At 38.6% G+C, this 368,366-nt stretch carries 368 protein-coding genes, 4 pseudogenes, 1 riboswitch and 1 other annotated feature (1 of these 374 only partly in view); of the genes and pseudogenes, 314 read left to right on the top strand and 58 right to left on the bottom strand.

The annotated features are described in order from the left end of the window. Positions 1-264 precede the first annotated feature (264 nt). Entirely contained in the window at positions 265-411 is a 147-nt protein-coding gene (locus AC25Y1_RS04755) for a hypothetical protein (RefSeq protein WP_488146800.1), read from the bottom strand. Positions 412-561: 150 nt separating this feature from the next. Between AC25Y1_RS04755 and AC25Y1_RS04750 the strand changes: the two genes are divergently transcribed. The 5 genes from AC25Y1_RS04750 to AC25Y1_RS04730 all read left to right on the top strand — a co-directional run bounded on the left by AC25Y1_RS04750 (position 562) and on the right by AC25Y1_RS04730 (position 7,360). After that, positions 562-1,506, top strand: a complete 945-nt coding sequence (locus AC25Y1_RS04750) for a Gfo/Idh/MocA family protein (protein WP_488146799.1) — start codon at positions 562-564, stop codon at positions 1,504-1,506. A gap of 100 nt (positions 1,507-1,606) precedes the next feature. Next, positions 1,607-2,995, top strand: a complete 1,389-nt coding sequence (locus AC25Y1_RS04745; protein ID WP_488146798.1) for an aldehyde dehydrogenase — start codon at positions 1,607-1,609, stop codon at positions 2,993-2,995. A 95-nt stretch (positions 2,996-3,090) separates the two neighbouring features. Beyond that, entirely contained in the window at positions 3,091-4,143 is a 1,053-nt protein-coding gene (locus AC25Y1_RS04740) for a M42 family metallopeptidase (RefSeq protein WP_488146797.1), read from the top strand. Between the two features lie 13 nt (positions 4,144-4,156). Further along, entirely contained in the window at positions 4,157-5,641 is a 1,485-nt protein-coding gene (locus AC25Y1_RS04735; protein WP_488146796.1) for a UDP-N-acetylmuramoyl-L-alanyl-D-glutamate--2,6-diaminopimelate ligase, read from the top strand. A gap of 144 nt (positions 5,642-5,785) precedes the next feature. Further along, positions 5,786-7,360, top strand: coding sequence for a peptide chain release factor 3 (locus AC25Y1_RS04730; RefSeq protein WP_488146795.1), 1,575 nt, complete (start codon positions 5,786-5,788; stop codon positions 7,358-7,360). A gap of 44 nt (positions 7,361-7,404) precedes the next feature. Here the strand turns inward: AC25Y1_RS04730 and AC25Y1_RS04725 are convergent, their stop codons facing one another. Continuing rightward, a complete protein-coding gene (locus tag AC25Y1_RS04725; RefSeq protein ID WP_488146794.1) occupies positions 7,405-7,701 on the bottom strand; it encodes a hypothetical protein in 297 nt (98 codons plus the stop codon). 285 nt (positions 7,702-7,986) lie between these two features. Between AC25Y1_RS04725 and AC25Y1_RS04720 the strand changes: the two genes are divergently transcribed. The 12 genes from AC25Y1_RS04720 (at position 7,987) to AC25Y1_RS04665 (ending at position 23,012) form a co-directional block, all read left to right on the top strand. Continuing rightward, positions 7,987-11,040: an efflux RND transporter permease subunit gene (locus AC25Y1_RS04720; protein WP_488146793.1), complete on the top strand. Its 3,054-nt coding sequence runs from the start codon at positions 7,987-7,989 to the stop codon at positions 11,038-11,040. A gap of 157 nt (positions 11,041-11,197) precedes the next feature. Beyond that, positions 11,198-12,286 (top strand): SDR family oxidoreductase, encoded by a 1,089-nt coding sequence (locus AC25Y1_RS04715; RefSeq protein ID WP_488146792.1) that lies wholly within the window; start codon positions 11,198-11,200, stop codon positions 12,284-12,286. Positions 12,287-12,528: 242 nt separating this feature from the next. Continuing rightward, on the top strand, positions 12,529-13,302 hold the full coding sequence (locus tag AC25Y1_RS04710; protein ID WP_488146791.1) for a TerC family protein: 774 nt from the start codon (positions 12,529-12,531) through the stop codon (positions 13,300-13,302). Positions 13,303-13,326: 24 nt separating this feature from the next. Further along, a complete protein-coding gene (locus AC25Y1_RS04705) occupies positions 13,327-14,685 on the top strand; it encodes a TrkH family potassium uptake protein (RefSeq protein ID WP_488146790.1) in 1,359 nt (452 codons plus the stop codon). A gap of 307 nt (positions 14,686-14,992) precedes the next feature. Then, entirely contained in the window at positions 14,993-16,429 is a 1,437-nt protein-coding gene (locus tag AC25Y1_RS04700; RefSeq protein ID WP_488146789.1) for an ATP-binding protein, read from the top strand. A gap of 74 nt (positions 16,430-16,503) precedes the next feature. Beyond that, entirely contained in the window at positions 16,504-16,944 is a 441-nt protein-coding gene (locus AC25Y1_RS04695) for a MarR family winged helix-turn-helix transcriptional regulator (RefSeq protein ID WP_488146788.1), read from the top strand. Positions 16,945-17,165: 221 nt separating this feature from the next. Beyond that, positions 17,166-17,336, top strand: a complete 171-nt coding sequence (locus AC25Y1_RS04690; protein WP_488146787.1) for an aspartyl-phosphate phosphatase Spo0E family protein — start codon at positions 17,166-17,168, stop codon at positions 17,334-17,336. A 46-nt stretch (positions 17,337-17,382) separates the two neighbouring features. Continuing rightward, positions 17,383-18,318, top strand: a complete 936-nt coding sequence (locus tag AC25Y1_RS04685) for an AAA family ATPase (protein ID WP_488146786.1) — start codon at positions 17,383-17,385, stop codon at positions 18,316-18,318. Then, positions 18,318-19,508 carry a DUF58 domain-containing protein gene (locus AC25Y1_RS04680; protein WP_488146785.1) on the top strand — a complete coding sequence of 397 codons (1,191 nt, stop codon included), beginning with the start codon at positions 18,318-18,320 and terminating at the stop codon, positions 19,506-19,508. The genes AC25Y1_RS04685 and AC25Y1_RS04680 overlap by 1 nt, the downstream gene beginning before the upstream one ends. Then, a complete protein-coding gene (locus tag AC25Y1_RS04675) occupies positions 19,469-20,731 on the top strand; it encodes a hypothetical protein (protein WP_488146784.1) in 1,263 nt (420 codons plus the stop codon). The genes AC25Y1_RS04680 and AC25Y1_RS04675 overlap by 40 nt, the downstream gene beginning before the upstream one ends. Positions 20,732-20,750: 19 nt before the next feature. After that, entirely contained in the window at positions 20,751-21,944 is a 1,194-nt protein-coding gene (locus AC25Y1_RS04670; protein WP_488146783.1) for a hypothetical protein, read from the top strand. A gap of 192 nt (positions 21,945-22,136) precedes the next feature. Beyond that, complete coding sequence (locus AC25Y1_RS04665; protein WP_488146782.1) at positions 22,137-23,012, top strand: NAD(P)-dependent oxidoreductase; 876 nt, start codon at positions 22,137-22,139, stop codon at positions 23,010-23,012. Positions 23,013-23,079: 67 nt separating this feature from the next. Here AC25Y1_RS04665 and AC25Y1_RS04660 read toward each other — a convergent pair whose 3' ends face one another. Next, complete coding sequence (locus AC25Y1_RS04660; protein WP_488146781.1) at positions 23,080-23,538, bottom strand: YkyB family protein; 459 nt, start codon at positions 23,536-23,538, stop codon at positions 23,080-23,082. 227 nt (positions 23,539-23,765) lie between these two features. Between AC25Y1_RS04660 and fadH the strand changes: the two genes are divergently transcribed. The 13 genes from fadH (at position 23,766) to AC25Y1_RS04595 (ending at position 39,810) form a co-directional block, all read left to right on the top strand. Continuing rightward, entirely contained in the window at positions 23,766-24,506 is a 741-nt protein-coding gene (fadH, locus tag AC25Y1_RS04655) for a 2,4-dienoyl-CoA reductase (RefSeq protein WP_488146812.1), read from the top strand. Between the two features lie 73 nt (positions 24,507-24,579). Beyond that, positions 24,580-24,816 (top strand): hypothetical protein, encoded by a 237-nt coding sequence (locus AC25Y1_RS04650; protein WP_488146780.1) that lies wholly within the window; start codon positions 24,580-24,582, stop codon positions 24,814-24,816. A gap of 273 nt (positions 24,817-25,089) precedes the next feature. Next, positions 25,090-25,530, top strand: coding sequence for a cyclic-di-AMP-binding protein CbpB (gene cbpB / locus AC25Y1_RS04645; RefSeq protein WP_488146779.1), 441 nt, complete (start codon positions 25,090-25,092; stop codon positions 25,528-25,530). Between the two features lie 81 nt (positions 25,531-25,611). Beyond that, a complete protein-coding gene (locus tag AC25Y1_RS04640; protein ID WP_488146778.1) occupies positions 25,612-27,084 on the top strand; it encodes an MDR family MFS transporter in 1,473 nt (490 codons plus the stop codon). Further along, entirely contained in the window at positions 27,071-27,973 is a 903-nt protein-coding gene (ccpC, locus tag AC25Y1_RS04635) for a transcriptional regulator CcpC (protein WP_488146777.1), read from the top strand. The genes AC25Y1_RS04640 and ccpC overlap by 14 nt, the downstream gene beginning before the upstream one ends. A 65-nt stretch (positions 27,974-28,038) precedes the next feature. Then, positions 28,039-30,432 carry a hypothetical protein gene (locus AC25Y1_RS04630; RefSeq protein WP_488146776.1) on the top strand — a complete coding sequence of 798 codons (2,394 nt, stop codon included), beginning with the start codon at positions 28,039-28,041 and terminating at the stop codon, positions 30,430-30,432. Further along, on the top strand, positions 30,429-31,373 hold the full coding sequence (locus AC25Y1_RS04625; protein WP_488146775.1) for an ABC transporter ATP-binding protein: 945 nt from the start codon (positions 30,429-30,431) through the stop codon (positions 31,371-31,373). Before AC25Y1_RS04630 ends, AC25Y1_RS04625 begins: the two co-directional genes overlap by 4 nt. Further along, positions 31,363-32,205 carry an ABC transporter permease gene (locus AC25Y1_RS04620; RefSeq protein WP_488146774.1) on the top strand — a complete coding sequence of 281 codons (843 nt, stop codon included), beginning with the start codon at positions 31,363-31,365 and terminating at the stop codon, positions 32,203-32,205. Before AC25Y1_RS04625 ends, AC25Y1_RS04620 begins: the two co-directional genes overlap by 11 nt. A gap of 15 nt (positions 32,206-32,220) precedes the next feature. Continuing rightward, positions 32,221-33,567 (top strand): hypothetical protein, encoded by a 1,347-nt coding sequence (locus tag AC25Y1_RS04615; protein ID WP_488146773.1) that lies wholly within the window; start codon positions 32,221-32,223, stop codon positions 33,565-33,567. Positions 33,568-33,586: 19 nt separating this feature from the next. Then, the gene (locus tag AC25Y1_RS04610) at positions 33,587-34,579 is read left to right on the top strand and encodes an AAA family ATPase (protein ID WP_488146772.1); all 993 of its coding nucleotides are present in this window, start codon (positions 33,587-33,589) and stop codon (positions 34,577-34,579) included. Beyond that, positions 34,579-35,451: a DUF58 domain-containing protein gene (locus AC25Y1_RS04605; RefSeq protein ID WP_488146771.1), complete on the top strand. Its 873-nt coding sequence runs from the start codon at positions 34,579-34,581 to the stop codon at positions 35,449-35,451. Before AC25Y1_RS04610 ends, AC25Y1_RS04605 begins: the two co-directional genes overlap by 1 nt. An 11-nt stretch (positions 35,452-35,462) precedes the next feature. Further along, positions 35,463-37,229 carry a vWA domain-containing protein gene (locus AC25Y1_RS04600; protein WP_488146770.1) on the top strand — a complete coding sequence of 589 codons (1,767 nt, stop codon included), beginning with the start codon at positions 35,463-35,465 and terminating at the stop codon, positions 37,227-37,229. After that, complete coding sequence (locus AC25Y1_RS04595; protein WP_488146769.1) at positions 37,213-39,810, top strand: VWA domain-containing protein; 2,598 nt, start codon at positions 37,213-37,215, stop codon at positions 39,808-39,810. The genes AC25Y1_RS04600 and AC25Y1_RS04595 overlap by 17 nt, the downstream gene beginning before the upstream one ends. 143 nt (positions 39,811-39,953) lie before the next feature. On the opposite strand, the gene AC25Y1_RS04590 is transcribed toward AC25Y1_RS04595, so the two are convergent. The 5 genes from AC25Y1_RS04590 to AC25Y1_RS04570 form a co-directional block, all read right to left on the bottom strand. Further along, complete coding sequence (locus tag AC25Y1_RS04590; RefSeq protein WP_488146768.1) at positions 39,954-41,153, bottom strand: MFS transporter; 1,200 nt, start codon at positions 41,151-41,153, stop codon at positions 39,954-39,956. Between the two features lie 110 nt (positions 41,154-41,263). After that, complete coding sequence (locus AC25Y1_RS04585) at positions 41,264-42,337, bottom strand: ABC transporter substrate-binding protein (protein WP_488146767.1); 1,074 nt, start codon at positions 42,335-42,337, stop codon at positions 41,264-41,266. Continuing rightward, positions 42,334-43,134, bottom strand: a complete 801-nt coding sequence (locus AC25Y1_RS04580; protein ID WP_488146766.1) for an ABC transporter permease — start codon at positions 43,132-43,134, stop codon at positions 42,334-42,336. The genes AC25Y1_RS04585 and AC25Y1_RS04580 overlap by 4 nt, the downstream gene beginning before the upstream one ends. Beyond that, positions 43,118-43,939 (bottom strand): ABC transporter permease, encoded by an 822-nt coding sequence (locus tag AC25Y1_RS04575; RefSeq protein ID WP_488146765.1) that lies wholly within the window; start codon positions 43,937-43,939, stop codon positions 43,118-43,120. Before AC25Y1_RS04575 ends, AC25Y1_RS04580 begins: the two co-directional genes overlap by 17 nt. Continuing rightward, positions 43,929-45,035, bottom strand: a complete 1,107-nt coding sequence (locus tag AC25Y1_RS04570; RefSeq protein ID WP_488146764.1) for an ABC transporter ATP-binding protein — start codon at positions 45,033-45,035, stop codon at positions 43,929-43,931. Before AC25Y1_RS04570 ends, AC25Y1_RS04575 begins: the two co-directional genes overlap by 11 nt. Positions 45,036-45,252: 217 nt before the next feature. Here AC25Y1_RS04570 and AC25Y1_RS04565 point away from each other — a divergent pair, with 217 nt between their 5' ends. The 3 genes from AC25Y1_RS04565 to AC25Y1_RS04555 all read left to right on the top strand — a co-directional run bounded on the left by AC25Y1_RS04565 (position 45,253) and on the right by AC25Y1_RS04555 (position 46,887). Continuing rightward, complete coding sequence (locus AC25Y1_RS04565) at positions 45,253-45,576, top strand: hypothetical protein (protein WP_488146763.1); 324 nt, start codon at positions 45,253-45,255, stop codon at positions 45,574-45,576. Between the two features lie 110 nt (positions 45,577-45,686). Continuing rightward, on the top strand, positions 45,687-46,130 hold the full coding sequence (locus AC25Y1_RS04560) for a TlpA family protein disulfide reductase (RefSeq protein ID WP_488146762.1): 444 nt from the start codon (positions 45,687-45,689) through the stop codon (positions 46,128-46,130). A gap of 97 nt (positions 46,131-46,227) precedes the next feature. Further along, positions 46,228-46,887, top strand: a complete 660-nt coding sequence (locus AC25Y1_RS04555; protein WP_488146761.1) for a potassium channel family protein — start codon at positions 46,228-46,230, stop codon at positions 46,885-46,887. 69 nt (positions 46,888-46,956) lie between these two features. Here AC25Y1_RS04555 and rnjA read toward each other — a convergent pair whose 3' ends face one another. The 3 genes from rnjA to def (AC25Y1_RS04540) form a co-directional block, all read right to left on the bottom strand. Then, on the bottom strand, positions 46,957-48,624 hold the full coding sequence (gene rnjA, locus AC25Y1_RS04550; protein ID WP_488146760.1) for a ribonuclease J1: 1,668 nt from the start codon (positions 48,622-48,624) through the stop codon (positions 46,957-46,959). Between the two features lie 2 nt (positions 48,625-48,626). Then, the gene (locus tag AC25Y1_RS04545; RefSeq protein ID WP_488146759.1) at positions 48,627-48,836 is read right to left on the bottom strand and encodes a DNA-dependent RNA polymerase subunit epsilon; all 210 of its coding nucleotides are present in this window, start codon (positions 48,834-48,836) and stop codon (positions 48,627-48,629) included. Between the two features lie 291 nt (positions 48,837-49,127). Next, a complete protein-coding gene (def, locus tag AC25Y1_RS04540) occupies positions 49,128-49,685 on the bottom strand; it encodes a peptide deformylase (protein WP_488146758.1) in 558 nt (185 codons plus the stop codon). A gap of 137 nt (positions 49,686-49,822) precedes the next feature. On the opposite strand from def (AC25Y1_RS04540), the gene AC25Y1_RS04535 reads away from it, so the two are divergent. The 10 genes from AC25Y1_RS04535 (at position 49,823) to AC25Y1_RS04490 (ending at position 59,555) form a co-directional block, all read left to right on the top strand. Then, positions 49,823-50,464 (top strand): YkyA family protein, encoded by a 642-nt coding sequence (locus tag AC25Y1_RS04535; RefSeq protein ID WP_488146757.1) that lies wholly within the window; start codon positions 49,823-49,825, stop codon positions 50,462-50,464. A gap of 267 nt (positions 50,465-50,731) precedes the next feature. Next, a complete protein-coding gene (gene pdhA / locus AC25Y1_RS04530) occupies positions 50,732-51,847 on the top strand; it encodes a pyruvate dehydrogenase (acetyl-transferring) E1 component subunit alpha (protein ID WP_488146811.1) in 1,116 nt (371 codons plus the stop codon). A gap of 3 nt (positions 51,848-51,850) precedes the next feature. Beyond that, the gene (locus AC25Y1_RS04525; protein ID WP_488146756.1) at positions 51,851-52,828 is read left to right on the top strand and encodes an alpha-ketoacid dehydrogenase subunit beta; all 978 of its coding nucleotides are present in this window, start codon (positions 51,851-51,853) and stop codon (positions 52,826-52,828) included. A 42-nt stretch (positions 52,829-52,870) separates the two neighbouring features. Further along, entirely contained in the window at positions 52,871-54,196 is a 1,326-nt protein-coding gene (locus AC25Y1_RS04520; RefSeq protein WP_488146755.1) for a dihydrolipoamide acetyltransferase family protein, read from the top strand. Positions 54,197-54,199: 3 nt separating this feature from the next. After that, complete coding sequence (gene lpdA, locus AC25Y1_RS04515) at positions 54,200-55,603, top strand: dihydrolipoyl dehydrogenase (RefSeq protein WP_488146754.1); 1,404 nt, start codon at positions 54,200-54,202, stop codon at positions 55,601-55,603. A gap of 138 nt (positions 55,604-55,741) precedes the next feature. Beyond that, the gene (locus AC25Y1_RS04510) at positions 55,742-56,590 is read left to right on the top strand and encodes a polysaccharide deacetylase family protein (RefSeq protein WP_488146753.1); all 849 of its coding nucleotides are present in this window, start codon (positions 55,742-55,744) and stop codon (positions 56,588-56,590) included. A gap of 80 nt (positions 56,591-56,670) precedes the next feature. Then, complete coding sequence (locus tag AC25Y1_RS04505; protein ID WP_488146752.1) at positions 56,671-57,636, top strand: NAD(P)H-dependent flavin oxidoreductase; 966 nt, start codon at positions 56,671-56,673, stop codon at positions 57,634-57,636. Between the two features lie 14 nt (positions 57,637-57,650). After that, positions 57,651-57,929 (top strand): UPF0223 family protein, encoded by a 279-nt coding sequence (locus tag AC25Y1_RS04500; RefSeq protein WP_488146751.1) that lies wholly within the window; start codon positions 57,651-57,653, stop codon positions 57,927-57,929. A gap of 582 nt (positions 57,930-58,511) precedes the next feature. After that, the gene (locus AC25Y1_RS04495; RefSeq protein WP_488146750.1) at positions 58,512-59,039 is read left to right on the top strand and encodes a hypothetical protein; all 528 of its coding nucleotides are present in this window, start codon (positions 58,512-58,514) and stop codon (positions 59,037-59,039) included. A 126-nt stretch (positions 59,040-59,165) separates the two neighbouring features. After that, positions 59,166-59,555, top strand: a complete 390-nt coding sequence (locus AC25Y1_RS04490) for a hypothetical protein (protein ID WP_488146749.1) — start codon at positions 59,166-59,168, stop codon at positions 59,553-59,555. Between the two features lie 284 nt (positions 59,556-59,839). Here AC25Y1_RS04490 and AC25Y1_RS04485 read toward each other — a convergent pair whose 3' ends face one another. Next, on the bottom strand, positions 59,840-60,004 hold the full coding sequence (locus AC25Y1_RS04485; protein WP_488146748.1) for a hypothetical protein: 165 nt from the start codon (positions 60,002-60,004) through the stop codon (positions 59,840-59,842). A 561-nt stretch (positions 60,005-60,565) separates the two neighbouring features. Next, a complete protein-coding gene (locus AC25Y1_RS04480; protein ID WP_488146747.1) occupies positions 60,566-61,195 on the bottom strand; it encodes a YktB family protein in 630 nt (209 codons plus the stop codon). Positions 61,196-61,353: 158 nt separating this feature from the next. On the opposite strand from AC25Y1_RS04480, the gene AC25Y1_RS04475 reads away from it, so the two are divergent. Beyond that, positions 61,354-61,557, top strand: a complete 204-nt coding sequence (locus AC25Y1_RS04475) for a hypothetical protein (protein ID WP_488146746.1) — start codon at positions 61,354-61,356, stop codon at positions 61,555-61,557. 116 nt (positions 61,558-61,673) lie between these two features. After that, complete coding sequence (locus AC25Y1_RS04470; protein ID WP_488146745.1) at positions 61,674-62,468, top strand: inositol monophosphatase family protein; 795 nt, start codon at positions 61,674-61,676, stop codon at positions 62,466-62,468. A gap of 63 nt (positions 62,469-62,531) precedes the next feature. Here AC25Y1_RS04470 and AC25Y1_RS04465 read toward each other — a convergent pair whose 3' ends face one another. Continuing rightward, on the bottom strand, positions 62,532-62,717 hold the full coding sequence (locus tag AC25Y1_RS04465) for a YlaF family protein (RefSeq protein WP_488146744.1): 186 nt from the start codon (positions 62,715-62,717) through the stop codon (positions 62,532-62,534). A 99-nt stretch (positions 62,718-62,816) separates the two neighbouring features. On the opposite strand from AC25Y1_RS04465, the gene typA reads away from it, so the two are divergent. Then, positions 62,817-64,655 carry a translational GTPase TypA gene (gene typA / locus AC25Y1_RS04460; protein WP_488146743.1) on the top strand — a complete coding sequence of 613 codons (1,839 nt, stop codon included), beginning with the start codon at positions 62,817-62,819 and terminating at the stop codon, positions 64,653-64,655. A 27-nt stretch (positions 64,656-64,682) separates the two neighbouring features. Next, positions 64,683-65,048 carry a YlaH-like family protein gene (locus tag AC25Y1_RS04455; RefSeq protein ID WP_488146742.1) on the top strand — a complete coding sequence of 122 codons (366 nt, stop codon included), beginning with the start codon at positions 64,683-64,685 and terminating at the stop codon, positions 65,046-65,048. 43 nt (positions 65,049-65,091) lie between these two features. On the opposite strand, the gene AC25Y1_RS04450 is transcribed toward AC25Y1_RS04455, so the two are convergent. Both AC25Y1_RS04450 and AC25Y1_RS04445 read right to left on the bottom strand, forming a co-directional pair. Further along, complete coding sequence (locus AC25Y1_RS04450) at positions 65,092-65,295, bottom strand: YlaI family protein (protein WP_488146741.1); 204 nt, start codon at positions 65,293-65,295, stop codon at positions 65,092-65,094. 11 nt (positions 65,296-65,306) lie between these two features. Further along, on the bottom strand, positions 65,307-65,807 hold the full coding sequence (locus AC25Y1_RS04445) for a peptidyl-prolyl cis-trans isomerase (RefSeq protein WP_488146740.1): 501 nt from the start codon (positions 65,805-65,807) through the stop codon (positions 65,307-65,309). Between the two features lie 177 nt (positions 65,808-65,984). Between AC25Y1_RS04445 and AC25Y1_RS04440 the strand changes: the two genes are divergently transcribed. From AC25Y1_RS04440 to pyc, 3 genes are all read left to right on the top strand, one after another. Then, on the top strand, positions 65,985-66,266 hold the full coding sequence (locus AC25Y1_RS04440) for an Fpa/YlaN family protein (protein WP_488146739.1): 282 nt from the start codon (positions 65,985-65,987) through the stop codon (positions 66,264-66,266). Between the two features lie 64 nt (positions 66,267-66,330). Further along, entirely contained in the window at positions 66,331-67,497 is a 1,167-nt protein-coding gene (locus tag AC25Y1_RS04435) for an FtsW/RodA/SpoVE family cell cycle protein (protein ID WP_488146738.1), read from the top strand. A 14-nt stretch (positions 67,498-67,511) separates the two neighbouring features. Further along, positions 67,512-70,949: a pyruvate carboxylase gene (gene pyc, locus AC25Y1_RS04430; protein ID WP_488146737.1), complete on the top strand. Its 3,438-nt coding sequence runs from the start codon at positions 67,512-67,514 to the stop codon at positions 70,947-70,949. Positions 70,950-71,068: 119 nt separating this feature from the next. On the opposite strand, the gene AC25Y1_RS04425 is transcribed toward pyc, so the two are convergent. Then, positions 71,069-71,977, bottom strand: coding sequence for a COX15/CtaA family protein (locus AC25Y1_RS04425; RefSeq protein ID WP_488146736.1), 909 nt, complete (start codon positions 71,975-71,977; stop codon positions 71,069-71,071). Between the two features lie 348 nt (positions 71,978-72,325). Between AC25Y1_RS04425 and cyoE the strand changes: the two genes are divergently transcribed. From cyoE to AC25Y1_RS04390, 7 genes are all read left to right on the top strand, one after another. Continuing rightward, on the top strand, positions 72,326-73,249 hold the full coding sequence (cyoE, locus tag AC25Y1_RS04420) for a heme o synthase (protein ID WP_488146735.1): 924 nt from the start codon (positions 72,326-72,328) through the stop codon (positions 73,247-73,249). Between the two features lie 215 nt (positions 73,250-73,464). Then, positions 73,465-74,538, top strand: a complete 1,074-nt coding sequence (coxB, locus tag AC25Y1_RS04415; protein ID WP_488146734.1) for a cytochrome c oxidase subunit II — start codon at positions 73,465-73,467, stop codon at positions 74,536-74,538. Positions 74,539-74,569: 31 nt separating this feature from the next. Further along, on the top strand, positions 74,570-76,444 hold the full coding sequence (locus AC25Y1_RS04410) for a cytochrome c oxidase subunit I (protein ID WP_488146733.1): 1,875 nt from the start codon (positions 74,570-74,572) through the stop codon (positions 76,442-76,444). Further along, positions 76,444-77,070, top strand: coding sequence for a cytochrome c oxidase subunit 3 (locus AC25Y1_RS04405; RefSeq protein WP_488146732.1), 627 nt, complete (start codon positions 76,444-76,446; stop codon positions 77,068-77,070). Before AC25Y1_RS04410 ends, AC25Y1_RS04405 begins: the two co-directional genes overlap by 1 nt. 1 nt (position 77,071) lies before the next feature. Beyond that, entirely contained in the window at positions 77,072-77,419 is a 348-nt protein-coding gene (locus AC25Y1_RS04400) for a cytochrome C oxidase subunit IV family protein (RefSeq protein WP_488146731.1), read from the top strand. A gap of 215 nt (positions 77,420-77,634) precedes the next feature. Continuing rightward, positions 77,635-78,558 (top strand): cytochrome c oxidase assembly factor CtaG, encoded by a 924-nt coding sequence (gene ctaG / locus AC25Y1_RS04395; RefSeq protein ID WP_488146730.1) that lies wholly within the window; start codon positions 77,635-77,637, stop codon positions 78,556-78,558. A gap of 36 nt (positions 78,559-78,594) precedes the next feature. After that, entirely contained in the window at positions 78,595-79,056 is a 462-nt protein-coding gene (locus AC25Y1_RS04390; RefSeq protein ID WP_488146729.1) for a DUF420 domain-containing protein, read from the top strand. A gap of 179 nt (positions 79,057-79,235) precedes the next feature. Here the strand turns inward: AC25Y1_RS04390 and ytvI are convergent, their stop codons facing one another. Together ytvI and AC25Y1_RS04380 are read right to left on the bottom strand one after the other, a co-directional pair. Continuing rightward, positions 79,236-80,294: a sporulation integral membrane protein YtvI gene (gene ytvI / locus AC25Y1_RS04385; RefSeq protein WP_488146728.1), complete on the bottom strand. Its 1,059-nt coding sequence runs from the start codon at positions 80,292-80,294 to the stop codon at positions 79,236-79,238. Between the two features lie 104 nt (positions 80,295-80,398). Beyond that, positions 80,399-80,767, bottom strand: coding sequence for a YugN family protein (locus AC25Y1_RS04380; protein ID WP_488146727.1), 369 nt, complete (start codon positions 80,765-80,767; stop codon positions 80,399-80,401). Positions 80,768-80,912: 145 nt separating this feature from the next. On the opposite strand from AC25Y1_RS04380, the gene AC25Y1_RS04375 reads away from it, so the two are divergent. Continuing rightward, positions 80,913-81,986: a CAP domain-containing protein gene (locus tag AC25Y1_RS04375; protein ID WP_488146726.1), complete on the top strand. Its 1,074-nt coding sequence runs from the start codon at positions 80,913-80,915 to the stop codon at positions 81,984-81,986. Between the two features lie 69 nt (positions 81,987-82,055). Here AC25Y1_RS04375 and AC25Y1_RS04370 read toward each other — a convergent pair whose 3' ends face one another. Further along, entirely contained in the window at positions 82,056-82,787 is a 732-nt protein-coding gene (locus tag AC25Y1_RS04370; RefSeq protein WP_488146725.1) for an amino acid kinase family protein, read from the bottom strand. 111 nt (positions 82,788-82,898) lie between these two features. Here AC25Y1_RS04370 and AC25Y1_RS04365 point away from each other — a divergent pair, with 111 nt between their 5' ends. Together AC25Y1_RS04365 and AC25Y1_RS04360 are read left to right on the top strand one after the other, a co-directional pair. Further along, positions 82,899-84,353 (top strand): UDP-N-acetylmuramoyl-L-alanyl-D-glutamate--2,6-diaminopimelate ligase, encoded by a 1,455-nt coding sequence (locus tag AC25Y1_RS04365; RefSeq protein ID WP_488146724.1) that lies wholly within the window; start codon positions 82,899-82,901, stop codon positions 84,351-84,353. A gap of 74 nt (positions 84,354-84,427) precedes the next feature. After that, the gene (locus AC25Y1_RS04360; protein WP_488146723.1) at positions 84,428-84,871 is read left to right on the top strand and encodes a YlbF/YmcA family competence regulator; all 444 of its coding nucleotides are present in this window, start codon (positions 84,428-84,430) and stop codon (positions 84,869-84,871) included. Positions 84,872-84,927: 56 nt separating this feature from the next. On the opposite strand, the gene AC25Y1_RS04355 is transcribed toward AC25Y1_RS04360, so the two are convergent. Then, the gene (locus tag AC25Y1_RS04355; RefSeq protein WP_488146722.1) at positions 84,928-85,839 is read right to left on the bottom strand and encodes a glycerophosphodiester phosphodiesterase family protein; all 912 of its coding nucleotides are present in this window, start codon (positions 85,837-85,839) and stop codon (positions 84,928-84,930) included. A 177-nt stretch (positions 85,840-86,016) separates the two neighbouring features. On the opposite strand from AC25Y1_RS04355, the gene AC25Y1_RS04350 reads away from it, so the two are divergent. From AC25Y1_RS04350 to coaD, 3 genes are read left to right on the top strand one after another with little or no spacing between them, the layout of a single operon-like run. Further along, the gene (locus AC25Y1_RS04350) at positions 86,017-86,289 is read left to right on the top strand and encodes a YlbG family protein (protein WP_488146721.1); all 273 of its coding nucleotides are present in this window, start codon (positions 86,017-86,019) and stop codon (positions 86,287-86,289) included. A 29-nt stretch (positions 86,290-86,318) separates the two neighbouring features. Beyond that, complete coding sequence (gene rsmD / locus AC25Y1_RS04345) at positions 86,319-86,867, top strand: 16S rRNA (guanine(966)-N(2))-methyltransferase RsmD (RefSeq protein WP_488146720.1); 549 nt, start codon at positions 86,319-86,321, stop codon at positions 86,865-86,867. Between the two features lie 9 nt (positions 86,868-86,876). Beyond that, the gene (coaD, locus tag AC25Y1_RS04340) at positions 86,877-87,359 is read left to right on the top strand and encodes a pantetheine-phosphate adenylyltransferase (RefSeq protein WP_488146719.1); all 483 of its coding nucleotides are present in this window, start codon (positions 86,877-86,879) and stop codon (positions 87,357-87,359) included. A 61-nt stretch (positions 87,360-87,420) separates the two neighbouring features. Here coaD and AC25Y1_RS04335 read toward each other — a convergent pair whose 3' ends face one another. Beyond that, on the bottom strand, positions 87,421-88,305 hold the full coding sequence (locus AC25Y1_RS04335; RefSeq protein WP_488146718.1) for a hypothetical protein: 885 nt from the start codon (positions 88,303-88,305) through the stop codon (positions 87,421-87,423). Positions 88,306-88,451: 146 nt separating this feature from the next. On the opposite strand from AC25Y1_RS04335, the gene AC25Y1_RS04330 reads away from it, so the two are divergent. From AC25Y1_RS04330 to AC25Y1_RS04320, 3 genes are all read left to right on the top strand, one after another. Further along, positions 88,452-89,498, top strand: a complete 1,047-nt coding sequence (locus AC25Y1_RS04330) for a SepM family pheromone-processing serine protease (RefSeq protein ID WP_488146717.1) — start codon at positions 88,452-88,454, stop codon at positions 89,496-89,498. 91 nt (positions 89,499-89,589) lie between these two features. Next, positions 89,590-89,691, top strand: a riboswitch (purine riboswitch). A 136-nt stretch (positions 89,692-89,827) separates the two neighbouring features. Further along, a complete protein-coding gene (locus AC25Y1_RS04325; protein WP_488146716.1) occupies positions 89,828-90,415 on the top strand; it encodes a xanthine phosphoribosyltransferase in 588 nt (195 codons plus the stop codon). Continuing rightward, entirely contained in the window at positions 90,412-91,713 is a 1,302-nt protein-coding gene (locus AC25Y1_RS04320; RefSeq protein WP_488146715.1) for a nucleobase:cation symporter-2 family protein, read from the top strand. Before AC25Y1_RS04325 ends, AC25Y1_RS04320 begins: the two co-directional genes overlap by 4 nt. Before the next feature lie 517 nt (positions 91,714-92,230). On the opposite strand, the gene AC25Y1_RS04315 is transcribed toward AC25Y1_RS04320, so the two are convergent. After that, complete coding sequence (locus AC25Y1_RS04315) at positions 92,231-93,454, bottom strand: nucleotidyltransferase (protein ID WP_488146714.1); 1,224 nt, start codon at positions 93,452-93,454, stop codon at positions 92,231-92,233. A 124-nt stretch (positions 93,455-93,578) separates the two neighbouring features. Between AC25Y1_RS04315 and AC25Y1_RS04310 the strand changes: the two genes are divergently transcribed. From AC25Y1_RS04310 to AC25Y1_RS04250, 13 genes are all read left to right on the top strand, one after another. Further along, positions 93,579-94,112, top strand: coding sequence for a YceD family protein (locus tag AC25Y1_RS04310; RefSeq protein ID WP_488146713.1), 534 nt, complete (start codon positions 93,579-93,581; stop codon positions 94,110-94,112). Between the two features lie 25 nt (positions 94,113-94,137). Continuing rightward, positions 94,138-94,311: a 50S ribosomal protein L32 gene (rpmF, locus tag AC25Y1_RS04305; RefSeq protein ID WP_488146712.1), complete on the top strand. Its 174-nt coding sequence runs from the start codon at positions 94,138-94,140 to the stop codon at positions 94,309-94,311. 141 nt (positions 94,312-94,452) lie between these two features. After that, positions 94,453-95,214: an enoyl-CoA hydratase/isomerase family protein gene (locus AC25Y1_RS04300; RefSeq protein ID WP_488146711.1), complete on the top strand. Its 762-nt coding sequence runs from the start codon at positions 94,453-94,455 to the stop codon at positions 95,212-95,214. A 109-nt stretch (positions 95,215-95,323) separates the two neighbouring features. Further along, on the top strand, positions 95,324-96,664 hold the full coding sequence (locus tag AC25Y1_RS04295) for an acetyl-CoA carboxylase biotin carboxylase subunit (RefSeq protein WP_488146710.1): 1,341 nt from the start codon (positions 95,324-95,326) through the stop codon (positions 96,662-96,664). A 14-nt stretch (positions 96,665-96,678) separates the two neighbouring features. Continuing rightward, on the top strand, positions 96,679-96,894 hold the full coding sequence (locus AC25Y1_RS04290; RefSeq protein ID WP_488146709.1) for a biotin/lipoyl-containing protein: 216 nt from the start codon (positions 96,679-96,681) through the stop codon (positions 96,892-96,894). A gap of 47 nt (positions 96,895-96,941) precedes the next feature. Then, a complete protein-coding gene (locus AC25Y1_RS04285; protein ID WP_488146708.1) occupies positions 96,942-98,483 on the top strand; it encodes an acyl-CoA carboxylase subunit beta in 1,542 nt (513 codons plus the stop codon). Between the two features lie 66 nt (positions 98,484-98,549). Then, positions 98,550-99,452: a ketopantoate reductase family protein gene (locus AC25Y1_RS04280; RefSeq protein ID WP_488146707.1), complete on the top strand. Its 903-nt coding sequence runs from the start codon at positions 98,550-98,552 to the stop codon at positions 99,450-99,452. After that, the gene (locus AC25Y1_RS04275; RefSeq protein ID WP_488146706.1) at positions 99,449-99,844 is read left to right on the top strand and encodes a DUF3397 family protein; all 396 of its coding nucleotides are present in this window, start codon (positions 99,449-99,451) and stop codon (positions 99,842-99,844) included. Before AC25Y1_RS04280 ends, AC25Y1_RS04275 begins: the two co-directional genes overlap by 4 nt. Before the next feature lie 87 nt (positions 99,845-99,931). Beyond that, positions 99,932-101,548 (top strand): bacillithiol biosynthesis cysteine-adding enzyme BshC, encoded by a 1,617-nt coding sequence (gene bshC / locus AC25Y1_RS04270; RefSeq protein WP_488146705.1) that lies wholly within the window; start codon positions 99,932-99,934, stop codon positions 101,546-101,548. Positions 101,549-102,055: 507 nt separating this feature from the next. Further along, positions 102,056-103,330: an RNA-guided endonuclease IscB gene (gene iscB / locus AC25Y1_RS04265; protein ID WP_488146704.1), complete on the top strand. Its 1,275-nt coding sequence runs from the start codon at positions 102,056-102,058 to the stop codon at positions 103,328-103,330. Positions 103,331-103,600: 270 nt separating this feature from the next. Continuing rightward, a complete protein-coding gene (locus AC25Y1_RS04260) occupies positions 103,601-104,869 on the top strand; it encodes an ABC transporter permease (RefSeq protein WP_488146703.1) in 1,269 nt (422 codons plus the stop codon). After that, complete coding sequence (locus AC25Y1_RS04255; protein WP_488146702.1) at positions 104,869-105,780, top strand: ABC transporter ATP-binding protein; 912 nt, start codon at positions 104,869-104,871, stop codon at positions 105,778-105,780. The genes AC25Y1_RS04260 and AC25Y1_RS04255 overlap by 1 nt, the downstream gene beginning before the upstream one ends. Further along, entirely contained in the window at positions 105,777-106,895 is a 1,119-nt protein-coding gene (locus AC25Y1_RS04250) for an ABC transporter permease (RefSeq protein WP_488146701.1), read from the top strand. The genes AC25Y1_RS04255 and AC25Y1_RS04250 overlap by 4 nt, the downstream gene beginning before the upstream one ends. Before the next feature lie 63 nt (positions 106,896-106,958). Here AC25Y1_RS04250 and AC25Y1_RS04245 read toward each other — a convergent pair whose 3' ends face one another. Next, complete coding sequence (locus AC25Y1_RS04245; RefSeq protein WP_488146700.1) at positions 106,959-107,474, bottom strand: hypothetical protein; 516 nt, start codon at positions 107,472-107,474, stop codon at positions 106,959-106,961. A gap of 285 nt (positions 107,475-107,759) precedes the next feature. Here AC25Y1_RS04245 and AC25Y1_RS04240 point away from each other — a divergent pair, with 285 nt between their 5' ends. Further along, positions 107,760-108,257 carry a hypothetical protein gene (locus tag AC25Y1_RS04240; RefSeq protein WP_488146699.1) on the top strand — a complete coding sequence of 166 codons (498 nt, stop codon included), beginning with the start codon at positions 107,760-107,762 and terminating at the stop codon, positions 108,255-108,257. A 64-nt stretch (positions 108,258-108,321) separates the two neighbouring features. Here AC25Y1_RS04240 and AC25Y1_RS04235 read toward each other — a convergent pair whose 3' ends face one another. From AC25Y1_RS04235 to AC25Y1_RS04225, 3 genes are all read right to left on the bottom strand, one after another. Continuing rightward, positions 108,322-108,834, bottom strand: coding sequence for a hypothetical protein (locus AC25Y1_RS04235; RefSeq protein ID WP_488146698.1), 513 nt, complete (start codon positions 108,832-108,834; stop codon positions 108,322-108,324). Between the two features lie 90 nt (positions 108,835-108,924). Further along, positions 108,925-109,440 carry a hypothetical protein gene (locus tag AC25Y1_RS04230; protein WP_488146697.1) on the bottom strand — a complete coding sequence of 172 codons (516 nt, stop codon included), beginning with the start codon at positions 109,438-109,440 and terminating at the stop codon, positions 108,925-108,927. Positions 109,441-109,488: 48 nt separating this feature from the next. Then, positions 109,489-109,998: a hypothetical protein gene (locus AC25Y1_RS04225; protein ID WP_488146696.1), complete on the bottom strand. Its 510-nt coding sequence runs from the start codon at positions 109,996-109,998 to the stop codon at positions 109,489-109,491. 452 nt (positions 109,999-110,450) lie between these two features. Here AC25Y1_RS04225 and mraZ point away from each other — a divergent pair, with 452 nt between their 5' ends. From mraZ to pyrE, 36 genes are all read left to right on the top strand, one after another. Beyond that, on the top strand, positions 110,451-110,882 hold the full coding sequence (mraZ, locus tag AC25Y1_RS04220; RefSeq protein WP_210470478.1) for a division/cell wall cluster transcriptional repressor MraZ: 432 nt from the start codon (positions 110,451-110,453) through the stop codon (positions 110,880-110,882). 23 nt (positions 110,883-110,905) lie between these two features. Continuing rightward, on the top strand, positions 110,906-111,841 hold the full coding sequence (gene rsmH / locus AC25Y1_RS04215; RefSeq protein ID WP_488146695.1) for a 16S rRNA (cytosine(1402)-N(4))-methyltransferase RsmH: 936 nt from the start codon (positions 110,906-110,908) through the stop codon (positions 111,839-111,841). Positions 111,842-111,853: 12 nt separating this feature from the next. Beyond that, entirely contained in the window at positions 111,854-112,222 is a 369-nt protein-coding gene (ftsL, locus tag AC25Y1_RS04210; RefSeq protein WP_488146694.1) for a cell division protein FtsL, read from the top strand. 35 nt (positions 112,223-112,257) lie between these two features. After that, a complete protein-coding gene (locus AC25Y1_RS04205) occupies positions 112,258-114,432 on the top strand; it encodes a penicillin-binding protein (RefSeq protein WP_488146693.1) in 2,175 nt (724 codons plus the stop codon). A 55-nt stretch (positions 114,433-114,487) separates the two neighbouring features. Then, on the top strand, positions 114,488-116,401 hold the full coding sequence (locus AC25Y1_RS04200) for a penicillin-binding transpeptidase domain-containing protein (protein ID WP_488146810.1): 1,914 nt from the start codon (positions 114,488-114,490) through the stop codon (positions 116,399-116,401). A 90-nt stretch (positions 116,402-116,491) separates the two neighbouring features. Next, a complete protein-coding gene (gene mraY, locus AC25Y1_RS04195) occupies positions 116,492-117,463 on the top strand; it encodes a phospho-N-acetylmuramoyl-pentapeptide-transferase (protein ID WP_488146692.1) in 972 nt (323 codons plus the stop codon). Then, positions 117,464-118,813, top strand: coding sequence for a UDP-N-acetylmuramoyl-L-alanine--D-glutamate ligase (gene murD / locus AC25Y1_RS04190; RefSeq protein ID WP_488146691.1), 1,350 nt, complete (start codon positions 117,464-117,466; stop codon positions 118,811-118,813). It begins immediately after the preceding gene. A gap of 24 nt (positions 118,814-118,837) precedes the next feature. After that, complete coding sequence (gene ftsW / locus AC25Y1_RS04185) at positions 118,838-119,926, top strand: putative lipid II flippase FtsW (RefSeq protein WP_488146690.1); 1,089 nt, start codon at positions 118,838-118,840, stop codon at positions 119,924-119,926. A 17-nt stretch (positions 119,927-119,943) separates the two neighbouring features. Next, complete coding sequence (locus AC25Y1_RS04180) at positions 119,944-120,732, top strand: cell division protein FtsQ/DivIB (RefSeq protein WP_488146689.1); 789 nt, start codon at positions 119,944-119,946, stop codon at positions 120,730-120,732. Next, positions 120,713-121,429: a DUF881 domain-containing protein gene (locus AC25Y1_RS04175; RefSeq protein WP_488146688.1), complete on the top strand. Its 717-nt coding sequence runs from the start codon at positions 120,713-120,715 to the stop codon at positions 121,427-121,429. The genes AC25Y1_RS04180 and AC25Y1_RS04175 overlap by 20 nt, the downstream gene beginning before the upstream one ends. 26 nt (positions 121,430-121,455) lie before the next feature. Beyond that, positions 121,456-122,169, top strand: coding sequence for a DUF881 domain-containing protein (locus AC25Y1_RS04170; protein ID WP_488146687.1), 714 nt, complete (start codon positions 121,456-121,458; stop codon positions 122,167-122,169). 2 nt (positions 122,170-122,171) lie between these two features. Further along, the gene (locus AC25Y1_RS04165) at positions 122,172-122,543 is read left to right on the top strand and encodes a small basic family protein (RefSeq protein ID WP_488146686.1); all 372 of its coding nucleotides are present in this window, start codon (positions 122,172-122,174) and stop codon (positions 122,541-122,543) included. A gap of 94 nt (positions 122,544-122,637) precedes the next feature. Next, positions 122,638-123,921 carry a cell division protein FtsA gene (ftsA, locus tag AC25Y1_RS04160; RefSeq protein ID WP_488146685.1) on the top strand — a complete coding sequence of 428 codons (1,284 nt, stop codon included), beginning with the start codon at positions 122,638-122,640 and terminating at the stop codon, positions 123,919-123,921. 50 nt (positions 123,922-123,971) lie between these two features. Beyond that, a complete protein-coding gene (ftsZ, locus tag AC25Y1_RS04155) occupies positions 123,972-125,156 on the top strand; it encodes a cell division protein FtsZ (protein ID WP_488146684.1) in 1,185 nt (394 codons plus the stop codon). A 181-nt stretch (positions 125,157-125,337) separates the two neighbouring features. After that, on the top strand, positions 125,338-126,192 hold the full coding sequence (locus tag AC25Y1_RS04150; RefSeq protein ID WP_488146683.1) for a sigma-E processing peptidase SpoIIGA: 855 nt from the start codon (positions 125,338-125,340) through the stop codon (positions 126,190-126,192). Then, positions 126,182-126,892, top strand: coding sequence for an RNA polymerase sporulation sigma factor SigE (gene sigE, locus AC25Y1_RS04145; RefSeq protein ID WP_488146682.1), 711 nt, complete (start codon positions 126,182-126,184; stop codon positions 126,890-126,892). Before AC25Y1_RS04150 ends, sigE begins: the two co-directional genes overlap by 11 nt. Before the next feature lie 94 nt (positions 126,893-126,986). After that, complete coding sequence (gene sigG / locus AC25Y1_RS04140) at positions 126,987-127,772, top strand: RNA polymerase sporulation sigma factor SigG (RefSeq protein ID WP_488146681.1); 786 nt, start codon at positions 126,987-126,989, stop codon at positions 127,770-127,772. A 96-nt stretch (positions 127,773-127,868) separates the two neighbouring features. Then, positions 127,869-128,114 (top strand): PRC-barrel domain-containing protein, encoded by a 246-nt coding sequence (locus AC25Y1_RS04135; protein WP_488146680.1) that lies wholly within the window; start codon positions 127,869-127,871, stop codon positions 128,112-128,114. A gap of 69 nt (positions 128,115-128,183) precedes the next feature. Next, positions 128,184-128,876 (top strand): YggS family pyridoxal phosphate-dependent enzyme, encoded by a 693-nt coding sequence (locus AC25Y1_RS04130; RefSeq protein ID WP_488146679.1) that lies wholly within the window; start codon positions 128,184-128,186, stop codon positions 128,874-128,876. After that, entirely contained in the window at positions 128,877-129,329 is a 453-nt protein-coding gene (locus tag AC25Y1_RS04125) for a cell division protein SepF (protein WP_488146678.1), read from the top strand. A gap of 26 nt (positions 129,330-129,355) precedes the next feature. Then, complete coding sequence (locus tag AC25Y1_RS04120) at positions 129,356-129,643, top strand: YggT family protein (protein ID WP_488146677.1); 288 nt, start codon at positions 129,356-129,358, stop codon at positions 129,641-129,643. 88 nt (positions 129,644-129,731) lie between these two features. Beyond that, positions 129,732-130,508 carry a YlmH family RNA-binding protein gene (locus AC25Y1_RS04115; protein WP_488146676.1) on the top strand — a complete coding sequence of 259 codons (777 nt, stop codon included), beginning with the start codon at positions 129,732-129,734 and terminating at the stop codon, positions 130,506-130,508. 97 nt (positions 130,509-130,605) lie between these two features. Beyond that, positions 130,606-131,109 (top strand): DivIVA domain-containing protein, encoded by a 504-nt coding sequence (locus tag AC25Y1_RS04110; protein WP_488146675.1) that lies wholly within the window; start codon positions 130,606-130,608, stop codon positions 131,107-131,109. Positions 131,110-131,225: 116 nt separating this feature from the next. Beyond that, positions 131,226-131,467: a binding site (T-box leader), on the top strand. A 199-nt stretch (positions 131,468-131,666) separates the two neighbouring features. After that, a complete protein-coding gene (gene ileS / locus AC25Y1_RS04105) occupies positions 131,667-134,429 on the top strand; it encodes an isoleucine--tRNA ligase (RefSeq protein WP_488146674.1) in 2,763 nt (920 codons plus the stop codon). Between the two features lie 112 nt (positions 134,430-134,541). Continuing rightward, positions 134,542-135,018: a signal peptidase II gene (gene lspA / locus AC25Y1_RS04100; protein WP_488146673.1), complete on the top strand. Its 477-nt coding sequence runs from the start codon at positions 134,542-134,544 to the stop codon at positions 135,016-135,018. Continuing rightward, positions 135,019-135,945, top strand: coding sequence for an RluA family pseudouridine synthase (locus AC25Y1_RS04095; protein WP_488146672.1), 927 nt, complete (start codon positions 135,019-135,021; stop codon positions 135,943-135,945). A gap of 192 nt (positions 135,946-136,137) precedes the next feature. Next, positions 136,138-136,683, top strand: coding sequence for a bifunctional pyr operon transcriptional regulator/uracil phosphoribosyltransferase PyrR (pyrR, locus tag AC25Y1_RS04090; RefSeq protein ID WP_488146671.1), 546 nt, complete (start codon positions 136,138-136,140; stop codon positions 136,681-136,683). Positions 136,684-136,707: 24 nt separating this feature from the next. Continuing rightward, positions 136,708-137,994, top strand: coding sequence for a uracil-xanthine permease family protein (locus tag AC25Y1_RS04085; protein ID WP_488146670.1), 1,287 nt, complete (start codon positions 136,708-136,710; stop codon positions 137,992-137,994). A 24-nt stretch (positions 137,995-138,018) separates the two neighbouring features. Beyond that, positions 138,019-138,897, top strand: coding sequence for an aspartate carbamoyltransferase catalytic subunit (locus tag AC25Y1_RS04080; protein ID WP_488146669.1), 879 nt, complete (start codon positions 138,019-138,021; stop codon positions 138,895-138,897). Between the two features lies 1 nt (position 138,898). Beyond that, positions 138,899-140,179, top strand: a complete 1,281-nt coding sequence (locus AC25Y1_RS04075) for a dihydroorotase (RefSeq protein ID WP_488146668.1) — start codon at positions 138,899-138,901, stop codon at positions 140,177-140,179. Continuing rightward, the gene (locus tag AC25Y1_RS04070; RefSeq protein ID WP_488146667.1) at positions 140,176-141,276 is read left to right on the top strand and encodes a carbamoyl phosphate synthase small subunit; all 1,101 of its coding nucleotides are present in this window, start codon (positions 140,176-140,178) and stop codon (positions 141,274-141,276) included. Before AC25Y1_RS04075 ends, AC25Y1_RS04070 begins: the two co-directional genes overlap by 4 nt. Then, complete coding sequence (gene carB, locus AC25Y1_RS04065) at positions 141,269-144,466, top strand: carbamoyl-phosphate synthase large subunit (RefSeq protein WP_488146666.1); 3,198 nt, start codon at positions 141,269-141,271, stop codon at positions 144,464-144,466. The genes AC25Y1_RS04070 and carB overlap by 8 nt, the downstream gene beginning before the upstream one ends. Continuing rightward, a complete protein-coding gene (locus tag AC25Y1_RS04060) occupies positions 144,463-145,239 on the top strand; it encodes a dihydroorotate dehydrogenase electron transfer subunit (RefSeq protein ID WP_488146665.1) in 777 nt (258 codons plus the stop codon). The genes carB and AC25Y1_RS04060 overlap by 4 nt, the downstream gene beginning before the upstream one ends. Further along, positions 145,236-146,150 (top strand): dihydroorotate dehydrogenase, encoded by a 915-nt coding sequence (locus AC25Y1_RS04055; protein WP_488146664.1) that lies wholly within the window; start codon positions 145,236-145,238, stop codon positions 146,148-146,150. The genes AC25Y1_RS04060 and AC25Y1_RS04055 overlap by 4 nt, the downstream gene beginning before the upstream one ends. Beyond that, positions 146,147-146,857 carry an orotidine-5'-phosphate decarboxylase gene (gene pyrF, locus AC25Y1_RS04050; protein WP_488146663.1) on the top strand — a complete coding sequence of 237 codons (711 nt, stop codon included), beginning with the start codon at positions 146,147-146,149 and terminating at the stop codon, positions 146,855-146,857. The genes AC25Y1_RS04055 and pyrF overlap by 4 nt, the downstream gene beginning before the upstream one ends. After that, positions 146,858-147,484 (top strand): orotate phosphoribosyltransferase, encoded by a 627-nt coding sequence (pyrE, locus tag AC25Y1_RS04045; RefSeq protein WP_488146662.1) that lies wholly within the window; start codon positions 146,858-146,860, stop codon positions 147,482-147,484. 898 nt (positions 147,485-148,382) lie between these two features. On the opposite strand, the gene AC25Y1_RS04040 is transcribed toward pyrE, so the two are convergent. Next, positions 148,383-150,074 carry an Rqc2 family fibronectin-binding protein gene (locus tag AC25Y1_RS04040; protein ID WP_488146661.1) on the bottom strand — a complete coding sequence of 564 codons (1,692 nt, stop codon included), beginning with the start codon at positions 150,072-150,074 and terminating at the stop codon, positions 148,383-148,385. 164 nt (positions 150,075-150,238) lie between these two features. On the opposite strand from AC25Y1_RS04040, the gene gmk reads away from it, so the two are divergent. The 13 genes from gmk to spoVM all read left to right on the top strand — a co-directional run bounded on the left by gmk (position 150,239) and on the right by spoVM (position 162,808). Then, the gene (gene gmk / locus AC25Y1_RS04035) at positions 150,239-150,859 is read left to right on the top strand and encodes a guanylate kinase (protein WP_488146660.1); all 621 of its coding nucleotides are present in this window, start codon (positions 150,239-150,241) and stop codon (positions 150,857-150,859) included. Next, positions 150,860-151,084, top strand: a complete 225-nt coding sequence (gene rpoZ, locus AC25Y1_RS04030; RefSeq protein WP_488146659.1) for a DNA-directed RNA polymerase subunit omega — start codon at positions 150,860-150,862, stop codon at positions 151,082-151,084. Positions 151,085-151,174: 90 nt separating this feature from the next. Next, complete coding sequence (gene coaBC / locus AC25Y1_RS04025) at positions 151,175-152,419, top strand: bifunctional phosphopantothenoylcysteine decarboxylase/phosphopantothenate--cysteine ligase CoaBC (protein WP_488146658.1); 1,245 nt, start codon at positions 151,175-151,177, stop codon at positions 152,417-152,419. Continuing rightward, the gene (gene priA / locus AC25Y1_RS04020) at positions 152,409-154,820 is read left to right on the top strand and encodes a primosomal protein N' (RefSeq protein WP_488146657.1); all 2,412 of its coding nucleotides are present in this window, start codon (positions 152,409-152,411) and stop codon (positions 154,818-154,820) included. Before coaBC ends, priA begins: the two co-directional genes overlap by 11 nt. Positions 154,821-154,843: 23 nt before the next feature. Further along, a complete protein-coding gene (gene def / locus AC25Y1_RS04015; protein ID WP_488146656.1) occupies positions 154,844-155,368 on the top strand; it encodes a peptide deformylase in 525 nt (174 codons plus the stop codon). Beyond that, positions 155,365-156,306: a methionyl-tRNA formyltransferase gene (gene fmt, locus AC25Y1_RS04010; protein WP_488146655.1), complete on the top strand. Its 942-nt coding sequence runs from the start codon at positions 155,365-155,367 to the stop codon at positions 156,304-156,306. The genes def (AC25Y1_RS04015) and fmt overlap by 4 nt, the downstream gene beginning before the upstream one ends. After that, positions 156,303-157,658: a 16S rRNA (cytosine(967)-C(5))-methyltransferase RsmB gene (rsmB, locus tag AC25Y1_RS04005; protein ID WP_488146654.1), complete on the top strand. Its 1,356-nt coding sequence runs from the start codon at positions 156,303-156,305 to the stop codon at positions 157,656-157,658. Before fmt ends, rsmB begins: the two co-directional genes overlap by 4 nt. A gap of 21 nt (positions 157,659-157,679) precedes the next feature. Beyond that, the gene (locus AC25Y1_RS04000; RefSeq protein ID WP_488146653.1) at positions 157,680-158,453 is read left to right on the top strand and encodes a Stp1/IreP family PP2C-type Ser/Thr phosphatase; all 774 of its coding nucleotides are present in this window, start codon (positions 157,680-157,682) and stop codon (positions 158,451-158,453) included. Beyond that, positions 158,450-160,429, top strand: a complete 1,980-nt coding sequence (gene pknB / locus AC25Y1_RS03995; protein ID WP_488146652.1) for a Stk1 family PASTA domain-containing Ser/Thr kinase — start codon at positions 158,450-158,452, stop codon at positions 160,427-160,429. Before AC25Y1_RS04000 ends, pknB begins: the two co-directional genes overlap by 4 nt. Then, positions 160,426-161,337 (top strand): ribosome small subunit-dependent GTPase A, encoded by a 912-nt coding sequence (gene rsgA / locus AC25Y1_RS03990; RefSeq protein ID WP_488146651.1) that lies wholly within the window; start codon positions 160,426-160,428, stop codon positions 161,335-161,337. Before pknB ends, rsgA begins: the two co-directional genes overlap by 4 nt. After that, entirely contained in the window at positions 161,330-161,998 is a 669-nt protein-coding gene (gene rpe / locus AC25Y1_RS03985; RefSeq protein WP_488146809.1) for a ribulose-phosphate 3-epimerase, read from the top strand. The genes rsgA and rpe overlap by 8 nt, the downstream gene beginning before the upstream one ends. Beyond that, a complete protein-coding gene (locus AC25Y1_RS03980; protein WP_488146650.1) occupies positions 161,995-162,648 on the top strand; it encodes a thiamine diphosphokinase in 654 nt (217 codons plus the stop codon). Before rpe ends, AC25Y1_RS03980 begins: the two co-directional genes overlap by 4 nt. Then, positions 162,641-162,808 carry a stage V sporulation protein SpoVM gene (gene spoVM / locus AC25Y1_RS03975; protein WP_488146649.1) on the top strand — a complete coding sequence of 56 codons (168 nt, stop codon included), beginning with the start codon at positions 162,641-162,643 and terminating at the stop codon, positions 162,806-162,808. Before AC25Y1_RS03980 ends, spoVM begins: the two co-directional genes overlap by 8 nt. Before the next feature lie 32 nt (positions 162,809-162,840). On the opposite strand, the gene rpmB is transcribed toward spoVM, so the two are convergent. After that, a complete protein-coding gene (gene rpmB / locus AC25Y1_RS03970; RefSeq protein WP_212605541.1) occupies positions 162,841-163,029 on the bottom strand; it encodes a 50S ribosomal protein L28 in 189 nt (62 codons plus the stop codon). 216 nt (positions 163,030-163,245) lie between these two features. Between rpmB and AC25Y1_RS03965 the strand changes: the two genes are divergently transcribed. The 77 genes from AC25Y1_RS03965 to AC25Y1_RS03585 all read left to right on the top strand — a co-directional run bounded on the left by AC25Y1_RS03965 (position 163,246) and on the right by AC25Y1_RS03585 (position 246,927). Further along, complete coding sequence (locus AC25Y1_RS03965) at positions 163,246-163,608, top strand: Asp23/Gls24 family envelope stress response protein (RefSeq protein WP_488146648.1); 363 nt, start codon at positions 163,246-163,248, stop codon at positions 163,606-163,608. An 18-nt stretch (positions 163,609-163,626) separates the two neighbouring features. Further along, positions 163,627-165,294: a DAK2 domain-containing protein gene (locus AC25Y1_RS03960; protein WP_488146647.1), complete on the top strand. Its 1,668-nt coding sequence runs from the start codon at positions 163,627-163,629 to the stop codon at positions 165,292-165,294. 126 nt (positions 165,295-165,420) lie between these two features. Then, the gene (sdaAB, locus tag AC25Y1_RS03955; RefSeq protein WP_488146646.1) at positions 165,421-166,083 is read left to right on the top strand and encodes an L-serine ammonia-lyase, iron-sulfur-dependent subunit beta; all 663 of its coding nucleotides are present in this window, start codon (positions 165,421-165,423) and stop codon (positions 166,081-166,083) included. Between the two features lie 13 nt (positions 166,084-166,096). Then, complete coding sequence (sdaAA, locus tag AC25Y1_RS03950; RefSeq protein WP_488146645.1) at positions 166,097-167,002, top strand: L-serine ammonia-lyase, iron-sulfur-dependent, subunit alpha; 906 nt, start codon at positions 166,097-166,099, stop codon at positions 167,000-167,002. Beyond that, positions 166,965-169,034 carry an ATP-dependent DNA helicase RecG gene (recG, locus tag AC25Y1_RS03945; RefSeq protein WP_488146644.1) on the top strand — a complete coding sequence of 690 codons (2,070 nt, stop codon included), beginning with the start codon at positions 166,965-166,967 and terminating at the stop codon, positions 169,032-169,034. Before sdaAA ends, recG begins: the two co-directional genes overlap by 38 nt. A gap of 207 nt (positions 169,035-169,241) precedes the next feature. Further along, positions 169,242-170,024, top strand: coding sequence for a hypothetical protein (locus tag AC25Y1_RS03940; protein WP_488146643.1), 783 nt, complete (start codon positions 169,242-169,244; stop codon positions 170,022-170,024). Between the two features lie 484 nt (positions 170,025-170,508). Beyond that, positions 170,509-171,093 (top strand): transcription factor FapR, encoded by a 585-nt coding sequence (gene fapR / locus AC25Y1_RS03935; RefSeq protein WP_488146642.1) that lies wholly within the window; start codon positions 170,509-170,511, stop codon positions 171,091-171,093. After that, positions 171,090-172,082: a phosphate acyltransferase PlsX gene (gene plsX / locus AC25Y1_RS03930; protein WP_488146641.1), complete on the top strand. Its 993-nt coding sequence runs from the start codon at positions 171,090-171,092 to the stop codon at positions 172,080-172,082. The genes fapR and plsX overlap by 4 nt, the downstream gene beginning before the upstream one ends. Next, the gene (fabD, locus tag AC25Y1_RS03925) at positions 172,079-173,017 is read left to right on the top strand and encodes an ACP S-malonyltransferase (RefSeq protein WP_488146640.1); all 939 of its coding nucleotides are present in this window, start codon (positions 172,079-172,081) and stop codon (positions 173,015-173,017) included. The genes plsX and fabD overlap by 4 nt, the downstream gene beginning before the upstream one ends. Then, a complete protein-coding gene (fabG, locus tag AC25Y1_RS03920) occupies positions 173,014-173,760 on the top strand; it encodes a 3-oxoacyl-[acyl-carrier-protein] reductase (protein ID WP_488146639.1) in 747 nt (248 codons plus the stop codon). Before fabD ends, fabG begins: the two co-directional genes overlap by 4 nt. A gap of 51 nt (positions 173,761-173,811) precedes the next feature. After that, positions 173,812-174,048: an acyl carrier protein gene (locus AC25Y1_RS03915; RefSeq protein WP_488146638.1), complete on the top strand. Its 237-nt coding sequence runs from the start codon at positions 173,812-173,814 to the stop codon at positions 174,046-174,048. A 587-nt stretch (positions 174,049-174,635) separates the two neighbouring features. Then, positions 174,636-175,403: a ribonuclease III gene (rnc, locus tag AC25Y1_RS03910; protein WP_488146637.1), complete on the top strand. Its 768-nt coding sequence runs from the start codon at positions 174,636-174,638 to the stop codon at positions 175,401-175,403. Next, positions 175,404-178,961 carry a chromosome segregation protein SMC gene (gene smc / locus AC25Y1_RS03905; RefSeq protein WP_488146636.1) on the top strand — a complete coding sequence of 1,186 codons (3,558 nt, stop codon included), beginning with the start codon at positions 175,404-175,406 and terminating at the stop codon, positions 178,959-178,961. It begins immediately after the preceding gene. Between the two features lie 19 nt (positions 178,962-178,980). Then, complete coding sequence (ftsY, locus tag AC25Y1_RS03900; RefSeq protein WP_488146635.1) at positions 178,981-179,979, top strand: signal recognition particle-docking protein FtsY; 999 nt, start codon at positions 178,981-178,983, stop codon at positions 179,977-179,979. Between the two features lie 70 nt (positions 179,980-180,049). Continuing rightward, entirely contained in the window at positions 180,050-180,385 is a 336-nt protein-coding gene (locus AC25Y1_RS03895) for a putative DNA-binding protein (RefSeq protein WP_488146634.1), read from the top strand. 12 nt (positions 180,386-180,397) lie between these two features. Beyond that, a complete protein-coding gene (gene ffh, locus AC25Y1_RS03890; protein ID WP_488146633.1) occupies positions 180,398-181,753 on the top strand; it encodes a signal recognition particle protein in 1,356 nt (451 codons plus the stop codon). Positions 181,754-181,866: 113 nt separating this feature from the next. Then, entirely contained in the window at positions 181,867-182,139 is a 273-nt protein-coding gene (gene rpsP / locus AC25Y1_RS03885) for a 30S ribosomal protein S16 (RefSeq protein ID WP_488146632.1), read from the top strand. A 45-nt stretch (positions 182,140-182,184) separates the two neighbouring features. Further along, complete coding sequence (locus AC25Y1_RS03880) at positions 182,185-182,418, top strand: KH domain-containing protein (protein WP_488146631.1); 234 nt, start codon at positions 182,185-182,187, stop codon at positions 182,416-182,418. Positions 182,419-182,484: 66 nt separating this feature from the next. Then, a complete protein-coding gene (rimM, locus tag AC25Y1_RS03875) occupies positions 182,485-183,000 on the top strand; it encodes a ribosome maturation factor RimM (protein ID WP_488146630.1) in 516 nt (171 codons plus the stop codon). Further along, positions 182,997-183,734 carry a tRNA (guanosine(37)-N1)-methyltransferase TrmD gene (gene trmD / locus AC25Y1_RS03870; RefSeq protein ID WP_488146629.1) on the top strand — a complete coding sequence of 246 codons (738 nt, stop codon included), beginning with the start codon at positions 182,997-182,999 and terminating at the stop codon, positions 183,732-183,734. The genes rimM and trmD overlap by 4 nt, the downstream gene beginning before the upstream one ends. A 132-nt stretch (positions 183,735-183,866) precedes the next feature. Further along, on the top strand, positions 183,867-184,214 hold the full coding sequence (gene rplS, locus AC25Y1_RS03865) for a 50S ribosomal protein L19 (RefSeq protein ID WP_488146628.1): 348 nt from the start codon (positions 183,867-183,869) through the stop codon (positions 184,212-184,214). Between the two features lie 101 nt (positions 184,215-184,315). Then, positions 184,316-184,873 carry a signal peptidase I gene (gene lepB, locus AC25Y1_RS03860; protein WP_488146627.1) on the top strand — a complete coding sequence of 186 codons (558 nt, stop codon included), beginning with the start codon at positions 184,316-184,318 and terminating at the stop codon, positions 184,871-184,873. Positions 184,874-184,891: 18 nt separating this feature from the next. Next, positions 184,892-185,761, top strand: coding sequence for a ribosome biogenesis GTPase YlqF (gene ylqF, locus AC25Y1_RS03855; RefSeq protein WP_488146626.1), 870 nt, complete (start codon positions 184,892-184,894; stop codon positions 185,759-185,761). A gap of 90 nt (positions 185,762-185,851) precedes the next feature. Continuing rightward, entirely contained in the window at positions 185,852-186,643 is a 792-nt protein-coding gene (rnhB, locus tag AC25Y1_RS03850; protein WP_488146625.1) for a ribonuclease HII, read from the top strand. 185 nt (positions 186,644-186,828) lie between these two features. Beyond that, positions 186,829-187,989 carry an ADP-forming succinate--CoA ligase subunit beta gene (gene sucC / locus AC25Y1_RS03845; protein WP_488146624.1) on the top strand — a complete coding sequence of 387 codons (1,161 nt, stop codon included), beginning with the start codon at positions 186,829-186,831 and terminating at the stop codon, positions 187,987-187,989. 17 nt (positions 187,990-188,006) lie between these two features. Then, entirely contained in the window at positions 188,007-188,909 is a 903-nt protein-coding gene (sucD, locus tag AC25Y1_RS03840) for a succinate--CoA ligase subunit alpha (protein ID WP_488146623.1), read from the top strand. Positions 188,910-188,978: 69 nt separating this feature from the next. Then, entirely contained in the window at positions 188,979-189,866 is an 888-nt protein-coding gene (gene dprA, locus AC25Y1_RS03835) for a DNA-processing protein DprA (RefSeq protein WP_488146622.1), read from the top strand. A 112-nt stretch (positions 189,867-189,978) separates the two neighbouring features. After that, positions 189,979-192,051, top strand: coding sequence for a type I DNA topoisomerase (gene topA / locus AC25Y1_RS03830; RefSeq protein WP_488146621.1), 2,073 nt, complete (start codon positions 189,979-189,981; stop codon positions 192,049-192,051). 309 nt (positions 192,052-192,360) lie between these two features. Then, complete coding sequence (gene xerC, locus AC25Y1_RS03825) at positions 192,361-193,260, top strand: tyrosine recombinase XerC (protein WP_488146620.1); 900 nt, start codon at positions 192,361-192,363, stop codon at positions 193,258-193,260. Between the two features lie 14 nt (positions 193,261-193,274). Then, positions 193,275-193,814, top strand: a complete 540-nt coding sequence (gene hslV, locus AC25Y1_RS03820; RefSeq protein ID WP_488146619.1) for an ATP-dependent protease subunit HslV — start codon at positions 193,275-193,277, stop codon at positions 193,812-193,814. Further along, the gene (gene hslU, locus AC25Y1_RS03815; RefSeq protein ID WP_488146618.1) at positions 193,814-195,220 is read left to right on the top strand and encodes an ATP-dependent protease ATPase subunit HslU; all 1,407 of its coding nucleotides are present in this window, start codon (positions 193,814-193,816) and stop codon (positions 195,218-195,220) included. Before hslV ends, hslU begins: the two co-directional genes overlap by 1 nt. A gap of 87 nt (positions 195,221-195,307) precedes the next feature. After that, complete coding sequence (codY, locus tag AC25Y1_RS03810; protein ID WP_488146617.1) at positions 195,308-196,084, top strand: GTP-sensing pleiotropic transcriptional regulator CodY; 777 nt, start codon at positions 195,308-195,310, stop codon at positions 196,082-196,084. A gap of 217 nt (positions 196,085-196,301) precedes the next feature. Beyond that, positions 196,302-197,036 carry a 30S ribosomal protein S2 gene (rpsB, locus tag AC25Y1_RS03805; protein WP_488146616.1) on the top strand — a complete coding sequence of 245 codons (735 nt, stop codon included), beginning with the start codon at positions 196,302-196,304 and terminating at the stop codon, positions 197,034-197,036. Between the two features lie 92 nt (positions 197,037-197,128). After that, on the top strand, positions 197,129-198,028 hold the full coding sequence (tsf, locus tag AC25Y1_RS03800) for a translation elongation factor Ts (protein WP_488146615.1): 900 nt from the start codon (positions 197,129-197,131) through the stop codon (positions 198,026-198,028). Between the two features lie 75 nt (positions 198,029-198,103). Next, on the top strand, positions 198,104-198,829 hold the full coding sequence (pyrH, locus tag AC25Y1_RS03795) for a UMP kinase (RefSeq protein ID WP_488146614.1): 726 nt from the start codon (positions 198,104-198,106) through the stop codon (positions 198,827-198,829). Continuing rightward, positions 198,829-199,386, top strand: coding sequence for a ribosome recycling factor (frr, locus tag AC25Y1_RS03790; RefSeq protein ID WP_488146613.1), 558 nt, complete (start codon positions 198,829-198,831; stop codon positions 199,384-199,386). Before pyrH ends, frr begins: the two co-directional genes overlap by 1 nt. 294 nt (positions 199,387-199,680) lie before the next feature. Further along, entirely contained in the window at positions 199,681-200,475 is a 795-nt protein-coding gene (gene uppS / locus AC25Y1_RS03785; protein WP_488146612.1) for an undecaprenyl pyrophosphate synthase, read from the top strand. Next, positions 200,472-201,266: a phosphatidate cytidylyltransferase gene (locus AC25Y1_RS03780; RefSeq protein ID WP_488146611.1), complete on the top strand. Its 795-nt coding sequence runs from the start codon at positions 200,472-200,474 to the stop codon at positions 201,264-201,266. Before uppS ends, AC25Y1_RS03780 begins: the two co-directional genes overlap by 4 nt. Before the next feature lie 16 nt (positions 201,267-201,282). Then, complete coding sequence (locus tag AC25Y1_RS03775) at positions 201,283-202,431, top strand: 1-deoxy-D-xylulose-5-phosphate reductoisomerase (RefSeq protein WP_488146610.1); 1,149 nt, start codon at positions 201,283-201,285, stop codon at positions 202,429-202,431. A 75-nt stretch (positions 202,432-202,506) separates the two neighbouring features. Next, complete coding sequence (gene rseP, locus AC25Y1_RS03770) at positions 202,507-203,766, top strand: RIP metalloprotease RseP (RefSeq protein ID WP_488146609.1); 1,260 nt, start codon at positions 202,507-202,509, stop codon at positions 203,764-203,766. A 49-nt stretch (positions 203,767-203,815) separates the two neighbouring features. After that, complete coding sequence (locus tag AC25Y1_RS03765) at positions 203,816-205,522, top strand: proline--tRNA ligase (protein ID WP_488146608.1); 1,707 nt, start codon at positions 203,816-203,818, stop codon at positions 205,520-205,522. Positions 205,523-205,736: 214 nt separating this feature from the next. Beyond that, positions 205,737-210,041: a PolC-type DNA polymerase III gene (locus AC25Y1_RS03760; RefSeq protein WP_488146808.1), complete on the top strand. Its 4,305-nt coding sequence runs from the start codon at positions 205,737-205,739 to the stop codon at positions 210,039-210,041. Between the two features lie 236 nt (positions 210,042-210,277). Beyond that, the gene (rimP, locus tag AC25Y1_RS03755) at positions 210,278-210,754 is read left to right on the top strand and encodes a ribosome maturation factor RimP (protein WP_488146607.1); all 477 of its coding nucleotides are present in this window, start codon (positions 210,278-210,280) and stop codon (positions 210,752-210,754) included. A gap of 22 nt (positions 210,755-210,776) precedes the next feature. Then, positions 210,777-211,925, top strand: coding sequence for a transcription termination factor NusA (gene nusA / locus AC25Y1_RS03750; protein ID WP_488146606.1), 1,149 nt, complete (start codon positions 210,777-210,779; stop codon positions 211,923-211,925). Positions 211,926-211,944: 19 nt separating this feature from the next. Continuing rightward, on the top strand, positions 211,945-212,223 hold the full coding sequence (gene rnpM, locus AC25Y1_RS03745) for an RNase P modulator RnpM (protein ID WP_488146605.1): 279 nt from the start codon (positions 211,945-211,947) through the stop codon (positions 212,221-212,223). After that, positions 212,220-212,540, top strand: a complete 321-nt coding sequence (locus AC25Y1_RS03740; RefSeq protein ID WP_488146604.1) for a YlxQ family RNA-binding protein — start codon at positions 212,220-212,222, stop codon at positions 212,538-212,540. The genes rnpM and AC25Y1_RS03740 overlap by 4 nt, the downstream gene beginning before the upstream one ends. A gap of 4 nt (positions 212,541-212,544) precedes the next feature. Continuing rightward, positions 212,545-214,938: a translation initiation factor IF-2 gene (gene infB / locus AC25Y1_RS03735; RefSeq protein ID WP_488146603.1), complete on the top strand. Its 2,394-nt coding sequence runs from the start codon at positions 212,545-212,547 to the stop codon at positions 214,936-214,938. Continuing rightward, complete coding sequence (locus AC25Y1_RS03730; protein ID WP_488146602.1) at positions 214,935-215,213, top strand: DUF503 domain-containing protein; 279 nt, start codon at positions 214,935-214,937, stop codon at positions 215,211-215,213. The genes infB and AC25Y1_RS03730 overlap by 4 nt, the downstream gene beginning before the upstream one ends. A 22-nt stretch (positions 215,214-215,235) precedes the next feature. After that, on the top strand, positions 215,236-215,586 hold the full coding sequence (rbfA, locus tag AC25Y1_RS03725) for a 30S ribosome-binding factor RbfA (protein WP_488146601.1): 351 nt from the start codon (positions 215,236-215,238) through the stop codon (positions 215,584-215,586). 72 nt (positions 215,587-215,658) lie between these two features. Then, positions 215,659-216,570, top strand: coding sequence for a tRNA pseudouridine(55) synthase TruB (gene truB, locus AC25Y1_RS03720; RefSeq protein WP_488146600.1), 912 nt, complete (start codon positions 215,659-215,661; stop codon positions 216,568-216,570). A 16-nt stretch (positions 216,571-216,586) separates the two neighbouring features. Next, positions 216,587-217,525 (top strand): bifunctional riboflavin kinase/FAD synthetase, encoded by a 939-nt coding sequence (locus AC25Y1_RS03715; RefSeq protein ID WP_488146599.1) that lies wholly within the window; start codon positions 216,587-216,589, stop codon positions 217,523-217,525. Positions 217,526-217,662: 137 nt separating this feature from the next. After that, positions 217,663-217,932, top strand: a complete 270-nt coding sequence (gene rpsO / locus AC25Y1_RS03710; protein ID WP_488146598.1) for a 30S ribosomal protein S15 — start codon at positions 217,663-217,665, stop codon at positions 217,930-217,932. 145 nt (positions 217,933-218,077) lie between these two features. Beyond that, the gene (gene pnp, locus AC25Y1_RS03705; RefSeq protein ID WP_488146597.1) at positions 218,078-220,198 is read left to right on the top strand and encodes a polyribonucleotide nucleotidyltransferase; all 2,121 of its coding nucleotides are present in this window, start codon (positions 218,078-218,080) and stop codon (positions 220,196-220,198) included. 101 nt (positions 220,199-220,299) lie between these two features. Continuing rightward, positions 220,300-221,550, top strand: a complete 1,251-nt coding sequence (locus AC25Y1_RS03700; RefSeq protein WP_488146596.1) for a M16 family metallopeptidase — start codon at positions 220,300-220,302, stop codon at positions 221,548-221,550. A 58-nt stretch (positions 221,551-221,608) separates the two neighbouring features. Beyond that, positions 221,609-221,881 carry a YlmC/YmxH family sporulation protein gene (locus AC25Y1_RS03695; RefSeq protein WP_488146595.1) on the top strand — a complete coding sequence of 91 codons (273 nt, stop codon included), beginning with the start codon at positions 221,609-221,611 and terminating at the stop codon, positions 221,879-221,881. Then, the gene (locus tag AC25Y1_RS03690; protein WP_488146594.1) at positions 221,874-222,644 is read left to right on the top strand and encodes a hypothetical protein; all 771 of its coding nucleotides are present in this window, start codon (positions 221,874-221,876) and stop codon (positions 222,642-222,644) included. Before AC25Y1_RS03695 ends, AC25Y1_RS03690 begins: the two co-directional genes overlap by 8 nt. Positions 222,645-222,656: 12 nt before the next feature. Continuing rightward, positions 222,657-223,247, top strand: coding sequence for a dipicolinate synthase subunit B (locus AC25Y1_RS03685; protein WP_488146593.1), 591 nt, complete (start codon positions 222,657-222,659; stop codon positions 223,245-223,247). A gap of 78 nt (positions 223,248-223,325) precedes the next feature. After that, positions 223,326-224,366 carry an aspartate-semialdehyde dehydrogenase gene (locus tag AC25Y1_RS03680; protein WP_488146592.1) on the top strand — a complete coding sequence of 347 codons (1,041 nt, stop codon included), beginning with the start codon at positions 223,326-223,328 and terminating at the stop codon, positions 224,364-224,366. Positions 224,367-224,390: 24 nt separating this feature from the next. Next, positions 224,391-225,281, top strand: coding sequence for a 4-hydroxy-tetrahydrodipicolinate synthase (dapA, locus tag AC25Y1_RS03675; RefSeq protein WP_488146591.1), 891 nt, complete (start codon positions 224,391-224,393; stop codon positions 225,279-225,281). 112 nt (positions 225,282-225,393) lie between these two features. Further along, positions 225,394-227,061: a ribonuclease J gene (locus tag AC25Y1_RS03670; RefSeq protein ID WP_488146590.1), complete on the top strand. Its 1,668-nt coding sequence runs from the start codon at positions 225,394-225,396 to the stop codon at positions 227,059-227,061. Between the two features lie 94 nt (positions 227,062-227,155). Then, positions 227,156-229,486, top strand: coding sequence for a DNA translocase FtsK (locus tag AC25Y1_RS03665; protein ID WP_488146589.1), 2,331 nt, complete (start codon positions 227,156-227,158; stop codon positions 229,484-229,486). 159 nt (positions 229,487-229,645) lie between these two features. Then, a complete protein-coding gene (locus AC25Y1_RS03660) occupies positions 229,646-230,365 on the top strand; it encodes a GntR family transcriptional regulator (RefSeq protein WP_488146588.1) in 720 nt (239 codons plus the stop codon). Between the two features lie 51 nt (positions 230,366-230,416). Continuing rightward, a complete protein-coding gene (locus AC25Y1_RS03655) occupies positions 230,417-231,490 on the top strand; it encodes a BMP family lipoprotein (protein ID WP_488146587.1) in 1,074 nt (357 codons plus the stop codon). Positions 231,491-231,633: 143 nt separating this feature from the next. Next, positions 231,634-233,205, top strand: a complete 1,572-nt coding sequence (locus AC25Y1_RS03650; RefSeq protein ID WP_488146586.1) for an ABC transporter ATP-binding protein — start codon at positions 231,634-231,636, stop codon at positions 233,203-233,205. Next, complete coding sequence (locus tag AC25Y1_RS03645; RefSeq protein WP_488146585.1) at positions 233,195-234,238, top strand: ABC transporter permease; 1,044 nt, start codon at positions 233,195-233,197, stop codon at positions 234,236-234,238. Before AC25Y1_RS03650 ends, AC25Y1_RS03645 begins: the two co-directional genes overlap by 11 nt. A gap of 1 nt (position 234,239) precedes the next feature. Next, entirely contained in the window at positions 234,240-235,199 is a 960-nt protein-coding gene (locus tag AC25Y1_RS03640; RefSeq protein ID WP_488146584.1) for an ABC transporter permease, read from the top strand. Between the two features lie 156 nt (positions 235,200-235,355). Further along, the gene (gene yfmF, locus AC25Y1_RS03635; RefSeq protein ID WP_488146583.1) at positions 235,356-236,639 is read left to right on the top strand and encodes an EF-P 5-aminopentanol modification-associated protein YfmF; all 1,284 of its coding nucleotides are present in this window, start codon (positions 235,356-235,358) and stop codon (positions 236,637-236,639) included. Next, positions 236,632-237,933 (top strand): EF-P 5-aminopentanol modification-associated protein YfmH, encoded by a 1,302-nt coding sequence (yfmH, locus tag AC25Y1_RS03630; RefSeq protein WP_488146582.1) that lies wholly within the window; start codon positions 236,632-236,634, stop codon positions 237,931-237,933. The genes yfmF and yfmH overlap by 8 nt, the downstream gene beginning before the upstream one ends. Beyond that, entirely contained in the window at positions 237,926-238,660 is a 735-nt protein-coding gene (gene ymfI, locus AC25Y1_RS03625; protein ID WP_488146581.1) for an elongation factor P 5-aminopentanone reductase, read from the top strand. The genes yfmH and ymfI overlap by 8 nt, the downstream gene beginning before the upstream one ends. A 136-nt stretch (positions 238,661-238,796) precedes the next feature. Next, positions 238,797-239,618 (top strand): DUF3388 domain-containing protein, encoded by an 822-nt coding sequence (locus AC25Y1_RS03620; RefSeq protein ID WP_488146580.1) that lies wholly within the window; start codon positions 238,797-238,799, stop codon positions 239,616-239,618. Between the two features lie 20 nt (positions 239,619-239,638). Next, positions 239,639-240,505, top strand: coding sequence for a helix-turn-helix domain-containing protein (locus AC25Y1_RS03615; RefSeq protein ID WP_488146579.1), 867 nt, complete (start codon positions 239,639-239,641; stop codon positions 240,503-240,505). 49 nt (positions 240,506-240,554) lie between these two features. Further along, on the top strand, positions 240,555-241,133 hold the full coding sequence (pgsA, locus tag AC25Y1_RS03610) for a CDP-diacylglycerol--glycerol-3-phosphate 3-phosphatidyltransferase (RefSeq protein ID WP_488146578.1): 579 nt from the start codon (positions 240,555-240,557) through the stop codon (positions 241,131-241,133). A 15-nt stretch (positions 241,134-241,148) separates the two neighbouring features. Then, positions 241,149-242,387 (top strand): competence/damage-inducible protein A, encoded by a 1,239-nt coding sequence (locus AC25Y1_RS03605; protein WP_488146577.1) that lies wholly within the window; start codon positions 241,149-241,151, stop codon positions 242,385-242,387. A gap of 192 nt (positions 242,388-242,579) precedes the next feature. Next, positions 242,580-243,653, top strand: a complete 1,074-nt coding sequence (gene recA, locus AC25Y1_RS03600) for a recombinase RecA (protein ID WP_488146576.1) — start codon at positions 242,580-242,582, stop codon at positions 243,651-243,653. 308 nt (positions 243,654-243,961) lie between these two features. Next, positions 243,962-245,518 (top strand): ribonuclease Y, encoded by a 1,557-nt coding sequence (gene rny, locus AC25Y1_RS03595; protein ID WP_488146575.1) that lies wholly within the window; start codon positions 243,962-243,964, stop codon positions 245,516-245,518. 237 nt (positions 245,519-245,755) lie between these two features. Beyond that, positions 245,756-246,553: a TIGR00282 family metallophosphoesterase gene (locus AC25Y1_RS03590; protein WP_488146574.1), complete on the top strand. Its 798-nt coding sequence runs from the start codon at positions 245,756-245,758 to the stop codon at positions 246,551-246,553. A gap of 86 nt (positions 246,554-246,639) precedes the next feature. Further along, on the top strand, positions 246,640-246,927 hold the full coding sequence (locus tag AC25Y1_RS03585) for a stage V sporulation protein S (protein WP_488146573.1): 288 nt from the start codon (positions 246,640-246,642) through the stop codon (positions 246,925-246,927). Positions 246,928-246,965: 38 nt separating this feature from the next. On the opposite strand, the gene AC25Y1_RS03580 is transcribed toward AC25Y1_RS03585, so the two are convergent. Next, the gene (locus AC25Y1_RS03580) at positions 246,966-247,298 is read right to left on the bottom strand and encodes a DUF4288 domain-containing protein (RefSeq protein ID WP_488146572.1); all 333 of its coding nucleotides are present in this window, start codon (positions 247,296-247,298) and stop codon (positions 246,966-246,968) included. A 194-nt stretch (positions 247,299-247,492) separates the two neighbouring features. Between AC25Y1_RS03580 and miaB the strand changes: the two genes are divergently transcribed. The 9 genes from miaB to AC25Y1_RS03535 all read left to right on the top strand — a co-directional run bounded on the left by miaB (position 247,493) and on the right by AC25Y1_RS03535 (position 258,249). Beyond that, positions 247,493-249,043, top strand: coding sequence for a tRNA (N6-isopentenyl adenosine(37)-C2)-methylthiotransferase MiaB (miaB, locus tag AC25Y1_RS03575; protein ID WP_488146571.1), 1,551 nt, complete (start codon positions 247,493-247,495; stop codon positions 249,041-249,043). Beyond that, positions 249,043-249,471, top strand: a complete 429-nt coding sequence (locus AC25Y1_RS03570) for a YlbF/YmcA family competence regulator (protein ID WP_488146570.1) — start codon at positions 249,043-249,045, stop codon at positions 249,469-249,471. Before miaB ends, AC25Y1_RS03570 begins: the two co-directional genes overlap by 1 nt. Before the next feature lie 122 nt (positions 249,472-249,593). Then, a complete protein-coding gene (cotE, locus tag AC25Y1_RS03565; protein ID WP_488146569.1) occupies positions 249,594-250,139 on the top strand; it encodes an outer spore coat protein CotE in 546 nt (181 codons plus the stop codon). A gap of 120 nt (positions 250,140-250,259) precedes the next feature. Next, complete coding sequence (gene mutS / locus AC25Y1_RS03560; RefSeq protein ID WP_488146568.1) at positions 250,260-252,815, top strand: DNA mismatch repair protein MutS; 2,556 nt, start codon at positions 250,260-250,262, stop codon at positions 252,813-252,815. A 5-nt stretch (positions 252,816-252,820) separates the two neighbouring features. Beyond that, positions 252,821-254,638, top strand: a complete 1,818-nt coding sequence (gene mutL, locus AC25Y1_RS03555; RefSeq protein WP_488146567.1) for a DNA mismatch repair endonuclease MutL — start codon at positions 252,821-252,823, stop codon at positions 254,636-254,638. A 70-nt stretch (positions 254,639-254,708) separates the two neighbouring features. Further along, positions 254,709-255,626 (top strand): alpha/beta fold hydrolase, encoded by a 918-nt coding sequence (locus AC25Y1_RS03550; protein ID WP_488146566.1) that lies wholly within the window; start codon positions 254,709-254,711, stop codon positions 255,624-255,626. After that, on the top strand, positions 255,619-256,563 hold the full coding sequence (gene miaA / locus AC25Y1_RS03545; protein WP_488146565.1) for a tRNA (adenosine(37)-N6)-dimethylallyltransferase MiaA: 945 nt from the start codon (positions 255,619-255,621) through the stop codon (positions 256,561-256,563). Before AC25Y1_RS03550 ends, miaA begins: the two co-directional genes overlap by 8 nt. Positions 256,564-256,604: 41 nt before the next feature. Then, on the top strand, positions 256,605-256,829 hold the full coding sequence (hfq, locus tag AC25Y1_RS03540) for an RNA chaperone Hfq (RefSeq protein WP_488146564.1): 225 nt from the start codon (positions 256,605-256,607) through the stop codon (positions 256,827-256,829). Between the two features lie 154 nt (positions 256,830-256,983). Beyond that, the gene (locus AC25Y1_RS03535; protein WP_488146563.1) at positions 256,984-258,249 is read left to right on the top strand and encodes a methionine gamma-lyase family protein; all 1,266 of its coding nucleotides are present in this window, start codon (positions 256,984-256,986) and stop codon (positions 258,247-258,249) included. Between the two features lie 81 nt (positions 258,250-258,330). On the opposite strand, the gene lexA is transcribed toward AC25Y1_RS03535, so the two are convergent. Next, positions 258,331-258,951: a transcriptional repressor LexA gene (lexA, locus tag AC25Y1_RS03530; RefSeq protein WP_488146562.1), complete on the bottom strand. Its 621-nt coding sequence runs from the start codon at positions 258,949-258,951 to the stop codon at positions 258,331-258,333. Between the two features lie 196 nt (positions 258,952-259,147). Between lexA and yneA the strand changes: the two genes are divergently transcribed. The 6 genes from yneA to AC25Y1_RS03500 all read left to right on the top strand — a co-directional run bounded on the left by yneA (position 259,148) and on the right by AC25Y1_RS03500 (position 263,595). Then, positions 259,148-259,465: a cell division suppressor protein YneA gene (gene yneA, locus AC25Y1_RS03525; protein ID WP_488146561.1), complete on the top strand. Its 318-nt coding sequence runs from the start codon at positions 259,148-259,150 to the stop codon at positions 259,463-259,465. Next, positions 259,462-260,124 (top strand): YneB family resolvase-like protein, encoded by a 663-nt coding sequence (locus AC25Y1_RS03520; RefSeq protein WP_488146560.1) that lies wholly within the window; start codon positions 259,462-259,464, stop codon positions 260,122-260,124. The genes yneA and AC25Y1_RS03520 overlap by 4 nt, the downstream gene beginning before the upstream one ends. 70 nt (positions 260,125-260,194) lie before the next feature. Beyond that, positions 260,195-260,431, top strand: coding sequence for a DUF896 domain-containing protein (locus tag AC25Y1_RS03515; protein WP_488146559.1), 237 nt, complete (start codon positions 260,195-260,197; stop codon positions 260,429-260,431). 109 nt (positions 260,432-260,540) lie between these two features. After that, positions 260,541-262,544 carry a transketolase gene (gene tkt / locus AC25Y1_RS03510; protein ID WP_488146558.1) on the top strand — a complete coding sequence of 668 codons (2,004 nt, stop codon included), beginning with the start codon at positions 260,541-260,543 and terminating at the stop codon, positions 262,542-262,544. Positions 262,545-262,809: 265 nt separating this feature from the next. Further along, positions 262,810-263,259, top strand: a complete 450-nt coding sequence (sirA, locus tag AC25Y1_RS03505) for a sporulation inhibitor of replication protein SirA (protein WP_488146557.1) — start codon at positions 262,810-262,812, stop codon at positions 263,257-263,259. A gap of 84 nt (positions 263,260-263,343) precedes the next feature. Then, on the top strand, positions 263,344-263,595 hold the full coding sequence (locus AC25Y1_RS03500; protein WP_488146556.1) for a YneF family protein: 252 nt from the start codon (positions 263,344-263,346) through the stop codon (positions 263,593-263,595). 26 nt (positions 263,596-263,621) lie between these two features. Here the strand turns inward: AC25Y1_RS03500 and AC25Y1_RS03495 are convergent, their stop codons facing one another. Together AC25Y1_RS03495 and AC25Y1_RS03490 are read right to left on the bottom strand one after the other, a co-directional pair. Then, a complete protein-coding gene (locus AC25Y1_RS03495) occupies positions 263,622-264,566 on the bottom strand; it encodes an alpha/beta hydrolase (protein WP_488146555.1) in 945 nt (314 codons plus the stop codon). A 16-nt stretch (positions 264,567-264,582) separates the two neighbouring features. Beyond that, entirely contained in the window at positions 264,583-265,485 is a 903-nt protein-coding gene (locus AC25Y1_RS03490; protein ID WP_488146554.1) for a hydroxymethylglutaryl-CoA lyase, read from the bottom strand. An 86-nt stretch (positions 265,486-265,571) separates the two neighbouring features. Here AC25Y1_RS03490 and AC25Y1_RS03485 point away from each other — a divergent pair, with 86 nt between their 5' ends. The 9 genes from AC25Y1_RS03485 to AC25Y1_RS03445 all read left to right on the top strand — a co-directional run bounded on the left by AC25Y1_RS03485 (position 265,572) and on the right by AC25Y1_RS03445 (position 275,313). Then, on the top strand, positions 265,572-266,756 hold the full coding sequence (locus tag AC25Y1_RS03485; protein ID WP_488146553.1) for an acetyl-CoA C-acetyltransferase: 1,185 nt from the start codon (positions 265,572-265,574) through the stop codon (positions 266,754-266,756). Positions 266,757-266,777: 21 nt separating this feature from the next. After that, entirely contained in the window at positions 266,778-267,029 is a 252-nt protein-coding gene (locus AC25Y1_RS03480; protein ID WP_488146552.1) for a YqkE family protein, read from the top strand. A gap of 125 nt (positions 267,030-267,154) precedes the next feature. Beyond that, on the top strand, positions 267,155-268,132 hold the full coding sequence (locus AC25Y1_RS03475; protein WP_488146807.1) for a M23 family metallopeptidase: 978 nt from the start codon (positions 267,155-267,157) through the stop codon (positions 268,130-268,132). A 230-nt stretch (positions 268,133-268,362) separates the two neighbouring features. After that, positions 268,363-269,361, top strand: a complete 999-nt coding sequence (locus AC25Y1_RS03470; protein ID WP_488146551.1) for an ABC transporter ATP-binding protein — start codon at positions 268,363-268,365, stop codon at positions 269,359-269,361. Next, entirely contained in the window at positions 269,348-270,385 is a 1,038-nt protein-coding gene (locus AC25Y1_RS03465) for an ABC transporter ATP-binding protein (RefSeq protein WP_488146550.1), read from the top strand. The genes AC25Y1_RS03470 and AC25Y1_RS03465 overlap by 14 nt, the downstream gene beginning before the upstream one ends. A gap of 88 nt (positions 270,386-270,473) precedes the next feature. Continuing rightward, positions 270,474-272,306 carry an ABC transporter substrate-binding protein gene (locus tag AC25Y1_RS03460; protein WP_488146549.1) on the top strand — a complete coding sequence of 611 codons (1,833 nt, stop codon included), beginning with the start codon at positions 270,474-270,476 and terminating at the stop codon, positions 272,304-272,306. Positions 272,307-272,379: 73 nt separating this feature from the next. Beyond that, positions 272,380-273,345 carry an ABC transporter permease gene (locus AC25Y1_RS03455; protein ID WP_488146548.1) on the top strand — a complete coding sequence of 322 codons (966 nt, stop codon included), beginning with the start codon at positions 272,380-272,382 and terminating at the stop codon, positions 273,343-273,345. A gap of 11 nt (positions 273,346-273,356) precedes the next feature. Beyond that, positions 273,357-274,280: an oligopeptide ABC transporter permease gene (gene opp4C, locus AC25Y1_RS03450; protein WP_488146547.1), complete on the top strand. Its 924-nt coding sequence runs from the start codon at positions 273,357-273,359 to the stop codon at positions 274,278-274,280. A 208-nt stretch (positions 274,281-274,488) separates the two neighbouring features. Further along, positions 274,489-275,313, top strand: a complete 825-nt coding sequence (locus tag AC25Y1_RS03445) for an alpha/beta fold hydrolase (protein ID WP_488146546.1) — start codon at positions 274,489-274,491, stop codon at positions 275,311-275,313. A 69-nt stretch (positions 275,314-275,382) separates the two neighbouring features. Here AC25Y1_RS03445 and AC25Y1_RS03440 read toward each other — a convergent pair whose 3' ends face one another. Beyond that, the gene (locus AC25Y1_RS03440; protein ID WP_488146545.1) at positions 275,383-275,757 is read right to left on the bottom strand and encodes a VOC family protein; all 375 of its coding nucleotides are present in this window, start codon (positions 275,755-275,757) and stop codon (positions 275,383-275,385) included. Between the two features lie 174 nt (positions 275,758-275,931). On the opposite strand from AC25Y1_RS03440, the gene AC25Y1_RS03435 reads away from it, so the two are divergent. After that, the gene (locus tag AC25Y1_RS03435; RefSeq protein ID WP_488146544.1) at positions 275,932-276,459 is read left to right on the top strand and encodes a hypothetical protein; all 528 of its coding nucleotides are present in this window, start codon (positions 275,932-275,934) and stop codon (positions 276,457-276,459) included. A 117-nt stretch (positions 276,460-276,576) separates the two neighbouring features. Here the strand turns inward: AC25Y1_RS03435 and AC25Y1_RS03430 are convergent, their stop codons facing one another. Next, positions 276,577-277,476 (bottom strand): DUF6612 family protein, encoded by a 900-nt coding sequence (locus AC25Y1_RS03430; RefSeq protein WP_488146543.1) that lies wholly within the window; start codon positions 277,474-277,476, stop codon positions 276,577-276,579. A 413-nt stretch (positions 277,477-277,889) separates the two neighbouring features. Between AC25Y1_RS03430 and AC25Y1_RS03425 the strand changes: the two genes are divergently transcribed. Together AC25Y1_RS03425 and AC25Y1_RS03420 are read left to right on the top strand one after the other, a co-directional pair. Beyond that, complete coding sequence (locus AC25Y1_RS03425) at positions 277,890-278,225, top strand: GIY-YIG nuclease family protein (protein WP_488146542.1); 336 nt, start codon at positions 277,890-277,892, stop codon at positions 278,223-278,225. Between the two features lie 4 nt (positions 278,226-278,229). Beyond that, a pseudogene (locus AC25Y1_RS03420) lies at positions 278,230-278,693 on the top strand (class I SAM-dependent methyltransferase); the annotation flags it as partial. 7 nt (positions 278,694-278,700) lie between these two features. On the opposite strand, the gene AC25Y1_RS03415 reads toward AC25Y1_RS03420, so the two are convergent. Then, the gene (locus tag AC25Y1_RS03415; protein ID WP_488146541.1) at positions 278,701-279,669 is read right to left on the bottom strand and encodes an arsenic resistance protein; all 969 of its coding nucleotides are present in this window, start codon (positions 279,667-279,669) and stop codon (positions 278,701-278,703) included. A gap of 409 nt (positions 279,670-280,078) precedes the next feature. Here AC25Y1_RS03415 and AC25Y1_RS03410 point away from each other — a divergent pair, with 409 nt between their 5' ends. From AC25Y1_RS03410 to AC25Y1_RS03400, 3 genes are all read left to right on the top strand, one after another. Beyond that, entirely contained in the window at positions 280,079-280,579 is a 501-nt protein-coding gene (locus AC25Y1_RS03410; RefSeq protein WP_488146540.1) for a DUF6155 family protein, read from the top strand. Positions 280,580-280,886: 307 nt separating this feature from the next. Then, a complete protein-coding gene (locus tag AC25Y1_RS03405) occupies positions 280,887-281,468 on the top strand; it encodes a DUF4256 domain-containing protein (RefSeq protein WP_488146539.1) in 582 nt (193 codons plus the stop codon). A 139-nt stretch (positions 281,469-281,607) separates the two neighbouring features. Then, a complete protein-coding gene (locus AC25Y1_RS03400) occupies positions 281,608-281,982 on the top strand; it encodes a hypothetical protein (RefSeq protein ID WP_488146538.1) in 375 nt (124 codons plus the stop codon). 36 nt (positions 281,983-282,018) lie between these two features. Here AC25Y1_RS03400 and AC25Y1_RS03395 read toward each other — a convergent pair. After that, positions 282,019-282,384 (bottom strand): annotated as a pseudogene (locus AC25Y1_RS03395) (iron chaperone). A 317-nt stretch (positions 282,385-282,701) separates the two neighbouring features. Here AC25Y1_RS03395 and hpaB point away from each other — a divergent pair. The 5 genes and pseudogenes from hpaB (at position 282,702) to AC25Y1_RS03370 (ending at position 286,840) form a co-directional block, all read left to right on the top strand. Continuing rightward, positions 282,702-284,138, top strand: coding sequence for a 4-hydroxyphenylacetate 3-monooxygenase, oxygenase component (gene hpaB / locus AC25Y1_RS03390; RefSeq protein WP_488146537.1), 1,437 nt, complete (start codon positions 282,702-282,704; stop codon positions 284,136-284,138). A gap of 248 nt (positions 284,139-284,386) precedes the next feature. After that, the gene (locus tag AC25Y1_RS03385) at positions 284,387-284,866 is read left to right on the top strand and encodes a hypothetical protein (RefSeq protein ID WP_488146536.1); all 480 of its coding nucleotides are present in this window, start codon (positions 284,387-284,389) and stop codon (positions 284,864-284,866) included. Positions 284,867-285,169: 303 nt separating this feature from the next. After that, a pseudogene (locus tag AC25Y1_RS03380) lies at positions 285,170-285,526 on the top strand (DUF4256 domain-containing protein); the annotation flags it as partial. 46 nt (positions 285,527-285,572) lie between these two features. Continuing rightward, positions 285,573-286,133 carry an AAA family ATPase gene (locus AC25Y1_RS03375; RefSeq protein WP_488146535.1) on the top strand — a complete coding sequence of 187 codons (561 nt, stop codon included), beginning with the start codon at positions 285,573-285,575 and terminating at the stop codon, positions 286,131-286,133. A gap of 233 nt (positions 286,134-286,366) precedes the next feature. Further along, positions 286,367-286,840: a sensor histidine kinase gene (locus AC25Y1_RS03370; RefSeq protein ID WP_488146534.1), complete on the top strand. Its 474-nt coding sequence runs from the start codon at positions 286,367-286,369 to the stop codon at positions 286,838-286,840. A gap of 34 nt (positions 286,841-286,874) precedes the next feature. Here the strand turns inward: AC25Y1_RS03370 and AC25Y1_RS03365 are convergent, their stop codons facing one another. Next, complete coding sequence (locus AC25Y1_RS03365; protein WP_488146533.1) at positions 286,875-287,246, bottom strand: iron chaperone; 372 nt, start codon at positions 287,244-287,246, stop codon at positions 286,875-286,877. Between the two features lie 458 nt (positions 287,247-287,704). On the opposite strand from AC25Y1_RS03365, the gene AC25Y1_RS03360 reads away from it, so the two are divergent. Further along, the gene (locus AC25Y1_RS03360) at positions 287,705-289,459 is read left to right on the top strand and encodes an EAL domain-containing protein (protein WP_488146532.1); all 1,755 of its coding nucleotides are present in this window, start codon (positions 287,705-287,707) and stop codon (positions 289,457-289,459) included. A 55-nt stretch (positions 289,460-289,514) separates the two neighbouring features. Here the strand turns inward: AC25Y1_RS03360 and AC25Y1_RS03355 are convergent, their stop codons facing one another. Continuing rightward, positions 289,515-290,177 carry a YczE/YyaS/YitT family protein gene (locus AC25Y1_RS03355; RefSeq protein ID WP_488146806.1) on the bottom strand — a complete coding sequence of 221 codons (663 nt, stop codon included), beginning with the start codon at positions 290,175-290,177 and terminating at the stop codon, positions 289,515-289,517. A 340-nt stretch (positions 290,178-290,517) separates the two neighbouring features. Here AC25Y1_RS03355 and AC25Y1_RS03350 point away from each other — a divergent pair, with 340 nt between their 5' ends. Both AC25Y1_RS03350 and AC25Y1_RS03345 read left to right on the top strand, forming a co-directional pair. Further along, positions 290,518-291,318 carry a DUF4097 family beta strand repeat-containing protein gene (locus AC25Y1_RS03350; protein WP_488146531.1) on the top strand — a complete coding sequence of 267 codons (801 nt, stop codon included), beginning with the start codon at positions 290,518-290,520 and terminating at the stop codon, positions 291,316-291,318. Between the two features lie 193 nt (positions 291,319-291,511). Continuing rightward, positions 291,512-293,635, top strand: coding sequence for an ATP-dependent Clp protease ATP-binding subunit (locus tag AC25Y1_RS03345; protein WP_488146530.1), 2,124 nt, complete (start codon positions 291,512-291,514; stop codon positions 293,633-293,635). A gap of 71 nt (positions 293,636-293,706) precedes the next feature. Here the strand turns inward: AC25Y1_RS03345 and AC25Y1_RS03340 are convergent, their stop codons facing one another. The 5 genes from AC25Y1_RS03340 to AC25Y1_RS03320 all read right to left on the bottom strand — a co-directional run bounded on the left by AC25Y1_RS03340 (position 293,707) and on the right by AC25Y1_RS03320 (position 298,600). Further along, a complete protein-coding gene (locus AC25Y1_RS03340) occupies positions 293,707-296,208 on the bottom strand; it encodes an FtsX-like permease family protein (RefSeq protein ID WP_488146529.1) in 2,502 nt (833 codons plus the stop codon). Between the two features lie 251 nt (positions 296,209-296,459). Next, positions 296,460-296,582, bottom strand: a complete 123-nt coding sequence (locus AC25Y1_RS03335) for a hypothetical protein (protein WP_488146528.1) — start codon at positions 296,580-296,582, stop codon at positions 296,460-296,462. A 546-nt stretch (positions 296,583-297,128) separates the two neighbouring features. After that, positions 297,129-297,443, bottom strand: a complete 315-nt coding sequence (locus AC25Y1_RS03330; protein ID WP_488146527.1) for a hypothetical protein — start codon at positions 297,441-297,443, stop codon at positions 297,129-297,131. Between the two features lie 16 nt (positions 297,444-297,459). Beyond that, the gene (locus tag AC25Y1_RS03325) at positions 297,460-298,194 is read right to left on the bottom strand and encodes a GTP pyrophosphokinase (protein ID WP_488146526.1); all 735 of its coding nucleotides are present in this window, start codon (positions 298,192-298,194) and stop codon (positions 297,460-297,462) included. 139 nt (positions 298,195-298,333) lie between these two features. Then, the gene (locus AC25Y1_RS03320; RefSeq protein WP_488146525.1) at positions 298,334-298,600 is read right to left on the bottom strand and encodes a hypothetical protein; all 267 of its coding nucleotides are present in this window, start codon (positions 298,598-298,600) and stop codon (positions 298,334-298,336) included. A 252-nt stretch (positions 298,601-298,852) separates the two neighbouring features. Here AC25Y1_RS03320 and AC25Y1_RS03315 point away from each other — a divergent pair, with 252 nt between their 5' ends. After that, positions 298,853-299,737, top strand: coding sequence for a restriction endonuclease (locus AC25Y1_RS03315; RefSeq protein ID WP_488146524.1), 885 nt, complete (start codon positions 298,853-298,855; stop codon positions 299,735-299,737). 67 nt (positions 299,738-299,804) lie between these two features. Here AC25Y1_RS03315 and AC25Y1_RS03310 read toward each other — a convergent pair whose 3' ends face one another. Next, complete coding sequence (locus tag AC25Y1_RS03310; RefSeq protein ID WP_488146523.1) at positions 299,805-300,089, bottom strand: phospholipase; 285 nt, start codon at positions 300,087-300,089, stop codon at positions 299,805-299,807. A 150-nt stretch (positions 300,090-300,239) separates the two neighbouring features. Here AC25Y1_RS03310 and AC25Y1_RS03305 point away from each other — a divergent pair, with 150 nt between their 5' ends. Together AC25Y1_RS03305 and AC25Y1_RS03300 are read left to right on the top strand one after the other, a co-directional pair. Further along, positions 300,240-300,386, top strand: coding sequence for a hypothetical protein (locus AC25Y1_RS03305; RefSeq protein WP_488146522.1), 147 nt, complete (start codon positions 300,240-300,242; stop codon positions 300,384-300,386). 62 nt (positions 300,387-300,448) lie between these two features. Then, positions 300,449-300,967, top strand: coding sequence for a YcxB family protein (locus AC25Y1_RS03300; RefSeq protein WP_488146521.1), 519 nt, complete (start codon positions 300,449-300,451; stop codon positions 300,965-300,967). A 54-nt stretch (positions 300,968-301,021) separates the two neighbouring features. Here AC25Y1_RS03300 and AC25Y1_RS03295 read toward each other — a convergent pair whose 3' ends face one another. After that, the gene (locus AC25Y1_RS03295) at positions 301,022-301,825 is read right to left on the bottom strand and encodes a VLRF1 family aeRF1-type release factor (protein WP_488146520.1); all 804 of its coding nucleotides are present in this window, start codon (positions 301,823-301,825) and stop codon (positions 301,022-301,024) included. Between the two features lie 85 nt (positions 301,826-301,910). Beyond that, positions 301,911-302,048, bottom strand: coding sequence for a YfhE family protein (locus AC25Y1_RS03290; protein WP_488146805.1), 138 nt, complete (start codon positions 302,046-302,048; stop codon positions 301,911-301,913). A 138-nt stretch (positions 302,049-302,186) separates the two neighbouring features. Here AC25Y1_RS03290 and AC25Y1_RS03285 point away from each other — a divergent pair, with 138 nt between their 5' ends. The 3 genes from AC25Y1_RS03285 (at position 302,187) to AC25Y1_RS03275 (ending at position 303,854) form a co-directional block, all read left to right on the top strand. Next, complete coding sequence (locus AC25Y1_RS03285; RefSeq protein ID WP_488146519.1) at positions 302,187-302,420, top strand: hypothetical protein; 234 nt, start codon at positions 302,187-302,189, stop codon at positions 302,418-302,420. A 102-nt stretch (positions 302,421-302,522) separates the two neighbouring features. Then, positions 302,523-303,542 carry an LLM class flavin-dependent oxidoreductase gene (locus AC25Y1_RS03280; RefSeq protein ID WP_488146518.1) on the top strand — a complete coding sequence of 340 codons (1,020 nt, stop codon included), beginning with the start codon at positions 302,523-302,525 and terminating at the stop codon, positions 303,540-303,542. A gap of 114 nt (positions 303,543-303,656) precedes the next feature. Further along, entirely contained in the window at positions 303,657-303,854 is a 198-nt protein-coding gene (locus tag AC25Y1_RS03275) for a hypothetical protein (protein ID WP_488146517.1), read from the top strand. A 109-nt stretch (positions 303,855-303,963) separates the two neighbouring features. Here AC25Y1_RS03275 and AC25Y1_RS03270 read toward each other — a convergent pair whose 3' ends face one another. Next, a complete protein-coding gene (locus AC25Y1_RS03270) occupies positions 303,964-304,260 on the bottom strand; it encodes a DUF3817 domain-containing protein (protein WP_488146516.1) in 297 nt (98 codons plus the stop codon). 238 nt (positions 304,261-304,498) lie between these two features. Here AC25Y1_RS03270 and AC25Y1_RS03265 point away from each other — a divergent pair, with 238 nt between their 5' ends. The 6 genes from AC25Y1_RS03265 (at position 304,499) to AC25Y1_RS03240 (ending at position 308,931) form a co-directional block, all read left to right on the top strand. After that, a complete protein-coding gene (locus AC25Y1_RS03265) occupies positions 304,499-304,621 on the top strand; it encodes a hypothetical protein (RefSeq protein ID WP_488146515.1) in 123 nt (40 codons plus the stop codon). A gap of 283 nt (positions 304,622-304,904) precedes the next feature. Beyond that, positions 304,905-305,282, top strand: a complete 378-nt coding sequence (locus tag AC25Y1_RS03260) for a VOC family protein (RefSeq protein ID WP_488146514.1) — start codon at positions 304,905-304,907, stop codon at positions 305,280-305,282. Positions 305,283-305,666: 384 nt separating this feature from the next. Then, a complete protein-coding gene (locus AC25Y1_RS03255) occupies positions 305,667-306,845 on the top strand; it encodes a hypothetical protein (protein WP_488146513.1) in 1,179 nt (392 codons plus the stop codon). A gap of 33 nt (positions 306,846-306,878) precedes the next feature. Next, positions 306,879-307,673: a YwqG family protein gene (locus AC25Y1_RS03250; protein ID WP_488146512.1), complete on the top strand. Its 795-nt coding sequence runs from the start codon at positions 306,879-306,881 to the stop codon at positions 307,671-307,673. A 134-nt stretch (positions 307,674-307,807) separates the two neighbouring features. Next, positions 307,808-308,035, top strand: a complete 228-nt coding sequence (locus AC25Y1_RS03245; RefSeq protein WP_488146511.1) for a hypothetical protein — start codon at positions 307,808-307,810, stop codon at positions 308,033-308,035. Positions 308,036-308,040: 5 nt separating this feature from the next. After that, entirely contained in the window at positions 308,041-308,931 is an 891-nt protein-coding gene (locus AC25Y1_RS03240; protein ID WP_488146510.1) for a phosphotransferase family protein, read from the top strand. Between the two features lie 56 nt (positions 308,932-308,987). On the opposite strand, the gene AC25Y1_RS03235 is transcribed toward AC25Y1_RS03240, so the two are convergent. From AC25Y1_RS03235 to AC25Y1_RS03220, 4 genes are all read right to left on the bottom strand, one after another. Further along, positions 308,988-309,851 carry a S1C family serine protease gene (locus AC25Y1_RS03235; RefSeq protein WP_488146509.1) on the bottom strand — a complete coding sequence of 288 codons (864 nt, stop codon included), beginning with the start codon at positions 309,849-309,851 and terminating at the stop codon, positions 308,988-308,990. Between the two features lie 139 nt (positions 309,852-309,990). Then, positions 309,991-310,515 (bottom strand): type 1 glutamine amidotransferase domain-containing protein, encoded by a 525-nt coding sequence (locus tag AC25Y1_RS03230; RefSeq protein WP_488146508.1) that lies wholly within the window; start codon positions 310,513-310,515, stop codon positions 309,991-309,993. A 74-nt stretch (positions 310,516-310,589) separates the two neighbouring features. Then, complete coding sequence (locus AC25Y1_RS03225) at positions 310,590-311,945, bottom strand: tripartite tricarboxylate transporter permease (protein ID WP_488146507.1); 1,356 nt, start codon at positions 311,943-311,945, stop codon at positions 310,590-310,592. Then, complete coding sequence (locus tag AC25Y1_RS03220) at positions 311,942-312,373, bottom strand: hypothetical protein (RefSeq protein WP_488146506.1); 432 nt, start codon at positions 312,371-312,373, stop codon at positions 311,942-311,944. The genes AC25Y1_RS03225 and AC25Y1_RS03220 overlap by 4 nt, the downstream gene beginning before the upstream one ends. 237 nt (positions 312,374-312,610) lie before the next feature. Between AC25Y1_RS03220 and AC25Y1_RS03215 the strand changes: the two genes are divergently transcribed. The 4 genes from AC25Y1_RS03215 (at position 312,611) to AC25Y1_RS03200 (ending at position 314,582) form a co-directional block, all read left to right on the top strand. Beyond that, entirely contained in the window at positions 312,611-312,751 is a 141-nt protein-coding gene (locus AC25Y1_RS03215) for a hypothetical protein (RefSeq protein WP_488146505.1), read from the top strand. Positions 312,752-313,132: 381 nt separating this feature from the next. After that, positions 313,133-313,354: a transcriptional regulator gene (locus AC25Y1_RS03210; RefSeq protein ID WP_488146504.1), complete on the top strand. Its 222-nt coding sequence runs from the start codon at positions 313,133-313,135 to the stop codon at positions 313,352-313,354. Then, complete coding sequence (locus AC25Y1_RS03205) at positions 313,354-313,692, top strand: YolD-like family protein (protein WP_488146503.1); 339 nt, start codon at positions 313,354-313,356, stop codon at positions 313,690-313,692. The genes AC25Y1_RS03210 and AC25Y1_RS03205 overlap by 1 nt, the downstream gene beginning before the upstream one ends. Positions 313,693-313,913: 221 nt before the next feature. Further along, positions 313,914-314,582 (top strand): DNA alkylation repair protein, encoded by a 669-nt coding sequence (locus AC25Y1_RS03200; RefSeq protein ID WP_488146502.1) that lies wholly within the window; start codon positions 313,914-313,916, stop codon positions 314,580-314,582. A 428-nt stretch (positions 314,583-315,010) separates the two neighbouring features. Here AC25Y1_RS03200 and fdhD read toward each other — a convergent pair whose 3' ends face one another. Further along, on the bottom strand, positions 315,011-315,799 hold the full coding sequence (gene fdhD / locus AC25Y1_RS03195) for a formate dehydrogenase accessory sulfurtransferase FdhD (RefSeq protein ID WP_488146501.1): 789 nt from the start codon (positions 315,797-315,799) through the stop codon (positions 315,011-315,013). A 133-nt stretch (positions 315,800-315,932) separates the two neighbouring features. Here fdhD and fdhF point away from each other — a divergent pair, with 133 nt between their 5' ends. The 9 genes and pseudogenes from fdhF to AC25Y1_RS03150 all read left to right on the top strand — a co-directional run bounded on the left by fdhF (position 315,933) and on the right by AC25Y1_RS03150 (position 329,270). Next, a complete protein-coding gene (fdhF, locus tag AC25Y1_RS03190) occupies positions 315,933-318,866 on the top strand; it encodes a formate dehydrogenase subunit alpha (protein ID WP_488146500.1) in 2,934 nt (977 codons plus the stop codon). A gap of 6 nt (positions 318,867-318,872) precedes the next feature. After that, complete coding sequence (locus AC25Y1_RS03185) at positions 318,873-319,355, top strand: helical membrane plugin domain-containing protein (RefSeq protein WP_488146499.1); 483 nt, start codon at positions 318,873-318,875, stop codon at positions 319,353-319,355. A 98-nt stretch (positions 319,356-319,453) separates the two neighbouring features. Next, positions 319,454-320,890 (top strand): DEAD/DEAH box helicase, encoded by a 1,437-nt coding sequence (locus tag AC25Y1_RS03180; RefSeq protein ID WP_488146498.1) that lies wholly within the window; start codon positions 319,454-319,456, stop codon positions 320,888-320,890. A 78-nt stretch (positions 320,891-320,968) separates the two neighbouring features. After that, the gene (locus tag AC25Y1_RS03175) at positions 320,969-321,685 is read left to right on the top strand and encodes an alpha/beta fold hydrolase (RefSeq protein ID WP_488146497.1); all 717 of its coding nucleotides are present in this window, start codon (positions 320,969-320,971) and stop codon (positions 321,683-321,685) included. 74 nt (positions 321,686-321,759) lie between these two features. Continuing rightward, a complete protein-coding gene (locus AC25Y1_RS03170; RefSeq protein WP_488146496.1) occupies positions 321,760-322,656 on the top strand; it encodes a DUF899 family protein in 897 nt (298 codons plus the stop codon). A gap of 72 nt (positions 322,657-322,728) precedes the next feature. Continuing rightward, positions 322,729-322,863 (top strand): annotated as a pseudogene (locus AC25Y1_RS03165) (alpha-L-glutamate ligase); the annotation flags it as partial. Positions 322,864-323,034: 171 nt separating this feature from the next. After that, positions 323,035-323,595, top strand: a complete 561-nt coding sequence (locus tag AC25Y1_RS03160) for a sigma-70 family RNA polymerase sigma factor (RefSeq protein ID WP_488146495.1) — start codon at positions 323,035-323,037, stop codon at positions 323,593-323,595. Beyond that, complete coding sequence (locus tag AC25Y1_RS03155) at positions 323,558-324,625, top strand: DUF4179 domain-containing protein (protein ID WP_488146494.1); 1,068 nt, start codon at positions 323,558-323,560, stop codon at positions 324,623-324,625. The genes AC25Y1_RS03160 and AC25Y1_RS03155 overlap by 38 nt, the downstream gene beginning before the upstream one ends. A 250-nt stretch (positions 324,626-324,875) precedes the next feature. Beyond that, the gene (locus AC25Y1_RS03150) at positions 324,876-329,270 is read left to right on the top strand and encodes an Ig-like domain-containing protein (protein WP_488146493.1); all 4,395 of its coding nucleotides are present in this window, start codon (positions 324,876-324,878) and stop codon (positions 329,268-329,270) included. A 56-nt stretch (positions 329,271-329,326) separates the two neighbouring features. Here the strand turns inward: AC25Y1_RS03150 and AC25Y1_RS03145 are convergent, their stop codons facing one another. Continuing rightward, positions 329,327-330,292 (bottom strand): polysaccharide deacetylase family protein, encoded by a 966-nt coding sequence (locus AC25Y1_RS03145; RefSeq protein WP_488146492.1) that lies wholly within the window; start codon positions 330,290-330,292, stop codon positions 329,327-329,329. A gap of 64 nt (positions 330,293-330,356) precedes the next feature. Continuing rightward, a complete protein-coding gene (locus AC25Y1_RS03140) occupies positions 330,357-330,689 on the bottom strand; it encodes a DUF5658 family protein (RefSeq protein ID WP_488146491.1) in 333 nt (110 codons plus the stop codon). 204 nt (positions 330,690-330,893) lie between these two features. On the opposite strand from AC25Y1_RS03140, the gene AC25Y1_RS03135 reads away from it, so the two are divergent. The 3 genes from AC25Y1_RS03135 to AC25Y1_RS03125 all read left to right on the top strand — a co-directional run bounded on the left by AC25Y1_RS03135 (position 330,894) and on the right by AC25Y1_RS03125 (position 332,098). Then, positions 330,894-331,418, top strand: a complete 525-nt coding sequence (locus tag AC25Y1_RS03135; RefSeq protein WP_488146490.1) for a DUF420 domain-containing protein — start codon at positions 330,894-330,896, stop codon at positions 331,416-331,418. 243 nt (positions 331,419-331,661) lie between these two features. Further along, positions 331,662-331,973 carry a hypothetical protein gene (locus tag AC25Y1_RS03130; protein WP_488146489.1) on the top strand — a complete coding sequence of 104 codons (312 nt, stop codon included), beginning with the start codon at positions 331,662-331,664 and terminating at the stop codon, positions 331,971-331,973. Then, positions 331,931-332,098: a hypothetical protein gene (locus AC25Y1_RS03125; protein ID WP_488146804.1), complete on the top strand. Its 168-nt coding sequence runs from the start codon at positions 331,931-331,933 to the stop codon at positions 332,096-332,098. Before AC25Y1_RS03130 ends, AC25Y1_RS03125 begins: the two co-directional genes overlap by 43 nt. Before the next feature lie 70 nt (positions 332,099-332,168). Here the strand turns inward: AC25Y1_RS03125 and AC25Y1_RS03120 are convergent, their stop codons facing one another. Together AC25Y1_RS03120 and AC25Y1_RS03115 are read right to left on the bottom strand one after the other, a co-directional pair. After that, positions 332,169-332,885, bottom strand: coding sequence for a 3-ketoacyl-ACP reductase (locus AC25Y1_RS03120; protein WP_488146488.1), 717 nt, complete (start codon positions 332,883-332,885; stop codon positions 332,169-332,171). Positions 332,886-332,975: 90 nt separating this feature from the next. Next, positions 332,976-333,275 (bottom strand): DUF3219 family protein, encoded by a 300-nt coding sequence (locus AC25Y1_RS03115; protein WP_488146487.1) that lies wholly within the window; start codon positions 333,273-333,275, stop codon positions 332,976-332,978. Positions 333,276-333,418: 143 nt separating this feature from the next. On the opposite strand from AC25Y1_RS03115, the gene AC25Y1_RS03110 reads away from it, so the two are divergent. The 23 genes from AC25Y1_RS03110 (at position 333,419) to AC25Y1_RS03000 (ending at position 348,824) form a co-directional block, all read left to right on the top strand. After that, entirely contained in the window at positions 333,419-333,898 is a 480-nt protein-coding gene (locus AC25Y1_RS03110; RefSeq protein WP_488146486.1) for a metal-dependent hydrolase, read from the top strand. 228 nt (positions 333,899-334,126) lie between these two features. Beyond that, on the top strand, positions 334,127-335,023 hold the full coding sequence (locus AC25Y1_RS03105) for an aminoglycoside phosphotransferase family protein (protein ID WP_488146485.1): 897 nt from the start codon (positions 334,127-334,129) through the stop codon (positions 335,021-335,023). A 124-nt stretch (positions 335,024-335,147) separates the two neighbouring features. Further along, the gene (locus AC25Y1_RS03100; RefSeq protein WP_488146484.1) at positions 335,148-335,594 is read left to right on the top strand and encodes a GNAT family N-acetyltransferase; all 447 of its coding nucleotides are present in this window, start codon (positions 335,148-335,150) and stop codon (positions 335,592-335,594) included. Between the two features lie 58 nt (positions 335,595-335,652). Further along, the gene (locus tag AC25Y1_RS03095) at positions 335,653-336,189 is read left to right on the top strand and encodes an N-acetyltransferase family protein (protein ID WP_488146483.1); all 537 of its coding nucleotides are present in this window, start codon (positions 335,653-335,655) and stop codon (positions 336,187-336,189) included. Positions 336,190-336,241: 52 nt separating this feature from the next. Beyond that, entirely contained in the window at positions 336,242-337,204 is a 963-nt protein-coding gene (locus tag AC25Y1_RS03090) for an alpha/beta fold hydrolase (protein ID WP_488146482.1), read from the top strand. A gap of 11 nt (positions 337,205-337,215) precedes the next feature. Beyond that, positions 337,216-338,112, top strand: coding sequence for a hypothetical protein (locus AC25Y1_RS03085; RefSeq protein ID WP_488146481.1), 897 nt, complete (start codon positions 337,216-337,218; stop codon positions 338,110-338,112). Next, positions 338,102-338,662, top strand: a complete 561-nt coding sequence (locus AC25Y1_RS03080) for a nucleotidyltransferase family protein (RefSeq protein WP_488146480.1) — start codon at positions 338,102-338,104, stop codon at positions 338,660-338,662. Before AC25Y1_RS03085 ends, AC25Y1_RS03080 begins: the two co-directional genes overlap by 11 nt. A 23-nt stretch (positions 338,663-338,685) precedes the next feature. Next, on the top strand, positions 338,686-339,816 hold the full coding sequence (gene dnaN / locus AC25Y1_RS03075; RefSeq protein WP_488146479.1) for a DNA polymerase III subunit beta: 1,131 nt from the start codon (positions 338,686-338,688) through the stop codon (positions 339,814-339,816). A gap of 49 nt (positions 339,817-339,865) precedes the next feature. Continuing rightward, complete coding sequence (locus tag AC25Y1_RS03070; RefSeq protein ID WP_488146478.1) at positions 339,866-340,309, top strand: ASCH domain-containing protein; 444 nt, start codon at positions 339,866-339,868, stop codon at positions 340,307-340,309. Between the two features lie 37 nt (positions 340,310-340,346). Then, positions 340,347-340,556 carry a hypothetical protein gene (locus AC25Y1_RS03065; RefSeq protein WP_488146477.1) on the top strand — a complete coding sequence of 70 codons (210 nt, stop codon included), beginning with the start codon at positions 340,347-340,349 and terminating at the stop codon, positions 340,554-340,556. Positions 340,557-340,642: 86 nt separating this feature from the next. Further along, positions 340,643-341,347, top strand: a complete 705-nt coding sequence (locus tag AC25Y1_RS03060) for a DUF2785 domain-containing protein (protein WP_488146476.1) — start codon at positions 340,643-340,645, stop codon at positions 341,345-341,347. Beyond that, on the top strand, positions 341,340-341,792 hold the full coding sequence (locus tag AC25Y1_RS03055; RefSeq protein ID WP_488146475.1) for an ASCH domain-containing protein: 453 nt from the start codon (positions 341,340-341,342) through the stop codon (positions 341,790-341,792). The genes AC25Y1_RS03060 and AC25Y1_RS03055 overlap by 8 nt, the downstream gene beginning before the upstream one ends. Next, complete coding sequence (locus tag AC25Y1_RS03050) at positions 341,789-342,418, top strand: PP2C family serine/threonine-protein phosphatase (RefSeq protein ID WP_488146474.1); 630 nt, start codon at positions 341,789-341,791, stop codon at positions 342,416-342,418. Before AC25Y1_RS03055 ends, AC25Y1_RS03050 begins: the two co-directional genes overlap by 4 nt. Further along, positions 342,397-342,594 (top strand): hypothetical protein, encoded by a 198-nt coding sequence (locus tag AC25Y1_RS03045; protein ID WP_488146473.1) that lies wholly within the window; start codon positions 342,397-342,399, stop codon positions 342,592-342,594. Before AC25Y1_RS03050 ends, AC25Y1_RS03045 begins: the two co-directional genes overlap by 22 nt. Before the next feature lie 42 nt (positions 342,595-342,636). After that, the gene (locus tag AC25Y1_RS03040) at positions 342,637-343,452 is read left to right on the top strand and encodes a GNAT family N-acetyltransferase (RefSeq protein ID WP_488146472.1); all 816 of its coding nucleotides are present in this window, start codon (positions 342,637-342,639) and stop codon (positions 343,450-343,452) included. Between the two features lie 84 nt (positions 343,453-343,536). Then, the gene (locus AC25Y1_RS03035; RefSeq protein WP_488146471.1) at positions 343,537-344,187 is read left to right on the top strand and encodes an SIMPL domain-containing protein; all 651 of its coding nucleotides are present in this window, start codon (positions 343,537-343,539) and stop codon (positions 344,185-344,187) included. Between the two features lie 168 nt (positions 344,188-344,355). Beyond that, positions 344,356-345,504 carry an acyl-CoA dehydrogenase family protein gene (locus tag AC25Y1_RS03030; RefSeq protein ID WP_488146470.1) on the top strand — a complete coding sequence of 383 codons (1,149 nt, stop codon included), beginning with the start codon at positions 344,356-344,358 and terminating at the stop codon, positions 345,502-345,504. Positions 345,505-345,520: 16 nt separating this feature from the next. Beyond that, entirely contained in the window at positions 345,521-346,111 is a 591-nt protein-coding gene (locus tag AC25Y1_RS03025) for a histidine phosphatase family protein (RefSeq protein WP_488146469.1), read from the top strand. Next, entirely contained in the window at positions 346,104-346,643 is a 540-nt protein-coding gene (locus AC25Y1_RS03020; RefSeq protein WP_488146468.1) for a Rossmann-fold NAD(P)-binding domain-containing protein, read from the top strand. Before AC25Y1_RS03025 ends, AC25Y1_RS03020 begins: the two co-directional genes overlap by 8 nt. 67 nt (positions 346,644-346,710) lie before the next feature. Then, positions 346,711-346,908 (top strand): hypothetical protein, encoded by a 198-nt coding sequence (locus AC25Y1_RS03015; RefSeq protein WP_488146467.1) that lies wholly within the window; start codon positions 346,711-346,713, stop codon positions 346,906-346,908. Between the two features lie 108 nt (positions 346,909-347,016). Then, positions 347,017-347,772: an exodeoxyribonuclease III gene (locus AC25Y1_RS03010; RefSeq protein ID WP_488146466.1), complete on the top strand. Its 756-nt coding sequence runs from the start codon at positions 347,017-347,019 to the stop codon at positions 347,770-347,772. Between the two features lie 17 nt (positions 347,773-347,789). Next, the gene (locus AC25Y1_RS03005) at positions 347,790-348,269 is read left to right on the top strand and encodes an SRPBCC domain-containing protein (protein WP_488146465.1); all 480 of its coding nucleotides are present in this window, start codon (positions 347,790-347,792) and stop codon (positions 348,267-348,269) included. A 120-nt stretch (positions 348,270-348,389) separates the two neighbouring features. After that, entirely contained in the window at positions 348,390-348,824 is a 435-nt protein-coding gene (locus tag AC25Y1_RS03000; protein WP_488146464.1) for a YusW family protein, read from the top strand. A gap of 51 nt (positions 348,825-348,875) precedes the next feature. Here AC25Y1_RS03000 and AC25Y1_RS02995 read toward each other — a convergent pair whose 3' ends face one another. Next, complete coding sequence (locus AC25Y1_RS02995; protein ID WP_488146463.1) at positions 348,876-349,904, bottom strand: multicopper oxidase domain-containing protein; 1,029 nt, start codon at positions 349,902-349,904, stop codon at positions 348,876-348,878. A gap of 354 nt (positions 349,905-350,258) precedes the next feature. Here AC25Y1_RS02995 and AC25Y1_RS02990 point away from each other — a divergent pair, with 354 nt between their 5' ends. From AC25Y1_RS02990 to AC25Y1_RS02900, 19 genes are all read left to right on the top strand, one after another. Then, complete coding sequence (locus AC25Y1_RS02990) at positions 350,259-352,229, top strand: SGNH/GDSL hydrolase family protein (protein ID WP_488146462.1); 1,971 nt, start codon at positions 350,259-350,261, stop codon at positions 352,227-352,229. Positions 352,230-352,329: 100 nt separating this feature from the next. Beyond that, positions 352,330-353,061 (top strand): DUF2161 domain-containing phosphodiesterase, encoded by a 732-nt coding sequence (locus tag AC25Y1_RS02985; RefSeq protein WP_488146461.1) that lies wholly within the window; start codon positions 352,330-352,332, stop codon positions 353,059-353,061. A gap of 501 nt (positions 353,062-353,562) precedes the next feature. Next, positions 353,563-354,468 (top strand): 1,2-phenylacetyl-CoA epoxidase subunit PaaA, encoded by a 906-nt coding sequence (gene paaA / locus AC25Y1_RS02980; RefSeq protein WP_488146803.1) that lies wholly within the window; start codon positions 353,563-353,565, stop codon positions 354,466-354,468. A 19-nt stretch (positions 354,469-354,487) separates the two neighbouring features. Next, positions 354,488-354,835: a 1,2-phenylacetyl-CoA epoxidase subunit PaaB gene (gene paaB / locus AC25Y1_RS02975; protein WP_488146460.1), complete on the top strand. Its 348-nt coding sequence runs from the start codon at positions 354,488-354,490 to the stop codon at positions 354,833-354,835. Continuing rightward, positions 354,832-355,641, top strand: coding sequence for a 1,2-phenylacetyl-CoA epoxidase subunit PaaC (gene paaC, locus AC25Y1_RS02970; protein ID WP_488146459.1), 810 nt, complete (start codon positions 354,832-354,834; stop codon positions 355,639-355,641). The genes paaB and paaC overlap by 4 nt, the downstream gene beginning before the upstream one ends. 26 nt (positions 355,642-355,667) lie before the next feature. Then, the gene (paaD, locus tag AC25Y1_RS02965) at positions 355,668-356,168 is read left to right on the top strand and encodes a 1,2-phenylacetyl-CoA epoxidase subunit PaaD (protein WP_488146458.1); all 501 of its coding nucleotides are present in this window, start codon (positions 355,668-355,670) and stop codon (positions 356,166-356,168) included. Between the two features lie 11 nt (positions 356,169-356,179). Continuing rightward, positions 356,180-356,485 (top strand): EthD family reductase, encoded by a 306-nt coding sequence (locus tag AC25Y1_RS02960; RefSeq protein ID WP_488146457.1) that lies wholly within the window; start codon positions 356,180-356,182, stop codon positions 356,483-356,485. Then, the gene (locus tag AC25Y1_RS02955) at positions 356,482-357,258 is read left to right on the top strand and encodes an enoyl-CoA hydratase/isomerase family protein (RefSeq protein WP_488146456.1); all 777 of its coding nucleotides are present in this window, start codon (positions 356,482-356,484) and stop codon (positions 357,256-357,258) included. Before AC25Y1_RS02960 ends, AC25Y1_RS02955 begins: the two co-directional genes overlap by 4 nt. Positions 357,259-357,269: 11 nt before the next feature. Further along, on the top strand, positions 357,270-358,043 hold the full coding sequence (locus AC25Y1_RS02950; RefSeq protein WP_488146455.1) for an enoyl-CoA hydratase-related protein: 774 nt from the start codon (positions 357,270-357,272) through the stop codon (positions 358,041-358,043). A gap of 12 nt (positions 358,044-358,055) precedes the next feature. Beyond that, the gene (locus AC25Y1_RS02945; RefSeq protein ID WP_488146454.1) at positions 358,056-359,573 is read left to right on the top strand and encodes an aldehyde dehydrogenase family protein; all 1,518 of its coding nucleotides are present in this window, start codon (positions 358,056-358,058) and stop codon (positions 359,571-359,573) included. 80 nt (positions 359,574-359,653) lie between these two features. Next, positions 359,654-360,514 (top strand): 3-hydroxyacyl-CoA dehydrogenase, encoded by an 861-nt coding sequence (locus AC25Y1_RS02940; RefSeq protein ID WP_488146802.1) that lies wholly within the window; start codon positions 359,654-359,656, stop codon positions 360,512-360,514. A gap of 76 nt (positions 360,515-360,590) precedes the next feature. After that, a complete protein-coding gene (paaX, locus tag AC25Y1_RS02935; protein WP_488146453.1) occupies positions 360,591-361,454 on the top strand; it encodes a phenylacetic acid degradation operon negative regulatory protein PaaX in 864 nt (287 codons plus the stop codon). A gap of 241 nt (positions 361,455-361,695) precedes the next feature. After that, positions 361,696-362,100, top strand: a complete 405-nt coding sequence (locus AC25Y1_RS02930) for a thioesterase family protein (RefSeq protein ID WP_488146452.1) — start codon at positions 361,696-361,698, stop codon at positions 362,098-362,100. A gap of 28 nt (positions 362,101-362,128) precedes the next feature. Next, on the top strand, positions 362,129-363,271 hold the full coding sequence (locus AC25Y1_RS02925; protein WP_488146451.1) for a Leu/Phe/Val dehydrogenase: 1,143 nt from the start codon (positions 362,129-362,131) through the stop codon (positions 363,269-363,271). 20 nt (positions 363,272-363,291) lie between these two features. Beyond that, positions 363,292-364,344, top strand: coding sequence for a pyruvate dehydrogenase (acetyl-transferring) E1 component subunit alpha (gene pdhA, locus AC25Y1_RS02920; protein ID WP_488146450.1), 1,053 nt, complete (start codon positions 363,292-363,294; stop codon positions 364,342-364,344). Between the two features lie 4 nt (positions 364,345-364,348). Further along, the gene (locus AC25Y1_RS02915; RefSeq protein WP_488146449.1) at positions 364,349-365,368 is read left to right on the top strand and encodes an alpha-ketoacid dehydrogenase subunit beta; all 1,020 of its coding nucleotides are present in this window, start codon (positions 364,349-364,351) and stop codon (positions 365,366-365,368) included. A gap of 12 nt (positions 365,369-365,380) precedes the next feature. Next, a complete protein-coding gene (locus tag AC25Y1_RS02910) occupies positions 365,381-366,583 on the top strand; it encodes a dihydrolipoamide acetyltransferase family protein (RefSeq protein WP_488146448.1) in 1,203 nt (400 codons plus the stop codon). Beyond that, a complete protein-coding gene (gene lpdA, locus AC25Y1_RS02905; RefSeq protein WP_488146447.1) occupies positions 366,584-368,026 on the top strand; it encodes a dihydrolipoyl dehydrogenase in 1,443 nt (480 codons plus the stop codon). A 168-nt stretch (positions 368,027-368,194) separates the two neighbouring features. After that, on the top strand, positions 368,195-368,366 hold the 5' portion of the coding sequence (locus AC25Y1_RS02900; protein ID WP_488146446.1) for an ABC transporter substrate-binding protein. Its footprint extends 815 nt past the window's final position; the window shows 172 of its 987 coding nt (coding positions 1-172); the start codon lies at positions 368,195-368,197; its stop codon lies beyond the right edge, outside the window.

The raw sequence follows: 368,366 nt of genomic DNA, 5'->3' as shown, positions 1-368,366 counted from the left end.
AAGAAGTGATGAACAGAACCTTAAGTTGACGCGTATGAGGGCGGCGACTCCAGCGGGAAAAGCGCGAGCTGAAGACCCCGCAGGAACGCAATGCACGAGGAGGTGGGAAAGATTGATCTGTGTCTTTCCACACTTTGCCGTGCCCGCGGAAAGGAAATCAACGGCTTGCTTAAAAACCGCGTACTTGAATAATGAATCATTCAAATACGCGGTTTTAAATATTGGATATTTAATTTTATTTAGTAAACAATCCTACATAAACGATCATGTATGCAAATGTTCAGTACTATCTTCTTCCTCTGTAAAATAGAGGAAATTCTCATCTTCAAGTTCAGAAAGTCTCTCTTTATTAATACCAAGAGAAAGATTCCCCTCGAAAATTTCTTCCCACCAGGTTTCTGTCGTTGTCATTGTATTTCCTCCTTAATCGATTGTATTTTCGAATTAAACTTTATTTACCCTTGGGTGATATAATACAAACTGTAACCGGGCAAAAAGATTCGGAAGGCCTACTTTATATAATGAAATTTAAAATTTATTACTACTAAAGGAGCGAGTCAATTGGGTAAAACAACCTTTGCACTTATTGGAACAGGTATTGTCGGCGAACGTATTATTAAACAAATTCTTGCAAACGAAAACGCAGAAATCATCGCATTGTTCGACGAAAATACAGAACGGCTAACTGACATGGCGAATACATATGGCCTTTTTGCGGCATCCTCTTATGAAGAGGTTTTAGCCTTAAAACCGAATTGGGTTTATATCGGTACACCTCCAGTATCACACGCACCACTGAGTAAAATGGCAATTGAAGCCGGCTTAAATGTACTTTGCGAAAAGCCGCTGGCACATGATGCGGAAGACGGGTTAATTATGAAGCAAGCTGCTAGCGACAAAACAGTATTAACTGCGATGCATTTTCCGCTCATGTATAGCTCATCCGTAAGACATATGATGAAACTTGTTGAAAAAGAAACAATCGGCGATATTATTCGTGTCGAACTACATGCATATTTTCCGCACTGGCCAAGACTGTGGCAACAAAATCCGTGGATTGCTTCACGTGAACAGGGCGGATTTACGCGTGAAGTGTTCCCGCATTTTCTGCAAATTATGTATAGAATGTTTGGGAACATCAAGGTTCAAGACCACAAAACGACATATCCAGTCAATGAAACGCTTGCTGAGACAAGCGTCATTGCAATAGGTGAAACTGAAAACAAAATACCAGTACTTTTAAACGGACATACGGGAGTCGGACAGGAAGAAGAACTGTCATACATAGTATATGGAACAAAGGGCGTTTTAAAACTGCGTAATTGGTCGGAACTTAGCGTGGCACAAAAAGACAGTCCTTTTGAAATATTGACTTCCTTCGATTCAGTAAAAACGCTGATCGAAGAATGTATGTTAGCAATGGAAAATGAGGCTGAAATTCTTGTTCCGTTTTCTGAAGGACTCGTTGTCCAAGTGCTCATTGATGAACTACTGGCTGAAAAATAATGATGGAAATATGTGTATAATCATAAGCTGCTATAAGAATCTTTGCACTTTTCTGCAATTCTGTCTATCATAGAAAGTATTAATAGAATGGGGGAAGTCGATGAATTTCACAGCGAAAGATGTTGAATCGATGATTGCTTTACAGCATCAGTTTTATTTTACTGGTCAGACACGGAGCGCAGAATTTCGAAAGGAAATGCTCGCAAAGTTACGCGATGCAATTCTTGCAAATGAAGATGCCATTTCAGACGCACTTCAAAAAGATCTAGGGAAAAGTCCCTTTGAGTCATATGTAACTGAAATAGGTTTTGTCCTTTCAAGCATTTCGAATATGATTAAAAATGTAGAAGCTTGGATGAAACCACAAGTGGCCAAAACGCCGATTCATTTACAACCATCTAAAAGCTTTATCGTTCGTGAACCATATGGCTCTGTCTTGATCATCGGGCCGTTCAATTATCCATTTCAACTTGTCATGGAACCACTCATTGGTGCGATAGTCGGTGGAAACTGTGCCATTGTTAAGCCTTCTGAATCTGCAACTCATACAGTTCGTATCGTGGAGAAAATTATCTCAGAGACATTTTCACCTGAATATATTCGTGTGGTAGAAGGAGAGCGGGATGAAACGACTGCATTAATTCATGCGCCTTTCGATTATATTTTCTTTACAGGGAGCGTTGCAGTCGGGAAGGTAATCATGAAGGCTGCCGCTGAAAGATTAACGCCAATTACGTTGGAACTTGGTGGTAAAAGTCCAACAATCGTCGACCAAACTGCAGACTTATATCACGCCGCTGAACGTATTGTTTGGGGGAAGTTTTTAAATACTGGACAGACGTGTGTCGCGCCAGATTATCTACTTGTTCATCGTTCAGTAAAGAAAGAGTTTATCGAAATATTATCTGATACAATCCAAGCCTTTTATGGAATGGATGCCAAAGAAAGTCCTGATTACGGCAGGATTATTAATGAGCGCCAATTTATGAGACTTGTAAAAGTAATTGAAAAAGAATGGCCACAAATTGTCTTTGGTGGAGATTTTGATCGGTCTTCATTATTCATTGAGCCAACACTGCTTGACCGAGTGACTTGGGATAGTCCATCGATGCAAGATGAAATTTTCGGGCCAGTTTTGCCAATTCTTGAGTATGATAATCTCGGGGAAGTTATCCACCGCATTCGAGAGTTGCCGAAACCACTCGCTGCTTATATGTTTACGGAAAATGAAGAAGCTGCAAATTACTTTATTGAAAGTTTACCATTTGGCGGCGGATGTATTAACGATACGATTTCGCATGTGGGCAATACGAATTTGCCTTTTGGAGGAGTCGGTTCTTCTGGTATGAATGCTTATCATGGTAAGGATAGTTTTAATGTATTCACCCATGCAAAGTCAATGATGCAACGGAGCACAAAGATACCAATGAAACTCGCCTTACCACCATATGGAAATAAATTAAAAATTATCAAACCGCTTATCCGTTAATGGATGCGGTTTTTCTTTTCTTTTAGACTGGAATAAAAGTATACTTACTTATAGAGATTAATTTGTTGTTCAATTGAGCAAAGGGGATACTAAACATGACGAATGTATTTAATAAAGAGAAAACAGTAAAACTTTTAAAAAGACTTGTTGAAACACCTAGCCCATCTGGTTATACGTCGACAGTAATGGCGTTAATCGCAAAAGAATTTGAAACAATTGGTGTACCTTATCAAACGACAAATAAAGGCGCTGTTATAGCAACCATTGAAGGAACGGATACAACAAAGCATCGCCTATTAACTGCGCATACGGACACACTTGGAGCGATGGTGAAGGAAGTAAAAAGCAACGGTCGTTTAAAATTAACGATGATTGGCGGTTTCAATTGGAATGCAGTGGAAGGCGAATACTGCTTAATTCATACAGCTTCAGGCAAAAAGGTTCGCGGAACGATTTTAATGCATCAAACGACTGTTCATGTCTATAGAGATGCAGGTTCAGCGGAAAGAAATGCTGACAATATTGAAGTACGAATTGATGAAAAGGTATTTAATGCAGACGACACACGTAAGCTTGGTATTGAAGTAGGCGATTTTGTTTCGTTCGATCCTTGTTTCGAAGAGACGGATAGCGGGTTTATCAAATCGCGTCATTTGGATGACAAAGCAAGCACTGCGTTAGTTGTTGAATTAATACGTTCATTAATCGAACATGAAGTTAAACTTCCCTATACAACTCATTTTTATATTTCCAATAACGAAGAAATTGGTTACGGAGGAAACTCGAATATTCCTGCCGAAACGGTAGAATATATAGCGGTTGATATGGGAGCGATTGGCGATGGACAAACATCCGATGAATATACCGTCTCAATTTGCGCAAAAGATTCTAGTGGGCCATATCATTACGCGTTAACTCAACACCTTATTGAACTTGCTAAGCGTAAGAAGATTGGCTATAAACTCGATATCTATCCATATTATGGGTCGGATGCCTCGGCGGCAATTCGGGCAGGTTTTGATGTGAAACATGCGTTGTTTGGTCCGGGTATTGAATCATCACACGCACTTGAACGAACACATATTGACTCATTACAAGCAACAGCAGAACTTTTATATGCATATGTCACATCGGATATGATGGACTGAACGGAGGATTTTGATGGATACAAAGGAATTACTTTCAATTTTACCAATTAAAAAAGTCGTGGGAACGTTACCTCAAACAATAACGGATCTTGCGGTTAATTCGCGGGTCATAAATGCTGGCGGAATGTTCGTCTGCATTTCAGGCTTTACTGTAGACGGCCATGATTTTGTTCAACAAGCAGTTGCCAACGGTGCACGAGTCATTGTTGCATCAAAGCCGGTTGATGTTGACCTAGAAAAGATTGCTGTCGTTACAGTCGAAAATACAACGCGGGCGATTAGTTTATTGGCAGCGCGTTATTATCAATACCCTTCGAAAAAGATGACGATGATTGGTGTTACGGGAACGAATGGAAAAACAAGTGTTAGTGGAATTATTCAGTCTATTTTAAGAGCATCTGGAGAAAAATCAGCCGCTTCTGGAACAATCGGATTTGATTTGGATGGTACACTTTATGATACTGAAAATACGACGGGCGATGCGTTAACAACGCAAGCGATGATTGCACAAGCAGCCAATGAAGGCTGTCTTACTATGTCAATGGAAGTATCGTCTCATGGACTTGTTGAAGGCCGACTTGCCGGAACTGAATTTGATATTGCGGTATTTACGAATTTGACGCATGACCATCTTGATTTTCACGGAACGATGGACAATTACGGAGAAGCAAAAAGTCTTTTGTTTTCTCAACTTGGCCAAGATCTTGAGAAAAGAAAGTTTGCTGTTGTAAATGTGGATGATCCTTGGAGTGAGAAACTGTTTGAAAAGACAAGCTATCCGATATTAACTTACGGAATTAAGAACGAGGCTGTATTCCACGGAGAAGACATCGTACTTAATGCAGATGGGACAATGTTTACATTAAATTCTCCAGATGGTAAATTCCAGGTGACGATGAACTTAATCGGCGAATTTAGTGTAGCGAATGCGCTTGCTGCAATCGCGGCACTTTATGCCAAAGGGATGGCCACTTCAGATATTGTTCGCTATCTTGGTGAGATTGATACGGTGAAGGGTCGAATGGAAAAAGTTGAAACAGAGTTGCCTTTGACCATGTATGTTGACTATGCCCATACACCTGACGCTATTAAGAAAGCAATCGAGGCGGTTCTTCCTTATAAAAAGAATAAGTTGATTTTTGTTATTGGGACCGGGGGTAATCGGGATCGTGTTAAACGTCCTATTATGGGGAAAGAGGCCTCTGTTGCTGACTACGTGGTGTTCACAACAGATGATCCTCGCGACGAACCCTATGAAACGATTTTAGCAGAGTTAGAGTCAGGAATAGAACATGATAACTACGCTTGTATCGGCGACCGTGCCGAAGCGGTACGACATGCAGTAGCCGTTGCGAATCCCAACGACATCATCATATTTGCAGGTAAAGGGCATGAAGATTTTCAAATTATTGGAAATACAAAATATCCACATTCAGATGCGGACATCGCTCTTTCAGCAGCAGAGAAAAAATTCGGATCGAAAGAAGTAAAGAAATAAAAAAAGGACGAGCCGTCTAGATGCTAGGCGGCTCAACTTTATATGATCTAAAACATAAGCTGTTATTGCCAAGAAAAAAATGTTGAAATTTTAGGTTGTAATCACTATGATTAGACAAGCGGATTAAAAGGAGATTACAAATACATGAAGAACCCAATAAATGAAGAAATTGCATCCCGACGGACATTTGCGATAATATCCCACCCGGATGCCGGCAAGACAACGATTACAGAAAAACTACTTTATTTTGGTGGCGCGATTCGAGACGCTGGTACGGTAAAAGGTAAAAAGTCAGGCAAGTTTGCGACATCTGACTGGATGGAAATTGAAAAACAGCGTGGGATTTCGGTCACATCATCCGTTATGCAATTCGATTACGACGGCAAACGAGTCAATATTCTCGATACACCTGGGCACGAAGATTTCAGTGAAGATACGTATCGTACATTGATGGCAGTCGATGCTGCAGTTATGATGGTCGATGTCGCACGTGGGATTGAACCACAAACAATCAAGCTTTTCAAAGTGTGTAGAATGCGTGGGATTCCAATTTTCACTTTCATCAATAAAATGGATAGACTAGGTAAAGAACCATTGGATTTGATGGAAGAGCTTGAGGAAGTGCTTGGAATTGAGTCGTATGCGATGAATTGGCCAATCGGAATGGGCAAAGAATTTTACGGTATATATGATCGTTTTAATCATCGTATTGAACAAGTTCGTGCTGAGGGAGACGATCGTTTTCTTGAGTTGGATGAAGACGGAGGACTTCTCAAATCACATCCAATGATGGAAACATCCTATTACAAACAAACACTAGAAGATGTTTTATTATTGAATGAGGCAGGTAATGATTTCGACGAGGAACGTATCGCTAAAGGTGAATTGACACCTGTATTTTTTGGAAGTGCATTGACAAGTTTTGGTGTGCAGACATTTTTAGAGACATTTTTACAGTTCGCGCCTCCACCACAGCCAAGAATGACAAAAGATAAAACGGAAATTAGTCCACAGTCGGAAGAGTTTTCAGGATTCATCTTTAAAATTCAAGCGAATATGAACCCAGCGCATCGTGATCGTATTGCATTTGTGCGCATCGTATCAGGTGCATTTGAACGTGGGATGACTGTCACTGTTCCGCGGATTTCTCGGACATTTAAACTCACGCAAACAACACAATTTTTGGCTGATGACCGTGAAACAGTTGAGGAAGCCGTAGCTGGAGATATTATTGGTCTGCATGATACAGGGAACTATCAAATAGGCGACACGATAATCGGAGGGAAATCTTCCTTTACATTTGATGCATTACCACAATTTACGCCTGAATTATTTGTGCGTGTGACGGCAAAAAATGTTATGAAATCGAAGCATTTCCATAAAGGAATACTGCAACTTGTCCAAGAAGGTGCTATTCAATATTACCGTACGCTTCACACGGAAGATGTGTTGCTTGGGGCTGTTGGGCAACTCCAGTTTGAAGTGTTCGAACATCGTATGAAGAACGAATACAACGTAGAAGTGCAAATGGAGTACCTCGGTTCGAAAGTGGCTCGTTGGATTGAAAATGAAAGCGATGTAAAAGAATCTATGGCCGGTCAACGTGCAATGCTTGTAAAAGACCGTTATGAGAAATTGGTGTTTTTATTTGAAAATGAATTTGCGATGCGTTGGTTCAATGATAAAAATCCAGATATCAACTTGTATAGTTTACTTTAAAAATTTACAGCTAGTGGGACGGATTTCCGTTCTGCTAGTTTTTTTTATTGCCGTAAGGATTTATACAGATCGATGAAGTAGGTTGGATCTGCATCGACTGAAAACATAAATACACCTTGGTTGGTATGAAGATAAAACAACCCGCCTCGATTTGAAAATGGCTTATAGGATAGGTCATAAACATGTTCTAATGGAAAGTTATACTTTTCAGTTGAGATTGTATCGGTAGATAAACGGATACAATGCGTTGTTTGATTTGTCGTTTGCGCATACCAACCTGTAACCTTTTCAGCTAATTTATAGGTAAGGGTGCAAATGATTTGATGATTAGATTCATACATGGAAAAGACCTCCAATGTGAGTATATTTATATCCGGATATCCGGAAATGATGAAACCAATTATAACAGGTTTCGATTAAAAGACACGCATACATCGTTACGAATTGCGATGATTCGGGTGGCTTTTATTTTTTGTGAATTTGATTGCAGAGAGTGGCCATGTAAAGGACCAAGATTGCGTGTAAAGTATGTTTGTTTTTGTCGAATATGAAGTTCCTATTTGAGAAAGGGTTCTTCATTCATTATGATTGAACTAGTGTATCTTTTATCAAGAAAGGGCGTTCCCATGAAAATTAGTAATTTTTCAATAAAAAGACCAGTTTTTACGATTGTCACCATGTTTCTCGTAATCATTCTAGGTATGGTATCATTTTTTCGCATACCAGTAACACTAATTCCGGAATTAAACCCACCCGTAGCGGTGGTTGTCTCTAGTTATCCAGGGGCTTCGCCAACAGAAGTGAGCGAGAAAGTAACGAAGCCGCTAGAAAATAGTCTGTCGACCGCACCTGGATTGAAATCAATTCAATCATCATCACAGGAAGGTTCGAATTTTATTTTTCTGATGTTTGATTGGTCTACAAAAATTGATGATGTCCAAATGGATTTACTACAACGGGTCGACCAAGTTCCGATGCCGGACGGTGCGAATGCGCCTCGGTTGTTAAAATTTGACCCATCGCAATTTCCGGTAATTCAATTGTCATTAAGTGCAAAAGATAACGATGCGGATATCCGATTAGTTGCTGAACAATTGGAGCAAGAATTACGCCGAACGAAAGGTGTCGCGAGCGTTACTGTTTCTGGAAAGCTAGTCGAAGAAGTTCAAATCACACTCGATGAGAAAAAGTTGGAACAAAATGGCTTGGCGCAAGAAGACATCGTCCAACTGATACAAGCCAATAATGTTTCAATGCCAGGCGAACCAATTGAGACAAATGAAGGAAAGCAACTAACAACTCGAATTGTAAGTATGTTAACTTCTGTTGATGATATTCAAGATTTAACAATTGCCGTCAATCCTGTCGATGGGAAAAAAGTTAAAGTCAGTGACGTAGGAAAAGTTGAACTTACAGAAGCGCATGCGACGACAGAGACCCGTGCAAACGAAGAGCCGGCTGTTCTGATGTCAGTCTTGCAAGAATCTGGGGCAAATACAGCTGACGTCTCTACGTCGTTTAAAAAGGCTCTGGACGACCTTCTGGCGACTGAGCAGTATAAAGGGATTGAATCGAATATACTTTTTGACCAAGGAGATTACGTTAAATTAGCGATTGGAAATATAGGTCAGTCACTTATTCTAGGTGGCTTGTTTGCAATGATTGTCTTGTTTTTCTTCCTACGGGGAGTTAAGAGCCCAATCATTATTGGGATTGCAATTCCATATTCAGTCATTGTGACCTTCGTTTTAATGTATTTTGCGAACTTCTCTCTCAATATCATGACACTGGGGGCATTGGCTCTTGGTATAGGTATGCTCGTGGATAATGCCATTGTCGTTATTGAAAATATTGAACGACATTTATCAATGGGAAAAGACCCAAAACAAGCAGCAATGGAAGGTACGAAAGAAATTGGAGGCGCAATCACGGCGTCAACACTGACAACGCTTGCTGTGTTCGTACCTGTATTATTCATTAGTGGTTTAATAGGTGAAATCTTCACAGAATTTGCGTTAACGATTTCGTTTAGCCTATTTGCATCATTGGTGGTTGCATTAACGGTTGTACCGATGATGGCAGCCCGAATATTGAAGAAGCCAAAAGGGGACTATGAAGCGAGAAGAAGGCGTTCAAAATCATTGAACCGATTTGAGCGATCAGTAAAATGGGCATTGAGTAACCGTATAAAGGTGCTAGGAATTACGGTTGTATTACTTGTGATTAGTGGATATGGATTATTTAAAGTCGGGACAGAATTTTTACCTGCAACAGATGAAGGATCTTTTAGTGTTGCGGTAAAACTTCCGAATGGCGCTTCAACAAATGCAACGAATGAAGTCGTCCAAAAGATAGAGTCTACTTTAAAAGAACAAGATGATGTTGAAGTCTATGTAAGCCTTGTTGGCGGCACACAAGAGAGTTTAGCACAGGGGTCATCAAATGCAAATCGCGCAGAAGTCTACGTAAAACTGGTTCCCCTTGGTGAGCGAGATCGTTCAGTATTTGAATTTGTTGATGAAGTTCAACCAGTCGTCATAGAAACAGTTGGAGAGGATGCAGAAATTAGTTTTAATCTGCAAACTGCATCGGGTTCATCTCCAAATACGTTAAGTTTTTCACTGAATGATACCAATGAAAAAAGGCTGGACGAAGCAGTCACGAATTTGAATGATGAGTTAACGAACATAGACGCGGTCACGGAAGTAACAAATACACTTGCTGATACAGTTGAAGAAATTCAGATTACTGTAGACCGTGAAAAAGCTACAGACAAAGGGTTAGTACCTTATCAACTCGCCCAAACTGTTAATAATATTACGCGCGGTGCGTTTGCAACACAAATCATAAGTGAAGAAAATGAAGTGTATAGCGTTTTAGTTGAGTACGATGAAAAATACCGAGATAGTATCGATAAATTGCGGAAATTAAAAATACGAAATCAAGTCGGCGAATTTGTAGCATTAGGCGATGTGGCTACTGTTGAGATAGCTGAAGGTCCAGTAGCAATCCAACGTGTTGATCAAGCTCATTCTGTTACTTTTAACGTGAAGTATTCATCGACCGAAACACTGGGGCAAATGACGGCAAGAGTCAATGACACGTTCGAAAAGATAAACTTACCGGATGAGATTGATGTTGTATTTAGTGGAGATCGTGAGTTATTTGAAGGGGCAATTGATGATATGATGCTCGCGCTTGCGCTTGCGGTCGTCCTTGTATACATGGTCATGGCGGCACAATTTGAATCATTTAAATACCCATTTGTGATTATGTTTTCTGTGCCGCTTATGATAATTGGCGTGGCCATCGGATTATATGCCACAAATACACCAATCGGTGTGACTGCAATAATTGGTATACTGGTCCTCGTTGGAATTGTTGTCAATAATGGAATCGTGTTAGTGGATTATATTAACCAGCGAAAAGAAGCCGGTCTTAGTTCGTATGATGCGATAATATCTTCTGTCAGAGACCGTGTTCGTCCAATCCTTATGATGGCATTAACGACAATTCTTGGGCTATTACCACTTGCCCTTGGACTCGGAGAAGGAACTGAAATGAATCAGCCTATGGGAATTGCAGTAATTGGTGGATTATTGAGTTCAACAATACTGACACTTTATATCGTTCCGATTATCTATAGTCTAATTGATAAACAAACAAGGAAAAATGTGTAAGTCAAAAGAAGGTCTGAATTAAAATAAAAGTGGCGTATTCATTCAAGTTTTTACTTGTGATGAATACGCTTTTCTTATTTCTTTTAATTATTTTCAGAACATTCCTCCAACAGGAGATAAATAATGTTATACTAAAATAAAAAATGGGGTGTAGCGGATGAATGTTCATTTTTTCACGGGGTTCCCAGGGTTTATCGCTAGTGAATTAATTAGAGGATTGATTATAAAAGGTAAACTTGAAAAATTGTATGTACTTGTTTTAGAAAGTGAATTAACGCAGGCAAAAAAAAGCCTGCTTGAAATTAGAGAAGAATTAGATGAACATTTTGAATTTGAAATAATCCTAGGAGATATTACGCTAGAGAATCTAGGAATGCATGAAGTCGCGCTCAGCAAAATTTGGGGAGAAGAACTTGTTATATGGCATTTGGCCGCTATATACGATCTTGCGGTGAAAAAGGAAATTGCTTGGAAAGTAAATGTGGATGGAACGAAAATGGTTTGTAATTTCGTGCGTACACATCCCTCCATCACTCAATTCATCTACTTCAGCACTGCATACGTTGCGGGAAATCGTGAAGGCAAAGTACTTGAGACGGAATTGATCCGTCCAACTGGATTTAAAAATCATTATGAAGAAACGAAATTTGAAGCCGAGTGTCTCGTGGAACAATTAAAAAAAGATACCGCTGTTACCATTATTAGGCCTGGAATCGTTAGGGGACATTCAAAAACAGGCGAAACGATAAAGTTTGATGGACCTTACTTTTTTATGAATATGATTGATAAAATAAAGTGGATGCCTATTATTCCGTACCTTGGAAAATCAGATGCAAATATAAATGTAGTCCCGGTAGATTATATAATTGATGCGACAATATTTTTTGTGGGGCTTGAGTCCGCGCTTGGAAAGACCATTCATTTGACCGATCCAGCACCACATTTAGTCGAGAATGTATATAAAGCAATGGTGAAAGAATTAGCTGGCAAAGAACCAAAAGGACGATTCCCGCGTAAATTAGCGGAAAAAGGGCTTTCTTCAAAATGGCTACAACGAAAATTAGGCGTTGAAGTTGAAAGCTTGGCCTATTTAACATGGAATGCCAATTTTGACACCACAATCGCTGAGGAATTACTAGCAGACAGTTATATCCAATGTGCAGATTTTATTGCGACTATCCCGGCGATGTCTAGATTTTATAAAGAAAATAAGAAGCAGAAAAAATTTCATGTAATTATTCGATAAAACTCGTTTACAAATCAAAGATGGGTGGTATACTAAATTCAAAGACCCAACTTAATATCTTTTGACTATTGTCAAAGGGGAGTAGCTTTAGGGAAACCTATTTCATAATCGTCAATACGTGGCTAACTTTGCCATCGGTTATGATAGCCGAAATTTAAAGATTAAATTCCGACTTTGCGAGACCTTTGCCTATTTATTAGGTGAGGGTTTTTTTATTTTGTATTTACTAGGAGGAAGATTTTTTGGAAGCAATATTACTGGAATATGCATGGGTACTTGTGGTACTTATTGTACTCGAAGGACTATTAGCCGCGGATAATGCGGTAGTAATGGCTGTAATGGTAAAACATCTACCAAAAGTACAACAGCAGAAAGCATTGTTTTACGGACTCTTGGGTGCATTCGTTTTTCGATTTGCGGCTTTGTTCATGATTACTTTTCTCGTTAACATATGGCAAATCCAAGCACTTGGAGCAGCATATCTTTTATTTATATCCATCAAAAATATTTATGATAAAAAGAAAAAAGATAAGCATGGTGATGACTTAACGAAACCGCGTAAACAGTCAGGTTTTTGGATGACCGTATTTAAAGTTGAATTGGCAGATATTGCATTCGCTTTAGACTCTATGTTAGCGGCAGTAGCTCTTGCGGTTACACTTCCTGAATTGGGCAATTTCGATGTTGGTGGAATTAACGGTGGTCAATTCACTGTTATGTTATTGGGTGGCTTAATTGGTTTAGTTATTATGCGATTTGCTGCGCGGAAATTTGTTGTCTTACTAGATAAATACCCGTCCCTCGAAACAGCTGCTTTTCTCATAGTAGGTTGGGTAGGGGTTAAGTTAGTCGTCCTAACATTGTCACATGAAAAACTACAAATTCTTCCTACAGATTTTCCACATTCAACTATTTGGAAGACGACATTCTGGGTTGTTCTCGTAGGAATTGCACTTTATGGTTACCTCGTCGGTGTAAGCAACGATCGAAAAAAGAATAAAGAACAAAACAAATAATTTATTATTGCAGGAGGTAGTCAATTGCATCGATTAAAATTAACTCGTGAAAGCTTTAAAAGGCTAACTCCTGCGCAAATTATTGTGTTTTATTATTTTTTAGCCATTGCATTTTCATTCTTGCTTCTCAACTTACCCGGCGTCTATAAGCCGGGGATTAAGATTGAGATGATAGATAGTCTTTTCACAGCTGTGAGTGCAGTCAGTGTGACAGGTTTAACGGCTATAAATATTTCCGAAACATACACACCCTTTGGGATCAGCATGATTATGGTCGTCCTTCAATTTGGAGGAATTGGGATCATGTCAATCGGAACATTCTTTTGGTTATTGATAAGAAAAAAAATTGGTATGAGAGAACGTCAATTGATTATGGTCGACCATAATCAATACAATCTTTCTGGTGTTGTTTATCTCATTAAAGAAATCGTGAAAATTATATTCCTGATTGAGCTAATCGGTGGATTAATTTTCACTTTTTATATTATGAGATTTTATGATTCTTTTAGTGAAGCCTTTTTAAATGGATTGTTTCTGGCAGTATCTGCGACAACAAATGCTGGTTTTGATATTACAGGCGAATCACTGAGACCGTTTTTCAATGACTATTTTATACAAACTATTACGATGCTTTTAATCATCCTAGGGGCAATTGGTTTTCCAGTTTTAATAGAGGTGAAAGCCTTTTTTTCGAAGAAAAATCCGCGATTTCGTTTTTCGCTCTTTACGAAAATCACGACGATGACTTTTGGTTTCCTGTTAGTTTTTGGCGCAATAATGATTTTTATTCTCGAGTCATTTAACTCATTTAAAGGAATGGCTTGGCATGAAAAGATATTCGCATCGTTATTTCACTCGGTTTCTTCTAGATCAGCAGGTTTAACGACGATAGATGTTACGCAGTTTAGTGATGCGACAGATATTGTCGTGAGTTTGTTAATGTTTATTGGTGCGTCGCCAAGCTCGGTTGGGGGCGGTATACGAACAACGACGTTTGCAATTGCAATCTTATTTCTCATTAATTTCGCAAGAGGACGAGAAGTTATTCATATTTTTAATCGGCAAATTAAGCTGATTGATGTATTTCGTTCGTATGCGGTTATTTTATTGGCTAGTATAATGGTTATTGTCGCATTGCTGATTTTAATGGTGACCGAGCCGAATATGACAATCATTGAGCTGTTATTTGAAATAACATCTGCATTTGGTACTTGCGGTATGTCTCTTGGCATTACATCCGATCTTTCAGTAACAGGTAAATCTATTATTATGGCGTTAATGTTTATTGGCCGAGTTGGACTCATATCATTTTTGTTTACACTTGGTGGTAAAACAGAGAAACCACATTATCAATATCCACAAGAAAGAGTAATTATCGGGTGAAAATAGATTTTTAAAATAAAATATTTGTTTTTCAAATGAAAGACCTAAACCGTTATACTATATAATAGTATAACGGATTTTTTGTCATTAAAGCTCTAATTTATCAACCTTTATTTTTTCATATTATAAAAAATATAAACTACTCACATATTAAAATAGGAAACAGTTTTAAACAACAGTGCCTTTAGACCTATACCAATATTTCTCTAATTATGGAATAATCGGAATTGAGTAGTTTTTCATGAATAGACTACTTTCGCATGAATAAGTGATATTCTACATATTGTTTGATTAAGGGGTGAGAAGGATGACAATGCAGTTTGAGCAAAATGAATTAAGTGAGGTCAAAAACTTTTACAATAAATCAAGCAAACCTTTTGCAATTATTGATGCAAAAGGCAAGATTATTCAGGTAAATGATGAATTCCAACAAAAATTTAATGTGAAACCACTTGAAAACATTAAGGCATTATCTAATGAAGAACTTAAATGGGATAAAATGATAAAACGAGCATTAGATATAGGCTACACCACATCTGATTTTCCTCTTATTACGAAGCCACATGCGAAATCTAATTCTGTAAGAATACACCTTATCCGCGATAATTCAAGTAGAATTATTGCGCTTTTCGATATGTCTAAATCAGATATAAAAAGTCTTGGCGTGACTAAATTAAAAGTATTCAAGAAGCCTGAAAGTCTAGTCATTACTTTTGATCCGTCTGGAATCATTAAAAAAGCAAATAATCATTATGATACAATTCTCGGGTTCTCAAAAGGCGAGTTAGTTGGGAAAAGTATCTACGATTTCAGTGAGTTATTAGGCCATTCAAGAGAAATGTTTTTAAATTCTATAAGAAAAACTATATATGAAGGATTTACTGAATTATCTTTGACATTCCAGAATTTTGATGAAAAGACTTTTCACTTTCAGATAAAAACCTATTTTGATGATTCCCAGGGGTTGTTTGTCATGAGAATGCTAGACTGTACCCAAAAAGTCGAATTAGAGAACCGTAGAGCCCATAAGGAATCACTTTATGAAGTTGGTCAACTCGCCGCAAGTATTGCACATGAAATTCGAAATCCAATCACGACACTTAAAGGATTTACACAGCTCTTAAGAAATTCAACTGCAGAAGAGTCAGAAAAGTATTTAACGGTAATTGACGATGAAATTACTCGTATGGAAACAATATTAAATGAAATGCTTGTACTTTCTAAGCCGACCGTAGAGGAAAAATCTTATGTATCTTTACTTGAATTAGTTGCAACGATGGTTAATTTATTTCAACCTAAAGCCCGTATAGAAGGTATTTCGATTTCACAGGTGAATGGGAATTTAGAAGAAGTCATTATTTTAGGTTACGAAGCGAAATTGAAGCAAGCATTACTAAATCTCATGAAGAACGCGCTAGAATCTATGACTAGTGGTGGAACATTGACAATTAGCTTCGAAGTTCTAAACACTAAAGAGGTAAATATAATCGTATCAGATACGGGTAAAGGGATGTCTGTCACCCAATTAAAACAAATATTTATGCCTTTTTTCACAACGCGTGCTGATGGAACTGGACTGGGTTTACCTTATGTCATCAAAACGATTGAAGAGCATGGCGGTACGGTGTCTGTTTCAAGTGAGGTTGGCAAAGGCTCTAAATTCATATTATCTTTTCCTTCAGTGTCGTTGCATAGAACCTCAAGCGATAAAATGAATGCTTTACAATCTGAACCAGCTTTTTGATATTTTGACAAGTCCCTTTAAATTCCCTTATACTCTAATAGCGAGTTATGGAATAATAAAAGGTGGAAGAGTCTATGGAAAATAGTACAGAACGCGCGTTAAAGTTATTTATCGTCCTTTCACGTTCATGTAAAGTGATTTTAGATGAAGCGCATCAGTTAATCGATAAGTATGGATTAAATCCAACAGAGTTTGGTGTCTTAGAACTTCTATATCATCGAGGGAGACAGCCGATTCAAAAAATAGGGTCGAAAATATTACTCCGAAGTGGATCTATGACTTATGTTGTAGATAAACTGGAGAAAAGAGGATATCTAGAAAGAGTTTTTTGTTCTGAGGACAAGCGAGTCACGTATATATCAATTACGGAAGCTGGAGTCGAACTAATCGAATCTATTTTTCCTGAGCACTCAAAAAATATTGAATCACTCATGAGTGGGTTAAGTTCAGATGAGCAGAATACAGCAATCGACTTACTCAAAAAACTCGGATTATCTGTTAGAGATTTATCATAAGGAAAACGGCAACTCAAAAAATGAGTGCCGTTTTTTTTACGGAAAATTATATATTAGTGATATGGTATTATTTTGTATCGGATTATTAAGATAAGTTTGGTAAATAGTTTTCGGTCTGGTACTATATTAATAAAGCATATTCCTTTTTTGCTAAATCAGTTATGCTAATCGTCATTCAATATGGTTCATTTGATGTGTGATGGAACCGTGGAGGGATATTGGTGGAAAAAGAGATAGAGAGATTGCGTAAGAAGATGTTGGACACTGCAGCCGAGAAAGGTCTAAGTTCCCATGAAACACTAAGAATTAGCAGAAACCTTGATGATTTAATAAATGATTATGAAAAACATCTTTCTAATTTAAAGCACACAAAGCCAGAGGGAGAAGAGTAATACGAGTAAGACAATATATATATGAAAATTTCAGGAGGGGTTATGAGTGGTTTCGATCCAAGAATTTAAGCAAGAACTGAATCAGGCTATTATAGGCAGAGAAAAAGAATTTGATTTTATGTTAATCGCACTATTGCAAGAAGGACATGTCTTATTGGAAAGTGTTCCGGGGTCAGGTAAAACAATGATGGCTAAAAGTTTTGCGAGTGCATTTAAAGGAGAATTTAGGCGTGTTCAGTTTACACCAGATGTATTGCCATCAGATGTAACAGGAATTCGTTATTTTAATCCGCAAACACAGGATTTTGTTTTAAAAGCTGGTCCAGTTTCGACAAATATTCTCCTTGCAGATGAAGTCAACCGAGCTACACCAAGAACGCAATCTAGTTTACTAGAATCCATGGAAGAGAAACAAGTCACGATTGATGGTGAAACGATCAAACTTCCTACACCATTTATGGTCATTGCGACACAAAACCCAATCGAATCACAACAAGGAACTTTTCCATTACCAGCAGCACAACTTGACCGTTTTTTATTTAAACTTAATATCGGTTATCCTACATTAGAAGAAGAGCATCAAATTTTAAAGCAATATGGACATAATCCAGGTGAAATTACTACGTCATCCGTAATTGGTCCAGCCGATGTAGAAAAATGGGCATCAGAAGCAAGCAATGTGACAGTTCATGAGGATATTGAACATTATATCTTGAAAATAGTTCGCACGACGCGAGAACATCCTTTTATCGAACTGGGCTTAAGTTCACGTGCGGCGTTAGCAATTCTGCGGGCTGCAAAAGCACATGCCTATATCTCCGGAAGAAGTTTTGCGACACCAGATGATGTAAAAGCGATTATTGAACCTGCAGCATTACACCGTATGGAGTTATCTACGGAAGGGATGTTGACTAAAGAATTAGACGACGTATTGAAAGATATTATCAGTTCAATACCGGCTCCAATAGAAGCGGCACTTTAATGAATTGGAGTCGCCATGAAGAAGGATTTAAATCTTTACATTTTATGATGGGCGTCGCACTCATCTTCTTAATGTTTGCACTCATTTATTTCCAAGTTGCGCTTGCAGCTTGTTTTGCATCAATTCTTCTTATTGGGATGGTTCAAAATGTATACTATAAAAATGTAGGAAAAGAGTTAAAGTTATTACCGCTTAAAAATAAAGCCCGCTTTTTAATAGGGACTGAATCGGACTTAGTGTTGGAGTTTGAAAACGGAAGACTTCCTATATGGAATGGAAAGTTAACACTTTCCATTGAAGATTCGGTTATTCCAGCATTAGACGATATGCAACATTTTAGTGGAATTTTCGATTTCACAGTGCCATTTTCAGTTGGAAGTTATGAAAAAACACGTATTACAATTCCGTTAGAAGGTAGAAAAAGAGGATTGTCCAGGATTACGCGTGTCATTATTGAAGTTCCACATATATTCGGAGAAGGTACGATTTTAATGGAACTTGAGGATGCGGTGATGCAGGAAAATTTAGTATATCCAAATATAGTTCCGTTTACAGGAGATTTAAATCCATCTCCATTCAAACCAGGTGATGTGCCTCAACGTCAATCGCTATTCCATGACGTATTTCAACCGATTGGTACCCGCGACTATGTACCATCGGATCGTTTTGATCAAATTCATTGGACGGCTAGTGCGCGCATGCAAAAATTGCAGACAAAGGAATATTTACCAGTGACTGAACAATCAGTGATGTTCATTCTAAATTCAATTGAAAAAGCGCGCACAGCAGGAGATTTTGAAAAAAAAGTAGAGCGACTGGCATCTTATGTTGACTATTGTACGCGGCACGCCATACCTTATGAGATGATTATTAATATCAGGACATTTGGAACTGAACCTTATATTCATCAAGCAACGGGTACTGGAAAAATCCAACATCAAAAATCACTTGAATTACTCGCTCAACTCTCTGAGAAAAATGCGAAAATCCCTTTTGAAAATGTCCTGCAGAATATTGAGTCGAAAGTGCAATTGGCACCAACAATTGTAATGATTACTCATGAACCTGAACGTTTCCATGCATTTTATGGTAAATGGGCAAAACGTAGCGAGGTCATTATGGACAGCTCATATGAAGGGGGTGAGGAGCAGTGGATCAACGACAAATCGACAGCATCAGTTTCAGACTGAAAAATGTTGAAAGCTTCATCTTGGAGCTCTTATTGCTTACTTATCCACTCTTATTAGTTTCGGAAAACTTACTTGTTAGCCCACATTATTTAATAATATTCCTTGCAATAGTTGTTGGTCTGATGAGTCATTTTTTCTTTTCTCGTACTCGCTATTCGATTATTATAGGGTTATTATTATCACTAATTATCGCAGTTCCATTTTATTTTATCGAGTTAAGGTTACCGGTGGTCATCTTAATATTTTTATATACTTGCTGGCGGATCCACGCAAATTTTGGTTTGAAGCGTCTTGGTAGGTGGAATTTTCTTGCGATTAATACAATCGTATTTACTATTTTTTATTTTATCACGAGAAGTTATTTGCAAAAAGCACATGCTATAGAAATTAACAAAGTGAATGTCCTCCTATTTTTGATAACAACAGCTCTTTTCATCATCATTCGCTATCTGACAACGTTAGCACTTGGGAGGCGTATGGTTGCATTTGATCGGAAAGAAACTAGTCTTGTATTTGCCGTCATTTTCGGAGTCGGAACTGTAACCTATCTCATCGTTTACTTCTTAATAGAACCGGTTCGAACGGGGGTTCTTGCTGTTTTAGGATTTCTGTTTGGTGGGATTTTTATGTTTATAGCTGCTTTCATCACGCCATTTTTAGATTATATTATTGATTGGCTTGATTATTTAAGATGGAAAAGTTATCAGGAGATGGAACCGCCTATTTTAAACTTTGATGATGATGCCGATGAAAAAATGGAAATATTGACTTCGAGTACAGAACTTGATGTATGGATTTATGTCGTTCTAGCTGGGGGAATTTTGGCAGCTATTTTATTGTTTATGATTTTTAGAAAGAAACAACATAATTATGAAGAGTTAAATGGGCATTCATATAAAGTACGTTTTTTTGGTCGTCAAGATTCCGAAAATGAAAATCGACAACATGTATATGATTATTCTGTTGCTTCTAACGCTGTAAGGACGGCTTTTCAAGTTTTTGAAAACGATGCAAATCAAGCTAAGTATCCGCGTTTTGCAGAGGAAACTGTTAAAGAGTGGTTCTCCAGAATGGGTTGGGGGAACAGCCATAAGCTATTTGTTACCTATGACAAAGCACGATATAGTTCCATGACCTTAACTGAAGAAGAAGGCAAACAATTTGTTGCTTATTTAAATAAAATTAGAGATGAGCACTTTTCGACTCAAAGGGATCGAAGATAATTGAATGGAGGGGATGTCTGTGGGGAAAAGGTCAGTTGACAATCATGAACTTATACTGAAAAACACTGAAAGTTTTTCGATTGAACTTATTCTGCTCACCTATCCACTAATATTAATATCGGGTGATGTTGCAATGCCCCCTCATTATGTACTCATTATCTTAGCGTTCGCGAGTGTTGTTGGGTTACCTGTTCTGTTTCGTCGTATTTCTTATAGTTTTCAATTGGGTCTCTTACTAGCATTGTTCCTAACGATGCCCCTTTTTTTAATAGGCGTTTCAGTGGCGCCAATGAGTTTAGTTATCGCTTTTGTATTTTGGAGACTGCATATGAATTTTAGTGCTGAACGACATGCAAGATGGAACTTCTTAGCTATTAATACGGTTGTATTTACAGCTGCTTATTTATTGACAATTATTTATTTATCTCAACCTGAAAAGAGCGAATTTCTTCATCTGCATATACGGCTATTCATCATAACGACAGTTCTTGCAATTGTTTTCCGTTATTTCATTCTTCGAGCAATTGGAAGTCGAACTGCAAACTTTCAATTTAAAGAAGTTAATAAGATGTTCAGTAAAATATTAGGGATTGGTGTTGTTAGTTTTCTCTTTGTTTATTATTTAATGGAATCCTTTATCTCAGCAATGGTGAGTTTGGTCGCCTTTCTTTTTGGTGATTTATTTAACAAAACCGCTCCATTACTCCCTGAACTTCAGTTTACTGAACAAAGTAATTCAACTGAAAACGAAGAAATTGAAAAATTACCCTTACCGACTTCTTCAGAAAGCATAGATCTTAGTCTTATACTCACAATCACAGCTGTCATTATTGCGATTATTTTCATAGTCGTCCTCGTTATTAATCAAAAAATAGTGGGTGGCAGCATCCAGAGACGGAAATATCGCATCACAAATGTGGGCATTCAAAAAAATGTTAAAGCGCAAGCCGTGAAAACTCATGAGTTAGATCGTTTACAAACTGCTAACACAATCCGCATGGCTTACCAAGATTTTGAAAAAGAAGCACGGGTTTCAAACATTTCAAGGTTATCCGGAGAAACAGTGAAGGAATGGTTTGAAAGGATGGACTGGGATTCAAATAATGATCTTATTAACATATATGATAAAGTTCGTTATGGCTCTATGGCGGTCTCAGAAGAAGAAAGTAGACAGTTTATTAATAAAATCAATGAAATTAAAAAAAGTTTTTAGAAATATGTTTAATACTAAGACAAAGCGGGGATATTATATTTGAACACAGCAACATTCTCATTTCCCCCTTTAAGGATGAACTTCGACAAGAAGTTCATCCTCTTTTTATGTTTTCACAACTATATATGTCGGAATAATTAATATCTGGTAGAATTGGTAGATAGATAGAGGAATACATAGGGAGGAATTATGATGAATTCGAAAAGAATAGCTTTTATAGGTACTGGTGTAATGGGCGCTAGCATCGTTCGACATTTACTTAAAGCGAAATACGAGGTCACAATATATACACGAACGAAAGAACGTGCGAATGCGCTAATTGATGAAGGTGCAAATTGGGCAGCAACGCCAAGTGCAGCAACAGCAGAGGCAGATATTATTATGACAATGGTTGGATATCCAGCTGATGTTGAAGCTGTTTACTTTGGTGATACAGGAATATTTGAAGCAGGAACGGAAGGACAAGTAGTGATAGACATGACAACATCGAGTCCTGCTTTAGCTAAACGAATTGCACTTGCAGCAAGCGAAAAAAGAATGTCGTCAATTGATGCACCTGTTTCGGGCGGAGATATTGGCGCTAAAAATGGAACACTCTCAATCATGTGTGGTGGTGAAGAGGCTATATATAAAGAAATACATCCGGTTCTGACTGTTTTTGGGAAAGATATTATTTATCAAGGTGAGGCTGGTGCAGGTCAACACACGAAGATGTGCAATCAAATTGCGATTGCAACAAATATGATTGGTGTATGTGAAGCGATTGTCTATGCTGAACAGGCGGGACTTGATCCTGAAAATGTATTAAAGTCTATTTCGCCAGGAGCTGCTGGATCATGGTCGCTTAGTAACTTAGCACCGCGTATGTTAAATAATGATTTTGAGCCTGGATTTTATGTAAAGCACTTTTTGAAAGATATGGATATTGCGTTAAAGGAAGCAGAACAAATGGGGTTAAAATTACCTGGATTAGTTTTAGCGAGAGACTTATATAATCAGTTAGTCGCGCAAGGTTTTGAGAATCAAGGAACTCAGGTTTTATATAAGAAATATCAACCTAGTTTATGAAAATGATAAAAGAAATGGACATGCCGTAGTTATGGGCATGTCCATTGTTGGTAACAGGTTGAAATTGTTAACCGTCTAAATACGATGATCGAAAGTTGTTTGTTTTATGCACTTGATGAACGCTTTGCTTTTTTGTGTTTTTCTTAATAATGGGTTTTTTTTGTGGGATTTCTAAGAAGTCTTCGAGTAGTCCTTTTGCAACACGTAAACTCATGCGTTCCTGAGGATTACGAGAAGATTGATCTTGTTGACCAAGATGTGGCAAAGATTTGAAGTCTTCTTTTTCAGGGATCATGTGGAAAAGGAAATCTCCACAACTAACGAGGGTGGTCGAATGCTGTTTACTGAATTTTGGATTATCGACGAAGTGCAATCCGATTTTTGTTGCATGACCAGTATTTAATAGCTTTTCAAGCGCCAATTTTTTTAACTCATATAACACTTTATTATCTGGTGCTGTTTTAGCATGACGATTAACTGTATAGATCGCAATTGTAAGTTCACGTAAAGATTCACTAATGTTCAAGATTAACCTCCTTAAGCTTATTGGAAATATTTTATTTGAAGCTGTAATCTACTTTAGATTACCAAATATTACTCGGTTTGTACACACTTTGCTTTTGCTAGCCGAATGAATCTTGCAGATAGAAAAGAGTAATTAGAACTTTCTGTCGTCAATAAGATTAATTTATGTTACATTGTGAGTGAGCATTCATTCATAAAGGGGGAATTAGATTGTATAAAGGTAAAGTAATGATTGTTACGGGTGGATCTAACGGTATGGGGAAATACATGGCAAAGAAGTTTGCAGGCGAGGGTGCGAACGTCGTGATTACAGGACGAGATCTCGAACGTTTACAAGCTGCGAAGGAAGAAATCGGTGACAATGCAAGTATTTTTCAAATGGATGTTAGAGATGTCGAGTCCGTTCAGCAGATGGTTAATTTTGCAGATAAGCAATTTGGTCGCATTGATGGGCTTGTGAATAACGCGGCTGGAAATTTTATCGTTCGAGCGGAAGAGCTCTCGCCAAATGGCTGGAAATCTGTCATTGATATCGTGCTAAACGGGACATTTTATTGTTCAAGTGCGGTTGGGAAGTACTGGATTGAAAGCAAACAAAAAGGGACAATTTTAAATATGCTCGCGACGTATGCTTGGGATGCGGGAGCTGGTGTCATTCATTCTGCTGCGGCAAAAGCTGGTGTTATGTCACTGACGAGAACACTTGCAGTTGAATGGGGGACACAGTACGGCATTCGAGTCAATGGAATCGCGCCAGGACCGATTGAACGTACGGGTGGTGCAGATAAGCTTTGGGAATCTGAAGAAGCTGCAAAACGAACGCTGGCCTCAATTCCGCTTGGTAGGCTTGGTAAGCCGGAAGAAATTGCAGAACTAGCTGCTTTTATCATGTCCGAAAAAGCATCATACATGAATGGTGAAATTGTCACGCTTGACGGTGGACAGTGGTTAAATAAATCACCATTTTAAAGGTATCCTTTCTAAAAAAATGGTTAATAAATGATAAATTGCACATCCTTTTATTAAAGGATGTGATAGATAAATGGATATTTGGACGATCCCGTTTATTATTGTTGTCATAATTATATGTACCATCAGTGCAATAAGTGTTCGAAAAACGGAGCGTACTACCGGTATCTTGAATGAAAAAAATGCGGAAATTCCGGATGCAATCGAAGAGCATCCTTTTACGCTTAACCCTATTCTATGGATCATATTAGTTGCAGCAATATTTGTTGGGGTAATAATTTTATACTATGCTTTTTCATATAGAATTTAACTGAATCGTCAGGGACCTCGCATATCTAATCGCGAGGTCTATTGTTTAGAATTAACAATTTTCCTTGGGGTTTGATTACAGTGAATTTATACCGACGATTAAGGAGAATTTTGAAGACTAAAAAAGGTCTTGAAAAGAAGATTATTACACTTTATTTGCAGGCGAATTATCGTGGCATTATAAATCTTTTTGCTCTTAACTATAGGTTTCTTGTGCTATGATAGATGAGTAGGTTTTGAACTGTCAAGCACAGAGATAGAAGGAGCCGATTACATGCTTTCTGTTAATAACAAAGCGTTTTTATTTACCCCGATAAAAGATTATATTATTTCAGCTGAAAAGGTGGTCCACGTACAAATTGGTAATAATGCAGAACATGCACTTCTTGTTCTAACAAAAACAGGATATTCTGCAATTCCAGTATTAGATTCTCGTGACCGATTAAAAGGACTTCTTAGTATACGAACTGTTACTGATTCCATTTTAGGTTTGGCTCATATCGAATATGAACGCTTACCAGATTTAAAAGTAGATGAAATTATGAAAACTGATTTCCCAACGATTCGTACAACAGATCGATTTCAAAGGGGATTAGATTTAGTGATCGACCATCCATTTATATGTGTTGTTGAAGAGGATGGAACATTTGCAGGCATTTTAACTAGGAGAGTTATTTTAAAACAGTTTAAGAAATATATATATTCCGTTGAATAACGGGGAAGACACAAATGGGAAGGCTCCGCAGCAGGGGCCTTCTCTTTTTGAAAGGTGAAATAAATGGAAAATAGCAAAAAAATGATGAATAGACCACTCGTTCTCGTTTCGGTTATGCTAGCGATGTTTGTAAGTGCTGTTGAAGCAACAATCGTAACAACTGCAATGCCTGTAATCGCCTCAGATCTTGGTGGTTTTTCGAGATATAGTTGGATCTTTTCTGCATATTTATTAATGAGCACAGTGACAGTTTTAGTCTATGGTAAACTAGCAGATCTCTTTGGAAGAAAGCCAATATTTTTTTTCGGAATGACAATTTTTATCATTGGATCGTTTTTATGTGGCTTTGCAACTTCAATGGAACAACTTATTGTTTATCGTCTTTTACAGGGCTTGGGAGCTGGCGCAGTTATGCCAATTGCTTCGACTATTGTAGGCGATATATATTCTACTGAAGAACGTGCTAAAGTACAGGGCTATTTATCAAGTATCTGGGGAATCTCCGCCATACTTGGACCAGCCATTGGTGGCGGTATTGTTTATTATTTTAAATGGGAATATGTTTTTTGGGTTAATATACCGTTAGGAATCCTAGCTATGATTGGGATTGGTATGTTTTTACATGAGCCAAAACGCGAGGGAAAAGTATCAATTGATTTTAAAGGCGCTGCGCTACTAACCGCTTCTTTAACAACAATATTAATATGGCTGGTTGAAGGAGGACAATCGTTTGACCGACTTTCCTTATCGAGTGTTGTACTCTTATTAATTAGTTTAAGTCTTTTCAGTGTTTTTGTGTTTGTTGAACGAACGGCTAAAGATCCGTTAATGCCTTTTTCAATTTGGAAAAGTCCAGTGATTTTATATGCGAATTTAGTCTCTTTTACTACGGGTTTTATCTTAATCGGGATTTCCGCATATTTACCAACCTTTGTCACCGGTGTGATGGAGCAACCAGCGATCATTGCGGGGTTTACGTTAACGGCAATGTCAATAGGCTGGCCATTAGCCTCTTCGGTTGCAGGACATCTTTTGCTTCGTTGGGGAACTTTTAAAGTATCATTTTTCGGAGGGATATCATTGGTTGTTGGGGCGATGTTATTTGTCATGATGAATGCATCGTCCGGTCCACTATGGGCAGCGGTTTCTAGCTTTTTTGTTGGAGTTGGCATGGGGCTAACGACTACTGCATTTGTCGTTACGATTCAAGGTGCTGTGCCAAGACAAATGAGGGGGTCCGCAACAGCTGCGAATATGTTTATGCGTAATTTTGGAAACACAGTTGGTGCAGCATTCTACGGTGCAATATTAAATGCTTCACTTATGGCAACCTTTACGAAAAATAATTCAGCTTTTGGTGTTGATGATATAAATTTACTTCTTACTGAAGAAGGCCGAGGACAATTATCGGCGTCTGAAGCGAATTTGCTTCAAATGGCATTAAGTGATTCTTTACAGTGGGTTTATATAGGCGTCGCAGTATTTGCTGTCATTAGTTTTTTACTCATATTAAGAATACCTAGAGGAAAGGAGCTTTTTAATGTCGATGATTGAACTTGAAATTATAAAAACGCTAGCAGAAGAAGGAAATATGCGAAAAGCTGCAGACCGTTTGTTTTTGTCGCAACCAGCGCTATCTCAACGTCTTCAGTCTATTGAAAAAGAGTGGAATACATTATTATTCATTCGTTCACAAAAAGGTTTGGAGCCAACACCTGCAGGAGAACTGGTCGTCGAGTATGCCAAAGAAGCTATCCTGAAAAAAGAGGCAGCACTTGAAATGATTGCTTCAATGGCCGATAAAGTACATGGAACCTTGAAAATCGCATGTGCATCAATTGTTGGACAAACATGGCTTCCTCAAGTGTTGAAAGAGTTTGTCGAACGCTATCCAGATGCACAAATTTCACTTATGACGGGTTGGAGTTCTGAAATTGTAAAAGCATTAAATGAGCGCGAAGCTCATATTGGAATTGTTAGGGGGCAGACAGACTGGAAAGGTCGGAAAGAGTATTTGTTTCGAGATCAATTGTATCTAGTTGACCATGAAATGACGTCGTTGGATCAAATAAAGGAGACGACACGCCCATTTGTACAATTTAAGAGTGATTCAAACTACCATCGAGAAATTCAACATTGGTGGCAACGTCATTTCTCACAAAAACCTGAAAGGCAAATTACTGTTGACCAAATTGAAACGTGTAAACAGCTTGCGTTAAATGGGATTGGTTATGCTATTCTACCTGCAATCACATTAATTGGTGATGAACAGGTGAATAAAATCCCGTTATTAAACAGTGATGAAGAATTTGAATTGACACGTGACACCTGGTTAATCGGTTACGAGTCATCATTCGCTTTAAAACAAGTATCGGCTTTTACAGAAGTTGTTCAAGAGCATGCGCTAAAGATTCAACAAAACAATAAATTTTCAGTGAACTAGAAACTTATTCCATTCTAAATCGTACTATTAGGGTAGACGCTACGCTACTAAAATGGGGGCTATAGATGATGAAAAAGATTATGGGGTTAGTGACTGTTTTTATTGTATTTATTTTATTTATTCCCAGTACTTCAGCACTAGCGAATCCAGGATTAACTGTTAAGTTTTCAACTGGAATCGATGGAAAAGCAAAATACGAAAAAGGGGCGCCCATTTCAATAACTGTTGAAAATAGTGGGGCTCCTTTTAGTGGCGATTTAGTAGTAGATATAGTCGAATTCTATCAACAAGGGATGGGAAGAGCCTTTCCTATTGAACTTGGTACCGGAGAAACGAAAACTGTTTCTTTCTTTGTAAATAATATGGAAGGAATCGGGGGGGCATACGGCGGTACAAATCAGAAATCAATTTTCCTTTATGAGGGTGGATGGAAAAAGGGAAAAGAAGTCGAACATGCTGGTGCACAATCGCTCACTGCAACGATGTATTATGATGAGAAAATGATTGTGACATTTACAAATAATGTGGATCGACTGAATGCGTTAAAAAGTGTAGAGATCGGACCATCATCCAATACGCAACTAATCGATTCTGGAAAAATTGGACTATCGAATTTGCCTACTGATCCCCGTGGTTGGGATGTAATTGACTATATGATCTTAGATGAATTTTCTTTTGCAGACTTGCAAAGTGAAAAGCAACTTGCGGTATTGGAATGGGTTAAAAATGGTGGGATTATCGTATTGGGTAGTTCAGAAAGTGTTAAAGATGAAGTCGGTGTTTTTTCTTCTTATTTACCTTTAGAGTTATCGGAAAAGACTAAAATTATCCCTCGTGCTTTAAATGATTGGGCAAGTACAACTGGTTTTGAAGAAGAAATTCAATTATTTTCATCTGAGCTATCTGAAGGGGCTATTGCTCTTTTAATAGAAGATGAACAAATACTCGTTGCACAGAAAAAAATGGGGCAAGGGCTTGTCATGCAAACTGCATTTTCCTTTGGAGATGAACCAATTGCAAACTCTCCTGGAATGACTGCTTTCTGGAATACACTCTTAAGCGCAGGAGAGGATTCGATTATATCTCCCTATATGAATATGTACAATCCACTAAATGATTTATCGCATATGATTGGAAGCAGTAATCAACTATTTCCTTCGTTTAAAGTTTCTGCACCTTTGATTTTTGGGGTTATCGCATTATATATGATCATAATTATACCAGTTTTGTATTTCATCCTTAAACGTAAAGATAAGCGTGAATATGCATGGTGGATTATTCCGGCAATTGCTCTAATTACCTCAGTAGCTATTTTTGGATACGGAGCTAAAGATCGGATAGGAAGAACACAAATTCAGCATACGGCTGTCTTGAGTGCGGAAAATGGTGGGAATGTAAGCGGTTATTATGCCGAGTCAATTCTGTCGAATAAGTCTGGTGACTATAGATTTAATGCGCCTAATGGAACCTCATTACTCGCGTCACCACAGTACTCGTTGTTTGGTGGTAACGGCAATATGCTTCATAAACATGTTTTGCTTGAGAATGATGCCTCAACTTCAACTTTACACTACAGAAATGTGGGCTACTGGAATGTCGCATCCGTTTATGGTGAAACAAATTTAAAAGATGTCGGCGGGATGTCCAATGATTTAATAGTTGACAAAGGTGTGTTGTCAGGCTCAATCACAAATGACTTTCCGTTTATATTAACGGATGTTGCAATATGGGCAGGGAATGATTTTATAGCTCTAGATGACATTAATGCAGGGGAAACGATTGAAATAACTGAAACTTTAAAAGGGTCTATTTTAAAGCCGAGATCAAATTATTATGGTGGGCATAATGCAACAGGCAACGACGATCTGATGGAGATGCGAAAAAATAATTCCTTAACATTTTTCAGCGATTATATGAGCGTATCAAACAAACCAGTCATAATTGGGTATACGGATGCCCAAGTAGTGCCAGTTTCACTCGAGGATGTAAATTCTACACTTTCTGCCGTAACAATGATTGTGCAGACAGTTCAATCAGAAATGATATTTGAAGATGAAATTACATTGGATGAATATTTTCTTGAGATGTATATGATCGTTAACGACGATGATTTTGGGCATCACTATGTGATTGATGATCCGATGATGGAGGAATATATGGATGGCGTTCAGTATGAACAGAACTGGGTACTACCTGAAGAGTTGGACATGACAAAAGTAGCGTGGTCATCGTTGAAAGTAACAAATCTTGATCATGAATTATATACCAGTAAAATATTTAATGTTCGAACTGATGAATATGAAATAATTGAATCAGATGAATTTTTGTTAAAAGATAATATTTCTGATTACCTGTCTAATGATGGTACTTTATCAATCGAAATAATTTTTAATAGTGGTCAGTATAGTAACGGAGAAGTTCTCCCGAAACTGGAGTTAGTAGGGGAGGTGTCGAAATGATTCAGATAAATGGCGTGACAAAAAAATACGGTAATTTTAAGGCTTTAAATGATATTAATTTATCGATTAAAGAAGGTACGGTTTTTGGATTTGTTGGTGCGAATGGTGCGGGTAAATCAACGACCTTTCTAATTCTTGCGACTCTATTACAGCCTACCTCGGGAGAGTTATTTATTAATGGTATTAGTGTTCGAGAAAATCCAACAGAAATCCGGAAAATGATTGGCTATATGCCGGATTTCTTTGGTGTATATGATCAGCTTAAAGCTGATGAGTATTTAGACTTCTATGCTGCAAGTTACGGAATGCCAGAAGCTGAACGACTGAAAATTATTCCGCAATTACTTGAACTTGTGAATCTGACACATAAACGTTATGAATATGTTGATCTGCTATCTAGGGGTATGAAACAGCGACTATGTTTGGCACGTAGCCTTATCCATGATCCAAAAGTTCTTATTTTAGATGAACCTGCTTCTGGACTAGATCCGAGGGCGCGTATTGAAATGAGAGATATTTTAAAGTCCTTGAAGAATATGGGGAAAACAATCTTAATCTCTTCTCATATTTTACCCGAGCTTGCAGAAATGTGCGATGAGATAGGGGTTATAGACAATGGCCGCATTATTGCACATGGATCGGTTAATGAAATTCAAATGCAGCTACGCGGTGAGAAAATCATCACTGCTAGCTTGACAATGACAATTGACTCCAAAACAATTCAGTTTTTCGAAGAGAATCCATTCATCACGAACATCGAAGTATTGGAAACTAACAATGGGATTCGTTTTTCATTTAAAGGAACTGATCAGGATCAAGTTGAATTATTAAAAAATGCGATGGCTACTGATATTCCAATTCTTTCGTTTTCGGAACATGTCACAAATCTAGAAGATGTATTCATGGAAATAACGAAAGGAGTAGATGGAGATGAAGCTTAACTTAAGTAATCCAGTTTTATCGAAGGAAATCAAGTTGAGATTTAGATCAGCTAAAAGCTTTAATGGCATTTTGTTTTATTTGCTCATTATGTGTATTTTCGTCTTCGGTTTTATATTTGTAACAATGACAGTCAATCGGACGTCTTATTTTACACCGGATGAAAGCTTCTTCTTATTTACGTTACTTTCATTTATCCAATTGGGCTTGGTGTTATTTATAAGCCCCGGGTTGACAGCGGGTGTAATTAGTACAGAAAGAGAAAAACAAACTTTACCAATTTTGTTGACGACATCACAAAGTTCTTTTCAAATTATTACGGGTAAATTATTATCATCTCTTGCTTTCCTATTGCTGTTAATTTTCGCGGGTCTTCCGATTTATAGTCTTGTATTTCTATTCGGGGGAATATCACCTTTGGACTTCGGACTTGTGTTTTTATATCTATTTGTCACGCTGCTTGCAATGGGAAGTATTGGGGTTATGTTCTCTACAATTACGCGACGAACGATTGTATCGATGATCGCAACCTATGGAACGATGTTGTTTTTGACGATTGTTACCGCTTTTCTTTCATTAATGTTTGTCCAGTTGACATCGTTGAGCACCAGTGCAGTTCCATCATCATTTCCAGCTTATTTCTTAGCATCCATAAATCCAGGAGTGCTGATGTCGTCAATATTAGCCCCGGAGATTGAGGAAGCCATCTCTTCATTTACAGCTGTTAACTTCCCATTATGGGGGACTTATTTAATCTTTTATCTGTCGGTTACGATTTTGACATTGTTCATTGCAATCAAAAACTTGCGTGTCAATATGAAACGGCATAAATAAGAGGAGATGACTTAATTGGATGGAAAAACAGTCGTTCATAACTATATTACCGCATCACTTCGTCGTCTACGAAATGAGAAAATTATATTCACGCTGCAATCAGGCGCTTTCTATGCTGTTGTGAGTGCGGTATTTGTATATGTACTTTCTAGACTATTTGTCATTCCCTATTATGAGCGTTTTGCATTTAGTAGTGCGGTTCTTGTCCTTACAGGAACCGCTATTTATGCTTTCTATAATAGAGTTCGTAAAAATGAGGCAATTCTAATACTGGATCAATATTTGCCACATAATCTTCTGATGACGGCAATATCAATTCAGGATAGTGATTCTGTATTGGCAGGACCAATCATTGAAGAGGCTAATGACAAAGTAGGAATGGCCTATGCGAAGTTCAAAAAAAGAGATAAAAAAATAATGAATATAAAAATGATAGTTGGCCTAGTCATTAGCTCTTTATTCTTAGTATTGCTAAATACATTTCCATCAGAAGCTCAATTAGAAGCAGAAGTCATCGTACAAGAACAGGAAATTATAGGTGAGATGAAAAAAGAGATGAAAGTGTTGATCGATAAAGAAACAGTTCCTGAAGTGAAAAAGGAAATAGAGGATGTACTCGTGGAGTTAAAGGAAGCTGAAACTACTGAAGAAGCATTGAAAGAATTAGTGAAAAAACAAAAAGAAGTTCGTTTACGCGAGCTTCGATTAACTGAAAAGAAAAAGCTTGCGGATACATCTACACAATCGTCAGATGGACTATCGGATGATGAAGAAAAAGAGTTATCCGCATTAAAAGAACTATCAAGCAGTCTTGCAAAAAATGTGGGGCAAACGAATGCAGCTTTAACCAAAATAGGAAAGAGTATGGCTTTACCCGCACTGGCGGAAATGACCAATACATCTCAGAACGAGAGCCAAGGACAAGGCCAGGGCGAAGGTCAGGGCGAAGGCCAAGGAGAAGGTCAGGGCGAAGGTCAAGGCGAAGGTCAAGGCGAAGGCCAAGGAGAAGGTCAGGGCGAAGGTCAGGGCGAAGGCCAAGGTCAAGGCGAGGGCCAAGGACAAGGACATGGACAAGGACAAGGTGCTGGTATTGGTCAAGGATCTGGTGGTCGTGATCTGCTAACTATTCCCTATGAACGGTTCGGCACAGCAAAAGAGCCTAATGTTGATGGAGGTAATTTAGGTGATGGCGAGTTAATTGATGAACGAGAGTCTGAGGGACCAATAGAAAGAGGAACCATTCGCCCATACAACGAAGTAATCGGGAGTTATAAAAAAAGTTATTTAGAAAGTACGGGAAAAATGAATCTATCTCCTGATTTACAACGAATCCTTTCTGAGTATTTTTCATCGATTGAATAGAAGAAATGGGAGTGAGCTAATGCCTTATACACAGGAACAGATTAAAGACATGAGTAAGAAATTCGAAGGTGTAAAGAATGAAATCGGTAAATTTATAGTTGGACAACACGAAGCTGTTGAGTTCTCATTATACTCAATTTTAGCTGATGGCCATGCACTCCTCGAAGGGTTGCCTGGTTTAGGAAAAACGATGCTGATTCGGACAATTTCCGAAGTACTCGATCTCTCATTTTCAAGAATTCAATTTACGCCAGATTTAATGCCTGCGGATATTACGGGAACAAGTATTATCGAACGAACAAATGAAGGCAAGCAACAATTCGTATTTAAAAAAGGACCTATTTTCAGCCAAATGGTACTCGCAGACGAGATTAACCGTGCTACGCCAAAAACACAAAGTGCATTGCTTGAAGCGATGGGCGAAAAAACCGTTACTGTTCTTGGTGAAACTCGTGAAATGGCACGCCCTTTTTTCGTATTAGCAACACAAAATCCAATTGAGATGGAAGGAACTTATCCGCTGCCTGAAGCACAAATGGACCGTTTCTTATGTAAAATTCTTTTACCTTTTCCAACTAAAAACGAGTTAAAAGAAATTATGATGCGAACAACAGGTCCAAAAGAAATCAATATTGAGAAAGTCATGACTGCTCATGAAATTGTTGAAGCACAGCAAATGGTTAAAGAAATAATCATTGCAGATGAAATGATAGATTATGCAGTCGATCTAATCTCAGCGACACATGCTCAATCTGAAGAAAGCAATGACTGGGCAAATTATGTACAATACGGCAGTGGCCCACGTGGACTTCAGTCAATTATTAAATTGGCAAAAGCACGCGCATTCACTGTTGGAAGATTACATGTTTCGATTGCTGATATTAAAATTGTCGCATTACCCGCGCTTCGTCACCGTATTTTGATCAACTATGAAGGGGAAGCAGAAGGCATTGAAGTTGATGAATTATTACTTAAATTACTTGAAGATACTAAACAAGGAGCCTCTGTCTGATGGCAGAAGAATTATTTTCTAATCAACTTCTTCGGCGATTAAGCGGACTATCTATTGTAACGAAGTCAGGTAGACTTGGACATCACAAAGGTACACATCGATCAAGAAAGACAGGTTCTTCACTAGACTTTTCCGATTTTAGAGAATACCACATGGGTGACGATATCCGCCATATTGATTGGAATGTATATGCTAGGACAGGTCAACCGTTTATTAAACAATTTCTGGATGAGCAGGAGATGCGCATTCATATTGTATTGGATTCAACGATGTCGATGCAGGTAGAAGGGAAATGGGATTTTGCACGTAAACTAACAGCGGGACTTAATTATGTAGCATTGAAAAGTGGAGATACCGTTTCAGTTTCAACTCGCATTGATGAGCAGAATCGCTTCATTCGTAAAAAGGGGATTGCACAGCGCGCGGCTGTTACAAGATTTCTTTCAACCATGGAAGAGCCTAATTCTAAAAGTGGTTTTACAAATCAGCTCCTAAATCATATTCCAAAAGCTGTTACTATTTTGTTCTTGATAACAGACGGATTAGAGAGAACAGAGAGTTGGGAACATACATTTAGGAGATTACGGGGAATTTGCAAGGATGTTCGCGTAATTCTTGTACAGTCTGAATCAGAAGAACGTCCTTCTTATGAGGGTGATATTCGGTTGGTAGATATTGAAAATGAAGACAATGTAGAAGTGACCATGACTAACCGCTCCATTCGTGAATATATTGAACAAAAAGAAATTCATGAAGGAAAGTTATTTGCACTTGCAAAAAAATATGGGGTCAAAATTATTCATGGTCAAGTATCAGATGGTGTGATGCCTATGATGACGAAAAAAATGCGCCAAGTCGGTTGGCTTGAATAGGGGGGTTGGCTTTGGGATTTGAGAAGTTAGTATATAGTTGGACAGTTCTGTTCCCAATAGCCGTCCTTCTTTATTATTTTTTCCGTAAAAAATATGAAGTGAAAACAATATCTTCGACTATGTTTTGGGAACAATCTATGCGTGAGACAAAAGTGTCGCCCTATTTGAAAAACCTTCAAAAAAATGCGCTGTTTTATTTACAGATGGCCGCATTATTATTGCTATTATTTATTTTAATGAATCCATTTATAACAAAAGAAGATGCAGTTCATGATCATACGATTCTCATAGTTGATACCTCGGCTAGTATGCTTGTAGCAAGAGAGGACAATACACTTTTGGGTCAACACAAAGAAACGATTAAAAAACTAGTGAATGGACGATCTGGACAACCGATTACCATTATACTAACAGGAAAAGAGCCGACAACTGCTATTCAAGAAGAAAAAAGTATTGAAAAAGTAATCTCTGCTATTGAGCAACTAGAAGTTACTTATGAACATGAATTTATGGAACGTGCAATCGATTTCGCTCAGTCGATTGCAGCTGATAGTGAAGTGGATATTCATATTTTTACAGATGCTTTGAATCAACAATCACTTCCTGAAGCAAATGGAAGCATTGCTTGGACTGTCCACGCATCTTCGGAAATACATCAAAACGTAACTATCGATAAATTTGGTGCAGTTGAAACGCCAGAAGGAACAGAAGCAATTATAAAACTAGTCAATAATTTAGAAGAAAGTATTGGTGGACAATTGATTGTGACGGATGCGCTTACGGGGATCGAACTTGTAAATAATTCTTTTATGATGGAGTCAGGTGAGCAAGAAAAACTGCTATCATTTAAAGATTTACCGAAAGTGAAAGCATTATTAGCTAGGATAGAAGTTGATGATGATTATGATGTCGATAATGAAGCATCTGTAATTTTAAGTCTCGAAAGAACAGGTGTTATGATTGATGATCAATTACATGAACTCATTAAAAAAGCATTTGAAGCCGTAGGTATATTGGTGTCAACTGGTGCAAGTAATGAATTAACGACTGCATTAGCCGATTCAATCATTGTTACAAATGATGTAGCGTTTTTGGAGAAAGGTACTCAACCACTAGTTCTTTTTGGTCGAAATGATCAACCAGTAGAAGAAGTTGCAGGAGAAATTACTACATCATCAGATTCGTTATTCTCCATTGCGGATCTATCTGATGTTTACGTAAATAGTGTTTATCCGGCTTTTGAAGAATTCGAAACCATTGCGATGATTGGAAATAAGCCTTTTATCCAAATATCAGGTCGAGGAGATATTATCATTCTAGCAGACGTCGAAATGACAGACTGGCCACTACATGCTTCATTCCCATTATTTATTTGGAGTGTGGTTGAACAGATTGGTGCAGGTGGAGAAACGCTTGGAACCTTTACCCCGAATGAACGAAAATCCGTTCTGACAAGTAATGATACTGAAAAACTTGAAATATTCACGATTGAAGATGAATATCTGACGACAGTTTTAGACGCGGCTAACTTCAATGCACCACAGATTCCCGGGGTTTATAAAGCACGAGATGAAATACGTGAAGAATTATTCACCGTTCAACTCAATCAGGAAGAACTACTGTTGCAAACAGGGCAATCCTATCGAATAGAAAAAACAGTTAGTGCTACAGAAACCGAGGCAACTAAATGGCTATTTGGTAAATACTTCATCTTACCGATTTTATTGATAATGCTGATGGAATGGGAGGTGCAGCGTAGACGTGGATATCCGCATTGAACAACCATTATGGCTACTGCTAATTATTCCAACTGGCATTTATTTAATCTATTCATGGAAATCTTCCGAAATCCGGTTGAAAAGCCGTAGTACGTTGTTATTTTTACTGCGAGGGAGTGCGATTTTATTATTAATATTTGCGCTTACTGCACCCTATTTAACGCTACGTGTGACCGAGGAACAAGTGTTGTTTGTCGTTGATCGGTCAGCCTCTATTGAAGAGGTCGGGACGGCGGCGGATACATGGATTTCGGAAAGTTTGGCGGAACGAAAAACAAACCACTTAGTTGGGGTATATTCGTTTGCTGAGAATTTCCGTACAGATGTAAAGCTTACGAATGCCGATATTGACGTGCCAATTATTGAAGGTTTGGAGAAAAATAGTGCGACCGATATTTCTCAAGCAATTGACTTGTCTTCTGCGCTTGCAGATCGTAATATAGCCACGCGTATCGTCTTACTCTCTGATGGGCTAGAAACAGCAGGGTCTGTTGAAAAAGTTCTCCCTAAATTTCGAGATGCGCAAACCGTAATAGATACAGTATTATTGGAACGTCCAGCTGGGACAGATGCTTCTATTATTTCGTTTGAAACGCCAAGAACTTCGTATGCGGGTGAACAACAATTGCTACGCGTTGAGGTCGATGCGTCGAGTCGAACGGCTGGAAAATTGATCATTTATGAAAATGACCAAGAGATTAGCGAGCAAGATGTACAACTTGAACAGGGGAGCAATACATTCTCTGTACGAAGAGCTTCAGCGAACGAAGGATTATTGAAATATGAAGCTAAACTTATCGTATCGAATGATAAAATACTTGAGAATAATCGTATGGTTTCAGTCACGATGGTTGAGAGATCTCCACGCGTACTTGTTGTCGATACAGACAGAAATCCATCAATTATTCCCTCTCTCCTCGATCAGGAATCTATAGATGTAGATACGGTTCATGCTGATTTATTACCTGAAACACTATCCGGTTATATGGACTACAGTGCAATTATTTTTGATAATGTGCCTGGACATCTTGTTGGTGAGAATCGAATGAAAATCATTGAACAGGCTGTAAAAAGTTTTGGAACAGGCTTTATGATGGTTGGAGGCGAGGAAAGTTTTGGTTTAGGCGGCTATTTTAAATCTCCGATTGAGCGACTGCTTCCTGTCGAGATGGAGATTAAAGGGAAAGAACAATTGCCTTCTCTTGGCTTGGTCATTGTACTTGATAGATCCGGTAGTATGGCGGGATCGAAAATCGTTCTTGCAAGAGAGGCGGCTGCACGTTCAGTTGAACTTCTCCGCGATGATGATAATTTTGGTTTTATCGCGTTTGACGACAAGGTTTGGAATATAATTCCACTAGCGCCATTAGAAGATCAAAACGCTGCTATAGAAAAAATATTATCTGTATCCGCACTTGGTGGAACCGATATTTATCCAGGAATGAAACAAGCTTATGATGATTTAACAGCTTCTGTATTACAGCGAAAACATATTATTCTTTTGACTGATGGACAATCAAATATGCCCCCTGGCTATGATGAAGTAATCGCTGATGGAAAAGGAAATAATATTACGATGTCAACGGTAGCAATTGGAAATGATGCTGATCGCGCTTTGTTAGAGAGGTTGGCTGAAAGTGGAGGCGGGCGATTTTATGATGTCATCGATGAATCGACAATCCCAGCAATCCTATCCCGAGAAACCTCTTTGATGACTCGGACTTATATCGAAGATGATCCATTTTATATGACGCTAGGCGGAGTTCCAGAATGGAATGCATTGTTTACAGATGGTGTTCCAGAAATAAATGCCTATATCGCAACAACATTGAAAAATACAGCCACAACTATAGGAGAAAGTCCGAAAGAGGACCCAGTTCTAGCGGAGTGGATGTATGGACTCGGAAGAACGGTTGCATTTACATCTGATTCTAGTGGAAAATGGACAGGCGATTTCGCACAATGGAATCGATATGCCGATTTCTGGAATGCGGCTGTAGCGAGGCTCCTCCCGTCTTATGAGGATGTTCCATATATTATCACTCATGAACAGGGAGGGACCTACACAGTGATGGACAGCTCGCGGAGCGCTGCATTTCTCGATGTTGCAATAGTCGACGAAAAAGGAACTGAAATACCTTTCACTTCAGAACCGTTAGCACCAGGTAAAATGCGGGTAACACTCGAAGCAAATCCAGGACTCGTATTTTTTGGTGTATCAGACGATAAAGGTGGCTATTTTGAAGCAGGAATATCGGTTCCATACAATGAGGAGTATAAAAGGGGAACGCCAAATAGAAATCTACTCGAGAAAATTGCGACCTCGACTGGTGGAAAGTTGTTAGAAAACCCGACAGAGGCATTTAGAGCACATGATTATAGGAGTGAGGAGAAAAAACCAATTGCCCAAGGGCTTATATTAGCTGCAATGATTATCTTCTTCCTAGACATCACATTGCGCCGCTTTGGATTTTTTAAAGGCTTTGGTCTAAAACGGATTGTTAAAGAAGAACCAGCATCGCCAGTAAATACTGCAGAAGAAAATATTGCGGAGTTATTAAAGAACAAGCGAAAAAGATGAGGTTTTAATCATTTCTCTGTGCTCTGTAGTTAGCCATAAAAAGTTCGCAAAATAAAAAGGATAAGAAATCACAATTTCTTATCCTTTTTTATGCCTATTTTTTGAGGAACTTCTAGAATTCACCATTATTCATTTATGACAACTCATTTTTTCACACTAATCGGGTCCAATAAATCCGAATTCCGCTTTGACCAGAATAAGGCAATTGAGAAACAAATGAGTAAGATAACAGTCCCAATAATATATGGATAAATGATATTGATATCGAATAATATTCCTGCTAAAGCTGGACCAATCATATTGCCAAGACTCATATAAGCAGTGATCATGCCTGCTGCAAAACCTTGTTCATCGCCTGCTAATTTAGAAACAAGCGTATTAACAGCGGGACGTAACAGGGCAGTTGCTGTAAAGAACACCATCGATACGATGAGGATCATTGAATATGTATCAACAAACAATATCCAAAGCATCGCGATGGCTGAAATCACCAGATTAACAAGAATAACACGCATTTCACCGAACCGTTTAAATAACGGACCAATGATAAACATTTGAGCAATTGTCCCTACGAAACCTCCGACTGTTATAAGGATAGCAATTTGTGAAATCGTATACCCATATTTATGATCGACGTATAACGAAATCGTTGATTGGAAATTTGCCAATCCAAAAGAGAAAACAAACATAACGATGAACATCACAAAATATGGAGTAGCTGCAGATCGCTTTAATTGCTGTATAATATTCTCACCCTTCAATGCAACGCCTATTTCGCGCGCCACCGGCTTTGGATTGGGTAGTGCAAAAAATGAGATTATCGCTGCGGTTATCGCTACTGTTGCGCCGATATAAAAAGGGAAATCCAAGCTGATTTGGGAAAGGAAACCGCCTATACCTGGTCCAATTACGAATCCGAATGACATGGAAGCTGCTAGTAACCCCATGCCCCGGCCGCGTTTTTCAATTGTAGTCAAATCAGCGACAAATGCCATCGTTGGTGGAAGAATGAAAGCAGCACCTAAACCTGAGAAAAATCTTGAGGCAAATAACATCCACAATTCAGTCGCCATACCAAAGGTAAGTTGTGATAACCCGTAAATAATCAGTCCTCCGATAATGAGGTTTTTTCTTCCATGTTTATCGGACAAATCACCAGCGATTGGTGAAAAGATAAACTGTGAAAATGAAAACATAGCGATAAGGAAACCTAGTACTTGTCCTGCAACTCCAAATGTACCTAAGTACTCCGGCATGATGGGGATAATAAGTCCAATTCCTGACATCGTTACAAATGTATTAAACATAAGAATATATAGTGCGTACTTAGTCGATTTTATCATGACAGTCTCCTAACCTCTCATACTACAAGTTATAGTGTATTCTACCATAGGGGTAAGTTGAATACACTCGACGACTCAAAAAAACCATCCTTGTTGGATGGTTTTTCGAGTCATTGATATTCCAATTTCAAACCAAGAAACAATTCGTTGTAAGTTCCGAGTATTTCAAGACCGAGATTTTTATACACTTCAAGATGGTCTCTAGCTTCTTCATCAGGATAATACCTTTCATCCTCTATGACTTCAGGATCCATGAAATCCATAGCGGCTAAATTAGGCGTGGAATAACCAACGTAATCAGCGTTTTGTGCAGCGATTTCTGCATCTAACATAAAGTTTATAAATGCATGCGCACCGTCAATGTTTTTCGCGGTTTTTGGAATGACCATATTGTCAAACCATAAATTCGAACCTTCTTCAGGTACAACGTAGTCAATATCTTCATTGTCCGCCATCATGTCTGCTGCTTGACCTGACCAAGTGAGTGCAACAGAAGCTTCACCGTTTACCATCAGTTGTGTGATTTCATCTCCAATGATTGCTTTAACATTTGGTTTTAATGTTTTTAATTTTTCAGTAGCTGCTTCTAGTTCTATAAGATTTGTCGAATTCAAAGAATAACCAAATGCGTTTAGCCCCATGCCGATAACCTCGCGAGCACTGTCGACCAAAACAATTTCCTGTTCTAGAGAGGAATCCCATAAATCTTCCCAACTTTCAAATGTCTGACCTTCCAGCAATTCGGGGTTAAAAGCAATCCCTAATGTTCCCCAAAAATAGGGAATTGAGTATTTGTTTTCAGGGTCAAAATCTAAATCAAGAAAATAAGGATCGATATTCACAAGGTTTGGCAGCTTGGTTTTGTCAATTGGAATTAGCAAATTTGACGCATTCATTTTTTCAATCGCATATTCCGAAGGTACAGCAATATCGTAAGTGGTTCCACCTTGTTCAATTTTAGTCATCATGGCTTCATTCGAGTCGAATGTTTCGTAGATGACTCTGATACCTGTTTCTTCTTCAAATTGTTTTAAAAGGGCTGGATCTAAAAATTCTCCCCAGTTAAAAACGGTAATTGAGTTTTTACTAGAAGAGCCTCCAGTATTCGCAAGGTTGTTGTTGATGACTAACAGAATAACCGAAATCACTAAAATGGCGATAGAGATACGAATAATATCTTTCATTTTCTCACCCCTGAAAAAGGATTTTTAGCTTTTCGGTTAATTGCATAATATCCGAAGACGAGAAGCAATGTCACGATAAATATTAAACCGGATAACGCATTAATGGTTAATGTAACCCCGGCTCTAGCCATAGAATATATTTCAACAGATAATGTTGAAAAACCATTACCTGTCACGAAAAATGTGACTGCAAAATCATCTAGGGAATACGTGAGTGCTAAGAAGAACCCAGCAAATATTCCAGGTTTGATAAATGGAATAATGACGCGGGTCAGTACATCTCGTTTCGAAGCGCCAAGGTCGATAGCTGCATCAATTAATGTCGGGCTCATTTCTTGTAATTTTGGCAATACCATTATGACAACGATTGGTATACTAAACGCGATATGAGATATTAAAACCGATGCAAATCCGAGCTTTACGCCTACTAGTGTAAACAATATTAAGAAGGATGCTCCGATAATTACATCAGGGCTAACAATTAAGATATTATTCATCGATAGTATTGCGTTTCGCAAAGCTTTTTTCCGAATGAACGTAATCGTAACAGCCCCTAACACACCAATCGCTGTAGAGACGAGTGCTGATAATAATGCGACAACAATTGTATTTATCAAAATCATAATCAACCGAGTGTCTTCAAAAACAGCAGCATAATGTTCAAGCGTGAAGGATTCAAAACCAGACATTGTGCCACCTGAGTTGAAAGAATAATATAGTAAATAGAAAATAGGGGTGTACAATACAATAAATACAAATGTTAAATACAATTTGGAACGTTTATTTAATTTTCCCACTGCCAGCAGCCCCCTTTTCAGAACCACTTGTAATGAGCATGATTATAAACATAAATAAGATGAGGAACACCGCAATTGTCGAGCCCATCCCCCAATTTTGAGCGACTAGAAATTGCTGCTCAATAGCAGTTCCTAAAGTAATGACTTTATTTCCAGCGATAAGACGTGTAATCATAAATAATGAGAGGGCGGGAATAAAGACAACTTGAATTCCGGATTTAACACCATTCATTGTTAAGGGTAAGATTACACGTACAAAGGTGGTCCATCCATTTGCACCAAGATCATATGACGCATCAATCAATGCTGGATTCAACTTATCAAGTGCATTAAAAATTGGCAATATCATAAAGGGAATAAAAATATAAACAGCAACGAAAACAAAACTAAAATCAGTAAATAGCAGTTGATGCTGCCCAATCCCGATCATTTCTAAAAATGCATTAACCGGTCCATAGAGCCCAAAGAGTCCAATGAAAGCGTAAGTCTTCAAGAGTAAATTAATCCAAGACGGTATGATAATGAGTAATAGTAAAAGTTGCTTGTGTTTTGTTTTTGTTAAAAAATAAGCAGTCGGATAAGCAAAAAGCAAAGAAAATAATGTGATTAGAAACGCGTACCAAAATGAATTCACGGTAAGTTTAAAATAAATGGAAGTGAAAAAATTTTGATAATTCATCAATGTAAAGTTGCCGGACAAATCAAAAAAAGAGTAATATACAATCAACGCGATTGGCGCAATTACAAACAGCACAATCCAAGTTGCATAAGGGACCGACAAAAAACGTGATGGTTTAGCGTTCATGATCCGGTCCTCCATAAGCTTCTAATCTAGCGTCAAACTCTTCTTCCGATTCGTTCAAGCGCATAACATGAATGTTTTCAGGTGCAAATTCAAGCCCAATAAAACTTCCGACCTCAGCTTTTTTAGTTGAGTGAACAAGCCATTCGTTTCCGTCTTTATCATAAGTGGACAATTCATAATGAACGCCGCGGAATAATTGTGTATCGACAGTAACTGTTAACTTGCCTTTCTCGACAGTGGTCAGCTCTAAATCTTCAGGTCGAATGACCACATCAACTTTTTCATTGGGGTTTAGTCCTTCATCAACACATTCAAATACTTTGCCTGCAAATTTAACTGAGAAATCCTCAATCATTGTTCCCGGAACAATATTCGATTCACCTATAAAATCAGCAACGAATCTGTTAATCGGTTCATCGTAAATATCTAGTGGTGTGCCAGATTGTTGTATTTCACCGTTATTGAGCACGAAAATTTCATCGGACATAGCAAGTGCTTCTTCTTGGTCATGGGTTACAAAGATAAATGTCTTGCCCAAGCGTTTTTGTAAATCACGGAGTTCATATTGCATTTCGGATCTTAGTTTTAAGTCAAGCGCCGATAATGGTTCGTCCAATAAGATAACTTCAGGGTCATTGACAATTGCTCGAGCAATTGCGACTCGTTGTCGTTGTCCGCCAGACATCTCTGAAATCTCTCGGTTTTCATAGCCAGCTAAATTGACGAAAGCTAAAGCTTCCTTCACTCGTCTTTTCATCTCTTCGTTTTTCACCTTTTTGATTCGTAATCCAAATGCAATGTTTTCGAATACATTAAGATGTGGAAATAAAGCATAGTCTTGAAATACAGTATTTACTTTACGTTCATTAGCAGGAACATCATTAATTTTCTTGCCGTTGAACAATATAGATCCTTCTGTTGGTTCGATGAATCCTGCGATTAGACGCAAAATAGTCGTTTTACCACAACCAGACGGACCCAGTAGCGTATAGAACTTACCGCGCTCTAGCTCAAATGAAACATTAGATAATACTGTGGTATTTTCATCATATTTCTTTGTGACATTATCAAAGCGAATAATTGACTCGATTGACATAAGACCCCCCCTTTTTTTTCTATATCCATATTCTAAAAATAACAACAAACATTTTTAAATTATACGAAAAACGGTACAGAAAGCAAGAACTATTTCACGAAAAAAACAATTCTTTTATTTTAGTATACTCTTTCACTAAGGATTCTAGAAAAAAAGATTACTGACGATGGATGTTTTGACGATTCATGGTACAATATAGCAAAAAGGGGGGGCATTGATGGGAAAGAAAAAAGTATTTTATTTAGACCCTGACGAAAGAAGATGGACAATGGAGGACCTTGGCTTAAGTTGGGATGATCTAATCGTCACCGATGAAAAAGCAAGACCATTAGAAGGTGTTTTTTTTGCTAATGAAGGTAAGATATTAAGCAGAGTGGAACAACCTAATCACTGCTCCACTTGTATGGAAACATTATCATATAATGACGAATTCGATTCGGTTTACTGTGCGAAATGCAATGTTTGGCACGACAGTCCTTGCTCTGATCCGGCCTGTGAATTTTGTGCAGATAGACCCGAAAAACCTTCTGATTGCAATTAATAATTTTATGAAACAACTAATCATGAATGACTTGTGACTAGTTAGAATATGGTTAATCATCCCCACTGTAAAACAATGAGTGGGGAATTTTATAATTGAGGAGGTTTTTAATGAGATTACGGGAACAAATTCCGGAACTTCTTGGTGCAACCTATTGGATTAACGGGGATACGACTAAAGAAAAACTAGTTGGAGAAAATCCAACGCTTATTCACTTTTGGTCGGTTAGTTGTTATATGTGTAAAGAGATGATGGCGGAAGTGAATAAACTTCGTGACAAGTACATGAAGCTGAATATTGTAGCTATTCATATACCACGAAATACATCAGACCAAGATGTAGACTTGATTCGATCGAGTGCTATCGAACATAACATAAAACATCCCATATATGTCGACAATGCACTAAGAATGAAATACGCCTTTGGCAACAATCAAGTTCCAGCTTATTATCTTTTCGATAAAGAAGGTGAACTCCGACACTTTCAAGCAGGAAAAAGTGGAATGAAAATACTTGAAAATCGAGTAAACAGACTACTGAATGAATTGCAATAGAGGTTAAGAGAAATCGATTCACAAATTTGTATTTTTAACATCAATATGCACTATGCTACACTTATTGCATAAGGGAATTTGTTAGGAGAGAATCCACATGAAAAAAGAGTTTGTGGTCATTGGACTAGGACGTTTTGGTGGGAGTATCGTAAAAGAATTAATCGAACTTGATGCCGATGTCATGGCAATCGATATTTCAAGTGCAAGAGTAGACGAATATGCATCGATAGCAACGCAGTCAGTAATTGCAGATACCACAGACGAATCTGTATTAAAGTCGTTGGGGATACGAAATTTTGAGCATGTAATTGTTGCGATAGGTGAAAATATACAAGCGAGTATCTTAACAACACTCATTTTAAAAGAAATAGGCGTGCCCAAAATCACCGTTAAAGCACAAAATAATTATCATGCGAAAGTATTGAAGAAAATTGGTGCCGATAAAGTTGTTCATCCTGAGCGAGATATGGGGATACGAATTGCAAACAATATGGTTTCCAATAATATTCTTGATTATCTAGAATTGTCTGAAGAACACTCGATTGCTGAAATCATAGCAAACGAAAGGTTAGTAGGGAAGACGTTAATAGAGCTAGATATTCGAGCGAAATATGGCATTAACATTGTTGCGATCAAGCGAGGGAACGATATAGTTGTTTCGCCGCTAGCCGTTGAAGAAATTCAAATAGATGATATTTTAATTGTGATTGGATCAGATCATGATATTCATTTATTTGAAAAGAAGCTTTTTCATTAATCGACAAAAAAGGTATGGTTGAAGAATTTGATATTCTTCAACCATACCTTTTAAATTTATAATTGATTGTTAAACCTCTAAAATAACGGGAAGAACCATTGGTTTTCTTTCAGTTTTTTCATACAAATATGGTCCAACAACATCTATGATTTCAGTTTTAAGTGAAGCTACTGTCGTAGATGAATTTGAGAGTTTTCTTTGTAATTGTCTAGAAAGCATTCGTTGGGTATCATGAATCATCTCTCCGGATTCACGCATATAGACAAAACCACGTGAGATGAGATCTGGACCAGAAACAATTTTGTTCTTCTTGGTATCAAGTGTTGCAACCACGATGACGAGTCCGTCTTCTGACAACATTTTACGATCGCGCAAGACAACATTTCCGATATCCCCAATACCACTTCCATCGATATAGACATCTCCAGAAGGAATACGACCAGCATGTCTTGCAGAGTTCGCAGTTAGACCGAGTACATCTCCGTTACCTAAGATGAATGTATTTTCCTGTGGAATATCACAATCTACTGCTAATTCTGTATGCATTTTCATCATTCGATATTCACCGTGAATCGGCATGAAATACTTTGGTTTCATAAGTCGAAGCATAAGTTTTTGTTCTTCTTGTGAACCATGTCCTGAAGTATGGATGTTATTTAGCGTGCCATGTAACACTTCAGCACCCGCACGGAAAAGCGAGTTAATCGTTTTGTTAATGCTAAGCGTGTTTCCTGGGATCGGTGAAGATGAGAAAATCACCGTGTCACCAGGATGTATTTGAACTTGACGATGTGTGCCATTTGCAATTCTTGATAAAGCAGCCATTGGTTCTCCTTGACTACCTGTACAAAGAATCATAACTTCACTAGCTTGTAATCTATTTAATGAATGCGTGTCAACAAATAATTCTTTTGGCGCATCGATATAACCGAGTTCTCGTCCAATGCGAATTGCATTATCCATACTGCGGCCAAACACTGCTATTTTGCGTCCGAATTCTTGTGCAGCTTCAATAACTTGTTGCAGTCTGTGAATATTTGATGCAAATGTCGCGAAAATTATACGACCATCCACTTTGCGGAAAATTTCATTTAAACTGTCGCCAACTTTACGTTCAGACATTGTGAAATTTGGAATTTCGGCATTCGTGCTGTCAGATAGAAGACAAAGTACACCTTCGCCGCCGATTTTTGCCATTTTCGTTAAATTCGCTGGTTCACCAACTGGTGTAAAGTCAAATTTAAAATCACCTGTATGAACGATGTTTCCAGAAGGGGTTTTGACTACAACTCCAAATGCATCTGGAATACTATGCGTTGTACGGTAAAAACTAACTGAAGTTTTACGGAATTTAATTACGTCATCTTCATCAATAGGAATCATTGTAGTTGATCGCAATAATCCATGTTCTTCTAGTTTGTTGCGTAGCAAACCAAGCGCTAACTTTCCACCGTAGACAGGGATGTTTACTTTGCGAAGTAAATAAGGAATTCCGCCGATATGGTCTTCATGTCCATGAGTGATGAAGAGTCCTTTAATTTTTTCGACATTTCTTTCGAGGTAAGCGTAATCAGGAATCACATAATCGATTCCAAGAAGCTCGTCCTCGGGAAATTTAATACCTGCATCAATTAAGATGATTTCGTCTTGAAACTGCACACCATATGTGTTTTTGCCGATTTCGCCTAGTCCGCCTAGAGCGAAAACGCCTGTTTCATTATTTTTAATAGACTTCATTTTTATACCTGCTCGAGCTCGAAATGCGGTGTTGCTTTTTCAAATTCAAGATGCTCTCCTTCAAGTAATTGAATGTACTCAATGTTGAAGTTGCGATCTTTTAGAATTTCTCGAACAGTTTTCTCGGAATCTGCTTCGATGAACATGCTTTGTGTGTTTTCGCGGACGGGTACTTCTAGCACATTAACTTGATAATAAACTTTATAAATCATAATTTTTGCTCTCCTTTTGACGTTCAATTGAAATCATTCTCTATATAGTACCATGTCATATAGGTAAAATAAAGAAAAGCCGACCAAATAAATTGGCCGACTATTAAAGTTATGCAATTGTTTTTTTGCCGAGTATGCCATTGAGCCGTCTCAACATTTTGCGTTTTAGGCGTTTATACATGGCAAATCACTCCTCGCACACTATTATAAGTCATTCAGAACTTTCTGTCAAGTGTTCGGGCGTTTAATTTACATAAGTTTGAATATTAACTACTGACTTGAATATAAAAGTCAATCTCTCTCAAAAGGTGAAGCGCCAGCGATTTCTTTAAATGGCTCATTTTTATCGATATGGTCATAGAACATAACGCCGTTTAGGTGATCTAGTTCATGTTGGAAGGCAATTGCAGCAAGACCACGCAACCGTTTTTTAAATAAGTTTCCATTTTTATCAAACGCTTTAATTGTAATTCTCGAGTTTCGAGGTACATAACCTTCGATGTTTCTGTCTACTGATAAACAACCTTCGCCGCTTGTTAAGTAAGTTTTTTCAACGGAATGGCTGATGATTTTCGGGTTGATCGCCACAAAACTTATCGGTTCTTCATTATCCTGTGTTAAATGAAGCGCGAAAATACGTTTCGATACATTTACTTGTGGTGCAGCTAAGCCGACACCTGCCCGTAAATTATATTTTTCGGAAATAACAGGATCATGACTATTTTTTAAGTATGTGAGTAGTTCATCACATAAGATGGACTCTTCAGAAGTTAAAGGGAAGGTCACGTCTTTAGCTTTTACACGCAATGTGGGATGACCTTCCCGAATGATGTCACTCATTAATATCATTACAAACTCTCCTTTCTGCATTCAGTATATATAATATAGTATAAGTGATAAGGATGTTGCTTAAAAGGAATTTAGCATTTGGTTGAATTTTTTGTCGAAAACAGATATAATTCAAAGGAAATCGGAGGGGTTTTAACGTGAGAAAATATGTCGTTAGCTTACTATTAATCAGCACATTATTTCTTTCTGCATGTAATTTTGGGTCTTCTACTGAAAAAGATCTTGCGAGTGCATTATCGAAATTTAATAGTGCCGAAGAAAAGTACGAAGAAGCACAGGTGGAACTTTTAAATCTAGAGAAATCGGAACAAACACTCTTTAATGAAATCATCCAATTAACAAAGGAAGAAAAAGATGAACTTAAAACAAAAGTGGCCGAGATAGAAGAATCTCTTGGGAAACGTATAACCCTTCTAGAAGATGAAGAAGAATCTATTAAAAAAGCAAGAGAATCTGTTGTCGATTTAGATGGAATTATCGAAAAGACAGATGACGAGCAAATAAAAACAGAAATTACCGACCTAAAAGAATCTATTAATAGTCGGTATGATTTGCACGCGGATTTCGTTGAAAATTATAAAACACTAGCAGATTTACAAGAGCAGCTTTATGCAATGCTTGACAATGAAGAAACTGACGTTTCAGAATTACAGGAGAAAGTATCTGAAGTGAATGATCAAAATACAGCTGTTAAAGAAGTCATCCAATTATTTAACGAGTCCACTGGTACAGTTAATGAATTGAAAGAATCGATATTTCAACAGTTTGAAGAAAAATAACCCATAAAAGACTAGATGTGTAATACAGCACACTAGTCTTTTTTTATCAAACTCTATTAATTATCGAATCTACTGTAATACAGGCTTGATATTGTACTAATACAGGTTATCGTTTTCGATGAATTCGGACTCCTTTTAAAAGGAAAAAACCATAGTTTACAATGTTTGACGCTGTCGTTCCAATTAAGTATACTTGCAAGTGTAGAGTTTGTATCAATCAATACAACGATGATTCATAATACAGTTGTTAAAGGAGAGTTGCCGAAAATGGCTGCAAAAACAAACAAGCAGTTCGATCCAGTGAAAACGCTTCACGAGATTGAAGATAAGTTTGAAATGGTTCAAATTTTGAATGAAGAAGGCGAAATCGTTAATAAAGATATGGATCCGAAAATGTCAGATGAGGATTTAGTAGAGCTAATGACTCGTATGGTCTATACACGAATCTTAGACCAACGTTCAATTTCTCTTAACCGCCAAGGGAGACTTGGTTTTTACGCACCAACTGCTGGACAAGAGGCGTCACAAATCGCTTCCCACTTTGCATTAGAAAAAGAAGACTTCATCTTACCTGGGTATAGAGATGTACCTCAAATGATCTGGCATGGTTTACCATTATCTATGGCATTTTTATGGTCAAGAGGTCATTACCAAGGTGGAGCTATCCCTGAAGGTGTAAATGTATTCCCACCACAAATCATTATAGGTGCACAATATATTCAAGCCGCTGGTGTTGCACTTGGATTCCAGAAACGAGGAACAAAAGCAGTTGCCATGACTTATACAGGTGACGGCGGAACATCGCAAGGTGACTTCTATGAAGGGATTAACTTTGCTGGTGCATATCGTTCACCTGCAATATTTATTATCCAAAACAATCAATATGCGATTTCTACACCACGTGATGTACAATCTGCCGGTAAAACACTTGCACAAAAAGGTATTGCCGCAGGAATTCCGAGTATTCTTGTTGATGGAATGGACCCACTTGCGGTTTATGCAGCAACTAAAGATGCACGCGAACGCGCAGTAAACGGTGAAGGTCCAACGCTAATTGAAACGTTTTGTTATCGTTACGGCCCACATACGATGGCTGGAGATGATCCGACACGTTACCGTACTTCTGAAACGGATAGCGAATGGGAGAAACGTGATCCATTACTTCGTTTCCGTAAATACTTAGAAGCAAAAGGTATTTGGAATGAAGAGACAGAAGAAAAAGTAATTGAAAGAGCAACAGAAGATATTAAAGTTGCGATTAAAGAAGCAGATGCGGCTCCAAAACAAAAAGTGAGCGATTTTATTAATATTATGTATAAAGGTGAGCTCCCATATAACTTAAAAGAGCAGCTTGAAATTTATACTGAGAAGGAGTCGAAGTAACCGATGGCACAAATGACGATGATTCAAGCAATTAATGATGCTATGAAAACAGAGCTGAAAAATGATGAAAACGTCCTCGTCTTCGGTGAAGACGTTGGAAATAACGGCGGGGTATTCCGCGCGACTGAAGGATTACAAAAAGAATTCGGTGAAGAACGTGTATTTGATACGCCACTAGGAGAATCTGGAATTGGTGGACTTGCAATTGGTCTTTCTTTAACTGGCTACCGCTCCGTAATGGAAATTCAGTTCTTCGGTTTTGTTTATGAAGTAATGGATTCAATTAGCGGTCAACTTGCTCGTATGCAATTCCGAAGCGGTGGGAAATACAACGGACCTGTTACGATTCGATCACCATTTGGTGGAGGGGTTGCAACTCCTGAGATGCACGCAGATAGCTTAGAAGGTCTGATGGCAGCGCAACCTGGACTAACTGTTGTTATCCCGTCTACTCCATACGATGCAAAAGGACTGCTCATTTCTGCAATTCGTGATGAAAATCCTGTCGTGTTCTTGGAGCATATGAAACTTTATCGTTCATTTAGACAAGAAGTTCCGGAAGAAGAGTATACAATTCCACTTGGGAAAGCAGATGTGAAGCGTGAAGGAACTGATCTTTCAATTATCACATACGGCGCAATGGTTCAAGAAAGCTTAAAAGCGGCCGAAGAAATGGAAAAAGAGGGCCACTCTGTAGAAGTTATTGATTTAAGAACTGTTCAACCACTTGATATTGAAACAATTATTAAATCTGTTGAAAAAACAAATCGTGCAATTGTTGTACAAGAAGCACAAAAACAAGCTGGTATTGCTGCAAATGTCGTGTCAGAAATTACAGAGCGTGCAATCTTAAGCCTAGAGGCACCTGTTCTTCGTGTTACAGCACCAGACACAATTTATCCTTATGCACAAGGTGAAAAAGCTTGGTTACCTGATTCGAAAGATATCATGGAAGCAGCAAATAAAGTTTTAAATTTCTAAGTATTTAAAAGTAGTTTATTGAAAAAAGGAAGGGTGAAATAAGTGGCATATGTATTCCGTTTACCAGATATCGGAGAAGGAATTCACGAAGGTGAAATATTGAAGTGGTTTGTTGCAGAAGGCGATAAAGTCGAAGAGGATGACGTTCTTTTTGAAGTTCAAAATGATAAAGCCGTCGTAGAGATTCCTTCCCCTGTTGCTGGAACTGTTGAAAAACTATTAGTTTCTGAAGGTACTGTTGCAGTAGTTGGAGATGCATTGATTCAAATTGACGCACCCGGTTATGAAGATCTTCACGAAGAGGAAAGTGAAGAGGCAGCACAAGAAACAACAGAAGCCCAAGTTCAAGCTACGGCTGAAAAAGGTCAATCTATTGAGAAAGAACAAGCGCCATCAGAAGAAGGCGAAAAAGTAGCTTCATCCCAAGAAACAGAAGTTGATGTGGACCGTAGAATTATTGCGATGCCGTCAGTTCGAAAATTCGCGCGCGATAATGACGTTGAGATTCGCCAAGTTTCGGGAACTGGAAAAAATGGTCGTATTTTAAAAGGTGATGTAGAAGCGTTTATTAATGGCGATCAAACATCAGCTGCTCCAGTTGATACTGACAGTAAAGCAGAACAACCTGTAGCTACAGAACAGAAGCAAGTTTCACTCGAAGGCGATTTCCCGGAAACGCGTGAAAAAATGTCAAGTATGAGAAAAATCATTGCAAAAGCGATGGTTAACTCGAAACATACAGCGCCACATGTTACATTATTAGATGAGGTTGATGTTTCTGACCTCGTTGCGCACCGCAAAAAATTCAAAGATATTGCCCTTGAAAAAGAGATTAAATTAACTTATTTACCGTATGTTGTGAAAGCTCTTGTGAGCACATTACGAGAATTCCCTCAGTTCAACACTTCATTCGATGAAGCGACAGAGGAAGTTATTCAGAAGCATTATTATAATATTGGAATTGCGGCAGATACAGAGCGTGGACTTGTTGTGCCTGTAATTAAGCATGCAGACCGTAAATCTGTCTTTGCGATTTCCGATGAAATTAATAAGTTAGCTGTAAAAGCTCGTGACGGTAAATTATCAATGGCTGAAATGAGCGGTGCCTCATGCTCAATTTCGAATATCGGATCTGCAGGTGGACAATGGTTTACGCCAATCATTAATCATCCGGAAGTTGCAATTCTTGGAATTGGCCGTATCGCTGAAAAGCCAGTTGTAAAAGATGGAGAAATTGTTGCAGTTCCTATGCTTGCACTTTCACTTGTCTTTGACCACAGAATGATGGACGGTGCTACTGCGCAAAATGCATTGAACCACCTTAAGAGATTACTTGCAGACCCAGAACTATTATTAATGGAGGGGTAAGAAATGGTAGTAGGAGATTTCCCGATTGAAGTAGAAACGCTTGTTGTTGGTTCAGGACCAGGAGGATATGTTGCAGCAATTCGTGCATCACAACTTGGTCAAAAAGTAACAATTGTTGAAAGAGAAAATTTAGGTGGGGTATGCTTGAACGTTGGGTGTATTCCTTCGAAAGCGCTAATTTCTGTTGGACACCGTTTTGTACAAGCTAAAAATTCTGAGCAAATGGGAATTTCCGCAGATGTTAAACTTGATTTCTCGAAAGCACAAGAGTTCAAAGACGGAGTTGTTACTCGATTAACGGGCGGAGTTAGTGGGCTCATGAAAGGTAATAAAATCGACGTTGTTCAAGGGGAAGCTTACTTTGTTGATGAGAACACGGTTCGTATCATCAGCGGAGAATCTGCTCAAACTTATAAATTTAAAAATGCGATTGTTGCAACTGGATCACGTCCGGTTGAAATCCCAACATTTAAATTCTCAGAACGTGTACTTAGTTCAACTGGTGCTCTAAATCTTAAAGAATTGCCGAAAAAACTAGTTGTTATCGGTGGAGGGTACATCGGAACGGAACTTGGTTCTGCTTATGCTAACCTTGGATCTGAAGTAACAATTATTGAAGGTGCAGACGATATTTTAGCTGGCTTTGAAAAGCAAATGACGCAAATGGTTAAAAAAGGTTTGAAGAAAAAAGGCGTTGAAATCGTTACAAAAGCATCTGCTAAAGGTGTAGTAGAAACTGAATCAGGTGTTTCTGTTACATACGAAGCAGGCGGCGAAGAAAAAACTGTCGATGCTGACTACGTATTAGTTACTGTTGGTCGTCGTCCAAATACAGATGAAATGGGTCTTGAATCGACGGGTATTAACATTACTGATCGCGGACTGATTGAAGTAGATAAGCAGTGCCGCACGAATGTTCCTTCAATTTATGCAATTGGCGACGTTGTAGCTGGTCTACAACTTGCACATAAAGCATCTTATGAAGCGAAAATTGCTGCAGAAGCAATTTCAGGCCAAAAATCTGAAGTTGATTACCTAGCAATTCCAGCTGTCTGCTTTACGGATCCTGAACTTGCAACTGTTGGTTTAAATGAACAACAGGCAAAAGACGAAGGATATGAAGTATCAAGCGGTAAATTCCCATATGCTGCGAACGGTCGCGCAATCGCTCTTGATGCGACAGACGGATTTGTGAAACTAGTTGCTCGTAAAGAGGATGGTCTATTACTAGGTGCACAAATTGTCGGAGAAAGCGCATCTGATATGATTTCTGAACTTGCATTGGCAATTGAAGCAGGAATGACTGTAGAAGATATCGCAATGACAATTCATGCGCATCCTACATTAGCTGAAATTACGATGGAAGCTGCAGAAGTACTGTTAGGTAAACCAATTCACATGATGTAATTCATACAGCAATATCCACAAGGTGTAACACACACCTTGTGGTTTTTTTGATTGAAATTAAATCATGAGTAATCTTGTTTAGAATTTAAATTGCTAGAAAAATTGTGATACACTATACGGAGTGAAAGGGGATACAACATGAAAAAACAACTAGTATACATACTTGCAACACTCGTACTCTTGCTATCTGCATGCGCGGATGAGGGTGACAAAGAGACAACTTTTAAAGAAAATGAAGAATCAGCTACATCAGAAAGTGAAGTTGAAGATGAAAACGTCGCTGATGATGGAGAATCTGAAGAGGTTGAGACGGACGATGAACCCGAAGAAATTGCGGAGGAAGAAGTAGCAGAAAAACTTTATGAGTTGGATGCGATGTGGTCATTAAAGCCGATTGGGGAAGCGAATCCGAAAGCAGTTCTTCTGACGATTGATGATGCACCAGGTAAAAATTCGCTGGATATGGCGAAAACATTAAAAGAATTAGATGCGCCAGCAATCTTTTTTGTTAACGGACATTTCATTGATACAGATGAAGAAAAAGAAGTGTTGAAAGAAATTCATGAAATGGGCTTTGCGATTGGTAATCATACAGACACGCATGCGAATTTACAGCAAATTTCAGAACAGGAGCAAGAAGAAGAGATTCTTTTTGTAAGCAATGCAATTGAGGATGTAATTGGGGAACGTCCCCTCTATTTTCGGGCGCCATTTGGATTGAATACTGAATTTAGTAAAGAAATCGTTCAAAATGATGGGATGCTTCTTATGAATTGGTCTTATGGTTTTGATTGGGAGAAACAGTATATGGATGCTGATTCGTTAGCAGATATTATGGTGAATACTGAGTATTTACGTGATGGTGCTAATTTACTGATGCATGACCGCGAATGGACAGCAGCCGCGCTTAAAGATATCGTTGAGGGTTTGCGTGGAAAAGGCTACGATCTAATTGATCCTGCAACAATTCAAGGAGTCGAAGAATAATAAATTGCGGTTAGGAAAAGCGGTAAACGCACTACCTAACCGTATTTTAGAATAATAAAATGTGACCGGGGGCGTTTGAGTTGAAATGGAAAACAAGCGTAACAGATTTGCTTAATATTAACTATCCAATTATTCAAGGTGGACTCGCATATTTAGCGTATGCTGATTTATGTGCGGCTGTATCAAATGCTGGGGGACTTGGGCAGATTACAGCAATGAGCTTAGATTCTCCAGATGCACTGCGCGATGAAATCAAAAAGGCAAAGACAATGACTGATAAGCCGTTCGGCGTCAACTTTGCAATCGGACAACATGGCAGACCTTATTCACATATGATTGAGGTAGCATTAGAAGAAAACGTGAAAGTTATGTCAGTCACTGGTGGAAATCCAACACCTTTTTTCGATCAGCTAAAAGGAACCGATGTAAAAAAACTAGTTCTCGTCGCGGCAAAACGACAAGCGGTTAAAGCTGAGGAATTGGGTGCAGATGCAGTTATGGTTGTTGGTCACGAAGGTGGAGGACATCTTGGACGTGATGAGGTGGGCACGATGGTACTGACACCACAAGTTGTTGATGCTGTTTCAATTCCCGTTATTGCGTCTGGAGGTATTGGAGACGGCCGAGGTTGGATGGCAGCGCATGCGCTGGGGGCAGATGGGATAGAGATGGGTACACGATTTATCGCAACGAGAGAGTGTGTTCATGCGTCACAAGCGTATCTCGACGCAATCATTAGTAGTAGTGAAATAGGTACGACCATTATTAAAAAGACAATTGGAGCACCTGCACGTGCCTTAACGGGAACATGGACTGAAAAAATAATTGAGTTAGAAGCGAAGCACGCCGATTATGAAATTTTGAAAGATTATATAAGTGGAAAAGCCAATCAAAAATTCATACACGACGGCGAAATCGATAGCGGTTTTGGATGGGCTGGACAAGTTGCGGGTTTGATCAAAGATGTACCAACTGTGAAAGAATTATTTGACCGTATGATTAATGAAGCAGAAGAAATTCGAAATGGTTGGAATTTTAGTCGGTAAAGGTGGAATTTTGAATGGAATATAGCTATCCGCTAAGCCCTGATTGGGACACAGAAGAAATTATTACCGTTATTAATTTTTATGAAGTTATCGAACGAGCATACGAATCTGGGGCTAAACGAGAAGAAATCATCAATGCTTATCAAGGATTCAAAAATGTCATCCCTTCGAAAGCAGAAGAAAAGGCTATCCTAAAAGAATTCGAAGCGGTAAGCAGCTACAGTAGTTATCACGTCGTGAAAGAAGCAAAAAGCGCTGCAAATGATGGAATTATAAAAGGAACGTTGAAATAATCTAACGGGTTCGGTTGATGGGGAGAAAACAATAAAAAAAACAGTGTTCAGGGACGTAATCCTCATATGAATTTGTTTCCCTTTTTTTGTTGTCGTATCAACATTTCGATGCTTTATATTGACGAACTGGTCCCACAATTGGCACAGGAATTAGCAATAGCGCATAAATTTATGTGCCTTTGTTAATTCCTGCTAATTAGATATTGGAAAGAAAAATATAAAAGGTAAATGAGAAATCTATGCTAAAATATTCTAAAGATTGTGAAATAATGTTCTTAAACTAAAGGGGCAGGTTAGTTGAAGAAAGTTATGAAGGGGCTGAGTATATGAGTGAACGATATGAATTAAGTTTTAAAAACAATGAAGTAAGAATGTATGTTTACTTGGTTGTACCAACGCTTATCATAGCAAGCATCTTTATATATTATGGCGAATGAAATTATCACTATATTCCTTTGTTAGCGTTTTTCACTATCTTTTTTATATGGCGTTATTTTTATAGGAGGAAGCAGAAGAAAGAAGGAGAAAAACCTTCTTAAACTAACAGGGCAGTTTAGTATAGTAAGACTAAGTTATTGAATATTGAAACATACCGAAGTCGTATATAAAAATGGAGGCATTGACATTATCTTTAAAAATAAATTGATTTTACTTGTCCTTATACTCACTTTAATTAGTGCAATTATATTTATGATTAATCAAACGAGGTATACAACATTTCAAGAGTTTGTTTCAGACGAATTAAATGAGGAAAGCACTGTTAGAAGTATTTCAATAGCAATTAATGACGTCGTAGATGAATATAGAACTGAAACAGTAGCAAGAGCAAATATTGAAGACGAATTACTCATTAATGATATTTTGGAAGACTTTGCAGGGATAGAGCTTAAAGAGGATGAGAATGCTGGTTTTTTGGGTAAGAGATATTCAATAGAGATTACAGTTAATAATGAGGTAAGAGAGAACTTTTCAAGAACAACTATATTGAGAATTGAGGTGGATAGTAATTATCTTTATAACTACAAAATAATCAGTAATACCAATCACTTAAAAACAATTGAATCGGTTATTGAAAATGAAGAAGTTGATTGGGATTATATAGATAACTAAATAATCCTAAGTGGTTCACTAAAGGGTGCTTTAGTTGAACAACAATTTGAACTAACCAAGCAGGTTAGTGAAATAAGAGTGTTAACTTTTGTTGTACAGTTGGGATTAGAAGGGGGAGTTAATATCATGGAGATTTCTAAGAATATGATACTAAAAAATCGGATTTCTTTCTTAATATTAGCTTTGATAATAGTTGGTGGAGCAACGTATTATGATGTTTTCTATACACCTAAAAATTCGTTAGAACTATATCAAGCAATTACATTTGCAGATGACTTTGAAGAGGCGAAAAAGTTAATGTTAGAGGGGTATGAAGACAATTTTGAGAAAGAGGATTTTGAATTTATAAATGGATTGGATACATCTGCAAATAGTGTAGGTCAATTCACTCTTTTTGAATATGACGAAAAAACTTTTGTGATTATGACTTCACCAGGTACAAAAAGGTTAAATGTGCTTGCAGTTGATGAATTGCCAAAAGATATAAGGAATTACTTTCTTCAATTAGCACAATAAAACCCAAGTTCTTCAACTAACGAGGTGCTTTACTTGAAGATTGTTGAGCTGCTTAGACAGCTCTTTTTGCTTGTTCAACTAAAGGGGCAGGTTAGTTCAATAAGCAGGTGAATTGGGAAGGATATCGAAGTAGTAAATATAAGGAAATTTATTCTAGTAAGGGGGAAAGTTAGTTAAAAACAATAGGGGTGAGAAATATGAGTGACCGATTTGAACTAAGTTTTAAAAACAAGGTAGTTAGAATGTGGTTGATTATTATGATACCAGCTGTGATAGCAGAAATATTAATTATACAATTTACCAAAATTCCAGTATTCACCACAATACCTTGGATAATCTTTTTTATTTGGCTTTATTTTTATAAGAGGAAACAGAAGAAAGAGCATTCCGTTTCCTAGTGGTTTTATTCTAAAAGGATTGGTTAGTTCCTGTTCTTCTTCAACTCCCATGAAAATTAAAAAACGCTCAAAATCTATAAAATCGCACAACAAAAGAGACTCAGATAAAACTTTTTTTAAAAAAGGCTGAGCCTTCAAATTGTGTTTATTGAGTTGGAAGATAAATCAGGAACCAACTCCATTCTTCCTAGAATAAAGGCAGGCTGGTGCAATAACCAGAGTAGGATTAATCTCCCATGAGTGCTACTCGTACAGAGTGCGACAGTCTGTGATGCACCGTGGTCGTTGGAGTCAGACTAACGGATGGGCTCAATGGCACCATAGTTGATCGACCTTCTTCGCCAGCCATACAAAACTATACCCGTTCTGAAACAATTTTCATCCTCTGTGGTGCAGCGTTTTTTGGTGCATGGATGGCTAACGGGTGCTTTAGTTCAATAAGGATAGTAAAATATTTTGACGAAAAAACACTCAGATCTGAGCGTTTTTCTTGTTATTTATATAACCAATTTCACTGCTGAAACGGATGCTGATTAACCTGTTATTTGCGTTGTTAATTCCACTTTTCTCCCCATCAACCGAACCCGTTAGAAATAATCAACGTTCCTTTTTCTACGTTCTTCCAATAATAATATCGTAAACAGGAAGAAGTTGGTCTACAGTCTCTTCTGCAAAGGCGATGAAATCCTCATTTGTCATCGTAATGGCGTCTTCACGTGAAAGATGTCTCCCCACAAGAAACTCTGCTTTTTTAACAGTTTGTAGTCTAGTAAGAAGTTTTTCAACGCCTTCTTTTCCAGTATCTGTGATATGTATAACATCTGGTTTCATATGGTCACCTGAAACTATATACGAATCCGGTAGTGATGTAAGTACTTTAATGTGATCCTCGAGTCTTTCAGCGATGCCCTTTTTATCTGGATTTTCATAAATAACTGCAATGATAATAAATAAATGAGTTTGCCATAAGCCGATTTGAAAATGGGGTATTGCTTTATATCCTCTCTTTAAAGGTGCAATTGCAACCCAACTATCGGTTGGTGGATTGACGGTTCTGCGCATATGTTTTGCAACATGTGGAAAAAATTCATCACTACCGTGAGCTGATAGTCGATCCGCAAAATGTCTGCCTAAGAGAGTGAACTTAGGTTGGACAAGCGTTTGTAAAGCACTCATTCTTTTTTCTAATCCATCAATTAAAAATAAGTCAAAATCGTTTGAATCCCAAAAATAATTACTCATCTATGCCCCTCCTTTACATAAAGCACGTTTATCGTAACAGAATTTGGGGAATAATGAAGGCAACAAGGCTCGAGACTAGAATTATTCCATAGCTCTGCATATTGTAGTAATAATAGATGGGATAAATAATTTCGATAATTAGAAAAGGGGTGTCCGCGATGAAACAAGTCGTGCATGTGATTCGAAAAGCTGACGTTGAAAAAGAATACGTTAAAGTATTACATCTTGAACTAGATTATGAGTTGGCATCATTATACGATGCTATGCAACAAGCTGACGATAAAGAAATTGAGAAAAGTACAAATCGATTGCATCAGATTCACAGAGAAATGGAAACATTAAATGGTTTCTCACAATGGTAATTTCCATTCCAACTTAGGCACTCGAAAGCATTATTCCTCTTGGAATCGTGTGTCGAGTGCCTATTTTTGTTATACTACAAAGTAATACAAGTTAATCACTGGAAAGGTTGAATTACATGAATTGGGGATTTATTGATCGATACGCTAAATCATTGATAAAGGAAGCGGGTCATAAAATACGAGTTTCTTTTTTCAACAAAATACATATTGATTCAAAAGCGGATGCGAATGATTTTGTGACGAATATAGACCGTGAAATTGAACAGTTTTTTATCAAGCGGATTCAAAATGACTTTCCAACACATAAAATTATTGGCGAAGAAGGCTTTGGCGATAAACTTGAGACAGTGGAGGGGGTTGTATGGGTTCTGGACCCAATTGATGGAACGATGAATTTTATTCATCAACAACAAAACTTTGCAATTTCGCTTGGTATTTATATAGATGGTATCGGCATGCTAGGTTATATCTATGATGTTGTTAGAGATGATTTTTACCATGCGAAAAAGGGTGAAGGTGCTTATTTCAACGACGAACGTCTTCCAAAATTAAAAGAAGTTAAGGTTAATGAAGCAATTATTGGTGTTAACGCAAGGTGGGTTGCACCGAACAGATATATTGATTATGAGAAAATGATTGGGTTAGTGTTAGATTGTAGAGGCACTCGGTCTTATGGATCTGCTGCCATTGAGATTGCCTATGTTGCATCAGGTCGACTGGATGCCTATATTTCAATGAGGCTTTCTCCTTGGGACATAGCAGGAGGCATGGTAATTGCAAATGAGGTAGGTGCAGTAACAACTAACTTAAATGGAGAATCTTCACATATTCTTGGACAAGATTCATTTATCGTTGCAAAGCCGAGCTTACATGGTGAAATTCTCACAAATTATATTCGCCTAAAAAATTAAAGCTGTGAAAAATCAACACTCGATTTTAACACAGCTTTATCAATGGAAAGTGCTAAGAATGTTTTATAATATTCCTTGTTCGCGCATTTTTTTCTTTGTTTTAAAACCGTATCCCATAACTAAAGTCAAGGCGATAATTGCAACGGTTGCACCGAGGATGCTTCTAAAACCAACAGCAACACCAATCGCACACATTGAGAGGACGGCAGCGATGGAATATAGAACGAATACCCATTTTATATCTTTCATTGAAAACCCTCCATCAGATAAAAAAGATTTTATATTATTAACTCTTGTGTTATAATAACACAGTTAGCCAGATGAAATAAAGATTAATGGAGTGAAATCATGACAATAGAACGTAATGACTTAAGAAACATAGCAATTATTGCCCACGTAGACCATGGTAAGACTACACTGGTAGATCAATTATTAAAGCAATCAGGTATATTTAGAGCAAACGAACAAGTCGATGATCGTGCAATGGATTCAGATGACATTGAACGTGAACGCGGAATAACAATTCTTGCGAAAAACACGGCTATTGAATACAAAGATACAAAAATCAATATTCTTGATACGCCAGGTCACGCCGATTTTGGTGGAGAAGTTGAGCGGATTTTGAAAATGGTCGATGGTGTAATTCTGGTTGTCGATTCGTATGAAGGCTGTATGCCACAAACACGTTTCGTGCTTAAAAAAGCACTCGAGGAAAACTTGAAACCAATTGTTGTAGTTAATAAGATAGACCGTGAGTTTGCACGCCCTGAAGAAGTAGTAGACGAAGTTCTTGAACTGTTTATTGAGCTTGATGCAAATGATGAACAACTCGAGTTCCCAGTTATTTATGCTTCTGGATTCAACGGAACGGCAAGTTTGTCTTCTGAACCAACAGATCAAGAAGACACATTACAAGTTCTTTACGATGCAATTCTTGAGTATATTCCAGCACCAATCGATAACCGTGAAGAACCACTACAATTCCAAGTATCACTTCTCGACTATAGTGATTATGTTGGGCGTATTGGAATTGGTAGAGTTTTCCGTGGATCTATGAAATTGGGACAGCAAGTTTCAGTCATTAAACGAGACGGTTCGACTAAGAACTTCCGTGTAACGAAAATGTCAGGTTTCCTTGGATTAAAACGTGTTGATATTCAAGAAGCTTTCGCAGGTGATCTTATTGCAGTATCTGGAATTGAGGGCATCGATGTCAGTGACACAATATGTCCGATAGAGCATCCTGAGGCACTTCCTGAACTTCATATAGACGAGCCGACGTTGCAAATGGCTTTCCTTGTAAACAACAGTCCATTCGCTGGACGTGAAGGGAAATGGGTAACTTCAAGAAAAATTGAAGAACGTCTTAACCAACAACTTCAAACGGATGTGTCACTTCGTGTTGAATCTACAGGCGCCGATTCATGGATTGTTTCGGGTCGTGGGGAACTGCATTTATCAATTTTGATTGAAAATATGCGTCGTGAAGGTTTTGAACTACAAGTTTCCAAACCTGAAGTAATTGTACGTGTAATTGATGGTGTAAAATGTGAACCAGTTGAACGTGTTCAAATTGAAGTACCTGAAGAACATACTGGATCGGTCATCGAATCGATCAGTGCTCGTAAAGGTGAAATGTTGGATATGGTAAATAGTGGTTCTGGAACTGTTCGCTTAATATTTAATGTACCTGCGCGAGGATTAATTGGGTATTCGACTGAATTCCTTACAATGACAAGAGGATACGGTATCATTAACCACACATTCGACAGTTATCAGCCAATGTCATCTGGTAAAGTGGGAAGACGAGCTGAAGGTGTACTCGTATCAATGGAAAATGGAACAGCAACTCCTTATGGAATTCTTCATGTAGAAGAGCGGGGCGTAATTTTTGTTGAGCCTGGTACTGAAGTATATGAAGGTATGATTGTAGGAGAACATAACCGTGATACTGATTTAACGATCAATTTAACGAAAGCAAAGCAACAATCGAATATTCGTACTGCCAATAAAGATCAAACAGTTTCCATTAAAAAGCCTAGAATCATGACTCTAGAAGAATCACTTGAGTATCTTGATGATGACGAGTACTGTGAAGTTACACCATTGTCTATTCGCCTACGCAAAAAGATTCTTAGTAAGAGCGAGCGTGATCGGGTTACGAAGAAGGCGAAATTTAAAGATTAATTGTTGTAAATGAAAGGAATGTATTAGATGAATGCTCAAGATACTGAATTTGTATTTGGCCGCATGTCAGGCATTTCGCGTTTCATTTATGAGGCTCTAGGAACAACAACCAGCAATGGTGAATTTGATTATACTGTGGCAGGCTATGTATTGTTTGCCGTAGTATTCCTTATGTCAGCGCTCGTATATAAACTAGGTTTTGCAAAAGATTTAAAACGCCTGCAAAGCGTAGTAATTTATATCTTTTTATTCCTAGGTTGTCTGGTCTTAACATTTTTAGCTTTTTTCTTACCAATTGTAGAAGGGCTAATCGTAGCGGCACTCATATTAATCATTTACCGTGTCCGTCGAATGAATGAATACAAGTCAGATAAAAACGACTCCCCCGCATAATACGGGAGAGTCGTTTTTTATGTTTGATTATAAAAATACACTGCTAAAATTCTTTTTCAATTTCATGTGAACTACGTCTGAAAATAAAGTTTCCAGTGGCAATACGTGCCATTGTTTTTTCACTAATTCGCTCTGTGCAATTTGGGCACATATATGTGTGAATAGGGCGGTTTCTTAATTTTTTTGCGAGAGGTGCTTCATCTGGAAGTTTTCCAACTTCATCGCATATAACGCATTTAACACGCATCAAAACTCCTCCTATTCAATGTTAACAAGAACCACGCTTTGAATTGGGTTATCGAGATTCGAACCATCCTTGAAAAGTACATGAACGGGGCCGGTTTCTCGAAGTGGTTTTCCATCAATACTGTATTGTAGTAGTATATCACCAAGCTTTGTGAGTGGATATGAATGATGCTCGCCGTGATCAGTAATGAAAGAAATTGTTTCTGCATCTTCATTCGGAATTGCATTTTTAACAAAATGATGTAAGTAAATCCCGAATGTCCCGGTAATCGTTTTTGAATCCTCAAATTCTTTCTCTACTTCTAGCGTAGGTGGAAAAGTGGAACCTTCCATAATTTCACGAGACCAATGTTTTCCCATCGTTTTTTTGTATTCTTCCATTTCATCTTTTTCAACATATCCATCAGTAAAAAACTGTTCAAGATCAATTCTTCTATCATCGAAAATCCAGATAGACGGATCAAGTGTAATTGAATGCTTTACATTCCCTTTAATTTGTATAATGTTACTCAATTTACAACCTCCTACATAATAGCTTGCTATTAGTATAGCTCTTTATTAGGAATAAGGAAAAGCTTTCTTATTAAAAACCATATTAGTCGAGAGGAAAGACTTGCATTTTTCTTGCGTGAAAGATACAATTTATTAATAATCGATTAGAAGAAATAATAGCTTAGTGGGGGCGTCCTCATGGATATTGAATTGCAAGAAACATATCAGGAAAAAGCGATGAAACAGCTTCAAGCTGATGCTGATAAAATTGCTCAATTGATTAAAGTGCAGATGGATCATTTAACAATGCCGCAGTGTCCGTTATACGAAGAAGTGTTGGACACTCAAATGTTTGGATTAGCTCGAGAAATTGATTTTGCTGTGAAACTCGGCTTAATCGAGCGAGTAATGGGAGATGAAATCCTGTCTTCACTTGAAAAAGAAATGACTGTCTTGCATGAATTATATACGAGTAAATAAGTAAAAGACTCAAACTCATTCATTGGTTTGAGTTTTTTGTTTAAAGTAAAAGAGGTTTTGTCCAATGCATACTTATTCTAAGCGATTTTTAAAATACTTTGATTTCCCATTGTTTATTACGTATTTATTTTTATGTTTATTTGGTTTAGTTATGATTTATAGTGCAAGTCTTGTTTATGCGGTTGGGGAATATAATTGGGAACCAGACCATTTTTTTCGCAGACAAATTTTCAACCTCGTAATTGCGATTCCTGCCTTTTTTATAGCTGCTTTTTTTCCTTATAAAAATTTTAAACGTAAAGGTTTAATGATATTATCAGTTAGCATTATGCTGCTATTACTTGTGGCAGTTCATATGTTTGGGTACGGTGATGATGTTGGCGCGAGAAGCTGGATATATCTAGGGTTTGGTAGTATCCAACCATCAGAAGTGGCTAAGCTCATTATCATCATTTACTTTTCAAGTGTTTTTGCTAAAAAGTATGAAGCTGGAACAATTGATAATGTGAACCAATCAATTGGCCCACCAGTAGCCATTTTAGCGTTAGTTGTTGGCTCAGTATTAATGGAAACTGATATCGGGACTTCTTTAATCATTATGATTGTAGCTCTTTCTGTCATGGCTGCGAGTGGAATAAAAGCAAAAACCTTCTTAAAGTTAAGTGCACTCATTTCAGGAATACTCTTATTAATCGCACCTATTATCTATTTTAACTGGGCTGATATAATGACACCGAGTCGACTAGGACGATTATCAGCTTTTTTGAATCCTTTCGACTACATCACGGGTTCTGGCTATCAAATTGCCAATGGATACATTGCAATTGGTTCTGGTGGCATCAAGGGGTTAGGGCTTGGTAACTCTATTCAGAAAATGGGTTATTTGCCAGAACCACATACAGATGTTATTATGGCAGTTATTTCTGAAGAATTAGGAATTATCGGAACAATCATTGTGATAGGTGGATTAGGCTTTATTGTCATGCGTGCGTTAACAATAGCGCTTAAAGCGAAAGATCCTCATGCAAGAATGTTAGCGGCAGGTATTGGTAGTATGATAGGTATTCAGACATTCGTCAATTTAGGTGGGTTAACGGGGTTAATACCTCTTACTGGCGTGCCTCTCCCATTAATTAGTTTTGGAGGAACCTCAATCATCTTAACTTCAATAGCTATCGGGATATTGATGAACGTTTCAATGTATTTGAAATATGAAAAAACAAATAGATGAAGGAAGTGTCTTGGATGGAAAGAATCACTAAAATTTTAGTTGCGAATCGTGGGGAAATTGCGATTCGGATATTTCGAGCATGTACTGAATTAGAAATTCCAACGGTGGGGGTTTATTCTACCGAAGATAGTGGGTCATTTCACCGATATAAAGCGGATGAGTCATACCTTGTTGGTGAAGGAAAAAATCCGATTGATGCCTATTTAGACATTGAGGGAATTATTGAAATTGCCAAAGATACTGGCGCAAATGCGATTCATCCAGGGTATGGTTTTTTAGCAGAAAACGCGGAGTTCGCACGCCGTCTTGAAGAAGAGAATATTATATTTATTGGACCAACATCAACCCATTTAAATATGTTTGGGGATAAAGTAAAAGCACGCGAACAAGCTATCAATGCTGGTATACCAGTTATACCAGGGAGTGACGGACCCGTTTCTACAGTTGAAGAAGTTGCAACATTCGGAAAGTCGAACGGTTATCCAATCATCGTCAAAGCTTCATTAGGCGGTGGTGGAAGAGGAATGCGAATTATAGAATCTGAAGAGGAAGTTGCTCAAGCATTTGAACGGGCAAAATCTGAAGCGAAATCTGCATTTGGCTCAGAAGAAATGTATGTAGAAAAATATATCGACAAACCAAAACATATTGAAGTTCAAATTTTAGGCGATTCTCATGGAAACATAGTTCATCTATATGAACGTGATTGTTCCATTCAGCGCCGTCATCAAAAAGTTGTTGAAATTGCTCCTTCAATATCGTTGGATGACAATCTGAGAAAAGATATTTGTAATTCAGCAGTAAAACTGATGAAAAATATTAATTATCTAAATGCAGGGACAGTAGAGTTCCTTGTTGCTGACGATCAGTTTTACTTTATTGAAGTCAACCCAAGAATACAAGTAGAGCACACGATATCAGAAATGGTGACAGGTATTGATATCGTTCATTCTCAAATACATATTGCTGATGGAAAAAACTTGCATGGAAAAGACGCACAAATTCCAGTTCAAAAGGATATTCCTCTATTTGGTTACGCTATCCAGTCACGTGTGACCACTGAAGATCCATTAAACGATTTTATGCCTGATACTGGTAAATTAATGGTTTATCGCTCAAGTGGTGGATTTGGGGTTCGGTTAGACGCTGGAAATGGTTTCCAAGGGGCAGTGATTACACCTTATTATGATTCTTTACTTGTAAAAGTATCTACATGGGGAATGACTTTCCGAGAAGCAGCATCCAAAATGGACAGAAACTTACAAGAGTTTAGAATCAGAGGGATTAAAACGAACATTCCATTTCTCGGGAATGTCGTAAAACATAGCAAATTCTTAGTTGGTGATTATGATACAAGCTTTATCGATTCAACTCCGGAATTATTTAATTTCCCTGCAAGATTAGACCGTGGAACGAAAATTTTAAATTATATTGGAAATGTAACTGTCAATGGTTTTCCAGGAATAGACAAACAATCGAAACCAGTATTCCATCCAGTCCGTAAACCAATTGTCGATTTGAAATCTACTCCACAAGTTGGGACAAAACAGATACTAGATGCACAAGGTCCTGAGGGGCTTGTGAAATGGATCCTAGCTCAAGAGGATGTACTCCTAACTGATACGACTTTCAGAGATGCTCACCAGTCCCTGTTAGCAACTAGGATGCGTACGGCGGACATGACGGCCATTGCATCGGAATCAGCTCGACTTATGCCTGATCTGTTTTCATACGAGATATGGGGTGGAGCAACATTCGATGTAGCTTACCGTTTCTTACAAGAAAGTCCTTGGGATCGACTCATTAAATTACGAGAACAGATTCCAAATGTATTATTCCAAATGCTATTCCGCGGAGCCAATGCGGTAGGCTATACGAATTATCCAGATAATGTCATTCGTGAATTTGTTAAAAAGTCAGCAGACGCAGGCATTGATGTCTTCCGAATTTTCGATAGTCTAAACTGGATTAAAGGAATGGAAGTAGCAATTGACGCAACGCGCGATGCTGGGAAAATTGCTGAAGCAGCTATTTGTTATACAGGCGATATTCTTAATGACACACGTGATAAATATACAGTGAATTACTATAAAGAAATGGCTAAAAATCTAGAGTCAGCAGGGGCGCATATTTTAGCTATAAAAGATATGGCAGGTCTATTAAAACCTGAAGCAGCGTACCGACTTGTATCTGAGCTTAAAGACGTTACAAGTTTACCAATTCATCTCCATACACATGATACTAGCGGAAATGGGATTTACACGTATGCACGTGCAATAGATGCAGGTATCGACATAGTGGACACAGCGCTAGGGTCTATGGCTGGTCTTACGTCACAACCATCTGCAAGTTCACTGCATTATGCAATGAACGGAGGTAAACGAGGTATTCGTGCTGATGTTAATGCGCTAGAAGATTTATCTTATTACTGGGAAGATGTACGGAAATACTATCAAAACTTTGAAAGTGGCATGATGAGTCCACACACAGAGATTTATGTCCATGAAATGCCAGGTGGTCAGTACTCAAACTTACAACAACAAGCGAGAGCGGTAGGACTTGGTGAACGATGGGAAGAAGTGAAGGAAATGTATTCCCGTGTGAACTTATTATTTGGTGACGTAGTCAAAGTCACACCATCGTCTAAAGTCGTCGGGGATATGGCACTATTCATGGTCCAAAACGATTTAAATGAACATACCGTGCTTACACGTGGAAACGACATCGATTTCCCTGATTCCGTTATTGAATTTTTCGGTGGACATATCGGACAACCACACGGCGGGTTCCCGAAAGAACTTCAAAAAATCATTCTAAAAGACCGTGAAGCGATAACGGTTCGTCCAGGCGAGCTACTTGAGGAAGCAGATTTCAAGAAAATAGAGGAAGAGTTGTTTCAGAAGTTAAATCGCCCTGTTACTAGTCATGAAGTGCTCTCATATGCACTTTACCCTAAAGTATTTGAAGAGTACTCAGCGATTAACAAAGAGTTCGGTGATGTTTCCGTAATGGCTACACCGGAATTCTTATTTGGAATGCGACTTGGCGAAGAAGTAGAAATCCAAATTGAAAAAGGGAAGACACTTATTGTTAAACTAGTGTCGATTAGTGAACCTCAATCAGATGCAACACGTGTGATTTACTTCGAGTTGAATGGACAACCGCGTGAAGTCATAATCGAAGATGTTAATGTCGAGTCAGACGTTATTCGAAAGACAAAAGCTGATCCAGCGAATCGTTCGCATATCGCAGCTACAATGCCGGGAACTGTGTTAAAAGTTGCTGTAGCAATCGGCGCGAAGGTGAAAAGAGGAGAACATCTGTTAATCACAGAAGCTATGAAGATGGAAACGACAATTCAAGCACCTCATGATGGCGTCGTAAAAGATATCTATGTGAATGCAGGGGAAGCAATTTCCACAGGTGACTTACTTATTGAACTCAAAGAATGAATCGGGGAATTATGGTAAATACTCAGGAAAACGAAGAAATTCGTGTCCTGAGTTTTTTTGTATAAAAAAACCAATATAAAAGGAAGTTTCAAACTTCCTTTTATATTGGTCATCATTTATCAAGATATTCGGCTTCTGGAAACAAGTAAAATCATATAAGTTAACAAACCGAATAGCAATGTGACGAATAAAGAGTGGAGCAAAGCAAGATACAAGTTTAACTCTGTAAGTACCACAGACATCCCCGTTAACACTTGCGCCGAAACTAATGTCAGTGCAATAATCCAACCCCAATAAAACACACGTTGGTTTTTATAGTTTCGAATCACATGAATTGCAATGTACAAAATCCAGAGGAATATGAGTCCTGCAGCAAATCGATGTCCCATTTGAACCCATTCATTGAAATGACTAGGCAAACCAATGGCATCATTTTGACAAAACGGCCAATCGAGACAAACTAATTCAGAATTTGTATGTCGAACAAGAGCTCCAGTATACACAACGATATATGAATAGATGGAAACGCCAATTGTATGCCATTTGAGCTTGGATCCGATAGCAATGTTTACTGCGTCGAATTTACGGTCTATCTCGAAAATTAGTAGCGTTAAGAGAAGAACTGATGAGAATGATATTAATGAAATTCCAAAATGGAGTGCTAATATAAAGTCGCCTTGTCCCCAGAGGACTTGTGCAGCGCCAATTAAAGCCTGAAGTACTAGGAAAAATACAGCCATTATTGAAAGGAATTTAGTTTCGCGAATATGGCCCAATGCTTTCCAAGACCATACAGCTAAAACCACAATTAGAATACCAACAGTCCCAGTAACAATTCGGTGCGAAAATTCAATGAGAACCTCAGCTGTGATTATGTCCGGTATAAGTTGTCCATTACATCCAGGCCAATGTCGACCACAACCCATTCCACTGTCGGTTTTAGTTACAAGGGCTCCGCCAAGTAAAATGAGCAACATACCGAATGTGGAGGCGAGACCAAACCATTTTAAGTATTTATTTTGATTCAAAAATTGGACACCTACTTTGATTAAATGATGATTACGTTATATGTTCCTACTTTTTGATGATAGCGAAAGAAAGACGAAAAAACAATGTATTGTCATTGAAAAACATTGCAAAATCGCTCTTTTCACAAATTGTTCATAAAAAAGACCTGATAACTTCACAATTGAATTGTAGAAATGATTTACTATAGAGAGTAGACGGTGACTGAAATCACAAGTTATCTGTGAGGAAAGTCACTATAATAATGTCGAAAAAGAAAGAGTTTTTAGCTTTAATATAGAAATCGCACGAGATTTTCGATATAGTAAAGTGTAGGGACTCTTAATAGAACAATTGAAAGGAGGGGGAATATGTCAAATGGTCGTGCAGTCCCACTATCTGCAAAATCTGAAACTGGTACTGTATCAAGTTCTTTTATAAAAGACTTTTTAGCGCTTATAAAAATTGGAATTGTAAATTCGAATATGATTACTGTATTTACAGGGATATTTCTTGCCATGCAGGTAAACGGTTTACATTTTTTACAGCACCTAGATATTCTTTTCTTTACGCTTATAGGATCGGGTTTAATCATTGCGGGCTCTGCAGCGTTTAATAATTTAATTGATCGTGACATTGATCCTGTGATGACTAGAACAAAACAAAGACCAACTGTAACGGGTCGATTTAAAGCGCCGCCTGTATTGGCACTTGCGCTGACATTCGTTATACTAGGAGAAGTACTTTTGTTTTCAGCATCTACTTCAGCAGGTCTTTGGGGACTTGCAGGGGTATTCAGCTATGTAGTACTCTATTCAATGTGGTCAAAGCGCAGACATGTTGGAAATACTGTTGTCGGTAGTGTTTCAGGTGCAATTCCACCATTAATCGGATGGGCTGCAGTTGAACCTTCATTGGGACTAGGTGCGTGGGCATTGTTTTTAATCATGTTCATTTGGCAACCACCACATTTCTATGCATTAGCGATGCGTCGAACAGAGGAATACCGTGCTGCCAATATTCCGATGTTGCCAGTTGTAAAGGGGTTTGAGCGAACGAAAAAATCAATGTTGTTTTGGGTAATATTGCTTTTCCCATTACCTTTTTTATTAGCTGAACTTGGGTTAATTTTTATGATATTGGCTACGTTGCTTAATATTGGTTGGCTATACATCGCAATTGGTGGGTTTAAGGCAAAAGATGATATGAAGTGGGCAACGAAAATGTTCGTTTATTCACTAAACTATATGACGATATTGTTCGTATCTATCATTATATTTTCCTTATTTATATGACCTCGATTTTGATCGTAAGGTTTCATTACTTAGCTAGAAGAGGTATACCTATGATACACGTCGATGCTAAATTGATCAGTACATAAATTTGCTTGACGCAAGTACATATGGTGATTTAAATTCATTGGAATTCTTTCTTTGGAACAGGAATTCATATAACGGGCTGTTAAGCCCGAAAACAAAGTTATTATTAGAAAGAGAGGTATGATTAGGCGATGATGAAAGGACTTAAAAAGTGGCGTCTCTTTTCTCTGCTAGCAGTTCTTACCGTGTTCCTTGCAGGATGCGGACAAGAAGAACTATCAACGCTACTTCCAGCAGGTCAAGTCGCTCAGGACCAATTTAATTTGCTACTATTGTCATCAGGAATCATGTTGTTTGTAATTTTAGTAGTAGTAATCATCTATGTAATAGCACTTGTACGTTTCAGACGTTCAAAATTAGGTGAGGATCATGTCCCTAAGCAAGTTGAGGGAAACAGTACTTTAGAGCTTGTATGGACAGTTATTCCAATTCTTCTAGTAGTTCTATTGGCAGTACCGACAGTGTATTACACATACAAACTCGGTGATGTATCTGCAATGGGTGTAGTAGATGATGAAGGAAATGCAGAAAACTTAGTTGTTGATGTAACTGCACATCTATATTGGTGGGAGTTTGAATATCCAGATTTAGGAATTGTTACTTCACAAGAACTAGTTGTTCCTATGGATGAAAAAGTTTACTTCAATCTCTTAGCTTCTGATGTTAAACACTCATTTTGGATTCCAGCAGTTGGCGGAAAACTAGATAACAACGTTGAGAACGTCAATAAGTTTTATTTATCTTTTGAAGAAGACTCAAGCAAACTAAAAGAAGGCGTATTTTTCGGTAAATGTGCTGAACTTTGTGGTCCATCACATGCACTTATGGACTTTAAAGTGAAAACGATGCCGCGAGAAGCGTTTGACGAATGGGTAGTTGCAATGCAATCCACTATCCCAGAAGAAGCAGAAAGTGAAGAAACTGAAACATTTGCAAGTGAAGGCGAAGAGTTATTCGCTCAAAGCTGTGTTACTTGTCACGCTGTTTCAGCAGATGTGAAATCAGTTGCTCCAAACTTGACTGCTTTTGGTGACCGTAACCGTGTAGCTGGTTTTATGGATCACACTGAAGAAGACTTAAAGGAATGGATTAAAGATCCACAAGCACAAAAACCAGGTAATACAATGCCTCCATTTGCTCACTTATCAGAAGCAGAATTAGACGCAATTGCAGGTTACTTGATGGGACTATCTGTTGAAAAGTAATGTAATTTGAATTTGAAGAGGAGGTAAGAAAGTGAGTTCAGTTGCTCAAAAGAAAGGCTTTGGCTCATGGCTATGGGACTGGTTGACTACAGTCGACCATAAGAAGATTGGAATACTTTATCTCCTAGGTGGAGGTTTCTTCTTCGTACTTGGCGGAATCGAAGCAATGATTATACGTGTTCAGCTTGCTGTACCGAACAACGATTTAATTTCAGCGGGATTATTTAACCAAATAATCACAATGCACGGAACGACAATGATATTCTTAGCCGCCATGCCTATATTATTTGGATTTATGAACGCAATTATGCCACTCCAAATTGGTGCGCGTGACGTAGCTTTCCCATTTTTAAACTCATTAGGATTTTGGATGTTCCTCTTTGGTGGAATATTCCTAAATATTTCATGGTTTATGGGACAGGCACCTGATGCTGGTTGGACTTCATATGCATCACTTGCAATTGTTTCTGAAGGACACGGTGTCGATTTCTATGCAATTGGTTTACAAATTGCCGGTGGTGGATCATTAATAGCAGGGATTAACTTCCTTGTCACCATTATTAATATGCGTGCACCAGGGATGACCTATATGCGGATGCCACTCTTTACATGGACAACGTTTATAGCGTCAGCAATGATTTTGTTCGCATTCCCACCACTAACAATTGGATTATTCTTCCTGACATTCGATCGAATGTTTGGGGCAAACTTCTTTGACCATGCGATGGGTGGAAACACCATAATCTGGGAACATATTTTCTGGATTTTCGGTCACCCTGAAGTTTACATTTTAATATTACCAGCATTTGGTATATTCTCTGAAATTTTCTCGATTTTCTCGAGAAAACGTTTGTTTGGATATACTTCAATGGTATTCGCTACCGTACTTATCGGATTCTTAGGATTCATGGTTTGGGCTCACCATATGTTTACGGTAGGCCTTGGTCCAACAGCGAATGCGATTTTCGCAGTTGCTACGATGGCAATTGCTGTTCCGACAGGAGTTAAGATATTTAACTGGCTTCTCACCATGTGGGGCGGAAGCATTAAGATTACAGTACCTATGCTTTATGCAATCGCGTTTATTCCATCATTTACGATGGGTGGGGTAACGGGTGTTATGCAAGGTGCAGCTCCACTTGATTACCAGTTACATGATACGTACTTTATCGTTGCTCACTTCCACTACGTAATTATTGGTGGTACTGTATTCGGTATTTTGGCTGCGACTCATTTATGGTGGCCAAAAATGTTTGGTACATTGTTGAACGAAACATTAGGAAAAGTAACGTTTTGGTTCTTCTTTACCGGATTCCACATGACATTCCTTATCCAACACTGGTTAGGATTCTGGGGAATGCCGCGTCGTGTATTTACATACATGGACGGTCAAGGTTGGAATGCTGCAAACGCAATTAGTTCCGCTGGAGCAATACTTATGGCCATTGGAGTAACTGTTCTCGTTTACAACATTGTTATGACATCTGTTAAAAATGTACGTGTTGCAAATGACCCTTGGGGTGATGGACGTACGCTTGAATGGGCGATTCAATCACCACCACTTTATTACAACTTTACACAAACACCACTTGTACGTGGTCTAGATAGTGTTTACCTTGAGAAATCAGAAGGTAACGAATCTGGTTTAACTCCAGCAGTTCCTGTACAAGATATTCATATGCCAAACGGTTCGATCATTCCATTCTTAATGACTTTTGGTATGTTTATGGCAGGTTTTGGTGCAATGTTCCGCGAAGAGACATCTTGGGGACTTCCACTTCTCGTAATCAGTTTAGCTTGGACGTTTTTATGTATGGCAGTTCGTTCTTGGAAAGACGATTTAGGTTATTACGTTCCTAAAGAAGAAATTTTAAGAGATATTGAACGTGAAAGGGGTCGAAAATAATGGATTTAAATAAGAAATTTACCCCTGAGACGTGGCCAGACAATCCAGAAACCGCAACATTTGAAGCGAAAAACAAGTTTGTCGGATTTTGGCTCTTCCTTGGTGGAGAGACAATCTTATTCGCTACTTTGTTTGCAACATACTTAGCGCTTAAGAATAAAGGCCCTGCAAGCTTAGAGTTTTCAACGCAAGAGCTTTTTGAATTGCCGCTTGTACTAGTTATGACGATGCTTCTTTTAACATCATCATTAACAAGCGTATATGCGATGTATCATTTGCGTAATTACAACTTCAAGAAAATGCAACTTTGGTTAGCAATTACGGCATTGCTTGGCTTAGGTTTCCTAGCGTTAGAGGTATATGAATTTGTACATTATGTTAAAATGGGCTTCGTATTCAGTAACAGTGCATTCAGTTCTGCTTTCTATACGCTTGTAGGAACACATGGTTTCCACGTAGCTATTGGATTAGTTTGGATTACGCTACTTATTTTCCGTAATTCAAAGCGTGGACTAAACCTGTATAATGCAACGAAGTATTACACATTTTCGTTGTATTGGCACTTTATCGACGTAGTTTGGGTATTCATCTTTACAGTAGTCTACTTGATGGGAAAGGTAGGTTAATATGGCAGACATCGAAATTTATGAAAAAACTCCTGGTGAGTTCGATCTTAGTCAAAGACGTGGGCGTCGAGCGATGCGCAGTCAAGTCATTATGTTTTCACTAATGATTTTCTTAACTTTAACATCCTTTACAATTGTAGTAGCATCAAATGCAGAGATTATTGGATTTTCTAAGTACTTTGTAATTCCAGTGATTATGCTATTTGCTGCTGTGCAAGTTGGGCTACAACTATATTACTTTATGCATATGCAAGAAAAAGGACATGGTATTGCTGCAATGTTTATGTTTACAGGAGCATTGCTTGCGTTCTTAGTTGTACTAACTTTTGTTACAATCGTATGGTGGTAATTAATGATACTGAGCCTGGGGACTATATACTGTTCCCCAGGCTTTTATTTTTTGGTAATCGTGTAAATAACTAAGAGAACCATTAACAGTACTTTATAATTATTGACACATTGTTGAGATAAGTTTGGATTTGTCATACAACATCCATTGAGTTTTTATAGGTTATTGCACTATAATTAAAGTACAAATTGATTTTAAAGAAAGGGCGGTAGCTAATGCCAATAAGTATATTTGGATTTCGTGCGTTATGGAGTCCTTGGTTTTTCTTAGCACTTGTTGCAGTGGTATTAATTTATTTTCTAATCACGGTAAAATGGCGAGGCCGTTTTGAAGGTTCGGAACCAGTTACAAAAAATCAAATTATTTTATTTTTAAGTGGAATCGCGATGTTATATATCGTAAAAGGATCTCCAATTGATTTATGGGGCCATATTTTATTTAGTGTTCATATGTTGCAAATGGTGGTATTACTATTGCTTATAGCGCCATTTTTGATTATGGGAATTCCGAATTGGATTTGGAGAAAAGCATTTAAGATTAAAATCATTGATCTCACTTTTCGTTTGTTCACAAATTCAGTTATCAGTTTAATGACATTTACGATAGCATTCTCTGCTTATCATTATCCAATGGTTCTTGATTTTGTTAAGTTAAGCATCCCGTTACATGCAATTTTTACAATGACGATATTTATGTCAGCTGTATTTTTATGGTGGCCACTGGTTAATACACTGGAAGGGCAACCAAAATTGCATGGCTTGAAAAAAATTGGTTATATCGTTTTAAGTGCTCTATTAGTTACACCTGCATGTGCATTAATCATCTTTGTAGACGTGCCTGTGTATGCAACATATAGTGGCGGTGAAGCATGGTTACAAGCTATGGCATTATGTGTCCCAGCAGGTACACTCTCAGGATTGGCTGGTCTTGGAATCTCAGGTCCAGAAATGTTTACGAATATGACCACTGTCACTGATCAACAACTTGGTGGAATTTTAATGAAAGTTGGACAAGAGTTTATTTATATTTTTGTCATCGGGAAAATTTTCTTTACTTGGGCAGCATCTGAACGTGCTAACGCCGATGAAATCACGAAACAGGATTTGTTGGAAAGTCAAAATATGACGATGCACGGTTAATCCCAAAAGATAGGATGAATTGGAGGGGGGAAAAGAATGAATGTACCATTTTTACCGACAATCAGTACAGTTTTCATCATTCTTTCCGCTGTCTTTGTAGCTATTGGCTGGAATTTAATCCGTAAAAAGAAAATTGATGCACATAAAAAAATGATGATTGCAGCAGCGGTTTCTGCAGTGCTATTCTTTATTATTTATATTTCTCGCACTGTTATAATTGGAAATACGTCGTTTGGTGGACCGGATGGTTTGAAAATATACTATACGATATTTCTTGTGTTCCACATTATTTTGGCAATATCTGGTGCAGTTTTGGGTGTCATTACAATACGGGCAGGCTGGAAAAACAATCTCGAAAAACACCGGAAGCTCGGACCAACGACAAGTGTAATTTGGTTCTTTACAGCAATTACAGGTGTGATGGTCTATCTGTTGTTATATGTTTTTTACACAGGTGGAGAAACTACATCAATGTTTAAGGCTATTTTCGGTCTGTAAATAAAAAAGTATTTGAGGATATGGTAAATATATCCTCAAATACTTTTTTATTTAAGTTCTAATCTGACACTTTCTCGCATCAGGAGGCGTCCACTAGTGCTGACGAGGCTTTAAAGATGAATATTGAATATATCTACATGTTCAGTGTATCATTCGAACAGGCATCATTATAGAGGTCTTTATATTTTGAAGTTGATGCGAATAATACCTACTTCTCGTGCGGTCTTAAACAAAATGACGACCAGTGGTCCAAGAAAGAAGCCGATAATGCCAAGTAACTTTAAACCAATAAACATAGAAATTAAAGTCGGCAGTGGTTTTAGCCCGATGTGAGTACCCATTACTTTAGGCTCTACAACTCTTCGAATAATCATCAGAACAATCGCCAGGAAAGATAATTGTGAAGCAGTTGAAATGTCGCCACTGGCAAAGTAATATAATGCCCAGGGCGCTAAAATAATAATCGAACCTAAAATGGGGATCAAATCAATAAACCAGATAATCAATGACATGATGATTGCATATTCTGGTTTGATGAACATCAGCCCCACAAAAGTTACAGCTAAAATGATTAAACTGACTAAAATCTGTGCTTTGGCAAAACCAAACACAATCGAATTTAACTTAGCCACCATAATGCGGACTTTTTCTGCAGTTTCTTGCGTCAAGTATTTGAAAACCATGATTTTCAACTCGGGTAACTCTAGCATGAACAGGAATAGGGCGAGAATGAAGAAGGTTAAACTTATGAGGAAATTCGGAACTTCTGCCAATAATGAAGTGATTTTTTCATAACTGAGTAAGTCGAGAATCGCATCACGTATTACTTCGAAAATGGATTTGAACTCTTTTTGTATGGCTACGATAACTTCTGCAGGCATACCAGCCGTATATTGAAACAACTTGTTTTGCATATCAATCCAAATCCCTGATAATGTGTTGAAGTATTCAGGCGCAGCTTTTGTAAAATCAATCATTTTCCCTATAAGTTGGGTTACCGTATAATAGAGGAGAGAACAAAGAATAACTAAAATAAAAATGAATATCCAAATTACAGCGACTTTTCTTTTCCATTTGAATTTCTTTTCTACTAGAATTACGAGAGGATCGATGAGTAGTGCGGTGAATAATGCAAAAATAATGGGTAGGGACACAGGGATGATATAAATAAAGCATAGTATAATGAAAATAATACTTAGGGTTATAAAAAAGTTCCGTTTGGTGAACCAATTTGCCAAATGACATCCCCCCCTAATCGGTTATATACAAACATTATACCCAAATATATCTGTTTAATTATATAAAAAAACCGAAGAACAAAATGTTCTCCGGTTCAATGCGATTATGCTTTGTTCATATTGTATGGTTGCAATGCTTTATTAACTGCATCTAGTGTTGCTTTACAGTCTTTGAGGAGACTCTTAGGGAAGTTTTCATCTTCTCCATACTCTACACCAAATGGATAGTAATGTTTGCCAATGACAGGTTTTTTTAGGTTCATGATTGCGTCACGTTTGTCTACATCGCCATCTTTTGTGAAACCAAAAATACGTAAGTAATATGTACCGTCTTTAACAACATATTTTTTATCATAAGTTACGCGTTCATAGTCCCATTGTCCGGCTCGAACTAAATCATGTTCAAGCATAATTTCATCAAGTATTTGTAAATCTGCTACAATATTTTCAATACCAGTATTTTCGAAATACATTTTTGAATCCTCCTCCAAAATATCGTCCATTGAATGCTCTATACATATACATAATAGAACAATTTCACATTAGTTGCAATGACAACATTGTGACTATCGTATATCGTTCGTTCATCTGAGATTATAAATGAAAGTGGTGATTGTAGTGAAAATAGTATTACGAGTTGCTATTTTGTTGTTGTTTGCTTCAACGATTTTTTATATAACAGGAAATAAGGTAAGAGAAAATGAACCGCTACAATCCCCGGTAAAACAAGGAACTGCGACACCAGTTACAGAAAAAGGTGTTGGCTCCGTCATCCCGCAAACATCACGGCCAGAAAAAGGCCTATCGGTCTTTGTCGGTGGAAAGGTTGATGAACTAATTAAGGAGTGGGGAGAGCCAACTCGTATTGAACCATCTGGTTACGGATATGATTGGTGGGTATATTTAGATAGTTTGAAATTCATGGTTGGTGTAAATGACGATGAGATAGTAAATCAAATCTACACTACTGAGTTAGCTGCTGAGATAACACCTTTTCAAATTGGCCAAACAATCGATGAGATATTCAGATTCACAATTATTGGGTCCGAAGTAGATGCCAAGATTGATGAGAATATTTATACCTTTTCATTAAATAGTGAAGATTTAAAAACACGCTTACTTGTTACTTATAAAGGCTTATTTACCCAACTATATATGGATAGTGAGAATGAAGAATTACAAGCAGTGAGATTTATTGATCCTGAAACGTTAGTGCTGCATCAACCCTATGAAATGACGTATATGGGTGAACTCATCATTTCAAATCCACCTTCTTCAATATTGCAATTGGAAGTAAACCGTACGGCAGAACGTCAACTTTTTGAAATTACCAACCTGTACCGAGAAAGCAATCATGTACCTGCTTTAATTTATGATTATGATTTAAATGTTTTTGCACAAGCACAGAGTAAACGAATGGCATTGGAAAATTATGCAACAGAAGAAACACAAGACCTTGAAAATCTTTCACATCGTTTAGATGAAGCCATGATTGAACACCGTAAAGCTGCAGAGAATATTGCCTTCGACTATGTCGATGCAATTGAGGCAGTTCATGGTTGGTTAAATTCATCTGATCACCGTAGTGTTCTTCTAGATAAGGATTTCACACACTTAGGCACCGGCTCGTACGGCAATTATTATACCCAGGATTTTATCAAAGCATCCAAAGTAGAAATACGTAGACAATAAAATGCGGAAGTTATAAAAAAAATGGGACGGAGGAAATGATCAACCGTCCTTTTGTCATCAATTGAATGATTAAGTACGTATCCACGTACCATCTTCCTGACCAGTAATTCCTCGAATATAAAGAGGGATTGCTGTTTTTTTTGCATGCGTCGCAGCACGTTTTTGGATAATTGGTTTTTCACAATTTAGAAATTCTAGAAACTCATCAAAGTTTAATGAAGATAACTTCTGAACATTGCTGGCGATTGCCGGATCTTCGCTCATAACCCCAGGTACATCTTTAAAGAATTCTACATGTGATGCTTGGAGAGCGCCTCCTATTGCGACAGCTGTTAAATCACTTCCACCACGACCAAGTGTCATAATATTACCTTCTTCGTTCATTCCTTGAAAACCTGGAATGATGACACAGTCGATTTCATTTAGCGCTTGCTTCATAGCTGAAGTTTCGATTGAAACGATAGAAGCATCTCCGTATTCACCTGAAGTTATAATTCCAGCTTGCTTTCCGTGAAGAATTTTATTGACAATACCGGATTTGTTTAATTCGGCTGAGAGTACACTTGCTGCTATAAGTTCACCACATGACGCTACAAGGTCTCTTGCCGCTTTGTCGAACGAGAATGCACTTGTTAGGTTCAAAAGGCTATCAGTGGCGTATGGTTCGCCGAAACGTCCCATTGCAGAGACAACTACAACAAGCTTATCGTATTGTTCAATCCCATTTTTTATATGTTTAATGCATTGCTTTCGAATTTCTTCATTTTGCATGGCGACTCCGCCGAATTTTTGAATAATCATAAGCGTCCCCCAATTTTCTTCGTGACATTTGAAACACCTTATTCATAGGATAAAGTAGGTTTGTTCTCAATATATTCTACAAAAATAAAAACGTTCGGGAAGGGGAGTCGGGTGCTGCTTTTACAGGAGTTATTAAAAGACTGGCCGTGTACGATTGCTGGTGGGAATTATAGAGTTGCTGTAAAAGGAATTACGGAAAACTCGCTGGATGTAAAACCCGGTTTCATATTTGTTGCGAGAAAAGGAAATAAAAATAATGGCATACTTTTTATAGAGGAGGCGATAAATGCTGGTGCAGTCGCTGTCGTTATCGACAAAGCACCCAATAAAGAGTTGCCAAGTGATATTCCCATAATCACGGTACCAGATTGCAGATTGTTTTTATCTCATGTGAGTTCGGAATTAGCAGGGAAACCTTCAGAACAATTAACGATCATCGCAATTACCGGCACGAATGGAAAAACAACTGTAAGTCATTTTATCGGTCAATTATTAATGAAGCAAGGTGTTCATGTTGCAGTATTTGGAACAACAGGGATCTTTATAAATGGCGTTAAAGTTCATACGCACGCACCGAAAATGACAACACTTCCTGCAGAGCACTTACATCCGATGTTAGCGAGTTGCTTAGTACATGGTGTTACGCATGTCGTATTAGAGGCCTCTTCATTGGGGTTATCCACACACCGCTTAGCACATTGTAAAATTGACATTGGGATTCTATTGAATGTAGGAGAAGATCATTACGATGAACATGGTGGAAAAGAATTTTATATTGAAGCAAAGAAGATGTTGCTTCAAATGGCGAAATGTAACATCGTCAATCAAGATGACAAAATATGTGTTGACATGCTGAAATCAGTGAGAAGAGAATGCGTGTACTTTGGAACTACTTCCGCAGCTGATATTAGCTTTAAAAATGATAGGCAAAAGATATATGTAGAGAGTAAAGACGAAGCTGGTGAATTTGTTCTGCCTGTACTTGGTGAATTTAACCGTATGAATGCGGTGGCTGCAATCAGTGCGCTTCACACACTCAATTATCCGCTAGCATCAGTGTTACCCGATGTAGCAACCTTGAAATTACCCGAAGGAAGAATGGAGCAGATTGACAAATCACATATTTGTGTAGTCATAGATTATGCACACACGCCAGATGCTTTGAATGGTGTTTTATGTTCGTTGCTGAAAGATGCTAAAGGGAGACTTATCACTGTTTTTGGTTGTGGCGGCGAACGTGATAGAGGTAAAAGGAGTGAAATGGGAAAAATCGCATCTTTCTATTCTACGGATATTATCGTTACAACTGATAATCCAAGAGATGAGGACCCGCTAGCCATCATCGACGATATAGTTTCAGGGATGACTGATTTCGCCAAGGAAGTGATCATCGAACCAAATCGTGCCCATGCGATTCAAAAAGCAATAATGATGGCCGATGAAGGAGACATCGTGTTAATTGCAGGGAAAGGTCATGAGAAGATTCAACATACAGCGCAAGGTATATTCCCTTTTTCTGATATGCTAATTGCCCAACAAGCCCTATTTCAAAAAGAGATGAGCTGAAGAAAAAAGTTATTTGCGTTCACGGGGTAGAAGAATTCTGTTATGATTGAAGTGTAATGGAGGGGATGGAATCTATGTTGATGACCGATGAATGGGTCACGATCTTAGAGCACGCGGGCGAGCTCACTGATTATATACTCTCTTCCGATGTCATGGAAGAGTACAATAAATGTTACCAAGCAGTCTATTCAAATGACATTCTCGTGAAAACAATTAAAGATTTCACGGAGATGAAAGAACGATATGAAGAAGTACAACGATTCGGACGATATCATCCGGATTATAGTCATGTCATGAAAGAAATTCGACTGCAAAAGAGAGCACTTGATATGAACGAGCAGGTGGCTGCACTACGCCTAGCAGAAAATGATCTTCAATTTTTATACGATGAAATCGGTTCAGTAATTGCTAAATCGGTTTCGGATTCAGTAAAAGTTCCAGCTGGAAGTGCATTTTTTACTGATTCATCTTGCGGCAGTGGCTGCGGCTCTGGTGGAAGCTGTTCTTGTTCCGCATAAAAAACACCTTATTTCTGGGAAATGACAGAAATAAGGTGTTTTTTTGTGGTTTCTACTCAATCTGACGTGTTTTCAAGAATAATCTGCATAACTTGTTCGGGATTACTCGTGATAAAACCAGCAGCGCCGTTTTTGATAAGTATTAAAATAGTATTTTTATCTTCAATGTCTTTATAGTAAATTGGGATATTTAACTTGGATAGGTATTCTATAAAGCCTTCGCTACAAAGTGAGAAAATGCCTAGTCTTTCTGAAACTTGATACATATCCGCTTGTGGATTGTAAAGATGACCAAATTGGCTGGCATAAGCAGCATATGATTTTTTAACTTCATCATCTCCAGCACCTATAGCAATGCGATTTTGTGCATATAAATTAAAACGATCAATTTGTTCGTCATAAGAACTTGTGACGGTGATTCGATCTTCGGCATTATATTCTTCAATAAGTCGCCATAGTTTAGATGGTAAGAGACTTCCCTCGTACGTATCGGGAGATTCCGTCATATTAATACTGATTAGCATATGTGGAAATCTTTCAAGTAACTCATTTAACGAAAGTAACTTTTCACCGGTCCCGCGAAATGGGTAGTTTCCATCTTCATCAGTGAAGTGGTAACCTGCATCCGCCTTTTTTAGTTCGTTTAGTGTGAAATCAGCTACTTTTCCTACAAAGTTCGTAGTGCTGTCCAAATATTCATCATGAAAAACAAGAATCTCCTCATCTTTCGTTAATCGGATATCAACATAAAATCCATGAACGCCAAGTGACGCCGAATTTTTGAATGCTGATAAAGTGTTTTCAGGTGCATCGAATAGACCACCCCGATTTGCCAATACAATTGGATTACTAAATTCTAGTGCTTTTTTTCCTTCACGTACAATAGGTTTTACAACGGCTTTAGAAGCAGCCCAAGCAGCTATTCCAACTGCCCCCACTGAAATGGCAACTTTAGTTTTTCTACCCAATACGAACCCCCCTTTATCAAATGCATGTATTTTTCAAGCTTATTCAGTCCTAATTATTTCAATCATTAGGTGCTTTTGTTTATTATAAGATATAAGTGTCTCGTTGTCAGCTATATGTAAGTTGCAGCCCATTTCTGCGATATGGTATTGTAGGTAGTAAGAAAAGAGGGGAATCGAATGATCGATCGACAAGGTGTTATCATTTACCTCCATCATTTAAGACAAGCAAAATCGCTACGAAAGTATGGGCATGTTCATTTTATATCTAAGAAAATGAAGTATGTCGTACTCTATTGCAATCAAAGTGATGTGGAGTCAGTTATTAACAAAGTATCACAACTTCCGACTGTTAAAAAAGTTTTGCCTTCATATCGGCCATTTGTAAAAACCACTTATGAAAATGCAAAACCCGATAAAGCAAAGGAATATGATTATAAAGCTGGATTATAATGTGTTTAGGTTAGAAAGGTTGAGCATGAATGAGAATTATTGCGGGAGATAAAAAAGGATTACGGCTCAAATCGTTAGAAGGCGTACAGACCAGGCCGACATTGGATAAAGTGAAAGAATCTGTATTTAATATGATTGGGCCTTACTTTAATGGTGGACTTGTGGTGGAATTATTTGGCGGCAGTGGTGCACTCTCACTAGAGGCATTATCACGCGGTGCAAGTGAAGCGTTTATATTCGAGAAAAATCGAAAGGCTTGTGCCGTTATTAAAAGCAATGTAGAAAAATGTCATTATCATGAAATCGTACATATTAACCAAGCTGATGCGAGAAATGCTTCGAAAGTCTTACGACAACAAAGTAAAAAAATAGATTTACTTTTCATAGATCCACCCTATGCACAAAACGATTTCTACCAGCTAACCGAGACCTTTGCTACGGAAGGTCTTCTGGCTGAAAGCGCTATTATCGTATGCGAACATGATCATAAACTAGAGTTACCGGAATCTTATGGTCCATACCCAAAAAAGAAATGCACAACCTATGGTAATATCGCGATATCAATTTACGAGAAATGAGGTATTTGAATGTCTAAAGTAGTTGTAGTTCCAGGTAGTTTTGATCCAATTACAAATGGTCATCTTGATATTATAAAACGAGCTGCAAAAGTTTTTGGGAATGTAAATGTTGTGATTATGAATAATTCATCAAAGAACTCATTATTCACGGTAGATGAGAGAATGGAATTGATTCGCCAAGTGACCCAATCGATTCCCAACGTTAAAGTGGAATCATCTGGTGGTTTGATGATTGAGTACGCTGAAAAAGTAGGAGCAGTTGCAGTTGTTCGTGGATTACGAGCCGTTACCGATTTTGAGTATGAAATGCAAATCACATCCATGAACCGAGTACTTGATGAAACAATAGAAACTTTTTTTGTCATGACAAATAATCAATATTCCTTTTTAAGTTCTAGCATTGTTAAAGAAGTTGCAAAGTATGGCGGAGATATATCAGAACTTGTACCAGGAGCTGTAGAAGAAGCGCTCAAAAATAAGTATGCAAAGTAGTCGTCTTTAGGGCTATCATGGGCATGTATTCATGATAGCCTTCTTTTATTTAAAGGGCAGGTTAAAGCAAAAAGTAAAAGAGAGTGGGGACCATTAAAATACTCCAAATTCTTCCGATGAGGTACGGTCGTAGTGAAAGTTTTGCTGATTTTGCGATGACTGCTACTTGTATGTGGATACTTAAACCATTCATTGAAATGATCGCCGCTATAAGAATAGGGAATATGGGTAAATCGCTGAAATGAATTGTTGCAGACTGAACACCAGAAGTCATTTCAAAAAATGCCAGTGTTGCCGTTTGTGCAATGCCAGTATCTACTGAAAAAATGGAGGCGAAGCTGGTAGCTAACACAACACCTAACGCTGAAAAGAAAATGACAGTTGTTGCCACTAAAATAATAATTTCAGAGCTATCCTTGATGGAGTCCAAAAGCGGCATCGTTGACTGTGTTTGATTGGGCTGAACATCGTTAAGTATCTCTTTTTGACGGCCAATGAAGAGCAAAGTCATGAAGAAATACATAATGTTTACGATATGAATAGCGATTAATAACTTCCAACCAATAGTGATATCAGTAAATAATTCAATACCTACAAATCCTATGACGAACATAGGACCTGGCGCATGACATGATGCTAATAATAGACCTCCTTGTTTTCGAGTGATTTCCTTATTTTCTGTCATCGCAGATACCGTTACAGCGCCAACAGGAAATCCTCCAAATGATCCAAGAACATAAGCCTTCATAAATTTCTTCCAAGGTGCAACTCTTTTTTCTGTTGATGGCATCTTTAATAACCATTGAGTTAATATAATATAAGGGAGTAAATAAGGTAGCAGTGCATGTACAAATAACCTAGCACCTGTTTCAGCTCCATCATGGGCAACGCCTGGTTGTAAAATGAAAAGTAAGATTAATCCCCATATAATAAAGAGGTTGACCATCTTAGTATGTGCACAGATCTACTTTTAGGCTCATGCACTTCTCTCCTTTCAATTTGCGCGTAAAAAGTAATACAAACGAAATTTAATTGTTACACTATTATATATGTCCAAAGAGTACATGCTATTAATAATTGGAGGTGCAGGAGATGAATTGGAAGAGAGTTATAATTACCGTAATTTTATTGATTGGCGTCGGGGTACTGTTTCTTTACCCTATGGATGTATACATATCTAAACCTGGCGGAGCCTATGATTTAACGCCATTAGTTGAAGTTGAAGGTGGAGACGAGAATGACAAGGGAACGTTCAGCTTAATGACGATTGCTTTAGCAAAAGCTACACCGGCATCCTATGCTTATTCTACATTTTCTAGTCAACGAAAAATTCTACCTCCACAACAAGTTCGTAGGTCAGGTGAAAATGAAAATGAATACAACTTGCGCCAAAAAAGATTAATGTCTGATTCGCAATTTAATGCAATCACCGTAGCATTTGATCGTGCAGATATTCCAATTGAGGTTGACTTTGACGGGGTGTCCGTTATGAGCGTTTTGGAAAATAGTGCATCTTCTGGAATACTAGAGGCTGGAGACAAAATCCATGCCATAGACGGTGTCAAATTAACTGAACCTGGGCAATTTGCTGAAATAATTGGCAGAAAGCTGCTAGATGATGAAGTAAATATATCGTTTGTAAGAAAAGATGAAGAGAAAAACTCCCCGGTTAAATTGAAGGAGATCCCAGAAAATGATGGACGTATTGGCTTAGGCGTCCAGTTTTTAGAAGACCGTACAGTCACAACAGATCCTGAAGTAACGATGCATACATCTAATATTGGGGGGCCTTCAGCAGGCTTAATGTTTACGTTGGAAATTATGAATCGTCTCGTTGATGAAGATCTCGCAAAAGGCTACAATATTGCGGGGACAGGAGAAATGTTGCAGGACGGAACTGTTGGAAGAATTGGCGGAGCGGATTTTAAAGTAATTGCGGCCACGAATAAAGGCATTGATATATTCTTTGCGCCGGATGATGCGTTGCCACAAGAAGTCCGCGATAAAAATCCTGGTATACAGACTAATTATGAAGAAGCAGTCGCGATGGCAGAAAAAATTGGTTCGAAAATGAAGATTGTTCCAGTGAAAACGATTGATGATGCCCTCAACTATTTGAAAAATCTCGAAACAAAATAATAAGCTGGAAATCTCGGAAGATATAGAAGTGTATGAATTGTAGTTTACTATGAAAACCTATTGATAAACAAAAATCGCATGTTACAATAAAAATATTCAAATAACATTCACTCATATAATCGCAGGGATATGGCCTGCAAGTATCTACCGATTTGCCGTAAACAAATCGACTATGAGGAAGCAATGGAAGGGCCATGCTTAGTAAGTTAAGCATGCCTCCTTTTCATTTCCTTTCGAAAAAGCTCGAAGGACATTGCTCCACTCTAGTCATGATTGGATGCACGGTCTTTGGGCTTTTTTTGACCGTGAAATAAGGAGGAACAACTATAGTGGAACAATTGAAGAATAAGATTTTACAAGAAGGCAAAGTATTATCTGAATCGGTGTTGAAAGTCGATTCTTTTTTAAATCATCAAATCGATCCTGAACTCATGCAAGAGGTAGGTAAGGAATTTGCAGCTCGATTCTCCGATTCAAACATCACTAAAATCTTATCAATAGAATCATCGGGTATCGCGCCGGCCATGATGGCAGGTTTGTATTTAGGTGTGCCTGTGATTTTTGCTAGAAAAAGAAAGTCACTTACGTTAACGGATCACTTATTTACTTCAAGTGTTCATTCATTCACAAAAAATGAAACGAACGATATTTCTGTATCGAAAGATTTTCTATTAGCTGATGATGTCGTACTCGTTATAGATGACTTTTTAGCAAATGGACAAGCAGTTCATGGATTAGTTGATATTATTGAACAAGCAAAAGCCGAATTGGCGGGCGTCGGTATCGTTATCGAAAAAGGATTCCAGCCTGGTGGTGCTGCTATTCGTAAGCAAGGAATCCGTGTTGAGTCACTTGCCAACATTCGCTCTTTAGCGAATGGAAAAGTGGAATTCTTTAGTGAGGTAGAATCCAAATGAAAAATGGCGCTAGAACAGCAGCGTTAAGTATCCAACATGTGCTCGCGATGTATGCAGGAGCAGTTATTGTTCCGCTAATTGTTGGTGAGGCACTTGGATTGACCTCGGTACAGTTAACTTATCTCGTTTCTATCGATATACTGATGTGCGGTGTAGCTACAATCCTCCAAATCATGAATAACCGTTTCTTTGGGATCGGGCTTCCAGTTGTTTTAGGTTGTACGTTTACTGCTGTTGGCCCAATGATTGCGATAGGGGGAGAGTTTGGGATCTCCGCAATTTACGGTGCAATTCTTGTGTCGGGTGTTTTTATAATCGTCATCAGCCGTTTTTTTGGAAATCTTGTTCGCTTTTTCCCACCTGTTGTTACGGGATCAGTCGTAACGATTATTGGAATTACGTTAATTCCCGTTGCGATTAACAATGTGGGAGGCGGCCAAGGTGCGAGTGATTTTGGCTCATTGACGAATATTTCTCTAGCTTTCGGAACATTGTTCTTTATAATCATTTTGTTTAGGATGTCTACAGGTTTTATGCGTGCGATTTCTATTTTGCTAGGGTTAATCGGCGGAACAGTAGTTGCGATGTTTATGGGCATTGTTGACTTTGCACCAGTTAACGAAGCAGCAGCAATTCATATGGTGAAGCCATTCTACTTTGGATTGCCAACATTCGAATGGTCAGCAATTTTGACGATGATTCTAGTCGCAATGGTTTCTTTAGTTGAATCGACAGGTGTCTATTTTGCATTGGGAGATATCTGTGAGCGGAAATTAAAGAAAGATGATCTTGCAAAAGGGTATCGGGCAGAAGGGATCGCTGTGGTATTAGGTGGTTTATTTAACGCGTTCCCATATACGACATTCTCACAAAACGTTGGGTTAATCCAAATGTCGGGTGTGAAATCCAGAAAAGTTATTTTAATAACAGGATTAATGCTAATTACACTTGGGTTTGTACCGAAAATTGCTGCACTGACAACAATTATTCCAACCGCTGTATTAGGTGGTGCGATGATTGCAATGTTCGGCATGGTTATTTCTCAGGGGATTAAGATGCTTGGTAAAACTTTCGCATCGTCACAAGAAAATCCGATGATTATTGCATGTTCCATTGGAATTGGTCTAGGCGTTACAGTGGCACCAGAACTTTTCGCGAACCTTCCAAAAAGTATTCAAATGTTTACGAGTAACGGAATTGTTGCAGGAAGTTTAACTGCAATTGCATTGAATATATTATTCAATATGCTTCCGTCATCGAAGAAAAAACCAGCGACCTTGGCAGAGCAGGAAGCTTAAGATATATTGATAATGAAGCATAGGAGGAATTGTAATAATTCCTCTCCTATGCTTTTTATATTGAAATTTATTTCCTTCTTAAGAAAACGTTTCTAAGTTTGAACAAAACGTTTCCTTCTCTCGCGAAAACGTTTCTAGGTTTGCGCGAAACGTATCCAGGTTCGGCAAAAACGTCACCTTCTCCCAAAAACGTTTCTAAGTTTGAGCAAAACGTTTCCTTCTCTCGCGAAAACGTTTCTAGGTTTGCGCGAAACGTATCCAGGTTAGGCAAAAACGTCACCTTCTCCCAAAAACGTTTCTAAGTTGGAACAAAACGTTTCCTTCTTTCACGAAAACGTTTCTAGGTTCACGCGAAACGTATCCAGGTTCGGCCACAACGTCACCTTCTCATGATAAGCACCATATACGCCCTTAGTGGGATGGCACTAAGTGGTAAAGCAATAAAATCAAATACAAAAAGAGCACTTGAATAACGATTCACTCAAGTGCTCTTCCTCTACTCTCTATTTCCAGTCAATCAGTCACGCAAGAAGATAGGTGAATTCATATAATCAGCACCAATTATTGTCTGCCCAGTTCCTTGTGCGATTCCTAGTGCATACATATTTGACGCGTGAACATCCATTTTCATTGATGGATCTGAGAAGGCGGCGACTTTACTGACGAGCGGGCGTTTTAAATTCTTTTTATTTTCATTTAAATAAAGTCTGCCTGCTTGTGTCATTCCTAACAAACGTAAATAGGAAGGTGACTCGATTTGTCGACGCATATCATACGTAAAACCGGTTAAGATATGAGTAAGCATGCGTTGGATTCTAGTCCAGGTATAGCGCTTCGACTTTACTGTGTTCATGAACTTGTCAAATGTCCCACTATTTTTTGCAGCACGGTAAAACAGATTCTCAATTCCTTCAGTCACGTCAGCAATTTTACTTAGTCGTTCGGGTCCCTCGCGCAGGATTGTAAATCTTAAAAGGGGATAGAATGTCTCCCAACTCCCGAAGAATTTGCGCTCGGCTTGCCATTCGCGTAAACCATCATAAGTCTCTGGTGGATAGAATCCCTGTATCGCATCTAGTGAATTTGATTCGAAAAAGGACTTACGGATTCCGGTCGCACTTGCAATAGAATCACCTTCGACTGCATCATCATGATACCCCGCTACAATACGGGATATAGTTGCGGCTTTCATAGTAGAATGACTGTTTTTAGCAGCTTGTAAATAATGGAAACCTAAGATGTTGTTCGGCATCGTTAAATCCGCAAAAGGAATATCAGTTGAAGCTGTTTGAATGGCTTGTTGATAGGCTGCATTAAGTGCTTTAGGATAACTCATACCTTCTTTAACGGATTCTTTAACAGTTTGTTGATATTCATATTCCGCATTCGTTAAAAGCTCCAAACTATTGTTAAAAGGTTCAATATTACCGTCTTCACTTCCGAAACAAAAGGATTCACAGCAGGCGGCATCTAGTATTTGAATAGCGCCCATTGCAAACACAGGGGCATGTGATGTTGCAAATGCATAAGGGAGCTCGAATACAAGATCGACTCCGTTTTGTAATGCCATTTTCGTTCGCACCCATTTATCAACAAAAGCAGGCTCTCCTCGCTGCAAGAAATTTCCGCTCATGACAGCGATAACAATGTCTGCATTTGTGGTCTTTCGTGCTTCTGAAGCATGAAATTTATGGCCATTATGAAACGGATTATATTCAACAATAATTCCAGTTGCTTTCAAAGTTATCTCTCCTTTGTTACAATGATATTATTATACCTATGGGAATGGTGAAGTGACAAGAAAATATCTTGACATCCCTTTGTTCCCATTATATAATCAAGAATGTTGTCTTGAGGTGATCGACATGAAATGGTCCATCAATCAATTACAGAGATACAGGCAAGGGGACATGCCGTTTGACGAAACGGTTAACCTAGATTCCGTTAAAAAACGGAACCCGGAAATCCGGGATATCAAGCCTATACATGTAACCGGAAGTTGTACAATTGGCTCGAGTAATCTCACATGCCGATTCCGGCTTGAAGGAACGCTGATACTGCCTTGTGCCCGAACGTGGGAAGATGTCGCTTTTCCATTTTTAATTGAATCCGTTGAACGATTCAGTTGGAATGAAACAGAACTAGCGGCCGATGATGAAATTCATCAAGTCAGCGGAGATTTTGTTGACTTAACCCCAGTCTTAGAGGAGCTCGTCCTCCTTGAGATCCCCCTTCAAGTTTACAGTGAAGATGCTGAAAAAGTGAAGACCGTCGAAGGTAAAGGTTGGTCATATGCAACCGACGAGGCGTACAATGCTCGGCTCCAGGAAGAACGTGAAACAAAAGTGGATCCGAGACTTGCCGGATTGGCAAACTTATTTGAGAAGAAAGACGAATAGGTAATTCGTTTAAGGAGGTGCCCAGATGGCTGTACCAAAAAGAAGAACATCTAAAACTGTAACAAAAAAACGTCGTACACATTTTAAACTACAAGTACCAGGAATGGCTACATGTAGCAACTGTGGCGAACAAAAGCTAGCACACCGCATTTGTAAATCATGCGGACACTACAAAGGAAAAGAAGTCGTAGGCGAATAATTATATTCGAATACGTAGAGAATGTTTTTGAACAAACTCTATAAAGGCTACCGTGAGACCATGGATCTCGGTAGCCTTTTTTCTATGCGAAAAATTCTTTCAATTGGTATACTATAGATAAATTCAGGAGGTGCAATTTTATTGGCATTCAAAATTACAATCGAAAAAAATATAGCTACATTCATGATTGATCGACCAGAAATGCGAAATGCGATTAATACAGAGGTGGTCGATGGACTTGAATCTTTTTTAAATCAAGTCGAAAATAATTTGTCTATTTCTTACGTTGTCATTACAGGAGCAGGTGATCGGGCATTTTGTTCGGGTGGAGATTTGGCAGAGTACCAAAACCTTCATACTGCACAGGAATCATTTCCAATGCTCAGTCGAATGGCTGGCCTTTTACATCGTGTTGCGACGCTGCCTATGCCTGTGATTGCCCTAGTGAATGGAACAGCAGTTGGTGGAGGCTGTGAGCTTGCAACAGCTTGCGATTACCGAATCGTCTCAGAGAAAGCGAAAGTAGGCTTCATCCAAGGGACACTTGCCATTACGACAGGTTGGGGTGGAGCAACATTGCTATTTGAGAAATTCAGCAAGCACGATCAAGTTTTTCGTTTATTATCTGAAGCAAAGGTTCATAGTGCAGCAGAAATGTTAGAAATTGGATGGGCCACTGAAGTTTATAGCGGGAATGCAGAAGAAGGGCTGGAGCAGTTTATTGAAAATATGTTGAAAGTTCATCCGACTGTACACCGCGCCTATAAGACGATTGCGATTCGAAAATGGACTGCCGACTTTATCAAAGATCGAATGATGGGAGAAGCACAGCAATGCTCAATCCTTTGGGAAAGTGATGCACATCATGATGCAGTCAAACGCTTTTTACATGCAAGTGATTAAACGAATGAATATAGACTAATTTCAGACAAAGCTTGAAAACGGTTTCACTTATCGTATAAACTAGTAAGTGAATGGGAGATTCACTTTCAAAAAGTTTGGGGGATTAAATATGAAAAAGATACTGATTGCAAATCGTGGGGAAATTGCAAGTAGGATCATACATACGTGCAAACGTCTTGGCATCGAAACCATTGCCGTCCATTCGGAAGCAGATGAAACGATGCCGTTTGTACAACAAGCTGATGCTGCTTTTTTAATCGGGCCACCACCCGTGCAGCAGTCTTACTTAAAAGGGGAAGAAATTTTAGAAATTGCTATTCGCGAAGGGGCGGACGGCATTCATCCAGGTTATGGGCTACTCTCGGAAAACGCTGAATTTGCATCTCTAGTGACAAAAGCAGGTTTGAAATTTATCGGACCGGATGCTTTGACAATTACTGAGATGGGGGACAAAATTGGCTCGCGAAGCACGATGAAAGCTGCTTCAGTTCCGGTTGTACCAGGAACTGACGATGGTGTGGACTCGCTAGAAGAAGCGATTCGGGTTGCTCAAGACATCGGTTATCCGGTGATGTTGAAAGCAAGTGCAGGCGGTGGCGGGGTTGGTATGGTTCGCTGTGAAAGTGAGCAAGCGCTCAGTCAGCAGTTTGAATCAGTAAAAAGTCGCGCGAAAATGTACTTTGGTAACGACCTGGTCTTCATTGAAAAATATATTACGAACGCCAGACATATCGAAGTACAAATATTCGGTGATGACGCTGGGAATATTGTTCATTTATTTGAACGAAATTGCTCCGTTCAACGGCGCAATCAAAAAGTAATTGAAGAATCACCATCACCGAATTTGTCAGAAGAAACGAAAAACCGTCTTTATCAGGCGGCTGTGGATGCGGCAAAAGCGGTGAACTATAAAAATGCGGGGACTGTTGAATTCATCGTTGACGATCATGATGAAATCTACTTCCTTGAAATGAACACGAGGCTTCAAGTTGAGCATCCTGTGACGGAAGAAGTTACTGGATTCGACCTTGTCGAGTGGCAAATAGAAGTAGCCCGGGGAAATGAACTTCCAGTTAAAGAACAAGACGACATTCAGCTTAAAGGACATGCTTTGGAGTTTCGCGTGTACGCGGAAGACCCGAAAACATTCATGCCGTCTCCGGGAACAATTACGAAACTGAAATTAGAAAGTGATTTGGACGGTATTCGAATTGATAATGGTTACGCTGAGAACGGGAAAGTTACGCCCTTCTATGATCCATTAATATCAAAAGTGATTGTTCACGCAAATACTCGAGACGAAGCAATTGAAAAATCGAAGGCTTATTTCTCAGATGTTAAGATTGAAGGTTTAAAAACGAATATACCGTTGTTTACTGAGGTCTTAAATGAGGCTTCGTTTAAAGCAGGTACTTATACAACTGCAATTCTAACCCGGTCGGAAAAATAGAGGAGGAAATAATGATGACACAATTAAAATCCACAATGGCAGGAACAGTATTTACAGTAAATGTAGCGGTAGGAGAAGAAGTAACAGCAGGACAAGTAGTGATTGTTCTCGAATCAATGAAAATGGAAATTCCAATAGAAGCAGAAGAAGCGGGTAAAGTATCTGCTATAAATGTAAATGTTGGCGACTTTGTGAATGAAAACGATGTTCTTGTTACTTTAGGGGAGTAATCGTTGAAGAACATCAACGCATGTTTTAAAAAGGGAAGGGGATTGGGATGGTAGAAAAAGTGGAATATAACAAAGAGCTTGACTCAAAACTAAAAGAAATTTTTGCGGGTGGCCATGCAAAATACCATGAACGCCTAAAAGAGCAAAATAAACTGTTTGCAAGAGATCGTTTGGAACTTCTTTTTGATAACGGCGAATACACGGAAGATGGTCGTTTTGCTAATTATGAAGCAGGAGATCTTCCGGCAGATGGCGTCGTTACCGCAATGGGGAAAGTTAACGGACAAACTGTTTGCGTAATGGCAAATGATTCAACAGTTAAAGCAGGTTCTTGGGGAGCGAAAACTGTTGAGAAAATCATTCGAATTCAAGAAGTTGCCGAAAAAAATCGGGTTCCGATGCTATATCTTGTCGACTCGGCAGGGGCAAGGATAACAGATCAACTCCAAATGTTCCCAAATCGTCGCGGTGCAGGAAAGATATTCCACAACCAAGTAAGATTATCTGGTTTCATTCCACAGATTTGTATATTATTTGGTCCTTCAGCAGCAGGCGGCGCGTATATTCCGGCTTTTTGTGACCTTCTAATTATGGTGGAAGGAAACGCCTCGATGTATCTTGGATCACCACGAATGGCAGAAAAAGTTATCGGTGAAAAGGTAACGCTCGAACAAATGGGCGGCGCGCGCATGCATTGCTCGATTAGTGGATGTGGGGATGTCCTCGCCACGAATGAGGAAGAAGCAATTGCTGAAGCACGTCGTTACCTCGAATACTTCCCAGCAAATTACACAGAAAAACCTAAAGTCAAAGAAACTATTGAGGCAAAAGCAGGCCGTACATTAGAAACAATCATTCCGGAGAACCAAAATGCACCATTCGATATGTATGAAGCAATAGATGCCTTAATTGATGAAGGTAGTTTCTTCGATGTGAAAAAGTTGTTCGCTCCGGAAATTATTACGGGATTAGCTCGAATTGAGGGACAGCCTGTAGGAATTATTGCGAATCAACCGAAAGTAAAAGGCGGCGTACTATTCGTAGACTCTGCGGATAAAGCTACGAAGTTTATCAATTTATGTGATGCGTTTTCAATTCCATTATTATTCCTAGCTGATGTACCAGGCTTCATGATTGGAACAAGTGTGGAACGCGCAGGAATTATTCGCCATGGTGCAAAACTGATTATGGCGATGAGTTCTGCGACAGTCCCGAAAATATCGGTCATCGTTCGAAAAGCATACGGTGCAGGTCTATATGCCATGGCAGGTCCAGCATTTGAACCAGATGTGTGTATTGCGCTTCCAACTGCACAAATTGCTGTGATGGGTCCAGAGGCTGCTGTTAATGCGGTCTACTCAAACAAAATTGAGTCCATCGAAGATCCGAAAGAAAAACTTGCTTTTGTTCAAGAGAAACATAAAGAATATCAAGAAGAAATTGATATCTATAAAATGGCTTCTGAGCTTATAATAGACGATATCATTGAACCGTCGGATTTAAGAGGCGTTCTTGCAGATCGATTCAGATTGTATAGTACGAAAGAAATTGTCCAAGCACCGAGAAAACATCCTGTCTATCCTGTATAATAGAAAAATAGAGTAACGAATAAGCCCGCTACTATGCGGGCTTATTTATATGAAAGGAGAATTGAAATGGCTGTTGTAATTGTTGGGGCTGGTTCAGTTGGATTATTACTTGGCTCGTACTTATTGGAGTCGGGTATAAAGGTTACCATGGTGGTTCGAAGGGAAGAACAAGCAAGCATACTTAATAGCCAGGGGATTCGAAGAGTAAATGTAGATGGTTCAGAATCTGTTTTCCGCGTTCATGCGATAACAGATTTTCCAACGGATCAAACATCAAGCGTTTGGATTGTTGCTGTGAAATATATTGATTTGCAGGATTTACTCCTACAATTAAATCGTATTCAACTCAAAAACCCCATGCTATTCATTCAAAATGGACTCGACCATTTCAGCATGGCGAATTCTACATCGATACCAAACCTTGCATTTGCAACTGTCGAGCACGGGGCACGCAGGCTTGATGACAATACTGTACAACATAATGGTGTTGGTCTCATTACGATTGGTGCTGGTAGAGGTGATGCAGCAGTTTTCGATGTCATGGAAATCGCACATTCGGAAAGTTTTCCAATTACAAGACACAGCAATGCAGAATTTGTATTGATGAGAAAAGTGTTAATCAATTGTATGATTAATCCATTAACCGCGATACTTGAGGTGGAAAATGGTGAGTTGCTAACAAATCCTTCATGCCATGAATTATTTATTAGTCTTTATGATGAACTACTCAATGCGTTCCCTGAGATGAGACCTTATCTTTCTTTAAAAGCTGTGTCAACGGTCTGTCAAAATACGGCTCATAATAAATCATCGATGCTGTCTGATCGACTAGCAGGACGTCAAATGGAAATTAAAACAATCGTAACAGCAGTGATTGAAAAAGCCACTGCAATACATAAAAAAGTTCCGCTTCTAGAAATGTTAGAAAAAATGCTCTATGCGATTGATAAAAAGGAAGCACTGCTATGATGCAAACCATTTTTTCAGTCTTATTTGGTGTGTTCCTACTATGTCCTTATATTATAACGATTCTAGTTCTCATGATTTACAGGCGAATGGGAAAGGCACCGGTATCTGTTCTCGGCCAAGCCGCAGATATTACAACGCCCTTTTTATTTTTCTCGGTGTATATCATTGCACGTACAATTTTCGGTGAATTGGTTGGTGTTTATATCTCAGTAATTGCAATCATTTTAATCCTGATCTTTGCTATTTTGGAAAAGATGAATGTAAAGGAGTTTTTGATCAAACGGTTATTCAGGAGGGTTTGGCGATTATATTTTCTCCTCTTATCAGTGTCATATATTATCTTACTTTTAATCGGCCTAATTCTTAAAATTATAGAATATGCTCAGCACTAACAAAAAAGAGTAAGCGTTTGTTTTTAATCAAACGCTTTATAATGATATACTTTGGGTAATTAGGATTGTTAAAAAGGGGTCTGAATAATGAAAGTGGACAATATCGCATTACTTGAACAAAATAAAGTCATGCAATCATACAATAATGATAATGAATTTATACATACATATTTTGACTATGAAAACAAAGAAAGTTCATATCCAGAAAGACTAACTGAGTTATCAACGCGCAACTATAAACGAAAACAACTCGTGGAAACGGTTCGTTCATTTATGAAGCCGTTTGGAATTTCACCAACTGCCCACAAACATTTGGAGGAACTCGAGGAAGATGCGGTAACAGTAATCGGCGGACAACAAGCTGGCATACTTACAGGGCCTTTATTTTCCGTACATAAAGCAATTTCGGTAATTTTGCTTGCAAAGAAACAACGTCAAACTTTAGGCGTGCCAGTCGTCCCGGTTTTTTGGGTGGCGGGTGAAGATCATGATATTAATGAAATTAACCATGTCTATACAAATTCAGCTGGTGGTGTGACGAAAGAACAAATTCAAGATAAATTCGTTTTAAAATTAATGGCATCTGATGCGGTGTTTGATCAGATAGAGATGAAAAAATATGTTGGTAATATTTTCAGCAAGTTTGGCGAGACGGCATACACAAGGCCGTTGATGGAAGAAGTTTTAGCTGCAGTTGATAGAGAGAATACGTTTACAGGTTTCTTTGTTCGATTAATGAATGGTCTATTTGCAGACGAAGGTTTATTATTCATCGATTCAGCATACAAACCGTTACGTGAGCTGGAAAGTGATTATTTCCAACTACTTATCCAAGAATCGGAAAGCATTGCAGCGGCCATTGTCGATAAGGAATCAATGTTCGATTCGGATGGTTACGGGAAACCGCTTGATGCAGGAGGAGATGCTTCGCATTTATTTTACGTGCATGAAACTGGTCGCATGTTACTGACACGAAGAGATGAGTACTACGTGAACGATAGTGCAGGACTTCGATTTACTACCCAAGAAATGTTGGAAATCGCAAAAGAGTCACCATTTCTTTTAAGTAATAACGTCGCAACGAGGCCCCTTATGCAAGACTTGGTATTTCCCGTTCTCGCATTCGTAGGTGGCCCGGGAGAAATTACGTATTGGGCATTATTAAAAGAAGCGTTTCACCAGCTTGGGATTAAAATGCCGATTATTGTACCGAGGTTATCGTTAACGCTCGTTCCAAGGGATACTGATAAAGCGTTAAAAGAGAAAGAATTGACATTCCAAGATGCCGTTACGGGAGAGGTTACGTGGGCCCGTGATGAATTTATCGGGACACTACAAAACAAACAATTTGACCTAGCTGTAATCGAAGTGGAAAAAGTTCTAATAAAAGAATATGAAAAAATTAGTCGTACAATCGATTCTGATGAGCGTATGATGAATGATATTTTGGAAAAGAACTTAAATTTCCATAAACTGCAGTTCAACTATTTACAAGAGAAGTCCGAGGAAGCACTTCTCATTAAGCATGAAGTTGCTCTTCGTAAATTTAGTCTAATAGAAACCGACTTATACCCAAACAATGGTCTACAAGAACGAAGTTACACACCATATACATATATGAATGCATATGGCCCAACCCTTATTAAAGATTTGTTAGAACTCCCATTGGAATTTGATGGAACCCATAAATTAATTTACTTTTAACTGGTAACACTCCACCCTGCATCTTCATGCGGTTTGGGGTGTTTTTTTATTGGAATTGTACTTATTAGGTCTATTGACTATAGGAAAAAATTCCGATAGCATAAGTAATTGAATTGTTAGATTTGCTGTAATGATTAGAGAACTTGAACGAGAAGGGGGTCTAGTGTGGTGTACTGCAATCCATCGACAAATAAATTGGGGATGGTTCCATGATCAAATTAGTGCAATTTGAAATGACGAAAATAGGTCAACTATCCACCACTTATTGACCCTACGGTCTGATTGAAGTGGGGGCTTGTAAAAGCCTTTAGTTGTCTAGCCTAAGTTTTTCGAAAACTACGTTGGTTTGGTCATCACACCTTCGGATGATACCCTAGTCCGTTGCTCTGTGCAGGCGCTGTAAAAGTTCTGAATGGGTAGGAACGGTCAACCTGATTTGGCGGTGTAACCGTAAAGCCTTACCAACATTGGCGAAGGGTAACAAACTCCAAAGGGAGGGAATGCGATATGCTCGTATTCGTCTTGAATAAACACGGAGAGGCATTGATGCCTTGTAAACCAAGAAAAGCAAGGTTGTTATTGAAAGAAAAGAAAGCGAAGATCGTGTCCTACAAGCCATTTACAATCCAACTTCTTTATGGAAGTAGCGGCTATAAACAGGAAGTGAAGATTGGTATCGACCTAGGTGCGAAACATGTTGGCGTTGCGATTGTAAGCGATAAAGAAGTTCTACTCAAAGGTGAAATTGAATTACGCCAAGATGTCAAAAAATTAATAGATACACGAAGAACTTACAGACGTTCTAGGCGAAGTCGAAAAACTCGGTATCGAGCGCAAAGATTTCAAAATCGAATTCGTCCGGATGGATGGCTGCCACCAAGTATTCAAAGTCGAATAGAGAATACATTCTTTTGGATCGATCAGTTTTGTTCGCTTGTCCCGAATCCAAAACTGACGATTGAGGTCGGAAAATTTGATGTGCAAAAAATGATTCGTCCCGATATTCAAGGCGTGGACTATCAACAAGGCCAAACATATGGTTACTATGATGTGCGATATTTCGTGTTGTCAAGGGACAAATACACATGCCAAGTTTGCAAAATGAAAAACAAAATACTAAATACACATCACATCGTCTACAGTTCACATGGTGGAACAAATCGCGCAGATAATTTAATTTCAGTTTGTACAGATTGTCATACGCACGAAAATCATCAAAAAGGCAAAATTTTATATAAGTGGATGATGGAAGGCAAGAAACTGCCGCGCTATAAAGAAGGCACATTTATGAATATCCTTCGAAGACGTGTATTCACTAAATATCCTGATGCAATAGTTACGTATGGTTCAATCACGACACCAAAACGAAAAGAGCTAGGTTTGGAAAAAAGTCACGCCAATGATGCCATTGCAATTAGTGGAATTTCTTCTATCCATTGGAATATCGACGAGATGTTCAAACTGAAACAGTTCCGTAAGAAAAAACGTTCTTTGCATGAAGCGACAGCGAGGAAAGGCCGAAAAGAAAAAAATGTAAGTAGCAAAAGAAATGAAAAGAATACGAAACAACTTAAGGGGTTTTATTTGAATGATAAAGTGAAATTATTTGGAAATATTGGCTACATTACTGGTTTCACAGGAACAAACGGAGCTTATGTGAAGTCGATTGACAATGACTATATCACCATTCCAAATAAAAGCTACAAACAAGTGAGTCTTAAGGAATTGGAGCTGCTTACCCGTAACAATACCTGGCAATATGAACAAAATATCTTTGGCTAAACGCCAATCGAAACTTTCACTGGGCTACGCCCGAAACGTTTAGAGGTGGGAGACCTCTTTCAAAGGGCAGGTTAAATCAAATTTCTTTCAGATTATACTGCTGGGTTTTTGCATATTTGTAGTTGCTTATTATTATTTATAAACCTGAATACAATGAGTGTTGAAGATTTAATCGTAGGGCAGAAAGAACTTTTCAATACAATAATAAAAATTGTGATAGATTAAGGGATTCTCTCAATGCGAGTAATGAATTCATTGGAGGTATTGCTGGTGATAAGGTTAATTCAGTTTGAAATGAAAAAAGTATTTACGTCGAATCTTTTTCGCATATTGCTGCTGGCGTTTTGTGTCTTTATCATTGCCTATTACATTTTTGTACACATTAATACGGTTAAAGTTGAAGAGTTAATTTCAGAAAAGGAAAGTGATATTCACAGGAATCAAATAGCAACCCAAAGAATAATGGATTCCATTGATTCAAGCGATAGTAATTCAAAAAAAGGTTTGGAAAGTGATCTTGAGTTTCAAGAGGAGTGGAATAAAAAAGATGAAATAACACTGAAAGCGTTTCAAGAAAATGATTGGACAACACTTCTTAATCAAGACATGGCAAGAGATGAAGATCATCTGGCTAGAATAAGAAAGGATGAATATTATACCTCATCCTGGGCAACGCCTTTCACAACTGAGACTCGTCTTGCGGAGTATAGATGGTTAATGGAAAGGGAGATTGCACCTGTTCTTCGATATGATTATTGGTCGCATATGACGGCTTACGATTTGCATTTTCCTATCGAAGGTGGATATGAAGACGAGTTTAAGGCGATGGTTGTAAAGTTTAGTACTAAGTATTCGCCTACTGGTATTTATTACCTCAATCATCTATTTCGACTTCTATTTGGCGTATCCGGTGCAATATTTTTCCTTTTTCTATTCGGAGATATCGTGACGAAAGAAGGGCTAGGAAGGAACGGTCCGATTCATTTACTGCAAACGCAGCCAATTCGCCGAGATAAAGTGTTGCTGAGCAAGTTTTTAACTGTGTTATTATCGAGCGCCTTTATTCTTGTCTTTGCCAGTATTTTTTCATTAATCCTTGGAACGGTTTTTGACTCATTTGGTTATTGGAATTACCCAGTTTTAATTTACGGGGAAGAGTATTCTTTTTCCTTTATGAACATGAGTACATTCATTTTGAAGTCAGCTTTCTTGTTCTTTATGATTCTACTCTTTTGTTATTCCATTCTATTTCTCTACTCAATTTTAACGAAAAGGGCATCAATCGCGCTTGGGTTAACAATCGCCACCATCATTATGGGCATTAAACTAAGTGAAGAATCCGTCTTGTCTAGCTTGGCGCCGTATATACCATTTCATTACTTTTCAGTGCCGCAAGTAGTGACGATGGAATTGGCTGTAACGCTAAAGAACTTCGATTTTTCCTATACGAACGGGTTAATCGCGTTTGGTGTATCTAGTTTAATTATTTTAGCTGTGACCTATATCGTTTCAGTTATGCAATATAAATATGGACGTTAATGAAAAAATGGATTGGGAGTGATGAGATGATTGTTCAGGTTAGCAATTTAAAAAAACAGTATAAGAAGCAAATGGTTTTAAAAGGAATTGATATTACGGTGGAGTCGCCGCAAATTATCGCATTAGTCGGCCCGAACGGTTCGGGAAAGACGACGTTACTCAACTGCATGACAAATCTTCTTTCGTTCAATGAAGGGAACGTCGAAATCTTAGGAAAAAAACATACGGACACCTCTCTTTTTTATGAATTATCCTATTTACAAGACAACCGGATTTTATATGGGGATTTGACAGGCTATGATCACTTGAAATTCATCTGTCATGTTCAAAAAATCCCGTTAACTAAAATTCAGGAAGTAGCCGAACGGGTCGGAATGGCGGATTACTTAAAGAAACGAGTTAGAAATTATTCACTCGGCATGAAGCAACATTTATTGCTATCGATGGTAATTATTAACGAGCCAAAAATATTGCTATTGGATGAGCCGTTGAACGGACTAGATCCAACAAGTGCCATAAATATGCGGAAAATTTTGCTGGAGTTATATCAGGAAGGGACAACTATTATTCTTTCTTCCCATAATCTCGATGAAATTGACCGATTGACAAATACGATTTACTTCATGAAAGATGGTGCGCTTCTGAAAGAGTCGCTTCAGGATCTTGCGACAAACTACTATTTGATTACCGTAAATGATTTGGAAAAGGCGAAAGAAGTATTAGAGGCGCAAAAAACACCTTTTACAATCAATGATAAAAATCAAATAGGTTTTCTCGAGACAGATATTGATTTACAAACACTTATCACGCAGCTCAATAAAAGTTTCATCACAATCAAAAATATTGAAAATGAAAAAGTAGGGGCGGAGAAGCGGTATCAAGAGTTGTTTGCAGGGGAGAAATCTGTATGAAATTACTAACCTTCGAATTAAAAAAGGTTTTCTTTAGTAAAAAATTCATATACCTGTTGTTGCTAATTATCATTGGCATTGGCGCTCTTTTTTTTCGTAATATTACCTTTCAGGAATATATCGAAAAAGAAGAACTAAGGGAAATAGAATCCCAAATCAGCACGGCCCAGGGAAAATCGAGAATACATGGATTCGAAATAGAACAAGATCCGGAAAATGAAAAAGCAGAATTATTAAAAGATATTACGACTACCATGCTCATCTCGCTATATGACTTAAGGGCGGCGAACCCGGGGGATGATTGGAGAGCGAAACTGACGCTTCAAAACCAAGCGCTTTTAGATACCGTGAATTACAAGGAAGCAGGCGGTGACCATCCATTCTCTTTCAAGGAGATCGAACATAGACTTGCCATGAATGAAAAATTATTGGCAGATGATATTAAACCCGAACATCCGATGTATAGCTTGGCGTTACCGAATTTTATGAAGCATATTGTTGATTTGTATATTACCTTAGGGGCAATTATTATTTTGGTCCTCTTGATTGGTGAAATTCTTTCGGGGGAGTATGAAAATCATTCCATTAACCTGTTATTTACCCAGCCGTTAAAAAAGACGCAGATTATTTTGAGTAAGTTTTGGAGTTCTGTCATCGTCTATTTGTTTACGACGGGGGTTATCCTCGGGGCAATTACGTTAATTGGATTTATTTTTGGAGAGAAGGGGGCATTTAATTATCCAATTCTCATCGAAAAAAATAACCAAATTGCTTTCATAACGATTTCTGACTTTCTAACAGAAGGTTTACTCGTTTTGACAGTCACGATTGTCATGGTAATTGCCCTTTATTTATTGTTTAGTCTGCTCTTTAAGCATACCTTGTTAACACTGTTTGTTTTATTGGGTGCGTTGGTAGGGGGTTATGTCATCACATCGTTCATCACATGGCCAGCTTTTGTATGGATCAACCCATTTCAATACTTGTTACCAGAAAAAACGATTCTCGTGCAAAATGGAAGTGAGTGGTATCAAGGGATACCGGTAATTCTTTTGTTGACCGTTGTATTTTATATCATGGCTTCGTTAAAAATTAAAACAAGCAAAATTGATTAACAGAAATTAAAAAAATGTCACTCGCCTTGAAGGGTGGGTGACATTTTTATCTTGAAATTGTTTCTATCTAACCGACAGTGAAAAAGCATAAATAGCTTCTCCTTTGATATCACCATCAAATGTGAGAATGGCTGAATAATAATAGATCCCTTTTTCATTCGGTGCTGGGAATTCTTTGTTTTTCACTTCAAATGTATATTCCTCATCATTTTTAGTCTGAATCAATTCGATTTTATTGGGTTGAAGTAGCTCTGTCAAGCTAGGTGGCTTTGATGCGGCCAATGAAAAAATAACTTTTTCCCCTTGGTTTAATCTTATGCGACGTCTTCCCTGTAATATTTCTTTCGAAGGAGTGGCTTCAAGTGCACACGTTTTTCTCTTTTCTTCCCAACAATATTTATCCAGTGTCGCCTGTGTACCAAGTTCGACAGATCCTATGATAACTTCTGGCGGGTTTCCAACTTCTATACTGGTTTCTTCTATTGGTTTCTTGGGCAAATCTTCCTCAACATTTTTGGAGCATCCTATTAGAAAGATTCCAAGAATCATCACAAGTATTATTTTTGATTTTCCTAACATTAATCCTCACCCTTCGGTTATTTGAATATTTTGCCACCTCGTGTTATTGTACCATTAAAATTTATGCGCTTCAATATAAGAGGGGAAGTAAAAAGTTAATTTAGGAAAGTTAAATTAGCATTATTACTATTAAAATTAAAATAGAATAATTGGAATTGATTGCAGTAATTAGAAAGAGTTTTCAATCAAATGTCGAAGTAGAAGTTATAGATGGCTTTTCCTTTTAAATCACCGTCCCATGTGAGGATAGTTGAATAATAATAGACGCCTGTTTCTTCGGGTGCGGTGAATTGTTTATTAATCACTTCAAAAGTAGATTCTCCGTCTTTTCCTATTTGGAGAAATTCTATCCTCGGGGCAATTACCTTCATTGGATTTGTTTTTGGAGAGAAGGGGGCATTTAATTATCCAATTCTCATCGAAAAAAATAACCAAATTGCTTTCATAACGATTGCTGACTTTTTGACAGAAGGGTTACTCGTTTTGACGATCACGATTGTCATTGTAATTGCCCTTTATTTATTATTTAGTCTGCTCTTTAAGCATACCTTGTTAACATTGTTTGTTTTATTGGGCGCGTTGGTAGGGGGCTATGTCGTCACATCGTTCATCACATGGCCGGCTTTTGCATGGATCAACCCATTTCAATACTTGTTACCAGAAAAAACGATTCTCGTGCAAAATGGAAGCGAGTGGTATCAAGGAATACCGGTAATCCTATTATTGACAGTTGTATTTTACATCATGGCTTCGTTAAAAATTAAAACAAGCAAAATTGATTAACAGAAATTGAAAAAATGTCACTCGCCTAAAAAAGGTGGGTGACATTTTTATTATGAAAGTATTCCTATCGAACTGAAAGTGAAAAAGCATAAATTGCTTCTCCTTTTATATCACCATCAAATTTGAGAATAGCTGAATAATAATAGATACCTTTTTCATTAGGAGCAGTAAACTCTCTGTTCGGCACTTCAAATGTAGAAACTTCATCTTTTTTAGTCTGTATCAATTCGATTTTATTGGGTTGAAGAAACTCTGTTAGGGAATTTGGATTTGATGCAGACAATGAAAAAGTTATTTTTTCTCCTTGATCCAATCTAATGGGATGTTTCTCTTGTAACCGTTCTTTGGGGGGAGTCGCTTCAAGCGCGCATGTTTTTCCCTCTACTTCCCAACAATACTTATCCAATGTCAACGGTATACCTAGAATACCAGATATTATCGCGACTTCTGGTGGGTTTCCAATTTCTTTACTGGTTTCTTCTATTGGTTCTTTAGGTAAATCTTCCTCAACGTTTTTGGAGCACCCGACTAGAAAGATTCCAAGAATTATCACAAGTATTATTTTTAAATTCCCCAACATAATCCTCATCCTTTCAGTTTTTTGAATATCTTATCGCTTTGAGCTCTTATTCGCCTAAAGAGATTGTGACATTTTTGAAAAGTGTGCCTATCGAACTGACAGTGAAAAAGCATAAATTGCTTCTCCTTTGATATCACCATCAAATGTGAGAATAACTGAATAATAATAGATACCTTTTTCATTAGGTGCTGTGAATTCTTTGTTTTTCACTTCAAATGTAGATTCCTTATCATTTTTAGTCTGAATCAATTCGATTTCATCTGGTTGAAGTAGTTGCTCGGTCGCAGAATTTAAATCTGATGTGGACAATGAAAAAGTTAATTTTTCTTCTTGGTCTAATCTTATGGGATGTATCCCTTTTAATCTTTCTTTCGGAGGAGTTGCTTCAAGTGCACATGTTTTTTCCTCTTCTTCCCAGCAATACTTGTCCAGTGTCCCAGATATACCATGATCACCTAACACTATACGGAAAATTGGTGGGTTTCCAATTCCATTACTGATTACCTCAGGCGGTTCCTTGGGCAGATTTTCCTCAACACTATTGGAACACCCGATTAGAAGTATTCCAATTAATATTAATAGTATTATTTTCGTCTTCCCCACATAAATCCTCCTTCATCCTTTTATTTCAAAAACAACATTTTTTTGTAACTATCGGACTGACAAAGAAAAAGCATAAATAGCTTCTCCTTTTAAATCGCCATCCCATGTGAGGATAGCTGAATAATAATAGACGCCAGTTTCTTTAGGTGCCGTGAATTGTTTATTAATCACCTCGAAAGTAGATTCCCCATCTTTTCCTATCTGGATCAATTCAAACTTTTCCGGGCTAGCTAAATTGGGTCGTTCCATGTCTATTGCGGTAAAAAAGAAGGAAACCTCTGTTTCTTCCGCTACACTAAAATGGGTTTTTCCCCTTAAAAGTTCATGTGGTGGGGTAGGTTCGATTGAACAAGTTTTATCATCTTCCTCTTCATCCCAGCAATACGTATCTAAAATTGCGCCATAAGCACCGGTTTCGGAGTGAACACCCAAATCGAATGGTTTCCCTATTTCTTGTGTTGATTCTACGATTGGTTCTTCCTTAACTTCTTCTTTTTCTGAACACCCAACTAGAAAAATGCAAATTAGTATACCGATAAGTATCTTCGACTTTCTCACAATACTCCCCCTAACTATTTGTGTCTGAAACAAAAAATGAATACTTCACTCAATTCTAACATTACTGTCATTTCATATCCATCATCATTTTGAAAAACAGGTGTCGCCGTATAATCGAGACACCTGTTTTTCACTTTATCCCGCATTAACGGGCAGTAAGACTTCCACCACAAGACTTGAGTTAAGCGATAAGGATAGGTGGGAGATCAACTGCCCGTAAAAGCCCGATTGGTTCAACTAACAATAAGTGGGAGAAATCATCCCACTTATTGAAGTTTCACTTTATAGGGAAACTCCCCCACAAAGTTACTAAGTCTAAGAAATCGCGGTATTATCTCAATGAAACAAGTACTATTTACGCATTTTCAATGAAAACGTAAAGAAATTCCGAATAGTGGTGGAGGAATGTGGGGGGATGTGGTACATTTATTTTACATGGTGGGGTGAAGAGTATGTTCATGGGTGAATATCAACACACGGTAGATACAAAAGGTCGCCTAATTGTCCCTTCGAAATTCAGGGAACATTTGGGTGGTAATTTCGTGTTGACTCGTGGCCTAGATAACTGTCTCTTTGGCTATCCTATGGATGAATGGAAAATACTCGAGGAAAAGCTCAAAGCTTTACCAGTAACGAAGAAAGATGCGCGTGCATTTACCCGATTCTTCTTTTCCGGAGCAACAGAAGTTGAATTGGACAAGCAAGGCCGCATCAACATTCCAGCATCACTGCGTAACTATGCAAAAGTTGAAAAAGATTGTGTTGTCATTGGTGTATCTGGCCGTATTGAAATTTGGTCAAAACCGCTATGGGATACCTACTACGACGAGTCCGAAGAATCTTTCAACGACATTGCAGAAAATATTATTGACTTTGATTTTTAACTTAAGAAAGTAGGCGGACTTAATTGTTCAATCACACAACGGTATTGCTCGAGGAAGCCGTCGATGGTTTAAATATAAAAGAAGACGGCATATACGTTGACTGCACACTTGGTGGCGCAGGGCATAGTATAGAAATTGTAAAAAGACTTTCAGAAAAAGGTCGTCTCATTTGTTTTGATCAAGACACTTCCGCAATCGAAGTTGCAAAAGAACGGCTCAAGGATTATATATCAAATGTAACTTTTATTCATTCAAATTTTAGGTATTTAAAGGACGAACTTGCAAACATAGGGATTACCCATGTCGATGGGATTCTTTATGATTTAGGTGTCTCATCACCGCAACTTGATACACCCGAACGTGGATTTAGCTACAATCATGACGCGCCGCTCGATATGCGCATGAATATGGAAGCGACATTGACAGCTTATGAAGTGATTAATAATTGGTCTTACCAAGATCTTGTGCGAATCTTTTTTCGCTACGGAGAAGAAAAGTTTTCAAAAGGAATTGCAAGGAAAATTGAAGCGGCACGTGAAGTATCTCCAATTGAAACAACTGCCGAACTTGCAGAGTTAGTGAAAAGTGGAATTCCAGCTGCAACAAGACGTACTGGCGGGCATCCTGCACGAAGAGTATTTCAAGCGGTTCGAATTGCTGTAAACGATGAGTTAGGGGCAGCAGAAGATTCTATATCGGATGCAATTACATTGCTCAATCCTGGTGGCCGTGTTTGCGTCATCACATTTCATTCATTAGAAGATCGGTTATGTAAGGCGATTTTCCGCGAAGCATCTTCATTACCAGAAATGCCACGGAACTTACCGATAATACCTGACGAGATGAAGCCGCTATTAAAACAAATTACGAGAAAACCAATTATTCCAGATCCAACAGAAATAGAAGAAAACAAACGTGCTAGATCCGCTAAATTAAGGATTGTCGAAAAAAACAAATGAGGAGGATAACGAATGGCAATAGAGCAGAGAGTCATGGTGTCACCACAAAGAGAATATGAAACACATGATTTGCCAAAACAACAGCCGAAGGTAAGGCGTTCCAAAAAGCTTTTTTCAGCGGGGGAGAAGTTCCTTTTCGTATCATTTATAGCAGTCCTCGTTCTTTTCGCATCGATGATCTTACATAATGAAAGTCAATTAAATGATGTGAATAGGGAAGTCCAACTACTTAGCGGGAAGATAGAGGAAACAACAAAACAGAATACGGAATTGTCCATCCAAGTAAAAGAACAATCTACCTATGAAAAAGTATGGGAGAAAGCTAGAGAGCTTGGTTTGAATCTAAACGAAAAAAACGTTAAGGTTGTGCCTGGACGATGAAGAAGAAATTCAGATTCCAATGGGGAGCCTTTCTAATGTTTATCGTTTATGGAGGGCTCTTTTTCTTATTATTTGGAAGGCTTATTTTCATTCAAGTAACCGGTGAAGCAGAAGGTAAAGTACTAGCTTCATTGGCGGAAAATAAATACGCGAGAGAGTCGGTACTCACGGCAGATCGTGGGAAAATTATTGACCGTACCGGTGAGCTAATCGCTTCGGATACTTTAAGTTATCGTTTAGTAGCCGTTCTGGATGAGGAGTTAAGCAGTTCCAAAGTTACTAGACATGTGGATGATCCTGAAAAAACTGCAATAGTGCTTGAGAAATATTTACCGCTTGAAAAAGAGGAATTGGTTGATCGATTAACAAGAAGTGACGAACAAATTAAAGAAGGTCAAAAGAAACAGGTGGAATTCGGTAGTGCAGGAAGAAATATAAGTCATGAAACGGTCTTAGCGATAAGGGAAGAAAATGTACCAGGGCTTCGTTTTATTGAATATAAAAAACGATTTTATCCGAATGGAAATTTTGCGTCCTATCTAATAGGCTTTGCCCAGGAAGTAGAAGATGAGAATGGGGCTTTCTCTACAGTAGGAAAGATGGGCTTGGAAGCGACCTATAATGAAGAGCTAACTGGAAAAGATGGCAAGGTAAATTTCAAGGCTGATAGATTCGGGATTACATTACCGAAAGCCAATAAAGAGATTACGCCAGCAGAAGATGGACTGGACATTAAACTAACAATCGACAAAACCATTCAAAACTTCGTTGAAGACGCTATGAATGAAGTCGACAAAGAATATTCGCCGGACAAAATGCTAGTTGTGGTTGCGAACCCAAAAACAGGCGCAATCTTAGCAATGAGTCAGCGTCCCTCGTTCGATCCAACTAATCGTGTTGGCTTATCGTCAAATTGGCTTAATGAGGCGGTTGAAAATACGATTGAACCGGGTTCTACGATGAAGATATTTACGTTGGCTGCAGCGATTGAAGAAAAAAAATGGGATCCGAATGCAACTTTTAAATCTGGTCAGTATACGATATATGATCGAACAATTAGAGACCATATTCGGAGTGGTTGGGGTTCAATTTCATTTTTAGAAGGTTTTCAGCGCTCATCTAACGTTTCTATGGCGTACTTATTGGAACGAATAGGGGATAGGAAGTTTATAGAGTATATGACTGATTTTGGATTTGGGGTGAAAACAGGTATTGATTTGCCAAAAGAGGCCTCAGGTATAATTCTTGATCGATTTCCGTCTGAGAGATTAACAACTTCCTACGGACAAGGTTCAACAGTCACACCAATACAAATGATTCAGGCTGTGACAGCCATTGCAAATGATGGAATGATGATGAAGCCTTATGTCATTGGTGAAATTTACAACCCAAATACAGAGCAGATTGTTGAAAACAAAGAACCGGAAGAAAAAGGCCAAATTATTTCAAAAGAAACGGCCCAACAAGTTAGAGAAGTTTTAGCTTCTACAGTAACAGCTGATGCAGGAACTGGTAAACGATTCGCGCTAAATGGTTATACTGTAGGCGGCAAGACTGGAACAGCTGAAATACCGAGTCCGAGTGGCGGTTACTTAAGCGGTGGTTCTAATTTCTTGTACTCATTCATTGGCATGGCGCCAATTGAAGATCCGGAATTAGTGACATATGTGATCGTTCAGCATCCTGATTTAAAACCTGGAGAGTATGGTTCGGATCCAGTCTCAAAACTTTTTACAACAATTATGGAGAGCAGCTTAAAGTATATGAACATTGTTCCCGATGATGTGGAGACATTTGAAACGCATCAACTAGAAAGTTATAAAGGAACCCAATCCGCTGAAGCCATGGGAAAACTAGGAGCAGAAGGGTTATCTCCTGTATTGATTGGAAGTGGTGGGAAAGTTGTGGGGCAATACCCAGAAGATGGCACTAAACTTACACCAGGATCCATCGTATTATTAACTACAGAAGGTCAAACAACTTTGCCTGATTTCACTGGATGGTCGAAAAAAACATTATTATCATTTAAAATGTTGTCAGGTCTTGATATCAGAATTACCGGAGATGGTTTTGTAACCGAACAGAGTATAAGTGTTGGAACGATACTGGCTGCTGATGAACCAGTTGTCGTTCATTTACAAAGTCCGGCTGAAATCCACAAAACAAATCCCGAAGAAGAGGACGAATCAGAAGATATAATCGGCGGCTGACGAATAGCGTTAGGGGTCACTTCATAAGTTAGTAGAAAATGTGAGGTGGTCAACGCTGCGGAAAATTATAGAATTACAAGCGAAGAAAAGGTTACAAGCTATCTTCGTGCTATTTATTTTATTATTTGGCATGGTCATCCTGAAGTTGTTTCATGTTCAAATTATTAGACATGAATTTCTAAAGGGGAAAGCGGAAGAGAACTGGGATTTAGAAATACCTTTCGGTGGAATGCGTGGTAATATTACAGACCGAAACGGTGATTTGATTGTGGGAAATCAATTAGCACCCACATTGTATTTCATGCCTTCTCAAAACAAGGATGTAAAAAATGTTGCGATTACATTGGGGAAGGTATTAAATACCGATGCTAAGAAACTTGAAGAAAAACTATCGAAGAAAGAATATATGGTGAAAATTGCACCAGAGGGAAAAAATATTTCGAAAGCGCAAGCTGATGAAATTACCAAACTTCAAATAACAGGCCTCTATACGGGTGTGGATTTTGTGAGACATTATCCAAACAAAGAGTTATTATCAAGGTTGTTAGGGTTTACAGGTTATGACGGACAGGGACTAGCAGGAATTGAATATGCTTACGATGAAATATTGCAAGGAACCGGAGACCGAATACGATTATATACGGATGCGAAAGGCGTCCCCTTACCCCATGTTGACGATGGTTTTAGAACTGGAAATAAGGGCGCTTCTGTCGAGTTGACTATTGATGTACAGATCCAACAAATTGTTGAGCGTGAACTATCACAGGCAATGGAGAAGTTTGAGGCTACTCAAGCACTAGCTATCGTGATGAATCCAAAGACAGGGGAACTTTTATCGATTGCATCCTTTCCTACCTTTCATCCGGCGGAATATCAAGGTGTAGACCCTAGTATTTACAATCGTAATTTACCAGTTTGGATGACATTTGAACCGGGCTCAACCTTTAAAATTATTACACTAGCCGCTAGTTTAGAAGAGCAATTAATTAACCTGGAAAAAGAGCAGTTTTTCGATCCGGGCTATACGATGGTTGCCAATGCACGACTGCGTTGTTGGAAAAGAGAAGGTCATGGTTCACAAACATTCTTAGAAGTTGTTGAAAACTCCTGTAACCCCGGCTTTGTAGAAATGGGCAGACGTTTGGGCGGAGAAAAGTTGGATCGTTATATTCGAGACTTCGGTTTTGGTCAAACAACTGGTTCAGGCATCGCGGGAGAGTCTAAAGGGATTTTGTTTTCAACGGAAGGATTCGGGCCTGTCGAACAGGCGACCACTGCGTTTGGCCAAGGAATTTCGGTCACTCCGATTCAACAAGTTCAAGCTGTTGCTGCGGCGATAAATGGTGGTAATCTTTTCAAACCGTATATTGTAAAAGAAATTGTAGACGCTAACGGCAAGACAATTCAAAGTTTTATACCTGAGCTTCAAAAGCAAGTGATTAGTGAAGAAACTTCCAACGAGGTTAGGCATGCACTCGAATCTGTTGTAGCCAATGGTTCTGGACGGGGTGCTTATACAGATGGCCTCCGTGTAGGTGGGAAAACAGGGACTGCACAAAAAGTTGTTGACGGCTACTATAAAGACGGCGAATATATCGTTTCATTTATCGGCTTTGCACCTGCAGATGATCCAGAAGTTCTTGTTTATGTGGCGATCGATAATCCGCATAATTCTGTACAGTTTGGAGGCGTAATTGCTGCCCCGATTGTAGGAAGAATTATCGAAGAAATAGCCCCGATTTTGGGGATTACAAGTCGAGAAAATCAGTTAGAGAAAGAATATCGTTGGGGTGATGAACTAACACATCGTGTTCCCGATCTAACAGGAATGACAAGAGAAACAGTTCGCGACCAATTATATACGTATCGAATAGAATGGCATGGAAACGGGGAAAAAGTTAAATACCAACTACCCGCAGTTGATACGCTTATAAATGTCGATGATACAATTCACGTATATACAGAATAACCTTCAAGGGTTTAACTAGCGGAAAAATTTTAAAAGCGAAGGCTGGAATAGAAAAATGTTCCTGACTCAGCAATAGAAGGAGAAAAAATCATGACACTCGCTACTACATTGATGGCTATTGCTATCGCATTTATTATATCAATATTGTCGGGGATTTTTATCATACCAGCCCTCAGACGTATGAAGTTTGGTCAAAGTATTCGAGAGGAAGGCCCGAAAGCCCATCAGAAAAAAGCAGGAACACCGACGATGGGTGGGCTTATTTTTCTCACTTCCATTATTGTTACAACAATATCTCTTTCATACATATATGACGTAATAACTACACAAACAATTGTATTGTTACTAATCCTAATTGGTTTTGGCCTTATCGGATTTTTAGATGATTTTATTATCGTTGTCTTAAAGAGAAATCTGGGTCTGACATCACTTCAAAAATTACTAGGCCAGATTGTTGTTTCAATTATTGCATTCTTCCTCTTGAAGATGGGTCCTTTCGAAACAATTATAACGATCCCATTTACTTCAATTGAATTTGAACTAGGAATTATGTATATTGCATTTTTACTGTTCTGGCTTGTAGGGTTTTCTAATGCTGTCAATATCACGGATGGATTGGATGGTTTAGTAGCCGGATGTAGCGCAATTTCCTTTGCTGCTTTTGGTGCGCTTGCTCTCCACTATAACCAAGAAGATATCGCCCTGTTCACATTTGTCGTTTCGGGTGCAATGTTAGGTTTCCTAGTGTTTAATCATAAACCCGCAAAAGTATTTATGGGGGATACGGGATCTCTAGCACTGGGCGGTGCGCTGGCAATGGTTTCCATATTGATTAAACAAGAAGCTTTATTATTAATCATCGGGATTGTCTATGTTGTAGAGACATTATCAGTGATTATACAAGTGATTAGTTTTAAATTGACGGGTAAACGTGTCTTCAAAATGAGTCCAATCCATCATCATTTTGAACTCTCAGGATGGTCTGAGTGGAAGATTGTTATCGTATTTTGGGGTGTTGCAGCTTTGGCGGCAATTGTTCCTGTATTGTTGGAGGTGTTTTAAATGAAAAGTACATTGCAATTTAAAAATAAAAAAATCCTAGTACTAGGTCTTGCGAAAAGTGGTTACGCAGTGGCAAAATTACTCCGTTCACTAGGTGCGGATATTACTGTAAATGATTCTTCTCCTGAAAAGGAAAATAGAGAAGTAGATGAACTCCGTTCAGAAAATATAACAGTCATTTGCGGCGGCCATCCGGCAGGTATTTTGGATGAAGGATTTAGTTTAGTGATTAAAAATCCAGGAATTCCTTATACCAACCCAGTAGTAGAAGAAGCAGTGGACAAAGGTATTCCTGTTTGGACGGAGATTGAGCTCGCATATAAAATTAGTGAGGCACCAATTATTGGGATTACAGGATCAAACGGGAAGACAACAACAACAACTTTATTATTCCATATGCTTAGCATTGGCAATCGTAATCCATTAATCGCAGGGAATATCGGGACGGTTTCATGTACTGTAGCAGAGAAAGCGACGTCAAACGATGTCATTGTATTAGAAGCCTCGTCCTTTCAACTTATGGGAACGGAAGCATTCAGGCCGAAGATCGCAATTTTAACCAATATTTATGATGCTCATTTAGATTATCACGGTACATCGGAAGCCTATAGCGCGGCCAAAGCAGAAATTACGAATAATCAACTAGAAGATGACTTTTTCATTTACAACGAAGAACAAGAAGCGGTCAGAGAGATTGCTGAAAAATCAAGGGCGATTTTAATCCCGTTTTCTGTGAGTGGTAAGAAAGAAATTGGTATATCTGTGGATGACACTTATATATATTGGAACGGAGCACCATTTATTAAATGCTCAATGATTAAATTACCTGGTAAGCATAATTTAGAAAATATTCTATCTGCGACTGCAGCTGCAATCTTAATGGGCTGTGATAAGGACGCGATTGAGAATGTACTAGCGTCCTTTACAGGTGTTAAACATCGCATGCAATTTGTGAAAGAACTAAAAGGTAGAAAGTATTTTAATGATTCCAAAGCAACAAATACATTGGCGACTAAAAGCGCACTTGCTGCCTTTAACGCACCAACGATACTAATTGCTGGCGGCTTAGATCGAGGACACTCATTTGAAGAGTTAAGGCCGTTTATGGGGAATGTAAAGGCGGTCGTAACGCTGGGGGAGACGCAAACGAGATTCGGTGAATTTGCGTTATCATGCGGTATTGAACAAATAATGGATGCAACTACAATGGCAAATGCTGTTAGCTTAGCGCATTCAATTTCTGAAGAAGGCGACGTCATTTTATTATCTCCAGCAAGTGCAAGTTGGGACCAATATGCAAGTTTTGAAATTCGCGGTGATGAGTTTATCAATGCAGTCATGGCACTTTAAGTTGTAAAAACTGACCGTGGAAGGATGCGTTCACTGGATAAGAAATTAAAGATTGCTTTTGTTGCTGCAGCAATCGCATTGTCGGGAATCGGATTGGCTTTTGTCCATTCCGCCGGTTCCTATTGGGGCACTATTTATTATGCGGATTCTTCTCCGTTTATCATCAAGCAATCTGTTCATATGGTGATATCCATGGTAATCGCATATGTAATTATGAAAAGCCCATTGACTTCACAGGAGAAAACTTGGACGATCATTTATTGGCTTGTGATCATTGCCTTAATTGCAGTTAAAATACCTGGTATAGGTGCTATGCGTAATGGATCGCAAAGTTGGATTGTCTTTGGTCCACTGAGCATTCAGCCTGCTGAATTCGCTAAAATTACTGTCATTATGATGTTAGCGAATAGTCTGCAGTTTAGAAATAAAGGGAAGTATGCTTTTAAACTTAAAGACATTTGGATTATCTTACTCCCGGCTGCATTAATCATGTTGCAACCTGATCTGGGTTCAACTGTCATATTAATTGTTTCCGCGTTTATCGTTTTATTTGTAGCGGGCTATTCATTAAAGTTTTTTACAATCATTGGGGTAGCGGGTTTGGCTGCATTTATCGGTCTAATTGCAGCAGCTACTTACCGACTCGATCGTATTAAATCATATATTGATCCTTGGAATGATCCGCTTGGTACGGGTTTTCAAGGAATTCAATCACTATTCGCAATCGCTCCTGGTGGACTTTTCGGTCATGGCTACGGCAATAGTAGGCAAAAGTATTTGTATTTGCCAGAGCCACAAAATGATTTCATTTTTTCTATTATTGCTGAAGAGACTGGATTTTTAGGCGCTACAATTATTCTGTTATTATTCGTAGTTCTTCTGGTAGCAACATTTGGAATTGCGATAAGATCAAAAAATCGCTTTGCGCTTCTTGCGGTAACCGGTATGGGGTCAATGATTCTCTTTCAAACCTTTTTAAATATTGGTGTCGTGTCGGGTTTGTTACCAGTCACAGGCGTTACGTTACCATTTATCAGTTACGGTGGATCATCACTGATGACAACTTGGATTGCTGCAGGAATTGTCATGCATTTTATGAACGAAAAAACATAGGAATTGGGGGGAGTAATATGAAGAAAGTAATCGACATCGAGGAACGGATTCCTTCAATGAGAGAAAAACGTCGGAGACGAACAAATAAGAAGTTCGTCATTATTTTATCGATCTTTGCCATAGCTCTCCTCATCATTCTCTATTTTCAATCACCATTCAGCAAAATCAATCAAGTGACAGTTACAGGTGCAAAATTACATGGTCATGAATTCTATATAGAAAGAAGCGGACTAGTAAAGGACAAGCCTTTTTGGGGGTTTTCAACGAAGAAGACTGAAGAACTACTTGGAAATCTTGAAACTGTAAAAAATGTGGAAATATCTCGAAAATGGCTGCATGACATTGAAATAGTCATTAATGAATGGAATACGATTGCTTATATAGAGCAAGAAGGCCAATATAGGTTGTTATTAGAGGATGGGGAAATATTTTCACCAGAACAACTAAAGCCTAGTAAAGAAGCGCCGATCTTGATTGGATTTACCGATACTGATAGCCGGAAAAAAATCACGAAACAATTATTAAATCTGGAAAATGACGTATATCAGATTATCTCTGAAATCATTTGGAATGAAGGTCAACAAGGTTTGACTGATTTAACTGTATTTACGGATGATGGTTATGAAGTTCGCGCTATGGTTTCAACATTTGCAGAAAAAATGGCGTATTACCCAGAAATCACAGCTCAATTACAAGATCATGAAAAAGGTGTGATTGATATGGAAGTAGGGACGTTTTTTACGCCATTTAGTGAGATTTATGGTTTGAGTGAGGAGGACGAACAGGATGCAGAAGAAAATGAATGACGCATACAAGAAACAAGGTCGTCATATTTTGTTTTCAATTGTGTTTCTCGTTCTTGGTTTTATCCTAGCTTTTTCGTATAAAACTTTGGGCAAAAACGAGGGGGCAAGTAGTCTGGTTACGGACTCATTCGTTAAAGAAGAGAAATATCGAGAAGAATTAATATTACAAAAAGAACGTAATAAGGAACTTTCCGATGAAATCGGCGTCAAGCAGGAAGGTATACGGTCGTATGAACAATCCTTTTCTGAAAAGGAAGAGACTCATCGTGACTTAGTTGAAGAAGCTAAAAATCTTCGCTTGCTGCTTGGTGTAATTCCATCTACGGGGGCTGGTATTTCAGTAACATTATCAGATGCCAATTACAATCCGGCTCAACAAAACCCCAATGATTATATCGTTCATGAAAGTCATATTTTTAAAGTGATTAATGAACTCAGAATATCCGGGGCACAAGGTTTATCAATAAACGGGCAGCGAATTACAGCAAATTCTTTTATTAAATGTACTGGGCCTGTTATTACAGTAGACGGAAAAACTTTTCCAGCTCCTTTTGTGATTGAAGCAATCGGTGATACCGATGTTCTTGCTTCTTCCCTTTATTTAAAAGGAGGCGTAATCGATGGATTACTTTTGGATAACATCGTCGTTACAACAGAAAAAATGAAGGAAATAAAATTAGCTGCTTTAGGTGAATAGTGTTCGCACGGAGGAGGAGTGCCGAGGTGCAAAATAAACATAAATTCTCACTTGTATTACTAATCATCGGTTTTATGGTAGCGGTTCAATACAATACAGTTCAGAAACCTGAAACAAGAGACACTAGAGATGTTTGGGCAATCCGGCAAGAGTTGGCGGCTGAGAAAAAAATACACTCAGAACTATTATCTGATCTTCGAGAATTGAATAAGACCATTCAAACATATGAGGCTTCAAGAGAAGAAGATGCTGGGGATGTCCTTTTAGAAACGGTGGACAAGCTTTATGAGGAAGCTGGCATGACGGATGTGGAGGGACCGGGTTTGCTTATTGAAATTCGTCCAGCCATGGAAAGTGTAGCGCTTGGTTTGCCAATTGAAGGTGTTTCTCCCGATTTACTCACCCGGTTCATCAATGAGATTAATCGAATAAAAGGTAATTCAATTGAAATTGATGGGAAGCGATTTACGACTTTGAGTTCAATCCGAGACATTAACGGAAAAACAACTGTTGATGGTTTAAATGTTTCGGTACCACCGATTACATTGAAGGTTATAACAGAAGATTATCCCGCTTCTGAAAAGCTTTATAATATACTACATGCTTCAGAAATCCATGATGAATTCTATCTTGATAATTTTAAATTAGAGATAAGAGATCCACAAAGGAAAATAAAAATCCGTGGATGGAAAGAGAAGTATAACAATTTATATTTAAAGGAATTGCCGAAAGGGGAATGACTATGTGGTTACCTTTATTAGGATTATTACTTGGTGTAACGCTAGGACTTTTGTCAGACATAGAAATTCCACAAGTTTACGGCAATTATTTATCAATTGCTGTACTTGCAGCATTAGATACACTGTTTGGCGGAATTCGTGCACATTTGCAACAAGTATATGATGACAAAGTCTTTATCTCAGGCTTTTTCTTTAACATCGCCCTTGCGGCAGCCCTTGCTTTTTTAGGTGTACATTTAGGAGTAGACTTATATTTAGCTGCGATTTTCGCATTTGGTGTACGACTATTCCAAAATATAGCTGTTATCCGAAGAATAATTCTTGCGAAATGGGACAAAAAAAAGACGGATTCTAAAGCGGAAAATGTCAAATGAAAGGAAACTTTTACGTAATGCCAAAATTATTTAGACAATACTGTTATAATGCAATAGAATGGTATATAACAATTGAATTTGGAGGTGCCAGTCATTGAACCAATCAGAATTGTACGTTTCATTAGATATAGGATCATCATCAGTAAAAGTACTAATTGGTGAAGTTGATGGCGGGACTCTACATGTTATTGGAGTAGGGAACGTTCAATCAGCCGGAATTAGAAAAGGAACAATCATTGATATCGACGCTACAGTCGAATCGATTAAAAAAGCAGTAGATCAAGCTGAGCGAATGACGGGTATGCAAATTCACGAGGTAATACTGGGCATACCAGCTAACGGCGTTGTACTTCAAGACGTAAAAGGAGTCGTTGCGGTAAGTTCAGACAACAGAGAAATCACGGATGAAGATCTAGATCGCGTTATGAAATCTGCTCAAGTAATGTCTGTTCCACCAGAACGAGAGATTGTAAATATTATACCCAAACAATTCATAGTAGATGATTATGGAGAAATTACAGATCCGCGAGGGATGATTGGTGTCCGCTTAGAAATGGACGGAACATTATTCACGACATCGAAGACATTACTCCATAACATCTTAAGATGTGTAGAACGCGCTGGTTTAACAATACGCGATATCTTTTTACAACCATTAGCAGCTGGAACATTTGCACTTTCAGCTGATGAGAAAAATCATGGGACTGCATTTATAGACATTGGTGGTGGTTCGACAACCATCTCAATTTTTGGTGACGATAGATTTATATCTACAAGTATAATTCCTGTTGGTGGAGATCATATAACAAAAGATTTATCGATTATATTAAAAACACCAACTGAACAAGCACGAAAAATCAAGCATCAATATGGCCACGCTTTTTATGATGATGCTTCCGACGATGAACTTTTTGAGGTGCCGGTTATCGGCGCTGATTCTAAGGATCAATATAGTCAAAGATACATATCTGAAATAATCGAAGTTAGGTTAGCAGAACTTTTTGAACTCGTATTGGAAGAGTTATATAAGTTAGGTATTCATGATTTACCTGGTGGGGTCGTTTTAACTGGCGGGATAACAAAGCTAGATGGTATTCTTCAGTTAGCTAGAGATATCTTAAAATCACGAGTACGTGTTCATACACCTGAATTTATAGGTGTACGCGAACCAATGTACACAACAGCAGTTGGACTTATTCAATATGCGCATATGCATGAGATGTACTTTGGTGCAACTTCAGATTCTCCTACCGCTTCGGTTGTCGAAGCATCTGCAACAACTGGGGTAACTCCTAATCGACAACCTGAACGAAACCAAGGGGACAAGCCCGGATTATTTAATCGGGCAAAGAAAGTTTTCGATAACTTTTTCGAATAATCGTTTGATAAAAAAAGATAAATTTGTGAGTAGGATAAGGAGGAGAAACGATGCTAGAATTTGAAACGAACGTTGACTCATTGGCAGTCATAAAAGTGATTGGCGTTGGGGGCGGGGGAAATAACGCGGTTAACCGAATGATTGAGCATGGGGTAGAGGGAGTCGAGTTCATTGCGGTGAACACTGATGCACAAGCTCTAAATCTATCATCAGCTGAAGTTAAATTACAAATTGGAACGAAACTAACACGTGGTCTTGGTGCTGGAGCAAATCCAGAAGTTGGTAAAAAGGCAGCGGATGAAAGTAAAGAACAAATTGAGGAAGCATTACGCGGAGCAGACATGGTGTTTGTAACTGCTGGTATGGGCGGAGGAACTGGTACAGGTGCTGCCCCAGTAATCGCTCAAATTGCTAGAGATCTCGGGGCATTAACAGTAGGTGTTGTAACAAGACCATTTACATTTGAAGGTCGTAAAAGACAAACTCAAGCAATTGGTGGTATTACGGCGATGAAAGAATCCGTGGATACACTCATTGTGATTCCGAACGATAAGTTGCTTGAAATTGTTGATAAAAATACACCAATGCTCGAAGCATTCCGTGAAGCAGACAATGTGCTACGTCAAGGTGTACAAGGTATTTCAGATTTAATAGCAGTTCCTGGACTGATTAACCTCGATTTTGCTGACGTTAAAACAATTATGTCAAACAAAGGTTCAGCTCTAATGGGAATTGGCGTATCAACTGGAGAAAACCGCGCATCTGAAGCGGCCAAAAAAGCAATCTCTAGTCCATTACTTGAAACTTCGATTGATGGTGCAAAAGGTGTCCTGATGAATATTACTGGAGGATCGAATTTGAGTCTTTTTGAGGTCCAAGAAGCTGCAGATATTGTTGCATCTGCATCAGATGAAGACGTGAATATGATTTTCGGTTCTGTGATAAATGATAATTTGAAAGACGAAATTATCGTAACAGTTATTGCCACAGGTTTTACGGAAGAACAATTGGTTGTAGCTCGTCCTACAAGAAGCTCAGGTTTCGGTGCATCGATTCCAAGTCGCCCGCAAGTTCGTGAGCAGCAGACTGAACGCACACGACCACAACAGCGTCGGGAAGAGCAGGAGCAATTTCAACAACCTGAACCTGAACCAACTCGACAACAACAAACTAATCATGCCGATGATGGCTTAGATATTCCAACATTTTTACGTAACAGACAACGTCGTAAATAAACAAAAAGACTTTCTAGTAGATTTTCAACATACTAGAAAGTCTTTTTTTGTTTCAACAATTTTTTTACGGTGTCCAGGGACATTCCATAATTCTTTGTCGAATCTTTTTTTTATTTCATCACTCATTCCGACAAACATTTCAAGACATGCATGCTAATGTTAATCATAGGGAGGGCGTCCTATGTATGGAGAGCTAATTATCGGACTCAATATGTTGTTTAACTTTGTAATTCTCTCATTTGCGAATAAGGTTGTGAATGCAAAAGTGACAAATTGGCGTCTGATTACGGCTAGCTTGATAGGCGCAATTCCAGTTACTTTTTTTCCAGCCTCCATGATAGCTATAGTCGTTTCATTTATCTGTATGACGATCTTCGCTTTCGGTACCAGACAGGAACAATGGAAAAACTCGGCAGTAATGGTGTTGATTGGAGCCGTTGTTGCTGGAGGATTGCTGACAGTCCTTCAACCAAGATTAACCCCGTCTAATGGGAGCGTCTCTATTTTGCTTTATGCAGCAATCGCCTATATATCCCTATATTTAATGAAAAAGAAATGGCTTGATGTTCGAACTTTACGTCGTGTATCAACATTGACTGCCGATTCGATACTTTCTATGTGGAATGAAAAAATTCAACTAACCGTCTACGTCGACTCGGGAAATAGTTGTACCGAACCATTGTCAGGTGCACCTGTTCATTTTGTTTCATTTCGTTTGTTAGAAGAGTTCATCCCAATCGATTTAAAAACAGCACTATTATCTTGGGATCCCCAGGGACCCACCAATTTAACGCAGTTTCCCGATGCATATTTGAAAAACATTCGTTTGATTAAACTACAAACTGTACAAGGACATTCATGGGCAGTTGGCATTAAATTTGAAAAATGGACAATCAAAGGAGGAAATGAACTCGAACGAGGCTATATTGTACTAACAAAAGAAGATCAACGTTATCCAAATGGCGCCGGCGCAATTCTACACATTTCTGCTATGGAAACAATAATCGAAGAAAGGGGACCTGTTCATGCTACATGAAGCAAAGAAATGGTTATCGATTATCGCATCATTTTTTAAGAAGAAAAATGGTACGTATTATATTGGAGGGCATGGGGCGCTTCCGAAACCTCTGACAAGAGAAGAGGAAGCTGTAACCATTCAAGCATTTATGGATGGCGATATGGACGCACGGGATACATTAATAGAAAAGAATTTACGTCTGGTCGTTTACATTGCACGGAGATTTGATAATACCAATACACATATCGAAGATCTAATTAGTATTGGGGCAATTGGACTTATAAAAGCAATTGAAACGTTCAAGCCGGACAAAAATATTAAATTAGCGACATATGCTTCAAGATGCATTGAAAATGAAATTTTAATGCACCTTCGAAAAACAAATCGAACGAAATCAGAAATCTCTTTTGATGAACCACTAAATTCTGATGCAGATGGCAATGAGCTGTTATTGTCTGACATTCTAGGAACAGAGGCCACAATCATTATTGATAACGTGGAGCGTAAAATCGAGCGCCAGCATATGATTGAAGCAGTCAGAACGCTGGATGACAGAGAACGTTATATTATGGCCTGCCGCTTTGGGTTAACTGGAAATGTTGAAATGACCCAAAAAGAAGTAGCAGAAATGCTTGGTATTTCTCAGTCATATATTTCACGCCTTGAAAAAAAGATTATTTCAGAATTACGTGAAATGTTAAATCATCCCATTGCATAATGGTTGAAATTGGAGGGATTGATTTTCGCATATTTCGCCTATCTGCGGATAGACTATTTCGTACAGTCATCTACAGAATGTGGAGGAAAAGCGAATGGCACGTACACGAGTTGAAATATGTGGAATCGATACATCTGAATTGCCGTTACTATCAAATGAGGTAATGACAGAAACTTTTGTCCGATTGCAAAGTGGTGATGAATCTGCTCGGGAAGAGCTTGTGATTGGAAATTTACGTTTAGTGCTAAGCCTTGTTCAAAGGTTCATTTACCGAGGAGAACAGGCGGATGATCTGTTTCAAGTAGGTTGTATTGGATTATTAAAATCAATCGATAACTTTGATTTGAAACATAATGTTCGGTTTTCAACGTACGCTGTTCCAATGATAATCGGCGAAATCAAAAGGCATTTACGTGATCATCATGCGATACGTGTATCGAGATCGCTTCGAGATATCGCCTATCAAGCAATGCGGGCAAGAGAAGAATTTATAAATGAAAAGCAACAAGAACCAAGACTTACTGATTTAGAAGAAGCCACTGGTATTCCGGCAGATGAAATTCTTTATGCACTAGACGCAATTCAAGACCCTATGTCTCTCCATGAACCCATGAAAGGAGGAGAAGGTGATCCCGTCTTCTTGATGGATCAACTTCAAGACAAAACTGTAACAGAAGAAAGATGGCTGACTTATGTATCAGTAAAAGAGACGGTATCATCAATGAATGAGCGACAAAAAAATATTCTTTCAAAAAGATTTTATCTCGGTCAAACACAGACTGAAATTGCAAAAGAACTTGGCATTTCTCAAGCTCAAATTTCGCGATTAGAAAAAGGTGCAATACAGACAATTAGAGAAGGTATGGAACAGGATCATTAACGAAAATAGAATATGATTATTTTTTTAACGCAATGCAGACAATGCATTGCGTTATTTTCATCGCCGCCTGCATATATTCTAAAAAGGGGTGTTGACATGCGATTTTCGGAAATTCAAAAAAAAGAAGTGATTGATGCTACAAAAGGTTCTTTTCTTGGATATGTTCAAGATGCAACGATAGATGTAGAAAATGGTAAAGTAGAATCTTTACACGTTAACATAGGAGAAAGAAGCCTGTTTTTTGATTCAAAACAGAAAAATGTGCAGAAAATCCGTTTGCAAGATATAACAATTATCGGGAAAGATATTGTCCTCGTTGGTAAGAAAGGTGGAAAAGAATGATATTTCATTGAAAAGTGAACCTTTGCTTGTTACAATGAAAAGAAAGATATATGAAAAGTAGTGATTAGAATGGGCAATCTTCAAAGTCGTATACAGGAAATACAAGGAAATATAAAAGCAGCATGTGCAAAAGTCGATAGAGATGTCTCTGAAGTAACAGTCGTGGCAGTAACGAAAAGCGTTTCAGTCCAAAGAGCGGTGGAAGTCGTTCAGGATGGAATGATCCATCTTGGAGAAAATCGCGCTGAAGGACTGGTTCAAAAACAGGCACATATGCAAAGCTCAGACATTAAATGGCATTTTATCGGAAATATCCAAAGCAGGAAAGTCCGTGAAATTGTTGAGAATATTAGTTACTTACACTCACTGAGTAGAATCAGCATTGCAAAGGAAATTCAAAAACGTGCCACTCAAACAATAGATTGTTTTGTACAAGTAAATGTTTCAGGAGAAGAATCTAAATCTGGGATTCAACCTGCTGATTTACACAGTTTTATAATGGAACTTGCCTCTTTTGATAAGATTCGCATTGTCGGGTTAATGACCATGGCACCCAATACTGAGGATGAAGAGGTAATCCGTTCGGTCTTTAGCGAGATGAGAGTTCTGCGTGATCGATTAGCGGAAAAAAATATGCAACATGCGCCTTGTACAGAACTATCTATGGGCATGTCGAATGATTATTCAATTGCAATTGAAGAAGGAGCAACATTCGTACGTATTGGAACTGCACTAGTCGGAGCAGAAAGCGAGGGAGTTTAGATGAGTCTTAAAAACAAATTGCAAAATTGGTTTTATCTTGATGAAGAATATGAGGAAGCAAAAACTGAACCTCAACGAAAACAAGAAGAAAAACGTCCAATCGAAACCCCGAAAAGAACTAAATCACGTACAACACAGCCCGTGAAAAATGAGCAGCAGTCTGCTAGAGTAGTTAGTTTGCAAAGTATTCAGCAGACGTCGAAAGTCATTCTTATTGAACCGCGCGTTTATGCAGAAGCGCAAGATATCTCGGAACACTTAAAAAATAAAAAAGCTGTCGTCGTAAATTTGCAACGCATTGAGCGAGATCAAGGTGTACGTATAATTGATTTCCTAAGTGGTACGGTTTATGCACTTGGCGGAGATATTCAGCGTATTGGGACAGACATATTTCTCTGTGTTCCAGATAATGTTGAAGTTGACGGAGCAATATCCGATTACTTTGAACAATAGAAACTAGATGAGGTGTACGAATAATAATGGCTCAATTTATAGTAATATTACATGATTTATTAATGCGTGGAATTACGATATACAGTTTTTTACTCATTATTTATATTTTAATGTCTTGGGTACCTTCGATGCGTGAAAATCGATTTGGACAATTCATAGGAAAAATTGTTGAACCTTATTTATCATTTTTCCGAAAGTTTATTCCACCATTAGGAATGATTGATATTTCACCAATTGTGGCGATCTTTGCTTTACGTTTTATTTCTAGCGGTATAACGACGGTATTTACTATGATTCTTAGGGCAATCGTGTAAATAGCTAAATCCTCACTGTCGTGAGGTTTTTTTAAGAAAATTAATTTTTTCGAGATAATTCAGACGGTGCAGATGAGGAGTAATAACCATGGAACTAATCATGCAGCATTTTAGAAAAGATGAACAGCCTTTCATTGAAATGGCAATGGGATGGGTGCGTGAGGTGGAAAATTCATATGCGCCAAAGTTAACTGACTTTCTAGATCCTAGGGAGCGTTTTATTATTGAATCACTTATTGGGGGTACGGATATCCAATTCGATTCTTATGGTGTGTATCCAAATAGTGAAAGAATGAGGGGCTTATTGTTCCCTAATTATTATGCTCCGGAACCAAGTGATTTTGAAGTAACAATCTTTCGCGTGAAATATGCATCAAAGTTTTTAACATTAGAACATAAAGATGTGCTAGGGTCGTTGATGTCACTTGGCATTGAGCGTGCTAAGTTTGGAGATATCCAACTTTCAGGCGATGAAGTGCAATTTGCGCTGGTCTCTGAAATGAAAGACTATATCACCGCTAATTTCACTGCAATCGGAAAAGCCAAAGTATCCGTTATGGAGGTAGAAGACAAAGAAGAGCTAATTATAACCCATGATGCATGGATTGAATCGCTCGAAATCGTCAGTTCAATGCGACTGGACACTGTAGTTGCATCGTTATTGAAATTTTCACGACAAAAAGCTTCTACGTTAATTCGCAGCGAAAAGGTAAGGGTCAACTGGACGAAGCAAAACGATCCTTCAATGGAACTGTATGAATCAGATATATTATCCATTCGCGGTTCAGGACGATTTAAAATCATTGCGATTGAAGGACGAACTCGAAAAGATAAAGTTAGACTACTTACAGGTCATCTTGAATAAATCATGATTTATGTATGTGAAAATACTGATAATTGATGTCATCTTGATCGATTATATGTATAATGATATTTACTAAGGTAATAGGAGGATACGACATATGGCATTATCACCGCTTGATATACATAACAAAGAATTTGGACGTTCATTTCGTGGGTATGATGAGGATGAAGTGAATGAATTTTTAGAACAGATATTAAAAGATTATGAAAATGTACTAGAAGAAAAGAAAGATTTAGAAAGCAATTTGAAACAGTCAACAGAGCAAGTTACGCATTTCAACACGATTGAAACGACGCTTCAAAAGTCGATTCTGACAGCACAAGAAGCTGCTGAAGATGTTAGACGTAACTCAATGAAGGAAGCAAAGTTGATTATTAAAGAAGCGGAAAAAAATGCAGATCGTATTGTCAACGAAGCACTTTCACGTGCACAAAAAATTGCCGTCGAAATTGAAGATTTGAAAAAACAATCTAAAGTATTTAGGAATCGATTCAAAATGCTTATTGAAGCACAATTAGATTTAGTCCAAGCAAATGATTGGGATGAATTGCTCGAATATGAAGTAGATGCAGAAAAGTTTCATAAAGTTGCTGAAGAATAAGTAAAGGTTATTAAGCTTGACTCATTTTCTATTCGCAATTATAATTATGTGCATACATTGTAATAAAACAATTATGTGCATATATTAACATTATCGTAAGTTAAATTTTATAAAACTGACAAGCGTTGAAAGAGATAGTAATTTCCGAGGTAGAAGGTTTATGTTAAAACTTTCTGAAGTCATTAAAGCGATTCAGGGACGGTGTGAGCCTGGAAGACAATCTGGAAATGAACATCACTCTTGAGCTGGAATGCGGAACTTAAGTATGCATTCCCGGTTATGCCTCCGTTATGGTAGCTGAGTGGCAACATTTTTTGTTGCAAGTAGGGTGGTATCGCGAGTAGTCCTCGTCCCTTTTTTTAGGGACGGGGTTTTTTTATTTTATCCCGCATTAACGGGCAGTTAGACTCCCGGCCCAAGACTAAAGTAATACGAAAAGAAGATGGGTGGGAGTCAACTGCCCGTAAAAGCCCGATTGGTTCAACTAACAATCCGTGGGGGATGAAGAAAACCCCCACGGATTGAAGTTTCACTTTATTTTATAAGGAGGATTTTTAATGGATTACAAAGATACATTATTGATGCCGAATACGAAGTTTCCAATGCGCGGGAATTTGCCGAACAAAGAGCCGGAAATGCAAGCGAAATGGGAAGAGATGGATATTTATGGGAAGGTGCAAGAACGCACAAAAGATCGACCGTTTTTTCTCTTGCATGATGGGCCACCGTACGCGAATGGCGATTTACACATGGGGCACGCACTTAACAAAGTTCTAAAGGACATGATTGTTCGTCATAAATCAATGACAGGCTTTAACGCGCCGTATGTTCCCGGCTGGGATACACACGGACTCCCTATTGAGCAAGCACTCGTTAATACGGGTGTGAAGCGCGAGGAACATTCAATTGCAGAGTTCCGTAAAATGTGTGAAGAATACGCATATAATCAAATCAACAATCAACGTACTCAATTTAAAAGAATTGGTGTGCGTGGTGATTGGGATAATCCATATATTACATTGAAACCTGAATTTGAAGCACGTCAAATCCAAGTTTTTGGTGAGATGGCTAGAAAAGGTTATATTTATAAAGGCTTACGCCCAGTTTACTGGTCACCTTCAAGTGAATCTGCATTAGCAGAAGCGGAAATCGAATATCAAGACAAACGATCACCTTCAATCTACGTAAGTTTTCCAGTAAGAGATGGACGTGGCGTACTTGAAAATGATGTACAGTTCTTAATCTGGACAACAACTCCTTGGACGATTCCAGCTAACCTTGGAATTACAGTCCATCCAGAATTTAATTATATTATTGTTAAAGTTGGAGAGGAAAAGTTTCTGATTGCTGAAGATTTACTGTCATTTGTGGCTGAAGAGCTTAGTTGGGAAGACTACTCCGTTGAACGTGTACTAAAAGGTGAAAAATTAGATCGTATCGTCGCGAAGCATCCAATATATGATCGCGATTCCCTCATCATGTTAGGGGATCACGTCACAATCGATGCAGGAACGGGTTGCGTTCATACAGCACCAGGTCACGGGGAAGAAGACTTTTATGTATCCAGAACTTATGGCATTGATGCATTATGTCCTGTCGATGACAAGGGTGTAATGACAGATGAAGCACCAGGATTTGAAGGGTTATTCTACGATGATGCAAACAAAGCAGTATCAGATGCGTTAGATAAAGTCGGCGCACTTAAAAAGCTATCATTTGTCACTCACTCGTATCCGCATGATTGGAGAACAAAGAAACCTGTTATTTACCGTGCTACCGCACAATGGTTTGCTTCTATTGAATCATTCAGGGATGATTTGTTAACCGCAATTAAAGAAACAAAATTTACACCATCATGGGGAGAAACGCGCCTTTACAACATGGTACGTGACCGTGGAGACTGGTGTATTTCACGCCAGCGTGTTTGGGGCGTACCTATACCTGTATTTTACGCGGAGAATGGTGATTCGATTATTACTGACGAAACAATTGCACGTGTTTCTGAATTATTCCGTGAGCATGGTTCTAATATTTGGTTTGAATGGGATACGAAAGATCTGCTGCCAGAAGGTTTTGTGCATGAAGGTAGCCCGAACGGCGTATTCACTAAAGAAACCGATATTATGGATGTTTGGTTTGACTCGGGTTCATCCCATCAAGGTGTTCTAGAAGAGCGAGATAATCTTGCTTATCCTGCAGATTTGTACTTGGAAGGATCGGATCAGTACCGCGGATGGTTTAACTCATCACTTACGACAAGCGTAGCCATTAATGGTCATGCGCCGTACAAAGGGTTATTAAGCCATGGATTTACACTTGATGGTAAAGGCCGTAAGATGAGTAAATCTGTTGGAAATGTCATTGTCCCAGCGAAAGTAATGAACCAATTTGGTGCTGAAATTCTTCGCCTATGGGTTGCTTCTGTGGACTATACTGCAGATGTTCGCGTTTCGGATTCAAACTTTAAACAAGTTGGAGAAGTATATAGAAAAATTCGTAACACATTCCGTTTTATTCACGGAAATACGTCAGATTTCAACCCGAATACGGACAGCGTCGCATTTGAGGATTTACGTCCGGTTGATCAATATGTCTATGTAGAGCTTCAAGATTTGATCAAAGAAGTTCGCGGAGCATATGAAGACTATGAATTTGCGAGTGTTTATCATGCTGTGAATAATTTCTGTACGGGTATTCTAAGCTCATTCTATTTGGATATTGCAAAAGACGTTGTTTATATTGAAAACAAAGAACATTTACATCGCCGCTCCATGCAGACAGTGATGTATGAATCATTGCTTGCATTAGTAAAATTATTAGCACCAATCCTTCCGCATACAGCAGACGAAATGTGGTCACATCTGGAACATGTAGAAGAAGAAAGTGTACAACTGACAGATATGCCAGAAGTACAGGACCTTGGCGAGAAAGTTGCAGAATTGAAAGCACGTTTCGCAACATTAATGCTCGTTCGAGACGATGTGCTAAAAGCGCTTGAAGTTGCACGAAACGACAAAGGCATCGGAAAGTCACTAGAGGCAAAAGTGACCATTTTCGTTCCAGAAACATTAAATGATATTTTTAAAGCAGACGATATCGATTACGCGCAATTCTTCATCGTATCTAAATTCGTCGAAGGTGACGCATCGGCTATTCCCGAAAACGCACTTAAACTAGATATGGTAAGTGTGCTCGTGGAACAAGCAGACGGTGAAAAATGTGATCGTTGCTGGACAATTTCTGAAACAGTCGGTGAGGATGAAGCACATCCAGAAATCTGTACGCGTTGTGCCGAAGTAGTCAAAAACTATTATTCATAAGTACTTGAATTATCAATGGACAGTTGTGGCAGTCTTTCTATGACGATTGCTGCAACTGTTTCTTTTTTTGTGGTAATATTAAAAGTGAATCTGTTGACAGGAGTTGTCGGTCTTGCTTATTTATTATGCATTGGCGGTTGTTATTATAGTAGCCGATCAAGTAACAAAATGGCTCGTTGTAAAAAATATGCAATTGGGCGAAAGAATTACAATTATTGAACCATATTTCGGACTTTATTCACATCGAAACAAAGGCGCTGCTTGGGGAATGTTAGAAGGACAAATGTGGTTATTTTACATTGTAACAGTAGTGGTTGTTGCAGGAATTATTTACTACTTTCATAAAGAAGCACGTGGACATAAACTTTTTAGCATTAGTTTAATGTTACTTCTCGGAGGCGCAATTGGTAATTTTATCGACCGTCTATTTAGAGGAGAGGTTGTTGATTTTGTCTCTGTTTTAATCCCGTTGATCAATTACGATTTCCCAATATTTAATGTCGCTGATGCCGCATTGTCAATCGGCGTAGCGATACTCATCATTCATATTTTACTGGATGAAAAAAAGAACAAGAAAAAGGTGTCGTAAATGGAAATTATTCGAATCGAAATAACAGAAGAAGACGAAGGTAGCCGTATTGACAAAGTATTGTCAACGAGCCGACCAGATTTATCTCGAACTCAAATCCAACAATGGATAAAAGAGGGAGATATTTTAGTTAATAAGAAAATAGTTAAACCTAATTATCGTGTAAAGACTGGTGATTTGCTAACTGTTGATGAACCCGAACCTGAGGAACTTGATATCACAGCTGAGGATTTGGGGTTAGATATTGTTTATGAAGACACGGATGTTCTCGTTGTCAATAAACCGCGCGGAATGGTCGTGCATCCTGCAAAGTCACATGCGAGTGGCACACTTGTAAATGGGCTAATGTTTCATTGCAAGGATTTGTCCGGGATAAACGGCATACTACGCCCAGGTATTGTCCATCGTACTGATAAAGACACGTCAGGATTATTAATGGTGGCAAAAAATGATAAAGCACATATTTCGTTAGTTAATCAACTCGTTGCAAAATCCGTGAAAAGAGTCTACACAGCGCTCGTCCATGGGCATATTCCACATGATAACGGGACAATCGATGCGCCAATCGGACGTGATAGCCGCGATAGACAGAGCATGACTGTGACGGATAAAGGGAAAGATGCAATCACTCACTTTAAAGTACTTGAACGCTTCGGCGAATATACACTTGTTGAATGTACTTTGGAAACAGGTAGAACGCATCAAATTCGTGTCCATATGAAATATATTGGCCATCCACTAGTCGGGGATCCAAAGTATGGTCAAGCAGAAACAATCGATTTTGGCGGTCAAGTACTTCATGCGGGAACACTGGGTTTCAAACATCCAATCACTGAAGAATATCTGGAGTATACGATAGAGCCACCAGCAGATTTTCAAAAGTTGGTTGAAAACATTCGTAATAACGTTGACATTTTAGAAAAGTAAAAGTATACTACTAAAAAGCAATCAAATAGCGATACCTTTAAAATCAGTCCAGAGAGGCTGGGAAGGTTGCACGGAAAGTACAGCGGCATTGCTGCGCGCATTTTGCTGTACATTTTTTCTGCAAGTCTACCCTCCCGCCTTAACTGGCAGGGAGGTTTTTTGTTTTTATCTCATTAACAAGGAGGAAGCCAAATGACAGAAAAAGCAAATATTCTCGATGAACAAGCAATTGGACGGGCTTTGACGAGAATTGCACACGAAATTATTGAAAAAAATAAGGGCATTGATGATTGTATTCTGGTTGGTATCAAGACAAGAGGTGCGTATCTTGCAGACCGACTCGCTAAAAAAATAGAACAAATTGAAGGCAAGAAGATTCGAGCGGGTGAACTTGATATCACACTCTACCGTGATGATTTGCAAACAAAACATGCTGATAGTGAGCCTCGTGTACATCAAGTTGACATTGCGCATGATGTCAATGAACGAAAAGTCGTTCTTGTCGACGATGTACTTTATACAGGACGAACAGTTCGGGCTGCGATGGATGCAGTAATGGATTTAGGTAGACCGTCACAAATTCAATTAGCGGTGCTAGTCGACCGGGGTCATCGTGAATTACCAATTCGACCGGATTTTGTTGGAAAAAACATTCCGACATCAAATATAGAACGGGTTGTTGTGAATTTGCACGAAACTGATGATGAAGATAGTGTCACAATTCATTCAAAAAAATAAAGAAACTGTATGGGGGAATTATGAATGAGCGACAAGGTATTAGATGTACATGAAAAACCAACGTCAGGTAAATGGCTGACACTCAGCTTACAGCATATGTTTGCAATGTTCGGAGCAACAATTCTTGTTCCGCAACTTGTCGGATTGAGCCCGGCGATTGCACTATTAACGAGTGGAATCGCGACAATTGTGTTCATATTGGTTACACGTTTTCAAGTTCCCGCTTATTTAGGTTCTTCATTCGCCTTTATTATACCGATTCAAGTAGCCACAGCGAGTGGCGGGATCGGAAGTGCAATGATCGGGAGCATGTTTGTCGCTCTTGTCTATGCGATTGTCTCGCTATTAATTTGGAAAACAGGGTATAAGTGGATCATGAAATTATTACCGCCAATCGTGGTGGGACCCGTTATTATGGTCATTGGACTCGCGCTAGCCCCTACAGCAGTAGGAATGGCAAGCACGATTGACGTGGATGGGGAAGCGGTTTACAACTTGCTCCACTTTTCTGCAGCGATTGTAACATTAGCTTCAGCCGTCATCTGTATTATGTTTTTTAAAGGCATAATAAGCCTGATGCCTATCCTAATTGGTATCGTAGTGGGCTATATCTACTCGGCGGCTATAGGAATTTTGGACTTTTCAAAAGTACTGGAAGCAAAATGGTTTGAGATTCCTGAAATGCTCATCCCTGGTATTGATTATTCATTTGTAGTAACTCCAACGCTTCTCTTTATCATGGTGCCAATCGCCATCGTTACGATTTCTGAGCATATCGGGCATCAACTCGTTCTTGGTCGAATCGTAGATCGAAATTACATAGAAAATCCAGGGTTGAACCGCTCTTTGCTCGGAGACGGTCTTGGTACATTGATAAGTGGATTGATCGGTGGTCCACCGAAAACAACATATGGTGAAAATATTGGTGTTCTTGCGTTAACACGCGTATACAGCATTTACGTCATTATAGGCGCAGCAGTTTTCGCGATTTTGTTCTCATTCTTAGGGAAAGTCATGGCAATGATTGCCACGATTCCAGCAGCAGTTCTCGGCGGAATATCCATCCTGTTATTCGGAATTATCGCTTCATCTGGACTTCGCATGCTCGTAGATCATAAAATCGACTTTGGGAACCAACGCAATTTAGTTATCTCATCTGTCATTCTAGTGATTGGAATTGGAGGCGCAACAATTAAATTCAGTGAGACCTTCGAAATTGAAGGAATGGCCCTTGCAGCAATCGTCGGTGTTTTACTAAACTTAGTATTGCCCGGGAAAACTGAGGAAAAGTTAACAGACGAAACTGAGTAAAGTGGTACAAGGAGGATCAGCCCAATGAATGATTTAGTGTCAATGAAACAATTAAGTGAAACTGAAATACTAGCAATTCTCGATCGGGCCCAAAACTTTGAAGAATACGGCGCACGTGAATTACCTAGAAAATACACAGTTTCCAATTTATTTTTCGAACCAAGCACACGGACAAAAACTAGTTTTGAAGTTGCAGAACGAAAGCTTGGCATTGATGTTGTTCCGTTTGAATCAGGATTTTCCAGTACGGTTAAAGGTGAAACGCTTTACGATACAGTAAAAACACTAGAGTCAATTGGTATCGATGCCCTTGTCATTCGACATCCAGAGGTTGGGTATTACGAACAGCTACTGGGCAAGACAAACATTTCTATCATTAATGGTGGAGATGGGGCCGGTCAACATCCAACACAGTCACTCCTTGATTTGTATACCATCCGTGAAGAGTTCGGTTCATTCGAAGGATTGAACATCGTCATTGCAGGCGATATTACCCATAGCCGTGTTGCTAAATCGAATGCAGACGCGTTAATCAGACTAGGTGCGAATGTAACTTTCCTTTGCCCCGCTGAGTGGGCTGGTGAATTTGAAGCCGTTCACGAATGGAATGATAAACTATTAACAAGCGATGTCATTATGCTTCTTCGTGTACAACATGAACGACATGATGGAAAATCAACATTTACAAAAGAAAGTTATCATCATCAATACGGGCTCACAATCGAACGCGCAAGAAAAATGAAAGAAAATGCAATTATTATGCATCCAGCACCATTCAATCGTGGTGTTGAAATAGATGGAGATTTAATAGAATGTCCAAAATCAAGGATTTTCAAGCAAATGGAAAATGGTGTATATATTCGAATGGCAGTACTAGAATTGATTCTAAATGGGAGGAATTAACATGGGAAAACTAATTCAAGAAGTACAACTACTAAATGCTGACGGGGAACTAATCACGCGAGATGTAAGAATCACAGGTGAAAAAGTCTCGGAAATCGGCGAGCAACTAGAAGTCAGGAATTCACAAATCATTGACGGAAAAGGTCTTTTCCTTTCACCGGGATTTGTAGATGTTCATGTCCATTTACGTGAACCGGGCGGGGAACATAAAGAAACGATTAAAAGTGGAACGCTTGCAGCGGCAAAAGGCGGCTATACAACAATCTGTCCAATGCCAAATACAAGACCAGTGCCAGATACGATAGAAAACTTGACACATGTTAATAAATTAATAGAAGAAAATGCACTCATACGCGTTCTCCCATATGCATCCATCACGATCCGTGAGGCTGGAAAAGAACGAACAAATCTAGCCGAATTAAAAGAACATGGTGCATTCGCATTTACAGATGACGGTGTAGGCGTCCAAGAAGCGGGTATGATGTATGAAGCGATGCAAGACGCGGCGAAAATCGGCATGGCAATTGTTGCCCATTGTGAAGACAACACACTCATTTACGGTGGGGCACTACATGAAGGAAACCGAAATAAAGAACTGGGTCTTCCCGGAATTCCATCTATTGCTGAATCTGTACATATTGCACGTGACGTTTTACTCGCAGAAGCTGCGGGTGCACATTATCATGTTTGCCACGTAAGCACGAAAGAATCTGTCCGAGTCATTCGCGACGCAAAAAATGCAGGAATTCATGTAACAGCTGAAGTGAGTCCTCACCATCTTCTTTTATCAGAAAATGATATTCCAGGGGACGATGCAGACTGGAAAATGAACCCACCACTGCGCGGGGAAGATGATTTGCAAGCACTTCGTGAAGGGTTACTAGACGGTACACTCGACGTAATTGCGACGGATCATGCACCGCATACAGCAGAAGAAAAAGCAGCTGGGACAAAAACAGCACCTTTCGGAATTACTGGATTGGAAACAGCATTTCCCCTTCTCTATACAAACTTTGTTAAAAAAGGGACTTGGACACTACAACAATTAGTAGATTGGATGACAAAAAAACCTGCTGAAATCTTTGACTTGCCGTACGGCAGACTTGAAGTTGGTTCAACTGCAGACCTTGTTTTAATCGATTTAAATAAAGAACAAGAAATTGACAGAGAAACTTTCGTCTCAAAAGGAAAGAACACACCATTTGATGGCTGGGTATGCGCTGGATGGCCTGTGAAAACAATATTTGAAGGAAATATCGTTTGGGAGGATGGAAAGCTATGAAAAAAAGAATGCTGATTTTGGAAGACGGCACCACTTTTATTGGAAAAGCATTTGGTTCAGATGAAGCTTCAATTGGAGAGACAGTTTTCACTACAGGAATGACTGGATATCAAGAAGCGATTTCAAATCCATCTAATTGCGGTCAAATGATTGTTATGACGTATCCACTAATCGGAAACTACGGGATAAACCGCGACGACTTCGAATCGATCGAACCTGCAATGAACGGGCTCATCATTCGTGAACTTACAGAAGAACCTTCGAACTTCAGAAGTGATATGTCATTGGGTGAGTTGCTAACAATGAAAGGTATTCCTGGAATACAAGGCATTGATACAAGAAAATTAACACGTATTCTCCGTGAAAAAGGGCCATTAAAAGGACTTCTTACAGCAGCTGATGAAGAAATCGACACGGCTAAAGAAATTGAGCGTGTAAAAGCTTATCAACTCCCGACAAACCTAGTGGCTAGAGTCTCTACAAAGCGCCCTTATCCTAGTCCTGGTCGAGGTGAACGTGTTGTCGTCATCGATTATGGCATGAAGCACGGTATTTTAAGAGAATTGAACAAGCGCGACTGTGACGTGATTGTTGTTCCATACAATTCAACTGCAGTGGAAATTCAGTCTTTGTATCCAGATGGTATTGTACTAACGAATGGTCCGGGAAATCCAGAAGACGTGGAAGGTGCAGTCGATACGATTAAAGAATTACTTGGAGAAGCACCCATCTTCGGAATTGGACTGGGTCATCAATTACTCGCCCTTTCAACTGGCGCAAGCATTATAAAATTAAAAAACAGCCATAGCGGTAGTAATTATCCAGTGAAAGACTTACAAACGGGTCGTACAGAACTTACAGCACAAAACCACGGTTATGCGGTAGATGAGTCATCACTGGAAGGTACGGGCCTTCACGTAACCCATAGAGGTCTTAACGATGATTCGATAGAGGGCTTAGAAGGTACAGACCATAAAGCTTTTTCAGTCCAATTTTATCCTGAAGCTTCACCTGGACCGGAAGATGCCAATCATGTATTTGATCGTTTTACTAAACTAATGAAAACGAACAACCGAAAGGAGCAATCCAATGCCTAAACGTAATGATATCGAAACAATTTTAGTAATCGGTTCTGGACCAATTGTTATTGGCCAGGCTGCTGAATTTGACTATGCAGGCACACAAGCTTGCCTGTCGTTAAAAGAAGAAGGGTACCGAGTTATTTTGATCAACTCCAACCCTGCAACAATCATGACAGACACAGAAATTGCTGACAAAGTATATATTGAGCCAATCACGCTTGAATTCGTCAGTCGAATCATTCGAAAAGAACGTCCGGATGCGCTATTAGCAACAATGGGTGGTCAAACAGGCCTGAATATGGCAATCGAACTACATAACTCAGGAATATTAGATGAGCTAAATATCGAAATTCTCGGCACAAAACTAGATGCCATTCACCAGGCGGAAGACCGTGATCTATTTCGAACGCTGATGAATGAACTCGGGGAACCTGTTCCTGAAAGTGATATTATCCACAATCTAGATGAAGCATTTGCATTCGTAAATAGAGTTGGTTATCCAGTCATTGTTCGACCTGCTTTCACACTAGGTGGAACAGGTGGTGGGATTTGTGAAAACGATAAAGAGTTAATAGAAATTGTTGCAAATGGTCTGAAAGCAAGTCCGGTTACACAATGTCTTCTAGAAATGTCAATTGCCGGCTACAAGGAAATTGAATATGAAGTAATGCGTGACTCTGCAGATAATGCGATCGTCGTTTGTAATATGGAAAATATTGATGCTGTTGGTATCCATACTGGTGATTCTATCGTAACTGCACCTTGCCAAACACTGACAGATCGTGAAAATCAAATGTTGCGAAATGTATCCTTGAAAATCATTCGCGAATTAGGGATTGAAGGTGGCTGTAACGTTCAACTTGCATTGGATCCTCATAGTTTTAACTACTATATTATCGAGGTCAATCCACGTGTCAGTCGTTCATCTGCACTTGCTTCCAAAGCGACAGGCTACCCAATCGCAAAATTAGCAGCGAAAATTGCAGTTGGTTTGACGCTGGACGAAATGATGAACCCAGTAACAGGTACAACTTATGCTTGTTTTGAACCATCACTTGATTATGTGGTGACGAAAATTCCACGTTGGCCTTTTGATAAGTTTGAATCAGCAAAACGAAACTTGGGCACACAGATGAAAGCAACTGGCGAAGTAATGGCCATTGGTCGGACATTTGAAGAGTCAATCTTGAAAGCCGTTCGTTCCCTAGAAATTGGTCAATTCGATTTATCTTTAAAAGATGGTTCGACAATGACAGATGAGTGGATTGAAAAAAGAATTCGCCGAGCTGGTGATGAAAGACTGTTTTTCATCGGGGAAGCAATGCGTAGAGGGGTTACAGTAGAGACACTACATGAGTGGAGTATGATTGATAAATTCTTCTTACGTAAATTCGAAAACATTATTAAGTATGAAGACGTTGTTGCAGCAAATCCTTTCGATCAAGAAACGCTATATGAAGCCAAGCGTATGGGCTTTTCAGATGTTGCGCTTGCGAAACTATGGAATACAAAAGAAATCGAACTATATAACTTACGTAAAGAACTCGGGATTGTTCCGGTTTATAAAAAAGTTGATACATGCGCCGGAGAATATGAGTCGGACACGCCGTATTTTTACGGAACCTACGAAGATGAGAATGAATCCACTCGAACAGATAAGAAAAGTGTCATCGTACTTGGTTCTGGGCCGATACGAATTGGTCAAGGGGTCGAATTTGATTATGCAACTGTCCACTCTGTTTGGGCAATCCAAGAATCTGGCTATGAAGCGATCATTATCAATAATAATCCAGAAACAGTTTCAACTGATTTCTCAATATCAGATAAACTCTATTTCGAACCGCTAACGTTGGAAGACGTTATGAGTATAGTAGACCTTGAACAACCAGAAGGGGTCATCGTACAATTCGGTGGACAAACTGCAATCAATCTTGCAGAAGGGCTTGAAGCACGTGGCGTTAAAATTTTGGGCACATCACTCGAAGACACAGACCGTGCAGAAAATCGAAATAAATTCGAACGTGCACTCCGTGATATTAACGTACCGCAGCCACTCGGAAAAACTGCAGTCAACGTTCCAGAAGCCGTTGCAATTGCTAATGAAATCGGATATCCCGTCTTAGTCAGACCTTCTTATGTACTCGGTGGCCGTGCGATGGAAATCGTTTATGTCGAAGAGGAACTGATTTATTATATGGAACATGCGGTTGTTGCAAGTCCAGATCAGCCCGTTTTAATCGATCGATATTTAACTGGAACTGAAATTGAAGTAGATGCAATTAGCGATGGACAAAACGTGCTCATTCCAGGAATTATGGAACATATTGAACGTGCTGGGGTTCACTCTGGAGATTCAATTGCTGTCTTCCCACCGCAAAACTTATCGAACAAACATGTAGAGACAATTAAAGATTATACAACGAGGCTTGCACAAGGATTAAATATTATTGGACTTCTTAATATCCAGTACGTCATTTCTAAAGATGAAGTATATGTAATTGAAGTGAATCCACGATCAAGCCGAACTGTTCCGTTCCTAAGTAAAATTACAAATATCCCGATGGCAAATATTGCGACGAAGGCTATTCTTGGACAGACAATAATCGAGCAAGGATATCCGGTAGGGCTTGCGGTAGCGCCTGAAGGTGTATATGTAAAAGTTCCAGTATTTTCATTTGAAAAACTTGGTCGGGTTGATATCACACTTGGACCTGAAATGAAGTCTACAGGTGAGGTAATGGGGAAAGATGTAACACTCGAAAAAGCATTATATAAAGGGCTCATAGCATCTGGAATGGAAATAAAAGAATATGGATCTGTGCTAATGACAGTATCTGACAAAGATAAAGAAGAAATTGTGGGGATCGCTAAACGGTTTACGAATATCGGTTATCGACTTCTGGCAACGGCTGGAACAGCAAAAGTAATAAAGGATGCGGGAATTCGAGTTGAAATGGTCGATAAGATTGGTTCGGAAGGTCCGACACTTCTTGATGTCATTCAAGAAGGAGAAGCTCAACTCGTTATTAATACACTAACAAAAGGAAAGCAGCCTGAACGAGATGGGTTCCGTATTCGCAGACAAACAGTCGAGAATGGAATTCCATGTTTCACATCATTAGACACCGCGAATGCATTGCTTCATGTGATCGAATCGATGACATTCCAAACTGAAGAAATGGTAAAGCATGAGGTGCGCGTATGATCATCCAAGACAAAATGATTGTGAAATCTCAAAAAGAAATCGCAAAAAATATTTTTGAGATGACGCTATCAGGAAAACTTGTTCATGAAATTACGTCGCCAGGTCAATTTGTTCATATTCGTGTTAGTGACTCTTACGAAATGTTACTAAGAAGACCCATTTCAATTGCTTCGATTAATGAAGAGGCAAATGAATTTACAATCATATACCGTGCAGAGGGGCAAGGAACGAAAGCTCTTGCCACTAAACGGGAAGGCGATATCGTCGATGTTTTAGGTCCATTAGGAAATGGTTTTCCAATTGAAGAAACAAAGGCTGGTGAAACAGCCTTTCTAATAGGCGGTGGTATAGGCGTACCACCACTCTATGAACTATCAAAACAATTAACAGCAAAAGGGGTAACTTGTGTCCACGTGCTCGGTTTTCAATCTGAAGATGTCGTTTTTTACAATGAAGCGTTCGCTGCACTCGGTGAAACGCATATTGTAACCGTTGACGGCACGGCTGGAACACAAGGGTTTGTGACAAATGTTATGGAAGAGTTAGGAACTGATTTTTCTACTTATTACAGTTGCGGGCCAATGCCAATGTTAAACGCTGTTGAAAAAATGTACGAAGGTAAAAAAGGGTTTCTTTCATTCGAACAACGAATGGGTTGTGGCGTTGGCGCATGCTTTGCATGTGTTTGTGAAACAACAGAAGGCTCGGAGAAGAATTATATTAAAGTTTGCTCCGATGGTCCGGTATTTCCAGCAGGGGTGGTGGCAATATGAATAGACTTTCAGTAGATTTACCTGGATTACAGTTGAAAAACCCGATTATGCCAGCATCCGGTTGTTTTGGGTTTGGAAAAGAGTACGGGAAGCTCTATGATTTATCAATCTTAGGAGCAATTATGATTAAAGCGACAACGCTTGAAACGAGACTTGGAAATCCCACACCGCGTGTTGCGGAAACTTCTTCTGGCATGCTTAATGCAATCGGACTTCAAAATCCGGGATTACAAGGCGTGATGGAAGGTGAACTTCCATGGTTAAAACAGTTTGATGTTCCAATCATCGCGAACGTCGCAGGAACAGAAACCGCTGATTATGTGGAAGTTGCAAAAATGATTTCCACTGCACCAAATGTTCATGCACTTGAATTAAACATTTCTTGTCCCAACGTCAAAGAAGGCGGGATTACATTTGGAACTGATCCGAAAATCGCGAAAGAATTAACAGCCGCGGTGAAAGCAGTCTCACAGGTTCCAGTTTACGTAAAATTATCACCTAACGTCACAGATATAAAAGAAATTGCCATCGCCGTCGAAGAAGGTGGTGCCGATGGGATTACAATGATCAATACGCTTCTTGGCATGCGACTCGATGAAAAAACAGGAAAACCGATAATCGCGAACAAAACTGGCGGCTTATCAGGACCTGCCATTAAACCTGTTGCGATAAAAATGGTGCATGAAGTTAGCCAGGTCGTCAATATTCCAATTATCGGTATGGGTGGAGTAACAAATACCCAGGATGTCATCGACTTTCTCTCTGCAGGTGCAAGTGCAGTTGCAGTAGGAACAGCGAACTTTGTAAATCCTTTTATTTGCCCGACAATTATTGAAGAATTACCAGCGAAATTAGACGAGCTTGGGATCAATCACATTTCTGAATTAGTAGGAAGGAGCCAGCGATTTTGAAGAAATCACCGATAATTGCACTTGATTTTCATTCGGCAGATGAGGCATTTACATTTTTACAACCATTTGATCAAAGTGTAAATGTGAAGGTAGGCATGCAACTTTATTATAAAGAAGGTCCTGCAATCGCCCTGAAGTTAAAAGAAAAAGGCTATGGCGTTTTTCTTGATTTAAAACTCCATGATATTCCGAATACGGTGAAATCAGCGATGGAAGTGCTGGCTGGATTTGGTGTTGACCTTGTCAATGTACATGCCGCCGGTGGCAAAATAATGATGGAGGCGGCACTAGAAGGTCTCGATAAAGGTACAAGAGCGGGACTACGACGCCCATCTATCATCGGGGTAACCCAATTGACTTCAACGGATGAGCGCCAAGTTCGAGAAGAGCAATTAATAGATACTTCTTTAGAAAATTCGGTTTTACATTATGCACGATTGACACAGCAGGCAGGACTTGACGGCGTTGTATGTTCTGTCCTAGAAGCATCTGCCATTTCACAAAGTTGTGGAGCAGAATTTTTTAAAGTGACACCTGGAATTCGACTTGCAGATAATGCAAAAAATGACCAAGTAAGAATTGCAACACCAGAAGAAGCACGACTTTCTGGCTCGACTCATATCGTAGTTGGCCGTGCAATTACAGGAGCACAAGATCCATACGAAGCTTACGAATTAATTACTTCACAGTGGGAAGGACTGAAATAAATGGTGAAAAAGGAAATTGCAGAAATTCTATTGAATGTGGGTGCCGTTGAAATCAATCCCAACGAACCATTTACTTGGGCATCCGGTATTGAATCCCCAATTTATTGTGATAACCGACTAACGATGTCTGACCCAGTAGGACGCAAACAAATCGCTGAAGGACTCGCGAATTTGATCCGTACGAATTACCCGGAGACAACAGTCATCGCCGGGACAGCAACAGCTGGAATCCCACATGCTGCGTGGGTAGCGGATATTCTTGGTTTGCCGATGGTTTACGTTCGGTCATCAGCTAAAGGACACGGAAGAAGTCGTCAAATTGAAGGGGAAATCAATAGCGGCGATAAAGCAATTATTGTCGAAGATTTAGTTTCAACCGGTGGCAGTAGTTTAAATGCTGCAACGGCACTTCGCTCTGAAGATATCGAAGTTACAGGGATTGTATCAATCTTTACATATGAATTAAAGAAAGCAGATGTTGCTTTCAAAGCTGAAAACTTAACATACGAAAGCTTAACAAATTTTGAAGCATTAATCGAAGTGTCAAAAGAAAAAGGGGCAATTGATGAAAATTCAATTAGCAGCTTGCTTGAATGGCATGGTAAGTTAAAAGAAGGAAAACTATAAACGATTAGATGGGCGTCCAAGAAAGTCCTTGGACGCCCATTTTCTGTTTTCTGGTATCATCTTCTAAACATGTCGCGTAACGGTAAGAAAGAACGGTTTCGACTCGATACGGGAATAACGGCTGGGGCAACGAGCACAACCAACCGCGCACCGGGAGCAAACCTTAACGCAACGAGAATAAAAAATGGTGCGGTCCCGAAACGGGAATAACGAATGGCGCAACGAGCACAACCACCCCCGCACCGGGAGCAAACCTCAACACAACGGGAATAAACAACGGAATCGACCCAATACGAGCATAAGCGTTGGAGCAACGAGCACAACCAGCCCCACACCGAGAGCAAACCGCAACGCAACGTGAATAAACAACGGAATCGACCCGATACGAGCATAAACGTTGGAGCAACGAGCACAACCAGCCCCGCACCGAGAGCAAACCGCAACGCAACGTGAATAAACAACGGAGTCTGCCCGATACGAGCATAAGCGTTGGAGCAACGAGCACAACCAGCCCCACACCGAGAGCAAACCGCAACGCAACGTGAATAAACAGCGGAATCTGCCTGATACGAGCATAAACGTTGGAGCAACGAGCATAACCAACCCCGCACCGAGAGTAAACCGCAACGCAACGGGAATAAAAAACGGAATCGACCCGTTACGAGCATAAACGTTGGAGCAATGAGCACAACCAGCCCCGTACCGAGAGCAAACCGCAACGCAACGGGAATAAACAACGGAATCGACCCGATACGAGCATAAACGTTGGAGCAACGAGCACAACCAGCCCCGCACCGAGAGCAAACCGCAACGCAACGAGCAGAATCCTTTCTTCATCTTTCTTTCTAAGATCAAAAAAACGCAAGCAGCTCTTTCACTGCTTGCGTTTATATTCTGGTTACTTCCTCAACTTTCGTACTAAATCTTCTTCAGGGGTTACAAAAAGTGTTTTTTGTTCAAAGTAGATAACAAAGCCAGGTTTTGAGCCATTTGGCTTTTTAACATGTTTCACTTCAGTGTAATCGACCGGAACTGATGAAGACTCACGAGCTTTACTGAAATAGGCTGATAACATGGCCGCTTCCAAAATTGTATTTTCGTCCGGTTGTTCATCATGTATGACGACATGGGAACCAGGAATATCTTTTGTGTGGAACCAAATATGATTTCGCGCAGCTATTTTAAATGTTAAATAGTCATTTTGTTTATTATTTTTGCCTACAGAAATTGTTAGTCCAGATGACGAAGTATATGTTTCTGGTTTAGGCTTTTTCGGTTTTCTACGTTTCTTTACCTTACGCGCTTTCATAAATCCAAGTTCAGCCAATTCCTCACGTATTTCTGCGATGTCATCGGGGGATGCTTGAATAACCTGTTGCTTTAACATCTCAAAGTAGTCAATGTCTTCTGCAGCTTTGGTTAGCTGCTCTGCAATCATGACCAAAGCATTTTTGGCTTTAGAATAGCGAGTGAAAAAACGTTGTGCATTTTCTATCGCTGATCGACGTGGATCTAACGGAATGGTAACCGTTGTTCCTTGTTCATAATAATTTTCGACAACAGCTTCCGATGCACCTTTCTTAATCGCGTGACTATTAGCGGTCAAAAGCTCACCATGCAACTGGAATGTTTCCAGTTTACTGGCTGAATCTTGTTCTTTTAGCAGTTTTTTTGTTTTAGAATTTAATTTTGTAATCTCATTGTCTAGCCAACGCTCTAAATCTGCAGCTTGTGATTTTACCCGTTCCCGGTCCGCTCTTTCAAAATAAACTTTGTCGAGTAATTCACTGACAGTCGTAAATTCTGCGATTGATTTGTCAGTATGTGTCAAGTTCGTTGCCGAAAAAACAGTTCGATTTCCTTTTTCTGAGATATTAGGATGTGCATTTTCGCCATTAAATGAAGACAGAAAATCTTTAAATAACAAAAAGGCATCAGATGTTTCATCCTTTTTTAAACGGAATAACAACTCTTCCCCGTTAATTGGTGAAAACCCAGAAAAAATTTGTACAAAGTCACGACCCGTTTCAACATCGGCAAGCAACTCAATAAATTGCTGTTCGGTTACTTCAAAAGGATTAAGTTTGTCTTGTGGTGGTGCTGGAATATATGGTTGACCAGGTAAAATCGTACGATAACTATTCACCGATGGTGGCAAATGCTTCATACTATCAATAATCACTTCACGATCCGGATCGACCAGTATCAAATTACTATGTCTACCCATAATTTCAATGTACAATTTTCGACGAATGTCATCGCCAATTTCATTTTTTGCTTGAATATCAAACGAAATAATTCGGTCCGTCCCAAGTTGATCAATTGAAGAAATAAAACCGCCTTCCAGATGTTTACGCATGACCATACAAAACATAGGTGGTTCAGGTGGATTCGTAATGGCTTCATCCGTCAATTGAATTCGAGAATAAGATGGATGGATAGAAATAAGAAGCCGATGATTTTTACCACCAGACCGAATTAGGAATACGAGCTCCTGGGCGTTGGGTTGATGTATCTTAGAGATACGCCCAGCCTTAAGTGTTTGCAGTTCTGTTACCATTGCTGTTGTGAATAAACCATCAAATGCCATAACCATTCCTCTTTCATTACATTTTGCTCCATTTTAGCACTCTATCGTGCCTTTATGCTATAATATGAACAAGTTGTTTTCATTCTAAAGAATTATAGTTTGATTCAAATTTAATTTAATTGAGCTGAAAATTAACAAGTATACCAAACAAAAAGAGGGATTAAATGTACAAAAAACGGGGACTTCTAATCGTTCTATCGGGACCGTCCGGTGTTGGTAAAGGAACGGTACGAAAAGAGCTATTTACACAACCGAATACGAATTATGAGTATTCTGTCTCAATGACAACGAGAAGCCCGCGAGAAGGCGAAGTAGACGGTGAAGATTATTACTTCAAATCAAGAGAAGAATTTGAGAAACTCATTGATCAAGGTAAACTCCTTGAGTATGCAGAGTATGTTGGGAATTATTATGGAACGCCATTAGATTATGTCAACGCTACACTCGATGCTGGACGAGATGTTTTTCTTGAAATTGAAGTGGTTGGCGCTGCACAAGTCCGTAAACTTGTTCCGGACGGCCTATTTATTTTTCTAGCACCGCCGAGTCTGTCTGCGCTTGAAACGCGTCTTATTGGCAGAGGCACCGAAACAGCAGAGGTCATTAAGTCAAGGGTACTAAAAGCTCGAGAAGAATTAGAGTTGATGAATTTGTATGATTATGTCGTCGAAAATGATGAAGTTCAAAATGCATGCGAACGAATTAACGCAATTGTAACAGCTGAACATTGTCGTAGAGAACGCGTTGAAAAAATATATATCCAGATGTTGGAAGGGGATTACTAAATGTTATATCCATCAGTCGATTCAATGAAAGCGAAAATTGATTCAAAATACATTCTTGTTACACTTGCTTCTAAACGTGCACGTGAAATCCAAGAAGTAGGGAATAAGTTGCTCCCATCTTATAAAGCGAAAAAAGATGTAGGGAAAGCTTTAGAAGAAATCGTGGCAGGCGTTCTGACTAAAACTACACAAGATGAGTCGATTGTTTACGAAGACGAAATTTGATCCACCCTCATTTAAAATAGTGATGAAATCGTACTCCCTAAGAAAATTGTTTTTCTTTGGGAGTTTGTCATTTTAGAAAGGAAGAGAGTAGTGTTAACAAATAAAAAAATTCTTATTTGTGTAACTGGTGGTATTGCAGTATATAAATCTGTTGCACTTGTCAGCAAGTTGTCTCAAGCAGGAGCCAATGTGAAAGTTGTTATGACAGAGTCAGCTATGGAGTTTGTCACACCGCTTACTTTCCAAGCTATGTCACGCAATGATGTGTATTTTGATACCTTTGATGAAAAAGATTCTCGTGTTATTGCACATATTGACTTAGCTGATTGGGCAGATTTAGTCATCGTTGCGCCTGCAACTGCAAATGTTATCGGGAAAATTGCAAATGGCATTTGCGATGATATGGTAACAACTATCCTTACAGCAACAACTGCAAAAGTATGGATTGCACCGGCTATGAACGTTAACATGTATGAAAAACAATCAGTGATCCGAAACATTGCAACGCTAGATCAGGATGGTTATGAGTTTATCGAACCATCAGAAGGATTCCTAGCCTGTGGATATGTAGGTAAAGGGCGACTTGAGGAACCAGAAAAAATTGTCGAACTTGTACAACAGAACTTTACAGAAATAAACTTACCAAAGGATATTGACCGTGAAAATTCCTTACTGACAGGTAAAAAAGTTGTGATTACTGCGGGACCAACACGAGAAAGAATCGACCCTGTTAGATATGTGTCGAATTTTTCTAGTGGGAAAATGGGCTATGCAATGGCTGAGGCGGCAGTGAAAATGGGTGCAGAAACCGTCCTGATTTCTGGTCCGGTCTCACTTGAGCCTCCAGCAGGTGTACAGATAATTCAAATTGAGAGTGCGCAAGAAATGCTCGAAGCTGTCATTAATAATTATGAAGGCGCAAACATAGTGATTAAAGCAGCAGCAGTAGCGGATTATCGACCTGCGGAAATAAGTACGCAGAAGATCAAGAAAAAAGATGGTGATTCCGTCATCCATCTGGCACGAACACAGGATATCTTGAAAACACTTGGAGACCGAAAACAACAACAAATTCTTGTTGGTTTTGCCGCTGAAACAGAAAATGTTATTGATAATGGTATGAGTAAATTAGAGCGAAAAAACTTAGACTTTATCATTGTAAATGATGTGACAAATCCAGATGGCGGTTTTGGAAACGAAACGAATGTTGTTACATTATTATCGAAAAATGGAACGAATAAGTCTTATCCTGCGATGCCGAAAAAAGAGCTTGCAGCCGTTCTCCTGAAAATGATCATAGAAGAGGAAAAGGTCGGCAGTATAAATGATCGCTGAAGTGATTGTAGATGTCTCAGCTTATCCAATTGATCGGCCTTTTGATTACATAGTTCCCGCCTCACTCATTCCAATTATAGAACTAGGATCACGTGTTAAAGTTCCTTTTGGCCCGAGAAAAGTCATAGGTTATATTACGAAGTTTAAACAAGAAAGTGATCTGGAAGAGAGTAAATTAAAAGAGATTCACGAACTCATTGACTTAGAACCTGTGTTAACGCATGAGTTACTAGATCTTTCTAAGTGGCTTGCAGAACAAACCCTTTCCTATGAAATTGATGCTATGCAAGTCATGTTGCCAGCAGCAATGAGAGCGAAATATGAAAAATTTATCCTCGTAGATGATTTAGAACAAATTAATGATATTGAATTCAGCATGTTTTTAGCTGGAAGAACGCGCGTTCCAATGAAAGAAGCAGAGTCAAGAAATCTACTTGGCGTTCTAAAGAAATTTGTGAAAGATGGAATCGTGACGGTTGATACGACAGTCAAGCAACAAACGGCAATGAAAAAAGTCCGCATGATCCGAATGGAAGAGGAAGTTCAATTACGACGTATTCAAGAAACATTAAATCCAAATGCAAAGCGACAAATTGAATTAATGAATTGGATGATTGAAAATGCTGGAAAAACAATTTCGGCAAAAATCATCACAGAAGAAGTTGGTATACAAAGTTCTGTCATAAAAGCATTAATTGAACGCGGTGCCGCGCATGAAAAATATGAAGAAGTTTACAGAGAACCTGAAAGTTCTAGATTACAAGATGGGCCAATTCCTGAGCAGTTAACAGAGGAACAAGAAATCGCATTAGATTTAATCACTACTTCAGTGAAAAAAGAAGAAGCTGAAACTTTTCTATTACACGGTGTTACAGGAAGTGGCAAGACGGAAGTCTATCTACGTGCAATACAACAAGTTTTGGAAAAGGGGAAAGAAGCAATTGTGCTTGTTCCTGAAATCTCTTTAACCCCTCAAATGACATCGCGTTTTAAAGCGCGTTTCGGCCCGCTAGTAGCGGTGATGCATAGTGCACTTTCATCTGGCGAAAAGTATGATGAATGGCGAAAAATTCGACGCGGCGAAGTGAAAGTTGTCGTAGGTGCAAGATCTGCAATATTTGCTCCATTTGAAAACCTTGGCATCATTATATTAGATGAGGAACATGAAGGCACCTACAAACAAGAAGATACCCCTCGATATCATGCTCGGGATGTAGCGATTAAAAGGGCAGAATACTATAAATGTCCTGTTATTCTGGGAAGTGCCACACCTTCACTTGAATCCTATGCAAGAGCTACAAAAGGGGTTTATACATTACTGACATTAATGAAACGTGCAAGAAATCAAGCAATGCCTGAAGTTGCAGTCGTTGATATGCGAAGTGAGTTGAAATCAGGAAATCGCTCCATGTTTTCAACGGCATTGGCAGAAGCATTGCGTATACGATTAGAAACCGGAGAACAGAGTATATTATTTTTAAATCGCCGCGGTTTTTCATCATTTGTTTTATGCAGGGATTGTGGAACAACCGTAGAATGTCCGAACTGTGATATTTCACTAACTTATCACCGGGCAAATGAGCGGTTAAAATGCCATTATTGCGGTCACGAAGAACGAGTTCCATTAATCTGCCCTGAGTGTGAAAGTGAACATATTCGTTTTTTTGGAACAGGGACTCAAAAAGTAGAAGAAGAAATTGCAAAACTATTTCCGGAAGCCCGCGTCATCCGAATGGATGTTGACACAACTAGGCGTAAAGGCGCACACGAACGCTTACTTCGACAGTTTAGCGAAGGGAAAGCAGATATTTTACTCGGAACTCAAATGATTGCAAAAGGTTTAGATTTCCCAAACATTACACTAGTTGGTGTACTAGCAGCAGACACCACGCTCCATTTAGCAGATTTTAGGGCAGCTGAAAAAACATTTCAACTTATGACACAAGTAAGCGGTCGCGCTGGACGACATGAGCTGCCTGGCGAAGTATTCATTCAAACATACTCCCCAGAACATTATGCGATTGAATTGGCTAAAGAGCATCATTATGAACCTTTTTATAATTTAGAAATGGCATCACGGCGACAATTTGGTTATCCACCATTTTATTTTGTGACGCTTCTTCAATTTACCCACGAAGATGTATTGAAAGTTGCTGACTATGCAGGACGAGCTGCTACCTTTTTACAAGGGAATTTGTCTCCAGACACGTTGATAATTGGTCCAACTGCTGCAGCTATTAGTCGAGTGAACAATAGATATCGATACCAATGTTTGTTAAAATATAAAAAAGAACCAAAGCTTACGAAAACCTTACAACAATTGATTCGATTATATCGTACAGATTGGATGAAAGACGGGTTAACAATGAGCGTAGATGTAGATCCTGTATCAATTTATTAAAAGTAAAGAAAAGAGGAATTTAGTTGGCTATAAAAGAAATAGTGGAGCATCCGTCTCCCATCCTTCAACAAAAATGTACGGAAGTTGTGAATTTTGATCAGACATTATCTGAACTGTTGGACGATATGTATGAAACGATGAAAGAAGTAGATGGTGTTGGTTTAGCTGCACCGCAAATTGGTGAAACAATCCGAGTTGCGATTGTAGAAGTAGATGAAGAGCAAGAGGTCATTGAGTTGGTCAATCCTGTTGTCACAGAGATAGGCGGATCAGAAATCGAAATTGAAGGATGTCTTAGTTTTCCAGGTCTTTACGGAGAAGTAGAACGTCCATTTTATGTGAAAGTTGAAGCACAAGAGCGTGATGGTTCACTTTATGAACTTGAAGCTGAGGGATATGAAGCACGTGCCATCCTACATGAGATTGACCATTTGAATGGCGTATTATTCGATTCGAAAATCGTTCGTGTGATAGATCTTGAGGAACTTGAAGCACTTGAAGCAGAAGCTGAAGAAATGGAAATGAGTAAAGGGGGGGAAGAAATTTGACGTCAATCATTTTTATGGGGACGCCAGATTTTTCAGTACCAATCTTATCGATGCTTCGAGAAGAAGGTTATGATGTGATTGCGGTTGTTACACAACCCGATAGACCGGTAGGAAGAAAACGGACACTCACACCACCGCCGGTTAAAGTGGAGGCGGAAAAACTTGGCATTCGAGTGATTCAGCCTGAAAAACTAACTGGGTCTACTGAATTAGAAGAGATAATATCCTTAAATGCTGATTTGATCATTACCGCTGCTTTTGGTCAACTTCTACCAAAGGAATTACTCGAGGCACCACGTCTTGGATGTATTAATGTTCATGCTTCGCTCCTACCAAAATATCGTGGGGGCGCACCAATCCATAAAGCAATTATGGACGGAGAAACTGAGACAGGTATCACAATTATGTATATGGTCGAAAAATTGGATGCCGGTGATATTATTTCTCAAACCAAGAGACCCATCACAGACACAGATAATACAGGAACAATGTTCAATATTTTGTCAGAAGCAGGTGTAGAGCTGTTAAAAGCAACACTACCTTCAATTATAAATGAAACAAATGATCGAAAAGTTCAAGATGAATCTCTTGTGACATTTGCACGTAATATTTCAAGAGAAGAAGAACGCATCGATTGGACAAAAGGTGGTAAAGAAATCTATAACAAAATTCGTGGTCTGCATCCATGGCCAGTTGCCTATACTGTTTTTCAAGATGCCAATGTGAAAGTTTGGTGGGGAGAAACAGTTGAAACAGATTCGATTTCAGAACCAGGAACAATTATTGAGATTGAAACAGACCGCATTATTGTAAAAACAGGTGATGACACTGGAATCGCAATAACCGATATCCAACCTGCGGGAAGAAAAAGAATGCCTGCTGATGTATTTATCCGCGGAATTGGTTCGGCATGGAATAAAGGAGATCGGTTTGAATGACCAATCCAACTAAAAAAATATGGAACGGGAATGTACGAGATGCAGCCCTTTCGATTTTGATGGAGATAAATAATAACCAAGCATATAGTAATCTTTTACTCCATCGCACAATCAAAAAATATAATATTGAACCAAAAGACCGTGCCTTATTAACGGAATTGACTTATGGCACTTTACAACATAGAATGTCGCTAGATTATTATTTAGAACCATTTGTCAGAGGGAAATTGGATGGTTGGGTACGTGAACTTTTACGAATGTCGATTTATCAAATCGTCTATTTGACAAGAATTCCTCCGCATGCAGTCGTTCATGAAGCAGTAGAAATTGCGAAAAGACGTGGCCATAAGCGAATTGCGCCAACAGTAAACGGGATTTTGCGTTCTGTCTTGAGACAAGGTGTTCGATCATTAGATGACTTGGAAAGTAATGTCGATAAAATCGTAATTGAAACAAGCCATCCGAAATGGCTAATTGAAAGATGGATTGAGTTATACGGCGAAGATGACGCTGTCGCAATGGCACATGAAAATAATAATCCAGCATCGATTACGATGAGGGTGAATACGGCTAAAACGACAGTAGATGAAGTTATTGAGAAACTGAAATCTGAAGGAATAGATGTCCGTCGTGGGGAAGTCGTTCCAGAATGTCTAATCAGTGAATCGGGAAATCCTAGTAACACCGAAAGCTATAAAGATGGCCTGATTACCATTCAAGATGAAAGTTCTATGTTACCTGTTCATGCGCTAGATTTAGAACCTGGTATGAAAGTTCTTGATATGTGTGCAGCACCGGGTGGAAAAACAACTCATATTGCAGAACTGATGAAAGATGAAGGCACAGTATATGCGCATGATTTACATGATCATAAAATAAAGCTCATACAATCAAATGCAGAGCGACTTGGTCTTCAATCAATTCTACCTAAAAGTGGCGATAGTCGAGAGTTAGTCGAAGTTTATGGAGAATCATCATTCGATCGAATTCTTGTAGATGCACCTTGCAGTGGATTCGGCGTTATTCGACGAAAACCAGAAATAAAATATGTGAAAAATGAAAATGATATTAAAGGGTTACTAACTATTCAATCGTCACTATTAGACACTGCTGAAAAACTTCTCAAACCAAACGGTATACTTGTCTATAGTACATGTACGGTGGAATATGAAGAAAATCGTGGAATGGTTGAACAATTTCTTGAAAAGCATAACACCATAAAGTTGATCCCATTACCCAATTTGACTGGTATAGATAATCTTGAAATTACCAATGACACACTTCAAGTGCTGCCTCAACATTTTGGAGGAGATGGATTTTTCGTTGCCGCCTTTAGGAAAAACGATGAGTAATATTTATATAGAGACGATAGAATGGGGAGATGGATGGTGCAATATGAAGTTCTTTCAGACATTGGGAAAAAAAGAAATGTAAATGAGGACAGTGCAGCAGTCTTTACGCTTCCTGAAGGAATTACACTCGCTGTCATTGCAGATGGGATGGGTGGGCATCGTGGGGGCGATTTTGCAAGTTCCACTGCGATAAAGATCTTTGGTGAAGAATTTATGAAACTTGATAATCGAAATGGAAATCAAGAAATTGACTGGACAATTTGGTTGAAAGAAACCATTTTCCAGGTGAACCGGATTTTATTTAACTATGCGAAGGATCATGAAGAATTTAAAGGTATGGGGACTACACTTGAAACAGCGATTGTACAAGGCCAGACCTGCCATATATACCACATTGGTGATAGTCGGGTTTACAATATAAATTCACAGGGAATTCGACAAGTAACAGTGGATCATTCATATGTAAATGTTCTTGTTGAAAACGGTGAAATTACAGAGGAAGAAGCTGCTAAGCACCCACAGCGTAATTGGATTATGAAAGCTCTTGGTGCTGAAAGAACGATTGAACCTGATTATTATTCAGTCGATTTCGAACCGGGTAACTATCTCCTACTTTGCACGGATGGATTAAGTAATAAAGTAGACGTTGAGTCCATGGCAGAAATTATCTTAACGGATGATACACTACGGAATAAAACAGAATCGCTCGTAAACTTAGCAAATAATTTGGGCGGCGAAGATAACATATCTGTTATTTTACTTAAGCCTTCGGATGAGGAGGTTATGGTCCAGTGATAGGCAGTCGAATTGGTGGTCGTTATGAAATATTGAAATTTATCGGCGGCGGCGGCATGTCTCGCGTATATCTTGCACACGATATTATCCTTGACCGAGATGTTGCCATAAAAGTATTAAATTATGACTTTTCCAATGAAGAAGAACTTAAACGTCGCTTTATGCGAGAAGCCCTTTCTGCAACAAGTTTAATGCATCCAAATATTGTTGATATCTATGATGTAGGTGAAGATGGAGATATTCACTATATCGTAATGGAATTTGTTGAAGGTCAAACATTAAAGGAATATATCCAGTCCAACGGGCCATTATCGCCTGAACAGGCCTTGCCAATTATGAGTCAACTTGTTTCAGCTATCTCAAATGCTCATTATAATGGGATTGTGCATAGAGATATCAAGCCTCAAAATATTTTGATGGATCATGATGGAAATGTGAAAATCACTGACTTTGGAATCGCCATGGCATTAAGCGCGACTGCCTATACAAAAACAAATTCAGTCTTAGGTACAGTTCATTACTTATCCCCTGAACAAGCACGTGGAGGTATGGCGACAAAAAAGTCTGATATTTACTCGTTGGGCATTGTCTTATATGAATTATTGACTGGAAAATTGCCCTTCTCGGGTGAGTCGGCTGTTTCCATTGCCTTAAAACATCTACAAGAAGAAACACCTTCTGTTCGAAGTTTGTTTCCTGAAATTCCACAGAGTGTTGAAAATGCAATTTTAAAAGCAACTGCAAAAGATGCTATCGTCAGATATAAATCTGCAGATGAAATGCAAGACGACTTGGCAACTGTATTATCGACTGATCGGGCACATGAAGAAAAGTTTGTGAGCACTTTTAATGATGAAACAACGCGTGCAATTCCAGCGATTGCTGATTCGTCCAAATTTGACAATCTAGAGCAAACTAAAAAAATTGAACCGATAACAAACGAAGTACAAAAGAAGACCGAACCTGTTAAGAAAAAACGGAAAAAATGGCCAATATTTGTCGGGGTTTTTCTAGGTCTTGCTGCAATTGCTTTATTAATAATGTTTTTACCAGGATTATTAGGACTAAATAAGATTCCAGTACCTGATGTAAGTGAAAAGGATGAAAGAGAAGCGATTGACATTCTTGAAGCGGAGGGTTTCGTTGTCGCTGATGAGAGAACTGAACAATCTTCCGATGAATTTGAAGCAGGAAAAGTAATTCGTACTGTTCCTGAAGCTGGTTTGGATCGAAGAGCAGGAACTGAAATCACTTTGTATATTAGTACAGGAAAAGAACCGACGGAATTAGTCGACTATACCGGACGTGATATAGAGCAGGTTATCGGTATTGTTGAGAACATGTTTAAAACGGTTACGATAAATAAAGTTTTTGCTGACGATGCAAATGGTACGATTCTAGGGCAAGAGCCAGAACCGGGTTCCGAGGTAGTCTTAAGTGAAACGGATGTAGTCTTTACCGTGAGTAAAGGGGAAGAGATGATCACCCTGGCAGACCTGTCAGGATATGACGTAGAGAAATTGAGGGAATATGCGAGGTCATCTGGTTTAGACATCGCCATCATTAGTGAAGTATACTCTTCAACTGTTGGTCAAGGACGAATTATATCTCAAGAACCAGCTGCTGATACAAAGATTGAAAAAGGCGGTAGAGTTGAGGTTGTTCAATCCTTAGGAGAAGAGCAAAAACCGATTAAACAATTAATCCAAACCGTAACCATTGAGTATGTTCCTGAAGAGCCCGTGGACGGTGAAGAAGAGGACCCTGAAGCAGAAAGAAAGCCGAATAGAATTCGAATTTATATCGGGGATCGTAAAAATTCCATGGCCGACGTATTCAGCGATTTCGAAATCACCGAAGACACACCGAGAAGAATCACCATCGAATTGGAAGAAGGCCAAACTGGTGCTTATCGAATTATGCGTGACGATACACAAATTGCAGAAGAAACATTCAATTACGACGATGTTGATTGAGAAAAGGGGTAATTTCTCTGGAAGGACAAATTAGAAAAGCGATTAGCGGGTTCTATTATGTAGAAAAAGACGGCGAAATCATTCAGTGTAAAAGTCGGGGTGTTTTTAGAAAGCGCGGTGTTCATCCGCTAGTGGGCGATTTTGTAACTTTTGTTCCAGACGGGGCAAATGATGCCACGATTACAGTTGTACACGAAAGGAAAAATGAACTCGTACGTCCCCCAATTTCAAATGTGGACCAAGCGATTCTAGTGTTTTCAGTAGTAGAACCAGACTTTAGTGTACATTTACTCGACCGATTTCTAACTGTAATCGAGTCTCATAACATACAACCCGTTATTTGTTTAACGAAAATAGACCTTGCAAATGAGAAAGAATTAGAGCAAAGTGAAATTGCAGCAGCATATTATGAAAAAATCGGTTATTTAGTGATGAAAACATTTATAGATGATGAACTTTTACCGGAAATGCTTAAACCAATATTAAATGGTAAAACAACAGTGTTAGCTGGCCAGTCAGGTGTAGGGAAGTCCACTTTACTTAATACCATACTTCCTTCACTTGATTTGAAAACAGGCGTGATTTCAGAAGCCCTTGGACGCGGAAAGCACACGACACGTCATGTTGAACTTTTAGAAGTAGCGGGCGGACTCGTAGCAGATACCCCTGGTTTTAGTTCTCTAGAGTTGGACCATATTGAAAAAGAGCAACTTGGAAGGTACTTCACAGAGATTGACGAAGCATCCGACTTTTGTAAATTTCGGGGATGCTTACATTTAAATGAACCCAAATGTGAAGTGAAGAAATTAGTGGAAGATGGAGAAATTGCGAGCTCCCGCTATAAAAACTATTTGTATTTTTTACAAGAAATAATAGACAGAAAGCCGAGGTATGAAAAACATGATTAAAATTGCACCTTCGATTTTGGCAGCAGATTTTTCAAAGCTTGCTGAAGAAGTACGTGAAGTAGATAAAGCTGGAGCGGATCTCATTCATATTGATGTGATGGACGGTCATTTTGTGCCAAATATTACAATGGGGCCAATCGTAGTGGAAGCGCTACGACCAGTCACTAAATTGCCACTTGACGTCCATTTAATGATTGAAAATCCGGACGCTTACATTGAACAGTTCGCAAAAGCCGGTGCAGACTATATAACAGTACATGTTGAGGCATGCACGCATTTACATCGTACGCTACAACTTATTCGCTCGACCGGTGTGAAATCAGGTGTTGTTTTAAACCCTCATACACCAGTAGAATCGATTCTTCATGTGTTAGACAATGTTGATATGGTTTTGTTTATGACGGTTAACCCTGGATTCGGTGGGCAAGCGTTTATACAATCGGTCCTACCAAAAGTAAAACAATTATCGACAATCATTAAGGAACGTAATTTGTCCATTGAAATTGAAATTGATGGCGGTGTGGATGAAAACACCATTATTCCTTGCGTTGAAGCAGGCGCCACAATTTTAGTTGTGGGTTCAGCCATTTTTCATAAAGAAGATCGTGCCAAGGCTTTACAAACGATTAAAGCGGCTGGAGAAAGGGCTTTACAAAAATGAAATACGCCATTGTCTGTGCAGGAGGCCCCAGTCATGAAATTGCGGATTTAACTCGTTTTCATGAGCATGAAACGGTTTTTATCGGTGCAGACAGAGGGGCAGTTCATTTACTGGAAAAAGGAATTACGCCTAAAGAAGCAGTTGGCGATTTCGATTCGGTGTCTAAGAAAGAGTATGAAAAAATCAAAGAAGCAGTTATACAGATTTCGGAATACAATGCTGAAAAGGATGAAACTGATACTGAATTGGCGATAGAACGAGCATTATCCTACAAACCGAAACATGTATTATTAACGGGTGTTACAGGTGGTAGACTCGATCATTCTATGTCGGCATTACAACTGTTATATCGTTGGCAAATTGAGAACCCTGACATTTCATTTTCGATTATCAATCAGACAAATGAAATGTCAATTCTTCTTCCAGCTATACATAAGGTAGTGCAAGATGATCGTTTTCCATTCATCTCTTTTTTTGCTTTTGGGCGCAAAGTTTCAGGACTGACGCTTACTGGTTTTAAGTATGAAACGTACGATGAAACCCTTAAATTAGGGATGACGAAATTTACAAGCAACGAGACAGCTTCTCATATCTGTACTATCTCATTCCATGACGGCATATGCTTAATGGTAAGGAGTTCAGATGCTTGAAAGGAGTGGGGAGTTGCGCGTTTATACATTTACATTACCAAAGTTTGTGAGCGGGTTTGTCCGGAAATGTATAGTTGTTTTTCGTAAAGATGATGAAAAGTCTAAGCCATCGAACAAGAACAAGAAAAAGAGGAAGAAAAACGAAAAAATGCCAGGCTGAAGTTCTTCAGCTTGGCATTTTGTTTCTCTACATTAAACTCTTTGAACTTTACCTGATTTTAACGCTCTTGCAGAAACCCAAACTCGTTTAGGTTTACCGTCAACGAGAATACGGACTTTTTGAAGGTTCGCTCCCCATGTACGTCTGCTTGAGTTTAGTGCGTGAGAACGTGTATTTCCTGTACGGGCTTTACGGCCAGTGATTACGCATTGTTTAGACATATTTGTACCTCCTCGTAAATGAAGATTAAGCGATGCAATTCTTAAATTCGCATACAACTTAATTTATCACAGATAAGCATCCATTGCAACCTATTTCGATTGAACTCTCAAGCTAATTCCCTTTACATCAATTATATGAATTAAATGCTTTCTTTTATTATTATTAGGAGTATAGTACAATGGGGTGAGTAAAACTAGGATGCGGAGGGTTACACTATGTCAATCGAAGTATTAAATGAGTATGGTAAAATCGATATAACGAATGACGTTATTGCACAAGTTGTAGGTGAGTCTGCTATAGAGTGCTATGGAATCGTAGGTATGGCTTCTAAGCATCAAATCCGAGATGGTTTAACAGAAATTCTACGGAAAGAAAACTATGCACGTGGCGTAATTGTTCGAAACATTGGAGATGAAACACATATTGATATGCATGTAATTATTGGTTATGGAACGAAAATCTCGGAAGTTGCTTATCAAGTACAATCGAAAGTAAAATACACATTAGAGAAAACAGTAGGGTTAACTGTGAAATCGGTTAATATATTTGTCCAGGGAGTTCGCGTAACAAACCTGTAGAAGGAGGATATTATTTCAATGAAGTCAATAGATGGTTTAAAATTTGCGGAAATGATAAAGCTTGGAGCGCATCACCTTTATCTAAACGCGGACTACGTAGATTCTTTAAACGTATTTCCAGTTCCTGATGGTGATACAGGAACAAATATGAATTTGTCAATGACATCGGGTGCAAACGAAGTCGAAGCAAACGCTGTTATACACATAGGGCAAACAGCCGTAGCGCTTTCGAAAGGATTGCTGATGGGGGCACGCGGAAATTCAGGTGTCATTTTATCGCAATTATTTCGGGGATTTGGAAAAGCAATAGAAAGTGAATCCTCTCTTGATGGTCAAAAATTTGCATCTGCCTTGCAATACGGCGTAGAAACGGCATATAAAGCAGTTATGAAACCTGTAGAAGGGACGATATTAACTGTTGCAAAAGACGCTGCAAATGTTGGGGTGGAAGTTTCAAAAACGACAGATGATTTCATTGAAGTTATGGAAGCCATTGTTAAGGAATCAAAAGCTTCGCTTGAACGTACACCGGATCTACTTGCGGTATTGAAAGAAGTCGGAGTTGTTGATAGTGGTGGGCAGGGACTTGTCTACGTTTACGAAGGCTTTTTGGCGTCTTTAAAAGGCGAAGGACTTCCGGAACGAACGGATAATCAAGCGATGACAGAAATGGTTAATGAGCAACATCACTTGAGCTTACAAGGTTTTATGAACACAGAAGATATCATTTATGGTTATTGTACGGAATTTATGGTGAAATTCGAAGATGATAAATTAGCGAATAACCCGTATGATGAATCTGGTTATAGACAAGAACTCAGTCAATTCGGAGACTCACTTCTCGTTATATCAGATGATGATGTCGCAAAAGTTCATATCCATTCTGAAGAGCCAGGCGATGTGCTTTCATTTAGCCAGAAATATGGTTCCCTCATTGATATTAAAATTGAAAATATGCGTGAACAACATATAAACCTTGTTGGAAAAGATCATGATATACATAACAGTAAACAACCGAAAACAAGTAAACATCCTTATGCAATCGTAACAGTTGCAATGGGCTCTGGAATTGCTGAGCTCTTGAAGAGTGTTGGTGCTTCGGCGGTTATTGAGGGTGGACAGACGATGAATCCATCCACTGAAGATATCGTGAAAGCAATTGAAGATGTTGGCGCTGAGCGCGTTTTAATATTGCCAAATAACAAGAACATAATTATGGCTGCAGAACAAGCTGCCCAAATAATTGGTATTGAGGCTGCAGTAGTACCGACAAAAACTGTTCCTGAAGGATTTTCAGCGATTCTAGCGTTTAATCCGGAAGCTGATGTGACTGTGAATGCAAATGTGATGACTGAAGCTGCATCTTTCGTAAAAACTGCACAAGTTACACATGCAGTTAGAGATACAACCATTGATGGCCTGACGATAAAGAAAGGCGAGTATATGGGAATTGCAGAGGGGAAAATAGTAACGACGCATGCATCTATTGAAGAGGTAACAAAAACATTGTTATCAAAAGTCATAGACGATGATGCTGAAATCGTTACGGTCCTTTACGGTGAAGGTGTGAGCGAGGAAGACGCTGCTGTCTTAGGAAGTTATATCGAAGATAACTTTGACCATGTGGAAGCGGAACTTTATAATGGAAATCAACCGCTTTATCCGTATATTATTTCAGTTGAATAATCATTACATAAAACAGTGTTGCTTATTTAATAGCACACTGTTTTTTTGAGGGAAAGCTGAAGTATTTTGTTCTATTCGAGTTTTTCATGTAAAATAAATATAGGATTTACTCGAGGGGGTAGTGAGATGAAATTCAGATCCGTATTCGAAATAATTGGTCCTGTTATGATTGGACCTTCTTCTTCACATACAGCGGGGGCTGCAAAAATTGGACGTGTAGCGAGATCGCTTTTTGAGCGTCAACCGGAATGGGCTCGTATTCACCTCTATGGTTCATTTGCAGAAACGTATAAAGGTCATAGCTCAGATGTTGCGATTATTGGTGGTTTACTAGATTACGATACTTTCGACGAACGTATTAAAACTTCCTTTGAAGAAGCTGAAAAAGTTGGTTTAACATTTGAATTTATCCAAGAGGAAGAAGAAATGTCCCATCCAAATACAGCCAAAGTAGTCATAGGCGACAGCAAGAGCGTTATGGAATTGATGGGTATATCTATAGGTGGCGGAAAAATAGAAGTTATTGAACTAAACGGATTTCCACTTAGACTTTCAGGGAATTATCCAGCACTACTCGTCGTCCATGAAGATACGGCAGGAGTCATTGCAAGCGTTTCCAATGCGCTCGCTACAAAAGACGTGAATATTGCTCACATGGAAGTAAGACGTAAAGAAAAAGGTCAAATGGCATTAATGGTTATCGAAGTCGATCAGTTAATCGACGACGAACTTATCAATGAAATAAAAGTTTTACCACATATTACACAAGTTTCAACGATTGCCGATTAAGGGGGACGAAAAAATGGAAGTATTATTTAACTCAGTAAAAGAACTTGTCGCACTTGCGGAATCACAAAATAAGCCAATTTCAGAAATAATGATTGAACAAGAAATATTAATCACGAGACGCTCTCGTGAAGATATTATCGAGCAAATGGACAATAACTTAAAAGTTATGGAAGAGGCAGTTGAAAAAGGATTGCAGGGAGTGCGCTCTAATTCAGGTTTATCTGGTGGAGATGCAGTGCTCATTCAAAAATATATGGAATCTGGAAAGTCACTTTCAGGTGACGTCATACTAGACGCGGTAAGTAAAGCAGTCGCAACGAATGAAGTAAACGCAGCAATGGGATTGATATGTGCAACACCGACAGCAGGTGCAGCAGGAATTGTTCCAGGTACTTTATTTGCAGTGAAAAATAAATTGAATCCAACGCGTGAACAAATGATTAACTATTTATTTACTTCGGGTGCATTTGGTTTTGTCGTTGCAAATAATGCTTCCATCTCTGGTGCAGCCGGCGGATGTCAGGCTGAAACAGGATCTGCTGGGTCAATGGCTGCGGCAGCAATTGTTGAAATGGCCGGTGGAACACCACAGCAAAGCGCCGAGGCATTCTCGATCGTCATGAAAAATATGCTTGGACTTGTTTGCGATCCAGTTGCGGGTCTTGTTGAAGTACCGTGCGTGAAGCGGAATGCAATGGGCGCAGCAAAAGCGCTTGTAGGTGCAGACATGGCGCTTGCGGGCGTAGTCAGTCGAATTCCTACGGACGAAGTAATCGAAGCGATGCACCGAATTGGTCAGTCAATGCCGTCAGCTTTACGGGAAACGGCAAGAGGCGGACTCGCAGCAACGCCGACGGGAAAAGCATTGCAAGCAAAAATATTTGGAGAGCAGTCAGTTGGAAGTAGCTCAGTCACTTAATGACAATGTAACGGCCGTAAAGGGAATCGGAAAAAAGGCCGGAGAGCAACTGGAATCTTTGAAAATCCTCACAATTTCCGATTTGCTAATGACGTTCCCGTATCGTCATGACGATTTTACATTGAAGGATTTAACGGAAACACCACATAATGAGCGTGTCACAATCGAAGGAAGAGTCGAAAGTGAACCAGCCGTTCTATTTCAAGGGAATAAACGATCCCGTCTTCAAGTCCGCCTTCTCGCTGGCAGACATCTCGTGAAGGCGGTCTTTTTTAATCAGCATTATTTAAAGGATCGACTTGAACCAGGCGCGATTGTGACAGTTACTGGGAAATGGGACCGCGGCAGGCAATCAATCAATGTGTCGAACTTTACTTCAGGTCCAAAATCTGAGCAGGCAAACTTTGAACCTGTTTATAGCTTAAAAGGCATCATGCATCAGAAAACATTTCGTCGATTTATGCGAAGTGCTTTAGATAGTGTCGCGGGGCTTCACGAAGACCCGCTGCCAGCCGAAATTCTTGATGTATATAAAATACCATCACTCGAGCAAGCTTTGGAAATGATCCATTTTCCAAAGAGTCCAGCTCATATGAAACACGCCAGAAGACGATTTGTCTATGAGGAGCTTTTACTCTTTCAGTTAAAAATGCAAGGAATGAAAAAGATTCGGAAAGAGTCAGATAAAGGTGTCGTTATCGAATATGATCTTAGCAAAGTGAAGGAGCTAATCGCTTCGTTACCCTATGAATTAACAAACGCCCAAAAACGCGTCGTCAATGAATTATGTGCAGAAATGAAAAGCGATGCACGAATGAATCGACTCCTACAAGGTGATGTCGGTTCAGGAAAAACGGTCGTGGCTGCTATTGCGCTATATGCTGCCATTACAGCAGGATTCCAAGGGGCCCTAATGGCGCCGACTGAAATACTTGCCGAACAACATGCCGAATCACTTGCCCAGTGGCTGGAGCCTTTTGGCGTTACAGTGGCATTTCTTTCAGGTTCAACAAAATCGAAAGCAAGAGTTAACTTGCTTGAAAGGTTAGCAGCAGGTGATATTGATTTACTTATTGGTACGCATGCACTCATTCAACCTGATGTGATTTTTAAAAATTTAGGTCTGGTCATAACGGATGAGCAACATCGTTTTGGCGTTGAACAAAGGCGAGTCCTACGAGACAAAGGCAATAATCCGGATGTTTTGTTTATGACTGCAACACCAATTCCAAGAACACTCGCGATTACCGTGTTCGGAGAAATGGACGTTTCTGTATTGGATGAATTACCGGCAGGCCGTAAAGAAATCGAAACGCATTGGATGAAGGAAGATTCTCTACAGCCAATATTAATGAAGATGCAAGCCGAGCTACAAGCTGGAAGACAAGCCTATGTCATTTGTCCGCTTATTGAAGAATCCGATAAACTCGACGTTCAAAACGCAGTAGATGTTTATGAGCAGTTATCGACCCATTTTCACGGGCGATTTACAGTTGGACTCATGCATGGCCGACTCCATTCTGATGAGAAAGAAAACATTATGCGTCAGTTTAGTGAAGGCGAAATAGATGTTTTAGTATCCACAACGGTTGTCGAGGTCGGCGTAAACGTTCCGAACGCGTCTTTCATGTTAATTTACGATGCAGGACGCTTCGGACTCTCTCAGCTTCACCAATTAAGAGGGCGGGTCGGAAGGGGAGCTGCGCAGTCCTACTGCGTCCTATTAGCGGATCCGAAAACGGAAGAAGGCAAGGAACGAATGCAGACAATGACAGAAACCAATGATGGATTTGTTTTAGCAGAAAAAGACTTGGAACTGAGAGGCGCTGGGGACTTTTTCGGTAGAAAACAAAGCGGCATGCCAGAATTTAAAATGGCAGATCTCGTCCACGATTACAGAGCGCTCGACACAGCAAGGAAAGACGCAGAAAGATTTCTGGCTTCGGATGAATTTTGGAATGCACCTGAATACGCGCTTTTAAGAAAACAACTTGAGGAATCAGGCGCGCTTAGTCATGAACGGATTGATTGATGAAAGTTGTTAGTAAGTCTCTAAGTAAAAATGAAAAACACTAGATGAGCTAAAACAAAGCTCACTAGTGTTTTTTTATCGAGGTAATCAAATCATTGTTGCCATCTATAATGCAATTGATATACAGTTTAATAGTAAAAAAATTCCGACAAATATTGTATTTTATAGTAGTAAATAATTAATACACTTTTAGTAGGGGGCGAATCTGTGAAAAGATTATTTTTTGTATTGTTGCTTTTATTATTGACGGCATGCCAAAACGGTGAATTAGTTATTTCCAATCAAAGCAATGTGAACGAAGAGGTTATGTTGGTGGATAATTACAATATAAATATTCCAATTGCGACAACCACTAAGATTTCCTCACTTGAAGTAGTAAATTTAAATGGAATTAATACTGAAAATCTCGAGTATGAAGTCGATTACTTCTTGGATAATAATAGCAAAACGAAAGGGTATTATGTCTATTCATTTATGCTTTCTATAAATAATATCCTAGATCATGGAAGTTTTGAAATTAACTCGGTAAATATTAATATCAATGGCGAACCACTTGTTTTTGATTTAAGTAAAATCAAAATGAAAGAACATAAGGATTTAACTCGGGATAACTCATCAATTGTTTTTGATGGAGCACCAGCAACTCTTTATGATTACACAATTCCAGTTTCTTGGTCTTTTAATGTGAATGAAGAAATTATCATTACAAATGTGTATCTATCGAATACTAATTTGAAAATGAGTGGTTTTAAAATTAATGGGAATGTAGCCAACCCCGAAAATCTTAGTGAAAATACCAATATTGGTGATGAAATTCAACTAACCGTGGACATCATTCCGAATACAAATGAGTTTAAAACATCGATTGTTGGTACAGATTTGGTCATTGAATTCATTAATAAAAGTGATAACAAGAAATACTATGCTGTAGCACCTGCTATCACTAGATTTTACGGTAGTGGTGAATCTTTGGAGAATATATTGAACTAACGTGAGTGCTAAACCATGATCGAATGGGGCTGTCCAATAAGTACGCAAAATAAAAAGGTTAAGAAATTATATTACATTTCTTAACCTTTTTTCACTTCTATTTATTCGACGTGAAATTTCTAGGAAATCGCCAGAAAAGGCGACACTCCCGCGGGAAAGCGAGACGAAGTGCGAAAGAGAAGTTCGCTCTTTCTTTGCCGAGACCCTGGACTGAGCGCAGCGAGGGAAGCGGCAGGGAAAGATGCACTTTATCTTTCCGCATTTTCGCGCTCGCCCGCAGGAAAGGGAGCCGTTCTGGCGATTTTCGGTCTTTTAAGACAGCCCCATTTTTGATTTCGATATTGTATGTAATAATCGCTACTGCACTGAATCGTTTCACGTATACCGAATCTTAACGACAGTTTATATATTTCGGACTTGCATTCTAATTTCTATCTTTATATACTGATGTTAGTACCAAGTGCTAATTCGGAAGGTGAAACGATTGCGAATGCCTAAAAAAGAGAGGCAATTACTTCTCAAAAAGTTGGTAGAACAAGATCCGTTTTTGACAGATGAAGACCTGTCGAAACGGTATGACGTAAGCGTTCAAACAATTCGATTGGACAGACTTGAATGCGGAATACCAGAACTACGAAAAAGATTAAAAAGAGTCGCTTCGCAGTCGATGGCAGGCGAAGTTAAATCACTAAGTTCCGACGAAATAATTGGAGACATTATCGATATAGAACTTGATAAACGAGCATTGTCAATTTTTGATGTTACAATAGACCACGTCTTCCAACGAAATGGAATTGCGCGTGGACATCACTTATTTGCTCAAGCAAATTCACTTGCTGTTGCGGTTATGGATGAGGACCTTGCTTTGACAGTAAAGTCATCGATTGATTTTCTGAAACCAGTGAAAGCCGGCGACCGGGTCGTTGCGCGTGCAGAAGTTAAAAAAGATAGTAATATGGTAAATCGAACACTTGTTGAAGTCGTTTCCAAAGTCGGGGATGTAGTCGTATTTACAGGCCAATTTTACATGTACCGGACGACGGAACGTAAACAGGAGGAATTATTATGATTATCGCTATAGACGGAATGGGCGGAGACAACGCGCCTGAAGAAATAATAAAAGGTGCGTTGAAAAGTATCGAGGCTTTTGACGACATACATATACATATATTCGGGGATGAAAAAGCAATAGCCCCATACTTAGAAGAACATGATCGATTAACAGTCATTCATTGCACAGAAATTATCGAACCAGAGGATGAGCCTGTTCGAGCAATTCGGCGAAAAAAAGATGCCTCAATGGTTCGTATGGCACAAGCTGTTAAGGACGGTACGGCACAAGCGGGTGTTTCCGCGGGAAATACAGGCGCACTTATGGCAGCAGGCCTTTTTATTGTTGGGCGAATCGATGGAATTGAACGACCTGCACTTGCCCCGACTCTTCCAACAGTAGACGGCCAGGGATTTGTCATGCTCGATTTAGGGGCTAACTCTGATGCAAAACCAAGTCATCTCGGACAATACGCAGTGATGGGAAGTATTTATGCTGAAAAAGTGCGTGGCATTTCTAATCCACGAATCGGTTTATTAAACATCGGAACTGAAGAAGGAAAAGGAAATGAATTGACAAAAGCGGCATACGACGTCTTGAAAGCTGCTCCAATTAACTTTATTGGAAACGTAGAAGCGCGTGATTTATTAATGGGTGTAGCGGATGTCGTTGTTACGGACGGCTTTACAGGAAATATGGTATTAAAAGCAATCGAAGGAACTGCACTTGGCTTTTTCACGATGTTGAAAGATGTTTACACGTCTTCATTAAAAACAAAAGTTTCCGCTGCACTTGTAAAAAGTGAACTTGGCGGGTTGAAAAAGAAAATGGACTACTCGGAATACGGCGGGGCTGGCTTATTCGGTCTTAACGCTCCGGTGATAAAAGCGCACGGTTCATCGAATGAAAATGCGATTTACAATGCGATTCGCCAAGCGCGGACAATGGTTGAATACGATGTGAGCGGAACAATCCGTAAAACGATTGGAGAGGGGCGGAAAGAATGACGAAAATTGCATTTGTTTTCCCAGGACAAGGATCGCAATCTGTCGGGATGGGACAAGAACTTGCAGAAAAAGATGGACAATATTTTAAGAAAGCTGATGAAGTACTCGGTTTCTCATTGAGTAATTTTATTTTAGAAGGGCCACAAGAGGAACTAACAGTGACGTATAATGCACAGCCTGCACTGCTTACGGTCGGATCAATGATTGCTTCAATATTAGTGGAAGAAGGCATTACACCAGACTATACAGCGGGACATAGTTTAGGCGAATATACGGCGCTTGTTGCTTCTGGAGTACTATCATTTGAAGATGGTGTATCCGCTGTACATAAACGCGGACTTTACATGAATGAGGCGGTTCCAGCGGGTGTTGGGGCGATGGCTGCAATTCTCGGTTTGGACGGCGAGGCTGTAACAAAAGTAACTGATTCCATAACTGCAAACGGTGACGCAGTCCAACCTGCAAATTTAAATTGCCCAGGTCAAATTGTTATTTCAGGAACAAAAGCAGGCGTAGAAAAAGCTTGTATCGAGTTAAAAGAAGCTGGCGCTAGAAGAGCAATTCCGCTCGACGTTAGTGGGCCATTTCACTCTTCACTGATGGAACCGGCAGCACAAAAGCTAAAAGATACACTAGATGAAATATCAATGAAAGATGCACAGATTCCATTGATTGCAAATGTCAACGCATCGATTGTCGAGAATAGTGATGAAATAAAAGGCTCGCTCGTTGAACAATTGTATTCCCCTGTTTTATGGGAAGCTTCAGTTCGTACAATGCTTAACAACGGCGTTACACATTTTATTGAATGTGGTCCGGGTAAAGTACTTAGCGGTTTAATCAAGAAAATAGATCGTTCAGCTAAAGTATTTCCGGTTTATGATAAAGAATCGTTAGAAGCGGTCATTGAGGCTTCGAAAGGATGGTCAAAATGAGTAGATTTGAAGGGAAAGCAGCAATCGTTACAGGCGCATCCCGTGGGATTGGGCGAGAAATTGCACTCAATCTTGCAAATGAAGGCGCAAAAGTTGTTGTCAATTACAGCGGCAGTAAAGACAAGGCCGATGAAGTTGTTGAGTTAATCAAAAATGCTGGTGGAGAAGCGTTTGCTATTAAAGCAGATGTGTCGAATCAAGATAGCGTTAAAAAAATGATTGACGAGACGATTGCAACATTCGGCTCAATTGATATACTTGTTAACAACGCTGGTATTACAAGAGATAATCTATTGATGCGCATGAAAGAAGACGAGTGGGACGATGTCATTAATATTAATTTAAAAGGCGTTTTCCTCTGCACGAAAGGCGTGACGCGTCAGATGATGAGGCAGCGCGCAGGGAAAATTGTGAACGTCGCATCAATCGTCGGCGTTTCAGGTAATCCAGGTCAAGCCAACTATGTAGCTGCTAAAGCTGGTGTGATTGGATTAACGAAAACAACAGCAAAAGAGCTTGCGACAAGAAATATCAATGTCAATGCTGTTGCACCTGGATTCATTACAACGGATATGACAGAGACATTAAGTGAAGACGTTCAAAAACAAATGCTAGCAAATATCCCGCTTGGTAAACTAGGCAGTCCTGAAAACGTGGCGAAAACAGTCTTGTTCTTGCTTTCAGAAGACGCTGCTTATATTACGGGACAAACGATCCATGTTGACGGCGGAATGGTCATGTAATCTTGAACAATATCCATAAGTAAGTATAATCATCGAGGGGAGGTGACAGATTTGGCAACAGTAGTAGAACGTGTAAAGAAAGTAATCGTCGACCGCCTTGGCGTTGATGAAAGTGAAGTTAAAATTGAAGCATCCTTCCGTGATGACCTCGGTGCAGACTCTTTAGATGTAGTTGAGCTCGTAATGGAATTAGAAGATGAGTTCGATATGGAAATTTCCGATGACGACGCAGAAAAAATCGGCACAGTCGGTGACGCAGTTACGTATATCGAAGCAAAAGTTAACTAATTTATAGGTGAAATTATTTATTAATTCATCGCGTGGTAGTGAAATCTAATTTGATTTCATACCAACATATTAGAGACGTATCTATCCGATCGAAAGAAAGGATAGGGTGCGTCTCTTTTTAGTTGGTTGGGGCAAACAGTTGCATTTCAGGTGAGACAAAGGTCACGAGTTGCAAGCAAAACCTATTTGAGTGCAAGCAAATACGAGCGATTGCCATTTTCAAGATACCCAACCAGTAAAATGACATTTATAGTTGATTGGAGTGGAGGGCGGCGACTCCAACGGGATGTAGCGACCGAGGAGGAGGGAAAGATTGAACTGTATCTTTCCGCACTTATCCGCCCGCCCCGTGGAACGCGTGAAGTGCGAAAGAGAAGTTCGCTCTTTCCTTGCCCGGAACGGACATCAACGGTATAGCAAACAAATTCGAGTTCACTGACCAATGAATTGTTCAAGCACTTGGTAAACTTACAATGTTTCACTTTTCCCACACAACTAAACACCATCTACCTCTTTTGCCCTTTGCACTTACAGGCTGAACAAGGTAAAATTAGAGGCATCATGTTTTGAAAGGTAGAATCGTTCTTATGACAGGTAAACGTAACACGGAAACAAATAAAAAAACAACACAACTTCCACTAGTTGTACGAAACAAATTTGATGAACTACAACAAAGGCTATCAATCCCATTTGAAAACCCTTCCCTTTTATACAACGCTTTTACCCATTCATCTTATGTGAATGAGCATCGAAGAAAGAATTTCATGGATAATGAACGACTTGAATTTTTAGGTGATGCGGTACTTGAACTTGGTGTTTCGCAGCATTTATATTCAACGGAACCAGGAATGAGTGAAGGTGCATTAACAAAACTCAGAGCAGCAATTGTTTGCGAACCAGCACTCGTAAAATTCGCCAACGAATTAGAGTTTGGCCAGTATGTCTTACTCGGTAAAGGTGAAGAGCAGACCGGGGGAAGAATGCGTCCTGCTCTTCTCGCTGACGTTTTCGAAGCATTCATCGGCGCATTATATATCGATCAGGGCATGGATGCAGTCACGCAATTCTTGGATACAGTTGTTCTTCCGAAAATTAGTAACGGTGCTTTTTCGCATGTGATGGATTACAAAAGTAAGCTTCAAGAAATTATTCAGCAATCGAATAATGGACAACTACAGTATGAAATAATTGAGGAAAAGGGTCCAGCACACGCAAAAACTTTTGTCACGATTGTTAAACTCGATGACGTTCAGCTTGGAACTGGTGATGGTAAATCAAAAAAAGAAGCAGAACAAGAAGCTGCCCGACATGCAATTATCAAACTGAATAGTGAGCAGGTTGAAGGGGAGATTTAAATGTTTCTGAAAAGACTTGAAATAATTGGTTTTAAATCATTTGCCGAGAGAATTGGCATTGACTTCGTTCCGGGTGTGACGGCGGTTGTAGGACCGAACGGGAGTGGGAAAAGTAATATTACAGACGCCATTCGATGGGTCCTAGGAGAACAATCTGCAAAATCTCTTCGTGGTGCAAAAATGGAAGACGTCATATTCGCAGGAAGCGATTCACGGAAACCGTTAAACTTTGCTGAAGTAACCTTAATCTTAGATAATAGCAAAAGTCTTTTTCCACTTGATTACACTGAAATTAGTGTAAGTCGTCGCGTGTTCCGCTCAGGGGAAAGCACGTATTTATTGAACGGACAACAATGTAGATTATTGGATATCAATAATGTATTTATGGATTCGGGGCTTGGCAAAGAAGCTTTTTCCATCATCTCACAAGGACGTGTGGATGAAATTCTAAATAGTAGGCCTGAGGATCGTCGGAGCATCTTTGACGAAGCTGCAGGTGTTTTAAAATATCGAAATCGAAAACGTAAAGCAGAACATAAATTATTTGAAACGGCCGATAATCTGGACCGAGTGCTAGATATTCTAAAAGAGCTCGAGATCCGAATTGAACCGCTAAAAAGTCATGCTAATGCAGCAAAAAAACATGCCGAACTAACAGAAGAAACGCGTGAAGTAGATAGTTTCTTGTTAAATTATGATGCAGGAAAATATCGTGTGGATATTGAGGCGAAACTAGAAGAAGCAAAAAAACTCGATGCAAAGCAACATCAGCTTAAGACAGCCACTGTTGAATCAGAAGAAGAGTCAAATCGATTAAAAACAAGGCTTGTCACAATTGACCGTGAGTTAGAAACGTTGCAGCAGAAACTTGTTGATGTTAGTGCGGAAACAGAGAAGTGGGAAGGTCGGCGCCTTCTATCTTTAGAAAAAGAACGAAATGCCACTGTTCAGATCGAGCGTCTACAAAGTGATTTTTTGTCTTTAGAAGAAGAGAAGTCTGAACTACTCGAAAAACTAGGGCAATCGGAGACAAAGTTAAAGTCTCTCACAGTCGAATCCAATGCAATTTCAACCGAGATGAATGATATCTCTCAAATTCTAAAGCGTTCTGTAGCTGAAACAGAAAATGAAATCGAAGAGTTAAAAGCCACTTATATCGACCGATTGAATGAAGAAGCTACACTTCGAAATGAGATGAAACATACAACGGAACGTCTTCAAGGAGAAAAGTACTCTTCAGAAAGAATCAATGAAAAAACAGCAACGCTGCTCAAACGTCAACAAGAATTAGTAGGAGAGAAAACAGAAAAAGAGCGAGGACTCGCCGTTCTAACGAAAAAAACGAGAGAAGCTAGTGCTGCTTTTGAAAACAATACCTCTGAACTTCGTGAAGCTGAGAGCGAGCTAAGCAAAAAACAACAACTTTTACAACAAGCCTATAATAAGCAACATGAAATGCAGGGACGTTTGCGCGCATTAAAAAGCTTGGAAGCTGATTTTTCTGGATTTTATTCAGGTGTAAAAGAAGTGCTCGTTGCGCGGAAATCGGGGAATTTAAATGGCATCAACGGTGCGGTTGCTGAGTTAATTACCGTTGAAAATGACTTTGTTAAAGCAGTTGAAACGGCTCTTGGTGGCGCGATGCAGCATATTGTCACCACATCTGAGTCGGATGCAAGAAAGGCTATTGGCTATTTAAAATCACGTAATGCTGGTCGTGCGACATTTCTTCCACTAGATGTAATAAAGTCTAGAAAATTGCAGGCAGGAACAATTAGGTCAATTGAGCAACATCCAGAATTCATCAATACCGCTGATGAGTTAGTGCAAGTCAAAGGTCCATATAAATCAATTATGGAAAACCTACTAGGAAACGTTCTGGTATCTAAAACACTTGCTGGCGCATCAGAAATTGCTAAAGCAGTCAATTATCGATTTAGGGTCGTTACACTTAATGGAGACATTGTGAATGCAGGTGGATCACTTACTGGTGGTGGAACGAAAGGCCGTGCTACCGTCTTCTCGAGAAAAGCAGAGCTCGAAACATTACAAGGGCAAGTGGCTCAAATGGCTACTTCACTTGCCGTAGCAGAGAATTCTATTGGCGAAACAAAAATGAAAGTTGCCGAGTTTATGCAAAAAACGGAGCAATCTCGAAAGTTAAATGGGCAATTACAATTAGAAGTAGCTGCCGCAGAGTCTGGTATTCGAGAAACGGAAATCGCGTTAAATGCTATCGAAATTGAGAGCGCATCTGTAGAATTAGGAAGACGGGGTGCAGAAACAACTGGCTCTGAACTTGAAAACAGAAAAGTGGAGTTAGAACAAAAACATCAACAGTTACTGGTGAATTTGGAATCGATAAAAAGTGACATTGAAGCACTCGAACGTCTTGCGAAAAATCGTAGAAATGAAGAAGCTTCGTTAACTTCTAGGTTAACGAGTTTACGTGAGCGTGCGGCTGTTTTACGTGAACAAATATCGTATGAAAAAGCAGCCATCAACGACATGAAACAAAAGTTAGAAGCAGCAAAGCGAAAAATGACAACAATTTCTACAGAACTAGATTATATCAATGGCATAGACGGCACGGAAAATTTAACAGCTGAAGAAATCTCTATACAAATTGATAAAACCCTAACTGAAAGAACTCATATTGAATCGGCAATTGTAAAATATAGAGCAGATAGAGTAGAGCAGTCGAAAAGTATTGAAGTAAAAGAGAAGGATTTACGAGCGTTGAGATCGAATGTGGAAAAGATGAACGTTAAACATAATAATTTGTCCATCGAATTATCTCGTTTGGAAGTTCAATACGAGACGATTACGGGCCGTTTGCTTAACGAATATGGTTTGCGTCCTGATTTCCAGTCAACGATTGCATTTGATGAAGACATGATGCGTGAAAAATTAATTGTCCTGAAACGAGAATTGTCGGAAATAGGTCCAGTTAATCCAGGAGCCATTGAAGAATTCCAGGAAGTTTCCGAACGCCATACATTTTTGACTGAACAACGAAATGATTTGTTGGAAGCAAAAACAACGCTACAAGAGGCCATGTCTGAAATGGATGAAGAGATGACTTCTAGGTTTTCCTCCACATTTAATGCAGTTCAAAGTCGATTCAGAAATGTCTTCAAGGAAATGTTCGGTGGTGGAAATGCAGACTTAATACTAACTAATCCAAATAATTTACTTGAAACAGGTGTCGATATTGTTGCACGTCCGCCTGGCAAGAAACTGCAAAACCTAAGTCTATTATCAGGTGGGGAACGCGCTTTAACTGCAATTTCCCTGTTGTTCGCAATCATCGAAGTTCGTCCAGTGCCATTTTGTATTCTAGATGAAGTCGAGGCAGCACTCGATGAAGCAAACGTAATACGTTATAGTAAATACTTGAAAAAGTTTTCGGATAAGACCCAGTTCATTGTCATTACACATCGCAAAGGAACGATGGAGGGTGCAGATGTTTTATATGGAATTACTATGCAGGAATCCGGTGTGTCAAAACTAATTTCTGTGAAACTATCCGAAGTACCAGAAGAAGCAATATTGTAAAAGTATGGAGGGGTATTGATTGTCTTTTTTTAAGCGAATGAAAGAAAAAATTACAGGGACAAATGAAGCAGTAACAGGTAAATTTAGAGACGGTTTAACAAAAACACGTGACCAATTTACTTCAAAAGTGAATGATTTAGTAGCTCGCTTCAGAGAAGTAGATGAAGAGTTTTTTGAAGAACTTGAAGATCTGCTGCTTCAAGCGGATGTTGGTTTTGAAACGGTAATGGAGCTAATTGACGAACTTAAACTTGAAGTTAAACGCAAAAACATTAAAAGCACAGAAGGCATTCAAACGGTTATTTCTGAAAAACTCGTTGAAATATATGAGCGAGGCGAAGAAGTGAGTAGTGAGTTAAATATCCAAGAAGAGGGTTTAACTGTCATTTTAATGGTTGGTGTAAATGGTGTCGGAAAAACGACTACTATTGGAAAGCTTGCGGCTCGCCTCATGAACGAAGGGAAAACAGTCATGCTAGCAGCTGGAGATACTTTTAGAGCAGGTGCAATTGATCAATTGGTCGTCTGGGGAGAGCGAGCTGGAGTAGAAGTTATTCGTCAATCAGAAGGTTCCGATCCTGCAGCGGTCATGTACGACGCAGTCCATGCTGCCAAAAATCGTAAAGTGGATGTCCTGATATGTGATACCGCAGGAAGGCTTCAAAACAAAGTGAACTTGATGAATGAATTACAAAAAGTTCGTCGTGTCATTAGCAATGAGGTTGAAGGAGCACCTCATGAAGTACTTTTGGCACTTGATGCGACAACGGGGCAAAATGCATTAGTTCAAGCAGAAACGTTCCAGGAAGCGACAGATGTAACTGGAATTGTCCTTACAAAACTAGACGGAACAGCAAAAGGCGGTATTGTTTTAGCAATTCGTAAGAAACTCAATATCCCTGTTAAATTCGTTGGTTTAGGCGAGCAAGTGGATGATTTACAACCATTCGACCCTGAGAAATATGTGTATGGCTTATTTGCCAATGAACTCGACCAACAGTTTGAAGAAGACAAGTAAAATCACTTGACAGCAACTTCGCTTCGTACTATGCTAACTTGGAACAAAACGAATTGGGGAGGCTTTTCATTTGGCGCTCATTAAAACAACACGCATAAACTTCCTCTTCGACTTTTATCAGTCTTTATTGACTGATAAACAAAGAATATATATGGAATTATACTATCTTGAAGATTATTCACTAGGAGAAATTGCGGGGGAGTTTGGGATATCACGTCAAGCTGTTTATGATAATGTCCGTCGCTCTGAAGTGATGCTTGAAGATTATGAAATGAAATTGAATTTATTTTCGAAATTCCAAAAGCGTCTAGAGATTATCGAATCATTAGATCAGCGATTGGCGGACTCTGAGATTAGTTCCGATGAAATTAAGGAAACACTGATAACATTAAAAGATTATTTGTAGGAGGCACCGGGCATGGCATTTGAAGGTTTAGCTGAGCGACTGCAAGGGACGCTCCAAAAAATTAGAGGCAAAGGTAAGGTTAACGAAGCAGACGTAAAAGAAATGATGCGAGAAGTCCGTTTTGCGCTAATTGAAGCAGATGTTAACTTAAAAGTTGTTCGTGAATTTGTAAAAACAGTGAGTGAAAAAGCGATTGGTCAAGATGTGATGAAGAGTTTAACACCTGGACAGCAAGTCGTTAAAATTGTTAAAGATGAATTGACGAATTTAATGGGCGGCGAGCAGGAACCGATTAATTTTTCTAGAAAATCACCAACGGTTATTATGATGATCGGTCTTCAAGGTGCGGGTAAAACAACCACTACAGGGAAACTATCCGCATTACTAAGAAAAAAGCATAATAGAAAACCATTGCTAGTAGCAGCGGACGTCTACCGTCCAGCGGCGATTGAACAACTTGAAACATTAGGAAAGCAATTGACGATTCCGGTTTTTTCACGTGGGACAGATATTTCACCTGTAGAAATCGTTCGTCAAGCACTAGTTGAAGCCGATAAAGAACATCATGATATTGTGATTATTGATACTGCAGGTAGATTACATGTAGATGAAAAACTGATGCAAGAGCTAAAAGATATCCACGAACTCGCATCTCCTGATGAAGTATTCTTAGTTGTCGATGCGATGACGGGACAAGATGCTGTTAATGTTGCGCAAAATTTTAATGAGACAGTTGGCATTACTGGTGTTGTCTTAACGAAATTGGACGGTGACACAAGAGGGGGAGCTGCGCTTTCGATTCGTTCTGTTACTGGAAAACCGATTAAGTTTATCGGTGTCGGTGAACGAATGGACGCACTGGAAGCCTTTCACCCTGAACGTATGGCATCGCGGATTCTTGGTATGGGAGATGTCATGTCGCTCATTGAAAAAGCGCAAGAGAATGTTGATGAAGATAAAGCGAAAGAGCTGGAAGAGAAGTTTCGAACGCAATCATTTACGCTAGACGACTTTTTAGAGCAATTGCAACAAGTGAAGAAAATGGGTCCACTAGATGAGCTGCTTAAGATGATGCCTGGTGCTGGTAAGATTAAAGGGCTAGAAAATGCACAAGTGGATGAGGGGCAGATGGGTCGCGTAGAAGCTGTCATCCAATCGATGACAACAAAAGAGCGGACTAATCCAGAAATCATTAATGCAAATAGACGCAAACGTATTGCAAAAGGATCTGGTACTTCTATTCAAGAAGTGAACCGGCTGCTGAAGCAATTTGAAGAAATGAAAAAAATGGTCAAACAGATGACGAACATGCAACAAAAAGGAAAAAGAGGTATGAAAATGCCTGGATTAGATTCTTTTTTCAAGTAAAAAAGTCGATTTTAAAAAGAAATTTAAGGTGTTAAGAGAAAACCCTTTACAAACAAAGAAAAGCTTGTTAATATAATATCTTGTGTGAAACTATTCGGAGGTGCAATAAAAAAATGGCAGTTAAAATTCGTCTTAAACGTATTGGAGCAAAGAAAACTCCTTTCTATCGTATTGTAGTAGCGGACTCACGTTCACCACGTGACGGTCGTCAAATCGTGACTGTGGGAACTTATAACCCGCTTACAAAACCGGCAGAACTTAAAATTGATGAAGAGCTAGCGCTCAAATGGCTACAGAACGGTGCTCAACCTTCTGACACAGTCCGCAACCTGTTTTCTGACCAAGGCATCATGGAGAAATTCCATAACGCTAAACACGGTAAGTAATAACTTACTGCCCGCTTAGGTGGGGTAATCTCAGGAGGGGTGTACATGCAGCAGCTGATTGAAACGATTGTAAAACCATTAGTCGATTTTCCCGATGAAGTTCGGGTTAAGAAAGATGAGCAGGAAAGCCGAGTTACGTACAAACTTTCTGTAAATGCCGAGGATATGGGCAAAGTAATAGGAAAGCAAGGACGCGTTGCTAAAGCAATCCGAACTATTGTTTATTCAGCCGCGGGTAGTCACCACGGTAAAAGAGTGTTTGTCGATATTGTAGATTGATAGAAGGGGGGAGGAGCTTATGTTCCTTCCTCCTTTTTGAACTTTTTCTTAAGGATGGTGTGTCTGATGAATTGGTATAATGTAGGTAAAATCGTGAACACCCATGGAATTATGGGGGAGGTCCGTGTGATTTCAAGTACAGATTTCCCAGAAGAACGTTATGCAATCGGTAGTAATCTTGGTTTGTTTATGCCTGGAAGCGAGAAACCGATTAGTTTAACTGTTGCAAGTCATCGAAAACATAAAAACTTTGATCTCTTAACATTTGAAAATCATCCCTATTTACAGGATGTCGAAGCATACAGAGATGGAGTTTTAAAAGTATCAGAAGATAAACTTGGACAATTAGAAGATGGTGTTTTTTATCATCACGAAATTATTGGATGTCAAGTTGTAACAATAGAGGGAACAGAAATTGGACAAGTGACTGAAATCTTGGAAACTGGGGCAAATGATGTGTGGACTGTAAAACCTGTAACAGGAAAATTACAATATATCCCCTATATTGATGATGTTGTTAAAGAAATCGACATTGACAATAATAAAATTGTCATTGATCCGATTGAAGGGCTGCTTTCATGAAAATCGACATCCTTTCTTTATTTCCGGAAATGTTTGAAGGCGTGTTACATTCGTCAATTATGAAAAAAGCTCAACAGAATGAGGCTGTGGAATTTGATGTAGTAGATTTTCGAGACTACTCTGAGAATAAGCATCATAAAGTCGATGATTATCCTTACGGTGGTGGTGCGGGAATGCTGTTGAAGCCAGAGCCGTTATTTGCTGCTGTAGAAGCTGTAGCATCAAAAGGAGACACGAAGCCTCGCGTCATCCTTATGTGCCCTCAAGGAGAGCGTTTCACGCAAAGAAAAGCAGAGGAGCTCGCGAAAGAAGAGCACCTCGTTTTCGTCTGCGGCCATTATGAAGGCTATGATGAACGGATCCGCGAACACCTTGTGACAGAAGAGCTATCACTTGGAGACTTTGTTTTAACGGGTGGCGAAATTGCCGCCATGGCGGTTGTGGATAGTGTAGTTCGGTTATTGCCAAACGTACTTGGCAATGAAGATTCTCCTATAATGGACTCATTTTCAACGGGGTTATTAGAACATCCACAATACACCAGACCTGCAAACTTCAACGGTATGGAAGTACCTGAAGTGCTGTTATCAGGCAATCATGCAAAAATATTGCAATGGCGTGAAGAACAATCACTGATTCGTACATTCGAAAGAAGAAAAGATTTACTGGAGAATGCAACGTTAACTGAACACCAAGAGAAGTTATTAAGACAACTTAAAAATAAAGAAAAATAAATTAGAAGCTGTTGCATCATGCTTTGCTTTGTGGTAATATCTACTATGTACTTCTATGTGGAGTACATACTGACTGGTGTTCCGCTGCAAAGCTTAATGTGCAAGAGCATCTGTGGAGAAGGAGAGAAAATCATGCAAAACATTATTGCAGAAATTACAAAAGATCAGCTTCGTTCTGATGTACCAGAATTCCGTGCGGGAGACACTGTTCGTTTGCACGTAAGAATTGTGGAAGGAACGCGTGAGCGTATCCAATTATACGAAGGTGTAGTAATTAAGCGTCGCGGTGGCGGCATTAGTGAAACATTCACAGTTCGTAAAATTTCTAATGGTGTTGGTGTTGAACGTACATTCCCTGTACACACGCCAAAAATCGAGAAAATTGACGTGATTCGCCGTGGTAAAGTTCGTCGTGCGAAATTGTACTACCTACGTAGTCTTCGCGGAAAAGCTGCACGAATCAAAGAACTTCGTAAATAATAAGACTGACTCAGGAGGCCACGAAATGTGGTCTCCTTTCTTTTTGCCCTAAATATGAATAGAATGTATAGTAGAGAGAGTAGATGCGGGAGGCATGTGGAATGGAAGAGAAGAAAGCCAAAAATGAATCATGGGAATGGATAAAAGCATTATTAATTGCGTTTGGGTTAGCTGCACTGATACGTGTATTTCTATTTACACCAATTGTAGTAGATGGCATTTCGATGATGCCGACATTAGAAGACGGCGACCGAATGATTGTAAACAAGATAGGTTATACAATTGGTGAGCCTGATCGATTCGACATCGTTGTCTTCCATGCGCCAGAACAAAAAGATTATATTAAACGAATTATTGGGCTACCTGGAGATACAGTGGAATATCTTGATGATGTTTTATATATTAACGGAGAACCAATGGAAGAACCTTATTTAAATGAGTTTAAAGAAGGGGTAGCAGACGGTCCGTTTACGGAAGATTTTACACTTGAAGGAAAACTAAATAGTGAAGTTGTACCGGAGGATCATGTATTTGTTCTCGGTGATAACCGTAGAAAAAGTAAAGATTCACGACATATAGGTGTCGTTCCAGTAGACGAAATTATTGGTAGTACAAAAATTGTTTTCTGGCCAGTAAAAGATTTCGGTTTTGTTAAATGATTGTATGGAGGTAAAGAAATGACGATTCAATGGTTTCCGGGACATATGGCAAAAGCCCGTAGAGAAGTAACAGAACAATTAAAGTTAGTCGATATAGTATTTGAATTAGTCGATGCACGACTTCCTCTTTCATCGAGAAATCCAATGATTGATGAAGTAATTCATCAAAAGCCAAGACTGCTAATATTAAATAAAGCAGACCTTGCGGATAGCACAGAAACGACAAAGTGGATTAAGTTTTTTGAAGATGAAGGAACCCACGCGGTTGCCATAAATTCGTTTCAAGGGCAGGGTTTGCAAACAGTTACAAAAGCAGCAAAGGAAATCCTGGCGCCAAAAATTGAACGTATGAAAAAAAGAGGGATTCGACCAGGTGCGATTCGTGCAATGATTGTCGGCATTCCGAATGTAGGGAAATCGACATTGATCAATCGACTTGCCAAGAAGAATGTTGCTAAAACTGGAAATAAGCCTGGTGTTACAAAAGCACAACAATGGATTAAGTACGAAAAAGAACTCGAATTACTAGATACACCTGGAATACTTTGGCCTAAATTTGAAGATAAAGAGGCGGCCTATAAACTTGCAATTACAGGTGCAATTAAAGACACATTGCTTAACATGGAAGACTTGGCATTATATAGCCTGAGGTTTTTAGAGCGAAACTACCCAAATCGACTTTTAGAGCGATACGGCGTATCAACTATTGGGGAAGGTCAAGATGATATCATTGAACTGTTCAATGGAATTGGATCTCGCCGCAAGGTCTACACAAGCGGTGGCGAAATAGATTATGATAAAGTCTCTGAAATAATCGTACAAGATATCCGAAATGAATATTTAGGAAAATTGACTTTCGATAATGTAGAACTAGCGAAAGAAAACTAAAAGCCGATGTGATCGCATAATTCATGCGGCATTCGGCTTTTTCTACTTAGGTCATACTTTTGTTACAAAATTTAAGTTGTAGGTGAAATGATGCTGACTGTAAAAGAAATTGAAGAGAAACTTAAAACACACCAAGAACCTGTTTTATGGATGGATGAACTTAAAAATGATCAAAGAGCTGGTGTCCAAAAAGCCCTTGCACGTTGGCAACGTAATTATGCCCGAAAAGTACTTAGAAACGAGGAGCATCTAGCTAAAATAGCCTTTGATCAATCATATGCCCCGTTTACTAATGCCTTGGTCGCAGGAGTCGACGAAGCAGGAAGGGGACCGCTAGCGGGTCCGGTAGTCACTGCAACGGTTATATTACCAACGGAAGTGCCGGAACTCATCGGACTTGATGACTCCAAAGCGATTCCAAAGGAAAAAAGAGAACAATTTGCAAAGATAATCCGTCAAGTTGCCGTCGCCTATTCTATTCATATTCAATCAGCAGATAAAATTGATACATTAAATATTTACGAAGCGACCCGTGCATCAATGGAAAAAGCAGTTGCTACACTTTCAGTAAAACCGGATTTTGTAATTGCGGATGCAATGCAACTCAAAACCGATTGTCAAACAGCATCTGTAATCAAAGCCGATGCGAAAAGTTTAGTTGTAGCCGCCGCATCCATTCTCGCGAAAACAACTCGGGATTCAATAATGGATACATTACATAATGATTTTCCAATGTATAATTTCGCGAAAAATGCAGGCTATGGCACGAAAGAGCACTTGTTGGCTATCAATGAATACGGTCCATGCAAACACCATCGCAAAACATTCGAACCGATTAAGTCAATTATTGCCGATGAAACGCAAAGACTCATTTTCGAATGATAGTTACTTAGATTTGTTATGCTCGATGAGTTTTAATATTCTTTTTTGTCATTAGGGTAATTTTAATGGTCAAACTTACAAGATTCGATAATTTGAACATCATATGTGGACATTGTTTGACATCTTTATTACAATGAATAAGGCAGTAAATTAAAAGAGTTATAAGTTTGATTGGAGGATGTAAGATGAATATCCATGAATATCAAGGCAAGCAGCTTTTACGTAATTATGGTGTAGCTGTTTCAAACGGAATTGTCGCGTTTTCTCCGGAAGAAGCGGTTAAAGCGGCGAAGCAACTAAGCACAGACGTTTATGTTGTTAAAGCACAAATACACGCAGGTGGCCGTGGTAAAGCAGGCGGTGTTAAGATTGCTAAAAATCTTGACGAAGTACGCGCATATGCAAAAGAACTACTCGGCAAAGTTTTAGTAACAGACCAAACAGGTCCAGAAGGTAAAGAGATTAAACGTCTTCTTATTGAAGAAGGATCAAATATTGAAAAAGAATATTACATAGGCCTAGTGCTTGATAGTGCAACAGACCGTGTAACGCTTATGGGATCTGAAGAAGGCGGAGTTGACATTGAAGCAGTAGCTGAAGCAACGCCTGAAAAGATTTTCAAAGAAATCATTGATCCAGTTGTTGGATTGACAGGTTTCCAAGCACGACGTATGGCATTTAATATGAATATTCCAAAGAAGCTAGTTAACAAAGCAGCTAACTTTATGTTAGGTCTTTACAAAGTATTCATTGAAAAAGATGCATCCACAGTAGAGATTAATCCACTCGTAACGACTACTGAAGGAGATATCTTGGCATTGGATGCGAAGTTTAACTTCGACGAAAGTGCACTTTATCGTCACAAAGATATTGTTGAACTTCGTGACTTCGATGAAGAAGATTCCAAAGAAATTGAAGCTTCAAAGTATGACTTAAGCTATATTTCACTCGACGGAAATATCGGTTGCATGGTTAACGGTGCGGGTCTTGCGATGGCTACGATGGACACAATCAATTACTACGGCGGCTCACCCGCTAACTTCCTTGACGTTGGGGGCGGTGCGACTGCTGAAAAAGTTACAGAAGCATTCAAAATCATTCTTTCAGATGAAGCTGTTAAAGGAATCTTCGTTAACATTTTCGGTGGAATTATGAAGTGTGACGTTATTGCAGAAGGTGTAATTACAGCTGCTAAAGAAGTAGGTCTTCAAGTACCACTTGTTGTTCGTTTAGAAGGTACAAACGTTGATAAAGGAAAAGCTTTATTGAACGAATCAGGACTAAACATCATCGCTGCAGATTCTATGGCAGACGGTGCACAAAAGATTGTTGAACTCGTAGGCTAAGAAAGGCAGGGACAAACATGAGTATTTATATTAATAAAGATACAAAAGTTCTCGTACAAGGAATTACAGGTTCCACAGCACTTTTCCATACGAAAGAAATGCTTGAGTATGGAACGAAAATTGTTGCTGGCGTAACACCTGGAAGAGGCGGAGAAACTGCTGAAGGAGTACCAGTTTTCAATACAGTGAAGGATGCTGTTCAAGAAACAGGTGCGAACGTTTCAGTAATTTATGTTCCAGCACCATTCGCTGCGGATGCAATTATGGAAGCAGTAGATGCTGAACTTGATATGGCTATTTGTATCACAGAGCATATTCCAATTTTAGATATGGTTAAAGTTAAACGTTATATGGAAGGCAAGAAAACACGTCTTGTCGGCCCGAACTGCCCAGGTGTAATTACATCTGACGAATGTAAAATTGGTATCATGCCAGGATACATTCATACAAAAGGCCATGTAGGCGTTGTTTCCCGTTCAGGTACATTGACGTATGAAGCTGTACATCAATTAAGCCAAGCGGGCATTGGTCAAACAACAGCTGTTGGAATCGGTGGAGACCCTGTAAATGGGACGAACTTCATCGATGTGCTGAAGGAATTCAATGAAGATCCTGAAACATATGCAGTTGTGATGATTGGTGAAATCGGTGGTTCAGCTGAAGAAGAAGCAGCTGAGTGGATCAAAGAGAACATGACAAAACCTGTTGTTGGATTCATCGGTGGTCAAACAGCACCTGAAGGAAAACGTATGGGACATGCTGGTGCAATTATTTCAGGCGGTAAAGGTACTGCAGCTGAAAAAATTAAAGCATTAAATGCTGCTGGCGTTCAAACTGCTGACACACCATCTGTCATCGGTGAAACATTAATCAAAGTAATTAAAGAAAAAGGTCTTTACGAAAAGTGTAAAACACATTAATATAGAAAGTGCAGTGTATTCTGAAAATACACTGCACTTTTTTTATATGACCAAAATGGAGGTATGTGAATGAGTTTATCTGAAAGCGAAAGAAATTTACTGGCTTTACATTATCTCTTTCCAGTTCCTAAAAACCGTTTGAATGGGCTCCTCGAGATCGACCCCAATCTCGATTATTTCCATACATACTCGGCAGAACGATTGGCCTTTTTATTGAAAATTAAAAGTGATAAAGCGGTCTATTTAAAGGAAAATTACTTAAAAACTAGACTGACTCCGTATGAAGAACTCTATAAACAACATAGAATAACCTCAATTCCTTTCACGCATTCCTTATATCCAAAACAATTATTAGAATTGATCGATCCACCAACGATTTTGTATACCAAAGGGGATACAACAATATTGACTGAAACGTTTAAAGTAGCGATTATTGGCTCGCGAAAGGCATCTTCGTACTCTAGAAACGTGATGTCGCTCATTGTCCCACCACTTGTTGCAAATCATACAGTCATTGTGTCTGGTCTAGCTAAAGGTGCAGATACGATGGCACATCAAGCAACGATGTTCTATGGAGGAAAGACGATTGCTGTTTTAGGGCATGGATTATTCCACCTTTACCCTTCTGAAAACAAGGAACTAGCAAAAGAAATCAGTGAAAACCACTTGCTTCTTTCGGAATATCCACCGTATGTAAAACCGGAAAGATGGACATTTCCAATGCGAAACCGTATCATTAGTGGGCTGTCGGATGCGGTGATTGTAACAGAATCTGCCAGTAAGAGTGGAACGATGAGTACAGTTGAACATGCACTAGATCATGGGAAGCACATCTTTGCTGTTCCAGGGTCAGTCATGTCAAGTCTTTCAGAAGGCCCAAATAAGCTGATAGATGAAGGTGCACAGCCATTGTGGAATGGTTTTCAGGTGGTTGGTTCACTCTTAAAACAAACTTGATTAGAACAATTTATACTAGAAAGTTTGCTTTTATATGAAATCTAGTATACATTTTGCAACAGATATTCTTTTGTAGAATAAATACAAAACCTCTATAAGGGGGAAGAATTATATGGCAGATTATTTAGTAATAGTAGAGTCCCCAGCTAAAGCAAAAACGATCGAACGCTATCTAGGGAAAAAATATAAAGTAAGTGCATCACTTGGTCATTTAAGAGATCTTCCGAAAAGTCAAATGGGTGTCGACACCGAAAAAAATTACGAACCGAAGTATATTACAATTCGTGGTAAAGGCCCAATCCTGGCAGAATTAAAGAAAGAAGCGAAAAAAGTCAAGAAAATTTACCTTGCAGCTGACCCGGACAGAGAAGGGGAAGCGATTGCCTGGCATTTAGCGCAACAACTTGGCGTAGACATTGAATCTGATTGTCGAGTCGTTTTTAACGAAATAACAAAAGAAGCCATTAAAGCGTCTTTTAAAAACCCGCGTCCAATTGATATGGATCTCGTCGATTCACAACAAGCGCGAAGAATTTTGGATCGCCTAGTCGGCTACAATATAAGTCCGATTCTTTGGAAAAAAGTAAAGAAAGGCCTTTCAGCTGGACGTGTTCAATCTGTTGCCCTTCGTTTAATCATTGACCGGGAAAATGAGATTAATGCGTTTGAACCGGTTGAATACTGGAGCATTACAGGTCAATTTGGAAAAGAGAAATCAGTATTTGAGGCATCTTTTTTTGGAGATTCAAAGAAAAAGGTTGAACTATCCAATAAAGAAGAAGTTGACCTTGTTCTAGGGAAGATTAAGGGAGATAGCTTTGAAGTTGTAGACGTTGTAAAAAGAGAACGTAAGCGTAATCCCGCAGTACCTTTCATGACATCCTCATTACAACAAGAAGCAGCGCGTAAACTAAATTTCCGAGCAAGAAAAACGATGATGGTTGCGCAGCAGTTATATGAGGGCATAAAAATCGGTAAAGAAATCGTCGGGTTAATAACATATATGAGAACTGACTCTTCACGAATTGCAGACAGTGCTGTTGAAGAGGCTAGGTCATTTATCGAGACGACTTATGGAAAAGAGTATTTAGCAACAATAAAAGCCGCACCTAAAAAAACTAAATCGAATGCACAGGATGCTCACGAAGGAATTCGTCCTACTTCGGTAATGCGACCGCCTGCGGCTATGAAAGCATACTTAACGAACGACCAACTTCGTTTATACAAACTAATTTGGGAGCGACTTGTTGCTAGTCAAATGGCGCCTGCCGTCCTTGATACTGTAAGAGCAGATTTAGTAAACGCTGATGTTCGTTTTCGTGCCACTGGTTCCCAAGTGAAGTTTAAGGGATTTATGAAAGTGTATGTCGAGGGCGATGATGATAAAAAAGAAGAAAAAGATCGCATATTACCTCCGCTTGAAAAAGGCGAGCATATAAAATATGGTGAGATTGAGCCGTTGCAACATTTCACACAGCCGCCACCGAGATTTACAGAATCACGACTTGTACGTACGCTTGAAGAGCTAGGGATAGGCCGACCATCGACATTTGCACCAACACTCGATACAATACAAAGACGTGGATACGTTACATTAGATGCAAAACGTTTTATACCGACAGAACTTGGTGGTATTGTGCATAATGCTGTTAACGAATATTTTCCGGATATTATTGACGTTGAGTTTACTGCGCAAATGGAGAAAGATCTCGATGATGTCGAAGAAGGAAATGAAAAATGGGTTAACGTAATCGACAAATTTTATAAAGATTTTGAAAAACATGTTGAGTTCGCAGATGCCGAAATGGAAAAAATTGAAATAAAAGATGAACCAGCTGGCGAAGACTGTGAAAAATGCGGCGAGCCTATGGTTTACAAACTTGGTAGATACGGAAAATTTATGGCTTGTTCTGGATTCCCGGATTGTCGGAATACAAAAGCTATAATAAAACCAATCGGTGTGCCATGCCCAAGTTGTAAAGAAGGCCAAGTAGTGGAACGTAGAAGTAAAACTAGACGGATTTTTTACGGATGTGATCGTTATCCAGAATGTGAATATGTATCATGGGATAAACCAGTTGCGAGACCGTGTCCAAAATGTGACAACACATTAATTGAAAAGAAATCGAAAAAAGGTGTTAACATTCAGTGTACGGAATGTGAGTATAAAGAGGATTTACAATAGGAAACTAGCAAAATGCGAGGGGCGCCTGCTCCTCTTTTTTGTGCGAAGAATCAATTCGGACTTGTCTTATTTGTGAATATTTTAAGTGTTATAGTTGAAGAATGATATCCATCTATTGTATAGTTGTTCTTGGATGACTTCCGAATTTAGAAACTAATCCGTATCTTGGCAATTGAGCCGCAATTCGTTTTACTACTCCGATTAAAAATTAAAGATTAAAACCCTTCTTGAACAATAAGTGGATTACTTTTCAATTTTATTTTTAATTTGTTATAATAGTATAGGTTTTCATCAAGGAGGGCGAATAGTATGTTGGTCCAACCTTCAACTGTACTCGATGAATATATTACGTACGTGACTTTAGAACGGAATTATTCATCGTATACTGTAGCAGAATATATAAAAGATATTGAAGAGTTCTTTTCGTTTATCACTGTAGAGGGTATCACTGATTTAAACGAGGTCACCTATTCAGAAGCGAGACATTATGTAACGACACTTTATGACAAAGAGTTATCCAGAGCAACAATCTCAAGAAAAATATCCTCAGTGCGCTCTTTTTTCAAATTTGCAAATACGAGATTTGGCATTGTTGATCAAGCTTTTAAGTCGTTATTTCATCCCAAGAAACAAGTGCGATTGCCTTCTTTTTTTTATGAAGATGAAATGAAAGCATTATTTGATGTATGTGAAGGTACGGATAGTAAATCATTACGCGACAGAGCAATCCTTGAGATGCTGTATGCAACTGGAATCCGAGTTAGCGAGCTGACTTCGATTCAATTAAACGATATTGACACTCACCTTGGAATTGTATTGGTGATGGGAAAAGGCAAGAAAGAGCGTTATATTCCTTTTGGTAGCTTTGCGGAAGACGCAATCAATGCCTATGTCGAAAATAGTCGACATAAATTGATGAAAAAGAAGGATCATACAACAATGTTTGTTAATTTACGCGGGGATCCATTAACGGATCGCGGTGTTCGATATATCTTAACGTCGCTAATGGAACGGGCATCACTGAATTCTAAAATTTATCCGCATATGATTCGGCACACTTTTGCAACTCACTTATTATCAAGTGGCGCTGATATGCGTTCGGTACAAGAACTGTTGGGACATTCTCATCTTTCATCAACTCAAGTATATACGCATATAACTAAGGAGCATTTACGGAAGACGTATATGAATACGCATCCGAGAGCATAGGGAGGATGGTTTTTATGGAATTCCATGCAACGACGATATTTGCTATTCGGCATGACGGAGCTTGTGCAATGTCTGGCGATGGGCAAGTGACTGTCGGGAACTCAGTTGTTATGAAACATACGGCAAAAAAAGTACGTAGAATTTTTGGGGGCAAAGTTTTGGCGGGATTTGCTGGATCTGTTGCTGATGCATTCACCTTATTCGATTTATTCGAAGAGAAACTGACCGAATACAATGGCAATCTTCAACGTGCTGCTGTAGAGCTAGCGAAACAATGGCGCGGCGATCGTATGCTGCGCAAGCTTGAAGCTATGCTATTAGTCATGAACAAAGATGAATTGCTTCTAGTCTCCGGTACTGGTGAAGTCATCGAACCTGATGACGGGATACTGGCGATCGGATCTGGCGGACATTATGCATTAGCTGCGGGCCGGGCACTGAAGAAATACAGTGGAGATTCATTGAGTGCAGAACAAATTGCCAAAGCTTCACTAGAAACTGCTGCCGAAATTTGTGTCTTTACAAATGACCAAATTATTGTGGAGGTACTTTAATGACGAAAAGAGAAGAATTAACACCAAAAGAACTCACTTCTCATTTAGATCGGTATATTATTGGTCAGGACAATGCCAAACGTGCAGTTGCAGTAGCGATTCGCAACCGATATAGAAGAAGCCTATTAACAGATGAAGAGAAAAGTGAAATTATCCCAAAAAACATCTTGATGATTGGACCAACTGGAGTAGGGAAAACTGAAATTGCAAGAAGAATTGCCAAGTTAGTTAACGCGCCATTTTTAAAAGTGGAAGCAACGAAGTTCACAGAAGTCGGGTATGTTGGTCGGGATGTTGAGTCGATGGTTCGGGATTTAACCGAGGCTGGTATTCGAATTGTTCGTGCCGAAAAACGCGAAGAAGTACGTGAACAAGCCACTAAACTGGCAAATGAAAGATTGATTAAACTTATTGTTCCGAGTAAAAAGAAATCAAGTGGCGGACAAAATCCATTTGAAATGTTATTCGGTCAAAAGCAAGAAGTAGAAGAGCATGATGATCAAGAAAAAGAAGCGGAAATTCGACAAAAGCGATCTGCTATTACAAAAAGCTTATTGGCGGGTGAACTTGAAGATGAGGAAGTAACTATCGAAGTGACTGAGCAACAACCGTCACTATACGACGCGTTCCAAGGATCAGGCATGGAACAAATGGGTGCGAATATGCAAGATGCTCTATCTTCACTTATGCCTAAAAAGAAAGCCAACCGTAAAATGAAAGTAAAAGATGCACGTGTCGTACTTGAAGCGGAAGAAGCAGATAAGCTTATTGATCATGATGAAATCGCCAGAAAAGCCATCGAGTTGACGGAACAGTCCGGAATCATCTTCCTTGATGAAATGGACAAGATCGCCAGAAGTGAAGGTGCTGGAGGATCTTCTGCTGATGTCTCAAGGGAAGGTGTGCAACGCGACATTTTACCTATAGTAGAAGGCTCAACAGTATCAACTAAGTATGGTGCGGTTAAAACAGACTTTATCTTGTTTATCGCAGCTGGTGCATTCCATATCGCAAAGCCTTCTGATATAATTCCAGAACTTCAAGGTCGTTTTCCAATAAGAGTAGAACTCGACAAATTATCTAAAGATGATTTTGAGAGAATATTAAAGGAACCTGACTTTTCATTAATACGTCAATATGAAAAGTTACTTGCAACTGAAGATGTTCATTTAGACTTTACAGAAGATGCTGTCAGCAGAATTGCTGAAATCGCGTTTGAAGTAAATGATAATACTGAAAATATTGGTGCAAGACGACTCCATACGATTTTGGAAAAGCTTTTAGAAGAAGTTTCCTATGAAGCTGCTGATATCGGTCCTTCTACGATAAAAATAACGCCGACATATGTCGACGAAAAACTACAAGATATTGCAAAAAACAAGGATTTGTCACAATATATCCTATGATCAAGGGTTATTGCTTTATTTAATGATTGAAAACCTTTAGAATATTTGATAAACACATTAACATAAACAATTAGGAGGAAGTATAAAATGTCACTATTAGTAAAAACACGTAAAATTAATGCTATGCTACAAGAATCAGGTGGAGATGCAGTCAATTTTAAAGAAATGGCTGATAAATTAAGTCAAGTGATTGAATGTAACGCATTCATCGTTAGCAGAAAAGGTAAACTACTTGGTCTTGAAATTTTTCACCAAATTGAAAATGATCGTATGAAAGATATGTTTGAAAATCGTCAATTCCCAGAAGACTACACAAAGAAACTTTTCGAAGTAAACGAAACTTCTTCAAACTTGGATATCAACAGTGCATATACTGTATTCCCAGTAGAAAATAAAGACTTATTCGAAGAAGGTCTAACAACAATTGTTCCAATCATTGGTGGTGGAGAGAGATTAGGAACGTTGATTCTTGCAAGAATGACTCAAGAATTCCAAGATGAAGACTTAATCCTTGCTGAATATGGTGCAACTGTTGTAGGTATGGAAATTCTACGTGAAAAAACTGAAGTAATTGAAGTGGAAGCACGTAGCAAAGCAGTAGTTCAAATGGCGATCAATTCACTATCATATAGTGAACATGAAGCAATTGAACATATTTTTAACGAACTAGACGGAGAAGAAGGATTACTCGTTGCATCTAAAATTGCAGACCGTGTAGGAATTACTCGTTCAGTTATCGTTAATGCACTTCGTAAACTTGAAAGTGCTGGCGTTATAGAGTCACGCTCACTAGGGATGAAAGGAACTTATATTAAAGTTCTGAACAACAAATTCTTAGCTGAACTTGAAAGCCAAAAAAACTAAGTAATAGATTTTAGTTCTAAAGCGCCTTCCTTTTTGATTCATAAGAAGGAAGGCGTTTTGTTATTTGTTATGTTTGATAGTTGCAATGTCAATTTCAATATGTTATATTATCAAATGGTATACTACACACGTGCATGGACTTTGAAATGGTGCCGGAAGGTTGTTTCACTGGATGATTTGCACGGAGGAACTCAAACCAAAACAGGAGGAATTACAAATGGCAGTAGTCTCAATGAAACAATTACTAGAAGCGGGTGTTCATTTCGGACACCAAACACGTCGTTGGAATCCAAAAATGAAGAAATTTATTTTTGTGGAACGTAACGGCATTTATATCATCGATCTTCAAAAAACGGTGAAATTGCTTGAAGAAGCATACTCATTCATGCGTCAAGTTGGAGAAGATGGTGGAAAAGTACTTTTTGTTGGTACGAAAAAACAAGCACAAGATGCAATTAAAGAAGAAGCAGAACGTTCAGGAATGTATTACATCAACCAACGTTGGCTTGGTGGTACACTAACAAACTTTGCTACAATTCAAAAAAGCGTAGCACGTATGAAGAAGATTGAACGTATGGAAGAAGATGGTACGTTTGACGTTCTACCTAAAAAAGAAGTTGTTCAATTAAATAAAGAACACGAAAGACTAGAGAAATTCCTAGGTGGAATTCGAGATATGAAATCACTACCAGATGTTATGTTTGTAGTTGACCCACGTAAAGAGCGCATTGCTGTTGCGGAAGCAATTAAATTACATATTCCTATTGTAGGGATTGTTGATACAAACTGTGACCCTGATGAAATTGACTACATCATTCCAGCGAATGATGATGCAATTCGTGCAGTACGTTTACTTACGAGCAAAATGGCTGACGCTTTGATCGAATCAAGACAAGGTGAAGACGAAGCAGCAGCTGAAGAAAGCACGGAAGAAACAGTAACTGTAGAGTAATTTTTTGAATCCAGGCGATAAGCTAACCCCTTATCGTCTTTTTTAGGAATTGGTCTCGATTGGAGTTTCATTTTACGATACATTATTGGAGGATGGAAAATATGACAGTAAAAATTACAGCTCAAATGGTTAAGGAATTACGTGAAAAAACAGGTGCAGGTATGATGGACTGCAAAAAAGCTTTAACAAAAGTAAATGGTGATTTGGAAGCAGCTATCGATTTCCTGCGTGAGAAAGGTTTGTCGAGTTCAGCATCAAAAGCTGACCGCATCGCTGCAGAGGGAACTGCACACATCCTTGTTGATGGAAATGAAGCAGTTATCATTGAAGTAAATGCTGAAACAGATTTCGTTGTGAAAAACGAAGCTTTCCAAATACTAGTAAATGAATTAGCTGTTAAATTACTTGAAGCTAAACCAGCTACAATTGAAGAAGCGCATGATTTGAAATTAGAAAATGGTTTAACAATTGCAGAACATATTTCTAATGCAGTTGCTAAAATTGGTGAAAAAATTACACTTCGTCGTTTTGAAATTCGTACAAAAACAGACGGCGATGTATTCGGACCATACCTCCACATGGGTGGTTCAATCGCTGTACTCGTTACGCTTGAAGGAACAACTAATGAAGCGGCAGCTAAAGATGTTGCAATGCATATTGCTGCATTAAATCCGAAATATATTTCACGTGACGAAGTTCCAGCTGATGAAGTTGAGCGTGAGAAAAAGATACTTACAGAACAAGCACTAAACGAAGGTAAACCTGAAAACATTGTTGCTAAAATGGTTGAAGGTCGAATTGGTAAATTCTTCGAGGAAATCTGTGTGCTTGATCAAGCATTCGTTAAGGATTCTGACCAAAAAGTTAAAGCATTTGTAAAATCAACAGGTGGAACATTAAAAGACTTTGTTCGCTATGGTGTTGGTGAAGGTATTGAAAAACGTGAAGAAAACTTTGCCGATGAAGTAATGAGCCAAGTACAAGGGAAATAAATAGTGTAATTTAATTGGGAACACACAAGTGGTGTTCCCTCTTTTTCGAGAAATCTGAATAAATGGAGGGTGCATATGAGCATGCCAAAATATAAACGAATTGTATTGAAGTTAAGCGGAGAAGCGCTTGCCGGTGAAAAAGGTTTTGGCTTATCACCAGAGGTTATTAAAAATGTTGCCGAACAGGTAAAAGAAGTTTCCGAACTTGGTGTAGAAGTTGCTGTCGTGGTAGGCGGCGGAAACATTTGGCGAGGTAAAGTTGGTAGTGAAATGGGTATGGATCGTGCAACTGCAGACTATATGGGTATGCTCGCAACTGTAATGAATTCACTAGCCCTTCAAGACTCTCTCGAACAATTAGGTGTTGAAAGTCGTGTTTCATCTTCAATTGAAATGAGACAAGTCGCAGAACCATACATACGTAGAAAAGCAATTAGACATCTAGAGAAAAACCGCGTAGTAATCTTCGCAGCAGGTACAGGAAATCCTTATTTTTCAACAGATACAACTGCAGCGCTTCGTGCAGCAGAAATTGAAGCTGATGTAATATTAATGGCTAAAAACAATGTCGATGGTGTGTATTCAGCTGATCCAAAGCTGGATAAAAATGCTGTGAAATATACAGAGTTATCATATCTTGATGTGATTAGCCAGGGACTTGAAGTGATGGATTCAACAGCTTCAACCTTATGTATGGACAATGATATACCACTCGTTGTATTCTCAATTATGGAGCAAGGAAATATAAAGAGAGCCGTACTCGGTGAACCAATCGGAACGGTCGTCAGGAGGAATTTGTAATGCCAACCGCAGTTATGAACCAAGCGAAAGAAAGAATGGATAACGCAATTGGAGCATTCTCAAGAGAACTCAATTCAATCCGTGCAGGACGCGCTAATGCTTCACTGCTTGACAGAATTACAGTCGATTATTACGGAGCACCTACTCCGCTTAATCAAATGGCGGGGATATCTGTGCCTGAAGCACGATTACTCGCAATTCAACCATATGACAAAACTACATTAGGTGATATTGAAAAAGCAATTATGAAATCTGATATCGGAATCACACCATCCAATGATGGATCGATTATTCGTCTAGCGATTCCTGCTTTAACTGAAGAACGTCGAAAAGACATTGTTAAAACGGTTAAGAAAGAAGCAGAAGATTCAAAAGTTGTTATTCGGAATGTTCGTCGCGATGCGAATGAAGATTTTAAAAAACTTGAAAAGAATGCTGAAATAACTGAAGACGAACTTCACCGTAATGGTGATGAAATTCAAAAGTTAACGGATTTATATATTAAGAAAATTGACGATCTCGCAAAAGAAAAAGAAGTAGAAATCATGGAAGTCTGAATTTGTGAAACTTCAATCCCTGCATTTTTTTGTGATTGTTAGTTAAACTATTCGAGCATTTGCAAGCAGCATATCCTAGATTTAGTTTACTCGCTTTTCTAATTAGATTGAAATTAGGCATTTTCTGCTTGATCTGCAGGATAGAAGAACTTTCTATTTTCTAAGACGTCCTTATTTCAGGACGTCTTTTTTACATCTATCATAAAATCACATATTCAATAATGAATGTTTTAGGGTTTTTTGGTACGATAGGAGTAACTAGCTCTGAAATGGCAGTGGAGTGGAGGAAATATTATGCTAGGAAAGATCATTGGTAAAAAAAGTATGGAGACCGTGCCTTTAATGGCGGTAGAACTAGAAAATGTTAAAAGTAAGCATATCCCTGCTCACGTTGCAATAATAATGGATGGCAATGGTAGATGGGCAAAAAAGCGTAACTTACCTAGAATTGCCGGGCATCATGAAGGTATGAAAACTGTACGTAGAATTACGAGAATAGCAAATGATCTTGGGATCAAAGTACTGACGCTCTATGCATTTTCAACCGAAAATTGGAAACGACCTAAATTAGAGATTGATTTTCTTATGAAACTTCCCGGAGAGTTTTTAAGAACCTACCTACCTGAGCTGATTGAACAAAACGTTAAAGTGGAAATGATTGGAAACTTTGAGATCTTACCTGAACATACAAAAAAGGCAATTCAACGAGCAATTGATGAAACTGCTGAAAATGATGGAATGACCTTAAATTTCGCTATGAATTATGGGAGTCGCCTAGAAATTATGCAATGCATGCAAAAAATTGCTAAACTCGCTACTGAAGGAAAAATTGAAATAGAAGATATTGATGAATCATTAATTAGTACCCATCTAATGACCGCTCATTTACCAGAGCCGGACTTACTTATTCGTACAAGTGGAGAAGTTCGTCTGTCTAATTTTATGTTATGGCAACTCGCTTACGCTGAGTTTTCATTTACAGATGTTTTATGGCCAGATTTTGATGAGTTATGCATGATTAATGAGATTAAAGAATATCAATCACGCAGTAGACGATTTGGGAGTGTAAGCGAGGAGGGTGAAAATTGAAACAAAGAATAATAACAGCCATAATCGCAATAGCTATTTTCACTCCATTTATACTGATTGGCGGATGGCCTTTAACGCTAATGATTTACGCGATTGCCACAATTGGTCTATATGAAATACTGCGAATGCGTAATATTAGTATAATATCTATTCCAGGATTATTAACTTGGGTGGCACTTGCTGTGCTATTAATACCGTCAAGTTACGAAGCTCGGATTTATGAAGTAGTCGGTTATTCAAAGATTGAAGTATTATTTGTCGTTACCTTATTGTTATTAATACACACAGTTATCGTTAAAAATCGCTATACTTTTGATCATGTTGCCTTTTCACTTTTTGGTGCCTTATATATAGGGATTGGTTTTTATTATTTAATCGAAACTCGGATATTTGGAATTGAATATGTTCTATATGCACTTACAGTTATTTGGACAACAGATACTGGTGCTTATTTTGTAGGGCGTAAAATAGGTAAAGTAAAACTATGGCCTGATATATCACCTAATAAGACAATAGAAGGATTTTTCGGTGGCATTATTACTGCAATTATATTTGCTTGTATCTTCCAGGCAATATTCCCAATTGCTTCGTCATACTGGATGTTAATCATTGTAACCATTGTTGCCTCTATTGTTGGTCAATTGGGTGATTTAGTTGAATCAGCTATCAAACGAAATTATAATGTGAAGGATTCGGGAAGACTTCTCCCAGGGCATGGTGGAATTCTGGATAGATTTGACAGTCTCCTTTTTGTATTACCGTTGCTTCATTTTCTTCAGTTCGTAGCATAACCGAAAGGGTGACAATATGAGAAAGAAAATAAGTTTGTTAGGGGCGACAGGTTCTATAGGCGTCCAAACAATTGATATAATTAAATCAAATCCAGAAAGATTTGAACTAGTTTCATTTTCCGCGGGATTGAACATTGACAAGGTTAGAGAATATGCAACTGCTTTTCAACCGCAAACAATTTCAGTCATGCAAAAAGAGGATGCAGAACGGTTAAAAGCTGAATTTCCTTCAATAAAATTTGTGCATGGGCAAGAAGGGCTTATTGAAGTGGCTGCTCACACTGGCGCAGACGTTCTGGTAAATGCTGTTATTGGTAGCGTTGGATTAAAACCAACAATTGAAGCAATTCGTTCTAAAATTACAATTGCAATTGCCAATAAAGAGACGCTTGTTGCTGCGGGTGAAATTGTTTTGGAAGAAGCACGTAAAAAAGATGTAGCACTACTCCCGGTAGATAGTGAGCATTCAGCACTGTTTCAAGCACTAAATGGTGAAAATCCTAAAACAGTGTCCAGACTTATCTTAACTGCTTCTGGGGGAAGTTTTAGAGACTTGGCTCGTGATGAACTTTCAAATGTCACTGTTAAACAAGCACTTGCACATCCGAATTGGTCCATGGGCAATAAACTAACAATTGATTCGGCAACAATGATGAATAAAGGACTCGAAGTGATTGAGGCACACCATCTTTTTGGAATGCCCTACGAAAAAATTGAAGTTCTTCTGCATCGCGAAAGTATTATTCATTCGTTAGTTGAATTTGAAGATACAAGTGTCATGGCACAACTTGGTTCAACTGATATGCGTGTGCCAATTCAATATGCACTCACTTATCCAAATCGCATACCAATGCAAAATGGTAAACCACTGCGTCTTGAAGAAATTGGGAAACTCCATTTTGAAAAACTTGATCTCAACCGCTACAAAGCCCTTGCACTCGCTTATGCAGCAGGGAAAGAAGGCGGAACCATGCCAGCTGCTATGAATGCAGCCAATGAAGTTGCGGTAAGTTTGTTCATGCAAGGAAAGATTGGTTTTTTAGAAATCGACAATATTGTCGAGCGTGTAATGGATTCACATAAAACGATATCTAAACCAAATCTTGAAATGATATCTGAAATTGATTCGCATACACGAAAAATAGTGTATGCTATGTTAGATTAACTTTATTCAGTAGATATATTTTGATTTCTGCTGAATGAAGATTTCCGGCCCTATGGCCAGTGAAGGTGGTTTTGTATGGAAACCGTAATTGCTTTTATAATCGTCTTTGGTTCTCTTGTCTTTTTTCATGAATTAGGGCATTTTCTATTTGCTAAAAAAGCTGGAATCATGGTGCGTGAGTTTGCAATTGGATTTGGTCCGAAGATTCTTGGGATTACAAAAGGTGAAACGTTATACACAATCCGTTTACTTCCATTTGGAGGGTATGTTCGGATGGCTGGAGAAGATTTCGATACAGTCGAACTTCAGCCAGGATATCGAGTCGGTATTTCCATAGGTGATTCTGATGAGGTCGATAAGATTTATTTAAATCAAAACGTGGCGGATCCAAATGTTATGTTTTTAGAAACAGAATCATCTGATCTGGATAAGGAACTTTTCATTGAAGGATACAATGAAGACGGTGAACTGGTTCGATATAATATATCTAGAAAAGCAGAAATTATTGAAAAAGGTCAAAAAACGCTAATCGCACCTTACGACAGACAGTTCGAGTCTAAATCTGTTGGTAGTCGTACAATGACGATTTTTGCAGGACCCCTTTTTAACTTTATTCTCGCTTTTTTCATTTTCGTTGCAATTGGGCTTTTACAAGGTGTCCCTACAATGGAACCAGTTATTACGGAAGTCCAATCTACGGGCTCTGCTTATGAAGCAGGGATGAAAGACGGAGATCTGATCAAGAAAGTCAATGACCAAGACATTAAAACTTGGACTGAATTCGCGGAAATTATTCAAGACAGTCCCGGTGTACCGTTAACGTTTACCGTGGAACGAAATGAAACACTTGTAGATTTAGCAGTAGTTCCAGCCACCATTGAAGATGCAGGACAAAAATTTGGTCAAATTGGCGTGCTCTACTCTAGTCCAATTGAAAAAAATGCATTAAAGTCAGTTTCATTTGGGGCTGAACAGACCTTTACTTGGTTCAAGACAATTCTTGAATTGCTTGGGAAACTTGTGACAGGGAAATTTACAATTGATGCATTATCTGGACCCGTCGGAATTTATAAGGCAACAGAAGAAGTTGCTAAATACGGAGTGTATAATTTGATGAACTGGGCTGCTATTTTAAGTATTAACCTAGGTATCATGAATTTACTACCACTACCAGCTCTTGACGGCGGTCGGTTACTATTCTTCTTATTCGAAGCAATTCGTGGAAAACCGGTAGATAAACAGAAAGAGGGAATGGTCCATTTTGTTGGGATTGTTTTGCTCATGCTTTTAATGCTTGTTGTTACCTGGAACGATATACAACGTTTTTTCTTTTAAATAAGAAATATGACAGGAAATATAAAGAAAATTATTATGGGGTGAATTGATGAAACAATCTTTAACGTTTATTCCAACTATGCGCGAAACACCATCAGATGCAGAAATTAGATCCCACCAACTTTTATTGCGTGCGGGATTTATTCGACAGACTACGAGTGGTATCTATTCATATTTACCATTAGGAAAAAAAGTCTTGGCGAAAGTTGAGAAAATTGTGCGTGAAGAAATGGAAGCAATTGATGCAGTAGAAGTACTAATGCCGGCGATGCAACATGCTGAACTATGGCAGGAGTCTGGCAGATGGACCGACTATGGCCCTGAATTATTTCGTTTAAAAGATCGTCATAATCGAGCGTTTGCACTTGGGGCAACGCACGAAGAAGTGATTACAGCTTTAGTTCGTGATGAATTGAAATCTTATAAACAATTGCCTTTGACAATGTATCAGATTCAAACGAAGTTTAGAGATGAACAACGTCCACGTTTTGGTTTACTACGTGGTCGAGAATTCATCATGAAAGATGCCTATTCTTTCCATTCGTCAGAAGAAAGTCTTGATGAGAAATATCAGGATATGAAACAAGCTTATACAAATATATTTACAAGACTAGGCTTGAATTTCCGTTCAGTCATTGCAGATGCAGGCTCTATCGGTGGGTCAGGAACACATGAGTTTATGGCACTTTCTGATATTGGTGAAGATACAATTGCCTATAGTGATACTTCAAACTATGCAGCAAACGTCGAAATGGCAGAAGTATTAAATGACTATACTAAGTCTGAGGACTCTCAAGGAGAAATGCAGAAGGTTTCTACGCCGGACAAGCGCACGATTGATGAAGTGGCATCCTTCTTGGACGTAGAAATCAGTCAATGTATCAAGACGCTTGTTTTTAATATTGACGGTGAATTAGTAATTGTTCTTGGTCGCGGAGACCATGAAATCAATGATATAAAGCTTAAAAATGCACTAAATGCGACATCTGTCGAACTTGCTTACGAAGGCGATATTTACGAGTTATTATCTTGTGAAGTTGGTTCAATTGGTCCAGTGAAATTACCAGTAGGCGTAAAAGTAGTTGCAGATAACGCAATTAAAGCAGTCGTTAATGGTGTGGCTGGCGCAAATGAAGACGGGTATCATTTGATAAACGTGAATCCTGAGCGTGATTTTGCAGTCGATAAATATTTAGATCTTCGTTTTATCAAAGAGGGAGATCCTTCTCCCGATGGTGAAGGTAAAATTAAATTCGCTAGAGGTATTGAAGTAGGGCATATATTTAAGTTAGGCACGACGTACAGCGAGCCGATGAATGGGACTTACCTTGATGAGAATGGTAGAGCACAACCTTATATTATGGGTTGCTATGGAATTGGCGTTTCACGCATTATGTCTGCAGTTGCTGAGCAATATAATGATGAAAGTGGATTGAAATGGCCAAAAAACCTAGCTCCATTTGATATTCATCTTGTTCCTATTAACATGAACAATGAAACTCAAGCAGAAGTAGCGAATAATTTGTACAAACTCCTACACTCATATAAATTTGAAGTGTTGTTAGATGACCGCTCAGTACGCGCTGGCGTCAAGTTTTCTGATTCAGACCTAATTGGTTTGCCGATTCGAATTACAATTGGTAAAAAAGCCGATGAAGGAATTGTAGAAGTAAAGTTTCGTGAATCTGGCGAGTCAACAGAATGGCATGTCGAAGAAATTACCGAAAAGCTTCAAGCTTTTTTTGGAGCAGAGTAAAACAGTGAATTAAGTTGTCTTAAAATCTAAAGGTATAGAAGGAATTTAATTGCTCCTATACGGGAAATACTAAAATCGTTGGAAAAGGCGTGACTCCTGAGGCTATGCCCGCGGAATGCGAACCATTCTGACGATTTTCTTTTTTAGTTAACAGACATAATTTCCTGATTACGTAAGGGGGAAGACATTTGTGAGCGAATTACTTGATCAAAAAATGAAGTTAAAACTTCTATTGAAACAAATTGATATGACAGAAGATGAATATACACGGCATTTTGATAATGCATTATTAGAGCGAGTGAGTATTCATCGGAAATCGAAAGTGTGGCAATTTAATCTTCAATTGGAAAACCCACTACCTGTGGATGTATATACCGTTTTTTCCCAAAGAATCAATCAAGCGTTTTCTGCAATTGCGAAAATCAGACTCCAAATACGAAGCCAAAACACTGTTCCTAATGAGCAGTTACTCGCTGGTTATTGGACATTTGTTATTGATGAATTACAAGACATGTCACCACCTATTCGGGAAAGGTTAACGAGTCAAAAACCAGCTATTATGGGTGGGAAAATGACGCTTATTTGCGATAATGATATGGAACTTCAAACAATGAAAGCAAAGTATGCATCGCTTATTTCTGATGTGTATACGAAGTTTGGCTTTTCTCAAACAATTATTGACTTTCAATTGAACGAAAATAGCAATGGGGCAGAAGAAGCACATCAAGCTTTTCTTAGGGAACGCCAACTTGAGGAAGAAGAGATGGGAAGAAAAGCGCTTGCTGATATGCAAAAACGTGAACAAACCCGTAAATTGAATGGAGATGCGCCACCATCAGGGCCATTCCAATTAGGTACGCCAATTAAAAATAATGAACCAATGATGGAAATTCGAAATATTCAAGATGAAGAACGTAGTGTTATTATTGAGGGCTATGTCTTCGACACTGAAGTTCGTGAACTTCGAAGTGGAAGATCTTTACTTACAATAAAAATTACTGATTATACAGATTCAATTATTGTTAAAATGTTCTCGCGTAATGAAGAAGACGGCCTTTTAATGTCGAATCTGAAGAAAGGTTCTTGGGTCCGTGCACGGGGTGGTATCCAAAATGATACATTCGTCCGTGATCTAATTATGATGGCTCAGTCAATTATGGAAGTTTCACCAGTAATTCGACTAGATAAAGCCCCTGAAAATCGTAAACGTATTGAATTACATGCGCATACGACAATGAGTCAAATGGATGCTGTCGTCACACCGTCCGCACTTGTTGAACAAGCGGCTAAGTGGGGACATCCCGCGGTAGCAATTACAGATCATGCCAACGTCCAATCTTATCCAGACGCCTATTCTGCTGGAAAAAAACATGGTATAAAAGTGTTATTTGGAATGGAAATTAATCTTGTTGATGATGGTGTTCCAATTGCCTATGGAGAACAACATCGGAAATTGGATGAAGATACCTATGTTGTTTTTGATGTAGAAACAACGGGGTTATCAGCGGTTTACAATACAATTATAGAACTTGCAGGTGTGAAGATTAAAAACGGTGAAGTTATCGATTCATTTGAACGCTTTGCCAACCCACATCAACCGATTACAGCTTTAATCACAAACCTTACGGGAATCACAGATGATATGGTAAAGGATGCTCCAGATGTATCCGAAGTTGTTACGGATTTCTCAGAATGGATTGGGGATTCAATTCTAGTTGCACATAATGCGTCATTTGATATGGGATTCTTGTATGAGGCATCAAAAAATGCTGATTTACCATCTGTTACCTATCCGGTGATTGACACGTTAGAATTAGCGCGGTTTCTTCACCCGGAAATGGGAAATCATCGATTAAATACATTAGCTAAAAAATATAATATTGAACTGACTCAGCATCACCGTGCGATATATGATGCTGAAGCAACAGGTCACTTATTTCTAAGGTTGCTCGAAGTTGCAGAGAAAAAAGGCATTATTTATTTAGATGATTTCAATAAGCATATCGGCGGGGGAGATACATATAAACGTGCCCGTCCATCCCACGCGACAATTATAGCGACAGATGATGAAGGTTTGAAGAACTTATTTAAACTTGTTTCTTATTCGCATATGAATTATTTCTTCAGAGTTCCTAGAATCCCTAGGTCATTACTTGTTAAACACCGTAAAGGTCTTATCGTGGGATCGGCCTGTTCCAATGGGGAAGTGTTTGAAGGGCTTATGCAAAAGTCTCCTGACGAAGTAGAAGAAATTGCTAAGTTTTACGATTATCTTGAAATTCATCCAAAGGCTGTTTATTCACATTTAATCGATATGGAGTTAATTCGAGATGAATGGAATATGGAAGATATTATGCGCAAGCTTATAAAACTTGGAAAAGCGGTAAATATCCCAGTTTGTGCCACGGGAAATGTGCATTATTTAGATGAAAATGATGCGATGTTCCGGAAAGTTCTCGTTCGTTCTCAAGGGGGAGCGAATCCATTGAACCGCCACTCGCTACCAGCAGTCCATTTTAGAACGACTGATGAGATGCTAGAAGAGTTTGCTTTTCTCGGCGATCAGATTGCAGAAGAAATTGTCATAGACAATCCACGGAAAATCATGGAAATGGTTGGAGATGTAAAGCCAATCAAAGATGATTTATACACACCTAAAATTGAAGGTGCAGAAGATGAGGTTAAAGATTTAAGCTATTCAATGGCCCATAAACTCTATGGAGATGAACTACCAGAAATTGTTGTTGAACGTTTGGAGAAAGAATTGACATCAATTATTGGAAATGGTTTTTCTGTAGTTTATTTAATTTCACATAAATTAGTAAAACAGTCTCTTAATGATGGCTATCTAGTTGGATCTCGTGGTTCTGTAGGTTCTTCATTCGTCGCGACGATGATGGAAATTACAGAAGTAAATCCATTGCCGCCGCATTATACATGTCCGACTTGTAAAAAAGTAGAGTTCTTCACGGACGGGTCTGTTAGTTCTGGGTATGACCTACCTGATAAAAAATGCGCCGATTGTGACGTTGAGTTTCGAAAAGATGGACAAGATATTCCGTTCGAAACCTTTCTTGGGTTCGAGGGAGACAAAGTACCTGATATCGATTTGAACTTTAGTGGCGATTACCAAGCAAACGCGCATAACTATACGAAGGAACTCTTTGGAGAAGATTTTGTATACCGTGCAGGAACGATTGGAACAGTTGCTGAGCGGACTGCCTATGGATATGTAAGAGGCTATATGAATGATAATGGGCTTAATCTCCGTGGTGCAGAAATCGACCGGCTTGTAATAGGATGTTCGGGCGTTAAACGAAATACAGGTCAGCATCCTGGGGGAATCATTGTTGTTCCGGATACAATGGATATTCATGATTTCACCCCGATTCAATTTCCTGCGAATGATTTGAATTCTGCTTGGAAAACAACACATTTCGATTTCCATTCGATTGAAAACAACCTTTTAAAACTAGATATTCTAGGTCATGATGATCCGACAATGATTAAAATGCTTGAGGATTTATCGGGTATTGACGCCCTAACGATTCCACCCGATGACGAAGGGGTCATGAAGTTATTTAGTGGGACTGAATCCTTGGGCGTAACCCCTGAACAAATTGGATGTAAAACAGGCACACTAGGTGTTCCGGAATTCGGAACAAGATTTGTTCGTCAAATGTTAGAAGAAACAAAGCCTTCTACGTTTTCTGAGCTTATTCAAATTTCCGGGTTATCCCATGGTACAGACGTATGGTTGGGGAACGCACAGGAATTAATTAAAAACAAAACATGTGAGTTATCTGACGTAATTGGTTGTCGTGATGATATTATGGTGTATTTAATCTATCAAGGATTGAAACCATCTCTTGCATTTAGCATTATGGAATCTGTTCGTCGCGGTCGTGGACTCACACCTGAGTTCGAAGATGAAATGCGTTCACAAGGGGTTCCTGAATGGTACATCGACTCATGTAAAAAGATTAAATATATGTTTCCAAAAGCGCATGCTGCTGCTTATGTATTAATGGCACTTCGGATAGCCTATTTTAAAGTGCATTATCCAATCTTTTATTACACAGCTTATTTTTCGGTGAGAGCTGCAGATTTTGATTTGTTAACGATGACTAAAGGTTCAGCATCAATTCGTGCTCAAATACAAGAGATAAATGCAAAAGGGTTAGATTCAACGCCTAAAGAAAAGAATTTATTGACCGTACTTGAAATTACACTTGAAATGTACGAACGCGGTTTTTCAATTGCGAAACCAGATTTATATAAATCCGATGCATCGACTTTTATCATTGATGGAGATTCGCTTATTCCTCCATTCAATTCCATTCCTTCGCTTGGAACAAACGTTGCTAATACAATTGTTGAAGCAAGGAAGAATGGCGAGTTTTTATCGAAAGAAGACTTACAACAACGCGGGCGAGTTTCAAAAACAGTTATTGAGTATATGGATTCGTTAGGATGTCTTGAAGGATTACCAGAAGCCAACCAACTATCGTTGTTCTGACCGCATAGTTTGCAACGCTGTATAGCCTATGTTATGATTAAGACAACTTTTGTAATAGTCTTGCGCAAAGAGTGGGAATTCCCGCTCTTTTCTGTTGTTCAGTAAGAGAAAACCCTACTAAAATGAGGTTAAAGCCTTAACAGAATGCCAATGATAATGAATAATAATCGTTATTCGATTATTGTATAGCAGTCGTGTCAAGGCGAATTTAACATGTGATAATTGGAGGGATTATAATGAGTAATATTACGTCAATCGTTGAAGGGCTCGTTCATCCAATCGTAGATGATTTGGGATTAGAGCTTGTCGATGTAGAGTTTGTGAAAGAAGGTCAAGATTGGTTCCTACGCGTTTATATTGATACTCCAGATGGAGATATCGATATTGATCAATGCGCACTTGTTAGTGAAAGATTGAGTGAAGAGCTTGACCGTACCGATCCAATTACACAAAACTATTTCTTAGAAGTTTCGTCTCCAGGAGCCGAACGACCATTAAACAATGAAGAGGATTTTGAAAAGGCAGTTGGCCAATTTGTTTACATTAAAACATACGCACCAATTGATGGTATAAAAGAATTTGAAGGTTACTTGCTAGCGTACGGCCCAGACGGTGCAGAAGTTGAAATGCGTATTAAAACAAGGAAAATAACAATATTGATTGATAAAACGAAAATTGCGCTGGCACGTTTGGCAATTGACTTTTCTGCATAATCGATAATAGGAGTGATGGACAATGAGTAGTGATCTACTCGATGCATTAACTGCTCTCGAACAACAAAAAGGGATTTCGAGAGAAGTATTGCTTGAAGCGATTGAAGCGGCATTAGTAACTGCATATAAGCGAAACTTTAACCAAGCTCAAAATGTTCGGATTGATATGAATGCTGATATTGGTTCAATGAGAGTACTGGCACAAAAAGATGTTGTTGAGGAAGTAGAAGATGAACGTCTGCAAATCCTTTTAGAGGATGCACATCTGATAAATCCAGCTTATGAAATTGGTGATGTTGTAGAAGAAGAAGTAACGCCTAAAGATTTTGGGCGAATTGCAGCGCAAACGGCTAAACAAGTTGTTACACAACGTGTTCGTGAAGCTGAGCGTGGCATGATATACGACGAATATGTCGACCGAGAAGAAGATGTTGTAAACGGCATTGTAGAAAGACTTGATGCACGTAATATTTATGTTGGTCTTGGCAAAGTTGAAGCTGTATTGCCAATTGGCGAACAAATTCAAGCAGAATCCTATAAACCGCATGACCGCATTAAAGTATATATTACAAAAGTTGAAAAGACTTCAAGAGGTCCACAAGTCTTTGTTTCTAGAACACATCCAGGTTTACTTCGTAGATTATTTGAACTTGAAGTGCCAGAAATTTATGAAGGTATTGTCGAGATTAAAACCATTGCACGAGAAGCAGGCGATCGATCGAAAATTTCCGTCTTTACAAACCAAGAAGAAGTCGATCCGATTGGATCATGTGTTGGCTCACGAGGCGCACGTGTACAATCGATTTCTTCTGAATTAAATGGCGAGAAAATTGATATCGTCGAATGGTCTGATGATCCAGTGGTGTTTGTAGCAAATGCATTAAATCCATCTAAAGTTCTAGATGTCCAAGTGAATGAAGAAGAGCGATCTACAACGGTAATCGTACCAGACTATCAGCTTTCACTGGCAATTGGAAAACGTGGTCAGAATGCAAGACTAGCTGCAAAATTAACTGGTTGGAAAATCGATATCAAAAGTGAAGAAAACGCACGTGAACTTGGTATTTATCCTTCAAGAGTTAAAGTAGCCGAAGTTGACTCATACTTCGAAGAAGAAGATTTTGATAATAATGATGAACCAATTGATTTATATAAAGAAGATGAAGACTGAGATGAAGGGGTGATTACACATGACGAACACGAAAAAAGTACCTTTGCGTAAATGTGCGGCGACGGGTGGAATGTTTCCTAAGAAGGAAATGATTCGAATCGTACGACCAAAAGAAGGGGAAGTTTCAGTCGATCTAACTGGTAAAAAATCAGGTCGAGGGACTTATGTGTCAAAATCCGAAGAAGCGGTCGAAATTGCACGTCGCAATCGATCAATCGAGAGCCAATTGAAGACAGCTGTTCCAGAAAAAGTGTATGAAGAATTACTACACGCAATACGTAGGGAGTCTTTGAAATGAAAGATACACAGAAAATCTTTCAATTGCTCGGTTTAGCAACTAGAGCAAGAATGCTAGTAACCGGTGAAGAACTTGCGATACGGGAAGTTCAAAACGGAAAAGCACATCTTGTTATAGTTTCGAACGATGCATCTGCAAATACAATGAAGAAAATTACGGATAAATGTACCTTTTTTAACGTTGAGAAGCATAATTTTGGTAATCGAGAAGATTTGGGGCACGCTATTGGAAAAGAAGCGCGTGTCACACTTGCAATAACGGATGCTGGATTTGCTAAAAAGCTTTCCGAGCTTCTTAACGAATACAACCGGGGGTGAGCGCATGACAAAAGTACGTGTACATGAATACGCGAAACTAGTGAAAAAAACGAGTAAAGAAGTAATTGAAGAACTCGGGAAATTAAATGTAAATGTAACGAATCATATGTCTACAATAGATAAAGATGTTGTTACAAAGCTTGATCAGTCATTTGGCGGAAATAAAGAAGGAAAAGAAACACCAAAAGCGACAAATTCAACTAAAACTTCTAAACCAACAAATGAATCATCAAAACAAGGCGGTCAAAATCGTCCAACAACAGGTGGACAGAACCGTCCGGCAACAAGCGGTCAAAATCGTCCAACAACAGGTGGACAGAACCGTCCGGCAACAAGCGGTCAAAATCGTCCAACAACAGGTGGACAAAACCGTCCGGCAACAAGCGGTCAAAGTCGTCCAACATCAGGTGGACAGAATCGTCCGGCAACAAGCGGTCAAAGTCGCCCAACAACAGGTGGACCGAACCGTCCAGCAGCAACTGCTAGTACAACAGGTTCAGCTTCACGTCCAGCGGGCGGTAGAGCGCCAGGTCGTCGCGGTGGACGTCCACCGGCTCGTGGTATAAACCAAGGACGCAGAAGATACCGTCCAGCTCCAACACCAAAAGTCCAACAGCCACTTCCAGACAAAATCACATTTTATGAATCACTTTCAGTTGCAGAGCTTGCACAGAAATTAGGTCGCGAACCTTCTGATATTCTTAAAAAGTTATTAATGCTTGGTGTTATGGCAACAATTAATCAAGAGCTTGATAAAGATGCGATTGAATTAGTTTGTGCGGATTATGGAGTTGAAGTAGAAGAAGAAATTCGTATCGATGTAACAGATCTTGATATTTATTTTGAAGAGACAGAGGGCTTCGAAGAAGAAGTGTCTTTACCAGAAAATATTATTGAACGCGCACCAGTTGTAACAATTATGGGGCACGTTGACCATGGTAAAACAACATTACTTGACTCAATTCGAAATACAAAAGTAACACAAGGTGAAGCAGGCGGAATTACTCAACATATCGGTGCTTACCAAATAGATAATGACGGTAAAAAAGTAACATTCTTAGATACACCTGGTCACGCAGCGTTTACAACAATGCGTGCTCGAGGCGCGTCAATAACTGATATTACAATTCTTGTTGTTGCAGCTGACGACGGTGTTATGCCGCAAACAGTCGAAGCAATTAACCATGCCCAAGCGGCAGACGTTCCGATTATCGTTGCTGTGAATAAAATCGATAAACCTGCAGCTAATCAAGAACGCGTAATGCAAGAACTTACTGAACATGGACTTGTTTCAGAAGAATGGGGCGGCGATACAATTTTCGTTCCTATTTCAGCACTGACAGGTGAAGGTATCGATACATTACTAGAAATGGTTTTACTTGTTGCAGAAATTGCTGAGCTTAAAGCCGATCCAACAATACGTGCTCGTGGTTCAGTCATTGAGGCTGAATTAGACCGTGGACGCGGCGCTGTTGCAACATTATTAGTACAAGATGGAGTTCTTAAAGTGGGAGATCCAATTGTCGTTGGTAACACTTTTGGTCGTGTCCGTGCAATGATAAGCGACGTAGGTCGCCGAGTTCAATTTGCAGAACCTTCTACGCCAGTTGAGATTACTGGATTAAGCGATGTACCACAAGCTGGTGACCGTTTTGTTGTCTTTGAAGACGAGAAAACTGCACGCCAAATTGGTGAAGCAAGAGCTGGTGAAGCGATTTTAGAACAACGAGATGTGAAAACAAGAGTTACATTAGATAACTTGTTTGAACAAATGAGTCAAGGCGAAATGAAAGAATTAAAACTAATTGTTAAAGCAGACGTACAAGGAACAGTTGAAGCTATGGCAGCCTCTCTCATGAAGATTGAAGTTGAAGGCGTCAATGTGAAAATTATCCATACTGGGGCCGGAGCAATCAATGAATCAGATATTTCTCTTGCAGCAGCATCAAATGCAATCGTCATTGGGTTTAACGTTCGACCGGACGTGAATGCAAGACGTGCGGCAGATGCTGAAGGCGTCGATATTAGACAACACCGTGTCATCTATCAAGTAATCGAAGAAATTGAATCAGCGATGAAAGGTATGCTTGATCCAGAATACGAAGAAAAAGTCGTTGGCCAAGCAGAGGTGCGCGAAACATTTGTTGTATCTAAGATTGGAACAATTGCTGGAAGTTACGTTATTGAAGGAAAAATTGTTCGTGACGCAGGCGTTCGTGTGATTCGCGACAGCATCGTAATCTTTGAAGGAGAACTTGAAGCATTGAAACGCTTTAAAGATGATGTTAAAGAAGTTGCAAGAGGTTATGAATGTGGAATTACAGTTAAAAACTTTAATGATATAAAAGAGGGCGATATCATCGAAGCCTTCGTGATGGAAGAAATTAAACGCGTATGATCGTCTATGCGGAATGTACGTTTTTCATTCCGATGGCTGCCTCATTAAAAGATAAACGGTCGGTTTTAAGACGCATGATTGATAGGACGAAAAATTCCTATAATGTGTCCATTGCAGAAATTGACCATCAAGATCTTTGGCAGCGAACGTCATTAGCGCTTGTAGCAACGGCTTCTTCTAAAGAAGCTGCAGAACGAGAAGTAAGAAGGGCCATTCGCTTATTGGAGTCGAATCCAGAATGGGAAATGACCCAGATTACAGTCGATTTTTACTGATTACGAATCGGGGTGACTAAACATGTCAAAACGTGTTAATCGTGTTGCGGAGCAAATGAAGAAAGAACTTGGTGAAATTATTTTACAAAAAGTGAAGGATCCAAGAATTGGCTTTATTACCGTGACAGATGTTGAAGTAACGGGTGATTTACAAAATGCAACAATCTATATTTCCGTATTAGGAAATGAATCGGAAAAAGAAGCGACTTTAAAAGGTCTTGAAAAAGCTAAAGGATTTATACGCTCAGAAATCGGTAAGCGAATTAGACTTCGCGTAGTTCCTGAGATAGAATTTGCTTTTGATGAGTCCATCGCTTATGGAAATCGAATCGAAACGTTGCTCACTCAAGTTAATAATGAATCGAAAGAATAACAAAATGGAGGAAGTCGGTGTCCAAATGGACTTTCCGACTTCCTCTATTTTTATGGAAAATGAGGTTTTGATATGAATGGGATTCTTCCATTATGGAAAGAAAAAGGGATGACGTCACATGACTGTGTCTATAAATTACGCAAGATTTTGGGAACGAAAAAGGTTGGACATACAGGCACTCTGGACCCAAGTGTTGAAGGCGTCCTTCCAATATGTATTGGACAAGCGACAAAAGTGGCGGAGTATATAACGGATTCAGGTAAAGAATACGTTGCAGTTATCTCGATTGGTAAATCAACCGAAACCGAGGACGCAGACGGTGAAATTGTAATTGAAAATGATGAATTTAAACGGTTTAAGCGCTCGGAACTTGAACATGTGTTATCAAAGCTGACTGGTGAAATTGAGCAAATACCACCTCTGTATTCAGCTGTTAAAGTTAACGGACGTAAGCTATATGAGTATGCCCGAAAAGGTATCGAAGTAGAAAGACCGATGCGTAAGGTGAAAATCCATACGCTAGAATTACTTGACGTTGCCGATGAATTTGAAGGAACTGAAGTTAATTTTAAAATTCGCATTAGCTGTGGTAAAGGAACTTATATCCGTACGCTAGCTGTCCAGATTGGGGAGTTATTAGGATATCCAGCGCATATGGCGTCACTCGTTCGATCTGCCTCTGGAACCTATCGGGTAGATGACTGTTATACGCTAAGCGACCTTGAAGATTTAAAAGAAAAAGAATTACTAGACACATGTATCCATCCATTAGAAGATGCATTAATTGAATTTCCATTTGTAGAGGTAGAAGACGCGGACTATGATAAAATAATACATGGGCAAGTGATGCCTAAAAACCCACTACTGGATAATGGGTATCCAATTGTCTTCACGAAAAATAGTAAAGCATTGGCTGTTTATAAAATTCATCCAACAAAGCCCGAGTTGATGAAACCTGAAAAAATGTTTCCAGTAAATCGTTAGGAAGGTGGATACAACGTTGAAAATTTTTGAATTAAGCTATCCTGAAAAAATGAAAATAGATGGCGATGAACATTATTCACTAGCCATCGGATTTTTTGATGGCTTACATAAAGGTCACCAAGCTGTAATTCACCAAGCTATTGAAAAAGCTGAAGAGTTGTCGATTCGCTCCGCTGTGATGACTTTTAATCCACATCCATCTCATGTATTAGGTGGAGGGAAAAACAAAATTGGCTATATTACCCCATTTGAAGAGAAATGTAGGTTATTGAAAGAAATGGGTGTAGATGCTGTATTTATTGTAAAGTTTGATATGAATCTAGCCTCATTAAAACCAGGTGAATTTGTAGAGCTATTTATTAAATCTCTCGGTGTTAAACATGTAACGGCAGGATTTGATTATACTTTCGGTGCTAAAGGTGCAGGCACGATGGCAGATATGAAAGAACTTTCAGCAGGTGCTTTTGAAACGACAGTTGTAGGGAAGGTAACCGATTCCGCAGATAAAATTTCATCAACACGCATTCGAAAGCTATTCTCAGAAGGCAATGTTAAAGATGTAGCTCTTTTATTAGGAAGAAATTTTCGAACCATTGGCAGTGTTGTACACGGAGAAAAAAAGGGGCGCAAGCTAGGTTTTCCAACTGCAAATGTCACGCCGCTAGAAGGCTCTATTCTACCGGAGAATGGTGTGTATGCCGTCCGTTTTTTACTGGAAGGTTCTTTGCTGAAAGGGGTCTGTAATGTTGGGGTTAAACCTACCTTCAACAACCCTAACATTAAAGCAGCAATCGTTGAGGTTCATCTATTCGATTTTGATGGGGATATTTATGGCAAAGAAGTCGTAGTTGAATGGGTGGAACATATACGAGCAGAGAAAAAATTCGAATCGATTGAGGCGCTAATCTCTCAAATTGCTAAAGATAAAAAGACAGCACTTGAAATTCTTTCTTAAGTTTGAAATATCTTTACATTAAACAATCTACATGATATTATAAATAGGTACATTTAAAGTACGAACCATTTCTTGGCATCACGCATCACCAACGTATGCGAGGAAATTGGGGATATTAAAAATAGGAGGTGATAAGGATGGCTATTACACAAGAGCGTAAAAACGAATTGATTTCTGAATTCAAGACTCATGAAAGTGACACTGGATCTGCAGATATTCAAGTCGCTATCCTTACTGAAGAGATCAACAACCTGAACAAACACTTATCTACTCATAAGAAAGACCACCACTCACGTCGTGGACTTATGAAAATGATCGGTCGTCGTCGTAAATTACTTAAGTACTTACGCGACAATGAAGTTCAGCGTTACCGTGATCTTATCACTAAACTCGGTTTACGCCGATAATAAGATGACTACATGGAAGCGGGCCTTGCCCGCTTTTTCTTTTTGTTATGAATGTTTCGCATCAATGTAGCTAATTTGGTACACTATAAATAATACATACAACGTATGCAATTCTGATTGTTGCTACATAGAGAGGGGTTCAATAATGACAGAACAAAAGAAAGTATATTCGTTTGAGTGGGCTGGGAGAGAATTAATAATTGAAACTGGCCAATATGCAAAACAAGCTAACGGCGCTGTACTTGTTCGTTACGGAGATTCAACGATACTATCAACCGCTACGGCTTCAAAAGAATCAAGAGGATTAGACTTTTTTCCATTAACTGTGAATTACGAGGAGCGTTTGTATGCTGCAGGTAAAATCCCAGGTGGTTTTATCAAACGTGAAGGTCGACCTTCTGAAAAAGCAGTATTAACGAGCCGTCTTATTGACCGTCCGATTCGTCCTTTATTTGCGGATGGTTTTCGTAATGATGTACAAGTTATTTCGTTAGTTTTGTCAATCGACCATGATAGTTCACCTGAAATGGCTGCAATGCTAGGTTCTTCTCTAGCGCTTTCTGTGTCGGACATTCCTTTCGAAGGACCGATTGCTGGCGCTCAAATTGGTCGAATCGACGGAGAATTTATTGTGAATCCGACATTAGATCAATTAGAAAAAAGTGATTTGGACTTAATCGTAGCAGGTACAAAAGATGCGATTAACATGGTAGAAGCTGGAGCATCTGAAGTGACGGAAGACGTTATTTTAGAAGCAATTATGTTTGGCCATAATGAAATCATTAAACTCGTTGAATTCCAAGAGAAAATCATTGCAGAAGTTGGAAAAGCGAAAATGGAAATTCCATTATACCAATTAGATGAGGCACTTAAGTCTGAAATTCAATCGAAGTATGGCGCTGCTCTAACTGATGCCATTCAAACAAAAGAAAAACATGAACGCGAAGATGCCATTAATGCCGTTAAAACTGAAGTGACAGAAGCTTATGCTGTAGATGAAGCGGATGCAAATTTACTTAAACAAGTAAAAGGCATTTTAAGTAGCATGGTAAAAGAGGAAGTTCGCAGACTGATTTCAGATGAAAAAGTTCGTCCAGATGGTCGTGCACCAGATGAAATTCGCCCGCTTGAATCGCATGTTGGTATTTTGCCAAGAGCACATGGTTCAGGTTTGTTTACACGTGGACAAACACAGACATTAAGTGTTTGTACATTAGGCGCACTAGGCGAAGTACAAATCATTGACGGTATTGGCCTCGAAGAATCAAAACGTTTTATGCATCATTATAACTTCCCGAACTTTAGTGTTGGGGAAACGGGTCCAATCCGCGGACCAGGTCGTCGTGAAATTGGACATGGTGCTTTAGGAGAACGTGCCCTCGAAGCAGTGCTTCCAGATGAATCAGATTTTCCGTACACAATGCGTTTGGTTGCTGAAGTACTCGAATCTAACGGCTCATCTTCACAAGCATCAATTTGCTCGTCTACAATGGCTATGATGGATGCTGGTGTTCCATTAAAAGCACCAGTTGCTGGTATCGCAATGGGACTTGTTAAGAGAGACGAAAATTACTCGATTCTTTCTGATATTCAAGGTATGGAAGATGCACTTGGAGATATGGACTTTAAAGTAGCGGGTACTGAAAAAGGAATTACAGCGCTTCAAATGGATATTAAAATTGATGGCTTGTCTCGTCAAATTTTAGAAGAATCACTGACACAAGCGAAAATTGGTCGTCTGCATATCCTTGAGCATATGAATTCAGTTATTTCTGGCCCTCGTGAAGAGTTGTCAGAATACGCACCTAAGATTATTAAAGTTCAAATTAACCCAGATAAAATCCGTGATGTCATTGGACCTGGCGGTAAAGTAATTAATAAAATTATTGAAGAAACTGAAGTTAAAATCGATACAGAACAAGATGGTACGATTTATATTTCTTCTCCAAATAGTGAAATGAATGCGAAAGCAAAAGCGATGATTGAAAACATTGTTCGTGAAGCTAAAGTTGGCGAATATTATATGGCGAAAGTCAAACGGATTGAAAAATTCGGTGCATTCCTAGAAATATTCCCAGGAAAAGACGGTCTTCTTCACATTTCTCATATTGCAGAAGAACGCACGCGTGCTGTTGAAGACGTGTTAAAATTAGGTGACGAATTATTTGTAAAAGTAATTGAAATTGATAACCAAGGCCGTGTAAACTTATCAAGAAAAGAAGTTATACTTGAAGAGAAGAAAGCCGCAGAAAAAGAGAATAATTAATTTAGGTTTATCGTACAATTAAAGGCCTCATATCGAGGTCTTTTTTTTATCATATTTTGTTTAGTCATGTTCAGATTGATTTTTAAATAAGGGGGATGGTCTTGATTCAAAAACATATATGCAAAAATGGCGTACGAATTATTCATGAACTAATGCCAAGTATGCGGTCGGTCGCAATCGGCGTATGTATAGAAGCTGGTTCACAGGACGAGTTACCAGGAGAAGAAGGTTTGGCTCATTTTATCGAACATATGCTATTTAAAGGAACGCCCACGCGTTCTGCCCGAACAATTGCAGAGCAATTCGATCGGATGGGTGGAGATGTGAATGCATTTACATCAAAAGATATGACTTGTTTCAATGCAACTGTTCTTGGCAATCACGCCGAAACAGCTATTTCGATTTTAGCGGATATGATTTTGCATTCACTCTTTGATGAAGCGGAAATTGTGAAAGAAAAATCAGTTATTCTGGAAGAATTATCCGCTGTCGAAGATATGCCGGACGATGATGTCCATGAGCAACTCATGTCTGTCATGTATCCCAATCATCCAATTGGAAAATCTATACTCGGTAAGAAAGATACGATTACTTCATTTACAAAGGATAAGATTTTAAAATTTAAAAACAGAGTTTATAAACCCGAACAAATTGTCATTTCTGTTGCAGGTAATTTTGACGAACATTTAATCAATACAATTGATGATCTTTTTGGGTCATACCAATCCGAAGTTGAAAATGTAGTGATTAATCCAATGGCAGCGCCAATTTTTCATGCGGATATGACTATAAAAGAGAAAGACGTAGAGCAATCCCATCTTTGCATAGGTTTTCCATCATTGGATTTACAGGATAATAGGCTCTATGCGTTAACAATTTTGGATAGTATCCTTGGATCAGCTATGTCTTCACGTCTATTTCAAGAAGTGCGCGAGGAACGTGGCTTAGCTTACTCGGTATACTCGTATTATTCCGCCTATAAAGAAGCCGGAACATTTATCATATACGCAGGAACATCACCTGAGAAAATTAACGAACTGTACTTCACGATAGATGGAATTATTCAAGCGATATTGCTAGAGGGTGTAACAGATAAAGAAGTTTCCCAGGCCAAAGACCATGTTATCGGCAGTTTCTTATTAAGTATGGAAAGCACTGAATCGCATATGTCGAGAAATGGTAGGAATGAAATAATTTTTCAGTCTGAGAAAAGCATTGATGAGGAAGTATTAAAAATTCAAGCCGTGAAAAATGAAGATATTTTACAATTAGCAACAGAAATTCTAGGGAAAGAACGAGCCATATCAGTTATTGCTCCAAAAGAATCAACAAACCGTATTATATTCAACTAACAATCTTTTCAACTCTCGTTCATATACTGAATCAGTATAGTTGAAAGGGGAATGAAGAATGTTACTTTCAGAACTTGCTGGGAAAGAGCTCATTCAAGTAGATGAAGGGATACGCTATGGTTTATTGGCCGATACAGACCTGATCTTTGATGGGAAGACGGGTGACATTATTGGGCTTGAGGTTAAAAGAAGAACCGGACGTTTTTCTTTTAAAAATAAAGCTGATGAGGCAGATGAATTCATCCCTTGGTCAGAGATTGTTTTGATCGGAGAGCATCGTATTCTTTTTAAAAAGACAGGTCCGATTGATGAGACTTATTTAGATGAATAGGGAAAAGTGGTTATTTATAGGGACTGATAAACGCTTGTCCATGTGCAGTAAATTAATGTCCAATAAGGGGTACGATTCGTGCTCGGTTCAAGTTAATGCGTATACGGAAAAACTTGAAAATGTACTCGAAGACTATAAGCCAAATCATATTGTATTCCCTATCTTAGAAATGGCCGGTTCAATTCCAATTGAAATGATTAGGGAAAGCACAAAGTTATACACAGGTGTCGTCTCGGAAGAATGGAAAAAGCGTTACACAGATGCTTCACTTTCGATTACATCCTATCTTCAAGATGAAATTTTTATCTGGGAAAATGCACGCCTTACTGCTGAAGCATTTTTGCATGAGTATTATAGGGAAATTGGTCTAACGATTGCGGACAATCGTTTCTATGTTGCAGGCTATGGACGAGTCGGGAAAATGGTGGTAGATGTACTTAACTCACTTGGTGGTCATGTGACAGTCATTGCTCGTTCTGATGCCCAGTTGGGTGAAGCGAGGATGCGGGGACATCAAGTTCTACGCTTGTCTGATTCTTTGGAAATAGATGGTTATCTTGTGAATACAATTCCAAATAAGTGGTTATCTGAGTTAGCGAACATGCCGAAATTCATCTTCGACCTTGCTTCAGCACCCGGTTGCCTAAAGGCACCATCGACGTTTGAATACTATAGATTACTCCCTGGGTTGCCAGGGAAGTATTTTCCTGTCGATGCGGCAATTTCTTTAAGTGGTGCACTCGAGAGGATCAAACGAAGATGAGAGGGGAAGCAAATGCTACAAGGAAAACGAATAGGTCTTGGAATAACAGCTTCACATTGTACGTATGAAGAGATTATTCCCGTTATTGACTCGTTGATGGACGCTGGCGCTACAGTTATCCCTGTTATTACACATTCAGTACTCACTGCTGCAACTAGATTTGGTACGGGTGAAGAGTGGATTGCAAAGATTGAAAAAGCGACAGGCGAAAAAGTGATTTCAACAATTGTAGGTGCTGAGCCATTCGGACCATCTACCCCTGTTGATTGCATGATTATTGCACCGATGACTGGTAATTCTTTAAGTCGATTTGCGAATGCATCGACTGATTCTCCGGTATTAATGGGTGCGAAAGCAACTTTACGTAATGGTAGTCCGGTTCTTTTGGGAATATCAACGAATGATGCTTTAGGATTAAATGGTGTCAACATTATGAAACTTCTTAACATGAAAAATGTCTTCTTCATCCCATTTGGACAGGACGATCCGTTCAAAAAACCAAACTCCTTAATTTCAGATTTTTCCCTAATGGTACCTGCCGCAGCAGCAGCGCTAAATAAAGAACAAATTCAACCATTATTGATAATTCATAAACAAAAGTAAAGGTTCTGACACAAACATGTTGAATCTTATGCTATAATCTTTCCATTACAACTGCTTTGATGCTGAAAGGGAGATTTGATGATGAGTACAGTTAATGTCGCAATTGTAGGCGCTACTGGTGCCGTTGGAACAAAAATAATAGAGAAACTACTCGAACGTAATTTTCCTTTAAGTTCGATAAAACTTTTAGCTTCAAAAAGATCTGCTGGAAGTGTAATTGAGGTTAACGAAAAACAGTATATCGTTGAAGAAACAGTTCCGGAATCATTTGATGATGTAGATATCGCATTCTTTAGTGCGGGCGGCGCAATTTCAAAGCGATTTGCGGAAGAAGCAGTAAAAAGAGGCGCTGTCGTGATTGATAATACAAGTGCGTTTCGTATGACAGAATCAATTCCACTTGTTGTACCTGAAGTCAATTCGAGTGCGCTTAGAGGGCATAAAGGAATCATCGCAAACCCAAACTGTTCCACAATTCAAATGGTAACAGCGCTAGAACCTATCCGTGAGAAATTTGGACTGGGCCGTATAATCGTCTCTACGTACCAAGCAGTTTCCGGTGCAGGGGCAGATGCAATTGATGAGCTAGAAAAACAAAGTAAACAATTTATAAATAGACAAGAAATAGATGCCAAACTGTTACCTACTGGTGCAGGCGAAAAATTTTATCCAATTGCGTTTAATGCGATTCCTCAAATTGACGCATTCGATTCGTCAGGTTATACGCTTGAGGAACTGAAAATGATAAATGAAACAAAGAAAATCTTTAATATGAGTGAGTTGCCAGTTTCGGCGACATGTGTCCGAATCCCAGTTGTATCGGGACACTCTGAATCAGTTTATTTTGAAGTGGATCAGGACAATATCACTGTAGAGGATATTCGTTCGGCACTTAAACATGCACCTGGAATCGTCGTACAAGATGATGCAGCTACTCAAACTTATCCGATGCCTTTATTATCAGAAGGGGAAGACCACGTATTTGTTGGGCGACTACGAAAAGACCCGGACCACCCATCAGGCTTTCATATGTGGGTTGTAACAGATAATCTTCTTAAAGGCGCTGCACTTAATTCCGTGCAAATAGCAGAAACTCTCTTAACAATGGATCAGAAATAACAACGACGAAAGAGGGATTTTAGTATGGAAATTGGACGAATTTCTACCGCAATGGTAACGCCGTTTTCATCAACGGGTGCGATTGATTTTGATAGAACAGCGGTGCTAATTGATCATCTAATCGCAAATGGCACAGATTCACTTGTTGTTTGTGGCACAACTGGTGAGTCACCCACTTTAACTAAAAAAGAAAAGGAAGAACTCCTGTCTTTTACAATAGAAAAGGTAAATAAGCGCATTCCAATTATTGCAGGTACAGGTTCAAACTCAACTGCAGAGTCGATTGAAAGCACATTGGTTGCAGAGCGTGCTGGAGCGGATGGCATTATGCTTGTCACACCGTATTATAATAAACCGGATCAGAACGGGTTATATACTCACTTCTCAACAATTGCCAAGGAAACGAATTTACCAGTTTTACTGTACAATATTCCTGGGCGTTCAGTGGTCAATATGACATCGGAAACGACAATCGCTTTATCGAAAGTGAAAAATATTCGTGCTGTGAAAGAAGCAAGCGGAAATCTTGAACAAATGGCTTCGATTATTAGTGGAACGGATGCTGGTTTTAAAGTGTATAGCGGTGATGATAGCCTCACCTTACCCCTACTATCTATTGGGGGAGATGGCATTGTGTCTGTAGCTGCACATATTGTAGGCAATGAAATGCAGAAAATGATTTCAGCGTTTAATGAAGGTCGCACAAAAGATGCCGCATCTATGCATCTAGCGCTTCTACCATTGTTCAAAGAGTTATTTACTGCCCCGAATCCGGTTCCGGTGAAGTATGCATTGAAAAAATGTAATGTGAATACAGGTAGCGTAAGATTACCGTTGATTGGATACGAAGAGGATAATAAGGCCTTTGATAAAGTATGGGAAAAGTTCAAAAGTACTGAACATCTTTTTGTATGACGACAGCCGGTCTAATAATGTGACCGGCTTTTTTTGTTTGTACAAGAACGTTTCGTCCCGTATAATGAATCATAGTCGATATGGACGGGCAGTAGAAATAGGAGGAACAAAATTGACAAAAACTAAAAATGAAGTAATCCGCATTATTCCCCTTGGAGGAGTAGGAGAAATTGGTAAGGCGATGTATGTCGTTGAAATCGATGAAGAACTGTTTATCGTAGATTCAGGGCTGATGTTCCCAGAAAGGGAAATGCTTGGAATCGATATTGTTATACCAGATCTTACATACGTTGAGGAAAACAAACAGCGTGTAAAAGGTATATTCTTAACACATGGTCATGAAGATGCAATCGGTTCACTTGCATACTTATTACAAGTTGTACAAGCACCAGTATACGGTTCTAAACTTACGCTAGCATTAGCGAAAGAGCATTTAAAAGACATGCCAGCACCATCATCAGTTCGCTTTTTTGAAGTAACCAACAAAAGCAGAATGAATTTTACTGGTACCCATGTTACATTCTTCAATACAACACATAGTATTCCCGATTCACTGGGCATCGTGTTTAACACAAGTGAAGGTGCAATTGTTCATACTGGTGAGTTTAAGTTTGACCAATCTGCCAAAGGAAAATATCGTCCGGACATTGGGAAAATGGCCAATCTCGGGGAAAATGGCGTTTTTATTTTAATGTCTGATTCTTCAGAGGCTGAACGCCCTGGATATACAACGTCTGAATCGGTTATTGAAAAACAATTATCAAAAACGTTCCACGCCTCAGAAGGTCGTATTTTAGTGGCTTTATATGCATCGAACTTTATCAGGATTCAACAGGTTCTAGACAAAGCCTTTGAATCTGGAAAAAAGGTAGCAGTGGTTGGTAAGAGTCTTGAAAGTTACTTTGAAGTGGGTGTGAATCTAGGCTATTTAACAATGGAAGACGAGATTGTCATTCCAGTCAGTGAAATAGAAAAGTATGATGATGACAAAGTGGTCATAATTGTCACTGGCAATAAAGGCGAACCATTAGACGCTCTTGAAAAAATTGTTAGAAAACATCATGATGATGTGCGTATAAAAGAAACCGATACGGTTCTCATCACTTTTACACCCTCGCCAGGTATGGAAGTATCTATGTATGAAACAATGAATCAATTAGCCAAAAATGGTGCTACAGTCTTGACATCAAGCAAAAAAGTTCACGTGTCTGGGCATGGGAGCCAAGAAGATTTAAAACTCATGTTAAACTTGATGCAACCGAAATATTTCATTCCAATTCAAGGAGAATATCGGATGCTGATGGCGCACTCAAAACTTGCTCAAGAAACGGGTCTGCCAAAGACAAGTATATTCATCGCTGATAAAGGCGATATTGTTGAATATAAAAGCGGCAAGGTACGCATGAGTGGACGCGTACAAGCTGGTAACGTCTTAATAGACGGAATTGGTGTTGGCGATGTAGGAAATATTGTTCTTCGTGATCGTAAACTATTATCACAGGATGGTATTTTTACAGTTGTTGTCACATTAAACCGCAAAGATAAGAAAATTGCAGCGGGTCCTGAAATTGTCTCTCGTGGCTTTGTCTATGTTCGTGAATCAGAAGAGCTTCTCAATGAAGCAACCAAACTAGTGACGAAAATAGTCGAGAAACATGTGTCTAAAAAATCATTTGAATGGACAGGAATTAAACAAGAGATTCGCGATACCCTTAGTTCGTATTTATTCCAACAAACGAAAAGGCGTCCGATGATTATTCCGATTATTATGGAATACTAATGGATTTCCAAATAAGGATCCTGCTGTAAAGTGAAAGGATTTCCTTGCCGTCTGATCGGCGGGAAATCCTTTTTTAAAAGAAAGGAGGACACAAATGTCTAGGAAAAGAAAAGGGAAGAAACGCCCAAATCGAAAAAAGAGTCCTACGAGCGTACAACCATTATTTTACGAAGTCATTGGTCTTTTGATGATAGGTTTAGCGGTAATTATTATATTTGAATTCGGACCTGCTGGAAGAGGACTTTCATCAGCGACGAGATTTCTATTTGGGAATTTGCATATTGCGATTCCATTTTTATTAATTGTTCAAGCACTTATATTTATGATTATGCGCAAAGTAGGGGGCTGGAAAAATAGGATTATGGCTGGAAGCTTGTTCATATTAGCAAGCTTATTATTATTTAGCCATGTCCATTTATTCAAAGAGTTGAATGAAAGTCGTATACTACTTTCAAATTCAGCGCTTAAAGAAACGTGGAATGTCCTCATCGTAAATGACGGGATAATAGATCGGACCGGTGCATTAGGCGGTGGGATGATTGGTGCAATTTTGTTTGCGATTTTTTATTCTATGTTTGACTCTGCTGGAGCAATGGTTGCTGGTATATTATTATTATTAATTGGTCTCGTATTACTGTCGGGTAAAGCACTGGTTCCAATAATTGCAGAGAATTTCCCGAAATTATTTGAGTCATTTAAGAAAACCTTCTCAGAAAAGTTCTCGCGTGACAAAAAAGAGAAGAAACCTGTGAAAGCTGAGCAGAAACCGAATACCAATACAAGAACGCGTCGCTCACAAGTAAAGGATAAGGAAACAGTTGTAGAGGCGGTTATTGAAGAGATTCCTTCACAACCAATCATTTCCACTTTTACAGAACAAATCGACAAGCGTGCAAAAGAAGAGGAAGCAGTCAGCGTTGTTGAAAAGGATGTTGCGACGAACACACAAAGTACAGAAGTTGAAAAGATAGGTGCAATCATAGGCGAAGAAGAAAATGAGTCCTATATATTACCACCAACGACTTTGTTAACTGAAACACCTTATAATGATCAATCTGGCGAATATGATTCAATTCAAGAAAATGCACAAAAACTGGAAGATACATTCTTAAGTTTTGGCGTGAAAGCCCGTGTGGTTCAAGTTCACTTAGGACCCGCAGTGACTAAATATGAAGTATTGCCTGCGACAGGCGTTAAAGTTAGCCGCATCGTTAGTTTGACGGATGATTTAGCACTAGCACTAGCAGCGAGCGATATTCGAATCGAGGCGCCAATTCCAGGGAAATCTGCTATTGGTATTGAAGTGCCTAATAGTGATGTCGCAGTGGTTAGTCTACGCGAAGTAATTGAAGCGAAGGAAAATAATACACCAAACTCCAAACTAATGATTTCATTAGGAAGAGATGTGACGGGTCAAGCGATCTTAGCCGAATTGAACAAAATGCCCCATATGCTAATTGCAGGTGCAACTGGGAGCGGAAAGAGTGTTTGTATCAACGGGATTATCATTAGTATTCTTATGCGTGCTAAACCACATGAAGTGAAAATGATGATGATTGACCCGAAAATGGTAGAACTAAATGTTTATAACGGTGTACCACATTTACTGGCACCAGTTGTGACTGATCCGAGAAAAGCAGCACAAGCACTGCAAAAAGTTGTCTCTGAGATGGAAAGACGATATGAACTCTTTTCTCATACGGGAACCCGGAATCTGGAAGGATATAATAATCATATAGACGAGTGGAATTTAGAAAATGACGAAAAGCATCCACAGATGCCTTATATCGTCGTCATCGTCGATGAACTTGCGGACCTTATGATGGTGGCTTCTAGTGATGTAGAAGATTCGATCACACGTCTGGCGCAAATGGCACGAGCAGCAGGCATCCACTTAATTATCGCAACACAGCGACCAAGTGTTGATGTCATTACAGGTGTTATTAAAGCAAATATTCCATCGCGAATTGCTTTTGCAGTTTCTTCAGCAATCGATTCAAGAACGATATTGGATAGTGGAGGAGCGGAGAAGCTGTTGGGAAGAGGTGATATGCTATTCTTACCAGCTGGCGCATCTAAACCAGTTCGAATTCAAGGCGCATTTGTATCGGATCGAGAGGTTGAGTCGATTGTTGACTTTGTAATTGAACAACAAAAAGCGCAGTACCAAGAAGAAATGATCCCAACCGAGATTGTCGACGTTCCTCCACATGAGGAGACAGATGAGCTGTATGATGATGCAGTGAAACTCGTTACGGAACTTCAAACAGCTTCTGTCTCGATGTTGCAAAGAAGGTTTAGAGTCGGTTATTCAAGAGCAGCACGCATTGTAGATCAAATGGAAATGCGCGGAGTTGTTGGTCCGCCAGACGGAAGCAGGCCACGTCAAGTGCTTATCAGCAAAGAAGCAGATATTCATTCTTAAACCGTGTTTTTCTAGGGACTTTTGTTACTATAGTTTGTAATTATAATGTTTATTTATAATCTCTGTTTATTTTGTGGGACGAAAGTGATATAGTGAGATTGATTAGTAGTGATATTTAAATAGAAAAGGCTGGACCTTCCAGAGGACGGTGAATCATAAATGGCAAGTACGAGTCAACACTACTTAAAAGTAATTGATCATTTGAAACAAGACATTGAATCAGAGGTTTTTAAAGAAAGCGCCCGCCTTCCCTCTGACCTTGAACTTGCCCAAAAATACAATGTTACGAGAACAACTTTGCGAAAAGCATTAAATGTTTTGGAAGATGAACGCTTCCTCATTCGTCGACATGGTGTAGGATTGTTTATTAATCCTAAACCGCTTTTTACATCCGGTATTGAACAATTGTCAAGTGTTTCCGCCATGATACGAAATGCAGGCATGGAGCCTGGTACGATTTTTGTTGACGTCTTGGATACAGATCCTGCAGATGATTGTATAGCTAAATTCGACTGCTCGGAAGATGACAAAATAGTCACGTTAAAACGGGTTCGCACTGCTGACGGTGATCCAGTTGTCTATTGTATTGACAATTTACAGGCGAAGTATTTACCCGTCGAAACAGAAGAATTCCTGAATTTATCAATCTTTGATGTGATTGAACAAACTGGAAACGTCCGCATTGATCAGGCGATTGCACAGATAGAACCGGTTGCTTACGATGAAGAAGCATCTTCGATTTTACGCTGTGGCGTAGATGTGCCACTTTTGGTTTTGACACAACGACATTATACGAGTGACGGGGAAATGGTATTATATTCAAAGAACTATTTCCGCGCAGATAAATTTAGTTTTCATGTCGTCCGGAAACGGGTATAAGACGCTTCGGCGTCCTTACTATAATAAAAGAAATAATAGGAGGGTCTTACAATGAGAAAAAGTAAATTTGGTCTCGCACTAGCTTCGATGCTTGTAATCGGTGGTTTGCTCGGTGCATGTGGTACTGATAAAGATGGAGACAAAGACGGAGCCACTACAGGCTCTAATGAAGTAAATGAGAACGCTGTCACTGTCGCAATGGTAACGGATACAGGTGGCGTTGACGACAAATCGTTTAACCAATCTGCTTGGGTAGGGATTCAAGAATACGGTGAGAAAAGCGGTTTTACTAAAGGCGATGGTGGTTTCGACTATTTAAAATCCGATGATGCTTCAGACTACGAGGCAAACTTGAATCGACTTGTTCGTCGTGACTTCGATGTCGTTTATGGTATCGGATTCCTACTGAAAGATGCAATTGAAACAATTGCGGAGCAAAATCCGGATACTATGTTTGGACTTGTCGATGAAGAATCAGATGTAGAAAACGTTGCAAGTATTATGTTTAAAGAGCAAGAAGGTGCGTTTCTTGCAGGTGCTGCAGCTGCACTTATGACAAAATCCAATAAAATTGGTTTTGTTGGTGGAATGGAAATCCCAGTTATTACACGTTTCCATGCAGGCTTTGTCGCAGGAGTTGCAGCTGTTAATCCTGATATTAAGGTAGACGTACAGTATACGGGTGACTTTGACAAAGCGGAAAACGGTAAAGCGGCTGCAAACCGGATGTACACTTCTGGTGTAGATATTATTTTCCACGCAGCTGGTGGATCAGGTAATGGTGTATTCTCAGAAGCGAAAGAGCGTAAATCTGCAAACCCAGATGAGTATATTTGGGTAATCGGTGTTGACTCAGACCAATACGAAGAAGGTCAAGTGGGTGACGATAACATCACACTTACTTCTATGCTTAAACGTGTTGACCTATCAGTAATTAGCGTGGCAGAACTTGCTGAAAAAGATGAGTTCCCTGGCGGCGAAATAACTAGATACGGTATTGCTGAGGGCATGGTTGAACTTGCAGATTCACGCGGTTCAATTCCACAAGATGTTCTAGACAAAATCGATGCGTACTCAAAAGATATTGTTGATGGAAAATTTGTAGTACCTGAAGATCCAAAGTAATAATTTAGTATAGTAAGGGGCCGGTTTTCTTCCGGCCTTCCTAATTTTATCGAAAGTAAATTAATACAAGAAAGGTTTCCTCCAGAAAATGGAATCTTTTCTTGTATTAATTTTGTAAATCATTTATTAAAGGAGTGAATCCATTGGAATACGTCATTGAAATGCTGGATATTAGAAAAGAATTCGGTAATTTCGTTGCGAACGATAATATTACACTTCAGCTAAAAAAAGGGGAAATCCATGCTCTTTTAGGTGAAAATGGCGCAGGAAAATCGACATTAATGAACATTCTCTTTGGCCTTTATCACCCTGAAGGTGGGGAAATTCGAGTTCGTGGTGAAAAAGTTTCGATTTCCAATCCTAATATCGCCAATAATTTAGGAATCGGAATGGTTCACCAACACTTTATGCTAGTTGAAAACTTAACAGTGACAGAAAATATAATCTTAGGCAATGAACCGAAAAAGAGGGGAACCATCAATATCCGTGATGCGGCAAAAAAAGTCGCAGAAATCTCGAAATTATATGGGTTGAATGTGGATCCGAATGCTAAAATTTCGGATATATCTGTGGGCATGCAGCAGCGCGTTGAAATATTAAAAACGCTATATCGAGGTGCTGAGATCCTCATATTTGATGAACCAACTGCGTCACTTACACCGCAGGAAATTGATGAGCTTTTTATTATTATGAAAAAGCTTATTGAAGAAAATAAATCAATCATCTTAATAACACATAAGCTTCAGGAAATTATGGATGTCACAGACCGAGTTACCGTTATTCGCAAAGGGCAGGGGATTGGGACAGTTATTACAAGTGAAACGAATCCCGAAGAACTTGCTACGTTAATGGTTGGACGACAAGTCACTTTTAAAACTGAAAAAGGTCCAGCATATCCAACCGATGAAGTTTTACATATCGAAAACCTTGTAGTGGAAGATTACCGCGGAGTCCCAAAAGTTAAAGGATTGAATCTCTCGGTTAGAAAAGGGGAAATTGTTGGTATTGCGGGAATCGATGGGAATGGTCAAAGTGAGCTTATAGAGGCAATAACTGGTCTTCGAAAAGTAAAAGAAGGAAAAATTTCAATTAATGCCAAAGATATAACAGGTAAACATCCTCGGGAAATTACTGAAACGGGACTTGGTCATATTCCACAAGACCGCCATAAACATGGATTAGTATTAGAGTTCTCTGTCGGCTATAATGCCGCTTTACAATCCTACTATCAAGCACCTTTTACAAAAAACGGCATAATGAATTATAAAGTTGTATCTGAAAAAGCCAATGAAATAATTGAAGCCTATGATGTGAGAACTCAAGGTGAACATGAACTTGCACGCGCTCTGTCGGGCGGTAATCAACAAAAGCTCATCATCGGACGAGAAGTAGAACGAAATCCAGACTTATTGATTGCTGCACTACCAACACGTGGACTTGATGTTGGCGCAATTGAATTTATCCATAAAAGATTGATAGAACAGCGAGATAAAGGCAAGGCAGTTTTATTAATTTCTTTTGAACTCGACGAAGTTATGAATGTATCTGACAGAATTGCAGTTATTTATGATGGTCAAATTGTTGATACAGTAAATCCATTAGAAACAACTGAACAAGAGTTAGGCCTCTTAATGGCTGGACACCAGAAAAGTGAAATGGTTGTTGTTGGTGATGAAGTTGTACTGAAAGAAGGTGATGATCCAAATGTCGAATAGAGCTATCAATCTATTAGTGCCAGTCATTTCCATAGTACTTGGCTTAATTGTCGGTGCGATTGTTATGATTTTCAGCGGATATGATCCTATTGCTGGTTATATCGCATTGTGGAATGGTATTTTTGGGGATTCTTATGCAATTGGGGAAACAATTAGACAAATCAGCCCTTATATTTTAGCAGGACTCGCGGTGGCATTCGCATTCCGGGCAGGCTTATTTAATATAGGAGTGGAAGGACAACTAATTGTGGGTTGGTTTGCAGCCGCTTATGTTGGAACATTTGCTGACTTGCCTAAAATTATTCACTTGCCGTTAGCCCTTATCGCAGCCGCATTAGCTGGGGCGTTATGGGGTTTAGTACCAGGGTTATTGAAAGCTACATTACGAGTTCACGAAGTTATTGTTACAATTATGATGAACTATATTGCACTTCATGTAGTTAACGCGTTGATTAAAACAGTATCGGGAAGTTATAAGACAGAAAAAATTCAAGAAACAGCATCACTTCGATCTGAATTTTTATCGAACCTCACGGACTATTCGACCCTTCACTACGGTATATTAGTAGCGCTCGCGATGGTTGGCGTCATGTGGTTTATATTGGAGAAAACGAAAACAGGCTATGAGTTAAAATCAGTTGGCTTCAACGAGCATGCTTCGCAATATGCGGGCATGAATGTAAATCGAAACATCATCCTTTCAATGGTAATTTCGGGTGCATTTGCAGGTCTTGCTGGTGCCATGGAAGCACTTGGTACATTTGGTTATTTGGCTACAATGGGCGGTTTTACCGGTATTGGATTTGATGGTATTGCAGTTGCATTATTAGGAGCGAATACACCACTTGGAGTCATTTTCGGAGCAACATTATTTGGCTCATTAAAATATGGTGCAGGGAATATGCCAAATGAGGCTGGAGTTCCAACAGAGATTGTCTCGATAATTATTGCACTCATTATTTTCTTCGTCGCATCAGGATATATCATCCGAGTGATCCTTAATCGCATGAATAAGAAAAAGGGGGCAAAGTGAAATGGGTTTTCTTGATATTCTATATTTTATCGTACCAATTACAATTTCATACGCAGCGCCTCTAATTTTCACTGCGATTGGTGGGGTTTTCTCTGAACGCGCTGGTGTTGTTAACATCGGACTTGAAGGATTAATGGTCATGGGCGCTTTCATCGGAATAATATTTAATTTAACTTTCGCTGGTACCTTTGGTGCTTGGACTCCGTGGTTAGCTTTACTGGCTGCAATGATTGTTTCAGCAATCTTTTCAATCATGCATGCAGTCGCATCGATTACTTTCCGAGCAGATCAAGTTGTATCGGGTGTTGCAATAAATATGCTAGGTATCGCAGTTGCTTTGTTTACGGTGAAATTAATCTTCGGAAAAGGGCAGACCGACTTTATTCAAAGAAGTATTCCGCGCTTTAATGTTCCGTTTTTAGAAGATATTCCGTTTCTTGGCCCTTTGTTTTTTAAAGGGATCTACGGTTCTTCTATATTAGCCATTCTTTTAGCTGTATTAGCATGGTTTGTTATTTACAAAATGCCGTTTGGTCTCCGCTTGCGGTCTGTTGGAGAACATCCGTTAGCTGCGGATACAATGGGGATTAACGTGACGAAAATCCGCTATATTGCAGTTATCATTTCCGGTGGTCTTGCTGGTATTGGCGGTGCAATTTATTCACAAACGATGACGAATGACTTTGGACACGCAACGATTAATGGACAAGGTTTTATGGCCCTAGCTGCGATGATTTTCGGGAAATGGCATCCAATCGGTGCAATGGGTGCAGCCTTATTTTTCGGATTTGCACAGGCACTTGCGATTAGTGCGCCTTCCATTGAATTTTTGAAAAATGTTCCAACAGTTTATTTACACATCTTGCCATACGTTCTGACAATTTTAGCACTTGCCGGATTTATCGGTCGAGCAACTGCACCAAAAGCAAGTGGGCAACCATATATTAAAGGACAACGGTAAGAAATAGGAAGCTACTTTGGAAGCCATTTTAAACTTTCAAAGTAGTTTTTTCCATTGTTTAGGGTATTTTTCATTCGAGTAATTTGCATGAAGTATGACTTGGAATGTATAGTGATGTGAGTATGACTCATATTAACAAAAACAGAGGTGTTTTGAATGTTTACAAAAAATCGGTTGGAACAAGGCGTAACATTATATACCAAGAAGTCGACTCAATTTAAGACTGTAAATTTTGCGATCAAATGGAAAAGTAATTTAAATGTGGAAGATGCAGCTGCCCGAGCAGTACTTGCAAACGTACTAGAAGATTCGAACGGGAAATATCCGACACAAACCGCACTTCGCAATAAGTTGGATGATTTATATGGAACAATCATGTACACGAATGTGGCTAAGCGTGGAGATACGCATATCCTGTCATTGAATGTGGAATGTGTGAATGACGAATACCTAGCAGAAGGCGGCATTTTGGAAGAAGCCATCGAATTATTAGGTTCAGTTGTTTTTAACCCGAATCTAGAGGATGGAAGTTTCAAATCAGACATTGTTGAACGAGAGAAAAAATCGGTAAGAGAAAGAATTCGCTCACAATATGATAACAAGACTAGTTACGCACAGCAACGTATGCTTGAGGTTTTGCGTCCGAATAGCCCGATTTCTACAAACTCCGATGGTACTGAAGAAGCGGTAGACAAAGTTACTCCGGAAAGTTTGTTGGACACATACAACGCTATGATTACACAGGATACGGTGGATATCTATATCGCTGGCGATATTGATGAAACAGAAATTACAGAAAAACTAAAAGCAGTCTTGTCGTTTAATAGTCGACCCGAGCGTAAAATCGAAACGTTTAAGACAACTGAAAAAATCGATCGCAAAGAAGCTGAACATGTTCGGGAAAAGCAAGATATGAAACAAGGTAAACTTCATTTGGGTTTCAGCACACCAATTACAATTCATCATCCAGATTACACAAAAATGCAGGTGATGAACGGGGTGTTCGGTGGTTTTGCCCACAGTAAGTTATTTATGAATGTTCGTGAAAAAGAAAGTATGGCTTATTACGCATCTAGTTCATATGCTTCCCATTATGGGCTGATCTCAGTAATGGCTGGAATCGATGCTAAACTAGAAGAAAAAGCCGTTTCACTTATAAAGGAACAACTATTGGCTCTTCAAAAAGGTGAAGTAACGGATCTTGAATTAGACCAAACAAAAGCTTTACTGACAAATAGTATTACGAGCACTTTTGATTCTGCAAGAGGACAAATTGAAGTGTACGATCAATTTAAAGAACTTGATGAGGACTTTACTGCGGATTATCTGATTGACAAATGGCATGCTGTAACCAAAGATGATATGAAAAAGATGGCAAAAGACATTCAATTGGAAGTTGTTTATTTGTTGTCAGGTAAGGAGGACAATGCGAATGAATAAAGTACACTTTGATAATTTGCAGGAAACTTTATATAATGAAAAACTGGAAAATGGTCTTGATGTCTATATATTACCAAAACGTGGATTTTCTAAGACCTATGTAACATTTACAACGAAATATGGTTCCATTGATCGAACGTTTATTCCACACGGGAAAAGTGAAGAAGTGACTGTGCCAGATGGCATTGCCCATTTCCTTGAACATAAATTATTTGAAAAAGAAGACGGCGATGTTTTTCAAGATTTTAGTGTACTTGGTGGTTCAGCAAATGCGTTCACATCGTTTACGAGAACTTCTTATCTTTTTTCAGCAACAGATAAATTATATGAGAATACAAAAGTCCTCCTGGATTTTGTTCAAGAACCATATTTTACTCAGGCAACAGTTGAAAAAGAAAAAGGGATTATTGGACAAGAAATAACCATGTATGATGACCAACCAGATTGGCGCATGTATTTCGGTATGATTGAAAATATGTATCATGAGCATCCTGTCAAAATTGATATTGCAGGAACGATTGAATCGATTGATGAGATTACTGCTGAACATTTATATGAATGCTATGAAACGTTTTATCATCCTTCCAACATGGTGTTATTTGTCGTAGGTAATGTAAATCCAGAAGAAATGATGAATTTCATAAAAGAAAATCAAAATAAAAAATCATTTAATCAAGCAGAAGAAATTGTACGGAATTTTCCGGATGAATCGGATACTGTGGCGATTCCTGAACGTACACTTACGATGGACGTTACCAAACCAAAACTTAGTTTTGGAATGAAAAGCACAGATACAGACGTTTCTGATGTAGAAATGTTGAAACGCGAACTAGCCTCAGATTTAGTGCTTGATGTTTTATTCGGAAGATCTTCTGAATTTTATACGAATGCCTATAAAAATGGGTTGATTGATGAATCCTATTCCTATAGCTTTATGCTGGAAAACGGATTTGGCTTTTCTATGATTTCATCGGACTCCGAAAATCCAGAGGATCTAGAAAAAGCAATTCGAGCGACGATGAAGGAAGCAACTGCGGCTTGGCCAATTAAGGCCGAAGACCTTGATCGACAAAGGAAGCGTAAAATCGGTCAGTTTATGCGCTCGTTAAATTCTATTGAATTTATTGCAAACCAATTTACACGGTATTTATTTAATGACATGAACTTATTTGACGTAGTGCCGACACTTGAAAAAATGACGCTTGATGATTTAAAACATGCTTTCTCGCTCTTTAATAATGAAGACGGGTTTACGGTATTCACAGTTCTTCCTGCAGAAAAAGAAAATGCATAATCCACGATTCGCAGTTATCTTAGGTGCATCCGGCGAGATTGGTCAGGCGATTAGTCGCAATCTCGCTTCACTTGGTTGGTCACTATACCTCCATTATAACGAAGGTGAATCGGAAGCTGAAAGACTACAAGTTGCATTAAAAGAGCAGTACCCAGACCTTGTTTTTCAAATGGTTCAAGCGGATTTTTCATCTAGTAATGCTGCAAATGTCTTAGCTAAACAGCTAGCAGAAGTCCACGCTGTCATTGTGGCGAATGGCCAATCTATGTATAAATTGCTTTCTGAAACAACGACTTCGGATATGGATGCGCTGTGGAAGGTTCATGTACAAAACCCTGCGCAATTGATCGGATTGGTGTCATCAAAACTTCGTCTTAGTCCTCTATCTTATATCGTTTTCATCGGTTCTATCTGGGGTAATACAGGTGCCGCAGGAGAAGTTATGTATTCAGCGGTAAAAGGTGCTCAACATGCATTCGTGAAAGCCTATGCAAAAGAATCCGCATATGCAGGAATTCGTGTCAACGCAGTTGCACCGGGGTGGATTGAAACACGTATGAATGATGCAATCCCCGAAGATGAGCGCCGAATGGTGCTAGATGAGATTCCACTTATGAAAGTAGGAACACCCGAAAATGTAGCAGACGCAGTAGAGTTTCTTCTCAGTGGTAAAGCGGATTATATGACTGGAGAAATTTTAAAAGTTAACGGTGGCTGGTATATTTAATATGGCTATTTTGATACGATAATTTATCGCATATCTCTATCCATTTACTTTATTCCTTTTCTTACTGTCATGAATCCGTTATTATGGAACTATATCCGTTTTAAAACGTCTTTAATAATCGGAAGGGGTGTGTCGATTGGGAAAATGGTATCTCGAATATGAAATTCAAGTGAACCGTCCAGGACTACTCGGAGATATTTCATCACTGCTAGGGATGTTGAGGGTCAATATTACAACAATCAATAGTGTGGATGGTGGACACGAGAGAAAAGATGGCGGAATGCACAGGGGACTATTATTAACGACCGATGATGATGCACAAATCCGACGTTTTGAACAAATTGCTTCAACTATGGAAACGATTAAAATTAAAAAACTTCGAGAACCAAAGCTGAGCGATATTCTTGCGGTGCGCCATGGCCGTTATATATTAAGAGATTCCGAAGATCGTAAAACATTTAGGTTTCTTCGGAGTGAACTCGGAATTCTTGTTGACTTTATGGCGGAGTTATTTAAAGAAGAAGGCCATAAATTAGTCGGAATCCGTGGCATGCCTCGTGTTGGGAAAACTGAATCAGTTGTTGCCGCAAGTGTTTGTGCGAACAAAAAATGGATTTTTCTTTCTTCAACGATGATAAAACAAACGGTTAGGAACACTTTAGCCGGTGATGAATTCTCGAAAGATAATATTTTTATTTTAGATGGAATTGTTTCGCGAAAAGCAACTGATGAGCGTCATTTACAGCTTGTACGGGAAATGATGCGAATTCCATCTATTAAAGTGGTTGAGCATCCAGATATATTTGTCCAGCATTCAGAGTACAATATTGAAGACTTTGATTACATTATTGAATTGCGAACAGAACATGATCAAGAAATTACATACGAAATGATGGAGAAAAACAACATGATGTCCGATCGGGGATCAATGGGTGGATTCGACATCTTTAACCTTTGATAGATAGGTAGGTGTTATACGTGACTGGACTAGGTGACCGTCTCCGAGAGGCGAGAAAAGCGAAAGGTTACTCACTAGATGATTTACAATCAATAACAAAGATACAAAAACGATATTTGTCGGGAATCGAAAATGAAGAGTTTGGGTCCATGCCGGGCTCATTTTACGTCAGAGCATTTATAAAGCAGTATGCAGAAGCGGTCGGCTTAGATGCAGACGAGATGCTTTTATTATATAAAGATAGCTCCGGAAAACTGGAGTTAAAAGAAGAAGAAGTTCAACAAGCCCCACAAATATTATCACGTCGTAGTAGCTCAAGAAACAACCGATTCAATGAAGTACTGCCGAAAATTATTGTGGCATTATTTATAATTGTCATCATCGCTGTCGTTTATTTTTTAAATAAGAATAACGTTGCCAATAAAACCCCGGAAATCGAGGAAGATACTTCGATAATTGTGGAAAAGGATAATCCTGAAGATACAAATCAAGATGAAGAAGAAGTTATAGAAGATGATACAGAAGAAGATACTGAGAATACTGAAGAACCATTGGCTCAACAGGAATTAGTACACGAAAGTGATGCTGGTGAGGATTCATTCTTCAGACTGACAAATACTGAAGAATTCAAACTCGATATTCGTGCGAGTGGTGATTCTTGGATTGGCATATTAGACCGTTCAAACACAGAGCGAATGCCACAACCAAGAGGTGCTTATACATTAGCGGCAGGCGATTCAGTCGAAGTTGATGTTACAGATACGGATAGGGTACGAATTCGTGTTGGTCGCACAGCGTCGATAGAAATATACGTAAACGGCGAACTGCTTGAATATGCAAGCGAGCGTACGACACAAAACATTATTATAGAATATGAGAAAGAATAATAGTCATCTACTTAGATGACTATTTTCTTTAAAAGGATAGGTGCCTTAGATGAATTTACCAAATAAAATTACAGTTTCCCGAATTTTACTCATTCCGATTTTCATGCTTTTCATGCTTGTCGATTTTAATTTTGGAACAGTTACTCTTCTTAATACAGAGATTCTAACGAGCCATTTGATTGGTGGCTTAATATTTATATTTGCCTCTATTACTGATTGGTTGGACGGTTACATAGCTAGAAAATATGAACTCATAACGAATATGGGGAAATTCCTCGATCCACTTGCCGATAAATTACTCGTATCAGCTGCATTTATTATATTAGTTGACCTTGGCACGGCTGCATCATGGATTGTGATCGTAATCATTAGTCGTGAGTTTGCGGTTACAGGACTTCGCCTAATCCTCGCTGGTGGTGGGGAAGTTGTCGCAGCAAATCAGCTTGGAAAGATCAAAACGGTCACACAAATAATCGCGATTATTTCACTATTATTTAATAATATCTATTTCGAATCAATCGGTGTACCTTTTGGAACAATCATGCTTTACATCGCATTGTTTTTCACTGTTTGGTCTGGCGTTGACTATTTTTATAAAAACAGACGTATTTTACTTGAATCTATGTAAGGGGAGATTAAGTTTATGAAAGTTGAAATTATTGCAGTTGGCTCGGAATTATTACTCGGACAAATTACAAATACAAATGCAACCTTCATCTCTTCTCGTCTTGCTGAAATAGGTGCCGATGTTTATTTTCACACAGTTGTTGGCGACAATCCTAAGCGGTTAGAAGAAGCAATTTTAATTGCGGAGAAGCGTGCAGATATTCTGATCTTTTCAGGTGGACTCGGACCTACTAAAGACGATATGACAAAAGAGACCATTGCAAAACATATAGGTGCTTCTCTTGTAAGTGACGAAGTTGCACTTGAACATATAGAACAGTACTTTAAGCGAAGCAAGCGAGAGATGACAGAAAACAATAAGAAACAAGCACTCGTCATAGAAGGCGCAACAGTTTTACAAAATCGTACTGGGATGGCTCCAGGAATGGCAATCAACAAAGAGGGTATTCAATTTATTTTACTGCCTGGACCTCCACATGAAATGCAGCCTATGTTCGCTGACGAAGTCATTCCATATTTGCTTGGCGTTAACGGCAACAAAGAAGTGATTACATCGCGCGTTTTAAAATTTTATGGAATTGGTGAAGCAGAACTCGAACACCGTATTCAAGCGGTCTTAGAAAAACAATCCAATCCAACAGTCGCGCCTTTAGCAACAGCTGAGGCCGTTACATTACGCATTACAGCTAAAGCCAATACAATTGATGCAGCCAACCAATTGATTGACCCTGTGGAAGAAGAAATCCGATCAATCGTTGGTGAATTTGTCTACGGTGTGGATGATGATACTTTATCTTCAAAAGTGGTCGAACTTTTAAAGGGAAAAGGTTACTCACTATCTGCGGCAGAAAGTTTAACGGCTGGTTTATTTCTAGCTGAACTTGCAAACGAGCCGGGAATTAGTGGAACGCTTTTTGGTGGAGTAATTGTTTATGATGAAGATGCAAAAGTAAAACAGCTAGATGTAGACCCTGCAATGTTAGAAGAATTCGGTATCGTGAGTAAGGAATGTGCAGAAGCACTAGCATTTCAGGTTCAACAGAAATTTAATACAGATGTAGGAATTGGAATAACAGGTGCAGCGGGACCGACGCCACATGATGGGGAACCAGTAGGCAGTGTATGGATAGGTATTGCTTTACCAAACGCAAAGCCTGAAACATATAAGCTTCTGTTATCGGGATCGAGGAATAATAACCGTATCCGTTCCGCACGTTTCGCCTTATATTACTTAATAAAGGAACTTTCAAAGTAAAAGAGCCGAAAAAATATTTTGAGGGTAATTTTCATGTGAAAATATAATTATAAACGACTTTTACGATACAAAATTTAAGTTTGATAAAATGTTATCGAATAAACGTTCGCTTTTCTGTTGTTTATTTTAACTAGAAAAGGTATACTTATAGTAGATAGAAAATGAGGATGTTATTTTAGGGAGGAAATCGATTTGAAAAATCGTAAAGCAGCTTTAGATATGGCGTTAAAACAAATTGAAAAACAATTTGGTAAAGGTTCAGTCATGAAACTCGGTGAAAAAACGGACCGGAAAATATCGACAACATCAAGTGGATCACTTTCACTCGACATTGCATTAGGAGTTGGCGGATATCCACGTGGTCGTGTAGTAGAAATTTATGGCCCAGAGAGTTCTGGTAAAACGACTGTTTCACTACATGCAATTGCCGCAGCACAAGCAGAAGGCGGAACAGCTGCTTTTATTGATGCAGAGCATGCACTAGATCCTGAATATGCAAAACGTCTTGGTGTTGATATAGATGAACTATTATTATCACAGCCAGATACAGGTGAACAGGCTCTTGAGATTTGTGAGGCACTTGTTCGTAGTGGTGCAGTTGACATCATTGTTATCGACTCCGTTGCCGCGCTTGTTCCAAAAGCAGAAATTGAAGGAGAAATGGGTGACTCGCATGTAGGTTTGCAAGCACGCCTAATGTCTCAAGCACTCCGTAAGTTATCAGGCGCTATTAATAAATCAAGAACGAACGCAATATTTATCAACCAGATCCGTGAAAAAGTCGGCGTTATGTTTGGTAGCCCAGAAGTGACTCCAGGTGGACGTGCACTGAAGTTCTATGCATCCGTTCGAATCGACGTCCGCCGTGGAGAAGCGATAAAAAATGGTACTGAAATTGTCGGGAACAAGACGCGTGTAAGAGTTGTTAAAAACAAAGTTGCACCGCCATTCCGTCTTGCTGAAGTGGATATTATGTACGGTTTAGGAATTTCAAAAGAAGGAGAACTTGTAGATCTCGGTACTGAAGTAGAAGTAGTTCAGAAAAGCGGCTCGTGGTATTCATACAACGGTGAGCGTCTAGGACAAGGTCGAGAAAATGCAAAGCAATTTTTGATGGAAAATCCAGACATTAGAAAAGAAATAGATACGAAAATTAGAGAGTTTTATAATTTCGGTGGAGAAGCTGAAGTCATTGAAGGTCATGATGTAGATGACGCAGCTGAGGAACAAGAGCTTGAATTACTAATTGAAGAAGAAAAAAAATAATGTAAGTCGACTGGTTCACTCTTAAAAGGGTGAACTTTTTTTGTGAGGAAAATGGTGTTATGTATTGATATATTCCTACAACGCAAGTGATTGTATTTGTAAAAATAAATTCGTGAGAAGGAAATTTCTGCGTATTGGTCTTCGCAAATTGTTCATGACGGACTTGTGTTCCTTGACATGCGATTTTTACAAAGATACAATTAGAACTGTATACCTTATACTCCAAACCATTAATATAGGCAGTATGTTGTAAGTTGATATACGAGCCGACTGAAAATGAAAAGAATAGCAATTAGGAGGTGACCAGAATGACTGATATTATCATCTCCGCTTTGCTCGGTTTCTTTGTCGGTGCTCTTGTTATCTATTTTGTTAATAAAAAAGTGAATGATTCAAAAGTGACAGGTGCCAAATACTCGGCAGAAACAATTGTCGAGGAGGCCAAACGTGAAGCGGAGGCCGTGAAAAGAGAGGCACTACTGGAAGCGAAAGATGAAACTCACAAACTGAGAATTGAAGCGGAAGCTGAAATCCGCGAACGACGGTCTGAATTGCAAAAACAAGAAAATCGTCATTTGCAGCGGGAAGAACATCTTGACCGTAAAGATAATGCTCTCAACAAAAGAGAAGCGGGTCTTGAGCGCAAAGAAGAAGCGCTTACCGAAAGACAACAGCATATTGAACAGATGGAACGTAAAGCGGAAGATCTTGTTAACGTTCAACAAACTGAACTCGAAAGAATTTCATCTTTAACACGTGAAGAGGCAAAACAAGTGATTCTGGGTGAAGTTGAGAAAGAACTTGCGACAGACATCGCCGTTATGACGAAAGAGTCCGAGTTGCAGGCGAAAGAAGAATCTGACAAAAAAGCGCGAGAAATCCTTTCAATTGCATTACAGCGTTTTGCAGCAGACCATGTAGCTGAAACAACGGTATCTGTGGTTAACTTGCCAAACGATGAAATGAAAGGCCGAATAATAGGGCGCGAAGGACGAAACATTCGTACACTTGAAACGCTCACTGGTATCGATTTAATCATTGATGATACACCAGAAGCTGTCGTTTTATCAGGGTTCGATCCAGTTCGTCGGGAAACGGCTCGACTCGCACTTGAAAAGCTTGTACAAGATGGTCGAATTCACCCAGCACGAATTGAAGAAATGGTGGACAAGTCAAGGCGTGAAGTTGATGAACTCATCCGTGAAACAGGCGAACAAACTTCATTTGATATTGGCATTCACAATCTTCATCCAGATCTTATTAAGATTCTTGGTCGATTGCGTTTCCGTACAAGTTATGGACAAAACGTGCTTAAGCACTCAACGGAAGTCGCGTATCTTACAGGACTCTTAGCAGCAGAACTTGGAGAAGATGTAACACTTGCAAGACGTGCTGGATTACTTCATGATATTGGAAAAGCAATTGACCATGAAGTTGAAGGAAGCCATGTCGAAATTGGTGTAGAGCTTGCGACGAAATACAAGGAACATCCAGTTGTCATTAATAGTATTGCATCCCATCACGGAGATACAGAAGCGACATCGGTTATCGCGGTACTTGTGGCAGCAGCTGATGCGTTATCTGCAGCTAGACCAGGTGCACGAAGTGAAACGCTTGAAAATTATATTCGACGTTTGCAAAAACTCGAAGAAATTTCAGAATCATACGAAGGCGTAGAGAAGTCTTTTGCCATTCAAGCAGGTCGTGAAGTACGGATTATTGTTCGTCCAGATCAGATTGATGACATTACAGCGCATCGTCTCGCTAGGGATATTCGAAAAAGAATTGAAGAAGAACTTGATTATCCGGGTCATATAAAAGTAACAGTCATTCGTGAAACACGTGCGGTTGACTACGCAAAATGATCAAGTGAAACTTCAATCAGTAGGGGCTTCAAGGAAGAATGCAATTCAATTCTTCTCCATTCAAGGAAGAATGCAAGTCATTTCTTCCCTACTGATTGTTAGTTGAACCAATGGGGCATTTATGGTCAGTTGCCCTACAGGGGCTTACTGAACGTTAATGCGGGATAAAGGCTTCCGGGATTTAATATCCCGAAGCCTTTTTCCTTTTATCAACGAAAAAAAGAAAGGGGTCTTTTAATGAAAATCGTATTTATTGGTGATATTGTCGGCTCGCTTGGACGAGATATGTTGTCTCGCTATTTACCACGTCTAAAACGGAAGTACACACCAGATGTCGTTATTGCGAACGGAGAAAATGCTGCAGCTGGTCGAGGGATTACGAAAGCAATATTTGACGATATGCTTCGTTCTGGTGTCGACGTTGTAACGATGGGAAACCATACTTGGGATCAGAAAGAAATTTATGATTTCATTGATGAAACGGATTATTTAATACGTCCAGCAAACTTTTCAGACGAAGCACCTGGTCGAGGAATGACGACGGTTTCGCGTAACGGCGTTACCTTATCAGTTATAAATTTGCACGGGAGAACTTTTTTACCCCCTCATGGTGATCCATTTGCAAAAGCTGATGAACTTTTAGAAGAAGCACAGGAAATTTCACCACTTGTTTTTGTCGATTTTCATGCAGAAGCAACGAGTGAAAAAATTGCGATGGGCTTTCATCTTGATGGTAGGGCTTCAGTAGTCGTAGGAACGCACACGCATGTCCAGACAGCGGATGATCGGATTCTCCCTAAAGGAACAGCCTATTTAACAGATGCGGGTATGACAGGCCCATACGACGAAATTCTAGGTATGAAAAAAGAAGATGTGATTTATCGTTTTCAAACAAATATGCCAGTCCGATTCGAAGTTCCGAAAAGTGGACGGGTACAATTAAACGGCATGTTCGTAGAATTGGATGATAAAACAGGGAAAGCCATTCAAGTTGAAAGAATTATGATTAATGATGACAAACCATTCGAAAGCTAAGTTGAGTCTAAACGAGTCCTTTTTCTCATAGGATGGGCTATGGACGTATCCGTTCCATAGACATCGGAAAACAAGGAGGAATAATGGTGAATCCATTGAAAGTCTCATCTCGCTCGAATCCAAATTCAGTTGCTGGTGCGCTCGTTGCAGTCATCCGAGAACAGGGGTATGCTGAAATGCAAGCTGTAGGAGCGGGTGCACTCAATCAAGCAGTGAAGGCAATTGCAATTGCACGGGGGTTTGTTGCGCCAAGCGGATCTGATCTTACCTGTGCGCCAGCATTCACCGATATCATGATTAATGGTGAGGGACGGACGGCTTTGAAATTGCTCGTTGAAAAGCGAACACGTGGGGCAGCCCACAACGATATGTAATGAAAAACTACGGGGATCATTAAATCTCCGTAGTTTTTTTATTTATCTAAGGAATATAGTTCTATTACTTCTTTTGCAGTGATTATTTTGTCAAAAGGTAAGAAACGGCTGTAAACTTCCTTGAAATTGACAACACCTTCAAATTCATCATTCAGCTCAAAGATATCCAGTATTGTTACAAAGCTCCAAGTAGTAAGACCACCCACGGCATTTTCATAAGTTTCGTCAACATAGTGATCAAGAATTATTTGTTCGATTTTTTCTTTACTCTTGGCTTCTAATAATATTATAGATTCTTCAAACGTTTTTGATGGGTAATCGTTTGGTTTTACAGTTGATTCCAGCAATAATTTTACCGAAAATAATTTCATTAATGATCCCTCCGATGATTATCGTCGTTGAAACCATTTTACCATAAGGTGTTCTTCCTATGATTTAACTGTGACAAACAATCGACAAAAGACGAACAAATAACCCTCTCCTTGTAAAAGCGTCACCAAGTTAAGTATAATAAGATACGTATGAAATCGTTCCCGAGAAACTGTCGGAAAGGGGATTCAAAATCATGAATGAAGAACAGCGCATAAATGCCGGGCAGATTAAGTCTGGCTTAGTGAATAAAGAAGAGAAGATTGAAAAAGACTATAGTCAATATTTCCAAACAGTTTATAAACAACCAGACTTAAAGAAAGCAAGAAAACGTGGCGGTGAAGAAGTCGCGTACTTCGATGACTTTGAAATCGAAGAGCGTTTTCAAAATATGGGGATTGGCCGAAAGTTTTATATTCGAACATATGGCTGCCAAATGAATGAGCACGACACAGAAGTTATGGCAGGTATTTTTACAGCACTTGGCTATGAAGTAACGGATACGGTTGAAGATGCCAATATTATTCTGTTAAACACTTGTGCGATTCGTGAAAACGCAGAAAACAAAGTGTTCGGAGAGCTCGGACATTTAAAACCACTGAAACAACGTAATCCAGATGTCTTAATCGGCGTTTGCGGTTGTATGTCGCAAGAAGAATCTGTTGTCAACAAAATACTTAAGACTTATGACCAAGTCGATATGATTTTCGGTACACATAATATTCATAGATTACCTAATATTATACATGAAGCTTATATGTCAAAAGAAATGGTCATCGAAGTATGGTCTAAAGAAGGCGACATTATTGAGAACCTTCCAAAAGTACGACATGGGGAAATTAAAGCATGGGTCAATATTATGTACGGATGCGACAAGTTTTGTACATATTGCATCGTGCCGTATACGCGCGGAAAAGAGCGGAGTCGTAGACCTGAAGATATTATTCAAGAGATTCGACATCTCGCTGCCGAGGGCTATAAAGAAATTACATTACTTGGGCAAAACGTCAATGCTTACGGAAAAGACTTTGATGATTTGCATTATCGTTTAGGCGATTTAATGGATGACTTACGAAAAATTGATATTCCACGAGTACGTTTCACAACAAGTCATCCGAGAGACTTTGATGATCATTTAATCGAAGTACTAGCCAAAGGCGGAAACCTTGTGGAACATATTCATTTACCGGTACAATCAGGTTCTACTTCAATTTTAAAAATTATGGGTAGAATTTATTCGCGAGAAGAATATCTTGAACTCGTGCGCAAAATAAAAGTTGCAATTCCAGATGTATCGTTAACAACGGATATCATTGTAGGATTCCCGAATGAGACCGATGAGCAATTTGAGGACACAATGACGTTATATGAGGAAGTCGGATTTGAAACGGCTTATACGTATATCTATTCCCCACGTGATGGTACACCAGCTGAGAAGATGGCGGATAATATTCCGATGGATGTAAAAAAAGCAAGACTTCAGCGTTTAAACAAACTTGTTAATGATTATTCATTAAAAGCAATGGAACAATTTGAAGGCCAGACTGTCGAAGTTCTTGTTGAAGGTGAAAGTAAACGTAATGATGAAGTCCTTTCTGGATATACGAGAAAGAACAAACTCGTAAACTTCAGAGCCCCTAAGGATGTAATCGGAAAACTTGTCCATGTAAAAATAACTGATGCGAAAACATGGTCGCTCGACGGCGAATTTATCGGCGTTGCTGAAAAGAAAGAGGTTGTATTATAATGGAAAAAAGATATACAAAAGATGAAATTATTGCTAAAGCGAAAGAGATTGCGTTAATGATTGCCAATACGGAGGAAGTTGACTTTTTCAAACGTGCTGAAGCGCAGATCAATGAGAACAAAACAATACGAGAAAACATTGCGAGCTTAAAGTCATTACAGAAACAAGCAGTGAATTTTCAACAGTATGGAAAAGAAAGAGCATTGGAAATTATTGAAGGTAAGATTGATAAAATTCAAGAAGATATCGATACAGTTCCAATCGTTCAAGAGTTTAAACAGTCACAAGGTGAAGTAAATGATTTACTGCAACTTGTTTCAACAACAATTGCGAACGGTGTAACGAATGAAGTGATCACCTCAACTGATGGCGATTTACTACGCGGCGAAACGGGCTCATACGTAAAAAATACAACGTACAACAATTAATTAGCAAATAGAAATCGACGGGATTAAATTCCTGTCGATTTTTTCACTCTCTAGGCTCCTGTCGCATAAGATAAATTGAAGCGAATGGAGGAGGAAGAGAACTGAAGAATTTACGTCAAATCGTGACTAAGGCAATCGTTGCTAAAGGGAAGAATAGGACTGAATCAAAAGAAACATTAAATCCGCCAAACAAGCCGACAAGTATTCTTGGTTGCTGGGTTATCAATCACACTCATCAGGCAAAAAAATCTGGGAAGTACGTCGAAGTCTCGGGTAAGTTCGATATAAATGTTTGGTATTCCCATAATAATCACTCGAAGACTTCGGTGTTTACAGAAACGATCACCTATAAAGACCGAATTCGATTACATTATCGGGACGAACCGACATCTAGAATTGAAGAAGTGATTGTGGATGTCATTCAACATCCAAATTGTACAGAAGCAACCATTTCAGACTGCGGTGAAAAATTTGTTATTTCTGTAGAACGTGAATTAGTCGCAGAAGTTGTTGGAGAAACAAAAGTTTGCGTAAGTGTTCATCCACACACGTTTGAGGAAGAGTGGCCAGACCGAGCAGAATCATCGAGTCACGGACATGGACACAAACATGGGCATGGTGAACATGAAAAAGACCATAAAACGGGAAAAGGAACGTCGCCATTCTAAAAAGCCTATTGAAATCTTTCTAGAAACTTAGTAAGTCGGGCATATAAACCCGACTTTTTTTCGTATTACTAAAATCTTTGATATAATGAAGAAAACATAATGTAATTGTGAGGGTACATAATGACAGCTTATACACCGATGATCCAACAATATTTAAAAATAAAATCAGAACATGAAGATGCTTTTTTATTTTTTAGACTTGGCGATTTCTATGAAATGTTCTTTGGGGATGCAGAGGCGGCATCTCAAATACTTGAAATAACATTAACAAGTCGAGATGCGAGTCAAGGTGAACGTATTCCGATGTGTGGTGTTCCTTATCATGCTGCCGCAGGATATATTGAAACCCTTGTTAGAAAAGGCTACAAAGTCGCTATTTGCGAACAAACTGAAGATCCCCGAGTTGCAAAAGGAATTGTTAGGCGTGAAGTAATTCGGATAGTTACACCTGGAACGATGACTGAAGGAAAAAGCATGGATACAAATACGAATCATTTTATAGGTTCGGCAGCAATTATCACTAGCGGCATATATGCACTCGCTTATTTGGATTTATCAACAGGTGAAGGGAAAGTTCAATATGTAGAAGGGGATGAAAGGACACTTATCTCTGAAATCGATGCGCTGGCGATGAAAGAAGTGGTTGTTGCGGAAGGATTACATATTGCTTTAAATGATAGTATGGCAAAGCGAAATATTACTTTATCTATTGAATATAGTAAAGATTCATTGGAGCGCCAGGAAAATATTCCCAGTGATGTAACTGAAGCGTGTAATAACCTGATTTCATATGTAAAGAGAACGCAAAAAACAACGTTAGCGCATATCCGTCCATTTGAATTTATTGAAAAACAAGGTAAGTTGTCTATCGATGCAAATTCAATGCGTAATTTAGAACTCGTACAATCAATTCGTAACGGTTCAAAAGAAGGTACATTGTATTGGTTGTTAGATGAAACCGTGACAGCAATGGGTGCACGGAAACTTAAAATGTGGATTCACCAACCGCTTTCAGAGCAAATAAAAATAGAAAATAGATTGAATACAGTAACAGAACTTATCGAAGACTATTTTTTAAGTGACGAACTCAAAACTAACCTACGAGAAGTCTATGATTTAGAGAGATTAGCCGGTCGAATTTCAATGGGATCAGCGAATGGACGAGACCTGGCGCAACTGCGAAATTCCTTACGCCAAGTCCCTCAGTTAAAAGATGGGCTTTTGAATTCAGATAAAGCGCTTCTTACACAATTCGCAGAAAAAATTAATGTTTGTCAAGATGCAAGAGACATACTAGAAACATCGATTGCCGAACATCCGCCGATTACTGTAAAAGAAGGCGGCGTTATTAAAGACGGTTACAATGAAAAGCTCGATACATACCGAGATGCTGCTAGAAATGGAAAAGACTGGTTAGCGGAATTAGAACAACAAGAGCGTGAAAGAACAGGCATTAAAAACTTAAAGATTGGTTATAATCGTGTATTTGGATACTATATTGAAATTACGAAATCGAATATCCATTTAGCGGATCTAAATCGCTATGAACGAAAACAGACATTGGCCAATGCGGAGCGTTATATAACTCCTGAATTAAAAGAAAAAGAAGATTTAATCTTGAATGCTGAAGCGGATGCCTTAGAACTTGAATATGAATTGTTTAGTAAGGTCCGTGATTCAATGCAAGTTCATATACGACAAGTTCAAGAACTCGCCTCGGTATTAAGTGAATTAGACGTTCTTTTATCTTTTGCGACAGTTGCAGAAAAACAAAACTATGTAAAACCGACTTTCCATGATGGGAAAGGGTTAGAAATAAAGAATGGGAGACATCCTGTTGTAGAGAAAATGATGGATCATTCACTATATGTACCCAATCATTGTGTGTTATTAGATGAAGCAAATATGCTGCTCATAACAGGACCAAATATGTCGGGTAAAAGTACTTATATGCGACAAGTTGCCTTGACTGTCGTCATGGCGCAGATTGGCTGCTATGTACCATGTGACAGTGCTGTGCTTCCTGTAACTGATCAAATCTTCACACGCATTGGTGCTGCAGACGATCTAGCATCAGGACAGAGTACATTTATGATGGAAATGATGGAATCTCAACATGCGATTGCTAATGCAACGAATAGGAGTCTGCTTTTATTCGATGAAATTGGTAGAGGTACTTCTACGTATGACGGCATGTCATTAGCGCAAGCAATGATGGAACATATACATGATGAAATTGGTGCAAACACATTGTTTTCAACGCATTATCACGAATTAACATCACTCGATACGAAATTGGATCGACTTGAAAATGTACATGTTGCTGCAATGGAACAAGACGGTAAAGTCGTCTTTCTTCATAAGGTAATGAAAGGTGCTGCTGATAAAAGTTATGGAATTTACGTTGCAGATCTCGCAGGGTTACCAACACAGTTATTGGACCGAGCAAAAGAGCTGCTCCAGACTTTTGAAAACAACAAAGCCGTACCGACGATTACCGATGAACCACAACAAATGGTGTTTTTCGATATGATGGAAGAAGAGCCCATATTGTCTAAAGAAAAACAAGAAGTTCTCGATAGCTTAGAAGCAGCGGACTTATTAAATATGACACCACTACACGCCATGCAGTATGTCTTTGATTTGAAAGAGAAACTCCGCTTAGCGAAAGGGTGAACTCAGTGAATATTATCAAGGTAATGGACGATGCACTATCTAATAAGATTGCCGCAGGGGAGGTAGTCGAACGCCCCGCATCCATTGTTAAAGAACTCGTCGAAAACTCAATTGATGCAGGAAGTACTGTGATTGAAGTTGCTTTAGAAGATGCTGGTTTATCTAAAATTCGAGTAACGGATAATGGGAAAGGTATGTCGAAACAGGATGCTATTCAAGCGTTTGAGCGACATGCCACAAGTAAGATTGATAATGAACATGACTTATTTCGAATTCGGACACTTGGGTTTAGAGGGGAAGCACTCGCAAGTATTGCATCGGTCTCTAAAATTGAATTATGGACATCAGATGGGAATAGTACAGGAACCGAAGTTTTTATCGATGGGGGAAAATTAGTCAAACACGACAATGCTGCATTTCGAAAAGGTACGGACATTACAGTTTCACAATTATTTTTTAATACACCCGCACGTCTTAAATACATGAAAACGATACAGACGGAACTGGGCCACACGATTGGACTCGTCAATCGACTAGCGCTCAGTCATCCACATATTGCTTTTAAATTAACGCATGAAAGTCAAACCCTTCTTAAAACAACAGGAAGCGGTGATCGACTTCGGGTATTAGCAGATATTTATGGAATGTCGGCTGCAAGAAAAATGGTCCCCTTTAAAGGGGAGAACGCAGATTATGCGGTAAGTGGCTATGTATCATTACCGGAAATGACCCGTGCTTCAAGAAATTACATGACCATCATTGTAAATGGCCGTTGGATTCAAAGCCATGCGATAAACCGAGCAGTGTTGGACGCATTTCATACATTCTTACCGATTGGAAGATTTCCAATCGCAGTCATGACAATCGAAGGCGACCCGATACTTACAGACGTGAACGTACATCCATCAAAACAGCAAATACGAATGAGCAAAGAAGGTGAACTACTGACGCTGATTAAAGAAGCGATTCATAATGCCATTCAGAAGAACGTGATTGTTCCTAGCATTACAAAAAAAGAAAAGGTTCAACAGAAGCCATCTGAACAAGTTCGGTTTTGGAGTAGTCCATCGAGCCGAAAAACAGATTCGCCTACTGAAGAGTTCACAGCCCCTGTACAACAATCTGATCATGCTCCGTCCCGTTTATATGAAAGAGAAGTAGAAGTCAGTCAGAAAGATGACTGGGCTGTCAATGAGCCCATTACGATACCTGAAGAGGCAGTGCCCGATAATCGGCCAGCATTTCCACAATTATTCCCAGTTGGCCAAGTACACGGTACGTATATCGTAGCGCAAAATGATGATGGATTCTTCATGATTGATCAGCATGCTGCCCAAGAACGTATTAAATATGAATTTTTTAGAGATAAATTAAATGAAACTGATCAACATGAAAGACAACTTCTTTTAGTTCCACTTACATTTCATTATTCATTGGATGAAAAATCTAGAATTGAAGAAGGAAAAACAATGCTTGAAGATGTAGGCATATACTTGGAAGAATTTGGGCAAACTTCTTATATTGTTCGTGAATTTCCAACATGGTTTCCACCAGGTGAAGAAATTAAAACGATTGAAGAAATCATTGAACAGGTTTTAGATTCAAAAAAAATTGATATCGGAAAGTTGCGTGAGGAAGCAGCAATTATGATGAGTTGTAAACGCTCGATTAAAGCAAATCATCATTTAACAACTTCAGATATGGAAAGATTATTACAAGATTTATCGAATGCGGAAAATCCATTTACCTGTCCCCACGGCAGACCCGTCCTCATTCATTTCACGACATATGAAATTGAAAAGATGTTTAAGCGTGTGATGTAAAGATTTGGTGATTACGCTATTCAAAGAACGGGTATGAAGAAATAAAGAGATCAAGATCGGGGGATTGTTAATGAAAGAATTAACATTTGTCATGTCTGATGGATTCAAGGTTTATGCGTTCCTAAAAGAACCAATAGGTAAACCAATTGGACATATTCATCTCCTACATGGGATGGCTGAACATATTGGCCGTTACGAATTGGTGATTGACTATTTTTGCGAGCAAGGTTATTTCGTTACTGGGCATGATCACCGGGGACACGGAGAAACCGCTTTGTTAAATGGTATGAAGGGTTATTTCGGTGAAAGTGATGGATTTAATCGTGTTGTTCAAGATGCACATGAAGTAATCACAAAGCTCAAAATGATCCATTCGACACTTCCTTTCACACTACTGGGACATAGCATGGGCTCCTTCATCGCGCGTCGTTATATTCAACTCTACGGGGGGCAAGTAGATCATGTCATCTTATCTGGGACCAGTGACGATTCTGGTGCTGCGCGATATGCGGGATTGGCATTCGCACAATTTTTAGGTCGTGGTAAAGGGTATACTGAAAGAAGTAAGCTGTTAGATTCACTTGTTTTTGGCGCTTTTAATGCTAAAATAGACAAACCTAAAACGAAATTTGATTGGTTATCCAAAAATGAACAACATGTTTCAAATTATTTGCATGATGATCACTGCGGATTTATACCAACAACACAATTCTTTATCGATTTATTTACAGGTCTTGGTTTGATCCATAAAAAGCATGAAGTGAATAAAATACCAAAAGAATTGCCTATCCTACTATTTTCTGGGGTAGACGATCCGGTTGGGAATTACGGTAAAGCAGTGTGGAAGGTTGCACGGCAATACCACGATGCAGATATAAAAAAGGTGACAGTACTATTATTTGAAGAAGGGCGGCACGAGCTTTTAAACGATGCATCTCAGGTCGGGGTCTTAGAAGCAGTGCTGGATTGGATACAAAAAAATGACTAGAAATTTTGATGTACTGGCAATCGTCGGTCCAACGGCATCTGGGAAAACTGCATTAAGTGTTGAACTCGCAAAGATGTTAAATGCGGAAATCATTAATGGTGACTCGATGCAGGTATACAAGGGACTCGACATTGGAACAGCGAAAATCACAAAGGTAGAAATGGATGGGATACCCCATCACTTATTCGATTTGTTAGAAGCAGATGAAACATTTTCTGTCGCACAATATCAAACCGTCGTACGACAAAAAATTGCTGAAATTCATAGTCGTGGAAAGCTGCCAATTATTGTGGGTGGTACAGGCCTTTATGTACAATCGGTGTTATATGATTTTCGTTTTACCGAAGAAGCATCAAGCATAACAGTTCGAAATCGATTAGAGAATGAGCTTGAACAATATGGTGCTGATGTTTTATACGAGAGGCTTGAAAAACTAGATCCAATAGATGCAAAGAAAATCCATCCAAATAATCATCGCAGAATTATTCGTGCACTAGAGATTATTGAAGTAACAGGGAAAACAAAGGGCGATCACGAGCAAAATGTTGGCGCGAACGCGCTTTATCATCATCTGATTATCGGATTAGATATGCCACGTGAATTACTATATGAACGAATTGATAGACGTGTTGATATTATGATGGTGCAAGGTTTTTTACGAGAAGCTCAAAATTTATGGGATACAGGCATTCGTAATATGCAGTCCGTGCAAGCAATCGGATATAAGGAATTACATCAATATATTAAAGGCGAAATTCCTATGGAGAGTGCAATTCAATTAATAAAGAAAAACTCTCGAAACTATGCGAAGCGGCAGATGACCTATTTTAGAAATAAATTAACTGTCCAGTGGATTGATGCAACAAAGGATACAGACGAACAAGTTAAAAATGTTTTCAATTATTTAGAGGGTTTAGCCAAAGTAAATAGAATATAATTAGTGTGGAAAAGTTAAGAAAACACAGGAGGGGCAATATTATGAAACAAGGAAAAATGCAAGACGTCTTTTTAAATTCATTACGTAAGAATAATACTTCGGTAACGGTTTTTTTAATGAATGGTTTCCAATTGAAAGGACTTATAAAGTCGTATGATAATTACACAGTCCTACTTGAAACTGATGGGAAGCAGCAACTCATTTATAAACATGCAATTTCGACATATGTACCTGCAAAAATGGTAACGATGGATTTAGAGGATTGACAAAAACGGGACAGGCGGAATTCGCCTCGTTCCGTTTTTTCGTTTATTGTGGTTTTAACAACGCCAACAGTATGAATTATAAGAACATTGACCCCGCGTCGTAAACTGATAAAATTAGATTATCATTGTTATAGAAGAAAGAGGCATAAATCGTATGTTGAAAAATCTTGAAACAAACTTAGACAATCAAACAGATCAGATAGAAGAAAAACTAACACCTTATTTTAAGCAAGTTGAACAAGTAGCCTTTGCCAATCAAAAAAAAGTTCTTGAAGCATTCAAGAAGAATCGTGTCAGTGATTTTCATCTAACGGGTTCAACAGGTTATGGTTATGATGACGAAGGACGTGATGTGTTAGAAAGTGTCTATGCAGATACTTTTCGAGCGGAAAGTTGTGTCGTTCGAAATCAAATCATTTCTGGAACACACGCCATTTCAATCAGCTTATTTGGCGTACTCCGTCCAGGTGATGAGTTGTTATACATAACGGGAAAACCATATGATACTCTTGATTCCATCGTGACTGGAAATGGAAAAGACACCGGCTCTCTCCATGACTTTGGAATTACTTATAAACATATTGACTTAAAAGAAGATGGACAGGTAGATTTTGATGAAGTCAAAAAAAATATTCATGAGAAAACAAAAGTGATTGGCATTCAGCGGTCTAAAGGATATTCAGATCGACCATCATTTATGATCGAAGAGATTGGTGAAATGGTACGGAATGTGAAAAAGATTAATCCTAACTTAATTGTCTTTGTAGATAACTGTTACGGTGAATTTGTGGAAGAGAAGGAACCTACTGAAGTAGGCGTTGATTTAATGGCTGGTTCCCTTATTAAGAATCCAGGTGGGGGTCTTGCAAGAACAGGCGGTTATATTGCAGGACGTTCAGAACTCGTAGAACAATGCGCTTATAGAATGACCTCGCCAGGTCTAGGAGCTGAAGCAGGTGCATCACTCGATACACTACGTGAAATGTACCAAGGTTTTTTCCTTGCACCCCATGTTGTGAGCCAAGCGGTAAAAGGTGCATTGTTTACGGCAGCTCTTTTAGATAGCTATGGACTTGTGACAACACCGCATTATTCAGCAAGGAGAACTGACCTTATTCAATCGGTGTCATTTCGAAATGCTGAACAAATGATAGAATTCTGTAAAACGATTCAAGAAAACTCTCCGATCAATGCTCATTATGCCCCGGAACCTTCGTATATGCCAGGTTACACGGATGACGTGATTATGGCTGCGGGAACATTCATACAAGGCTCCAGCATTGAATTAACGGCCGATGGTCCTATTAGACCACCTTATACAGCTTTCATTCAAGGCGGATTGACGTACGAACATGTAAAGGCGGCAGTCTTATCCTCAATAGACAAATTGATTACACAGAATTTAATAGACATTGAATAATTAATAATCATTAAAAATCGTTGAAACGGGCCCAATTAGCAGGGTAGCCGGTTCAACGATTTTTTTAATTCAAAAAAGTTCTTACTGGATATTGCGGTAAACACCAACAACTTTACCGAGTACTGAAACGTTATCGACAATAATTGGATCCATTGAGGAATTTTCCGGTTGTAGTCTAAAATAATTTTTCTCTTTAAAGAAACGTTTAACGGTTGCCTCATCATCTTCAGTCATAGCGACAATAATTTCACCATTTTGTGCTGTATTTGTCTGTTTAACAACCACATAGTCTCCATTTAGTATTCCAGCTTCTATCATACTTTCACCGACAATTTCCAACATGAAAATATTATCATCAGCCGTACCAAATGTTTCAGGTAAAGGAAAATACTCTTCAATATTCTCTATTGCTGTAATGGGTAACCCTGCAGTGACTTTCCCAACAAGTGGAACATTAAGAACACCTGGTTTTATAGCTTCAAGGCCTTCCGGATCCAACACTTCTATCGCACGAGGTTTCGTTGGGTCTCTTCGAATATACCCTTTACTTTCTAATCTAGCTAAATGACCATGAACTGTTGAGCTAGATGCTAGTCCCACAGCCGTTCCAATTTCACGAACGGAAGGCGGATATCCCTTTTTTTCCACTTCTGATTTAATAAAATCCATTATGGATTGTTGTCTTTTGGAAATCTTCGTCATCTCAATCACCCCTATTAATTATAGTTTTCGTTTCGATGCAATAATGATACTCGAACACGAATTCCTGTTGAATTTATTATAACAGCCGTTCTTATAAAATACAAACGTTAGTTCGTTAAAAGTAATTGACAAATAGAATTATATATTTTATGATAAGAACAAGCATTCCGAACAAACATTCGATGGAGGGATAATCATGCAAATTATAAAAAATAATAGTTATATACTTCTAGTCGTTTCAGTCTGTATTCTGTTTACCATTATTGGAACAATTAAAATAGGTAGCGATGTTGAATTTGATAAAGTAGTTGTTGTTGAAGGTGATACACTTTGGGATTATTCATTAAAATACGGACAGGGAAATAGGCCTAATGATAAATGGATTAAAGATGTTATAAGTTTGAACAATTTATCAACAACAACAATAAGGGTTGGCGACGAGTTGAAATTGCCGAAGATGACAGTAGTAATCAATCAAAATGAAATTGCGACAATTGCTGGTGACGGTAAATGACAAAAAGAAAGAGACGTTGCGTAATTTACTGCAGGGTAAGTACTGAGAAAGAAGTGCAGGAAATGTCTCTGTCGCGACAAGAAGAAGAACTTGAGCAATTAGCAAAAGATCTGAACTTAGAAATGTGCGCAACTTTTAAGGATCGGCATAGTGGTTTTGATATTGATCGTGAAGGTTTGCTTCAATTATTGGATTATATACGAGATGAAAATATTGATATTGTTCTCATTCAAGATGAAACAAGACTTGGGCGTGGAAATGCTCGAATGGCTATTTTACATTTGCTCGCAAAAACTGAAACAGAAATTTTTTCGCATAATGACGGCGGACCTATTTCATTAAACGAGATGGATACAATGATGCTTGAAATACTGGCTATCGTTGAAGAATACCAACGTAAGGTACATAATGCGAAAATCAGACGTGGAATGAGACGCGCAGTCCGTGAAGGTTATCGTCCAGAAAGCAATTTAAAAAATAGAGGAAATGCAGAAGGTCGCGAACGAATTGAAGTGCCTGTTAGTGAAATTATTTCCCTGCGTGATAAAGGACTAACATTTGAAGAAATTACGGATGTTTTAAAAGGTTTAGGGCATAATATTAGTAAGGCAACAGTACATCGACGATTTCAAGAATATAAAATAGAGCAGGAAGGCTAAATGATTGCGCTTCTTGCTTTTTTTGTATACCTTTTACTTAGTGAAAAGTTAATGATGTGGAGGAATAATAATGTTGTCACAAGAAAAAATAGAGCGAATTAATGAGCTCTCAAAAAAATCAAAAACAGCAGGTCTTTCTATTGAAGAAGCAAAAGAACAAACGAAGTTGCGTCAAGAGTATTTAGCTTCATTTCGCTCATCGATGAGAGAAACGATAGAAAATGTAAAAGTGATTGATCCTGAAGGAACGGACGTCACGCCAGAAAAAGTCAAGCAAGCCCGTAAAGGTAGTAATTTGAGTAATTAAAGGCTCCTAAAAATACTCCGAATAAATTGTAATTATCACTTGAATTGTCTAAACTATAAGATGGTACTAAGTGACAATAGATTTACATAAGAAGGGAAGATCATTATTTATGACTCAAAATATTGACCAACTAGCGATTAATACAATTCGTACTTTATCAATTGATGCAATCGAAAAAGCAAATTCAGGGCATCCAGGATTACCAATGGGCGCTGCGCCAATGGCGTATACACTTTGGACAAAACATATGCATCATAATCCAGCGAGTCCAAATTGGTTTAACCGTGACCGTTTTGTACTTTCGGCAGGTCACGGATCAATGCTTCTATATAGCTTATTACATCTTGCAGGCTATGGTCTTCCAATGGAAGAACTTAAAAACTTTAGACAATGGGGTTCTTTAACACCAGGCCACCCAGAATATGGTCATACAGTTGGTGTTGAAGCGACGACTGGACCACTTGGTCAAGGAATCGGTATGGCAGTTGGAATGGCAATGGCAGAGAAACACCTTGCCGCTACATACAATAAGCCAGGTTTTGACGTAGTGGATCATCATACGTATGCACTATGTGGTGATGGTGATTTAATGGAAGGTGTTGCGGGTGAAGCAATTTCATTGGCAGGCCACTTACAATTAAATAAATTGATTGTTCTTTATGATAGTAATGATATTTCACTTGATGGTGAACTAGATATGTCGTTTTCAGAAAATATTCAAAAACGTTTCGAATCATATGGTTGGAATTATATCCGTGTTGAAGACGGCAATAATGTTGGTCTTCTTTCTACAGCCATTGAAGATGCGAAACAAAATGTCGGTGGACCAACAATGATTGAGATTAAAACAGTTATTGGTTACGGTTCTCCTAATAAGTCAGGAAAATCAGCTGCACACGGTGCACCACTTGGTGAAGATGAGATGAAACTGACAAAGGACTATTACAAATGGACTTTTGAAGAGGATTTCCATGTTCCAGAAGGTGTCTATGAAGCTTTCCAAGAAGGTACAGAAAAACTTGGCGTTCAAAAAGAACAAGAATGGAACGAACTATTCAAAAAATACGAAGCAGAGCATGCTGATCTTGCACAACAATTACTAGATGCAATAGATGGAAAATTACCTGAAGGATTTGTAGATTCACTTCCAACATATACTGAAGGTACATCTTTAGCTACACGTGCGGCATCTGGTGATGCTATTAATGCGATTGCTCCGATTCTCCCATCACTATTCGGAGGAAGTGCAGATCTTGCAGGTTCAAACAACACATCGATTAAAGAATCAGGAGACTTCTTACCATCTGACTATTCAGGTCGTAATATTTGGTTCGGCGTCCGTGAGTTTGCAATGGGAACTGCATTAAATGGTATGGCCTTACATGGTGGTTTACATGTGTTTGGTGGAACATTCTTCGTCTTTAGTGACTATGTTCGCCCAGCAGTTCGTCTATCCGCGCTTATGAATATTCCTGTAACTTATGTATTCACACATGACAGTGTTGCGGTAGGTGAAGATGGTCCAACGCATGAGCCAGTTGAACAATTGGCATCACTTCGCGCTATGCCTGGCCTTTCTATTATTCGCCCGGCTGATGCAAACGAAACCGCTGCGGCATGGAATATGGCTGTTTCATCAAGAAATAATCCGACAGTTCTTGTCCTATCACGCCAAAACTTACCTGTTCTTGCTAAAACAGCAGAATTAGCGTTTGATGGTGTTTCAAAAGGTGCTTACGTAGTATCACCAGCATCAAAAGAAAAAGCAGAAGCAATCTTGCTTGCCTCTGGATCTGAAGTAAGTCTTGCTGTTGCAGCACAAGAAAAATTGAAATCAGAAGGTATTGATGTAAGTGTTGTTTCTATGCCTTCATGGGATCTATTTGAAAAACAAGACGATGAATACAAACAAAGCGTGCTTCCAAAAGATGTGAAGAAGCGTCTAGGTATTGAAATGGGTGCATCACTCGGCTGGCATAAATATGTTGGTGACGAAGGAGATATCCTTGCAATTGATACTTTTGGAGCAAGTGCACCTGGGAATGTAGTCCTTGAGAAATACGGATTCACAGAAGATAATGTGGTTTCAAAAGTGAAAAATTTATTAAAATAATATATTACTGATAACATTAGCTGTTTCATTCGCATCCTAATTGATGCGAGTGAAACAGCTTTTTTTTTCTAAAAAAAATGGCGATACATGTTTGTGGAAATTGAATTCTGAGACAGTTTATGATATGATTACTGAAAATACAGGAAATTGAAATACTAATTTGTCAGAAGTTATTTTCGACAAAACTAGTCATGAACTATTTCACATTATGACAGTCTTTTCATACCTAAACAGATACACTTCTAAATAAGAGGAGGTGGGTGTCGTGCGCTTGTACGGAATATATAAAGTGAAAAAGGAATACGAACCATTTGTCATTGGACGAGAGCAATTATTATATGAATTACTGAAAGAAAATGGCGAGCATAGTAATGACTTAAAAGAAATACACTACCTATGCGATATTATAGAACCCGAAGTAATTGACGAAGCCATCCTTTCAAACTTGAGTAAAGTATTTGAAACAATTGAACGTGAGAACGGAGAATATAAATTGACTCATCCCGTAAAGGGATCTATTTTGATTTCGCTTTCTGCTTATTCCCTTTCCGTTTTTTGTGACGGATCGAGGATGTTGGACTTAGATTTGTTTGTCGCATTGTCTGAAGTAGATAGTCGTTTCTTTGCTGTTATGGATAATAATGGCGAGTGGGGATGGTTGAAACCTATCAAGTTTTCAGACAGCGAAAGAAAAAGAGCTGCGATTTTTCATTGAAAAGGTAGTATCTCAGGTGATAATATTGTATAATCCTTCATGGAACCGTTAACAAGCACAACTGAAGTGAAGGAGGTATAGCGGATGTTTTGGTGGATAGTGGGAATCGTCGTCGCGCTATTAGCTGGTGTGGCCCTCGGATTTTTCATTGCACGTCGATATATGATGAAATACTTAGAAGAGAACCCGCCGATTAATGAAGAAATGCTACGAATGATGATGATGCAAATGGGTCAAAAACCTTCACAAAAGCGTATTAATCAGATGATGAGTCAGATGAATAAGGTTAGTGAGAAGGAAAAAGATAAGAAAAAAGACAAGAAAAAGAAGAAGTAAAAGTAGTAACAAAAAACACCCGCTGATCATGAGCGGGTGTTTTCTGTTGAAAGAAATCCAAATCGTTGAAAAAACTCATTAACCGTTTGTTCATAAGCGATTGGATTATCGTTAAATGATTTTGCATGGCTCCCACGATCAAAAAACTTCAGCATTTTATTACCCGGTTTTGCATCATGAAGTTCCTTCGTCATATAGGGTAATATAAATTCATCCTCATTACTATGGATAAATAACATAGGCTTATGAATATTTTCAATGACTTCTCGAGGAGATACAAGATTCAATGTATAACCATCACGTATTTTTAAAAAAAGATTTGCGATTCTTAGTAACATCGTACTACGAAGTGGTGTTTCCATACGGAGGACGTGAAGGACTTGCTCCGTAAAATCTGAAAATGGGCAATCTACGATGTGAAAATCTGCTGCATCTTCAAAAGTTCCAGCGTAAAGAATTGTTGTCGCGGCACCCATTGATTCTCCATGAATCCCGAGAATAGCATCCTCACCGATTAATTCACGTACATGGTGTACAATGGCCTGCAAATCTAATTTTTCGTAATAACCGAAACTCGTAGTTTTACCACCGGATTCACCGTGGCGGCGATGATCATATATGACAGAATTAAAACCAAGACGTTCAAATAGACGAGCGTATTTAATCGAATTCGTTTTGTTTTCGGTTACACCATGACAAATTATGACAGTATTCATCGTATCTAGCGGTTTAAAGAAAATTGCATTTAATAAATAATTATTTGGAGATTCAATCCATAATTCTTTTTTACGAACTGTTTCAAACCATTTCTCATCAAAACGTTTCGCCAGAATTTCACGTTCCATGATTACATTAGGATCCTTCATTTTTAAATACATCAGTCGGTTCGTCGCAATAAAACCAAGTATAGCAATAATAGCGGCAAATATACTCGAAAAAACGCCAGCTATATATATAATGCGACGTTTCACAACAACCACCCCTTACTTACATCTGTCCATTCTTGAACAAACGATACATGCCTGTATCAATTGGGTTAGATACATGAGGTTCAATCAGCGAAATAGCCTCACAAACCTTCTTCAAATCGATTCCTGTTTCAATACCGAGCCTGTCTAGCATATTCACAACATCTTCCGTTGCTACATTGCCAGTTGCGCCTGGAGCAAAAGGACAACCTCCTAAACCGCCTGCTGACGTGTCAAAACGATCAATGCCTGCCTGTAGTGCAGCATAAATATTTGCAAGCGCCATTTTACGTGTATCATGAAAATGTGCAGTGATTAATGTAGTAGGAAAAGCTTCTTTTAAAGTTTTAAATAACGCATAGCTTTCTTTTGGATTGGCCATACCAATCGTGTCCGCCACAGAAAGTTCATCAGCACCCATTTCAACAAATCTGTTGCATAAATTGACGACATCTTTCACATCTATTTTGCCTTCATAAGGACAATAGAATGCGGTAGATATACAAGCTCGAATAAAAACGCCTTCTGTTTTCAATTTTTCCAAGATGGGTACTAACGCATCCATACTTTCTTCTGTAGAACGATTAATATTCTTTTGATTGAAAGTATTACTAACCCCTACAAATACTGCAATACTCTTCGCGCCAGCATCTAATGCCATTTCTGATCCTTTTCCATTTGGTGCTAACACAAACTGCCTTCCAGAAACTGGTGTCTTCATTAAAATTTCACGCGCATCAGCCATTTGTGGTACCCATTTTGGAGACACAAAAGACGTTAATTCCATCTCACTAATATGTGCTCCTTGAAGTGCTTTTATAAACGTCAATTTATCCGCTGTTTCGACATGGTTTTGTTCGTTTTGTAATCCATCTCGTGGACCGACCTCGATTATTGTTGCATTGTTTGGTAAAATATACATACCATCCCTCCTGATTCTTATTATAATAAAGGGATGTAGTGACAAGCAAATTAAGTAGGATAACAATATTAAGGGGGAAGTTAGAAATGGGAAATGAAGTAGTCATCGTTAGTGCGGTTAGAACAGCAATTGGCTCGTTTTTAGGGTCATTAAAAGATGTTTCCGCAACTGATCTAGGGGCAATCGTTATAAAGGATGCATTAGAACGTGCAGGTGTTGCACCTGAGCTTGTGGATGAAGTCATTATGGGGAATGTCTTACAAGCAGGACTTGGACAAAATACAGCAAGACAAGCTGCGATTAAAGCAGGTCTACCCGAATCGGTTTCAGCTATGGCGATAAACAAAGTATGTGGCTCTGGTTTAAAAGCAGTCCACTTAGCGCGTCAAGCCATCGTATCAGGAGATGCTGATGTTATTGTGGCCGGTGGAATGGAAAATATGAGCCAAGCGCCATTTTTATTAAAAAATGCTCGTGAAGGTTATAAAATGGGCGATCAAAAAGTTGTTGATAGTATGATTTCAGATGGCTTATGGTGTGCTTTTAATGACTATCATATGGGTGTGACAGCAGAAAATTTATGTGATCATTATTCCATTACACGTGAAGAACAAGATGAGTTTTCAGCATATTCACAGAAAAAAGCTGCAACCGCAATTGAGGCAGGAAAATTTAAAGATGAAATTGTCGCAGTTGAAGTTCCCAACCGTAAAGGTGACCCAATCATTTTCGATACAGATGAGTATGTTCGAGGTGGGTCAACAGCGGAAAAATTGGGGAAATTACGTCCAGCATTTAAACGGGATGGTAGTGTGACGGCTGGAAACGCCTCAGGTATTAATGACGGTGCGGCTGCATTTGTCATCATGTCAAAAAGAAAAGCAGATGAACTGGGCTTAACACCACTGGCCACAATTGTCGCAAATGCAGGAGCTGGCGTTGATCCATCAGTAATGGGAATCGGACCAGTTCAAGCCGTTAAGAATGTATTATCACGTGCAAATATGGAATTAGATGAGATTGATTTAATCGAAGCGAATGAAGCTTTCGCAGCGCAGTCCATTGCAGTAGATAAAGAACTTGGATTCGATCATGAGAAATTGAATGTAAATGGTGGTGCAATTGCACTTGGGCATCCAATCGGTGCAAGTGGTGCAAGAATACTTGTAACATTGCTACATGAGATGCAACGACGTGATGCGAAAACTGGACTCGCCACACTTTGTATTGGCGGCGGACAAGGTGTAGCCACTATTGTAAAACGGCCATAAGTAGAAAGAGGGGATTCATATATGTCTGCAAAAAGGAGAAAAGGAAATCAACAAGGCAAAAAGATAGAAGATATTCCATCTACGCTGTCTGATTCCCTTGACGATGACGTCCTCGCAAAATTGAAATCAGTGAAAAATAAACTTTCAATTACGGAACGTGAAAATGAAGATAAGCGTCAAGAAAAACTTCGTCTTGAAAGAAAAGAACGCGAGAAAAATAAAAGTTTTGAAGAACTGTTAAACGACTACGGAGACATTGGAAAAAAATATTGATTCATCTTTAAGCGCTCAATTCATTGAGCGCTTTTTAATTTCCATTCATGAAAAAAGTCATTTAGGGGAATCTAAATTACATAGTCAAAAGGAGGTTTTTTTGTTTGAATGTTTACACACGCATAATGTTTTTCTCATTCACAATTTTCCTCTTTTCATCAATCTACGTACAAGCTGAAAAGGAAGAGGGAAAAACGAGGGAACAGGAACTCGATGAAAGAAAGGCGTATTATGTTAAATATAGCGACTTTAATATTCCTTGGTATTACCTAGCAGCAATTGACCAATTTGAACGAAATATACAAGCTGTCCGTTCAGATATACCCAAAAGTGAAGGTCCGATGTCAATCTATTTTCCAAATGAATTTTGGAGCGGTATATTGAATCCGTTTCAAGAAGATCACTCGGAAATTTCAATTGCATTTTTCAATGGATTTGGACGTGACGGTAATCAAGATGGTATTGTGGACTCGAATGATCCAGATGACAAATTGCAAACGATGGCTACATATATTAGTTCTTATGGCGCCACAGAAAAAAACTTTAAACAAGCCCTGTTGGATTATTATGAAAGAAAAGAAACGGTAGACCAAATTATGACGATTTCTAAACTATACAGTCATTTTGAAACGCTAAATTTAGACCAACGTGCATTTCCATTACCAGTATCCGCCAACTATAGTTATCGAAGTACTTGGGGAGTTAGTCGAGGATGGGGTGGACGGCGAATACATGAAGGAACAGACCTATTTGCGAACTACGGTGTGCCGGTTCTATCGACTTCATATGGAATCGTCGAAGTCATGGGGTGGAATGATTATGGAGGTTGGCGAGTGGGAATCCGCGATATGTACAATACCTACCATTACTATGCACATCTTTCAGGTTTTGATGAAAAAATTAAAGAAGGTGTCTTCGTAGAACCGGGCACTGTACTTGGTTATGTTGGAAGTTCTGGATATGGAAAAGAAGGTACATCTGGAAGATTCGCACCGCATCTTCATTACGGAATGTACAAGTATAACGGACGAACTGAATGGGCGTTTGACCCTTTCCCTTATTTACGACTATGGGAAAAAGATGATCAAACAAAAGGCCAATAATAGTCCTCAAATATGGTAGTTACCTACCATGTTTGAGGGCTATTTTTCTATGCAATATGAATTTTACATGATTCGACAAAATATTCAATATAATAAATTAAATACAAAAAATCAGATTGACAATTGCGATAGTTACGAATACAATGTAGTCAATTGTCGCAATTATGTAGTGAAATATATCTTGATTGATTATTTACAAAAGTAAAATAGTTATCGAATGGAGTGTTCATATGGGGATGCAGCCACTACTAGAAGTTGAGCAATTGAAGACATACTTTTATTTGAACCAAAATCAAATTGCAAAAGCTGTTGACGGTATTTCATTTTCAGTTTACCCAGGGGAGACCGTTGCGATTGTGGGAGAATCGGGCAGTGGAAAAAGTATTACCGCCTTATCGATTATGCAACTCATAAATAAGCCAGGGAAAATTGTTGAAGGATCTATTACGATGAATGATCAAGAATTATTGAATCTTAAACCCAAACAAATGACATCAATTCGTGGAAATGACATTGGAATGATCTTCCAAGAGCCGATGACTGCACTAAATCCAGTATTTACAATTGGAAATCAAATTACCGAGATAATCCGGAAGCATAAAAAAGCAAAAAAACGTGAGGCGGAAATTCAAGCCATTAGTTTATTGAAAGTGGTGGGCATTCCAAGACCCGAAGAAATAATGAAAGAATATCCACATCAATTATCAGGGGGGATGCGACAACGGGTCATGATTGCAATGGCTATTTCTTGTAACCCACAATTACTAATTGCGGACGAACCTACAACGGCATTAGATGTTACGATACAAGCGCAAATTCTCGATTTAATGGTCGAAATGCAAGAGAAATTTCGAATGGCACTTTTACTCATTACACATGATTTAGGTGTTGTCTATGAATATACGGACCGAGTCATGGTTATGTACGGTGGGCAAATTGTAGAACAAGCCCCTACGAAAGAACTGTTAAAGCTGACAAGACATCCGTACACTCAAGGTTTGTTGGCGAGTTTACCTAAAATGGATGAAGATGTGGAGCGGCTTGGAACGATTAAAGGGACTGTTCCACCTTCCTATAACTTTCCAAAAGGGTGTCGTTTTGCAACCCGCTGTCCATTTGTTATGGATAAGTGTCGAGAATCGAACCCAGAATTAAAAGAACTAGATCCGGGCCATTTTGTCCGTTGTTATCTCTATGAGGATGGAGGAAATGCAAATGACGATGCTTGAACGAAATTTGGAAAGTTCTAATCTAGAAAATCGGTCAAATAAAGATATTCTTCTAGAAGTTCAAAACTTGAAAAAGTATTTCCCCATAAAAGGTGGTATTTTGAAACGAACTGTCGGCCATGTAAAAGCGGTGGACGGCGTTTCTTTCTCGATCGTTAAAGGAGAGACTTTAGGGATAGTTGGAGAATCTGGATCTGGAAAATCAACATTAGGGCGAGTCATCTTACGACTGATGGATCCAACAGAAGGAAATGTCATTTTTGATAATGTTGATATTTCACAACTTAGTCAACGGAAAATTCGTCCGCAGAGAAAAGACATGCAAATTGTATTTCAAGACCCTTTTGCATCATTGAACTCAAAAATGAGTGTTGGACAGCTGATTGAAGAGCCGTTAATTGTGCAAGGAAAGCTATCAAAAAAGGAGCGGATGACACAAGTTTCGGAGATTATTCAAAAAGTAGGATTGAGAAAAGGCGATTTGCAAAAATACCCACATGAATTTTCAGGTGGGCAGAGGCAACGAATCAGTATTGCTCGAGCGCTAGTTGTAAATCCAAAGTTTGTCATATGTGATGAGCCTGTATCTGCATTAGATGTATCGATTCAAGCACAAGTATTAAATCTAATGAAAGACTTACAGGAAGAATTAGGGTTAACCTATTTATTCATCGCGCATGATTTGAGTGTCGTCAAGCATATTAGTGATAGAGTAGCCGTTATGTATTTAGGTAGATTTGTAGAGCTTGCGTCGAAAAAAGCACTCTACAGCAATGCACTTCATCCCTATACACGAGCACTATTATCTTCAATACCTGTCATTGATATAGATAAAGATCCTGCAACAAAAGTTGAAAAGATTAAGTTAGAAGGCGATTTGCCAAGTCCAGCAAATCCACCGTCAGGATGTACGTTTAGGACGAGGTGTCCATATGCATTTGAGCGGTGTACAACAGAAGTTCCTGAACTAGTAGAGATGGAAGAAGATCATTTTGTTTCATGTCATTTATATACAGAAGATTAAATGTGATTACCTTTAAGGGGGTGATGTGGACTGTGTAAATCAAGGATATTAATGCATTTTGAATAAAAAATGATGAGGGGGTACTAATTTGTTGAAACGTAATAGGAGTAGTCTATTTTTACTAATTTTAGTATTGATGTTCGGTATAGTGCTTGCGGCTTGTAATTCAGATGGAGACGGAGATACAGAAAAACCAGAAGATGCAAACACGGAAGACACGAACACTGAAGATGAAGCCGAAGACGAAGAAGCTACTGATGATGGTCCAAAAGAAGGCGGCACAGTAACAGGTGCGATGCACACGGCACCAGCAGGTATGTTCAACCCGATTTTTTATCAAGAAGCTTATGAAGCAAACATTCTAGATTTCACACATGAAGGTCTAACATCACAGAACGAAAACTTAGAATTTATCCCTGCACTCGCAAAATCATGGGATCCAAACGAAGACCAAACTGAAATTACATTTACACTAGAAGAAGGCGTGAAATGGCATGATGGGACAGAGTTTACTGCACACGATGTAGTGTACACTTATCAGGCGATTTCTGACCCTGACTATGTTTCAGCAGGTGGAGTGCGCACAAACTATGTTGAACCACTATTAGGTTATGAAGACTATGTTTCAGGAGAATCAGATGAGTTTCTGGGAGTTGTCGCAGATAGCGATTACCAAGTTACATTTAAATTTTCAGAGCCAAACGTAATGCCACTCTATTACACTGGTTTCCCGATTATTCCTAAACATATTTTTGAAAACATTCCTGTAGCTGATATTCCAGCAGCAGAAGAATCTACTCAAGCTGGAAAGGTGATTGGAACAGGACCATTTATGTTTGCAGATATGATTGAGCGTGAGCAATATACACTCGAGCGTCACGATGAGTATTGGCAAGATAAGCCTCTTCTAGACGAAATCGTTTGGAAAGTTGTTCAACAATCTGTCATGACAGGCTTACTTGAAAAAGGAGAAATTGACTTTATCGCAGCACCTGGGGGCATTAACCCAGCTGACTACGATATGGTGAGTGAATATGAAAATGTTGAAATTATTGAACAAGCAGATTTTGGTTACCAACTATTAGGATTCAAGATGAATCACCGTACAGCTGAAGATGTTGCAGCTGGTGCAATTGAACCGGATAATTGGGTTCCAAACGAAAAAATTGCTGATCCGAAAATAAGGCAAGCGATTGCATGGGCAATTGACCGCGATGGTCTTGTAGGTGAAGGACATGGTCAAGGGCTATTACATGGTCGCGGCCAACCTATTAACTCCCCAATCGCAGTTCAATTCTGGGCTTATGATGAAAATGCTGGAACGAACTACACATACGATCCTGATAAAGCAGAAGAAATGTTAGACGAACTTGGTTACGTCGATGCAGACGGTGATGGGTACCGTGATGATCCAGATGGAAATGAATGGGTACTAAATATGGAATACCCAACTGGAAACGAGATTCGTGAAAGATCAGCACCACTCGTTGTTGATTATCTTGATAAAGTTGGCATTAAAGTCGACTTACGTCAGCCAAAAGATATGTCAGTTTATGTTGACGGACTTACAAATGACAATTCCGACTGGGATCTATACTTGATTGGATGGAGTTTAGGAAGCGCGGATCCGGATCCATTAGGTCTATGGGGCATTAAAGACGCTTACAACTTCTCGCGTTGGAATAATCCGAAATCAGATGAGTTACTATACAATGCGATTAAAGCGCCAGATGCATTCGATCAAGGTTTCAGAACAGATGTTTATCAAGAATGGCAGAAGCTCTTCTCTGAAGATTTGCCGGCATTCTTGCTCTATGCACAAAATAGTATTTGGGCATACAATGATCGGATTGAAAACATTCAAATCCTGCCGCAAACGATGTACAGAGATTCCCATACTTGGTGGGTAAATGATCAATAATAATAACTAGAAGGAACAAAATGAGCGTATGTGATTCACTGCATACGCTTCTCCTTCAAGGGAGGCGCGAAGTATGTACCAATATATTATTAGAAGAATATTAGTATTTATCCCTATGTTATTAGCATTGTCTATCATCGTATTTGGCTTGGCAAAAGCAGCGCCAGGTGATCCATTTACTGGAAAGATTTTAGATCCGAACATTAACCCAGAAGTGTACGAGCAGCAACGTGAGGCATTGGGGTTAAATAAACCGGTTCCTATTCAATACCTGAATTGGGCAAAAGAAGTTGTACGCGGAAACTTTGGTGAATCCATAACTTTTAATGGCCGTTCCGTTCAAAGTTTGATACAAGAAAGAATTATGAACACGGTGTACTTAGGTGTCGTTGCACTTGGTATCACTTTAGTCGTTGCCATTCCAATTGGTATATACTCTGCTCGAAAACCATATTCACTATTAGATTATGGAGCAACCACATTTGGCTTTGCAGGACTTGCGATTCCAAACTTTTTCTTTGGACTTGTCGTCATTTATGTATTTTCAATCAAAATGGGCTGGTTTCCGGCACAGGGAACTTTATCTTCCAATAAGCTTACTGGATTTGGAGAATTTAAGGATCGTATTCATCATATGATTCTGCCAGGCCTAACATTAGGACTAGCCAGTACGGCTTCTTATATGCGGTATATGCGTTCGGAAGTTCTTGATGTACTGGGCAGCGATTATATTCGAACTGCAAAAGCGAAAGGCATGAGTGATCGTAACGTCCTTTATAAACATACGTTGCGAAATGCAATGATTCCCATCATAACGCTCATGGGATTTGAGTTTGGAGCTATTTTAAGTGGCGCAATTATTACAGAACAAGTTTTTAACTTTCCCGGGCTAGGGACGTTATTTATAAACGCTATTACAAACCGTGATTATCCAGTTGTTATGGCAATCGCATTATTATTAGGGGTTGCGATATTGGTTGGGAACTTAATCGCAGATATTTTTTATAGTATAGTAGATCCGAGAATTCGTTATGATTGAGGTGGATACGTATGGTTCAGCCAACACCAATTGATTCGTTAAATGTAGATCCGAACGAAGAAGTGGTTTTTGATAGAAAACATCGAAGTCCACTTCAATTAGCAATTCGAAGATTTCTGAAAAATAAATTAGCTATGTTGGGTCTTATCGTTTTTTTTCTCATTGTCTGTATGGCCATTTTTGCACCATTTTTAACAGAACACGATCCTACTGAACCTAATTTATTACTAATTGAACAAAGTCCTACCAGTGAACATATTTTGGGCACAAACAGTGTGGGGCACGATAACTTTTCAAGGTTACTCTACGGCTCTAGAATCTCATTGATTGTCGGTTTTAGCGCAATGGTATTTACATTGGTCATTGGACTGATAACAGGTGCGATAGCAGGCTACTACGGCGGAATTGTAGATAATATTATCATGCGATTAACGGACTTAGTACTTGCTTTACCTTTTTTAGTATTAGCACTAACGATTATTGCTTTGATGGAGAGAATTACGATTGGCATATTTGTCACCATTATTGCGATTACCTCGTGGCCAACCTTGACGCGGATTGTTAGAGGGACTTTTCTTTCGTTGCGAGAACAAGAGTTCGTCTTGGGGGCAAGAGCGATAGGAGCTAGTGATGCGCGAATTATTTTCAGGCATTTCATACCCAATGCGATCGGACCAATCATTGTCAACGCGACATTGATGATGGCATCGATGATTATTATTGAATCGGCTTTAAGCTTTATTGGTTTTGGTATCCCACAACCGACGCCGACATGGGGAAATATGATCTCCGAAGCGCAAAGTATTCGTATTCTACGCTATCATCCTGAAGCATGGATACCTCCTGGATTAGGCATATTAGTAACTGTTTTATCTATTAACTTTATAGGAGATGGCCTTCGCGATGCTTTCGACCCGAAAAGTGATAGTAGGTAGAATCTGGCAGTTAGGTTTTAGCGGAATTTGTGAAAGTGAATTTACTTGTAAAAACATAAAAGCCCCTAAACAAGTAAGCATTGTTTAGGGGCTTTTGAAAGCTTATCCATATGATGTGAAGCGAAGAATAATGTAATTAAATAAAAGGGATTTTATCCGCTTTTATCGAATAGAATCTTACTAGAATAAAAGTTAGGGAGTTGAGGCTTTGACAGTACCAGGTGGGAAGTATATTGAAGTAGATCCAGGTATAGAACTATTTGTTCAAGATGTTGGCAGTGGCGATCCGATTGTCTTCATACCAGGTTGGACGTTTACAACTGAAGTTTTTGCTGAACAAGTCGCACACTTTTCTAAAACAAGACGTGTAATTGTCATCGACCCAAGAAGCCACGGTCGATCAACGATGACTATGCACGGCAATGAGTACGTTACACACGGTTCTGATTTGGCAACAGTTTTAGATAGATTAGAATTGAAAGATGTCACGCTAGTTGGTTGGTCATTCGGTTGTTTAACAATTTGGGAATATATCCGACAACATGGGGTAGAAAATATTAAATCACTAGTCTTTGTTGATCTTTCACCTAAACCATTATCGACAAGTGTAGAAGATTGGGTAGAGGGTCCGCTTGATGATATTGCCGCGGCCTATACAACGTTTTTACGAAATCCGGAAGGTCAGCGGAAATTTATCGGGGCATATGTGAAGGATGTAATGGTTCAGCGTGACCTACAAGAAGAGGAAGTCACTTGGCTTGTGGAGCAATCTTTGAAAACGCCAGTTTATATCGCAGCGAATTTGTTTTCAGCAGGGATGTTTTCTGATTATCGGACCGAAGCTAAAATGGCAAGCGAGTCCGTTCCGACATTGACTGTTGTAGCGGAACATTGGGCTGAAGTCGCGAAGTCATTTACTGAAAAAGTCTCCCCACAGTCAAAGGTGGAAGTACTTGGGGGGCACTTGATGTTCTGGGAGCATAGCGAAAAATTCAATAATCTAATTGAGCAGTTTGAAAAGGACCCATCATAGAAAAGACGGAAACACAGAAAAAGACCGTTAATTGTCATTGAATTAACGGTCTTATTCTACTACCATTAATTAGCTCTCCATTGCAGCGTCAATCGGTTCCCATAACTCAATCTTATTACCATCAAGATCCAGTATATGTGCGAACTTTCCATAAATCTCCTCTGTCAATTCCCCAATAATTTCAACCTCTTTAGCACGGAGTTCTTCGAGATAAGTGACTAAATCTTTCACTCGAAAATTAATCATAAACTCTTTGTCTGACGGGCTAAAATATGTTGTATCTTTTGAAAATGGTGCCCAAACAGAGCTTCCTTTTGTGTCTTCCCATAAAAAAGTCCGTCCATATTGATCCGATGATAAGCCAAGCTTGTCATGATACCATTCACGAAGCTTTTCAGGATCATTGCACTTGAAAAAGATCCCGCCCAATCCGGTAATTCCCACAGTCATTCACTCCCTAATATAGTTATTCCAATTACCTATTCAACAAAAATATGTTGGAAACCTTTTTTAGGATGTATGAAAATGATTACCAATTGACTATGACTTAACCTTCACTTAACCCTCACCCTGTATTGTAAAGAAAAAATAAGACATTACGAAAGGCGATGAGGGAAATTGAAAAAGATTTGTTACTTTGTTAGTATATTTTCCATAGTACTTCTCATTACATCAGGATGTAGTTTTTCGACCAACTCAGTTGGTGAAAAGCAGCAAAAAACGACGACTTCAAAAGAAAAAGAAACTACTGAGATTGATGGCAAGGTTGAATCTGAGGAAGCCGATTATCCAACATCGGTTGTTGGTATAGATTCTTTTCCAGACTGGATGCCCGTCCCAAGCAAATATATGGTTGTATTAGATATGGAGATGGGCCATCTTCATACGGTTCTTCTTGAAACAGACGATTCTGATATACCCGCTATGGCAGAACGTTTTATAAAGGAACTCGAGGTAGCTGGACTAACGGTTAATAATGCTTTTGCAGAAACATCTGAAAATGGCGTTTACGGCATTAAAGGAATCGTTCATGATCCAGATGGAAAGTTTTCTGTGATTATGGAAATAAGTGAACGAATTGAAGGGGAAGAAGAGGTAGCTGGGAATACGGGCTATGTAAACTATACATTTCAAAATGAACCGTAAGTAACAAGGGGGAATCACATTATCTATGACTCTCCAAGTCACTTGAGAGCGTTTGTATCATAAAAATGCTGCGCCCATAAATAAGGCGCAGCATTTTTATTTGATACTTTTTCGTGTTCACGCTCCTGGATTTATGCTCATTGCATTTTCAATGATATCCTCAGGCACAACCACTTCATCTAATTGATTATAATTAGTAAAAGTGTACGATGCTTCATCAATGGTATGGATGACAACGGTGTCATGCATTGTCACGTCTGTCATCGAAACTTGAGAATCAACAAAAAAAGTTTCTTTTGAGACCATCATTTGTACTGAACCAGTGATTTCCATTTTTTCAATCTGAGCCGATAAATCACCAGCAGGTGTCTTAGTTCGCATTGGCCCAGAGTAAAAGACTTCTTTGTATAGGTCATCGGATCCGATATAAGTAATGATAAAGTGAATATCGTCCTCCGTTAATTCAAAAGCACCTGAATAGTCGATTAAGTGTGCTAACTGCTCTTCTCGAAGAACACCAACCACACCATCATTCTGCCTATGATTGAATTTTATCCAACCTCCAGAGTCTTCGGTGCTAAAATAGGTTGCATCTTCCGTTACGTACATTTCACCATCAGTAGCTTCGCCTGAAGTTGCTGTATTGATAATGTGTTGGACAGCTGGGGCAATCTGAAGTCTACCAGCAATCGTACTAGATTCGACGCTAGTCACGCCGCTCATCGTAGTTGTCGTTTTAGTATCTGCTGTGATCGCAACACGATTAATCGTTTTTGAAGCCTCCTTCATTTTAGTGAAGAGAGCTTCTACATCTAAAGTTGCATCCGCTTCCACAACATCTTCTTCTTTAGCCTCTTCGACTTCTTCATTTTCCTGCACAACTTCATCCACTTCGTTCACTTCTTTATCTGTATCAATTCCCTCAACTTCATTGTTAGGCTCTTGAACTGTAATGCTACAAGCACCTAACAACATGCCCGCAATAACCGATAAGAATAAAACATATAACCTCCTCAAGTAGTACCGACCTCCTTCTACCGCACATCTTAAACGAGCAAGGTTAAGCCAGGGTTAATTAATGAAAAGTCATTTAAATTAGGGTATTTGTAAGACATTCCAAAACTTCTATCAAAAGTCATGAATAGTCAGATAAATATACTAGGTAATATGGTAGAATAAAGTATCTTACAAAATCAAGCAGGATTCACCAAAATTACGTGAAAACCTTCAAAGGGAGACGTTGAAATGCTTCATAAAGCCGTGAACGCAGTCGAACAATCAACGCTCGGAACAGAAAGTGAACAAGAATTTGCCCATCTATTATTTGACGTACCTGTGCAAGAAACTATCACGAATGTTTAAACTTTCATGATTGTTTCGTGCACGGGTACGATTTTTTAAATGAAAGGATCTTGTATTTAATTAATATAATGATTTCGTCAGCAAGTACTTTAAATAGCTCGTTTGGTACAAGAATTATGCAGCACGCCTATTGGTTGGAGGATGACTATACATTCTATGTCGGAAGATTTAGTGGTTCAATTACGCCGTCGGATGACATTTGGAGCAATCAAATTTCTTTAGCTGAAAGTTTACTAATCCATATTCATACCCCAGCCTACAATTCAGTGAACATTAATAGTATTAATTACGGACAACTAGAAGCTATACAAATTTTAAATCTAGGAAAATACAAAAGCCTTCTACCGGAGTTATCAGGCATTAGGTGGATTAGCAAACAACATGAAGTTTGGCCTGAAATTTGAGGCAGTAAGACCAGAATTACATAACAGTAAATCGAAATCTTTAATCGACTATGGGAGTGGTACAGGTCTTATTAGTTTAGAAATTGCAGATTTAACAGAATTGATGTTGCTGGTTGATTCATCAAGGCCAATGCTTGAAGTTGCGAAAGCTAAAATTACTCAAAGAGGAATCACCAATTCAAGAGTGCTTTATTCGGATTTCACTGAAAAAACTCCTGAACTTAAAGCAGATATAGTTTTAATGTCACTTGTCCTTCTTCATATTCCGGACACTATAAAAATTTTACGAGAATTATTTAACGTTTTAAATAGTGGTGGCAAGCTACTTATTATTGATTTTGACAAAAATGATAAAATTAATCATCCGAAGTTGGAATTAAATCAATTGAAATTGAAAAATTCTATCACGGAAATCATATTTTCATGAATCAAGATGCTTCGATGTTTATCTGCAGTAGTATAAAGTGACTTCTAATCAGTTTTCCTTACGCAAAAGTAGATTAGGTACTAATCGAATATAAATTAGTTCACCTGCAAGCTCAACGATTGTCTGTGTAACAATTACTGCAGCTACCAACGTGCTTAACTCGTCGGGCAACGCCAGGGCGAGAGGAAGAACTACAAGCGAATTACGTGTTGATCCACTGAAGATAAGGGCACGACCTGATCCTGTATCGAGCTTAAACAACTTAGCGATGAATCGTGAAACAACAGGCACGATGATCATAAATGCGACATATATCGGAATGACTTTGATAATTAAGTCCATATAGGTAGATAATTTGCCGATTTGAGAAGCAACGACCACAAAAAGGGTAAGTGCCATGAATGGAACGGGCAGCCATGCCGAAAAATCTACTATTCTATTTCCAACAGGTGCTTTTCTTGCAAGCAGCTGTATAGCAATAGCAATTCCGAGTGGAATAACGATAAGACCGAAAAAAGCTTCCAAAAACGGAGCAGGTTCCACGATTCTTGCTGCATCCTCTCCCATAAACAACCATAAATACAGAGGCAAAAGCAGCATCTGCGTAATGAAGAGAATCGGTGTTGACATCAGTATCAGCTTTTCATTTCCACGACCTAAAGCTGTAAAAACAATCACATAGTCAATGCAAGGGGTTAGTAAAACTAAATAGACACCAAGTAATAATGGTGGGTGTTCGGGTAATAACCTTGATAGAAGCCATACCACAATAGGCACTGCTATATAGTTAACAGTTAATAGCGCCAAGATAAAACGTCGATTAGCAAACGACGTTTTTATAGATGTAAAAGGAATCTGTGAAAACATACTGTACATCAAAATAGCAATGACAACAGAAATCGTTATATCTAATTGTCCGAAAAAATCAGGAACCATTAATCCGGACCCAGCTGCTGTTATTAATACAATGATATATAGCCAAACTTGATTGTTTTCTAATTTTTCTCTAGAAATCATTATTTAGTTGCCCCTTTTTATTGCCCCCTAAAGAGACTTTCTGCAAAGTTTTTTAGGAGCTCATGTTTGAACAGGTATTCTTCCTTAATGTTATCATAATTATTGTTTAGCTTAATTTTTAAAAAACCTCCTAACCGAAAAGATTTAGAGGGAAGGAGCTTATGCTAAACGAAATTCTTCTTCTTCCTGTTTGTTCTAATCTTATTAGAATCGATTTTCGTAAGAAATCCATTTAACAATTTTCAATAATAACGATAGTTGATTGGATTAAATAAAAGCAATTCGAGATTTTTGAAAGCAAGAGGGACTGTCTTTAGCTAAATTTAGTTGAGCTTAAACTTTCAAATTGGGGATGAATTAAAATAATGACGAAAATAAAAATAACAGATCTAAAAAACATTTAAAAGAAATGAATCAAAAGGAACTTATCGATGTTATTGTTGATTTATACAAAGCAGATAAGACTGCACAAGAGTTTTTGTCTGTAAAATTTCTTGGTAGCAGTGCTATTGAAGAGGTGTACGAGAAAGCAAAAAAAGTAATTGAAGATGAATTTTTCCCCGATAAGGGGCATGGGAAGCTTCGTTTAGCAGTTGCAAAAAGTTCAATCAATCAATTTGAAAAACTCACAAACGATCGTGTGAAAACGATTGAGTTGATGCTACATTATGTAGACAATGGGACGATTTTCACAAAGACATTTGGAGATATTGATGCTAAATTTTATAACAGTATGGCATCAATGTATCAAAAGATAATCGAAGAGTGCGGGGAGTCTGAAGAATTATTCGAGATGTTTGATGACTGGTTATTTTCTATTGTAGAAGATTCAGAAGGAACAGGCTGGGGGTATAATGACGTATTAAATGATCTTTATTATTCCTTAAGTTGGTTAGATGACGATGAGTAAATAGTGTACGATGTTTTATCCTATGTAATGCTATTGGTCACCTGAAACTTATGAGTTTGAATTTTTTTATGAGTAACTTCTTTATGATTGATTGTTCCAAAGATACGAAAATTCGAAGATTTTTATTCCAGGAATGATTATGAGGTGGAGTGGCCGATAATGATTAGAGTCATTGGAATAGATCATTTATCATTATCAAAAGTTTCTGGAATTGAAAGTGTTATACTTAATACAAATCCAATTGATTAACAGCTGTATTGTGGGGCAATCGACTTGCTGAATCATATAATTTAGGAGGAAACTAACCATGACTAATGAAAATAAAATTATCGATAACAAAGAGCTGTCACTTGACCCACGTGAAGAATTACTCGAAATATTGAAAGCGCGTTTCGAGAAAAATATGAACCGCCATAAAGGTCTTGAATGGGCTAAAGTTCAAAAAAAGCTGGATACAAATCCCGAAAAACTATGGTCGCTAGGTGAAATGGAGAAAACTGGTGGTGAACCGGATGTTGTAGACTATGATATAAAGAATGATGCATACGTTTTTCATGATTGTTCGGCGGAGAGTCCTAAAGGTCGTAGAAGTGTTTGTTACGACCGTGAAGCGTTAGAGTCAAGGAAAAAACATAAACCAGAAAATAACGCGATTGATATGGCAACTGCTATGGGTATTGAACTTTTAACGGAGGATCAATATCGAGCGTTGCAGGAACTTGGAAAATTCGATATAAAAACTTCGAGTTGGGTGCAAACGCCATCTAACATTAGAGAACTCGGCGGAGCTATTTTTTGCGATTGCCGCTATGACACTGTCTTTGTGTATCACAATGGAGCAGAATCCTACTATGCTGCCAGAGGTTTCCGTGGCTCGCTAACTGTTTAATTGCCAAATAGCCATATTTGAATTTGGGAACGGATCACGACATAAGCGCCTAATTTCTCAATGAAGTGTTGAGGGATTAGGCTTTAATTTTAATGAACTTTATCTAGAAATCTGGTAGAAGAATGATAGGGATGAGACTATGGGCAAAAAAAAGAAAGCGAATCCTCCTCGTAGAAAAAGATACAATAGGGACCAGCGTTTGCATAATGCGAAAACAAAATGGTTGCCGACAACTACTGCTAAAAACATCGCAAAATCGTACAGCAAGTGGTACGGTGTCGGCATATTATGCGCGATTAAAGAGTTAGAAATTCTTGGGGTTTCATTCAGCGATCATTATAAGGAGCAAGTAGAAACATCACTTATAAATCGGCAGAATGAAAAAAGAAAGCGAAAAGAACAAAAAGAAGCCCAAGATGATTATCCTCTCGATTCTGATGATCAATTTTCTTTCATTGCTGGATACACAGCAAATGGGGTTCCTTTTGGGATTCGGTGGGATGATGAGGAATAAATATTGTTGGTGATTAGGCGTGATTTATTATTACCGCTAAAAACTCGTATATCCAACCTTATCTATAATATTAAATTCAATCATTTTCTCAAGCAATTCGTAATTTACTTGTTCATTCCACGGAATTCGAAACAAGCCTTTGGTAACGCTATAAGCTTGTGCAATGTCATCGGAAAATTGTGTAATGCCTGCACTTTTCGGTAAAACCCTCAAATGTTGCTTCGCTGTAGAAAATCCGATGATATATGTGTCATTATTGATAAACATTGGTATATTCCATTTGATTTGCGGTTCTAGGTTCGGGAATTTAATGCCAACCAATGTCAAGACTTCTTTTGTTCAATCATGGTGGTCGGGATTATCGATACCTGCTAATACTTTGAGGAAGTACTTATTCGACAACAGGCTGAGACCGCAAAAGACGGCGTCACTAAACCGACAGAAGACGAGGCAGATTACTTTTTTGAACCGCTGATAAAGTTCAATCTGTTATTCAGGAAATTGTTAATATTGATTTCTCTATTAAATAATCAGTGTTAAATTTACACTCAGGAATGATTGGTACGCAGGTATGATTTTCAATTCGACTGAATTCTAGACAATCCCCCTATTGTAACAATCGAAAGCGAATATTAATAATATATAATCAAAGAAATAGTTTGGATGTTTATATACATCGAATGCCACATAATTAGCTACTACCATTTAGGGGTGAGTGTATGCCAGCTATTACCGGAAATGATTATATAAATCGGATTGACCGGCTACAAACGAATGTTTGGGTAGATGGTAATCCCGTGACAGGCAATATTTCGGAGCATGCTGCATTCAAAGGAATCATGAAGAGCCAAGCAGCATTATACGATATGCAACATGATCCATCATTAAAAGACGTTATGACTTACCAATCACCAAAAACAGGACATCAAGTTGGATTGTCTTATTTACAGCCAAAAGTAAAAAGTGATCTAAATAAAAGGCGGGAAATGATCCAGCATTGGGCTAAATCTAACAATGGCATGATGGGAAGAAGTCCAGACTATATGAATACTGTGTTGATGGCGCTTGCATCGTCTGTAAACTACTTAAAAGGAAAAGAAAATTGTTTTCCCGAACACATATTATCATTCTATGAATATGCACGCGAAAATGATTTATCTATGACGCATACATTCATTAGTCCACAAGTGAACCGCGCACAATTCTATTTTGAGGAAACGAGTGAGCCGATTGCTGCAAAGGTTATTGAAAAAAATGAAAAAGGAATTATTGTAAAGGGTGCGCGTCTACTGGCAACACAAGGCGGGATCACGGATGAGATTGTAGTTATTTCGGCAGGGGGAGTTAAAGATCCAGCAAATGGATTCGCTTTTTCGATACCTAGTGACAGTGAAGGTCTTCGGTTTGTATGCAGAGAATCATTTGTTGGAGGAGATTCTCAATTTAATTATCCATTAGGTTCGCGGTATGAGGAAATGGATACTATTGTAGTTTTCGACAATGTATTGGTTCCTTGGGCGCGCGTGTTTTATTATGACAACATAGAAGTATCGAACAGTTTTATGGCTGCTAGCTCATTCTTGCCATTTACTTTGCATCAAGTCGTTTCTAGACAGATTGTTAAAACAGAGTTTGTTTTGGGTGTTGTCCAGTCTATTATTGACACGATTAATATCGGGGAATATCAGCATGTTCAAAGTAAAGCTACCGAAATTATTATCGCATTGGAAACGATGAAAGCATTGGTCATTAAATCAGAGGCTGAAGCTGAAATGGATGAATGGGGATTTATGCGACCAGATCGAATAACGCTGCAAATTGCTAGTAATATTTTTCCACGCGTCTATCCAAGATTCACCGAAATCATTCAGCTTTTAGGCGCAAGTGGATTAATGTCAATTCCAACAGTAAATGCATTTAAATCAAATATTAGAAAAGATTTAGATCAATATTTACAGGCTAAATCCAAAAATGCAGAAGACCGCGTCAAAATATTCCGTTTGGCATGGGATTTAACGATGAGCTCTTTTGGTACACGCGAAACATTATATGAACGATTTTTCTTTGGTGATCCTATTAAACTTTCCAGTGAATTGTATTCGGACTACGATAAGAAACCATTTGTAAAACGGGTTGATGACATTTTAGGGTTGTGATGATTGCTGCACAGGCTTATTATAAAATCAGGGGAAGTCTATTACAATAAGATATAGAGTAAAATCAAAGTAGTTCTGATCTCTGGAGGGGGTAATGAAAACTGAAGTCAGCTTATAAAATACCGATAAAAACTCATTCGTGGCCGCTAATTATTTTTCTCTTAATTATATTTTGGCCGGTTGGCGTTTATTTTCTTATTAAAAAACTTAGCGGTGATAAGAAAGCGTCACTATCGTCAGGAAGAACAATGACGATTTGGGGATGGATCATTGCGAGCATGGGGATAATCTCATGGACCTCATTAATGGAAGATGGCATCATAAACGGAACAATCGGTATGTTGTTCTTTGTTTCCTTAGGATTGATTTTAGTTTATCTAGGTAAAAAGTTATCAGTAAACGCTGTCAAATATAAAAAGTACATTGATTTAATTGTAAATCAAAGATTGCGGTCGATTGCGACCATTTCATCAGCGATTCCTGTATCACATGATAGTGCAATTAAAGATATTAAGGAAATGATTGATAAAGGTTTTTTTGAAGATGCCTATATTAATTTTAATCTAGATGAAATTGTTTTTTCAAAAGAATTTGAAATTGATGCAAGATTAAAGAATCATGAAGTAGAAATGATAATTGTCCCTTGTCAAGGTTGTGGAGCAAATAATAAGGTAGTCAAAGGGCAAGTTGAAGAATGCCAATACTGTGGATCGCTAATTAGTGGATGAAAGAGTACGTATTGTTAATGTATCATTGTAGTACTACTGGTTAACCGTCGATTTTGTATATCGGCGGTCTTTATGTTTATTCGAAATCTCGATTAGAATTATTGCAAACAGAGGAATTCGTGCGAGAAACCATGTACATACTTTTCATACACTAATGAACGCAACGATGCAGATATTACGACTCAACAGGGTTCTTGTACAATAGATTAGATTAGGTTGTTTTTTCACGTAAAAGTAGAGTAGGGACTAATCGAATGTAAATGAGTTCACCTACAAGTTCAACGATTGTCTGCGTGACAAGTGGAAAACGATGAATACATTTTTTATGATTGTTCGGCGGAAAGTCCTAAAGGCCGCAGGAGTGTTTGTTATGATCTTGCAGGGTTGGAGTCTAGGAAAAAACATAAACCAGAAAATAACGCGATTGATTTGGCAACTGCCATGGGCATTGAACTGCTAACAGAAGAAAAATACCGGGAGCTACAGAAACTCGGAAAGTTCGATTTGAAAACGTCGAGTTGGGTGCTAACACCCGCCAATATTAGAAAATTAGGTGGGGCTATCTTTTGCGATTGTCGCTATGACACTGTCTTTGTGTACCACAATGGAGCAGAATCCTACTATGCTGCCAGAGGGTTCCGTGGCTCGCTAAGGGTTTAGTGATTTCTAGAAAATTATTAGCGCCTTAAAGAATGGAGTTGCCTAATTGAAAAGATTTGTAATTATTACAGTTGGCAAAACCCACAGTGGTAAAACAACGTTTGCTAATGCCTTGGAAAAACAGTTAAACAACTCATTGGTGATTGATCAAGACAATCATGCTGAATTTATCAACCATTACTATAAAGCCTTACTACCGAAACAAGGACCAAATACCATCAAGTATGCCATCTCTAATACAATTGTCGACTATGCTGTGAATCAAACAGATTTCCATCTAATTTTATGCAATTCAAATCGCGGACAAAAGGGTCGAATTAGTTTACTTGAATATTTTAAAAGTCAGGGATTTATCAACATCCTAGTTAACTTCGATATTCCGGACCAAGTTCTTCTAGAACGAGTTTCTACTAGTCAACGTAGTACGGCTGTATTTAGAACTGCTTCTACTTTTGAGGAAGTGCTAAATCGGCAACACGCAGAGACCCCGAAAGATGGTGTGATAAGTCCAACGGAAGGCGAGGCAGATTATTTATTTGAAATTAAAAACGATGAGGACATTCGACCAGTGATTCGGGAAATTGTTAGTACCGCACAGGATATTTGATTAAATGACACGAAAGTAAATAAGTGTAAGAGGTATAGCAGTTGGCTGTTCGATACTAAGTATCGGACAGCCTTCTTAAGTTTGTTTTATAATTTTAATCATATTTCCACTTAGTATGATCCGCTTATTTCAATTCTGAATGATTTACACTAAATTCTTTACACTTTCTTTATACTTTCCTATGCTCAATATTTATATTTACTGGTTAATCTTAACTTACCAACCAAAAAGAAATGAAGTTATCCTCAATTCCTCATTCTAATTTAGTTGAAGAAATCTTCTTATCTTTTTATGACCAATTTGAAGAAAAGAAAATTGAATTCCAATTTCCAGAACAAATGCATGATCATCAAATCATTGCTGACAAGTTTATGCTTATACGTGTCATCCAAAATATCGTTCAAAATATTCTTCGCTATGCCAAAAGTAAAGCGGTTATCAGCTATGGGAATGAAGGAAGCTATCTAGTTATTCGTATTGAAAATGACATTAAATCCGATAGTAAAGTCGCAGTAGAGAAGGTGTTTATGCGTTTCTATATGGAAGTCACTAGTCGAACGAACACCGAAGCAAGTGGGTTGGGGCTTTATCTGTCTAAAAAATTAGTTGAAAAAATGGATGGGAAAATGGATGCTGAGTTGGATGGGCATTGGTTCATTCTTAACATTCAGCTCCTTAATTTAGAGTCAAAAACGCATGAATTATAATCGTGTCATGCGTTTTTGAATAAGGCGTGATGTATTATTGCCGCCAAAAACTCGTATATTCTGCTTTATCTTGAATATTAAATTCAATCATTTTCTTAAGTAATTCGTAATTCACTGGTTCATTCCACCGAATTCGAAACAAGCCTTTGGTAGCGCTGTAGCCAGCTTGTGCAATGTCATCGGCAAAGTGGGCAATACCTGCTTCTTCAGGGGAAACGCTTATATGTTGCTTTGCTGTTGAAAAGCCTATGATATATGTGTCGTGATCGGTAAACATTGGTGTATTCCACTTGATTTGCCGTTCTAAATTCGGGAATTCATGCGCCACCCATTCTAAAACTTCTTTGGTTCGATCGAGGTGGTCGGGATTATCAATACCTGCTAAATATTTTTCGAAAACTTCCATGTCTTCCTCCTTCGAAATTCTGCTGTACTGCAAAATTTCTAATTCTCAATATTATTTTGTGTCTTAATCTTGGAAAGCAACTATGAAAACAATTGTAACACAAAGATATTATGTATTCCTAACACTACTACAGCACCATATGGACGTTACCGGAAATTTTGTTTTCAAATATGCAAATCTCTATCCAGCTACCGGTACTGATGAGCCGAGTGAACCTAACATAATCGATCTAAATGGAAGGATAGTACTACTCTTTTAGGTAGAGCCGCATATTCACTTGGACTATGTGCTTGCTGCCAGAACCTGCAACAAACTAACACGTTTGTTTAAACTTTTGTGATTGTTTCGTACCTTTTTGTTTACAAACTCTTTACATAAAAATAACATCTCCATGACACAAGTTCTATGTGCATTCATTATAATGATAATAATGTCCTACTGAATGGAGAGTGTGCTAGTTGATACAGTTAAAAGAAAATCAATTGCAGGCGTTATTTTTCTCGATTATTAAAAACCAAGAAATTAAAACCGTCTTCCAACCCATTATTTCGTTAGAAGATGGACGTGTACTAGGTTACGAAGCACTAAGCAGGGGGCCGTCGAATACGCCATTACAAAATCCGGAAAAGTTATTTTCATATGCAATGGAACATAACCAACTTTGGGATTTAGAGTATTTATGTCGTACAAAAGCATTAGAAACTGCACATACACTTCAATCGGAAGGTAAATTGTTTTTAAATGTCAACCCCAATATTATGAGCGATTCAAAATTTAAACATGGATTTACAAGAGAATATTTAAGTCGATATAAAATCGATTCTGACAAAATTGTTTTTGAAATTACAGAGAAAGAGGCCATATCAAAGTTATCGCATTTTAAGAAAACTATTAATCATTATAAAGAGCAACATTATCAAATTGCAATCGATGATGTGGGATCTGGCTATTCAGGTTTGAATATATTAACAGATATCCATCCTCATTTTATGAAACTAGATATGAAGTTAATAAGAGACATTGATACAGACACAACAAAGCAGTCGCTTGTGAAAAGTTTATGTGAATTCGCGATAATTTCTCAAATTAGGATTATTGCAGAGGGAATTGAAACGAAAGAGGAATTGTCTACGCTTATTGATTTAGGTGTTCATTTTGGACAAGGTTATTTTATTCAGAAGCCTAAATCTAATCTGGTGCCGATAAATCAGGAGATAGTTGAAATGATAATAGACGAAAATAATCATAAACGAAACAACTCCTTAACGCATATTACTGATACAATGGTGGGAAATATTTCAACTCCACTACAAAGGCTTGATGCTACGACGTTAATTGATAAGGTTAAGTTAATGATGGATCAAAATAATTCAATGCCAGGTCTATGTATAGTTAGAGACAATCGACTAGTCGGCATCATTACACGAAACCAATTGCATTTTAGAATTAGTGGGCCGTACGGATATAGTTTATATAGTAATAAGGCGATAGAAGAAATTATGGATACAAATTTTTTACAAGTGGATATGAATACGCCTATACATATAGTCGCAAAACTTGCAATGATGAGGGATTCTGAACGTTTGTATGACTTTATAACGATTACGAAAGATGGACAGTATTATGGGGTAGTGACGGTTAAAGAATTACTTGAGAAAACGATGGAAATTGAAGTAAACGTTGCGAAACATATGAATCCGTTAACTGAGTTACCGGGGAATGTTCTAGTTGAACAACAATTGCAATATTGTATTGAGAAAACAGAAGATAACAGTGTTCTATACTTGGATTTAGATAATTTTAAGCCGTACAATGATGTGTACGGTTTTGAAAAAGGCGATCAAATACTTATGCAACTTGCTGATATTTTGAAAGAAATTGTGTCTCCAAATGATTTCATAGGGCATATTGGCGGTGATGATTTTATTTTAGTGGTGCCATCAGAGAAATCCATCACATATTGCGAAGAAATCATTGAACAATTCGATACAACAATAAAACAGTTTTACACTAAAAATGATGTAGAGAATGGTTGGATTGTTTCTAAAAACAGACACGGAAAAGACGAGTTGTTTCCTCTTCTAACTATCTCAATCGCGGCAATATTCAATCGCCACTTTCAATCTACATATGAGTTAACAAAGAAGGTAAGTGAAATCAAAAAACAGTGTAAGCAATTACCTGGAAGTAATTATCTGTTTACAGAAGGCTGAATTTGACATACCTGCGCACTAAACTTACCTGAAGTTTAGTACACGGGTAAAGTTTTTAAGATTTCATTTGAAAAACCCATTGTTGTAGGGGGTGTTGGTACTTTTTCATCATCCAGCCTAAAATTTTTCCGATGAAGTACGCTGCAGCTAGTGTTCCGAACCCAATTGAGCCAAATGATTGGATGAAAATTAAACAAACGGTACCTGCCACACAAACGTTGAGTAAATCACTTGTGATTTTTGCTTTGCTAAATTTCCAGTTAAATCGTTCACTAATTACATAGGTAAGTGCATCATAGGGCATTAATGGAAGTTTCGCTGTGAAATAATTGAGTAAACCAAATGACACGACCAACAAACTTATTAGTAAATAGAGACATCTAACGATGATTGTTTCAGGGGTGGGAAGTAGTTGTACGATAAATAGAGTAGCATCCATAAAGAATCCAAATAAAAATGCGATGATGAGTTGAAGCGTAAATTCTTTCATATCGATACGTTTATTTAATATCACTTGACAAAAAATAAATAAAACATTTGAAAGTATCGTTGTCATGCCGATTGATAATCCTACGGTTAACGTAAAGGCATATGCAAGAGAGGACACAGGGGATACGCCAAGTCCCGCCTGAATTGAAAAGCTAACGCCAAGTGATAAGAAAAATAAACCGAATACATATACGAAGAGGCGCTTCATTGTAACGTTGATATGATTCATAACTACCTTCACTTTCTAAGTTATTTTGACCAATTAATCATAACATCGAATTTAAAATAAGGTGCGTTGTTTGTTTGTAAGGGATACTTGGAAAATGCATTACTTAATGGCGTTTTTGAAGAAGATTGTTTCACTTGGCAAATCAGTTATGGGTAATTGTCATTGGACAATTCCAGATTAGTGGCGGCAGGATTCGATTTTTTAATCACAGGGAGTCGGACTCTACGTCTAAGGGCTGAGTAAAAACCAATGCCCAAGTCCATTCACTAAGACGCACCTAACCATTATAATAAATATATTGGGGTAATCCCGTTAGATCATTTATGTGGAGGTTAGGAAAATGAAACAAAATAAAAGATTGCTCGTGGTTTTGTTAATTATGTTTATTGTTATATTTGGGGCAATTTCTCTTTTTCAAGTTTGGAATAATTTTGTTGAAGGCTCGAATAAAAAAGAAATTGGGGACGAATCATTTACAAGTATAGACGTTCTATCCGACAATGCTGCGGTGGAAATTATTTCAACCAATAGCAGTGAAACAACCGTTGAGTATATAGGTGAGAAGAGGAAAAATACAAAACTTGATTTTCAAGCTGACGTTAAGAATGATGAACTCACTGTGAAGTTGAAGGAAAAAAGATGGGGTTTCCTTAGTTTTGATTTATCATTTTCGAAAATAGAACTACTTATAAAAGTTCCTGAAAAACAATATGATATGATCAAAATTAATAATAATAATGGAAAAATCAAGGCAGAAAATATGAAAGCAAAAGATATAAAATTTGAAACTGACAATGGAAGAATCGAATTAAAAAATGTCGATACGGTTACTACCCAAGTAGACTCGAACAATGGTAAAATTCTATTAGAACAAGTCTCCGGTGAAATTATTGGAAAGACAAACAACGGCGGAATTATGCTGGTGACAGACAACTTGGATCGTCCAATCTACCTAACAACAGATAATGGACGAATTGAAATCCAATCAACAAAAGAGCCGACTAATGTGGTATTTGATGTGAAAACGGATAATGGTAAAATCGATATTTTCGGAAAAAGCAATGAGCAGACTGTGTATGGGACTGGGAAACATTTGATAAAATTAAGGACTGATAATGGACGAATAACGGTAACAAAGTAAGGAATTTAAAAAAGTATCTGTTAAGACTGTTGATTTTATAAATCAACGGTCTTTTTGTGAATCCAATCCTTAATGAAAAGATGTAAGCAAGTAATTTGAAAGTCAAAGTAGGTCAGTATATAATATAAATATAGTCAAAGATAGTCAAAGTCAGGTTTGATAAATTAATAGTAAGAAAGAGGAGGAAACATCTATGAAATGTCAACATTGTGGTAAGAATGCAGCAACGATGAATTTAAGATTTAGTCTCAATCAGCAAAATATGCAAGTGAACATGTGTCATACATGTTTTGCTGAGATCCAAAATCAAATAAATAGTGGCAAAATGCCATCATTCGGTAGCGAAGGGAATCAGTTCTTTCAAGCGAACGGCAGTGGGCAAGCTCGTACACAAACGAAACAAAACGATAAACAGCAAGATGATGGCCTTTTAGATCAACTTGGTAAAAACATCTCAAACGAAGCAAGAGAAGGTTTAATCGACCCGGTTATCGGTCGCGATCAAGAAGTGAAGCGTGTAATCGAAACATTAAATAGAAGAAACAAAAATAATCCAGTGTTAATCGGGGAACCTGGAGTTGGTAAAACAGCGATTGCCGAAGGACTTGCGGTGAAGATTAATGAAGGCGATGTACCTGTAAAACTTTTGAACAAAGAAGTGTACTTGTTAGATGTTGCTTCACTTGTCACAAATACTGGTATTCGTGGGCAGTTTGAAGAACGGATGAAGCAGTTAATCGAAGAACTTCAAACAAGAAAAGATGTTATTTTATTCATCGATGAAATTCACTTACTAGTGGGTGCTGGTCAGACGGAAGGCTCACAAATGGATGCGGGCAATATTTTAAAACCTGCATTAGCACGTGGGGGACTGCAACTCATCGGCGCGACGACATTAAAAGAATATCGCCAAATTGAAAAAGATGCAGCTCTTGAACGCAGATTCCAACCAATTATCGTCAAAGAACCTTCTGCAGAAGATACAATTAAAATCCTAAACGGGATTAAAAATCGTTATGAAGATTTCCATGAAGTGGTTTATACGGATGAAGCGGTGCAGGCCTTTGTTACTTTATCACAGCGCTATATACAAGACCGATTCTTACCGGACAAAGCAATTGATTTGATGGATGAAGTGGGGTCACGATTAAATCTTATCCATGTCGTTGCTGATTCTGATTCAATCCATGTGCGTTTAAATGAAGTGATTGAAGAAAAAGAACAAGCAGCTGAAGCAGAAGACTATGAGAAAGCTGCAAATTTACGTTATGAAGAAATTCAATTACGAAAACAATTAGATGAAGCGAAACAAAATAAGGAAGCAGGAAATGTAGAAGTTTCCGTATCAGATATTGAATTGATCGTAGAAGAAAAAACAGGGATTCCTGTGACTAAACTACAGGCTGCAGAACAGGCAAAAATGAAAGGTATTGCGGAAAACCTTAGCAAACAAGTCGTTGGTCAAGAAGAAGCGGTCGATAAAATTGCAAAAGCAATCCGTCGTAGCCGAGCGGGACTTAAATCTAAAGACCGTCCAATCGGATCATTCTTATTTGTAGGTCCTACTGGAGTTGGTAAAACGGAAATTACAAAAGTCCTGGCAGAAGAGCTATTTGGTTCACGCGACACATTAATTCGTCTAGACATGAGTGAATATATGGAGAAACATGCGGTATCTAAAATTATCGGTTCTCCTCCAGGTTATGTAGGTCATGAAGAGGCTGGTCAATTAACAGAACAAATTCGTCGTAACCCGTATTCAATTTTACTTCTTGACGAAATTGAAAAAGCGCATCCAGACGTTCAAAATATGTTCCTGCAAATAATGGAAGACGGTCGTTTAACAGACTCACACGGCCGCACCGTCAGCTTTAAAGATTCGGTTATCATTATGACAAGTAATGCCGGAACAGGCGAGAAAAAAGTGAGTGTCGGATTTAACCAAACAGAACATGAATCTGTAACTACACTCGAAACATTAGGTAATTATTTCAAACCTGAGTTTCTCAACCGGTTCGATGCGATTGTGTCATTCAATGAATTGACTGAAGAAAACCTACTCGAAATCGTTGACTTGATGCTAGTAGACTTACAAGCAACAATCGAAGAAAATGAAATTGACATTACAATTTCAGATGAAGCAAAACAAGCTTTGGTGAAGTTGGGCTATGACAAACGCTTTGGTGCTCGACCACTACGTCGAGTAATCCAAGACAAAATCGAAGATCCGTTAACAGATCTTATTTTGGAAGAAGATAACATCGGAAAAGTCCATGTTGAAGTTATCGAAGAAGAAATTGTTGTTACAATAGTATAATGAAAAACGACAAAACCACTGAATAATTTTTCAGTGGTTTTTTGTCGTCGAGTCTTTCAAAAAGTATTTTGTTAAATGACGACTCTTTTGATTTTCAATGATTGTACAATAATCACAGAAAAAATAAGCAGTAAAATCGGTGGTGTTAAGATAATGACGACAATTAACCATATCGGTAACCAAATGGTCGAGTAGTAGGTCAGTAACAAATACGCGCCTATTCCTCCAATAGAAGAACCGATAATAGCAATAAAAAGAACTTCGATTCCCATATAGAGTTGGATCCGTTGTAACGACCAACCGATTGCACGTAAAGTGAAAAATTCACCTTTTCGTTCTGTAATGTTCAAATAAAGCAATAAGAATACAATTGATATTGTAAGTGAAATTCCGACCACTAAAAACGCTGTTTGGAACCCTTTTAAATTCAAGTCAATTGTTTCTCCTAAAAAACTGAGAAGCAGGAATTCTGATAGGCTTTTCTGTGTTGCGATGAACAAAATCACCATGAATGAGGTTAAAGCGAGCACAATCGCCAATAACCCGAATCGTAATGGGCGCCGCATAAGCTGATGAATAACATATGTATTCAGCCCTTTAATCGAAAACAGACGCATGAACTTCCACTGCGTTCCTTCTCCTTCAAGCCCAGCACGAGGCGAAAGCTTAAGTGCTTTACGACTTCCCGTGAAATAGCCAATTCCGATAACTGGTAGGATGATAAGAAAAACATAAACGATTTGATACCAGCCCAAAATGTTTAGTTTTATATTCGCAATGAGTATTGGAATCAATGCCAAGAGGCTTAATACAATAATTTCAACAATAAGTGATCCGACGATTTTTCTTCTGGACCAGCCAATCGCTCGAAGCATTGCAAATTCTTTGGACCGTCGAAGCAAACTATGTGTAATAACTGTATAACAGAATACGAAACTAATGAATAGTAAATAGATGAAGAGTACGACGTTTGACTTTTCGATTTGTTCTTCAATTGACCAACTAACGCCGGATTTTTGCCATCCTTCTTCTAAAACTCCTGGCTCTCCCGCCTCATTATTACCTAGCTCAACATGTACTTTTGTCGCCGCAGAACCAAGCATTATCTCAACGTGATGTCCTGTCTCATCGATGATCCGCTTGGCGATATCTTCAATTATTCGTTGACTTACACCCGTTCGTTCTGTGACATCTTTTACGACCACCCGGATTGACGTAATGGGGTCATTTTTGTAAAACTTGTCTGCTGCACCCATTGTCGTAATCGCATCGGGAGCGCCGGTGTAATAGGAATCTTTGTATGGCAATGGGAGTAGATATTTATCGCTCACCGGATTTCCCGCACCATCCTTAAGGATTCGGCTGTTTGGGGGTGTGTAAATGTCAACCGAATCACCATTTTTCCAATTCGTCTCAAGGACCGGTAGAACTTTGGTGGAATCATACAAACCGATAACATTATAGCCAAATTCGTAGGTGGCCTTATCTTCCACAATAGTCCGATATCGTGGAATCGAAGAACTTCTCTCTGGTTGTAAGGAATTGGATTTTTCAAAGACTTCTGGCTTTACTACGGGAATGTTGCCAGTTTCATTTTGTGAAATATGAAAATGAATCGGAGAGTATCGAAATAGAAACGCACCAGCTGTAAATGATCCAAAATGGGGCGTTTCAGTAAACTTATCCGCACCTGTTAACGTAACTACATGAACCTGCTTATATTTCCATTCCTCCGATGATGTGGGAATTGTAACATTAACAACCTCTGTTTTGGGAAGTGTCTTCAAGTATCTTTCAATGCCATTAGCGTGCTCTGTTTTATTTGTATTTTCCGGAAGTTCAATTTTAGAAATAATGACAGTTTCGTTCATAACGGCTTGCTGATTGGCAAGGGCAACAATCGGTATGATTCTGCCGTTATGGGTATCCATTTTTTTGACGGGGGCAGAATTGAAATAATCCCCCGAGACTAAACTATCCGTAAATGTGAAGAGACGATTTTCTTCAATAGGATCGATGGCGACAAGAAGTAACTCATTACTCCCTCTAAAAGAAGAGTAGGGAGGTAAAGTATCTATACGTCCATCACGTTCTTGTTTAAGTTTTTTTGACAAAAGAGGATATATAGAATCACTTGATGGGTCGGAACCATAGTTGTAATCCGAAAGGTAGGAATTGTCACTTAGTGTGTAGTCAGAAAGTCCGTCGTTTGTTGTAATAATTTCTCTAGTTTCATAGAAGTTTTCTACTTCTGCATCTGCATAAGAAGCAAAAAAGTTTTCTGCTTGTATATAGCCTATTAAAGATAAAGGAGCAGCAATTTCTACACCATCAATATTTCGAATTAATTTTAAATCATCTTTGGAAATCCCACCATAGTTAGCAATTGTGGATTGTGGAGGAACTAAATCATCATCTAAGTCTACTGAAATACCTGATTGGTTAGGTAATACTAATATATCGTAAGGATATCGCCAGTTTTTATCCAAATCAGTCTTTGCTTGGATAGTAATTCTTTCTGTAACCGATTGAGCCCCCATATACCCAAGTCCAATCGAACTTAAAATAATCAAAACAACTATAAATAGCTGCCATCTTTCTCTAAAGGTAGTTTTTAAATAATACAACACGAATCTGTTACCCCCCTTATAATAGCGTTAATCCATCTATTTATATATAAGATTGAATAGTTTTAAAACAGGAAGGGGGCCAGTATTTCTGCTCGTATATTAGTTACCTTTTTAGATAATACAGATTCCAACGAGAGTTCTTTTTGTGGTTATGAAATCATATCTAACACCGTCTACATGATAATGAGATTTTTTTATTTCATACTGTCAACATATTCCTTATCCGTGCCATGGTGTGCTGACGTTGATGTAGGGTTCATAAAAATTAATGTTGCAAGGAACATTCCCGCAAATATTAAGTTCATAATTTTCCTCAATCTATTTCGCCTCCATTAGTAGAATTTGAAAAGATAGTTGGCCCTACATAAAATTATAACAGGCAGTTATTTAAATTCAATGTGTTTTCAGAAATTTCGATAATTACTTTTTGATTTGCTATCATGAATAAATGTCCTAAACAGGGAAAACTATTGAAGACTTTTCAGTAGTAGTCAATAAATAGGAGCTATTAAGTTAAATTTAACTTTGATGATTGTTTGCATAGAGGCGATATTTTATATTGCTCGGTTCGAATATTAATTCAATAGAATGTTAGAATATTAAGGGTAGATGGATCACACCTCCATGAAAAGTGGGATGTCAATTACCAGTTCACACAAAAAATAACCCATCCTTGAGTTAGCAGCTCAAATGGGGTTTCATTTCCTTAAATAGCCGATCCCTTGAAGGGACCTACTATTATGAAGATTGTCGATTTCATAGATCACCGGTCTTTTTTAGTTTATTCATTTACTATCTATATCATACAAATTGAAGATGGCTATTGCGAGAGTTCAGTGAACCAGTTGTATCCACTAAGGAATTCACTTCATTTTACTAATAGATGCTTTTGCATGGTCACTCGCATAGTTCAGATGGGAAACCTGGACGCTTACAATAGGCGTGTCGATTAATTTCTGCAAAAATGGTTTAACTTTTCCAGTATAGTCTTCCAAATACCTACATTCATAGCTTCTTGGAAGAAGAGCAACGTACTTGCAAATTGTCTTGCTTGGGGAATTATCTACTGAATGTATTTCTTCTATAACTTCTAACGCAATTGTTCTACTTTTGTTTTTTTTGCGAGTGAATTTTTTCTTGCTAGATAAAAAGGTCACTACACCACTTGCATAAATCATTGTCTTTCACCCTATATTAATTATTATTTCTCTCGAGTAATTCTAAAAAGTTAAGTGGAATATTGAACTCATTTATATCTTCCGAAAGATGAGTGGAATCATCGTTTTGTTTTAGTTTTAGAATTTCTTTATGAAGATTCTCCATTTTTCGATCTAAGTCATTTGCAGATTCCGCCGCATCCGTTAGTTCCTCTATGATTTTTGCAGGAACCGTTTTGTTGTATTTATAAAAGATTTTATGTTCTAAACTTGCCCAAAAATCCATCGCAATGGTTCTGATTTGTACTTCGACGAAGACATTTTCAACACGGTCAGACATGAAAACAGGAATTTTTAGGATTAAGTGAAGACTTCTGTAACCATTTGGTTTTGGATTTTTAATATAGTCTTTGCATTCAATCACTTCAATGTCCTGCTGCTTTTGTATCATTTCACTGAGTATGTAAATATCGGAGTTAAAAGAGCAGTTAATACGTACGCCGGCAATGTCTTGTAAGTTTTCCTTAATTGATGGTAAGGATAATTTAATGTTTTTCCGTTGCGCTTTATTAATGATGCTTTCAGGCGTTTTTAAGCGAGTACTAATATGCTCAATTGGATTATAATCATGAATCAATTTAAATTCTTGTTCTAGTATATTTAGTTTCGTACTGATTTCATCTAATGCGAATTTATAGGCAAGCATAAAGCGAGTAATTTCTTTTTTCATTGTATTAAGTTGTGTATAATTTAAATCTTTAGTAAGTGTCATGCTAACTCCTCCATGTCTCTATTACCTTCATATTAACATGATAGCCAATTAATATAAACTTTTGTCACTAGAGACAATAGGCCGGAAAGAATAAATTCCACCATATGTTTCAGGTGGAATTTATTTTCTTTAGATTATTTTATTCTTGAACGTTGTTTTTACGATTTAGGTCTTCAATGATTTCAACTTGAGGGTTTTCATCGTTCTCATTTACATTACTTCCATCGTGGTTGGGGTTGTTTTCATCGCCGGTCATATTACCATCATTATTGTTTTGCCCTTGATTTTCATCTTCACGAACATCTGGCATAGGTGTTTCGTTATTGTTCGGAACGTCACCATTATTATTACAACCAACAAGCAAAATTGCCGACAACGTAACTAACGGCAAAGTTTTTTTCCACATACAAGTTTCCTCCTCTCCAATACAATTACAGATGATGCTGTAGGTTGTTCAAAAAGCAGAGACTTATTCATGGAGTTTTTCCGAAAGTAAAATTACAGTAACTCGCCTAATTGACATCCCTATCTATCATTGATAAAAATCGTAAAATTCTATCATTTAGTGTAAAAAGGCCTATAATTGTGGTAAAGTAATACTAACTATTAGTGCCTTAATATCAAAGTAGAGCTGGTCTATGCTAAGGGGGAATGCTCATTGCGTAATCGCACAAAGAAAGAACAAAAAGAATTAGATTCGATAATTATATTTTTCGTGCTTGTAGCAGGTTTGTTCGGATGGTACCAATCAGTAACATTAATAGGTGCTGGGATCTCAGTCGGTATCGCATTTGTAATTATTTTTGCATTTAGTATTTGGAAAGCAAATCAATTTAGGAAACGAATGCAACAGTCTGGTATTGATGAGATTGATCAGATGACGGGTAGACAATTTGAGGAATACATTGGTACACTCTTCGAAAAACAAGGCTATCGTGTAACATATACGCCTGCAACAGGTGACTTTGGTGCAGACTTAATTTTAAAAAAAGAACGGGAAGTAGTCGTTGTTCAGGCTAAACGTTATAAAAGTTCCGTTGGGATCACAGCAGTTCAAGAAGTCATTCCAGCAGTGAAAATGTACAAGGCAAATGCAGCTTGGGTTGTTTCAAATAGTTACTATACAAAAGCTGCTACGAAACTAGCCATAAGTAATCATGTCCGAATGATTGACCGAGATCAATTAATTCAGATGAGTATTGGCGGGAAGTTTAATGAGTCTGAGCGCGCTGTAGCGACTGGGGACCAATTAATGAGGGATAAGCAACTTAACTTAAATGTCGAGCCCAAGATTGCTACAACCGTGGAAGTAGGTTCAATAAATGTTCCAACAACTAAATTAGAGACAATTTTAAAAGAATATCGTCTAAAGAAGTCACGACAATTAGGCATGAAAGCCTATCATATATTCACAAATGAAACATTGCTTGAACTTGTGGAAAATAGACCAACCACTATCGAAGAATTGCGTAAGGTAAGGGGAATAGGAAAGAAAAAAATTGAAGATTTTGGTGAGGAATTATTAAAGATTATTCAAGGATAATCAAGTGAAATAGAGGTGCTGAATGTCTCGAAAAAGACCATCTGCATCTCTATTTTACTTTAGCAAGTCACCATCTCTTGCAATTAAAGCCGGTTTGTAATTTCATATAATGATAGAGTAGGCGGGCATGTCTTCCTTGTTGACTATTTGAAGATATATAGGGTCTTAGTCGATTGAGAAACTCTTGATCACATGCACATCTATTTCCACCTCTTTGGTAACAAATGTCATGGGCTTTACAAGCCGCAACCACATCGTTTATGGGTGCACCAGGTCCATTACAACCTGGCCCACACCAATTATATCCAGGGAAAACGCAAAAGTGAAAAGGGCTTTTTCCTCTCCTTGTCATAACGAAAACCTCCTCTTATACTAAGATATTCAGAGATATAAAATCTTGTATAAGCTGACACCTATTATTGAAGGTTATTATTATTCTAAGTCACTGATGGTATAATACTGCGTTAATAAGATACCAGAGAAATCAAGGAGGTTTTTCAACATGTTTGGATTTCTAAAGACGAAATGTGCAATGTGCAAGCGCAAAACAAAAGCATCTCAATCGTATCAACTGCCAAACGGAACCACTGTAAAGTATTGTTTAGCCTGTTCGGAATATGCTGAACGTCGTGCTTTTAGAAGAATTTAAAGGAATTCTTTACGAAATATGTTAAGATAATTTAGTGAGCAAATTAATAAGGAGGGCTTTTAGTGAAGATTAAATACAACTTGACCGAAGAAGACTATTTAAGTTTCAGTTTATATCATGCCAAACATTCAGAAGCAACTCGTAAATCCCTAAGAACACAATTATTGATTTTTCCAATGTTATTTCTGATTATAGCCTTTTTATATACTTGGATATTTAAACAACCTATCCTGTGGCCACTTATTATTTTCGTGGTTTTGAGTACACTTTGGCTTGTTTTATATCCGAAGTATTTTTATAATTTTGTAAGACGTTATGCGAAAAACATGTTACAAGAAGCAGGAAATAACGGTTTATTGGGTGATCATGTCATGACTTTTTCAGAAAAAGGTATAGTGGATTCTACATCTAGCGGGAAGACCAATAGAGATTGGGTTGACATTATCAATCTAAAAGAAAATGATGATTACTTATACATATACAGTAGTAAAACAACTGCATATATCGTTCCGAAAAGAGGACTGAACAGTGTCGAGAAAACCAGGGATTATATTCAAGCTAACTTAATAGAAACTGAATGAAAAAACAAGCAACCAGCAGATTTCTGTACTGGTTTGCTTGTTTTTTGCTATCTGTTATTTTTCAAAGACCTGATGAATCACGTCATTTGCTTTACTTTTATTTAAGTTTTTATGAATACAACTTGCCGGTTTCTCTCGTAATGATCCGGCAAAAGCATTAGCTAGGTCAGTTTCACCCGACACATGGATTTCACGCCAACCCCGTTCTTTCTTTAACTTCTCGATAACTTTGTCCATTCCTTTATAGAATCCTTTTATATCCGTTCTTGGTCGAGCTTCCATAGCAGGATTAGAAGTGCTTTTCATGCCATTTCCTTGATCATGATTTGCAGATTCTATTTTTCGAATTCTCCAACCCTCCACATTTGAGTCGAATTCGTAAATAAGTTCATCTTTAACAGCTCCCATTGCTGTATCCAAAATCCGAACCTCACCGAAGCTGGGTAAAACAATCCCTGATTCAGGATAGGCTTTGTACATATACTCCATTTCTTCAGTCATTGGGCGGTCTTCCCAGTGGAGACTGGTCTTAACTGGTACTTGGACATAGTGAACTGACCACAATTCAGGTTCAATGGCTGCAAATATTACGACACTTTTGCTTAAGTTATTTTTATTTCCTTCGACTTCTTCTGTAACTTTTTTCTTGAGTTTATTAAATGCCTTGAGTTCTTTTTCAGCTTCAGAAGCAGTTATATACTCGCCAATTCGTTTCAAACCATTTTTCAAATGAATTCTCCATCCGCCGTTCAATTGTTGCGGGTCACCAGGATAGGTGTTTAAATATATGCTTAATACACAACGGTCGTTCTCGCAGTGAAACGCTTTTAAAGATTCGAGCTCTTTGCTTAATGACATAGTTTTCCTCCTTAAGATGCGGTTCGCATTTAAAAATTATGCTGCGAAATTCCAATGTTCTACCGGAAATTCGCAGCATATCGGGTTAACTTTTTGGGTTGTGATTTTGTGATTTCTTTTCATTATTCGCGGCATTATCGGCCTTTTTAAATTCTCTTTGATACAGTACCTCTTGTGTGGAACTTAACCCGTTATTCTTGTCGGTCATTCTTTCGTGTGGCATTCTTTTCTCACTCATCTATAAATTCACCTCTTTAATAGCTTTTCCATATCCGAGGATATTACTCATGAATTTCATTAATAATGGTATGATGTAGTAAGAAGACGCAGTCTAAAATATCTTGTGAAAAGGGGATATGTTATGAGTACATGCAATTTGGATCATACTTTGGAAGACGTAGTCAAGAAGTTATCCGATCAAAAATCATTTATTCCAGAGGACATATTTGTTGAAAGTAGCCAATTGTTGGAGAAAAGACCAAATCAAGATACTTTAAATAAGTTATTTCATTTACTGAAAAAATATGATTTAGCTACAGAAGTAGAAAAAAGAGACAGAAATGATGGTATCAGGAAGTTAACTAGTATTAAATGAAATCAATGAAATCTAATTGTGGCTTTTGGAGTCGATTTGATAGAGTTTATTTTCTTGTATAGTATCATTTCTTATTGAGAATGAAATGAGGAGTGATGAAACTTGTCGTCATCTGATAATATAAAAAGATTTAATAATATTCCCCTTTCTGTTTTGGACACTGCACCTATTCTAGAAGGTGGACACGCAGGGGAGACTTTTAAAAATAGTGTAGAGCTTGCTCAGCATGTTGAAAATTGGGGATTCAATCGTTACTGGCTCGCAGAACATCACAATATGCCAGGCATCGGAAGTTCCGCAACATCAGTCCTGATTGGTCATATTGCAGGCGCAACTAATAGAATGCGCATTGGTGCAGGTGGTATTATGCTTCCAAATCATGCACCATTGGTGATTGCAGAACAATTTGGGACTCTTGAAGCAATCTATCCGGGTCGAATCGACTTGGGTCTTGGGCGTGCACCTGGTTCTGACCAAGCAACTGCCTATGCGCTACGCCGCACATTGCATAGTAGTGGAGAAGATTTCCCAGAACAGTTGGATGAACTCCAAGCGTATTTCAAAGTAAATGAAGGCGCTCGGGTTCGTGCTTTTCCTGGTGAAGGTGCAAACATTCCGATCTGGCTACTAGGTTCAAGTGGTTTTAGCGCACAGCTTGCTGCACGAGAAGGGTTACCTTTTTCCTTTGCCAGTCATTTTGCACCAGCCTATACGCTACCAGCTTTACAGCTCTATCATCAAAATTTCAAGCCATCAAAAAATCTTCAAGAACCGTATACGATGCTAGGGATTAACGTTATCGCAGCGGAGACAGACGAAAAAGCTGAATGGCTAGCAACTTCACTTCAAATGCAATTTCTAAATATTACAAAAGGCGTTTCGACACAGTTACAACCGCCTATCGACAACATTGATGAAATTTGGTCGCCATATGAACGTGCATCTTTAGAGAAAACACTCGATCCTCGTTCAACAATTATAGGAAGTCCAGAAACAGTAAAAAGAAAACTGGAAAGTTTCATCAATGAAACAAAAGCGAGTGAACTGATCATTAGCTCTACAATTTTCAATCAAGAAGATCGTTTGCATTCTTATGAAATTGTCGCTGAGTTGATGGATTAAATATAGCCAAAACCACGAATCTTATACAGATCGTGGTTTTTTTATTGCGATGAATTTTATTTAGTGATGTAGCCATATTAATGGAGAACGAAAACGAAACTAGGAGGATGTAGAATGGGAAATGAATTTAAAGGAGCTAGCAGAAATTCCGCTTCTTTGCCACAAACGCCGAAAAACCAGAAGATTAAACCGAGTAAAATGAAAGAGGAAATTTCAATGGAACTTGCGGAACTCGGAAACTTGAATCCAAAGCACGAGCCAATGACACCAAATCAACGTCAAAAAAGGGAATCCGAGAAAACGTATAAATGACGTGTGCTTTTTGAATTACATTAAGCATGATGCCCGACTACTTTCGTTAGATTTTAAAAAGCAAAGCCCCTTCTTTAGGGCTTTGCTTTTATAAAGTTACGATAGGTTCTTAATTAGTTTCTAAACTTTTAAGACGGCTATCTAAAATGAAATTACCGAAGGGTATAAATGCGGATAGCACAGCACCAACCGTAAATCTAAATGGCCATTTTATTGCGATCATCGCATACACAATCGCAATAAGATACGCTAGAAATATATAGCCGTGAATAGTCCCGATAATTGTTACCGCTGCTGGCATATCAAACCAGTATTTCAATGGCATTGCGATAAACAATAGAGCCACTAGTGAACTACCTTCCAGTATTCCCATAAAACGAAAACGTCCTAATGCACTTTTAAACATAAAATCACCTCTGCCATATCTAATTCTCCATTATCTACTATAGAGGAGAAGGACTATTGTGTACAGGAATGAAGGTTATAACTGTGCAACTTAACTAGTGAGAGCTGGGAAAGAATGGTTCAATAGTCTAGTTATTTTTGCACTATAGAACGAATGTTCCTATTGTGGTAGAATGTTTTTAAAGCACTGTATTAGCAAGGCGGCGGTTGGTCACTTCCTTCATATGGAGGTGATACCGATGTCAATTTACGAAACGATGAATTTACTTTTTCATCTTGCATCCATATTCATAGCATTTTTTGCAGTTGTAATTACGTTGGTGATTTTCTTTGCAAAAAGAAATGACCGTCCCCCCAGTTAAGGTGTGACGGTCAATCTATGACTACAACCGGACCAACCGACTCTTGCGGTATCACAGTTGCTAGCCGAGTGTTGCATGCACTCGGTTTCCTTATAGAATATGCAATTCTCCATTAATTATACCCAGTCGTTTGAAAGAAATCAAATGACCTTTGTTCGAGAAATTATTGGATTGTCGGTGTCAAAACACGATCTTCATGCAAATAAGAATAAATTGTACAATCTAACAAACTATTGGTAGAATTTTCATGATATAGATACTGATATTATGAAAGGAGATTTCGATGCAAACATTATTTAGAGTTGAGTTGTATGTGGATGATATTGAGAAATCATTAGGTTTTTATGAGCAAATTGTAGGGCTTGAACTATTTGGCAGAAATGAAAGAAGCGGGCGTTTCAACTATGATTGTTTTTCGTTGTTAATAACAGAAAATCATTTGTTGAAACCGGATCATTATTTCAATACAGAAGCGAAAAGTGATGTGCGTGGAAACGGGTTTGAGATGATTATTGTCGTGGATGATTTAGCAGATGTTCGGAGCCGTTGTATTAAATCAGGACACCCAATCATTGACGAAGTTGAAACATATCCGTGGGGAATGAGAGGATTTAAAATAGCGGACCCGGATGGTTATTTTATTCGAATAACTTCAAAATGATGGGAATATATGGGGGGAGTTTACAGGGGAAGGAACTTAAAAAATAATCTCTTTAACTCAGCGGATTTACCGGTTCTCCAGATGAAGCGATTAGAAGTATACTGGGATGAATATTTATAGTACGTACTCTGAGTAGCAGTAGCTATTTTAGAACTATATAATAGCAATCTCCCCGTAAATTGCTCAGAGCTCGACCGTAGGAACGCGAGCGACAGGGCATTAAATTATGTTCACTGATACAAAACTATACTAACCATACTTTTTCAGAGCTGTCCTATTACCGGGGCTCTTTTTTTATGTTCCTTAAAGGTTCTGTCATTTATCGTTCTTTGTCGTTATAATTAAAAAGTGTATTATTTTGATATAGGAAGAGGAGCGCAAATCATGATAGACAGTCTGGTAGAACGAATTTTATTATTTTTACCTCAAGTGAATCGAAATCATTTGAACATAGAACAAACCGAAACCGATGGTAATAGTTATGAAGTTAGCGATAAATTAAAAGGAAATACATTGTTATACATCGTCATTAATGAAGAAAATAACTTAGAATCTTTTTCGGTTGATACGGATTATTTTAATCAACCAAATTTGGTTGAAAAAGAGAGCGTTTTGGAACTTTCCCGTAATCTGATCAATGAATTTTTAATAGATGCCGCTGACTTGCTACATTTATCGTCGGCAATAGATCTAGACAGTTATTGGTGGGTTGAATTCATTCAAAAAGATCCTTTTATGCGATTGGAGCTACCAAATTCGGGTGTATCCATTCAAGTTGAGAAGAATGGATTGATATCCGGGGCGACTTTTACAAATGAATCCTATGTCATCCAGGAACCAGTCATTACAATAACACCAGTAGAAGCGAAACAGCAATATCTGAATGAACTGATCTTAAGGCCTATGATTGGCCAGTTCGACTCGGATTATATTGGATCAGATGACGAGTACCATTTAGTTTATGCGGTTGAGGATTTTGTGATGGATATCGGTACTGACGGTGAAATACACACGATTGAAATGTTCGACGTAGAAAAGGCAGCGTATATTGATTTATCGGCGGTTGAAAAATTTCTTGATAAAGATTGTTTAACTGCATGTAAACAATCAATTCTATTTTTGCAAAGCCAATATGAAAATGCCACAGAAAACTTCCGTATACTCAAAGGAGAACATCAAGACTTAGAAGATGAAGATTTGTCTTCTTTTTACTTTACGTTTCAACGATTTGAGCGTGGGATTCAGGTGGGGAATGCGACCATCAGAATAGTAGTTGATCCAAAAACTTTTGTAATTACCGAAGTGAATACTGATTCAGAAGTATTAGTAGACCTATCGAAGATTACAAACGTATGTACAATTTCACTTGAGGATGCGATTGAAATTTATAGTAACGCTCTAGAAATGGAACTCACTTGGTCTAAAGAATTTGAGGAGGAACAGGTAATCTATAAGTTGAACTATTTGTCTTCATTTCCAGAAACGGTTGGACATATGCGGGCGATTGATGCAACAACTGGAAAACCATGGATCATCGATACATCATTTATGGAAGAGTTTTGATCGTTAACTAAGATGAGAAGGGATGATTTTTTTATGAATATTGACGCTACTCTGGAACAGTTTAATTTACTTCATAAAAAAGATTCGCTACTAAAAATCGCTGCTTCGTCAATTGGAATTACAAAAGAACAAGCAGATGAAGTGGACATACAAATTGGCAGTTCTAAATTTGGTGGTATGCCTGATTTACCGATACATTTGTCGTTTCCAAAATACGAGAATGGTTATCTATCTTTTTTAGCGCAAATTAATTTATCAGAAGCAAAATCTTCCGACAAAGAAAATCATCTCCCCGAAACTGGAATTTTGTATTTCTTTTATGACATCGTCAATCAACCGTGGGGGATGGATAAAGAAGACAAGGAAAGTTTTCAAGTTTATTATTTTGATGGTGAATTACGGGAGTTATCGCGTACTCCTTATCCCGAAATTACAGAAGTCTATTTACCTTTACCAACCTATCAAATAACTTTTACGGACATAATAACCTTTCCGGAGGAGCTCAACGGATTAGATTTGACTGAAGATGAATTGGATCATTACTTTGAGTTTAGGGAAAGTCGACAGCCGAGGCATTATATGTTTGGTGAACCATTCAACATTCAGAACAATGTGTTTGAAGAAATTTTGTACTACGAAAATCAAATGGAAACAGAAGAAAAAATTAAATTAAAAAGTAATGAATTGGCTTTGCTATTTCAAATGGATAGCGATGATGATTTAAATGTAATGTGGGGAGATTCTGGAATGATTTATTTTTGTATTGATAAAAACGATTTGGAAAACAAAGCGTTTTCGAATACGAAATTTACGCTTCAATGTTATTAAATAAATATTATATAGACTCTTCCTTTGACAAGAATTAAAAGAATTACCTATTTTATGCAACTATTAATGTTTAGTAGCGTATGAGTATTACTGAACTTATTTTTTTGTCCAAAGTGAAGAGGGGGTAGTTGACATTGTTCTTTAAAAAAATGACTGAAAATGAAGTGGCAAACTTTAAAAAGGCGCAATCGCTTGGTTTTTTCACATTTGCTATTTTGCTCTTGATAGATGCTCTTGTCAATAGCTTAAAAGGAATTGACATTTTATCTAGTTTAACAATCTTACTTTCAGGATTCGTTGTCTCATTAGGTTATGAAATGATACTAAACCTGAAAGATAAATCACGCATGAAGCGGGGGTGACATCGATGGATATTCGTTCTATTCCATTCTTGGAAGATCATTCATCATTTAAATTTATAGATGAAGGATTCTCAACTGATGAGAAATGGTCTGTGGATCATAAATATTTAGTACGGATTTCTCCAAATGGTAATTTAGAGCACTTAAAAATGCAGGCAAATTTGACGAACGCAGCTCATGAAAATGATCCGCGTATTCCTTTTGTGCATGAAGTGGGTGCCCACGGAGACAAGCCTTATATGATTTTGGATTACATCGAAGGGGAAAATGGGCGAGTGGTGCTACCGAAACTATGTAAGGATGTTCAATACCGAATCGGTCAGCAAGTTGGGCAATCATTATACAAGATGCATCAGATTTCAGCCCCTGCTACTCACCCATCTTGGGATCAACAATTTATTTCTGGAGTGGAGAGATTATTACCACGATTTGAAGACATTGCTACTGGCAATAAGCGGTATGAAAAGGTTGCTCGTTTTGTTATGAATCATCTGCATTTAATTGTCGGGCGCCCAAGTTGTATCCAGCATCATGACTTTCATCCAGGAAACATTTTGATTCATGAAAAGCAATTTACCGGTTTGATCGATATGGAAAAAGTTAGATATGCGGACCCTATGAATGAGTTCAAAAAGATGGAGTACTTTAACGTACCCATAAGTAGTGTTTATTCCAGCGGTGTATTTGATGGATACCATAATAACACATCCATTCCGACATCTTTTTGGGAGTTACACAGATTATACGCAGCAATCCATATTATGTCTGCGGAAGTTTGGGCTAATGAAATAGCCCTAGACCAGCAAAAAAGGTTTAAAACTTATACTGAATTTACGTTAAATCAATTTGATGATTTCAATTTACTTATTCCCAAGTGGTATCTAGAGGAAGACTGAACCCCAATTCCATGCGCCTGATAGCAAGAGTTCTCGGCGCATGAAGTCATACGGGCTCATTCAATAGCATTATAATACTCATCAATTGGGACAAACAGTCCCACTTTACCATGCTCATCACTTTTCATAGTCGCAAAGACAACACCTATCACTTCACCGCTTAGGTTTAGTACAGGGCTCCCGCTATTGCCGCGATAAACTGGTGCTTCCATCATAATGACGGGCGCATCCCAATCCCTTAGTTGGGTATAATCTATGATTGTTCCTTCGTTTGCAATTCCTTTGAAACTTAATGGATTCCCAATAAAGTAAATTGGTTCATGATCAGTAAAAGTTGTTTCGTCTGCGAGTGTCAAAAAGGGTAAGTTTTCAGCATCTATCTCTAAAACTGCAAGATCAACAGACGGATATGTATTTACAATATTGGCCGTAAAGCGTCCTTTATCTGGAAAAACAACGGTAACCGCAGTATTTCCTTCGATGACGTGATAATTTGTAAGGATCATTCCATCACTCGAGATGCTAAATCCGGTTCCTTTACCATCTTCTGTAACAACCACAACGACTGCTTCTTTATAACTCGCAATATCCTCTTGTTGCGATAACTTCATAGATGTTCTTAAAAAATCAATTGCTGGTATCGAATAGATTTCAAATACAACCGAAAATGTACTAATAAGCATCGTGATTGACATTAACCAGAAAATCCACTTTGGAAATGAATGCTTCGGTTTAGAAATGGATTTCTCTAGAGATGCTTTGGCAAGTGCCTCCCGTTGCGCTTCTAATACAAGCACCTGGAGCTCTTCATCACTTATTTCACCGTCAATATCTTGATTGCTTGTTTCCTCGATTTGATTTATGCTTTTTTCAGGAATCTCATCGTCAACTGTTTTTTCTTGCCGATCATTTGAGTCCATGCGTTCACCCCCACTAGAAAACACTTTATACTATATTCAATTATACACAAACAAGTGGGAGGAGGGATTTATCATTCATATATACACAAAAATAAACCAGGTTCTGCTCAAGCGGAACCTGGTTTATCAGTCTAATTATTTATTTTTCAGCTAGTAAATCAGCAAATGCTTTTACATAAGGAGGTAGATCAGGCGGACGTTGACTTGATACAATATGGCCATCTACTACGACAGCCTCATCAGTCCAGTTTCCTCCCGCATTCATCATATCGTGTTTAATTCCAGGTGTACTTGTTACATTTACACCTTTTAAAATATCAGCAGAGATGAGTACCCAACCAGCATGACAAATTTGACCAATTGGTTTTTTTGCAGCGTCCATATGACGGACAAACTCCAGTACCTCATCATATCTTCTTAATTTATCAGGTGCCCATCCGCCTGGTACAAGAATTGCGTCATAATCTTCTGCACGAATATCGGAAAACTTATAGTCGGATACAGCTGGTACACCATACTTTCCAATATAAGTTTTTCCTTTTTCTAGTCCGACCAGATGAACGACCGCACCTTCTTCACGGAGACGATAAATTGGATACCAAAGTTCTAAATCCTCAAACTCCTCTTCGACCAACGCGATAACTTTCTTATCTTTTAGTCTCATTCAAATTCCCTCCTTTACGAGTAATCTATAGTCTACCAGTATTAGCGGGGCTGTTGAAATGGAATGCCTTGTAATTAGCCCCCGAACATCGTTAACATGATCCAGGCTGACGCATAAAACACCATAAATTGTACGCCTGCACCGATACCTAAAATACGGTTTAACAGGCCACCGACTGCAGCTACAGTAAATGTTAAGACAATCCCAACGACTTGTCCTTCGTGGAAAGCCAAGAGACATGCTAACCCTATGAACATTGCGACGATTGCTTCTTGGCTGATGTATTTCATAACTAGTACAGAAGCTTTCCGTGCGTAATTCATAGTAAATGGATAGGCAATGAGTGAAGCTACGATTAAGCCAATTGCACCGTAAAGGAAGAAGTCCCAAGACGTTAAGAGGGTATGTAAATTATTCATTGGCTCTACTGTATAGACAGGTGGCGCGTTAAACAAAGGAGAAGCTGGACCCAGTGCTACAGGACTGAGTGGGATTCCAAAAGCAATTAGTGGAATGATTGTTTCCGCAATATATGTAGATTCCGTAACACCGTTCATAACTGCTAAGCTATTCGTTGATTTTTTATAGGCACCTTTTGAACGGGAGCCTACGATTTCACCCATTAGTGAAGTCATTCCTACGGGACTAAAAACAAACGTAAGTGATGAGATGAAAGTCGTGATTGCTGTGAAAAGTTTTTGTTCACCCGATAGGATTTTTAAAGGGTTTGGAAAAAATCCTTGCCACACCTTCGTATCTGGAGCTAATTGATATTTTTTAGGCTCACTTTTTTCAATCGCTCGTTTTGCACTTGATGAAGTCGCAATTAGTATATCGGAAAACATAGGGCCGATTGCTATACCTAAAAAGAAACTGATCGTTAAATGTTTGTCTAAAATACTAAAACTAATCATATCTAAGCTTTGAATAAAGAATGCAAATGGGATGATCATTAAGATACTGACCCATCGCCCTTGGGAAAAGAAAGCGATTAATACCGCCGCTAAGGTAAAGATGATTCCAGAAGATGATTTAAAGAAATCAGCAAACTGTCCTAGAAATTGTCCTAGTAATACAGATGTAGGTAGTGCGATAAAAGCACCGATAATTCCACCAGAAATCATTTTTCGAAGTGCCACATGGGGCATACCCATTCTTCTTAAAGTGTTTGCATGGTCAATGAGTGGAACTGCTGTCGTATCACCTGGAATTCCCATCAAAGCAGTCGGAACAGCGTGTGTTAAGTGTTTAGCTAATACGGCTGCCATGAAGAAAGAAAAAACCGCTTCTGGCGGAGCACCTAGTAATATGACTAATAGTGTTAAAGGAACCATAACCGCGGTTTCATCTGTACCGGATATTAAACCGATTAATGAAAAAACAATTGCTCCTATAATTGCGTATATAATTGCCGTCATAAGTATGCTCATTTTTTATCGTCACCGCCTAGTGTTTGGAAATGTTTTAACATACCGAGTTCTTCTAATTCTTTTTTTGTAATTGGATCTTCCTCAATCAATCTCAGCTCTTCAAGTGGATCCAATTTTAAATCTTTAAAAACATCGCGCATGCTTTCAGATGAATTTTCTTCTTCCAGTAAGATGCGTTTAGGCTTAAATATTATTGAGCATAGTGCTAGCGAAAAGACTGTGCCTATAATCCCAAGAAGAAGAGAATATGAAGCAACCATGTTTTCACTGGCGAATGCCGGAAATATACGAAGGCCAATATTATAGCCGCCTAAGCTGATGGTAACGCTTAAAATAATTGCCAGTAATAATTGGTTAGGAACGATGGTGTCTCCAAGTATCTCCAAAAACTTCTTCGGTTTCTTGCCATCTTGTTGTTGACGGGACATTTTGACCTCACCTCTTTTTTATATTTAATTTTATCTATGTAACTTTCCCGAGCAATGCTCATTATACTATTATCTGACTTTGTATGAAAGGTATTTCGTTTTTTACAATTAATTTCACTTACTTAACCTTTACTTAACTTTGGAAGCTTATCCTCTTGTTAAGAAACGCAGGGACATAAAAAATAATGAGGTGGAAAAGTGAAGTCTAAGATTAGCGTTTTTTTGATCGTTTTTTTTATGATAATGCTCGTAGGATGCGGAGCAGATAGTCAAATTATAAGTGAACCAACTTCTGAAGGAGAAAAAGGAGAAGAATTGGAGATAGCGGAAACCTCCACAGATGATGAGTATCCGTTGCCAATATTAGAGGGGTGGTAAGAGATTGAGGTTACTTTTGAAACGATAGGCAGTGGAAATATCGACGTTTGGCATGGTGAATTTTCATTTGAAGGCGAAATTGAAGATTATTTCGACACTTATCAAGCTGCTTTAATTGAGAAAGGGTTTGAAGATGAAATAACACAGGACACAGAAGGGATGAAATCATTATCATTCAATAAAGTCATTGATGGTGAACAGCGAGTAGGAAATGCACTGTTCACACAGAATTGGGTGAAGTCAAGCCTACAACATTTCAAATAGAGTTATTAAATAAAGGCCTTTGGTATTTAAACCAAATGTCTTTTTTCATGTTTTCGTAAGATTTTAGTTGTATTACGAACATACATTCCATATAATGAAGCAAAGGAGGGAACATACGTGCGAAGTGGACTGATTAATTCGATGAAGTATGGTGAGTTACTGGATATGATTTATATTGCAAATAACGGAGTAATTAGCAAGCGAAGAGTCAAAATTATTCAAATCGAGGAGGGGGCTTTTCGAGCGTATTGCTATTTGCGAAAGTCAACCAGAACTTTCAAAGTCGACAATGTGCTTGCAGTAGTTCCTGTGATTCAAACGGAGAGCTTGGTGATTTAATGAGAAAAAATATTCGCGACCGCGGAACGAAAAAGTGGACGGCAATGATGCTACCTGAGCATGTCGCAGCGTTAAGAGAGTGGATGGCTGAGGATGACTACGTTGAAAAACCAGAATTTAACGATTGGGAGCTACGCTTACTCCAAGAAGAAATTGAACGAAGCCTGAAAAGTGGATGTACAGTAAATATACAAACTTGGAAAGATGGGAAAATTATTTCTTATGAAGGGGTCATTAGTAAAATTGATCTTCAGTTAATGCAAATTATCCTTGTGAATTCGTCTGAAACGACCTGTATTTTAGTGGCAGATGTTATAAGAGTTCAAGTTTTGGGATGAGTGAACATAAGAAAAAGCATCGAGTAAAAAATAACGGATTCGGATGACGGGGAGAAAACAATAAAAAAGACAGTGCTTAGGGACGCAATTAGCATATGAATTGGTGTCCCTGTTTTTGTTGCTCTTCTATTAGAAGCGGAGAAATATGCTACAATATTAAAAAGGTAAGCTTAGGATACAGACCACTACAATGAGATATTTTAAAAAAGGAGTTGTATAAAATGAATAAAAATATTGGTACAGAAATAAAACGCTCTTCAAAAGCAGAAAACATTCTCCCTCAAATCAATAGTAAAACTAAGCTAGGCGACTTACGAAAAATCGCGAAGGACATTAAAAAAGATCACGAACTAGCTATGGAACTATGGTCAACCGAAGAGTTTTTACCCAGACTATTAGCCATCTTAATTATGGACAAAAATCTTCTTTCACAAGATGAGCTAAATAAGCTCGATAAGGATATGCTGACTCACAGTTTTGATGAGCGAAATAACTTAATGGATTGGTTAATGGCTAATCAGCTCACCAAAGACAAGAAGAAAATTGCATTGATGGAGTCATGGAAAAATAGTCCTTCTGCTCTTCAAAGACGAGTTTTCTGGTATTATCAGGGGCGATTGAGATGGACTGGACAAACACCGCCTGATAACACCGAAGACTTGCTGTCTGCAATGGAAGCTAATATTACGCAGGAAGAACCGGAAGTTCAATGGGCTATGAATTTCACTGCAGGCTGGATAGGCGTTTATGATGAAAAGAATCGCGCACGTTGTATTAAACTTGGTGAGAAAACGGGTCTTTACAAAGATGAAATCGTATCAAAAGGATGTACGCCCAGCTATTTGCCGGAGTTCATTACGATTGAAGTTAACAAACGACAAAATAAGTAGTTACCTGCTTATTAGGGTTTAATGCAAAAAAATAAAGGAATTCATTCAAAGCCTCAGTACCGAAAAATAAAAAAACTAGTTAGTGAAATATGCAAGGAAGCTTTAAAGGATTAACCCACTATCTCTTTTAAATCTGTATGGCGCTTTTCTTTAAATAAGAAAGCGTCTTTTTACATGGACAACACATTTAACTTTAGTTCAATAAGGCTAGTAAAATATTTCGTCGTAAAAACGCTCATTTTGAGCGTTTTTACTTGTTTTTAATATAGCTATTTCACTGTTGAAATATATGCTGATTAACCTGGTATTTACGTTGTTGATTGCACTTTTCACCACACCAACCGAGCCCGTTAAGGGGAAAATGATGATTTTCTTGTCTTACTATTCGTATACGATAAATTTGAGACATTTCAATTGAGCTGGTCTATCTACTGTATGATTCTTTCAGGATGGGTATATAAATTAAAAGATTCCCCGCGGATGAAACCAACTGTTGTAATCCCTAAATCATGTGCGAGTTGTAATGCGAGTTCAGTAGGAGCCGATTTAGACAATACGATTTCACATCCGATTTTGGCTACTTTCAATAAGATTTCAGATGAAATTCGGCCACTAAAAACAATTACTTTATCATGAACTGAAATGTTATTTCTTAAACAGTATCCATAAATTTTATCTAAAGCGTTGTGGCGACCAATATCCATCCTAGATAAAACAATGCCTTGCTGATCGCATAAAGCGGCGTTATGAACCCCTCCTGTATCTTGAAATAGATTTGCCGATTTTTCCATTTCTGACATTAGGCTAAAGCACTCATCGGCTGTTAACGTAACACGGATTTCTGTCATTTTTTTAGCAGTGAGTGCATCATTTGCAAACACAAATCCTTGTCGACTCATGCCACAGCAAGAAGTAATATATCGTTTACTCTGCAGTTTTTCATAAAAAGGATAGAGTTTATCTGTTTTAATATGAACATAGCCGGTTTCTTCTTCCACTGTGAGCTCTTTGATTTCTTTATATTCCCCAATCACCCTTTCGGAGGCTAAAAAACCAATCACCATGTCCTCGATATATTCAGGTGTGCAAACGATTGTCATAAATTCTTTACCATTAATTTTAATCGTAACAGGATGTTCAATAGCAACATTATCCTCGATAGATTGAAACTTGCCTTGCGAATAACGCAAAATTCTTCGATTTTGAATTTGCTTCATAAAATCCATCCCCCAGTAGTCATTCTGAATTGAGTCTATTCATCTATTTGATAGAATACATTGTTTATTGCGAAAGTATCATCTACAATTATAGTAAAGCATATTTCGTTTTAGTCAAAGGGAGGCACATTCAATGTTGATTAAGATTGATGGTGAAAATTATGGCTTTCAAAATGGGATGACAATACTTCAAGTAATTAATGCATTCAAAATTGAACATCCGCAAATTTGCTATTTACCAGAAGTAGATCCAATTGAAACTTGTGACACCTGCATTGTGGAGGTAGATGGAAATCTCCTGCGGGCTTGTTCAACGAAAGCAAGTTCTGGTATGAGTATCACATTGTCATCTTCAAAAGCGAAAGCAACACAGACAGAAGCGATGGACCGAATTCTTGAAAACCATTTACTCTATTGTACGGTATGCGACAACAATAATGGCAACTGTAAAATCCACAATACAGTAGACATGATGGAGATTGAACATCAAAAATATCCTTATGAACCTAAGTGCACGCAGGAAAGCGTCGACTTTACACATCCATTTTATCGCTATGATCCGAATCAATGCATAGCATGCGGTCAATGTGTTGAAGCTTGTCAAAACTTACAAGTAAACGAAACATTAACGATGGATTGGGAGAGAGACCGTCCAATTGTTTTATGGGACAACGGTGCGAAAATCAACGACTCATCCTGTGTAGGTTGCGGACATTGTGTGACGGTCTGCCCTTGTAATGCCTTAATGGAGAAATCTATGCTCGGTGAAGCTGGATTTATGACCGGACTGAAAGAAGAAGTGATGACGCCGTTAATTGACTTAGTTAAAGACGTAGAACCCGGATATAGTGGAATTATGGCGGTTTCTGAAGCTGAGGCAGCGATGCGTGAAACCAGAACGAAGAAGACGAAAACCGTTTGCACATTTTGTGGAGTTGGTTGCACATTCGAAGTATGGACAAAAGACCGTAAGATTTTGAAAATCCAACCTGTTTCAGAAGCGCCTGTCAATGCAATTTCTACTTGTATTAAGGGGAAGTTCGGTTGGGATTTCGTAAATAGCGAAGAACGGCTAACAAGCCCGCTAATTCGTCGTGGTGATTCTTTTGTTGAAGCTACGTGGGAAGAAGCCCTTGATCTCGTTGCTTTAAGACTTGGTAACATTAAAAAGGAATTTGGAAAAGACGGTGTCGGAATCATTTCTTCCTCGAAAATTACGAATGAGGAAAACTATGTCGTTCAAAAATTAGCTCGCCAAGTATTTGAAACGAATAATGTTGATAACTGTTCGCGTTACTGTCAATCTCCTGCGACAGACGGATTATTCCGTACTGTAGGAATGGGTGGAGACGCTGGGACGATTAAAGATATCTCAGAGGCGGGCCTTGTGATGATTGTTGGTGCTAATCCGGCTGAAGGCCATCCTGTTCTCGCAACACGTGTAAAACGTGCAAATAAATTACATGGCCAAAAGTTGGTTGTTGCTGATTTGCGGAAACACGAGATGGCGGAGCGTTCTGACCTCTTTATAAGTCCTAAACAAGGTACTGACCAAGTATGGTTGATGGCAGTGACGAAATATATGATAGACCAAGGCTGGCATGATGAACCATTTATAAAAGAAAATGTTCATTCATTTGAAGAATTTAAAAATGTGTTAGAGAAATATACGCTTGATTATGCTGAAAAAATCACTGGCGTATCGAAAAAACAGCTGATCGAAATGGCTGAATTGATTCACAAAGCGGATGGTACCTGCATTTTATGGGGAATGGGTGTGACGCAAAATACAGGCGGTTCGGATACATCTGCGGCAATTTCAAACTTGCTGTTAGCGACAGGAAATTACCGACGCCCAGGTGCTGGCGCTTATCCACTTAGGGGGCATAATAATGTCCAAGGTGCTTGTGATATGGGCTCGCTTCCTGGATGGTTACCTGGATATCAGCATGTGACGGATGACAAAGCGCGGCGGAAATTTGAGAAGGCTTATGGCGTCAAAATCGACAATAAACCGGGGCTCGATAATATCCAAATGCTTCATGCGGTTGAGAACGATAGTATGAAAGCAATGTATATTGTCGGAGAAGATATGGCGCTTGTTGATTCCAACGCGAATTATGTCCATGATATGTTATCCAAATTGGATTTTTTAGTCGTTCAAGATATTTTCTTTTCGAGAACAGCGCAATATGCTGATGTCATTTTGCCAGCAGTTCCGTCGCTTGAGAAGGACGGAACATTTACGAATACAGAAAGACGTGTGCAACGATTATACAAAGCGCTACCTGAACTGGGGGAAGGAAAAGCAGACTGGTGGATTGTCCAAGAAGTCGCCAATCGACTCGGGGCCAATTGGAACTACAGTCACCCAAGTGAAATCTTTGCAGAAATGGCAAGTTTATCACCGATTTTTAGTCAAGCAGATTATAGTGTAATGGAAGACTGGGATAGTTTTTTATGGGGAAGTTTGGACGGTTCAAGTACGCCGTTGCTATATGAGGATGGGTTCAATTTCCCGGATAAAAAAGCTCGTTTTGCATTATCAGATTGGGTAAAGCCAGTTGAGTTTCCTGTAGAATATGATCTTCATATTAATAATGGACGTCTTCTGGAGCATTTTCATGAAGGGAATTTAACAAATAAGTCAGATGGTATCCAATCGAAGGTGCCAGAGATTTTCGTAGAAGTCTCACCAAAATTAGCGAAAGAGCGTGGTGTGCAGAGCGGTTCAATTGTTCGCCTAGTTTCTCCCTACGGCGCACTTCGACTGCCTGCGCTTGTAACAGATCGAGTCAAAGAAAACGAACTCTTTTTACCGATGAATTCGGTTGAAAAAGAATCAGCGATCAACTTTCTGACAGGTCCCGCTGTTGACGAAAGAACAAATACACCGGCATTTAAACAGACAATGGTCAGAATGGAAGTCATTCAAAGAGACGGGGAATCACCCCTACCAAAATCCAACCATCGAAATAAAAAACGCAATCCAAGGCCAGGGATTGAAGTCGAGAGAAAATGGGCGAAACCAGGATATCTCCACTTAACGACAAATAATGAGGAGTGATGTTCTATGGCAGCACCAATTACTTCTATAAAAATGAAAGAGTTAACGGCCGAAGAAATACAGCAGGAGAAACTTTTGGAACTGCAATTATTACTCACAAAACAAGAACAGGCGATTAATAAAATTCTGGAAATAACGGGAGGTTTGGATGACGCCGGTGTACTAGATGCAGTGAAGGCAATGGTTAAAGCAAAAGATGAAATTGCAGAAATTGCAGTTGGTCAAGTATCCCGTGAGCCGGTTACTAATCTGATTAACCATGTCCTAAACGCATCAGGTATGCTAACAGCTATTAGCCCTGATGTGACAGGAAAACTTGCGAAAAGTGTGAAAAGTGGTCTTAATGAAGCTGAATTATATAACGGAAATAACGAAACGATTGGTGTATTTGATTTGGTAAAGTCATTAAAAGATCCCGATGTCAACCGTGCAGTTAAGTTCGGATTGCATTTCTTAAAAGGGATGGGAAAAGGATTAGATGGGGAATAATAGAAGAAATACATTTGCTCTCAAGTTCATAAATACCTTTTCTCCATCTTCTGTATGTGAGATAATGTAAGAAGAATGAAAGGTTGGTTAGAAATAGAATGACATTTAAAGATTTCCAGTTAAGCACTGAAATTATTCAAGCGTTGGATAAACTCGGTTACTCAACTCCTACAGAAGTACAAGAAATAGTCGTACCTACCGCGTTAGAAAAAAGAGATTTAGTCGTCAAATCACAGACAGGGAGCGGGAAAACAGCAGCATTTGGAATTCCGATTTGTGAAATGGTGGAATGGGAAGAAAACAAACCTCAAGCCCTGATTTTGACACCTACGCGTGAGCTTGCGGATCAGGTAAAAGAAGATATTACAAATATTGGCCGTTTCAAACGGATTCGAGCAGCTGCTGTGTACGGAAAACATCCATTTAATTATCAAAAAGAAGAACTTAAACAAAAATGCCATGTGGTAGTGGGGACACCGGGCCGTGTATTTGATCATATAGAGAAAGGTACGCTTGTACTTGATCAAGTAAAATGGTTAGTTCTTGATGAAGCGGACGAAATGTTGAATATGGGTTTCATTGAACAAGTCGAATCGATTATTAATAGAGTGCCTAAAGAAAGAGTGACAATGTTTTTTTCTGCGACACTTCCAGAAAATGTTGAGAAACTAAGCCGAAACTATTTAAGAGATCCAAAACATATCGAAATAAAGTCGACAGTAACATTGAAGGATAATATCGATCACTCACTCTTTATTATTGAGGAACAGAAAAAGTTTGCTTTATTGCGTGATGTAACAATCGTTGAAAATCCGGATAGCTGTATTTTATTTTGCAGAACGAAAGACCGTGTCGATGAATTGACGTTACAACTCGAAAAATTACACTACACATGCGATAAGCTCCACGGTGGAATGATGCAAGAAGATCGATTTGCAGTCATGGATGAATTTAAACGGGGGGAATTCCGTTATTTAGTTGCAACAGATGTGGCTGCAAGGGGAATTGATATCGAAAGCATTACGCATGTCATTAACTATGATCTCCCGCTTGAAAATGAAAGTTATGTGCATAGAGTCGGTAGAACTGGGCGTGCAGGAAAAAAAGGGAAAGCAATAACCTTTGTTACGCCAAACGAAAATAGGTTTCTAACTGAAATCGAGGACTATATCGGATTCGAAATTCCGCGAAGAAATGCACCTTCAAGACAGTCTGTTAGTGAATCGATGGAGGATTTCACTAGAAAGTTAGAAAGTCTGCCTGAATTTAAAAGAGACAAAAGTGAATTAGTGAATGAAGATATTATGAAGTTATATTTTAACGGCGGGAAAAAGAAGAAATTACGTGCCTTCGACTTTGTCGGTACAATTACAAGTATTCCAGGCATTTCCGCTGAAGATATCGGTATCATTAAAATCCAAGACACCGTGACTTATATAGATATATTAAATGGTAAAGGAAAGTTCGTTTTAAGTGAAATGAAGACGAAAACAGTTAAAGGGAAAAAATTGAAAGTTCATAAAGCGAAGAAATAAGTTGTGTCAGGCCCTCTTAAATTTGGAGTGTCTGACCATTTTCTTATATGAAAAATTCAACCAAAAGGGGTGATTGCAATGATATTACATACAACGATGGTAGGAGAAGGGAAGCCCATCCTATTTCTTCATACCGGATTAAAAACCGGTATGCTAGATTTTGTTTATCAACGGAATTATTTTAAGGGAAATTATCAAGTTATACTGCCTGATTTGAGAGGTCACGGATTGTCCAAAGTGGATGGAATTGATATCTTAACTTACATTGAGGACACAGCAGAAGATCTACTAGAAACGCTAGACCATCTGGCAATCAATCATGCACATATTGTAGGTGCGTCATTGGGTGCATTAATCGGTTTGGTATTTTCTAAACGGTATCCTGAACGAGTAGCTAGTTTGGCACTGTCTGGTATCATTCCTGAAAAGCCCGAAAATTGGACTAATCTACAAGCAGAGGACCTAAAAATGCTAATGTCAGTCTTGAAAAATGAAGAAGCGGTAAACTACTTCAATAGTATCCACGAATCCGATTGGAGAAGCTTTCTTAGAAAGACACAAGAAGTTGACTGGTATCCGTTCAATGAGACAGGGGATATATCAAACGTCCAATGCCCAGTTTTATATATTGTTGGGGAGGATAAAAAGCATGAAGTAATAGGATTACAAAAATATCCTGAGATGATAAAGGACATTCATTTAGCAGTTATTCCATTTGCATCCCATTTGGTTCACAGTGAACAACCGGAAATATATTCAATGATTTTGGAGCAATTTATTGTGAAGCAAAAATAATCCACCTTTGTTTGTTGGATGCTATTAAATTCTTATTAGTTAAAGAGAAGTGATGTAGGAAGGGGCAAGAACTTATGGAAAGAAGCAATCTTTTAAAACAAATCGAGCAATTGGAGAGAGAAATCTATGAGAAGAAAAAGCAACTTTCAAACCTAAGGCTGTCTGTCCCAGAACAACCTATTAGAAATTATGAGTTTGAGTTAACCAACAATGAGAAAGTCTCTTTATTGAATCTATTTGGTGATAACAATGAATTGTTTGTCGTTCATAATATGGGGAAAGGTTGCTCATATTGTACAATGTGGGCAGATGGTTTTAATGGGGTTTATCATCACTTGATTGACAAAGCAAGTTTTGTCGTCGCTTCTCTAGATGCACCAGATGTCCAAGAGAATTTTGCAGCGGAGCGAAAATGGCGATTTCCCATGATTTCAGTAAAAGATAGTTCATTCACTGAGGATCTAGGTTTCCAAAAGGGAAAAAGTATTCTCCCTGGCGTTTCGACATTCCGCAAAGATGATCAAGGTCTAATTTACCTTCATGCGCAAGCTCCGTTCGGACCCGGGGATGATTTTTGTGTTACTTGGTCATTATTCGATCTTCTCCCCTCTGGTGCAGAAGAAGTAAAAGTGAAGAAAAAAATACACACTGAATCAGACTTCCAGTTGACAAATAATGTTGCGATTGGCGTTACTAATTATGAAGATGCAGTTCAATTTTATCAAACGATTTTTGGGATGAAGTTTGAAAAAGCCTTTGAGAATGAAACAATGCTTTCAATGAGCGGTACGAATTTTTTTATCGAAAATGACGAAATTAATACAGTGTTCTTCGAATTTGCTGTGAGTAATATAGATTCTGCAAAACGTATTCTTGTAGAAAATGAATGCACAATTATTAAGGAATACTCTGAAAAGAGTCTAATGATTACTGATCCATTTGGAATGAGATTTCATTTATTTGAATCGTAATTAAAACCTGAAAAAGAGAAAGCTGTAATTTTTTTAATTTAAGACCATGTCCTTCATGTGGGAATACCGTAAAATGATGAAGGAGAAAATTTCACTTATGATGTAAATACAAATACAAACTATAACGCCGACGCTGAAAAAATTGCAGGGAAATTTGGCATGCTTGAATTGGCGAAAGTGTTAAAAAATGAATTAACTAGACTTTAGAAATGAATAGGGACATCCATCGCTTAAAAGGATGGATGTCTTTTATTGATTGGCGTAGTAATCATTAGAAGAAAAACTAGAACTAATTAAATGAAGTGTACTATGAAATAATTGAATCGTTTTGCTACCATCGTTTATCTAATAGGTGAGGTTGGAAAGGAGAATGCTTAATTGACGACAAAGTTGGAGCTCGTGATTCGTGCAAAAGCAGGCGACACAGATGCATTTCAAGCACTTATCCACGAAGAAAAAGAGAAGTTGTACAAGATGGCATTTGTATATATGCGGAATGAGCATGATGCCCTCGAAGTATTTCAAGAGACCGTCTATAAATCTTTTAAGTCAATCGCTACGCTAAAAAATAATGAATATTTTTCCACATGGTTAACGCGAATATTAATTAACACCGCTCTTGATCTATTAAGGAAAAAGAAGAAAGTTGTTTCTTTGAGTAATGAAGTTCTTGAAAGCATGGGAACAGCGTGGCAATTCAAAAGTGAAGAGCAACTTGATTTGCTCAATGCACTGGACAAGATTGACGAGAAATATAAAACGGTCCTCTTATTACGTTTTTATGAAGATTACACAATCGGGCAAATTTCCGAGTTTCTTAATTCTCCCGAAGGTACGGTAAAGACACATATCCGCAGGGGACTTGGTGCTTTAAAGAAAAAATTGAAAGGGGTTTATTCGGATGACAGAAAAGATTCCATCTTTCAAAAAGGAAATTGACGATATTTATGTGCCGATTGATAAATTGGATGCGATTATAGAAAATACAGTTCAGGAAAGACCGTTGAAAAAGAAAAGGAAAACTCGAAACAAGATTATCTATTATGTGGGTGCAGCTATTATTTTAATGAGTTTGTTAATAGGCTCAGTAAATGTATCGCCGGTAATGGCTAATTTCGTTTCTCAATTACCGATTATCGGTTCGATATTCAGTGAATTTGGAGATAAGGGATTGGAGAAAGTTAGTAATTTAGGCTTGACGCAGGTGATCGGCGAGTCAACAACAATCGGAGGGACTACAATTACAATCGATGAAGTCTTTTACGATGGTACACGTTTTACATTAAGCTATTCCGTTAAGTCAGATAAGCCTTTTGAGGGTGACTATTTGAATTTTATGCCAAATTTAACGATAGATGGCGAAAAAATCGGACATAAATTTTCAGGAGGATTTAATGAGGATAGGATTTCTCCAAACCATAGAACAGTTATTTACAGTGTTTCTAGTTATCCTAGTATTGGTTTAGTTAAAACAGAATTGCCTAAGGAGTTTGTTCTGGGAATATCTTTTGAAGGGGAGAGCGGAGAACATTGGACATTTTCTGTACCAGTAAAAGAACAATCAGATGTGGAACTAGTTATAATCAATCATTCACAAGTAGTTGATGGTATTGAATTAACTGTATCAGATCTTAAAATAGGTACATCAGGAATATTATTAACGTATAATACTTACTCAGACAATTATGATGCGGGGTATTTGAGATTTCATATTGTAGATTCTCTTGGAAATGAGTTGGACTATCATTCCGGCAGTGGTACGGGGTCACATTTAAAATATGGGAATTTTTTATTCGACCCAGTAGATATAAAAGCAAAATCATTAACAATTACCCCGATGATTGTTCTTCCACCCCCAGGAACTGCTTACGAAAGTCATTGGGATGGGACTATGAGGTTGGTAGATTATTCAATGTACGAAGGTGTCGAATTTAATTTTGAAAGCATTCAAGTAGAGTTACCGAAATAATGAAAAACCCTAGAAGCTGTTCATGAAATGGCTACTAGGGTTTTATTTTGTAATTAAAAGGGTCTGGTGAATCAGATTCTCGATAATCAGTCAGAAACTGTTCTGAGGACATAACCATTTAAATTTAAAACTTTTCAAACGCTTAACCGAGTCTTAACCTTCAGACAATACACTAACTTTGGAAGGGAAATCTAATAGCATCGCAACTTGCTATTCCTCTACAGAAAATGTGTTGAAGGGAGAATTGGTAATGGAAAACAAAAGTAAGAAATCACGTAGACTTTTTCACAAGAATTTACTCATTTTATTTTGCATGGCGTTAATCCTTAGCCCGTTTGGTACCGCGTTAAGTGAATCACCCGGGAAAGCTTATGCAGAAGAACCAGCGGAGGTTACAGAGACGGAGGACTTAAATAGTTTAGTTTCGGAAGAGGTAACAGATGAAGAGGCGGATGAGGAAGAAACAATAGGTGAGGAAGAAAATGAAGATGAAGGTGATGGGGAAGATGCTTCGGAAGAAGTGGCAGACGCCAAAGAAACTGATCTAGAAGCGACAGATGGGCAGGATGCAATCGATGTAGCGGTAGAGCAGGAAGTAACAACCGAAGAAACAGACAAAGGAGATGAAGAAGCAACAGAAGAATCAGAAGAAGAAACGGATGAGGAACAGCAAACGATTACACCATTCGGTCTTGAACCGCTTACCGATGGAGATGATTTTGCGGGTGGGGATGGAACAGAAGCAAGTCCTTATTTAATAAAAACAGCGGATCAATTGGATGAGGTGCGAAATCATCGCACTAAACACTTTAAACTCAGTGCGAATATCGATTTATCTGGCCATTCGAACTGGAGGCCGATTGGGGGTAGTTTTGATAATCCGAGTTTTAATGGTTCTTTCGATGGAGCAGGATTTATAATCTCTGGCCTAACAATCAATCGACCATCGCAAGAGTATGTTGGATTGTTTGGCAATATCGGTGGTGCGAAGCTGTACAATTTAACATTGGAAAATGTTGATGTTACGGGTAAAGATTCAGTTGGTGGCTTGGTGGGGTATCTATCTAACAGTGAAATAAAGAATAGCTCTGTATCTGGTAAAGTAAAGGGGACGGAAAACATTGGTGGATTGATAGGTCGCATAGCCAGCACCACTCCCGTCTCTACCATATCGGAAAGTAAAGCTACGGCTATAGTTCATGGAGTTGACTCAGTCGGTGGTTTGGTTGGCTATTCCTCAGGAGGAATTGTCAAAAGTTCTGCCACGGGGAATATATCAGGAACTCGAAATATTGGTGGTTTGGTCGGAAGCGCTTGGGAGTCGATTTTGGACAGCCATGCTACTGGGGAAGTAGAAGGTACAAAAACTGTCGGTGGTTTGGCCGGTATGTCAGTGGGCAACATTACTAGGAGTTTTGCGACAGGAGATGTCACGGGATTAGAGAATTACGTTGGCGGGCTAGTGGGGGATAACTATAGTTCATCTAATCTCACAAATACGTATGCAAGTGGTGCAGTGAAAGGAATTAATTGGATTGGTGGTTTGGTCGGACTTGATCGTGGGTCGACGATTAAATACAGTTATGCGGTAGGTAAAGTAGAAGGGGTGTCAACTACTGGTGGTTTGGCAGGTGATGCTCATGTAACAAATTTTGTCCGAAGCTTCTATGACAAAGAGACAACGGGAAAAAATGATACAGGCAAAGGCACGCCAAAAACTACAGAGGAAATGAAACAGAAAACAACATTTACGGATTGGGACTTTGACAATGTGTGGGATATGCCGGCAGGGGAATACCCACGTTTGAAGTGGGAAGGAATCGGTGGTCAACCACCAGTTCAGAATGGTGTCATTTACGTCAAAGAAGGTTCTATTGGTAGTGGAACGAGTTGGGCAGATGCGTTCGGAACCCTACAGCAAGGTTTGGATGCGGCAACAGATGTAGAGGAAATTTGGATTGCCAAGGGGATGTATTATCCAAGGAATGATACATCAGGCAATGATAGTCCAACAGATCCAAGAACAAAAACATTTCAATTGAAAAATGGTGTGGCGATTTACGGTGGTTTCAAAGGTGACGATGATAGCGAAACCGTAGCAAGCCGGGATTTTACAACAAATGAAACCATTTTAAGTGGAGATTTGAATACGAATGGACAAATTGATGATAATGATGCTTATCATGTTTTCTATCACCAAGCTGGAACAAATTTAAATGATACTGCCATACTAGATGGGGTAACGGTTACTGGTGGAAATGCGAATCAAGATGTTGATGGTAACTCCCCTCATAAGTATGGTGGAGGGATTTATAATTACAATAGTAGTCCCACATTAGTGAGTGTTAACATTAGGAATAATCAATCACGTCTTGCCGGGGGTGGCATTTATAATACTGAGAGAAGTAGCCCTACGTTAACGAATGTTGAGATTACTTTTAATGAATCAGGTGGCGGAATCTATAACGGAGCAAATAGTAATCCAATATTAAAGATTGTTCGAATTGCTAATAATAAATCTAGTAATGGCGCAGGAATGTTTAACCATAATAGTAATCCAAAGATAGAAGAAGTATTGATTGAATCGAATGAAGCTGGATTTACTGGTGGTGGGATGCGAAATTATAGGAGTAGTCCCACACTTACAAATGTGACATTAAAGAATAACAAAGCCCGAGACGGCGGTGGGATGTTTAATGGTGCTAATAGTAACCCCGAATTACTAAATGTGATAATTAGTAGTAATGAGGCCGAAAGAAATGGAGGTGGAATGAGAAACGAGATTGCTGAAGCCATGAGTAGTAATCCCACACTTATAAATGTGGTGATTAGTGGGAATACCGCCGGGGAAAATGGTGGTGGGATATCAAATGATAAAAGTAACCCCACTTTAACGAATGTGACGATTGGTGATAATGAGGCTGTGGATAGTGGAGGGGGAATGTCTAATACCGAAAGTAGGCCAATCATCCAAAATAGTATTATTTGGGGTAATGATAATAGCATGGATAATAGTAATAGTACCCCAGAAATTAAACATAGCTTGATTGAAGGATCTGGTGGTAGTGGTCCAAATTGGAATGACGATTTTGGAACGGATGAAGGGAATAATCTAGATGAAGATCCAAAATTTGTCGACTCGACGAACGGGGACTATCAACTAAAAAGCCATTCCCCTGCAATTGACAAGGGAGATAATCGTTTTATAGCAGGAGTTTCAAAAGATTTAGCTGGAAATGATCGTATCGTTGGCGCTGCTGTAGATATGGGTGCTTACGAAAATCAAGTCGGTTTTCAGCAACTCATAGTAACATCAGTTGAAAAGTTTGACGCACTACAAGTCGATTTTGGCACAGACCAAGCCGACATCGAATTACCAGAAGAAGTAGAAATCACACTGAGTGATGGCAGTACAATAACTGTGAGTGTTACTTGGAAAGACAACTTAGACTATGATGGTCATAACCCATTTGTTTACTTCTTTAAGGGTGTACTCGACTTACCTGCTAATACAATAAATCCCAATGAATTAGAAGCTGAAATTCAAGTGACGGTGAAGCCAGAAGTAGTTGAACCTGATAAAGAAATCACAGGGTATAAATGGAGTGGAACGACACTCAAAGTAGGAACGACCGATCGAGCAAATTTACCTCTGCCAACTAAAGTTCAAGTCACATTAGAAGACGATACGAAAGTAGAGCTTGAGGTAATTTGGGATGCTGACAGTGAGACTCCTTATGATATGAATCATGCGGGAACGTATATCTTTAATGGGGATTTCCTACTCCCGGAGGGTATTGCAAACAGTAAAGGCTTTAAGGCAAAATTTAATATTATATTAATAGATGACGATAAACCAGCTCCTGAAGCTTCTGTGATTGTTCAACATGTAGATGAGAACGGAATTGAATTAGCGCCTAGCCAAACTTTATTAGGTACAGAAGGTGAAGAATATAAAACAGAAGCAGAAAAGATTGATGGGTACACATTCATTAAAGTAAATGGCGATGCATCTGGAATCTTTACAAAAGAACCAATATATGTTGAATATGTATATGGAGCGGATTCAGATCCGGTTGACCCCGATAAAGATAAGGAAATTGTGAATGTTCCTGTGATTGGTACTGCAATTGGTGTTGGGGAGGAAGAATTAGATGACGTCATTGCCACTTTCCCATCAACCGTTGAAGTGACATTAGACGATGGTACTGTTGTAGAACTTGAAGTGAATTGGAATGCTACAAGTAAGCCAGTATATGATAAAGACGCTGTTGGTGCTTATATCTTTACTGGGGAATTGGTACTGAAAGAAGGCATTGCAAATGCTGCAGGTCATACTATAATGTACCAAGTAAATGTAGTGGACTTTGATGATTTAATTGATCCAACGAAGCCGGGTGATAAAGATAAGGATAAAGATAAAGCCAAAGATAAGGATAAAGATAAAGCGAAAGACAAAGACAAAGACAAAGACAAAGACAAAGACAAAGACGACTCAAAGGTAGTTGTAAGTACACAAAAAGATGGCTCAGGCAAGCTACCAAAAACAGCAACATCCTACTACACAATCTTTTTTACTGGATTGTTGCTCATACTCCTTGGTGGAGGAGCGTACTTCGTTGTTTCAAGAAAACGAACAGCATAAAGCAATATCTAATTAAACAATCCCCAAGTAATTGTTCAGACAATTACTTGGGGTTTTTATTTGGTGAAATTTTTATCAATTCTCTTTTCGCTCATGATTTCGGATACGGTTCCTAACTGATACCCTTTTTCTTTAATACCACGAATCATTTTATCCAGGCCTTCCGCAGTTGGGCGTGTTGGGTGCATCAAAATCATCGAGCCATTGCCAACTTTAGAAACAACGCGCGTCACCATCTCTGAGGTAGAAGGATTTCTCCAGTCAACGGTGTCAACCGTCCATAGAATGGTTAGCATATCGAGATTGCGTGCTACGGTGATTGTTTCTTGTTTAAAACTACCACTTGGAGGTGCAAACCATTTTGGTTTAATGCCTAGGGTTTCTTCTATGACATCATTGGTCTTTGTTAATTCAATCTCCGTTTCTTTTGGAGATTTATGTTTTAGGTCAGGATGGCTATAGGCATGATTTCCAATTTCGTGATTTTTATCATAAATCTCCTTTGCCAGCTCAGGGTTCTTTTTTACCCAGCTACCGTCAAAAAAGAATGTTGCTTTTACTTCATGTTCATCTAGTGTCTTCAGTATTTTAGGAATAAATTCGTTTCCCCAGGCGACGTTGATAAGTAATGTTACCATTGGTTTTTCAGGATTGCCTCTGTAAATTGGGGAAGGAGGCAGATCAGTTAAATGGATTTTTGGTGCAACTTCTTTATAGATAAGTTTTTTTTCATCAAAGTCGTTGCTCTCCCACATTGCAAGATGGCTTTCTTCTACATCAATCGTTAGTCCGTTATAGCCAGGAATTGCCTTCCAAATCCGGTCAAGTTTTGCATCGATTGGTTCAGCATTATTCTGCTTGGCATAAGATAGAATTTCATCAAGCAAATTTGGAATCTCATTATGAGTCGTTACCATAGTAGGTCGTTGCAGTTCCTTCACAGGGGTAGGCTTTGTAATGAATTCTAGGGAAAGTACGACAAAACCAATATATAATACGGAAAGTAGGATTGTTTTTTTCATAATATCCTCCGGTTGTTATTTCCGTATTTATTCCCCAAAACCACTATTCAATACGCATTGTAAGTTAACTAATTATTGCCAATGAAATCCAGAAAATATGAAGACAAACCACAAATATATAAAGGAGTAGTGTAAAACTAAGTAAAACTTTTAGATATTTTTTCGTTTGTATTTTGGAGAAGAGGGATAAAAGTAATATGGGGAGACTAATTTTAAGTGTGTAAAAACCAAGGACGCTTGTTTCATAAAGCCTTTTCATCATTGGATTTGCTTCATGAATAAGATTTTTTCGAATGCCGATATCAGTGAACAAGGAATCTAGGATAGCTAATAATATGAGCGATAGAACAACATATTGAAAGTTTAGTCGAGTTGGCGCTTGTGGGCTAACATCCAAAGCAATACTCCTTTCTTATTATCTTATTACCAGTTACTTCGTATACTTATGTTGTGCACATAAAGGATTATTTATGCCAATGTTCTCCTCGCGTATTGGTAAAAGAATTGACAGGTTTCCGAACTTTCTATGTAAAACGGCAGTACTCGCCCAATTGTGATAAACTTTCTAAATAGGATTAGTGAAAGAGGAGTCGAAAATGTTATGAAAAAAAAGCGTAATTATAGACCGTTAATTATTACACTCTCAATCATATTAATTGGGGCTATTGCCGTATTATCGGGCATGCCTGGGGCAGAAGATTTTGATGCGTTTGATGTTACAATTCTGCCGCTAATGAATGCGATATTTAATACCTTCACATTCATATTTTTAGTTTGTGCACTGATTGCGATATTAAAGAAAAATGTAACCGTGCATCGCCGTTTTATCTATGCAGCATTTGTTACAACGTTTCTTTTCTTGATTTCTTATGTGATGTTCCATTACTTGTCACCATCAACTCCTTTTGGCGGAGAAGGATTTATCGCAGGATTTTATTACTTCATATTAATCACACATATAATCCTAGCGGCGGCAATTGTTCCTTTAGCGCTTACAAGTGTGGCTCGTGCCTGGAATATGGAAAACGAACGCCACAAGAAAATAGCACGTTGGACAATGCCAATTTGGCTGTATGTGAGCTTTACCGGAGTGCTTGTTTATATTATGATTTCACCTTATTATTAATACGCAAATGAAAAATCATGGTTGGACATCATTGTCTGGCTGTGATTTTTTTGTCTTACAACAAATATTTAATTTAATCGAATAAACTCCCCAAAATACGAATTTGACACCAAAATGATGCTGGAAAATTCATTTTCGAACTGTATATTTATTTCCAACAATTGAGTTAATAATCGGCGGTAAGTATGATGGTGAAAAGAAGTTATAGGGGGCGAATGAATATTATGGGCGTATTTGTGCAGGATGAAAAACAGAATTTACGACCGATACGGAAAGAGGATTGTAGCGATTGCCGTGATGACTTCACCACACGAAAGTGAAGTTTCACAGGGCTTTCATTACTCATATTTTGGCACGAAACTCCATTATGCGTATAATAGTTATAAGATATCTGATTATGATAAAGAGGAATTGGAGCGTTCGGATAAAGTATTTAGTAAGATTGTTCTTGCGGCTATTTATATGCATGAAACCAAAGCCGATGCCGATAAGCGCTATTCTTTTAAGCTGAAATTAATGAGGCAAAACAAGAAGGAATCAAAGAAGGCATTATAAGTGAGCGAAACAACATTGCTCGTGGTCTTTTGCAGGAGGGATTGTTGGAGGAGTCCATTGAGAAAATCACAAAATTATCGAAGCAGGAAATTGAGGAGTTGAAAAATGAAATGGATAAAGAATAATAGAAGCCCCTAAATCAAAGTTCTGATTTAGGGGCTAAATTTTTGCGTTTCATGCATTCGGAATTGTATTTTATGGGTTCGTCGACCATAAACCAGCAGATTTAAGGAAAACGCGTGGGTGCAGTTTTAACTGTGCAACCATCAATTCAGCAAGATCTTCCGGTTGCATGACGTTTTCTGGATTACCATCAGTAAGATTTTCAGCAATTGCCAAGTCAGTGGCAACCGTACTTGGTGTCAGTGCAGTAACGCGAATGTTATGCTTTCGAACTTCTTGCATAAGGGATTCCGAGAGTCCAAGTAGACCAAATTTTGAAGCACTGTATGCGCTCGTAACTGCGCCGCCTCTTTCCCCGGCAGTCGATGAAATGTTAATAATATCACCTGAGCTTTGTTCAATCATGCCTGGAAGCACAGCTCTGGTTACATAATAGGTGCCCATCAAGTTTACATCAATCATACTTTTGAAATCTTCAGGGGATTGTTCAAGGAATTTAGCGAACTTTCCAATTCCCGCATTATTAATCAAAATATCAATTGAACCAAGTTCTGACTTTATGTGATCAACCGCAGCGATTACAGACTCGTTATCCGAAACGTCAGCGGAAGCCATTGTCACTTGTACATCGTATTCTTCGAGTTCTTTAACTACCTTCTCCAAGTTTGCGGATGTTCTGCCAACGAGTCCTAGGTTGATGCCTTCTTTAGCAAATGCAATCGCAGTTGCTCGTCCGATACCTCTACCCGCACCTGTAATTAAAGCTGTTTTACCTTTTAAGTTTTGCATGCTCATTTCTCCTTCGTCGTAAATAATCTACCAGTAACAGTATACCAAACTCGATATACGTAGACTAAATAAGCGCCTTCACAATAATAACTATAACCGTTCGATAAGCTCTAGTTTGAAGTCGCCCACTTGATTTTCTTTGTATAAATTAGTGATTGAAGTTGAGTAGTTATGAATCGTTGCTGGAAACTCAAGTTCTTTTTCGGGAATCTTAACTTGGAAATTCATCTGATAGAGCAGTGTAGTGATTTCATGATACTCATCGCTTGTAACCTTAAAGTTAAACCCGATTTTTCGTAGCTTCTTGCCAGTGGCTTTATCGTTAACCTCTTTTTCGTGAAAATTAGTTATAGAAATTGATACATTATTCAATAATACTTCCTTGACCATATAACTTTCACCTCACATTGAATTAAGAATCATTTTACTACAAACACATTGGGCCGCCTCTACATACGCTCATGGAATACTATTTATATCCATTTCGTTTATACTAATTAAGAACAGATTTATATTAGAAAAGGAGAAAAAGCATGACAGGAAAAACACACATCATAGGCGGAATTGCAGCAAGTCTTGCTTACGCACAATTCACGAATCATGATCCGCTCATTATGGTTGGGGCGGGAATTATTGGCGCGTTACTTCCAGACATTTGCCATGGAGGTAGCAAGATTGGAAAGACATTACCGATTTTATCGAAGATCATCAATGCACTATTTGGGCATCGTACATTTACGCATAGCCTACTATTTCTAGTAATTATCGCATGGTTACTAAACTCATTTATTCCAAGCGATGCAGTAAAAGCAGGGATTCTGGCGGGGATGGTAAGCCACTATGTATTAGATATGGCAACGAAAAACGGAATTAAGTTATTTTTTCCGATAAGCATGACCGTTCGTTTTCCATTCACAACAAAAACTGGGAGTAAGATCGAAAGTTTAGTGTTTAGTATTTTAGCACTCCTGTCGTTTTACTATGGTTATCAAGCATTTAATTTTTACTTATAACGTTCCAAAATGATTCGCTGCGTGTTTAACGCATGCGAATCATATTTATTTGTGTAAGAGAATAAAGGTTTTTCCGAGTGATACGTTGAATTAAACTTGGGAATGAAAACAGATTAACAATACACTAATTTGAGATAATGGTATTAGAATAATGCAGATTATAGTGATTTATAAAATCTTGTTTTTCACTATTACTGATAGTTTATTTGAAAATTAGGAGGTATAAAATTGAACCTGAATACCATTAAAACACTTGTGAATTATTACCCAATTAAGCCCGTTAAAATTGCAAAAGGAATTGAAGAAGGCATTAGTTCTGATGCTAAACTAGTTGTTACATCTGATACAAAATATATTTTAAGGAGAGTAAGGGATACGAAACAAGCGGTAACAGAATACAAAGTATCAAAAGTTTTAAGCATACAAAATATTACTTCCGATATCCTATTGAGTAAACGTAATCAGCCATTTATGGAAATTAATGACGATATTTATAATTTGCAAACATATATGCCAAATAACGGGGGGAAGAACGAGTTTAATTATTATGATTTAGGTAGAGTTATATCTATTTTCCACTCTGAAACACAAAAGATTAATAGTCTATACGAACAAAAAGATCGTTTTTCTTTAGATGAATTGTGGGAGCGATTGCAACAAAATAATGACTTTACAAAAGTAGCCTTTAAAAAAGACTTAATTAGGATGGTAGATCAAAGTTTCAATTGCAATCATGAAAAAAATTGCTATATTCATGGCGATTTAGGCAAATGGAATCTTTTACGTAATGAAAATAACATATACATAATTGATTTTGGTGAAGTGAGAAAAGGGAATAATCATTTTGATATTAGTGCAGTAATTTCATCAACATTAGACTGGAATTTGGAAGATGAAAAATTAATTGCTTCCTTAAATAATTTTAGGAAGGGTTATATAGCAAATTTTGAGCAATTTAATTGGTCAATTCTAAGAGAGAATCTTACTCTTTGGTTTACAAGAGGAATAATTGCATTATTGATTACTAATGGGATAGACCACCATACTTGTAACACTGCAAAATTGATTATAGAAAGAAGAAATAGATTAGATAGAATAATTAAGTGCATACCAGCAATTACATAAATGGATTCGCTACGTATTTAAGGTGTGTGAATCTTTTTTATTTTACCGTGAATGAAGGGTTTTGCGAGAGAGGTATTGAATTAAACCATATATTGAAAACTAAAAATAAGGGGTGAAGTAAGAGATGGAATTTAAAGTGGAACAGGTCAAGGACATAAACGCTATAGATATATCGGAACTGGTTAAAGAAAGCGAGACAGAGGGGTATCGTTTTTTAACGCGTTTAGTGAATGATTATAAGGATGGTAGTAATAAGTTTGATAAGCCTGGTGAAGCTTTGTTTTTTATACAGAATGAATCTGGAGAAATTGTTGCGATTGGAGGGGTGAATCAATCACCATTTTCTGACGATAAAAACGTTGCACGGTTGCAAAGGTTTTATGTAGCAGCTGAGGCAAGGCGACGTGGTGTCGGTTCTTTACTGGTAAAAGAAATCGTTAATCACTCACGGGAAACTTTTCATGAAATGACGGTCCGAACTGAATCGTCAAAGGCAGATGCTTTTTATAGAGCAAACGGTTTTGAATTGGATGATTCCGCATCAGAGACGACACATGTGATATCGCTGTAAAAGTTAAGAGATTTCAAAATAGACAACGGGGCGTTTGATAGGAACATAACGCCCCAAATTGAATCTTAGGAAAGGAATGGAGAAAATGGTAATCCGAATAGCTGAATTAAAGGATGTAGCGGGGATCGCGAAAGTCCATGTGGATAGTTGGCGGACAACGTATAAGGGAATTGTACCTGATACATATTTGAGTCGTCTTACTTATGAGAGTCGTGAGCAGATTTGGAAAAGCGGAATTGAAGAAAATCATGTATACATAGCGGAAGATGAAAATGGCCAAATTGTCGGATTTGCGACAGGTGGAAAAGAGCGAACAGGAAATTATGAAGGATATAAAGGTGAGGTATATGCCATCTATTTGCTTGAAGGACAGCAAGGAAAAGGACTGGGGCGAAAGCTTATCCAGTTAGTGGTGGACGATTTGAAAGGCATGAAGCTGCACTCGATGCTCATCTGGGCACTCGAAGAAAACCCCGCTTGCCGTTTTTATGAAGCGCTAGGAGGAAAGAAAATCGACACTGTTGAAATAGAGATTGATGGCCAAAAGTTGGGTGAAATCGCATTTGGATGGGATGATCTATCCGATTATTTCTGAAAGTGTAATCATTTTTACAAGCGGAACAAATTCGTGAGATTGGATTGAAGAAATGCGAAAACTTATAAGAATAGTTAGGCTTTCCGCGCTGTCTATATTTCTACTAATCGCATTCATTATTGGCGGTTCATGGATCTACCATTCAATCGCAATGAAAAAAGAAATCACTTTGACTCCACCACCTGGAAAGATGGTGGATGTGAATGGTCACGCCATGCATGTTTATTCGGAAGGTGATGGTGAACAAACAATTGTATTCCTGTCGGGTTCTGGAACGAGTGCGCCTGTTCTCGATTTCAAGCCTCTTTGGTCAGCACTCACTTCGAAATATACCATTGCAGTTATAGAAAAAGCTGGATACGGTTGGAGTGAAACTGCTGAAGTATCAAGAGATATTGACGCCATTCTCGAGGAAAGTCGAAGCGCACTTCATCTTGCAGATGTCCCCCCTCCCTATATATTGGCAGCGCATTCGATGTCCGCACTCGAGGCAATCAGATGGGCACAAAAGTACCCGGATGAAGTTGCGAAATTAATAGGACTCGATCCTGCTGTGCCGGAAGCCTACGATGTGATGCCGATTCCTTCATTGCCATCAATGACGGCCGCTGCTATTTTTGCACGGACTGGAATGATTCGAATGGTACCGTCGATTGTTGAGAGTTCGGCTGCGATTCGATCGGGTCATTTATCGGATGAGGATATGGCAACGTATCAATCGCTGCTATATAGAAGTACGCTTACTTCAAATATGATTGCTGAAACGAAACAAGTCCAAGCGAACGCGGAAAAGGTCAGGGAATCGGGTGTTCCGATTGAAGTCCCGATGCATTTTTTCATCTCAGACGGAAATGAAATCGGTATTTCGAATTGGCGGGAGATACTTTATGACTACGTTGTCCAAATTGAACATGGCCAGTTTTTGTTCTTGGATGTCGGCCATTATGTTCACGCGTGGGAACCTGGGAAAATAGCAACGGAAATTGATGACTTTATAAATTCAAAGTTAGACTAAAGGGGCTCGAAATGACAGTGATTGTACAAAGACAAGCTGGAGTAAGTAGCGTGTATTTGAAGGCGTTCGTTACGAAGGTCTATTCGAAACATGAGGATTTGGAAAGAAATTTTATAGCGAGTATGAACAGCAAAATGAATAAAGGAATCTTTTCAATTGATGATGAAAATGGAGTGGCCGTGGTAGCTACTACTCATCAATCAACTTGGCATCCACATTGTGTGTACGTCCGTCTTGCGTACGACTTCAACCGAGTTAACAACGCTGCGCTTCAATTAATGATTGACGAGTTGAAAAAACAATTTAATGAACCGTTATTTTTCTTGGTTGATAATCGATTTGAAAGTTTGGATGAAGTCTTGTTGAATAAGGGGTTGCGGTTCATTAGAAAAACAGAAGTAATAATGATTAAGACTCAAGAACGTGAAGTGCTAACGAATGATCGAAAGGTTACAACCATTTCAGAAATTACTGATGATCCAATCCTGATGACTAGCCTTTTTGAATTAGGTAAAAGAATTTATACCGAAACTCATTTAGATAATCCAGTTGGTGATTTCCCACTTACCAGTTGGGAAGACATCATAATGGAAGATTTGAACGTAGAAAATAGCTATGTTGTGATTAACGATAACAAAGTCATTGCATTTAGTTTCATGTATCCGGCTGATAAAGATAATTGGGAATTAGGTTGGATAGGTGTCCAGGATTTAGCGGAACTGACCTTACTTGATAAGATCATAGCTATACAAATCCAGGATGCTACTAAATTAGGCATAGTATCGATTGAAAAGGAAGTAGATTCAACTTGTCCCTATTCGCTTCATATTGTGGAGTCACTTTCCTATGATGTTTCAGAGACATGGTATGCATATATTCAAAATGAGGGAGTTATACATGAAGATTGATACAGAGAAAGATATCATCACAATTATTCAACAAGACAAATGGATGATGGAATTATTGAACGCTGCAAATTCATTGAATTTACCGGATTGGTGGATTTGTGCTGGATTTGTTCGCGCTAAAATTTGGGATGAGTTGCATGGTTTTGACGAAAGAACACCAACTCCGGATATTGACGTGATTTATTATGATCCATCTACTATTGATAAAAAGGTAGAAAAGAAATATGAAGAAGCGCTTGGGGAGTTATTACCAAATACTCCTTGGTCAGTTAAAAACCAAGCAAGGATGCATATTGCCAATAATGGCCCGCCCTACAGTTCTGCTGTTGATGCAATTTCTAAATTTCCTGAAACAGCGACTGCTTTAGGGGTGAAACTAGATAATGAAAACAAATTGAAATTAACAGCACCCCATGGGATAAAAGATGTAATAAATATGGAAGTGAAACCGACGCCTTTTTTTAGGGTATCAAAGGACAGAATGCTAATCTTTGAGAAAAGGTTAAGAGATAAGAATTGGCAAGCCATATGGAATAGGGTCAAAGTTTAAACGTTGGACGAGGGAGGTTTAATATGGAATTCACGGTGAATTATTCTTTATTTGCAAGTGCAGTATCGGAAATCAATAAAGTTATTTCATCAAAGAGCGTTATTCCAATACTATCTGGAATAAAAATAGAAGCTAACCGAAGTGGCTTGAAATTAACAGGAAGTAACTCAGATATTATATTAGAAAGGACAATCCCTTTACGAACTGATGACGAAAAGGTTGTTGATATTAGTGAATATGGAAGTACGGTTGTTTTATCTAGTTATCTGAATGAAATCGTGAAAAAACTACCAAAGGATATTTATATTAAATCAGCTCATAAAGACTCAATTGCACTAAAATCTGGTGATATTGAAACAAAACTAAAAGGTTTTAATGCTCATGAATATCCAAAACTCCCTGAGATGGATTCTAGCAAATGTGTAAAAGTTCCTTTTGGAAAGTTAACGAAAGCTATCAAACAAACTGTGTTTGCAGTTTCTAAAAGTGAAGATAAACCTATTTTAACAGGTGTGAAGATGGACTTTGGTAATAACAAACTTAGTTGCATCGCAACGGACTCCCGTAGATTAGCAAGTCAAGAAATACATATAAACTCAGAGATAACAGAATCATTCATTGTTCCAAGTACAAGTTTGGCAGAATTGATAAACCTTAAGGAGAGTAATTCTGCAATTGTAGATATTTATTATACAAACAACTTTATCGCTTTTAAGACATTCAACAGATCACTTTATTCTAGGTTGATAGATGGTAGTTATCCCAATGCGCAATCTTTGCTGCCGACAGAGCCAAAAGCAACGGTAACCTTAGACACAAAGTTATTAATAGATGGCATCGATAGAGCCTGTGTATTTTCAACAGAATGGAAATATAATAATGTGCAACTGGAAATTGTGGATGCTGGGACAATCAAAATATCATCGAATTCTACTGAAGTTGGGATGATAGAGGAATTTCAGAAAAGCATAAAGTTTGATGGTGAAAGCGATTTTCGAATGTCATTTGATGGGCGAACGATACTGGAAGCGTTAAAAAGAATACCTGAAGAACAGGTAACAATAAGTTTCTTTGGTTTGATGAAACCGATTGTCATTACACCACTAAACAGTTCGAATTGTTTTCACCTGATTTCTCCAGTGCGAACGCATTGAAGCAGATACATTTTAGACTAAAAAATAAGAGATAAAGGAAGTTTTTGAAATGAATGAAGCAGCAAAAAGCTATTGGGATGATTATTGGAAGAACGATGAGAAACCAGCTTATGTTAGCGCATGGATGTTCGGCGCATTACCAGATGAACTTGCACAGCTTGTGATAGATGGAAAGAAGACTGCGACCTGTTCTGGCCATATTTTCTATGAATTAGAGAAAGAGTCATTGCCCAAAGTTGGAGAATACAGCATAGTTCTAAATAGTATGGAACAGCCGGTCGCAATGATCAAAATTGTTGAAGTCCAGGTTGTACCGATGAATGAGGTGACAGAAGAATTTGCTGTTGCAGAGGGGGAAGGACCTTATGAAGCTTGGAAATCGGCTCATGTGGAATTCTTCACAAGTGAATTGCAAACTGTTGGACTTGAGTTTAGTGAAGATATGCTTCTCGTTTGCGAACGATTTGAGTTAGTTGATGTTAAGGAACAGTGATAATGGAAATATTTCACGAAATATTGAGGTGGATAGTATGACATTTCGAACTAGATTAGAAAAGTACATAAAAGGTGACATTGTAGAGCTTCAAAGAAAAGATCGAGATGAGATGTTAATACAAATCGGTAACCCAGACAGTTATCTTAGAGATGAATTGATCTATCCCGCATTAACGGGCAGTAAGACGCCCACCTCAAGACTTGAGTTAAACGATAAGGATAGGTGGGCGATCAACTGCCCGTAAAAGCCCGATTGGTTCAACTAACAATCCGTGGGGGATGAGGAAAACCCCCACGGATTGAAGTTTCACTTTATCAAAGTTTTGGAAAGATGATTTTTTTCCATCAATTAGATGCAAATGAGCTTGATAATCTCTTGTTTCAACTTAAAAAGGATAATTACTTATTCTATGGGATTGGTGAGTCTGGAACCGATTCAGTATTCAAACGCTCGTTTTCTGTTTTGGTAATTGCTGCAATTATAGAATATGACATTGTAAAACCACAATTGGGTAAAAATATAGTTCAAGATACGGTGGGAAAAGTTGTCGAGTATATGATTGCTGAAAAAGATACGAGGGGGTTCATTGAAGGAAAAGGGTGGGCGCATTCAATTGCTCATGGCGCAGATGCATTGGAGGCCTTGGCAAAACATCTGGAAATAACCAATGAAGGAATTACAAAAATCCTTATTGCAATTGAACATTCACTGTTAGGGCCAGTGGATTATTTGGATGAAGAAGAGGAACGACTCGCTATGATAATCCCTTCATTATTAATAAAGAAAGATAATGAAAAGGAAATCCGATTATGGATTGAGAAAATGAAGAGATTAGTTGAAGCTCGACTAGAAGAAAATAAAGGGCTGATCGAAGCTTATCACACTCAAAGAACAGTTAAGAATTTCTTCAAGTCGGTTTATCTGATACTGATGTCTCAAGAACAACATGAGAAAGTGAGGAACGATGTTTTTGCAATACTAGAAATCTGGATGTACCTTCGTGACGATGAAAAGGGGAATAAACCAGATGAATGAAGCAGCTCAAAGCTATTGGGATGAATATTGGAAGGGTAGGGAAAAGCCAATCTCAGTCAGTTCGGGTATGTTTGGCGATACACCAGATAAGCTTGGTCGGTTAGTTATTTCTGGTGTGAAGACAGCGACTTGTTCGGGACATGTTTTTTACGAGATCAAAAATACGCCTTTACCGACTACTGATGATTACTTTATTATTTTGGATCACAAAGAACAACCAGTAGCGATTATTAAAACTGTTGAGGTAACGCTTATTCCAATGAATGAAGTGACAGAAGAATTTGCGATTGCTGAAGGGGACGGTTCTTATGAAAATTGGAAATCGATTCATAAGAGGTATTTCACAAGTGAATTACAAAAAGTTGGACTTGAATTTAGTGAGGACATGCTGCTTGTTTGCGAGCGATTTACGTTAATTGATGTAAAAGGAAATACATGCCCATGAATAACTTTTCATGGGTAGGAAGTGAAAAAGACTTTGTCGATGTACGAGACGTTCGGTGGATTAACCGTATGGCGATTGGTCGTTTCGGCGGAAACTCTTCAGCAGGACAAACTAAAAATGAGGATGGCTGCATTGTTTGGCAGACAGAGGATTGGGAGTTTGCGGTTCTATTAGATGCACATAAAAGTGCGGAAAGTGCTGAGCTAGTCATCCGTACTATTGAGCATCATAACGAATCATTATCGCAGATATTATCCATAAAAGGGCATCTAGATGTTAAACAATTGGAGGGTAAGTTGCTCGAGATTTTTCTTTCTAAAAATTTTTCGGATGCGTGTAGAAATGTCGAAGGGGAAACTGCATGTCTTATAGTTGTCAGGAAAGATAACTACATTTGGTGGTTTTCAGTTGGGGATTGTTTAGTTTACTTTTTTCATCCGGATCTAATAGCTTTAAAGCAATTTCAACTAAATCAAAGACAGTTCTACGAGTGGATTGGGCAAGTGAATACATTTGACAAGGCGGTGCCTTGTTATAGTTCTGGAACAAGGGAATTGAGAAAAGGGAGAAACCTGATTTTTATGACCACAGATGGTTTGGTCGAATGTCCGGGGAACCCTATTTAGATCCACAGAATCTAGTAGATGCGTTAGATGAAAAGAAACTCGATGAAAGTATTTCACAGTTGTTGATAGAAATTGAAAATCGTAATGTACGGGATAGTACGACAATTATATCGTGGACAATTGATGTGGAAGAAGAAGGAAGTATTCCGAGCGATTTTGAAACAGAAAAGCTGTAGGTATTGGATTTACTAAAGTAAAAAGTCGTTAGGGGAGAAAAAATGACGCTTGTCTTAAACGGAGAATTAGTTGATGCAATTGAACAATCAGAAGTAGATGTTTTACATTCAAGGCTAACCGCCATTAAAGGGATCATCGGGAATCCAATGGACGTCGATATTCAAAAGTTTGGAAATGCCACAGCCTTTTCCGTTAAAAACATTCCAGGCCCTTCATTCAATACGGTTAAGGGGTTAAAAGATGGTGATGAAAAGATTGTAAGTGAAATAATCGATTATTATCGAGTCAGGGAGATTCCAGTACGATTCGAGTTGACCCCTGCACATACTTCACCAGCTCTCTTAACTTATCTTAGTGAGGCAGGATTTTATCAAATAGATTTTCATGCGACGTTGTATGCTGAACTTTCTTCTGAATTAAAACCGATTGACCCAAAAATTACGCTTCGAAGGTTAAAAAAGAATGAATTTGAACTGTTTGCAGACATATATGTAAAGGGATTTCAAATGCCTGAGTTTTTAAAAGATGGAATTGCCCAAAACAATGAAATCCTCTACGATAATCAGCATTGGCGCTTTTTTCTTGCCAGTATTGATGAAGAACCTGCTGGAATCGGTGTATTATTTAATGAAAATGGGTTTGCCACGTTAGCAGCGGCGGCAACTATTCCAGCCCTGAGAAATAATGGGCTACAAACAGCTTTAATACAAGAGCGGTTCAATCAAGCAAAATTGCTCAATTGTAGATTAGTCGTAGGACAAGCAAAGTTTGCTTCCACCAGTCAAAATAACATGGAACGAGCAGGAATGAAAGTTGCTTATACAAGGGCGATATGGGTAAAACGAGAACTTAAATGATTACTAGAGACGATTAATAATTTTTTTCTAGTTTGTTAGCATACTATCTAAAGAAACAATGATTCTCAGGAAAGGTGGGAACAAATGAATCACCCATATGTAGAGCAAATGGTTCGCCAACAAAAGCGCGTGATGACTGTTACTGGAATCGGAAATTTATCAATTACGCCAGATACGGTTCAAATTCAATTGGAGGTTAGAACGGAAAACCAACAATTGAGTCAGGCGCAACAGGAAAATGCAGATTTGATGAATCAAGTTATTGAGTCACTCTTAGGATTAGGTATAGACAGAGAAGATATTCAAACAGTTGCTTATAATATATCTCCGCAATATGACTATGTTGAAGGTCAGCAGGTTTTCAGAGGGTACCAAGTTATCAATTCTATCGATATAACAATTAAGAACATAGAAGAAGCAGGAGTTATTATCGATACGGCTGTTCAAAATGGTGTTAATCAAGTATCGAATATTAGGTATACAGTTGAAAATGAACAAATTGCTTATCAAGAGGCTTTAAGTCTAGCGTTGAGAAATGCATTAGGAAAGGCCCAAACAATCGCTAATACAATTCAAGTAGAACTAGATCCACATCCAATTAAAATTGTGGAAACAATGAGGGAAGAACCCATCTTGTATCGAAGCTTTGCTGCGACTGAAATGAGTGCTACCACGCCAATTGAACCAGGGCAGATCAATATCAAAGCGACAGTAGAGGTGCAATTCCAATATTGACTTGTATCACGCCATTTCAGCTTGTGAAGTGGCGTTATCTATTTATAATTGAATTGACAGAACCTTTCCAGTTGGCGTAATCTTAAGTTATGGACATTGTGTTTGAAGAATTAATGAATGAGTAGTCAATCATTTGTTGAATTCGCACACTATTTAGGAGGGGTGTTAATGGGGAAATATCGGTTTGAAACAGATGAACATAGTATGTTTCGTGATTCGCTTCGAAAGTTTCTTGAGAAAGAGGCGGTTAAAAACTATGACAAATGGGAGAAAGAACGAATAATTCCTGTCTCATTCTGGAAAAAACTTGGCGAAATGGGATTCCTATGTCCACAAGTAGATGAGGAATACGGAGGGCTTGGTCTTGATTTTAGTTTTGGCGTCATTATTAATGAAGAATTAGAACGTGTAGGAACAAGCTTAGTTGGTGTTGGTTTGCATAATGATATTGTTGTACCTTATATTGAATCTTTTGGCTCGGAAGATCAGAAGGAACGATGGTTACCAGGGTGTCTAACGGCGGATATTATTACTGGAATTGCAATGACAGAGCCGGGCACGGGTTCTGATTTAGCGAACGTTCAAACGACTGCAATTCGCGATGGAGACTATTATGTTGTAAATGGTCAAAAGACCTTTATTACGAATGGTATTAACGGCAATCTTTTTATCATCGTTGTAAAAACGGATCTAAAAGCGGAGCCGAAACATCGTGGAATTAGTTTGCTTGTTGTCGAGGACGGTACACCTGGATTCACGAAAGGTCGTAAACTAGATAAGGTCGGGCTTCATGCACAAGATACAGCTGAACTATTTTTTGAGGATGCACGAGTACCTGCAGCTAATCTGATTGGTGAAGAAGGAAAAGGATTTCACTACTTGATGGAAAAGCTTCAGCAAGAACGGCTCGTCGTCGCAATCGGTGCTCAAATTGCATCGGAGGATATGCTGGAAATGACAATCGATTATGTTACTTCACGCAGAGCATTTGGAAAGCCTGTATCTTCATTTCAAAATACACAGTTCAAAATTGCGGAAATGGCAACAAAGGTAGAGCTAGGTAAATCATTTCTAGAGTCGCTAATCGAAGATCATATAGCTGGAAAAGATGTGGTCACCAAAGTTTCGATGGCAAAATATTGGCTTACTGAAAGTGCCCGAGATATTTCTGTTGAATGTATGCAATTATATGGTGGATATGGCTATATGGAAGAGTATAAGATTGCTAGACGTTATCGGGATATCCCAGTGGCATCGATTTACGCTGGTACAAATGAAATAATGAAAGTAATCATCGCAAAAAATCTAGGATTGTAGAAGGAGAGAATAGTTTTTGGGGGAGCAAATAACGACAACACTTTATATGATTCGACATGCTGAATCGCCTTTCATTTTTGGTGAGGAAAGAACTCGAAAACTATCAAAAGATGGGGAAATTGAGGCCGGAAAAGTAGCTAAACTTATGCTTAGAGAAAAAATCGATGTAATTGTCTCGAGCCCCTTTGCTAGATCAATTAAAACAATCGAGGCGATTGCAATAGCGCGAAACTTAGAAATTAAGTTGTTTGAGGAATTAAGTGAACGGATGATAAAAGGCGATTATAAATTGTCATGGGAAGAAGTTGAACCTGCGATAAAAAAGTCTTTTGAGGATAAGGACTATTGTTTACCTGGGGGTGAAATAACTAGACAAGCGAAAGAGCGTGCCGTCCCCATCATTAAACAACTACTAAATGAATACGAGGGAAAGCATATTGTCGTAGGTACACATGGAAATATAATGACGATAATAATGAATTATTTTGAACAGGAATATGGTTACGAGTTTTGGGCAAGTACGTCAAAACCTGATATCTATCAGCTCCTATTTACCAATGGCAAATTATTGGATGTAAAGAGGACATGGGAGGTAGAAGATGCATAGTAAAAAACATGCTTTGATTATCGGTGGGACAGGTATGCTATCTGATGCTTGCATTGCCCTTGCGCGAAAAGGTTATCTAGTCTCGATCATCGGAAGGACAAAGTCAAAGTTTCACCGAATCATTTCGAACAGTCCCGTAAATTCGATTTTCCCAATAGTTGTCGATTATAATTCTAGCGAATTGATGGATAAATTGTCTTATGTAATTGATGAGAGAGGTTCGTTTGATCTTATTGTAAGTTGGACGCCAAATTACAGTATATTAGAGCAGATTTGTAGCATGAATCATGGAGTAGATCATTTTCGGTTATTTCACGTGAAGGGTAGCCGCCGTTATTTTAAAGATGAAAAACTCCAAATTCCAGATAATTGTCACTATCGAAAGGTGTTTTTAGGTTTTATGCTCAAGAATGAGCGTTCAAGATGGCTTACACATGAAGAGATTTCAGGCGGCGTGATTTCCCAAATTGAATCGGATCAACAAACAGGTATTATAGGACAAATCCAACCATACGAATTGCGACCCATGTAATTTGCTGAAACTATTTCATCATTACATCGTATAGTTAGTATTATCTTTTTACTGAGGAGGATGTAAGATGAATGAACGGAGTAACCGTGAACAAGCCCTGGAAGAAGAAATCGTTGCGTTAAATAAACGAATGGATCTAATGGAAAAAGAAATGCAGGAATTAGAATTCCTAGTACCGAAGCCGATTATTTCCTCTGCACAATTTGGTCAGATTGGGAAATTCGTATTAGGCGCAATTGTTCTAATTGGGATTTTTTGGCTGTGAAAAATAAGAATGTTGAAAAAGGAGGGGGGAAATCTAACGTTCTCTCCTCCTTTTTGGTATGCTAGATTCATATAATTGTAATGGTTTTTCTAAAGGAGTCTTTATGTTATGAAGTTGGTATCATGGAACGTGAATGGATTAAGAGCTTGTGTACGGAAAGGATTTTTGGAGTACTTTGAAGAAGTAGACGCTGACATCTTTTCTGTTCAAGAAATAAAACTGCAAGAAGGTCAAATCGATTTGCAGCTAGACGGATATTATCAGTATTGGAATTATGCAGTTAAAAAAGGGTATTCCGGTACCGCGGTGTTTACAAAAGTCGAACCGCTATCGGTTAGATATGGAATAGGCGATTTAAATGAAGAAGAGGAAGGCCGTATTTTGACCTTAGAGTTCTCGGATTTTTACTTAGTGAATGTTTATGCTCCTAACGCTCAACGCAGTTTAGCACGATTGCCATTTCGGTTGGAGTGGGAAGAAAAGATGCGTGCGTATTTGACGATGCTAGACAAAGATAAACCGGTCATTTTTTGCGGAGATCTGAACGTTGCACATGAAGAGATTGATATTCGAAACGTAAAATCGAATATCGGAAATTCAGGATTTACTGTTGAAGAACGTGGAAAAATGTCCCAATTATTAGCGGAAGGTTTTACAGATACATACCGATATTTTTATCCGGAACAAGAAGGCGCGTATACTTGGTGGTCTTATATGAGTAAGGTAAGAGAACGGAATATTGGCTGGCGGATTGATTATTTTATTGTATCGAATCGTCTACAACCTTTTTTGAAAGATGCGGAAATCCACGCAAACGTACTTGGAAGTGATCATTGTCCAATTGTGTTAGAAGTGAATTTGTAAGAGAGGGTGGTTCTATAATGATTGCGGATATTAAAAAAATTGAAGATGGCGATGGCTATTTAGTAAAATGGGAACGAAATATGAACCACTCAGTCGAAGCGGTTTGGTCAATGCTGACGGATAATAGCATGCTCGAAAATTGGTTTGAAGAGCTACGTGCCGGAGATCTTCGTAAAGGCGGTTTTATGAAATTCTATATTCCAGATGTTATGGATGAAAAACTTGAAATCTTGGAGTTTAAACCAAACACAGTATTGGAATTTGATTGGTTCGGAGATGTCATTCGATTTGAACTTTACCCGGAAAATGATAGGTGTAGGTTAATCTTAGTAGAAAAAGTGAAAACGATAACGGAGCAAACGAAAAAAGATCTTGCGGGCTGGCATGTGTGTCTCAATGTTATCATTGCTTTATTGGATGGTGAAACTTTTCATAGGAACGAAGCATGGAAAGATTGGCATAAAAAATACACTGAAAAACTGGCAGATTTCGAATAATAAATGAGGAGCGTATCACCCTTCATTGGGGAAACGCTCTTTTTTTGATTTGTATAACTCATCGCCTAGGAGGTTAGATTAATGATGTGATTAGGTATAGAAAGGAAGAGGGTTTTGAAAATGAAATTTACGGGATTATTAATGATTATTTTAAGTTCAATACTGATAATAAGTGCTTGTAGTAATCGGAATATAGTAACGAATGCAGAAGAAGGAGACGAGGAATCTTTAGGGAGTAAGTATGGATTTACATTTTTAGATGTAAGTGCTGATACGACTGAAATGAAAGAAGCGCTTAAAGTAACCTATGATGAAAAAAAAGACAAAACAGAAGCGGTGTATGAAAATAAAATAGACGATTTCTATTTACATGGCAATGCTGCGATGGAGAAACTGGATGAGATATTTGAGAAGCTTGCACTGGATTCTGAAATGGATGATGAAGATATGATAAAGAAAGCGTCAGAGGCTTTCGAAATTAATGATTATAAAAGTCTGAAACTAGATGTGAAATTTAAAGGATTTGATACAAAAAAGTTGAAAATGACAAAATGAGTGCATAGTAAAAGGGCTCTCCCCCTTTTGGCAAGCCCTTTTGGCAGATTATTATTCAGCTATTACTTTTAGGATAGCGATTGCACCTTTATCTGCGTGTTTGAATTGGTGAGTTAAAATTGGGTAATCGCCTTCTTCTGTTACTACGAATTCAACTACAGACCCGCCACTAGCTGGTAACATGATTGTCTGCATTCCTTTCATGTGATTCGCCGGATTGCCGTCTACATAAACATCTTCCATAATCGATCCAACAACGTGGAATGAGCTAACTTCGTTCGGTCCCATATTATTTATATACAATCGAACTTTTTCTCCAACTTTTGCAACGAGTAGTTCTTCCTTTAGGCTAAAAGTATCACCGTTAGTGTTCCGATCCCCTTCATTCAAAGCTTTTGTTGAGAGAACAACATGCTCTGGTTGTTCATTTAGAAAGGCATTAAAGTCATTATACTTATACCACTCATTTTGAATGAGTACAAATTCACGATCAATTTCATCATCTGTTGGATAACCGTCTGTTGGTTTTACAATAATAACGCCGTGCATGCCATTTGCGATATGTGAAAGGATTGGATCTGTTCCACAGTGGTACATGAAGACGCCTGGGAAATTTGCTGGATAAGTAAATGTTCCATCTTCATTGGGCATAATGTCTGCAAAGTTTTTTGAAGATGAAATATGAACTGCATGCAAATCGATACTATGCGGAATTGCTGGGTCCAAATTTACCAATTTGAAGTTGATTGTGTCACCTTGGTTTACAACGACCAATGGGCCGGGTGCTTCGCCGTTAAAAGTCCAAGCTTTATACATCTTTCCTTTTGCGATTTCAATATCTGTGATTTGTGCAGTCATTTCAATATTCACTTCATGTTCGCCAACACGCTCGATATTTAGTGGTACAGGTTCTTGACTTAAATCTTTGTGTGGCCCAAATACTTCAACAACTGCTTCAGTTTCTGACGTCGCAGGTATATTTGAATTTTCCTTACTAGTATCAACTGATGCATCACCACAACTTGCCAACAACACCGCGACTACAATCCCCGACAAACCAATTGCGAATACCTTTTTCATTTTCTTGCCTCCTTTTTATTTTGGGACTCTTTTACTATCTTTAGTAAAAGAATAAAACAAACCACGGATTGTGATATAAATCACAATGTATGATGATGTCATAGAGTATTCACAATGTAGGCATTTCCCTAAGGTTAAAATAAAAAAACAAATTAATTGTCGCGGAAGATTGCAAATTTATCGAAACTTGTTACTATATAAATAGATAGAGAAAAAGCACTAAAAAAGGGGGGGATTACAGATCGAAGTATAAGCGTAAAGGCTAAATGCCTAGATTTTACATTACTGTAATTGGTATGGTTTTTAAAGGTAAGGATTTCTATTAAGAACAAAGAGAAAGGGTGATGAGTAAATATGCAAAAAGTTATTAAACGGTCTCGCGCACTACTATTAATGCTAGCTTTTCTACTCGCTTTTGCTCCAATGTCCGCACTTGCAGGTTCGGGGGATAAACCAACTGTTAATTATGTTGCGTTAGGAGATTCATTGGCAAAAGGGACGCTCAATACAAACCTACCTAGCGAGGGATATGTTGGAAACATTGTGAATGATTTAGAATCACGCGGTTATGATGTGAATTTAACGAACAAAGGGGAGAACGGATACACTACGGTTGATGTCCTCGGTGGATTAACTGAAGTGTCAGCAGAACTGGCATCAGCAGATTTAATTACAATTAGTGTTGGGGCGAATGATGTGTTAGCGGAATTGCTCGCGCTCATCAGAGAAAATCCTGATCTAGTTGCTAGTTTTAAACCTGAATATATGACGCCCGAAGGACTTGCACGTTTGCAACAAGCAGCGACTGATGCTGTAGCTGCAGCGACTGTAGCAGAATCTGCTGCAGAGGGTGCAATAGCAACAGCACAAGTTGATATTGGAAAAGCAAAAACATCTATTGATGGTGTTGCAGCAACGGCAGGTCCATTAATAGCAGGACTTAGAGCTATGCTAGAAGGAACTCCAATCTGGGGTATTGCGGAACAAAAAATAATTGAATTAGAAGATGCAATTGCTAATGCAGTAGCTAGTGTAGCTGATGTAGAAAACATTGGAGTAGACGCATTAGAGGATGCTTCGAATAGCCTAACATCCGCAGTAGCGATAATAGAAAGTGTTGAAGCATTTATACCACTGGAATTTACAGAAAGTGTACAAATGTTTAAGGGACAAATAACTATAGCAGCAACAGCGGCGGATACTGGAAAGGTATCGGTCGAAAATGCGGAAACTGCTGCAAACGTAGCAACTGAAGCACGCGCTGTTGCAAACGCAGCAATGCTTTTATTGACAAATATATTGACGCTCGTTGATGTGTTTGGAAAAATTCCAGGGAAAATTGAAACGGTCGGTATGAATATAGGGAAAATACTTGGTGCCATCAAGAGTATAAATCCAACAGCCGAAATTCATGTTATGGGATATTACAATGCGTTGCCTTATTTGGACAAAAATATGATAGCACCGCTATTAAATGGATTAAATTTAGCAATACAGACGCCTACTAATGGATTAGGCGCAACTTTTATACCAACGGCTCATTTGTTTGAAGCGAATAATTATCTAGTTCCTAACCCATATAACATTCACCCGAACGAAGCTGGATATGTAGCTATTACGGGGGCTTTCATGGGAGAAATAGGCAAGTCATTTCCTAAAATTGTGCCAGAAGAACCAGGTGAAAAAAGTATCGATCTAAACAAAAAAGTCGATGTTAGTGCGGGCCAAAAAATTCTTATTAACGGTACAGATGTAAGCCTATTATTACCAACTGACCTACCAGAAGGAACAACGTTAACAGTCACTCCAACAAGTGAAGATGCACTGAAAAAGGCAGAGGGATTGAAAGCTGTCGGTGAGGTACTTAACTTTAAATTTGAGTTTCCGGTAGGATTTGATGATTACGAAGGGAAATTCAAACTTGTAATGGGTTACGATGCAGACGAATCATTTGATGTGGACATCTATTATTATGACGAAGCTAAAGGGGTTTGGAAAAGTCAGGATGGGAAAGTAGATAAAGAGTCAAAAGAAATTAGCTTGGAAGTTGCTCACTTCTCTAACTACGGCGTTTTCGCTCAACTAGATGTAGAAAAAGAGGATCCTCCTGTAACTGAGAAACCAAAAGAGGATGATGATAAAACCCCACCAGTAGTTAAAGATCCAACTAAAACTGATAAAACTAAAAAGCCGAAGCCAGCAACTGATGGAAAGAAATTACCAAACACTGCAACAAATAATTTCAGCTTGCTGTTATTCGGAGCACTACTTCTAGTAACAGGAGTCGCTACTTTGGCAATAAAACCGAAAAAAGTTTTATCTTAAAGCGGAATCAGATAGAATAAGCATAAAGCTACCACTATTCCAAGGTCAATTGGAATAAGGTAGCTTTTTTGAGTGCGTTAATACTAAGGGGTTGATTGCCATGAAAAATGATGAAACGAAACTTTATGAAGTTGATTTATATAAACCGGTTAAAGATTATTTTACCTCAGAAGGATATGATGTTTACGGAGAGGTTAACGACTGTGATGTCGTAGCCGTAAAAGAAGACGAACTTATTATTGTCGAATTAAAACTTAGATTAAACTTGGAACTCGTCATGCAGGCGACAAAGAGACAGCGTTTGTCCGACCAGGTATACGTCGCAATACCAAAGCCTAAGTTAAGTTTTCGGTCTCAAAAGTGGCGAGATATTTGTTATTTGATGAGAAGGTTAGAAGTGGGTTTACTCCTTGTTTCCTTTAATGAAAATAAAGAACAAATAAAGGTTATCCATCACCCAACCCCCTTTGATCGTCTTAAAAGCATGCAACTTAGTAAAAAAAGAAGAGTCCGATTGCTGTCTGAAATTGAAGGAAGGACTGGCGACTTCAATATAGGGGGAAGCAATAAGTTGAAAATCATGACTTCCTATAAAGAGAATTGTATCCATATCGCTTGTTGTTTGATCCATCACGGGCCTTTATCAGCAAAAATATTGCGTGAAATCGGAACAGGAGAAAAAACCTATCAAATTCTCCAAAAAAACTATGATGGCTGGTTTGAAAAAGTAGAAAGGGGGATTTATACAATAAGTGATACTGGAATAAATGGGTTGAAAGAATACCCAGAACTAGTTGAATACTATAATGAATTAACCCGATATGAGCGGTAATATCCGCATTTTATCGGTTTTTTTATGTGGTGATATCGTGAAAATCTTTCAAACGGCCAAAGCAACTCACGAAACGACTAAAGTGCAAATTTATTCCCGTATCTATGCTCGTTGTTCCCGTATCGGATGAGTTTGCTTCCGTTGCTCACGAGTTTATTCCCGCACCGCGTTCTCGCGCACATTTATTCCCGTATCGAGACTCGTTGTTCCCGTATCGGATGAGTTTGCTCCCGTTGCTCACGAGTTTATTCCCGCACCGCAATCTCGCGGCTACAAAACCGACTAAAACAAGCAAAACACAACTTCCCCATTCACATAAACCCAATAAATAAAAAATTCTCGATAAAATTATCTGAATTAACTTGCAAATGGTATTACTACATTATATACTGACGTTATAAAAGTGTTATACAAGGTAATCTGGATGCATACGATAGTTGAAGGGAGGAATCGAGTTTGACGACTATTAGAAATACTGATGATGAACGATTAGCGCATTTTATGGAGCGTATTGAAGCAGATGAGAAAATAGAAGCCGATGACTGGATGCCCGACGAATACAGATTGACATTGATTAAGTTAATTTCCATGCACGGAATGAGTGAAATCATGGGAGCACTTCCGGAAAAAGAGTGGGTTCCTAGAGCACCATCGCTCAATCGGAAATTAGGAATTATGGCCAAGGTGCAAGACGAAATGGGTCACGGTCAATTGCTTCTTCGGGTTACAGAAGATCTTCTTGTACCTTATGGGAAAAATCGCGGTGACTTAATGCAGGATTTGTTTAACGGAGATTTAAAGTTTCATAATGTGTTTCATATGGAAACAAAAACATGGGCGGATGCAGGGATTATTGGCTGGCTCGTTGACGGAGCAGCAATTATTACTCAAACGGATATGCTAAGAGCTTCATACGGACCATATGCGAGGGCCTTGAAACGTATTTGCGCCGAAGAAGTATTTCATGCACAACACGGCGAGTCTATAATTCTTGCATTAGTAGAAGGAACACCTGAGCAAAAAGAAATGATTCAAGAAGCCCTGAATCGTTGGTGGGAAGCACTATTAATGTTCTTTGGACCTGCGAGTAAAGAAACGACTGGGTCATCAAAACAAGATTTAACAATTAAATATAAAATACGCACCAAAACAAATGAAGAGTTCAGACAACTGTTTTTTGATAAATACATTCCGCGAATTTTATCACTTGGATTGACGATTCCAGATCCAACAATTCACTTTGACGAGAAAGCTAACTTATGGTCTTATCAACAACCTGATTGGAACGAGTTTTTGAAAATAATCCGAAATAACGGTCCAAGGTCCGAGGCTAGGCTCAATTTGCGACGTACTTCTTACGAAAATAATGCATGGGTGCGCGATGCACTGAGAGCAACCGTCAGTTAACGAAAGGAGACCATCATAAATGGCTGAAGAGCAATCATTTTATCAGGAATATGAAATCTTTAGCAAACGAACACATAGTTCACCGTTTCAATACCAATTTAGCCTGCTAGCACCGAATGAAGATATGGCACTCGTTTTGGCACAAGAGAATTTTATGAGACGTGAAGCGGTCGTGGATATTTGGATTGTAAACCGAAAACACATCAGAAAAATGAATGCCGATGAAAAGTTATCGCTCAGCCGTTTGGATAATAAAGATTACCGCATGACAAAAGGTTATGGGTATTTAAGAAAAAAGTGGCGAAAGTACGAGCAAGAAATATTAGATGAAAAAGAAATACTGTCATGGGGAGGGAAAAGAAAATGAGCAGTACCGAAAACGTGATGAGTGCGGACTATAAAGAAGCATTAACTAGTCTATTGTTTCAGCTTGCAGATGATGATTTGATGTACTCCTTCCGCGGTTCAGAATGGCTTGGACTCGCCCCTCATATTGAAGAGGATGTCGCTTCCTCCTCAATTAGTCAAGACAGCATGGGGCATGCAGCAATGTATTATCAACTCCTTGAGGAATTGGAAGTGGGAACTGCCGATGACTTAGCTCATTTACGTCCGTCTTCTGAACGAAGAAACAGTATTTTAACAGAACGTGTGAATGGTGAAGGTGTTTATATGGAAACCCCTTTATATGACTGGGCTTATGCAGTCGTAAGAAGTTATTTTTACACGCAAGCGAAAAGAGTGAAAGTTGATTCACTTTGTAAAAGTTCCTATGTGCCACTTGCAGAAGTGGCAATAAAAGTGAAAATGGAATTGTATTATCACCGGCTTCACTGGGAAACGTGGTTTAAACAACTAATGGGTTCGACAGATGTTGCAAAAAAGAAAATGAATGATGCCATAACACTTGTTATGAATGACTTTGGAGATATGTTTTCATTTGGGGCTTCTAAACAATTAATTGAGAGTAATAGTTTAATAGGACCCGAGGAGGTCTTAATAAAAAATTGGTCTCTAAGTCTTGAACCTGTTTTTACAGGCTTACAAATGACTGTTCCTGAAATTCCGATTCCAAAGAAAAACGGTCGGAACGGAGAGCACACCAAAGATTTAGATCAGGCTCTAATAACGCTTTCTGAAGTATATAGGCTAGATCCAGTAGCTAGTTGGTAAGCGGTTTATGAAAAGAGGTGGTTTTAATGGAAACTTCAATTGAAATTTCAACCGAACGCATTTTTGAAGTACTTATGCAAGTTAAAGATCCTGAAATTGATTCGGTTAGCATTGTTGATCTTGGAATGGTAGAGGAAGTAACAACGGATGGAAAGAACATTAAAGTTGTTTTACTTCCGACATTTTTAGGATGCCCTGCGCTGGATATTATTAAAAAGAATACTTTAAATGCAGTCAAAAGTATTGCCGAAGTGGGGAATGTCGAAGTTGATTTCGTTTTTTCTCCACCATGGACGTCAGACCGTATTACAGAGCAAGGTCATGTGAATTTACGGGAGTTTGGTATTTCTCCACCCCCGCGGCATTTCGAAGAAGACGGGTCGTGGCATGTTGATTGTGCCTATTGCGGATCCACTTATGTGACGTTGGAAAATATATTTGGTCCAACAGCATGCAGGAGCATTCTCTATTGCAAGTCTTGTAAAAATGTATTCGAAGCAATGAAACCCGTATCAACACTAATGTGAGGAGAGATAAAATGGCTAAATTAATCGCGTTGTATAAACATCCTGAAAACAAAGAGGCGTTTGATGAGCATTATTTCAATGTTCACGGTCCACTAACAGAAAAAATTCCAGGTCTGCGTGAAATGAAGGTAACGAAAATGACAGGTTCTCCCATGGGCGGAGAGGGTAAATACTACCTGATGTGTGAAATGTTTTATGACGATATGGATGCGTTGAATTCTGGCTTACGCTCCTCAGAAGGAAGAGCATCTGGAAAAGACTTAATGGGATTTGCAGGTGATCTCGTCACGTTAATGATTGGTGAAGATGTAAAATGAACGGTTTTGAATACATTGAAACATCCATAGTCGATGATGTAGCAGTAATCGAACTCAATCGACCGCGTCAATTAAATTCCTTGAACAGAAAAATGGTCGGTGAAATTGTCAAAGCGATGGAAGGGTATGACCGTGATAATAATGTCCGGGTAATTGTATTGACCGGCAAAGGGAGAGCTTTTTCAGCCGGTGCTGACATTGATGAAATGACCAGTGATAATTCAATTAGTTTGGAGCTCCTCAATCAATTTGCTGATTGGGATCGGTTGGCATTAATAAAAAAACCGATAATCGGCGGTGTGAAAGGGTTTGTTTTTGGCGGTGGTTTTGAGCTTGCGCTTTGTTGCGATTTATTAATCACGGCGAGTGGAACAGAGTTTTCATTTCCAGAAGTGGGCCTTGGAGTAATGCCAGGTGCAGGGGGGACTCAAAGATTAACTAAACTGGTTGGCCGAACGAAGGCGTTGGAGTGGTTGTGGACTGGCGAGCGGATTTCAGCGGAAACGGCTCTCGCGCACGGCATCATTAACAAAATCGTTGCACCTGAATTATTAGTGGAAGAAACTATGAAATTCGCGACGAAACTTGCAGAACAACCTCCGCTTTCTTTAAGGCTTATTAAAGACTCTGTGAATAAAGCAGTCGATTATCCATTATATGAAGGCATGCAATATGAACGTAAAAACTTCTATTTACTATTCGGTTCCGAAGATCAAAAAGAGGGCATGAATGCGTTTATTGAAAAAAGGAAACCGGATTATCATGGGAAATAAGGAGGCGCTAAATGTTTGAGACAATTCGTTATGACGTCACAGATGGAGTCGCTTGGGTATATTTAAATCGACCAGACAAGCTGAATGCTTTTATAGCGCAAATGAATCGAGAAATTAAAGACGCAATTAAAAGAGCTTCTAATGATGATGAAGTTCGTTGCATTGTCATTACCGGAGAAGGGCGAGCATTTTGTTCCGGTCAAGATTTATCGGAGGTCGATGGAAATATGGATCATGGGCAAGTACTTAGAGACCATTACGGACCGATGATGAAACAAATTCGGAATTGTGAAAAGCCAATTATTGCTGCTGTTAACGGGGTAGCTGCTGGGGCTGGATTTAGTTTAGCACTTGCATGTGATTTTCGTTTAATTTCGGAAAAAGCTAGTTTTATGAATGCTTTTATTCATGTAGGGCTTATACCAGATTCGGGAAATCTTTATTACTTAACACAGTTGGTGGGTCTTGCTAAAGCAACGGAACTGGCGATCTTAGGTGAAAAAGTAACAGCTGATGAGGCAGTTGCAATGGGGTTAGCAACTAGGCAAATCCAAGTGGATACATGGAATGAGGATGTGGCTGCATTCGCAACTAGACTTGCCAATATGCCGACGAAAGCAATAGGAATTATCAAGCGTTCCTTAAAGGCAACCTCTTCACTTTCTTTTGATGATTACTTGGAGCAAGAAGCTCAAGGGCAACGGTTAGCTGGCCTTACAAATGACCACCGAGAAGGTGTTGCCGCTTTTATAGGGAAAAGAAAACCTGTGTATACAGGACAATAGGGGGTACAATAGATGACGAAAATTCAAGAGCAGACAATAGAACATGAACCGATGAAACGTAATTACTATAAACTCTTTATAAACGGTGAAAAAGTAGATAGCGCAAATGGTGAACGAACCAAAATCTACAACCCAGCAACGGGGAAGGTAATTGCAGAAGTTGCCAAAGCGACAAAAGAAGATGCAGAAAAAGCTGTTAAAGCAGCAAGAAACGCATTTGATCATGGAAAGTGGAAACTAACTCCTCCAGGTCGACGTGCGCGCATATTAAATAAAATTGCAGAAATTATGGGAAGTCGATTTAAAGAGCTCGTCGAACTTGAAATTTTAAATACGGGTAAGTCACTTGCCGCGGCGAAAGGACAGATATCACAAGCAATTGAGGATTTTGAATTTTATGCAGGCTCCATTGTTGGACACGGGGGGACAGTCAATAATGTACCTGGACAATTCCATAATTATACGGAAAAAGAACCGGTTGGCGTTTGTGCACAAATTATTCCTTGGAACTATCCATTGATGATGGCGGCTTGGAAAATTGCCCCAGCAATTGCTGCAGGTTGCTCGGTTGTTTTGAAACCAGCATCGCTAACGCCGTTAACTGCGATAATTCTAGGTGAAATTTGTCATGAAGCAGGTGTTCCTGAAGGTGTCGTTAACGTGATTCCTGGTTCTGGTTCTGAAATCGGTAACTATTTAGTAGAACACGAGCTTGTGAACAAAGTAGCATTCACGGGTTCAACGCCTATTGGAAAAGACATTATGGGGAAAGCTTCCGCGACGTTAAAGCGTGTCACACTTGAACTTGGAGGGAAATCTCCGAATCTAGTATTTGAAGATGCCGACATCGATGCAGCTGTTGATGGCTCCCTCTATGGTATCTATAACAATACGGGACAATCTTGCGACGCTCGTTCACGAATGTATATTCATGAAGACATTTATGATGAGTTTATCGAAAAATTCATTGCTAAAGCTGAAAAGATTCAAATCGGTGATCCTTTTGATAAAGGAACACATATGGGAGCAATCATTGATCAGACGCAGTTAGATACAATTAAAGGGTATGTTCAATCTGCAATCGATGAAGGTGCAGAAATTCTAACTGGCGGTAAAGTATTGAAACCAGAAGGCTTTGAAGATGGTTTTTGGTATGCGCCGACAGTAATCGGTAACGTCACACAAGAGATGAAGGTTGTTCAAGAAGAAATTTTCGGACCAGTTGTTGTCGTTTCCAAATTCAAAAATGAAAAAGAAGCCATCGCATTAGCAAATGACTCTGAATACGGTCTTGCTTCTTCAATTTGGTCAACAAACGGTGCTCGTGCGACACGTGTAGCCAATCAAATTCAAGCAGGAATTGTCATGATAAACTGTCCGTTTTCTGCATTCCCTGGAACACCGTTCGGCGGTTATAAACAATCAGGGTTTGGCCGAGAGCTGTCTAAAGAAACACTTGACTTATATTCTGAAACGAAAAGTATCATGTCCTATTTCGGAAGTCGACCAATTAATCCATTCGGACTATAAGAAGAAAACAGCAGAAATACGGGCGGGGATTAATGTTTCCTACCCGTATTCTTCATATAGGAGGAGGAAAAAAAGTGAATATGATTCACCATATTGTTGTTGTTGGTTCTGGTGTAATGGGGAAAGGGATCGCTTATGTAGCGGCACTTGCTGGCTTTGAAGTAACTTTGGTAGATAATAATGAAGTGGCACTAAGAAACGCAGGCCAGGACATCGCAAACATGTTAGATAAAGGACTATCTTATGGTAAAGTGACCACTGAAAATAGGGAGCGCGTCCAAAAACAACTCAAATATGAACACAATCTGACCAAAGTAGCTGCTACTGCAGATTTAATAATTGAAGCTGTTCCTGAGAATGTATCGATTAAAAAACAGGTATTTGAAACGATTGAAAATTATGCACCGTCTCACTGTTATTTTGCAACGAATACATCAACGATGAGTCCAACTGAAATTGCTTCCTTTGCGAATCGTCCAGACAAAACGATAGCCATGCATTTTTTCAATCCAGTACATAAAATGCAATTAGTCGAAATTGTTCGCGGACTGGAAACGACTGATGCAACCGTGAAAATCATTCAGGAAGTCGCAAAGAAGATGGGGAAAGAAACAGTTGTGATAAACGAATTTCCAGGCTTTGTAACAAGTCGAATTAGTGCACTTGTTGGTAATGAAGCATTCTATATGCTCCAAGAAGGTCTAGGTAGTCCTGAAGAAATTGATAAAGCCATTCGTTTAGGGTTAAATTATCCAATGGGGCCATTCGAACTTGCAGATTTGGTCGGGCTAGATACGCGGTTAAATAACTTGAGATATTTACATGAAAAACTTGGAGAAAAGTACCGCCCTGCACCCCTCCTGGAACAATACGTTCACGCTGGAAGGCTAGGCAGGAAAAGTGGTAAAGGTGTTTATGATTATGGTAGCGATGATAGTTAACAATCGATTTTTGGTCTGTTATAGTTAAGTTCAAGGAAAGTAGAAAGAGTGAACTAATTTGACGAATACAAGATCTATGATTTTTACGATTTATGGGGATTATATCCGACATTACGGCAATAAAATATGGATAGGAAGCTTAATTCGTTTATTGAAAGAATTTGGCCATAATGAACAGTCAGTACGTGTTGCAGTTTCTAGGATCATGAAACAAGGTTGGCTTGAATCTGAGAAATTAGGAAATAAAAGCTATTACTATTTAACGCCGCGTGGGAAAGCAAGAATTGAAGAGGCGGCGATTCGGATATTTGAATTGACCCCAAAAGCATGGGACGGAAAATGGCGTATGCTCATGTACGCAATTCCAGAGGAAAAAAGAAAAGTACGTGATGAACTAAGAAAAGAACTTGTTTGGAGTGGCTTTGGAAGTATTGCAAACGGCTGTTGGATTTCACCGAATAACTTAGAAAAAGAAGTTAAGCTCCTAATTGAAAGTTATGATATTCAAGCAAATATAGACTTTTTTATTGCTGAATATAGTGGTCCTGGAGAAAACCGTGCACTAGTTGAAAAAGGTTGGCCGCTGAAAGAAATTGCCGAAAAACACGAACAATTTATTACGTCATATCGTGAAAAATTTGAGAAACATCAACTGTTAATGGCAGATAATTTAATGACTGATGAAGAGTGCTTTGTTGAAAGGACGAAGCTAGTACATGAATATCGTAAATTTCTTTTTTTTGATCCCGGATTACCTAAAGAACTTTTACCAGAAGTATGGAGCGGATATCAGGCGGCGTTGTTGTTTGAAAAATATTATAAATTACTTGCATATCCGGCAAGTCGTTTTTTTGAAAATGTTTTTCAACAAGATAATGACCTAGATAACAAAGATGACTTCTATAATGCTGAACATCATCCACTTATTGTCGAAAAATGAACGTTAAACTGGGAAAGAAATAGTTCCCAGTTTTTTTGAAAAAACCAATGACTATTATTTCCTAAAAAACGGATTTTTCTAATTATTTATTGACTATCGTATTACGGATTGGTACTATTACGTTATAATATTGTTATATGATTCGGTTAAGTTTGGTAGTTTTTGAGATTAATTAAAAATCTAAAAAGGAGTGAAGGAGGCGTTTTTTTCTGCCTTAGTTAACTTTAGAAAGGAGAAAACGATGAAACCCGGCTTAAGAGTAGGTGCAATTGAGACAATAAAAATAGTCGTTACAAATGAAATGTTTGCTGCATTTGAAGGCAAAGTCATTCATCCAGTGTATTCGACTGTTGCAATGACTTACCATATGGAATGGGTTTCTCGAAAAATTATACTTCCCTTTTTAGAGAGTTCCGAGGAAGGAATGGGCGCATCAGTACAAGTTAAACATATATCGCCTGCTCTGGCTGGCTCAGAAGTAACTTTAACAGCCACATTAATCGAACTAAAAGACAACATCGTTATAACAACAATCGAAGCTTATCAACAGAATCAAATCATTGGGGTGGGAGAAGTAAAGCAAGTGATTTTACCGAAAGATAAAATTGAGAAAATATTTCACAGTGAAGTAAGAGACTTTCATTAGAAAAGATGTTTTTTTAGGGGGCTATTCGATGAAGTTTATTGAGGAAACAGCTACGGAAAATAAGTTCCACCTTTTTGATCAAATGGCAGAACATGAACAAGTAGTGTTTTGTAATGATCCATCAACAGGTTTACGAGCAATTATTGCCATTCATAACACAACTTTAGGTCCAGCACTTGGTGGTTGTCGAATGCAACCTTACGATAGTGTTGAAGAAGCATTAGAAGATGCATTAAGGTTGTCAAAGGGTATGAGTTACAAATGTGCGGCTGCGGACGTTGATTTCGGTGGGGGGAAAGCAGTTATCATCGGCGATCCTGCTACAGATAAAAGTCCGGAGTTATTCCGAGCTTTTGGACAATTTGTAGATTCTTTGGGGGGAAGATTTTACACTGGAACGGATATGGGAACGACTATGGATGATTTTATACATTCATTGAAAGAAACCAATTGTATTGTAGGCGTACCTGAAGCGTATGGCGGTGGTGGGGATTCTTCAATTCCGACAGCAGCAGGCGTTTTATACGGCATAAGAGCGACGAACAAAGTATTGTTTGGAAAAGATGATCTCGGCGGAGTCACTTATGCTATACAAGGTTTGGGGAAAGTCGGATTTAAAGTTGCGTTGGGCTTACTTGAAGCGGGGGCAAATTTATTTGTGACTGATATTAACGAAGAGAGTCTCCATGCAATTAAAAAGAAATCACTTACAACCCCGGGCACAGTAACTGTTGTCGCAAGTGAAGATATTTATTCACAAGAGGCTGATGTATTTGTCCCTTGCGCATTTGGTGGGGTCATAAATGATAATACGATTCAACAATTTAAAGTAAAAGCAATTGCTGGTTCAGCAAACAACCAACTTTTACATGAAAGTCATGGGCAAAAACTTCGTGAAAAAGGAATACTTCACGCACCAGATTATATTATTAATTCGGGCGGACTCATACAAGTAGCTGATGAATTATATGGCATCAATCATGAACGAGTACTCGCAAAAACAAAACATATCTACGATGCAATATTAGAAGTTTACAAGCTATCAGAAATAGATCAAGTATGCACAATGGAATCAGCTAATAAAATGTGCGAAAAGAGGATGAATGCTAGAAAAATACGCAATGGTTTCTATACACCTTCGAGAAAACCCAAATGGTCAATCCGAACATGATTGGAAAAGGAGGGAAAACGTTGAAACAACAATACCCAGTAATAAGAATTATAGATAACGAGGGGTATCTACTTGAGTCATCTTTCAAGAGTGAAATAACTGAAAAATTAGTTAAGGATTGCTATTATCATATGCTTCGAATTAGAACCTTTGATAGAAAAGCCATAAACTTGCAACGACAAGGGCGATTAGGCACATATGCACCATTTGAGGGGCAAGAAGCAGCTCAAGTGGGGAGTGCTTTAGCACTTAACTCAGGTGATTGGATATTTCCAACTTACCGAGATCACGGGGCAACGTTAACCTTTGGAGCAGATATGGTTAGAACCTATTTATATTGGAATGGGCGTGTAGAAGGATGTGTTCCACCAGAAGGAAAGAAAATTTTCCCGCCGGCTGTTCCAATTGCAACTCAAATTCCACATGCAGTCGGGGCTGCTTGGGCAGAAAAACTGAAAGGGACAAACAATGGTGCCATTACTTATTTTGGAGACGGTGCTACATCTGAAGGTGATTTCCACGAAGGCTTGAATTTTGCCAGTGTCTTTAAAGTGCCCGTTGTCTTTTTTAACCAAAATAATGGATATGCAATTTCAGTACCTCTTGAACGGCAAATGAATTCTGAAACAATTGCGCAAAAATCGATTGCATATGATATGCCTGGTGTTCGAATTGACGGAAATGATTGCTTTGCTGCGTATTTTGAAACGAAAAAGGCGTTTGAACATGCTAGAAAAGGTTATGGGCCAACTTTGATTGAAGCAATAACTTGGAGAACCGGTGCTCATACGACGGCTGATGATCCGACAAAGTACCGTCAGGAGGATGAAGGGAAGGAATATGCTGATCCGATTGAACGATTGGAAAAGTTCATGAAAAACTACAATTTTTGGGATGAAGAATGGATAGCTGAGAAAAAGAAAGAAACTGAAATCGAAATTGAAGAAGCTGTAAGTGAAATGGAACGTTTTCCAGCTGCGAATGTTGAAGATCTTTTTAATCATGTCTTTGAGCAATTGCCACATCAACTAATTGAGCAAAAAGACAAATATCTCGCGCATTTAAGGGGGTAGCAAAATGGTGATGGATTATAAAAAGTCTACTGAGAAAAACGAAACAACTCAACTTATGACCATGGTACAAGCGATTAATGATGGACTTGGAACAATGCTGGAAGAGGATGAACAAATAATATTGTTAGGAGAAGACATTGGAAAGAATGGCGGCGTATTTCGTGCGACCGAGGGCTTATATGAAAAATTCGGCGGGAATCGAGTCGTTGATACACCATTGTCAGAAGCAGGTATCATCGGATCATCACTTGGCCTTGCTGTAAATGGCTTTAGACCGGTTGCTGAGATACAATTTCTAGGATTTATATATCCTGCATATGAACAAATCATGACTCACGTTTCTCGGTTACGAATGCGAACGATGGGTCATTTTACTGTGCCAATGGTTATTCGTGCACCTTATGGGGCTGGGATTCGTGCGCCAGATATCCATTCAGATAGTACAGAATCGCTATTTACACATATGCCAGGGTTAAAAGTAATCTGTCCATCAGGGCCATATGATGCAAAGGGTTTATTGATTGCAGCTATGGAAGATCCTGATCCAGTTCTAGTTTTAGAAAATATGAGAAGCTACCGTGCACAACGAGAAGAGGTGCCAGTTGGTAAATATACAGTCGAAATAGGAAAAGGTAAACGAGTACGAGAAGGTACGGATATAACAATTATTGCATGGGGAGCAATGGTTGCTGTAGCAGAGAAAGCTGCTGACGAGGTGATTAAAAAAGGACTTAGTTGTGAAATCATTGACCTTCGGACGTTATATCCAATAGACCGTGAGATTATTGCCGAGTCAGTTCAAAAAACGACGAGGGCAGTTATTGTTCATGAAGCACATTCAACAGGGGGACTTGGGAACGATATTATCTCCATCATCAATGACACATCTTTTCTATATCTGAGAGCACCCATTGAACGAGTAACGGGTTTTGATGTCCCAGTACCGCTATTTGCCTTAGAAGATCACTATCTACCGACTGTTGCAAGAGTTGTAGAAGGTATTGAAAAAGTAATGGATTTTTAAGGGGGGGATGATATGGTTGAAGTGAAATTACATGATATCGGTGAAGGAATGACAGAAGGGGAGATTGTTAATTATCTCGTGAAAGTCGGAGACTGGGTCAGCACCGACCAACCGTTAGTTGAAGTGCAAACTGATAAAATGACTGCTGAACTTCCGTCACCATGTGCGGGAACTATACGAGAAATTATTGTAGAACCAGGTGAAACTGTTCAAGTAGGCACAAGTCTAATCTATTTAGAAGCAGATGGACATCAACAGATTACCGAAATTAAAACATTGCAAAACCCTGTAGCAGCAAAAATTGATAAAGGGGTTAATCTAATCACTAACCCCCATAAGAGAGTTCTGGCTGCGCCATACACACGGAAGATTGCACGAGATAACAATATTGATATTGCGGAAGTTCAAGCAACAGATCCTTCTGGCAGAGTTACCGAAGATGATATCTATCGATTTATGAATGAAGATAAAACAGTAAATATTCCAGATGAATTAGAAAACAACCTACCCCCTAAAGAAATAATGCCGGATGAAATTCCGTTCAGAGGAATTCGAAAAAAGATCGCAGAAAAGATGACGAAATCATTCTTCACGATTCCCCATGTCACTCATTTTGATGAAGTTAATATGACGAATTTGCTTAGTGTCCGAGAGAATTTAAAGAAATCGGATGAGGTTATTTCAGTTCCTGCATTTTTTATCAAAGCATTAACAATTGCCTTAAAAGAATTTCCTATTTTCAATGCAGAACTTGATGAAGAGAATGAGCGTATTTTCTTAAAGAAAAACTATCATATTGGATTTGCTACTGAGACTAAAAATGGACTTTTAGTTCCAGTGATTCACGATGCAGACAAAAAGTCAATTAGAGAAATTCATCACAAACTAGTTGAATTGACTGAAAAGGCTGTTGCTGGTAAATTATCACATCAAGAAATGAAAAATGGTACTTTTTCTATGAGCAATGTCGGGCCGCTTGGAAGTACCGGTGCAACACCCATTATTAATCACCCTGAAACTGCATTAATCTCATTTCATAAAACAAAAAAGAGAGCCATTGTAAATGAACTTGATGAGATTGTCATTGGACAGATTATGACACTTTCTATGTCATTTGATCACCGGGTTGCAGATGGTGCATCAGCAGTATCTTTTACAAACCGATTCACAAGTCTTATTGAAAATCCACATCAATTATTGTTGGAGATGATATAAATGGTAGTTGGTGAAATCAGTCAAGAAAGAGATTTAGTAATTATTGGCGGTGGTCCCGGAGGTTATTCGGCTGCAATACGTGCAGCACAACTCGGATTATCAGTTACACTGATTGAACAGGGACAATTAGGCGGGGTTTGCCTGAATGAGGGGTGTATTCCTTCAAAAGTCTTTACACACGCAGCATCTAAACTTGCAGAAAAATCGCATTTACAGGATCTAGGGATTTCGGGAAGCCATGAAGCATTTAGTATAAAACAGCTTCAAGCATATAAAACAAAAGTAATATCTAGACTGAGGTCCGGTATTGAAAACTTATGTAAAGAAAATAAAATTGAAATGATATACGGAAAAGCCACATTTTTAGACGTAAATCGAATTGGTGTCGAAAATGGTCATCAATTTGACATTTTCACCTGCAAAAATGCAATTATTGCAACAGGAAGTTCACCGGTGATGCCTTTGGAATTACCAACAACCTCAAGCAGAGTTTTATTGGCACATGAAATATTTAATCTGCAGGAGATCCCGAACGACTTAGTGGTAATGGGGAATGATTATATCGCTTTAGAGGTTGCTTCTTGTTATGCAGCATTAGGATCAAATGTAACCGTATTAATCGATCATCAAGAAGGCTTGCCATTTGACGAATCAATAAATCAAGAAATACTTCGGTTATTTAAAAAGCGGAAAATCCGCTTGATAAATAGCGGGAAATTGGTATCTGTTGATGAGACAGAAGATCGAATAGAACTTACAGTACAAACAGATAACAATAAAAAAGAGATCGTTAATGGTTCCTATCTGTTCGTTTCTGGTACGAGAACGCCTAATGTTGAAGCGATTGGAATTAAGCGTTTTGGAATTAATCAGACTGATCAAGGCTTTATTATCGTCGATGGAAATATGGAATCATCGATTAATTCAATCTATGCGATTGGAGATGTTACGGAAGGTCCTTCACTCGCTGTGAAAGCAATTAAGCAAGGAAAGGCTGCAGCTGAGGCGATATCGGGAGGAAATCCGGAAGTGGACCTTACTTTTGTCCCTGCTATTGTTCATACAATCCCACCAATTGCTTCAGTTGGAATTACTGAGCAAGATGTAAAGTTATTTGGTATTGAGGCACGTACTAGCCAGTTTTCGATGCGCGGGAACGGTTATTCAACAATTACCGCTAAGATCGATGGCTTTGTTAAAGTTATTTCGAATTCAAATACTAGTATTGTACTTGGAATTCATATGATTGGAGAAGGGGCTGTTGAACTGTCGAGTTCATTTGTACAATTGCTAGAAATGGCTGCAAAAGAGGAAGATATTAAATTTCCCTCTTATGCTCATCCCAGCTACGGCGAAGGATTACTTGAAAGTGTAGAAGGTCTTGCAGGACATTCTATTCATATGATTCCCCCGAAAAAGGTAAAGCAAATTAATCCAACCTAAGACTGTATTTATACTGAATATTATTATAAAACCCTAGATGTAAGCGCTTATAATGCATAAAAAATCAAAATCTTGTTGACTATATACTAGTACCGGTGGTAGCATTAAGAAAATTTAGGAATCAATTAAGTACAACATATTAAAAGATTGAAAAAAGGGGGAAAATTAATGAAGAACAATTGGAAGAAAATACTGGTAGCGCTATTTAGCGTTGTACTTGTACTATCGGCATGTGGAGAAAGTGAGAAGACGGGATCAGACGCTGAATCAGATTCAAAGAAATATAAAGTTGGTGTGACCCAAATCTTAGAACATCCATCACTAAATGCCGCATTTGATG

This window comes from Sporosarcina sp. Y1009 (assembly GCF_057669865.1).
Note: the sequence above shows the minus strand (reverse complement) of the source record. Positions and strands in the feature narration are given on the sequence as shown.

Coding starts and splice junctions, on each gene's coding strand:
- AC25Y1_RS04755 (WP_488146800.1), bottom strand. CDS start 411: ATGACAACGACAGAAACCTGGTGGGAAGAAATTTTCGAGGGGAATCTT.
- AC25Y1_RS04745 (WP_488146798.1), top strand. CDS start 1,607: ATGAATTTCACAGCGAAAGATGTTGAATCGATGATTGCTTTACAGCAT.
- AC25Y1_RS04740 (WP_488146797.1), top strand. CDS start 3,091: ATGACGAATGTATTTAATAAAGAGAAAACAGTAAAACTTTTAAAAAGA.
- AC25Y1_RS04735 (WP_488146796.1), top strand. CDS start 4,157: ATGGATACAAAGGAATTACTTTCAATTTTACCAATTAAAAAAGTCGTG.
- AC25Y1_RS04730 (WP_488146795.1), top strand. CDS start 5,786: ATGAAGAACCCAATAAATGAAGAAATTGCATCCCGACGGACATTTGCG.
- AC25Y1_RS04725 (WP_488146794.1), bottom strand. CDS start 7,701: ATGTATGAATCTAATCATCAAATCATTTGCACCCTTACCTATAAATTA.
- AC25Y1_RS04720 (WP_488146793.1), top strand. CDS start 7,987: ATGAAAATTAGTAATTTTTCAATAAAAAGACCAGTTTTTACGATTGTC.
- AC25Y1_RS04715 (WP_488146792.1), top strand. CDS start 11,198: ATGAATGTTCATTTTTTCACGGGGTTCCCAGGGTTTATCGCTAGTGAA.
- AC25Y1_RS04700 (WP_488146789.1), top strand. CDS start 14,993: ATGACAATGCAGTTTGAGCAAAATGAATTAAGTGAGGTCAAAAACTTT.
- AC25Y1_RS04695 (WP_488146788.1), top strand. CDS start 16,504: ATGGAAAATAGTACAGAACGCGCGTTAAAGTTATTTATCGTCCTTTCA.
- AC25Y1_RS04680 (WP_488146785.1), top strand. CDS start 18,318: ATGAATTGGAGTCGCCATGAAGAAGGATTTAAATCTTTACATTTTATG.
- AC25Y1_RS04665 (WP_488146782.1), top strand. CDS start 22,137: ATGAATTCGAAAAGAATAGCTTTTATAGGTACTGGTGTAATGGGCGCT.
- fadH (WP_488146812.1), top strand. CDS start 23,766: ATGATTGTTACGGGTGGATCTAACGGTATGGGGAAATACATGGCAAAG.
- AC25Y1_RS04650 (WP_488146780.1), top strand. CDS start 24,580: ATGGATATTTGGACGATCCCGTTTATTATTGTTGTCATAATTATATGT.
- cbpB (WP_488146779.1), top strand. CDS start 25,090: ATGCTTTCTGTTAATAACAAAGCGTTTTTATTTACCCCGATAAAAGAT.
- AC25Y1_RS04640 (WP_488146778.1), top strand. CDS start 25,612: ATGATGAATAGACCACTCGTTCTCGTTTCGGTTATGCTAGCGATGTTT.
- ccpC (WP_488146777.1), top strand. CDS start 27,071: ATGTCGATGATTGAACTTGAAATTATAAAAACGCTAGCAGAAGAAGGA.
- AC25Y1_RS04630 (WP_488146776.1), top strand. CDS start 28,039: ATGATGAAAAAGATTATGGGGTTAGTGACTGTTTTTATTGTATTTATT.
- AC25Y1_RS04625 (WP_488146775.1), top strand. CDS start 30,429: ATGATTCAGATAAATGGCGTGACAAAAAAATACGGTAATTTTAAGGCT.
- AC25Y1_RS04620 (WP_488146774.1), top strand. CDS start 31,363: ATGAAGCTTAACTTAAGTAATCCAGTTTTATCGAAGGAAATCAAGTTG.
- AC25Y1_RS04610 (WP_488146772.1), top strand. CDS start 33,587: ATGCCTTATACACAGGAACAGATTAAAGACATGAGTAAGAAATTCGAA.
- AC25Y1_RS04605 (WP_488146771.1), top strand. CDS start 34,579: ATGGCAGAAGAATTATTTTCTAATCAACTTCTTCGGCGATTAAGCGGA.
- AC25Y1_RS04590 (WP_488146768.1), bottom strand. CDS start 41,153: ATGATAAAATCGACTAAGTACGCACTATATATTCTTATGTTTAATACA.
- AC25Y1_RS04585 (WP_488146767.1), bottom strand. CDS start 42,337: ATGAAAGATATTATTCGTATCTCTATCGCCATTTTAGTGATTTCGGTT.
- AC25Y1_RS04575 (WP_488146765.1), bottom strand. CDS start 43,939: ATGAACGCTAAACCATCACGTTTTTTGTCGGTCCCTTATGCAACTTGG.
- AC25Y1_RS04570 (WP_488146764.1), bottom strand. CDS start 45,035: ATGTCAATCGAGTCAATTATTCGCTTTGATAATGTCACAAAGAAATAT.
- AC25Y1_RS04565 (WP_488146763.1), top strand. CDS start 45,253: ATGGGAAAGAAAAAAGTATTTTATTTAGACCCTGACGAAAGAAGATGG.
- AC25Y1_RS04560 (WP_488146762.1), top strand. CDS start 45,687: ATGAGATTACGGGAACAAATTCCGGAACTTCTTGGTGCAACCTATTGG.
- AC25Y1_RS04555 (WP_488146761.1), top strand. CDS start 46,228: ATGAAAAAAGAGTTTGTGGTCATTGGACTAGGACGTTTTGGTGGGAGT.
- rnjA (WP_488146760.1), bottom strand. CDS start 48,624: ATGAAGTCTATTAAAAATAATGAAACAGGCGTTTTCGCTCTAGGCGGA.
- AC25Y1_RS04545 (WP_488146759.1), bottom strand. CDS start 48,836: ATGATTTATAAAGTTTATTATCAAGTTAATGTGCTAGAAGTACCCGTC.
- def (WP_488146758.1), bottom strand. CDS start 49,685: ATGATATTAATGAGTGACATCATTCGGGAAGGTCATCCCACATTGCGT.
- pdhA (WP_488146811.1), top strand. CDS start 50,732: ATGGCTGCAAAAACAAACAAGCAGTTCGATCCAGTGAAAACGCTTCAC.
- AC25Y1_RS04525 (WP_488146756.1), top strand. CDS start 51,851: ATGGCACAAATGACGATGATTCAAGCAATTAATGATGCTATGAAAACA.
- lpdA (WP_488146754.1), top strand. CDS start 54,200: ATGGTAGTAGGAGATTTCCCGATTGAAGTAGAAACGCTTGTTGTTGGT.
- AC25Y1_RS04510 (WP_488146753.1), top strand. CDS start 55,742: ATGAAAAAACAACTAGTATACATACTTGCAACACTCGTACTCTTGCTA.
- AC25Y1_RS04500 (WP_488146751.1), top strand. CDS start 57,651: ATGGAATATAGCTATCCGCTAAGCCCTGATTGGGACACAGAAGAAATT.
- AC25Y1_RS04490 (WP_488146749.1), top strand. CDS start 59,166: ATGGAGATTTCTAAGAATATGATACTAAAAAATCGGATTTCTTTCTTA.
- AC25Y1_RS04485 (WP_488146748.1), bottom strand. CDS start 60,004: ATGGGAGTTGAAGAAGAACAGGAACTAACCAATCCTTTTAGAATAAAA.
- AC25Y1_RS04480 (WP_488146747.1), bottom strand. CDS start 61,195: ATGAGTAATTATTTTTGGGATTCAAACGATTTTGACTTATTTTTAATT.
- AC25Y1_RS04475 (WP_488146746.1), top strand. CDS start 61,354: ATGAAACAAGTCGTGCATGTGATTCGAAAAGCTGACGTTGAAAAAGAA.
- AC25Y1_RS04470 (WP_488146745.1), top strand. CDS start 61,674: ATGAATTGGGGATTTATTGATCGATACGCTAAATCATTGATAAAGGAA.
- AC25Y1_RS04465 (WP_488146744.1), bottom strand. CDS start 62,717: ATGAAAGATATAAAATGGGTATTCGTTCTATATTCCATCGCTGCCGTC.
- typA (WP_488146743.1), top strand. CDS start 62,817: ATGACAATAGAACGTAATGACTTAAGAAACATAGCAATTATTGCCCAC.
- AC25Y1_RS04455 (WP_488146742.1), top strand. CDS start 64,683: ATGAATGCTCAAGATACTGAATTTGTATTTGGCCGCATGTCAGGCATT.
- AC25Y1_RS04450 (WP_488146741.1), bottom strand. CDS start 65,295: ATGCGTGTTAAATGCGTTATATGCGATGAAGTTGGAAAACTTCCAGAT.
- AC25Y1_RS04440 (WP_488146739.1), top strand. CDS start 65,985: ATGGATATTGAATTGCAAGAAACATATCAGGAAAAAGCGATGAAACAG.
- AC25Y1_RS04435 (WP_488146738.1), top strand. CDS start 66,331: ATGCATACTTATTCTAAGCGATTTTTAAAATACTTTGATTTCCCATTG.
- pyc (WP_488146737.1), top strand. CDS start 67,512: ATGGAAAGAATCACTAAAATTTTAGTTGCGAATCGTGGGGAAATTGCG.
- cyoE (WP_488146735.1), top strand. CDS start 72,326: ATGTCAAATGGTCGTGCAGTCCCACTATCTGCAAAATCTGAAACTGGT.
- coxB (WP_488146734.1), top strand. CDS start 73,465: ATGATGAAAGGACTTAAAAAGTGGCGTCTCTTTTCTCTGCTAGCAGTT.
- AC25Y1_RS04405 (WP_488146732.1), top strand. CDS start 76,444: ATGGATTTAAATAAGAAATTTACCCCTGAGACGTGGCCAGACAATCCA.
- AC25Y1_RS04400 (WP_488146731.1), top strand. CDS start 77,072: ATGGCAGACATCGAAATTTATGAAAAAACTCCTGGTGAGTTCGATCTT.
- ctaG (WP_488146730.1), top strand. CDS start 77,635: ATGCCAATAAGTATATTTGGATTTCGTGCGTTATGGAGTCCTTGGTTT.
- AC25Y1_RS04390 (WP_488146729.1), top strand. CDS start 78,595: ATGAATGTACCATTTTTACCGACAATCAGTACAGTTTTCATCATTCTT.
- AC25Y1_RS04380 (WP_488146727.1), bottom strand. CDS start 80,767: ATGTATTTCGAAAATACTGGTATTGAAAATATTGTAGCAGATTTACAA.
- AC25Y1_RS04370 (WP_488146725.1), bottom strand. CDS start 82,787: ATGATTATTCAAAAATTCGGCGGAGTCGCCATGCAAAATGAAGAAATT.
- AC25Y1_RS04360 (WP_488146723.1), top strand. CDS start 84,428: ATGTTGATGACCGATGAATGGGTCACGATCTTAGAGCACGCGGGCGAG.
- AC25Y1_RS04350 (WP_488146721.1), top strand. CDS start 86,017: ATGATCGATCGACAAGGTGTTATCATTTACCTCCATCATTTAAGACAA.
- rsmD (WP_488146720.1), top strand. CDS start 86,319: ATGAGAATTATTGCGGGAGATAAAAAAGGATTACGGCTCAAATCGTTA.
- coaD (WP_488146719.1), top strand. CDS start 86,877: ATGTCTAAAGTAGTTGTAGTTCCAGGTAGTTTTGATCCAATTACAAAT.
- AC25Y1_RS04335 (WP_488146718.1), bottom strand. CDS start 88,305: ATGGTCAACCTCTTTATTATATGGGGATTAATCTTACTTTTCATTTTA.
- AC25Y1_RS04330 (WP_488146717.1), top strand. CDS start 88,452: ATGAATTGGAAGAGAGTTATAATTACCGTAATTTTATTGATTGGCGTC.
- AC25Y1_RS04320 (WP_488146715.1), top strand. CDS start 90,412: ATGAAAAATGGCGCTAGAACAGCAGCGTTAAGTATCCAACATGTGCTC.
- AC25Y1_RS04310 (WP_488146713.1), top strand. CDS start 93,579: ATGAAATGGTCCATCAATCAATTACAGAGATACAGGCAAGGGGACATG.
- rpmF (WP_488146712.1), top strand. CDS start 94,138: ATGGCTGTACCAAAAAGAAGAACATCTAAAACTGTAACAAAAAAACGT.
- AC25Y1_RS04295 (WP_488146710.1), top strand. CDS start 95,324: ATGAAAAAGATACTGATTGCAAATCGTGGGGAAATTGCAAGTAGGATC.
- AC25Y1_RS04290 (WP_488146709.1), top strand. CDS start 96,679: ATGACACAATTAAAATCCACAATGGCAGGAACAGTATTTACAGTAAAT.
- AC25Y1_RS04285 (WP_488146708.1), top strand. CDS start 96,942: ATGGTAGAAAAAGTGGAATATAACAAAGAGCTTGACTCAAAACTAAAA.
- AC25Y1_RS04280 (WP_488146707.1), top strand. CDS start 98,550: ATGGCTGTTGTAATTGTTGGGGCTGGTTCAGTTGGATTATTACTTGGC.
- AC25Y1_RS04275 (WP_488146706.1), top strand. CDS start 99,449: ATGATGCAAACCATTTTTTCAGTCTTATTTGGTGTGTTCCTACTATGT.
- bshC (WP_488146705.1), top strand. CDS start 99,932: ATGAAAGTGGACAATATCGCATTACTTGAACAAAATAAAGTCATGCAA.
- iscB (WP_488146704.1), top strand. CDS start 102,056: ATGCTCGTATTCGTCTTGAATAAACACGGAGAGGCATTGATGCCTTGT.
- AC25Y1_RS04255 (WP_488146702.1), top strand. CDS start 104,869: ATGAAAAAATGGATTGGGAGTGATGAGATGATTGTTCAGGTTAGCAAT.
- AC25Y1_RS04250 (WP_488146701.1), top strand. CDS start 105,777: ATGAAATTACTAACCTTCGAATTAAAAAAGGTTTTCTTTAGTAAAAAA.
- AC25Y1_RS04245 (WP_488146700.1), bottom strand. CDS start 107,474: ATGTTAGGAAAATCAAAAATAATACTTGTGATGATTCTTGGAATCTTT.
- mraZ (WP_210470478.1), top strand. CDS start 110,451: ATGTTCATGGGTGAATATCAACACACGGTAGATACAAAAGGTCGCCTA.
- ftsL (WP_488146694.1), top strand. CDS start 111,854: ATGGCAATAGAGCAGAGAGTCATGGTGTCACCACAAAGAGAATATGAA.
- AC25Y1_RS04205 (WP_488146693.1), top strand. CDS start 112,258: ATGTTTATCGTTTATGGAGGGCTCTTTTTCTTATTATTTGGAAGGCTT.
- mraY (WP_488146692.1), top strand. CDS start 116,492: ATGACACTCGCTACTACATTGATGGCTATTGCTATCGCATTTATTATA.
- murD (WP_488146691.1), top strand. CDS start 117,464: ATGAAAAGTACATTGCAATTTAAAAATAAAAAAATCCTAGTACTAGGT.
- ftsW (WP_488146690.1), top strand. CDS start 118,838: ATGCGTTCACTGGATAAGAAATTAAAGATTGCTTTTGTTGCTGCAGCA.
- AC25Y1_RS04180 (WP_488146689.1), top strand. CDS start 119,944: ATGAAGAAAGTAATCGACATCGAGGAACGGATTCCTTCAATGAGAGAA.
- AC25Y1_RS04175 (WP_488146688.1), top strand. CDS start 120,713: ATGCAGAAGAAAATGAATGACGCATACAAGAAACAAGGTCGTCATATT.
- AC25Y1_RS04165 (WP_488146686.1), top strand. CDS start 122,172: ATGTGGTTACCTTTATTAGGATTATTACTTGGTGTAACGCTAGGACTT.
- ftsZ (WP_488146684.1), top strand. CDS start 123,972: ATGCTAGAATTTGAAACGAACGTTGACTCATTGGCAGTCATAAAAGTG.
- AC25Y1_RS04150 (WP_488146683.1), top strand. CDS start 125,338: ATGTATGGAGAGCTAATTATCGGACTCAATATGTTGTTTAACTTTGTA.
- sigE (WP_488146682.1), top strand. CDS start 126,182: ATGCTACATGAAGCAAAGAAATGGTTATCGATTATCGCATCATTTTTT.
- sigG (WP_488146681.1), top strand. CDS start 126,987: ATGGCACGTACACGAGTTGAAATATGTGGAATCGATACATCTGAATTG.
- AC25Y1_RS04135 (WP_488146680.1), top strand. CDS start 127,869: ATGCGATTTTCGGAAATTCAAAAAAAAGAAGTGATTGATGCTACAAAA.
- AC25Y1_RS04130 (WP_488146679.1), top strand. CDS start 128,184: ATGGGCAATCTTCAAAGTCGTATACAGGAAATACAAGGAAATATAAAA.
- AC25Y1_RS04125 (WP_488146678.1), top strand. CDS start 128,877: ATGAGTCTTAAAAACAAATTGCAAAATTGGTTTTATCTTGATGAAGAA.
- AC25Y1_RS04120 (WP_488146677.1), top strand. CDS start 129,356: ATGGCTCAATTTATAGTAATATTACATGATTTATTAATGCGTGGAATT.
- AC25Y1_RS04115 (WP_488146676.1), top strand. CDS start 129,732: ATGGAACTAATCATGCAGCATTTTAGAAAAGATGAACAGCCTTTCATT.
- AC25Y1_RS04110 (WP_488146675.1), top strand. CDS start 130,606: ATGGCATTATCACCGCTTGATATACATAACAAAGAATTTGGACGTTCA.
- ileS (WP_488146674.1), top strand. CDS start 131,667: ATGGATTACAAAGATACATTATTGATGCCGAATACGAAGTTTCCAATG.
- AC25Y1_RS04095 (WP_488146672.1), top strand. CDS start 135,019: ATGGAAATTATTCGAATCGAAATAACAGAAGAAGACGAAGGTAGCCGT.
- pyrR (WP_488146671.1), top strand. CDS start 136,138: ATGACAGAAAAAGCAAATATTCTCGATGAACAAGCAATTGGACGGGCT.
- AC25Y1_RS04085 (WP_488146670.1), top strand. CDS start 136,708: ATGAGCGACAAGGTATTAGATGTACATGAAAAACCAACGTCAGGTAAA.
- AC25Y1_RS04080 (WP_488146669.1), top strand. CDS start 138,019: ATGAATGATTTAGTGTCAATGAAACAATTAAGTGAAACTGAAATACTA.
- AC25Y1_RS04075 (WP_488146668.1), top strand. CDS start 138,899: ATGGGAAAACTAATTCAAGAAGTACAACTACTAAATGCTGACGGGGAA.
- AC25Y1_RS04070 (WP_488146667.1), top strand. CDS start 140,176: ATGAAAAAAAGAATGCTGATTTTGGAAGACGGCACCACTTTTATTGGA.
- carB (WP_488146666.1), top strand. CDS start 141,269: ATGCCTAAACGTAATGATATCGAAACAATTTTAGTAATCGGTTCTGGA.
- AC25Y1_RS04060 (WP_488146665.1), top strand. CDS start 144,463: ATGATCATCCAAGACAAAATGATTGTGAAATCTCAAAAAGAAATCGCA.
- AC25Y1_RS04055 (WP_488146664.1), top strand. CDS start 145,236: ATGAATAGACTTTCAGTAGATTTACCTGGATTACAGTTGAAAAACCCG.
- pyrE (WP_488146662.1), top strand. CDS start 146,858: ATGGTGAAAAAGGAAATTGCAGAAATTCTATTGAATGTGGGTGCCGTT.
- AC25Y1_RS04040 (WP_488146661.1), bottom strand. CDS start 150,074: ATGGCATTTGATGGTTTATTCACAACAGCAATGGTAACAGAACTGCAA.
- gmk (WP_488146660.1), top strand. CDS start 150,239: ATGTACAAAAAACGGGGACTTCTAATCGTTCTATCGGGACCGTCCGGT.
- rpoZ (WP_488146659.1), top strand. CDS start 150,860: ATGTTATATCCATCAGTCGATTCAATGAAAGCGAAAATTGATTCAAAA.
- priA (WP_488146657.1), top strand. CDS start 152,409: ATGATCGCTGAAGTGATTGTAGATGTCTCAGCTTATCCAATTGATCGG.
- rsmB (WP_488146654.1), top strand. CDS start 156,303: ATGACCAATCCAACTAAAAAAATATGGAACGGGAATGTACGAGATGCA.
- AC25Y1_RS04000 (WP_488146653.1), top strand. CDS start 157,680: ATGGGGAGATGGATGGTGCAATATGAAGTTCTTTCAGACATTGGGAAA.
- rpe (WP_488146809.1), top strand. CDS start 161,330: ATGATTAAAATTGCACCTTCGATTTTGGCAGCAGATTTTTCAAAGCTT.
- AC25Y1_RS03980 (WP_488146650.1), top strand. CDS start 161,995: ATGAAATACGCCATTGTCTGTGCAGGAGGCCCCAGTCATGAAATTGCG.
- spoVM (WP_488146649.1), top strand. CDS start 162,641: ATGCTTGAAAGGAGTGGGGAGTTGCGCGTTTATACATTTACATTACCA.
- rpmB (WP_212605541.1), bottom strand. CDS start 163,029: ATGTCTAAACAATGCGTAATCACTGGCCGTAAAGCCCGTACAGGAAAT.
- AC25Y1_RS03965 (WP_488146648.1), top strand. CDS start 163,246: ATGTCAATCGAAGTATTAAATGAGTATGGTAAAATCGATATAACGAAT.
- AC25Y1_RS03960 (WP_488146647.1), top strand. CDS start 163,627: ATGAAGTCAATAGATGGTTTAAAATTTGCGGAAATGATAAAGCTTGGA.
- sdaAB (WP_488146646.1), top strand. CDS start 165,421: ATGAAATTCAGATCCGTATTCGAAATAATTGGTCCTGTTATGATTGGA.
- sdaAA (WP_488146645.1), top strand. CDS start 166,097: ATGGAAGTATTATTTAACTCAGTAAAAGAACTTGTCGCACTTGCGGAA.
- plsX (WP_488146641.1), top strand. CDS start 171,090: ATGATTATCGCTATAGACGGAATGGGCGGAGACAACGCGCCTGAAGAA.
- fabD (WP_488146640.1), top strand. CDS start 172,079: ATGACGAAAATTGCATTTGTTTTCCCAGGACAAGGATCGCAATCTGTC.
- fabG (WP_488146639.1), top strand. CDS start 173,014: ATGAGTAGATTTGAAGGGAAAGCAGCAATCGTTACAGGCGCATCCCGT.
- rnc (WP_488146637.1), top strand. CDS start 174,636: ATGACAGGTAAACGTAACACGGAAACAAATAAAAAAACAACACAACTT.
- smc (WP_488146636.1), top strand. CDS start 175,404: ATGTTTCTGAAAAGACTTGAAATAATTGGTTTTAAATCATTTGCCGAG.
- ffh (WP_488146633.1), top strand. CDS start 180,398: ATGGCATTTGAAGGTTTAGCTGAGCGACTGCAAGGGACGCTCCAAAAA.
- rpsP (WP_488146632.1), top strand. CDS start 181,867: ATGGCAGTTAAAATTCGTCTTAAACGTATTGGAGCAAAGAAAACTCCT.
- AC25Y1_RS03880 (WP_488146631.1), top strand. CDS start 182,185: ATGCAGCAGCTGATTGAAACGATTGTAAAACCATTAGTCGATTTTCCC.
- rimM (WP_488146630.1), top strand. CDS start 182,485: ATGAATTGGTATAATGTAGGTAAAATCGTGAACACCCATGGAATTATG.
- trmD (WP_488146629.1), top strand. CDS start 182,997: ATGAAAATCGACATCCTTTCTTTATTTCCGGAAATGTTTGAAGGCGTG.
- rplS (WP_488146628.1), top strand. CDS start 183,867: ATGCAAAACATTATTGCAGAAATTACAAAAGATCAGCTTCGTTCTGAT.
- lepB (WP_488146627.1), top strand. CDS start 184,316: ATGGAAGAGAAGAAAGCCAAAAATGAATCATGGGAATGGATAAAAGCA.
- ylqF (WP_488146626.1), top strand. CDS start 184,892: ATGACGATTCAATGGTTTCCGGGACATATGGCAAAAGCCCGTAGAGAA.
- rnhB (WP_488146625.1), top strand. CDS start 185,852: ATGCTGACTGTAAAAGAAATTGAAGAGAAACTTAAAACACACCAAGAA.
- sucC (WP_488146624.1), top strand. CDS start 186,829: ATGAATATCCATGAATATCAAGGCAAGCAGCTTTTACGTAATTATGGT.
- sucD (WP_488146623.1), top strand. CDS start 188,007: ATGAGTATTTATATTAATAAAGATACAAAAGTTCTCGTACAAGGAATT.
- dprA (WP_488146622.1), top strand. CDS start 188,979: ATGAGTTTATCTGAAAGCGAAAGAAATTTACTGGCTTTACATTATCTC.
- topA (WP_488146621.1), top strand. CDS start 189,979: ATGGCAGATTATTTAGTAATAGTAGAGTCCCCAGCTAAAGCAAAAACG.
- xerC (WP_488146620.1), top strand. CDS start 192,361: ATGTTGGTCCAACCTTCAACTGTACTCGATGAATATATTACGTACGTG.
- hslV (WP_488146619.1), top strand. CDS start 193,275: ATGGAATTCCATGCAACGACGATATTTGCTATTCGGCATGACGGAGCT.
- hslU (WP_488146618.1), top strand. CDS start 193,814: ATGACGAAAAGAGAAGAATTAACACCAAAAGAACTCACTTCTCATTTA.
- codY (WP_488146617.1), top strand. CDS start 195,308: ATGTCACTATTAGTAAAAACACGTAAAATTAATGCTATGCTACAAGAA.
- rpsB (WP_488146616.1), top strand. CDS start 196,302: ATGGCAGTAGTCTCAATGAAACAATTACTAGAAGCGGGTGTTCATTTC.
- tsf (WP_488146615.1), top strand. CDS start 197,129: ATGGAAAATATGACAGTAAAAATTACAGCTCAAATGGTTAAGGAATTA.
- pyrH (WP_488146614.1), top strand. CDS start 198,104: ATGAGCATGCCAAAATATAAACGAATTGTATTGAAGTTAAGCGGAGAA.
- frr (WP_488146613.1), top strand. CDS start 198,829: ATGCCAACCGCAGTTATGAACCAAGCGAAAGAAAGAATGGATAACGCA.
- uppS (WP_488146612.1), top strand. CDS start 199,681: ATGCTAGGAAAGATCATTGGTAAAAAAAGTATGGAGACCGTGCCTTTA.
- AC25Y1_RS03775 (WP_488146610.1), top strand. CDS start 201,283: ATGAGAAAGAAAATAAGTTTGTTAGGGGCGACAGGTTCTATAGGCGTC.
- rseP (WP_488146609.1), top strand. CDS start 202,507: ATGGAAACCGTAATTGCTTTTATAATCGTCTTTGGTTCTCTTGTCTTT.
- AC25Y1_RS03765 (WP_488146608.1), top strand. CDS start 203,816: ATGAAACAATCTTTAACGTTTATTCCAACTATGCGCGAAACACCATCA.
- AC25Y1_RS03760 (WP_488146808.1), top strand. CDS start 205,737: ATGAAGTTAAAACTTCTATTGAAACAAATTGATATGACAGAAGATGAA.
- rimP (WP_488146607.1), top strand. CDS start 210,278: ATGAGTAATATTACGTCAATCGTTGAAGGGCTCGTTCATCCAATCGTA.
- nusA (WP_488146606.1), top strand. CDS start 210,777: ATGAGTAGTGATCTACTCGATGCATTAACTGCTCTCGAACAACAAAAA.
- rnpM (WP_488146605.1), top strand. CDS start 211,945: ATGACGAACACGAAAAAAGTACCTTTGCGTAAATGTGCGGCGACGGGT.
- AC25Y1_RS03740 (WP_488146604.1), top strand. CDS start 212,220: ATGAAAGATACACAGAAAATCTTTCAATTGCTCGGTTTAGCAACTAGA.
- infB (WP_488146603.1), top strand. CDS start 212,545: ATGACAAAAGTACGTGTACATGAATACGCGAAACTAGTGAAAAAAACG.
- AC25Y1_RS03730 (WP_488146602.1), top strand. CDS start 214,935: ATGATCGTCTATGCGGAATGTACGTTTTTCATTCCGATGGCTGCCTCA.
- rbfA (WP_488146601.1), top strand. CDS start 215,236: ATGTCAAAACGTGTTAATCGTGTTGCGGAGCAAATGAAGAAAGAACTT.
- truB (WP_488146600.1), top strand. CDS start 215,659: ATGAATGGGATTCTTCCATTATGGAAAGAAAAAGGGATGACGTCACAT.
- rpsO (WP_488146598.1), top strand. CDS start 217,663: ATGGCTATTACACAAGAGCGTAAAAACGAATTGATTTCTGAATTCAAG.
- pnp (WP_488146597.1), top strand. CDS start 218,078: ATGACAGAACAAAAGAAAGTATATTCGTTTGAGTGGGCTGGGAGAGAA.
- AC25Y1_RS03695 (WP_488146595.1), top strand. CDS start 221,609: ATGTTACTTTCAGAACTTGCTGGGAAAGAGCTCATTCAAGTAGATGAA.
- AC25Y1_RS03690 (WP_488146594.1), top strand. CDS start 221,874: ATGAATAGGGAAAAGTGGTTATTTATAGGGACTGATAAACGCTTGTCC.
- AC25Y1_RS03685 (WP_488146593.1), top strand. CDS start 222,657: ATGCTACAAGGAAAACGAATAGGTCTTGGAATAACAGCTTCACATTGT.
- AC25Y1_RS03680 (WP_488146592.1), top strand. CDS start 223,326: ATGATGAGTACAGTTAATGTCGCAATTGTAGGCGCTACTGGTGCCGTT.
- dapA (WP_488146591.1), top strand. CDS start 224,391: ATGGAAATTGGACGAATTTCTACCGCAATGGTAACGCCGTTTTCATCA.
- AC25Y1_RS03665 (WP_488146589.1), top strand. CDS start 227,156: ATGTCTAGGAAAAGAAAAGGGAAGAAACGCCCAAATCGAAAAAAGAGT.
- AC25Y1_RS03660 (WP_488146588.1), top strand. CDS start 229,646: ATGGCAAGTACGAGTCAACACTACTTAAAAGTAATTGATCATTTGAAA.
- AC25Y1_RS03655 (WP_488146587.1), top strand. CDS start 230,417: ATGAGAAAAAGTAAATTTGGTCTCGCACTAGCTTCGATGCTTGTAATC.
- AC25Y1_RS03645 (WP_488146585.1), top strand. CDS start 233,195: ATGTCGAATAGAGCTATCAATCTATTAGTGCCAGTCATTTCCATAGTA.
- AC25Y1_RS03640 (WP_488146584.1), top strand. CDS start 234,240: ATGGGTTTTCTTGATATTCTATATTTTATCGTACCAATTACAATTTCA.
- yfmF (WP_488146583.1), top strand. CDS start 235,356: ATGTTTACAAAAAATCGGTTGGAACAAGGCGTAACATTATATACCAAG.
- yfmH (WP_488146582.1), top strand. CDS start 236,632: ATGAATAAAGTACACTTTGATAATTTGCAGGAAACTTTATATAATGAA.
- ymfI (WP_488146581.1), top strand. CDS start 237,926: ATGCATAATCCACGATTCGCAGTTATCTTAGGTGCATCCGGCGAGATT.
- pgsA (WP_488146578.1), top strand. CDS start 240,555: ATGAATTTACCAAATAAAATTACAGTTTCCCGAATTTTACTCATTCCG.
- AC25Y1_RS03605 (WP_488146577.1), top strand. CDS start 241,149: ATGAAAGTTGAAATTATTGCAGTTGGCTCGGAATTATTACTCGGACAA.
- rny (WP_488146575.1), top strand. CDS start 243,962: ATGACTGATATTATCATCTCCGCTTTGCTCGGTTTCTTTGTCGGTGCT.
- AC25Y1_RS03590 (WP_488146574.1), top strand. CDS start 245,756: ATGAAAATCGTATTTATTGGTGATATTGTCGGCTCGCTTGGACGAGAT.
- AC25Y1_RS03580 (WP_488146572.1), bottom strand. CDS start 247,298: ATGAAATTATTTTCGGTAAAATTATTGCTGGAATCAACTGTAAAACCA.
- miaB (WP_488146571.1), top strand. CDS start 247,493: ATGAATGAAGAACAGCGCATAAATGCCGGGCAGATTAAGTCTGGCTTA.
- AC25Y1_RS03570 (WP_488146570.1), top strand. CDS start 249,043: ATGGAAAAAAGATATACAAAAGATGAAATTATTGCTAAAGCGAAAGAG.
- mutS (WP_488146568.1), top strand. CDS start 250,260: ATGACAGCTTATACACCGATGATCCAACAATATTTAAAAATAAAATCA.
- AC25Y1_RS03550 (WP_488146566.1), top strand. CDS start 254,709: ATGAAAGAATTAACATTTGTCATGTCTGATGGATTCAAGGTTTATGCG.
- miaA (WP_488146565.1), top strand. CDS start 255,619: ATGACTAGAAATTTTGATGTACTGGCAATCGTCGGTCCAACGGCATCT.
- hfq (WP_488146564.1), top strand. CDS start 256,605: ATGAAACAAGGAAAAATGCAAGACGTCTTTTTAAATTCATTACGTAAG.
- AC25Y1_RS03535 (WP_488146563.1), top strand. CDS start 256,984: ATGTTGAAAAATCTTGAAACAAACTTAGACAATCAAACAGATCAGATA.
- lexA (WP_488146562.1), bottom strand. CDS start 258,951: ATGACGAAGATTTCCAAAAGACAACAATCCATAATGGATTTTATTAAA.
- yneA (WP_488146561.1), top strand. CDS start 259,148: ATGCAAATTATAAAAAATAATAGTTATATACTTCTAGTCGTTTCAGTC.
- AC25Y1_RS03520 (WP_488146560.1), top strand. CDS start 259,462: ATGACAAAAAGAAAGAGACGTTGCGTAATTTACTGCAGGGTAAGTACT.
- AC25Y1_RS03515 (WP_488146559.1), top strand. CDS start 260,195: ATGTTGTCACAAGAAAAAATAGAGCGAATTAATGAGCTCTCAAAAAAA.
- tkt (WP_488146558.1), top strand. CDS start 260,541: ATGACTCAAAATATTGACCAACTAGCGATTAATACAATTCGTACTTTA.
- AC25Y1_RS03500 (WP_488146556.1), top strand. CDS start 263,344: ATGTTTTGGTGGATAGTGGGAATCGTCGTCGCGCTATTAGCTGGTGTG.
- AC25Y1_RS03490 (WP_488146554.1), bottom strand. CDS start 265,485: ATGTATATTTTACCAAACAATGCAACAATAATCGAGGTCGGTCCACGA.
- AC25Y1_RS03485 (WP_488146553.1), top strand. CDS start 265,572: ATGGGAAATGAAGTAGTCATCGTTAGTGCGGTTAGAACAGCAATTGGC.
- AC25Y1_RS03480 (WP_488146552.1), top strand. CDS start 266,778: ATGTCTGCAAAAAGGAGAAAAGGAAATCAACAAGGCAAAAAGATAGAA.
- AC25Y1_RS03475 (WP_488146807.1), top strand. CDS start 267,155: ATGTTTTTCTCATTCACAATTTTCCTCTTTTCATCAATCTACGTACAA.
- AC25Y1_RS03470 (WP_488146551.1), top strand. CDS start 268,363: ATGGGGATGCAGCCACTACTAGAAGTTGAGCAATTGAAGACATACTTT.
- AC25Y1_RS03465 (WP_488146550.1), top strand. CDS start 269,348: ATGACGATGCTTGAACGAAATTTGGAAAGTTCTAATCTAGAAAATCGG.
- AC25Y1_RS03455 (WP_488146548.1), top strand. CDS start 272,380: ATGTACCAATATATTATTAGAAGAATATTAGTATTTATCCCTATGTTA.
- opp4C (WP_488146547.1), top strand. CDS start 273,357: ATGGTTCAGCCAACACCAATTGATTCGTTAAATGTAGATCCGAACGAA.
- AC25Y1_RS03425 (WP_488146542.1), top strand. CDS start 277,890: ATGATTTCGTCAGCAAGTACTTTAAATAGCTCGTTTGGTACAAGAATT.
- AC25Y1_RS03415 (WP_488146541.1), bottom strand. CDS start 279,669: ATGATTTCTAGAGAAAAATTAGAAAACAATCAAGTTTGGCTATATATC.
- AC25Y1_RS03410 (WP_488146540.1), top strand. CDS start 280,079: ATGAATCAAAAGGAACTTATCGATGTTATTGTTGATTTATACAAAGCA.
- AC25Y1_RS03405 (WP_488146539.1), top strand. CDS start 280,887: ATGACTAATGAAAATAAAATTATCGATAACAAAGAGCTGTCACTTGAC.
- AC25Y1_RS03400 (WP_488146538.1), top strand. CDS start 281,608: ATGGGCAAAAAAAAGAAAGCGAATCCTCCTCGTAGAAAAAGATACAAT.
- hpaB (WP_488146537.1), top strand. CDS start 282,702: ATGCCAGCTATTACCGGAAATGATTATATAAATCGGATTGACCGGCTA.
- AC25Y1_RS03385 (WP_488146536.1), top strand. CDS start 284,387: ATGACGATTTGGGGATGGATCATTGCGAGCATGGGGATAATCTCATGG.
- AC25Y1_RS03370 (WP_488146534.1), top strand. CDS start 286,367: ATGAAGTTATCCTCAATTCCTCATTCTAATTTAGTTGAAGAAATCTTC.
- AC25Y1_RS03365 (WP_488146533.1), bottom strand. CDS start 287,246: ATGGAAGTTTTCGAAAAATATTTAGCAGGTATTGATAATCCCGACCAC.
- AC25Y1_RS03355 (WP_488146806.1), bottom strand. CDS start 290,177: ATGAATCATATCAACGTTACAATGAAGCGCCTCTTCGTATATGTATTC.
- AC25Y1_RS03350 (WP_488146531.1), top strand. CDS start 290,518: ATGAAACAAAATAAAAGATTGCTCGTGGTTTTGTTAATTATGTTTATT.
- AC25Y1_RS03345 (WP_488146530.1), top strand. CDS start 291,512: ATGAAATGTCAACATTGTGGTAAGAATGCAGCAACGATGAATTTAAGA.
- AC25Y1_RS03330 (WP_488146527.1), bottom strand. CDS start 297,443: ATGATTTATGCAAGTGGTGTAGTGACCTTTTTATCTAGCAAGAAAAAA.
- AC25Y1_RS03325 (WP_488146526.1), bottom strand. CDS start 298,194: ATGACACTTACTAAAGATTTAAATTATACACAACTTAATACAATGAAA.
- AC25Y1_RS03320 (WP_488146525.1), bottom strand. CDS start 298,600: ATGTGGAAAAAAACTTTGCCGTTAGTTACGTTGTCGGCAATTTTGCTT.
- AC25Y1_RS03310 (WP_488146523.1), bottom strand. CDS start 300,089: ATGACAAGGAGAGGAAAAAGCCCTTTTCACTTTTGCGTTTTCCCTGGA.
- AC25Y1_RS03305 (WP_488146522.1), top strand. CDS start 300,240: ATGTTTGGATTTCTAAAGACGAAATGTGCAATGTGCAAGCGCAAAACA.
- AC25Y1_RS03295 (WP_488146520.1), bottom strand. CDS start 301,825: ATGTCATTAAGCAAAGAGCTCGAATCTTTAAAAGCGTTTCACTGCGAG.
- AC25Y1_RS03290 (WP_488146805.1), bottom strand. CDS start 302,048: ATGCCACACGAAAGAATGACCGACAAGAATAACGGGTTAAGTTCCACA.
- AC25Y1_RS03285 (WP_488146519.1), top strand. CDS start 302,187: ATGAGTACATGCAATTTGGATCATACTTTGGAAGACGTAGTCAAGAAG.
- AC25Y1_RS03275 (WP_488146517.1), top strand. CDS start 303,657: ATGGGAAATGAATTTAAAGGAGCTAGCAGAAATTCCGCTTCTTTGCCA.
- AC25Y1_RS03270 (WP_488146516.1), bottom strand. CDS start 304,260: ATGTTTAAAAGTGCATTAGGACGTTTTCGTTTTATGGGAATACTGGAA.
- AC25Y1_RS03265 (WP_488146515.1), top strand. CDS start 304,499: ATGTCAATTTACGAAACGATGAATTTACTTTTTCATCTTGCATCCATA.
- AC25Y1_RS03260 (WP_488146514.1), top strand. CDS start 304,905: ATGCAAACATTATTTAGAGTTGAGTTGTATGTGGATGATATTGAGAAA.
- AC25Y1_RS03255 (WP_488146513.1), top strand. CDS start 305,667: ATGATAGACAGTCTGGTAGAACGAATTTTATTATTTTTACCTCAAGTG.
- AC25Y1_RS03250 (WP_488146512.1), top strand. CDS start 306,879: ATGAATATTGACGCTACTCTGGAACAGTTTAATTTACTTCATAAAAAA.
- AC25Y1_RS03240 (WP_488146510.1), top strand. CDS start 308,041: ATGGATATTCGTTCTATTCCATTCTTGGAAGATCATTCATCATTTAAA.
- AC25Y1_RS03235 (WP_488146509.1), bottom strand. CDS start 309,851: ATGGACTCAAATGATCGGCAAGAAAAAACAGTTGACGATGAGATTCCT.
- AC25Y1_RS03230 (WP_488146508.1), bottom strand. CDS start 310,515: ATGAGACTAAAAGATAAGAAAGTTATCGCGTTGGTCGAAGAGGAGTTT.
- AC25Y1_RS03225 (WP_488146507.1), bottom strand. CDS start 311,945: ATGAGCATACTTATGACGGCAATTATATACGCAATTATAGGAGCAATT.
- AC25Y1_RS03220 (WP_488146506.1), bottom strand. CDS start 312,373: ATGTCCCGTCAACAACAAGATGGCAAGAAACCGAAGAAGTTTTTGGAG.
- AC25Y1_RS03215 (WP_488146505.1), top strand. CDS start 312,611: ATGATAATGCTCGTAGGATGCGGAGCAGATAGTCAAATTATAAGTGAA.
- AC25Y1_RS03205 (WP_488146503.1), top strand. CDS start 313,354: ATGAGAAAAAATATTCGCGACCGCGGAACGAAAAAGTGGACGGCAATG.
- AC25Y1_RS03200 (WP_488146502.1), top strand. CDS start 313,914: ATGAATAAAAATATTGGTACAGAAATAAAACGCTCTTCAAAAGCAGAA.
- fdhD (WP_488146501.1), bottom strand. CDS start 315,799: ATGAAGCAAATTCAAAATCGAAGAATTTTGCGTTATTCGCAAGGCAAG.
- fdhF (WP_488146500.1), top strand. CDS start 315,933: ATGTTGATTAAGATTGATGGTGAAAATTATGGCTTTCAAAATGGGATG.
- AC25Y1_RS03185 (WP_488146499.1), top strand. CDS start 318,873: ATGGCAGCACCAATTACTTCTATAAAAATGAAAGAGTTAACGGCCGAA.
- AC25Y1_RS03180 (WP_488146498.1), top strand. CDS start 319,454: ATGACATTTAAAGATTTCCAGTTAAGCACTGAAATTATTCAAGCGTTG.
- AC25Y1_RS03175 (WP_488146497.1), top strand. CDS start 320,969: ATGATATTACATACAACGATGGTAGGAGAAGGGAAGCCCATCCTATTT.
- AC25Y1_RS03170 (WP_488146496.1), top strand. CDS start 321,760: ATGGAAAGAAGCAATCTTTTAAAACAAATCGAGCAATTGGAGAGAGAA.
- AC25Y1_RS03155 (WP_488146494.1), top strand. CDS start 323,558: ATGACAGAAAAGATTCCATCTTTCAAAAAGGAAATTGACGATATTTAT.
- AC25Y1_RS03150 (WP_488146493.1), top strand. CDS start 324,876: ATGGAAAACAAAAGTAAGAAATCACGTAGACTTTTTCACAAGAATTTA.
- AC25Y1_RS03145 (WP_488146492.1), bottom strand. CDS start 330,292: ATGAAAAAAACAATCCTACTTTCCGTATTATATATTGGTTTTGTCGTA.
- AC25Y1_RS03135 (WP_488146490.1), top strand. CDS start 330,894: ATGAAAAAAAAGCGTAATTATAGACCGTTAATTATTACACTCTCAATC.
- AC25Y1_RS03130 (WP_488146489.1), top strand. CDS start 331,662: ATGAAAAACAGAATTTACGACCGATACGGAAAGAGGATTGTAGCGATT.
- AC25Y1_RS03120 (WP_488146488.1), bottom strand. CDS start 332,885: ATGCAAAACTTAAAAGGTAAAACAGCTTTAATTACAGGTGCGGGTAGA.
- AC25Y1_RS03115 (WP_488146487.1), bottom strand. CDS start 333,275: ATGGTCAAGGAAGTATTATTGAATAATGTATCAATTTCTATAACTAAT.
- AC25Y1_RS03110 (WP_488146486.1), top strand. CDS start 333,419: ATGACAGGAAAAACACACATCATAGGCGGAATTGCAGCAAGTCTTGCT.
- AC25Y1_RS03100 (WP_488146484.1), top strand. CDS start 335,148: ATGGAATTTAAAGTGGAACAGGTCAAGGACATAAACGCTATAGATATA.
- AC25Y1_RS03090 (WP_488146482.1), top strand. CDS start 336,242: ATGCGAAAACTTATAAGAATAGTTAGGCTTTCCGCGCTGTCTATATTT.
- AC25Y1_RS03085 (WP_488146481.1), top strand. CDS start 337,216: ATGACAGTGATTGTACAAAGACAAGCTGGAGTAAGTAGCGTGTATTTG.
- AC25Y1_RS03080 (WP_488146480.1), top strand. CDS start 338,102: ATGAAGATTGATACAGAGAAAGATATCATCACAATTATTCAACAAGAC.
- dnaN (WP_488146479.1), top strand. CDS start 338,686: ATGGAATTCACGGTGAATTATTCTTTATTTGCAAGTGCAGTATCGGAA.
- AC25Y1_RS03070 (WP_488146478.1), top strand. CDS start 339,866: ATGAATGAAGCAGCAAAAAGCTATTGGGATGATTATTGGAAGAACGAT.
- AC25Y1_RS03065 (WP_488146477.1), top strand. CDS start 340,347: ATGACATTTCGAACTAGATTAGAAAAGTACATAAAAGGTGACATTGTA.
- AC25Y1_RS03060 (WP_488146476.1), top strand. CDS start 340,643: ATGATTTTTTTCCATCAATTAGATGCAAATGAGCTTGATAATCTCTTG.
- AC25Y1_RS03055 (WP_488146475.1), top strand. CDS start 341,340: ATGAATGAAGCAGCTCAAAGCTATTGGGATGAATATTGGAAGGGTAGG.
- AC25Y1_RS03050 (WP_488146474.1), top strand. CDS start 341,789: ATGAATAACTTTTCATGGGTAGGAAGTGAAAAAGACTTTGTCGATGTA.
- AC25Y1_RS03045 (WP_488146473.1), top strand. CDS start 342,397: ATGTCCGGGGAACCCTATTTAGATCCACAGAATCTAGTAGATGCGTTA.
- AC25Y1_RS03040 (WP_488146472.1), top strand. CDS start 342,637: ATGACGCTTGTCTTAAACGGAGAATTAGTTGATGCAATTGAACAATCA.
- AC25Y1_RS03035 (WP_488146471.1), top strand. CDS start 343,537: ATGAATCACCCATATGTAGAGCAAATGGTTCGCCAACAAAAGCGCGTG.
- AC25Y1_RS03030 (WP_488146470.1), top strand. CDS start 344,356: ATGGGGAAATATCGGTTTGAAACAGATGAACATAGTATGTTTCGTGAT.
- AC25Y1_RS03020 (WP_488146468.1), top strand. CDS start 346,104: ATGCATAGTAAAAAACATGCTTTGATTATCGGTGGGACAGGTATGCTA.
- AC25Y1_RS03015 (WP_488146467.1), top strand. CDS start 346,711: ATGAATGAACGGAGTAACCGTGAACAAGCCCTGGAAGAAGAAATCGTT.
- AC25Y1_RS03010 (WP_488146466.1), top strand. CDS start 347,017: ATGAAGTTGGTATCATGGAACGTGAATGGATTAAGAGCTTGTGTACGG.
- AC25Y1_RS03005 (WP_488146465.1), top strand. CDS start 347,790: ATGATTGCGGATATTAAAAAAATTGAAGATGGCGATGGCTATTTAGTA.
- AC25Y1_RS03000 (WP_488146464.1), top strand. CDS start 348,390: ATGAAATTTACGGGATTATTAATGATTATTTTAAGTTCAATACTGATA.
- AC25Y1_RS02995 (WP_488146463.1), bottom strand. CDS start 349,904: ATGAAAAAGGTATTCGCAATTGGTTTGTCGGGGATTGTAGTCGCGGTG.
- AC25Y1_RS02990 (WP_488146462.1), top strand. CDS start 350,259: ATGCAAAAAGTTATTAAACGGTCTCGCGCACTACTATTAATGCTAGCT.
- AC25Y1_RS02985 (WP_488146461.1), top strand. CDS start 352,330: ATGAAAAATGATGAAACGAAACTTTATGAAGTTGATTTATATAAACCG.
- paaA (WP_488146803.1), top strand. CDS start 353,563: ATGGAGCGTATTGAAGCAGATGAGAAAATAGAAGCCGATGACTGGATG.
- paaB (WP_488146460.1), top strand. CDS start 354,488: ATGGCTGAAGAGCAATCATTTTATCAGGAATATGAAATCTTTAGCAAA.
- paaC (WP_488146459.1), top strand. CDS start 354,832: ATGAGCAGTACCGAAAACGTGATGAGTGCGGACTATAAAGAAGCATTA.
- paaD (WP_488146458.1), top strand. CDS start 355,668: ATGGAAACTTCAATTGAAATTTCAACCGAACGCATTTTTGAAGTACTT.
- AC25Y1_RS02960 (WP_488146457.1), top strand. CDS start 356,180: ATGGCTAAATTAATCGCGTTGTATAAACATCCTGAAAACAAAGAGGCG.
- AC25Y1_RS02955 (WP_488146456.1), top strand. CDS start 356,482: ATGAACGGTTTTGAATACATTGAAACATCCATAGTCGATGATGTAGCA.
- AC25Y1_RS02950 (WP_488146455.1), top strand. CDS start 357,270: ATGTTTGAGACAATTCGTTATGACGTCACAGATGGAGTCGCTTGGGTA.
- AC25Y1_RS02945 (WP_488146454.1), top strand. CDS start 358,056: ATGACGAAAATTCAAGAGCAGACAATAGAACATGAACCGATGAAACGT.
- AC25Y1_RS02940 (WP_488146802.1), top strand. CDS start 359,654: ATGATTCACCATATTGTTGTTGTTGGTTCTGGTGTAATGGGGAAAGGG.
- paaX (WP_488146453.1), top strand. CDS start 360,591: ATGATTTTTACGATTTATGGGGATTATATCCGACATTACGGCAATAAA.
- AC25Y1_RS02930 (WP_488146452.1), top strand. CDS start 361,696: ATGAAACCCGGCTTAAGAGTAGGTGCAATTGAGACAATAAAAATAGTC.
- AC25Y1_RS02925 (WP_488146451.1), top strand. CDS start 362,129: ATGAAGTTTATTGAGGAAACAGCTACGGAAAATAAGTTCCACCTTTTT.
- AC25Y1_RS02915 (WP_488146449.1), top strand. CDS start 364,349: ATGGTGATGGATTATAAAAAGTCTACTGAGAAAAACGAAACAACTCAA.
- AC25Y1_RS02910 (WP_488146448.1), top strand. CDS start 365,381: ATGGTTGAAGTGAAATTACATGATATCGGTGAAGGAATGACAGAAGGG.
- lpdA (WP_488146447.1), top strand. CDS start 366,584: ATGGTAGTTGGTGAAATCAGTCAAGAAAGAGATTTAGTAATTATTGGC.